Genomic DNA, 461,373 nt, shown 5'->3' with positions numbered 1-461,373 from the left:
CGAGGCGCCTCCCTTTCATTGCGATTACTACCAGATCGCTCAGACTCTCTGCTTGGCGAACGATTTTCTCCACCACGACCAGACTCGCCACTTAAACCATTTTTGTTGAGATTCTGGCGTAATTGTTCGCGCTCTTGATCACGGGCCTGGTTCGATCCTTGACCGCTTAACTTGCCATACTTATTCTGCAAAGCAGAATTAGAGTAAGGCACATTGCCACGATGCTGTGGATTAAATTGCCACTTATCGCCAGAGGCAAATGAACCTGAACGGAAATTTGAATTAGCAGTAGTGCGATTGAAGTTATTAAATGTGTTGTTGTTCACGGTGATGGAACCACTGCCGCCCCATCCGCCACCCCAATGCATACCACCGAACAGCGCTGCACCCGCCAACATGCCCACGCCAAACGATAACAATGCTGTACCTGCAACATAGCCAGGCGGGTAGTAAGGTGGTGGTGGTGGATAAGCAGGATATGGCCAAGGTCCATACACTACAGAGGGGTTATAAGTTGGCACATAAACCACTTGAGGGTTGGCCGGTTGAATCACAATGGTTGAACCTGAAGTGCTTACCGTTTGTTGTGGTGTGGAGCTCAGATTACCTGCTTGCTTTGCCTTGGCTCGCATTGCTTGAATAGCGGTCATCACATCAGACTGCTGCGCTAGAACAGCATCACCCAACTTTTGAGTCCAATTCAGATCCGCACCCATCATTTGCAAGGCCTGTGGAAAACTCACTAATGACTTGACACTCGGATCCCATGATTGTGATTGCAATGCGTTATCTAAGGCGGGTCCCGTTAATCGAGAATTTTGCTTTTGCCATGTAGCCGCCTCACCAACCTCTAGAGGATAAGTTGAAGCCATCAATATTTGCGAGACCAAAGAGTCTGGATACAAAGCAATTGGCGCCACTAAAGCGCTGAGTTGCTGCTGAGAAAGTGGTGCGTTACTCTGACTGCTAGCAGGTTGCGCAAACACATAAGTGGGCGACATTGGCGCCATTACCGCAATCGAAAGCAATGAGGCTAACAAACGCGGGGCGAACTGTTTTCTTGGTAGTTTCATACTATCCCTAATAGATGGAATGACAGGCAATAAATAAAGTACAGGCTTTGATGCGTGAATTAACCCTACTCGTGATAAGATTTTAACCACACTTTACTGAGGAAATTTCATGAAAAAACGCTCACTTACCCTAGCAGCAATTTCAGCCGTTTCTGCTACTTTATTCACTTTCAATGCAAACGCCGATCAAAAGATCCCCGTATTAAGCGCCCAGGAACTAGTGAACTATTGCAAATTGCCGGCTAGCCCAGATTCCCGTAGCTACTGCATTGGCTATACAACTGCAATTTATGACACTTACTTAGCCACCCGTCATCCACAGCGTGCAAAGAATACGATTTGTGTAAAGCAACCAGCACCTAAGCGTGATGAAGTGATTGCTGACTATGTTCAGTTCATTTCACAAACAGCTCCAATGTTGGCTAATGATCCTGCTGCCGGCACATTCATCAGCTTCTTGTCTATGCGCTTCCCTTGCGCCAAGAAGTAATTCAGACCACTAAATATTTTCACGGACTACGATTATGAAAAAAATTATTGCAATCACAGCCGCTACCATCGCAATTGCCGGCTGTTCTAACATGAGCAATACAGAACAACGCACACTCTCAGGCGCCTCCATTGGCGCAGTTGCAGGTGGTGTTGGCGCAGCAATTTTCCACGGCAATCCAATTTGGGGTGCTGTTGGTGGTGCTGCAGTTGGCGCAGCTTCTGGCTATGCTTATGACGCCTACAAAAAGAATCAGGCTTCTGAATACAACGCTGGCTACAAGGCCGGCAAGAGCTCTAACGGCAACTAAGCAAGCCTAGTTTGCTCTTAGTTTGCTTATAGTTTCTACTAGTTAATAGCATTAAAAAGCCAACCTTTAATGGTTGGCTTTTTTGTTTCTGGAGTAATACTTTTGGTCTGAGCTTATTTAATGAAACGAATCTTTTCATTAATCTTGCTGAGAATCGGACCTTTTTTAGCATTGAAGACTTTTTTGTTTTCTTCAATCAAGTTCTTGCCTTTGGTATCAATTGAAATAATCAAAGGACCAAACTCTTTGACTCGGTTTACCCATAATGTTTCAGGCATACCTAAGTCTTTCCACTGAGCATCCTCGATCTTTTCCACTTTAGTAGCAGCAAGTACGGCACAACCCCCTGGGAAAATCGCGTGCACAGCTTTGTTCTCTGCGCAGCCTTCTTGAGTCTCGATACCCATACCACCTTTACCGACGATCAGCTTCACACCAGTTTGCTTGATAAATTCTTTTTCAAACTTTTCCATACGCATGGAAGTGGTTGGTCCAATAGAAACCATCTCGTATTCGCCATCTTCTTTTTGACGCACGATCGGCCCCGCATGAAAAATAGCTCCACCCTTGAGATCCACGGGCAGCTCACGACCCAATTCAATGAGGCGACGGTGCGCAACATCACGGCATGTCACTAATGTGCCTGTGAGATAGACCACATCACCAATATTGAGAGCCTCTAAATCTTCGTCCTTAATAGGCGTTTGTAGAATTTTCTTCACAGTTTGAATCCTTCATGAGAAATGACTTCATAAGACATATCGGCATTAATCTTGATCTTGCCGCGGCGATGTGCCCAGCAACCAGTAGATACCGCTACACCAATGGTTGATGGATGGCGAGCAGAAGATTCAATATTCACACCCATCACGCTGTTCGCACCAGTCAAACCTTGCGGCCCAAGACCCAATTCATTCAAGCCTTCAGTGAGGAGCTCTTCCATCATGGCGGCATTCTCATTGGGATGACTTGAAGTTACTGGACGTAGGATTGCTTTCTTTGAAAGACGTGCCGCAGTTTCAGCTGAAGTAGAAACACCTACACCCACCAATAATGGAGGGCAAGCATTTACGCCGCGCGAAGTAATCACATCAAATACGAACTCAGCAACACCTTCATAGCCCTGACCTGGCATTAATACTTTTGCGGCACCAGGCAATGTGCAACCACCACCAGCCATGTATACGTCCACGATGCAGTAATCTGCGCCAGGAATAATTTCCCAATCGAGCCAAGGAATTTTTGAACCAGTATTAGTGCCGGTATTCTTTTCATCAAAGGTCTCTACGGCGTTATGGCGCAATGGACCCTCTTTAGTGGCGCCCTTGGTGGCGTTAAGCAATATATCTTCTAACTCACCCAAGAGTGGAAAGTTTGAGCCTGCTTGTAAGAAGTACTGAATCACACCAGTATCTTGGCAGCTAGGGCGATCAAGCTTATCTGCTAGCTCTTGGTTCTCGCGCATAGATTCAAATACCTCTTTAGCCAAGAAATTGACTTCCTTGCTGCGTAAATCCCCTAATTTTGTAGTTACATCCGTTGGCAATCGCTTACCAATATAGGATGTGAACTTGGACAGTACCTGAGTAATATCAGCTACTGCCGCTTCTTTATCAACCACTGAAGTTTGTTTATTCACGTGTTACTCCTTTTTTCCAAATACCGTACACACTACTCAATACTGAGTTTCGCAGCTTTTGCTAAACCATTGAACTTGACTGTTTCATCTGCAATCTGTTTCGCCATTTGTGCTTGGGTGTTGCCCACCGGCTCAGCACCGATATCAAACATCTGTTTCTGAAATTCCGCAGACTTAATAATCTTGACGATTTCAGTATTGAGTCTAGCAGTGATATCTTTTGGTGTTGCCGCCGGAGCCAGCAAACCAAACCAAGTGCCGATATCCATATTCACGCCAGATTCTTTCATGGTTGGCACAGATGGCAAAGTTGATGAACGTTTTGCAGTAGTCACTGCCAATGGTCGCAATTTCTTTTCACGAATGAATGGCAATACAGGGGTAATGGTGTCAAATGACATTGTTACCTGGCCGCCCAATAAATCCGTGGCTAATGGGGCCGATCCCTTATAAGGTACATGCAAGATTTGGGTATCGGTCAACATCTGAAACTGCGTACCAATCATATGCTGTGCTGTGCCGTTACCGTTTGAACCATACGATAAAGAATCTGGTTTTGCTTTGGCTGCAGCAATCACATCTTTAACTGTTTTATAGGGGGAGGTTTCTGCTACAACCATCACATTTGGCACTAAGGCTACAGTGGTGATGGGCGCAAAATCCTTTTCAAAACTATAAGGCAAGGTCTTATAAACCGCCGGTGCAATCGTGTGATGTACCGCACCCATAAACAAGGTATAGCCATCGGGCGATGCCTTAGCTACTAAACCAGCACCAAGGGTTGCACCTGCACCCGGCTTGTTATCAACGATGACTGATTGCCCTAATGCTGGCCCCAATTTATTAGCAACTGCTCTTGCTAAAACATCAGTGGTTCCCCCTGGAGGAAATGGCACAACAATAGTGATTGTTTTGTTTGGATAAGACTGCGCTACAGCAGATCCGAGTAAGCCACAAAATATGAGACCTAACAGACCGTTTTGAATTGCCTTTTTAAACACTTTGCCTCCTCCGCTGGTGGTTTCCAGTTTTTATTTATCCTGCGAGTGGACTAACTATAGAATTGAGATCTACTCAAATATCATGTATAAAGTTAAAGTATCGTTAACTTATATTTAATAATCTAATGACCTCACCATGGGCTTAAGCACCGCTAAAGGCATTAATCCTGCAGATTTAGGCTTCTTCTCTGCATTAGCCTCCTCTGGCAGCCTAGGGGCAGCCGCTAGAGAGCTTGGCATTACGACTGCGGCCGTTAGCAAGCGCCTTGCCCTAATCGAGGAGCGCTTAGGTCTTAGCTTGGTTAATAGAACCACCCGACGCATGAGCCTAACGCCAGAGGGTGAAGTGTATTTAGAGCATGCACGCAAGATCCTAGGTGAAATTGATGCCATGGAATCCGTTCTCTGGGGTTCAACAGAAACACCCAAGGGATTATTAAGAGTCAATGCCACCCTTGGTTTTGGCAGAACGCAAATTGCGCCACTCATTTCTGAGTTTGTTAAGAAATATCCGCAGGTAGATATTCAACTGCAGCTATCGGTGAGCCCACCCCCTATCACTGATGACTTATATGATGTGTGCTTTCGTTTTGGTCATCCACCAGACTCACGCATCATTGCAAAATTGATTGCACCCAATCGCAGAATATTGGTTGCCTCACCCAACTACCTTAAGCAATTTGGCGAGCCAAAGACGCCGAATGATTTAATAAAACACAATTGCATTGGTATTCGGCAAGGCGATGAAGCCTATGGTTTGTGGCGCTTTGCGAACAATAAAACGCGCACCAAAAATGAATCCACTGAAGATATCAAAATCAGAGGAAATCTCACTACTAACGATGGTGAGATCGCAGTGAACTGGGCCCTAGATCATCAAGGCATCCTCTTAAGAGCTGAGTGGGATGTAGCCAGGTACCTTAAAAGTGGTCGCCTCGTACATATCCTGACAAGTTATCACACCCCCGATGCAGATATCTATGCCGTTTTCGCCCAAAGACATAAAACCTCCGCCAGAGTGAATGCTTTAATTGATTTTGTTAGTAGCGCACTAAAGCGTTAAATAGGAGACATAATGAAACATCTATTTACATTTTTTCTTGCCCTTCTTTTGTCAACACCTGTTATGGCACAACTTGAAGTCATCATTTCAGGGGGCTTTCAAGGCCCCTATAAGCAAATGCTTCCCGAATTTGAGAAAACTACTGGCATCAAAGTAGTTACCAAATCAGGCGCGCCCCAAGGATCTGGACCAAAAACCATTAAAGCCCAATTGGCGGCAGGCGTTACTGCAGACATCGTTATTCTGTCGCGTGAAGGACTTACCGAACTAGTAGAGCAAAAAAGAATTCTTCCTGGTTCTGATGTGGACTTAGCGCAAGCCCCACTCGGTCTTGCTATCCCCTCCGGAAATCTAAGACCCGATATCTCTACAGTCAAAAGCTTTACGAACACCTTAATACAAGCAAAGAAGATTGTTGTACCAGGAAGCACTAGCGGAATTTATTTAGTTCAAGATGTATTCCCTCGCCTTGGTATTGTGAACAAGATCTCCGTTCAGGTAACGGAGCGTGGGTCTGAGGCCACTGCAATGCTGGCGGCTAAAAATGCGAATGTTGCAGTTCAACCTAGTAGCGAGTTAGTCAATATCCCTGGAGTAGATTATGTTGGCCCCATCCCAGAAAGCCTGCAACTAATACAAACTTTCACAGCGGCGATCGTTGCCGGATCTCGACATGAATCAGAGGCCAAGAAATTAATTGATTACTTAAGCTCCAAGAATGCCGCAGAACCGATTAAAAACAGCGGAATGAATCTGGTACGCTGAAAATAAACTAGACCCAGGTAGTAAATTCTTCTGCGGCAACGCGTGGGGTGCGGAAGGTATTCACAATATCGGACTTATCTGCATATCCAAGCGCCATTCCGCAAACTAACATCTCGTTTTCTTTAGCACCAATCATTGGCAGAATAATTTTGGCGTAGGTATTCCAAGCGGCTTGAGGACATGTATCTAGGCCTTCTCCTTTTGCCGCAATCATGAAGTTCTGTAAGAACATTCCGTAGTCGAGCATTGAACCTCTACCGAGCTCTTTATCAATCGTAAAGAAGATGCCTACTGGCGCGCCAAAGAACTGAAAGTTTTTACGGTGCTGCGCATGCATCTTGTCTTTATCGCCCTTAGTAATATCAAGAAGACCATACAAACCCCAACCGTTTTCACGACGGCGGTCGATGTATGGGCTAAACCATTTGCTGGGGTAGTAGTCATAAGCCTCTTGAAACTCTTTCGCTAGCTCTGGGTTGATGGCGATATCGTCATAAGCTTTGCAAACTTGATCACATAGAGCTTTTAGTTTTTGCCCTTCCAGCACATATGCCTTCCATGGCTGAGTATTGGTACCCGATGGTGCACGAGCTGAAAGGTTGAGCAATTTCAAAATTTGCTCATGTGAGACTGGCTGCTGCGTAAATGCTCGCACTGACATGCGCTGATCGATTGCCTCGGCTACAGAATTCATTTTTTCCTCTCTTTTTTGAAAGCAGCGATTCGGATATGGTATTTTGATTCTTTACCAATACGTCATTCCCTATTTTTAACATGATTAATGTTCATAGACCCCGCCGCTCAGTCCTATACATGCCAGGGGCAAACATCCGAGCCCTAGAAAAAGCCAAAACATTGGCTGCAGACTCCCTCATTCTCGACCTAGAAGACGCCGTTGCTCCAGACGCCAAAGTTGCTACAAGAGCCAACATTCTTGCCGCACTTGAAACAGGCTTTGGTTATCGTGAAGCGGTTGTCAGGATCAATGGTCTGAGTACGCCGTGGGGAATGGAAGATCTCAAGGCATTTGCCAACTCAAAAGCAGATGCGATTGTTTTGCCCAAAGTGGAGTCAGCAACTCAAATCCAAGAGGTGGCGGCGTTATTAGAAAAAGCTGGTGCCAGACCTGACCTAACGATTTGGGCCATGATAGAAACGCCAATGGCGATATTTAAGCTATCAGAAATTGCGAGTGCACACCCTAAACTAGAAGCCCTTGTTTTAGGTACCTCTGATCTCGTAAAAGATTTACATGCAAGGCATACTCCCTCCCGAGTAGAGACACAAACCGCCCTCTCTCTTTCTGTATTGGCAGCTAGAGCACATGGCCTGTGTGTATTGGATGGCGTTCATCTCTCTTTAGATGATGAAGAAGGTTTACGACTATCTTGCATACAAGGTAGAGATATGGGCTTTGATGGCAAAACCTTAATCCACCCAAAACAAATAGAACTTGCAAACGCTTTTTTTGGCCCATCCAGTCAAGAGATTGCGGAAGCAAAAGAACGTATTGCTACTTACGATGCCGCCATCCAGACTGGTGCTGGCATTGCAGTACTCAACGGAAAGTTAATTGAAGAGCTGCACATTCAGGATGCTAAACGCATCCTGGCTTTAGCCAAAGCCATCGAGTCATTTACATCTCATCAATGATCTAGATCGAGACTCTGTATCAAGCTTGCAAGCTTTACCAGGGGCTCGAATGCGTGCGTACAGCTATTCTCCACATCGAGATTTTCCCAATTAAATTCTAGGGAAAAATGAGCTGATTCAATAATCAATTCATAACTAGATGAAGCTTTATTGCTAGGGTCAGCTGACATCTCCTCGCTCACGGGTACCGTGATAGATTCAATTGCCTCGATCAAGCGTCCTGTCTCAGAATCCGTTAACTCCCTGCTATGCAATACATCATCCGTGCGCTTCACAGATAGCTTAGATGCTCCATCAATAGTAATCTCGTATTGATTTAATCCGAGATCAAACCAAACAGTTAATTCAATCGCGATAGGATAGGTTTTCATTCAGTCGACCTCGTCAGCGTGGGGTTCATCGAAATGTTCTTTATGAGGCTTTAATTTAGCGGCCAACTGCGTCCATTTACTTTGTTGGGTTCGGTAAGCACAATCTTCCGCGTGATTTTCGAGCAAACCAAAAATGATTGTTGTCGGAATCTTGCAATGTGCACATCGATAAGCGTGCTGATGCTCCTCGATTTTTTCCTGCGGGTAATCAATATAGAAAGGCTTCATTCCAAACCTCCAACATAATGGGTCGCTTCAGAGCATATTACACCCCTATCTTGGCTATAAACCAGCCCACGCCTAGTGAAAGTGCGGATGGGATTTATCCCCCATTTGATTAGACTGACTCGATCTCTTTATCCCTTTATATATAAGACCAAATATGATCTGGGTAGGCTTGGCAGTAATTATTTTTCTCGGGGCACTCTTGAAGAGCCCGCCATTGATCTTTTCTAAGCCGCCGCTCTCGCTTCTTGCGCTGGCAACCATTCTCTTTTTGGCCATAGCCTGGAATGTTTCACCCACCTTACCTGGCCAGGCTCCCGGCAAATTCTATGGATTGATCTTCCACTTTTATGGAGCATCGCTATTAACAGCGATGTTTGGTCCAGCTATCGCACTCACCATTCTGTTTCCCGTTGCCTTTTTGGGCATATTTGTATTCCAGGGAGGGCTCATTGAAGCTGCGCAACACTACCTACTGGTTTGCGTGCTCCCCACCTTTTTTGCCTACCTAATGATTCAGGCTATTCAAAAATACATCCCCAAACATTTATTTGTTCTGATCTTAGGAAATGGATATGTTGCTGCTTTCATGAGCGTCATCCTATCGGGAACCGTCCTGCTGATTCTCAAAATGCTATTTACTGATGCTGGAACGCACATCGATCTTGAAGGATGGATACTGGGTCTGATTATTATTGCCTTCATGGAAGGCTCTTTATCCGGAATGCTATTGGCAATTTTCTTGATCTATAGACCGAATTGGGTATCGACCTACAATGAATCAGCCTATATGAATCGTTAATCACCTATTAAGACCATGCTCCCTTGTATCGAAATTGAAACCGCCCCCAACCCGAGTGCCGCCGTCATTTGGCTACACGGCCTTGGCGCTGATGGCAATGATTTTGTGCCCATCATTCCGGAACTACAACTAACAGGCTGTCCAGGAATTCGCTTTGTTTTTCCGAGCGCGCCAAGCATGCCGGTCACCGTCAACGGCGGTTATGTTATGCCAGCCTGGTACGACATCATCGGCAGAAATCTCATGGATCGCGAAGATGCGGATGGCATTTTGCGATCAGCAGCCGCCATTACAGAACTGATTAAACGCGAGCACAGCAGAGGCATCGCCTATGACAATATTGTCTTGGCAGGCTTTTCTCAAGGCTGTGCGATGGCGCTACATATTGGCTTGCGCTTCCCACACAAGCTGGCAGGCATTATTGCTTTATCAGGTTATTTACCGCTGGCAATGACGCTACATCTTGAAAAGCATGCTGCCAACTCTAAAACGCCCATCTTTATGGCCCATGGTGAATATGATCAGGTAGTCATTCCTGAACGCGCTCAAGCATCTTGTGCCATTCTGGAAAAATTAGGCTATCAAGTCGACTGGAACGAATACCCGATGGAGCACTCAGTCAATCGTGAAGAATTGATGGATATTTCTCGTTTCTTACAACAAGTATTAACTAAACCCTCCAACTGATTAATCAAAAAATAAAGGGCTCGATGAGCCCTTTTAATTGAAGCATCCGCCTGATTATGCGGCTGTGGTCAGCTTATAGCTTTTTATTAAAGCTAAATTGCGCAAATGCCTGCTCTGCAACATTAAACCACTGCGCTTCCATATTTCTGAATGCGCGATAGTCATCAAAAATCTTTTTGAATTGTGGATTTTTTGCAGACTCTTCAGCGTATGTTTCTTGGCTTGCCTTGAAGCACGCTTCCATGATCGAAGTGTTGAACTTACGTAACACGGCCCCATTCTGCAAAAGACGCTGTAAAGCTGGTGGATTCAGCGCATCGTATTTGGCGCACATATCGGTATGTGCCTCATAGCAAGCTGCTTCCCACGCTGCTTGATAAGACGGCGGCAATGAATCCCACTGCTTCTTATTCACCAAGAACGAAAGTCCTGCAGCACCCTCCCAGAAAGCTGGGTAATAGTAATTTTTAGCGACCTTTGCTAAGCCCAATTTCTCATCATCGTATGGGCCTACAAACTCAGCAGCATCAATGGCGCCCTTTTCAAGAGCAGAATAAATTTCGCCTGCAGGCAACTGTTGTGGCACAACACCCAACTTTGATAGCACTTGACCAGCAAAGCCAGCAATACGGAATTTCAAACCCTTTAAATCCTCTGGTGACTTAATTTCCTTACGGAACCAGCCACCCATCTGCGTACCGGTTTGGCCACCGAGGAAATTCACGATGTTGTAGCTGGCGTATAACTCACGCATCAGCTTCATGCCATTGCCGTGCAACATCCAAGCGGATTGTTGGCGTGCAGTTAATCCAAACGGCGCAGCAGTATCAAAAATAAATGCACTGTTCTTTCCAAGATAGTAGTAACTCGCTGTATGTCCACATTCAACGGTACCGTTTTGTACGGCATCAAGTACCTGTAGCGCAGGAACCACTTCTCCTGCAGCGAATACTTTGACATTGAACTTACCGTCAGTAGCCTTACGCAAAGCGTTAGCAAATACCTCAGGCGTTCCATATAAAGTGTCGAGTGACTTTGGAAAACTAGAAACCAAACGCCAGTTCAAGGTTGGCAGACTCTGCGCAATTGCTGGGGCTCCTAAGGCAGTTACACCGGCCGCAACACCAGCGCCTACAGTTGCCTTCTTTAAAAATGAACGTCTTTGCATCTTCATCTCCCTTCCATGTATTGGAGTAATTGAGTTTTATTGATTATTGTTAATTGTTCTTGATTCTATAACTTTGCTTATTTCCCGCCAACCGTCATGGAGCCGATCAGAATTGAGCCCGTCTCCTTGGTTCCCCGAATCAGCGAGTCACTGCCAATGGACACAATATCCATCAGCATATCGCGCAAATTGCCAGCAATCGTTACCTCTTCGACTGGATACTGTATCTCGCCATTCTCAACCCAATACCCAAACGCGCCACGCGAATAATCTCCAGTCACATAGTTCACGCCCTGGCCCATTAGCTCGGTTACCAATAAGCCAGTACCCATTTCTTTTAATAGCGCAGGCAATCCACCCTTCGGTGTTTTTTTACTTTGCAAGCGTAAGTGATGTGAGCCGCCTGCATTACCAGTTGTTTTCATACCCAACTTACGCGCCGAGTAAGTAGATAAGAAATAGCCTTGCAAAACACCTTTGTCTACAACGGTACGTGCAGTCGTTTTGACGCCCTCTTCATCAAAAGGAGCGCTACCTATCATAGACTTTAAATGGGGGTCTTCAAAAAGGCTGATATGTTTTGGCAATACTTGTTTACCTAAGCTATCAAGTAAGAAACTAGAGCGACGATATAAAGCGCCACCCGAAACTGCTTGAACCAAGCCGCCCAATAAGCCCGCAGCCAAAGGTGCCTCAAAGATTACCGGGCAACGGCGCGTAGTTAATGATCTGGCCTTCAAGCGCGATAGCGCTCTTTGTGCCGCGTAACGCCCAATAGATGCTGGATCTGCTAATTCACTGGGTATACGGGAGCTGGAATACCAATCATCTCTTTGCATCTGAGATTTTTTCCCGCCTACACTCGCAATCGGCGCACAAGAAATGTAGTGGCGCGAGAATGGATAGCCGCCCATAAATCCTTGAGAGGTCGCCATCATGAAATGCGCATGATGAGCTGACACCGAAGCACCATCACTATTTTGAATTTGCTTACTCACCGCAAAAGCAGCACCCTCTGCAGATCGTGCAATTTCTACTGCATGAGCAGCATCGATATTCCAAGGGTGAAACAAATCTAAATCCAGGGGCTTTTTTTCAAGCAACTTTGTTTCGGCTGGGCCTGCACAATCATCTTCGGCTGTATGCTGAGCAATGTGATACGCAGCTTCTACAGTTGCCTTTAAGGAGGCTTTAGAAAAATCACTCGTGCTGGCGTTTCCTCGGCGATGCCCCAAAAATACTGTGACCCCCACTTGCTTATCGAGACTTTGTTCTATGGTCTCAACTTCGCCCTTGCGCACAGTTACTGAAAGGCCTTGACCCTCAGAAACTTCAGCGACGGCATCAGAGGCGCCCTTTCTTTTGGCCTCTTTGAGCATGAAATCGACAATTTCCTGAAACTGGTGCGATGAATATGTAAACATGCCTCAATAATAGCTAGAATAGAAACATGAAGCATACCGAAGCCCTCAAACGCAAGTCACCAAACGAGGTCAAAATTGGCCTGATCTCCATTTCGGATCGAGCAAGTAAAGGCGTTTACCAAGACGAGGGTATTCCGGCCCTGCAGACTTGGCTAATGAAGGCGGTAAGCAATCCCTGCACCTTCCACGAACGTCTTATTGCCGACGAGTCTGAAGTGATCACGGAAGCCATTGTTGAGCTTGTTGATGACTTTGGGTGCGATCTGGTCTTAACTACCGGCGGCACTGGCCCCTCAAGGCGCGATGTGACCCCTGAGGCAACACTTGAAGCAGGCACCCGTGAAATGCCTGGCTTTGGTGAGCAAATGCGCCAAATTAGCCTCAAATTTGTTCCGACTGCCATCCTGTCTCGCCAGACCGCAGTGCTGCGTGAGATCGAAGGACATGCCGCTCTCGTCATTAACTTACCCGGTCAGCCTAAAGCGATTGCAGAAACCTTGGAAGGTCTTAAGGATGAAAACGGCAAATCAATCGTGCCAGGAATTTTTGCTGCAGTTCCTTACTGCATCGACCTGATTGGTGGGCCCTATATTGAAACTAACGAGGCCATCATCAAAGCCTTTAGACCCAAGAGCGCGATTAAAAAATAAGTGCTCTGGGGTTTGCTTCTTACCTTATTGTGGTGGTAGCGGCACAATAAATTTATCGCGATAGTATTTCAGCTCTTCGATCGATTCTTCAATATCTGCCAATGCAGTATGAGCCTGCTTTTTAGTGAAGCCCTTCACTAACTCCGGATGCCAGCGCTTACATAATTCTTTTAATGTCGATACGTCGACATTACGATAGTGAAAGTACGCTTCCAGCTTTGGCATGTACTTGGCCATAAAGCGACGATCTTGACCAATCGTGTTGCCACACATCGGCGCAATTCCCGATTTAATATATTTCTTTAAGAAGGCAATGCACTCTGCCTCAACTGCGGCCTCATCCTGCGTAGAAGCTTTTACTTTATCAATCAACCCTGAGCGGCCGTGGGTGCCTTTATTCCAAGCATCCATGGCATCCAATACGGCGTCCTCTTGATGCACCACCCAAACTGGTGCGGTGGCGATGGTATTCAGGTGCGCATCCGTCACGATGATGGCGATCTCTAAAATACGCTCAGTTTCTGGGTTTAAACCTGACATCTCCATGTCCACCCAAATCAAGTGCTCACTGGCTGGCGCGGGCTTAGGAGTGCTATTGGCTGCTGTGTTGGTTTGTTCGCTCATATCTATAATGATCTCATGACATTTACTATTGCTTTCTTAATCGCTTTCATTGCTAGCTTTGGCTTACGCCACTGGCTATCTCAACGCCAAATTCGCCATGTGGCACAGCATCGGGATGCAGTGCCAGCAGATTTCGCTGAAAAAATTAGCCTAGCCGATCACCAAAAAGCCGCTGACTACACGATCGCTAAATTACGCCTCGGTATTTTAGAAAACGGAGTTAGCGCCATCATTTTAATTGCCTTCACCCTCTTGGGCGGCCTTGAGATTTTGAATGTGGCTTTATTGAGCTACCTCGGAGCAGGAATTACCCAGCAAATTGCTTTATTAGCCTCAATCGCAGTGATCTCAGGCCTCATCGACTTGCCATTTTCTTGGTACAAACAATTTTATTTAGAAGAACGCTTTGGCTTTAATCGCATGAGCAAAAAATTATTTTTTGTTGATTTGATAAAAGGCCTCGCTGTTGGTGCAGCTATCGGACTGCCTTTACTTTGGATCATTCTCTCGCTGATGGCGAAAGCAGGTGATCTCTGGTGGTTATGGGCTTGGGGTGTATTGACTGCATTTAGCCTTCTCATGCAGTGGATCTTTCCAAGCTTTATCGCACCACTATTTAATAAATTTCAGGCTTTAGAAGACGGCCCACTCAAAACGCAAATTGAGGCTCTTCTCGCTCGCTGCGACTTTGCTAGCCAAGGCTTATTTGTGATGGATGGCAGTAAGCGTAGTGCGCATGGCAACGCATTTTTTGCGGGCATGGGCAAAGCTAAGCGTATTGTATTTTTCGATACCCTGATTGAGAAACTCAATCCTGGAGAAGTAGAAGCAGTTCTCGCTCACGAATTAGGTCACTTCAAACGCAAGCATATTCGCAAACGCTTACTCATTTCCTTTGCACTCAGTTTCGCGATGTTTGCCCTGTTGGGCTGGATTAGTACTCAGGTTTGGTTCTATACCGATCTTGGCGTGATGCCGAATTTGAATGGTTATAACGGTGGCTTAGCTTTAGCCCTATTTATGTTGGTATCGCCTGTGTTCAGCTTCTTCTTTACACCTTTAGGTAGCTTAGCCTCACGCAAGCACGAGTATGAAGCAGATGACTTCGCAGCAGAAAAATCATCTGCAAATGACTTAGTCTCTGCCCTAGTTAAGCTTTATCAAGACAACGCTTCTACCCTGACACCCGATCCGATCTATACCGCTTTTTATAGCTCGCATCCGCCAGCACCATTGCGCATTGCGAATTTGCAGCGCTTTAGCCAATCTTAGTAAGTCTTAATTATTATTTACACATGGATCAATTTCACGCGCTACTTACTGCCTCCTATGGGAGACATTATTTAGCGCAGCGCTTGGTGAGTGATGCCACAGGCAATGAATCTCCAAGTGGTCCACTGATTCAGGTCAGCACACCCGCAAAGCAACATATCGGCGCGGTAGGGGATCGAATGTTGCTTGAAATGACCTCTGCAGATCAAGCACGGATTATTGAAATCGAGCCACGCCAAAATATTTTGTATCGCTCAGATGCCTTCAAAAGCAAAATCATCGCTTCCAATGTTGATCAAATCTTAGTGGTGCTGGCAACCCAACCTGCTTTCTCTCCCGACCTATTGGGTAGAGCAGTTGTCGCAGCTGAAGCCAATCAGATTGACCTCCATATTCTGCTCAATAAGTGCGACCTTAAAGATCAATTAGAAAATGCCCGCAAGATCATTGCACCTTATGCACGTATGGGCTACCCAGTCAGCGAAGTATCCGCAAAATTTGATCCCGCTTCGATTGACGCTCTCCGTCCGATATTACAAGGAAAAGTATCCGTGTTTGTTGGGCAATCTGGCATGGGGAAATCCAGCCTTCTCAATGCTTGGGTACCTAACGCGGCCGCGTTGACACAAGAATATTCAGTTCGCCTAGATACTGGAAAACACACTACCACTGCTTGTCGCTATTTTGAATTACCAGAATCCTGGGGAAGAGGCGCCAACGGTAAATTAGGCGCTCTTATCGACTCACCAGGATTTCAGGAATTTGGTCTGGCTCATATGTCAGTGAGCGAGTTGCAGCATGCTTTTAGGGAATTTAAAGACCTGCTGGGTAAATGCCGCTTTCATAATTGCGCTCATCAATCAGAGCCTGACTGCGCCGTACGTGATGCAGTAGACCGAAATGAAATAGCGCCAGAAAGACTGGCGCTATTTAGACAACTACGATCGGACTCAAAGACTGCCGATATACAAATTCAGGGAATTAGCCAAGCCAAAGAGCGATGGTCAGCATTAGCAACAAAGCCATCCAAGCGATAACTAGGCGCCACACTAATCCCACTGCTGAGCGCATCGTTCTTTCCGTAGGCTCTAGACCTACTTCATACACCAAAGGCTCACCAGCCTCAGCCATACGCAAAGCTTCATCACTATCTGGCTCACTCAATGGCTCACCTAAACGCACTCCAAGTGCACCACTACCTGCGGCTAAGATTACTGCTGATAAAGAATCAGACCACTTCTGTGTGAGATAGCGCCATGCATACACAGCGCCCTCGAAATTGCCCACGATAGCAAAACCCATTGCAGTAATACGCGATGGAATCCAATCAATGACATAGAAGAAATGGCGCGCAGATTCGCTGAGGTTGTAATCACCACGCTCAGACCAGCGCTGTGCGGCAATGTCGGCCAAGCGATATAACACAACGCCTGCTGGACCCATTGGCATCATGAACCAGAACAACACACCAAACACATGATGATGGGAACCAATGATGGCGCGCTCAAGCGCTAATGAAATCACTTCAGTTTCAGTGAGATCAGAAGTGTCGAGTTCGGGACCATACCATTCACCTAAAGCAGCGCGCGCTGCTGGTAAGTCATGTGCTTCAATCGCCTCATGCACCAAGGTAAAGGAATGGCTAAATTGACGAAAGCCAAAAAATAAATAGGCGATCGCAACGTTCCACAAAAACCCAAGGATTGGATATGTCACCATACAAACGACATACACAATGAATACTAAAAAGGTGGGCAGTATGAAAGCAACTAAACATGCCATGCGCGCGCCAACTGGACTAGCACCTTCTTCAGTTTTGCCACCGAATTCTTTCGCTACCCAATCCAACCAGCGTGTGCTCATACGCACAATCCAGTGCTGAGAAGTCACTGGGCGATATTGCTCAGCAATCAGGGCGAAGAGAATAGAAAAGAAAGTCATACTTTTAATAAATGATATAGGTTACGTAACATTCCCGCAGTAGCACCCCAAATAAAGCGGTTCTCATAAGGCATTGAATAAAAACGGCGTCCACCCTGCTCGCTTTCCCATAGTCTAACTTGATGGTTGGCAGGATCCAACAAAAACCGTAGCGGAACTTCAAATACATCCGCCACTTCAAACGCATCTAAGACGTATTCTGCCTGAGGCTGCACCAATCCGACTACTGGTGTAACGCTATAGCCAGATACCGTCAAATACTCTGGTAATTGGCCAATAATCTCAACGCGCCTAGGATCTAATCCAATCTCCTCATGACTCTCTCTTAAAGCGGTGTCATTCGGACTTTGATCTTCCGGGTCCATACGACCGCCAGGAAAACTAATTTGCCCAGCATGATCACGCAAGTGATTTGTTCTTTGCGTCAACAAAACAGATAAGCCGTCCTCTTTCAATAACAAAGGAATTAATACTGCTGCACGAGTCACCTTACCAGCAGCCTGACGACGTGCAATGATATCGGCAGCAATGACATGGCGATTCTCATCGGTAATTTCAGGTTCCCACTGTGGGGGCGACTGTAATCTTGCTTTTAAAGCATGCGGCTCCAAAAGTGCTGGCGCAACTTTCATTTGATCGGCACAAACCTGATGAATCGGAATCGCCTGCGCATCAAAACCTGGAGGCGCAGCAACATTGATTGCGTCTACTTCAGGAGTGGATGTTTTTGACATGACTCTATTCTAAGGCAACAAAAAAGGCGACCGAGGCCGCCTTTTATGAGCTTCGAAGCAGCAATTACTCAGCGGCTGGAGCAGCCTCTGGCTTGTTACGAGCTTGGAGCTTCTCTTTAATACGTGCAGACTTACCAGAGCGATCGCGCAAGTAGTACAACTTCGCACGACGCACATCACCGCGACGTTTTACTTCAACGCTAGCGATCAATGGTGAGTATGTTTGGAATGTACGCTCAACGCCTTCACCAGAAGAAATCTTACGCACGATAAAGCTTGAATTGAGTCCGCGATTACGCTTTGCAATCACAACGCCTTCAAAGGCCTGGGTACGCTTACGTGTACCTTCAACAACGTTTACGCTAACAACTACTGTATCGCCAGGCGCAAAGCTTGGCAGAGTTTTATTAGCACTTAAGCGAGCAATTTCTTCTTGCTCAATTTTTGCGATCAAATTCATTATTAATCCTTAAACATCTTGTTAACGTTTTTTCCCGCAATCGAAATTGACGGACTTAACAGAGGATGCAGTTAAAACTATTTCACTAAACCAAAAACAAAACTACTTATTCACAAAGTGCGAAGAAATTGTTCATCTTCTCGGGTTAGCAACCCATTGGCTCTGGCAGATTCAATTAAATCTGGCCTTAGCCTTAACGTCAGCTCTAAAGACTTCTGCCGACGCCAATCCGCTATTTTAGCGTGATGTCCGCCTAAAAGCACGTCTGGTACCGATAAATTTTCATAAATCTCGGGTCTGGTGTAGTGCGGATAGTCCAAAAGGCCGTTCATAAAGCTATCCTGGACCGCTGATTCGCCATCCCCAAGGGCGCCAGGGATTAGGCGGATGACAGCATCCATGATGGCCATTGCTGGAATTTCACCCCCAGAAAGCACAAAATCGCCTATTGAGAGCTGTAAATCCACATTTCGGTCGATAAATCGCTGGTCTACAGCCTCATATCGACCACAAATAAAGCTTAAATTGCCGTAATTGAGGATATCTGTCGCTATCTTCTGAGAAAACCTCTCACCCTGGGGTGCCAAAAGACAAATTGGGCCACTTTTTACACCTTCAGCAGCATGAGCCGCCCGAATTCCAGCAACCGTATCTTCCAAGGGTTTGACCATCATGACCATGCCTGGACCACCACCATAAGCGCGATCATCCACAGTCTTACGAGTATCCGAACAAAAATCCCTTGGATTCCATAAATGCACGCTTGCCAAAGATTGTTCACATGCGCGCCCAGTAACCCCCCACTGCGTTAGTGCGGAGAACATTTCTGGAAAGAGGGTCACTACATCAAAGCGCATATTGAGTTCTGCAGAGTTATTGCCAATCTAACTGCCAATCAAGCGTGATTACCTTGTTAGGTAAGTCTACGCTTTGCACTACCTCTTTTACAAAAGGCACGAGATACCGAACTTCTTTCTTAGCAAGATCACCAATGGCGATAACACCATGGGCGCCATTTTCAGTCACATCAAGTACATCACCAAGAGATTCTTTTTGCAAATTCATTGCATGACAGCCAATGAGGTCAACCCAGTAGTAATCATCTTTTTCTGTTTTTGGAAATGCATCACGTGCAAGCAAAATACGCGCGCCTTTTAAAGCTAAAGCCTGATCACGATCATTCACCCCATCTAATGCCATCACCACATTGCCGCTATGCATCTTGGCAACATTTACTTTGTATTCGGTTAAGGTGGCATTAACCCCAGAATCGCTATGCGAGATCAATGAGAGCCAAACAGTTTTTGAAGAAAGGAGAGCTACGGGATCTGCTGAGTGAGGTCTAACCTTCACTTGCCCTCGTAAACCTTGCGCCTCAGAGATAGCGCCAAGTTCTATTAAATCATTTAGGGAAGGTGTACTCATTTGAAAGCCACCTGCGTTCCTAAAATAAAACTACGAATCCAATGCATCACTAAAAACTTCACCAGGATGATGAAGTTTTTAGTAAAGAAATATTAAGCAGCAGGATTGTTTTTGATTAAACGAACTACTGTTGGAGAAACTTGTGCACCAACGCCAGTCCAGTAAGTCAAACGATCTTGAGCGATGCGCATTGCTTGCTCAGATTCTGCAGCGTTTGGATTGAAATAACCAATACGCTCGATAAAGTTCGAGTCACGACGGTTGCGCTTATCAGTAGCAACGATGCTGTAAAAAGGGCGCTTCTTAGAGCCACCACGTGCCAGTCGAATGACGACCATACTTATTCCTTAAAATCTAATAATGAAAACTGGTTGATTACAACCCAATGAAATTTATTCAAAAATCTTGGGCTTCAGCTCACCAACAAATGTACGGTGATGCGGAAAACCTCATATTCTAGACGAAAACCCCTACTTCTTCCACCTATTTAAGCGCCCACAAGATTAGAATAGAAGCAAAATTAGATTAAATTTCTGATATAAAACAATAACTTACATAAATATGCCCAAGAAAACACCTTATTCGCACCCCACTATTCCAGCCCCCAGAAGGCTATTTCTGGCTTTTTTCCTCTTCGGAATTGGGTTGATGGTGGGCTGCGCCAATGTGATTCCGCCTTGTGGCGCCAAAATCAGCCCTCCCAGCAGTGAACTACGCAACACCCGCTGGGAGCTCACTCGCTGGAATCTACCCCCAAATAGCAAAGGTGAGGTGCGAGCCCGTCAAATACCCCAAGGAGAAGCAAGCAATCCCATTCAAATCGCTTTTGATGCAAATGGGCAACGTGTCAGCGGATCCACCGGGTGCAATCGATTTACAGCGGAGCTTGATGAGGATTCACGTGGATTTAGCTTGAGCAAAATTGCCAGCACTAAGATGGCTTGCGCTCCTCAACGCATGGAATTAGAGAATGATTTTCTGTATCAACTCAACGACTATCGCAGCATCATTCGTAATGGCGACCAATTGCTCATGATTGGCAATGATCGCGAAGTCTTAAGTTTTACGCAACGCCAGTCCACCAATAAATAATCGAAACGATTGAAGAGCAAATTCCTATGAAAAAATCCAAACTTATTTTTTGCGCGCTCGGATTATTTTTTCCTGGCAGCGGCTTTAATTGTTTTTATTTGCTCGGTATTAAATCATTTTGGGGCTGGTCACAATTGCTGGCAACCTTTGGCGGAATCATTGGCTGGAGCTTGCTGAAGGATGCGCACTTTCATTCTGCTCCAGGCTGGGTACTACTCACCTTTGGATTCATTGCCTTAGAAGCTAGCTGGCTAACTACCATCACTTTTGGTTTGCGTCCTGATGAAAAGTGGGATGCGCAATTTAACCCCGGCATTGCTGAGCATGAACGTAGTCAGTCTGGATGGCTAGTGGTCTTGACGGTTATATTTTCGCTTGTGTTTGGCGCTGGCATCATGATGACGTTCTTAGCCATCGCATTTGAGCAATTCTTTATTTCTCAAATCTATGAAGCAAAAAAGCTATCCCAATAATTGCGGATAGCTTTTGCATTGCTTGCTAAATTTTCAGATTAGAACTGCTCTACCTCTAAAGCGTTAGCAGAATATCCACCTTCAACAATAGATGTTGCCAAGCCCTGAGCTTGAGGCAATAAGTTCTCCATAAAGAAACGAGCAGTAGCGATCTTAGTGTTGTAGAAAGCGGGGTCGCTATCACGCAAACACTCTGCAGCAAGCAAGCCACGAGCCATTTGCCAGCCACCCAAAACCAAGCCCGCTAAACGCAAATAAGCACAGCTTCCTGCATATACGGCTTTGGTATTGGTTTTTGCATTCGCCAGGATGTAAGCAACCGCCTCGTCAAATGCAGCTCGACCAGCCGCTAACTGCTTCTGTGCCGCTTTCGCATCTGCGCTACCACTAGCAACCAACTCTTTTTCAGTTTCAGCAATTTTTTCAGAGAATGCCTTGGCAGTAGTACCACCATCGCGCACAGTCTTACGCCCAATCAAATCATTTGCCTGAATCGCAGTCGTGCCTTCGTAAATTGTCAAGATGCGCGCATCACGATAGTGTTGTGCAGCACCAGTCTCCTCAATAAAGCCCATCCCTCCATGCACCTGAACACCCAAGCTTGCGACCTCAATCGACATCTCGGTTGAGAAACCCTTCACAATCGGCACCAAGAATTCATACAAGGCTTGATTTGACTTGCGTGCCGCTTCATCAGGCGCAGCATGTTGCGCATCATAAGCAGCTGCGGCGTAATACGCTAATGCGCGAGCTGCTTCAGTATAGGCACGCATCGTCATCAACATCCGCTTCACATCAGGCTGATGAATAATCGCCACTGGGCCAGCTGATCCTGCTAAATCACGGCTTTGTACGCGATCTTTAGCGTATTGCACCGCCTTTTGATAAGCGCGTTCAGCCACCGCAATACCCTGCATACCGACAGCAAAACGGGCAGCGTTCATCATGACAAACATGTATTCCAGACCACGATTCTCTTCACCAACTAGATAACCAATGGCGCCGCCATGATCACCAAATTGCAATACTGCTGTAGGGCTGGCTTTAATACCTAACTTATGCTCAATCGAAACGCAATGCACATCATTGCGCTCGCCCAATGATCCGTCTGCATTGACTAAAAACTTGGGAACCACAAATAACGAAATCCCCTTCACACCTTCAGGAGCATCTGGCGTTCTCGCCAAGACCAAGTGAACAATATTCTTGGCCATATCGTGCTCACCATAGGTGATAAAGATCTTAGTGCCAAAAATCTTAAAAGTGCCATCCCCTTCAGGAACGGCACGCGCACGCACCATCGATAAATCCGAACCCGCTTGTGGCTCTGTCAAGCACATAGAGCCAGTCCACTCGCCCGAGATCATATTAGGAACATAACGTTCTTGAAGCTCAGGGCTAGCCGCGGTCAACAAAGCTTCAATCGCACCATCAGTCAACATGGGACACAAGGCAAACGATAAGCTAGCTGAATGGACCATTTCAAAGCAAGCTGTTGCAATCAGTTTTGGCAAGCCTTGACCGCCAAATTCGGCAGGGTGCACTACACCCTGCCAACCTGCTGCAGCGAACTGCTCAAATGCATTCTTAAAACCAGGAGTAGTAGTGACTACGCCATCCTTCAAAGAACTTGGGTTTTGATCACCCGGCCAATTAAGGGGCGCAACAACATCTTGATTAAATTTCGCAGACTCTTCCAAAATCGCTGGGGCTAAATCAACATCCGCACCCGCTTCAGCATAGGATGGGTAAGCCACAACTTCAGATAGCCCCGCCAATTCGTTCATCACAAACAACATATCTTTTACAGGGGCTACATATGGCATTACAACTCCTATCGATTCAAATCAGTTACGAAATTACGAAAGCGCCTTTGTCAGTTCGGGCACGGCAGTAAAGAGATCAGCCACCAGACCATAATCTGCAACACCAAAGATTGGTGCCTCTGGATCTTTATTGATGGCAACAATCACTTTGGAGTCTTTCATGCCCGCTAAGTGCTGAATAGCGCCAGAGATGCCAACGGCGACATATAACTGAGGCGCAACAATCTTGCCAGTCTGACCCACCTGGTAGTCATTAGGCACATAGCCAGCATCCACCGCTGCACGTGATGCTCCTAATGCAGCACCTAACTTATCAGCCAAAGGCACAATGAGCTCTTGATACTTTTCACCAGAACCCAAGCCGCGACCACCAGACACAATGATCTTGGCAGCAGTCAACTCAGGGCGATCAGATTTAGTGAGTTCGCGACCTACAAAAGAAGACTGGGCAGCTGAATCAGCAGCAGCAGCCTTTTCTACAGCAGCCGATCCGCCACTAGCAGCCACAGGATCAAAGCCAGTGGTACGCACCGTAATCACTTTGATTGGGTCTGCGCTTTGCACAGTCGCAATCGCGTTACCCGCATAGATTGGACGCTCAAACGTGTCTGGTGAAACTACCTTAGTAATGTCAGATAACTGTGCAACATCCAACTTCGCCGCAACGCGTGGCAAGACATTCTTACCATTAGCAGTTGCGGGAGCAAGGATATGACTATAGCCGTTGGCAATAGAGAGAATCTGCGCAGCTAAAGGCTCAGCCAATTGATCGGCTAGATTGGCGGCATCCATTTGAATCACCTTACGTACGCCAGCAATTTGCGCTGCAGCTTGTGCAACAGCATCAGATTGGTTGCCGGCAACCAAAATATCCACCTCAGGGGAGCATTGCAGTGCGGCCGCTACAGCATTTAGGGTCGCAGCCTTTAAAGATTGGTTGTCGTGTTCAGCAATAACGAGTGCGGCCATTTAAATCACCTTCGCTTCATTTTTGAGTTTGTCTACAAGAGCTGCCACAGCGGCAACCATGACACCAGCGCTACGCTTAGGTGGCTCTTCTACTTTGAGGGTTTTCAGGCGCGGAGCAATATCGACACCCAAGCTCTCTGGGGTAATCGTATCGATAGTCTTTTTCTTGGCCTTCATGATGTTCGGTAAGGTCACATAACGTGGCTCATTTAAGCGTAAGTCGGTCGTAACCACTGCTGGCAATGACAAGGCAATCGTTTCTAGACCGCCATCAACTTCACGAGTCACTGTCGCTTTACCATCAGCAACAACCACTTTGGAAGCAAAAGTCGCTTGTGGAATATCCATGAGGCTTGCCAACATTTGACCAGTTTGATTGCTATCGTCATCAATTGCTTGTTTGCCAAGAATGATGATTTGAGCCTGCTCTTTTTCAGAGAGCGCTTTGAGAATCTTTGCCACTGCTAAAGGCTGTAACTCTGCATCCGTTTCCACCAAAATAGCGCGATCAGCACCAATGGCCAAAGCAGTACGGAGGGTTTCTTGACACTGCGTAACGCCTGCAGATACCACGACAACCTCAGTTGCCACACCCGCCTCTTTGAGACGTACCGCCTCTTCAACCGCAATTTCGTCAAAAGGGTTCATACTCATTTTGACGTTGGCAATATCAACACCTGAGTTATCGGACTTCACACGTACCTTGACGTTGTAATCCACTACACGCTTTACAGCTACTAAGATTTTCATCTGAATTCACAATCCTTAATGACTACTAACTAAACCAAACAGAATATTTACTTAAAAATGAGGGTAATCCTTATTTTAACGCCCCCATCATCCAAAATTAGACATCGATAGCAGCGGCTGAACCTGCTTGCTTACGCAACTCAAATTTCTGAATTTTCCCGGTTGAAGTCTTTGGCAACTCCCCAAACACAATCGCCTTGGGAACCTTAAAGCCAGCTAAATGTTGCTTGCAGTGGGCAATGATGTCAGCAGGCGTTACCTCTATACCCGGCTTTATCTCCAAGAATGCACATGGGGTCTCGCCCCATTTGGGATCCGGTTTGGCCACGACCGCCGCAGCGATTACCGCTGGATGACGATAAAGAACATCCTCCACCTCAATCGAGGAGATATTCTCTCCACCAGAAATAATGATGTCTTTACTACGATCTTTAATTTTGACGTAACCATCCGGGTTCTTCACTGCTAAGTCACCCGAATGGAACCAGCCACCTTCAAACGCTTCTTTAGTGGCTTTTTCATTCTTAAGGTAGCCCTTCATAGCGATGTTGCCCTTAAACATAATCTCGCCCATGGTCTCACCATCAGCAGGAACAGGCTTCATCGTTTCCGGATCTAATACATCAATCGCTTGTTGCATGTGATATCGCACACCTTGACGTGCATTCAAGCGAGCACGCTCACCGATATCCATATCATCCCACTCATCTTGCTTCACACAAACTGCAGCAGGACCATACACCTCAGTTAAACCATACACATGGGTTAAATCGAATCCTAACTTTTCCATACCTTCAATAATGGATGCGGGGGGCGCTGCGCCCGCAATCAGGCCTTTCACGCCAGCAGGAACGCCTGCTTTTAACTCGTCTGGTGCATTGACTAACAAGTTATGCACGATGGGCGCTGCGCAATAGTGAGTCACACCATGCTCTTTAATGGCTGCAAAAATATGTTGCGCATCAACACGACGTAAACAAATATTAATGCCTGCGCGTGCAGCAATCGTCCACGGGAAACACCAACCATTGCAATGGAACATCGGCAAAGTCCACAAATACACCGGATGCTTATTGATGTCCCAATCCAAGACATTCGATACAGCATTAATCGCTGCACCACGGTGGTGATAGACCACCCCCTTGGGATTGCCTGTAGTACCAGAGGTGTAATTTAAGCAAATCGCCTGCCATTCATCTGCAGGAACTTGCCATGCAAATTGTGGATCACCTTCGGCCAGCAATTGCTCATAAGTTAATTTACCTAGCTTCTCACCAGGCACATCAAATTCTTCTTCCTCTACATCGATTACCAAGAACTCGCGGCCGCTGTCTTTCTTAGCCATCTCCAGTGCTTTTTTCATCACACCAGAAAATTCTGGATCGACGATCACAACCTTAGCCTCGCCGTGATTCAACATGAAGGCAACGGATTCTGGGTCTAAACGGGTATTGAGGGCATTTAATACTGCGCCCGCCATTGGAATACCGAAGTGTGCTTCCACCATAGGGGGTGTGTTGGGGAGCATCACAGCGACAGTATCCCCAAGACCAACACCATGCTTTTGGAGTGCGCTTGCTAAACGACGGCAACGATCATAGGTTTGCGCCCAAGTCTGCCGTAACTTGCCATGCACGATGGCTACTTTTTTAGGGTAGATCTCAGCCGATCTCTCTAAAAATAGAAGTGGAGTAATTGGGGTGTAATTCGCTGAATTACGCTCTAGACCCTGTTCATAAATATTGGCCATCTTTTACTTTCAATAACAGTTGAATTTGTTCTATTAAATATCGGCTAAAGCTTTTACGTGAGCCACAACACTGCGACCTAAAGCAGATAAGTTGTAGCCCCCCTCTAAGCAGCTGACGATACGATTGTCCGCGTATTGATGTGCGATTTCTTTTAAACGCTTCGTAATCCATACATAGTCATCTTCTACCAATCCCATTTGACCTAGATCATCTTCGCGATGCGCATCAAAGCCCGCTGAAATAATGATGAGCTGGGGCTCGAAATTATGCAGGGCTGGAAGCCACTTTTCCTCAACAATGGAGCGCACAACATCACCGCGAGTAGCGGCCGGCAAAGGTACATTGACCATATTATTCGCGTGATCAAGACCGCTATAGGGGTAGAACGGATGCTGAAAGAAGCTGCACATCAACACACTAGGATCATTAAAGAATGCTGCTTCTGTGCCATTGCCGTGATGCACATCAAAGTCAATAATAGCTACACGCTCAATTCCATAAGTCTCCATTGCATAACGCGCAGCAATCGCAACGTTATCAAACAGACAAAAACCCATTGAACGCGTCGGCTCCGCATGATGGCCTGGAGGTCTTACAGCGCAAAATACGTTCTCTACCTCGCCTTTCATGACTGCATCTACTCCAGCGATGGCGGCACCCACTGCACGCAAAGAAGTTTGCCAAGTATGCGGATTCATAATGGTGTCGCCATCTAGCATCGCATATCCACTCTGCGGCGCCTGCTCTTTCACAAAAGCAATGTGATCCGGACTATGAACCAACTCGAGCTGGTCTTCACTAGCAAGAGGTGCATCAAGGTGGTGAAGAAAGCGGTCAATACCGCTACGGATCATCTGATCATTAATTGCCTGAATACGCTCTGGACATTCCGGATGATGACTGCCCATCTCATGTTTCAGAAAATCGGGATGAGTTATGTATCCTGTGGTCATTTACCTAAATCCTTAATCGTAAATCTGTAATTTTTATAATCTAATTAATATTGCTTAATTTATTGCTCAACTCGTTCAATCCCATGCCCCCAAATTCCCACTTGCGCATCTACTCCCTACTGCTCTTGCTTGCTCTCGGGGCCTGTTCAAGCACACCCACACAACAAAGCAATAGCCAGCAAAACATCGTAATCCAAGCGGATGATGCGAACACCGAAGCGCGCTACAGCCAAAGCCTGAATGCCTTACTGAATCAGGTATCCCAAACCCAGGAAATCCCCATTCAGACCCTAGAAATGGGCTTCTTAGATGCTAAAACGATTCCCTCCATACGAAAATTGGTATTACCCCCATCGGGAACCTTCAAAAAGAACTGGTTGGCTTACCGCAAGCGTTTCATTGAACCTGTCCGCCTAAAGGCTGGAAGGGCCTTTTTAGAGGAAAACCAAGCCTTTTTAGGCCAAGTTGAGCAAAATTATGGGGTGCCAGCTGAAGTGATTGCAGCCATTATTGGTATTGAGACGATTTACGGCCGCCAAACCGGCAATTTTCGGGTGAAAGACGTTTTATCGACCCTAGCCTTTAGTTATCCAGACACCCCAAACAAACCAGCTCGCGAACAATTATTTAAAGATCAACTACAGGAGCTAATCTTGCTGTGCTGGACCGAAGCAGGCGGTCAGTTACCGGCCAAAAATAGCGCACAAGGAATCAGTCAGGGTCGCTTCAATAGCTGCCTAAACCAGAACAGCTCCTACGCGGGTGCTATTGGCTTGCCTCAGTTCATGCCTAGTAGCATTCGGAGTTTTGCAGTCGATGGTGATGGTGATGGCCGTATTGATCTAAAACAAAGCCCCAAAGATGCTATTGCCAGCGTTGCCAACTTCATGAAAAAACATGGCTGGCAAACAGGTATGCCCATCTCCTTCCCTGTGCAAGAAAGTGGCCTGAATGCTGCCAAGGAATTGGCCGATGGCGAACCACAACTGAAACATACTGTTGCCGAGTTAATTCAAAAAGGAATTCTCAGTCCACAGCAGGGAGATTTGCAACGTGGTGGAGTGGAGCCCCAAAGCAAAGGACTCATTATTGATCTACCTTACCCAGGTAAAGATGGCTCAGATCAAGCCCAATACTTTGTTGGCTTAAATAACTTTCTGACGATCGTGCAATACAACCGTAGTTATTTCTACGCTCAAAGCGTTGCGGAGTTTGCAGAAGCTTTAGGTTACAAAAACCAAAGTGCAGTACCCGCAGAGCCATCACAGAAAACAAGTAGTTCTAAGGATGCTTCCGATAAACCTAAAAGCAAGAATAAAAAATCTAGCCCTAAGAAAAAATCAAAATAAATTAATGAATGCTTACAGCTATTATCTTAGGCCGGGAAAACACCCGTAGATAAGTAACGATCGCCGCGATCGCACACAATAAATACGATGGTGGCATTTTCAACTTGGCGGGCAATGCGCAAAGCAACCACCAAGGCACCACCTGCAGAGATACCGCAGAAGATACCCTCTTCTACCGCTAAACGTCTTGCCATATCTTCAGCATCCGCTTGCGTTACATATTCAATACGATCAACACGCTCGCCTTGATAAATCTTTGGTAGATATTCTGGGGCCCATTTACGAATACCCGGTATTTGCGAACCCTCTTCAGGTTGAGCGCCAATAATCTGAATATTGGGATTCATGGACTTCAGATAAGTTGATACCCCAGTGATCGTGCCGGTAGTACCCATCGCTGAAACAAAGTGTGTGATTTGACCATCGGTATCACGCCAGATCTCAGGGCCCGTAGTCTCAATATGCGCCCGTGGATTATCGGGATTAGCAAACTGATCCAGCAATCTACCGCGACCCTCACGCTGCAGTTGCAATGCATAGTCTCTTGCAAACTCCATGCCACCAGAGGCTGCAGTCAAAATTAATTCTGCACCATAGGCAGCCATACTTTGCCGACGCTCAATGCTTTGATTTTCCGGCATCACCAAAATCATTTTGTAGCCCAACATGGCGGCAGTCATTGCCAAGGCAATACCCGTGTTTCCACTTGTTGCCTCAATTAGAGTGTCGCCAGGTTTGATTTCGCCACGCTCTTGCGCGCGCATGATCATCGACAGCGCAGGTCGGTCCTTAACCGACCCGGCTGGATTGTTGCCCTCTAACTTACCCAGAATGACATTATTGCGATTGTCATTTTCCAATCCCGGAATACGCTGTAAGCGCACCAGAGGCGTATTGCCTACTGTTTGTGAAATGGTTAGGTAAGAAGGTCTGCTCATATGCTGATTTTAGCCGTAAGCACACCTAAACGCGAAAGGGCCTAATTTCTGCGATGTGGCGCTGCACGCTCCGATGAATTACGCCCATTAGTCTGATGACGCGAATGACGCCGGCTAGAGGCTCCACCTTCTTTTTGCGTGCGACCATTAGGCTCCCGAAAAGAGCTTGGTGCCTCAATGGTTAATCCGTTATCCACCATTTTTTCAACCGATCGCATGCCAATGCCACGCACCCTCTTTTGCAAATCATTGGCGTCCTGAAAATGACCACCATCTTGACGCTCCGCAATAATGGTTTTTGCTTTTGATGGCCCAATACCTTTAATACTCTCTAATTCCGATTGGGAAGCAGTATTGACATTAATAGGTGAAGCGTTTGCTGTGCCCAAACCCAATGCAGACATTGAGAGTACTGCTGAGACCAAGGCGGATCTCATCACATTTTTGGCACTTCCAAAATTGAAATTTTTCATACATTCTCCAGAGATAAATAAAAAATCCACGGGCACTTAGTGCGCGTAGAACATTTACAACGAAGATGTATGGATCTTGTTGACTGGCTTACAGTGGGTTAGCCAAGAAATCAGAATTTGCCTCTAACCACTCGATATAGCGACTGACGCCCTGCTCAACATTGAGGAAGGGCTCTGTATATCCAGCTGCACGCAATTTTGTTAAATCAGCTTGCGTAAAGCACTGGTATTTTCCTTTGAGCGCATCCGGAAAAGGAATGTATTCAATGGCTTTTTCTTTTACCAACTCTTGTAGGCTTGCTGGCTTCGCTTTATCCAGCTTGCGCATTGCGTTGGCTACTGCATGAGCAACATCATTAAATGGTTGCGCACGACCACTGCCTAAATTAAAGATACCGCTAATCTCTGGGTGGTCCAAGAAAAATAAATTCACTTTGACCACATCTTCAACCGATACAAAGTCGCGACTTTGCTCGCCTGGACCATAGCCCCCATATTCACCAAACAGCTTTACATGACCATTAACCTTGTACTGATGGTATTGATGAAACGCTACCGATGCCATGCGACCTTTATGTGATTCGCGTGGACCATATACATTGAAATAACGGAAGCCCACCACTTGCGCAGTATTTGCATTTTCGGCAAAACGCTTACGCATTACCTGATCAAACAAGAATTTTGAGTAGCCATAAATATTCAATGGTTTCTCATGCACCCGGCTCTCAACAAAGACGTCTGAACCACCATAAGTAGCAGCAGAGGATGCATACAGGAGCTGAACTTTTTGAGCAGTGCAGATATCAAGCAAATCCATGGTGTAGCGGTAGTTGTTCGCCATCATGAAAATGCCGTCGGTCTCCATGGTATCGGAGCAAGCACCCTCATGAAACACTGCTTTTACTTTGCCAAAACGACCACTTCTAAAAGCCTCTAAAAATTCATCTTTATCAAGATAATCAATGATGTCGAGATCAGCTAAATTACGATATTTATCAGCTGGGCGTAAATCATCAACAGCAATAATATTTTTTTCGCCACGCGCATTTAAGGCCTGAACAATATTCGCCCCAATAAATCCTGCGGCGCCAGTTACGATAATAGTCACTGTAATTCCTCTGAAGTAACGGTAGCAGTACCCAACTTACCAACCACGATTCCACCGGCACGATTTGCCAACGCCATCGCTCGCTCTAATGGCCATCCTGCTGCTAGGGCAACTGCCAAAGTAGCAATCACTGTATCACCAGCACCAGATACATCAAATACCTCTCTGGCTTGTGCTTTGACATGACTTACACCTGCCTCGGTATATAAACTCATTCCCTCTTCAGAGCGTGTCAGTAGCAATGCTTGAAGATTGAGAGACTTGCGGAGATCCTGCGCCCTCTTGGTTAGATCTGCTTCGCTAGTCCACTGACCAACCACTTGACGCAGCTCGCTGCGATTTGGCGTTAAAACAGAAGCACCACGATACTTCTCATAGTCTTCGCCTTTAGGATCAACCAAGATCATTTTGTTTTGCGCCCTTGCCTGTTCGATCATATGAGCAACTTGACCCAAAGCACCCTTGCCGTAGTCCGACAGAATGACGACATCAGCAGAGCCAACTAATTTTTCAAAGCGCTCTAATTTATGCGCAAGGGCTTTTTCAGTAGGAGCCTCTTCAAAGTCCAGACGAATCAATTGTTGTTGACGCGCAATCACGCGCAATTTCACAATCGTGGGAACTTGCGCATCAATCTCGAGCTGACTATCAACACCACCAGACTTCAGTAAATTCATCACGCGTTCGCCAGGTTCATCCTGACCCACAATCCCCAGAATAGTCGTCTGTGCGCCAAGAGCTGCCACATTACGCGCCACGTTTGCAGCGCCACCTAAGCGCTCATCAATTTTGCCAACTTGAACTACCGGCACAGGCGCTTCTGGAGAGATGCGATTGGTATCGCCAAACCAGTAGCGATCCAGCATGACATCCCCTACCACCAGCAGGCGTGCCTTAGAGAATTGTTCGCGGTTGGCTTTTTCCATATGAATCGTATTTTCTACTAATGACTTGTTTAATTATGTCGCCCAATGCCGTGGTATTCAATACCCAACTCTTGCATGGCGTGTGGCTCGTAGAGATTGCGTCCATCGAACACGATGGGGCGTGTCAATTTTTGCAGAACCACATCAAAATCAGGGCTACGGAATGCCTTCCACTCAGTGACAATAATCAATGCATCCGCACCATCAAGGGCATTCATGGGGTTATCAACCATAGAAACATTTTTCAGCCCTTGAGGGTTGCTCTGAAAATCTTGTTCTAAGGCATGCTTTGCCTCAGGCATTGCTACCGGATCATGGGCAACGATCGTTGCACCACGCTTGACTAATTCAGCAATAATCACGCGGCTGGGAGCTTCACGCATATCGTCGGTATTTGGCTTAAAGGCTAAACCCCACAATGCAAATTTCATATTAGAAAGATCTTTGCCGAAACGCTTTTCAATCTTTTCTACCAAGACATATTTCTGAATCTCGTTTACCGCATCAACGGCACCTAGAATCTTCAGTTCTCTGCCATGCTCTTTAGCAGTCTTGGATAGCGCTGATACGTCTTTCGGGAAACATGAGCCACCATAACCGGTACCTGGATACAAGAAACCAAAACCAATCCGCGAATCCGAGCCAATACCTTGACGTACTGCTTCAATATCGGCGCCCACCAGGTCTGCTAAGTTGGCCAACTCATTCATAAAAGAAATACGGGTGGCCAACATCGCATTAGCAGCGTACTTGGTTAACTCCGCACTCTTCACATCCATGTAGTAAGTACGTTCATGATGCCGATTAAATGGCGCATAGAGTTTACGCATCTGCTCTTTAGCGCGCAAACCAGCTGGTGTATTTTCTGTGCCAATCACAATACGGTCTGGGCGCATAAAGTCCTCAACCGCAGCGCCCTCTTTTAAGAACTCCGGATTAGAAACTACTGAACATAGATCAGCAGATAAACTACGCTTCTCTAGCTCCTCAGTGATAGCAGCCGACACCTTATCCGCAGTTCCTACAGGGACGGTAGATTTATCAACGATGACTTTTGGTGTGGTCATATTGCGCCCAATATTGCGCGCTGCTGCAACCACATATTGCAGATCGGCAGAGCCATCTTCATCAGGCGGAGTGCCAACCGCAATAAATTGAATATCGCCATGCGCTACTGAAGCGGCAACATCGGTAGAGAACTGCAATCTGCCCGCTGCACGATTACGCTCAATCATTTCTTTGAGGCCAGGCTCATAAATAGGCACACCACCAGAATTGAGAATCTCAATCTTCTTTGGATCCAAATCCAAACAAAAGACATTGTTGCCCTGCTCGGCAAGACAGGCGCCTGTAACCAAACCTACATAACCACTTCCAACGATCGTAACTTTCATTTCGCCTCTTATTTCTTTAATTCAATTACATTGAAGGGCCACTTGGTGCGACCCCCTCTGAGCGTCTTGGAGAGTATGCCTCCCAATGATTACAACCAGGGCACTGCCAATAGAATCGGCGAGCACGGAAACCACAATTACCACAGGTATAACGGGCCAAACTAGTAGTACGCTGACGCAAAAGATTCAGAATTGACTGCAACTCCGAAAGTCTTTCTGGGTTGGCATTGCCTTCCTCTAATGCAACGCGCGTTTCAGCAAGCTTTGATAAGGCACTCAAGCTGGGCGAATGTTGCATTACCTCAGACAACATCGTATTAGCAGCTTCTGGGCCACGAATCTTCATAACTTGCTTATGCACAATATCCAACAACTCGCCAGTAGCCTGAGTATTCAAGAGTGCGCAAAGTCGATCTAAGCCCTCAGACTCTTTGCCTAAGGCGGTATGAGCCAGCATCCAACGATCCGCCAATAGGTGCATATAAGCGGGATGGGAATCAGCCACTACACTCCATGCCTCAATCGCCTGAGCAGGACGCTCCATCGCCATTAAATAATCGCCTTGCAAAATCAGTCCGCGCGCGTGATTGGGAACCGCCTGCAAAGCACGCTGAATAGATTGCTCGGCTTCATGTAAATCTTTACGGCGTAGCGCATCTTGGGCTAGCTCGCAATGGAACTGGGCAATTTCAATGCGATGTGATTTACCTTGAAGGCCTTCGAGCTCAGAAGCAGCAATGATGGCTTTTTTCCAATCACGCTCTACCTGGTACATCTCCAGCAAACTCTCTTTTGCTGGGACAGCATACTTGCCATCCCCCACACGGTTTAAGGAGGCCTCCGCGCGGTCCAATAAACCAGCACGCAAAAAATCACGGCCTAATTCATAAGCTGCATGATCTCGATCGCGCGGCTTTAAGTCATCACGATTGGCTAAGTGTTGATGCACTCGAATCGCACGCTCGGTTTCACCGCGACGACGGAATAAATTTCCTAAGGAAAAATGCAGCTCAACAGTTTCGGGATCTAACTGCGCAATCTTGACCAAGGTCTCAATAGCTTGATCTGGTTGCTCATTTAACAAAAGGCTTAGGCCTTTAAAGGTGGAGCGCTGTTGACGCATACGCTCACGCTCATCCATGCGATTCTCCAATCGCAAGTCCCAGCGCGAAGCTAACCAGCCAATGCCAAACATGACTGGTAGCAACAATAACCAAGATGTCGCGATCTGAATCATGCCGTGCAGAATTTCAATAAAAAAATGGTCCGAATGGACCACTGAGGTTGAGCCTGAATACTAGGCACCAGTACCCTCTTTAGGGCTCGCCTGTTTCAAGGGCTTGTAATCTACTCGCTCACGCAACTCTTTGCCAGGCTTAAAGTGCGGTACACGTTTTTCTGGAATCAATACCTTCTCACCAGACTTCGGATTGCGACCGGTTCGCGCAGGACGATGATGAAGTACAAAACTTCCCACGCCACGCAACTCAATACGCTTACCTTCTGCCAAGGCTTGAGTCATTGTGTCCAACAATGTTTTTACCGCCAACTCCACATCCCTAGGTAATAGCTGCGGGAACTGTTCCGCTAAGCTCTCCACTAGTTCGGAGCGGGTAATTGCTTGTTGCTCTTGATCTGTCATGATCTATCAATAAAAAATCGCCGCCCTCCTCATGGAAAGCAGCGATATTGATTTAGCCTTGATTGTCCAATTTTGCTTTTAACAAAGCGCCCAAATTGGTTGTGCCAGACTGCGCATCACCTTGGAGCTTGCTCATTGCATCTTGTTGATCAGAGCTGTCTTTTGCTTTGATTGAAAGGTTGATCACGCGTGACTTACGATCAATATTGATGATCATGGCAGTTACGCTATCGCCTTCTTTCAATACATTGCGTGCATCTTCAACGCGATCTGTTGAGATCTCAGAAGCACGCAAGTAAGCTTCAACTTCATCAGCCAAATGAATGGTTGCACCTTTGGCATCAACACTCTTAACAGTGCCAGTAACCATCGCGCCCTTGTCATTCACTGAGGTGTAGTTATTGAATGGGTCACCAGACAATTGCTTGATACCGAGAGAGATACGCTCTTTCTCAACATCGATTGCCAAAACAGTGGCTTCAACTTCATCACCTTTTTTGTATTTCTTAACAGCCTCTTCGCCTGGCTCATTCCATGAGAGGTCTGAGAGGTGAACTAAGCCATCGATACCGCCAGGCAAGCCAATGAACACGCCGAAGTCTGTAATAGACTTGATTGCGCCAGAAAGCTTGTCGCCTTTTTGCTGTGAACGTGCAAACTCTTCCCATGGATTTGCTTTGCACTGCTTGATGCCCAAGCTAATACGACGCTTGTCTTCATCAATATCCAGAACCATCACTTCAACTTCGGTTCCTAATGCAGTAGCCTTGCTTGGAGCAACGTTCTTGTTGGTCCAATCCATTTCAGAAACGTGTACCAAACCTTCGATACCGCTTTCGATTTCAACGAATGCGCCGTAATCAGTCAGGTTGGTTACTTTGCCGAATAAACGGGTGTTTGGTGGGTAACGACGAGCGATACCAACCCATGGATCATCACCAAGCTGCTTCACGCCGAGTGAAACGCGATTCTTCTCTTGATCAAACTTCAAGATCTTCGCAGTTACTTCTTGACCAACAGTCAACATCTCGCTTGGGTGACGCACACGACGCCATGCCAAATCGGTAATGTGCAAGAGGCCATCGATACCACCGAGGTCAACGAATGCGCCGTAATCAGTGATGTTCTTAACGAGGCCAGTAACCACTGCGCCTTCTTTCAAGTTAGACATCAACTTAGCACGCTCTTCACCTTGGCTAGCTTCAACCACTGCACGACGTGACAACACAACGTTATTACGTTTACGGTCGAGCTTGATAACCTTAAACTCCATCGTCTTACCTTCGTAAGGGCTGGTGTCTTTGATTGGACGTGTATCAACGAGTGATCCAGGCAAGAATGCGCGGATACCGTTCACCATTACTGTCAAGCCGCCCTTAACCTTACCGGTAACAGTACCAGTAACGATTTCAGCTTGCTCGAGAGCTTTTTCCAAATTCAACCATGATGCCAAGCGCTTCGCTTTGTCACGGGAGAGGATGGTGTCGCCATAGCCGTTCTCAAGAGCGTCAATAGCAACAGAAACGAAATCGCCAGGAGCTACTTCAATCTCGCCAGCGTCGTTATGGAATTCTTCAACAGGAATAAACGCTTCAGACTTTAAGCCAGCGTTAACAACGACGAAGTTATGGTCGATGCGAAGAACTTCAGCCGAAATAACTTGGCCGGTCTTCATATTCGATCGGGTTAATGATTCTTCAAATAGTTCTGCAAATGATTCAGACATGTATATTCACTTTGTGCCGCCAGAAGGCCTGACGGGTTAGGTTAAAAAAGCCTTAAAGAAACACGCTAATGAAATAATCGCGTTGTGGAGTTTCTTAAGACGCCAAAACTACTACTTACAACTACAGCTCACTACGTACTGCCTACAAAACTGAGTTAAGCAATCGCAGATTGATACCAATCCAAGACTGACTTAACTGCTTGATCTATCGATAAATCTGATGTTTCGAGCACTTTTGCACCGTCTGCGACTAACAAGGGGGCAGTGCCTCTACTGCTATCTCTGGCATCACGCTCCTGCAAATCATGCAGCAAGTCCTCTAGTTTAGCAGAAATTCCCTTAGCTATCAATTGCTTATAGCGACGCTCAGCTCTTGCAGCGGCTGTTGCGGTGAGGAAAACCTTCAAAATTGCATCTGGAAATATGACACTAGCCATATCGCGACCATCGGCCACCAAGCCAGGGGATTGCCGAAAACTGCGCTGCAAGCCCACCAAGGCAGTCCGTACCTCTGGGTGAACTGCCACCGCAGACGCTCTCAAGCCGATGTTTTCTGCTCGAATAGCCTCAGTCACACCCTCATTATTCAAGAAAACTTGATTATTTTTGAATGAAATCAGTAACTTAGGAACCAAAAGGCCTAATTCAGGGCCATTTTTGGCATCAATTCCTTGTTTTTCGCTCGCCAAAGCTACTAAGCGATACAAAGCTCCGCTATCCAGATAGTGAAAGCCCAGCTTCTGAGCCACCAAAGAAGCAACCGTACCTTTTCCGGAGGCGGTAGGTCCATCAATCGCAATGACTGGAAACTGACTCATAGGATTACGCTACTACCGTCGCAAATTCTGTGAAATACGTCGGGAAAGTTTTTGCCACGCAGTTCGGATCATTAATTTTCAGAGCATTAGGCCCAAAGGCAGCTAATGAGAAACACATTGCCATGCGATGGTCATCGTATGTGTCAATACCCTCGCTTGGAGATTTCCAATCACTGAATGATGCTGGCGCCTGGACCACAATGTAGTCAGCACCTTCCTCAACGATTGCGCCAACTTTTTTTAACTCTTTCGCCATCGCTGCAATACGATCAGTTTCCTTCACACGCCAGCTCGCAATATTATTTAAACGAGTTGGTCCATCAGCAAATAATGCAGCAACTGCTAAAGTCATTGCAGCGTCTGGAATTTCAGTGCAATCTAAAGTAATGCCATTGAGTTTGCCGCTGGCATTTCTTACGCCAGCCACTTCTATCCAGCCCTCACCAGCAGTAATCTGGGCACCCATCAGCGCGAGCGCATCAGCAAATGCCACATCCCCCTGAATACTGTCTTTACCGACACCCAATACTTTGACAGGGCCAGTACCAATAGCGCCAAGTGCCAAGAAATATGACGCAGAAGAAGCATCCCCTTCAACAGATAGCTGACCTGGGCTCTTATAAACTGCATCCGATGTTTTTGCTGGGATAACGAATGATTGCTGATCAGGACAAGCAACATTAACGCCAAATCTAGCCATCAATTTCAAGGTGATATCAATATAAGGTCTTGAAATCAATTCGCCCACTACTTCAATTCGCACTGGCTCAGTTGCAACCAAAGGCAAAGCCATGAGCAATGCGGTCAAGAATTGGCTCGATACATCGCCGCGTACTTTAACTACATCCTGAATATGAATCGGTGAAGCTAAGATTTTGATAGGTGGGTAACCTTCTTGTAATTCATATTCAATCTTGGCGCCAACCTGACGCAAGCCATCAACCAAATCCCGAATCGGTCTTTCATGCATACGCGCGATACCTGATAGGCGATAGTTCCCACCCTGCATTGCCAAAGCAGCGGTCAATGGTCGAATAGCGGTGCCTGCATTGCCCATAAAGAGATCTGCATCTTGCACAGGAAATTTCCCACCACAACCCTCCACTACGCAAACATGATTTGCTTGATCTATCACCGTTAAGCCTAACTGGCGCAGTGCATTACGCATCACTTGAGTGTCATCGGCATCCAACAGATTCTTGAGCGTAGTTGTTCCAGAGGAAAGTGCCGCAAGCAATAGCGCACGATTAGAAATACTCTTCGATCCGGGCAACACAATTGAGCCTTGCGCTCGCTTGAATGGGCCAATGCGAATATCAGGCATACCACTCATTCAGTTGCATCCAAATCTTGGCGCGCTTTACTTGCCTTGTTGAATAACTTCTCTAAGCCGGCACCATCATTTTCCGCAATCAATTTACGCATATGATTGACGATCAATAAGTACTGATCAAACTCTTTCAGAATGGCAGTGCGATTACCAAGGCAAATATCTCGCCACATCTCTGGGCTAGAAGCGGCAATGCGTGTGAAATCCTTAAATCCTGCGCCCACATGATCTAACTTCTGCTCTGCATCTTCAGAGTTCACTACGCTAGCCATTAAAGCGTAAGACAAGATATGCGGTAAATGTGAGACTGCGGCATAAATAGCGTCATGCTGAACAACGCCAATTTTCTTCACAACCGAGCCAACTGACTCCCAGAATCCGGCGATTAAAGCAGTGTCTTCTGGTGAGTTTTCCTGTAGGGGGCAAATGATGGTTTGCTTTCCTTGGAACAAATCTGCTTTAGCTGCACTAGCCCCATGTTGCGCACCGCCAGCAATCGGATGTGCAGGCATAAACTGGCAAGCCTTCTTTCCCAAAACTTCTTTGGCCGCCAAAATAACATCGCCTTTAGTGCTGCCGGCATCTGTAATCATGGTGCGTGACTCAAGAAGAGGCTCCATAACCTCGAAGGCTGCTCGCATTTGCGCTACAGGCACACAAAGCACAATGACATCAGACTGCTTTGTGGCTTCCACCAAATCCACTACGCCATCAATCGCACCCATTTTTTGCGCTTGATCTAAATTTTCTTTACTGCGACCAACACCCAAAACCTTTGTGACCACTCCTGCTTTTTTAAGAGCCAAGCCAAGCGATGCGCCAATAAGACCAACACCCACAATGGTGACGGTGCCGTAGTTGCTAGCTGGATTAATGATGGTCATTCGCCCGCCAAAATTGCTTTCAATGCATCAATAAAGGCTGCATTCTCTTCTGGCAAACCAATTGAGATACGCAACCACTGGGGCAAACCATAGTTACCAACTGGACGAACAATAATGCCGCGCTTGAGTAGAGCTAAATTCATGCGTGCTCCCGCTTGATCATCATCACCCACCTTAACCAACACGAAATTACCAGCTGATGGCAAATAACGAAGGCCTAGTTGATCAAATGCTTTGGTCAACTGCTCGTAACCAGCGCAATTGAGCTCAAAACCTTTTTGCAAAAAAGCCTTGTCCTGAAAAGCGGCAATCGCAGCCGCTTGCGCGAGACTATTTACATTAAATGGCTGACGAATGCGATTTAATAAATCCGTTAAATGGGGTTGAGCAACACCATAGCCAATACGCAAGCCTGCAAGGCCATAAGCCTTAGAAAAGCTGCGCGACAAAATCATATTCGGGAAACGCTTCACCCAAGCAATTGCGTCATAGCGCTGTTCAGGCGTGAGATATTCGTTATAGGCCTCATCCAACACAACTACAACATGCGATGGCAGCGCCACTAAAAAGTCTTCAATCTCTTTTGCAGTGAGATAGCTTCCTGTGGGATTGTTGGGGTTCGCTACAAAAACCAATTTTGCTTTGTCACCTGCAGCTTTAACGGCGGCCAACATCGCTGGCAAATCATGTCCGTAGCTTGGAGTTGCCGCAACCTCTACTGCTTTTGCCCCAACGGCCTGAGTAGCAAGCGGATAAACAGCGAATGCATGCTTCGAGAAAATGACTTCATCACCGGCCTGAGCAACTGCGCGCGCAGCCAATTCCAAAATATCGTTACTACCATTACCCAGCGTGATCCAATCTGATGGCACACCCAAGGAGGGAGATAAAACATTCTTTAACTCAAATCCATTGGAGTCCGGATAACGGCCTAAGTCACTTGCAGCTTTGAGCATGGCATCTTGCGCAGACTTTGGCATTCCCAATGGATTTTCATTGGATGCCAACTTCACGATCTTGTTTTCGTCTAGACCGTATTCGCGCGCAACTTCGCTAATGGGACGGCCGCCAACATAAGGAGCAATCGCATGAATGTGTTTTAGACCAATCTTAGAAGTCATTTGGCTGAACTATTGTTTTACTAAATTTGAAATTGACTAATTGATTACGCAGAGTGCGGATATGAACCTAAATTCTTATAGAAAGCCGCAACACCTTTTAACTCTTCAAGTGCCTTGATCACCTTTTCATCATCCGCATGGCCTGCGATGTCGATATAAAAGTGGTATTCCCAAGTGCCTTTGCGGGCTGGACGAGATTCAAAACGATTCATAGAGACGCCATGCTTTGCCAATGGAGCAAGCAAGCGATGAACTGCACCTGGTTGATTGTCTACAGACAACACCAATGAAGTTTGATCTTTACCAGTAGGCTGACAAGCATAGTTGCCGACTACAACAAAACGGGTACGGTTATGTGGGTCATCCTGAATTTGCGCAGCTACAGCTTGTAAGCCATATGCCTCTTGCGCAGGATCACCAGCGATTGCTGCCAAAGTTGGGTCATTGGCAGCTAGACGCGCTGCTTCTGCATTGCTACTCACTGCCTGACGCTTTAAATGGGGCGCATGCACGCTTAACCACTGCTGGCATTGGGCCAGAGCTTGTGCATGAGCACAGACAGTAGTCACTCCATCTAAATTGCCACTCTTTGTCAGCAAATGATGACGAATAGGCAAAACAACCTCTCCACTAATTCGCATGGAGGAATCCAATAGCAAATCTAGTGTGCGAGAAATTGCGCCTTCACTTGAATTTTCAACGGGCACAACACCGAATTGGGCCGCGCCCTTTTCAACCGACTTAAAAACCTCATCCAAACTAGCGCAAGGTAAGCCCGCTATTGAATGGCCAAAATAGGTTTGTGCCGCTTGCTCAGAAAATGTCCCTACTGGTCCAAGATAAGCAATTGTTTGACGCGCTTCTAAGGCGCGACAAGCGGACATGACTTCACGCCAAATTGCCGCAATGCCATCCGGCAACAATGGCCCTTGATTAATCTCCTGTAAACGAGCAACTACTTGACGCTCACGCTCAGGACGAAATACCGGTGAAGAAAAGCCGCCCTTAACATGGCCTACCTCTTGAGCGGCTTTGGCGCGCTGCGTTAGCAAATCCAAAATCTGCGCATCAAGTGCATCAATTTTTTCACGTAATGGCGCTAGGCGCTGTTCTTCAGTGCTCATTAGGCCCGCCTTTCAAAGTCGCGCATAAATTCAATTAGAGCCTTAACGCCCTCAACTGGCATTGCGTTATAAATGCTGGCACGCATGCCGCCAGCCGCTTTATGGCCACGCAAAGCAACGAGCCCAGCAGCATTCGATTGCGCCAGAAACTCTGCATTCAAATTCTCATCTTTCAAGAAGAAAGTCACATTCATACGTGAACGATATTCTTTAGTAACGCGGTTTTCATACAAACTGCTTTGATCTAAGAAGTTGTAAAGTAAATCCGCTTTTTCTTGATTGCGCTTTTCAATTGCTTTTACGCCACCCTGTTTTAAGAGCCACTTAAACCCAAGGCCTGCCATATAAATGGCAAATGTAGGAGGCGTATTGATCATGGATTGTGTATTGGCTTGTATAGCCCAATCCCAAATGGTTGGCGTAATACCCATGCTATGGCCAATCAGGTCTTTGCGAATGATCACGATCGTGACGCCCGAAGGGCCAATGTTCTTTTGCGCCCCGCCAAACCAGACGGCGCATTTATTTACATCCATCTCTTTAGAAAGGATGTTGCTAGAGATGTCGGCAACCAATGGAATGCCTCCAACATCTGGCACATCAGGAAACTCAACGCCGCCAATGGTTTCATTAGCGCAGTAGTGCACATAGGCGGTATCACTGGATAAGTTCCAACTCGATCTCGGTGGAATCGTATTAAATTTCTCCGCAACCGATGACGCTGCTAAATTTGCAGCCCCGTACTTCTGCGCTTCTTTATAAGATTTTTCAGACCAAACACCAGTCACTAGAAAATCTGCCTTGGGGCCATTCTTTGCCAAAGGCATTAAGTTCATTGGAATCGCTGCATTTTGTCCGAGACCGCCACCTTGTAATAACAAGATCTCATACGTGTCAGGTATGTGCATCAAGGTGCGTAGATCTCGCAAAGTCTCTTCATAGACTTCCATGAACTCTTTGCTGCGATGGCTAATCTCCATCACGCTAGCACCGAGACCATGCCAGTTCAACATCTCACTAGCAGCCCGCTTCAACACCTCCTCAGGCAAGGTAGCAGGCCCCGCAGCGAAATTAAAGATGCGGCGGTCAAAAGTCATGGCGTTACTGGTCTTGATCAGTTGCTGGATCTACAGATGCATCAGCATCTTCAACATCGTCTGCGTCCTCATCATCTGAGTCACTCTCAGCAATACGCTGCAAACCAGATAAACGAGTGCCCTCATCGACATTGATCAAGGTGACGCCTTGAGTGGCGCGACCCATCTCACGAATCTCAGATACACGAGTACGAACTAGAACGCCACCAGTCGTAATCAACATGATTTGATCTTCTGGTGAGACTAGAGCGGCAGCAACAACTTTACCGTTACGCTCAGATGTCTGAATTGCAATCATGCCTTTCGTACCGCGACCATGACGGGTGTATTCAGCGATTGGAGTGCGCTTACCATAACCGTTTTCGGTTGCGGTAAGCACGCTACTTGGGATGGCAATGCCATTAGCATCCACCACCGCTGCTTGCGCACCCTCTGCAGCTTCTGCAGGCGCTACCAACATGGCGATCACTTGATGTCCTTCACCTAAATTCATGCCACGCACACCGCGTGCAGTACGGCCCATTGGGCGTACATCGTTCTCATCAAAGCGAACTGCTTTGCCTGCATCCGAGAACAACATTACGTCATGCTGACCATCGGTAATCGCAGCGCCTACCAAGAAATCATTCTCATTGAGGTCAACCGCAATAATGCCGGCCTTACGTGGGTTAGAGAAGTCAGACAAGCGGGTCTTCTTCACTGTACCTAAACGGGTGGCCATGAAGACATAGTGATCATCTTGATAACCATTGATTGGCAGAATCACAGTGATTTTCTCGCCTTCAATCAATGGGAACATATTGACGATTGGCTTGCCACGTGAAGTACGACTTCCTTGTGGAACTTCCCATACCTTTAGCCAATACATACGACCCCGGTCTGAGAAACACAAAATCGTGTCATGCGTATTTGCTACGAACAGAGTGTCAATCCAGTCCTCGTCTTTTGTAGCTGCAGCTTGCTTACCGCGACCACCGCGTTTTTGCGCGCGATATTCGCTGAGCGGCTGACTCTTCATATAGCCCGTATGAGAAAGTGTCACCACCATATCTTGTGGAGTGATCAAATCTTCAGTGAAGAGTTCGGTTGCATTCATCTCAATAAATGAACGACGACCGTTGTCTGTGCCTGCAGCGCCAAATTCAGATTGAACCTCTTTGAGTTCATTCTCAATAACTTGCGTTACGCGCTCTGGCTTTGCTAAGAGATCTAATAAGTCCGCAATTTCTGCCATGACTTCTTTGTACTCATTCACAATCTTGTCTTGCTCAAGACCTGTCAAACGTTGCAAACGCATCTGCAAAATTTCTTGCGCTTGACTGTCTGAGAGACGATAGAGACCAGTGCTTTGCATGCCGTACTCTGCCAGCAGACCTTCTGGGCGATAAGCGTTGCGGCCGCCGGGTGTATCACTCTCAGCACGCGCTAGCATCTCGCGCACCATTGAAGAATCCCAAGCCTTACCCATCAACTCTTGCTTAGCAACCACTGGGTTTGCAGCCGCTTTAATAATCGCGATGAACTCATCGATATTGGCTAACGCAACAGCTAAACCTTCAAGAACGTGACCACGTTCACGCGCTTTACGTAATTCAAAAATCGTACGACGTGTCACCACTTCGCGACGATGTTGCAAGAAGTACTCCAACATTTGCTTCAAGTTCAACAAGCGTGGCTGGTTATCTACCAATGCCACCATGTTCATACCGAAGTTATCTTGTAATTGAGTGCTCTTGTATAAATTATTGAGAACAACTTCAGGCACCTCGCCACGCTTGAGTTCAATCACAACTCGCATGCCGGATTTATCTGATTCATCGCGCAAATCAGAAATACCTTCAATCTTTTTCTCATTCACTAGCTCAGCAATACGCTCGAGCAAGTTTTTCTTGTTTACCTGATAAGGCAACTCATCCACGATGATGGCTTGACGCGCACCCTTGTCTAGATCTTCAAAGTGAGTCTTCGCACGCATCACCACGCGGCCGCGACCTGTGCGGTAGCCCTCACGAACCCCCTGAAGGCCATAAATAATGCCAGCGGTCGGGAAATCCGGGGCTGGAATGATCTCAATTAGCTCATCAATCGTGCATTCTGGGTTGTGAAGCACGTGCAAACAGGCCGTAATCACCTCATCCAGGTTATGGGGAGGAATATTAGTTGCCATGCCCACAGCAATGCCAGAACTGCCATTTATCAGCAAATTCGGGACTTTGGCGGGCAAAATCAGGGGTTCTTTCTCGCTACCGTCATAATTTGGCCCAAAATCGACGGTTTCCTTGTCCAAATCGGCCAAAAGCTCATGAGCGATCTTGCGTAGACGGATCTCGGTATACCGCATTGCAGCAGCGTTATCGCCGTCTACGGAGCCAAAGTTACCCTGGCCGTCAACTAGCATATAGCGCAGAGAGAAATCCTGGGCCATACGGACAATGGTGTCATACACCGCAGAATCACCGTGCGGATGGTATTTACCGATTACATCGCCAACTATACGGGCAGATTTTTTGTAAGCTCGGTTCCAATCGTTGTTTAATTCATACATCGCATACAAGACCCGGCGGTGAACCGGTTTGAGGCCGTCACGCACGTCTGGCAGGGCTCTGCCGACGATGACGCTCATTGCGTAGTCCAAATAGGACCGCCGCATTTCGTCTTCGAGGGATATTGGTAGTGTTTCTTTAGCGGCTTGTTCCATCTAGAAATAATATCATTTTGATGACAGAGGGGCGCTATGCTAAGATTCTGTCAGTTTGTACGAAATTGAGATGTGTCGCTTTGCAGTTTTGGCTTTAAGGTAGGGCGAATTACATTTAAGTTTGACTTTAATTAAAAAAGAGATTTTTGAGGACTAAAAATGAACAAAACCCTAAGAGTGCTGCTTGCTTCTGTTATCACCGTTTCTGCTTCTGCAGCAATGGCTTCTGACAACTGGGAAAACGGCAACGGCTCCCTAAACTGGAAAAACGGCGACGGCACATTGTGCTGGCGTGATAACAACTGGACACCTGCAACTGCAGCTAAGGGTTGTGACGGTGCGTTGACTGGTGGTGCAGCTGCTGGCGTTAGCCAAAGCAAAATCACTTTGCAAGCTGACACACTTTATGACTTCAACAAATCTGATTTGAAACCAGAAGGCAAAGCTACTTTGGACAAAATCGCTGCTGACTTGAAGAAAATCAAGTTGGAAGTGATCATTGCTGTTGGTAACACAGACAGCGTTGGTACAGATGCATACAACATGGCCCTCGGTCAGCGTCGTGCTCAATCTGTTAAGACATACCTCGTAAGCAAGGGTGTTGACGGTAGCCGCATCTACACAGAATCTAAAGGCAAGAGCAATCCAGTTGCATCTAACGCAACTGCTGAAGGCCGTGCTAAGAACCGCCGTACAGACATCGAAGTTGTTGGTACAGCAGCTAAGTAATTCACTTTACTTGTAAAAAAGCCCGCTTCTAGCGGGCTTTTTTATTTCCGCTATATTCATCACATACACATTCTTTTTTGCATTAACAACAAACTCAACATGAACGTCGATCAATCTGAAATCGCCAAATTTAGCGCCCTAGCCCATCGTTGGTGGGATCCCAATAGCGAATTCAAACCATTACATGCCATTAACCCATTGCGTTTAAATTGGATTAAATCGTTTGTGTCGCTTGAGGGCAAAAAAGTACTTGATGTAGGTTGCGGTGGTGGCATCTTGGCTGAATCTATTTCTCAATCGGATGCGGAAACAACTGGTATCGATTTATCTGAAAAAGCACTCAAGGTTGCAGAACTTCACGCATTAGAAGTTGGCGCCAATCTCACCTATCGCTCGATTTCAGCAGAAGCTTTAGCCGATGAACAACCCGAGCAATATGACGTGGTCACTTGCATGGAAATGCTAGAGCACGTGCCAGATCCGGCTTCTGTTGTGCGAGCCTGCGCCAAACTCTGCAAACCAGGCGGTACTCTATTTTTTAGCACGCTGAATCGTAGTCCTAAATCCTACTTATTTGCGATTATTGGCGCGGAGTACATCCTAAAATTACTCCCCAAAGGGACTCACGAATACGCTAAATTCATCAAGCCCTCTGAATTGGTTGCGTTTACTCGCCAAGCGGGATTAGAGATGCTCGGCATGAAAGGCTTGAGCTACAACCCTCTTACTCAGGTCTACAGCCTAAGCGATGATGTGGACGTGAATTACATGATTGCGGTTCGTAAATGAGTCGCATGAGTCTTTTTAGCAGTCCATTTGATGGGGTATTTTTTGATCTGGATGGAACTCTGGCCGATACCGCTCCAGACCTAGTCGCTGCAACAAATAAGTTGTTAACGGCTCGGAATCTTGATCCAAAGCCTTATGAATTCCTTCGGCCCTATGCCTCCGCAGGCGCTAGAGGATTGCTAGAGGGTGCTTTTGGAATTGGTACGGACCACCCAGACTTCATTGCTTTAAGAGATGAATTCTTCTCTAACTATGAAAAAGCATTGCTCGTTGAAAGCAAATTGTTTGAAGATATTGAACAATTACTGAATCAAATGGATCAAGCCAATCTTCCTTGGGGAATCGTAACCAATAAAAGCCAGCGTTTTACCAATCCACTGGTTGAGCTCATGGGCTTACATCAAAGATCAATTTCAACAGTCTCCGGCGACACCACGCCACACTCCAAGCCGCATCCAGAGCCGATCTTGCACGCAGCTAGATTGGCCAATATTGATCCTACAAAATCACTTTATGTTGGCGACGATATACGTGACGTTGTTGCTGGTAAAGCTGCCGGTATGAAAACAGTAGCGGCGGCATACGGATATTGCGGCTGCAAAGAGCCTCCAGAAGCTTGGGGGGCGGATTACCTCATTAATTCCCCTCTAGAGTTAGTCAAAATCATTTTTCCCAATAGGGATTAAAGCAACATTCCCAAGCAAATTAAGGCTAGCGGCTTTAAAATGAGAGTTCTTATGCGTGAGCTCCGGGGTCGACATGGTTTCGACGTGGATTGCAAAGCATCAAGGGCATACCGAGGACCCGTTATCTCGTAAATCAATGGGAATGTAATAACTGCTAACGACGAACGTTACGCACTAGCCGCTTAATTGCGGTTGCCCCTGAACTGATTCTCTCTTGGGTCAGGTAGCGCAAGCTACATCAGGGTCATATACAAGAGATAAGACTATTTTGAGTCACGAAGAATAGTACGAAAACTTAGTGAATCGTCAGCGAGAAACGTGTCAATCCGTGCCTAGCTGATTAAATTAAATGATATGACTAAGTATGTAGAACTTGTTGTGGAGGATTTGCGGACGCGGGTTCGATTCCCGCCGACTCCACCATTTTGAAGTCTGTAACAGTCCAACGCCACCCACCAGGGTGGCGTTTTGCTTTATAGATAAAGGCCTGTACGTCCATTGTGGTCTTTCTAGATTTAGCAGTATCCAAATATGCTGGGGGTATTATTTGGGGCACTTAAGTTCGCCTGTATTTCTCCAACTTAAATCAATTAATGACTCATAAATAAGTCATTAATGCACTTAAGGACTTATTTATGAGTCATTTTTATTGACCAATGAGGCTTAAACAGGTATATTAGTGTCTCGTACTTAATGAACAGCATGAGGCAACTATGCGCGTAGATCAACAGCTAGCCCTAGCATCAAACCAACTTGGCCAATCCGCTGAAATAGCGCAATGCCTAGTTTCTTTACGCCTTGCCCGTCATGTTCGCCAAGGTGAGGCTGCAGTTCGTGCCGGCCTTGCTCGTGCAACTGCCCAACGCATTGAGAAAGGTGATCCCGGCGTTGCCATCGGTACACTACTGCGCTACTTAGATGCAATCGCCCCGGGCATGACCTTATTGCAACTCTTAAGCGGCAATGATCCCGCGATTATTGCCCTAGAGCGTCGCTCTCGCCCTCAACGCGTTCGTGACTTAAGCTCCGCTGAAATGAAAGCGCTTGATTTCTGATGGCAAGCCCCATTAAGAATCTATACGTCTTTTCCAATCTTGATGGGGAGTTTGTGCCAGCAGGGCAACTCCAATTAGATGAGGAAGGCTCAAGACTCGTTGCCTCTTCATTTGCTTATGGCTTGCGTTACTTAGACAGGAGTAACGCACAAGAAGTTGATCCTGTTGCCCTTAGCCTCAAGAATAAAAGCGAGCTCAAAGGCAAGCGACTCGTTCCACCAAATGGCCTAGAGGCTTTTGGTGGCATTCGGGATGCCGCACCTGATTCATGGGGAAGAAGAGTTATTGAAGCAAGACTAAAGGTGCCGGCCAATAGCCTTCCAGAGTCAACTTACCTGCTTGAGGCTGGCAGCGATCGTATTGGAGCCTTGGATATTCGCGCTTCATTAGATCAAGAGGTGCGCCCTGCCCATGAAAGTATTCACAACTTATCCTACATACTGGAAGGTGCGCAAAAGATTGAGGCTGGCTTGCCAGTTTCGGAAGCGCTATCCAGAATTTTGATTGTGGGTAGTGGCCTTGGGGGCATGCGCCCAAAGGCAAGTGTGCGCGATGATGAAAATATTTTATGGATGGCTAAGTTCCCAGGCAACAATGATGGGGCTTTAGATGTGCCAAGCATTGAATACGCCACCCTCAAACTTGCAGAGTTAGCCGGCCTCAATGTTGCTGAAACTCAATTAGAGCAAGTCGGCAAGAAAAAGGTGTTGATGGTTAAACGTTTTGATCGCTCTTGGGTTTCTTCAGCTCGTTCAGTAGAGATTCGTCATCATGTGGTTAGTGCACTCACCCTCGTCGCTTGCCACGAATCAGAGTCAAATACAAAAAGCTATATGGATATTGCAGATGCAATACGCAGATATTGCCTAGTTCAAACAGTCAAATCTGATATTGAAGAACTGTATGCGCGCATGATCTTTAATCTTTTTGTCAGTAATGATGATGATCATTTACGCAATCATGCATTCTTATGGAATCATGATCTCAAAGGCTGGAGCCTAAGCCCGCTCTATGATGTGATGCCCCATGCAGTCATCGCAAGCGAACGTTATCAACACCTCGGCGTTGGGCCTCAAGGCAAGCTAGCAACCCTAGACAATTCCTACGCCGCTAAAGAACGCTTTGGTCTATCTGCGCAACAAGCAAGCTCTATCATCAATCGCGTATGGGGAGTAACTAGACAATGGAAGACACACTTTGAAGACCTGGGAATTCCTGCAGATCAAATAGAAGGAATCTCTCAGGCCTTTAGGCACATTGACGATATTTGTAGTCCCGAATTAATCAAGGCTCTAGCCAAGGGCTAACGCTACATTAAAAAGACCTTACTAGGTAACTAAATTTCAACAATCAAAGCTGGATTGAATTCTGGGTTTTCTGCATTGTTAGATCGAACATAGCCGCGAGGGTTGCAAACCACCCTTGTGCCATTAACTTCATAATCGCAAGAATCATGCGTATGCCCATGAATCCAAAGAGACACCCGCCCAAAGAGGTGTGCCAAATCCGAGGAAAAGCAGGCAGAGAGCAGATCACGTTTGTAGCGCTCCGCAACTGAATACATTGAAGGTAGATGGTGGGTGACCACCACCGTCTTGCCATTAAACGGCCTCTCCAGCTCCTGTTGGAGCCAAGCCAATGATTTTTCATGCAATTGGATGGATTTTTTCGGGGAAAAATTTCTTCCACCATCACGTATTCTCCTGAAGTCATTCAGGTAAAGCTCGCCATACGATAAGCACTTGGATTTTAGATCTTCACCAAATAATAAAAAGTCGGTCCATAACGTAGATCCCAAGAAGCGGATGGATGTCTTGGTTTTAGGGTCTTGTAATTCCAACACATCGTCATCTAGAAAATGAATTCCATACCCTATGGATACGCTCCTCATCTTCTCAATTACATGGCAGCGCTGAGAACCATAGAACTCATGATTCCCAGCTACATAAATGATCTCTTGGTTCGGAAACGACTTTCTAGCCCAGGCTATGCCGTCAGAACCAAGTCCAATATCACCGGCCAGGACAATAACATCCGCTGAATTTAATGTGGGAGAAAAGTCGGCAAACTCTAAATGTAAATCACTCAGTACATGAATTTTCATAATTTAGATAAGCTGCAATGATGAACTTTATACTGAGATTTAGTGTATTAAACAAATTAACCATGCCCCATAAGGGGCATTAGATTTTCTTGAGCCCTCAATTAAATTGATAACTCATGCCCGCTTGAAAGTTCAGCGGTGCACCAGGAAAAATACCATCGGGACTTCGGCTGGCAATATATCTTTTATCAAAAAGATTATTCACCACACCAAATACTTTCCAGTCTCTACTGATTTCGTAATTCACGCTCCAATTTACGGTAGTAAATGCTGGCACCTCACCAATAGTGCCAATTGCATTTTGCGCAACGGTATTTGCAGCATCAGCATATTGACTCGAGATGTAATTTAACGATAGCAAAGTATTAAATCCATTCTTTTGATAATTCACCCCAAAATTAGAGGTCAACTCTGGCGTGTATGGAATCCGTTTTCCATCTTTACCTAAAGAATTCGTTCCAACAAACCGCGCAACCGGAATATAGGTCGCGTTGGCATTGATACTCCAACCCCCGCCAACCTCATACCCCAGAGATAATTCAGCGCCCTGATGGAGGCTCTGACCACCATTAGCCTTGGATATCCCAGAGGCAAGGCTCTGGTTAACGATTTGATTGCTGAAATCCATGCTAAAAACTGCGGAGTCATATGAAAAACCTCCAGATCGACCCCTCAGCCCAAGCTCCATATTGGTTGAGCGTTCAGGCGAAAGCTGCTGATCCACTCCTTTGTCATCGATAGCGGTAGCTAACTGCGCAGGAGCAAAACCTTTGTATATGCTGGTATAGATTTGCGCCTCAGGATACAGTTGCCAAGTAACGCCAAGCTGTGGAACTGTTTCTACATTCTTTGTGCTACCACTTTTATTGGTGAGTACATTCGAACGATTTTGGTTATAACTCTCCACCCGAATACCAGGAATAATTGCGAAGTCTGGAGTAATCAAGAATCGATTTTGAGCATACAAGGCAATCGAATTCGCCTTATTCTCTTCATGCAAGGTCAAACGGCCTGAGTGCGCCAAGGTTTGAGATGTCACCAGCTGGTTTGACTGCGACTCTGTATGCAGCCGAACTCCTAATTCCGCCTCATTGGAGATTCCAAGCGCTTTATACCCATGAGCAAGGCGAGAGTCTAGGCCTAACATTTGAAACTCCCGATTTCGGCCTGCTTGGCAATCGGCGCCTACATTACAAGACTTAAATACCGTTGCATCTTGATTGCGATCTAGAATCGACTGCCTCCAATAATCTCGATCTAACTTACTCCAATACATCAATGTATTGATCTTGGTATCAGAATCAATTTCAAGTGAATGGTTAATATCCACAGAATTTCGCTGAGTGATAAATCGATCATTCGGCGCAGGGTTTATGCCAGCGTTTGCAACATACTGATTAGGGCGTAGTCCCACATAGGAGGTATTGATGTTGTTATCGTAGTGGGTGTACTTCAGACTCAACCACTGATTCTGATCAATTTGCAGACCTCCTTTAAGGAGAATGTCATACATCTTGAATCCATTATTTTGATAGCCATTTGATTCAGATTGAATGACATTAATGCCGCCGATTGCCCCATTGGTATCAGATTTTCCTCCGGCTTCTAGCTCTGCGAGTCGATATCCAAAGTTGCCAACTTTGCCAGTCAATTTAACGCCAGATGCTGGGGTTTTACTAAGGTAATTAATAACACCACCGATATTGGAAGGGCCATACTGAAGCCCAGATGCACCCTTCATTACCTCAATACTGCTAATCCGATCAATTGGTGGGCTGTAGTAAGAGGCGTTCGAGATAAATAAACTTGGCTGAATTGGTGCCCCATCCTCCAAAAGTAATACCTTAGAGCTTCGACTGGGGTTCAGACCGCGAAGCCCGATGTTCGGAATCGAGCCTAAACCGCCCTCATCCCCTCTGACGTTTACACCTGGAACGGTTCTTAGAGCATCCTGAAGTGATGGCGCCTGCAGTATTTCAAGTTGCTTCTCTGAAATAACATCAACTGTGCCAGGAATCTTATGCGCCGCACTTTCCTCCCTGCCAACAATATCGATCCTCGGTAATTCTGCATCACGCGCTTTTGCAATTCCTGAAAAAATACTTCCATAAAGTAATGCAACAGACGATAGCCAAATGATCTTATTACGATCGCCATGGGATCCCCCAATAAGCTGATGTTTCATATACAACCTCCAGTGACATTAGTAAAAAATCGCTGGCTATGTGCATATGAAAATGCTGTTGCTGGCTAATATATTGTGTGTAAATTATTTAGTCAGAATGAGTTTCCTTAACTTCGTGATTCGGAGCTGGTATAGCTGACCATCATGCACAATCAAAATTTGATTCTGCTTACCCAGCAATGCACTGCTGGAAATGATTTTGGGCGACTCCAAAGTCGCAGCACTCACCTTGTCTTCAAAGTCGGGGTGGCAAATATCAACCATGCATCAACCCTCTAAAGTAAAGCGAACCGGAAAACGGAAACACCCCTCAAAGCTAGTATCAAGTAAATTGGATGAGGCAGAAAAACGCCATTTTGATAATGCACTTAAGGCGGAGTGATCTAGGCTTGGATATCCAGAACTTTGTTGAACGTGCGCTTTTTCAACCTCGCCGGCAGAGTCAATACATAGCCTCACCATAACCTGACCCTCCTCTCTTAGACGTCTGCTTGAAATAGGGTAATGAGGCTTCGGGCCATCAATTTTTGCAGGGCTAAGCTTTTCCGCAGTCACAGCATCAAACCCAATAGACTTGAGGGTCGACTCGCTATTTATATCCGCCAAGTTTTGATCATTTGATATTTCAGGGATATGCGCCCTAGCTCCAGCGGAAGCGTGTTTGATTTGAGTGCTTGGCTTAATCTGATGCAAATCCACCAACATGGGTCCTGTAATTAACCCAAAATCTACTGCCACCCTTTTTTGCATATCTAAAAAGAGCATGCCCATCAAAAACAAAGTGTGAAAGAAGGTGACAAGAAGAACTACAAAGTAATTTTGATTTTGTGAACAGCGGTACAAATTTAAGCCTCAAACAAATCCATCATGAATTACAAGAGATTTGCTATAGCGCTACACATATCTCCGCAAAGACCGCTTCAATATCAGCAGTTGAAATGATTTTATGAATGGACTTAAGAATTAACAACCATGAGATGAATGAGGATAGAAGTCATAGGGATATTTTTATCACTTTATTCCTAGACGCCATAGGCTGGTGATCTCTTTAGATCTTGCTGCATACAAAGCATCTGTTTGATCAAATGCTTTTGGATGGTGCGGCTTAGTATCTTGGCGTGCGAGCACTTTTAATCCAGCCACCTCTATCCAGTCCAATAGTTCTTCTCGAGTGCGTAAACCAAGATGCTCAGCCAAATCTGAAAGTATTAACCAAGCCTCACCATCAGGCAGAAGATGTTCTTTTAAACCCGATAGAAAACCTTTGAGCATCTGACTACCAGGGTCATATACCGCATGCTCTAAAGAGGAACTAGGCCTAGCAGGCAACCAGGGGGGATTACAAACAATCAGCGCGGCTCTACCCTCAGGAAATAAATTGGTTTTCTGAATCTTTACTTGCTTGTTTAGGTGGAGTCTATCGATATTTTCGTGTGCGCAAGCAATTGCCCGATCATCTTGATCCGTTCCAATAATGCTTTGAATTTCTCGTATAGCTAACACTATCGATAAAACACCAGTACCCACTCCAATATCAAACGCCGTAGAGCTTTGTATAAGCGCTTTTGGTAGTGGCGCCTTCAGGACTAACTCAATGTATTCACCGCGAATTGGAGAGAATACGCCATAGTGCGGGTGAATTCGGATCTCCTCATCATCTCTAGCGAGAATAGGAACGCCCTTCTTGCGCCACTCATGAGCACTAATAACACCCAAGAGCTCTCGTAAAGAAATGATGTAAGACTGTGTTTGGGGTCCATAAGCCTCGAGACAGGCCCGAGTGACATCTGGCGCCCTTCGGAGTGAAATGGAGTGATCTGCCTCAATCTGAATCAACAACATCCCTAAAATACGCGCCCGTTGGGATTGCGACAAACGATATAGATTAAAAAGGTCTAGGGACGTTTTGGATGGCACCCCTTCATCTTTAGAATTTTTACTTGCTCTCTTCGATTTTTTGGAGGGTTTATCTACTCTGCGCGCAAGAGCTTGTAGCAACTGTCTGGCATTTTGAAAATCACCTCGATACAAAATTGCCGTGCCCTCACAGGCTAGGCGATATGCTACATCTGCAGTTAAGGTATCGTCACCAAGCTGAATTTTTTGATGGGGCGCTATGCCGTTTTCAGAATGCCACTTCGCGGAGCGCTGTTGCCCGCCTTCTTCCCATTGAATCATCAAGAAACTACAAAGCGATTGTTTTGGTAATCATCAATAGCTTTCTCAATCTCAGCGCGGGTATTCATGACAAAGGGGCCGTATTGCACAATCGGCTCATGCAAAGGCAAAGCAGCCAGAACAATAAAGTGCGCGCCTTCAATCCCCGCCTTCACCTGGAGCCGGTCACCTTCGCCCAACACAATCGCAGCCTGCTTTGGTGCAGATTTCAAAGGGCTCCCGACTTCTAGACCTCCTTCATAAACATACACAAAGGCATTGAGCTCTTTTGGAAGTGGGTACTTAAACTCCGCATTTGTAGGTAAATGCACATCCAAAAATACAGGTGCAGTACTAATTCCATGTATTGGCCCAACAATGCTTTGTCCGCCATGTTGATAGGTGCCAGCAATGACTTTCACGGAGCTACCATCCTCAAGTGATACTTTGGGGATATTTTCTTCTTGAATGTCTTGATAGCCTGCTGGCTTCATCTTCTCTTTGGCCGGCAAGTTAATCCACAGCTGGAAGCCTCGCATAGCACCACTCACCTGCTGGGGCATCTCCGAATGAATAATGCCGCGCCCTGCTGTCATCCACTGCACGCCACCAGTTTTAAGGTGGCCTTGATTGCCCAAATGATCTTCATGAAGCATGTGACCTTCAAGCATGTATGTCACTGTTTCAAAGCCACGATGTGGATGCGGCGGAAAGCCAGCAACATAATCATTGGGGTCGTTTGACGAAAACTCATCCAACATCAAGAATGGGTCTAATCGAACTTGCTGCTGACCGCCCAAACTACGACGCAACTTCACCCCCGCACCATCTGAGGTAGCGATACCCGGAATTACTGTTTGAATATTGCGGATCATGATCTGAATTTCTTCTGAATGCTTCAGTTAAGCAGGTGGATGATCTTCTGGATTGACATCCAAAGCAATTAAGAAGCGTGAGACCATGTTGTATGCAGCAATCACCGTCACCAACTCTACGGTATCGGTGCTGCCTAATGCTTTTTGTAAACGCTTCATTAACTCAGGATCAACCTTGATGTTGCGCGTCATCTGGAATGTCAGATCTGCCGCGTCATTCTCAACCTGGGTAAACAGATTCTTTGGAAAATTGGCTTGCCCAATTAAGCGCAGTGCCTGCACTTGCTCTTCTGTACCGCCCGCTTTCTTGAAAGGAGGTGCATGATGAAAAAATTCATATTCAGCGCCATTCAGAACAGCCACACCACACATCGCCAACTCACGTAGCTTCGGATCCAGCGATAGGTTATTGCGGATCTCACCAATGAAATGATTCCAACCTTCGGCAATAGGTACGCTATGCAACAACATGCGATCCAAATTGATAAATTGACCACCACGTCGCTTACGAATCGCAGCCACTAAATCGGCTGGTTCAGCCAAATCCATAGGCTGATAAGGAATTAAACGCTCTGACATAAATACCTTTATTAAGTTAACTCTTATTGAGCTGTTTCTTTAATATTATTTTCAATAACAAACTTACCCCAAATCGCGATTTGCTTGCCAATGAAATCACGCAATGTCTCTGGGCTACCGCCGACCACTTCAATGCCTTGAGCCTTGAATTTTGCAGCCACAGCAGGATTTTTAAGTGCCTTATTTAAAGCCTTATTCATTGCATCAATGACTGCTGGCGGTGTTTTACCTGGCCCAAGAACTGCCCACCAAGCCGGCGCACTAAACCCAGGGAAGCCACTCTCAGAAATCGTTGGTACGTTTGGCAATGCAGGAGAGCGTTTCGCAGTAGTAATAACCAAAGGAATGACGCCACCGCTTTCAATATGAGGTTTCACCAAGAACTCTGATCCCACAGCCAACTCTACTTGACCGCCCAATACGTCTTGCATCAATGGGCCGCCGCCACGATAAGGGATATGGTTCCAATCAAATCCAGCCTGCTTGGCTAAACGCGCCATTGCTAGGTGGCCAAGGCTGCCAATGCCAATAGAGCCATAACTAAATTTTTTACCAGCCTTAGATTGATCCACCAACTGCTTGAAACTCGTGATACCTGAATTTTTACTGGCCACCAACACCATTGGCGAAGTGCCAACCAAAATAACTGGAGCGATATCTTTAATCGTATCGTAGGGAAGTTTTTCTTTAAGACTGGGGTTAACGCCGTGGGTATCAAACACTACTGCGAAAGTGTAACCATCAGGATCTGAACGGGTCATTGCAGAGGTGCCGATGACACCAGATGCGCCGCCGACGTTTTCCACAATCACATTCTGCTTTAACTCTGATTGCAAGGCAGGAGCCAAGATGCGAGCCACCTGATCAACTGAGCCGCCCGGAGGAAATACCGCAATTAAGCGAATCGGTTTTTGTGTAGGCCAAGCACCAGATGGCTGAGCAAAGGCCACGGTGCTGGCCCCCAATGCAAATAACGCAAACGTGGCCATCTTCTGCAAGGCTCTAAAGCCCAATTTGGCTATCAGCTTCATGAATTTGTCTCCTATTGTGAATGCTGGAAGATTACCACCCATTGGGGCTATTTGCTCGATAATGGCACTGTTACCAAAAGAAGCCTATGAAATCGATCCTTAATATTGCCGCCTATTTATTCGTCAGCCTAGATGCGCTTCCTGAACTGCGCGCAAAGATGCTAGATGAGTGCAATGCGCGTGAGCTCAGAGGGACGATTTTATTGACCGGTGAAGGCATCAATATGTTTTTAGCTGGCAAGCCAGAGGCACTTCGCGGATTTTTAGACTGGCTTCGTACTGACCCTCGTTTTGCCCCACTTGAGGCAAAAGAGAGCTGGTCAGATGAACAGCCTTTCAAAAAAATGCTCATCAAGCTGAAGAATGAAATTATTCGCATGAATCACCCCACCATTCAGCCAGAGAAAGGTCGTGCGAATTTCATCTCTCCCAAAAAATTACAAGAATGGTTAGATCGCGGCACAGATGATCTTGGCAGACCTGTTGTGATGGTTGATACCCGCAACGCATTCGAAGTGGACTACGGCACATTTGAAAATGCTTTGCACTTCAACATTGAAAAATTTACCGAGTTTCCTGCCGCTATTTCTGCGCACAAAGATGAATTAGCGGATAAAACATTGGTGAGTTTTTGTACTGGCGGAATCCGCTGCGAAAAGTCTGGGCTTTATATGCGCGAAATTGGTATGAAGCACAGCTACCAACTGGAGGGCGGCATTCTCAAGTATTTTGAAGAAGTGGGTTCCGCCCACTATCAAGGCAGTTGCTTTGTTTTTGACACACGTGAGGCCCTAGAACCCAATCTTGACTCAATCCCCCTGGATCGCTCCACTCGCAAAAACATCAAAACTAGCTAAAACACCAAAATCAGCCATAAATAGTAAAATAGATAGGCTTTACAAAAACTATTAAATAACAAAATCTAGGCCTGAGACATGTCTAAAACTCTTTATCGGCAACAGCCGATTTTTTTATCTTTTTTATTTGCCTGTTTAGCTTTATTACTGAGCCTAAACAGCTATGCACAAACCCCTGCATACCCAACTAAACCCATTAAGCTGATTGCACCTGTAGCTGCCGGCGGTGGACTCGATAATATCGCCCGAGCGGTTGCCGAAAAACTCTCACGCTCAATCGGCCAACCCGTCATTGTTGAGAATATGGGTGGCGGCGGTGGCGCAATCGCCTCACAAGCAACAGCAAAAGCACCAGCAGATGGTTACACGCTCATGGTTGCTTATGTAGGTACCCACGGAACTAATCCAGCAGTGCGTCGCCTACCTTACGATGCTATCAAAGATTTCACACCAATTGGCATGATTGGAGCCACACCAAATGTGCTAATCATTAATCCAGAATTACCAATCAAAAACTTTAAAGAGTTTGTGGACTATGCCAAAAAGAATCCGGCCAAACTGAGCTATGGATCCGCAGGTCCTGGCACCTTAACGCATCTTGGCATGGAACAACTGAAACTCGCTGCTGGTATTTTTATGGTGCACGTTCCTTATCGAGGCGTTGGTCCTGCATACACAGATTTATTGGCTGGGCAAACGCAAGCGATGTTTCCAACCCTGTTTGCCGCCCTGCCCTACATCACCACCAATCGCGTTCGCGGTCTAGCTGTTACTGGCGCCAAGCGTAGCACTGCCGCACCGAATATTCCGACCTTTAAGGAACTGGGATTTAATGGCTTTGATGGCCAACAGTGGTACGGCATCGTAGGTCCTGCAAACTTACCTCCCGCAGTGGTTGCAAAACTCAATACTGAGCTCAATAAGGTACTTGCTAGTCCAGACTTTTCGGAAAAAATGACGAGTGAAGCCATGACGCTCATGCCGATGACGCCACCTCAGTTTGCTAACTACATCAAAGAAGATATTGCGCGTTGGGCCAAAGTTGCCAAAGATCGCCATATCGAAATTGAATAACTTCATACATCGAATTAACCACTAATCTTCGCTTATTTACCCATTTACTTATTTATCCATTTATAGGAAATCATATGTCTCACGCTATTGCCGCAGCCGCCGATCTCAATGCGCCACCAGTCACTAAAACGCTTGCTCAGTTTGTTCAATCCCATCCAACCCAAGGTTGGTCACCTGAAGTCGATCATGAAGCTCACCGCACATTTTTGAATTGGCTTGGATGCGCAATTGGCGCCGCCAACCATGAGAGCGTAGAGTCTTCATTAGCAGCCGTTCGTGAATTCCAGCCCGCCCCTCAAGCCAGCATCTTGGGTCGCAAAGATAAAGTGGATATGGGTGGCGCAGCATTGATCAACGGCATTAGCTCTCACACATTTGACTTTGACGACACCCACCTGAAGACTGTGATTCATCCTGCGGGCCCTGTCGCCTCTGCCATCTTGGCGCTAGGCGAACACATTGGTGCAAATGGTCGCCAGATCATCGATTCATTAGTTCTCGGTATTGATGTTGCCTGCCGTGTAGGCAATGCCATGTATCCAGATCACTACCATCGTGGCTGGCACATCACTGGCTCTACTGGAACTCTCGGCTCTGCAGCAGCATGCTCCCGCTTAATGGGTTTGGATTTACAAAAAACCACTATGGCATTGGGCATCGCCGCTTCACAACCCGTGGGAATGCGTGAACAATTTGGCACGATGACGAAACCTTTCCATCCAGGTGGCGCTGCACGTGCAGGACAGCTTTCTGCTTTATTGGCAAAACATGGCTTCACTGCGAGTCCAAAAGCACTTGAGGCAGGTCGTGGTTATATGCAAACGGTTTCTACCAAGTGTGACTGGTCAGAAATTGATCGCGAGCTAGGTAAATCATTTGAGATTTCACTAAACACCTACAAACCATTTGCTTGTGGCATTGTGATTCACCCTGCGATTGATGCTTGCGCACAATTGCGCGCTCAAGGCGTTAAAGCAGAAGATGTTGAACGCATCGAATTGCGTGCTCACCCACTCGTATTAGAGCTTACTGGCAAAAAGACGCCGAAGGATGGACTCGAAGGTAAATTTAGTGTCTACCATGGTTGCGCTGTTGGCCTTATCTTTGGTCAAGCGGGCGAAGGTGAGTACGCTGACGACATCGTCAATCGCGCTGATGTTGTGGCATTACGCGCCAAAGTGAATGCAACTACAGATACCTCCATCAGCGAAGCATCTGTAGATGTGAAAGCCTTCTTGAAGAACGGCAAAGAAGTTCATATTTTTGTGAAGAATGCAATTGGCTCCTTGGAAAACCCAATGAGCGATGTCAATCTTGAACAAAAATTTACCAGCCTCGCAGAGCCTGTCATTGGCAAAGAAAAAACTCGTCAACTAATCTCTGCTTTGTGGAAATTAGGCCAAGCTAGCGACCTCAAACAGATCATCAGCCTTTGCACACCAGATTAATTTAGAAAGCATTTATGAGCTCATTGCCTAATATCGTCATTCTTGGAGACTACGAACGCGCATTGCGTCGTTTCTCGAATTGGGAAAAATTAGATAAACAAGCTAACCTCACTTTTCATCATGATCCTTTGCGTGATGAGGCTCTTTATGAGGTTGTAAAAGATGCTGATGTTATTGCAATCGTTCGCGATCGTGCGCCATTAAATGAAGCTATGATCGCGCGTTTGCCGAAGTTAAAATTTCTGATGTTTACAGGGGAACGCAACGGCACTCTGGATGCAGCCGCTCTAGTAGCACGCAATATTCCGATTGCTTGCTCTCCAGGCGGCCCTTCCAAAGACACCACAGCCGAACTCACATGGGCATTGATTTTGGGCGCATCCAAGCGCCTCATTGAAGAAAATAAACTCATCGCCTCTGGTGGTTGGCGTGATCAACTATCCGTTCTTCCCATGCTTGCAGGCGAACGACTCGGCATTATGGGCTTGGGGGCTATTGGTAGCCGCGTTGCCCGTGTTGGCGCCGCATTTGGCATGGAGGTTGTAGCCTGGAGTCCCCGCATGACTCCAGAACGTGCTGCAGCTGAGAACGCCAAGTCGGTTAGTCTAGATGAGCTACTCTCCACATCTAAAGTGGTATCCATGCACTTAGTGGCGGGGCCTGGCACCAAGGGAATCATTAGCGCAAATCAATTAGCCTTAATGCGCCCTGATTCAATTTTAGTAAATACCTCTCGTTCAGCCCTCATTAATATGAGTGACTTACAAAAAGCATTGGCTGCTGGTAGGCCAGGTCAGGCGGCGATTGATGTTTTTGATATTGAACCTCTTCCCGAAAAAGATCCGTTACGCAATACCCCAAACCTCTTAGTGACACCACACCTAGGATTTATTGCAGAACCTATTTTTGAAGCTTTTGCTAAAGGCATTACTGAGACACTAGAAGCTTGGTTGAATCAAAAACCACTTCCACATCCTTACAAGCCAAGCTAGAGCCCAAATAGAGTCGAAGTCATTTTGAAAACACTAACGCCTCTCGAGCTGTTTATAAGCTTTAGCAAAATCGGCATGTCTGGTTTTGGCGGAGTGTTACCTTGGGCCAGAAGAACGCTGGTTGAGCGCGACAAGATTCTGACTTCTGAAGAATTTAGCGCCATTCTTGGCATCTGCCAGATCGTGCCTGGGCCCAATATCGTTAATCTCGCCGTTTGCGTTGGATCTCGCTTTGGAGGCGCACGCGGAGCGATTGCTAGTGTGCTTGGCCTAACTCTAGGCCCTATCTCAATAGTGATGCTATTGGCAGTTTTATACGAGCACTACAGCTATCTTGAAACCGTTAAAGGCTTGCTCCGCGGAATTTCTGCTGTGGGGGTTGGTTTGATTGCATCCACTGGATTCAAAATGCTCAAGGATGAGTTTCGTTTTCCAGTAATGCTATTGGTAGTTGCATTGACGATGATCACTGCCAGCTATTTCCATCTGGGCTTAGGATGGGTAGTGCTCATTTCCTCTCCACTAGCATTAGCTCTCGCTTGGAAAAAGGCTGCTCGAGAATGAGCATCCTACTAAGTCTTTTCTTAAAACTCTCTGCATTCTCATTGATTGCTTTTGGGGGCGTGAACGCGCTACTGCCGGTACTTCTCAATTTGGCCGTCAACCAAGAACATTGGATCGATTTGCAAACATTCTCGGACTACTTTGCGATTGCACAAGCGGCACCTGGGCCCAACTTCATGACAGTCACCTTATTGGGCTGGCATATCTACGGGGTCATTGGCGGTCTCATTGCAACTCTGGCCATTTCATGGCCATCATCCATTCTGATCTACTATCTTCAGCGCCTAATTCTGGGCATTAATAATCCCCATCACAAGAAATCAATTCAGTATGCAGCTGCCGCATTAGCAATTGGCTTAGTGCTCTCTTCCGCCCTACAAATTGCTTTGCAAATCAATCAAAGTCTTGCGGCCTATCTCTTGACGCTTGGCACAATTGCCATTACCTTGTTCACAAGATGGCACCCCTTATATCTCATTGCACTTGGAGCCCTACTCGGCATTCTGGGATTTATTTAAAGAAAGTAAATATGAATCTACTAAAACCCATTCGATCATTAGCGCTGACACTACTCGGAGTTGTGACGCTCGCAACACCAACTGTCTTTGCCCAATCAAACTACCCCAATAAGCCGATTAACTTTATCGTGCCTTACGGTGCAGGCGGAGGGTCAGATGCTCGCAGTCGTCAAATTGCACAGAAGATGAGCGTCATTCTCAAACAGCCAATCATTGTCGATAACAAACCAGGTGCAGGTGGCAATATCGGCACTGAGTTTATTGCGCGATCCGCTCCAGATGGCTACACCATTGGCATGGGCAACTTCGCACCGATGTCTGTTAATAAAACTTTGTTTGGCAATCTTCGCTACGACCCAGAAACGGATTTACTTCCGATTGTGTTGATTGAAAAAGGTCCACTAGTGCTAGTTGTGAATCCAAGCTCGCCATACAAAACCGTTAAGGAAATTGTAGATGCAGCAAAAGCGAAGCCCGGTGTATTGACCTATTCATCTGGGGGCATTGGCGGCAGCCATCAGTTGTCAGCGGAACTATTCAAACAGAGCGCTGGCATTGACATGATCCACGTTCCCTATAAAAGCGGTTCAGCAGGCTTAACAGATCTCATGGCAGGCAATGTCACCATGATGTTTGACCAAATGTACTCAGCGATGCCGAGCATTAAGGGCGATAAGTTGCGTGCAATTGCCATCACCAGCAAAAAACGCTCACCGCTTCTGCCGAATGTACCCACATTTGCTGAAGCGGGCTATCCAAAAGTAGAGGTGTTGAACTGGCAAGGCTTGATTGCGCCCAAGGGGACGCCTAAGGCCATCATTGATAAGCTCAATGCTGCTGCCAATGAAGCGCTGAAAGATCCTCAACTAAGAGAGCTAATGATGTCACAAGGCAACGAAATTGGTGGTGGCACACCAGCAGACTTTGCGGCACTGATCAAATCAGAATCTGCGAAGTGGAGCACCGTTGTCAAAACAGCGAACATCAAACCCGAATAAACAGTTTGACCTATTCAGTCAGGGGGCTCATAAGCCCCCTTTTTTATTTCAATGCCTGATAGGTCAGAATACCCAAAAAGGTTAATACCAAGGAGCCGACGAGGTGCAGCATGGCTGTACCCAAGGCCCAGGTAAATTCGCCACGCTGAATAAAGCCAACTACCTCTGCAGAGAAACTGGAAAAGGTTGTCAGGCCACCTAAGAAACCAGTAATCACCAGTAATTTCCATTCTGGTGATAGTTGCGGATTATTGCCAAAGTAAGCAACTGCCAATCCCACTAAATAGCCGCCTACCATATTAGAGAGCAAGGTTCCCAAAGGAATAATCGAGGCAGCGCCAACAGTCAGAAAATTAAATCCCGCTCTGAGTAAAGCGCCAAAACCGGCACCAAAAAATATTGCAAAAATTGACAGCCACATAATTTATTGTCGCGTTTTATCGTCGCTTATCTTTATTGAACAGAGAAACCCAACATACTGATAGAACTCATTTCAATTCCATCGACATAGATCGATGCACGCTCATCCTCATGTTGCAAGGCTAAGGTATATAAAGCCGGCCAATAATGTTCTGGTGTAGGAATAGAAAGATGCGCTGCCTCGCCATACCTCTCCCATTCTATTAATGGCTGATGATGCTTAGCATCCATTTGAGCAGCAAAGAATTCATTAAAGTCTTTAGCCCACGGATATGGCTGCGCATTATCTTGCCAGTGAATCGTACGTAGGTTATGCACTACGTTACCACTTGAAAGAATCAGAATATTCTCGTCGCGCAAAGGCTTGAGCTGCTTGGCCAAATCGTAATGCTCTCGCGCCGACATTGACCCATCAAGGCTTAGCTGTACAACGGGTACATCCGCATTGGGATATAGATATTTCAGTACTGACCAAGCACCGTGATCAATGCCCCACTCATTCTCTTCAAGAACAACGGGAACACTTAGTAACTCTTTGACGCGGTCAGCGAGAGCGGGACTTCCTGGCGCAGGATATTGAATATCAAAAAGCGCTTGGGGGAATCCGCCAAAATCATGAATCGTTTTTGGCTTTGCCATTGCGGTAACCCAAGTTCCTCGAGTTACCCAATGCGCAGAGATGACTAAGATGGCATCAGGCCGCTTGAGCGATTTACCTAATGCAGTCCAAGCCGCTGTATAGCGGTTGGGCTCAATGGCATACATCGGACTGCCATGGCCAGCAAAAATTGCAGGTTGGCGATGGCTAGTCATTCAGTTTAATTAACCGAATACGTAACCAGTATGAGCAGCTACCAATGCAAACAAAATCGCCAAGCTAGTTGCAGCAGCCAACATCACGATCAAAGTAATGATCTTTTTGTTAACTTCTTCTTTAGATTCGTTATGCCATTCGTTCATGCTAAATCCTCTGTAAACACATTAATAATGAATGCAATTATCCACTATCGACCGCGGCCGGCCTTACGCATCATGCCTTTTCCGCCACCAAAGCCAGCCTGAGGCCTTCCAGCAGGGCCAGATGGGCCCTTAGGGGCTGGAGGGCGGGCTGGCGGCTTTGCAGCAACCGGTTTTGCGGGGGTCTTGGGGTCAGATTTCTTATCGTCAGTCACTTTAAGCTCCTATGGATATCATATTGCCATGATTACTGACTATTCTATCCAAGCTGTCGCAATTAATGCGATTCCCTTGATTTTTGCCATCACCATCCATGAGGCAGCCCATGGCTACGCCGCCCGTAGATTTGGAGACAACACTGCCTATATGTTGGGGCGGGTTAGCCTCAATCCCGCCAAGCACATTGATCCCGTTGGCACCATCTTGATTCCATTGGCATTAATTTTGGCGGGCTCCCCCTTCTTGGTTGGTTATGCCAAACCTGTGCCCGTCAATTTCGGTCGCCTGCGCAACCCCAGAATCGATTCCATTTGGGTTGCCATAGCGGGACCAGGCTCCAACTTTATTCAAGCCTTGATTTGGGCGATCTTGTTGATTCTGCTTGTTGGCCTAGGGATCGATGAAAAGTTTTTTATTGCCATGGCGCAAGCAGGCATCCTCTGGAATTTAGGTTTGCTCGTATTCAATCTCTTCCCTATCCCACCACTAGATGGCGGAAGGATTCTTTCTGGCTTATTGCCAACCAGACAATCGATCGCATTTGGCAAGTTGGAGCCATGGGGATTTTTTATTGTCTTAGGCCTCGTTTTCACAGGCATCATCGGCGGACTTTGGATGGATCCCTTGATGGCATTTTTTAAGGGCGTCCTCTACTTACTTACCTACCCCCTGCAAATGCTGTTTTAAGCAGGCTCAGCAAAACCCAATAATCTGGAGTATGCTGATTTCACAGTAGGCGGTCTCCATTCACAACATAACGCATAAGAGGTTCTCCATGAAACTGCAGAAACTAGTATTCATTAGCTCAGCTACGATTCTTGCAATAGGCGCAGGCACAGCAATTGCTCAATTTAAAAACTCAGAAGATGCCATCAAATATCGTCAAAGCGCATTTACTGTAATGGCGAATTCCTTTGGAAAAATTGGTGCCGTTGTTAAAGGTGAGGCACCTTACAACAAAGATGAAGTTGCAAAAAATGCTGCGGTTGTTGCAACACTATCGACTTTACCATGGCAAGCTTTTGGTCCTGGCACCGAAGGTGGTAAAGCACAAGCTGATATTTGGTCTGATAACGCGAAGTTCAAAGCTGCTTCAGAGAAGATGCAACTTGCTGTTGCCAACCTCAATACCGCTGCACAGTCTGGCGATTTGGAAAGCATCAAGAAAGCATTTGGTGCAGCGGGCGCAAGCTGCAAAAACTGCCATGATGATTTCAAGAAAAAATAAGGTGCTTTCTTAACGCGTAATGAAGTAACCCACAGTAATGGCAATTAGGCTTAAGAGCAATAAAGCCAAACCCCGTTGCAAAGCTCCATCCTTGGAGCCATGACCCAAGTCAGAAGGCAAATAACTTGCTTCCTCGCTTGGGTCAATTTCTTTATCGCCCGTAATCATCGGCTTGATTAAGTTTTCACCTTTGAATCTCTTGTAATACCAAATGGCCAGAACATGGATCGTGATCAAAACATAGATCACCACTTGATTGCCTTCATGTATTTCAGACAAGAACGATACAACAGCATTCGGAACGTATTTTGCTAACGGCCCCTGAAATGCGATTTCATCATCTACAAATAATCCAGTAAGCACCTGCACACACAAAACAAATAGCAAGGCAAAAACGGATAAAGCCCCAATCGGGTTGTGTCCTAAAAAGCGCGGAGATTTACCTTGCAGATAATTGAGGATTGATTGGCGATTAGGAATAAAAGAAGCGAAGCGTGCATGTCTTGAACCAACAAAACCCCAAATCAATCTAAAGACCAACAGAGTCAAAATGCAATAGCCGAAGTAAGCATGTAACTCGACCGCACCGTCAAACAAATGAATGCTCACCAGGCTTCCAATAATGCAAGCCACTAGCAACCAGTGAAACAGGCGAATTGGCAAATCCCAAACACGAACGATTTTCTTCATAAGACAAGGATAAATCAGATAAACCAGAAATTCCCTTAAACTCATTAAAAATATGAGTCCAAGCAAAGCATTTAAAACCCTGCTGATTTACCGTGTCGGCGCCACCCTGAGTTATCAAATTACGATGGTGGCAGTTGGATGGCATCTTTATGAAATTACCCACAGCGTCATTTCGCTCGGACTTATCGGACTTGCGGAACTAGTGCCCTACTTTGCTTTGGCACTCTATTCTGGTCATGCAGTAGATCATTACTCACGCAAAGTAATCTCCGCGATCGCTGCCATCATTCATGTCCTCGTTGCATTATTTTTATGTGCGATTGCATTAGATTGGTTATCCCCGCCTGTACCGCTGATCTATACGGCAGTCGGTTTTGTTGGTATTGCTCGAGCATTATTGCGCCCTTCCTACCAAGCCTTATTTGGTCAAATCATTCCACGTGAACAACTCACCAAATACATGGCATACGGAAACGCCTCTTTCCAAATCTGTGTAGTGGCTGGCCCTGGTTTAGGCGGCCTGATGATTGGTTTTACCAATCTCACCTGGACTTATGCTTTGGCAGCCTTTTGCGGACTTATTAGTCTTTATGGCGTTACTTTGATCAAAGCCCATAGGGAAAAATCAGCACAATCTACGCACTTTCTTAAAAGCTTTATGCAGGGTTTTGATTACGTCAGAAAACATGAACTCATATTAAGCACGATGGCATTGGATATGTTTGCAGTGCTATTTGGCGGCGCAGTATCAATTCTTCCGGCATTTGTTAGCGAAGTTCTCCATGCGGGCCCTGAAGTTCTTGGTATTTTGCGTGCCGCGCCTGCCGCAGGATCCGTACTCATGGGGATTTATCTTGCTAGCCGCCCCATTCTGAATGACTCAGGAAAGTATTTACTGCTATCGGTCGCGGGATTTGGAATTTCTATTATTGGGTTTGGCTTATCTACCCATTTGTGGGTATGTGCATTTTTTCTATTTGCTTCAGGTTGCTGTGATTCAGTTTCCGTAGTGATACGAAGCAGCATTGTGCAACTCACAACGCCTGACAATATGCGCGGTCGTATTAGCGCAATCAATGGAATTTTTATCGGATCATCTAATGAGTTGGGCGCCCTCGAGTCTGGCATTGCAGCCAGCCTCTTGGGTTTAGTGCCCTCCATTATTTTTGGTGGTGTTGCAACTCTAGCGGTTGTGTTAATCACTTATAAACTTGCGCCAAATTTGCACAAGTTTCATATTCGTGACATCACTTAATTTTTGGCAATTCTTTCTGAATGATTTTTAAGCCCTCACGCAAGGCAGTTTGATAACGCTCACGCTCCGCCTTAATTGATTCAGAAGTCCAAGAATAAAAACCCTCTCCGGTCTTCATGCCAAACTTTCCGCTTTCAACCCGATCACTTAAGCACTTCGCAATCGTCGACGAATTATTTAAGGTGGGATAAATCGTAGCGCCACCAGCCGCATGTATTTCAAGACCGGCATGATCGCGCTGCATAGCTGGGCCTGCCGCGATATAACGGAAACCAAAACCATAACGAACCGCTTTATCAATATCTTCTGGCGTGCAGATCCCAGCATCCACCATGGCAAATGCTTCGCGCGATAAAGCATGCTGTAAACGGTTAGCCAAAAATCCAGGCAAATCTTTTTTCACGGTGACCGGAACCATGCCACACGCCGTCATTAAGCGGGTCAGACTATCACCCACCATTGGGGATGTTTTTGAGCCATAAATAACTTCGACACAAGGAATTAAGTGTGCTGGCATAAAAAAGTGTAAGCCAATCATGCGTGCTGGTGTTTTTAAACCTTCGGCAATTTCACTAATCGGGAAGCTCGTGCTATTACTTGCTAGCACTGCTTCTGGTTTCGCGTATTTCTCTAATTTTGCAAATAATTCACGCTTGATATCCAAGCGCTCAGGCACACACTCAATGACTAAATCAATATCAGACCAATCCACTTCTTCAAGAGTTCCTGCAACTGATAGCAAATGAATGCGATTCTCGTAACCCAGTTCAGTCATGGTGTTGACAAAATAATCTGGCAATAAAGCACGACGCTCTGTTGTGGGCTCAACCACCTGAACAGCGCAACCGCCACGAGCACAAACTGCCGCGACATCGGCGCCCATCGTCCCACCTCCCACAACGACCACTTTGGTTTCTGCTGGGGTAAATAACATGAATGTTCTCCTAGAGAGGCTTAGGCCTCTTTTTAAAATTCCTCATACAATGGACTCATTATTCCAATAAAAATTTGAGACAACCATGATTCCCGTCAATTCGGTGTTACAGGTCGGCTTTTTCCCTGAAATTATGCAAGCGGAAATTGATCATCGCTTTACCCCCACTCGACATGCTGACCCTTCTGCCCCGCCACCACCAGGTAATTTTGAAGCCATCCTGGTTCGCTCCAACACCAAGCTGCCTGAGGCTTTGGTTAAACAAATCCCGACTATTCGCTTGGTTTCTACCTGTGGTGTGGGTTATGACAATCTCCCACTGGACTATCTGAAGTCAAAAGGTATTAAAGCCACCAATACCCCAGGCGTTCTCAACGATGCTGTCTGTGAGCTCGCTATTGGCATGATGCTAAGTCTGATGCGTCGCATTCCTGAATCTCAAGAACACGTTAAAAGTGGTGCTTGGGCAAAAGGGCTCTTCCAGTTAACCACCACCCTTGCTGGCAAACGGGTTGGCATTGTGGGCATGGGTCGCATTGGCCAGGATCTGGCGAGTCGCTTAGAGCCTTTTAAGGTTGAGATTGCCTACTCTGGGCCCAACTCCAAGCCTGTGCCATACACCTATTACCCCAATATCAAAGACTTAGCTAAAGCTTGCGATATCGTCTTCCTGGCCTGTCCCGCAACACCAGAGACTGATAATCTAGTGAATGCAGGGGTTCTAGAGGCGCTTGGACCAAGCTCGTATTTAATCAATATTGCGCGAGGCAGCGTCGTTAATGAGTCTGATCTTTTATATGCACTGCAACATAAAAAGATTGCCGGTGCAGCACTAGATGTCTTTAATAATGAGCCAAATCCAAACCCCGAGTTTCTAAAACTTGATAATGTCTTATTAACACCCCATATCGGCAGTGCCACCTCAGAAACACGGGTAGCAATGACCAAATTAGCAGTAGATAATTTAGAGGCTTTCTTTAAACAACAACCACTTCTATCTGAAGTTCATTATTAAATCGGAGTCAGCATGCCCCTTACCTTGCATCCTTCTACATTGCCAGCAGTACTCTCACCAGTACTCACACCATTTAAGGCTGATGGCAACCCAGATGCCCAAAAATTACTGAAGCAATGCAAATGGCTTGAATCGAATGGCGTTGGCCAAGCAGTCTTTGGCACAAACTCTGAAGCGAATTCGATGTCGGCTCCACAGAAAATGAGCACGCTCACAGCGCTAGTGGAAGGCGGTTTAAATCCTGCACACATGATGCCTGGTACCGGCGCGACTTCCATGGACGCCACCGTAACCATGACACGTCATGCCGTAAATCACAAATGCGCAGGCGTATTAATGTTGCCTCCGTTCTACTACAAAGATGTCACCGATGACGGTCTCTTTGCTTATTTTTCTGAGGTAATTCAGAAAGTGGGTAGCGATGCACTTCAGGTATATATCTACAACATCCCGCCTGTTACAAAGATCAATCTCAGCCTTTCTTTACTTGAGCGCTTAACAAAAGAGTATCCAAAAACAGTGGTAGGTATGAAGGATAGTTCTGGAGATTGGGCTTACACTGAATCTGTGATCAAGCTATTAGCGCCTTCTGGCTTCCGTGTTTATGCTGGTAGTGAAGTATTCCTCATGCGCACTCTACGTGCCGGTGGTGTAGGCTGCATTTCCGCAACAGCAAACGTGAATCCACAGGCTATCGCCGATCTCGCAGCTCACTGGAGAGAATCCAATGCAGATGAACGTCAAGCAGGCTTAGATAAGGTACGTAGTGTATTTGCTAAATATCAGATGATTGCTGGCATGAAAACTGCTGTTGCACATTTCAGCAATGACCCTGAGTGGTTACGCGTTCGCCCACCACTCATGCAACTCACCAGCGAGCAACAGGCGCAATTAATTAGCGAATTAAAGCAAATTAACTTCAGCATGCCTGGTCTTTAATCTAGTTATCATCGTTATCGGAGACATTAATATGAAATTATTAAAAGTCATTGCGCTCTCATTTAGTTTTTTATGGGTGAGCGCTCAAGCACAAAATATTTCCATCGCTACTGGTGGAACTGGTGGCGTTTACTACCCTATGGGTGGCGGCCTAGCCTCAGTACTCTCCAGCAAAGTTCCTGGAATGTCAGCAACTGCTGAAGTAACCGGCGGCTCTGTAGACAATCTTAACCTTATCGGCAGCGGGAAACCTTATGTTGGCTTCTCTATGGCAGACGCTGCTAAAGATGCTCAGGTCGGTGAAGGCAAATTCAATGGCAAGAAGGTAGACCTCAGAACTTTAGTGGTTCTATATCCAAACTTGATGCATGTTGTGACAGTAGATTCCACTGGCATTAAATCCATGAAAGACCTCAAAGGAAAACGCATTAGCACTGGCGCTCCTGGTAGCGCAACAGAAGTAATGGCGTTTCGCCTACTTGAAGCGGCTGGCCTGGATAAAGATAAAGATGTGAAGCGCGAGCGTCTTAGTGTTGCTGAGTCTGTAAACGCTGTTAAAGATCGCAAGATTGATGCCTTCTTTTGGGTTGGTGGACTACCTACTGCAGCGGTAACCGATCTTGCCAACACTCCTGGTACCAAGATCGTGATGATTGATACCAATGCAGAAGTTGCCGCCATGAACAAAAAATATGGCAATCTTTACTTTGATGCCACCATTCCAAAGGCAACCTATAGTGGCATGCCTAAGGACAATAAGGTCGCTGCTGTTGCGAATATCTTAGTGGTCAATGCGAATATGCCAGATGATCAGGCATACAAAATTACCAAGGCCATTTTTGACAATAAGCTGGATCTGGTTCGTACTCACCAGGAATATATGAATGTGAGTCTTGATAATCAGAAAGCAAAAGCGTCGCCAGTCGACTTCCATCCAGGCGCTCTAAAGTACTACAAAGAAAAGAACGTCAAAGTAAACTAACAAGTAACAAGGGGTGAGTTAATCTCGCCCCTTTTGATTTACAGCAGTGCATTAAGACACAATTAATATAAATAATAGGTTGAGACATGAATCAAAACGTCATCGATAACGAGACCCAAGAAAAATTAGACGCATTTATCAAGCAAGAAGAAGGTGACTCTAATGACTACAAAGGTTTATTAGCCAAATTCATCACCTTGGTTGCGGTCGGTATGTCTCTTTTCCACCTATATGCCGCATATTCCATCGTACCTACCCAACAATTACGGGTCATCCACGTTGCGCTGGTATTGTTCTTGGTCTTTTTGAGTTTCCCCATCGCAGCTCGCTTCAAAAATCGCTTAATGCCTTGGGATATTGTGTTTGCAATCGGGTCTATTGCGATTTCGTATTACATACTCAGTGGTGGCGATGATTTCATGGATCGTAATACTGCGCCTAATCCAACCGATGTCATGGTGGGAATTGCATTAATCTTGCTCATCTTGGAAAGTGTGCGACGGACGAACGGAATGATCTTGGTTAGCGTCACGATCTTGTTCTTGCTTTATGCACTTTTTGGCAATTACTTGCCAGCGCCATGGACCCATAAAGGCTATGATCTCGATCGACTCGTGGGTTATATGTATATGACGCTAGAAGGCATCTATGGAACAGCTGTAGACGTTTCCGCAACGCTGATTATTCTCTTCACTATTTTTGGCGCCTTCCTTCAGTTCACTGGCGCAGGTAAATTTTTTATCGACTTCTCATTTGCGGCCATGGGCGGCAAATCCTCAGGCGTTGGCAGAACCATCGTGATGTCCTCCTTCTTGTTAGGTGGCCCATCTGGGTCTGGCGTTGCTACTACAGTAACCGTCGGCTCGGTTGCCGCACCGATGTTAGAAAAAGTAGGTTACGAGAAAAATGCCGCTGGAGGTCTGCTAGCTGCCGGTGGACTAGGCGCAATTATTTCACCACCCGTATTGGGTGCGGCAGCATTCTTGATTGCAGACTTCCTCAAGATCTCCTATCTAGATGTTCTATTAATGGCTACCATTCCGACCATCTTGTTCTATCTAGGTTTGTTTGTGATGGTAGAAATTGATGTGCGCAAATATGGAATGAAGAGCATTCATTTTGAATCTGTTGAAACCGCATGGCAGTTGACTAAAAAATATTGGTTTCACTTCTTCTCACTGATTTCCATTGTCGTATTTATGTTGCTGGGCTTCTCTCCAGTAATGGCTGTATTTTGGGCAACCGTTGTGTCCGCCCTGTCCAGCATGTTGCGTGAGGATACTGCCATCATTCCATGGTCATGGTTTAAAGGAAAAGAGCCAATTCTTTCTGGACTCTATAACTCCAATCTCACTAAGGCGCTAGCCTCAGGCTCTACTGGTGTTCTCGCGATTGCAGCGACTTGTGCTGGTGCAGGACTAATTGTTGGAACAGTCACCCTGACTGGCCTTGGCCTGAAATTTAGCTCCATCGTAATCCAGTATGCGGGCGGTTCTTTGCTTCTCACTACCATCTTTACTGCACTAGTTGTTTGGGTTGTGGGACTGGCAGTGCCTGTAACTGCTTCTTACATCATCTGCGCAGTGATTGCAGCTCCCGCCCTCATTAATTTGGGTGTGCCTGCATTTGCAGCTCATATGTTTATCTTCTACTACGCAGTATTGTCTGAGGTATCACCTCCGACTGCACTATCACCATTCGCAGCTGCGGCAATCTGCAAGGGCAATCCATATAAGACCACTCTACAAACTTGGAAATATGTTGCCCCCGCAATCTTGGTTCCTTTTATGTTTGTTTTAGACAAGTCTGGGGTAAGCCTACTTTTAATGGGCTCTACTGACGCCCTAGAAAAAGCGGATTGGGCACAGATTAGCTGGGTTTCGTTTACTGCGGTCGTTGGCATCATCTGCCTAGCTGGCGGTCTACAAGGTTGGTTTATTGAAAAAACCAAAGTGTTTGAGCGCGTCATTATGGTGGCCTCTGGTGTGGCACTCGCTTACCCATCTACTGAAGCAGACTTGGTAGGATTTATTGGTTTTGGTTTGGTACTCGCTACTCAAATCATTCGACATTTCAAGCTACGGCCTAAATCCGCATAAATTGATTGCTCAATAAAAACTAAAGCCCGCGACTAAAAAAATCGCGGGCTTTTTATTAGGGAATTTAGAGTTTAGAGAATTACTTCGAAATCTTCTTCCAAGCATCTTTACCGGCGTACTTCTTGATTGCCGCTTCATCAAACTCAAATCCTAAACCTGGAGTTTTATGTAGGATTAAGTCGCCATTCTTGAAAGTCAATTGCTTGTTAATTAAACGACGAAAATTGAGCACCTGATCATCCAAGAAAAACTCCACAAACCGAGCGTTTGGAGTTGCCGCCACTAAGGGGGCATGCAAATCATGCATCCAATGGGGGCAAACAGTAATACCTTTGGCATCTGCATAGGCAGAGATACGACGCCACTCTGTAATGCCGCCACAAACGGCTGCATCTGATTGCAAAATGGCGGCACCACCTGCATCAATCAATTCTCGAAAGCGCCAACGCCCTGCTTCCATTTCTCCAGTGGCCACATTAATTGTGGTTTGCCGAGCTAAGGCCGCATGTAAATCAATTGCATCTGGAGAGAAAGGTTCCTCAATCCAATATGGGTTATAGGCCTCAAAACGTCTGACATACTCCAGTGCCGTTGGCAAATCACGCCAAGCATTATTTGCATCTAGGGTCAGCAAAACATCTTCACCAATCGCTTTACGGGCTGCTTTCACACGAGCCTCTTCTTCGGATGGAGAGAGCCTTCCCACTTTCATCTTTACCGCCTTAAAGCCCTGCTTTACATAGGACTCCATTTCTTTACCGAGCTTGGCAGGCGTTTTTCCATCTAGGTAATATCCGCCACTGGCATAAGCAGGCACACGATCATCCACTACCGATCCTAAATAATGGTGAAGGGGTAAACCCGCTGCACGAGCATTTAGATCCCATAAGGCGGTATCCAAAATAGAAATGCCGCGCATTACAGCGCCAGCACGACCCTGCAAAATAGATTCGTTATACATATCCATCCACAAACCTTCGCTGCGGTGGCTATTTTGACCAATTAACTTTGGGGCAAGCAGTTGCTCAACCGCAATCTTGGCGATGTCCCCACCGGCGCTACCAACGTAACAAAATCCAATGCCTTCATTGCCATCTTTACCGCGAACCTTAACAATGCAATAGTGGCGCTCAGACACAGTTCGAGTTGAAAATGAGGTGACTTTATCTAGTGGCACCGCGACTGATGCAACCTGGACTGATTCGATGATCGGCATCTAAACTCCTTTTGAAAAAAAAACATTGTAGCCAGTATTGAAATTGTCAGTTTGAGGCAAAGTAGCCAAATTTATTGCGCCACAACATAATTTCATGAGTGCCTGACAACATTATTAGATAATGATGGGGTGAAGAAAAAAGCTTTAGCTCCATCCCGGCTTGCGAAGAGATTCCAGCGCCCTATTGCCTGTTTATTAATAGGGCTTCTCATGGGCACTAGCCCCTTAGCGCAATCTCAATCAAGCCAGTCTCGCAAAAAAGTGAGTATCCAAAATACGAAGCAAATTGGATTTAAAGACAAATCTTCTGGGGCAAATACCAAAAGTTCCAGCATGAGTCTAAATCCTGGTCTTTTTCGGCGAAAGGATCCTAGTGAACTCATTCTTGATAGCGATTCCAATCTAGACTATCGCGTGGCTCAAGGTTGTCTGAGGCGTAATTTCAATGAAGATAATCTCCCGGCTCTGATTGGCATCGATAACCGGCAATTTTCTGAGTTCTTCAAAAGTCAGACAAAAGCCTTTTTTGATCGCATGCGCGGAGATTGCATACCTTATGCTGCCGCTTTCACCACTCGCAATCGCTTTGACTCTCTGAGCATCATGAATGGCCCAGTTCAGGACAGCAAGACAGAAGTGTGGACTTTTACTCCATCTGCTTTTGGTGGGTTCTTGGTTCAGCAAGATTTACTAAGGAATGAATCTAAGAATCTCTCTGAAATTCGGGTGCCTCTAAAAGAAGTTTTATATGACCAGCGCAAATTAGGCGATAAATTGCCGGTGGAATTAGTTTGGGAATTAAATTCCATCATTAAACAGATTTATCCTGAAGATAATAATTCTCTTGAAAATACTAATAGCATCGTTCGACTCATTGTTGATTTTGGTGACCGCGAGAGATGGGCGCAGATTTGGGCTGCCGAGATTATTGACCCCAGTAATGGTGAAATTTTTTCAAGCGCGTTTTGGGTAAGCCGCAATGATATTCCGGGTGCTTTTTTTACTGGCAATGGTGAAGCACTAGAGCGCTCGTTTTGGACCAATCCGCTAAGCTATCGACGCATCTCTCGTGGTGTAGGCATGGTTCGTGCCGGCAGTGTTAAACGATCTAAAGCCAACACTACCGTAACTAAGCCAACCCAAGCAAAACAACGCTACCGTGCACATATGGGCATCGACTATGCTGCCCCCATTGGAACACCAATCTTTAGCGTTGCTGATGGCAAGGTGGTGCATCTTGGCTACAGCGGTGCCTTTGGCAACCTGATTGTTTTAGAGCATCCAGGCGGTTATCACACTTACTATGCACACTTAAGTAACTACAACAATGAACTCGAATTAGGCAATGAAGTAAGGAGAGGTTTTGAAATTGGCTATGTTGGCTCAACCGGTAGATCAACCGGGCCGCATCTTCACTTTGAGCTCAGAAAAGATGGTATTTACGTTGATCCATACGGCTCTAAGACTCAGCTGGACTTGTGGTCAATGCGCGACAATGAAAGCGGTCAGCTAACGAGAGAAATTTTGCTATTGGGAAGTCCGATTACACGCTAAGTAACATGCATGTAAATCGATTGAAATAAAGGGGTTCGAAAGAACCCCTTTATTTTTAATGCTTCAGGAAATGGTGTCGACTTAACCCAATACCAATACTGGTAACTTAGAGTGCACGATCACTTCATGTGTTTCACTTCCCAACAAAACGCCTTTGATGCCTGTACGCTTATGCGAAGCCATCACAATTACATCAGCCTTTGCCTTCTTGGCACCATCCAAAATACCTTCGGAAAGATTGGTATTAGAAATATGCAAAGTCTTTGCTTTGATACCAGCGCCTAGAGCAGTTGCCGCCTTTTTAAATACATCTTTGGCATAAGCCTCACAAACCTTCTTGTGCTCTTTAGCGGAAATTCCATAGCCCATAGTACTGTCTGAGTAAACCAAAGGCGGAAGGGGATCGGATACATAAACCAAAGTTACGGCTGCGCCGTCCGCCTTAGCAAGTTCAGCCACCTTTTTGAGTGACTTTTTACTGATATCTGAACCGTCTACCGGTACCAATAAATGCTTAAACATACCAATCTCCTTTAAATTAACTACCAATCTACTCTTTCCATCATAATGCTTATTATTCGCCTATAAAAGATCAAAAGGTAAATTAATTGCTCAAATATTTTGGGATCTACCTATCGTTTCTAGTCTGCCTGATAACGGTCGATTTAATCTGGCTACTAGGTATCGCAAAAAACCTGTATCGCGATGAAATGGGTGCTCTGATGGCCGCTGAACCCAAGCTCATCGCAGGCTTGGCTTTTTATTTGATTTACGCTCTCGGGGTCTGTATTTTTGTCATCATTCCAGCCCTATCAAAGCAGTCTTGCACTGAAGCCCTCCTGTACGGTGCGTTATTTGGCTTGTTCTGCTACATGACCTATGACCTCACCAATCTCGCTGTCATTCGAAATTTTCCAACGAAGCTGGCATTGATCGATATTGTCTGGGGATCTTTTGTGACAGCCCTTTGTTCTAGCATCGCCTATTGGGTAGGCAATCGATTCTCATAAGACATGATGATTTTCCACCCCAAGATTCTGGATGCCTTTAAGGTTTATAACCGTAGCGCATTCACCAGAGATGTTTTAGCCGGAATCACTGTTGGTATTGTTGCCCTTCCTCTGGCGATGGCTTTTGCTATTGCCAGCGGATTAAAGCCAGAAGCGGGCATCTTTACTGCCATTATTGCCGGTGGGCTGATCTCACTTTTAGGCGGCAGCCGCGTACAAATCGGCGGACCAGCTGGCGCGTTTATTGTCATTGTGTATGGCATCGTGGAGCGTTACGGCATTCCGAATTTATTACTTGCCACTGCAATGTCTGGATTGTTTCTACTGCTGATAGGCGTATTGAGGTTGGGCACTCTAGTGCGCTTTATACCGATCGCTGTGATTATTGGATTTACCAACGGCATTGCCTGCTTGATTGGACTCTCTCAGATCAAAGATTTCTTTGGCTTAAGTATTGAAAAAATGCCGGCACAATTTTTTCCAATGATTCAGGCGCTTTATGCCGCCGCCGATACTATCAATGTGTTTGCACTAGGCATCGCCTGTATCAGCCTGATGATCATTGTGATTTGGAAATGTATTCACAAAAAACTAGGATGGTTTGGTCATCTTCCTGGTACGGTCGTTGCAATGACCATCGCAACAGTCATTACAGGTTTATTTAACTTGCCAGTAGATACGATCGGTAGTCGCTTTGGCGGCATTCCATCAAGCTTGCCACAATTTGAATGGATTCAGATTAGTTGGAGTACGGCGCAATACATGGTTACGCCTGCCCTGACGCTCGCACTGCTCGGCGCTATTGAGTCCTTACTTTGCGCGCGCATTGCCGATGGCTTAATTCATGATCGCCATAACTCCAACCAAGAACTCATGGCACAAGGTGTAGCCAATTTAGTTAGCCCATTTTTTGGAGGCATGCCAGCTACTGGCACGATCGCCAGAACCGTCACCAATATTGAAAGTGGTGGAACGACGCCCATCGCCGGCATAGTTCATGCATGCACACTATTAATGGTGGTGCTCTTTGCCGCGCCATTAGCAAAAGATGTACCGCTGGCAAGTTTGGCTGCCATTCTGATGTATGTCGCCTGGAATATGGGTGAATGGCGAAAATTTGTAGATCTGAAGCAGTTCCGCCTGCCTTATCAACTCACCATTCTGAGCGTATTTACCTTAACAGTCATTCTCGATCTCACTATTGCTGTTCAAGTGGGACTACTCTTTGCTTTTATTACTTTTATCTATCGCATTTCCAGCCTCTCTCGTTGCGAACTCGCCGATACCCAGCATTACCCAGCCCTAGAAAATCATCAAGGTCGAATTGAGGCTTACCGTATTTATGGTGCTATCTTTTTTGGCGCAGTAAAGCTGTTAGAGAAGATTGAACAAAAGCTACCATCCCAAATCTTGCTTCTAGATTTGAAGAATGTCATATACATTGATACCTCTGGAATGGAAGCCATTACCGAACTAGCGCATTTATGCAAAATTCGGAATATCAAACTCATCATCTGCGGCCTTGACCATCAACCTCATGAAATGGCGCAACGCAGTGGCTATCTACAAACCCTTGAATCGGATTGTTTATATCCCGATCTGCCCTCTGGAATTGCGGCCGTAACGCATTCCTAAACACTAAGTAGTCTAGTTAGAAGGCAGCCTTTAATCGCTCTAGCGCATAGATCTCTCTCAAATGTAGCACCTGATAATCAACACGCTCTTTAAGCAAACCGGTAACTGTCTCACTATTTTCAGAGAAGTTACGCATGACATCTGACTTCAAGTTATAAATAGGCCAATTTGCCTGACCATCTACATTTGGATTACCAGTCTTTGCAAACTGCGCCCAACTAGCAGACATCTTTTCAGACATGGCGATATCTTGTGGATCATTTTTATCGGTAATGGGGTACCAATACTTAGACCATATACCTTTTTTCTTTAAATCCATTGTTGCTTGCTCAATACGTACGCAACGGTTTGCAGAAGATTCAACAGCCTTTGGTGCCTGTGGCATCAGCGGGTAGCTGCCAAACACATAACTAATCTCAAAGGTGTGTGGCACACCAGGATAAGCAAGACGAATATTTTTTGTTAAGTAATCAAAATAATAGGCATAGCCCGGCGCAATACCATTCATGCTGTCAGCCAACAATTTCGTGCTGCCACGATAGAACATATCGCCCATCGCATCAGATGATGCAATGCACTGATCTTGCACTTTGCCATATAACTGCTTCAGGATCTTTGGATCCTCATGAAGCATCTTTGCAAGACCAGCCATAGAAGGTTGGCCTGGAACTAAAAAGCTAGAGTCCCACGAGTTGGTGCCAATCATGAAGGGCACTTTCGCTTGTTGGCCTGCCGCGAATAAAGGAATGGGGTCACCTTTGAGAATTTGACCATCAATAAATGGTCCGCCAAATTCACCTTTTTCAAAATCGGCCGCTGTAAGCACCAACTTCTGAACAGGAAGACTTCTCAACTCTTTTAAAGATTTTGCTCCAACCCCTGTCATCAGCTTTGCGGACACCTCAGTTTCAGGCGCCATACCTAAACGCTTTTCAGTCATGCCACGCAGCGGACTTTGCTGAGCACTTTCAGCAATCGCCCGATGAAATAAACCTCGAGCCGCATCAGAAACCATTAACCAAGTTACGCTGCGCCCACCAGCAGATTCACCAAAGATGGTGACATTATTTGGGTTCCCGCCAAACGCAGAAATATTGCGCTTTACCCACTTAAGCACTGCAATTTGATCCATCGTGCCGTAGTTGCCAACAGGCTCACCCTTCGCCTTGGCTTCGGCAATCAACTCTTGTGTAGCAAAAAATCCAAGCGAACCCAAGCGGTAATCAAACGTCACTACGATGACCCCGTTCTTTACCAGATTGATTGGCGTAAATTGCGCATCTCTTGCGCCATCCACTATCAACCCGCCACCATGAATCCATACCATCACCGGCAGATCTTTAGCGGGCTTTTGTGGTGTGAATACATTGAGTTTTAAGCAATCCTCATTACCAGGCAATGCAAGGCCAGTACTGAGGTTTTTTACATAAGGCTGTGGGCAAGAATCGCCAAATTGGCTAGCATCACGCATGCCACTCCAAGAAGCTGCTGGCTGTGGTGGACGCCAACGCAAATCCCCCACGGGCGGTGCCGCATACGGAATGTTTCTGAATACATTCATGTTGAATTCAGAAACACCCTGCAAGGATCCAGTATCAACAGTTGCCGTAGGCCGATCTGAACTAGCAAAGCTATTAAACGTAATTGCGCTTAACAAAAGTACGAGGAATTTTTTCATTTTTAATCTCTAGATTAATTTGGCACTGAATCAGATAGGAAATTATTTTTTCCAGCGGGCCATAGCAGTTTCATCTGTGACTCTAGCATCCACCCAACGACCACCCTCAGGAGTTTCTTCTTTTTTCCAAAATGGGGCAGCAGTTTTGAGGTAATCCATAATGAATTCACAAGCAGCAAATGCTTCTCCCCGATGAGCACTAGTAACAGCAACTAAGACGATTTGATCTTCAGGGAGTAATGGGCCAACACGATGAATGACCAAAGTCTGATAGATATCCCAGCGTGCTTTTGCCTGAGAAACAATTTCCTCTAATGCTTTTTCAGTCATGCCGGGGTAATGCTCAAGGGTCATGGCTTTGACCTGACTACCCTCATTAAGGTCGCGCACAGTACCTAAAAAAGTGACTACTGCGCCAACTCGTGGGTCACCATTGCGAAGTGCCGCAATCTCAGCACTAAGATCAAAATCATTTTCTTGAACGCGAATCAATGACTGAGTCACATTAGCCTCCGGTTACAGGCGGGAAAAATGCTACCTCAGCACCATCTATTAAGGCTGTATTGGCGTCAACCATGGTCTGATTGAGCGCACAGCGCAGCGCTTTTCCTTCGGCCAAAGCTTCCGCCCAAACACCACCGCGTGCAATTAAATGGGTACGCAATTGGGATAGCGTTTTGACAGCCTCTGGCACCTCAATGACCTCTTGTGATGAGCCCAAAGCTTCGCGTAATGAGGCAAAAAAGCGCAATTCGAGTTTCATGAGCTAATCGTAAACCGATTATTTGAGCAACGCATCAAAAGGCATGTACTTCACCAAATCACCCTTACGAATAGCTTGATTGGGCGGACAATCAACCAATCCATCACCCCAAGATGCGCTAGTGAGAACCCCAGAGCTCTGATTTGGAAATAAATCAAGCCCGTCTTGTTCATTCATTTTGACGCGCAAGAATTCATTACGGCGATCTGCCTTTAACCAATCAAAATCGGCTCGCACTAAATAAGATGGAGTTGTAATAGATGCTCGCCCTTGCAACTTCAAAATGAAGGGCCTCACAAACAATAAGAAGGTAACAAAACTAGAAACTGGATTGCCAGGCAATCCAATAAACCATGATTCATCAGAAAAATTTGCAGCGCTGGATTGATCAGACTTTCTAACGGCGCCAAAAGCTAAAGGTTTGCCTGGCTTGATGGCAATCTGCCAGAGATCTAATCTACCTTCTGCGGTAACTGCTGGCTTGATATGGTCCTCCTCACCAACAGAAACCCCACCAGAAGTAATGATGAGGTCATGATCTTTGCTTGCGTGGCGCAATGCTTCTCTGGTCGCATCCAAACGATCGGGAACAATACCCAAATCACTTGCATCGCAACCCAAAGAACGTAGGCAAGCTAACAGGGTATCGCGGTTGGAGTTGTAAATTCCACCGGGTTTTAAAGGCTCGCCCGGAAGGGCTAATTCATCACCCGTAAAGAAAGCAGCAACTCTTACGCGTCGCTTTACATTTAAATGAGTTAAGCCTGCTGAAGCGGCCACCCCTAATTCCTGTGGTCGCAAAAAAATACCGGCAGTTAACGCCGTCTTTCCTGCACTCAGATCTTCTCCACGCCGACGTATCCACTGTCCAACCGCAGGAACTGTATTAACCTGCACCTGATCGGTCAACCCCTCAGGAATAGCGCAGTCCTCTTGCATGACTACTGCATCTGCACCCGGAGGAATTGGAGCGCCAGTAAATATGCGTGCTGCAGTTCCTGGTTCTAACTGGGTGCCAACCGAGCCTGCTGGTATGCGCTGCGCTACCTGTAATTTCTGGCCAGAAGTCGCAGTATCAGCAGTACGAACCGCATAACCATCCATCGAAGTGTTATCTAATGGGGGCACATCCACCAGGGACTGAACACTGTTCGCAAGCACCCGACCCAATGCAGCCTGCACTGGAACATCTTCATTTTCATGAACAGGCTTTGCGTGTGAGAGCAAATGGTCTAAAGCCTGCTGTGCGGTCAACATCGGTGGCTTAGTCATAACAATTGCTGATTGCTGGCTGATCTCTAAATATTTTTAGTTAAGATGCGTTGCAATGAAATCTTTCACTTGATTTACATCGGCATCAATATTCACCACTCGCTGGGGCTTAGACTTAATGTCTTGGAATGCAGGGGGGCACTCAGCTGGACGACCCAAGGCCTCCTGAATCGTCTCTTCAAATTTAATTGGCAAGGCTGTCTCTAAAACAATCATGGGTACGCCCGCTTGCAAATGATCGCGTGCGACCTTCACGCCATCAGCCGTATGTGTATCAATCATGATGCCATATTTCTTCTCAATATCGCGAATGGTTTCTAGGCGATTGGCATGGGTGCTTCGGCCTGACTGAAAGCCATATTGACCTAAGTCTTTAAAGACCGCTTCTTTAGAAATGTCAAAACCACCCGCTTCATCAACCTGTTTGAACATGCTTGCAGTCGCTTTTCCATCTCGACCCATAAAGTCAAAGACAAAACGCTCAAAATTACTCGCCTTGGAGATATCCATTGAGGGACTGGATGTATGCAAAGTTTCTGCAGACTTACGAGCACGATAAACACCCGTACGGAAGAACTCATCGAGCACATCATTCTCATTAGTTGCCACAACTAGATGCTCAATTGGCAAGCCCATCATGCGCGCGATATGCCCAGCACAGACATTGCCAAAGTTCCCCGATGGAACAGTAAATGATACTTTTTCAGAACTGGATTTAGTTGCTAATAAATACCCCTGGAAGTAGTAAACCACTTGCGCTACTACGCGACCCCAGTTGATTGAATTCACGGTACCAATTTGGTTCTTCGCTTTAAAGGCATGATCGTTGCTTACCGCCTTAACAATATCCTGACAGTCATCAAAAACACCGGCTACTGCTAAGTTAAAGATATTCGGGTCTTGCAAGGAATACATTTGCGCAGACTGAAACGCACTCATCTTTCCGCGTGGCGACAACATGAATACTTTCACACCCTCTTTGCCTCGCATGGCATATTCCGCAGCACTGCCGGTATCCCCTGAAGTAGCGCCCAAAATATTAAGCTTTTGGCCGGCACGCTTTAGGGCATATTCAAATAAGTTGCCTAATAACTGCATAGCCATATCTTTGAAGGCTAAGGTTGGACCATTCGATAGACTCAATAATCCAATACGCGTGCCATGCTCTTCGCCCAACCAATGCAATGGCGTAATGTCTTTCGCATTATCTTGTGGACGACCATTGCAATAGACTTGCTCTGTATAGGTCTTGCGCAATAAAGCGCGTAAGTCTGCCTCCGGAATGTCATCGCAATACAGACTCAGAATTTCATAAGCCAAGTCTGCATAGGACAGTCCACGCCAAGAATCTAATTGAGCGGAAGTAATTTTCGGGTACTGAGTAGGAAGATATAAACCGCCATCTGGCGCCAATCCACCCAACAGAATTTCTAAAAAAGATTGTTGTGGGCTATTGCCACGAGTGGACTGGTAACGCATAGGCTTTTTTGGTTTTGCTTATTGTGTTGATTGCTGCTTAAGACAGATTTTCTAAACGGATCTTTACCACTTCTCCAGCAACTGTTTTGAGATCTTGAATCTCTTGAATTGCGGCAAGCATGTTTTTCTCTTTGGTTTCGTGAGTCAATGCAACCAAATCCGTTTGACTCTCGCCCTCGTCTGCCTCTTTCTGCAAGAGTGCATCGATAGATACACCATGTGATGCCAAGATTCTGGTGATGTCGGCGAGTACACCTGCTTGATCCGCTACGCGCATACGTAGGTAGTAGCTAGTCGTGATCTCACCGATTGGCAAAACAGGGGTGTTTTGCACAGCATCGGGCTGGAATGCCAAATAAGGCACGCGATGCTCAGCATCTGCACTCAATAGACGAGTGATGTCGACCAAGTCCGCAATCACCGCAGAAGCAGTTGGCTCAGATCCGGCGCCTTTACCGTAGTACAAAGTTGTACCCACTGCATCACCAAATACCTGAACAGCATTCATCGCACCTTCTACGTTTGCGATCAATCGTTTTGCAGGAATCAATGTGGGATGCACGCGCAGCTCAACACCACTTGGTGCTTTCTTGGCGATACCCAGTAACTTGATGCGATAGCCTAGTTGCTCTGCATAACGAATATCAATTGCAGCTAATTTGGTAATGCCTTCTACGTGCGCTTTTTCAAATTGCATCGGAATACCAAATGCAATTGCACTCATGATGGTAGCCTTATGAGCCGCATCAACCCCTTCAATATCGAAAGTAGGATCTGCTTCTGCATAACCTAAGCGTTGCGCTTCTTTCAATACCGTTTCAAAGTCCAAGCCCTTGTCACGCATTTCAGAAAGAATGAAATTCGTGGTGCCATTAATGATGCCGGCAATCCATTCAATACGATTAGCGGTTAATCCTTCGCGTAAGGCCTTAATGATCGGAATACCGCCAGCGACAGCAGCCTCAAAAGCAACCATCACCCCTTTTTCATGCGCAGCTTTAAAAATCTCATTGCCATGAACAGCGATCAAGGCTTTATTTGCGGTCACAACATGCTTACCAGCAGCGATTGCCTCTAGAACAAGGTCTTTGGCAATGCCATAGCCGCCAATCAACTCTACAACGATATCAATCTCAGGGTTATTGATCACCGCGCGAGCATCATTCACCACCTGCGCGCGATCTTTAACAATCTCTTTAGCGCGATCGACATTCAGATCAGCAACTGTATTAATACGAATACCGCGTCCAGCGCGACGAGTGATTTCATCTTGGTTGCGTTCGAGAACAGTGAACACGCCACCACCAACGGTGCCAATACCTAATAGACCTACTTGAATCGGTTTCATGATGCCTTTGTTGCAGTTGAAGAAGCCTTGCGGCCATACTTATTGCGATAACGCTCGAGAAAACGCGCAAGACGTCCAATAGCCTCTTTCAATACATCTTCATGAGGCAAGAACACTACGCGGAAATGATCAGGCTTGCCCCAGTTAAAACCAGAGCCTTGCACTAAGAGTACTTTTTCCTCTTTCAAAAGATCGGCAACAAACTGCTGATCATCTTCGATTGGATAAACCTCGGGATCCAACTTTGGAAACAAATACAAAGCGGATTTTGGTTTCACACATGACACACCTGGAATATCAGTAATTAATTTCCAAGCAAGATCACGCTGCTTTGCTAAACGACCACCCTCGCCCACCAAGTCATTAATACTTTGATATCCGCCTAAAGCGGTTTGAATTGCATACTGGCCAGGAACGTTAGCGCAAAGGCGCATCGAAGCCAGCATATTGAGGCCTTCAATATAGTCACGCACCATCTCTTTATCGCCCGAAACCACCATCCAGCCAGCACGGTAGCCGCATGAACGGTAATTCTTAGACAGGCCATTAAAGGTAATGATGACAACGTCTGTAGACAAAGAAGCCAGAGAAATATGCTTCTCGCCGTCATACAACATCTTGTCGTAAATCTCATCGGCAAACAAAATCAAACCATGCTCACGCGCAATCTGCGTTAACTCCAGCAATACTTCTTTGGAATAAATTGCGCCCGTTGGATTGTTTGGATTGATCACCACAATCGCTTTAGTCTTCGGCGTAATTTTTTTACGCAGATCATTTAAATCTGGCGCCCAATCTTTTGATTCATCACAAAGATAGTGCACTGGGGTGCCACTCGATAGACTCACTGCAGCAGTCCATAACGGATAGTCTGGAGCGGGCACTAAAACTTCATCGCCATCATTGAGCAATGCGTTCATCGAAAGCACAATCAACTCAGATACGCCGTTGCCGGTATAGACATCGTCCAAGTTGACGCCTTGAATACCTTTTTCTTGGCAATACTGCATGATGGCTTTGCGTGCAGCAAAAATACCCTTGGAATCAGAATAAGCGGAGGCATTGCTCAAATTGCGAATCATGTCCAACTGAATCTCTTCAGGAGGATCAAAACCGAAAACCCCTACGTTTCCGATGTTTAATTTGATGATTTTGTGACCCTCTTCTTCCATGCGCTGAGCAAGCTCAAGCACAGGCCCACGAATGTCATAACAGACGTGATTGAGTTTTTGGGACTTTAGGATGGGTTTCACAATAAATTAAAGGGTAAGTTCTTGAAATCTTGGAAAAAACAGCTAGCTATAATCCACATAATTATGACAGAGAGTGCACTTGAAGCTTCAATCTGACCCCCATTCTGGAGCCAATACAATCACTGGCTATGGCGATGGCTACGTGGAGATTAACCAAACTCCATACAAGCACAGCGTCCTCTTAAGCTCGGATGGGGCGATCATCGAATGGCCAGCAAAGTCCTTTGGCGACCTGGAGGCTAGCCATTTCAGCCAAATGGTCGATTTGAAGCCAGAATTGATTCTCATTGGAACTGGTAGCCGCCAGCAATTTCCTAAGCCCGATCTCTTAAAAAACCTGATTTCAGCCAAAATTGGCTTTGAAATCATGGACTCACAAGCAGCCTGCCGAACCTACAACATCCTGGTTGGTGAAGGCCGAAAAGTCCTTTTAGCCTTGATTGTGGAACCCACCTAATGCAATTTGGTCAAATTCGGCAGTCAGCCGCCCTCCACCCTGGCAAGATTTTGTTGCTATTGGTGATCTATGCCACCCTCTGGTTTGGAACACTCAATTACCGACACCTTATCCCCTCTGACGAAGGTCGCTATGCAGAAATGGCACGGGAAATGCTTGTGACAGGCGATTGGGTTACTCCTCGCTATAACGGCTACAAGTATTTTGAAAAGCCACCACTTCAAATTTGGGCTACTGCAGCAACATTTCAATTATTTGGCGTGGGCGATTGGCAAGCCAGACTCTGGACTGCGCTCACAGGTTTTATCACTATTTTGGCAATTGGATTTACTGGCGCCAGAATTTACAACGCTAGAGCTGGATGGTTGGCGGCTGTTGTCTTGGCTTCGAGCCCCATGTGGGTCATCAGCGGTCATTTCAATTCTTTAGATATGGGCTTGTCCGCATTTTTGGTCGCCGCCTTATGCAGCCTCTTGCTTGCACAGACCTCACAAACACAATCAAGCACTCGCAACTGGATGTGGGCATGCTGGACTTTCATGGCACTCGCAACGCTTTCGAAAGGCGTTATTGGCGCCGCGTTACCGGCAATGGTTTTTGTAATCTATTCTATTAGCGCATGGGACTGGAAAATCTGGACACGCTTGCGTTTATTCAGTGGGCTCATTTTATTTTTAGTCATCACAGCACCTTGGTTTATTTTGGTGGCGCAACGCAATCCTGAATTTCTAGAGTTTTTCTTTATCCATGAACATCTGCAACGCTTTACTCAAGATGCTCATAGTAGAACTGGTCCGATTTATTACTTTGTGCCGCTGTTATTCATTGGAATGCTACCTTGGGTAGCTCAACTCCCAGGCTCTATTGCACAAGCTTGGCAAGAGCGTTCAAGCACATTCTCATGTGGCTGGTTACTCAGTTGCTGGTTTTTAGTAATCTTCGTTTTTTTCAGCATCTCGCATTCAAAACTACCTGGATACATCATTCCCGTCTTTCCGGCAATTGCATTACTAATTGGGAAGCGCCTGGATCATTTACTTGGCCATACCAACTCACTATCAATTGCTTGGCGTTTGCAAGCAATTGGGTTCGCCGTATTGGCCGGCATCGGCTTTTTCTTCTTATCCGAAATTGGTAAGCAAGCAAGACCTGATGAGATTGAGGCTTATGCTCAATATGGCTATTGGATCATCGCCGCACTCATCGCCTTACTTGCATTCAGTCTTTATGCAAGTTTCCAAGCCAAACGTAACGGGATCAGCAGTATCGTGAGTTATGCATGGGGATTTTTCTTATGCGCCATCATCGCGGGCACCGGTCATGAAACACTCGGTCGGGCAGTCTCTGGCATTGATCTTGCCAATCGAGTGAAAAACAATATTCCTGCAAATGCAAATCTCTATTCAGTGCGCTTACTAGACCACACAGTGCCATTCTATTTAGGCAGAACTATGATCATGGTTGAAGATCCCGATGAATTACGGTTTGGCGTTGACCAAGAGCCAGCATTGTGGCTGCCAACATTAGATGATTTCATTATTCGCTGGAAAGAAGATCCAAGTGCTTATGCGATCATGGTTCCTGAGCAATACGTAGCACTTCAGAGCGCTGGCTTACCAATGCAAGAGCTTGATCGCGACTCTCGCAGAGTAATTGTGAAGCATCCAGACAGCTCAAATCCAACGCAGTAAGATAGAACATCATGTCAAACGCCAGCCCAGAATTTATTCCTTTCACGCGCCCAAGCTTTAATCAGGAAACGATTGATGCAGTTGCTGAAGTTTTGCGATCTGGCTGGGTCACTTCTGGACCCAAGCTTGCTGAATTTGAATCCACTCTGAGCGAGTACTTTGGCGGACGTCCTGTGCGTTGCTTTGCTAACGGCACCGCAACGATGAAGATTGCACTACAAGTTGCAGGCATTGGTGAAGGTGATGAAGTCATTACTACACCTATTTCTTGGGTAGCCACATCCAACGTCATTTTGAGCGTAGGAGCGAAACCGATTTTTGTAGACATCGATCCTGCTACACACAATATTGACCTTGATAAGGTAGCCGGCGCCATTACAAGCAAAACCAAAGCCGTCATGCCGGTCTACCTTGCAGGTCTACCAGTAGATATGGATAAGCTCTACTCTCTAGCTAAGCAACATCAAGTACGCGTTATCGAAGATGCTGCGCAAGCCTTTGGCTCTCAATGGCAGGGAAAGAAGATTGGTAGCTTTGGTGACTTAGTGAGCTTTAGCTTTCAGGCCAATAAAAATCTCACCACCATTGAAGGTGGTTGCTTGGTATTAAACAATAGCGATGAAGCAAGGCTTGCCGAGAAATTTCGCCTTCAAGGGCTCACCCGCCAAGGCATGGATGGCATGGATGTGGATGTCTTGGGCGGCAAAGACAATTTAACGGATGTGAATGCCGTGATTGGCTTGCATCAGCTCAAACAATTGCCCGCCTACCAAACGAGACGCACTGCATTGGCTCGCCAATATTTCGACGCTATTCGCGCCGAACTTAAATCCGCTAATCTAGAAAAACTTCAATTAGAACTACCAGTTGAAAACTTTACCGAAAGTAATTGGCATATGTTTCAAGTGGTGCTTCCGCTGGAACAACTTGATTGTGATCGCGCCCAAGTTATGACGGAATTAAAAGAGCTTGGCATTGGCACAGGCGTGCACTATCCCGCCATTACTGGATTTACTCTATATAAAAATCTAGGCTATCAAACTAGCTCTACACCAGTTGCAGAACGTATCGGCAAATCCATCCTCACCCTGCCATTATTTCCAGGGATGAAAGACCAAGATATCGGTCGCATTGCGAGCGGACTCACTGGAATCCTTCAGAAACACTACAAAAAATAGCTTTATTGGGGCAAATCCCCAGAATCAGGCAAAATTGCAGCATGACTGCAAATTTAGCTGCTAACCCAAAGTTGAGCATTGTCATTCCCGTTTATAACGAGGAAGATGGCTTACAGGCATTATTCGATCGGCTCTATCCTGCATTGGACACATTAGTCGCCAAGCGCAATATCTCCTATGAGATTGTTTTTGTAAACGATGGCAGTAAAGATCGATCCGCCGGAATACTTGCCAAGCAAGTGGACTTACGTCCAGACGTCACTCGAGCCGTCTTATTCCACAGCAATTTTGGTCAACATATGGCCATCATGGCCGGCTTTGAATACGCCAAAGGTGAATACATCATCACCTTAGATGCCGATCTACAAAATCCCCCTGAAGAAATTGATGCGCTCGCCGAGAAACTCATTGCCGGACATGATTATGTCGGCACCATTCGCGCCGACCGTCGCGATAGCTTCTTCCGAAAATTTGCTTCACGCGCCATGAACCGTTTGCGTGAAAACATTACTCGCATCACGATGACAGACCAAGGATGCATGTTGCGTGGCTATAGCCGTCGCATTGTTGATCTCGTTCGTCAGTGCGATGAAAATAATACGTTTATTCCTGCACTCGCCTATACCTTTGCAGCGAACCCCGTTGAAATTACCGTGAAACACGAAGAACGTTTTGCAGGCGAATCTAAATATAGCTTGTATCAACTCATTCGTCTTAACTTTGATTTAGTGACTGGGTTCTCGATCATGCCTTTGCAGATCTTCTCGATCCTCGGCATGTTGCTTTCTCTCGCGGCAGGAAGCCTATTCGCCTATCTCTTGGTTCGTCGCTTTGTATTGGGCGCCGAGGTAGAAGGTGTATTTACCCTTTTCGCGCTTACCTTCTTCCTCATTGGCGTGATGCTCTTTGGTCTGGGCTTGTTAGGCGAATATATCGGCCGTATCTATCAACAAATCCGTAATCGCCCCCGTTATGTTGTGCAAACCGTTTTAGAGAAAAAATAATTGCACGCAGTCGTCTTTGCTTACCACGATGTTGGCGTTAATTGCCTGAAAGAACTACTGAAAGCAGGCATTCAAGTTGATCTAGTGGTCACCCACGAAGACGACCCCAATGAAAATGTTTGGTTTGGTAGTGTCGCTAAACTTTGCAAAGAAAATAACATCGCCTACATTACCCCAAGCGCAAGTGATCTACTTAACCTTGTTCCACAAATAAATGCGCTTGCTCCTGATTACATTTTCTCCTTCTACTATCGCCACATGATTCCTGCGCAGATTTTGGGATGCGCCAAAATTGCAGCACTCAATATGCATGGGTCACTGTTACCAAAATATCGTGGTCGTGCGCCAGTCAATTGGGCAATTCTGCATGGGGAAACTGAAACGGGCGCTACCTTGCACATCATGGAAGAAAAACCTGATGCAGGGGATATTGTTGGTCAGTCAGCAGTAGATATTGGCCCTGATGAAACTGCTACCGATGTATTTGCCAAAGTCAGCAAAGCAGCTGTCCAGGTCATTCATGAAGTGATTCCTGCCTTAATGCTGGGCAATACCCCCCGCAAGCCCAATGAGCTAAAAAAAGGGTCTTATTTTGGTGGCAGAAAGCCCGCAGATGGGCAAATTCATTGGAATCAGACTGCCAAGCAGGTGCACGACCTTGTCAGGGCAGTTGCACCCCCTTATCCAGGCGCTTTTACCGAGCATAACGGCCAAAGGATGATCGTCGCCCGCACCAGCCTCAAGGGACCCCTTCCAAACACGCTCAATCTTGGGGCTTTAGGCGTCCAAGTGGTTGATAATCGGGTATTCGGCGTTTGTGGTGACCAGCAAGCTTTAGAGATCTTGGAATGGTTTCCGGCCAGCAAATAAATTAGATTAAAACGAGGCAGTAAACATGAAAAAAGTACTCATTCTTGGTGTTAATGGCTTTATCGGCCACCACCTTTCAAAGCGCATTCTTGAGACAACCGACTGGGATGTCTATGGCATGGATATGCAGAATGATCGCTTGGGTGACTTAATCAATCATCCTCGTATGCATTTCTTTGAAGGCGACATCACTATTAATAAAGAGTGGGTTGAATATCACATTCGTAAATGCGATGTGATTTTGCCTCTAGTAGCGATCGCTACTCCTGCTACTTATGTACAGCAACCACTGAAAGTATTCGAACTCGATTTTGAAGCAAACCTTCCCATCGTTCGCTCTGCTGTGAAATACAAAAAGCACTTGGTATTTCCATCAACCTCAGAGGTGTATGGAATGTGCGAGGATGCTGAGTTTGATCCATCATCATCAAGCATGGTGTACGGTCCGATCAATAAACCCCGTTGGATTTATGCCTGCTCCAAACAATTAATGGATCGCGTCATTTGGGGTTATGGCATGGAAGGCCTGCGCTTTACGCTGTTCCGCCCCTTCAACTGGATTGGGCCTGGTCTAGATAGCATCTACACACCAAAAGAAGGCTCATCCCGTGTAGTGACTCAGTTCCTAGGCCATATTGTTCGTGGTGAACCGATCAACCTAGTCGATGGCGGCGCCCAGAAACGCGCATTCACCTACGTTGACGATGGCATCGATGCTTTAATGCGCATCATCGACAATAAAAATGGCGTTGCTAACGGCAAGATCTACAACATTGGCAATCCAAAAAATAATCATTCTGTACGCGAACTCGCCAATCAAATGCTTGATATCGCACGCAGCATTCCTGAGTACGCCAAAACAGCCAGTGACGTGAAGATTGTGGAAACAACATCAGGCGCTTATTATGGCGAAGGTTATCAAGACGTTCAGAACCGCGTTCCCGCAATCGACAACACGATGAGTGAGCTTGGTTGGAAACCAACTACCACGATGGCAGATGCACTGAAGAATATTTTTGAGGCTTATCGTCAAGACGTTGAAAAAGCGCGCTCATTAGTCGATAAAGAATAAGAAAATAAACGCAATATAAACATCCGGATTCATGGCGAAGATTGCTCTCAAGGTTGATGTCGATACCTTACGCGGTACGAAAGAAGGCGTTCCCAATTTAGCTCGAATCCTAGAGCGTTTTGGCTTAAAAGCCACCTTCTTATTTAGCCTTGGCCCAGACCATACTGGCTGGGCACTCAAAAGGGTCTTCCGCCCAGGCTTCCTAAAGAAAGTAAGCCGCACCTCGGTTGTGGAGCACTACGGAATCAAAACTCTACTCTATGGAGTTTTGCTACCTGGTCCAGACATCGGGAAAAAAGCTGCTGCGCAGATGCGCGCCATCGATCAGGCTGGTCATGAAACCGGCATTCATACTTGGGATCATGTAGCTTGGCAAGATGCCGTTCGCTACCAAGATCCAGCATGGACTAAAGCGATGATGCAAAAAAGTTGGGATCGCTTTCTTGAAATATTTGGACATACTCCAGTGACTTATGGTGCAGCTGGTTGGCAAATGAACGAAGCTGCATTTGAGCAACTGGACCAATGGGGTATTCAATATTCTTCCGATGGTCGTGCCGAACCCAATCTCATACCCTATCGCCTGGCGCTTTCTTCTGGCAATGCAAAACATGTGCAATACCCAACCACTCTGCCGACATTCGATGAACTCATTGGTATTGATGGCGCAGATGAGTTTGGTGCAGTCAATAAGCTACTAGAAATCACCAACAGCAACCCGAACGATCAAGTCTTCACTTTGCATGCCGAACTTGAAGGGCAAAAGCTGTTACCTGCCTTTGAAAAGCTACTGATGGGCTGGCTAAATCAAGGTCACGACCTCGTTACTATGGGCGAACTTCACCAATCCTGGAAAGCCACCAACCAACTCGATAAAATAGCCGTATTACCACTGACCTGGGGTGAAATCCCAAACCGCAGCGGTGAGTTGATTGTTCAAAATAACTAGAATCATTAAAGCAAGCAATACAGAGACACACTAAAAAGGGAAATCATGACAGTAGCTATCGGCAAACCCATTCCAGCATGCGCGATTCCTGCGACATCAGGTCTGACATTTAGTCCAGACTCCGCCAAAGGAAAAAAACTGGTCCTCTACTTTTATCCAAAAGATATGACGCCAGGTTGCACTGCCGAGTCCGGAGAGTTCCGCGACAACATTGCAGCATTTACCAAAGCCAATACATTAATTGTTGGGGTATCACGAGATAGCCTCAAATCTCATGATAATTTCCGCAGCAAGTTAGAACTTCCTTTTGAGCTGGTTGCCGATACCGAAGAAAAGCTCTGCCAACTGTTTGGCGTCATCAAAATGAAGAATATGTATGGCAAGCAAGTACGCGGCATCGAACGTAGCACCTTCTTATTTGACTCCAGCGGCAAGTTAGTCAAAGAATGGCGCGGCCTGAAAGTTCCAGGACATGTGACCGAAGTCTTAGAGGCTGCCAAAGCCGCTAAATGATTTTTACAACAATTTAACCAGAGGTGCTTGCAAACCCCAAAATTTGGGGTAAAGTGATCTACATGCACCGTAAACGACGGGAAAGTCTGACAATCCGTTTGAATCAACAGCCTGAGCAAATCACAGCAGGTACGGGGAATCACCCCCTCCATTTTTCTGATGTACTACCAACCCGTTTCGCAATAAACCGTCAATGCACTCCGCTTGACGGTTTTTTCTTTTAGGAGAGTCTGCATGCCATTGCCACCCATCCCAACCCAAATTGCTGATCAAGTAAAGCTGAGCCGCAAGGACACTCCAGATTTAAAGAAACGTCCCACGCAGGCAAAACCAGTTGTCCTTGAAACAGCTGAATGGGTCAATGATGCGGAAGAGGATTTATCGGCAGCTGAAGTGGCGCTAGAAAAGATTAAAGCTGATCGCAGTCCAGCACGGGGTGACAACAAGGCTAGCGCACCCGCAAAACCAAAGCGCGTTATTCGTACTGGACCTCCCAGTTTGTTTGTGCTTGATACCAATGTGTTGATGCACGATCCAAGCTCCTTGTTCCGCTTCTCGGAGCACGATCTTTATCTACCAATGACCACATTGGAAGAGCTAGACAATCACAAGAAAGGGATGACTGAGGTAGCTCGTAACGCCCGTACCGTTAGCCGCTCTCTAGATCAACTGATTGCAGGCACCAGCGGCACCTTAGATGACGGCATTCCACTCAACAAACTAGGCAATCAGGATGTTTCTGGTCGCTTGTATTTCCAAACTAAACTGTCTACCCAAGCATTGCCTGAAGGACTGCCCGAAGGTAAGGGTGACAACCTCATTTTGGCTGTTGTTAGCGAGCTGCAAAAAACCCGCAAAGGGCAAGAAGTGGTGTTGGTATCCAAAGATATCAACATGCGCATTAAGGCGCGCGCACTAGGCTTACCTGCGGAAGATTATTTCAATGATCAAGTATTAGAAGATCGTGACTTAATGTATTCGGGTGTACTGTCATTGCCCGCAGATTTTTGGCCGAAGCATGGCAAGGATATGGAAAGCTGGGCAGACTCTAAATCGGGAACGATGTACTACCGCGTTACTGGCCCTACAGTGCCTAGCATGCTAGTCAATCAATTTGTTTATCAAGAAAATCCTGACGGTTCAACACCGTTCTATGCCCATGTTAAAGAAATCAATGGCAAAACAGCGCTGTTGCAAACCTTACGTGACTTTTCACATCAGAAAAACAATGTCTGGAGCGTAACAGCCCGCAATCGCGAGCAAAACTTCGCCATGAATCTCCTCATGAATCCTGACATTGATTTTGTGACCTTATTAGGTCAAGCAGGAACTGGTAAAACTTTACTGGCATTAGCCGCTGGCCTTGAGCAAGTGCTTGATAGTAAGCGCTATAACGAAATCATCATTACTCGTGCAACCGTTCCAGTGGGTGAAGATATTGGCTTCCTGCCTGGAACAGAAGAAGAAAAAATGCAGCCGTGGATGGGTGCATTTGATGACAATCTTGAAGTTCTACAACGCAATGATGACGCTGGCGAGTGGGGCCGTGCAGCCACTCAAGAACTCATTCGCTCACGCATTAAAGTGAAGAGCATGAACTTCATGCGTGGCAGAACGTTTGTCAGCAAATTTGTCATCATTGATGAAGCACAAAACCTCACACCAAAACAAATGAAGACTTTGGTCACTCGTGCTGGCCCAGGAACCAAAATCGTTTGCTTAGGTAATATTGCTCAGATCGATACCCCATACCTGACCGAAGGCTCTTCCGGTTTGACTTATGTTGTGGATCGCTTCAAAGGTTGGCGCCATAGCGGCCATGTCACATTGGCCCGTGGCGAGCGTTCACGTCTTGCGGATCATGCTGCCGACGCACTTTAAGCAAGCCCTCTCATGCCGCACTCTTCTTGGGTGCGGCATTTTTATTTGCACCCTGCTATTGTTGGCAGGATGCAGCACGTTTAGCGGTAAATCAAATCAAGCTAAAGTTGCTCAATTTAAACAAGACACGAGTGTTGGCACTGAAGGCATCTCGATTGCGGCACTCGGATTAGTAGATGTGCCCTATCGTTATGGCGGCAACACTCCTAAAAGCGGCTTCGATTGCAGCGGCCTGATTGTGTATGTCTATAACAAAACCGCTGGAATCAAACTGCCTCGTACCATTCAGCAAATGAGCAACCAAGGTTTCAGTATTGAAAGTGGCCCGCCCGCTCCTGGCGATTTAGTATTCTTTAACACTACTGGTGAAAAGTATTCGCATGCAGGAATTTATGTTGGTCAAGGACGGTTTGTGCATGCGCCAAGCGCAGGTGGAACCGTGCGCCTTGATTACATTACTTCACCCTATTGGGCCGCTAAATTTACTGAGGCGCGACGGGTTGCCTCAAAGTGAGATGCAATTAGAACGGTTCGTAGCCGCCAGATGAATAACCAATTGAGCCCATCGCCAAGTTATCAAACTTCGTAAATGGACCTTGCCAGCTTAAGCGCACTGTACCAATAGGGCCATTACGCTGCTTGCCAATGATAATCTCTGCCACACCTTTATCGGTAGTGGTATCTGGGTGATACACCTCATCACGATAAATAAACATAATTAAGTCGGCATCTTGCTCAATCGCACCCGACTCACGCAAATCAGACATGATTGGGCGTTTGTTTGGGCGTTGCTCAAGACCACGATTGAGCTGTGAGAGCGCAACCACAGGACACTGCAATTCTTTTGCAAGGGACTTGAGAGAACGAGAGATTTCAGAAATCTCGGTAGCGCGGTTCTCAGAACCCGATCCACTCATGAGCTGCAAGTAATCAATCACTACCAAACCTAATGTGCCACCAAAGTTTCTGGCGATACGACGTGCACGAGCACGTAACTCCAGACTGGAGAGTGAACCTGTTTCATCAATCAAAATCTGAGTGTTGCTTAAACGGGCAATGGCATCAGTCACACGTGGCCACTCATCGTCTTGCAATTTACCAGTACGCATACGACCTTGATCAACGCGCCCTACTGAGCCCAGCAAACGCGCCGCTAATTGCTCACCCGACATCTCCATAGAGAAAACAACAACTGGTAAGCCCTCGGCTAATGCGACGTTCTCAGCAATATTCAGCGCGAACGCGGTGTTGTGTGTAACTACATAATTATCGGTAATGTATGTTCTTTGGGGATGACTTACCGAAATACATTGCGCTTGGGTCACTCTTGATGGCTCAATACTCTTGAATGTCAAACGACGTTGACGATCCCAGCTTGCTCTTAATCTTTCTTTCTTTTCAGGCAGGCTAAAAGCTTGGAAACCTGCTTCAAAGCTCATATTCAAAACATAGGTCAAACGACCCTGTTTCTTTTCACCTAGATAGGTATAACTAGACTGTTTAGTGGCGATTGAGCAGAAACCACCCAAGGATCTTGCCAAAGTAGCAACATCTTCAGATAACTGTTTACTTGCAGTACAAAAACGAATTGAGCCCCACTTTTCAATCCAGCCATCAGTGTCCATCAGACCTTGGAATAAAGCGAGACGAGCATTCTTATTGGCCTCTAGATAGGTTGCAGGAATAAATTTATCAAAACTCCTGCAGCCTAAAACTCCGACATCTTCTAAAGCGGCTCTAAAATAATTTTTAGACACATACTGTCTAGCGCCATTCGCCGCAATTCTCTCTTTAGAAACGATTCGCCAGTCACAAGCACCAGCGTGCACCATCTCCATTTCATAGCCAGCAAGCATATTCATGCGCTCTACTAGCTCGAGAGATTTTGTAGAAAACGTTACTGAGCCATGAGATAAAGCCAAAGTTCCATCGCCCAATAATGCGCCCATTACCCATGGATGAATTGGCAATGCATTGGAGTGACCAAAATCTCCAGAAACTGGATCAATCCACAGCCGATTTTTATAGCGCACACACTGCAACATCTCCATTAGACGTATAGTGTTAATTACGCGTGGCTCAGACCAATCTCGATACATGACGCGCCACAAATGTTCATCACAACATTCAGCCTCACGACCATCCGAAAGAGTAACCTTGTAGATCTGCTTAATACCCTGAGGATATATGCCAGTCACCATTGAAAACAGACCATCAACTGATGCAAGACGATCACCAAAGCGAAGATCGCCCATCAATTTCCAGCCATCAATTGTTTTGATCTTGGCATCTAGTGGCTGAGCTTTACCCATCGAAGGTCTTCCAGCAACAATCACTAAGTCACCTTTTTGCAGGCCACTAGTTTGTTTATCTAAATCAATAAAGCCGGTTGCAATTCCGGTAATGTCGCTACCACCTTGACGGTTATAGAGCTCATCAATTCGAGCAACTACGCTTTTTAAGAGCGGCTCGATCTCAAGATAATCCGCTTTACGACTACCCTCTTCGCCAATTTGCAAAATACGAGACTCGGCCTCATCCAAAAGCGTTCTCACGGTACGTCCCTCTGGCACAAACGCCGAGTTCACAATACTGTCAGATACTTCGATTAAGCGACGCAGAATACTGCGATCACGAACGATATCGGCATAGCCTTTAATATTCGCAGCACTTGGCGTGTTCTGCGCTAAGGAATTTAAGTAGTCAATACTGACTAAGTCACCACCCTGCTCAGACTTAACAGCATCGTAAACTGTAATGACGTCGGCGGGATGATTGTCGCTAATGAGGCGGGCAACGACCTTATAGATCAGAGCATGCTCAGGGCGATAGAAATCTTTATCGTTTAATACTCCACCTAGGTTATCCCAAGAAGAGTTATCGATGAGTAGACCACCGAGCAATGATTGCTCAGCTTCTACAGAATGCGGGGGTACCTTTAAGGCCTGCACAACTGAATCCCCAGAACCCATCATGCCAGGGTTCAACGTAACGGTACGTGAGCGGGATTCAGCCATGAGGCTAGTGTATTACTTAAGCTTGCTCGCCGATTACACGGATTGTGATATCAGCCACAACATCGGTATGAACTGCTACCGCTACTGGGTGATCACCAACCATTTTCAACGGGCCAGTAGGCAAACGAACAGAAGACTTCTCAATCGTAAAGCCTTTTGCTTTCAAAGCATCAGCGATGTCATGGTTAGTTACTGAACCAAACAAGCGACCATCAACACCCGCTTTTTGAGCGATGTCTAAAACCAAGTCCTTGAGCTTCACGCCAACAGCTTGTGCAGCAGCCAACTTCTCAGCAGCCAACTTTTCCAACTCAGCACGACGAGTTGCGAAATCAGCAATCGCTGCTTCAGTTGCACGACGCGCTTTACGTTGTGGGATCAAGAAATTACGAGCGTAACCGTCTTTAACGCGAACGACGTCACCGAGGTTGCCCAAGTTTGTTACTTTTTCTAAAAGAATGATTTGCATTGAGGGCTCCCAATTATTTCTTATGTTGATCAGAGAATGGCAACAAAGCCAAGAAACGGGCACGCTTGATAGCAGTGTCTAACTGACGCTGATACTTTGCTTTTGTACCTGTTAAACGAGCAGGAGTGATCTTAGCGTTTTCGCCAATGAAGTCCTTCAATGTGTCTACATCTTTGTAGTCAATCTGTTCTACGCCAGCAACAGTAAAACGGCAATAGCGCTTACGCTTGAACAATGGGTTCTGAGCAGGTTTCTTTTTGAAATCGGGTTTCTTTCCAAACGCCATGATGATTTCCTTTTAACTTTTTAATTGAATATGGGTAATGTGGAAAACAAGTCTTTGATTACGTAGAGTCTTCGGTGCCAGGAATCCTTCAAACACTGCCTCAGTTCCTAAATCCATTCTTTCAAGATCCTTTTGTATCGGTCCGATCGTAACGGCTTCAACGCTCATCTGAATCTTCCTAGCTACTCCTACCTCGTTTGCTTGGCCGCTATGTTCTAGCTGGCAATGCATCACCGGTATTCCTGCTGGTGTAAATCGAATCGCGTCTTTAGATACCAAGATTGCAGTGAGGGTGAAATGATTCAACGCCGCCCCGCTTCTCTGATACGTTTTCTAGTCTGTGTATTCCTCTTCAAATTTCGAACTTATTCCGCTGCTACTGGAGCGTCGGCTTGAGCTGATTTGCGCGCTTCTTCACGTTGCACTTCTTTCATCATGATGGAAGGCTCTGTTTCAGCTTTCTTTGTCTTGATGATGAGGTGACGCAAAACAGCATCGTTAAATTTGAACGCATGCTCGAGCTCTTCCAAAGTTTTTTGGTCGCACTCAATGTTCATGCAAACGTAGTGGGCTTTTGCAAGCTTGTCGATCATGTAAGCCATCTGACGACGACCCCAATCTTCAATACGATGAATTTTGCCGCCCGCAGCTGCTAATGTAGCTTTGTAGCGATCGATCATCGCTGGCACTTGCTCGCTTTGGTCCGGATGGACGATAAAGACGATTTCATAATGACGCATCAAACACTCCTTAAGGATAAAGTCACCTGGGCGTCTTGCTAACTTCTGATGGTTTGGAAATTAGCGCCAGTGTGACAAGGTAGTAACAAATTGTAGGTACTGCTTACAACCACTTTACAGCCACTTTTCAGTGCTCACCTGATTTCAGGCAAGACCGCTATTCTAGCAAAAAAATCCTGCCAAGTCAGGGCTTTACCAACTGATTTAGCTTGTTTTTCAGCATTTAAGGCTAACTGCAGAGCAATTCTGGCTTTAGGTGCACAAAGCTTACCTGCAGCCAAACAGCCCTCAAAGTCCTTTTCTGGGACATCAGGCATTACTTGCCCGCTTCCAGGGCGGGCGGCCCTCACCACGGCGATCCCCTGTTTTGCAGCTTGAACCAAGGGCTCGAGCCATTGCTCATGAAGGCTACCCATGCCAGTTCCCCCCAACACTAAGCCCTGCGCCTTGCTTTTTAACCAGAGATCAATGGTTTCTGAACGTGCGCCAGCATGACTAGTTAAAATTTCCACCCAAGGCCACTCATTAGCACTGGGAATGGGTAAATCTTCGGTCCAGAGCGCCTCAACCGCCTTTACGCCAGATAACCAAGAGGGATTAATTAACCTTACCGGACTGCTGGGAGAGGCCTGCATGAGGGCATTTAAGGCGGTAGTGTGGCGCTTAGCTAAATCCATCGCCATACAGACCCGACCCCCCATTACGGCATAAATACCGCCTGGGCAGTTGTCTAAAGGGCTTGCAGCCCATTGAATCGCATCCAATAAATTACTAGGACCATCAGCATTAGGGGCGTTTGCGGGCAACATGGCTCCTGTAAGCACCACTCTTTTGCCTAAATTTTGAGCAAGGCTACCGCAAATCAGCTGTAAAAATAGACCGGTTTCCTCAATCGTATCGGTACCGTGAGTGACCACTACCCCCCTAACCATGGTGTTTTCAAGGGCATCTCTGACCGCATGGCCCAAAAGCGTCAATAGGGGTTCGGTCATATTGCAGCTATTGATGTTGGCCACTTGCCTTGAGTTCAAGCAAAGATCCCCTGGAATAGCAGATTCAATATGGCTTAGCAAAGAGTCGATTTCCACTTGACCGGCCGCATATTGCAGGGGCTGATCGACTGGATTGGAAGCCAAACCCGCAATCGTTCCGCCCATTCCTAAAACCAGGATATGGGGAGAGTTTTCTGATGGATTCTGAATTTGGCTCATTACGTCATTATCCCCTTTAAATCGCTTGAAATCAGAAAAAGTGCTGTATACAATCCCAGTATGGACATAAACACAGTCGAGTACCAAGAGGAGCTGACTGCCCTCCCCAAGCTAACACCTCGTCAAAGCGAGATTTTGGATCTCATTACCAAAGCGATTGATGAAAGTGGATTGCCACCAACGCGAGCAGAGATTGCAACGCAATTGGGATTCGCTTCTGCCAATGCAGCCGAAGAACATTTGCGTGCGCTTGCCAAAAAGGGATACATTGAGCTGACTCCAGGAACATCGCGTGGTATTCGTGTTCCACACCGTTTCAATCAAACGCAAAATGCAAATCAATATCGTCAGCTCTCTTTGCCTTCCGGCGCATTACAACAACTGACATTGCCACTAATTGGTCGCGTTGCCGCTGGCTCACCGATCATGGCTGTTGAGCATATTGAAAAACAAGTTCCAATTGATCCAAGTTTGTTTAGCAAAGGCGCTGATTACTTATTAAAAGTAAAAGGCATGAGTATGCGAGATGCTGGAATTTTGGATGGCGATTATTTGGCAGTAAGAAAAACAACTGAAGTACGCAATGGCGATATTGTGGTTGCACGCCTTGATGATGAAGTCACTGTGAAACGTTGGCAACAAAAGAAAACTGCCAACGGTATGGTGATTGAGTTACAAGCTGAAAACCCGGACTTTAAAAACATTCTGGTGGATGGCCGTCAACCCAATTTTGCTATTGAAGGTCAAGCTGTAGGACTTATTAGGGCAGAAGGCCTATAAACGTTGCCAAGACTGATTTAGAAATAAAAAAGCCTCCGTACTGGAGGCTTTTTTATTGGCTGTCTTTTATTTCAATTTTTTCGCTTCTACTCTTACTTCTTACTTGGTGCGATCACATTCGCATTTTTCGGAGATGAGGTAATTGTGATGAGTGTCTTTGGACCCGTCATAGATCCTTCGTTCAATTCCACGGTTGCGGTGCGGTCACCTTTTGTAAACACCAAGATGCTGGTTTTTGTTTTTACTGCACTCACGGTTGTCCAGCCTGCACGTGGATACTCAGATTGAAAGAAAGCATAAATATCTGTTGGTGATTGCACACCGGAAAGCACTACTCGACCAACCCAGTTATCGCCACGGCCAATAATCAGAGAATCTGATCCAATAATTTTTGAGGCAGCAGGCAAAGGCATGTCACCCAATAATTGAGATTGGATTTCTTGAACCTCTTGAGGTGTTCCGGTAGGTGAGTCACCAGAGCTTGCGCAAGCGCCCAATAGAGCAGATAGGATTACAGCAAGAGCGCTGAGCTTCAAGGAATGCATGGTGGTCATTTATTTAATTTCGCTTTAAAGAGAATAAGGGCGACTTTCTTATACATACTGAAAGTATTTTAGGTGCTACACCCTTTTCGTCAAGTGAAATACTGGAGGCGCGTGAGGGAATCGAACCCCCGTACGAAGCTTTGCAGGCTCCTGCCTAACCACTCGGCCAACGCGCCAGATCCTGAATCAAAAATGGGAAGCTTTGAAGAGCTTCCCATCGAACTTGGAGCGGGAAAGGAGGTTCGAACTCCCGACCTATACCTTGGCAAGGTATCGCTCTACCAGCTGAGCTATTCCCGCATAACAGGGCGATAGTTTAACAAACAATCCAAAAGAAAGCATTTTTCCCTTAGAAAAAGAATGATTGTTGACTTAAATACACCCTCTGAGCCTTGCTGGCTGGGCGCTATCAGAATTAATCGATTTTTCCGACTAATTGCGGCAGGGCTTTTTTGAGGTAATAAAACATAGACCAAAGCGTTAAAAAGGCCGCAACCCAAATTAACCAAGTACCTAACTTCGAGCAGTCAAGCCAGCCAAACAAAGTGTCGTTAATCAATAAGAAAGGAATCGCCACTAACTGTGCGGTTGTTTTCAGTTTGCCAACCATGTGAACAGCAACGCTCTTGCCTGCACCCAATAAAGCCATCCACTCTCTTAAAGCGGATATCGTAATTTCTCTACCAATAATGACAAGCGCCACCCAAACTTGCACACGATCCATATTTAATAAAACCAGTAAAGCAGCAGCCACGATTAATTTGTCTGCAACGGGATCTAAAAATTGACCAAAAGCAGATTCTTGTTTTAAGCGACGCGCCAAATATCCGTCCAGCCAATCCGTAATCGCTGCAGAAATAAATATGATCGCCGCGATCATATTTTTCTCAAACGGGGTGAACCAAGAGTTTGGGAGATAGAAAACTACTACCAATAGAGGAATGGCTGCTACACGCAACCAAGTCAGGGCAATAGGTAGATTGAAGGGCATGACACAAGCATAAACCAATTAGTCGACGATGTAATTAATGCAACTGGCGGTAAATTTGCTCAGCCAAAGTAAGAGATACCCCCTCTACGCTAGCGATCTCTTCAATGCTCGCATTAGCCACTCCCTTCAGCCCACCAAACCGAGCCAAAAGCTTTTGACGACGTTTGGCGCCAATCCCCTCAATCTCTTCAAGACGTGAGACCGTTCTAGCCTTAGCACGCTTGGCACGCATTCCGGTAATCGCAAAACGGTGTGCCTCGTCCCGAATTTGAGCAACCAGCAACAGTGCTGCGCTATCAATACCCAACTCCAAAGGCTTGCGGCCATCCGCAAAAATCAAAGTTTCTAGGCCAACTTTACGACCCTCACCTTTTGCTACGCCTACGATCAAACTCACATCCATGCCAAATTCAGTGAGCACTTGTCTTACCATCTCAACCTGACCTTTGCCCCCATCAATCAGAATCACTTGAGGCATCTTTTCAGGTGGGAGTTCCTGAAAATTGGCATAACGTCTTTGCAATACTTGACGCATAGCTGCATAGTCATCACCAGGAGTAATGTCATTGATATTAAAACGGCGGTACTCCCCTGATTGCATTGCATTCTTGGCATAGACCACACAAGATGCTTGCGTTGCTTCTCCTGAAGTATGGCTAATATCAAAACATTCAATACGCAGATGCTCTAAGCCTTCCAAATCCAAGCCCAAGATATCAACCAGAGCTCTTGCTCTAGCCAATTGACCGCCCGTTTCCACCAAGCGCTTAGTTAATGCGATTTTTGCATTCCCCTCAGCCATAGCGAGCCAATGGCGCCGCTGACCTTGTGGTTGATGCAAGAAGGTAATTTTCTTCCCAGCTTGCGCATTTAATAAATCATGCAAATCTTCAGGAAGATCATCACTTGATTGGCGCACGTCATCACCAATGGTTTGCAAGGGATGATTTAAAACAAGAACTGGCGGAATTAAATTGGTGCCAGGGCCATTGATACCATTGGACCCACTATCAGGATCATCCTCTAAATAATGTTGCGCAATAAATGCCTCCAGTATTTCTGCTGGTGGCGGAAGCTCACCCGATGCCGTGCGTAAACCTTTGGGAAAGTAAGCCCTATCACCCAGATGGCGCCCGCCACGAACCATCGCTAAGTTCACGCAAACCATGCCCTCCATTTGCGCGACAGCAATAACGTCGACATCCCCCTCGCCTTCGGCAACGGCGTCCATTGCTTGTTGCTGCAACACGCTAGAGAGGTCCGCAATGCGATCGCGCAATACCGCCGCCATCTCAAACTCCATAGCCTCACTATGTGTATGCATTTCTTTTTCAAGCTCGGATAAGACGCGGCGGTGATCGCCCTCTAAAAATCGGGTGGCTTGAGCAACATCTTGGGCATATTGCTCAACACTCAAACGACCAACGCAAGGGGCGCTGCAACGATGAATTTGATGCAACAGACAAGGGCGGCTTCGGTTCTTAAATACGGAGTCTTCACAAGTGCGCAAACGAAATACTTTTTGCAAAATCTGCACACTATTGCGAACTGCCCAACTATTTGGGAAAGGCCCGAAATATTGATTGCGCTTATCGACCTTGCCGCGATATGAGGCTAAACGTGGGTACTCATGACACGTTAACATCACATAAGGGTACGACTTATCATCCCTAAATAAAATATTAAATGGCGGAGCCAACTCTTTGATGAGATTGTTCTCTAGAATAAGAGCTTCGGTTTCAGTACGCGTTACAGTTGTTTCATAACGAGCGATCTTGCCCACCATCAATTCAATACGAGGCGATAACTGGGTGCGCTGAAAATAACTAGAAACGCGTTTTTTAAGGTTGCGAGCTTTGCCTACATACAGAATATTTCCCGCTTCATCAAAGAAGCGATATACCCCCGGCAATCCGGGTAGCCGTTTAACATCCTGCTGAAGGGTTTCAAAAAGCGAATTACTCATGCGTTGGGATATTTTCTGCCAAATCGTAGACAACTATGGTGATGCCGGTGTTTGCTGGCGTCTAGCCCGTAGCTTATCAAGTCTTCACCAGCAAGAGGTACGTATTTTTTGCGACGATCTACCAACCTTGAATTTAATCGCCTCTGGTACCGACGCAAAGATTAAAAAGCGTATTGATATACAACCCTGGGAAGCCAGCTTCAATAACGCAAGACATCCCGTGCAGGCACCAAACGTGGTGATCGAGGCGTTTGGTTGCGACCTACCCGAACGCTACTTAGCAGGCTTATTTATTGCCCCAGTAAAACCCATCCTGATTAATCTGGAGTATTTGAGCGCAGAACCATGGATTCTGGATTTTCATGGCAAGGCCTCGCCACAATCTCATGGGATATCAAAATACTTTTTCTTCCCTGGATTTCAGGATGAAACAGGCGGCCTATTGATTGACCCCATTCCGCCCGACGCAGAAGTTAGCAAAGACAGAATTCCTCAAGCCCTGACAGAAACCTGGTCAAAGCTTCGGCCTAATGCAAAACGGTTTAGCGTATTTTGCTATCCAGGCGCCCCCTTACAGAAATGGCTTGAAAACTTGGGTTCGCTAAACGAGGATATTGATGTACTGCTTACGCCCGGTCATGCTGAACAACTGAGTTTATACGGCCAACAAGAGCCTCAACTACCAGATAGACTGCAATTGCTATCGATCCCTTTTGTCTCTCAAGATGAATATGACTGGGTTTTATCGCAATGTGATTTCAATATCGTGCGAGGTGAAGATTCTTTTGTGAGGGCACAGTTAGCAGGCAAACCGTTTATTTGGCACATCTATCCTCAAGAAGATCGCGCTCATGAAGTCAAATTAGCCGCCTTTTTAGATCTTTATCTTGATGAAGCAGATCAAGAATTGCGCTTAGCCGTCATTGCCGCAATGACTTGGGCAATGCCCGCAGAATGGTTTGGGTCACTCGACCAGTGGAGCATCTACGCTAAAGCGTGGCGCACCCAATTACTCAAAAAACAAGGTGATGGTGGCTTGGCAGCTCGTCTATTGCGGTTTACCAGCTAATCCCAAGCAATAAAGCCCTACGGGCGGTTACAATCTTGTTTTTGATAAAAACCGCAGAAAACTCTCTGCACCCAGGAATAGCAAGATGAAAACAGCACAAGAACTCCGCGTTGGTAACGTAGTGATGATCGGCACTGATGCCATGGTCGTATTAAAAGCAGAATATAGCCGCTCTGGCCGTAACTCTTCTGTTGTCAAAATGAAATTTAAGAATTTGTTAACTGGTGCACCAAACGAAGGTGTTTACAAAGCTGATGACAAATTTGATGTGGTAATTTTGGATAAGAAAGAATGTACTTACTCTTATTTCGCAGATCCAATGTATGTATTTATGGATGGTGAATACAACCAATATGAAGTTGAGTCTGAATTCATGGGTGATGCATTGAACTACCTCGAGGAAGGTATGCCTTGTGAAGTGGTGTTCTACGAAGGTAAAGCACTTTCCGTTGCAATGCCAAACTCACTCGTTCGTGAAATCACTTACACAGAGCCTGCAGTAAAAGGCGATACCAGCTCAGGCAAAGTATTAAAGACAGCGAAATTGGCTACTGGCTATGAATTGCAAGTACCTTTGTTCTGCAACACTGGTGACAAGATCGAAATCGATACGCGTACTGGTGAATACCGCAGCCGCGCTAATTAATTAGCAAACTGCAAAAGATAAAAAGCCCGGCATGCCGGGCTTTTTACATGGGGAACCCCAATCTCATGCAATGAGCTTTAACTGCTGCAGTAAGCCTTTGGCATGCTGGTATTGCGCCTCATCCTGCAGCTCCGCCCATGAAAGCGCTTGATTGTCAGGCATGAGCTTATTCAAACGAATGGCAGACTCCGCTTGCTTCGTTTTAGACACTTTCAGCTTAGCCAACAGTTGATCCGCTAAATCAGGTCGATTACAGATCAGAACAGCATCACAACCCGCATCCAGAGCCATCTCAGCCCCCTCTACTACCGATCCTGCAACGCTAGCACCTTCCATCGAAAGATCATCACTAAAGATCACCCCTTCAAAGCCAAGCTCTAGACGCAACACAGAGTGCAACCAGATCTTGGAGAAACCTGCAGGATTTTGATCAACTTTTGGATAAATCACATGTGCCGGCATGACTGCAGCCAAACTCAAATCAAGCCATTCATAAGGCTTTGCATCGTCATTCAAAATTTCTTGGAGTGAGCGCTCATCTACCGGAATGGCCACATGCGAGTCCGCCTCTGCCCAACCATGACCAGGGAAGTGTTTGCCGCAGTTGGCCATACCAGCCAAACGCAGACCCTCATTCAAACTCTTTGCTAAAGCAAACACAATTTGAGGATCACGACTAAAGGAACGGTCTCCGATCACACCGCTACGACCAAAATCGAGATCTAACACTGGAGTAAAGCTAAAATCTACACCACACGCCCGAAGTTCTGCAGCAAGTACATAGCCACAAGCAGTAGCTGCTGCCATCGCTAGTGCAGCCGATTCTGCTGCATGAGTGGACTTATTTTTAGCAAGCCAAAGCTCACCCAATTTACGCATGGGCGGCAAATGGGTGAAGCCATCAGTTCTGCAACGCTGCACTCGACCACCTTCGTGGTCTATTGAAATTAATACATCAGGACGAAGTTTTTTAATATCTACAGTCAACTTGGTAAGTTGTTTGCGATCATTAAAATTTCTGCCAAATAAGATCACGCCACCTGTTAGCGGATGCAAAATACGACGACGATCTTCAGCATTTAATGTTTGGCCCACCACGTCCAAGGTAATGGGGCCTGGCTTCATGATCGATTTGCTCATTGATTCCTCTTGTGATTAATCTTGTTATTTTTGAGTCACGATAACATGTGCGATTGCCATGTCCTGCTCATCGCTTACCGTCACGTGAGCTTCCCAGTTTTTATCTTGCATGAATTGGGCTAATGCACCCAAATAACTGGTTACAGGCTTACCGCTAGGTTCATTTAAAGTTTGCAAAGAACGCCAGGTCATCGGCATTCTCATTCCTAGTCCAATCGCTTTGGAGAACGCTTCTTTAGCAGCAAAACGCGTTGCCAAAAAAGCGATCCCCCGCTTGTGATTTCTGGCAAGACGATGTTTAAATACCAACATCTCATCGGGGCCCAGTATCTTTTCTGCTAGGCGACCATTCGTACGATCATAGGCAGCCTGCAAGCGCTCAATCTGCAAAATATCGGTGCCAATGCCGATGATCATAGATTTGCTTTTCTACCTTGAGTCATCAAGGCTTTCATATCTTTAATGGCTTTTTGCCAACCTTTGAATAGGGCTTCAGCAACAATGGCATGCCCGATATTCAGCTCTGATAGTTCAGCAATACCTGCAATTGGTATGACATTACCTTCATGCAAACCATGGCCCGCATTGACTCTCAAACCAATACTTTTCCCAAACTGTGCCGCTTTCTTTATGCGCAACAACTCAGCCTCTTGTTGAGCGCCAGACAAATCAGCATACCGACCGGTATGCAACTCCACTACAGTGGCGCCCACATCCTTAGCAGCCTGAATTTGTTTTTCTTCTGGATCAATAAACAGTGATACCCGAATACCCGCATCCTGCAATTGCTTGGTAGCCGCCTTAACAAGATCAAACTTTCCCAAAACATCGAGACCACCCTCAGTGGTAACCTCTTCGCGCTTCTCAGGAACCAAACAAACATCTTGTGGTTTTACTTGACAAGCGATATTGAGCATTTCGGGGGTAATTGCGCACTCGAGATTCATACGCGTTTTGATTAAAGGTCGCAAAGCGATTAAATCAGCGTCCTTAATGTGACGGCGATCTTCGCGAAGATGCAATGTTATGAGATCAGCACCCGCTTCTTCCGCTAATTGGGCTGCTTTAATCGGATCTGGATAAACCGTACCCCGTGCATTGCGTAGGGTTGCCACATGATCGATGTTAATTCCGAGTTCTAAGGCCTGGGCAGAAGTCATAGCAATAGATTACTAGATTTTCTTTAAATCAATCAGAATTTGACGGGTAGTCAACACTTGATCTTGTAAATGCAGCCCCAAGAGGAAGCGCATTAATTGCTTGCTTTCGGAGAGTGTTACCGGATCAGAAAAGTCACCAACCGCTATTGCTAACAAGGATCTTCCAGTCAGCACAGGCCAATGACCAGGATCATCCACTTGAACAGGTCTCACACCTTTTTCTGGCTGATAAACATATTGACCATCATGAATAGGTGCTTCATTGGTTTCAACGCAACGATCAAGCGCCGCCGCGTAACCAGTTTCTTGCAACAAAGACAGCTCAAATGGACGCAGAATTTCTTCTAAGCCCTTTGACTCTTCAAGTGCCGACAAAGCGTTAATCGTATCTGCATAGCGATCGTAAAGCGTTTCATATTCATCTTCACGCGCTAAGAATTTCACAAGTAATTCATTTAGGTAGAAGCCACAAAGGAGTGCATCGCCCACCAAGGAAGGCATGCCGCCTACCCACTCGGATTTGGTTAAGGTGCGCAGCTCTGACTTACCGCTCCAAGAAACTAAGAGTGGTTGAAAGCGCTGCAGTACTGGTCTTAATGTGGAATGAGGGCGCTTTGCTCCTTTGGCAATCAACGCCATGCGACCATGCTGTCGCGTAAAGACATCCAAAATGAGACTGGTTTCTTTATAGGGAATGCTGTGCAATACAAAAGCGGGTTCGTCAGCAACACGAATCGAAGCCATAGGAAATTATTCCAGCCCTTGTGCCCGCAATTCAGCGCGATCATCTGCCCAACCACGCTTCACTTTTACCCAGGTCTCTAAGAAAACTTTTCCATCAAATAGTTTTTCCATATCGATCCGAGCATCGGTAGAAATTTTCTTTAAACGCTCACCTTTTTGGCCAATGATCATCGCTTTGTGACTATCGCGATCAACCAAAATCGTCGCAGAGATTCTGCGCATCTTGCCATCCATCTTAAATTGATCAATGACCACAGTAGAGGTGTAGGGCAACTCTTCACCGGTAAAACGAAATACCTTTTCTCGCAGAATTTCGGCAGCAAGGAAGCGCTCACTACGATCGGTAACCGTATCGCCGTCATAAACAGGCTCGCCTTTAGGCAAATAACCCTCAAGCACATCCAATAGTCTCTGAATATCGCCAGGACTCTTGGCACTCATAGGCACAATTTCCGCGAACTCTGATTTTTGGTCTTCATGACCACCTAATTCAGACCATGGCTTGGCCATTTCTTTAATGAAATTGAGCAAGGCTTGATCACGCTCTGATGGCGCCTGAAAACGGCTATTAAACAGATCCAATTTATTTAATACCAACACCACAGGGATATCGCTTGGCAGAAGTTTCAATACTTTTTTATCATCTTCACCAAAATAACCGGTCTCGACAACAAAGCAAACTACGTTGACGTCTTGTAGAGCAGTAGTAACTGTGCGGTTAAGTGCTTTATTTAAAGTATTCATTAAACGCGTCTGGAATCCTGGCGTATCAATGAAAATAAATTGTGCTTCTTCGCGATTCTGCACACCCAAAATACGGTGACGTGTGGTTTGCGCTTTACGTGAAGTAATGCTGATCTTCTGACCTACCAATGCATTAAGCAAAGTAGATTTGCCCATATTAGGACGCCCGACAATCGCAATGGTGCCGCATCTAAACACAATTAGCCCTTTAACTTCAAATTCAATTGCTCTTCAGTCGCCTCTTTCTTGGCAGCCTTCTTCTTCGCAGAGCGTGTTTTCTTGGGCTTGCGAGAATCTTGTGGCAAGGCCTTTAAAACTGCAAGTAAAGCACTTTTTGCAGCAGACTGTTCAGCAGCACGACGCGATGCACCCTCACCTTTTACAGATACTTTTAAACTTGGAATCAAGCATTCGACTTCAAACTGCTGATTGTGGGCAGCGCCGCTCGTACCAGTAACGTTATAAGTTGGCAACGGCAGTTGATAACTTTGTAAGCACTCTTGCAAAAGCGTTTTGTCATCCTTGCCCAATGTCTTTGGATCAACTTGCGACAGAATGATGGAGTAGAGTTTTCGTAAGCAAGTTTTTGCAGCATCAAACCCGCCATCTAAAAAGATTGCGCCTGTCACTGCCTCGAGGGTGTCAGCCAATATCGATGGTCGCCGAAATCCACCACTCTTCAACTCGCCTTCGCCTAAACGCAGATAGTCTGATAAAGATAATGTTTGTGCAATCTCATATAAAGCCTGCTGCTTCACTAAATTGGCACGTACACGAGATAAATCACCTTCATCCAAATCAGAATAACGTTCATAAAGCATTTCAGCGACAACACAATTTAATACAGAATCACCCAAAAACTCTAATCGCTCATTATTCTTCTTGCTGTGACTACGATGAGTTAGCGCTTGATAAAGCAGCTCTGGCTTCTTAAATGTGTAGCCTAGGCGCTCTTGAAGCGGTGCGGTTTCAATGACAGCGCGTGCGTTCATGATGCTTTACTGGAACCCGCCAATACGACCAAGGTTACCTAAATTGAGCCATACAAAGAAGGCTTTACCAACCAAGTTTTTATCCGGAACAAATCCCCAGTAACGAGAATCAGCGCTGTTATCGCGGTTATCCCCCATCGCAAAGTAATGACCTGTAGGAACCTTACAAGTTAAACCCGATGGTTGGTATTGGCAAAACTCAGCCCCAGGAAAGCGCTCTACTGGAAAAACGGTTGCTGGACGATCTGGGTCATTCAGAATCTCATGGCGATTGCCACCCAAATCTGCAGGAAAGCTTTCTGTAAAGCGCTTAGCGTAGCGCATATTCTCAGGATCCAAATAAGACTCACCGCCACTGTATTGCAATGGCTGGCCATTAATCGTTAAGCGTTTATCTTCGTATGCAATCACATCACCAGGCAAACCCACCACCCGCTTGATGTAATCAACAGATTCATCGCGTGGGTAACGAAACACAATGACATCCCCACGCTTTGGTGAACCCAAATCAATCACTTTTTGATTGATCACTGGCAAACGAATTCCATAGGTAAATTTATTCACCAAGATGAAGTCGCCAATTTGCAGGGTTGGAATCATAGATCCAGATGGGATCTTGAAAGGCTCGACAATAAAAGAGCGCAATACAAATACAGCGCAAATAACTGGGAAAAATCCTGCGGTGTACTCCAACCAAAGAGGCATGCGATCGATTCCAGCCATTTTTCTTTGGGGCGCAAAATAAATTCGGTCAGCAACCCAAGCAATTCCTGAAACAACCACCAATATAAAGAGGATGAGAGCAAAGTTCATTAATCTTCCACCTGCAAAATCGCCAAGAATGCTTCCTGTGGAATTTCCACATTGCCCACTTGCTTCATGCGCTTCTTACCTTCTTTTTGTTTTTCTAAGAGCTTGCGCTTACGTGAGATATCACCACCGTAGCACTTTGCTAAAACGTTCTTACGCAATGCCTTAACGTTCTCACGAGCAACGATATTGCTACCAATAGCCGCCTGAATAGCGACATCAAACATTTGGCGCGGAATGATGCCGCGCATCTTTGAAACTACTTCTCTGCCACGTGACTGACTATTACTGCGGTGAACAATCACAGAGAGCGCATCTACACGATCACCGTTAATCAAAATATCGACCTTCACTACATCTGCAGGACGATATTCTTTGAACTCGTAATCCATCGAAGCATAGCCACGAGAAATCGATTTCAGGCGATCAAAGAAATCCAACACAATCTCAGCCATCGGTAATTCATAAGTGAGCTGCACTTGGCGTCCAAGATAGTTCATGCCCGTCTGAATACCACGCTTACCAACGCATAAAGTAATCACTGAGCCCACATATTCCTGGGGCATATACAGGTTCACTGTGACTATCGGCTCAAGAATGACATCAACCTTACTGGTTTCAGGCATCTTGGATGGGTTATCCACCATGATGGTAGTGCCATCAGACTGCTGTACTTGATACACCACTGTAGGTGCAGTTGTAATCAAGTTCATGCCATACTGTCGCTCTAGTCGCTCTTGGACAATCTCCATGTGGAGCAAGCCCAAGAATCCGCAACGGAAGCCAAAACCTAAAGCTTGAGATACCTCAGGCTCATATAAGAGTGACGCATCATTTAGCTTGAGTTTTTCAAGTGACTCACGCAACTGATCGTATTCACTGGCCTCTACTGGATACAAACCAGCAAACACTTGTGGCTTCACTTCTTTAAAACCAGGCAGTGGTTGCGCAGCAGGAACTCGCCCTTGCTGTCCAGTAGCATGCGTGACGGTATCACCCACTTTTGCAGCTTTCAACTCTTTAATACCGGCAATCACAAAACCTACTTGGCCTGCTGATAACTCAGGGCGATCCACCGACTTCGGACTAAACACACCGACATGCTCAACCAAATGGGTTGAGCCATTAGCCATTAAAGTGATTTTTTCTTTTGGCTTTAAGGTGCCGTTGACAACTCGGATCAACATGACCACACCAACGTAGTTATCAAACCAAGAGTCAATAATCAATGCTTGTAACGGTGCTGAGGCATCACCTTTTGGCGGCGGCACTTTCGCAATCATTTCTTCGATCACATCCGCAACGCCCATGCCCGTCTTGGCTGAACAAGTTACCGCTTCAGATGCATCGATACCAATCACATCTTCGATTTCTTTTTTAGCGCGATCCGGATCGGCTTGTGGTAAATCGATCTTGTTCAGAACTGGAACAACTTCAACCCCTAATTCAAGTGCCATGTAGCAGTTCGCAACAGTTTGTGCCTCTACACCTTGACTGGCATCAACCACTAATAAAGCACCTTCGCATGCAGATAAAGATCGGCTGACTTCATAAGAGAAGTCAACGTGCCCCGGGGTATCAATCAGATTGATGTTGTAGGTCTTACCATCTTTAGCTTTGTAATTAAGAGCTGCGGTTTGCGCCTTAATGGTGATGCCACGTTCACGCTCGATATCCATCGAATCGAGCACCTGGGCTTCCATTTCGCGATCAGAAAGACCGCCACAAAGTTGAATAATGCGATCCGCAAGCGTAGATTTGCCGTGATCAATGTGGGCGATGATAGAAAAATTGCGGATTAAATCCATAGCGTCTTATTTAATAATTCCAAAAACGCCTTGTCAGAACGCACCAGGATGATGCGCTGCAAAAAGCCGTCTTGAGAGGATTGTAATGGGTGGCGCCCTAATGACGCCTGTGCCCATTTTTTAGGCAAAAATGCCTTATTTTGGCCTTACTGGTATCACCAATGTGCTGTCAGCTCGGCGAATAAAGACCGGAACAGCCTTATTGGCATCAAGGCCTTTCACGAGGGCCTCAAACTGCTTAGCGCCCGAAACATCGGTATCTGCAATCCGAATAATGACGTCGCCAGGACGGACTCCAGCCCTAGGCAATGGGCCATCCCCCAAGCCGGTAACTTCAACTCCGCCCTTGATGTTGAGATCCTTCTTTTTGGCATCCGATACATCGGTCACCGCCACACCAAGCGTATTGACGCTTCCACCATTAGATGGCGATTCGGATTTTTTGCTAGCAACCTGGGAGGCTTCACCATCGGAAACCGTTACTGTTAAATCACGCGTTGCACCCTTGCGCCATACTTGAACAGTTGCTGCAGTGCCTGGCTTGGTATCGCCAACAATTCTCGGCAAATCAGTAGACTTTGCAATCTCTCGACCATTGAAACTCAGGATGACATCACCCGCTTCAATTCCACCATTTGCGGCTGGACCGTTTGGCTCAACATTTCGTACATAGGCACCACGAGGTTTACCCAATCCCAAACTCTCAGCAACCTCTTTGGTCATCTCACCCAGCGCAACCCCAATACGACCACGCGTCATTTTTCCATTGGTACGCAATTGATCAGCTACTCGCATTGCTTCATCAATTGGAATCGCAAAAGAGATTCCCATATAGCCACCAGAACGACTAAAGATCTGAGAATTGATGCCAATCACTTGGCCAGCGGTATTCAATAAAGGGCCGCCAGAGTTACCCGGGTTGACTGCAACGTCTGTCTGAATAAAGGGCAAGTAATCACCAGTGTCACGGCTCTTCGCAGAAACAATACCAGCGGTCACGGTGTTCTCCAAACCAAATGGTGAACCAATTGCCAGAACCCACTCTCCAACACGCACTTTGGAAGAATCTCCTAAAGGTAATTTAGGTAAATCACGCGCCTCAATTTTGACAACCGCCACATCGGTGCGTTTATCCATACCCAACAACTTGGCTTTGAATTCGCGTTTATCCGTTAAGGTGACATAAATCGTAGTAGCACCTTCAACGACGTGTGCATTCGTCAGAATCAAACCATTCGATTCAATAATGAAACCAGATCCAACTCCACGATCAGCTTCTTGCGGTTTTCCAGGATTCGGTTGTGATTGCTTAGGGCTATTTGGAATTCCGGGAATAGGCACACCAAAGAAACGGCGAAAGAATTCCGCTTGATCTTCAGGCATTCCCGGAATGCCACCCTGCGCCTGTTGAACCATCACCTTTTCAGTAGTGCGAATATTGACTACTGCTGGACTGGCTCGCTCAACCAAATCAGCAAAATCAGGAATTGTCACCCGAGGATTTTGCGCGACAGCAGATGGAACAAACGACATTTGCCCCAGACTCAAAATAGCCAAGAGCGCAATAAAGTGCTTTTTCATAATGCTAAGACCTACTTGGTAAAAACCAAAAAAGTGGAGATAGAGAGAATATTAGGTCAGCTTACCAAAAATCAAGGTGCCGTTAGTACCACCAAAGCCAAAATTGTTTTTGACTGCATGGTCAATCTTCACATCCCTAGCAGTATTGGCGCAGTAGTCCAAGTCGCACTCAGGGTCTTGATTGAAGATATTGATCGTAGGAGGTGATTTCTGGTTATGAAGCGCCAGAATGGTAAATACAGACTCCAAGCCGCCAGCACCACCCAAAAGGTGTCCTGTCATCGACTTGGTAGAATTAATCAAAGCCTTCTTGGCGTGGTCGCCTAATGCCGCCTTGATTGCCTCAGTTTCGTTCTTGTCGCCCAAAGGGGTTGAAGTACCGTGGGCATTCAAGTACTGAATTTGATCAGGATTAAGTTTGGCATCGCGCATTGCATTGACCATGCAACGACGTGGGCCATCCATATTTGGTGCAGTCATGTGATATGCGTCACCACTCATACCAAAACCAAGTAGCTCACAATAAATCTTTGCGCCACGTGCTTTAGCGTGCTCATACTCTTCAAGCACAACAACACCAGCGCCTTCGCCCAGCACAAAACCATCACGATCTTTATCCCAAGGACGAGATGCTGTAGCGGGGTCATCGTTACGAGTTGATAGCGCTCTTGCAGAAGCAAAGCCGCCAACACCTAATGCAGAAATCGTTGACTCTGCACCACCAGCAATCATGACATCAGCGTCACCATACTGAATAAGGCGTGCAGCTAAACCAATGCTGTGTAAACCAGTAGTACAAGCAGTAACCGCAGCAACGTTTGGACCTTTGAGACCAAACAAAATACTGAGGTGCCCGGAAATCATATTGATGATGGAACCAGGAACAAAGAATGGGGAGATACGACGCGGGCCGCGGGCCAAGAGCTCGGCACCTGTCTCTTCAATCATTGGCAAACCGCCAATGCCTGAACCCACCATGACGCCGATGCGCTCAGCGTTTTGTTCGTTTACTTCAATACCGCTATCGCGAATCGCTTGCGTGCCAGCAGCGATACCATAATGGATGAATGTATCCATATGGCGCGCCTCTTTGGCAGAAACATATTCTTCGACATTGAAATCTTTCACCTCTCCAGCGAAATGAACGCTTAGTGGAGCGTGGTCAAATTTCGTGATGGTAGCAATGCCCGATTTGCCCGCAAGCAAATTGGACCAAGCTACATCAACTGAATTACCAACAGGTGAGATGAGACCAAGGCCGGTGACTACAACCCGGCGTCGGCCGTTTGATGCTGACACAGTAAACCTAAGTAATACCTAAGCTAGGGAATTAACCCTGAGCTTTTGATTTAGCGAAGTCGATCGCGAGCTGAACTGTGGTGATTTTTTCAGCTTCCTCATCAGGAATTTCGATACCGAATTCATCTTCCAAAGCCATTACCAGCTCAACAGTGTCAAGAGAGTCAGCGCCCAGGTCATTCACAAAAGAAGATTCATTCTTGATATCTCCTTCAGCGACGCCCAATTGCTCAGCGACGATTTTCTTAACGCGTTGTTCGATGTTGTCCATTAAGTCCCCCAAGGGTTGTAAAAAAACGATGAAAAGGATTTTATCAGTTCGGCGGCCTGAATTAGCAAAACCGCCAAAAAATGACTAAATCCGTGTTTTGCCGTTAGGCTAAATAGAGTCCGCCATTGACGTGTAGGGTATTACCCGTAATGTAGCCAGCAGCCGGAGAGGCCAAAAATGCCACTGCCTGAGCTACATCCTCAGGGCTTCCTAAACGGGCCAATGGAATGTTCACTTTTAAGGCATTTTGCTGTTCTTCACTTAATGCGCGGGTCATATCGGTATCAATAAACCCAGGAGCCACACAATTGACTGTGATGTTACGGCTGCCAATTTCGCGAGCCAATGCACGAGTCATTCCTGAAACACCGGATTTTGCTGCAGCGTAATTTGCTTGGCCAGGATTTCCCATATGACCAACAATGGAAGTGATGTTAATGATGCGGCCAGTACGTGCCTTCATCATGGGGCGCAATACTGCTTGTGATAAACGAAACACCGCGCTCAGATTGGTATCAATCACATCGGCCCACTCTTCAGACTTCATGCGCATTGCCAAGTTGTCACGAGTAATACCAGCGTTATTCACCAAAATATGAATACCACCAAATTCTTTCACGATGTGATCAATGATCTCTTCGCAAGCATTTGGTGCGGTGACATTCAAAGCTAAACCAGCGCCACCAGAAGGCTTCAATCTCGCATCAATCGCTTTAGCGCCATCAGCAGTAGTAGCAGTACCAATAACTTTAGCTCCACACTTCACCAATTCGTCCGCTACCGCCTGCCCAATACCACGCGAGGCGCCAGTTACCAGAGCAATTTGTCCGCTTAAGTCGAGATTCATATTTGTGTTCCGAATGTTGTATTTGTTTTATTTTACGGTGGCAAGAGCTTCGTTTAAGCTCGCCTCATCAAAGACTGGAATGCCAATTACTTGATCATTGATGCGCTTTGTGAGGCCAGCCAATACCTTGCCAGGACCACACTCAACGACTTGACTAATTCCTTGGGTGGCCATTGCCTGAATCGTTTCTTGCCAGCGTACTGGTTTAGCCGCCTGACGAACTAATGCATCTTTAATCGCAGCAGGATCATTCAGTATTTCAACGTCAACATTGTTGATCACCGGAATCGTTGGTGCTTTAAATTCAATATTCGCTAAATAGCCTTTTAACTTTTCAGAGGCTGGTTGCAATAAGGAGGAATGAAACGGCGCCGATACAGGTAAAGGTAACGCACGTTTAGCGCCAGCAGCCTTCAATAATTCACAGGCCTTAGCTACTGCATCACTCGCACCAGCAATCACCACTTGTCCAGGCGCGTTAAAGTTCACGGCCTCAACTACACCCCCTGAAGCTGCGCTAGCTTCAGCACACACCTTAATAACAACCGCATCATCCAAACCCAAGATGGCTGCCATACCGCCGGTCCCTACGGGTACCGCAGTTTGCATTGCTTCAGCACGAAAGCGAACCAAAGGAACGGCATCTTTAAATGAAATCACTCCAGAAGCAACCAAAGCAGAATATTCACCCAAGCTATGGCCCGCCATCACTTTAGGTACAGCACCCCCGGCTGCCAACCAAGCGCGATAAAACGCAACGGCTGCTGTCAGCATGACTGGTTGAGTATTGGTTGTTAATGCAAGCGCTTCTGCAGGACCTTCAGCAATTAGCTTTGCCACATCTTCACCCAGAGCTTCAGAAGCTTCTTGCAATGTAGCGCGCACTTCAGGGCGCTCAGAAATGGAATTAAGCATGCCTACTGATTGTGATCCTTGGCCTGGGAATACGAATGCGAATGTCATAAGTGAAATTTAGGAATAAAAAATAAAAGAATTAGATATTGAAGTTCTTAGTATTTGAGCGCTACCGCACCCCAAGCAAAACCACCGCCAACCCCTTCCAATAAAAGATGTTGACCTCGTTTGATTTGACCAGAACGCACACCAACATCCAAAGCTAATGGAATCGAAGCGGCTGAAGTATTGCCGTGTTCATGAACCGTCACAATGACTTTCTCCATGGACATTCCCATTTTTTTAGCGGTACCTTCCATGATGCGAATGTTCGCCTGATGGGGGACTAACCAATCAATCTGTTCGGGCTTGAGTTTTGCTTTTTCCAAAACCTCATGAGCAACTTGCTCCAATACTTTTACGGCCAGCTTGAATACTGCTTGACCGTCCATGGTCATAAATGGAGAGCCATGTACTGCGCCATTGCCAGAGCGTCCCGGCACACACAAAATATCACGCTGACTACCATCTGCATGCAATGCGGTTGACAGAATGCCAGCTTCATTTGAAGCCTCAAGCACTACTGCGCCTGCGCCATCGCCAAACAACACACAAGTTCCGCGATCCTGGAAATCCAAAATCCGTGAGAAGGTTTCAGCACCAATCACCAATACTTTTTTATAAGAACCTGTGCGAATGAAAGCATCCGCTGTCGCGAGTGCATAAGTAAAGCCTGCGCACACGGCTTGCACGTCAAATGCAGCACATGCAGTATGAGCACCTAACTTATCTTGCACTACACAAGCCGTACTCGGAAAACCACCCAAATGATCAGGTGTGGAAGTGGCGAGGATGATGAGATCTAGATCGGCTGAAGTGATGCCGGCGCTGGTCAAGGCAGCCTGTGCAGCCTTGACCGCTAGATCGCTAGTCAATTCATTTTCAGCAGCAAAGTGACGCGCAGAAATTCCACTGCGAGTGGTAATCCACTCATCGCTTGTCTCTAGACCCGACTTGGCAAGACGCTCAACTAGATCTTGGTTTGTTAAACGCTGCGCTGGAAGATAGCTTCCTGTGCCAGCCACTCTTGCAAAAATACTCATACCGTTGTCTCCGCCACAAAGGCTGCGGCAATACGTTCAACCATGCGATTTTTAGCCGCTTCATATGCGCGATCTAATGCAAATCCAAATGCAAAGCGATCAGCAGATCCATGACTCTTAATGACGCAACCACGCAAACCTAACAATACCGCACCGTTATAGCGGCGGTGATCAACTCGCTTACGAACGCGCAGTAGTGGCACCATCGCACAAATCGCCATCAATTTCGTTAGCAAAGAGCGGTTAAATTCTTCACGAATCATGCCACTCATCATTTTGGCTAAACCTTCGCTAGCCTTGAGCACAACGTTACCAACAAAACCATCGCACACGACAATATCTGTGGTGCCCTTAAAAATATCATTGCCTTCAACGTTGCCGTAGAAATTCAAATTACTTTGGCGAAGTAATTCGCTGGTCTGCTTCACCACTTCATTACCTTTAATAACTTCTTCGCCGATATTCAAAAGACCAATCGAAGGATTTTGCTTGCCATCCACCACTTGCACCATTACGTTAGCCATCTGAGCAAACTGTACCAAGTGCATAGGTTCACAATCTGCGTTTGCACCCAAATCCAACATAGTGGTGCCGCGCCCCAATTCATTTGGGATTGCGGTTGCAATCGCGGGGCGATCAACGCCTTCTAATGTTTTTAGTATGTAACGAGAAATCGCCATGAGTGCGCCGGTATTACCAGAAGAAATCACCGCATCAGCAGCGCCTTCTTTTACCTGCTCAATTGCTACGCGCATGGAAGAATCTTTTTTGCGACGCAAAGCCACCTCGATGGGATCATCCATCAACACTACTTCGCTCGCGGGAATAATTTGAATGCGCTCCATTGGAGCGTTAGAGGATTTACTTAAGACTTGCTTAATTAATTCCAGATCGCCAACTAAGGCAATGTTGACATCAGCGTGTTTTTCTAAAAAGTCGCAAGCAGCAGGGACCGTCACGACGACCCCATGATCTCCGCCCATGGCATCAATAGCAAGAGTAACGCTCATAAACTCATTGATTGCTACAAGTGATTTATCTAAGAAAAAAGCGGCTGTAAGTGAGCCGCTTCGATCTATTTAGACTAAAAAATTAGTCGTTTTTAGTTTTAACCACTTTACGACCACGATAGTAGCCGTTAGGTGAAATGTGGTGGCGCAAATGTGCCTCACCAGTTGTGGCTTCAACAGCCGTAGCAGGTGCGGTCAAAAAGTCGTGCGCACGATGCATGCCACGTTTGGATGGTGATTTTTTATTTTGTTGAACGGCCATAATGAACTCCTAAGCAAGGCGACATTCTAGCACGGAAAAGCGTCTAAATGCTTGATTTATCTGCAAACAAGGCTTAAAACAACATCCTGTTTTTAACCATCTTTTTCAGTTTTTCTTCATATTTTTCAATATGTTAAAGGGATTTTCACGTTCAGTAGGAACGTCGTCGTCCTCCCCATCCCCAAATACAGAGGCGTGGGGCTCACAAAAGCCCTCAGGGTGCTTTGGAATCAAGGGGATAGACAACAAAATCTCATCTTCAATGGTCTCGAGGAGGTTAAATTGCTGGCTAGCTACCAAGGGCTCCTGATCCTCATCCTCCAGCGGATAGTCGTCTGCCTGCGATTCAGTAGCCATGAAGATAAATCGGCGTTTTTCATCCAAATCGACCGCGCAACCCTGTAAACAGCGCTGGCAAGTCAAATGCAGCCGGCCTTTTAGGCCCAATTCCATGATTTGATGTGGCTCGCTACCAGGAGAAGGTTCGAAGTGGGTTTGAATATCCCAATGGAAGCCATCCCCAGAGACTACAGCCGACACCTCTTCGGCCACCCTGGGTAAATCTGGGATGCTCAAAAACCCGGCGCCCTTATAGGACTGGGGCGCACAAAAATCAATCCGCCGCAATGCATTTGACTCTGCAGACAACTGAACTTGAGGTAAAGCATGATTTCGATCCATGACATCAGTCTAAATCAAGAGCGAGAAAAGTGATTTCAAACTCCCCCATACTTTCTCTTCTTCCTTTTCTTTCGCAGTCAGTTGAAAATACGCAGCAATGAGTCATTCCACAAACACATCCAAAATCCCATCGCTCATTTTGGCGTCTACTTCGGTATATCGACGCGAGCTTTTAACTCGTCTGCGCATTCCATTTGAAGTTGTTTCCCCTAAAGTAGATGAAACCCCATTAACTGGTGAGAGCACGCTTGATCTAGCAATGCGCCTTGCACATGCCAAGGCAGAAGCTGTTGCTAAGCAGTTTCCAGAAGCTTGGGTGATCGGCTCTGACCAGGTTGCCGATCTTTGTGGCGCGTCAATTGGTAAGCCAGGAAATTTTGAAAGAGCCATGGCGCAATTGCAATTGATGCGCGGACAAACGGTAACGTTTCATACCGCTTTATGTCTGATGAAAAGCGATACGCAAACTACTCTCAGCGTTCCGACTGAAGTATGTTTTCGCAAACTGTCTGATGACGTTTTAGAAAACTATCTACTTACAGAAGAGCCATATGACTGCGCTGGTAGCGCCAAGTCTGAAGGTTTAGGAATCAGCTTGCTTGAATCCATCAAAAGCGATGACCCTACCGCCCTCATCGGCCTCCCCTTGATTGCTCTGGCTGGACTATTGCGTGACGCAGGTTTTGCAATTCCACCAAAGCAATAAAGACAGCAAAAACAATCATGGCAAAACTTGGCACACTGTTCTTAGTTCCCAATACTCTGGGTAATGAAAATCGTGCAGAGCAATTGCCGTGGATCTTGCCAGCTGAAACGATCGCATGCACAGCAAAACTCAAACACTGGATTGTTGAGGATGCAAAAACAGCGCGGGCATTTCTGAAAGCCATTGATAGCGCATCACCCCTTGCTTGCACCATCCAAGAAATGCAGATGAGTGAATGGCGCGGTGCTGCACGCAACGCAAAGTATAGTGACTCCGTAAAACCAGCTGATTTATTAAAACCATTGCTAGCTGGCAATGATATGGGCTTAATGTCGGAAGCAGGTGTACCTGGCGTAGCTGATCCCGGGGCAGAACTTGTACTTGCAGCCCACAAACTTGGCGCCCAAGTTAAACCCCTTGTGGGACCCAGCTCAATCTTGCTGGGTTTAATGGCGAGTGGCTTAAATGGTCAACGCTTTGCCTTCCAAGGATACCTACCTCATGACACACACGAGCGAAGCGGCAAGCTCAAACAACTAGAAGCAGAATCCCGCAAGTTACAACAAACTCAAATTTGGATTGAGACACCTTATCGAAACACCGCGATGCTCATGGCCTGCATCAACTCACTTGCACCACAAACACAGCTTTGCCTCGGGGTTGATCTCAGCCTGCCATCAGAAATGATTGCCACATTGCCGATTGCAGAGTGGCGTAAACGCTACTCGAATGAAGCTGCATGTGCCTCATTACAAAATAGGCCAACGGTATTTCTACTGTTGGCCTAGATTAATTACTTTAGATCCGGCGCCTTCACCAAGGCCTTACCGGCAGCAGCGCCCGCTTCGGCGCCGAAACGCTTAGCAACACGTTCCGCAAAGTTTTCTTTCATGGTGTAGTCAAGCACATCTGGTGCTTTGAAGATATCGCGCGCAACTGAATCGACTGTGCCGTAGCCATCAACCAAACCCAATTTGACTGCTTGCTCGCCATTCCAAATGCGGCCTGAAAAAAGTTCGGGCGCATCCTTTAATCGAGAACCTCTGCCTTCTTTAACTACCTGAATAAATTGTTGATGAATTTCATCAATCATGGTCTTGACCATCTCCACCTGCTTTGGCTCTTCTTTACTAAATGGATCGAGCATGCCTTTATTCGAGCCCGCAGTAATCATGCGGCGAGTTACACCTAACTTATCCATCAGCCCAGTAAAACCAAAGCCTTCCATGATCACGCCAATGGAACCTACAAGACTCGCCTTATCTACCAAAATCTGATCGGCCGCCACTGCAACATAGTAGCCACCAGAGGCGCAAATATCTTCCACCACTACGTAAAACGGCTTGTTTGGATATAGCTTGCGTAAGCGATGAATCTCATCATTGATCATCCCCGCTTGCACTGGGGAGCCGCCTGGGCTGTTGATGCGCAAAACTACACCAGCGCTATGCTCATTTTCAAACGCAGATACCAATGAGGAATTGATGTCCATTGCATTGGCAATCGTGCTTGAAGAAATTTCTCCCTCCAAGGTCACCATAGCAGTATGTCTTTCAACACTCATACCGCGACCAGGCAAATGAAAATCAAATACTGCAAAGAGCACGGCTACGATTACTAAGAGCGTTAGCACTCGCAAAACTGCTTTCCAGCGACGAGCCTTACGAGTCTCTTTTAAATTCTCCAAGAGCAGATGCTCAAGTGCCTGACGCTCCCAATTTGGATTTGAATTATTTTCCATCTTGCTTTCTCAATATTTCTGCTTCTAAATTGTATTTTGCTATTTTCAATATATTCAATTACACATTGGCCTTTAGCCACCGCGATAACTGGGCGACATCATCTACATGCGTCAATGATGGTGATGCCTTTAAGACGTCTGGCGGATGAGCTCCATAGGTCACAGCAACTGCATCCACTCCCGCATTTGCAGCCATATCTAAATCATGGGTAGTGTCGCCAATCATCAGCATGCGGCGTGTTGGTACTTGGGTCATATCAGACAGTTCTAGCAACATTCCAGGATGGGGCTTAGAAAAAGATTCATCCGCAGTTCTGGTCTCGTGAAAGAGATGGCCGATCTGATGATGATTCAAAGAAAGATTCAATCCCACTCTTGATTTACCTGTGGCAACGCCCAATAAAAACTGGTCCGCCCTTAACTCCTCCAACAACTCACGAATGCCTACGAACAAATCCAACTCATGATCTTTTGCTAAATAGTGATAACGAAAACGATCCGTCAATTGCTGAAAATGCCTTGGCTCAATCCAGGGAACTGCTCTGCGCAAGGAGTCTTGTATTCCTAAACCAATTACAGAACTTGCCAAGGTATCGTCTGGCTCTTTAAATCCCAGATCACGACACGCTTGTTGAATGCAATGCACGATTGTTGGCGTGGAATCCATGATGGTTCCATCCCAATCCCAAACAATCAGGTCGTAACGGCGATCGGCTTTTTCTACTGGGGTCATTCTTGGGTACTGTTTACTTGCTCAAAGGTTTTCATCATGGTGGTAAATTCGGCCGGTATAGGGGATTCAATGCGCATCTTCTCACCGGTACGCGGATGAGTGAAGCCAGCAAGATGTGCATGCAAATACAAGCGCTTGGACTTGATCTGCTTATCTTGATCTTCAAAGCCGTATTTATCGTCGCCCAAAATAGCGTGTCCTAATTTTTGAAGATGCACACGTATTTGATGAGTGCGTCCTGTTTTTAATTGAGCTTCAGCTAAGGTAATAGCTACATCTTCGCGTCTCATCACCTTATTCACTCGCAAGGCCGTATGACTTGGCAAGCCCTCTGGGTCAACGCGCACACGACGCTCGCCATTGGCCAACAAGTATTTATGCAGGGGATATTTAAGTTGCATCACTTGTGCGCCCTGTTTAATTTCACCATGGGCAAGTAAGTAATAGCGCTTGTCTGTTTGATTCTCACGTATCTGACGATGCATCTCCACCAAAGCGCTACGCTTTTTGGCAAGTAACAGAACTCCTGAAGTATCTCTATCTAAACGATGCACCAACTCCAAAAACTTCAGTTCGGGGCGAGCAATCCGCAAGGTCTCAATTACCCCCAGAGCAATTCCAGATCCACCATGAACAGCAAGTCCGGATGGTTTATCCACAATTAACAGCGCCTCATCCTCAAACAAAACTGGCATTTTGTCCAAATAAGCATGGGCCCGTGACTTGGTTTGTGCAGCATTCACGCTAGCCATTTGAGCTTGCTCAGCAATTCTGACGGGGGGAACTCGGACCACATCACCCTCAACTAAGCGAGTGGTTGGCTCTGCTCGCTTCTTATTTACCCGGACCTCACCTGAGCGAATAATTCGATAAACATGGCTTTTAGGAACCCCTTTTGCCCAACGCAGCAAATAGTTGTCCAGGCGTTGGCCGGCCTCTTCCGGGCCAATAGTCTGCAAATGAACTGCCGCTGGTGCTCGCGCTTGGGCTACTTTAGACTTAGAAACTGGGTTGGATTTCATGGTTTATTTCTCTTGCCACCCCGAAAAAAGGTGTCAAGGGACTCAACAATACCCCATTCTCATTCAACTTGTGCCGTATAATCAACGCTCTAGCCGATTTTTGACTAGATCCCTACCGAAGTTCGGTATGAATATTGGAGCTTGGAGTCGCCCTTAAATAGACTCCCGGGGTTGCCCCTCCCCTGTTAAATGAGGCGCAGGGTTGGTGTGCCGTATGCCGCGACCCGCGATTAGATGACAGTTTTCAGGCGCGCGCCTGCATCGATGACCTAAAGGAGGTCTCTGCGGCGATCGTCAAGTGTGGCACCGATTTAACCAAACGTTAACTGGGTGAACTAGGCAAAAAGTGCCCAGATTTGCATGCTCCACACTTTCACACCGCTATGGCTTAGTCCAAGGCGGTATTCAATCTGTCCCCTAACGCACCGGCTTACTTCCACCTCCCAAACAGGAGAGTGTTATGAAACGCATGTTGTTTAATGCAACTCAACAAGAAGAGTTGCGTGTTGCCATCGTCGATGGCCAAAAACTTATCGATATTGATATCGAAGCTGCCGGTCGCGAACAGCGCAAAGGCAATATTTACAAAGGTGTTATTACTCGTATTGAGCCTTCCCTTGAGGCCTGCTTTGTTAACTATGGTGAAGAGCGTCATGGCTTCCTGCCATTTAAGGAGGTTGCTAGAGCCTATTTCAAGGAAGGTATTGATGTTCGCAACGCATCCATTAAGGATGCCCTACGCGAAGGTCAAGAAATCATTGTTCAGGTAGAAAAAGAAGAGCGCGGCCAAAAAGGCGCTGCGCTTACCTCCTTTATCTCATTAGCTGGACGCTACTTGGTATTAATGCCAAATAACCCTCGTGGAGGTGGCGTTTCTCGTCGCATTGAAGGCGAAGACCGTCAAGAACTCCGTGAAGCGATGGCTCAATTAGAAGTGCCTGATGGCATGAGCATTATTGCTCGAACAGCAGGTATTGGGCGTGACGCTACTGAACTGCAGTGGGACTTAAGCTATCTCTTGCAATTGTGGAAAGCGATTGATGAGGCTGCCAAAGGCAACTCTGCACCATTACTCATTTACCTTGAATCTAGCTTGGTGATTCGCGCGATCCGCGATTACTTCCAGCCAGATATTGGTGAGATCCTCATTGATACCGACGATATCTATGAGCAAGCCGCTGCCTTTATGTCAGTGGTCATGCCGGATAACTTGCCACGAGTAAAGCGCTATCAAGATGATGTGCCGCTTTTCTCTCGTTTCCAAATCGAACATCAAATCGAGACCGCATACTCTCGTACTGTGCCATTGCCATCTGGCGGCGCAATCGTGATCGACCACACAGAAGCGCTTGTTTCTGTCGACGTTAACTCCGCTCGCGCAACTCGTGGTTCTGATATTGAAGAAACTGCGACTCGCACGAACTTAGAAGCTGCCGATGAAATTGCTCGTCAAGCACGTCTGCGTGACTTGGGCGGCTTGATTGTGATTGACTTCATCGACATGGAGTCAAGCAAAGCACAAAAAGACGTTGAGAATCGCTTACGTGATGCCCTGCGCCATGATCGTGCCCGTGTACAGATGGGCAAGATCTCTAAATTTGGCTTGATGGAAATGTCACGCCAACGTTTGCGTCCTGCACTTTCCGAAGGTAGCCACGTAACCTGTCCACGCTGTAATGGCACTGGTCATATTCGTGATGCTGAATCATCTGCATTGCAAGTGCTACGGATCATTCAAGAAGAGGCTATGAAAGAGAATACTGCGGCGATTCATACTCAGGTTCCGGTTGAAGTAGCCGCATTCTTGTTAAATGAGAAACGTGCTGAAGTGATCAAGATCGAAACACGCTTCAAGGTCAACGTACTCTTGGTTCCGAACAAGCATTTAGAGACTCCACATTACAAGCTTGAGCGCTTACGCCATGACGATCCTCGTTTGGATGATCAAAAAGCTAGCTATGTGATGGCTGAAGAAGCTGCGCGTGAACTAGAGACTGATACGACAGTAAGTCGTAAAGACGCGGATGTGAAAGCGCGCCCAGAGGCAGCTGTTAAGGGCATTACTCCAACACAACCTGCGCCAGTGGCTCAGCCACGTCCTGCACGCGCAGAGAAAACCACAACAGAGAGTTCTGGCGGCTTCTTTGGCTTCATCAAAAAACTCCTTTCTTCCTCTCCAGCGGTAGAAGAAAAGACAGCACCAAGTGGTAACCGTGGTCGCAATCAAGGTCGCAATGGCAATAACCGTGACCGCAATCGCGGACGTAATCGTCGTGGCGAACGTCCAGCTGCAAATGCTGCAGAAGGTGGAAATGCTGAAGGCGCGAATAATCGCAATGGCAATAACCGCAACAACAATCGCAACCAAGGCAATCAAAGCGGTCCGAAGACTGAGCAAAACGCAAACCGCAACAACAATCAAGCTAATGCTGCGGCAGTAACACCTGCAACAGAAGCAGCTCCTGGCAATGAAGCAGCTACCGGCGCTGATGGTGAGGAGCGTCGTGGTCGTGGTCGCAATCGTCGTGGTCGCGGACGCAATCGCAATGAACGTGGCAGCGCCTCATCTGAGGGATCTACTGCATCTGTCAGCCCTTTCAGCGGACCCCCCGTAGGAATGGCTGGCGCATCTGCGAGCATGCCGATTCAAAACATTGTGAGCAGTTTTAGTAATGCTAAGCCTGCAAGCCAAAAGCAAGGGCGATCTGAGCGCTCATCACGCCCACCACGTGAATCTCGCTCCGAGCAAAATACTCCTGCTGCAGCACCAGTTCCAGCAACATCACCAGCACCTGCAACAGCTGCTTCTGTAAGCGCCATTGAAGTGATTGCCAAGCCTGTACCAGAGCTTCCAAAGGTGGCTTTCCAAGCACTCGAAGAAACTCCGCTACATAGCGTTGTGCAATCCGCAGGCATGATTTGGGTTGCAACTGATACATCCAAGCATGCAGAAGTGCAAACACAAATTCAAGCTGAGACAGTAGTGCATAACTTAGGTCGCACACCAAAGCCTGCCGCAACACTTCCTGAAGGTCCTATGGTCCTCGTGGAAACTGGCGGCCAAGAAAAAACCGTTTAAGACAGTTAGCACCCAAACCTCTTTTCTCTAAGCCGCCCGATATCCCAAAAGGATTTTGGGCGGTTTGGCAGAAAGCTGGTTTCAAAGCCATAATTGGGGATATGGTCGAAAAAGCAATTCCCAATCCATCTAAAGTTATCCCCATTCGCATTGATGAAGGCAAAGGCCTTGCACCAAGCATTGGCACGCAATTGCATTCACCTCATGGTCACACTAAAGATACTCGCGGTCGCTCCTTACGTGATCTACGCATCTCAGTAACAGATCGTTGCAACTTCCGCTGCACTTACTGCATGCCAAAGGAAGTATTCGATCAAAACTACCCTTACCTTGCTCACAAAGAATTATTAAGCTTTGAAGAAATTACTCGTCTAACGACCATTTTCTCCGGTCTAGGCGTTGAAAAAATTCGCTTGACTGGTGGCGAGCCTTTACTTCGTAAAAATCTGGAAGTACTCATTGAAATGCTGGCAGCCATTCGCACTCCAGCAGGCAAACCATTAGATTTAACGCTAACCACTAATGGCAGTATTTTGCGCAAAAAGGCAGCCGGTCTTAAAGCTGCGGGCTTACATAGACTCACCGTGAGTCTTGATGGATTAGATGATGCAGTCTTTCGGAAAATGAATGATGTGGATTTTCCAGTTGCTGATGTTTTGGATGGCATTGCGGCCGCACAAGAAGTAGGCTTTGAGAACATCAAAGTCAATATGGTGGTGAAGAAAGGTACAAACGATCACGAGATCGTTGCGATGGCCAAGCACTTCAAAGGCAGTGGCATCATCCTGCGCTTTATTGAATTTATGGATGTTGGCAGTTCGAATGGCTGGAACATGACCGAAGTTCTTCCCTCCAAAGAGGTGATTGCCCGCATCAATGAAGCATTCCCATTGGTATCAGCAGAGCCAAACTACACAGGCGAGGTAGCGCAGCGCTGGCGCTATCAAGATGGCAGCGGTGAAATTGGGGTGATTTCCAGCGTCACCCAAACCTTTTGCCATGAATGTACCCGCGCCAGAATCTCTACAGATGGCCAAATGTATTTATGTCTGTTTGCTAATTCAGGATTTGATTTCAAAACCCTTTTGCGCTCAGGCAAGACTGATTTAGAAATTGCCAACGCCATCATGAATACGTGGTCTACCCGTGATGATCACTATTCAGAAATTCGGGGATCACACACAGCAGATCAATCAACCGGTGGTCGCAAGGTTGAAATGTCTTACATAGGTGGTTAATGATTTCCGCTAAACAAATTACAGGCTTGATATTGGCTGGTGGTCGTGCGCAACGCATGGGCGGAATTGATAAAGGCCTTGTTCCCTTTCATCAAAAACCATTAATTGAAGCAACTATCCAACGACTGAAAACGCAGGTTGGATTTATTCTGATTAATGCCAATCGCAACATTACCAAGTACGCCGCCTATGGCTACCCCGTCATCATGGACGAGACCCCCGACTTCTCAGGCCCGCTTGCAGGATTCCTAATGGGTCTTAAGAATTGCAAGACTCCTTATTTACTGACCACTCCCTGCGATTCACCTTTATTCCCGGAAGATCTAGGCCTCAAGCTTGCTAACGAGCTAGAGCGCAACGAATTGGATTTAGTCTACGCATCTAGTAAAGAGACTGATGGGGAGGTTTGGGCACAACCCGTTTTTTGTTTGATGCGTACAAATTTGCAAGATTCTTTAAATTCGTTTTTAAGCAAAGGTGATCTCAAAATTGATCGCTGGTTCAAAGAACTCAAAAGTGGCACAGTCATTTTTGATGATGCCCAAGCCTTTGCAAATGCCAATACTCCAGAAGAATTGCAATCTCTTGAGGCGGCGTCATGAGTCAATCACCTAATGATCCAATATTACTTACTTCATCACTACATGTGGATGAAGCCCGAAAGGCAATTGCTAATTTAGTAAATGAACTTTTACAAGAGGCACAATTAAGCAATACTCACGGCACTATTGAAACCGTTCCACTTGATCAAGCCATTAATCGCATTCTGGCGCAAGACCTGCTGTCACCCATCGATGTACCAGCCGCAGATAATTCGGCCATGGATGGCTATGCGTTTCATGGGAAATGTTTAGAAGGCGGTCAAACTGAGATCAGCCTACGCGTTGTAGGGACTGCCCTAGCTGGCAAACCCTTTACAGGCACGATTGCCAGCGGCGAATGCCTCAAGATCATGACTGGCGCAGTGATGCCAAGCGATTGCAATACTGTCATTCCTCAGGAATTTACAACTAGCCCCGATTCTGAGCATGTCCGCTTTCAAGCCAATCAACTGAAGGCTGGTGAAAATCGGCGCTTACGTGGAGAAGATCTGCAAAAGGGTAAGCCAGCCATTTTTGCAGGAAGATTACTGCGTCCATCGGACCTAGGTTTAGCCGCTTCACTCGGCATTAGCGCGCTCAAAGTAAAGCGCAAATTGAAGGTCGCGATTCTATCTTCCGGGAACGAACTTCGCTCCCTAGATCAAACTTTGGATGTTGGCAGCATTTATGACAGTAATCGCTACAGCTTGACCGGACTTCTCAATCGCCTCAATCTCGAAATTATTGACTGCGGAATTGTGCGCGATGATCCGACCTCACTCAAGAATGCCTTTATTGATGCAGCCTCAAAAGCAGATGTGCTGATTTCCTCTGGTGGGGTATCCGTTGGGGAAGCGGATTTCACAAAACAAATCATGCAAGAACTAGGAGATGTCGGCTTCTGGAAAATCGCAATGCGGCCAGGACGCCCCATGGCATTTGGCACATTAAGGCCAGTTCCCGGTAAGGTTTCAGCGAGCAAAACCCTATTCTTTGGCCTGCCTGGCAACCCTGTTGCCGTCATGGTGACCTTCTATCAATTTGTTCGTAGCGCTTTACTGCAACTCAATGGTGCAAGCCAAACAGAGGCTCCATTAGTGCAAGCTATCTCTGAAACAGCGATTCGGAAAAAACCAGGCCGTACGGAATTTCAGCGCGCCATCCTAGGGCGCAATGCAGAAGGCAAGCCCAGTGTAAAACTCACAGGCAGTCAAGGCGCAGGTATTTTGCGCTCTATGAGTGAGGCAAACTGCTTCGTCATTCTGAATCACGAACAAGGAAATGTTGCTGCTGGTGAGTGGGTAGATATAGCGCTTTTTGATGGACTGCTTTAAGATTGCACCATCATGAAATTAACTAAAAAAGAACTCGCCTTCCTAGACCCAACACATACAGCCAAAACACTTGTATTGGTTTACCTCTGTTTCTCGGTTCCCATTGTCTTGCTTGCTTTGTTTGTTGCCTTCATTCGTGATGGCGCCATTCCTGGCTTTACCGTTCTGTCTGCCTTAATTCTGAATGCCTTGCTGGGCTTTGGTCTGCTCTGGGTGGCATGCAAAGTCTACAACTGGGTTGCTGGAAAATTTGGTGGTATTGAACTTGCGCTTCGAGAACTTCCAGAAGAAATTGAAGCCGAGTGATTTCCTAGATTAACTAGACTCAATAAAAAAATGCCGAGATATCTCGGCATTTTTTTATTTTGTAGATCATGATTCGTGATCGTTATTGCTTAGCCTTTAAAAACTTCCGCATTAATTAGGCTTGGTGGTTTTTTTCCGGACAGCGCAGCTATTAGATTCTCAATAGCCAAATCCACCATGGCTCTCCGTGTCTTCTCAGTTGCACTGGCAATATGCGGAGCTAGCACAACATTGCTTAATTTCAGTAATTCAGGGTTAACTTTGGGCTCACCTTCAAAGACATCTAAACCAGCAGCAAATATCTTTTTCTCTTTCAGAGCTTGGGCTAAAGCAAGATCGTCCACAATGCCGCCCCGAGCAATGTTTATCAGGGTTGCTGTGGGTTTCATCAAGGCAATTTCTTTTGCGCCAATGGTGTGATGACTCTCGGGCGTGTACGGCAAAACCAAGACAACGTGATCGGCTGAACGCAATAACTCTTCCTTTGAAACATACTTTGCTCCGCAGGCTTTTTCATCAGCGTCTGATAAACGACTGCGGTTGTGATAAATCACATTCATGCCAAATCCAAGCGCACGTTTAGCGATACCCTGCCCAATACGGCCCATACCGATGATGCCGATGGTGCTGTGATGCAAATCCATGCCGAGTGGATTATTCACAATGGACCATTTATCCCAATGACCTGCTCGCACCCAATGCTCTGATTCTGTAATTCTTCTAGCAGTTGCCATCAGCAATGCGAAACCAAAATCGGCTGTGGTATCGGTTAGCACGTCCGGCGTATTTGTCGCCATTACGCCAGCAGCAGTAATTGCCGGTACGTCAAAGTTGTTATAACCCACTGAAATATTGGCGACGACTTTCAAATCTTTTGCATTTGCCAAAGCATTTGCATCGATGCGCTCACTTCCCGCTACTAAAGCACCCGCTACTCCAGAGAGTTCTTTTTGCAACTGCTCGGGCGTGAAAATGACATCTTCCTGATTAGACCGAACCTCGAAGGTCTCCTCTAATTTAGCTAAAGCTTCAGGAAATATCGCTCTAGCGACCAGAATTTTGGGTTTTGTACTGGTATTTTGGGGATTAGTCTGTGTATTCATAGGGGGAACTTTACCTCAAATAGATTGGGGTATTTCGGCTAAAATTGATGTTTTACAACTTAGTAGCCCCAACTTTCGGGCTCCATTCATTAAAACCATGACTTACGTTGTTACCGAATCCTGCATCCGCTGCAAATACACCGACTGCGTTGATGTTTGCCCAGTCGATTGCTTCCGTGAAGGCCCTAATTTTTTGGTAATTGATCCAGACGAGTGCATCGATTGCGCAGTTTGTGTTCCAGAGTGCCCAGTAAATGCAATTTACGCTGAAGATGATGTGCCAGGCGATCAACAAGCCTTTATTAAGCTCAACGCCGAACTGGCTCCATCTTGGACTTCAATCACTAAATCTAAAGCAGCGCTTCCTGATGCAGAAGAGTGGAAAGACGTCAAAAACAAACTCGATCAGTTGGCGAAGTAAATCATCTGCGCTTTTAACCAATAAGAGAATTTCCCTTGCACTCCCCCACAGAAGCTGATGCAGTCATCATTGGCGCAGGTCCTGTGGGGCTCTTTCAAGTTTTTGAACTTGGCCTCCTAGAAATTAAGGTGCACGTCATAGATGCATTGCCAGAAATTGGAGGTCAATGCATCGAACTCTATCCCGACAAGCCTATCTATGACATTCCTGCAGTGCCCGTATGCACTGGTCGAGAACTTGTTAGCAATCTTCTAAAACAAATCGAGCCGTTTAAACCGCAATTTCATTTGGGGCAAGAAGTTGCCGGCCTTGAGCGACAAGGGGATGGTCGCTTTCTTTTAAAAACCTCACAAGATAAATCTTTCCTGGCAAAAACCGTATTTATTGCCGCTGGCGTTGGCGCCTTCCAGCCCAGACTACTCAACCTTGAAGGTATTGAGCCCTTGGTTGGGAAACAAGTTTTCTATCACGTCAAACAGCCAGAGCGATTCTCAGGAAAACACGTTGTCATCTGTGGTGGTGGAGACGCCGCATTGGATTGGGCTTTGTATTTTGCGAATATTGCAGCAAGCGTCACTCTAATTCATCGTCGCAATGAATTTAAAGCGGCGCCCCAATCCATTGCAAAAATGCGCGATCTCTGCGCAGACGGAAAAATTCAGTTACTGATTGGCCAAATTACTAATCTTGATATTCATGATGGAATTTTGACCAACGTTACCGTGGACGATATTGAAGGCAATTCTCAATCATTGGCATTAGATGATCTTTTGATCTTCTTTGGACTTTCTCCAAAATTGGGTCCAATCGCTGGCTGGGGATTGGATATCGACCGCAAACAAATCGCTGTCGATACCGAGCAATTTCAGACTAGCATTCCAGGCATTTATGCAGTCGGTGATATCAATATCTACCCTGGAAAAAAGAAGCTCATTTTGTCTGGCTTTCATGAGGCTGCCTTGGCGGCCTTTGCTGCGGCTGCCTATCTAAACCCTGAAAAACAGATTCAACTGCAATACACCACTACCTCGCCCAAGCTACATAAAGCACTTGGGGTGCAGCCCCCGACATTCGAGTAAGCTATCCCTTATTAACCCTATTTAGCCCTTTATTTAGTTACCAACCTAATATCTATGCGCCAATATCACGATCTCATGAAAGAAGTCCTTGCCAAGGGCGTTAATAAGTCCGACCGGACTGGAACAGGCACGATCTCTGTATTTGGCCATCAGATGCGCTTTAACTTGGCAGACGGCTTTCCAATGATGACCACCAAGAAGCTGCACCTGAAATCCATCATTTATGAATTGCTTTGGTTTCTCAAAGGTAGCACTGACAACAATTGGCTGAAAGAACGTGGCGTATCGATTTGGAATGAATGGGCCGCACCAGATGGTGATCTTGGCCCCATCTACGGTTATCAATGGCGCTCATGGCCAGCACCCAATGGTCAACACATTGATCAAATCTCTGAGGTTGTAGAGACTATCAAGAAAAATCCGGATTCTCGTCGCATTATTGTTTCTGCCTGGAACGTGGCCGATATTCCGCGTATGGCTTTGGCACCTTGCCATGCTTTCTTTCAGTTCTATGTTGCTGACGGCAAACTTTCTTGCCAACTTTATCAACGCAGTGCAGACATCTTCTTAGGCGTGCCATTTAATATCGCAAGTTATGCCTTGCTGACCCATATGATGGCGCAACAATGCAATTTAGAAGTGGGTGATTTTATTTGGACCGGTGGTGACTGCCACTTATATAGCAATCACCTTGAGCAAGTGAATCTACAGCTATCTAGAGACTTTTTCCCACTGCCGAAACTCAATATCCTCCGCAAACCAAACTCAATCTTTGATTATGAGTTTGAGGACTTTGAAATCATTGGCTACGAATCCCATCCACACATCAAAGCTCCTGTAGCCGTATAAGATTGCTTATGACTCAAGCTGCTATCTCGATGATTGTTGCCCGCTCACGTAATCACGTGATTGGCCGCGATAACCAGATGCCCTGGAAAATCTCAGCGGATCTCCAGTTTTTTAAACGCGTCACCATGGGTCACCCCGTCATCATGGGAAGAAAGACTTGGGAATCGATTGGTCGACCATTGCCAGGACGCCGCAACATCGTTGTCAGCCGTAATGCAGACTACTCGCCTACAGGTGCAGAACTCGCTGGTTCGCTAGATGAGGCACTTGCTAGTCTTGCCGACTCACCGAGAGTATTTGTCATTGGTGGAGAGCAACTCTTTAAACAAGCATTTGATAAAGCGGATCGTCTCTACGTAACGGAGATTGATATTGACGTAGAGGATGGTGACACCTTCTTTGAAATCCCTAACGCATCCGAATGGAAAGAAGTTGAACGCGTACCGGGATCAGAAAATAATATTGATTTTGCCTTCGTCACCCTAGAGCGCAAATAAGCATAAAAAAATAAAAGGCCCCTTGGGGCCTTTTTTACTGAACGATAATTTTCGAATCTTTAGCAATCTGAGATAAGAACTCAAATTGTTTTTTCTGCATCATGCCTGCACGTACCGCTTTTTCTGCCTGCTCAAATGTTGGTGGCTTGCTAGAGCGCTTATCCTCAAGCTTAACGAGATACCAACCTTCTTGCATCTGAATGGGCGTAGATACTTGCCCCTTATTCAGATTGGTGATGGCAACAGATAATGGTTGAGGAAGCTGTCCAGGCTGAACCCAGCCAGCTGCACCGCCCTGAGCTTTATTCGGAGCTAAGGAAACGCTACGCGCTACTTTATCAAAGGTTTCGCCTTTTTTAATACGATTCATAGCTGCTTGAGCATCTGCTTCAGTAGCAACGGCGATATCGCTAATCTTATATTCCACAATCATGCCCTGTGGTCCCAAAGATGCTACTTGCTTATTGTACTCAGCACGTACATCTGCATCGGTAATAGGATTTTTCTCCATAAATGTAGCAAGCTCTAAATCAGCCAAGTAGTTTTGGCGAATCATGGCAAGTTGCGTATTGGCTTTGTCTGAGTTTGCCAAGCCATCTTTTTCAGCTTGCTGAGATAGCAATAGCACTTCGATGTATTTCTCGATCACTGCTTTGCGCAATTCAGGAGAATCTTTTTGACCTTGAGACAGAGCAACTCTGATACCTTGCTCAACCATGTCATTAGTAATGATGACGCCATTCACTGAGGCAGCCGCATTAACTGGCAAACCACTTTGTTGCGCATAAATAGAGCTTGTTACGCCACCGAGGGCAACAATCAATAGGCTTTTGAATACTAGTTTTCTCATGAGGACTCTCTTATCTTGGGAGTCTCAATGTTAACAGCTGACATCGGCATGCCGGCATTGCCATTAGTAAAATAGCTTTATGTGTGTTCAATATCTCACCACCGCCAATGTTGATTGGGTCAAGACTCACTTTGACCTAGATTTACCACCATCAAGTGCCCATGATGTCTTTCCCACCTATCCGGGAATGATTATTCTAAAGAGCCATAATACCCAGCGCACTGCTATGGGCCCAGCCCGCTTTGGACTTATTCCAGCCTGGGCAAAAGATGAAGAGATCGGCAGAAAAACCTATAACTCTCGATCTGAAACAGTTAGTGAAAAGCCGTCCTATAAGCATGCATGGTCAAAGCGCCACTACGCTTTAGCGTTAGCGGATGCATTTTATGAACCCTGCTATGAATCCGGGAAAGCAGTCAGAACAAAAATTAGCCAGGCCAATCAAGAGCCAATGGCAATTGCTTCCATTTGGGACACCTGGACTGAACCAGAAACCGGTGAGTTGATTGTGTCTTTCTCGATGCTGACCATTGATGCAGGCAAGCATCCAGTTATGCGGCGTTGTCATAAACCTGAAGATGAAAAACGTACTGTTGTTCCATTGCGACCCGATTTGTTTGACCGCTGGCTTAATGCCACACCTGATACTGCACTTGAGTTGCTAAATTTGGAATCGATTCCAGAGCTGGTCTTCTCTGATTGACAACTTATTAGGCCATAGAGCGCTTAAGCCTTAAACCATCCGCGAATCACTGGCAATCTCAGAGAGAGCAAGCCGAAGAGAATGCCGGCATAAATCGCGACCGCTCCCAAATCATTTTTCCCAGCTTTATGCCACCAATAGTGAGTAATAGCCGTACAGGCGATGATGTAAACCAATTTATGCAATAGCGTCCAACGCTTGCCTAACCGACGAATCGACCATTGATTGGATGTGAATGCTAGAGGTAGTAATAAGATGAGGCTTAAGAAACCCATCGTGATAAATGGGCGCTTGAAAACATCATGAATCATGGCTTGTAAATCTAGGCTTTGATCCAAATAAAACCAAATTCCAAAATGTAGGCAGGCATAAAAGAAACAAAATAGTCCAAGCATACGGCGATACTTTATCCATACGACAGAGCCCGTAATCATGCGCATAGGCGTCATCGAAAGGGCGAGACATAAAAATACCAAAGCCCAAGTGCCTGTAGAACGGGTAATGAATTCGATCGGATTAGCTCCCAAGCCATCACCGTTTGCCAACCACAATAGGCGCCCTAGCGGTATTAGCGCAATAAAAAATAGAATGCTTTTTGAGAGCTTGATATTCGCCTGCATTACGCCATGGTAAGCCAAATATAAAAATGGCTCCATCAATCATTCCACTGATGAAGCCATATATTACAAGCCAAGAATTTAAGCGAGACTTAAACCTTCTTTAGACAGCGGGAAGTTCCGCACTGGTCTACCAATTGCTGCTGAAATTGCATTAGCAACTGCGGGACCAACCACACAGATCGTTGGCTCACCTACCCCGCCCCAGAAATCATAAGTGGGCACTAGAACCGTTTCGATTCGGGGGGTTGAAGCTAGCTTCAGAAGAGGATATGAATCCAGGTTCTGTTGCTTGATACGTCCATTCTCAACAGAAATCTCGGGATTAAAGATTGCCCCCAAAGCCATCGCCACAGAACCTTCAATCTGCTCACGTGTTAAGTAAGGGTTCACAACATGACCTGAATTCAAAGCGAATACTAATCGTTTCACATGCACCATGTTCCCATCTACCGATACTTCGGCGACGCATGCTGAGTAACTGGCATATCCCATGAATTGCGCAACGCCACGGTAAGTACCTGCAGGCAAAGGCTTATCCCAATTCGCCTTTTCAGCAGCAGCATTGAGTACACCCAAATGCTTCGGGTGGTTTTGCATTACCGCCTGCCTAAACCTCACAGGATCTTTACCCGCTGCCTTGGCGCACTCATCCATAAAGCATTCCATAAAAATGCCATTTTGGTTTGTGTTAACCCCACGCCATGGTCCGACTGGTACATGGGTATTTTTCATGACGTATTCAGTCAAGAGGGTTGGGAAGGTATAGCCAAGCTGAGCATCCGGACCTTTTTCATAAAGACCTTGTAATTGCCGCTCATCTTTTCCATCCTTGATTGCTGAAGGCGCTAGTGTCGCGTTAATAGACTGGCCCGCCACCTTGATGTGCATACCAGTGAGATTGCCACTGCTGTCAATACCCGCACTCATCTTCGCCATCGCGATCGGATGGTAGTAGTCATGCGTCATGTCTTCTTCACGACTCCACAGCACTTTTACAGGTGTTCCTGGATATTTTTGCGCCACTTTAGCTGCATAGGTCACAAAGTCTTGCGTAGAACCACGGCGACCAAGACCGCAACCTGAGTCAAGCTTATAAACTTCGCAATTAGCCAGAGGAATGCCAGTAGCTTCTGACAGTGCTGCCAACGAGCCTTCGCCATTTTGGGTTGGTACCCAAGCCTCAGCGCGATCACCGCTAATCTTTACAGTGGCATTCATCGGCTCCATCGTGACGTGTGCACGGAATGGCGTGAAATAAATAGCTTCAACTTTTTTAGCTGAGCTATTAATAGCCTGAGGCGCATCTCCTACCTTGCGCTGCCAGAAGTCACCTTGTTCATCTAGGCCGCTGCGCAACATCTGATTAATCGCATCCTGAGATACGTTTGCTGCTTTACCCTCATCCCAGACAATCGGCAAAGTATTTAAAGCAGTATTTGCACGCCACCATGTATCGGCCACTACGGCAACGGTACTGTCATTAATCTGCACCACCCCTTTTACGCCACGCATTCCCCGGATCTTTGCCTCGTCATAACTAACAAGCTTGCCACCAAATACCGGGCAGGACTTCACAGATGCGCACAACATGTCTGGCATTTGCAAATCAGCGCCATACACCTTGGTACCGTTGACTTTGTTGGCGGTATCAATGCGCGCATAAGGCTGACCAGCAACCTTCCACTTGCGCGGATCCCTTAAGGTGATTGATTTTGGATCAGGTGGTGTTAAGGTTGAAGCCAGCTCTGCCACTTTTCCATAAGTTATTTTGCGACCTGATGGTACGTGTGTAATCACGCCTTTATCAACCGTTAGCTCTGAAACAGGAACATTCCATTGATTTGCAGCCGCTTGGAGCAACATGCTGCGAGCGGCAGCAGCGCCGCGTCGAACATAGTCTTCAGAAATTCGAATGCCACGACTACCGCCAGTACCGTGCTCACCCCACACGCGCTTGCGTGCCAAGCTTTGGCCTGGAGTAGCTGACTGTGTTTTTACTTTCTTCCAATTACATTCCAACTCCTCGGTCACTAATTGCGCTAGACCAGTACGAGTACCTTGGCCCATTTCTGAACGAGCAATCCGAATATAGACAGTGTCATCTGGTTTGATGCTGACCCAGGCATTGACCTCTGCATCACCAGCCTTGGTAGGCGTATTGGGATCATACTGAGCCCCCGTTTGAGCTACAGCGCTTTCTGGGAGAGCGCCAATACCCAGCATAAGGCCTCCACCAAGCAGAGTGCCTTTAATAATGAAATCGCGACGTGAAGTATTTTCAAGTGTCATGTTCTTCCCCTTAACCACGCGTTGCTGGAGAAGCCTGGTACTGCGCCAACACTTCTGCTAATTTTTTCTGACCCGATGCCACATGAATGCCATCACGAATTTTTTGATAAGTGCCACAACGACAAATATTCGACATTGCATTATCAATATCAGCATCAGTTGGCTTTGGAATTCTCTTTAGCAATGCTGCAGCAGCCATTACTTGACCAGATTGACAATATCCGCACTGAGGAACATCTAAGGCAATCCAGGCTTTCTGAACTGGATGCGTATTGTCTTTGGAGAGCGATTCAATCGTGGTGATTTTGGCAGCGCCCACAGCTGATACTGGAATAGAACAGGAACGGACAGGCTCACCATTCATATAGACAGTGCAGGCACCACATTGCGCGACCCCACATCCATACTTTGTGCCCGTTAGACCCACCACTTCCCGAATTGCCCATAACAAGGGCATATTTGGCTCCACATCAATATTGTGAACCTGGCCATTGATATTTAGCTGCATGCTATCTCCTCTGTTTTATTTTTCAAATTACTATAAATCATTATCAAAATTGTGCGATTGCACATGAAATGTGGCTATCACCTGCGTCCGCCTTGCCATGTCAAGACAGGGCCTTAGTAGGCAGCTATCGAGTAATTTGCTATTCTGAGATCTCTATTAAGGATAACTATGCCCAACGATCACCAAGACCAAAATGACGAAGACTTTAACTATGGCTGCGAATGCGCCATGACTCTACTCAATGAGCCTACCGAGGACTGCCTCAATGACCTGATTGACGAGCTAGATGAGGATGGCATGATCTCTACGGAAGTGGTCTATGGCCTACTGGCAACTATCTTGATGAGCCTCAATGAGGAAGACCAAGAAGGTGATGAGCATTAATTTCTAGATTTAGATTTGGTCAGCAAAGGCATCCATTGCTTTAGCCATTTCAATGTCTAATTGCGTTAATGCGTTTTCTGAGTGAGTACTTAAACGCACATTGACTCGATTCCAAGTATTTGACCAATCGGGGTGATGATCAATTTCTTCAGCGTAATGCGCACATAGCGTCATAAATGCAAACGCTTCCTGAAAATCTTTAAAAACAAAATTGCGCTCAATCGCAATACCTGTAGCATCCCGTTTCCACAAGGGAAGATGTTTCTCAAAATCAAAATCGCTGGGTACTCGAGTAGGCTTCACTTAGCATCCACGCTTTGAGATAGAAGGCGCAAATCATCTGGATAAAGCCAGCGCCACTGACCTTCCGGTAAATCCTTTGGCATAAGGTACTCACCGATTTGCGCACGGTGTAATTGAGCTACATGATTACCAACCGCAGCCATCATGCGTTTTACCTGATGATATCTTCCTTCAACAATAGTCATTGCCAATACGTTCTCGGAAACCTGTTGGCAAGCAGTGGCATAACATGGCCTTGGATCATCATCCAAAACTACACCATTGAGTAAGTGGTCAATCTGAGATTGGGTAATCGCACTTGCTGCAGTAATCTCATAGACTTTGCCGATATTCTTTTTTGGCGTTGTCATTTTATGAATAAATTGGCCATCATCCGAAATCAGTAGCAAGCCAGTAGTGTCATAATCCAAACGCCCCACGCATTGCAGACCTCGTTCTATAAATGGCGCAGGCAATAGACTGTAGACACTAGCGTGGTGTGTTGTCTTATGAGAGCACTCGTAATTCATAGGCTTGTTAAATGCAATGTAGGCCTTCTCGTGATATTCCCAATCTTTACCGTCTACATTGAGAGTGAGGCTCTCAGTGGAAATTCGTTCATCGGGATCTTCAGCCAAAACCCCATTCACTCTTACCAAATCCGCATAGACTAAATCTGCGCAATAACGCCGTGTGCCAAAGCCTTGGCTAAATAAGATTTTTTCAAGCGAGATTGGTTTTGCCATATGCTGCAGAGCATACTACAGAGCATGTTTAGACATGCTTGCATGGCAAGTTTTGCCTCAATTCATTATCATTAAGACTAGACAAATTAGTTCTTCAGCTCATCACCATGCTCTCATCACCAAAGCCTAGATCACCACTCCATACCCGTGAAATCACTTTTCAGGGCTATGCACGGGAAGATGGCTTATGGGATATTGAGGGGCATTTAAAAGATTTCAAGGCGACGCCATTTACAACTGGTGGCACCACTTGGCAACCTGGTGAAGCTTTTCATGACATGTGGGTCAGAGTGACACTCAATACTGAATTAGTGATTCAGGATATTGAGGTGGCGATGGTGGGACACCCCCATCCCGAATGTCCACAAGTTATTCCGCCGATGACTGCGTTGATTGGCGAACGCCTAGGCAAGGGCTGGAGAAAAACGATTCAAACCCATCTCGGCGGCATTGCAGGCTGTACACACTTACGCGAGCTACTTAATAGCTTAGCGACAGCTGCCTTTCAAGCAATCCCAGGAGCGTTATTTGATCCTGATGAAAACAAGCCACCCCTTTATCTTGGCACCTGTAAATCTTGGGATTTCAACGGACCAGTAGTGATGCGCGTCTATCCCAAGTTTTACCGTCGGAAAGAACAAGACAATAAGTCTTAAACTTCTCCGCGATGAATATTGAATGCATTGAAGGCTTGCTGAACCGGCATTAATTCCAATACATTGATGTTCATGTGACTTGGCAAAGTGGCTGCCCAGTAAATTGCTTCGGCAACATCATCAGCACTCAATGCTTTCACACCAGTGTAGACTTTGCCAGCTTTGTCATCATCGCCCTTAAAGCGCACATTTGAAAACTCGGTACCCGAACACATACCAGGCTCAATGCAAGTCACACGCACAGGGGTACCAATTAAATCTGCACGTAAATTTAAGCTAAATTGCTTCACAAATGCTTTGGTACCACCGTATACATTGCCACCAGGGTAAGGATAATTAGCTGCTACAGAGCCAAGGTTAATCACATGACCACGCTTACGCTCAACCATGCCCGGTAAAAATGCGCGGCTCATATGCACCAAACCTTTAATGTTGGTATCAATCATTCGATCCCAATCACTCAGAAATGCTTGGTGTGCAGGCTCAAGGCCTAAGGCCAGGCCGGCGTTATTGACCAATACAGACACATTCGCAAATTCTGCTGGCAATGCACTAGCCAGCTTATCTACTTTGGCACTATCGCAAACATCAACAGCTAAGGTAAGGATTTTTTTCTGTTGATCTGCAGGCAAAGAGGCTTTGATAGCATCAAGGCGTTCTTGCCTTCTTCCCACCGCAATCACCTTATGTCCATGCGCCAAAAAACGTCTAGCAGTAGCTTCGCCAAATCCAGCAGTTGCGCCAGTTACTAAAACCGTATGTTCCATATGTCCTCTAATTATCTTTTTATGATTACTTTAAGCTTTATCAACTAAGCAATTATCCTCGATTGTGGCAGCGCCAGACTTTACCAAAGCCTGAGTAAGCCATGCACTAAATTCATCCATACTCATATTGAGCTGCTTTGCGGCACTATTTAATGCAGGAGTCTCAGAGATCCATTGATTTACTAATGCAAGCTCTTTGTTGCGCCAATCTAATAATTTATATTTCAGCAAGACTTTCGCGCCATGTCGAGCATTTCTATCAGGGTCCGACGCCAAATAATCTAGTCGAGTCCTTGCCGTAGCCAATGCCGTAGCAACATCTATAAAAGGCTTTCCATGCCCAGGAATGACCAAAGAGATGGGTAAGTCTTCTATTAGATCTAAGGTTTGCGCGACTTCCTCAAACCCCGACTCACCCCACATCTCAGGAAAAACTACACCAAATCCCTCTTCCCACAATGCATCTGCAGAAATCAATATGCCATATTGCTCTTGGAACAACATCACTGAATGAGGATCATGCCCTGGTGCAGCCAAGATATCCCAAACATATCGCCCAAGCGTAATGCGCTGACCTGGAATTAATAACTGATCAAAACGAAACTGCGGACAGTCTTGCCCTAAATTTTGATAACTCAGTAAATCCACATTCCAATCACGCACTGCTTCAGCTTCAGCAGCAGGTATATAGATTTGGCAATCAAATTCTTTCTTCAGAGCAGCATTGCCGCCACAATGATCAGAATGCAAATGCGTGTTAACAACTTTATTCAAAGTTGTTAACCCATGTTTTTCTAATGCATTACGCGTCAAATTCATCGTCATGGCTTGATGAGCGCAATATCCACTATCAACCAATGAAACATCATTTTCACCATAGTGAAAAATATTGTTGGCCGAAAGCCAGCCGCGTTCGAATACCTCGATACCAGGAGGCAGGGAAAGTATGCTCAATTTAATTTTTCTGTAGCGACATCGCTTGCTGAGTGAGCTCCAGCTTGCGAATATCAAATTGTTGATTGTGCAGGCGCTCCAACAATGCATCATAGGTCTTTTTATCTATCTGTGGGGCTCTAGACAAAACCCACAAATATTCTCTTCTAGGATCACTGACCGCTGCGACCTGATATTGCGTATCCAAATCAATCACCCAATAATCACCCCAAACCATGGGCAAAAAGGATAGCCATGCGGGAGCAAATCGCACTTCCAGTTTTGGCGAATCTTTTGCACCCAGCTGTCTTGCTGTTCCTTCAGCCTGGGAGATCTCTCCATCAGCAGTTTTACAACTATTTAATACCTTGAGATTGCCATCTGGTCTAACTGAGTAAACTGCTTGCGTATTACTGACGCATTTTTTCTGAAACCAGTTTGGGAATTTTGCAATCTCATACCAAGTTCCCATGTAACGAGGCACATCAAGAGAAGGAATCGTTTTTACCGAAGACTCTTCGGCATGGATTGGCGAATGTAAGGCAATGACAAAGCAGACAAACAATAGAGATTTCAGTTGATTCATGGTGTTCAGTAGTATTTTTTTAGATCCATGCCCGCATACATACTGGCCACTTGTTCAGCGTAGCCATTAAACATTTGGGTCTTGATTTTGGGTGCAAACATACCTTTGGGGTCACCGATGCGTCGCTCAGTTGCTTGACTCCAGCGAGGGTGATCAACCTGTGGATTGACATTGGAGTAGAAACCATACTCCCGAGAATCAAACTGACTCCAGCTGGTCTTTGGCATCTCTTCGGTGAAGCGAATTTTCACAATCGACTTAGCGCTCTTGAAGCCATACTTCCATGGCACCACAATCCGCACAGGAGCGCCATTTTGCTTTGGCAATACCTCTCCATACAAACCCAAGGTAAGCAAGGTCAATGGATTCATTGCCTCATCCATGCGCAATCCTTCGCGATAGGGCCAATCGAGAATATTGCTACTAACTCCCGGCATCTGTTTGCGATCTGCCAAAGAAATAAATTCAACATACTTTGCTGACCCTAAAGGCTCTACCTTATTAATCAACTTTGATAAGGAATACCCATCCCATGGAATTACCATGGACCAACCTTCTACACAACGTAAACGATAGATGCGCTCTTCAATCGGGGCTAACTTTAATAAAGCATCCATATCAAGGGTGAGAGGCTTTTTTACCAATCCCTCTATCGAGATGGTCCACGGTTTTGTCTGTAGGGTATTTGCATAAGCGGCGGGATCGGACTTATCAGTGCCAAACTCATAGAAATTGTTATAGCTGGTGACATACTTATATGGCGTTGGCTCTTCTTTAACGCTATACGCTGGATTTAAAGTAGCGGCCAACTTTTCTGGGCTTGATGCAAGGGCCTGACGAGAAAACCAAGGCGCCAAAGCTAACCCAAAGCTGCCTGCTGCAGCGGATTTAATTAAGGAACGGCGATTTTCAAAAACAGCTCTAGGTGTAATGTCACTGGCAAGTATGGTTTTATCTATAAAACGCATGGTAGACCCCATTAAGGTAATAGGTCTATTTTGCTACTGATAGCAATTTATTGCTGACCTTAGATTAACCGCGGGCTGCACGGATCTTATTTAGTAGCAACAAGCTATGCTTATCCATGCCAGCAACCATGCCCGCCAATACTGGATAGTCTCGTATGAGTGTTTCTCCACCATAAAAGCGCATGAGCCATTCTGGAAAACTCCGCTCTGAAATCTCACGAATCTCCAATAATTCGACCCGATGATGGCGATCATCCTCCTGGATGCGTTTCCACGCTTTCATGACATTGGCGCGCTCACCCTCAATAATTTGCGCAAATTGCTGGTTGTCATAAAACAAAATGCCAGTCACACCATTTTTTTGATTAAAGATTCGTGCAGACTCCAGAAGACGCATTAAGCCAAGAAAAGACATATCTGAGACTGCTTCGCTCAGATAACTTAACTCGACTAGATCTTTGGGTTTTGGCATTTTGTCTATTGCGGAACTTTAAAAAGAAAAAGGCAAACCCGAAGGTTTGCCTTGAGTTCGCCTTTTGATAATAACTCTAATTAATATTAGAAATTATTATGGCTTCTACCTAATGCTTACAGTTGGTGCATTCGCCTTTATGCTCTTGCAGCTTTAAGTGCAGCATTGAAGGTTGTGCTTGGACGCATAACCGCTTTGCATTTCTCGGAGTCAGCAACATAATAACCACCAATGTCTGCTGGCTTACCTTGAACCGCTTTAAGCTCTGTGACAATCTTCTGCTCATTTTCAGCCAAAGATTTAGCTAAAGGCGCGAAATACGCTTGCAGCTCTTTATCTTCGGTTTGATTGGCCAATGCTTCTGCCCAATACATCGCCAAGTAGAACTGACTACCACGGTTATCCAACTCACCAGTACGTGGAGAAGGAGACTTATTGTTATCCAACAACTTACCAGTAGCTTCGTCTAGAGTGCGAGCCAAGATTTTCACTTTCGGATTGCCCGTCTTATCGCCGATGTCCTCAAGGGATACCGCTAAAGCCAAGAACTCACCTAGCGAATCCCAACGCAAGTGGTTTTCTTCCACTAACTGTTGGACATGTTTTGGTGCGGAACCACCAGCACCTGTTTCAAACAAGCCGCCACCAGCCATCAATGGAACAATCGAGAGCATCTTAGCGCTGGTTCCTAATTCCATAATTGGGAACAAGTCAGTTAAGTAGTCGCGCAAGATGTTACCGGTTACAGAAATGGTGTCTTTGCCACGAATCACACGCTCAAGGGTGTAACGCATTGCACGAGTTTGAGACATGATCTGAATATCCACGCCCTCAAGGTCATAGTCTTTCAGATAGGTTTTTACTTTCTTAATCAACTCAGCTTCGTGCGGACGGTACTCATCCAACCAGAATACGGCTGGCGTATTCGAGAGGCGCGCACGATTAACCGCTAACTTGACCCAATCACGAATTGGGGCATCTTTTACTTGGCACATACGCCAGATATCACCCTCTTCCACATTTTGCTCAAGTAATACAGTACCGTCATCAGCAACGATACGAGCCACGCCAGCTTCTGGAATCTCAAATGTCTTGTCGTGAGAACCGTACTCTTCTGCTTGTTGAGCCATCAAGCCTACGTTTGGCACGGTGCCCATGGTTCTTGGATCGAAATTACCATGTGTCTTGCAGAAATTAACCATTTCTTGATAGATACGCGCAAAGGTACTTTCAGGGATTACAGCCTTGGTGTCGTGCAAACGACCATCTGCGCCCCACATCTTGCCACCCACACGAATCATCGCTGGCATCGACGCATCCACAATCACATCACTTGGAGAGTGTAAGTTAGTAATGCCTTTTGCTGAATCTACCATCGCTAATGCAGGACGGTGCTCATGACATGCATGCAAATCCTGAATGATTTCTTCACGCTTAGACTCAGGCAGAGTTTTAATCTTGTCATACAAGCTGCTCATACCGTTGTTGGCATTCACGCCCAACTCTTCAAACAACTTCGCATGCTTTTCAAAAGCGTCTTTATAGAAAATCTTCACAGCGTGACCAAATACGATCGGGTGTGACACCTTCATCATGGTTGCCTTGACGTGCAAGGACAACATCATGCCAGTCTTATACGCATCTTCAATTTCTTTTTCGTAGAACTCGCACAAAGCTTTTTTGCTCATGTACATGCTGTCGATGATTTCACCGGCAAGCAAAGAGACTTTTGGTTTTAGAACAATAGTTTTGCCACTCTTAGTAACCAAGTCCATCTTCACATCACAAGCCTTAGTCATCGTCATGGACTTCTCGCTGGAGTAGAAGTCGCCACCATGCATATGGGAAACGTGTGTGCGGGAAGCTTGGCTCCACTCACCCATGGAGTGAGGGTTCTTGCGTGCATAGCGCTTTACAGCGGGTGGTGCACGACGGTCAGAGTTACCTTCACGTAAAACTGGGTTCACAGAACTGCCCAAGCACTTAGAGTAGCGAGTACGAATCGCCTTTTCTTCATCTGTCTTAGGATCATCTGGGAAGTTAGGGATCTTGTAACCCTTGTTTTGCAGCTCTTTAATTGCTGCAACCAACTGCGGCACAGAAGCACTAATGTTTGGCAACTTAATAATGTTGGTATCTGGCTGCAAAGTCATCTTGCCTAACTCGGCCAAATTATCTGGAACTTTTTGCTGATCTGTTAAACAGTCAGAGAACTCAGCCAAAATACGCGCGGCAACAGAGATATCGCTCTTCACAATCTCTACTCCAGCTGGCGCTGTGAAAGTACGAATAACTGGCAAAAATGCGCAAGTCGCCAAAAGCGGCGCTTCGTCTGTCAGCGTGTAAATAATCTTTGATTTCTCTGAAGCCATTAACGTTTCCTCAATATTGATAAATTTACAGAGTCAGGTTTTTACCCTGCCACTCTCATATTCCGCATTTTGCAAAGCACTTTTAGTTAGTGTGTTTTATCGTTAAAACGCACACTTTTGCCAATGAGGCGAGGGTTCAATTTTAAATCATCAGGATTGGCATTCATTGAGGTTTTTCATCCAAAAACCGCATATAGAGCCCAATTTAAGGGAATCCACCGAGACGGCAGCGGCAGTCATTTCCTCGTAAACTGCAAGCCATGCCCAGCAACCAGCACCCCCTCCTCAATAAGAACCTGATATTGCTCATTATTTGCCAGGGCTTATTTCTGACCAATAATGTCACTTTTATCGCTATTAACGGTCTAGTTGGCTATAGCCTGGCCCCCGCTAACTGGATGGCAACCTTGCCAGTCATGGGCTATGTTGTCGGCGCGGCTTTCTCCACCTCTCTGGTAGCAAAGTCACAAAATCACTTTGGACGGAAAATTTCCTTCCAACTTGGACTATTGGTGGCTGCTTTGTCAGCCCTGCTTTGCGCTTATGCAGCCCTGAGCAAAAACTTCTGGTTATTAGTCCTAGGGACATTTATCGCTGGTTATTACAGTGCGAATGGTCAGCTCTATCGTTTTGCGGCAGCAGAGCTCACTGAAGTGAGCCAGAGAGATAAGGCTGTCTCATGGGTTTTAGCGGGCGGTATTTTGGGCGCCGTCATCGGACCTAATCTCGCCTCATGGACTCGCAATTTGTTTGAGACCGCCTTCTTAGGCGCTTATCTCACTTTGTCTATTGCAGCCTTCATCGGGATAGTAGTGATGCAGTTCATTCATTTTCCTGAAGAATTTAAAACCCAACATGCACTCTCCGATGGCAGACCCCTTAATAGCATCTTGCGCCAACCTGTGTTTCTAGTAGCGGTCATCGGCGCAGCACTGGGTTATGGCGTTATGAACCTCCTCATGGCAGCCACACCATTGGCGATGCAAATTTGTGGCTTACCCTTTTCAGACACTGCCTTGGTACTAGAGTGGCATGTCATTGGCATGTTCGCGCCCGGCTTTTTTACAGGGACACTTATCCAACGTTTTGGCGCCCTCAAAATCATGGGGCTCGGTGTCAGCCTCAATTTCATTTGTATTTTTATCGCCCTGAGTGGCACTGATCTGCATCAATTTTTCATTGCCCTCTTTTTACTTGGTGTGGGCTGGAATTTTCTATTCACCGGCTCCACCTCATTGGCTATGACAGCCTATAAACCAAATGAACGTGACAAAGCTCAGGCGGCAATTAATTTCTTTGTTTTCGGCACGATGGCATTTACTTCCTTTGGGTCTGGCGCCCTTATTACCTCCCAAGGCTGGGATATTCTGAATTTAGGATCACTCATTCCCGCTACGATTACGGCAATTGCACTCATCTGGCTTGGCCTCCAATATCGCAAGACAAGTGAAGTCTGATACGCCTATACTAGCCAGTCATTTGAACTTATAGAAATAGATACATTAAGGAATACACCATGTCTGAACTCCAGAAAATTGATACCGTTGTTGGCGATGGCAAAGAAGCCACTGCCGGCAATCACGTTGACGTGCACTATACCGGCTGGCTCTATGATGAAAATGCGCCAGACCATAAAGGCACAAAATTTGATAGCTCACTCGATCGCGGCCAACTGTTTAGCTTCCCATTGGGTGCTGGGCATGTCATTAAGGGCTGGGATCAAGGTGTTGCCGGAATGAAGATTGGCGGCAAGCGTACCCTAATCATTCCAGCAGAGATGGGCTATGGCGCTCGCGGTGCTGGCGGTGTTATTCCACCCAATGCAACCCTCGTATTTGATGTTGAGCTACATGGAGTGAACTAACTCTACAAGCAGCTTGACCGGTAGTACGTATTCAAAACAAAAGCCACCCGAGGGTGGTTTTTTATCTGCAATCTAGTCCTAGCAATACAGACGAACCATTAAGAACGAATAGACTTTCCGTTCAAGGTTAGGCGATTGATAGATTTGGTCTGGCACAGACCAATCAAGCGATTGCGCTCTGCCAATACCTTGTCAGCATAGCCGCCATCATCTTCGGCGTTAGCAGCGCCAACGTAATACTTCAAACCATTACGCAATGAACCCGCTGTAGCAATTAAGTACTTCAGAATATAAGCGCCAACACGAATATTCACTTCGGGTTTCACAGCCTGCTGAGTTCCGCCATACAAGGCATATTTTTCACGATGTACTGAAGTCATGACTTGCATGAGACCTTCTGCGCCAGCCTGACTCTTAGTATTTGGATTGAAATTCGATTCCACCGAAATGACTGCAAGCAACAACACAGGATCAATATTGACTTCTTTGGCAATCAAAATCGTATTCGAAACATATTCCTCAATCTTGTTGCGATCGAGGCTATATTTTTTTTCAAAGAAGTCCGCCACAGCGCGTTGATTCTGAATAGAGCCCATTAGATTGCTATCCAGCGCCTGGGGATCTAACTTAGATGCTGGAATGCGATCAGCCAAATGAGAAATAGACTTCACTTGCACTTGCGCTACTGAAGGCATCAACAAAGCAACCGTTTGCTGCTTCACGCTCGCCAATCCAGAAGCATGCTGGCCTGATTTTTGATAAATCACTGAAGCGATATCCGTATCAGAGGCTGTAGCGACATTCTCGTTACCCTTGTATTGATCGAGCATGCCAAAGCCATTGCTCCACACGATGTGACGTGCCTCGTCTGGAACTAATATGCGGGCCAAGTCAAAGGCGCCAGCGTTGGTGCCATTGCCAGAAAGCCAAAGGCCAACCACCATAAATACCGTAACAACGAGCAAGCCATTAATGACTCGGTAAACCGGAGCCATAGCATGGGCTAACAGGTCTTTCGCAGCCAACATCGCTGGTTGCGACCCCTGCATTTCACTCAAATTGTTCGTTACACATTTACTCATTCACTGATTTGCGACTCTCAAAAACACTCAAGACACTTGCCTAACTGTTTTATGTTGCATCGCAATATATTAAAAACATGGGTCATCCTAAAAAGGTTCTTATATCAAGTCAAGAATAAAGAAAAAGATTTCAATAACTTTTAGTTGTTGAAATACGGGAGTTCCCGAATAAGTGATCTAAATTAGACAATAAGTACATATAAATCAATTACTTATAGATGTTAGGGGGCACTAATTTCATTTTATAAAAAATTGCCTGATTTCTGACTTTTTTACTATTTGAAACCAAAATTGACCCCTAAAAACCATACATCTAGTATCTAGGTCTGCTTTCTTTTCTACCGGTAGTTACTGGCCATAATTGCTGCAGAGCATGATTCATCAAGGCTCAGAGGCTGACATGTTCAAGAAATTTCATTGATTTCACACTAGCTCTAAGGCGAATGCCAAGCTCTGATGGTTTGGCTAGCCCTACACTTATGGGCAATGAATCCAAATCGCAAATCATCTGTCTTATTTCACTTCATTAGCCTCATTGGCCTAGTTGGATACTTACTCACGCCGCTAAGCGCCTTTGCGCTATTTGATAACTGCAAGGACCTCTTTCCCAATCAACGCATTCCTACTGCCCCTCAAGTGGGTCGCGACCTGTGCTTTGATAGTTTTGCGATCTATTACTCTACTCAAGACAAGAAACCTATCTATGTTGTGGAGAAGCTCAATCGAGAGCAGCTAATGGCTCCGCATCCACGCAGAAGCAACCAGTTCTATGAAGAGGCTCGACTTCCCTTCTCAGAAAGAGCCCTTCTCTCTGACTATCGGGGCAGCGGCTACGACCGAGGCCACAACGCCCCAGCAGGCGATATGAGTAATGAGAGGGCTATGGCTCAATCATTCTCTCTGGCCAATATGATGCCGCAGGCTAGACAAAATAATCAGGGTATTTGGGCTAAGAATGTAGAAGAGCCAACTAGACACTATGCCAAACGAGCTACAGGCGATATTTATGTCTTTACTGGCTCAACCGGCAATCAAGGAAGCATAGGTAGAGGTCATGTCACGATACCGAGTCATTTATATAAATTGGTATATGACCCCAGCAAAAATCTGGCGTGGGCTTTTTGGATTGAAAATTCCAATGACGCATTGATGACGCCACCAATTTCTTATGCAGAGTTAGTGAGTAAAACTGGGATTGACTTTCAGTTGCCGATTCAAACTACCCAAACTGTGCAATCTATATCAACTCAAAGCAATAAGACTCAGACTGCGAACTCCATCGGTGGCTGGTATCCCGTATTTTTTGATGTGTATTCGGCTGAGAAGGTAAATGCCATTCTGACCAGCATTCGCTCAGGCAAAGTTGCTAGCATTCAGATTCAATATGACCAGAATGCCGATCTTGCCCATCGTATCGCTACTCTGCTCCAGTCACAAACCCAGGTAACAGTTGAGCTTAGTCAAAGCAGTCCGCCAGATACCCCTGGAGTCACTTACGAGCGCAAGCGTGTAACCGTCATCATTCGATCAAAAGCAAATTAATCTCGTACCTCGTGGGCTTTTTGCAATTTTTGCGCATTCTGAATAGGCGCCAAGAGGCCGCGTAAGCCGTTGTGATCCAAGGTATGCATTAACTCCAGCAATTCACCAAGCTCGCCCTTCGGAAATCCTTCACGCGCAAACCAAGCCAAATAATTTCCAGGCAAGTCAGCTATCGCACGACCTGCATGTTTGCCAAATGGCATTTTCATTAAAACCAATTTTTCTAATGCTTGTGAATCCATATGTGCATCTTACAAGTTACAAGAAATAAGTAAAACAACAAAACGATGTAATCCCACATTCAAGTAGCCATTTATTGAGTAATGGTCTTATACCTACTTGAGAATCATTCTTATTTGATTTGTTATATTGAAATCCGATTCGAATTACCCATTCGAACACTTTCAATCAACTCTCAAAAAGATGACGATCCTCTATGAAACTCACTATCAAAAGACTTTTGGCCTTCAGCCTTTTTCTTGCCGCCACCTTGCACTTCTCTTTTGCCAATGCTGGTGAAGGCGTATTTGGCTGGATCTATACACTCGATTTACAACCCAAAGGAACGTTAGAATTCGAGCAACGCCTACAGCTCAATCAACAGCAAGCTGCAGGAAGCTACGAAGCCTGGACCGCAAGAACAGAATTGGAGTACGGCCTCACCAACGATTTACAAATCGCTGGCTACATTAATTCTTATTACACCAGCGCCAACCAAAACTACACCAACCCAGAAGCTTGTGAAGATGCCGCGAGTTGTACCGGTGGCTATGGCGTTCCCTCCTCCCATGATCCTTCCACGGCCTATAGAAAAAGTGGTATTGAGGGTGGGTCTCTAGAGGCAATTTATCGCATTACCAATCCCGTCACTTCGCCCGTTGGTGTAGGACTCTACCTTGAGCCTAGCTGGGGAAGAAATAAAGATGAGATCGAAGCGCGACTCTTGCTGCAATCAAACTTTATTGATGATCGCCTGGTGGTCGCCAGCAATATCGTGGTTGCTAATGAGCGCCTGAAATTTATTGAAAACGGCAACGTCCCAGAATCAATGCTCGACATCTTGGTTGGCGCAAGCTATCGTTTTGCTCCAAAGTGGTCAGCTGGTGTTGAGGCACGCTTTCATAATGATTATTCTGAACTCAACTTACGCAATCAAGTTCAGCGCGCAACCTTTATTGGCCCCAATCTACACTATGCAGCTAAAGACTGGTGGGTCACTGGTGCATGGCGTTACCAGTTGGCTGGCGGAACCTGCATGGGTGGAGGTGAAGCTGAATGCTCGAATGCGCGAGTATGGGATAGCCATAGTGTGAATGAATACATTCTGAAGGTGGGTTTTCCAATTAATTAAAAATTAGGAAATAAAAAAGCCCTTAAAAAAGGGCTTTTTTATTATTGATGACCATCCATCAATAGATGTAACTTAGTGACCCCCTGCTCCACCCAAGTACGCTGCTTTAACTGCGGGATCGTCTTTGAGTTTGGCTGCTGGGCCATGAGTCGCAATCTTGCCGTTCTCCAATACATAACCATAGTCGGCAACATTTAAAGCCGCTGCAGCAAATTGCTCAACCAACAACATGGTCACGCCTTGAGACTTCAGATTAGAAATGATCTTGAAAACCTCCTCCACCAAAATTGGCGCAAGACCCATTGAAGGTTCATCTAAGAGAATGATCTCTGGATTTAACATCACTGCGCGAGCCATTGCCAACATCTGCTGCTCACCGCCAGATAATGTGCCCGCCAATTGATTACGACGCTCTTTTAAGCGAGGGAACATTTCTAGGGCTTTTTCTAAATCGCTCTTGATATCGCCTTTTGGACGGCTTCCAGTGAAGCGTGGAAATGCGCCCAGCAACAAATTGTCGGTAACCGACATGGTAGTGAATACGCGACGACCCTCTGGGCTATGGGCTAAACCTAAGCGCGCAATTTTATGAGAGTCGTAACCATCAATTTTTTCACCGCCCAAGCTGACTTCGCCCGCAGTAGGCTTGATCATGCCGGTGATGGCACGCATGGTTGTGGTTTTGCCAGCACCGTTGGAGCCAATCAAGGTGATCACCTGCCCTTTAGGCACATCAATATTGATGCCGTGGAGTACTTTGACTTTTCCGTAGCCTGCTTCAAGATTCTTAATAGATAACATGGTATTTACCGTTCAATATTGTTCTAGTGATTAAGTACCCAAGTAGGCATGAATCACCTTCTCGTCTGCCTGAACTTCAGCTGGTTTACCTTCCGCAATCTTCTGACCGAAGTCCAATACAGACACGGTGTCGCAAACTGACATCACCACATCCATATGATGCTCAATCAAGATGAAGGTAATGCCGTTATCGCGAATCTTACGAATAATGCGCAAGAGCTCTTTGATATCAGGGGCTGTTAAGCCTGCGGCTGGCTCATCCAAGAGAAGTAACTCTGGGTCAAGCGCTAATGCACGAGCAATTTCTAGCAAACGCTGCTTACCGTACGGCAAGTTACGCGCCTCTTCATTAGCCAAGTCGTCCAAGCCCACAAACTTCAACAAGGCCATTGCACGCGCATGTGCCTCAGCAGATTCACGCTTATAGCGTGGCAGATTTAAGGCAACCTCAAGCATGTTGGATTTAAAGGTGTGATGCAAACCAACCAAAATGTTTTGGATGGCAGTCATCTCACCAAACAACTGTACGTTCTGGAAGGTACGCGCGATACCAGATAAGGCAATGTCAGAAGAAGTCTTACCAACGACGCTTTCACCGGCATACAACACGTTACCAGCAGTAGGTACGTAGATACCAGTCAACACGTTCATCATGGTGCTCTTACCGGAGCCGTTAGGACCAATCAAACCATGAATAGTGCCGCGCTTAATACTAAGGTCAACGTTGTTCAGCGCTTTCAAGCCACCGAACTGCATCAATACAGAATCTACTTTTAAGAGTTCTGCACCGGTATTTTGAGTGCCCACAGCGCTAATAAAGCTAATCGAGTCATCGACCACCTCAACTTCACCACCACGAGTAGTTTTTGCTTTACCTGTAATTGATTGGTAGAAGCTTTTTGCAAAGCCCACGATACCGTTTTGCAAGTAGTACACCACCAACAAAATCATGAAGCCGAAAATACTCAAGCGCCAGTCAGAAATCGTATTAAGCCAGAATGAGAATGCAGCCAAACCGACTACGCCAGCGATTGGAACCGCTACACGTCTTGGAGTAGTTAACTTCTTGGAGAGCGCCAAACCAGCACCAACTACCACTACGATTGCAATAATTGATGCAACGATACGGAACAAGTTGATGTCATCTAATAATTTAGGCAATAACACAATGATTGCCGCGCCAATCAAAGCACCCAAGCGTGACTTGCGTCCGCCCATAATGATGCCCAATAAGAACAGAACAGCTAATTCGTTGTTGTAGGTGTTTGGTGAAATATATTGCTCTGAATAAGCATATAAGCAACCAGCCAAGCCAGCAAAAGCCGCGCTAATCACAAATGCGATCACCTTAAAGCGATATACGGAAACACCCATACAGTCACAAGCAATCGGGCTATCACGCAAAGCTTCAAATGCACGACCAATTTGAGATTTAACGAAACGGTCGACAACCACCAAAGACATGACTAAAACCGCCAAGACCAACCAGAAGTATTCAGCCTTGGTCATAGGCACGCCCATGAGATCTGGTTTAGGAATCTTGATGCCTAATGGGCCCTCAGTCATCCAGGTCATTTCATTAATCAGAATCTGAGTAATGGTTCCGAAGGCCAAAGTCACCATCGCCAAATATGGGCCAATTACCTTTAAGGCCGGCAACGCCAAGATGCCACCAAAAATGGAGGTAACTACAACTGAGGCTGGCAAGGTTGCCCAAATAGTCCAACCAAAATGGAAATACAAAACGCCGGCCGTATACGAGCCAATACCAAATAAGGCTGCGTGACCCAATGAAACTTGACCTACATAACCTACAACAATATCCAAACCAAACAAGAGAATGGTGTAAATCAGAATCGTTTCAACTAAGTGAATGTAATACGGGTTATGAATAAAGAGAGGCAAGCAAAAGAGTGCCGCAATCGCAATTAATAGAGGGAGTAGAGACTTCTTCATCATTAAACTTTCTTAATTGCAGATTTACCGAAGAGACCAGAAGGTTTGTATGCCAATACAAGCAATAACAAAATCAAACCTGGAACATCTTTGTAACCAGTAGAGATATAAAAGCCAGTAGCGGTTTCGACAATACCCAAAATCAAACCACCAACAATAATTCCGAGGCCGCTAGATAAGCCGCCAATAATTGCCACTGCGAATGCCTTCAAACCTAAGGCACCACCCATAGTCGCACCAGTCAAGGTTAACGGCGCAATCAATACACCGGCAAATGCAGCTGTTAAGGAAGATAAAGCATAAGAAAAAGTAATAACTACACTGGTATTAATGCCCATCAATCCAGCAGCGTCACGATCATTTGCTGTAGCCACTACCGCCTTACCGTAAATGGTTTTACGGTTGAAGAACTCTACCAACAACATCATTACCAATGCACCGACAACTACTAAGATTTCCATTGGGAGAATATTTGCACCAAGGAAATTCATAGGCTCCATTGGAAGCGGAGCTGGAAATGGCAATGCATCACGACCCCAAATATTTTCAGCAACGTTTTTGAAAATAATTCCAAGAGCAATCGTCGACATAATCCAACCAAACTCGGATTTAATTTTGATCGCAGGGCGAACGCCAATTAATTCAACAAAACTACCTTGCAACATACCAAATAAGCAGACCACTGGAATCATCACCCAGTAGTTCATACCAAAGGTGTCCACACAAGTGAGGCCGACAAGCGCGCCCAACATCAGAGCCTCACCTTGACCGAAGTTCAAAGTGCCTGATGTGGCAAAAGTGAGCTGAAACCCGAAAGCGATAACCGCGTAGATCATTCCTACCGCTATTCCGCTCGAGAGGATTTGTGCAAGCATTTCCATGTTATTGGCCTAATATTTTTATTACTTTTATTAACGAATCCGCCATTGTAAGCAAAACGCCGCTTTTTGGGCGGCGCTTTGTTTGATCAATTGTTGCAATGCAAAATAATCTATTGCTTGCAACTTGAAGAGGGCTTATTTCTTCTTGGCAGTTGCATCTTCTGAATTCAAGAACTCAACACGACCGTTTTCAACTACGCCCATGACTACGTCTTTTGCCTTAATGGCTTCATGATCGGTTGCAGAGAATGGCTTGTTATAAGTAATCACTACACCATCTACTGGAGTCTTAAGATCTTGCAAAGCTGCCAAAATCTTTGATCCTTCAGTGCTATTTGCTTGCTTAATTGCAGCAGCCAAGAGGTATACAGAATCGTAACCCTGAGCCGCAGAAACTGGAGAAGCAATGTTGTTGTTCTTTGGCTTGAACTCTTTTAAATAAGCCTCTTGGAATGCCTTACGCTTAGCAGTTGTTGATGGAGTCTGAATGTATGTCTGAGGCATTGTTGCACCGTTACCGTTTTTACCTGCGGTATCGATAAAGCTTGCCATAGACAAAGTCCAGCTACCAATCATTGGTTTTTTCCAACCCAACTTCGCCATACCGTTAGCGATTTGTGCCAACTCAGGTCCGATTGCGTAAGTCAAAATCACATCAGCACCAGCATTTTTTGCTTTGAGCAACTGTGAAGTCATATCCACGTCACCAATATTGAATTTCTCTGTAGCAACCGGAGTAACGCCATATGTCTTCAAGGCTTTTTCCAAATCCTCACGACCTAACTGACCGTAGTTAGTAGAGTCAGCCAAGATCGCCACTTTCTTCAAGCCACGCTTCTCAACCGCCTCTTTAGCAATCATTGGAGCCTGAATATTGTCGGCAGCAGCATTACGGAAAACATAGTTCTCAGGTGCATTAGGGAACTGATGAGTTACCAATGAGCCTGTAGCAACGTTGTTCAATACTGGAATCTTCGCTTCCTGGAAGAAACGCTGTGAAGCCAATGCAACACCAGTGTTGATATAACCAAGGGTAGCGATTACTTTTTCGTTGTTAATAAATTCTTGAGCAATCTGTACGCCACGCTCATTTTTTGCTTCATCATCGCGCTCTACCAATACGATCTTGTTGCCATTAATGCCGCCAGCGGCATTAATTTCTTTAGTTGCCAAGCGCACACCGTCGCGCATACTTACACCCATTGAGGATGAGCCACCTGTAAATGGGCCAATAACGCCCACTTTAATATCGGCAGCGTAAGCGCCAGTTGCAAGCATTGCAGTAGCTGCTACTGCAAAAATGTGATGACGAATCTTCATAAAGTCTCCATGACTGAAAAATGCTATTGAAATAAAACTTTTTTATAGTTACTACGAATGACGAAGGATTATCTTACTGTTATTGCAATAGCAAAAAAAGAGCTTTGTATTAGGGTTTTACATTAGCCATTTTGATGGCTTTATCTCTCAATCCATCCCCCAACTCATCTTTGAATTTACTTAGCCAATCGATTACGAATACTGGGCCAAAATAAATTCACCATTAAGCCAGTGATTACTAACCCTGCCGCCTCGATCTTCCATGGGGGAAGTGGCTCAGACAAGAAATAGGCAGATGCCCCCATTCCGAAGATGGGTACTAATAATGGTGCGGGTGCAACAACTGCTGCTGGGTGTTTTGATAAGAGCCAGGCCCAAGCACCATAGCCAAACAGCGTATTGCCCCAGGATTGCCATAAGACACCTAACCAAGCCCCTATTGGCGCCTTTATCAAAGAATCACTCACAACCGTCCAGCCACCCTCGAATATTAGAGCCATCAAAACCAAGGGGGGAATGGCATAAACGCTAGCCCACACTACATACGCGAGCATATTGATAGTGCCAGCACGGCGACTGGTCGTATTCGCTACACCCCATGAAAAACCTGCAAATACTACTAATGCCAAACCCAGAAATGTTGTCGTGGAATCTGTGTGCACCGCAATAATGCCAAGACCAGTCATTGCAACCCCTACGGCTAGCGCTTGATATAGCTTGAGACTTTCTTTAGCAAATAGCATGGCAAAGCCGATTGTGAAAAAGACCTGTGTCTGAATCACCAAGGAGGCTAAGCCCGGAGAAATATTGCCATCAATCGCAAAATACAAAATGCCGAATTGACCTACTCCAACAGCAACGCCATAAACATATAAATTTTTCCAAGAGATTTTGGGTCTTTGAAAAAATAGAGCTGCAGGCAAAAAAGCGAAGATGTAGCGTAAAGCAGCAAATACAAATGGCGGAAAACTTTCAAGCGAGATTTTGATCACGACAAAGTTCGTACCCCATACCGCAACAATTGCTAAAGCTAACAGCAAATGGCTGATTGGTAGTTGATAACCCGACTGGTCTTTTGTTTTTGAACTATTCACGCGTGAGCAATTCTACGGCACGTTGCGCAATCATCATCGTGGGGGCCGCAGTATTGCCAGAAGTAATGGTCGGCATGGCTGACGCATCAACCACCCGCAATCTTCTAATGCCCCTCACCTTCAACTCTGAATCCAAGACTGCCATCGGATCATCAGCACGACCCATTTTGCAGGTGCCTACTGGATGGAAAATGGTTGTACCAATATCACCAGCCGCCCTTACCAACTCCTCATCAGATTGATATTGCATGCCCGGCTTGTACTCTTCTGGACTGTAAGGTGAGAGCGCAGCTTGCTCAGCAATCTTTCGAGTCAAGCGTAATGACTCTGCAGCCACTTTGCGATCTTCATCGGTTGATAAGTAATTTGGATTGATGATAGGCGGCGCTTCAGGATCGGTTGATGCAATATGTACACTGCCACGCGATGTGGGTCGCAAATTACACACACTCGCCGTGAATGCATTAAATGAATGTAGGTCTTCTCCAAAACGCTCTAACGATAGAGGCTGAACATGGTATTCCACATTGGCGCTCTTTTGCTCTGAGGAGCTGTATGCAAACGCGCCTAGCTGCGATGGCGCCATTGACATCGGGCCCGAGCGCTTTAAGAGATATTCCAAACCAATCATCAACTTTCCAAAAAGAGAATTGGCTTTGGTGTTGAGAGTTTTAATGCCACTAACTTTATAGACCATGCGCAATTGCAAATGGTCTTGGAGATTTTCACCAACTCCGGGCAAATCTGCGACCACTGGAATTCCTAATTTATTCAAATGTGCGGCAGCACCAATACCGGATCGCTCCAAAATCTGCACACTACCAATGGCGCCAGCACTCAAAATGACCTCGCCACTTTGATTGATTAAAGATTGATGAATTGCGCCGTTCTTGCGATATTCCACTCCGCTGCAATTTTTGGTGTCTGGGTCGATCATCAGCTTTGTGACTACTGCTTCTGTAATTACCGTTAAATTACTTCGCTTCATGGCATCTTTTAAAAATGCTTTTGAAGTATTGAGTCGCCAACCTTTACGCTGACTCACATCAAAATAACCTACGCCAAAGTTATCACCCCGATTGAAGTCATCCGACGCAGGAATACCAGCTTCTACAGCAGCATCCTTAAATCGATCCATGATGGGCCAACGCAGACGCTGTTTCGATACTGTCCACTCACCGCCTTTGCCATGCCATTGATTAGCAGCACTGTGATAGTCCTCAAACGATTTGTAGCGTTTGAGTGCATTCTCCCAAGACCATGCGTCATCACCAGTCGCTTGCACCCAAGATTCATAATCACCGGCCTGACCACGCATATAGATCATGCCGTTAATCGATGAACAACCACCGAGCACACGACCACGAGGGTAAAGTAGTGAGCGACCATTAAGACCTTTCTCGGCAACGGTCTTAAAACGCCAATCGGCTCTGGGGTTATCAATGCAATAGAGGTAGCCAACCGGAATATGAATCCAAATATAGTTGTCGCTCTTGCCCGCCTCAATAAGCAACACCTTCTTACTTGGGTTCTCAGTTAGACGCTTAGCCAACATGCAGCCAGCGCTACCAGCTCCAATGATGATGTAGTCGTAATTGCCTGTTCGGGTCATAGTCTCGGAATAAACCTTATGGAGAGTAGCGTCTATTATTTAATAGAATCGATTATATGACTCTCACTAAACTAGAAAATAACCCAGTCTTTAGCCATGAGCAAGTATTTGGACATCTTAGAGATACAATTTTTTCGGCCGAAGAAGCTGCAGAATATTTAGAGATTTCAATTCCCACATTGCGAAGATACGTACAATCCGGAAGATTAAAGCCATCAAACACAATCGGCAGAAGTCAGCTCTTCTCAAGTGCGGAACTCAAATTATTCAAATTAAAAATTAGTAAAGAGTAACTGGCGGGCAATAGCCGTCTAAAATGAAAGCATGCATCTAAACGAAAAAAACCGCACCCCTAAAGTTCCAGAGGACGAAGGACCAAGCAAGTCTGAGCTAAAGCGTCAAATGACGGAGCGTCAGAAGTTGGCCGAGGTTTTAGCGGCTTTAAGTAGTGATGCACTAAAAACTATTCCTCTAGATGAAACCATCAAGAACGCAGTAGCGGAAACAAACAGAATCAAAAGTTTTGAAGCGATTCGCCGTCATAAGCAATACCTGGGCAAGCTGATGCGTGCATTGGATGATGAAGAGCTTGAGGCAATCCAGAAGCGATTGGATGCAATTCAGGGCGTTAGCAAAGCAGAAACAGCAAAGTTACATTTTCTAGAAAGCTATCGCGATCGACTCATTGCTAATGATGAGACATTTACCAAAATGATTGAGCAATATCCGGATATGGATATTCAGAATATGCGCACACTCATTCGAAATGCCCGCAAAGAGAAAGAACAGAATAAGCCGCCCAAGGCTTATCGAGAAATCTTTCGAGTCTTAAAGGAAATGGGCCTGTAAAGCTTTATTTAAAGCTTCAAACTACGAGACGGCACCTCAACCCATCGATAAAGAAAGTTTGCTGCAATCCAACTTGCCGCTATTGCCACCAGCATTAAAGCAATAGCCAATACACCTTCATGACGTTGGCTCATACCCCAAGCAATGTATAAGGTATTAGCAAGCAAGACAAAAGAGAAGTGAATCAAGAAGGCGCAGTACGATCGCCTACTCCCCCATAGAATGGCGTTCACTATTTTGTGGGTCCTGCTTTCATGACCTCGTCTTTGTTCCTTGCCATGATCTTTGTAAGCCCAATCACCCCAGATAACCAGAGCGATAGCAACCACATAAGCCAAGATATTGCGTATCCATAGTTGATGAAAAGTGGATATCAAAATAACGAATCCAATACCAATAAAAAAGAATTTGGCTACACGATTTACCAAGGGATCAGGATAGTTTTTACAAAGCTGCGCTAGTACACCTAGGCCATACGCCCCAATGAAGTAAATGAAATAGTTCTCATATACCCCTGAGCGATTAAAAAATAATAAGGATGAGACACACAACACCGCCAAGATCCACATCAGTGAGCGATACCCTGGAAACATCGAAAACATGATGGCTAGGATGGCGTACAACTGCCAGTCAATGGCTACATACCAAACTCCAGCCGAAATCGAATCTAAGCCTAGTATCCCCTGCAAGAAAAATAGATGAGCTAAAAACTGTCCCATCGTTTCAGATTCACCCACAAACTCATCCTGAACCCAAAAGCGCGCAAACCACGCGCAAATAATCGTCAATATCAGTGCAACCACATACGGTGCAAATAAACGGAGGTAGCGGTTAAATATTGTCTTCAGTACAGCCCTAGGATTCTGAAGATTGCTGGTGCGAGTGAGTGATTGAGCAGCCAAATAGCCACCCATGACTAAAAAGATTTGTACTGCATAACGACCATACTCAAACAACCAAGTCATCAAACCTGGCAAGAGCAATCTTGCATCCTCCGCAATTTGTCCATAACTGGAGAAATGGTGAAGGATGATCGTTAAGGCTGCAAAGGTCTTTAAAAAATCGACCAGAAGGAAATGGTTTTTAGACTGCAAGGATAAGAGTGCTTAATGTAAATACCCTATTTTAGCGAAGCAGCATAAGCCGCTATAGCTTCGATATCCTCATCACTTAAACCTCGAGCCGCACTACCCATCGTTCCATCCATATCCACCCGGCTACCAGAGCGAATATTCTTTAACTGGGTCACCAAATACTCGGGCGATTGCCCTGCAAGACGGGCAATATGTTTTTGCCCTTGCAACTGAGCACCATGACAAGAATTGCAATACTGGACATTAGAGATCTGCTGACCCTTAGCAATCATGTCGGCGTTCCCAAATTTTGCGGGTGGAGGTGGCAAGGCAGCGTAATACGCTGCAATATCGCGCATATCTTGATCATTCAATCCTGCAGCGAGAGCCTCCATTGCACCGCCTTTACGCTGTTGGCCACGAAACTGAATCAATTGATAAGTAATTGAGAGGGCAGGTTGTGCAGCTAAATTCGGAATATCGGGAGAAATGCCAATACCGTTTTCACCATGGCAGGCAAAACAGGTTTGGGCTTTAGCCTTTCCTGCTACCGCATCAGGTGGAGCGGCGAAAGATTCTGCACAACCAATCAGAGCGAAGGAAGTAAAAAAGGCCACCTCAAGGATGGCCTTAGTTTTTAACACTAGCTTCATTTGCCGTAAGAAACGCGGAAGATGGCGCCAGTTTCATCATCGGATACCAACATCGATCCGTCTTTGAGCATCTGCACATCTACTGGACGACCCCAGAAGTTTTCGCCTTCTAACCAACCAGTAACAAATGGCTCAGACTTCACAACTTTGTTATTGGAATCTAACACTACGCGAACCACTTGATAACCAACACGTTTTGTTTTATTCCATGAACCGTGTTCTGCAATAAAGATATTGCCCTTGTATTCGGCAGGGAACTGTTTACCGTTATAGAAACGCATACCCAATGCTGCTACGTGTGCGCCTAAGTTATAGACAGGCTTATCAAACTCATCGCATGAGCGGCCTTTACCAAACTCTGGATCCAAGAAGTCGCCTTGATGGCAATGAGGATAGCCAAAGTTCATCCCTTTTGGACGCACTAAACGATTCAGGGTATCGCCTGGTTTATCTTCAGCAACCCAATCGCGACCATTGTTGGTAAACCAAAGCTCTTTAGTGCCAGGCTGGAAGTCCATACCAACGCTATTACGAACTCCAGTTGCAACAGTTTCTAGAATGTTAGTCTTCAAGTTCAAACGCACAATCGTTGCATGAGTTGAAGGTGGCACCACGATGTTTGCTGGCGTACCAATCTGGAAGTACAAATACTGGCCATCTGGGCTGAGCTTCATAAACTTCCAGCCGTGTGGCTCATCCTTAGGTAAAGCATCAAACACCACTACTGGAGCTGGAGGATTGTCTAAGTTCTGCTCGATGTTGTCATAACGAATAATGCGCGAGAGTTCTGCCACATAGAGCGAGCCATTAGCAAACGCTACGCCATTAGGACGGTGTAAGCCTTTGGCAATCGTTTTGACTTCACGCTTACCGTCTTTAGTCACTACCGCATACACATTGCCAGTAAAGCGCGTACCAACGAAAACTGTACCGCTTGGAGATTCAGTCATTGAGCGACCATTTGGCATACCGGATGCCCATAGTTCAATCTTGAAGCCTGCAGGCACCTTTAATTTACTTACCGGAATTTCATCTGCAGGCATTGCAGAAATACCGGGAGGATTTGGTGCTAATGATGGGTTCATGCCATCAGGCGTTCTTCCTTGCGCCCAAGTTGGTGGAATGCCTGATGCTGGAACTGGCGATGGTGCCGGCGCTTGCGCACTAGCTAGGGTGGCTACCGCCATGCCAGCAGCAAACATCAAAGAATGAATGGTTTTTAATTTCATTGGTAAATCTCCTGTTTTTATTGCTTTTGTTTTTATTTAATACAAACTACGCAACTACGATTTGCTAAATCCTAATGCATTTTGAATATAACTATCCAAAACCTAAAACTACTGCAGTGCATCAATTTACTTACAGTTATTAGAAATTCAACCGCGCCCCCACTGTGATGGCTTGAGGCATACCAGCCTGATAGGCGTTTGCGGAGGAAGCAATATTAAATGTCACGTATTGCCGATTAAATAAGTTCACTACGGAAGCAAAAACGGATGCCTGCGGGGTCAGTTGGTAATTTGCTTTGAGGCCGACTACAGCATATGCAGGGACTGGCAAGGATCCTGTTGCCATCCAAGAATTGCCAACATAGCGAACAGTTGTTGTCAGGCTAGCCTGAGGAACGGGGTAGTAAGTAATTCCTGCATTAGCCATATTTCTAGGAACACCACCGACTTGAGTATTAATAGGATCTGTTGTGGCGCTCCAGGTCAAGATCGTATTTGTATAGCTATATCCTCCATCCAAAGCCCATTGTGCATTTACATCTTGGTGATATTGAAACTCAATACCGCGGCTTAAGAGGTTTTGTTGGTTCGTGTAGTAGCTGACATTGGTATAGGCGGAGGTAGGGGGTACATAACAACCCGCAGAGGTTCCCGTGGAAATGCCGCTAGCGCTACACAAGTTATAGGCAAATGTTGAATTAGCGCTAGTGATCTTATAGCTAGTGATCGCATTTTGAATATAGTTATTAAAAGCGGTGAGTTGAGCAAATCCACTCTTCCAGCGATAGTCAGTACCCACCTCGTAACCAGTCATCGTTTCAGGCGTGAGATTGGGATTTGCAATCGTATATCCAGTCGTGGAATTTCCATAACTACGCAAAGTGTTATTCATGCTCGGCGCATGAAAAGCCTGATAGGCAGCACTCCGCAAATCCCAGCCCTCACTTAATTTGTATAGCAAACCTAAAGTAGGGCTCAGCTGCGTCTTGCTTTTATTTGGAATGGATTGGTACAAAGGATTGGATCCATTTGCCCCTGCGTTATAGAGTGTTGGGGTTTGACTATTCCATACATCCACGCGCGCACCTAGAGTGGTCTCCAGCGGAATAGCGCTGGCTTTTGATTTGATTTGTCCTAGCAAGCCGTAAAAATTTTGCTGTCCTTGTGCATAGTTAACGGAATTAACCGCGCCACCAGTCGATAAGTTATTTGTCAGGTTTGAAGCAGAAATATTTCTGGCATCAACCCCCAGGATATATTGATCAATACCAGCGGCTTTTAGATCATGCGTGTATTGTGCTGATGCCCCTAATGTGGAATAAGGATCTGTGTAGTTAGCATTAATGTAAGTACCGGCACTATTGGCTGTTTGCTTATAAAAATTAGTCGCCTGATAGTAAGCATTGACCTGCACTTTTTTATCAATATCGAGCTGCGTTGTTGTGCCCCCTGCTACATCTGCTGTTTGAATCAAATTAGGGGCAATAGCAAAGTTATTACTCAGGTCTGCCATAGTGCTATAGCCTAGCCGCAGAAAGCCATTGGTATCTTGAGTCGGGCGGAAATAATTCTGCAAACGGATATTAGAATTTTTGGTTGAATCCGTTGTCATGCCCTTGGTATTACTAGGCGACCCTGGATAAATTGTGGCGTAGTTCTGAAAGCCCTCACTCGAGAAGTAATCTGCAGAGATCCGCATCTGCATCGCATCAGAGACAATGAGATCTTTGGAGGCTGCCACATTGCCAGTAGCAAATGAACCATAACTTGCTGATACGTCTTGCGAACTATTTTTTGGCGTCTTGGTATTGATATTGATAACACCACCCATGCCATAGTTGCCGTAAAGACTAGAGACCCCACCACGTACAAACTCTACCGACTCAATCGAGGACATGGGCACTAAGTTCCACTGCACAGTTCCATAAAACGCATCATTAGCTGGCAATCCGTCAATTAATACCAATGTGCGGCCATAACCTAAGCCACGGACATTGATGCTTTGGCCTGTGGGATCTTTTTGATAGTACGGAACATCGTTTAAAAATACGCCTGGTACATTTTTGAGTACTTGATCAATGGTCTGATCGGGAGAAGCCTCCAATACCTCTTTCGTCAGAATCGTCGTATTGAGCGACATTTCATCTAATGGTGTCCCCGAACGCGTGGCATTGACCACCATGTCATTGAGCTTTTGATCGTAGTTAGGAGGGGGTGCAATTTGCGCCCAAGAATGATTCACCTGCAAAAACAATAAGAATGGCAACAGTAAAGACACTGCGCTGGAAATCCACCGAACTCGACGATGGAATAGTTGCCAAGCCTGAAGAATCTTCAATGACATGCTGCTTGATTCTGAATTACTGATTACGAAGAATTATTTTTTCTTCGGCTTTTTCTTGCCCATCAAAGAAGCCAACAGAGGGTTTGCCTCTGCTAGCTCTTTTTTGGATTTTACATGCGCTTCTGCTACCCCTGGCTTAGGGGTCTTAGCTGCATTCTTCATGCGTTGAGCAGTAGTCAAGGCTAAATTCTTATACAGATCTGTTTTTTTCATTGCCATGACTATTGCTCTTTATGCCTATTTATTTGTAATTCTGAATTCTTATTTCTGTTTGCTTATTTTGATTTGCCCTACTTCGTCAGCGACTTAGCGGCAAATCCGATGAACAATAAAGACCAGCCTTGCAACAACAATTCAATCGCGATCAATAAGCCTGGCAGCCATAAGCTAGATGATGGAAAATTATTCATGATGAGTACACCCATCAAAATAGAGATCGCTGCAGATAAAGCAAGCCAGAACCACTCAGCAAAATGACGATGCTGAAATGCCGCAATCAGGCGCAAGAAACCAGTGACAAAAAAGATTGCTGCAAGCCACAACGTAATTGCCTCTAATGCAGGAATCGGAAATGCCCAAACATAGATAGCAGCACCGATGTACAAAATGGCAAAGATGAGCTGAATAGTGACACTTTTCCAGCCTGCGGATTTGAAAGCATGAATTGCCTGCAGAACACCGCCCGCAAAAAGGAAAATGCCCAAGACATTGACTGATACCAGTGAGAACAAAACTTGGCCAGCAACGCCAATCATTCCGAGAATGATGAATAGGATGCCAAGGCCAATAAGAGCCCCTGGAATTTTTGCTGCAGCACCCAATACATTGGCACGAATTTCTTTCATTTGATCTACTGATAAATCAGCCATATAAACCCCTCTAGTAATAATGCAAATTGAGTACTGCTTGTTATTGATTGAGTATTGTTAGTTACTTATTGAAACGATGTGGAGCTGGTAAATTACAAACGATCATCTACCGAATCAATAAACTCTCGCACCGCCTTATTGAATCGAGCGGGCTGCTCAATATTCGATAAATGCGCTGCATCTTCAATAATAACCATCTGCGAACCATCAATTAACTTATTGAGCACGATTCCTTGATCTACTGTACAGGCTGGATCATGGCGCCCAGAGAGTACAAGGGTTGGGGCCTTAATCTTTAGAAGCATCGTACTTTGCGCCATATCGCGTACTGCACTTCCGCAGCCAATATAGCCATCAACATTCGTTCCTAAAATCATCTGGCGCACTTTTTCAATATCCTGAGGATCACGCTCGATAAATGGCGCAGTAAACCAGCGCTGAATAGTCCCATCGACTAGACCGGCTAGCCCTTTTGTGCGCGCGGTTTGAAAGCGATCTTCCCACAAACTGCGAGGCGGCATTTCGCTTGCTGTGTTGCAAAGAGACAGCGAGTAAATTTTCTCTGGGTAGCGTGCACCTAGTTGCTGGCCAATCATGCCGCCAATCGATAAGCCCATGAAATGCGCTTTCTCAATGTTTAAGGCGTCTAAGAGGCCAGCTGCATCATCTGCTAATTGCGCAATGCTGTAAGGGCCAGGCACGACACTCGATTTACCATGGCCTCTTTTATCGTAACGAAGCGCTCGATAGCGATCAGCAAATGCAGGCACATTCCAATCCCACATGCTGCCATTGGCCATCAAGCTATTGGCTACCAGTAAAACCCGACCATTTTCGGGACCATCAAATCGATAGGCTATATCCACGCCATTCACATTGACCGTTTTTACATCTTGCAATTGAGTCATTTGTCTCTACCTGTACGTTTCATGCGTCTATGTGGCTATTGCTCACCTATGCGCATGAGTTATGTTTATCTAATGTATTTATCTATTGAAAAAGCCATGTTAGATTATCTAGTGAAATATTGCAGAACCAATAAAAACAACAATATCTAGTGCATTAGTTCAATGCATTAACGAAAAGGGAGACTTTATGAATCAGACATTGAAAACAGGCAAATGTTTTGTAATTCTGGGGGCATTCTTCAGCCTATGTTTTTTAGCAACTCTTGCGAACGCTCAAAATTACCCTAACCGCACAGTCAAAATGATTGTGCCCCTAACAACAGGATCCGGGGCTGATATTGCAGGTCGGGTAGTTGCAAAGAGCCTGACTGAAACTTGGAAGCAGTCAGTCATTATTGAAAATCGCCCAGGTGCAGGCGGACTCATCGGCACAGGCGTCGTAGTGAACTCAGAGCCAGATGGCTATACCTTATTAGTACAGTCTGCATCCTATGCAGCGAATCCCGCAATTTATAAAAAGTTACCTTACGACCCTCTGAAGAGTTTGATTGATGTAGTCATCCTTGGACAAACGCCTTATGTGATGGTGACTGCTGCTGATGGTCCATATCAATCGATTCGAGATTTGGTTATTGCTGCTAAATCCAAACCAGGTGAGATTACTTTTGCCTCAGCTGGTGTCGGCAGCTCCACTCACTTAGCAGCTGAATACTTTAATCAAATGATGGGCATTAAGTTAGTTCACGTTCCTTACAAAGGCTCCCCAGAAGCCATTCAGGATACGATGTCTGGACGCACCGCTTTTTATATGGCGCCACTGGATACCGTGATTGGCCAACTCAAGGGCGGCAAAGTTCGAGCCTTGGGCGTCACCAGCAAAACCCGTAATGCCGCTGTACCTGATATCCCAAGCATTGCTGAGCAAGGCTATCCGAATTTTGAGATTGGGCTTTGGTTTGGTGTTTGGGCGCCTGCAGGCACACCCGCCGCTATCGTGAAAAAGATCAATGCCGACATCAATCAATCAATGCAAGATCCTGAAGTCAAAAATGCTTATGATTCCAAAGGCATCAAAGCTACGCCCATGAGTCCTACGGAATTTAGTAAGTTTGTGCGCGATGAAATGAGCAAGTATCAAAAGATTGCCAAAGACGCGAATATTGAGCCGCAATAAATTGACTGGTCATTCTTCGGCTCCTCTATGCCAAGCCCCCAATCCGGAAATACGATCCCCCAAGATTGTGCTTCCGCCTGGGGCTGTTGATTGCCATGCGCATGTCTGTGGCCCAGCAGAACAGTTTCCATATGCGCGAGAACGCATCTATACGCCGCCTGATGCAACTCTAGATGCCTACCAGGCTCTACTAAAGACTTTGCATGTAGATCGCGCAGTGCTAGTTCAACCCAGTGTCTATGGGACTGATAATCGCGCAATGCTGGCGGCACTCAACCAATACCCAAATCAATTTCGGGGTGTGGCAGTGATTTCTAACAACCCGAATGACACGACAGATCAACAATTAGAGAGTCTTCATCAAGCTGGAGTACGCGGCATTCGTTGCAACGTTGTGGATGTTGCCGATCCATCAGCAGGACTGCCTATTGAAAACCTGAAAGCACTAGCGAAGAAAATTCAGCCATTTGGATGGCATTTGGAGTTACTTATGCATGCCAATGAGTATCCCAACCTCGCAAAGACGTTTGAGAACTTTCCAGTAGATCTAGTATTTGGGCATTTTGGTTACAGTCATGCAAAACATGGTGTGAATGACAAGGGTTTTCAGGGTCTATTGACACTGCTAAAAAATGTACGGGCTTGGGTAAAGATGACGGGGCCTTATCGTATTTGTGATGGCAATCTACCCTATACCGATATGCGACCTTTAAATGATGCTGTGATTGAGGCTAATCCCAAGCAGCTGATTTGGGGTAGTGACTGGCCTCACGTGATGGTAAAGAAGCAAATGCCTCACGATGCTGATCTTTGCGACCTCTTTGGCGACTGGGTTACCGATCCCATCCTAAGAAAAGCTATCCTAGTAGATAACCCCTGTATCCTGTATGACTTTCCAGTACTGAATACCTAGAATTAATATAGATCAGCAATAGAAAGCTTTTTATGAATACCACTATCACCGTCATCCTTGGCATTGTTGCCATGTTGCTTCCATTGGTTATTGGTCGTTTAGTGTGGAAACGTTTTGATACCTGGTTTGGCCGCAATGATGAGGTCTATATGAATAGCCTTGACCATTTTCTGAAAAAGATTGGCCTAACTATATTGGTTGCCTTTGTCTTACTGTGGTTCGGCATGAGTCTAGTCTTTAGTAGTAATGGTGCTTAATCAGACTGGGTGCCATCTACCTATATGAACGATCAACTCAAGACTATCTTCGTAAAAGCGAAACTCAATTTCGCAATTTTGGCGATCATATTATTGATTGCCATCTTGGGTAAATTGACAAATCCAGAACTTAGCAATGCAATTTTCCTGAATGCAGATCAATTAGTATCCGAGCTCTACCTCGTATTTATCGCCATCACCTTAGGCGCCTTTGTACCCAATTTCAAGTTAGTCGCTTTTGGTTCTATTGGGGTATTTGTAGCGGCGGTAGCTCTCGTTGAGCTCAATGTTTTTCACTATTTCACTATTGAATACTTGTTCGCAGTACTCATCGTAGTTCTTGGGTTTGCCTCGATCGCTAATCTCTATCGGCATTACCGAGAATATGGCCTGTAAATGTGTAGGTAAATTTAGAATATAAAAAGGCCCGAAAATACTCGGGGCTTTTTTCATCACGCTAGCTTAATGAAGCTTTACTTCTCAAGTGCACCATAAATCAAAGCATTCACTTGTTCGCGATGCACCTTACGAATCTCCCCAGGTGCAGCCGCCATCATCACGACGACCATTTGCTCTTTAGGGTCCACCCAGAAAATAGTGCCGTTAGCGCCATTCCATGTGAAATCACCTACATTGCCATTGATTGCTGACAAGCCACGCTCTGTTCTCACGGCAACCCCAAGACCAAAGCCATAACCCACACGTCCAGGCTCAGTGCCGCCCACATTATTTTTTAATGTCTTTGTTTAGATGATTTGATGTCATGAAAGCAACAGTCTGTGGGCCGAGCACTCGCTTGCCCTCAATACTTCCACCATTCAAAAGCATTTGTCCAAAACGGATATAGTCGCCTGCGGTTGAGTATGTGCATGAACCACCGCAATCAAATTTCACTTTTTGATCGTATATCTCTACTCTTTGTGGTTTACCCGTCAGAGGATCAATTGGGAGAGGCTGTGCCAATCGCGTACGATCATTTTCGCTAACCTGAAAGCTTGTATTCGGCATACCCACTTTGCTCCAAACACGGTCTTGCAACACGCCACCTAGAGGTTTGCCAGCGATCTTTTCTTCAATAATGCCTAATACATCAATACCAAAACCATAGTCCCAAACCGTGCCTGGCTCATAGAGCAATGGCGTACTTGCTAACTTATCGATAAATTCTGCAGAGTTGTATTGAGCGGCTGCACCAACAGAGCTGGGTGGGAACATTTTATGTACTGGAGTAGCGCCACGCCCGCCATAAGTTAAGCCGTTGGTGTGACGCATTAGATCTTGAATGGTAATTGGGTTTTTAGCCGGCACAGTGGTGAGATTACCATCAGCATCCACCTTGCCTACCTTCATCTCTTTAAATTGAGGCAACCAATTTGCAATCGGCGCATTAAGTGGCAACTTGCCTTCCTCATAAAAGGTGAGCGCCCCAACCGATGCCATTACTTTAGTCATGGACGCCAAATTAAATATCGCATCCGTCGTCATAGGCTTGTTGTTGGCTTTATCAAGATAGCCATAGGACTTATAAATAGTCAATTTTCCATTTTTGGCTACTGCGAGCACTGCACCAGGCAATTGGTTATTGGCAATTTGATCTGCGAAAAATGCATCGATCTTTTTTAAGCCTTCTTGGCTAAAACCCTGTCCTGGATTATTACTAGCAGGCAGAGGTGATTTTGAGTTGTCCGCAGCAAGTGAAGCAGTTGTGCCCACCAATCCCACTGCAAAAGCCAAAGCTAAGCAAATTGCCTTCAATCTGATCATGTTGTCTCCGTTTTTAATATTTACAGTCAGATCACTTTGTCTAAGTTATCTAAGCTATCTAACTTATCCTCATCTTACAGAGAGTTGACCAATGATTGAGGGATGACTAAGCAGACTAAGCAATAACCTATTCTTTATAGAGACAGGCTATTAGGAACCTAGCGGGTCAAACTCTATATAGCTATAAGTTATATAAAAGAGATTTTTGAGTATTTGAAGGAATATTGAAAATCCTCGACAATCATGCACTATGTATAAATATGACCATATTGATCAAACCCTTGTAAATCAGAGGGTTGCACAATTTCGAGACCAAGTTGCAAGACGCCTAAATGGCACTCTCGCTGAAGAAGAGTTTCGCCCATTACGTTTACAGAATGGCTTGTACCACCAACGCCATGCATATATGTTGCGCGTCGCCATTCCCTATGGCTTGTTTAATTCCAAGCAATTGCGCACGATGGCGCTTATCGCTGAGAAATACGATCGTGGTTATGGTCACTTCACTACGCGTCAAAACATTCAGTACAACTGGGTCACTCTAGAAGACACGCCAGACATTTTGGCCGAATTAGCCAAAGTTGAAATGCATGCTATTCAAACTTCAGGTAACTGTATTCGCAATATCACGAGCGATGCATTTGCTGGTGTTGCTGCGGATGAATATGTAGACCCGCGTCCCGTTTGTGAATTACTCCGTCAATGGTCAACATTACATCCTGAGTTTGCGCATTTGCCACGTAAGTTTAAGTTTGCGATCAATGGTGCTAAAGAAGATCGCACCATCTTGCTTTGCCATGATGTCGGCATTGAACTCAAGAAGAACAAAGATATCAACAATGGCGAACTAACAGCGGATATCTATGCCGGCGGCGGGATGGGTCGTACCCCCATTTTAGGTTCTCTCATCAAACAGAATCTGCCATGGCATCTCTTGCCAAGCTACCTGACTGCGCTACTGCGTGTCTACAACCGCTTTGGTAGACGAGACAACCTCTACAAGGCTCGTATCAAGATTTTGGTAAAGGCTCTAAGCCCCGAAGAGTTTGCTCGCCAAGTTGAAGGTGAGTGGCTACACATTAAAGATGGTGATGACAATTTCACGCAAGCGGAGTGGGATCGCGTTGCAAAGCATTTCACTAAACCTGCTTACAAGAGTCTTCCAGCTCTGACAAATGAGCAAGTACTAAATCTAGCAAACGAATCCGATAAATCAACTCAACAGTCTTTTGCAAGATGGTTAGAGCGCAATGTCAAGCCACATCAAATTCCTGGCTATGCCAGCGTTATCCTCTCACTCAAGCCCCATGGCACAGTTGCACCTGGTGATGCCACTACTGCACAAATGTTAGCTATCGCAGATTTGGCAGATCAATATAGCTTTGGTGAATTGCGTGCTACCCATGAGCAAAACTTAGTATTGGCTGATGTGAAGCAATCAAAGTTATTTGAACTCTGGCAAGAAGCTAAAAAACAAAAAGTAGCATTGCCTAATGTGGGTCTACTGACCGACATCATTGCCTGCCCAGGCGGCGACTTCTGCTCACTAGCCAATGCCAAATCATTACCAATCGCCAAAGCCATTCAGGAGCGCTTTGATGATTTAGATTACTTATTTGATCTAGGCGATATTAGCCTCAATATCTCGGGTTGCATTAACTCTTGTGGCCACCATCATGTGGGCAATATAGGCGTTTTGGGAGTCGATAAGGATGGTGAAGAATGGTATCAAGTTACTCTGGGTGGTGAGCAAGGCAATGCTGCTGCCATTGGCAAAGTCATTGGCCCCTCTTTCTATGCCGATGAAATCCCTGATGTGATGAGCAACATCATCAATACTTATGTTGCACAACGCAACGAGGGTGAATCTTTTATTCAGACTTACCAACGATTAGGCGTAACGCCTTTTAAAGAAGCGGCTTACAAAGATAAAAACGAGAAGGCGAAGAAAAAAGAACTGCCTGAAAGTAAAGCGGCCGCAGGAGATGCATCATGAGCAACAATACAAGTACTATTGCAAACAATATTGATACACATGATCAAATTTTGCATTTCCCAAAGGATGGAAATCCTTACTTAGCAGCTAATGAGTGGTTAATTTGGGCCAGCAGTCAAGATGAAGGTGGCCTACCGGATGTTGAACTAGGTCACTCCAGCCTTCGTAAAATACTAGTGCCATTTAGCTGGTGGATTGAACACCATCATGAAGCGGATATTCAAGCAAAGGCAAAAAATGGTCAGATTGCTGTCTGGTTTGCAGCTGATGATGACATTCTGAAACATGCTGACATCATTGAAGAAGGTAAAAAAGTTTGGCCTCTAGTGGCAGCTCACTTTCCTATTTTTAGAGATGGCAGAAGCTTTAGCACGGCAGTGCTCTTGCGAGATCGCCTACAGTGGGAAGGTGAAATCCGAGCAATTGGTGATGTGTTGATTGATCAGCTCTTGCAAGGTGCTCGTGTTGGTTTTGATAGTTTTGCATTACGTCCCGATCAAAACTTAGATGTCGCTCTCAAGCAGTTTGATTTGTTTTCAGTAACAACACAAAATAGTTGGCGAGGTAAGAGAGCCTCACTGCAAGCCCATTGATATCGATATTGATAAAAGCACAGACATAGTCATCAAGATCAATACGAACACAAATAAAGCAATATGAATCAGCCGCAAAGAAATCTCGGAAAAGTATATTTAGTAGGCGCCGGCCCTGGTGCTGCTGATCTTATTACCGTGCGCGGCGCAAAGCTTTTAGCCAAAGCAGACATTGTGTTGCATGATGCCCTAGTCGAGCCAGAAACGCTTAATCTTTGCCCACAAGCAGAGAAAGTAGCAGTAGGTAAGCGCTGTGGCAAGCTATCCTCAGCTCAAGCTTTTATTAATAAGCGCCTGATTGATGCGGCACAGAAATATCAAGTAGTTGTCCGTCTCAAAGGTGGCGATCCTATGCTATTCGGTAGAGCCGATGAAGAGATTCAAGCATTAAGAGACGCCGGTATTGAAGTTGAAGTAGTGCCTGGCATCACCGCCGCTCTCGCAGGTGCAGCGAGCCTGCAGCAATCACTGACACTCAGAGGCATCTCGAGAAGTGTTGCCTTCGTAACATTGGCACAAGCAAGCGCAGCAATTGACAATGCAAACGTAGTAGCAGAAAAAAATAAGATCCAGCCCTTACAAAATCCCTGTGCAGATAGCTTGGTGTACTACATGGGACGTAAAGATGCGAAGAAAATTGCACAACAACTTATTGAACACAGCCCAAATCAAACTGCAACAACGCCAATACATATCTTAGAAGCAGTTAGTACTGCGCGTGAACGCTTATGGAGTAGTACTTTAGGCGAGTTAGCGAATGGCAAAGTAGATCAATGGTTTGATAACCGCTCACCAGCGCTAATTATGATTGGTGAAGCCTTAAGAAATGAATCAGATTGCTCGAGCCCCGAAATCAATGATGGATTGAAGGACGCCCAAGTCCTCACCAACGGCAGGCGTAGCGCTTAAAGTAATAGCTGGAAATTTTTTCTGGCAATCTTCGAGCAGCAAGGGGAAATCATTGCGCAAATGACCACCTTGTCCAAAAAAGACAGGAATAACCGTAATCTTGTTAGCGCCTTTACTTGCTAAGTTAGTTACAGCATCCTCAAGAGAAGGTTGCATCATTTCTAAAAAGGCTAATTCAGCCATCACGTCTGGATTCTGAGATTGCCACAGGCTGAGCAAACGATCAAAAGGGTCTCGCCAACGAATATCACGCGCACCGTGGCCAAAGAGGATAATTGCTTTCATGGGATAAATTGTAGTTCGGTCATGCAATCATTGCATAATCTGGATTAAATCTTGATAAACATTGATTTAATAGCAATTAAAGTGTCTCAATAATCTTTAGCCAATAGATAACGCACACATCTATGATCGATACCCTCCACTATTTAGCAAGTCAAACTTGGTTTATTGCTATTATGGCAATTGCATTAATCGGAGGTGTGCTCTCTGCCGTTCACCATGCAGAGGTGATTGCCCATAAAACAGGCGAACCTTATGGCGCTTTAGTACTAGCGATTAGCGTCACGATTATTGAAGTTTCGCTGATCATTTCGATGATGCTCTCTGGTCATGATGGCTCGCAATTTATTGCACGTGATGCAGTCTTCGCCACTGTCATGATTGTGCTCAATGGGGTCATTGGCCTCTGCATATTCGTGGGTGGCCTACATCATCATGAAATGAATTTTCGTAATGAAGGCATGAACTCCGCTTTGGCAGTACTGACAGCATTAGCCACCTTTATTTTGGTTATGCCGATTGTGACTACGAGCACGCCGGGTCCAGACTTTACTAAGAGCCAGTTAGCCTTTGCGGGTATTGCCTCTTTTGTACTCTATGCTGCCTTTCTGTTTTTTCAGACAGTTACGCATCGTGACTACTACTTACCTAAGGCTGCCAATCAAAAGAAAGATAATAATATTCACGCTGAGAAACCCAGCAACCTCAAGACGGCCGTCAGCGTAGTCTTACTCATTATTTCCTTAGTGGTAGTAGTTGGTCTTGCTGAATTACTCAGTCCTGCAATTGAGGCGGGAGTCAAAGCGGCTGGCGCACCCAAAACCATTGTGGGCATAGCAATTGCGATGCTGGTGCTTTTACCTGAAGGTTATGCGGCAGTCAGAGCAGCTAAAGCCAATCGCCTACAAAGTAGTTTGAACTTAGCACTAGGATCAGCGTTAGCGAGTATCGGGCTTTCTATTCCGACGATTGCTGCAATAGCAATTTACTTTCAGCTTCCCCTGAGTTTAGGTATCAGTAGCCTCAATATGACTCTAATGTACTTAACCTTCTTCATTGGAGGTTTGACACTAGCGATTGGCAGAACCACCCTACTGCAAGGAGTAGTACACCTCATTATCTTCTTTGAGTATCTGTTCTTGAGTCTAGTGCCCTAGTGAACCTCAATGAAGAAGGTACGCCTCGATAAGAACGAAAGAGACACTCATACTCTAGAGCCCTGAACTATTAGCGGCAACATGCCCTCATATGAGCTTATAAAGGCTTAGAGACCTAATGACCTTATAGGACTTGATTGAGAATTAATTCATCAAAAAGTGATTTTTATGCATTTTTTGATCTTAATAAATTCTATAATTGTCGAATGTCCAGTTTGATTCTCGCCTTCTTTACATCATTTATCGTGACCGTGCTGATTATTCGCACTCAAAAGCTTCATGAAAGCTTAAGCGGCGATTTAGATTTAAGTGGACCACAAAAATTCCATTCACAGATCGTACCTAGAGTAGGCGGTATCGGTATTGCCCTTGCACTTACGGTTGGAATTCTTTTTCATGCATCAGACACATTCGCGTCAAACCAAGAATGGCTACTATTGGTATCAGCTATTCCAGTTTTTTTTGTTGGTATCACAGAAGATATCAGCAAAAAAGTCAGTGTTCGAATGCGTCTGGCTTTTACAGCCATTGGCGCTCTGATTTTAATACTGCTACTGGATGCCAACATTAATCGCTTAGATGTTATGGGCATTGACCATCTCATAGCAATGCCAGTCATTTCAATTCTCTTTACGGTCTTTGCCATTACTGGACTTGCTAATGCGTACAACATCATTGATGGCTTTAATGGTTTATCCAGTATGGTTGGCATGATTACCTTAGTGGGTCTTGGTTATATGGGCATACAGATGAATGATTCTTTGATCACCTTCTTAAGCTTTACGATGATAAGTGCGATCTTGGGATTTTTTATCTGGAACTACCCTAGAGGCTTAATCTTCTTGGGCGATGGGGGCGCTTACCTCATTGGCTTTTGGGTGGCTGCCATTACCGTCCTCATAGTGAGCCGGCACCCTGAGATCTCGCCTTGGTTTGCCGTCATGATCAATGCTTATCCCATTTTGGAAACACTCTTTACGATCTATCGCAGAAAGTTTCACCAAGGCAAGAGCCCAGGACACCCTGACGGCATCCATTTTCATTCTCTGATTTTTAGAAGAGTTCTTAATCCAACACAGATTAATAATGAAATGGAATGGTTCAATGCCAATGCCAAAACCTCCCCCTATCTTTGGGTACTCAGTACTCTCGCAGTAATTCCGGCAATCTTATTCTGGAGATCTACAGCAATCTTGCTTGGATTTTTAGTCATCTTTACCGTGAGTTATATTTGGCTTTACAAAAGTATTGTCAACTTTAAAACCCCCAAGTGGTTGAATCTTTAGAAACTGTTAAGTCAAGAAAAAAATTCAAGTTGATGAGCTTGAATCTTATTTGATGACCATCAGCACACGCAAGATTTGCCATATAAAAAAGATCACGACCAAGCAAGCTACTACAGCTAAGCTTAGTTCAATCCGAAATACTTTAGCTCGTTTGTGAACGTATTCAATTGATAACATGAACCTCTCCCAGAGTTAGTTGAGAATGAAATAGTGATAGCTCAAGGCTAATTGAAAACTACCAAGATTGAGGTAAGCATTTTCTGATGCGGCAGTCAGAATGCCTGCAAGTTGATATCCGATTAAAGAACGATAGATGGCATTAGCGCACCTAATGCACCCCACTCAATCCGAACAACTTAAGAATTAGATAGTTCGTTTCGCAAATAACTACTTTTGAGTTTTTAGACGAACTCCCGGGCCGTCTTCTGGAGCACCAAGAAACTCCACCCCACCAAGCTCCAAGGCTTTTTGAATGGCTTGCAGAGTTTTTATGCTGGCAGCCTCGAGAACCCCATCACACCCCTCAATACGGCGGATTGTAGACAGCCCGACCCCTGCCTTCTCAGCTAGGTTATTACCAGACCAGCCAATCAAAGCTTTTGCGGCGCGTACTTGGGCTCCAGTTATCATATGATACAATTTGTTTTATATAACAATTTATTTATTTTATTAAATAAATCTATTAATTTATATGAATAAACACACTCCAGTTGACATTCTAAGACAAACCCTTCAAAGAATTGAAGGCGCTTACGCGCCTGCAACTATTCGGGCCTTTAAGGCTGACTTCAATGCTTTTACTGCTTATTGCCAAGAACACCAATTGGCATCGCTACCAACTCACCCATCCACTGTAAGCAACTACATTGATCATCTAAGTAATGGCAAATTTACCTCCGCCTATATTCGACGAATCCTGGTTTCGATTTCGACCATCCATAAACTCAATCGGCTTGAGGATCCCACTAAAGATTGTGATGTTCAACTTGCAATGCGCAGAATGCATCGTAAACTAGGTAGGTCCTCTAAACAAGTTGCGGGAATCAACAAAGATACCTTAAATAAAATGCTTCAATCTACCGATAGCACTCTTCGTGGCATTCGTGATAAAGCATTATTACTTGTAGCTTATGACACTCTTTGTAGAAGAAGTGAAATTGTTGAGCTATTGGCGGAAGACATTAAAGTTAATCTAGCCGAAGATGGCCTAAATGGAAAATTCTCAATCAAATTGCGCAAAAGTAAAACAGATCAAAATTGTCAGGGAAGATGGTTGTATTTATCAGGATCAGCCAGTGAGGCTCTCAAAGAATGGGTAGAAATTGCTGGAATTATTTCAGGTCCAATTTTTAGAGGTATCAATAGGGCAAATCACATTTCAGAAAAACTCGGAGCTGGTCAAATCGCGCGTATTTATAAAAGAATAGCGAAACAAGCAAATTTAGACTGCAACGCTATAAAAAATATTAGCGGACACTCAATGCGTGTGGGCGCAGCTCAAGATTTAATGCGTGAAGGAGTGAGCTTACCAAATATCATGAATAGAGGAAGATGGTCAAAAACCGATACAGTAATGCGATATGTCGAGCAAATGCATCCCTCACAAACATAAAATCTCGAAAATGTTATGGCTACCCGCATCAGAAAAAATATCGTGAGCAACAAGATGGCTCAAAAGAAAAAATCAGCTGGGCCCACTTCGGAAGCTGGAAAGAGTGTCTCATCAAAAAATGCACTGACCCATGGCGCAACTTCAGCAAAATTTCTCGATGATGCTGAGCATGATCGCTATTTCACAATACTAGAAGAGCTCAAAACGCATTACCCAAATCCAAATCCTCTGATTCAAATGCAACTAGAACGAATATCAAGGCTCAACATACAACTAGAAAGAATTCAAAATACGATAGATGCCCAATTTTGGAGAAGCAGATTGCTCTCAAATATTTATGAGGCTGCCTCCAAATCCCTAAATATGGATGATGAAACTAAATCTGCCGCCATGAACGCAGTCATGGGTTTTGGAGAAATGAGAAGCTTGGTCTCAAAAAATGCAATTACAGTTGATCTTGAGCTAAACGAACTTATCAACTCCGATAGACCAAAATCATATGAAGATTTTTTACTTAAAACACCAAAATTTTGTCGTTATTTATTTGAAGAGGCCATGGAAAGTCAACTTACTTTAAGAGATTTTATTGCACAAAAAATTCCACAAACCAGCAAAAATCTTCCCGACCATTACCCCGATAGACCTGATCCAATAAAAATTACTTTTATTTATGAAACCTATCGAGACAGCACAAAACTGCCCGAGGATTTTGAGACGCAATTTAGAAACACCAGTTTAGATGAAATTAAGCGGGCTGCCGAATGGTATGCAATGGGTATTTCAAGAATTTTTATTCTTACCCAGAAGATTGGGGACTTTTTAAAACTCACTACTATTGAAGAGCTGGCTACATCTCCAAACTTGGATCAACTTGATCGTCTGATGCGTTACCAAACGACTATACAAAGACAACATTCAACGGCTATAGGACAGTTGCTAGCTTTAACAAAAGTCTAGTGACCGCCACCTTTTGCGATCACCAATATACCCTTCCAAATAATCCAGAGATCAAGACACAATAAGCCAAAGGATGAGCGTCTTAAGTACTGATCCACATACTCATACTCGTAAACTGGATTACCCATTTCAGAGGTGCCCTTATTAATGTGACCCAACCCCAAAAGACCACCGCGTAACAGAAATCTAGTGACATTACCCTGAGCGCGATCTCTTTCATAATGCAAAACAGACAACGGACGTGGGCCAACGATACTCATATCACCCTTGAGAACGCTCCAAAACTGTGGCAACTCATCAAGATAAAACTTTTTAACAAATTGGCCCACATGAGTGCGACTATCCGGAGTCCACTCCGCAGAATAGGCAATCCAATCATGGCGCTTAGCCCCTTCAGGCTCTATATATTTAGTTTTAATTAGACGTATCTTATACTTAGGAATGGTCTTTCCAGCGCTAACTCCGTTGTAATAAAAAAACATCGGGCCACTATTCTCAGGAATAAGCAAACCCTCGATCAAGAAAGCAAATTTCAGTAAGAGCAAGATGGGAGCTGCAACCAGCAAGAGCAAAATGGCAATTAATTTATCGAACATAACTTTGAAAAAACGGGGTGGTAACGGCTCTTTTAACTCGAATACATGGGGATATTTCTTTAATATGTCAGAGGTTGGCGGCTTATAGGGGAAGGCTTCAGCAGGTTCAGTTATATTCATAAATAGTTTTAGATCCCGTAAACCTCAAGCAATTCGGAATGCATTCTGTTGATTGAATAAAGCTCAAGGGCTCGTCTGGAAGCAGCCATACCCATCTTGATCCTCAGCGCCTCATCATTTATAAGAATGTTAATTTTTTCAATCATTTCTTGAACTGAATCACATACATAACCAGTCACCCCATTGAGCACAACATCACGGGACCCGACGGTATTGGAAACAACCGCAGGAAGTCCCGCTGCCTGCGCCTCCAATAAAGAAATTGGCATCCCCTCCCACAGGGATGTCAAGAGAAAAATATCGGATTTTTCCAGCTCTCGCAAAACCAAAGAGCCATCCTCAACCCACCCTCCAATGCGCAAGTTCGGAATTAGCTCATCATCCCTAAACACGCTATTACGCAGTTCTCCATCTCCTGCCCAAAAAAAACACGCTCTTTCATTTTTAATACTTAATGCAATTTCCTTAAACTTCCAGGGCGCTTTTGCGTAAGTAATTCTTCCCGTAGTAATAATTCTTATTTGATTTTTTCCAACACCCTTGGATTTTTTAATTGCTGAAAAATCAACTCCGTTGGGAATGCATTTTAAGTTTCTTAAATTTAATTCGTGTTGTAAAATTAGCTCTTCAGATCTGGAGCTAGCAATTATTACACCACTAATTTTTGACGCAAACCACTCTAAGGATTTGTACAAAAACCTCTTACCACGAGAAATATCCAACCTCAAAAAAGATAGGCCATGAGGTGAATAATAAACCTTATCACCCATTCCAGCCATTCGAGCTGCAACCCTGCCTAGCGCTCCAGCTTTTGATGAATGCAAGTGAATTATGTCTGGGTTAATTTTTTTTAGCACAAAAAATATGTTCATTGAACTTAGGATATCTTCTCTAAATGAAATGTTAGTTACCATTTTTAAAGGTATTAGTTCAATTGGCGCAGGAAATAGTCTACTCATTTCATTGCTCGAAGGAGAGGAGCTGCGAATAGAGTGAACTAGGATAACCCTGTAAGAGAGAGACTGTAATTTGCATATGCTCGATAGCAAACTACAGACGCCACCACCCAAAGACTCGGTTATATGCACAATCGTTTTCATATCATCTACTTGTTTTGGCCATTTAACGCAAATATTTTTCTCAGCCCTTCATTTAATGATGTTCGCGGTCTCCAACCAATTAATTTTTCAGCCAATACAACATCAGCAACCACATTAGAAATTTCCTGATCACGCACTAATGCGCGTGCAATTACGGGTAGATTTGTTCCACACACCCTCTGAATAAGCTCTACGACCTCGCGAACTGAAGTGGAGTATCCAGACCCAATATTTAATGTTGTAAAGCTTGGCATATTTTGAGCGGCTAATATGATGGCCTCTATTACATCATCAATATAAACGTAATCTCTCCTAGGCTCTAAATCATTGACAGTTATGTGGCCACCACTTGCAATCTGCTCAAATATGCTGGGAATCAAAAAACTAGACCTTTGACCTGGGCCATAAACATTAAATAATCTTAAAATTGCAACCGATAGGTTATTGTATTTATAGGCAAATTCACAAAGCTGTTCCGCCATATGCTTAGAGGAAGCGTATGGATTATTTGGTTTAACTGGATGATTTTCTGGTATTGGAAAATATTCGGGCATCCCATACAAATAGGCGCTGATATAAACCATTTTCATCTTATGTTTAATACAATAATCTATAGCATTTTGCGTACCAATGACGTTCGCTCTTAAAAAATCAGCTTGATTAGACCAGCTATCGGGCACATAACTTTTACCAGCAAGGTGAATTAACACCCTTCCAGCTGGCAATTTGAGCCAAGTACTTGCATCGCTTACATCCCCAGCAGAAGCTGTCATTTCAAATACACTGCCGTGGGATTGTTTTAAACGCTCGGAAAGTGACCGCCCTATAAATCCACTGGCACCGCTAATAACAAAGTCAACCATTAATAAATTTTTCGCCTACGCGTTCAAACTCGTCAATTGCTTTCTCATAGTCATCAGGGCGCCCAATATCCAACCAGTAGCCTGTAAAAGGGGTTACTGCAACGGACTCATCAATCTCAAGCAGACGCAACATCAACGAGTCAAAACCAAATGGAGTATTTTCTGGAATATGGTCAAGTATTTTATTGCTTAACATATAAATCCCCATGCTTACCTGATACTCAACCTCTGGCTTCTCTTTCATTCCAATTAACATTTGATTGGGATTTGTCTCTAGAACACCATAGTCAATTTTATGCTTCCTCAACATTGAAGAAATGGTAAATATTTTCCCCGAGACTACATGCCGATCAAAAAAAGCTGAAAAGTCTAAATTGGTTAGAATATCGCCATTCATTACTAGAAAATTTTTAGGCAATTCCTTTATTAACTTTAGCGGGCCCATGGTACCAAGAGGATTTTCCTCAAGCGAGTAATCGATCTTAATTCCCCATTTTTGGCCATCCTGAAAAAAAGCCTTAATAATTTCAGCTTGATGATTAACAGCAAGAGTTACGTGATCAAATCCAGCTCTAGATAACTGCCGAATGATTACCTCTAATATAGGGTACTGCCCAATTGGCATTAAAGGCTTGGGGAGGACAACGGTATATGGCCTAAGGCGAGTACCCTTTCCACCAGCCAAAATAATTGCACGTTTAGACATTGTAGATATCAACTTTATATTTTGCGAGATTCTCTGGTACCGAGAACCACTGTATCGTTTTGGCCAGCCCACGCGAGAAACCTTCCAGCCCCCCATATTCTGGACTCCAACCCAAAAGGTCGTGAGCCTTTTTATTTGATGCCCAAAGTCTCTCAACCTCGCTTTTATCAGGCCTTAATCTCTGCTCGTCACTAATGATGCTTACTTCACGATTCATAACCTGTGCGATTAGTTTTACCGTATCAACGATGGATATCTCATAGTTACTTCCCAAATTTATAACCTCTCCTATTCCGTTGCTAGAATTTAAAGCGGCGATAAATCCATTTACAGTATCCATTACATAGTTAAAGTCTCTGGTAGGACTACTTGCACCAAGCTTAATTTGGGAACCCCCTGCAGCAATTTGCCCAATTATTGTAGGTATCACAGCCCTGGCAGATTGCCTTGGACCATAAGTATTGAAAGGACGGATTACCGTAACAGGCAAATCAAATGAACTATAAAAAGAAAGTGCGAGTTGATCTGCGCCAATCTTAGTAGCAGAGTAGGGTGATTGACCCTGCAAAGGGTGACTCTCTGTAATTGGTACAAATTTTGCCGTACCGTAAACCTCACTCGTAGATGTGTGAATGACCTTAACACCTAAATCCCGAGCAGCCTGCAATATATTTAATGTCCCGCGTATATTAGTCTCCACATAAGTATCTGGCGAGTAATAAGAGTAAGGAATGGCAATTAATGCGGCCAAATGCAACACCGCATCGCACCCCTGCATTGCTGATCTAACGCCAGCAGGATCCCTTATATCGCCAGCAAAAACCTCAAACTTGCCATTTACATCTGGCGCGCAATTATCGAGCCAACCCCATGAGTTAAAGGAGTTATATAAAATAAAAGCGCGGACATCAAAACCCTTTCTTACCAATGCCTCAACTAAATGAGACCCGATAAATCCATCAGACCCAGTGACCAGAACTTTTTTTTTCATATGTTTATTTCTTTAAATATAGCTTTCTCGACAAAACTGACGCAATAAGAATTTGGAGGAATGGAAAAAATATGGGTGTTTTCGATCCCATCAAAGTAAGAAAAATTAAAGTTGTTGATAAGCTTCTATCTTGATTGCTAAAAACATCAGGTCGACATAGAATCTTTATCGCAATGCAAGTAGCATAAATCTGCAATAAAATAAGAAGCCCAAAACCACCCATTCCGTACTGCCACAAAATATAGTTCACTCCCCACAAAATCTCAAAAGAGTCTGGGGGCGTTACACTACCGAATAAAGTAATTTCACTTAAGTTAAAGCCCCCTAAATAGTAATTTACCTGCTCAAATCGATAGCTGCCAATTCCATCTAATAAAATTTTGATAGCGTCCACATCAAATAATTCAAAGAAAAAAAGGGGCGCGGAAAAAATAAAAACAAGAATTAGTAGTTTATATGAATTAATTAACTTAGCTATATAAGCTATCACATAACTCAATATGAGAGACCCAAGACCCCATACAGATAAACCTAAAATCAAAATAATTACTATTTGAATTATGCATAATAAATTTATAATTGATTTTTTTTGAGAGCGTATAATTAAAATGGGGCAGACATAATACCACAAATAAGTCCATTCCGAAAATATGTTACTATATCTTTGGTAGCTCAAACCAAGAAAAAAATCTTCAAGATACCCAACTGGAATTGTAGTTAAGTACCATGGAATTATGTAAGTAAAATCTGTTCTAGTAATTGCGGGATTTAGGTGATTTAAATATCGCAAATTTATAACAGAAAATTCAATTGAATTTATATCATAATTTGAGAGATAAATGAATAATACTGCATTAGAAAATAATACAACAACAGATAAAAATGATATGAGTTGAAAAATCTTATTTTGAATGAATTTTTCCCCTCTTGTAACCATTGCTAACAAAATAAAACCAATAATAATATTCCTGAAAATATACAGCTCTTGGAAATCGATTAAATATTTAACTATTAAAAAAATCTCACTTAAAAAAATTAGTATTATTAATAGTTGATGGTGCAGTCCGCCGAACGATTTATCTTTTTTCCACAAAGACTCAAATATTATTATTAGTGCCACTACAACAAAAAATGATCTAGGATCAATTGAATCTGGTGGAAATAAAATTGTTGAGCTTGGGTAAACCAAAATTACCAATAACAAAAATATAAGCAAGTAATTTATAGCGCCCCTAATCACTTTCAACCCTGAAAAACCTAAGATAAGTTAGTTGTAATATTCTTGCTCCAACACAAAAAGTTAACCACAATTTATTTACATCTGCTCCATAAAAACTTATAAGTATTTTAAGCTTAAGCTTCGTCCCTCTAAATTTTTGTGGACTGTAATTTAAGCCGCTGACTCGATACCTTATAAGCACTGATTTCATTAGATAAATTTTATAACCAATAGAAATTCTCAACCAGAATTCATAGTCATCGAAGGGATAATATTTTCCGCTTTCGTCAAAATAATTTAAATTTGAAAAGACTTCTCGTTTAACAATAACGCTTGATGTGGCGATACTGTTTCTCCACATTAAGTTATTTGTTGATAAATAACCCTCAGAAAATGTTGGTGAATGTAAATTATCTTTACCAGAAAAATATTGAGAATTTGTACAACAGAAATCCACCGTAGGATTTTTCATGAAAAATTCAATTTGTTTTTCTAACTTATTGTCAATCCAAATATCGTCGTCATCACAAAAGCAAATATATTTTCCATTTGTCTTGCTTAAACCAAAATTTCTATTAATGGAAATACAACCGTGATTGTTATTTCTAAAATATCGAATCCTTTTATCATCTAAATTTTTAACATACTCTTGAGTACCATCTGAAGAAAAGTTATCAACAATTAGGAGTTCAAAATCTCCAAAAGATTGATTTAATATTGCTTCGAGAGATTCCTGAAGCAAGACTCTTCTGTTGAATGTAGTTAATACTATAGAAACTAGAGGGCTCTTATTCGTCAATTTAATACCTATGCCATGGAGGATCTCCACCATTAAATTGAGAGTTTAGTAAATCCTGATCACGCTTTGTATCCATGCACTGCCAATACCCTGAATGTTTGAATGCTATTAACTCCCCCTTTTTTGACGCCACCTCCAATGGCTCATGCTCTAACATAACGCTGTCATCTTCAATTAAATCCAACAAACTAGGTTCACAAACAAAAAAGCCGCCATTTATCCACCCCTGATGCATCTGTGGCTTTTCTTTAAAGCTTCTGACATTTCCAAGTTCGTCAATATTTAATTCCCCGAACCTTGCTGATGGCCTTACTGCCGTAACTGTTACCATTTTTCCATGTGATTTATGAAAATTAACAAGCTCTTGAATATTGATATTTGCAACACCATCACCATAGGTGACCATAAATGTCTCATTACCAATATACTTTTTCATTCTCTTTAGCCTTCCGCCAGTCATAGTCGAAGCCCCAGTATCGATTAATGTTACATTCCAACCTACAGGATCCTCTTGAAGTAATTTAACTTCTCCGCTTCCAAGATTAATACTAAAATCCGAATTTAACTTTTTAAAATTTAAAAAGTAATCTTTAATGATCTCGGCCTTGTATCCAAGGGCGATACAAAAATCATTAAATCCAAAATTTGAATATGTTTTCATAATGTGCCAAATAATTGGCATCCCACCTACTGTTACCATCGGTTTTGGTATTAAATCCGTATACTCAGACAATCGAGTCCCAAGTCCGCCGGCCAAAATCACTACCTTCATCTTTTTACACCCCATTCTATTGAATATTCAGCAAGATCTTTTCTCTCTACTTCCGTCTCATCATGCTTAATATCGGCAATATTAAGTATCAAACTATTTTCTTCTGACATACCCCTAAAACCAAACCAGATACCAGGGGGAACTGTAATACGACTATAACGACCGACGCCTATATCCTCCACCCTCTTAGAATTTTTTTGATCAATGAATATAAATCTCACTAAACCTATTGGCACAACTAAATTTAAGGTCATAAGCAAATGTCTTTTCCATGCCTTGATCGCCCCAGGATGAACAATTGAGAAATATGACTCACCAAAATTAACATACCCAATATCATCGCTTTTCATTGCACGTAAAACATCGCCCCCTACAACTGGAATGCGCGCCAATGGAGTCACTATAATTTCCTCTACTGAGCCCATGCTACCCCTCTTTCCTTAGCGCTTCTGACATAAGTATTAATTTGATTGGCGCTTAACTCATATACTCGTACAGCTTCGCTGTAAAAAGTTTTATACCAATTGGCAGTTAACTCAATAGTCTCTTCAAAAGTCAGCACTGAGCGCCATTTGAGATGAAATAGCGCTTTATCACAATTTAACTTTAATAAACCAGACTCATAAGGCCCCTCTGCTGACCTAGATACATCCTTCCACTTAACCAAATTCCAATTAATTTCCATCTGCCTCACAAGGTCTTCAACACTTTTTGATTCTAATGTTGATGGTCCAAAATTAAATGGCTCTCCATGTAAATCAGGATTTTTATTTAGTTCAATAGCAAGATTTAAATATCCACTTAGAGGCTCTAATACATGTTGCCAAGGTCTTGTTGAGTTAGGGCTCCTTAGTTCAACCGCCTGACTTTTGGCCCAAGCACGCACGCAATCGGGGATAATTCGATTAGCCCCCCAATCTCCACCCCCAATAACATTTCCAGCTCGAGCAGAAGCAATCCTAACCTTTGAAGTAGTTTTTGGGAAGAATGAATGAATATGCGATCGAATAACCAGTTCTGCCGCGCCTTTTGATGCGCTATATGGATCTGGACCACCTATTGGGTCAGTCTCTCTATAGCCCCATACCCATTCCACATTGTCATAACACTTATCGCTCGTTATTAGCACTGCACAACATGGCTTATCAAGCGCTCTCAATCCCTCCAAGATATTTAGCGTCCCCATGAGGTTAGTCTCCCATGTTTCAAGTGGATCATCATAAGAGCGTCTAACAAGGGCCTGAGCAGCCAAATGAAATATAAAATCAGGCTGAAGCTCTAGTATAGCCCTTCGAACTTCTGACCTATCTCTAATATCTACACGCAAATCAGTAATATTTTCGTGTAAATTTGCAGCCTCATAATGCGATGGATTAGTTGGTGGTTCTAATGATAAACCTGCAACCTTAGCCCCCAATAATTTGAGCCAAATTAGAAGCCAAGATCCCTTAAAACCAGTATGTCCGGTTATTAAAACTCTTTTATTAAAAAATGCATTATTAAAACTCACTTCATACCCCCCCCTATTAAAACCACACTATTTATTCAATATACTCCTCCATCTTGGCAAATCGCTCTCCAAATTAAAATAATTAACTTCTGCAATGTGCTTTTCAGAATTAATTATATTATTCTTGCTTAAAATTGCCTGGCTTAACTCAACCTCATCACTAATAAAAACTACGTTGGAATAACCTCGTAGTGGACTTAAATTGAAGCCAGAAGGGTTGATTGCAGAGATTACAGGAATCCCAAAGAGGTACGCCTCAACCGATGCAGAAGTTGCATCCGTGGTATACGCGATATTGCATTTTTTCAATAGCTCTGAAACTGGATCATTTTTTATTTGACAATTTTTAGGCATGCTATTCCCCATATCAACTGGGCAATTAGGATGGGGTTTAATGATAATTTCCACACTAAATTTAAGGCGATTGAGTGCCTTAAATAGCAAGGAAAGCTGATTAACCGTTCTTGACATCGTATAATCGCACAGAACAAGAATCTTCATCACATCGTTTGCCACACCCAACCGGCGACCACCCTGATCATTAAGATATAAATATCTTAATGCCTCAACCATTACCATCCTCTCTTGGGGGTAGCCACCTTTTATTAACATCTGCTGCGCAGCCAACCCATTAACAGCAATACAGTCAGGCATTGGAATTTCTTGCCTACCCTCTATTTTTAGAAGTCTCGGATCATGAAAGTAGCGTAGGTCCCAAAATAAAATTGTGCTGTGAGGAGCACCAATTAATTTGCCATGACCAGCCCGTCTCCACAAATAATTTAAAGCCAGCTCCCAAGGGCAATTTTCCTGAAGATAAATCCCAATTTTTTGATTTGGTAGCTTGGTTACTAATTCCTCTAATAAATTAAAGCTCATTAAATTGGTTAAACTTGACCTACCAATAATGCTATCTCGCCACTCAACCTCGAAAAATGGAGTGAAATCAATTGATGAATGCTCATCATAAAAACGGAATTTTTTAAGCCTCCTGTACTTCTTTATTAACCCAATCCAATCCCTTAAAATCCTTACAAATAACTTGATACTGAAAAAAGAATCTAAAGCTGCATGATTTGCTAAACCACCAGATTGCATATTTTCATCATTAATAATTTTGGCAGCTTTTTTTGCAGTTGGAATTTTTTTATCTTTGACGTACAGATGAATCCAATTGGTCTTTATTTTTTCTTTAGAAAGAAGCTTTGGTAGCGAACCCCAAAATTGACTTCCAAATTTATCTTGACCTTGATCCGGCCAATTAAATAAATATGAGATGAATGTTATGAGTGCGCCCGAAGAAGCGACATCACTTACTCCAACTCCCTTTAAAGAAGCCCTACGTAAATAGTAATGCGCCAACCATAGGGTACCGTATACAAGAATAAATGGACTAAGTAGAGAATTTTTTATTTTTTTGATTTGTGCATTTTTTGATTTACTAATTAGTTTGAATGATTTTTTTTCCTTTTTTGCCCATATTTTTAATGTTTCGATTAAATTTATATTGTGGCTATATACAATAATCTGATCATAATGAGCATCTCTAGCCCATTCTTCAAGGGCCATTAGTTTTATGACATCAAATAAATGTTGTGACGCATCCCAGTTGCACTTCTCAAACAGTCTAGTCATCCACCAAAAGCTAAATTTATCTCTAATCTCCAAGTATTTTGTTAGTTTAATCCCAGCAACTTCACGATTTCCTATTGAGTAGATAAGGGATAAAAAACGTGCCCTCAAAGTATCTGCCTTATCTTCAATGAGATTAGGAAGACAAATAACCCTTTCACTTAAATTTTGGTCTTGGGAATTTCTACACCAAAAAACAACTAAACTCTCGTCATCGCTTCTTTCAGCGGAAAATCCATCATCGATAACTTTAAGTGCGACCACTATATGCTCATTTTCCTACAATTTCTTTAGGTAAATTTAAATTGATTTGGGTCAAAATGCAACTCATTCTGTAATTTTTTTTGAATTGAAAAAGCTGAGAAACAAATTTTTTTATACGGAGTTACTGCACTTTTGCTTGGCTTACCCCAATAACCATGGGCTGTCACTGATTTTGGAGAAAAACTCAATAGTCGAGAGAACAAATTATTCGCATTTAACACAACATATGGAGCAATTTCGCCGTCCATCTTACCGTCAAAATTAATATACTGGTATGATTTTGTTATTGAATTCTTGGGCTCAGTTTCAAAATCGTTAGTTAAACGAAATGTAGCTATTAGACTGCCCCCAGGCCTGACATATGACCAAGCTAAACTAAGCATTTTTTCAAATTCAATGTTCCAATCTACGCAACTCAAAGAGACCACAATATCAAACGCACTATTAGGCAATTCCTTATCGCTTAATTCCAAAATATCGCCGGAGATAAAAGTTGCATTTGGATTCATCTGCTTTGCTGATGCTATGGCAGCCTGGGATATATCTACCCCAGTGTAGCTCTCAGAGCAAAAACGTTCTGCTAATGCTAAGCCTAGACCCCCGCAGCCACATCCCAAATCTAAAATGCGAGTATCGGAATTTATCGCTAGAGATTCGAATATGGCTTTTTCAGAAGGGTAGAATTGATCCCATTTAATTCTATGACTTGAGTAAAAATTTTCGATAGCTTTAGTTTTGTATTTTATATTTTTGCTATCGAACATGTACACTCCCTTAGTTGAAAAAATTTTATGCGTCATAAGTTCGATATAAGCTAGACAATCTTTCATCTGCCTTTCCTAATCGAATTGAACCTTTACATTCATTTACATTTACCCATTTTTTTTGCTCATCACTTTCATAAAATGAGTGAAGTAAGCGTATTGTTTTCTGAGCATCCAAAAATTCAACAGCGGCGGCGCCTGACTTCGTTAATGCATCATAAACGCCCTGATAAATATCGTTATGGCCAAGCCCATAAGCATCATTAAATGTATCGCTGAACTTTATTTGATCTTCTGGATTTGGCGAAAAAGTTACTAACTTGTCGGTGGCCCAACCTCCAATCATAGCCAAGCCCTTTGTACCAACAATTGACAAAGATGACTCATAGTCATGTGGACGCGCTGCTGTTGTGATTTCGACTACACCAAGAGCACCTCCCTCGAATTTAAGTGTTGCGACTACTGCGTCCTCGGCCTCAATTTCTGCAGAATATGTATTCATCACTGCATTTACACTTTCAACCTCCCCTACAAGATATCGCAACATATCTAAGTGATGTATGCCTTGGTTTGTACAACACCCCCCATCTAGTGCGTAAGTCCCCCTCCAAGGATCCCTATCGTAATAACTTTGCGGTCGACACCAACGCATTCGGACAGTTGCTACAACTATTTTCCCCAACTCATCATTCTGAATAGCCCTACGCACCCTCTGTACACAATTGTTAAATCGATATTGATGAACTGGAAATATCTGAACTCCAGCGTTTTGTGCGGCTTGCTCCAATGCTAAACCTTCAGATATTGTCATTACTACAGGCTTCTCAATAACTACACTCTTTTTATATTTTTTAACTGCATCTAAGGCATGCTCAAAATGCATTCCACTAGGGGTAATTACGGCTACCGCGTCAATTTCTGGATGATTTCTATACATTAAATGGTAATTGGTATAACGGGGAATAGAATCAGAAACACTTAACTCTCCCAATCGATCCTCTCTTAGATCGCAAACTGCAGCGAGATTAAGAAGGGGGTTATTTTCAATTGCTTTTATGTGATGCCCTGCGACTCTCCCGCACCCTAAAATTGCTATATTTAGAATTTTTTTCATATTTCAAATGCCTATTTTTCGATAATTCTCTGACCATACTTTTTCAAAATGGGAGCACAGTCTTCCCAAAATTTTTCCATTAACTGTAATGGGCCAATGCCTATACGAACGCAATTTTCTAGTGGCACAAAACTAAATGGGGGCTTAAGTACATATCCCCGCTCCTTGATAGCCTTAACTGCCAGGACACCATCCTCTTGAGAGTTACACTTGACTAATAAAAAGTTACCATGAGAAGGAAACACCTGAATTCCAGATAAAGTTAAATTCTTAAAAATATAATTCCGCCCAGAAATAAAACTTTCTATACGCGATTTGATCCAATTTATGTTATCTAAAACGTACACCGCACACTTCAAGCCCAAACTGTTCGCATCTGTGACAGGTCTTAATAACATTAACTCATTAATCCGTGACGGGTTAGCAACACAATACCCTACCCTCAATCCCGCCAGACCAAATGCCTTGGAGAAGGTCCTAACTACTATCAAGTTATCAAAACTTTCTACAAATTGAATAGCAGTTTGCTTGGTAAATAAATGGTAAGCCTCATCCATAAGAACAATTACATTTTCTTCTGCTGCGACCTTTAAAATTTCCTCAAGTTCGCTATCAATAAATATTGTCCCTGTCGGCTGGTTTGGATTAGCCAATGCAAGCAATTTAATATTGCCTGATTTAATAATTTTTATAATTTCCGAAACATCAATTTCTAAATTTTTTGAATAAGGGACTTTTATTTGATTTGCCCCATAAATGTTGCTGTAGACCTCGTACATTCTCCAACAAGGGTCTTGTATTAGAATATTGTCCCCAAAATCAATATAAGTTTCGAAAATATTTTTTATTGCCGCATCCGATCCGGCAGTCACGTAGATATTTTCTGATAAAACTTTGAGCCATGATGCCAATTTACTAACCAAAACCTCTGAGTCAGCATAGGCAGCTATATCATGCGGTGATATAGAGGCTAGAAAGTTTGCAAGATGATCCTCATCAAAGCCAACCGGGTCTTCATTTCTATCAAGCCGAATCAAACCACCCCTATCTAAATAGGGGTCAAATTTTCGATTGACTAATTTAAGTCTTTGACTAGCCTTAATTGTCATTCTTCACCTTAGCAACAGCCCATATACGATCACCATACCCTTGTGAGCTTAAATAGTTTTTATATTGCTCATTTATATCACCCCAAAAAATGGTCCATTTCGCATCATCTGCTCCTGGGGATAATTCAATATTCGGTAAAATTGTCCTCGCTGCCAAAGTTTCCGATGGTTTATGTCGATAGGCCCAATTCAAATGATTTCCAATAGGGTACTCTTGGATTGATTCAACCACACCTTCATAGCCAGCCATATCTAAAACTAACTGCAAGGTCTTTGGTGAATAGTAGTACAGGTGCTCGATGCAAAAATAGAATTGTAAAAACTCAGGAATTGCATAAAGGGAAACCAAAGGGTCCATTATGTTAGGCGCTACAATCGCAAGACTACCCCCAGGCTTTAGGTAACTTTTTAATTCCTTCAAAAATGTTATTGGATCACCAATATGCTCCAAAACAAAGACCAGGGTAATTAGATCAAAACGTTGAGATGAGAATCGCTCTCGCAATGGGGCATCGGATACATTCATGCCAAGAATAACACTACAGTACTCCACCTCTTTTTTGCTTAACTCGCTGCCAAAAACATTTTTAGCGGCATCCTTGATGCCCATCATTACATGGCCTGTGGAGCAACCCACATCCAATACATCTTCATTTCCCCTAAGCAAACCTCGGATCTTATTAATCCAAAATTTAGATGCCCCCAACATTTTTTCAAAATGTTTTTGTGGGTCAAGCATATCCGGATCTACATGAGTGAGATAGGTCTGGTGATAGTCAACTTCATAAAAATTCTTAGGAAAAGAAAAAGAATTTTGATCCAAAAAAACTAAAGAGCAACTTTTACATGAATAAACGTCTGCTGTTTTACCAAATCTTAGCCTGTTGGTTATTAGGGCTATATCCCCCGAATGACATAGTGGGCAATTAGCGTTCATGGCTTTTTGGTCTGTTTAAATTTTTAAAAAATTCAACCATCCTGGGCACCCCGCTTTCGAGAGTCCATGCTGGCCTCCACCCCAGTTCAGATTGCAATGCCTGTATGTCCGCATACATCCCAAATTGGTCTCCCGGAGTCCCCCCTAAATAGTTAATTGGATGCTCTGTTTTGTTAACAGACTGTAGCAACACTTGAAGCAATTTCTCAACGGTAGTAGGCACTCCTGAACCTAGATTATATGTTTTTCCATAGGTAGCCTCAGAATTGAGTGCTGTCACCCAGACTGTTACAACGTCTTCTATGTAGATAAAATCACGATATCTCTCTTTTGATCCTTTCACTATTATCGGCATATCTTTTATCAGGTATGCTAGATAAATACTAATCATGCCCTGCATTAAATTATCAAGATTTTGATTTGGGCCGTACACACTAAACATTCTAAAGATTGTCGCGTTTATTCCATAATAATTTGAATAAAAATTAATGTACTTCTCCGCGGCTGCTTTGCCTACGCCATAGAATGTCTTGGGATTATGCTTTTCATTGGATTTAACCGGTTGAATTGCGACATCCCCGTACACCGACATTGAACTAGCATATAAAAATCGCTTAATATTCTTTTTGCGACAGTGCTCAAGCAATAAAAACGTTGAAACGACATGACTCTTCATATCATATGATGGATCATCAAAAGACGCTTCCCCAGATGATTGAGCGGCCAGATGAAAAACAGCATCAAAGTGCTGATCATTTAATCTTACATATTCATGCTCTTGGGATAAATCCATTTTCAAAAAACTACAGCCACTTGGTATATTCTCGATCTTACCGGTAGAAAGGTTATCTGCAACCATAACCTGATTACCAGCTTTCAAAAGTCTATCCGCAATAGCGGCGCCTATAAAACCAGCGCCACCAGTAACCAAATAATTGCTCATTTTTTAAATCCAATAATGCCTTTAGCCAACTTAAAAAGTAGGCTTGCTCCAGCATCAACCTTAGAGTACTTATAAATATTTAATATATCGGTTTTAATTTTTTTGACCTCTTCAGTCGAGAATGGGATCCTCGGAATAGAAAATATATCGAGCGCCCGTCCTGGTTGTTCAGCTGCTACAGCTAGAGTAATAAATTTCAATAGTGAAGCTCGAGCTTGTTCTGGCGGCATCAAATCGATATTTTTTTTCAATAAGTTAATTGATGGCATGAAAAAAGCTTTCCCCCATACTGGCTCACCCTTAACATGCAAATTTTTAACACTTTCAGGACGAGCAAAGTCTATGGCTATATCAACCAATTCAAAATCAAATTTACGCATAAGCGACTCAATATCTCCAAACCATCCCTGCCCAATCCATGCTTGAGCCAACTCAAACTCTATCTTTAACAGCTTTACAACGCCACCAGATAATAGCGCGCTTGAGCCTTGCAATACCTGCAAATCATGCCCCTCCACGTTAATATCAACAGCATCAACTGTCATATGATTGTCAGCCAAATACTTATCCAAGGTCAGGCACTGCACATTCAAAGTGTGGTGAGTCAACATGCCCTGTTGACCAAAACGCTCTACAAATTGATGAGATGGCAAATGCAATGAAGAAGCACGCTCATCATTTGCTACATTAAAAACTTTATTGAGACAATTATTTGAGATACAAATAAAACTATTTTCCCTATCTTCTTGCGTTGGCTCAACATTGAATTTTTTTAACGCCCCCTCAGGCAGAAAACTCCATGGAGCCTTTAATGCCCCCCCGGAACCTACATCAACAAATCCTATCTCTAGAGAGCTACTTTCAAGGATATTTTTACAAAAATCCGCAGTCCTTTTTGACGTGAAGCTCATGAATTGTCTTTCGAATGATCAGTAAATCCGTGCTTACGCAACCAAAACTCTACAGATGGAATTTGCCATTCATAATCAACATCACACCCACCCCAGGAACGAATGGGGGCAATTTTCTTTCCCATCCATTTTTGAGGCAACAGTCCAAAATCCATATTCTCCATACACCTTGGTCGTACAACTGATAGGGACATGTCTGCAAAATGTACCTCACCCTGAGAATCGCGATCACAATTCAATGTTTTAGGATCGCCAAATGTTTCAAAGGGTACAAAAGGGATCAGGCAACCATCAGTATCAACTTTTCTAGCCCTTAAAGGGCTCCACATGTTGTACACCGAGGTTGTTACAGCTGAGTCCAATGCGGGATCGCCCCTCAAAATATTAATACCCTGGTCAATCAGATCAGTAGAAATAGTTGCTGCATTTGCAAAAAGAAGAACTAGCATTTCCAATTCCTCACCATTATTACCTAGCCGTTTTTTAATTTCTCTATAACCATGAGCAAAAACATCTTCACCTAAGGCCTCTTTTGTAGCCAATTCGGGCGGCCTGTCAATAAGCTCTGCACCCATTTCTAGGGCGGTTTTCATAATCGGCTCAGAGTCTGTGGATACAAAAATTCGATTTATGAGTTGAGAATTCTTTGCAGCCAATAAGGGATACTCACAAAGCGGCCTCCCAAGAACTGGATAAATATTTTTTCCAGGAAAGCCCGTGCTCCCCGCCCTACCAATCATTAACGCACAAATCATTTCGTCACCATATTTAGCGCTTCCTCAATTATTTTTAATAAAATTATCTATTACATTTCCGATATATTTGCTGGCGTATTTTTGATTATTATTGTGGCGCCTCAAAATAAAAGAAATCCCATTTTTTTGAGCTGCTTCATAATCAGAAATAGAGTCGCCTACCATTATGCAATCATGAAATTTTAAAGAATCTTCTTTAAGAATAGTTGAAATTGCAGATATTTTACTTACCGGGGAGCCAAAAATTTTTTTAAAACTATATCTCATGCCTAAATGATCAATAATTTCTTCAATCTCATTTTGGGGTGTAGCTGAAACAAGATAAAATTTTTGCCGATATTCATTCTTTTTCAAAAATAAATCGGCGCCAGGAACCCAGTCAGAATTTACGACATTAGAAACGACAATTGATCGAAATTGTTTATCCAAATAATTAATTTTTTCATCATTAACTATTTCGTTGACCCAACTTAAATAAAGTGGAAATTTCTCGTATCGCGAAATGCCTCCATTATCATAATGATGCTCAACTATCTTTTGGGTTACCTTAGGACCATACCGAGAAAATAATGTGATAAAAGCCTTTTTTTTAATATCAACAGATTCTTTGATAACCCCATCAAAATCCCAAAATACATTCGAATAATTTTTAATAATATTGTGAAAATCCATTATTAAGAAATTTTGCTCTTATATTGATCTATTTCATATATTAGCTGTAGCAAACCTTGTCCTAGATCTACATGCATTGGAGATATATATTTTCTGCCTATTTTATTTTGATATGAATAAGGGGTCCTAATATAGTGTCCTGCAAATTCCCGCTCTTTAAACTCAATATCTTGATTAATTCCCAAAATTTCAGAAATCATTTTTAAGAGATCTAGCACTCTCATTGGCTCTTGGCCAGTTAATACCACGTGTTGATTTAGAAATTCTTTACCCAGTGCTTTTACACTCGCACGGGCAGCATCTTGAACATGGATATATTCCCGCATGGCCTCTCGACTTCCTTCGTAGCTAACCTTACCCGTTTCTAGTGCAGACTTTACGATGCGCCACAGGCCATTGTGCTCATCTGATCTCGGCCCATAAAGTGATCCGTAGCGCAACACCGTATAGTCAAGCCCATAAGAGCGCTGATACTCTTCAACATATTCCTCTGCAGCCCTCTTGCTGCAACGATAAAAACCGCCGTTTCGACTATGAACATAAACCGTACTGGCATATAGAAATCTTGAAACTCCATTCTTCCTGCAAGCCTCTAGGGCCATGACATTACCAAGGATGTTCACTTGAGCAGTGAGAAAAGGCTTCGTTAACGCCTCATCTAAATCAGCTATAGCTGCAAAATTGTATACAGCAATACAATTTTTTGTAGCGCCATTTAAAGCGTCTTGATCAAGGATATCCCCCTCAATCATTACCTGCTCAGGTCGCTTCCATTTAGAAAATTTGGTATCAAAAATATTTACCTGATACCCAGCATCAGTTAATTCATCACATACATGAGAGCCTAAAAAACCAGCTCCACCAATGACGCAAACCTTATCCATTAATCTTCTCTCTGGCAAAATCAAATTCAAAGCCCGGAACTACTGACTGTAAAGGCTGACCGCTAAAGAATCGAATCACTTCGCCAGTGGCTTCAATTTCCATCCTTGCTCTGCAGTCCACAGACATTGAACCCATATGAGCTGTTAATAGGCAATTATCAATTTTAGAAAGTGGTCCCTCGTATGGCTCATGCTCAAAAACATCAATTGCTGCGCCAGTCAAATGCCCCGACAAAAGTACTTCCGCCAAATCGTGTTCGTTAACAATACCACCGCGCGAGGTATTAATAAGCACAGCATCAGGTTTCATTTTTAACAATTGACTCCTTCCAATCATGTTCAAAGTCATAGATGTGAGCGGAACATGGAGCGTGATAACATCAGACTTTGCATAAATTTCTTCTTTAGATGCACAAACGAGATTGAGACCACCGCTAGAATGATAATTAATTGGATTTATATCATTAACCAATACATTCAATCCCGCATGACCTGAAAAGCCTGATAAGCAATTCAAAACACCTTTACCAATCCTGCCATAGCCGATGATGCCAATAGTCACTTCGGAAATCCGACGCCCAAAATATCTAGTCCATCCGCCTTCATGCATTTGGGTATTAGCTAGATGTATTGATCTAAGCAAAGATAAAATTAGACCAACCGTCAATTCAGCCACAGCGGGCGCAGGCGCATCGGGAGTATAAGAAATTTTTATTTTGCGACGCTCCGCCTCAAGCAAATCCAAGCCATCTAATCCTATCCCAACTCTTGAAATTATCTTCAATTTTTTGGCACGATCAAAAACTTTTTTGCTAATTTTCTCTGTGCCTGCAATCAAGGCATCAAAATCACCAATCAATTCAGCCAACTCATCTTCTCGTAATTTTCTACCAAGCGGATTAATAACATATTCGATGCCCGCACAGGAAAGCATCTCGATAGGCATTTTTTCTAACTCGCAGAATGGGACCGTAGTGATTAGGACTTTTGTCATAAGTCATTTAATAAATTTATATTTTATAAAAAAATAGATCTCGTTTATAAAAACCAAATACTTTAGGGAAAAAAGAAATCGAAACGAATAATAATATTGAAAATATTAATCCCGATAGAAATAAATTAATATATGTACTATTTGTTAAAAATATATTTAAAGCTACAAGCTTAGATAAAAAACCAAAAGCTATACAAAAAACCCCTATCGATAATAATGATTTATACTCAAAAAGTATTTTTAATTTTTTCGATAATAAATATAATGATGTAGAAACTACTAATACTTGAATCAATACTGTCTTAAGGGCAAACCCCCAGGCACCTAAATTAAACCCAGGGATATAGGCGGACTGCGGTGCTGTAAATATATAGGTGATAATTATGCTAATAAACATATATAAAATACCAACCAATGATTGAATTTTTATTTTCTCATATGCGTAGAATGTTGTTGTACCCATCTGACTAAAGGATTGTAGCAATGGAAAAAAGAGCATTATCCCAAGAACCTCGGCACCCTCAACATAGTCATTACCCAGTAAGATACTTATAATTTCATTCAACCATGGGTAGATAAACGCAGATATAGAGATTGTTAACAACATTAAATTTTTTGTGGTTTTGGTATAAAGATCTTGAACATACTTAAAGTTCTTTAAAATCTTAGCATCAGCAATCTCTTTCCAATAAATATTAACACATGCAGATGTCGCAACAGCCGATATTGAAGCAATCTGAAAAGCTATTCCATAAAAAGCCTGCTGAGTATTGCCACCATACTTTTGAAGCAGCCATCTTTCTATAAAATCATAGAAAATTGATATTATGGTGTAAGGTACAAATAGTAGGTATTTATTTTTATAATTTTTGAAGAAAATTAATGATTCAATATTACCATATTTACTAACTCTAAATTTTATCCTCGACAGCGTAAAGACTGATGCAAAAGTCCATTCAATTATTATTATAATAAATACAAATTTTAAATCTAAGTATTTTAGATAATAGGCGCCAAACAGTAAAGTAATATTAACAACCGATGTTATCAATCCAACTTTTTGAATTAAATAGGTCTGCTTCTGGGACTCAGAAAGCTGAACTAGAGTTGACCAAAATACTGTTTGAATATAAGTTGCGATGAGCGCTAGGATGATTAGCTCTCTTGAATTATCTCTCCAAATTAAATAAATTATCGACTCAGGCAGGAGGAAGGCTATCAAGGAAATTGAAATAATTAACTGAATAGCAATCCAACAAAAATAAGTTGTGATGAATTTTTTACCTCTCAACCTCCTTGCATTAAACGTAAAAAATGCAGTGGAGATGCCTGGATCAAAAAGCTGCTTAAATGCAAGAAATATCCCGCCTAGAAACAACATTCTACCAAAATCATCCGGCCCTAGTGCTCTAGCTAGGAAGATGCCTGATAAAAAGGCGATAGCTGACTTGAGCGCATTTCCAAAAATGCTAGATAGAAACCGTTTGTGAACTGTAGCTGTCAAAATTCTATGTCATACATCAAAAATGCTGGTGGTATTTAGAAGCGTCATCTTCCAAGTCTCAATGGCACCATATCAGGGGACTCATCAGCAGCAGAAGCATCCTTTGAAATTTTTACTATTTTTCTTAGAGACATCTCAGGATTCTTGTTCTTTCTTCTATTAAAGCCCATACTCCAAGCAGTGTGGCTAGCTATCAATGGAATTCCGGTAGAAAAAGACCCCCCCTTAAAAAAAGCCACAAAAATTGCCAAGACAGGATAGAACAATGGTCTTGTGAGTCTATTAAGCAGGAGTGGGGATAATTTCGGGGTACGCTGAACATTAAAATATCCTCCGAAGGTTAAATCCTGACGAGGATCAACTTGTAGCGCAGCATCCTTTGAAGTATGCAATCCAATTTTTACCAAAATTAATTTTAAGTAGTACTCAAAAATTTCTTTAAGCGACAAACTTGACTTACCTTGAGTAAATCTAAAATGGTGCGCGTCAAGCTCAGAAAGAATTATCCATCTCCACATTAAAACTTTTAAAAGAGGGGAATCTGTGCAATTGATAAAATGATCATCTTTATATGCATCGGTATCACTAATTCTTAATAAGTAACTCTCCTCAGCCTGAAGAGTTCTACCGATCTTACCCTGCTCTCTTAAGTACTCGTATAGGGGTGTTCCAGGTAAAGCCTGGGCGTAGTTAATGCTAATTAATTCACTAGGGGGTCTAAACTTCCATTCCAGAATATAAGGGGAAACCTTTGTAAGAAATTCTGTTGTCTCTTTAATTGTTTTGTCATCCTCCCCGGGCATGCCAATAACAAGCTGAATAATAGTAGCAATTCCAGCCTCACCAGTCCACTTGAGAGCATTAATATTTTCCTCGACTGTGGCCTGCTTTTCCATTACATCGAGAATTTTTTGACTCCCAGATTCAATACCAAAATGAGCTATTAAGCAGCCGTTTTCGGCCCATAATTTTAAATCGTCTCTTGTTACCGTTCTCGCCCTTACTCCAGCAACCTTCCATGGCAACCTAAGTTTGCCCAACTCTTCTGCCAATCCTCTCGTTAACTCCCGATCAGCTCCAAAATTCTCATCACTAAAAGTAATAGCATCTATACCATATTGACTTTGTAGATATCTTATATGCGAAATAATTTCTTCAACAGACTTTGCACGATACCCCTTTTCCCATCGGTGGCAAAAGGTACATCTTGCAACACAACCTTTTGCCGCCATAACAGTTGCAGATTTTGTGATGGCGGGTATTACAGTTTTGTGGCGATCCGATGCATGCAAATGCAAATCAAAAACACCGTCTGAAGGAAAAAAATAATCTACCGATCCATCTTTCTCAAGGATACGATAATCTGGGTACTCGATATGTTTTTTATCTGGCCTTGGGCCATATCCAGTAAAAATAAAATCATTTGATTCATCAAGGTAACATATACCCTCAATATTTTGAAAGCTCTCTTTGAATGTAGAGCGCATGGGAGCTTTGCGAATCGCGTTTACCAAATTTTGAATAATAATTTCGCCATCCCCAACCACGCAAACATCAACTTCAGTTTTCCGAAGTAAAATTTCTGCGCTAGCTCCCAAATTTCCACCCAATATAATTACAACGTCAGGCAGAACCTCACGAATTGCCCCAGAGAGCCACTTTGTATATTCATAGGCGGTAGATACTACAGCGCTAATACCGATAACATCGTAATTACTCGAGGCAAAATACTCTCTGACCTCGTCACGAGTAGGTCTAAAAAAATCGATATTATAGAATTCAGCCTCTATTCCTATATTTGCGAGCGCTTGTATGATCGCCATACTTCCCATAGGTGGGAAGTTTGTAGGTATTGGCCTAATAGGGGTTGTACAAATGCAAATATTCATATTTTATGCAAACTAAAATCTAAATGACGTTTTTCTGCTCATAATATTAATTATCGAAAAATAGTAAAAAAATTATTCTCTAAATAAATGGACTAAGCGCCTCAAGCAGCGTGTTCTTAAATAAATATTATGTATGATGTAACTCAATATAGCTTTAAAAGCTCTCACTTTAGAATGTATTTGAATTTAGACATTCCCAGATATTTTTTATATTATATATTGACGAAAATAATTTCAAAAAATTAATCTAGTTTATCTTATCAGGAATTTTAAGAAATTTAGAGTTTCGATTCTTTTATATATAAAAGCCTACAGGTACCTCTTCTCTATAAGCCAAATAGCTCTTGTCAGAAGTCTGGCTGGAATGGCCTCAGACCCAGTCGCAGAGCAATCAAAATGTAGGGATTTAAAAATAGCTGCTTTTTTTGGGCCAGGTGCAAGAGCAAAAATACTATCCGAATCCTTTATAACTAGAGGGGATATTGTAATTCGAATGCTTGGCTTATAAGGCGTAACAACAGGTAGCACTCTTCTTCTTTTCTCACGTATTGCCAAACTACCCGGAAACAGGGATGCAATATGTCCATCATCCCCAATTCCAAATAGGGCTACATCAATTTGCTGAGGCAGCAAAGCAGCATAATGCATCGCCACCCCTTCCAGATCAGAGGAATCGGCTTTAATTCTATGTAAATTACATCCAGGTGGAATGCCTCTTGAGAATAAAGTGCGATTTACAAGAGCATAGTTACTGTCAGGTTCTTTGAAAGGAACGCAACGCTCATCACCAAAATAAAAATCTATGTTCTTTAAATCTTGAAAAGAGCTCTTTGAGGACCAAGCCTCATAAAGGGATGCGCCACTACGACCGCCAGTAAGCAATATAGAGCATTTCCCTTTCTCCAAAAGCACCTCCTCAACCTTAGAATGCAAGATTGATGCCGCTTCAATTACCCAATCATCAAGACAAAAAATATTCATACCTGAGATCATCTGCACATACAAATTGCTGTACAACATGAATAATTATGATCAAACTTTACCCGACAGTAGTGGAGCACTTACCAATGGAAAATATGGTTCAAAATTAAATTTTTTAATTAATTCCTCAACCATTTTCTTGCTCGAGCAAATAGAAACATTGCCATCCCCAAGATTGGCAGAGACGATAACTTTCTTCACCCTTAAGTATTGATTAATTTTTGCAGAATCAATTTGTGGCTCTGGCTCCAAATCAAACCGCCTGGCATAGTAATTTATAGAAACCCTTTCCCTTAATTCACCATCAATTACATCGCCTGCAAAACTTTTCCAAAATCTATAGGGAACTTTTGCACGCTCTTCTGCCATATGTACAAAAGTTTCCACAAAGGCAACTCCATAAAATAATATTTTGCAGTCTAACTGCAATAGAGCATCAAAAAAACCACCTTCAGAAAATTCGCTAAAACTCGTCGAATTAGTGATTTTGACTGCATTCTTTCCTATTGCCGCAACAGAATGAAAAGGGTGTCGCGCTCTATGGGCTTCTGCATGAGTTCTTACGTGCTCTGAAAATGCCCCCATACCATCGCAAGGGGTTTTGCCCCTATCGAATATCCCCCCACTACAAAAGGCAAAATTAAATGTTGGAACTACGATTGTTCCACTTTCACCTACTAAATCTAAAAAAATATTTAACAAAATATCTAGTTTGTTAATATCGCCATTTGCATTGAATTTACCAAGCGCCTTTAATCCCGAGTGTATAAAAAGGCAATCCCCCTTCTTTACACCTAAAGCCAATAAACAACTCCGTATATCATGTTCGGTATACATCTATGCTAAACCATTCATTTCAATAGATCTGCATTTATAAGTATTTCTGCGTATTTACAAAGATTTTTCATTTTAATTTTTGTTATTTTTGCTATATCTACCAAGTCGCTCTTGCAATCCGCATAACTTAAAATATACATAATAGCCTTTAATTGCTCCTGTTGATCCTTCAAAGAATCACTACTTGCATCCCACGTTTGAGGAGAATTAATATTCGGATAAAGACCTCTCTTACCCAATTGAATCTCACAATAGGGCTCGACCCTTTTTAAAGGTTGAAGGAGTTCGTGCATTTTAAGAATATCTTCAATCTTAGTTATAGTTGTAAGAAACTCGTCTAGCTGAACAAACTCTTTATCATCTGCTGAAGTATGGTACTCAGGATAGGATCCATAGATTGTCCTGGAGATTTGACCAACCGGGAGATTAAAGCCTGCAGAACAGTACTGCCTCTCATCACTTCCCTCGGATGGATCAAAATCCCTAGTTTCAATTTCACCCTCTTGTTCTAATTGTAGAAATAATTTATCTAGGGATGAATCGCCACATCTAGATTTTTTATAGCTTAATTTTTCGTTTGAGCCCCCTAAGCATGTCAAGACTAATCCTGCCTGCATTGATTTTGCAATCTCGCTGCCGTGTTGCTTAAGGAAGCAAATCGAACCAATTGTTTCTGGATTTACAACGAAAAGATAATCGAAGCGCCTATTTTTCCACTTTCTCACACGCTCATATAATGCCGCAAGCATAATAGGCCCACTAAGTTCATTATTAGCTAAAGAAGGATGACATAAATAGCTAGAAATTAAAATTAATTTTTTCTCCACCCCCTCATTAACTGCATCCCCCCTTAAGTACTTATAGCCATACTCAACAATTCCATCAACAAATGATGACTTAATGACTGCGCGATATTTACCTGATTTTAACTGTTGCCTTTGTTTATGAGTAAGACAAAACCCCCACGTTTTTTTATAGTAGGAAGTTACATATGGTATCCAGTCTGGATGCTCTGGAATAGAGTGAAGATTGCTTTCCAACTCTTTGAGCTCCAAAATTTTATCAATTGACTCAGAATAATTTACCACCTCAAGATTATTCCTCTTAAAATCTGAAATCTTTTCACCATCTGGGCCGAGCAAGTAGGCGTCTTCTATTACCCACTCCTGAGGAACCGTCCAATCAAAAACTTTTGTTCCAGTTGGTATTCCGTCTATCTCAAATGGAATATACCGGGATAATATTTTTAAAGACTCTCTGTAACCAGAGCCTGTAATACTTCTTGGCAATGGAAATAATTCATCAAATAATTTTTCTATATCTAAATTACTTTCTAACATCTATTTCTAACCCTTAATTCATGCAATCAACTAATGAGAGATCTCTTGGCGCCCTCTAAGCAACTCACTCATGCCTTACTTAAACCAGAAGTTGAGAGTGCCAACTCTTGAATGAGTACCCTCTTCAAAACATCTCCGCCATCCATAATCTCAGCACAATAATGGTCGCAAAAAAAGTTACGAGCATTTTGCACAGATTCACTGTACCACCATCCATCAACATCATTCCATATGGCAGCAAGATGTTTAGCAGCAGACTGTGGGTTTGTATGAAAAATACCCCTCTCAGACAGCATATCAAAACATGGCTTTGCCTCTGGTTTATTTTCCCAAAAAAACGGGTTCCAAACCATTATTGTCGGAAAGTTTAGAGAAAGAGATTCGAGATATGTGGTGGCATTGTAGGTGGAGATAAAAATTCTGTAGTGATGCATAATATTCCAAAGGGAATTTTTACCATAATCAAGACAAATATTTGGAAATTTTGACCTCCATCGAGACTCTTGATTCCATCCATAATCTGATTGGTATAAGCGAACTGTAGTTTTTTCGCGTATAGACTGAGGCAGCGCATTTATAAATTTAAACTGCTCTTCAAAATAATCAATCATTTGACTTGATATAGCCATGGCCCTTATATCAATGGCATATTTTGGCATGTTCCCACATGCAATTAATGCTCCGCCACTTTTACTCGGCAATATTTTTTTTTGTATTCGAAAATTTCCTACTGGAATCACTTTTTCAGTTAGGCCATTAACCCATCCTGCACTCAAATATCGATCTGCAATATCTAGCTCATACCTATGGACTCCATTAAAAAGTCCGACCCCCATCCCCCCATGCTCCCCGACAATCAATCTTGAGCCCTGCTCAATCTTATATGCAGCGAAAGCTTTAAAAGAGTCGTCCTCACAATGTTTGTTTGTTGTAAAAATAATTTGTGCTTCCGATGACTTCGAGCGAGTAAAAACATCTTTACTCATTGAAGCATAACCTTCAATAAATATGGTCGGCACAAAAAGGGGCAGTGATTCTCTTATAAGCTTCTCGACAGCACCGCAACTCTCTTTAGAAGCCAATTTCCACTTTCTAACACTCGAGTCAAAGGTAGAATTATTCTCTTTATTCCATGAAATTCTGAGCAAGGGGATTTGGTTGAGTCTCAATTCAAGAGTTATCAGCCTCCAAAAGGGTAGACTTGTGCCTATTAAGAAGAATTTATCACGTCGTTTAATGAAAAATATTAAATCACTAATTGTTGACCTTAGAAAATTTTTAACCTTTGTTAGGCAAGTTGTTTTTTTTGCAATCCTGTGAGGAGCAGAGTCTATATGATTTACTAAGATCTTAAACTCATCCATGCTCTTTAGAATTAAAGCAAATAAGGCGTGGTTCCAAATATTACTTTCTGAACTGAGCTTAATAAAATCCGATGTATCGGCGGAAGAAAAAACATCATCCTCAGTGTTAATCACTAATGTTGACTCCGGCTTATATAGAGCCGCTAATTTCATTGAAGAGTACCTGTCGATCATTACCGAAATGAATACACTTAACCACCAACCCATCAATAAATCCCAATACTTCTTGCTATGCTGAGTTCCATGCAATATGTTCATTGCCGTTGCCAAATCTGGTGATATTGATTGACGAATATTCTGAAGAAGATCAAAATCATCCTTGAGCTTTTCTCTATCATTCCAATGGTATGGAACAAGGATGCGCCCTCTTTTTTCTAAGCGAGCCTCCCAATTCATGGAAGGCCTGCACCATTCACCGAGAAGCAAAATTTTACCTTCAGATGGCCATGTCTCAATGAGGTCGGTAGTTACGAGCGTTAATTTTTCGCGCTTCAATTCTTGAGATAACATATTAGCCGGCAAGAGCCAAAGAAACAATTTCCATTGCAGACGTTTTGATATTGACACCTTTATGCAATAAGGACTTTATATATTCATAATCTCCAAGAGTATCAATATCAAATCGCATCTCTGGTTTATTAAGCCCAGATGGGGCTGGAACAGCCTTAATAACATAATCTGCAGGGTTTTCCACAAGAAATAAAGTGACATGCTCCCTATGTCTTTTTTCTACAGCTCTATCGGCAATTTCAACCATTAACTTAAACGATAAAATTTCTGCGCCAAAGCCATCTGAATAATGACTACCGAATAGCGCCCGATGATTGCAGGCATAGTCGCACTCATTATTTCTATAAAAAGAAATTAAACGATCAATTTCTTCTGGATCCACAAAAGGATTATCAGCGCAGATGCGTACAATTAAACTTGCATTATATTTTTTTCCAGCCAAAACAAATCGCTCTAAAACGTCTTGCTCACTTCCGCGATAAACTTCGATACCAAGGCTTTCGGCTATGCGAACAAGTTCATCGTCCCGCTCCAAATCGGTTGTGGCTAACAAAACCTTATTTACCAGTCGAGATCGACTGGCGCGCAATAAAACCCATTCAAGTAGCGTTCGCCCACCCAAGGGGGCAATCATTTTTCCCGGAAATCGAGTGGAGCCCATGCGAGCCTGAACTAGGGCTATAACATCAGACATTATTCTGGTTTTGCAAGATCAGACCACTGAAGAATATGATCGGCCTCACAAGCGTTAACTAAGTGCTTACCCACCACTTCATCCCAATAAAGAGGGCTGATACCAGTTCCGGGTCGCTTATAAGTAATTAACTCGGGCGTAAGAATTGAGCCTGCCGGCAAATTCTTAGATAACACAATACTTCTTCGCGCATTTTTCCTTGATAATTCTTCCAATTGAATCGGCTTTTTATGGTCACATGACCCTAATAGTACATTTATTGTTTTAGAAATATCAACAAACCGAATAAGATCCTGAACGTCCATGGCATGATAGTGATCATTGCCCGGCAGGGTTTTATCGTGTGTAAAGTGCTTTTCAAGAATAACTGCTCCCAATAAATATGCCGTAACTAAAGGCGTCATTGCATCATCCGGCAACGTATGATCTGAGTAACCAATTACAAATTCTGGATACGTCTTTTTGAGGCCCTCTATCATCCTCAAATGAGCGTTCTGATTACTTGTCGGATAATTTAATATGCAGTGCAACAATGCAATATCATTGCAGCCTGCTCTGCGAATTGATTCAATCGCAATATCAATCTCACCCAAAGTTGACGCGCCGGTTGATAAAACAATTGGCTTATTTTTTGATGCCACCTTGCGCAAAAATGGGATGTTGGTAAGATCGGCAGATGCAATTTTAAAAAAGGGGACTAACGGGTCCAGAAACTCAATAGAGGCATCGTCAAAAGGTGTTGATAAAAAATCAATTCCTACACGATTGCAATGCTGGGCAAGTTGAACAAATTCATTTGCTCCGAAGTTATCGTACTTCTTAAATAACTCATACTGGCTAGTTGTCGGCTCTTTAGAGGTATCCCAATAAGATGGTGAATGCTTTGAGGCCAAAGTATCAGCCTTATAACTTTGAAACTTTGCTGCATCAGCGCCACCCTCTTTAGCAAGTTCTATAAGGCGAAACGCCTGATTTAAAGATCCCTCATGATTTACTCCGATTTCAGCTATAACATAAGGGGTTGATTTGGATCCGATAATACGTCTACCAAGGTTAATTGATGCTGTCATTTAGGGTGCCTTTATAAATTACGCATCGCCATTAGAGCCATGCTTTAGGATTAAATCCCTCTGATACTGATCCATCTTAGCTAAATCATTAGTAATATTATTCGCGTGACGTCTATAGCGATAGAGCGGGATGTCAAGACGCTGAATTTTATATTTTTTTTCAAAGCGAATTTTTAGTTCACGCTCTTCATGCAATCGAAACGCTTCATCATAAAGACCAATATCTAATAAATGTGATTTACGAAACATAATTCCACAGGCAATCGGATCATCATCACAATTACGGCGTTGAATTACATTTTCCTCATCATCAACCAAAAGATAATCACAAGCTACTGCATCTACTTGCTGATTGGCATCAAGGTAAACCTGTAAAAAATTTATAAAATTGGTATTTACAAAATCATCCGAGTCTACTCTAACGATGAAATCCCCACGTGCAGCTTGTATACCTTTATTTAAAGATGCTGGTAAACCAATATTAACCTCATTGTTAATTATTCTAATAGGTGACTCATGGCTATCAACAAATTGCTCTAAAGCATATGCAGTTAAATCTGTACTCCCATCATTTATAACAATAACTTCATAGCACTCATGGGAGAGAGTCTGATGAAGTAAAGAACGCAAGCAACGGCCGATGTATTGCTGCTGATTGAAAACCGGGACAATTACTGAAACAGTAGGCTGAAAGAAATTTTTTTTCATAAAGCAGACATCAAATCTACAAAGCCTTTCTTATAGCTTCACGTAATTTACTAGGGAAATCTTCCCTTAAAAATACCCCTACTGGAATAGAAACGGCCCTTGCAAGGATTTCAGCTGAAGGCGTAAAGGCCGCAAGCAAATCACCCCCATGCGCAGCAACCAACTCTGGCATGTGATCCCATGTTCCCGCAAAATGCCAGGTATAGGCTTCGGGGAGAATTTTTGTAGAGAGCCCCACTTTTAATAGCTCATCTCGACAACGGCGAGCAGCCTCATTATCTTTAACCAAAAAAACTAGAGCGTCTGCCGTATCATACGAATTATCGGGCATGGGGCGTAATTTAAGATTTGGCAAATCAGAAATTGCCTCCCAGAGCATCGCCTTGTTTTTTCTCTGGGCCATCACTATGTCAGGTAATTTTTTTAATTGAGCCAATCCAATCGCTCCCTGCAACTCCATCATGCGATAGTTAAACCCACTACTTGAGCGAGTATCTTCCCATCGAGGAACAAGGGGATTATTTTCATGGCCATGGTCATGCCAAGCGAACGCTTTTTTATAAAGTTCATCGCACTTAAATAAAACCATTCCTCCTTCGCCGGTGGTCATTGTTTTAGCAAAATCAAAACTGAAAGTTCCAATATCACCCCAAGCACCTAATGCAGTTTCATTAAGATTACCACCGCACCCCCAGGCCGCATCCTCAATTAATGCAATATTTTTATCGGCACAGATTTTAGAGATTTTTTCAAGATTGGCGGGTACCCCGAGCATATGTACTACGATAACTGCTTTCGTTTTCGGACTAATTTTAGCGAGCAAATCATCAGGATCCATGTTCAATGAAAGATCAACTTGGGTGCAAACTGGGGTTGCCCCCGATTCAATAATTGCTTCTACGGTAGCCACAAAGGTGAAACATTGGGTGATTACCTCATCACCTGGCTTCACCTCCAGCGCGGCTAGCCCGACTCTCAATGCAGCGGTGCCTGAGGTTACAGCTAATGCATGCCTGACGCCCATCGCTTTTGCAAAAGCAGCCTCAAAATCCCTCACCTTGAAACAGTCGTTGCGTATTGCATCAAATCCATGCCTAAATAAGACTCCGCCACGCGAAAAAACATCCTGAACTTCACGCAACTCCTCATCACCGATCACTTCATATCCAGGCATTCGTATTCCTTACATTTTTAAAAAAAGTTCAAGAACTTTTTCATGGTTCAATATTTTTTTAAATTCCTCACCAAGAGCATTCGTCAGTGGCTTTTCATGAATAATGGTTGATGCATAAAGCTGCTGAAATTGTTCTTCATTTAAATCTCTACAAATACCCTGTGGAATATCAATATCTTGCTTTTCAACAATTACCCAAAACTCTTTATACGCCTCAGGGTAAAACTCCTCCATAGCCCTCATAACAATACAATTAGCTACGCAGTGATGCAAACCTAGAACAACACTCAATCCTGCCGAAAAAGGATGAACCACCCCAACATAGCTCGTTGCAATTGAACATCCACCTAAATAAGACGCAACCATGAGGCGATCACGATTATCGATAGACTGCATGTCGTTACTCAAAAAAACTTGTCGGCAAAGATTCAGAGTCTCTCTTGAATATGCATCTCCTATTGCATTTCGATAAGAACCTGATAGGGCCTCAACGCAATGAATATATGCATCCATGCCAGTGTAAAAATATTGGGCACGAGGTACTGTTTTAGTCAGATCAGAATCCATAATGACATGATCAAAAACCGTATAGTCGCTATTCATACCTAGTTTTAGTCCCGTAGCAGAATTAGTCATGACGCATGTTCTGGTTGCCTCAGACCCGGTTCCAGAAATAGTTGGGATACCGAGCTTAAAAATTCCTGGCACTCTTAGCAGATCCCAGCCTTGATATTGCTCTGCCTTACCTCCATTTGTAAGCAAATTGGATACGGCTTTTGCAGTATCCATTGTTATTCCACCGCCCATCCCAACAACGGCACATGGCTCAAAAATCCCAGAGCTTTGAATCTGACTAACCTGAGAATCAATGCTACTAGTTTTTGGCTCATTAACGGTAGAAATAAAACAAATTAAATCCCCTGGCTCAAAATTCAGTATGTTCTTTAATTCCGCATTTGACTTAAAGAATTCATCTACCAAATATACAACTTGGGTAGATTTATACATACTTTTTGCTTGCGCTCTCTTTTGTTCTAATAATGGGCCAACCTCTCTAATTGATCCACTGCCTATGTTGTAGCGACCGACATTTTTAACAAGCTTAATTCCAGAGTTCAAAATAGATGTCATATGTTCTTTCTTAACCCATTAGAGCAAATGTATCGCCAGGAATCCTGACAACTGAGTTCAATAGACCTTTTCGCTCTCCACTGTAGCCTTTCATAAGCCATATCAACCTTGGCCCAACACTCGCCAATATCACCTTGACGTCTTTCCAGAATTTCGAAAGGGATTTTTCTTCCTGAAATTTTTTTATAAGCAGAAACCAGATCTAGAACGCTTATGCCAAGCCCTACACCCAAATTAATCGCATCCCAGCCAGAATAACCACTCAAATATTCCAAGGCTGCCAAGTGCCCTTCAGCTAAATCCATCACATGAATGTAATCTCTTACCCCGGTTCCATCGGGAGTGGGGTAATCATTTCCAAACACATTTAGAGAGGGTAGCTTACCAGATGCAACAAGTGCAATATAGGGCATCAAATTACCAGGGATATCACCAGGATCCTCACCAATTAATCCAGACTCATGTGCTCCTACTGGATTGAAGTAGCGTAAGCAAATAATCTTCCACGCAGAATTAGAGTTTGCAACATCCTTAAGCATTTCCTCAATGTGAAGCTTGCTTCTGCCATAGGCATTCGTTGCGCCAGTAGGATGAGCCTCATCAACCGGCAAATACTGGGGGTTGCCATAAACGGTTGCGCTAGAGCTAAAGACTAATTTCTTTACGCCAACCAATTCCATCGCCTCAAGAAGGCTGATGGTACCCTGCACATTATTGGTGTAGTACTCAATGGGTTTTTCAACTGACTCGCCAACAGCCTTTAATCCAGCAAAATGAATTACCGCATCAATTTTGTACTCTCGCAGGGTTTTAGTGACTAAAGAGGTGTCACGAACATCGCCTTCAACGCAATGCAATGGCTTGCCTAAGATTTTCTGAAGACGCTCTAAAACACTGGGATTACTATTGCAAAAGTTATCCAACAAGACCAACTCGTAACCGGCCTGTGATAACGCCACTGCAGTATGACTGCCAATATACCCAGCACCACCGGTTAACAGGATATTCACTTAAATAATGTCGTTTGAATTAACTTGATTGTTTTTTAAACAATCAGGGGAGTTAAGCCCGCTAATGCCCGATCTCGTACCTTTGTTTGTACCTGACTGGTCATCACACCACCCCCACCCTATCAAACTTTAATTTAGCGTACCCTTGGCGCGCTAGGGCGATGAGTAGTCCTAAGCCTAGTCCAGCCAATACTCCCATTAAGAGTGCGATGTGTTTTTTGGGGCTTACGGGCTGATCCGAGGCGTAAATTGGCGCAATCGGGCGAGTGGCCCGACTGGCGTTTGCGGCAATCAGGTTTTTGAGCGCACTGATCTCCTCTAGTAGATAGCGGATTTCGTCACGGGTTGCCAGATAAGTTGCACTCATTGCCCCGCCAGACTTCTCGGTCTTTGCGACTAGATTGATTGCCTCTTGCAAGCGCAACTGATCATCGGCAAGCTTAAGTTTTGCCTCCTCAATATAGGGCGTGACAATCTGCGCTTGCGTGTTTTTGATTAAATCAAAAATCGCATTAGCACACACCTTAGCACTTTGAGGGCTAGAACCAAAAGCTTTGAACTCGACTACATTAGCCACCCCTTTGGGGATGCTTAATTTAACTGATTTACTCAAACGCTCGCTCGCATTAGCCTGGCTTTGTATTGAATCTTCTTTACTACAAGCGGTTACGACTTCTGGGGTAAAGCTGGATGGAGAAGATAGGCGCGCAATCAGGAGCGCTGGCTCTTCAATATTAATGCCAAGGGGATTGAGATTGTTGTTGTTGTTAGTGGCACCGATTTGCGCCATGGTGATTTGGGCTACGGCCTCATATTGCTTGGGGGTAATCGCTAGGTAAGCAATTGCAGCTACCAATCCTATGATCCCCGTAATGAGGATTGTTTTGTAGGCCCTTTTGAGAAAAGCCAGGATATCCAGCAGGGAAATTTCCTGATCATCTTGGATGCTAGGGCTACATGAAGAAGGCGTATTTTTTGTATTCATCAATTGCTATGCAAGAATTTGGTTGCTTCTCAGGTATTGCGGAGTTTCCAGTACTTCTAATATTATGTAATAAATAATACTAATTTTCATAATTTTAACTGAGTGAGCTTCGCATTGGACTCGATCTGAGATCCTAACTGACTCACCGTGGCCAAAAAGGCTATCAGATAGACCAAAATTTCAACCCCATGCTGAACGCTCAACTCACCAACTGTGTATAGCGCACAGATACTGGCTGATAAAACAAACACAAATCCATCGACCGCATCTCGCCCACTTAATGCTCGATACAGTAGTAACAATAATGGGCCCAACATCATACCTATACCTGGTATTCCATAACTTAAGGTCAAGTCAACCCAAGCACTATGCGTTGAGGGAATGTAATCCACATTCTTGCCAAATTTTTCTTGCAGTAGGCGTGGAAATGAACGGGACAGTACGCCTATCCCCAGGGGGTTTTCGGGGATAAACATGAGGATTCCTGCAGTAGCCCAAGCGGTGCGCTCATAGGTATTGGCTGCAACCACGCTACCCGAAGCAGATATTGGATACCCCAATACTGCTGGATCTCGCCAGTTTGGATAGTCATGAATTCTCATTGCTATTCTCATATCTTGGAATAAAGTTTGCCAACCTGAATTTTTGCTTGCCTGAATCTTGCCAAAACCTAAAGCCAACATCAACACAAGCAAGAAAACGACCATCAGTTTGAGCAATGATTTTCGGGGTAATGCAGCTGAATTTTTGCGACCCACCATACCCAAGATGAGCCAGCACAATGCAAATCCTAATGTCAATACCGTCAAGCCAATTCCGTTGCGAGCCTCAAAAACAAATACATAAACATATAACGCTACGACGATTGCCACTAACCAGATCAGCGCTACACGACCAAGGCTAACCGGGTCATTTAATCGCAGAAAAAGTAGGATAGAAGCAGTTAAGCCAGCAACCATAACTGACCCAACCAATACCCCATTGATTTTGACGTGATAGATATAAGAGCCGACATATTCGGGCGCAAAGAAACTGTGCGCCGCTAATGCCTTGGGAATATATTGAAGCAATAGAAACGCAAAACTTAGCAAAATGCCTGCCCAAAGATAAATCATGCCTGCAGGTTTTTTGCTCAAAGCCATTGCGGTACCGATCGCCAAAAAGACAGCCAATGCAGATCGAAGCCATGTACTAGTGAGTTCGTTTAATTCTTCTGCAGGATAACGAGAAAAAAATACATAATGCAGTAGCACCCATACGAACATCGCCATTAAAAGAACTAATGGAAGAGCGTTCTGTGAAAACAAGATTTCTTTTAATTGCCCGAGTTTCCATTGAAGCCATAAGTAGAAGATGCTAATAACTGCACCGCTTACCAAAAGGATATTTCTGAGGGCAATCGTATGTTTTAACGCCCAAATACCCAACAGAATTGAACTGATAGCGATGAGGGCGTATGCTAAAAGCATCTCTTTGCCGGGAGCGGAAGAGTCGGTACTGGTTATAGCATTCACTTCTTCGTTCCCTGGTCTAGCCAACTAATTAGATCTTGATATGCGTTAGCTAGTCCTTGTGATAAGCCCACCGATGGCGACCACCCCAAACGGTTTAGCCTAGCTGAATCCATCCACTTTCTTGGAGCGCCATCAGGCTTAGTGTGATCAAAATTAATTTTTCCTTGATAGCCGACAGCCACGCTTACAGCATGCGCTAATTCAGCAATCGTTACGTCGCTACCAAAACCGACATTAATGTGACTTTGCATTGGTTCTGTTTGCGCATCATAGGCCGCTTTATCAAGCTGCATGACAAAAACACTAGCCGCAGCCATATCGTCAACATATAAGAACTCACGCCTTGGAGTGCCCGTACCCCAGATCACTACCTTTGGAGCATTACTTAGTTTGGCTTCATGAAAACGCCTGATAAGCGCCGGTATAACGTGACTATTTTCAGGGTGATAGTTATCACCAGGTCCATAGAGATTGGTAGGCATTACTGAACGATAATCAACCCCATGACTTTCACCATACTGGCGGGTATAACTCTCGCACATTTTGATGCCGGCAATTTTCGCAATCGCATATGGCTCATTCGTAGGCTCTAGCTTTCCAGTGAGAAGTGCGTCTTCACTCATAGGTTGTGGCGCTAATTTTGGATAAATACAGCTTGAACCTAAAAAAAGAAGTTTTTTCACGCCACTCATAAAAGCTTGATGAATTACATTGTTTTGCACCATCAAGTTGTCATAAATAAACTCGGCAGGATAGGTATTGTTAGCATGTATGCCACCAACCTTAGCAGCAGCCAAATACACCTGATCAGGCTTCTCTTGCTCAAAAAATGCTTGTACTGCCACTTGATTGGTTAAGTCAAGCTCACCATGGGTTCTTGTAACGATGTTGTGGTAGCCATGGGCCTGCAAATTGCGCACAATGGCAGAACCAACCATGCCCCGATGACCGGCTACATAGATTTTCTGATTTAAATCCGCTTGCATACTTAAATTTCTTTACCCACCGCCACTGAATAGCCATGCTTAGTCAGCAATGCATGCTGCTTAGCTTTTTCAAGATCGCTATCGATCATCTCCACAATCATTTGGTCTAGGGTAATTTCTGGAACCCAGCCCAGCTTTTGCTTGGCTTTGGTTGGATCCCCAAGAAGGGTTTCCACCTCAGTGGGGCGGTAGTAGCGTGGGTCAATTTGTACGATCACATCACCCACTTTTAATGCTGGGGCTTTGTCACCCTCGATGGCGGTAACGATCGCTTTTTCATTTTCCTCTTTACCTTCAAACTTGAGTGTGATGCCTAACTGCTTAGCACTACGCGTAATATATTCACGAACGGTGAACTGCACACCCGTAGCAATCACAAAGTCTTCAGGTTTGTCTTGTTGCAACATGAGCCACTGCATACGAACATAGTCTTTAGCATGGCCCCAGTCACGTAAGGCATCGATATTACCCATGAATAAGCACTTCTCCAGGCCTTGAGCAATATTAGCGAGGCCACGTGTTACTTTGCGAGTAACAAAGGTTTCGCCACGACGCTTGGACTCATGATTAAACAAAATGCCATTACATGCATAAATGCCATATGCCTCACGATAGTTCACGGTAATCCAATAAGCGTACATCTTGGCAACTGCATATGGACTTCTTGGATAAAAAGGCGTGGTCTCTTTTTGTGGAATCTCTTGTACTAAGCCATAGAGCTCAGAAGTAGATGCTTGATAAAAACGGGTTTTCTTTTCCAAGCCCAAAATACGAATAGCTTCTAACATGCGTAGCGGTCCAATAGCGTCTACATCAGCGGTGTACTCAGGAGATTCAAAGGAAACAGCAACGTGCGATTGTGCGCCTAAGTTGTAAATTTCATCAGGCTGACATTCTTGAATAATGCGCACAAGGTTGCTGGTATCTGTTAAATCACCATAGTGCAAGATCAAATCAGGATGATTAATATGCGGATCTTGATAAATGTGATCAATGCGCTCTGTATTAAAAGAGGAAGCGCGGCGTTTGATGCCATGAACGATATAACCCTTTTCTAAAAGGAACTCGGCAAGATAGGAGCCGTCTTGGCCAGTAATTCCAGTAATCAGGGCAACCTTTTGTTTACTCATTATTTCAACTCTCTACTTTTTATATATTTCAATCATAATTTGTACTCCGTTAATTAGCTTGTGCCTTAATTTCTACCATAGGTATCTTCAAACCTCACAATATCATCCTCGCCCAGATAACTACCCGACTGGACTTCAATGATTTCTAGTGGGGCTGTGCCCGGATTGGCTAGGCGATGGGTTTGGCCTTGCGGAATATAGGTGCTTTGATTTTCGGTGAGGGTGATGACCTGGTCGCCATTGGTAATTTCGGCGGTGCCCTTAACTACAATCCAGTGTTCGGCGCGGTGATGATGCATCTGTAGTGAGAGGCTAGCACCAGGCTTAACTTGAATACGTTTCACTTTGAAATGCTCGCCCTCATCCACACTGTCGTACCAACCCCAAGGACGGGATACTTTGCGATGCAGATTTTTCTCTTCACGCTTCTGAGAGTCAAGTTGCCCAACAATATTTTTAACGTCTTGACTATTTTTTCTATCTGCAACAAGAACGGCATCTGAAGTTTCCACAATAATTAGATTCTCAATGCCAACAGCGCTCACTAAACGACTACTAGCATGTACTAATGAATTTTTCGAGTTTGTCAAAAGCGTATCGCCACTCGTAACGTTTCCATCTTGGTCTTGCTTACCAACTTGCCAGACGGCATCCCATGCACCTAGATCATTCCAGCCGGCGTTGAGTTCTACCATACGAATAGGAAAATGCGAGCCGGGGCATTTTTCAATTACGGCACAGTCAATCGATTCGCTAGGGATAGCATTAAATAAAGCTTTGTCAGGGCGCACAAAGACGGCATCGCCCGATGTGTCTGTGGTTTTGGTCTCCCAAGCCTGTTGTGTGGCCGCCAAGATATCAGGGCGATATGTCGCTAGGGCCGTCAACCAAACGCTGGCTTTAAGAACGAACATGCCACCATTCCAAAAGTAGCCCCCTTCAGCCAAATATTTTTTGGCAGTCGCTTCATTAGGCTTTTCGACAAATAGCTCAACGGCACATCCTTCTTCTGCACTTGCCACTTGATGATTGACTTTGATATAGCCATAACCCGTTTCAGGTGCTTTTGGCGTAATGCCTAAAATAGCAATGGCACCATCTTGTGCGATCTTGATGGCATTTGCCAATGCAGTGGTAAATGCCGCAGGATTGGTCACTGTTTGATCTGCAGGCGTGACTGCCAGTATTGGATCATTCCCCCGCTCTTTGGCATAGAGGGCTGCAAGGGTTAAAGCAGGGGCAGTATTTCGGCCTGATGGTTCAAGCAACATCGTCGCAGAAACATTCTTTAATTCACGTAATTGATCGAGCGCCAGAAAGCGATGGTCTTCATTCGTCACAATCAGTGTTGAGCCCAATACAATAGATTGATCTGCCACCGAATGAATTCGCTCAATGGCCTGCTGAAACAGACTTTGCCCAGACCCATCCCCTGAGAGCACCAAAAATTGTTTTGGAAAGCCTGAGCGTGAGAGAGGCCAAAGACGGGTTCCTGAACCTCCGCATAAAATGACAGGTAAGACTTGCGTCATGGGGAATGGCCAACCTTTTAAATGAATTGAGCTACTAATGTCGATCGTACTTAAACACCTAATTAGTTGTAGATTTTATCGCTTTATATGGTGGCAAAATTTTTTATAAAATAGGTTTGCTCCCCGTAAAAGCCCAAAATAGTGCTTAAGGGATCAACAAGTAGATAGGTAAGCAAAATTAACAAATTATTAAAGGAGCCCAAATGTCTGGTAGCAATATCCCCAAAATCAATGTCCGCAACTCCGTTAGCGAGTGTGCTCAATCCCTCAAGAAGGAAAACACAGGCAAGTATCACAACTACGGGATTAAAGACTGCATCGCGTCTATTGCCGCTACAAGGATCAAATAAACTAATCTAGCTTTTTTTGGCAAAAATAGGCCTATTTAGATCGAATTACGCACTATTTAGGCCTATTTGGATATTTTTTTCCTGTCAGGTTGCTATAGATCGCTCCCGCGGTGACAAGCAGTACTGAATCAATCATGACTGGGAAGAAGGCATATCGGTAGTGAGAAATGTGTCCAAGCACCACAATTAGAGCGACGGCTGCCGCAGGTGGATGCAAGCAACGCAAGATAAACATTCCCATGATCGACAAACCGGCAGCAATTGGCATGGCTAGCAAGGGCTCTGGAATCAACAAAAATACAGAAATACCAACCAGTGCCGATAGCGTGTTTCCAGCAATGACTGCCCAAGGCTGAGCCATGGGACTACCAGGCAGGGCAAATACCAATAAAGCACTTGCCCCCAAAGAAGCCATTAACCACTCGTCAATTCCCGCTAACTCACCCAGTAATTTGGCAACCGTAAAAACCAAGACCAAGCCAACTAATGCGCCAGCGCAAGCTCTAAACCTTTCAGCCCAACTGACCCCCGGTTGATCGCCCCCAAAGTAAAAGGAGTAGTGTTTGATCAGATATTTAGCTGTGTGTCTCATTTTGATTGGGCCGCCTAACTTAAGGGGTCATTAATAGTTTTCAGATGATCATAAACCCAAAGCACTTAATTGATTCGCCTGGCTTGAAAGAAGTTTTGGGTCAATAAAAAAGACCGCCGCAGCGGTCTTTTAATGCTAACTATTACTCAGACAACATTAAGCCTTCTTTGCATAAGCAGAGCACCAGCCTTTGCCAGCAACTTGCTTGCCTGCAAAGAGTGAGCAACCACCAGCAGCAGCGCCTGCCTTACCCTGGAACAATGCGCAGTTATCGCATTCTTGGCCAGCTGCATACTTAGCATATTTAGCTTTATCCACTTTAGTTGCATCTGCTTTATAGCCCAATGCTGCAGCTTGAGGATCAGTCTCAGCAACCATTGCTTGAGCCTGAACTTTACCGTTCAAAGCTAAAGTACAAGCACCTGCTGCAGACAAAATCATAAATTGGCGACGACTATTTTTCATATGCTCTCCAAAAGTAAAACAGTTAAGGACTGAAATCAAAAAACTCTAGAGCGATCATAGTGGAGAAGATTTGCACTTGCTAGGGGCGGCTTAACTCACTGATTTATATACAAATATAGATGAGAATAGTTCTCACCAAAATTACAGGCGGGAGGATTATTTCCAGCCCTTTAAATTCATGCAAGAAATTCGTTGCTTGAGATAAACACCATCAGGCGTCTCTGGATAAGAGTCAGCGCAATCCTTCATATCCTGCTTGTATGTTGTGGGGTTATTTTTTGCTGGATCATTATGCTGATTCGGACCCCCCCACAAGCAAATAAAAGAATCGGCACCATAAAGAAGCTTGCGCGCACAACTCCTATTGCCCCCACCTTTACTTTCTTATTCAACATTACTTACGATCAATCAGGGCTAAAAACTCTCTTCTAAGATTAGAGTCTTTCAAGAAAGCGCCACGCATCACGCTATTGATCATCTTTGAGTCTCGATCTTTCACGCCTCGCCACTGCATACAAAAGTGATCTGCGTCCATCACAACTGCAACACCGATTGGCTTGATTTTCTTTTCAAGCATATCTGCGAGTTCAACGACTGCTTCTTCCTGAATCTGTGGCCTGCACATGACCCATTCAGTTAATCGCGAATATTTGGACAAACCAATCAATGCTGACCCTTTGTTAGGCAATACACCGATCCAGATTCGTCCCATAATAGGACAAAGATGGTGCGAGCAGGCACTACAAACAGTAATTGGACCGATAATCATGAGCTCATTTAACTTGCTCACATTAGGAAACTTTGTCAGAGTAGGCTGGTCCACATACCGCCCACTAAATACCTCCTGGACATACATCTTCGCTACACGTCGACTAGTGTTTTGAGTATTGTGATCATTCTTTGTATCGATGACCAAACTCTCTAATACTGCTTGCATCTTTTGAGCAACTTCCTCCACCAAATCTTCAAGCTCACCAGGTTTAATAAACGCAGATATATTGTCGTTCGCATGAAAACGAGCTTTCTGTGCCTCGATGCGACGCCTGATCACAACAGAGAGTGGCGTTCCTACATCATCTTTCTTGGCCGTAGTTTTCTTAATAGCAGTTTTTTTCACCGCTACTTTTTTTGGTGCGTTACTTGGTGTTTTTTTCACAGTCATTTTGATGATTTTCTTTAGATCTGAAAAAATATAGCTATCACACACATAAGCCCTAGCAGCCAAACGATTGATCGAGTGGTTGGCCAATTGGCTACGTAGCAAATGAGATAGGCAATGCGGGCAATCACAAAGCCAATTGCCAGCAGATCAATTTTTGCTTGAGGTGCATTACTTACTGAAGTAATGATGACGGCAGCAAAAAACAGTGGAAGTGATTCAAATAAATTTGCTTGAGCAGCATTGGCTCTTGCCCTAAAGCCTGTCTGCTTGGCCAGCCATTGTCTTGGCATGCTGTTGTCGTATCGCTCAAAACCTTTTTTAGCAATTCCAGCGGCAACATACGGAAATAAACCCATAAACAAGATACATGCGTAGGCAATCGTCACTAGTGTCTCCTTCATCTATTTTTTGTCTTGCTTGTTTCTTGCTTTTTCTTATTTATTAATTGTCTTTAATTATCAGACTTTGCTCTTTTTAGAGCCGATACGACCCTCGGTGCCATTGAGTAGATTTTGAATATTACTTTTGTGACGCCAAATGAGCAGTATGCAGACCACTGCAAGAGCGATTGCCATTGGTTGGAAGCCAAATAAAAAAATAAAATAAATGGGGCCAAATACCGCGGCGGCCAAAGCAGCTAAAGAGGAATACCTTAGGAACACAGCCACAATGATCCAAGTACCAAGAGTGGCAATTCCTAAAATCAGATTGATGCCAAACAAAATGCCGCAAGCAGTAGCCACACCTTTACCACCCTTAAAGCCATGAAACGCTGGAAAAAGATGCCCTAGAAATACAGCGATAACTACACCGCAAAGTGTCCATGAATTTACATAGACACTAAGTGGTGGGTCTCCCAAAATAGCCCTCGCCAAAACAACAGCTAAAAAACCTTTTAAAGCATCGCCCAAAAAAGTCAGTCCCGCAGCGACTTTATTACCGGTGCGCAAAACATTGGTTGCGCCGGGGTTACCAGAACCATAAGAATGGGGATCAGGCAATCTCATGCATTTGCTCACTACTACCGCAAATGAAATCGAGCCGATGAGGTAAGCAACCAAAATTAATAATAGGTCTGAAGTAATAGTCATAGCGTCATCTTAATCACTTTTAAAGGTATTGAGATACTGGGGGCTCGTTTTTGGTTAGGCGCCACGAGGATGATGTTGCTGGTGGATCAATTTCAGACGCTCTCTGGCAACGTGAGTATATATTTGCGTCGTGGATATGTCTGCGTGGCCTAGCAATAGCTGCACCACCCTCAGGTCGGCACCATGATTGAGCAAATGGGTTGCAAAGGCATGTCTCAGAGTGTGGGGGGAAAGAGATATGGGTATATTGGCTAAAGTCGCATAACGCTTAATGAGCGCCCAAAAGGCTTGTCTCGTCAGTGCGGTGCCAGTGTGGCGCCCCACAAACACTGCCTCACTTGATTTACCCTCCAATAGCAAGGTGCGCGCCTCTGCGAAATACCGTCTCAACCATTGCCCTGCCTCACCGCCAAAAGGCACTAAACGCTCTTTGCCGCCTTTACCATTCACTACTCGCACCACTCCTTCATTTAATCCTAGGGCAACCGTCTTTAGAGAAACGATTTCTGAAACACGTAAGCCACTCGCATACATGAGCTCAAACATAGTGCGGTCCCGCAAACCCAAAGGGGTTTGGATATCGGGTGCATTGAGTAAAGCGGTAACCTGGTCTTCGCTAAGTGTTTTAGGAAAACGTAAAGCTTGTTTTGCTGCTCGTAGACCAATACAGGGGTCGCTCTTCACCAAATTCATGCGTAATGCATGACGATAAAAGCGCTTAAAGACGGTAAGACGTCGATTAGCAGTAGTTGCCTTATCAGCGCGACGGTGCGCTATGTAGGAAGTGAGATCTTTTTCTTGAACTGAATACAAATCAGCGCCTGACTGTTGATTTAACCATTGGGCTAGCAACAATAAGTCCCTTCGATAAGCTGACAAACTATTCTTTGACAGCCCATCCTCTAACCAGCAAGCATCACAAAAGCGCTCTATCGCTTCTTGACTTGCTGGTGCTATCTTAGGTGAATCATTAGTCACGAAAATTATTAAAGCCTAATGGTGCTTCCGTAACTTCTTTTTTCAATAAGGCCATGGTTGCCTGCAGGTCATCGCGCTTTGCCCCAGTAACACGCACAGCATCACCCTGAATACTTGCCTGCACTTTGAGTTTGCTGTCTTTAATAATGCGCACTACTTTTTTAGAAAGATCAGAAGTAATTCCCTTCTGAATTTTCATAGTTTGTTTACGCTTATCTCCGCCGATGGTTTCGGTCTTGTCATCTTTTAGATAGCGGACATCCACGTTGCGTTTAGCCATCTTGCTAATTAATACATCCCGCACTTGACCTAGCTTAAATTCATCATCGGCAAATAAAATTAACGTCTCATCCTTTTGCTCTACACGGCTATCTGAACCCTTGAAGTCAAAGCGATTGCTAATCTCCTTATTGGACTGCTCAATGGCATTTTTGAGCTCAACCATATCCGGTTCACACACAACGTCAAATGAAGGCATTTTTTACTCCCTATCTAATCAATTTTGCAATATCTTGCATTATCTGCGCTCTTGGCAAACATTCGAATAAGATTGTGGCATGAACTCCCCTCAAAACGCGTCTTCGAAGCCAAAATTAGTGCCGAATCTGAGCCTTAAGGAACGCAATACCTTTGGTTTTGAGGCAAGCACCGAGCTAGCCTATGAAATTACCTCTGCAGAGCAAATTCCAGTATTGATGCGAGAGGTATTGCATCAAAAATTGTCATGGCGGGTCCTAGGCGGTGGCAGTAATGTCATTTTGCCCAAGCTTTTACCCGGGGTAACTCTACTCATGAACATCACTGGCCAGGAAATCATTTCCTCGGATGACAGTTCGGTTTTGTTAGCAGCTGGCGGTGGCGTCAATTGGCATGAGTTTGTTACTTGGACTCTAGATCAAAATTTACCTGGCCTAGAGAATCTCGCACTCATTCCTGGAACTGTAGGGGCTGCTCCCATTCAGAATATCGGCGCTTACGGAGTTGAGATAGGCGAGTACATTGAATCTGTCGAAGCATTTGATGCAATCAATCAAACTTTTACCGCCTTCACAAAAGAACAATGTCAGTTTGCTTATCGTGATAGTCACTTTAAGAGAAACTCCAATCGTTTTATCGTAACAAGGGTTATTTTCAGAATTCCCAAACAATGGATGGCACGCATTCATTACGCTGATTTTCTAAAAGAGTTTTCGGGTGATTCTTCTCCGAGTCCTGAGGAAATCTTTCTAGCAGTTTGTAAGATTCGCACCCATAAGCTACCGGACCCTAAGGTGATTGGGAATGCAGGTAGCTTCTTTCAGAACCCGATTGTTCCAGCAGAACAATTCGAGACCTTAATTCACAAATTCCCAGAATTAGTTTCATACCCCAATGCTGCAGGCAAACGCAAGCTTGCTGCGGGTTGGCTAATTGATCAATGTGGCTTCAAAGGTCAGCGGATGGGCAATGTAGGCGTCTACGAAAATCAAGCCCTAGTGTTAGTCAACTATGGCAATGGAACAGCTCAAGATATCCTTGGTCTTGCTAAATGCATTCAAGATAAGGTAGATGATCTGTTTGGCGTAAAGCTAGATATTGAGCCCAATATTCTTTAACTTGATATTCCCTTGCAGATCTAAAGGGCTAATTTTTGTTCTCGCTGACATATTGCAAATTGCAATATAATCCTCAGATAAAAGTAATCACTAATCGTCGTTTGCTGGATTTTCCTGAACGTTACAAAGATGCTTTTGAACCCCTTCAATCCTGGAGAAAATTGATCGAATTTGGATCCTACAAAAACTTTGCAGAATTAAAGCAAGTTTTCAGATCAGCTGACAAGGTTGGGGATTTGTTTGTTTTTAATATTTGTGGAAATAAATATCGTTTAATTACATTTTTACAGTTTGAAAGACAGCTTTGTTACATCAAAGCTGTTTTAACGCATAAAGAATATGACAAAGATGGGTAGAAGAAATGAACTTAAATGACCTCAAAAAGGCTTGGGAAAATCTATCTAAAACAGTTAATCTAAGTCCCATTCGCACTGAAAAACAATACAAGAAAATGGTGCAATTGGCAGATATGCTTTCGGATGTCATTGCCTCTTCAAAAAAACATTCTTTACTGGATCTATTTGAACTAGTAAGCGAGCTCATTCGCGCATACGAACACGAGCATTTTCCAGTTAAAGATGCGAAGCCCCAAGATATCTTGGCGTTCTTAATGCAAGAACACCATCTAAAGCAATCCGATTTACCTGAAGTTGGAAATCAAAGCGTCATCTCACAAATCCTAGCAGGAGCCCGTCAACTTAATGTAAGGCAAATTAATGCATTAGCTAAAAGATTTAAGGTGTCAGCTGGAGTATTTTTTGAGCGAGCCTAAATTCAATTACTGTTTCTTTACTATTTTTGATAGCTCAATCTCAGCCTGTCCATCAGCCAAACATACCTGATAGGCGACATTCATGGTTAATTCTCTTGGATCTCGTATTGCTCTGAAATCTTCTTTTTCTTTCTTAAGCACTACCGCATAACCTCTCTCAAGCGTTCTTTGTGGATTGAGCATCTCGAGCTGTGATTGATGGTGGGATTGATTACGCCTCCAATTTTCCATGCGCACCGACCAAGCTTGATTGATACGTTGTTGCAAGCTCGTCATTTGTTCGCGCATACGATCAGGATTAGGTAACGCATGGCTTAATCTCAAGGCTAATTGATCTAGTGTTTGCGCCTCTCGCTCAACGCGCTGATTGATACGCTGCAAAAGCGCCTGCATGATGGCATCGAGCTCTTGAAGCATTTGATCTCTGCGAGGTGCAGCTAGCTCTGCAGCCCCTGTGGGTGTTGGAGCTCGCAGATCCGCCACAAAGTCTGCAATTGTGAAATCTGTCTCGTGACCAACGCCGCTCACTACTGGAATGCTAGAGCTTGCGATTGCATATGCCAGTTGTTCGTCATTAAAAGCCCACAGGTCTTCGATACTACCGCCACCACGCACCAACAAAATGACATCCACTGCTTTTTCTTGTTCTACAGCCTTCAGTGCAGCAATAATTCCTGCGGGAGCATCCGGCCCCTGAACTAAGGTTGGATAAATCACGATCGGGATATGTGGTGCACGCCTTGCCAATGTGCTGAGTACATCCTTTAAAGCCGCTGCTTGTGGTGAAGTCACAATACCAATCGATCTTGGATGTGATGGGATCTCTCGTTTGCGATCTTCATCGAATAAACCTTCTTTTGCTAGCTTGGTTTTGAGCTTCAGAAATGCTTCATACAAACCACCCATGCCAGCACGGCGCAAAGTTTGAATCGTGAGTTGGATGTCACCCCTAGGAACATACATACTGAGATTGGCGCTGACCTCAACCAAGTCGCCAGACTGGGGCATAAAACCTACTTGACCATTGCGACCCCTAAACATCACACAACGAATTTGACCTTCCTCATCCTTCAATGAGAAATACCAATGCCCGCTGTCATAGGCTTTGAAGTTAGAAATCTCCCCGCTCACCCACACCGTATCGAAGCGGTCCTCCAAAGAGGCAGCAATAGCGCGGTTCAGATCGCCAACAGACAGAATTTCCTTTGATTTTTCTGGCATTCCCGACATTTTTTCTTTCAACTCCCTAAATCATCAGGCTTTGAGGGCAATAAATATCCACAGAAACTGATTGGCTCTAGGTTAAATAATCATAAGTAAGCAATTACCGACCTGAAACGTCTCATAAGTACTACAGTTAATTTACAAGCCTTTGATTTATATACTGAAATTACTCAACCATCATAAGGCGTTTTGATGAGGTTTCCACCCTTTCCACCATCAATCAATGACTTAGCTTGCCCCCACGAAAAAGTTTTGCACAGAGTTATCCACAGGCAAGCTTTATAAGAAGGGTCCAATAATTCAGCTAAAGTACTGAGCTTATGTACTCCATCTTACTATCTGCTGGCTGGCCTATTTGGCCTCTTTTAATACTTTCAATCATCGGCCTAGCCATTGTGATTGAGCGAACTTGGTATTTAAGACAAGTTCATATTTTTCCAACAGGCACCCTAGAGACAGCATTTTCCCTTTGCAATCAATTGCTTGGCCAAAAATCTATTGCGCATGAGCAAATTACGCAATTAACCCAACTTTCTCCCGCAAGCCCATTACTTGCTTGCGCTCTACGGGAGAAATCTGCAGGCAACAGCGCACAGTCGGCTTTGGAAGAGTTGCAAGCCATGGCACAAAGTACTTGGCTCAAATTTGATCGCTACCTTGGTGTGCTAGCAACCATTGCAACAGTTGCCCCCTTATTAGGCTTGTTTGGTACCGTCGTAGGCATGATTGAAATCTTTGGCAGCCAAGGTGCTGTGAATGGTACTGGCAGCCCTCAACAGCTTGCTCATGGCATTTCTGTTGCGCTTTACAACACCGCCTTTGGTTTGCTGATTGCCATTCCAGCATTAGCGAGCTGGCGCGCATTACGTGCCATTGCCAACCAACGTCAACGTGAGTGTGAAGAATTCACACGCCAACTATTTAAAAAACTTTATCCAACTGAATCTAACTCATGAGTTGGTTACAAACACACTCGAAATCTGGAAATTCATTTTCTTTAGGAGCAAATTCTGTTTCTACTGAACCAGAAATTAATCTCATTCCATTTATCGATGTATTGTTAGTGGTGTTGATCTTTTTAATGATCTCCACAACCTTTACACGCTATCAAGAGCTAGCTATTACCCTACCAACAGCTAGTGGCAACGCGTCACAAGTAGAGAGTAAACAAGTACATATTGCTGTCAGCCGTGATGGGCGTTTTGCGATTAATGGCAAGGTAACAGACTCATCTCAGTTAAGCAATGCCCTAACCCAACTGAGTAATAAAGATAGCAACCTTCAGGTCAATATCGATGCCGATGCCAAAGCGCCTCATCAATCTGTGATGACAGCCTTAGAAGCAGCGCGCGATGCAAACCTTTCAAATATTGTCTTTAGCAGTCAGACAAAAAAGTAATCAAGATCTGATCGCAAAGGCTATGTCGCTATCTTTTTTTCGCAAAGCACCCAAATTTTGGGAAAGTCGTGGGCCTACCAGCCTATTACTGTGGCCCTTGTCCTGGCCGTATGGATTGCTCTTACGTGCTCGCAAAATCATTAACGATTTAGATATTGGAAACGCCAAACCCACACCAGTCCCCATCGTTATTGTGGGCAATATTCGGGTAGGCGGCACTGGTAAGACGCCAATCGTGATTGCGCTGGCGCAGCAACTGTCGCAATTAGGCTGGAAGCCTGGAATTATTAGTAGGGGTTATGGCTCGTCGATGCAAACTGCGCCACTTCAAGTAAGTACTGATTCAGATCCGCTGGTTGTCGGTGATGAACCAGTATTAATCGCGAAACGCACCCATAATCAATTTCCAATTTGGGTTTTTCCTAAGCGCCAAGAAAGTATCCGAGCTTTACTGAGAAATTCACCCGAAGTAAATGTGATTATTAGTGACGACGGATTACAGCATCGAGGATTGGTTCGCTGGCCAGCCCGCGAAGGGGGTCGTGATGTGGAATTTGTCGTGCGCGATGATCGAGGTGAAGGTAATCGATTCCTGCTACCTGCAGGACCTCTGCGCGAGCCTGCGTCTCGTGAACGCGATGCAACACTCTTTACTAGCGCATCAAAAAACCCAAAAGCTGGATCTTCTGACGAGTACTTTTTAGGTCACCGATCTTTTAATCTATCCAATCAGTTAGATACGCCATACCAACTAATCAATCCTGCACACACCCAATCTTTTGAGCAGATTGCAGAGCAATTTTTACCAAAGAACATTATTGCGGTTGCTGGACTTGGGAATCCTCAACGCTTTTTCAACGATCTAGCAAAACATGGTATCACTGGTAAACATATTCCGCTACCAGACCATGCCACTTTCACGCCCGAGTTTTTCAATGCTATCAGGGCGCAATGTATTTTGATTACCGAAAAAGATGCAGTGAAGTGCTCTGGCATCTCTGATGAGCGGATTTGGGTTGTCCCAATGTCATTGCGGTTACCTGAAAATCTCATGGAATGGCTGCAATCAATTTTGCAGAGACCCGATCCGCGTCGCTATACTCTCTAACAGAACCTACCCTTAGTTAATTTATATATAAATCATCATGGACAAACGACTACTCGATATCTTGGTTTGCCCCTTATGTAAAAGCCAATTGCAATTAGATTCCGACAAGAATGAACTCATCTGCAAAGCAGATCGCCTTGCCTACCCCATTCGCGAAGATGTACCAGTGATGCTAGTCGAAGAAGCACGTAGTTTGAGTGCTGACGAAGTTCTCTAAAACATTACTTATGAGTCAATCTGGAAGCCCTGATTTTTTAGTTGTCATACCCGCAAGACTAGGCTCAACACGACTACCTCGCAAGCCTCTTGCAGATATTGGTGGCAAACCTATGGTTGTTAGAGTTGCCGAGCAAGCCAAAAAATCCTTAGCGCAAAGCGTGGTGGTTGCAACAGACTCAGCAGAGATTCAAGCGGTATGCGATGAGCATCGTATTGAATGCTTACTTACCAGCGAAGATCACCCCACTGGTACAGACCGTCTTGCTGAAGTAACTCAATTGCTCAAATTACCAAACAATGCTTTAGTGGTAAATGTGCAAGGTGATGAACCACTCATTCCACCAGAACTGATTAATCAAGTTGCGCAAACACTAGCCGATCACCAAGAGTGTGCTATTTCAACAGTTGCCGTACAAATCGATGATGAAGCAGAAATTCAAAATCCTAATGTTGTTAAGGTAGTTTTAAATAGGGCTGGTGAGGCACTTTATTTCTCGAGAGCACCAATCCCCTTTGTGAGAGATGCTGGAAAAGAAAATAAAACCGCACCTACACCACATTTACGTCATTTGGGCATCTACGCCTATCGCGCTGAATTTTTGCAAGCCTACACTCGGCTTGATCCAGCCCCACCAGAAAAAGCAGAAGCATTAGAGCAGCTCAGGGCACTTTGGAATGGCTACCGAATTGCGGTTCATATCGCCGCTCAGACTCCGCCTGCCGGTGTCGATACCCCAGAGGACTTAGAGCGCGTTAGAAGCGCTTTTAACCCCTCCTAAACGCCCCCTACCCACCTCTTTTATGGGCTTGCCAAGGGTTCTCGGGGATAATCCTTAGAACCATACATAAATGATCCCGACAAAATACGGGACAATGACTGCTCTTCTAAGGGGAAAAAAATGCGGTTAATTCTGCTCGGTGCACCAGGTGCTGGCAAAGGCACACAAGCTCAATTTATTTGTGAAAAATTTGGTATTCCACAAATTTCTACTGGCGACATGTTACGCGCTGCTGTAAAAGCAGGAACCGAACTAGGCGTTGCAGCTAAAAAAATCATGGATGCCGGTGGCTTGGTTTCTGATGACATCATCATCGGCTTGGTTAAGGATCGCCTGACCCAACCTGATTGCAGTAAAGGTTATTTATTTGATGGTTTCCCTAGAACTATTCCTCAAGCACAGGCCATGAAAGATGCTGGCGTGCCGATTGATTACGTTTTAGAAATCGATGTCCCATTTGATGCCATTATTGATCGCATGAGTGGGCGTCGTGTTCATCCTGCTTCAGGCCGTACGTATCACATCAAATTTAACCCTCCCAAAGTGGAAGGCAAAGATGATGTCACTGGCGAACCCCTCATTCAGCGCGATGACGACAAAGAAGAAACTGTTCGCAAGCGTTTGCAGGTTTACGATAGCCAAACGCGCCCACTGGTTGAGTACTATTCTTCATGGGCTGCCCAAGCTAGCCCTGCAGACAAAGTGAAAGCGCCTGCTTATAGAAAAGTGAATGGTACTGGCAGCGTTGATGACATCACCGCTTCCATCTTTGCTGTTCTGAAGTAAATTGACATCCAAAAAAGCATTAATCATCGGCATCACCGGGCAAGATGGTGCTTACCTAGCTAAGCACCTTCTATCCAAAGGATATGAAGTCACTGGCTCGTCACGGGATGTGATGTCCTCGAGCTTCAGCAATCTCAATAGCCTCGGCATTCGCTCGCAAATCAAACTGCTTTCAGTATCCATTAATGACTTTAGAAGTGTTTTTAATGCCATTCAATCAGTAGATCCTGATGAGATCTATAACCTTGCGGGTCAGACCTCTGTTGGCTTGTCCTTCGATCAACCGGTTGAAGCAATTGAGAGTATTGCGATTGGCACTCTCAATATTCTAGAAGTCATCCGCCTCTTAAATAAGCCGGTTCGTTTTTATAACGCGGGTTCAAGTGAGTGCTTTGGCGATACAGGAGATAAACCCGCGAACGAACAGACACCGTTCGCACCACGCAGTCCTTATGCTGTAGCCAAATCAACTGCAAAGTGGCTCATCAATAGCTACCGCGAATCTTACGGCTTATATGCTTGCACAGGCATCTTGTTTAACCATGAGTCGCCATTGCGTCCAGAACGTTTTGTTACACAAAAAATTATTGCAGGTGCTGCCAAAATTAAAGCTGGGCAGATCAATAAACTTCAACTCGGTAATTTAGATATCTCACGCGATTGGGGTTGGGCTCCCGAGTATGTTCAGGCGATGTGGCTGATGATGCAACTAGATCAGCCAGATGACTTCGTCATAGCGACCGGCAGAAAAGAGTCACTCAAATACTTTGCGGCAAAGTCTTTCGAATACTTTGACTTAGATTGGCAAAAGTATGTAGAAATTGAGTCCAGCTTCTTTAGACCTAATGAGATTGCCTCAAGCGTAGGTAACCCTGAAAAAGCCATTAATACTCTTGGCTGGACCAAGCCGACTGACGTTGATGGCGTCATCAAGATGATGTGCGCGGAACAAGCAAAGAAATATCAGCTTTAGTTATTTCAACTCTTTAAGAGCGCTCTCAAAAGACTCAATATCCGCAAAGCTTCGATATACAGAGGCAAATCGTATGTAGGCCACCTTATCAAGGCGCTTCAGCTCGCGCATTACGAGCTCACCAACGCGCTCACTCGGAATCTCTTTTTCACCCAAACTCAGTAATTTTTCTTCAATGCGAGCAATAGACTCATCAACAGAATCTGACGAAACAGGGCGCTTTCTAAGAGCAAGTTTTAGTGAGCTTGCTAACTTATCGTGACTGTATTCAACGCGACTGCCGTTCTTTTTAACGATTGCAGGTAGCGCTAGTTCAACTCGCTCATAAGTTGTGAAGCGCTTATCGCACTTGGCACAACGGCGACGGCGGCGAATAGTATCGCCCTCGTCAGATACCCTGGTATCTAAGACCTGGGTATCGTCGTTATGGCAAAAAGGGCAGCGCATTGGTGGTTAATTGTTGTTACTTGCTTTTGCTTATTAAGTTAACCGTAAACAGGGAAGCGCTTGGTTAACTCTGCAACTTGAGCGCGCACTTTGGCAATATTGTCAGGATCATTTGGATTATCCAAAACATCCGCTATGAAATTACCCACCTGTCTTGCTTCAGCCTCTTTAAATCCACGCGTTGTCATTGCCGGTGAACCCAAGCGAATACCACTAGTTACCATTGGCTTTTCTGGATCATTTGGAATGCCATTTTTGTTGCAAGTAATGTGGGCTTCACCTAAAACACGTTCAGCTTCTTTACCAGTCATTTTCTTGGCTCGCAAATCCACCAACATCACATGTGAATCAGTGCCACCAGAAACAATCCGCAATCCACGAGAGATTAAGGCCTCTGCCAATGCTTTTGCATTTGCAACAACTTGCTTTTGGTAATCCTTAAAGCCTGGCTCTGCTGCTTCTTTAAAGGCAACTGCTTTAGCAGCAATCACATGCATCAAGGGGCCGCCCTGTAAGCCTGGGAAGACCGCAGAGTTAATGGCTTTCTCATGCTCAGCCTTCATCAAGATGATGCCGCCACGTGGGCCGCGCAAGCTCTTGTGTGTTGTAGAAGTCACGATATCAGCATGAGGAACTGGGTTTGGATAAACACCCGCAGCAACCAAACCAGCATAGTGCGCCATATCCACCATGAAAATCGCGCCCACTTCTTTGGCTAATTTACCAATGCGCTCAAAATCAATTTTCTTAGAGTAAGCAGATGCGCCTGCAATGATTAATTTAGGCTTGTGCTCACGAGCCAAAAGTTCCATTTGCTCATAATCAATTTCTTCATTTTTATCTAAACCATATGCGATTGGGTTAAACCACTTACCGCTCATGTTCAATGCCATGCCGTGAGTCAAGTGACCACCTTCAGCCAAACTCATTCCCATAAAGGTATCGCCTGGCTTTAAGAAAGCCAAGAAAACCGCTTGGTTTGCAGAAGCACCACAATGGGGTTGTACGTTTGCTGCTTCAGCACCAAACAAAGCTTTCACACGATCAATGGCTAACTGCTCCGCAACATCTACAAATTCACAGCCGCCGTAGTAACGCTTGCCTGGATAGCCTTCAGCATATTTATTGGTCAATTGGGAACCCTGGGCTGCCATGACTGCTGGGGAAGTGTAGTTCTCAGAAGCAATCAGCTCAATATGGTCTTCTTGACGCTTGTTTTCGTTCTGGATAGCTTCCCATAACTGGGGGTCGATTTTGGCTAAGGTGTTCTGACGGTCAAACATGATAAAAATCCTAGGGTGTTGAGTAATGAACTAACTAAGAATTGGGTTATTCCATTAAGTAAGTAAAATTAACCTACATCATACAAAATCCACCATGACTACTACACAAGACCTTTCTTTTCTATCCCTAGTCCTCAATGCCAGCCTATTAGTCCAGTTGGTAATGGTGTTATTACTAGGTATGTCCATAGCCTCTTGGACCATTATTTTCAAGAAAACCGCCATTTTGCGGGGGGTTCGCCAAGATACAGACCGTTTTGAGCGCGATTTTTGGTCTGGCGGCGACCTCAACACCCTACTGGAGGCAGCCCAGCGCAATACTCGCAGCGATGCCGTGCTTGAGCATATCTTCGAAGCTGGCATGCAAGAGTTCATGAAAGTTCATGAAATCGATGCCGCTCGCAGAGCAATGAAAGCCACCTACCAAAGAGAGATGGATGCTTTAGAAGCGAATTTGCCATTTTTAGCATCTGTTGGCTCTGTCTCTCCTTACATCGGCCTCTTTGGCACCGTATGGGGAATCATGCACTCTTTTCGCGGTTTAGCAAACGTACAAAATGCAACGCTCTCCGCAGTTGCTCCTGGTATTGCTGAAGCGTTGATTGCTACTGCGATTGGTTTATTTGCAGCGATTCCAGCGGTAGTTGCATACAACCGCGCGGCAACCGATGTAGATCGTCTAGCGATTCGTTTTGAAACTTTCATTGAAGAGTTCACTAACATCTTGCAACGTCAAACGGCGGGTCGCTAAGGAGTATCAGCATGGCCAACTCTTCCCTGCGCAAATCCAAACGCCGTGCCAAGGCCGAGATCAACGTCGTTCCTTACATTGATGTGATGTTGGTGTTACTAGTGATCTTTATGGTCACTGCTCCCATGGTTAATCCGGGCGTGGTTAATCTTCCCACTGTTGGTGGCGCTAAAGTACAAGCATTACCACCTGTCTTTTTAACCATCGATGCCAATGAAAGCGTCATCGTGCGTAAAGATGGCGAACCCGTTCAAACGCTGACTCCTTTTGAGCTTGGGGCATTTGCTAGAACACAAGCTGAAAAATCAGCTGAACAACCCGTTGTACTTGCAGCAGATAAATCGATTAAGTACGAGACCGTGATGAATGTCATGTCTAAGCTTAAAGAAAATGGTGTCAAGCGCGTTGGCCTCGCGGTGAAGAGCCAGTAGGGCCTTGGCCTATTTCAGCCATTTCATTTATCCATGAATAGCGCAGCCACTTTTCAATCATCACCCTCTCCGTTTAAGCGGGGACGATTGACTAAACAAGAGAGCACAAAGCGCGCCTTTACATTTTCGCTCATCGCACATCTGGGATTGCTCGCTTTTTTGGTCACTGGTATCAGTTGGAATAATTCCACGCCATCTGGTGTTGAAGTGGAGCTTTGGGATTCAACCCCTCGAGTTGAAACGCCACCCGAGCCAGAATTAAAAAGCGTAGTCAAAGAAGAAGCGGCTGATATTGCCGTTAAGAAAAAGAAGGTAGAGAAAGAGCCGCCCAAGAAAGAAGTGGTCAAAGAAAAACCGAAAGCAACAAAGCCACCTCCACCAAAAGAGAAGGAAAAGGAAGCGCCTAAGAAGGTGGAACCAGCCAAAAAAGTAGAAGCAAAATCACCGGCGGAAACTAAAGCCAATACCGCTGCAGATAAAGTTCGCGCCGATCAATTAGCTAGACTCAGAGCCGCTGCTGGGGCTGAAGGGGGTAGTGGTGGCACATCTGGAGGCGGTGTTGGTGGTGGCGGTAATGCGCCTCCTGGCTGGACAGATAAAGTGATTAAGAAGGTAAAGCCGCTGATCGTTTTCAACCCAGAATCCGTTACCGGCAATCCAGCAGCAGTGATACAAGTGAACCTCGCACCCGATGGGGCCATTTTGAGCACTAGCGTTCTTACATCCAGCGGTAATCCCGCCTGGGATCGAGCCGTGCTTTTAGCTTTATCCCGTGCTGAAAGCTTGCCAAAAGACGACAATGGCAAAATTCCACAACGCGAAGTGAAATTGACCTTTAAACCAAAAGACTAATAAGGCTAAAGCATGCTGCAGTTATTCAAAAAAATGATTCGTACATTCAGCTTGATTGGCATCGCTATTGCTGTTTCGACTTTAAGTTTTATCAGTCCAGTCCTCGCGCAAATGAATATTGAAATTACCGGCGTGGGCCAGTCTCTCTACCCTATCGCAGTCATGCGCTTCAAAGATGAAAATAAATTACCGGCCAGCGTTACGGAAATTATTCGTCAAGACTTAGCTCACAGTGGTTACTTCAAGAACACTGAAAATGGAAACACAGTTGAGGGTGATGACGGCACACCTAACTACAAGTCATGGGCTGCTCGCGGTGCCGATGCGCTGGTAGTTGGTTCAGTAGTGCAAACGGGGAATGGCCAGCTTGAGATTCATTACAAACTATTTGATATTCGCAAATCTCAAAGTTTAGGTGGACTCAATATCAATTCTAGCGCGGATAACTTACGCGCAGCAGCCCATAAAATTGCCGATGACATTATTTATAAATTACTAGGCGAGCGGGGCGTCTTCTCCACTCGCTTGTCCTATGTCATCAAAGAGGGTAAGCGCTATCGCTTGGTGATCTCTGATGCAGATGGTCAAAATATTCGTAATGCGATGAATAGTGGCGAGCCGATTATTTCCCCGTCATGGTCACCTGATGGCAAGAAGGTAGCCTATGTTTCTTTTGAAGATCGCAAGCCGGTGATCTACGTACATGAGCTTGCAACTGGTCGCCGGATTTCTCTCTCTAATCAGAAAGGTAACAATAGTGCTCCCGCTTGGTCACCCGATGGAAAAAAATTAGCGATCTCATTATCGAAAGATGGCAATACTCAAATTTATGGAATCAATGCTGATGGCACTGGATTGCATCGCCTAACTCGCGGCAATACCATTGATACTGAACCACAATATTCTGCAGATGGTCGCTATATTTATTTCACGAGTGATCGCGGCGGTAATCCACAGATCTATCGCATGAGTGCTGACGGAGAGCAAGTGGAAGGTGCTAAGCGCGTTACCTTCAAACAAGGTTTCGTTACTTCTCCTCGCATCTCACCAGATGGCAAATACTTAGCCTATATTGCCAATGTTGGTGGTGCATATCGTTTGTATATTCTGAACCTTGCTACTGGTGATGCTCAAGCGTTAACCGATGGCAGCAGTGATGAATCTCCATCCTTTGCAGCCAATGGCCGTTATGTACTGTATTCAACCAAGGTCAACGGCAAGCGCGTCTTAGCCGCGGTATCGGTTGACGGCAACTCCAAGCAAGTACTGAGTATTCCGGGATCCGATGTGCGTCAGCCATCCTGGGGTCCTTTCATGGACTAAAACACTTTTTTGAAGGTGAAATACGCATTTTGGATGCGCTTGGGGGCATAATATTGTCTATTGGCAATGTGCCCACTTATTGAAGCACCAAATTCATTATTGAGTTTGCAGGAAAAGGAAAATCATGACTGTTTCTATCGCACGCCGTGCAGCTACTTTGGCCATTATTGGCGCAACCGCATTTTTAATGGCGGCCTGTTCAAGTGTGAAGCTAGACGATACTGATGGTGCTAATGGAGCTGGTGGCAGTGGCAGCTTCGGCTCACAGCCATGGAATGATCCTAAGAGCCCACTCTTTGAGAAGAGTGTGTATTTTGGATTTGATGAGTACACAGTACAGACTAAATACCAAAAGATGCTATCGGCTCACGCTAGCTACTTAAAAGCCAATCCAAATCAAAAGATCATCATTCAAGGCAATACCGATGATCGCGGTACTGCTGAATACAACTTGGCGCTCGGCCAACGTCGTTCCGATGCAGTACGCAAATCATTGAACTTGATGGGTGTATCAGATAATCAAATGGAAGCCGTCAGCTTTGGTAAAGAAAAACCTAAAGCAGAAGGTGATAACGAAGCCGCTTGGGCAGAAAATCGCCGTGCTGATATTGTGTACATTACAAACTAAATGAATAACTCTTCACACACCATCAAACAAACGCTCTCACGAGCGTTTTGTTTAAGTACTGCCGTATTTTGCCTATGCGCCTCTAACAACGCCTGGGCACTGTTTTCAGACGATGAGGCTCGCAAGGCCATTTTGGATTTACGCAAGTCCCTGGCTACTACTCAACTTGAACTCCAAAGCCAGATCGACAAACTCAAAACCGAGAATGCAGAGTTGCGAGGTAAGGTTGAAGAGCTTGAGAAACAAGGCGAAGATATCTCGACGAGTCAAAAGACTTATTACCAAGATCTCGATACACGCTTAGGCAATTTCGAGCCTCGCACTATTACGATTGAGGGTGTGAGTGGCACTGTCCAGCCGGGTGAAAAGAAAGCCTATGACGATGCATTAAAAGCATTTCAGGCGGGTAACCTAAAAAAGGCTGAAGATGGTTTTGCCGCCTTCACTGTTAAATACCCTAAGAGCCCTTATCTACCTCTCGCACTTTACTGGAGTGGTAATAGTAAGTATGCCAACAAGGATTACGCTGGGGCTATCAGTCAGTTACAAAACTTAATTAAGAAATACCCAAATCATCCCCGCATTCCTACAGCGATGGTTACTTTGGGCAATTCTCAATTAGAGAGCGGCAACAAAGCAGCTGCCAAGAAAACCTTTAGTGACATTATTGCCAAATACCCAGATACTGAAGCAGCGAAAGATGCGCAACAGCTTCTGGCTGCTACAAAGTAGACACTTACAACTGCATGTCTAAGCTGTCTGCCGCTTTTGAGAAGCTTGCGCCACGTAAACCAGGCGCGCCTGCCGTTATTCTCTTTTCAGGCGGTCTAGACTCCACAACCGTCTTAGCACTTGCCAAAGATTTAGGGTACACACCCTACGCGCTTTCAGTAGGTTATGGACAGCGTCACTCCTCTGAACTAGCTGCAGCAAAACATATTGCAAAACAAGTGGGCGTTGCTCGTCATGAGGTTGTTAATCTAGACCTGACCCGCTTTGGTGGCTCTGCTTTAACAGACTCCTCTATTGCAGTGCCGATCACCCCCGGAAAAGATCAAGAGATCCCCGTGACTTATGTTCCTGCACGCAACACGATTTTGCTGTCACTCGCCTTGGGTTGGGCAGAAGCGCTTGGCGGTCTAGATATTTTCTATGGCGCAAACTCGGTAGATTACTCAGGCTATCCAGATTGTCGCCCTGAGTATGTCGCCTCGTTTGAAGCGATGGCTAATCTGGCCACTAAGGCTGGAGTAGAAGCTTCCAATAACGAAAATCGCTTTCGTGTTCACGCACCCATCATCAATCTCACCAAAGCAGAAATTATTCAGCTAGGCAACACGCTTGGGGTTGATTACTCACAAACTGTGTCTTGCTATCAAGCAAACGATTTAGGTGAAGCCTGTGGTGAATGTGAATCTTGCAGGCTAAGACAGGCCGGCTTTAAACAGGCCAATGTGAGCGATCCAACTCGCTACCGTAAATAAACTGTTAAGCAGGATGCAGTTCATCGTCTTGCTTGATAAGACTATCTGCGGGTATTCCCAACATGGAATGTAACTTCCAAATCATCTTCAGGGTTAGGGGCCGCTTACGATTTAATATTTCATAAACGCGATTTAATCCACCAATCATGGGCTGCAAATCCTTAGGCTTTAGACCAGCCTGTTCCATTCTAAATTTGATTGCCTCAACTGGATCTGGTGGATCTATTGAATAATGCTTAGCCTCATAAGCTTCAATGAGCATCAAAAGTAATTCAAACCGATCCGCCTCTTTGCTACCTTTTTTTGGCTCTTTATCTACAAACGGAGATATCTCCGCCAAGGCAGACATGTAATCTTTTTCATTTCTTATTGGTTTTAATTCTTTCATAGTGACTCTATCTCCACTGATTCTGCGTTAATTCGATCATAAGCAGCATGTGTTCCAACAAACTTTATATAAACCACTCCAAAACGATAAGCAACAGCAACGATTAACCGATAGTCATTTCCCTTGATATTAAAAATGACTCTATTTTTTCCAACGAAACTGGCATTTCTATACTGATCCTTAATATCCTGAGGGGATTGCCAGACTGCACTGCTTGCCTCGTCATACCAAGCCCTTAGAGGCTGTTCAGAATCTCTGTGTTTCGCCCAAAACTTTATCAAGCATTTTTTAGCAATTACCCTCATCAGTACATTATAGTCCCAAAATGGGACTATAATCAATGGGGTTATTTAACCACGCCGTCAGAACGGCTTAAGAAAGCGCTCAATGAGCACCCTAAATTGCTGATGTTATCTATGGGCTTCGAGCATACGCGCAACATAACGGGCTATCAGATCTACTTCAAGATTGACTGCATCTCCCTGCTTCAGATTACCGAGCGTAGTACTTTGCAAGGTGTGTGGGATTAAATTGATATCGACAATACAAGCTTGAGTAGTGTCTTCTGTTTTGTTAACAGTGAGCGATACACCATTTACAACGATAGAGCCCTTGTAGGCTAAGAATGGCGCCAATTCTTTTGGGGCCTCAATTCTCAACAACCAAGAACCATAAGTATCTTGAGAGACTTGAGCAAAGTGCACAACCTTACCAATACCATCTACGTGACCACTCACTAGATGACCCCCAAGTCGATCATTTAAACGCAGTGCCTTTTCTAGATTCACCGGCCCAACCTGATCAAGGCCAACCGTTTTATTAAGAGACTCGCGAGAAATATCCAAAGCAAAAGTATTGCCATCAAACTGGGTAGCAGTCATACACGCACCCTGGATAGCAATACTATCGCCGAGCGCAACATCATCCAGGTAACCCGAAGGCACCTCAACAATCAAGTGCAAGCCATCGCCTTTTGCTTGAGCGCTTTTGATTTGACCTAGAGCAGTAATAATTCCAGTAAACATTAAATTATTTTAGTGTGTATCTTCAGTTTCATTAACGCTTCATCAGCCTAAGTCTAAAGTCATCGCCAATCAAGCTCTGATCAATGACTTGCCAATCTTGGCGCGAGCTCAATGAATCTAATACGGGCGTATTTGCCATACCAATACCCTCGCCCATGAAGAATGGTGCGTAGTAAAGCAATAATTCATCTACGCAACCCTCTCGCATCATCGAACCATTAAGCTTAAAGCCGGCCTCAATGTGAATTTCATTCAGCTCGCGCTCTTGAGCAAGATATGCAAAAAGCTTAGGTAAGTCTACCTTTCCAAAAGCATTAGCCATCGCAACGACCTCAATACTTCTCGCTTTAAAAGCTTTTGCTTTTTCTTGACTTTCTGGATTGTCTAAATTTGCGCAAACGATGATTACACCAGATTGGTCAATATTTTCCAGAATCTTCGCATTGAGTGGTGTCTCTAGCTTGGAGTCCACAATAATTCGCCAAGGCTGGCGTTGTGTTTCAACATCGCGCACGTTGAGAGCGGGATCATCCTCCTTAACAGTCCCAACGCCAGTCACAATCGCACAGGCTTGGGCTCGCCAGTGATGGCCATCAGCTCGCGCCAACGGTCCAGTAATCCATTGACTCTCGCCACTGGGTAAGGCGGTTTTTCCATCAAGACTTGCAGCTATTTTCAAGCGCACCCATGGTAAGCCGCGTGTCATTCTGGAAATAAATCCGCGATTAATGGCTTGGGCTTCAGACTCCATCAAGCCACATTGCACCTCAATACCAGCAGCCTTTAATTTCTCAAGACCATTTCCAGAAACTAATGGATTTGGATCACTCATTGCTGCAATCACTTTGGCTGGCTTTGCAGCGATCAATGCATCCACACAAGGCGGAGTACGTCCAGTATGGCTACATGGTTCTAGCGTCACGTAGATGATTGAGCCTGTAGGATCATTTCCATTCGCCTTGGCATCTGCGAGCGCCTGGACTTCTGCATGAGGGCCACCAACACGTTGCGTAAATCCTCGACCAATTACCTGCCCATCTTTAACGATGACACAGCCCACCCGAGGATTGGGATTGGCTAAATACAGTGCTTTTTGAGCTTGGGCTAATGCCTCGCTCATCCATTGGTGATCAACAGCGGTATACATACGTCTATTAAACCATTCAATGGCAACGCTTTGTATCTCTGGCGGGGTCACAGATTCGCCAACGCCCACCACTGCCCAATATCAGCTGGCGCTCTAAGTCCGGAAACCTTTGGTGACCCAATACTAGACGATTGGCAACAAAACCGCCCTGAGCTGTTTTAGCAGCCCCTGCAACATTAAAGAGAATCCCAGCTTTGCCTGTATGGGGATCGATAAAGTATCTACCCCCACTGCGAAAGAAGATGGGATCAATTCTCCCTTGAGAAAGCCATACTTTGCTCACACACTCAGGCTTGCTGAATTTACTTAAACAACCACTACTAATGACCCACCCACTTTCCCACTTGCCATTCAATAGAGGTTTAAGCACTACAGACTCACCATGGTGCAAAGCTTGCTGACGAGCAAAATGAGCATGCCCAATAAATTTTCTGGCAACCGATTCAATTTCGCGAATGGCAATCTGTTCTTGCAATAGAGGCATGGTGACAGTCGCGGCAATAGCAATAATCAGCATCACCGCCATTAGCTCCAGCAAGCTTACTCCAGACTCCAATTGGTGATTTTTATTCAAATGCTTGACGCCAATTTAGGCGGGTAACCGCACCTGATTTTTCATCTACCAAAATATGTATGTGAATACTCGGTTTTTCTTTGCTAGAAATCAGCCATAAGCCCTTGCCTGCAGACTGCATAAAGCAGTTGTTTTCTGATAATGTAGATATATTAATAATATTTTTCTCGCACTCAAGAACCGATTTTTCTGCAAATATAAATCGTTCTTGTGCCTGCTCAATTACTTTTGCCTCCAGGACACGCAGACTTGTTAATCGCTCTAAATAGGCAATGAGAGACGAACACAACAGTAGTAGCGAAATCACCCAAGCCAAGATCATGGGAGATTTCTGGTAGTGAAGGTGCGCGTAAATGCCTTCTGCAACGAAGCTCCATCTGTCATTTCTAGTTTGATCCTAAAGGCCCTTTGGCCCTGATTTATAGAGGGGTTTAGCTCATCAATCTTTAAGTTACTAATGCCGTTCATCAGGGTAGTGCTTTGTATTCGCCCCTGACGATCTAATGACTGACACATTAGCGAACCTCCATTGGCTCTTGCCCCCTTTGGTAAACCAGCCTGTCTTTCCACCAGAAAACCTTGCAAGGCTAAGTTGTGTTTTGTGCGATCGTTCGTTAATACATTTCCGATGCAATCAAAATCAATTCCTTCCGATAACTCGTGCCACGTAAGTAAAGAATCAGACCCCTGATAACCGGCACCCTTCTGAATCTCTATTGGATTTTTGATATTTTTCTTGCCTGTAATCTCTTGAACGGATTTCACATTTCGATAGCCTGCCATCCGAATAGCGCGCCCAATCAACTCCAGTGCGCGCTCCGTTTCTGATGTGAGAGCTTGAGATTTTTCATGTTCCATTTGTTTAACCCACAAATCAGTGCTGATTTTTAGTAGTGGGCTGAGCAACAGGGTGCAAAGGGTGATTCCGACGAGACACTCGAGAAGATTCATGCTTCACATCCTTAATGGAAATATTGGGGCTACTGGGAGGGCTGATTTGCTTGTTATTGGCGTTATTAACCCTAACTTGTTCTGCAAGCTCGTAGCCATCAAAAGTCTGCCTAAGGTGGGAGTGCTTGCTCTCCTGTTGCTTAAACCGAAGAGCCAATCCTTGATAAGCACCAATCGAAGTCATCCAAACACCCAAAATGAGACTCATCGCCACCAATACCTCTAGCAAGATAAATCCATTCACTGGGTTTTGGGTGTTGAGGCTCATATGGCATTTTCTAAAGCCCCAAAGGCTAATAAAACAGGATTCAGAGGGTCTTGCCGTCAGACAAGCAGAAGAATGCCATCGGAGACTAACGATAATCGCCTGCTCAGCTTAAAATACAGGGCTATGCCAAATACCCTTTCCCCCACAGAAGAAATCATTGCCGAGCTTCGTGCTGGCCGCATGGTCATTCTGGTGGACGAAGAAGATCGCGAAAACGAAGGTGATCTAGTGTTGGCCGCCGATCATGTGAGCGCAGAAGCAGTCAATTTCATGGCTAAACACGGTCGCGGACTCATCTGTCTTACATTAACTCGCGAGCGTTGCCAGCAGCTCAATTTACCGTTGATGGTACGTGATAACGGCACCTCCATGGGAACCAACTTCACCGTTTCAATTGAGGCGGCCACTGGTGTCACGACGGGTATTTCTGCCGCAGATCGCGCCCTCACCATTAAGACTGCCGTAGCTTCTAATGCCAAGCCCAGCGACTTAGTGCAGCCTGGTCATATTTTTCCTTTGATGGCACAACCAGGCGGTGTACTGATTCGTTCTGGCCATACAGAAGCTGGTTGTGATCTTGCCGCTATGGCGGGCTGCTCTCCGACGGCGGTTATTTGCGAAATCATGAAAGATGATGGCAGCATGGCTCGCTTGCCAGACTTATTGGAATTTGCAGAAGAGCATCAACTCAAAATTGGCAGTATTGCCGACTTAATCAAATATCGTAGTCAACATGAGAGTATTGTTGTTCGAGAAGGTATTCGCGAATTCGCCACCCCGTGGGGCAAGTTTGAAGGCATTATTTACCGTGATACTCCAAGCTCATGTATCCATATTGCGCTTGTTCACGGTAAGCCTTCTGAGTCAGAAGAAACACTGGTACGCGTTCATGAGCCTGTAACCGTTTTAGACTTTTTAGATTCTCAGGTTAGTACCCATTCCTGGCCGCTAGCTCAAGCACTTCAGCAAATAGCCAATGCTCCAGCAGGAGTTGCAGTTCTTCTGAATGCAGCGGGTATTGCTGCGCCCAATGATGAAGATTGGTTAGCGCAATTCAAAAAGCTGAATCAGTCATCTGATGAAGTAAAACAAACACTTACGCGAAAAACAGATTTCCGTAGCTACGGTATTGGTGCTCAAATTCTCAAAGACATTGGCGTCGGAAAAATGCGTTTACTAGCAAATCCAAGTCCCGTACCAAGCCTCTCTGGATATAAGCTTGAAGTTACTGGATATCTTCCTTATGAATTCGAATAAGAGTGCTGGCAAGAACCTTATTAAGACTAATCCCATCAAAAGATCATCATGACTAATTCAAATAATGACGCAGTAGGTGTGTTAGAGGCAGATCTCAATGGTCAAGATTTGCGCATCGGTATTGTGCAAGCCCGCTTTAATGAAGATCATTGCGTTGCTCTCAGGACTGCATGTATTCAGGAGCTGATTGCATTAGGCGTCTCTCAATCCGACATCAAACTCGTGACTGTTCCTGGTGCGCTAGAGATTCCCTTTGCTCTTCAAAAGCTTGCGGAAACAGGCGAATTTGACGGACTAGCCGCCTTAGGTGCAGTCATCCGCGGCGAAACTTATCACTTTGAGTTGGTATCTAACGAATCCGCCTCAGGCATTACTCGCATTTCTATCGACTCTGGTTTGCCCATTGCCAATGGTGTCCTTACTTGCGATACCGATGAACAAGCGCAAGTACGCGTGAATGTCAAAGGTGCTGACTGTGCCAAAGCTGTTGTAGAAATGGCGAACCTTGCATTAGCGCTGACCACCGATATTGATTTTGAAATGAATGATGGTGAAGCGTAATTATCAACATGACTAAATCACCTCTAAATTCAACACCAGCGCACGCTAGCAAAGAAAATGCTGACGGTAAATCTGTTGCGCCTAAGCGCTCACTAACGCCACGTCGTCGCGCCCGTGAATATGCCCTTCAAGGCGTGTATCAAAGCTTAGTAGCGCGACGTGCAGGCAGCCTTCCGAACAGCACTGCAATTGCCAAGCAATTGGCTGAAGATCCAGCGTTTAAGCGCTGTCAACTCGATTTGTTCAATGGTATTTTTCAAGGCGTACTTGAACGTACTGACGAACTCGAGGCCATTATTACCCCGGCACTTGATAGACCTATTAATGAGCTATCCCCTGTAGAACATGCTGCTCTTCTGATTGGCGCTTATGAGCTGGCTGCCGACTTATCCGTACCTTATAAAGTGGCGATCAACGAAGCTGTGGAACTTGCCAAAACCTTTGGCGGCACAGATGGCCATAAATACGTCAATGGCGTCTTAGATCTCTTGGCACAGAAACTCCGCATCGCAGAAACCAAAGCTGACTAGACCCTCTTTGCAGGGTGCCGATGCCGATGAACCTCACAAGGTAACACTTGTGAGGTTTTTTCTTTATAGGGATAAAATTATCCTGAGTAGCCCATATCCCTTCAATTGGAAAAGCGCATCATGCAAAAAATAGATATCCGCAGTCTTTTAAAAGATTCCAGCCTATTTAAAGAACAGGCTTTTATTAATGGTCAATGGGTTAACTCCACAAAAACGTTTAACGTCACCAATCCAGCCACCGATGAACTCATTGCCACAGTTGGTAATCTGGGCAATCAGGATGCCGAACAAGCCATCAAAGCAGCTGAAGAAGCTCTGCCTGCTTGGCGCAACAAACTGGGTAAAGAGCGTGCAATCATCCTACGTAAGTGGTTCGACCTCATTATTGAAAATACACAAGACTTAGCCACTCTGATGACCTTAGAGCAAGGCAAACCTCTAGCGGAAGCTGCGGGTGAAGTAGTTTATGGCGCTTCATTTGTAGAATGGTTTGCAGAAGAGGCAAAACGGGTTTCGGGATCGATCCCTGCTACCACTTGGGGTGATAAACGCATGATGGTTTTAAAACAGCCTATTGGCGTTTGCGTTGCTATTACCCCCTGGAATTTTCCCATTGCGATGATTACTCGCAAAATTGCACCCGCTCTAGCGGCAGGTTGCACGATTGTGATCAAACCCGCTGAACTAACACCTCTCTCAGCTCTCGCTTTAGCAGAGCTCGCCAAACGCGCCGGCATTCCAGATGGTGTTATTAATATTGTGACTGCCGATGCTAATCAATCCATTGTGATCGGCAAAACGCTGTGCGCCTCTCCAACCGTACGCCATCTCTCCTTTACCGGCTCCACAGAAGTTGGCCGTATCTTGATGGCGCAATGCGCCCCGACCGTTAAAAAACTAGCTCTAGAGCTTGGGGGCCATGCTCCATTTATCGTGTTTGAAGACGCCGACATTGATGCTGCGGTTAGTGGTGCCATGTCATCCAAGTTCAGAAACTCCGGACAAACCTGTGTTTGCGCCAATCGCTTTTATGTCCACAAAAAAGTGCAAGATCAATTTGTTGAGAAATTTGCCAAAGCTATTGCCACAATCAAGGTTGGTAATGGCATGGAAAAAGGAGTTACTCAGGGCCCACTAATTGAAACTGCTGCCTTAGAGAAAGTAGAGAAGCATGTTGCTGATGCGCTTGGTAAAGGAGCGAAACTTGTAGCGGGCGGTAAGAAAAGTTCTACATCACAGAACTTTTATGAGCCGACCATTCTTTCAAACGTCACCAATCAAATGCTGATTACTTATGAAGAAACCTTTGGCCCCGTTGCTCCGGTTATTCCATTTGAAACTGATGAGGAAGTAATCGCATTAGCCAATAACAGCCAATTTGGCCTGGCCTCTTACTTCTATAGTCGTGATATTGGACGGATTTGGAAAGTGGCTGAAGCACTGGACTACGGCATGGTTGGCGTTAATACCGGCCTGATCTCCAACGAGGTAGCTCCTTTTGGTGGGGTAAAGCAATCTGGCCTTGGACGCGAAGGCAGCGTTTACGGCATGGATGAATATCTAGAAATGAAGTATGTCTGTGTTGGCCTGTAAGTAGACAAACGAGAAATTTACTTCTTTTTATAGACTAAGTCCCAGACGCCGTGGCCTAGCTTAATGCCACGGTTTTCAAATTTGGTTACTGGGCGATAGTTTGGTCGCTCCACATAAGCCAAGTGCTCGCCAGTTAACTGCTCAAGGGTAGGCTTAAATTCATTTAAACCTTTTTCAAGCTCTTCTGGTGCAACTACATCTTCGACAGTAAATGTTTCGATCTTGATCTGCTGGCTGGAGGTATTTTGTAGAGTTGATTCAGCGTTGATCACTAAAAGCATTTGCTCTGCATAGTTATGCCAGTCTGTCGCCAAATGTAGGTAACCACCCGCCTTAAGACGTGATGCCAGTAGCTTCACAAATTTTTCTTGAATGAGGCGACGCTTATGATGGCGTTTCTTGTGCCATGGGTCTGCAAAGTAAATATGAATGCCATCCAAAGATTCGGGTGCAATCATATTTTCAAGTACCTCTACCGCATCATGGCGAATGAGGCGTAAATTAGCGAGATTATTCTCTCCAATCAGCTTTAATAGCGCGCCCACACCAGGAAGATGAACCTCAATCGCTAAAAAGTCTTCTTCATTTCTTAAAGCAGCAATCTTGGCAGTGGTCTCGCCCATACCAAAACCAATTTCTAGGATCTTGGGCGTTGCGGAGCCCCCAAACGTGCTCACCAAATCAAGCGTTTTACCCTCATAAGGAATGAGAAATTTCGGGCCCAGCTCATCAATAGCACGCTGTTGACCAGCAGTTGTTCTTCCGGCCCTCAGGACAAAGGAACGAATACGCTCAAATCGCCTTCCCTCTTGATGGCCTGCTTCCTGAGTCAACTTAAGCTACAACCTTTTTAAAGTACGCAATTGTCTCTTTGAGGCCATCTTCTAGATTAACCTTTGGCTCCCAACCAAGTTTGGCTTTAGCCAGCTCAATATTAGGTTGGCGTTGCTTTGGGTCATCTTGGGGCAATGGTTGATAAACGATCTTCGATTTACTGCCCGAGAGTTTTAGAACTGTTTCAGCCAACTGCAGCATGGTGAACTCGCCTGGGTTGCCAATATTGACTGGGCCTGTAAAACCCCTCTCTGAATTCATCATTCTGACCATGGCATCGATCAAATCATCGACGTAACAAAAGCTGCGGGTTTGTTGACCATCACCGTAAATAGTAATGTCTTTACTTTGCAGTGCTTGCACAATGAAGTTACTCACCACACGGCCATCATTGGGGTGCATACGAGGGCCATAAGTATTAAAAATACGAACTACCTTGATATCAAGGTCATGTTGGCGGTTGTAGTCAAAAAAGAGAGTCTCTGCGCAACGCTTACCTTCGTCATAACAAGAGCGAATACCGATAGGATTCACTCTTCCCCAATACTCCTCGGGTTGTGGATGAACTTCAGGATCGCCATAGACTTCACTGGTAGAAGCTTGCAAGATCCGCGCCCTAGTTCTCTTAGCTAGACCCAGCATATTGATTGCACCATGCACACTGGTCTTAGTCGTTTGTACCGGATCGTATTGATAGTGCACGGGAGAGGCTGGGCAAGCTAGGTTGTAGATCTGATTAGTCTCTACATAGAGCGGGAAAGTCACATCATGTCGCATCAACTCAAGATTGGGATTGGGGAGTAGATGCGCCAAATTCGCCTTTGAACCCGTGAAGTAGTTATCCACCACTAGAACATCATTACCCTCTTTAAGAAGTTTTTCAGTGAGGTGTGATCCTAGAAAACCTGCGCCACCAGTGATGAGGATTTTGTTCATAGTTTTAAATTAGTTAAGGTGCTACTGAAAACTCAATATTGTTTAGGAAAGTTCCAGCCAGCAGATCGATAGGCATACACAACTTCGGCTAATACGACGGATAAAGAAGTCATAAAGGATATCAGACCCAAAACAAAGGTCCAAATAACATAAGTGGTTTGCAGTGAGCGCACGGCGCCTGCTTGAAAAAAGAAAAGCTCAAGTACTGTCAGTGAAATAAATATACCGCTCAGAACATCAAAGAATATCGCTAACGTACACAAGCGACCTCGAAACTTGAATTCGTTCGCTTCTTGTTGCATATGCTCTAAAACCCCACCCTCCTTAGGTTCTCCTGAGTAGAGCGTATTTTGAATCGCGCGCATTCTGTCAACATTTCTGGCGAGACGAACAGAGATCGCATTTAATAATGTAGCAACCGCTGTTAATAAGAATACGGGCGCCAAAGCCAACTGGATATTGTTGGTGATTGCGTCAATTGATACATCCATATATTGATCCAATTTATATTGATTAATGTGACCAAGCAATAACGCCACTATAGGCAGTAATCAGCACTAATAATCCAAATACGATCCGGTACCAGGCAAACGGGGTGAAATTGTGATGCGCTACATAATGAATTAACCAACGCACACAAATAAATGCAGAAATAAAAGCGGCAATGAACCCTATAACAATAGCAAGGGTAAATTCTCCCGAGATAGCAACCGGATTTTTCCAAAGCTTTAGCAACTCATAAGCTGTTGCACCCCCAATTACAGGAATGGCGAGAAAAAAGGAGAACTCCGTTGCTACGGTCCGCGGTAGACCAAATAACATCCCGCCAATAATCGTCGCACCAGAACGAGATGTCCCTGGAATCAAAGCGGCGCATTGCGCAATTCCCACCTTCAATGCATCTAAATAGGAAAGGTCATCTACTGAATGTATGTGGGTATTCGTATTCGAATTTTTCTCTTGACGACGCTCTGCCCAGAAAATAATTAATGCGCCAACAATAAAAGCGCTAGCTACAGGAATTGAAGAAAAAAGTACCGCCTTAATATGTTTGCCAAAGATGAAGCCCAGTCCCATTGCTGGAATGGAGGCAATGATGAGATTGAGCATGAAACGCCGAGAGCTAGGGCTGCTATTTAACGACAGCACCACTTTCACGAGCTTTTCTCGGAACTCCCAGCAAACCGCCAAAATGGCGCCAAACTGAATAATGACCTCGAAGGCCTTACCCCTCTCATCATTAAAATCCAGTAAATCCCCAGCCAAGATTAGGTGGCCTGTACTGGAGATAGGCAAAAACTCCGTCAGCCCCTCAACAACCCCCAGGATGACCGCTTTTAATAACAATATGAGATCCATAGGGCAAATTTTATAGGGTTGTGAAAGCAGAACACTTATTTGGCAAAATAAAGCTCAAATTACCGCTCATGGACATTTAGCCTTAAACTTCATGCACTTTCAGAATTGATGAATTTAATGACTCCAAGCCGCTTTCGCCCCTCTAGACTGACCGTATTGGGTCTCATTCTGGGGCAGGCACTCGGCCTAAGCTCATGGCAGCCCTTGGCTCTGGCTCAGAGCCCTAATGCAGCAGCAAAGCCAGCACTTCCGATGCCAGTGAGCGCTTCATCCTTAATTGGCTTGGAGCAGCCGCCACAGATTGCCCCGCCACCAAGCAAACCAGCATTGCCAACAAACGCCGCCCCATCGAGCGTGAATGGCAATGCCATCAATGCGCAGAAGGGACAATTTAGCGACTTGATTCAGCTATACCAAGACGCAGCATTTAGCGACCCAGTGTTAAATGCTGCGCGTTTTAATTACCAAGCGAGCAAGGAGCTCTTCTGGCAAGGCCTTTCTTTACTCTTGCCGCAAGCCAATGCCACCCCTGGTGGTACACGTTATTACCAGCATGGCGTGGGCCAAACTGTAGTGGCAGCTGGCCCAGGTAATTCTCGCGTCTTCGATCAAAAGAACTATACGGTTACCCTTACCCAACCGGTATTCAATTTAGGCGCACTAGAAGCGTTTAAGCAAGGTGATCTCAATACCAAAATTGCTGACATGCGCTTTTACTTAGCTCAGCAAGATCTCATCATTCGCGTTTCACAAGCTTACTTTGATGCGCTCACTAGCCAAGATAACGTTGAGCTATATCGCAATAAAAAGGGTCTTATCAAGCAACAATTAGACGCTGCACAAGCCAAGTTTGATGCTGGACTCGCCACGATTGTGGACGTAAATACTGCTCAAGCTGCGCTTGATTTGGCCAACTCCCAAGAGATTGCTGCTCAAGCAGATCTCTTGGTGAAAAAGGGCGCACTAGAGCAGCTTGTTGGGCATCCTGTTGGACCATTACGCCCACTTATTAAAGAAGCAAAGATTGATGGCGTCCTAAAAGATCCGCGCTCAAAAAGCAAAGACTCCAAGGGAAACCCTATTGCAGAAAGTGTGAATCCGCAATTGCCTCCAGGACAAACCTTAGAAGACTGGATTAATCAATCTGAGAGCGCAAACTTCAATGTGTTAGCAAATCAACTTTCTGTTAGCTTGGCTGAGAGTACTTATCGCGCCTCTCAGGCATTGAATTACCCCTCGATCAATTTAGTAGGAACAGCAGGCTATAACACTTCTAATGGCACGCCAAATAGCTACACGCCAGCCAACACCAATGTGTACAACAACACTGTTGCTCTACAAATGAATATTCCCTTGGTATCCGGGGGATTTAATAGCGCCGTGATTCGACAAAACGCCGCTCTTGTAGATGCTGCTAAAGCAAACTACGATAATGCCCGCCGTACTGCGGCACAAAATACCCGCACCGCATTTACTGGTTTTTATGGCGGCCTAGCAAGCGTAAAAGCATTCGAAGCAGCTGAACGCTCATCCAGTTCCGCATTGGAATCGAGCAAGCTAGGCTTTCAGGTGGGAACCTTAATTAATATCGATGTGTTGATTGCTCTGGATACTTTAATCACCACTCGTTCACAACTACAGCAGGCTCGTTACAGTACCATTCTGAATGCCATCAGACTAAAGGCTCATGCCGCAGCCTTAACCGACGAAGATTTAATTGCGATTAATTCTTTACTGCGTTGAGTAGCTCTAAAGAAGCATCGAGCGCCTCTTTGACTTCTGGCGGTTTTTTCATATCGCCGATGTTTCTGATCTTGTCAGACCAATATCCTTCTGTTTTCCAACGAGGCGAATCACAATAAATCTCGACAGTAGGTTTGTTCAATACCGCAGCCAAATGCGTTAAGCCCGTATCAACACCAACAACTAGACTCGAGTTCGCAATAACCAAGAAAGCTTCTTCGATAGAAAATGCACTTGGTACTATTGATCCTGGAATTTGAGAAGCAAGCATGTCACTAATTAATTTTTCAGAAGTGTTTCCCCATGGCAGAACGACCTGATAACCTAATTTTGAGAGCTCGATTCCTAAATCAACCCAATGAGTATTAGCCCAACGCTTAGCCTCTCGAGCAGTAGAGTGAAAAAACAAGATGTATGGCTGCTTCAGCCCTATAAGCTGGCTATTTCCAAAGGAATCTTCAAAGCCAGCACGATAAAACTGGACTCCCTCATCCCTTCCAATGAGAGGCCAATCTAGAGCTGAACACATGACATATCGAGCGCGGTCGACCGCATGACACTGCAATGGAACTTGAACAGACTGACTATAGAAAGCTCGTGCTATTGGCTCGTACCCTGAAAACTCAGTGGCATTGGCTAAGCCAGCTACTATAGCCTCAGGATTCTTCTTGGCGAGACCACAAACAAGAGCAGACTTCAGCAGACCCTGAGTTTCAATGATGATGTCGTAATTTGCTGCTTGAAGTTCATTCTTAAAGGCAAAGAATTCTCTCCATGATTTAGTGCTTAGAAGTGATTTTTTCCAACGACGCAAACCGAATGGAATAATTCGATCAATTCCTCGAAAGCCATCTCTACTTAAGAGAGGGGTCAGTAGATTTACATACGCCTCTTCAACAACCCAATCAATTTGAGCATCAGGTATACGTGATCGCATATCCCAAACTATTGGCAGATTGTGAAGCACATCCCCCAAGGAGGAAAGTTTTACTAAGAGTATTTTTGGACGAGCGATTGGGTTATTCATTCAAACTTTGGGGCCTTTCCCCAAGAAAGGCCTGCAGCATCCTTAGCATTCAGGGTCGGTTGGGTGTCTGTTCCTAAAGGCCATTGAATTCCAACTACTGGATCATTCCAAGCCAAGCAGACCTCGCTTTGAGGGTGATAGTAATCAGTGGTTTTATATAAGAATTCGGCTGTTGGTGAAAGCACCATAAATCCATGAGCAAAACCTGCTGGTATCCAGAGCTGCTTATGATTTTCTGCGATTAGCTCTACCCCAACCCACTTGCCAAAACTAGACGAATTTTTTCTAAGATCAACTGCCACATCGTAAACAGCACCAGAAACTACTCGCACTAATTTACCCTGCGTTTTTTCTAACTGATAGTGCATTCCCCGTAAAGTCGATTGACGAGAAAATGAATGGTTATCTTGAACAAAAGTTACATTCAAATTAGTTGCATCAGAGAAATCTTGTGCATTAAATGATTCTGTAAACCAACCACGCTCATCACCAAACACTTTTGGCTCGATTACCAAAACATCGGGTATTGCAGTTGGCGTTATTAAAATTTTGGAATGGGTCTTTAAATAGGTCATCAATTGATCTTCTTTTGAGATAGAGAGATAGGCTCAGAACCACTTCTCATCTCATTCAAAATTTTGGCTAAATACTGACCATAACTATTTTTACTCAGTTGAGTTGCCACCTTTTGAACTACTTCTGCATCAATCCAGCCCTGACGGAATGCAATCTCCTCAGGGCAAGCAACCATTAGACCTTGGCGTTTTTGCAGAGTCGCAATAAAGCCTGCAGCATCTAAAAGGGAATCGTGAGTGCCGGTATCTAGCCAGGCAAATCCACGGCCCATGATTTCAACACTGAGCTGGTCTTTTTCAAGATATATTCGATTAACATCCGTGATTTCTAGTTCACCACGCGCGCTAGGCTTAATAGAACTGGCAATGTCACAAACTTTATTATCATAGAAATAAAGTCCTGTAACCGCATAGCTACTTTTTGGCTTAAGAGGCTTCTCTTCAATAGAAACCGCTTTGTAATGCTGGTCAAATTCCACTACACCGTAACGTTCAGGATCGGTTACGTGATATGCAAAAACAGTTGCGCCCTCTTGACGCTGATTGGCACTCTCGAGATTTCCTACAAGCTCATGACCATAAAAAATATTATCCCCAAGCACTAGAGCGCTCGGATGATTATTAATAAAGTTTTTACCCAAGGTGAATGCTTGAGCCAAGCCATCTGGAGAGGGTTGCACGCAATACTGAATATTCAGGCCCCACTGTGATCCATCACCTAATAGCTCAGAGAAACAGGGGGTATCGTGAGGTGTAGAAATTAACAAAATATCTCGAATGCCGGACAACATGAGAGTCGTCAATGGGTAGTAAACCATTGGCTTGTCATAAACTGGCATTAGCTGTTTAGAGACGGCTTGCGTTACTGGGTATAAGCGAGTCCCAGAGCCTCCAGCCAAAATGATGCCCTTGCGATTTTTAAAAAGGCCATTAGCCATCTTTATCCTTGTTGACTAGATCAATGCAAATGTCAAATACGTGATAAGTTTTTGACGTATGCACTTACTTGCTCATCCCACTGTTGATACCAATGGGGTAATTTTGACATAAGACCCAGGCGTTCTAGCTCAGCTTGAAGCTTTACTCTAGATAGACGAGAATTCATTGGCCTTGGAGCCGGCAAAGGATACTCTGAGGCTGGAATCGGCGCAATGCTTCCAGGGCTTGCCTGTAAAGATAGTCCAGCATCTTTTGCCACTTGAGTTGCCAAGCAAGCTAGGTCATACCAATTAGCCTCTCCCTGCGGGACGGCATGATAAATACCAGAATTAAATTTTCTTTGGTTAGTTTCATCTAAAACCAAATGCATAGCTACCTTTGCCAGCCATACTGCGCTTGTGGGAACACCATACTGGTCACCAATAACCCGCAGAGCTGACCGATCTTTTGCTAATCTCAATATTGTTCTGATGAAGTTACTGCCGTCGCCATAAACCCAGCCTGTCCTCAGAATGGCGTATTGGCCTACGGCACTCTTTGCAAAGGTACTCAGGATAGCTTTCTCGCCTGCTTCCTTTGATCTGCCATAAATGCCCAAGGGGTTAGGGCTATCTATTTCTGTATATGCGCCTTGCTTTAATCCATCAAATACATAATCTGTTGAAAAATGGAGCAAAGTCGAACCATGCTGTACAGCATACTTAGCCATGATTTCAGGAGCGGATGCATTAATTGCAAAAGCTAAATCACTCTCAATTTCGGCTTTATCTACCGAAGTGTAAGCAGCAGCGTTAATAATTAAATTAGGCTCGAAAGAATTTAATAAATTGACAATTTGACTGGGTTCGCTTAAATCACATTCGGAACGCCCAACAAATCTGAGATTATTTTCTGATCCACTCAAAGAATTCTGAAATTGCTCTTGGAAAGCCTTGCCCAGTTGACCATCTTTACCAAAAACCAGAATATTCATTAGAAAATAGTGATTAATTACGGTACTGCTTATCGAGCCAGTCACGATATGAGCCGGTAGTCACACCTTCAACCCATTCTGAATTATTCAAATACCACTGAACCGTTTTCCGAATACCAGTGTCAAAAGTCTCGGCAGGGCGCCACCCCAACTCTTTTTCAATCTTACTTGCATCAATAGCATAGCGCCGATCGTGACCAGGCCTATCCTTAACAAAAGTAATCTGCTCTGCAAAAGATTTTTTATCCACACGGGGTTTAAGCTCATCCAGAATATTGCAGATGGTTTTAACTACATCAATATTCGCTTTTTCGTTCCAGCCACCAATGTTATAGGTTTCTCCTAGCCGACCATTGGCCAATACCTCTCGAATTGCTGCACAATGATCGCCAACATAGAGCCAATCACGAATCTGCTGCCCATCACCGTAAATGGGTAATGGCTTATTGTTGAGCGCATTCAGAATAACTAAGGGTATTAACTTTTCCGGGAAGTGATAAGAGCCGTAGTTATTCGAGCAATTAGTGGTGATTACAGGGAATCCATATGTATGAAACCAAGCGCGTACCAGATGATCCGAAGCAGCCTTAGATGCTGAGTATGGGCTATTAGGCTTATATGGATTGATCTCCTTAAAGGCGGGATCCGAGGAAGATAGAGAACCATAGACTTCATCTGTCGAAACATGATGAAAACGAAACTGCTCTTTTTGCCCTACCTCAAGAGAGCCCCAATATTCACGAGCACACTCTAATAAATTGAAGGTTCCTACAATATTGGTTTGGATAAATTCTGAGGAGCCATGAATTGATCGGTCAACATGACTCTCGGCAGCAAAGTTCACAATTGCGCGTGGGTGATACTCAGCCAGCAATTTAGCAACAAGAGCTCTGTCACCAACATCACCGTGCACGAATACATGCCTAGAATCTTTTTGCAGAGATTGTAAATTTGCGATATTTCCCGCGTAAGTTAATTTGTCTAGATTCACTACATCTTCAGCGCTTGGTGAAGATAGCCAATCCAAAACAAAATTTGCCCCAATAAATCCTGCGCCACCGGTTACTAAAATCATGGTTTTATCTTTCGATGTTTACACCGAATATTAAGGCGTTTGGAGAATTTCAAGATATTTATTGAAACGATTTTTTCCGAACAGCATGATGCCAAAATTTCTCACCAATTTTAACGCGCCCCTTGGCTTCGGCAGAACAATTTCCTCCACTGCTCCACCTGGCGTCTTATCGCAATTAATCAATGCGGGATTAATAAAGATGCGATAACCCTTGCTTCTGAGATCGCGATGAAAGGGGATATGATCAGCCACATCAATGCCACCCGCCTGATCATCTGTCCCAGCATATCTGCCGGCTAGAAAAGCTTCTCGCTTATAGATTCCCAGCCCCCCAAATGCAGAATCTACCTCTATCAGATCTGCGCGCGGGTCTATTGGGGTCTGCTTGCAGCCAACAGCAATATTTTGAGCCATATCGTTACCCAAAATATTTTCTAACTGCCGCTTTTGTTCCCAACAATCCATCGGATTCCAGTAGGGGTGACTAAGCCCCCATATATCGTAATATTCACCCAATTGATTTGCGGTAATAACATCCCATGGCTCATCCACTTCCCAGCATTGCTCAACTTTTTCTGGCGTGACTAAGGCATTCATGCCATCTAGGTCAGCCATAGCGATGTAATCAATATCTACAAATTGTGGATTTAAGGCAACCGCATCGATAATGATATTTCTGCACAGGGCAATACGATCAGTTCTTCTTGGATAGTTATTACTCAAATTTCCCACGCTAACAAAAGAAAAGTTTTTGATAACGCTTTGTAGTTCTTCTAATTTTTTCGCGGTATTATCGCTAGAATCACTTTCAACAACGAAACAATGTATTTCCTTGAAATTTCCAAGGCTTTTAACTAGAGTTTCCACTTCATTTTGAATCGTATGCGCTACATTTCTAATGGGTCCAGCCAGCAGAATTTTAGATTCGGCAATTGCCTTGCGCTTATTCTTATGAGAAGTAAATAGAGTCATATCAAATGTTATTTGCCAATTACTATCAACTAGATAGAGTAAAAAATGCTTCTTTTGAAGAGATTGATCGACATCATACCTACAACCCCACTTATACCAATAGATTACTTAGGTCTGAGTTTTTAAAACGTGGAATTGAGTTAAATAATCCCGATGTCAATCTCGACCGTAATATTACTTTTAGTATTTTGCATGACGGTCAGCCTATCGATCAAATTTCTGGGCCCAAATACCTGATTGCCACTGAAAATCCCTATATCTGCCCGCTTAATCAAAATAAGGCTTATTTTCGCGAGTTTGAGGGAGTATTTACTTGGAATACAAATTTTTCGGAATTACCCAATGTCTCCCATGTATTTATTCCAAATCAAATTCGAAGTGAAAATACTCCCTCATACGATGAGAGATCAATATTTTCCTGCATTATTAACGCCAATAAAGCCTTCCCTAAAGGACTTGAAAATGATCTCTATAAAGAACGGATTGAGGTTATTCGCTGGTATGAACAAAATGCCCCACTTTACTTCTCGCTCTATGGCTTAGGGTGGGGGAAGCCTGAGCCCGCATTCAAGGCTTCAGATAAATTAACGCGACGTTTTAAACGTTTAGCGACGCAACTTTTTGGATACAAGCCTTTTCCAAGTTATCTTGGCGAGGTGATCGATAAAGAACTCATTTATCGCCAATCAAAATTTGCATATTGTTACGAAAATGTAGCCAATCTTCCGGACTATATTAGCGAGAAAATTTTTGATTGTTTTTTTGGCGGGTGTGTGCCAGTCTACTGGGGATCTCACACTATTAATGACCACATTCCAAGCTCGTGCTTCATTGATAGGAGAAACTTTAAAAATACTGAGGAAGTACATCGTTACTTACTTAGCATTGAAGAAACCGAATACACGCAATACCAAAATAATATTCAACAATTTCTTCTAAGTGCAAAAGCTATGCAATTTGATACCAGCACTTATGTATCAACTATTGTTGATAAGGTTCTCAGTGATATTGGTCATGGCTAATCGCTATATTCTTGACTACGACAATCCCGATGCTGGCATTGGTCATTCCATGGGAATCATTAATCGAGCATTAAAAATTGCCAACCGTAACCAACTAGAATTCGCTTATTCTGAAAGCCAGCTGAGCAAATCTCATGACAAATCATTTAAGTGGAACTTAAAACAATATTTGCGGCGAATGCGAGGAAAGCGTCCTGATGAAACGCACAACATTGGCAATAATCTTAATGAGCTTTTAAACCCCAGTGCTTTGCTACCTAGCCGCGAAGAAATTGAAAAAAGTATTCAACACGGCAACATTCGTGTGATTGATATTCCAATATTTGAAATTCACATTCCCTCAAACTATCAGGATGATGGAGAAATTTACAAAGCAATAGACCAATTCATTCAAAGTCACCCTGAGCCCAATATTGCTTTTAGGATTCGCAATAATCGTTTCGGAGATTACGAATATGCGGCAACACGCGAGTGGTTTTTAGATGCTTACAACAAGGCAAGAGATGTTTATCCAATTGCACTTACATTTGACCCGAGCAAATTGAATGTTGCTGTACACATAAGAAGGGGCGATCTACTTCCTGGTCGGCAATTTTCAGACCTATCTTCAAGAATGTTGCCAGATTCGTGGTATCTAAACATAATTGATGTAGTCCAACGCTCTATGAACAAACCAATAGCCATTCATATTTTCAGCGAAGGTAAAAATGGGCAATACTATTCCGAGAACGGTGCCCCGTTCTCTTGGAAAGAGCACTTTCGAAATTTTCCGCTTGAAGTACATGAAAACATTGACAGCGACTTCAAAAGCACATTTCACCACTTACTGAATGCAGATATTCTGATTGGCTCCAAAAGCGGCATGAGCCATTTAGCGGGGATGCTTGGGAAGCACGCGAAGATTATGCCAACCATGTGGCACTCTTATCGAGGGGCAACCAACCTAATTGAAGTGTCTGATTTGCAAACTACGCTTAATTTAGACGCGATTCAGTATCACCTCCAGCAATGCATTAAGAGTCCTTCCTGGGAGAGTGTTGCCCAAAGCGCAGCAATATAACGCTCTAAGCGTGTCAACGGCGTCCAAAATCCACTTCTTCGATATTGAAAACGTGCATAAATTTCAGCATTTGCACGTAGAGAAATTCCAGGAAATTTATTATTTAAGGCCAACAATGTCTTTGTGGCAATCCCGAACCTACGAAACCAAGGCAACGGATGCGGATAGAGCTCTGTTGAAATACCTAATAAATCCAGATACCGTTTTTGCACTTCAATTGTGGTTAATTTAAATTTATCCAGGTGAACAGAGCTGGTTTGGGCTGGATATCGACGATATGTGATGAGACGCTCTTTTAAATTCAGGAAACGATACCCTGCGGCTGCCATCTGAACCCATAGATAGTAATCCTCTGAAGTTAAGATGGTCGTGTCGTATTTAAATCGTTTAAATATTTCAGCTTTTCCCATCATTGCGGAATTACAAAGCCCACAATATACGGATAAAAGTGCACGCAAATCTGCATCCGAAAATTTATCTTTAGATTTTTTAATTTTTCCAGAAGTCTCGTCTAAAACCCACTGAGCGCTTCCGCACAAATCGCATTTACCAGCTTCCAATGGGCGGAGCTGCTTTTCTAGACGAAAACGATCTGCGATATCGTCTGCATCCATTAGGGCAATATATTTTCCCCGCGCCTTATTGATCATGTCATTGCGAGCTCTGACTACCCCAAAATTCTGATCAGAAAAAATTTTTACAATGCGCGAATCTGTAAAACCCTCGATTACTTGACGAGTCTTGTCCTTAGAGCCGTCATCAAAAATGATCAACTCAATATTTTGATAAGTTTGATTGAGGATGCTCTGTATAGCCTCGGCAATGTATAGTTCGGAGTTATAAGCGGGCATTAGCACGCTAATTAAGGGCAAATTCATCATTAGATAAAACTTTGCAAGTAACGACCGAAGCGTTTCAATTTTTTTAAAGTTCTGGAAAAGATCGATTTTTGACTAACCCCATAATCAAGGGCTAAATCCCAGCTAGACTGATAAATGACACCTAGATAATTTTCTTTGATCTTATTTATATTTTCACCAACCCTATGAAGTAAATAGTAATGCCAGTCGTAGTAGTAAATTCGAAATAGTTGTTCAATCGGGTGCAGGGGAATGGCTTTGAAATTTAATAAAGCCTCTAAATAGAGGAGTGTTTCAGGATGTTTTGGTGTACATACATCCCAAAATGTAAGCCCCCTGGGTTTCAGAAAGCGTTCATCAAGCGACATCCAAACCTTAGCAGACCAAATAAATGGAGGGCAAGGGCAATAGTAATTAGGCCCCTGACGCTTAAATACTTGCCTAACTCTATTGCCCTCAGCAATCAATTCCGCGGGAGCTCTCGTAAATCCTCGATCAATAGCCAACTGAAAATACTCTTTATTTTGATAAATGACGGTATATGGATTCCCATCAGACGCCAAAAAGTCAGACTTAAAAAAATCCTTGATAAAGATGCAGTCTGAATCTAAGCATACGTAGTTCTCACATAACCCGAGGCGCCAAAACTCAGACTTAATAATCTGCTGAGTTAGGCTACCGGATTTGTCGTCTGCAATACCATTTGGCACATTTGGATTAGCCTGAATAATAGCTTCGTCAGATATCCACAGATATCCATCATCCCCAATTAACTCAACAAGCAATTCCTTATCTACGTTAGGCGTAGAAATATAAAAAAGAATGTTGTCGACATTAAATTGCTCGATCGAGCGAAGCAGGCGCCTTAAGCGCAAGAAATCTTTACGGTAGGATTTGCAATAAAGAACAAGGTCTTTCAAAACGTAGCCTTTTATTGAGCAATATGCGAAAGAATACTGCTAACCGCCTGATCAACCCCAATAGGGTTCCAAACGGGTTGTAAAAGCTGTTTTTGCTGCCAATCGAACCAAATTCGTTCAAGAGCCATGGCAATTCCTGCATCATCCCCATCGGCACTTAGATACGATCTGCGCTCTAAAAGCATTTGATCAAGCTGAGGATTTCGGTGGGTGATTCCCCATATTGGTCTGCCTGACCATAAATAGTCATAGAATTTTGATGGAATGTACTCTGCACACCATTCATCATTACCATGCAGCAATATCAATATATCTGCCTCTTGCATCTTTTGAGCAACGCGTTCACGGCCAGATTTTCCAGTCACGGGATCGCGCTCTAGTCGACCATGAGCAACCAGCACATCAGCAAAACCATACTGATTAATTGCTGTTATAGATAAAGTATCTAGGGGAGCACCGTAAGCGTTTACTCGGAGACATTGTCTTGCTTCAGGATACTGTTTGAATAACTGATATGCCGCTTTTAAAATGGTAGAAAGAGAGCGGTCATTTGCCAACGAACCAAAATGGCATAAATTCAGAAATTGCCCATAATGATGCTCTGAAATTCCTTGTATTTCTCCCGGAGGATTGGCGCCGGGTATCACTACAAATCCAAGTGCATTATTTGGGGTATTCAAATTCGGGTTTCTGACTTTAGCGTAGTGAAGCGCACCTTTTGTAAACCACCATATATAATCTGAATATTTGCAGAGTTGACTTTCTAAGTAATGGCGAAATCGAGCATCACGATTTTTGGGCTCTTCAAAACCTTGGTCCGAAGGACTTTTGCGAATCACCAGTGGATCATGCACCTCAGAAATTAAAGGCAAGCCCGTTGCACGCTTTAACCATACTCCAGCCAAATGGGCAGACCAGGCGCTACCGATTGAGTAAATAACATCAACTTTGCCTGCGCGGATCAGAAAATACCCCCGTACAAAGGCTGGTAAGGCCCAAGACCACTGACTGGAATACCCCAACAATAGCTTCTCAATGGCAATAAAAGGGGCTAGGAGAATTGAAACCGCTCCCGTCACAAACTTATAGAACAATCCGCGACCATATTGATTGGCTACCCAATGTCGAAAGTCGAATCGAAATGCTGCGGGGCCCCACGCTAAAAATTGCTTATGCGGAAAACGACTATCTTTTAGACCAGTAATAGCGCTAAAGACAATTGGCTTAACACCAGCTTCAAGAAAATAAGGAATCTTATCGGTGATGGTTAAGCTAGCTGCGCGACCATCCATATTGAAAGCATGGGAAATAATTAACCAACGCTTTTTTTTGAGAACTTTTGGAATTTCTACGCTCACCAGAATTCCATTTATTTAATTATTTCCAGCAACAATTGACATCACAGCCATGCGCACTGCAATACCAAACGTAACTTGATTCAAGATCACTGACTGAGGGCCATCTGCCACTGCCGAGTCAATTTCGACACCACGATTCATGGGGCCGGGATGCATCACAATTGCATCAGACTTAGCAAGCGCTAAACGTGATGGTGTGAGGCCATATTGTTTGAAGAAAGCATCACCTTCAGGCACTTGACCTGCTTCCATCCGCTCTTTCTGGATGCGTAAAGTCATTACCACATCAACACCCTTAAGACCCTCTTCCATGCTATGGAATACTTTGACGCCGAGCATGTCAAGGTCACTTGGAAGCAAACCCTCCGGACCGATTGCGCGAATGTCTTCACACCCCAAAGTGGTAAGGGCATGAATGTTAGATTTAGCTACACGGCTGTGCACTATGTCTCCAACTATTGCCACTTTTAAGCCTTTGAAATTCTGTTTGAAGTGGCGCATGGTGTACATATCGAGCAAGCCCTGGGTGGGGTGCTGATGACTACCATCGCCAGCATTCACAACATGAACATGAGCAGGAACATGATTGGCAATTTCAATTGGCGCTCTTGAAACGCTATGGCGCACAACAAAGATATCCGCTTGCATCGCCACAAGATTGTCAATGGTATCTAAAAGACTTTCACCCTTTGCAGTAGATGAAGTAGAAATATCTAAATTAATAACATCAGCAGAAAGGCGCTTTGCTGCAATCTCAAAAGTAGTTCTGGTGCGCGTCGAGTTCTCAAAGAAAAGATTGAAAACGCTTTTACCCCTTAACAGTGGTACTTTTTTTACTTCACGAGAAGGATCGGTCACACTTACAAACTGTTGAGCCGTATCCAAAATATGCAGAATCTGCTCTTTAGGCAAACCCTCCAAAGTTAAAAGGTGCGTCAACTCACCAGCAGAATTAAATTGATTTACAAGATTATTGACGCTCATTATTCACGCTCCTCAAGCTGAAAACTGAATTTTCCAGCGGAATCTTTTTCTAAAACCAATATATGGCTATCAGGCACTTGTACTTGCTCTCCCACAAAGTTCGCTGCTACAGGTAGCTCACGATGACCGCGATCAGCAAGCACCATTAATTCCACTTGTGCCGGCCTACCAAAATCAAACAATTCATTTAAGGCGGCGCGCACTGTTCTACCAGTAAATAAGACGTCATCAATCAAGATGATATTGGCGCCATTTACTTCGAAAGGAAGATGGGTCGTCATCGTACTAGCCGTACGTAATGCAGTCATCCCTTTTTCTGCATAGTCATCTCGATGAAAAGCCACATTGATGACCCCATAATGAGGCATACCCAAGTCCTTAGCTAAACGCTCCGCAATCCAAGCGCCGCCCATTGCCAGTCCAGCCAGTTCAAACGAGCCCTGTTGCGCTCTTTTTTTAACAGCTTCAAGCAACTTTTCGTACATCAATTCAGCGTTCATTATTCGTTCCAACACTTCTCGATTTCTAGCAATTATTGTTTCGCAAAATACTGCTCCAAAATGAGGGCAGCAGAGTGCGCATCTAGATTGTCCCGCATCTTCGCGTCAGCCTCTAAAACCGCTGAAGAATAACGCTCATCCACCCAAACTACCGGCAAATTGAGGCGACCATGCAGCTGATTGCCAAAACGGATGGCTTTAGCAGTCATCTCATGTTCTGTGCCATCAGGATGTAAGGGGCGTCCAACCACCAATCGATCGGGCTGCCATTCTTTTATTAGCGCCTGAATTTCCGCAAACAAAGCGTCTAAATTTGGTGCAGCAATTGTTTTTAAGGCTTGGCCAGATTGCCTTACTGAATTTCCGACTGCGACACCCACGCGACGCGTTCCATAATCAAAAGCCATTACCGTAATGGATTTATTGATTAATGAATCAGACATCTCAGGCATGCCCTGCTTCACCAGATAGGGAAGATAAATCAAAGCCGAGATGACTCATCGTTTTCTCATACCGCCTGCTAGATGGAGTATCAAAAATGATTTCCATCATTTGTTCTCGCGATAAAGGCACATTCATCCAACCGTTTAAGGTGATTTCCTCTTCAAGCTGACCAGCGCTCCAGCCCGCGTAACCTAATGTCATCAGGAAATTTCTAGGGCCATTGCCTATAGCCACTGCCTCAAGCACATCTTTAGAGGTCGTCATTGTCAAACCCCCGGGAATAATTAAGGAAGAGCTATAGGAGAGATGGGGATTGGATTCATGAAGGACAAAACCACGCTCAATTTGAACAGGCCCACCAAAATAAACAGGCTGCTCAAGCAATGGTGCAATTTCGAGTTTCAGTTCTATCTTGTCAAACAGGGTAGCTAAATCCACCTCAGTGGGCTTATTCACTACCAAGCCCATTGCGCCGCGCTCATTATGTTCAAATAAGTAAACAACAGAATTGGCAAAATTAGGATCCGCCATGCCTGGCATGGCAATTAAGAATTGGTTTGCCAGATGATCGGCCGAATAAGATACCCAAGACCCAGGATCTGAATCATGTGGGGCGTTTTTGGCCGTTGTCATATAGGTCTATTTTACCGAATATCTAGATTTTTCCAGCAATCCAATAGGCAAAAAGTCCAACGAACTCATGAACTAACTTATTCCAATTTTGGGCGCCATCGACTAAATCAAATTCAACCCAGCGAAGACTTGCTGCTGTCTGATAATCGACTGGCACCGGAATGATGGCAATAGCCTGCTTTTCAAAAATCTTGGCAGAGCGATACGTGTGACTGGCAGAAGTAACCAGTAGCCATGGCTTCAAAGTGCCAGACTCGTTCTTCTTGCCAAATTCTTCAATCATTGGCTTCATGTAAAGAACATTCTCGTAGGTATTTCGGGACTGATTCTCATAATGCGCAGTTTTGTCTGTTAGCTCAGTAAGACCCTGCTCTTGAATCAACTGTTTAAAAGCGTCCGCTTCAGAGACCCCCTTAGGACTAATGCGACCTGAGTAACCACTAAATATGAATGGCAGGTCCGGGTACTTTCTGATCAATTCAAAGGCTTTGGTCACGCGCTCTGCCGAGGAATAAATGGATACCTCTCCCCGATCAACAGCAATCTGACCACCCTCTATTGCGCCACCTAAGATGATGATTCCACCCAAATCATTTTCGGCAAGTCCAACTAGCGTGGTTTTGGGAATAATTTCCTCGAGATACCTCAAACCCAGCTCAGAAGTAGGTAACCAGCCAACTATCAACACATCCAATAGCGCTAATACTAAGAAGCGTTTGCAAAGCGCCGCTTTTCGAAGCAACAGAAAAATCAGGCTAAAAATAATAAAAAGAATTACCCAATTTAGGGGCTCTATGCAGAACTGCACCACTTTCGAAAGAATAAAAAAGATCGTATCCATCATTGCCTGAAATCTTAACTCGTTTAAATAGGCATCTTCCAACAATTTTTATCAATTAGCCCTAATATAAGGTCTATGTATAAAGGACTTGTTTGGCTGCGACGCGATCTCCGCCTGTATGACAATGCGGCACTTCACCATGCTCTCATGAACTGTAAGCAAGTCTGGCTTACCTTCATTTTTGACACTGAAATTCTGAAACCCCTGTTGCAAGGTGAACTTGATTCCAAAGGTCTCAAACATGACCGCCGTGTTGACTTTATCTGGCAGGGCATTAAGCAGATAGACGAGGAACTAAGACAACTTGGTGGCGGACTAATCGTCCGTTTTAGCAATCCAACCGAATGCATTCCTCAAATCGCCAAAGAGCTCGGCGTTGATGCCGTATTCACCAATCATGACTATGAGCCCTCCGCGATTCGTAGAGATGAATTAGTCCAAGATTCACTTGAAAAGTCAGGTATTCGATTTGAGTCTTTCAAAGACCAAGTGATTTTTGAGAAAAAGGAAATTCTGACCAATTCGAATACCGTCTTTTCAGTCTTCACACCATACAAAAATAATTGGCTTAAGACGCTACAAGAAAGAGATTTAGCTGCATACGAATGCAAGCCCAAACCAGGACAATTTGCCCCGGCTCCTAAAAAACTAGATCTAGCGATGCCCTCTTTAGAGTCAATGGGCTTTTGTTCCACAGGCATTGAAAGCTATCTGCCACCTGGATCTCAAGGAGGCCAACTATTTTTAGAAGACTTTCTCTCACGTATTGATCAATATCAGATTGGTAGAGATTTCCCAGCCGTCAAGGGCGTCAGCTACCTATCGACACACCTGCGCTTTGGGATGCTCTCCATTCGCGGCCTAGTGCGTGAAGCGCATCGTCGAATGCTTGCGGGTAGCATGGGCGCTACGATTTGGCTTAGCGAACTGATATGGCGTGACTTTTATTTCATGATTCTCTCTAATCATCCACGCTTAGCAGAGGGCGTCTCGTTTAAGCCAGACTATGACAACATTGTTTGGGAAAGTGGTGCTCATGCCAAAAAGCTATTCAATGCTTGGTGCGAGGGTAAAACTGGCTATCCATTAGTGGATGCCGCTATGCATCAACTGAATCAGACTGGCTATATGCACAATCGATTACGTATGGTTGTGGCCAGCTTTCTGACCAAAGATTTGGGTATTGACTGGAGATGGGGTGAACGCTATTTTGCTGAGCATCTCAATGATTTTGAGCTCTCTTCCAATAACGGTGGCTGGCAATGGGCATCCTCTTCAGGCTGTGATGCTCAACCCTATTTCAGAATCTTTAATCCCATTACCCAGTCCGAGAAATTTGACTCGGAAGGGAAATTTATCAAACGATACCTGCCGCAACTAGAGAAACTCTCCAAGAAGTCGATTCATGCCCCCTGGAAAGCGGGGCATATCGAACTTGAATCTGCAGGCATTGTTCTGGGGCGAGACTATCCATACCCAGTAGTTGATCATGATGAGGCACGTAAGAAGACTTTAGTTCGATATAACGTCGTTAAAAAAGTGACTTAAGTTCCCTTTAAGATAGAGCATGAGCAAAATTTACGCTGTAGGGGATATTCAAGGGTGTGCGCGTTCACTGAAAGCCCTTGTTAAAAAGCTTCCCAAAAATTCAAAAATGATTTTTTTAGGAGATTTAGTGAATCGCGGCCCCGACTCTCTCGGAGCATTGCGCCAACTCAAGGTTTTGCAAGAGTCTGGCCGAGCAGAATGCATTCTCGGCAACCATGATCTTCACTTGCTAGCAATAGACGCTGGTATTCGCAATACTCGTGGACTAGATACTGTCGAGCCTATTCTAAAAGCGCCTGACCGCAAAGAGCTCATAAACTGGATCCGCAAACGTCCTCTGGCCCTGAGCAATGGCAAGGTTCTCACTGTTCATGCTGGCGCGCTCCCGCAATGGGATTTACAGCAAACCATCGAATGCGCGCAGGAAGTCGAGAAAGTATTGCGCAGTAAATCTTATAAAGACTTCTTAGGGAATATGTATGGCAACACCCCCAATAAATGGAGCAATTCCCTAAAGGGCTATGATCGTTTGCGAGTCATCACGAATGCATTAACCAGAATGCGTTTTTGTAAACCTAGTGGAAAAATGGAATTTGAAAGTAAAGAAGGCTTAGAAGATGGTCCCAAGGGTTATATCCCTTGGTTCAAAGTCCCGAAGAGAAAAACACAAGATACCGTAATTTACTTTGGTCATTGGTCAACACTAGGCCTCTTACGAGAAAACAATGTTGTGGGTCTTGATACTGGCTGCGTATGGGGCGGAAAACTTACCGCCATGGAGATCTCTAACTCCAATAAAGACATGAAACGCTCAGAGATCATTCAAGTGGATGGCTATGATCATCCACTCAGAATGTAATAAAAATTACTTTAGCTTTTGAAACGACTTCTCAGCTGCAGTAATAATGGCATTAACGACATTATTGTCATGCACAATCGATGTGAATCCAGCCTCATATGCTGAAGGTGCTAAATACATGCCTTCATCTAACATGAGGTGAAAGAATTTCTTGAAGGTATCAATATTGGTTTTTGTAACTGCTTCGTATGAAGTGGGCACATCCTTAGCGAAATAGAAACCAAACATACCACCAACACTATCTACTGAAAACAGGATATTTGCTTTATCTGCTGCTTGCTTCAAACCCGTCATTAATTTTTTTGTTTGGCCAGTTAAGCACTCAAAGAAACCTGCTCTAGAAATAATCTCGAGCGTTTTCAAACCAGCGGCTACGGCCACAGGATTGCCGGATAAAGTGCCAGCCTGATAAACGTTACCCAAAGGGGCTAATTTCGACATGATCTCTTTTTTGCCACCAAAAGCAGCTATTGGCATACCGCCACCCATCACTTTTCCAAGACAGGTCAAGTCAGGCATAATGCCTTGCAATGATTGGGCGCCGCCAAGCGCAACCCTAAAGCCAGTCATGACCTCATCGTAAATTAATACGCTACCAAACTTGCTAGTCAAATTACGAATAGCGCTTAAGAATTCTTTAGATGGTTGAATCAAATTCATATTGCCAGCAATAGGCTCCAGAATGACCGCCGCAATTTGATTACCCTGCTTTGCAAACACTTCTTCAATTGCCGCAACATCGTTATACGGCAATACCAAAGTGTGCTTCACTAGATCTTGGGGTACACCACCAGAAGATGGCGCGTTCTGGGTAGAGTCCGCAAAAGTTAAGAGTCCTGAACCTGCTTTTACCAATAAGCTATCAGCATGTCCGTGATAGCAGCCCTCAAATTTAATGATTAAGTCGCGCCCAGTAAAGCCTCGAGCCAAACGTAAAGCACTCATCGTCGCCTCAGTTCCGCTCGAAACCATGCGAACCTGCTCAACACTGGGCATCAGTGCACAGATACGCTCAGCAAGCTCAATCTCGCCTTCAGTAGGTGCGCCATAGCTAAAGCTTGTTGTAGCCGCCTTTTGAACAGCTTCAACCACTTCTGGGTTTGCATGACCAACAATCATGGGCCCCCAGGACATAATTAAATCGATGTAACGCTTGTTATCGGCATCCCAAAAATAAGGGCCTTGAGCTTTAGTTACAAAACGGGGTGTACCGCCTACTTGACGAAATGCCCTCACCGGAGAATTCACGCCACCAGGAATCGTTTTCTGCGCGCGTTCAAATAAGACGTCGTTTTGACTCACTATGATCTCAATCTATTTAATTTCTTTGTTATTAGGTAGCAAATAATCAAATTGCCATCATCTCAAAATCTTCTTTGCGGGCACCACACTCTGGGCATGTCCAATTCATTGGTACATCTTTCCATAGCGTGCCTGGTGCAATACCTTCATCTGGCAAACCTGCAGCCTCGTCGTATACCCAACCACAAATCAAACACATATAGGTTTTGAATTCCATGAATACTATCTCCGCTTATATCAATATTGGCCGTGCACTGAAGCGATGCGCCGATTACATACTTCCATTCTAAAACGCATTAGCCCTTCATTCACTCTCAGTATGTGAACTTGCAGTACGTTTTTGATGCATCTCAAACTTAAATAGTCGGCACTCCAGAGGGCCGTTAAATAAGGGAGTGCGCTTAGACTCTTTAATCCGTAGTTGGCCCGGCAAAGCCATATCAGCGGTCAACACAAAGATGCTCCAGCCACCAAAGGCCTCTTTGAGGTGTTGTCCAAATTGACGTAAGAATTCGACAAATTTAGGGTCTTGCTCCTCCTGAGCTTGGAGCTTTTTAAGAGATTCCCGACTCGATCGTTTAGTACTTTGTCGACCCGTTTCCAGGTTCAGTTCGAAACGGTTTTCTGGTTCACCGTCATCGCTCATATCGCGCAAATTAGCACCTTGACCACGACCTCCTTTGATTACCAAACGCTCTCCATAAGGGGGGTTCAATAACATTACGCCATTTTGCGCATTACTTGGAGGCTTACTTGCCATTGCGTCGACCTGCCGCACTGGTGGTTGATCTGGTAGTTGCGCTCTTTGCCAATTGCCTCGAAACATCGCAACCAGCTTTTCATTAATATCGCTACCGCTAATTCCTAAAGACTGAGCATCTGGATATTGTTTACGCTTCTCCAGAATCTCGTTTAAGGATGACTCTTTTAGACTCACCCAGTGCTTTTGTTCAGCAGCTTCGTTAAATGGCTTCAGTCTCTGAAAACCAAATCCATCTGCAGAAGTCACTAAGGGGCGATAAGCTAATTTACTGGGCTTAGCACCGTCACCATACATACCAGCCCGAATGCCTCCCGGAGGAATAGCCAGCGCCGTTTGCGCCGCTTCAATTAAAAAGGTTCCACTGCCACACATGGGGTCGAATAAAGTCTGTCCAGGCTTCCAGCCAATGATCGTCAAAATACCTGCAGCTAAATTTTCTTTTAAGGGGGCATCTCCTTTTTCATCACGCCAACCGCGTTTGAAAAGGGCCTCACCAGAAGTATCTAAATAAATCGTGACATGGGTTGCGGTTAAATGCGCTTGTACACGAACGTCCGGAAACGTAGTATCGATATTAGGGCGATCGCCAGTGACGTCTCGTAAACGATCAACAATCGCGTCTTTAATCTTAAGAGTTGCGAAGTTCAAACTCTTAAGAGGCGAGCGATGAGCTGTTATATCTACTCTTAACGTTTGCTTTGAACTAAACCAATCTTCCCAAGCTAAACCAGAGGCTAATTTATAAAGATCATCTTCTTGTCGATAAGGTGCTTGTGCCATTTGCAACAAGACACGACTAGCAATTCTGGAATGCAGATTCAGGGCCATTGCAGCGGAGAGTGGTCCGGCAAGCCCAATGCCACCCGTAGGGCTAGTTGGAGTTGGGTCAATAACCCATGTTCCCAAGGCTTTAGCGTCTGGACGTTGAGCAATCTCCGCTAGCTCCTGCGCTAGCGGAACCTCTAAGCCACCTGGGCAAACAACAAAAAATCGCATTGGGCTAACAGTCTAAAAAGGGGAAGTCAGAATTTGAATAAGTTTCTTGGTTGAGCAATATTCAATAATCAATTAAGGCTTAAAAATGACCAAAGCCACAATTACAAATAACAAAATCACGGGAACTTCGTTGAACCAGCGATACCAAACGCCAGATCTAGTATTGAGACCAGCCCGAAACTTCTTTAGCAAACTAAAGCAAGCATGGTGGTAACCAATCACCAGAATTACAAAGAATAACTTGGCATGCATCCACACATCACCAGAGCCAATACCAAAGCCTAGCCAAAGGGTTAGCCCAAGCAAGATAGCTGGCACAGCTAGGATGGTCATAAAGCGATAAAGCCTGTCAGCCATACCTAAAAGACGAGCATAGGCATCGGGATTTTTCTCATCCGCCAGATTGACGTAAATTCTGGGGAGATAAAACAATCCAGCGAACCAAGAGGTAATAAACACAATGTGCAGCGTTTTTACCCAAAGGTATGCGTTTGTCATGATCAATTGGGTCTTTTAATGTATTGGTTAAGTACGAATTTCACCATGACCCAAGACAACATACTTCAACGAAGTAAGCCCATCCAAGCCAACAGGTCCACGAGCATGCAACTTGTCATTGGAGATACCAATTTCAGCGCCTAAGCCATATTCAAAACCATCGGCAAAGCGCGTACTCGCATTGACCATCACGCTAGCGCTATCCACTTCGCGCAAGAATCGATCTGCATTCGATTTGTTATTCGTAATAATCGCATCGGTATGCTTACTGCCATAGCGCTCAATATGATTCATTGCTTCATCGATATTGGCAACTGTCTTAATAGACAAAATTGGAGCAAGGTATTCAGTTTGCCAGTCTTCCTCGCGTGCATCGACTAAATTTTTAAAACCATTCTCTTCCAAAGTTGCGCGAGTGGCAGCATCAACACGCAATTCCACGCCCTTATCTTGATAAATTTTGCATAACTCTGGCAAAACCTTTGCAGCAATATCTTTATTGACCAATAGTGTTTCCATGGCATTGCAAGGCGCATAGCGTTGTGTCTTTGCGTTGTCACACACCTTGACTGCCATTGCCAAATCAGCATCTGCATCAATGTAAGTATGGCAAATACCATCCAAATGCTTGATCATCGGAACACGGGCTTCCGCCATGAGACGTGCAATTAGGCTTTTTCCTCCGCGAGGAACAATCACATCAATGTATTGCGTCATGGTGATCATTTCACCCACAGCGCTGCGATCGGTGGTGGTCACTACCTGCACCGCATCTTTAGGAAGATTTGCCGCAGCAAGTCCCTCTTGAATGATTTGCGCCAACAATGTGTTTGAATCAATTGCCTCCGAGCCACCACGTAATATCACTGCATTACCTGATTTGAGACACAATGCCGCAGCATCAATCGTGACGTTTGGACGTGATTCATAAATAATGCCGATCACGCCTAATGGCACTCTCATCTGACCAAGTTCGATTCCAGAAGCCTGTTTTTTCAGAGCGGAAATTTTTCCAATCGGATCTTCCAAAGAAACAATCTGCTCAAGACCTAAAGCCATGGTTTCAATAGTCTTTGGCGTCATAGTGAGGCGATCTACAAATGCAGCATCCTGACCATTTGCTTTGGCCCGCTCAACATCCACTGCATTTACCTTTTGAATCTCATCAGCCTTTTGACGCACTAACTTTGCAATATGCAACAAGGCTTGATTCTTTTGCTCACTAGATGCGCGAGCCATAGCACGCGAAGCACTGCGTGCTCGCTGACCAATGTCCTGCATCATTTTCTGAATTTCCGTACTCATCTTTGCTATTTTCTACCAATTCCTCTACCAATTCTTATCGCAGCAGGTTTCCTACTAGACGCAGCCCATCCCAAGGGTCTGCAGGCAGCTCTGCTGCTGATAAGCCCTTGACTTGACGATCCAGGCCTGCCGCCACTTGCATCGCTCTACGTAATTTGACGGGCTGAATTCTTCTTAAAGCCGTAGGATACAGGCGCTCCTTATTACCCCAAATGCGATTGGCACGCATGAGTTGCTGAATAGACTCTCCAGCATCGCCAGCAGCCTTTAACTTCGATAGCAGCCTTAACTCTTCGGTTACACTCCACAGAATCAATACCAAAGGCTCGCCCTCACCTTTTAAACCATCTAACATGCGATTTAATCTAGGCAAATCCCCTGCCAACATCGCCTCAGTTAACTCAAATACGTTATAGCGTGCCACCTTAAGAATAGAAGAACGAACTTGCTCCTCCGTAAGCGCCCCAGCGGGATAGAGCAATCCTAACTTCAAGATCTCTTGATGAGCAGCAATTAGATTTCCCTCGACCTGATCGGCAATAAATTCCAAGGCGCGTTGACCCTCTGGGCCGCCCTCGACTTCTTGATTTTGTTTTTTCAGTCGTGCACCAATCCATCTTGGTAGGTTGGCACGATCAATTGAATCAATCTGAACCGCCATTCCCACTTCATCTAAAGCACTGAACCAAGCTGAGGTTTTGGTTTTGCCATCTAACCTAGGTAGCACGATACAAACTACCGTATCAGGCCCCTCAGAACTATTGGACTGCGATGCTATTTGCACAGCAAACTGTTTTAAGGCATCCGCTCCATCGCGCCCAGGCTTACCAGTCGGGATGCGGAGCTCGACCCATTTTTTATCACCAAACAAAGACATTGTTTGGCCTGCACTAAGTAACGTGCTCCAATCAAAGCCACGCTCTTGCAATAAGACTTCACGCTCTGTAAAGCCCAATTTCTTGGCGGCAATACGCAATTGATCCATAGCTTCCATCATTAATAGTGGTTCATCGCCACTAAAAATGTAGAGCGGTTGCATCGCTCCACCAGAACTCAAGGATTTGAGATGGGCTTGCAGGGCGTCGACTTTAACCATGCGAGTCTAGATTTTCTGGGGTCTTCTTTTAAAAAGATTTGGTTCTAGGTGCTCTTGCGGCCGCAGAAACGCGACGCAAAATCTGTACAGCCAAATCCTTACGCATCAATGATAAGAATTGTTGTTGCTGAACATCGGTTGCCAAAACAGTCGTATTCGAGAAGTCCATATCGCGAGTCATGTAGATCTCACTATCCGGAATGATTTCCGCACCAGAATTATCAAACGCTCGAAAACCGACACGGATATTTAAGCGATATGCAGAAACCTGACCGGCCGAGTTGTAAGCCAAGATTTCACGGCCATTAATATCGTTCGTAATTTCCAGAATCAGATCGGCATCCTTTGGACTAATCGCAACCTTAGCATCTGTGCCTTGCAAAATGGATGTCTGAATATCAGCACGCAAGGGTGGCGAAGGATTTCCGGTGATAGCAATCGCCTTAAATGGCAAATCCACCATGCCACGCAAACGATAACCGCAGGCTACCAAGCCGCTGACTGGGACGCTAGCAATCAGACCAAGCAATACACGACGAAGTGGGCTGGTGACCATGGGTATGCTTTCTATAGACCTATGCAACGATATTGACCAAACGGCCCGGAACCACAATCACCTTCTTTGGGGCTCCACCATTAAGCGCTTTTTGTGCAGGCTCACTATCTAAGGCAATGGATTCAATTTGCTCTTTGTTAGCCTCTGCTGGAACCTTAATGTCACCACGCAACTTGCCATTAATTTGCAACATCAAAGTAATTTCTGTTTGCACAAGCGCAGACTCATCAACTAACGGCCATGGGGCATCCAATAATGCTCCAAACGTATTGGCATAACCCAGATCTTTCCAAAGAACATGAGTTAAGTGGGGTACTACAGGGTAAAGTACGCGCAGCAGAATGCTAAGAGACTCGCGCAGCACTGGCGCACTAATAGCAGCACCTTGGTCTAATTTAATTGGCTCAAGTACATTCAGCATCTTCATAGCAGCAGATACAACAGTGTTGTATTGACGACGCTGATAATCAAAATTAGCCTGCTTCAAAATAGAGTGCACTTCGCGACGTAACTCTTTATCGGCATCGCTCAAATTCCCTGGAAGCGCATCCTGCGCATCACGAATCGCATCAGCTTGGCTGCTTGAGTACATCCACACACGACGCAAGAAACGAGAAGCGCCATCGACCCCAGCACCCGACCACTCGAGCTGTTGCTCTGGCGGGGCTGCAAACATCACGAATAAACGAGCAGTATCCGCACCATATTGATCAATCAAAGCCTGAGGATCAACGCCATTGTTCTTACTCTTGGACATCTTCTCAACGCCACCAATCATGACTGGTGATGAAGCTTCGCCTTTAAGCTTGGCTCCTTGTGGGCGACCCTTTTCATCAAGCTCTAACTCAACATCCAAAGGGTTGAGCCAGGTTTTTTTACCAGATGCTTCTTCGGTGTAATAGGTTTCGTTGAGAACCATACCCTGAGTTAAGAGATTCTGGAAGGGCTCATTAAAGGTAATTAAATTCAGATCACGCATGACCTTGGTCCAAAAGCGCGCATAGAGCAAATGCAAAATCGCATGCTCAATGCCACCAATGTACTGGTCCATTGGCATCCAATAATCATTGCGTTCATCAACCATGCTCTTAGCGTCCGGTCCGGTATAGCGCATGAAATACCATGAGGAATCCACAAAGGTATCCATCGTGTCGGTTTCACGTCGTGCAGGCTTGCCACACTTCGGGCACTTCACGTTTAAGAAATCGGCACGCTTATTTAGTGGATTACCGCTGCCATCTGGAACGCAATCTTCTGGCAACACGACGGGCAAGTCAGCCTCTGGAACCGGAACAGCGCCGCAACCAGAGTTCTGCTGATCGCCACAATGAATAATCGGAATTGGCGTACCCCAGTAACGTTGACGAGAGATTCCCCAATCACGCAATCGGTAGGTGGTCTTAATTTCACCAATACCCATTTCACTCAAATCTTTTGCTACTGCGCTGACTGCCTCATCGTGCGAGAGGCCATCGTATTTGCCACTGTTAAAGCAAACCACATCCTCTTTTTGGGCATACCAATCCTCCCAACGAGTGGCATTAAACATCGGCGACTCGCCTTTTAATGCAATTACTTGCTTAATGGGTAAGTCGTATTTAAGAGCAAAAGCAAAATCACGCTCATCGTGCGCAGGCACACCCATCACCGCACCATCACCATAAGACATCAAGACATAATTACCAACCCATACCGGCACAGGCTCATTCGTTAATGGATGTGTCACATACAAGCCTGTGAACATACCTTCTTTTTCTTGAGTAGCAAGATCTGCTTCAATCACACTACCGGTTTTGCACTTCTCGATGAATGTGGCTAAGGCAGGATTATTTTCTGCCGCCTTAGTAGCCAATGGATGCTCTGCAGCAACTGCACAGAAAGTAACCCCCATGATGGTGTCAGCACGGGTGGTAAATACATATAACAAACCATCTTGAATAAATTTGCCATGAGCATCCGCGATCTCATGCTTAAAAGCAAAACGCACGCCACGACTTTTACCAATCCAGTTTTGCTGCATGGTTTTGACACGCTCAGGCCAACCCAAACCATCTAAACCAGAAAGCAATTGCTCCGCATAAGCAGTAATGTTGAAGTAATAACCTGGAATCTCGCGCTTTTCAACCAAAGCACCAGAACGCCAACCGCGACCATCAATAACCTGTTCGTTTGCTAAAACAGTTTGATCGATGGGATCCCAATTCACGACCTGGGTCTTGCGATAAGCAATACCCTTTTCCAACATTTTCAGGAAGAGCCATTGATTCCAACGATAGTAATCTGGACTACATGTAGCAACTTCCCTTGACCAATCAATTGCTAGACCCATCGCCGCCATCTGCTTTTTCATGTAAGCGATGTTGTCGTAGGTCCATTTCGCCGGGGGTACTTTATTCTGTATAGCCGCATTTTCTGCAGGCATTCCAAATGCATCCCAACCCATCGGCATCAAGACGTTATAGCCTTGCATGCGTAGCTGGCGAGCCATCACATCATTAATCGTGTAATTACGGACGTGACCCATATGTAACTTGCCTGATGGATAAGGCAACATTGAGCACGCGTAATACTTCGGTTTTTTCTTGCCGTCTGCACCGACAGTGTTTTCTGCAACTTTATAAGCTTTAGCAACATCCCAATCTGCTTGTGCAACTGCTTCAATCGCGCGGTAATCGTAATCCTTACTCATTCAATACAACTCTTTTCTTCTTTTGCTTTATTTATTGACTGTATTTTTGATTGAGTTGCGCAATCCCAAAACATCTTGCATGTCATATAGACCTGAATTTTGGCCTTGCAAGAAACGTGCGGCACGCAATGAGCCCTGCGCATATGACTGACGACTTGAAGATTTGTGGCTAATTTCAATGCGCTCGCCATCACCTGCAAAAAGCACTGTGTGGTCACCAACAATATCTCCGCCACGAATGGTGGCAAAGCCAATGGAACCCTCTTTACGCTCCCCGGTATGCCCCTCACGCGCGTACACAGCAACATCATCCAATTTCTCACCGAGAGCTTGCGCAATCACTTCGCCCATTTTTAGTGCTGTGCCTGATGGCGCATCCACTTTATGACGGTGATGGGCTTCAATAACCTCAATGTCATATCCCTGGTTCAACATCTTGGCAGCGATTTCTAGAAGCTTAAAAGTGGCATTCACACCAACACTCATATTTGGAGCAAAGACGATTGCCAATTTAGTGGATGCTTTTTTCAGGTTAGCAATTTGATCAGCGCTCAGACCTGTTGTGCCAATGATCATCTTGGTACCTGTTTTTTCGGATACAGCCAAATGTGCCATCGTGCCTTCAGGTCTTGTGAAGTCAATCAAAAACTCTGCGTTAGCTAGAACAGCAGCAATATCAGACGAGATGACAACACCGGTTTTTTTGCCTAGAAAAGATCCAGCATCTTCGCCTAACTGAGGACAGGAAGAGTGCTCAAGCGCACCAACGAGTTGTGCGTCAGGTGTATTGAGTACAGTCTCAATCAGCATCCTACCCATACGACCAGTAGCTCCAGCTATTGCAATTTTCATCATCTATTTCTTCGCTTGTAGTTAACGGTATTTCAAGATGCTATTGAATTTCTGCTTTTGAAATTCTGAAAACATCACATTAAAAATTTGATTTACTGCTTCATTTGTTACTGCTTCGTTTCATTCGCAGGCGGAGTATTTAAAGTGCCCGGGCCCAGTGTTTCTGGTTGAGCATCAGACTTGCTTGAAGAACCAAAGAAGTCCCAGAACGAACTTTTACTTGCGGCAGGAACAGAAGGAATGGCAACTCCAGCTGGTAGGTTATCTGTCTTGCTAGTGACCATCACTTCAGGCTGTTGTAATGGCGGAGTAACTGGAGGCTTATTAGAGCCTGTAATCACATCCCAGAACGAACGTTTCGATTTAGAGTAGTTATCAATCTCTGCCACCAACTCAACCTCTGTTGGCAATGCATCGCCTTCAAATTTCACTAATTTGTCGCCATCGAAATACACAGTGACATGACGCTCAGCACCCACACGCTGACCGGCGCGCTTAAATTCAAATACGTAATCCCAACGATTTGCATGGAAGTAACTTGCTAATAAAGGTGTGCCAAGTATTTGACGCACTTGTTCGCGTGACATGCCAAGCTTCAATTTGGCATATTGCTCACTGGAGATGAAGTTGCCTTGCACCACATCCGGCACATATGGTCGAAAGACTTTATTCATCCAAGCGCGTTGGGTCTCATCCACCGCTGTAGAACAGCCGCTGACTCCAATCGCAATAAATGCTGCAATCGCTAAAACACCCCCTTTAGGGAGAGCTAAAACCCCCTTTAGGAATGCGTTTGAAAAGCGACTAAAAAGTTCAAGGCAATTTTGCATAGCTGGCCGTATCATTAAGACATTGATTTTAGCCTCCAAAGCCATGAATACGAACCAAAACCCTACTCCTGAAAATCTACGTGATATTGGCCTCAAGGCCACAGGGCCACGCATGAAAATTCTGGACTTTTTCCACCAGAACAGCGGCACACATTTCAGTGCTGAGGACGTATTTATGGCCTTAGCTAAAGAAGATCAAGAAATTGGCTTGGCCACGGTGTATCGAGTCCTTACCCAATTTGAGCAGGCTGGCTTATTACTACGTAGCCATTTTGAGTCCAGTAAAGGCGATAGCAGGGCGATCTACGAGCTCAATGAAGGTCAACACCATGATCACTTAATTTGCCTAGATTGCGGGCATGTAGAGGAGTTTGTGGATGAAGCTATTGAGAAAAGGCAGCGGGATATCGCCAAAAACCTCGGATTTAAGCTACAAGAGCATGCCCTAGCAATGTACGGTCATTGCCAGAAGAAAAACTGCCGTAATAAGCAAAAATAGGTCTTTTTACAGGCTTTTAGCTTGTTTTTAGGCCCTTAGACAATAAAAAAAGACCTCAAATTGAGGTCTTTTTTTATTTTTAACGACTATTAAGCGCAGTAAGCGTTAATTAGATGCTTTTAATTACTTAACTGCCATTAATGCTTCTGCTGCATTGAGCATTTGCACTGAGTAACCCCATTCGTTGTCATACCAAGCTAGCACCTTAACCAACTTGCCATCAGCGGAAACGCGAGTTTGAGAAGCGTCGTAAATACTTGGGCGAGGATCATGATTAAAGTCGATCGAAACTAAAGGTAAGGTATTGAAGCCCAATATACCCTTGAGCTCACCCTCGCTAGCTGCTTTCAGAATCGTATTGACCTCATCGACGCTAGTTGCGCGACTAGCGGCAAATGTGAGATCCACCACGGAAACATTAATTACTGGAACACGCATAGCGAAACCATCAAAACGCCCTGCCAATGCAGGCAATACCAAACCTACAGCTTTTGCTGCGCCAGTTTTGGTTGGAATCATGCTGCTTACGGCAGAACGCGCGCGACGCATATCCTTGTGATACACGTCTGTTAATACTTGATCGTTTGTAAATGCATGAATAGTTGTCATCAAGCCAGACTCAATGCCAATTTTTTCTAGCAATGGCTTTACCAATGGAGCCAAACAGTTTGTAGTGCAGCTTGCATTTGATACAACAACATCGCTTGGCTTTAATACATTTTGATTTACGCCATAAACAATAGTTGCATCCACATCTTTTTCACCAGGAGCAGAAATCAACACCTTCTTGGCGCCTTGCTGAATATGAATCATGGCTTTTTCTTTTGAAGTGAACTTGCCAGTGCACTCTAAAACCAAATCGACGCCCAACTCACCCCATGGAGTTTCCGCAGGATTGCGAGTACAGAACATTTTGATGCGATCGCCGTTAACCACCATGCAATCGCCATCTACTGAAACTTCAGCCGGGAAACGGCCATGCGCTGAATCATATTGAGTCAGGTGAGCATTGATGGCGATATCGCCCATGGCATTAATTGCGACAACTTTAATATCACGGCGTGGCTTGCCGTTTACTTGATCTTCATACAAGGCACGCAATACCATGCGGCCGATACGCCCATAACCATTAATTGCGACACGAATTGTCATTGATTTCCCCTAGCTAATATTGAATTCATTCGTATTGAGTATGTTCAAATCACTTCTTAGTAATGCACTGCTGCACAGTCTTCGCGATTTGATCTACTGTTAAACCAAAATATTCATACAACTGACCCGCAGGTGCAGACTCACCAAAGGTGTCTACCCCATGCACTGCTGCACAGCCATACTTCCACCAGAAGTCACTGACGCCCGCCTCAATGGCAATGCGAGGAATATTGGGTAGCAAGACTGATGATTTGTATGTTGCACTTTGTTGATCAAAAGCAGTGGTTGAAGGCATTGAAACAACGCGAATGCCAATCTTTCCATTACTTTCTTTTTCTAGACGTTCTGCAGTCTGCAGTGCCAAAGCAATTTCAGAGCCAGTAGCCATGATCACTGCATCAATTTTTCCAGACTGAGGATCACGCAATACGTAGCCACCACGCGCGATATCTTTGATTTGCGCTGCAGAGCGTGAAACAAACGGGCAATTTTGACGACTAAAGATCAGAGCGCTTGGGCCGTTCTTGCGTTCGATGGCAGCACCCCAAGCTACGGCACTCTCAGTGGTATCGCAAGGACGCCAAACCATCAAATTAGGAATCAAGCGAAGGCTGGCAACATGCTCTACAGACTGATGGGTTGGCCCATCTTCCCCCAAACCAATAGAGTCATGGGTAAAGACAAAAATACTGCGCAGCTTCATCAATGCAGCCATACGGATGGCATTGCGACTGTAGTCTGAGAACGTTAAGAAGGTGCCACCAAAAGGAATATACCCGCCGTGTAGCGCAATACCATTCATGATGGCGCCCATACCAAACTCACGCACACCATAATTAATATGGTTGCCCCACTCATTAGCGCGAACTGCTTTACATGCTGACCAATTGGTTAAATTTGAACCTGTTAAATCTGCAGAACCGCCCATGAATTCAGGCAAAGCTGGAGCTAATGCTTCAATCGCATTTTGACTTGCTTTACGTGTTGCAACAGTTTCCGCTTTAGATTGGCATGCCTTCAAATATTTGTTAAGGGTTGGCGCAAAATCCTTGGATAAATCCCCTTGCATGCGACGCTGTAATTCTGCGGCAAGCTCAGGAAATTTATTTTTGTATTTTTGGAACTCTTTATTCCACTCATGCTCAAGTGCTTGACCACGTTTTTTAAAATCCCAAGCGGTATAAATATCTTTAGGCACTTCAAATGGAGCATAGGGCCAATTCAAGGCCACGCGCGTGGCTGCAATCTCAGTTGCACCCAATGGTGAGCCATGGACCTTGTCGGTTCCTGCCATATTAGGCGAGCCTTGGCCGATCGCGGTCTTACAGCAAATCAGGGTTGGTTTATCGCTCTTCTTGGCTTTTGCTATTGCCTTAGAAACGGCTTCTGCATTGTGGCCATCAACATCACGAATCACATTCCAACCATATGCCTCAAAACGCTTTGGTGTATCTTCATTGAACCAAGAAACTACCTTGCCATCAATAGAGATACCGTTGTCATCCCAAAGCGCAATCAACTTGTTTAACTTCAAGGTGCCCGCTAATGAGCAAACCTCATGACTAATACCTTCCATCAAACAACCATCGCCTAAGAAGACATAGGTGTAGTGATCAATGATGTTGTGACCAGGACGATTAAATTCTTCAGCAAGCAATTTTTCCGCTAATGCCATGCCTACTGCATTAGAAATACCCTGACCTAATGGGCCTGTTGTTGTTTCTACCCCAGGAGTAATTCCATACTCAGGATGACCTGGAGTTTTGCTATGCAGCTGACGGAAATTTTTTAATTCCTCGATTGGCAAGTCATAACCCGAAAGATGCAATAAGGAGTACAACAACATCGAGCCGTGACCGTTAGATAATACAAAGCGATCACGATCAATCCAATGGGGATCTGTAGGGTTGTGTCTTAAATGCTCATTCCATAAACCAACAGCAATATCTGCCATGCCCATTGGCATACCAGGGTGACCTGAATTTGCCTGCTGAACTGCATCCATGGATAGGGCGCGAATGGCATTGGCCATGCGAATTTGAAGATTTGACATCGTAAAAATGGTCTCTGGAAAAATAAATTGGCTATATTTCAGTAATGCCTCAATTTTATCTTCCCGGACCATGGGATTCCGAAAAGCCAACCCCCCTCACCCCTGAGGTAGCTCACCATTTGCGCGTTAGGCGAATTGAGCTTGGAGAAACCTTCCCGATTTTTGATGGAAAAGGCCAGGTCGCCAAAGCCAAACTCCTTTCCCTCAGCGGAAAAAGTGGCTCAGCCCAATTAAGCGAAATTCGTACGGACATCCACCGAGAGACTCCTTATGCCATTACTCTGGCCCAAGGGCTGGCAGGGGGCGACAAAATGGACTGGATTGTGGAAAAGGCTATTGAAACAGGCGCTCAAGTCATCGCCCCCTTGCAATGTGAGCGATCCATTCTCAAATTAACCAAAACAAGTGATCAAGATCGCGCCCATAAGCGACTTACGCACTGGAAAGGCATTATTCAAGCAGCATGTGAGCAATGCGATAGAACGGTTCTTGCGACACTCGAACCCATTCAAAGTTTTGATGGGTATCTAAAGAAACCCGAACCCGCCCTCAAACTTCTTCTGAGTCCTGATGCAACAAAGAGCTTGTATTCCGTTCTGATAGAAACTGAACCTCAAGATCTTGTTCTGATGATTGGCCCCGAAGGAGGTCACTCCCCCGAAGAAGAGGTAAAGGCTCAAGCGGCAGGCTATCAAATTGTTTCGCTTGGAGACCGAGTACTACGCACGGAAACGGCGGGCGTTGTAGCGATAACCGCCGTGCACAGTGTGTGGAATCCAGAAATGCAAAAACGCCTCAAGTGAGGCGTTTTAAGGGTTTGACGGCAATACTCTTTTAAGCGAAAGAGTAGAACACGCGGTAAGGCGTGCGACGCTCAGCCCAGTAATCGACGGCATCACGAAATACATCTAATAAAGTTTCGCGAGCTTCTTTGTCGAATTTCTGTGTGCAAGGCAAACCTTCAAGCACCACTACAAATCCAGGTTGTTGACCTGCTTTGTCAGTGGTTGTAGTTAATGCATCTAACAAGGGATCAAAATTCTTAGCCTGTTGCTTTGTAAATGTGTAAGCAATCGCGATTGCCTCTAGCACTTCACCCTTGGTCATTGCATTTGCGCAATTGGCATAAATAAAATGCTGGCCAAGCTCGGTAGCAGCTTCCTGCAAATCAGGTGTACGGAATGCGCGAATCGATTGCACGATATTAGTGCGCACACTGCGCAACATAGCCGGTGGTCCGGCATCACGAACGGCCAAAGCGGCACGCCAAGAAGCTGTCACTTTTTTCCCCGAAACTTGATTTGCTGCATAGGTTTGTAAACGAGATAAACCGCCTTGGGCATAAACATTGGCAGCAGACGATTCCGTTTCAAGTCGATCGTTGCTATCCCAACTTTCAGCGCGGCTATGTTCTTCGAAGCTGGCTGTATTGGTGTTTTCAGAGCGATTATTCATGATGGGTGCTAGGTTACCCTTAACACGCCATCAAATCAAGCCCAAATACGGCGACTTATTTATAAGTCATTGATTTATATGTAATTAATTTATGTAAGTTATCACTAACTTACATAAATTATAAGGGCTTAAGAAATGCCTCTAGCGTTGCTAGCAGCCTCCACAACCGCCAAAGTGGTGACATTGACGATACGGCGTACGGTAGCCGCCGGAGTCAGAATATGAATTGGCTTAGCAACACCCAGGAGCAATGGTCCAATTGCAATGCCATTACCCGCTGCAGTTTTTAACAAGTTGTAAGAAATGTTCGCAGCATCAATATTTGGCAACACCAAGAGGTTTGCATCGCCTTTTAATGTGGATGAAGTGACTGCGCCAGCGCGAATGGTTTCATCCAAAGCACTATCACCATGCATTTCACCATCGATCTCGAGAGTAGGGTCTGCTTTTTGAATCAATGCCAGCACTTCGCGCATTTTGACTGCCGATGGTGCATTACTAGATCCAAAATTGGAGTGGGATAGCAACGCCACTTTGGGTACCAGTCCCAATTTGCGCATTTCGCTTGCTGCCATCAAAGTCAACTCGGTCAACTCTTCAGCACTTGGATCAATATTGATATGGGTATCCACCAAGAACACTTGGCGACCTGGCAAGATTAAGCCCGACATGGCGCCATAGACTTTTGCACCAGGCTCACGACCCACGACCTCATCAACATACCTCAAATGCGTCGCAGAGTTACCGACCGTGCCACAAATCATGCCGTCAGCCATGCCTTTGCTGATCATGACAGAACCAATCAAACTATTGCGGCGACGCATCTCTAACTTCGCAAATGATTCTGTAACCCCTTTGCGCTCAGTCAAACCAAGGTAGGTTTGCCAGAAATCACGGTAACGCGCATCATTCTCCGGATTCACAAGCTCAAAATCATCGCCAGACTTCATGCGCAAGCCGAACTTCTCAATTCGATGTTCAATAACCGCTGGGCGACCAATCAAAATCGGGGTCGCCAAATGCTCATCAATAATGATTTGCACCGCGCGCAATACGCGTTCGTCTTCACCCTCAGCAAATACGATACGCTTCCGATTGGCAGGTACGCGCTTAGCAATGCTAAAGAGAGGTTTCATTAAAGTACCTGAGTGGTACACAAACTGCTGCAACTGATTACGGTATGCATCAAAGTCTTTGATAGGGCGAGAAGCTACACCGTCATCCATTGCCGCTTTAGCAACGGCTGGAGCAATCACTGTAATCAGGCGTGGATCAAATGGTTTTGGAATTAGATACTCTGGACCAAACGATAAATTCTCAATACCGTATACCGATGCCACTACTTCGCTTTGCTCTGCTTGTGCTAATTCAGCCACGGCTTTTACTGCGGCAACTTCCATGCCACGAGTAATGGTGGTTGCACCAACATCCAATGCGCCTCGGAAAATAAATGGGAAGCACAAAACATTATTAACTTGATTAGGGTAATCAGTACGACCTGTCGCCATCACCGCATCGGGGCGAACCGCTCTAACTTCTTCGGGAAGAATTTCTGGGGTTGGATTTGCAAGAGCGTAGATGAGCGGCTTATCTGCCATCTTCTTCACCATCTCTTGTTTCAAGACGCCACCAGCAGATAGACCCAAGAAAATATCTGCGCCAGCAATCACATCATCCAAAGTACGCAAATCGGTCTCTTGGCAGAATGGCTCTTTTTCTGGATCCATTAATTCCTTGCGGCCTTTATAAGCAACACCCGCAAGGTCGGTCACCCAAATATTTTTACGTGGGATACCTAAATCAACCAATAAATCTAAGCAGGCTAAGGCTGCAGCGCCAGCACCAGAAGTGACTAACTTCACATTGCCAACGTCTTTACCAACTACCTTCAAACCATTAAGGATTGCAGCCGCGACCACAATCGCCGTTCCATGCTGATCATCATGAAAGACGGGAATCTTCATGCGAGCTTGCAGCTTACGCTCAACCACAAAACAATCTGGCGCTTTGATGTCTTCTAGATTAATGCCCCCAAAGGTTGGCTCTAGCGCAGCAATAATCTCGACTAATTTCTCAGGGTCGTTTTCATTGACTTCGATATCGAAAACATCAATGCCAGCAAACTTCTTAAACAGGACTGCTTTGCCTTCCATCACTGGCTTACTAGCGAGTGGTCCAATATTCCCCAATCCAAGCACAGCAGTACCATTTGTAATGACACCGACGAGATTTCCTTTAGCGGTGTACTTAAATGCATTTGCGGGATCTTTCACAATCTCTTCGCAAGGAGCGGCAACACCCGGCGTGTAGGCAAGTGCTAAGTCACGTTGATTTGTGAGTTGCTTGGTTGGAGCAATCTCGATCTTTCCAGGAACTGGCAATTCATGGTACTGAAGGGCCGCCTCTCTTAAGGCGGCAATTTGTTGTTCTTTACTGTTGTCTTTACTCATCAACGAGCTCACTAGTTTGTTTTGATTTTATCTTTTAATGCCCAATAGGTTATTAATTCTATTCCTCTCGAGCATTTCAGTCCCAAGAGCCATAAAATGGGACATGCACTCTTCTCCCAAGCCTTTAGGCGAATTTGACCTGATTGAGCGTTTTTTTAAATCGCAATCGACTTCACGCTCATCAAATTCTGCGATCAATTTAGGTATTGGGGATGATTGCGCGCTTATTAATCCACCATCTGGTGAAGAAATAGCCATCACGAGCGATATGTTGGTTGAAGGCAGGCACTTCATAAAAGGCACGAATGCTGAACAATTAGGCTGTAAAGCCCTAGCAGTGAACCTTTCAGACCTTGCAGCCATAGGCGCAAAACCGCTTGGATTCACACTTTCAATCGCATTACCAAACGTAGACGCTCAGTGGCTAGAAGCCTTCTCTAGAGGCTTATTTTCAGTTGCCGATCAATTTCATTGCCCACTTATAGGCGGAGATACCACCGCTGGTTCACTCGCCATTTCGATTACCGCTATCGGTAGCGTGCCCCATGGAAAAGCCATTCGCAGATCAGGGGCAAAGATTGATGATGAAGTCTGGGTCTCAGGAACAGTAGGAGACGCAAGGCTCACTCTTGCTGCGCTGCGTCATGAAATCTCATTAAGCAAAGATGAGTTGAGTACCATTGAACATCGCATGCATCAGCCCACCCCTAGAATTGAATTGGGACTGAGATTAAGAGGTATCGCCAATGCAGCCTTGGATGTATCGGATGGGCTGCTTGGGGACTTGCAACATATTTTGAGTCAATCACAAGCAGATGCCGAAATTTTTCTGGATCAACTACCAAAATCAGTCACTTTAAAAAAACAAGCTATTCAAATTCAAAATCAATTCGCCGCTTGCGGGGGAGATGACTATGAGCTTTGTTTTACAGCACCTAAGAGCCAACACGAATTCATTTTAGAAATAAGCCACGCACTTGATTTACCGCTGACTTGTATTGGTCGCATCATTCACAAAAAAAATAGTTCGGCTCAAGTGCATATTCTGAATATAGATGGCAAGCCTCTTCCTAAATCAGAAGCCGCACAACTTCTCAAATCCTTTGATCACTTTGCAGTGTGAACAACACCATGAATAAGGCCACTCAACAAGCGCTTAGCTTAAAGCCCGACTTCAAGTGGATGTTGGGAAGTGTGAATAGAATTTTCGCGTTTGGATTTGGTAGCGGTCTCAGCACCGTGGCACCAGGCACGGCAGGCACTCTGTGGGCTTGGGCCATCTTTTTAATGGCTGACTATATTTTTCCTCTGACTGCTATGCCTGAGCCCTTATGGATTCTGGGGGCTGGTTTCGTCTGGGGTTGTTGGATCTGCGGGTCTGTCAGCGAAGAATTGGGAAGACGAGATTTTGGGGGAATTGTTTGGGATGAAATGATTGCATTTTGGATCGTTCTCGCAATCATCATGCCAGCAAATCTTTGGATGCAAATATTGGCTTTTGCCTTATTTCGATTTTTTGATGCAGTCAAACCAGGCCCAATTGGCATGATCGATCGTCATTTTAAAAAGACAGGAAATTTAGGCACAACATCAACTCGCGCACAAATATGGTGGCGAGGTTTTGGCATCATGATTGATGATCTTGCAGCAGCGCTGTTTACACTCTTAGTCATTGCATTAGTGCAAATGATTGCTCTATATTTGGCTTGAAATCTTCTATGAAAACCGCAGACATTGTTAGCACTCTCGCAGAAATCCTAAAGTCAAAGAATTGGAAAATGGCTGCAGCGGAGTCATGCACCGGCGGATTAGTTTGCGCCAACTTAACGGAAATTGCCGGTTCGAGTGAATGGTTTGAGCGTGGCTACATCACCTACAGTAATGAAGCCAAATCAGAGTGTTTAGGCGTCTCCGGCAAGCTGATTGAAGCCTTTGGCGCCGTTAGCGAAGAAGTTGCCAAGGCCATGGCTGAAGGCGCTCAAGTCAACGCTGGTGTCAATACTGCTCTCTCCATTACTGGGATTGCTGGTCCAAGTGGTGGGACTCAATCGAAGCCCGTTGGCATGGTTTGCTTTGGGTGGGCCATTCGAGGCGATGGTGGCGATAACAGAATACTCACCAAAACGATGCACTTTGATGGAGATCGGCAACGCGTGCGGCAACAAGCGTGCGATTACGCACTTAGTGAATTAGCAAAACTTCTCGAGAATTAGCACTGCAAAAAGCTTGGTGGAGTTACTTCATCCAACCCTTGTGATAGAAGTACCACAACGGAATAATCGCAGAAACGATCATCGCAATAATGGCCATCGGGTATCCCCAAGTGGCATCGAGTTCAGGCATGTATTTGTAATTCATACCCCAAACACTCGCTAACAAAGTTGGCGGCATTAAGGCTACTGATACCACCGAGAAGATCTTGATAATCTTTGATTGGTTCAAGTTAATGAAACCTACGGTCGCATCCATTAAGAAGTTAATTTTGTCGAACAAGAAAGCGGTATGGTTTTCTAGAGAATCAATATCTCGCAAAATCTGACGCGCCTCTTCTTGCTGCTCATCAGACAATAACTTGCTACGCATCAGGAAAGATAAGGCTCTACGGGTATCCATCACATTGCGACGGATACGGCCATTGGTATCTTCTTCTTTAGCAATCGTTTCAAGAACCTGTTCAGCATCCGCGTCGTTGATGTCATCTTGTAAGACCCGTTTGCCTGCTAATTCGAGATTTTCATAAACTTCTTCTAGGGCATCAGCGGAATATTCAGCATCAGTTGAATACAGATCGAGCAACACATCTTTAGCGTTGCTCACCGATCCAGGACGCAAGCGTGCACGCAAACGTACCAAGCGGAACACGGGCAAATCTTCGTCATGAATAGAGAACAAGACTTGCTTGGTCATCACAAATGCAACTCGTACGTTACGAGAGGTCTCCTCTTCATCCAACAAGAAATCAGTACGAATATGGAGGTGACCATCATCTGCCTCGAAGTAACGAGCAGAAGCTTCCAAGTCCCCTAAATCATCTAACTCTGGCAAAAGTACGCCAAAAGCCTCTTTAATCCAGATGAGCTCTTCCTCTTCAGGGTCGACCACGTCAATCCAAATAGGATTGGCATACTGCAATAATTCATTGCGATCTTCTACTTGCTCTTGAGAGAGGCGGCCATTTTGCAGGACGAACAAGTTGATCATGGTGAACTCCTAAGGAATGTGCGCTAGTTTATCCTATAGAACATGACCGTTTCATTAAAATAAGCCAAATCGAATGAACTCACGCTCAAACACCTTTACCCAGCAACTCCAGTCTGCATGGGCTTCCCAAGGCAGCATGCTGTGCATTGGTTTTGACCCCGATCCCAAGCGTCTACCCCCCTCCCTACAAGGGAAGCCAGAGGGCATCTTTGAATTTTGTCGCGAGATTGCCGATGCCACAGCAGACCTCGTTTGCTCCTTTAAGCCCCAATTTGCCTATTTCGCATCCCAGCGGGCTGAGGGTCAACTCGAAAAGCTGATACGTCACCTCAAAGATAAATACCCCCACATCCCGGTGATTTTGGATTCTAAGCGTGGTGATATTGGCAGTACGGCTGACCATTACGCCCTCGAGGCATTTGAGCGCTATGGCGCTGATGCCATTACGGTTAATCCTTATATGGGGTTCGATACGATTGAGCCTTATCTCAAGCACACAGGCAAAGGGGTCATTGTGTTGTGTCGTACATCTAACCCAGGCGGATCTGATTTACAGTTTTTAAATGTTGCGCCAAATGGCGAACCTCTATACCTTCACGTCGCAAAACTGGCAGCTACCCAATGGAATAGCAGCGGACAAATTGGTTTGGTTGTTGGCGCAACCTTTCCAGATGAGATTTCAAAAGTGCGTTCCATCGTAGGCGATATGCCACTCCTCATTCCAGGAATTGGTGCTCAGGGCGGCGATATTGAGGCAACTGTCAAAGCAGGTGCTATTGCAGGCAAACCCGGGACAGGCATGATCATCAATTCTTCTAGAGCCATTTTGTATGCCAGCTCTGGAAACGATTTTGCACAAGCAGCAAGAGCCGTTGCGATCAGCACTCGTGCTGCATTGAGAGCAGCAAGCTAAATAACGATGATCACTCCGAATAGTAATTAGCGCTTTTGGAGTTGAGCAACAGATCGAGGGGCTAATTACGTTAGGGGCTCAGAGCAATTTAGACCTTTTTTAAGCCACTCCAATCGTCGCGGCATGAATTCAAATGAGTTATCAAAGTCTACTTGAACTGCTTTAGAGCCTCAATAAACAAATCTTCCCCATAGCTGACCCTACTAGCCCAATCAGAACCAGAGGATTCATTAGCATCATCTGTAATGTATTTAAAAGAATGCCAAGGCAATTTATTGTCGTAGGCTACTGCAGCAATACCAAAGAGCTCCATATCCACCAAATCAATTTTTTGAGTCAATAGCCAAGGGTCATGGCTTGTGACGAAACTATCACCTGAGCCGCATATATAGCCGTCCCGGCCTGAATAATATTCATGTGGCCTAGAGCAGAATGGAGTCATGCCTCTGGGGGCAAGTGGTTGAGCATTCATATCTCTTTGCACAACTTTTGACACTGGAAGAATGCCAGATATATTCGAGCTTACCTTTCCTGCCGTGCCATAATTAAGAATCATGTTTGGGCGAAATTGACTTATCGCCTTAATAGTGTTTACAACGGCGTTCACCTTACCAACCCCGCAATAAACAATATTGAGATGGCTAGGTAATCTATTCCTCCTAAGTTCATTCTCTAAGGCGGTAACAATTAGTATCTTTGACATCATGTGAGCAAATTATGGACCTGATAAATTATCTACCAGTCATCGAGAACTTTCCTAAACCAGGTATTTTCTTTAGAGATATATCCCCATTGCTGGCAAATGCTGATGCTTTTAAATGCGCAATCGAGTTACTTGATAGATTAGGCAATGAATTTGAATATACACATATTCTTGGCATTGAGTCACGAGGATTTATTTTTGGTGCCGCCCTGGCTAGACAGACCAATAAAGGCCTTCTTTTGGCAAGGAAGCCGAATAAATTGCCGCTTGCTACCCACACAGAATCATATGGACTAGAGTATGGTAAAGATGCGCTCCAAATTCAAGCACATACTATAGAAAAAGATGCAAAGATACTCGTTATTGACGATGTCCTTGCAACTGGGGGCACCCTAATAGCGGCATCACAATTAGTTAAAAAAGTGGGCGCGAAACTAGCAGGCGCAATGACGCTTGCAGAGATAAAGGCTCTTGACGGCAAGCGCCTTTTAGACGCATCAGGCATTCCATTTCGCACATTGTTAACTTTGTAAGGCTTGTTAGTGGGTATATTTAATGATTGGCTAGTCACCAAAGAGCTAAAAGGTGTTTATTGATCCGCGCCCCTGGTGCGGGTAGTCAATCTAACGCGCCCCATATTTTCAAGAATAAATTCTTGGCGAGCGGAATAGTTAATGCCCCCCCTATAGCAATACTGTTGCTTATCAAAACATTTGGGGGCAGGCAAAGCAGAAGCCAAAGCAGCAGATTGCTCTACATCCAATCCAGTAGGAGTTGTTGCGTAGTAATGCTGGGCAGCGGCGCCAATACCAAAAATGCCTTCACCCCACTCTACTGAATTTAAATAAATCTCAAAGAGCCTTTGTTTTGAAAGGATCAATTCCAGGAGACCGGTGATGATGAGCTCTTGTGTCTTACGGAAATAATGTTGCTCAGACGATAAAAATAGATTTTTGGCCAGCTGCTGAGTAATTGTTGAGCCACCCCGTAAAGTAGGCTTTGTCTTTGCACCAGAGTGCAATCGTTCCTGGGTCTGCTGTTGATTTCTCTCCCAAGCCTTTTGCATATCCTCAACACGCACCCCTTTATGCTGAAAGAAGATGTCATCCTCACTGACCAAGACTGCACGCTTGAGATTATTCGAAATCTTGTCATAGGGCACCCATTGAGATTGAATGTCGCATGTTAAATGCCATGAACATAAACGCCAATGTTCTGCCCTCTGAAAGGCTGTGTTACTGGGGTCTAGACTAGTCCATAAGCCAATCTGGATTACGAAATAAAGCTGCATGGCAACAAAGCCTGCCAGCAGACATTTCAACGGATAGAAAATCCAGCGCATTGAAAAATTAGTGTTTGCTTGTTTGTGGATTGTTATTTGTTGATTGCTTATTAGCTACGTAATTTAGCTAAAACAGTGCGCGGATCAATCTTATTAGCGAGCTCGGCACCACGCCACAGCAAGAAGGCATCTGCCGCTTGTTCTACAAGCATCCCCAAACCATCACTGATGCGAGCACCACGCTGTAAAGCTTGTTTCATAAAGGCTGTGGTCTTACCGTACACCATGTCATAAGCGAAGGAGCCCGGCTTGAAAACCTGCATTACCGCCGCTTCACTCAAAGGTGACTCGTCCGTTAATCCCGCAGCTGTTGCATTAATCACCAGATCAAAAGAATGAGAAGTTTTTTGGATATCTTCTAGATCCGCCAAGGTGCGCAACCCTAAGGCGACTTCTTTGCGGGCAGCTAGATCAGCAAACAACTTCACCAATTCATCTGCCTTAGCGGTAGAACGATTAGCAATGACCAGGCATTTGGGTGAAAGCTCTAATAACGGCCCAATCACGCCGCGCGCCGCACCACCCGCACCTAACAACAAAATACGTGCAGCATGAATATCAATCCCTTGCGCCAATAAATCCCTTACCAATCCAGCGCCATCAGTGTTGTCGCCATAAATTTTTCCATCCTGAATCCACAACGTATTCACGGCACCAGCCAAGCGAGCACGATCTGTTAATTGATCTGCAAACACCTGTGCATCTAATTTAAAAGGGACAGTGACATTCATTCCTTTGCCGCCAGCAGCAAAAAATGACTTTGCTACTTTTACAAAACCATCTAACTCAGGTTGCAAACGGCCATAATGCATAGATTGCTGAGCCTGCTCTGCAAACGATTGATGAATTGTGGGCGACTTACTATGGGAGATGGGATTTCCTGCGACCGCATACACGTCCTTGCCCGAGAAAAGACTTGGGTCTGTATGAAGATCAGGAGTAGCGTTTAGCGTCATAAGGCTTACAGAATAAGCGAATTAGTTTCGTAATTCCAAATGATCGTTTCCCTCTCGAGTAAAGTCAAAAGTCGATATCCAATCCAGCACATCGATTTGATTTCGCATTTCCGTGGGGAAGGGTCCAAATGGCGCAGAAGCCCTAACAATTGCAAGCGCTTGACGATCGAGCTCCGGATTGCCAGAGCTACGCCCAATGGAAAGCCCCTCCCTACCCTGAGCATTATTGGTAATACGGCCTTGAGCATCCACACTCACCACAATGATCAAGCTTCCATACAAAGGTCGTCCATTTGCTCGAGGAAAAAACGTGCTGCCATAGGCCTCGATTTTTTGGCGCATAGCATCAAAGTAATGGGCAAAAGTCACAGCTTTTGTATTGGCGCCCGTTAATACTTTGCGACGGGGTTGACGACCATCTTGCTGCAGTCGTTTAGCTAATTCTGCCTCTAGTGAATTGAGCTGTTGAACTACCTTTTGATCATCGCCACTTTTACGTCCACCAGAGCGAGCGCGCTGCTCATCTAATTTAGCCAGCATTTGCTTTTGCTGCTTCTCTAGAACTTCAAGGCGAGCCTCAGCCCCCAATCTGGCGCGATGCAGAGCCGTCGCATCTTGTACCTCTGACTTTCCGCCGCCCTGTAAAGCAGCCTGCGCCAATTTATTCGCTTCCTTAGGGGGAGCCTTATTACTGGCATTAACTAGAACCACACTCAGGGGCGTATTGAGGCGTCGATTCTGAATCTCCCCGATGCCCCAACGAAACGACAAGAAGATGATGTGCATGCCTAATGAAACAAGTAGAGCCAAACGAAACGGGTGCTTACGCCAAGCATCTTGAAAATAGGAAATCAAACGCTCCACTTTTTCAAAGTGCGGGAGATGGATTGGTCTAATCCAGGCTCGCATCTTCTTCCGCCTCTCCAGATGGCAATACTTCTTGGCCCTCAGTGGCATGATTATCTGACTGTGTCGACTCAATCTCCAATACCCTGACCGCTGCACTTAATTGCAATAGATCTACATCAGACACCATCACGTGAGCTCGAGTCATGCGTGGATGGCTTGCTAGCTCTGGAACTGGCAAGTGCAAAGGTATTGGCTCAACCCTCGACATACCCTCTTTTAGATGTCGTATATAAACTGCCTTTGACTTATCTTCTTGCGTCATCCAACGCAAGCACCAATATTTCTCCAGGCGGTCTTGGTACTCACCATAGGCTTGATAAGAAGATTCAAACTCTGCGGCAATTCCCATTAAGACTGCATCCCGTGGAGGAAAAGGAGCAACCATTTTTGCGGTAACGCCGTGTTTTGCCAATGCCAGCAACTGCCATTGATTGATCAAATCAGAGTAACGACGCAAAGGCGAAGTAGACCAAGCGTAGTAGTCCAAGCCCAAGCCTTCATGAGGCCCCGGGGTTGTTTGCATCCGAGTCCGCATAGGACCCCAGCCTTTTTGTGTTCTAAATAAACCTGGCAAGCCATGTTCAGCCAGCAATTGACCTGATGCACTGTTACAAAAGATCATCCACTCGGCAACTATCGTATCCAGAATGGAACCGCGCTGACGTGGAGCAATTTCTACCCACTCCACTCCATCATTATTTTTGATCTGAAAATGAAAATCTCTTGCCAAAGCATTTGGGTCTACCAAACCTAGTTGTTCCGCACGTAAGCCATTGGCGACTCTTTTTTCTTGGCGCCCAGCATGCAAGTGTTTTGCAGCTCGCCACAGAATATCTAATTCTTTTTTGAAAGGGTATTCAGTGCTGGCATCAGACAAAGTCTCATCACTGACCAAGTCTTCGATATTTTCAAGGCGCAAATTCGCGGCAATCGGAACCATTTCCGCGCGCATTTGAATAGTCTCTCGGTTTACTAAGCCGTCTGCATCAATATCTACGTAGACTGATAAAGCAGGTCTTGCAGCCCCTTCATCCAAAGAGAATTTCTGAATCACCGCATCCGGCAACATCGTGATTTTGTCGCCCGGAAAATAAACCGTAGACATCCGGCTACGAGCCACTTGATCTAACGCATCATCTCTAGTTAAAGCCAGCCCAGGCGCTGCAATATGAATTCCGATGCGGTGCGCACCTTCCGGTAAATCTGTTACAGAAAGTGCATCATCAATTTCCGTAGTACCAGAATCGTCAATTGAGAAAGCCTGCACTTCTGCCAAAGGAAGTTCTGCAATCGCAGCATCATAAGCAGCGTTATCAACTCCTACATTGGGATTATGAGCAGAGCCATTTGGAAAGTGAGCCTTTAAAAACATACCTTGGTGGTATGCGAGAGGAGAATCAATCGCGCCACAGCGAATCATCAGTTGAGCGAGAGATTCACCAGTCTCCGTGCATGCAGCGCTTAAGGCTTTATAAGCAGAGCTATTTTTATCCGGAGAAAAGAGGAGTTGCTTGGCAGATGCTTTCAGAGTTTCTGGAAACGCGCCTGCCACCAATTCTTGTTGCCACTGGGACTGTTGCTCTAACTCTTTTTGTTTGCGCTCTAACGCCGCTAAGCCTGCCTGTAACTGCTCTAAAGGCGCCCTCTGAAAACGTCCCCGTCCTTTGCGCCGAAAAAAGACTGGCGCGCCTTGCAACGCAATTGCCAGCGAAACTTGCTGAGGAATTGTGGCCTGATCCCCAAAATACTCGTGGGCAACATCCACCAATCCAAACTCTTCATCTGGAGCGCAGTCCCAAAGCAATTGCAAATCAATTTCTTTTGACAGCGTGAGCGCTTCATCCATCACAGCCTGAGCTTCAGGTTTTTCAAAGCGCAACCAAACTTCCTTAGCCTTGAGTTTGATTTTTTTACCAGACAAGCTCGTTGCCTGCCAAGATTCAGCCTCACCTACCCCAGACGCAGACTGCACTGTGGCGATTTTGATATCGCCACCCTCTTCATATAAGAGATTCATTCTTAAAGCGAAATTCCGCCGCTAGCTTCTAATGCAACGCCGTTGACATAGCTTGCTTCGTCGCTAGCCAAGAATAAATACACATTAGCCATTTCTTCTGGAGTGCCCAAACGCCCAAGCCAACTTCGCTTCTCGATATCCTTCAGAATATTTTCCGGCATCACTTTCACCATTTCAGTAGCGATGAATCCTGGACATACCGCATTTACACGAATACCTTTGGGGCCAAGCTCGCGCGCCCAGGTCTTGGTAAATCCAATCACGCCAAATTTTGTAGCCGAATAATTAGTTTGACCAAAGTTGCCATACAAACCAACAACACTCGAGGCATTCACAATCGCGCCCGAGCCTGCCTCCAGCATGTGTGGAGCAATTAATTGTGTGCAATTGAAGACCCCCTTTAAATTCACATCAATCACTGCATCAAATTGAGCTTCAGTCATCTTGATCAGGCGCGCATCTTGAGTAATGCCTGCGTTATTAATCAAAATATCTATACGGCCATGTTGTTGCATCACTTGATCTACAACCCCCTGAATGCTGGCACGGTCAGTCACATTCATGACATGCGCTTCGCTATTGGGAATTTGCGCAGCAGCGCTTTTGACAGCCTCTGGATTTACATCGGCAACAATCACAATTGCACCCTCTTGTGCAAAACGCTGGGCCGTTGCAAAACCAATGCCTTTAGCTGCTCCAGTAACAATTGCCACCTTACCTTTTAATCGATCGCCCATGAATTTACTTTCAGTATCTATAGTGGTCACAAACTACATTAGCTTGCGATTGCCTTTAATAATTTTTGGTGTACCCCACCAAACCCGCCATTACTCATTACCAAAATGTGATCGCCTGGCTTAGCCTCTTTTGCAACGGCAAGCACTAGAGAATCCAGATTATTAAAGGCACATGCTTTGGCATCCTCGTTAGCATTGAGTGGCGCTAGAACCTCAGCCAAATCCCAACCTAATGACTCTTTACCGCTACTGGCGCCATAAGCAAATACTTTATCGGCCTGCTGCAAGCTATCCGGTAGTTGGGCTTTCATCGTTCCCAGCTTCATGGTGTTAGAGCGAGGCTCGAGAACAGCCAAGATACGAGACTTACCTACGCGTCGACGCAATCCATCAACTGTTGTTGTAATGGCGGTAGGATGATGTGCAAAATCGTCATAGACCGTAATATCGTTTGCAACACCGATGGTTTCGAGACGACGCTTGACGTTTTTAAATTCCGCCAATGCGCGTGCAGAATCCTCCGGTGAAATGCCAATATGATTTGCCGATGCAATCGCCGCTAGTGCGTTTAATTGATTATGTCTGCCCATCACACCAGAGTCAGGAGCCCACGTCACTGTCGCAACATCCTTACCTGCTTTGCGAACAATGAAACCATCGGCCACTTGCGAAACCAAAGACCATTCATTAGCAGCATCTTGCCCAAAGCGCTCCACCGGCGCCCATGCGCCCCTGGTTATAACTCGCTCTAATGCGGGCTCTTCGCCATTGACGACCAACAATCCGTCGCCCGGAACCGTGCGCACCAAATGATGAAACTGGGTTTCAATCGCAGCTAAATCAGCAAAAATATCAGCGTGATCGAATTCCAAATTATTTAGCAAAGCAGTACGTGGTCTGTAATGAACAAACTTACTGCGCTTATCGAAAAATGCGGTGTCATATTCATCCGCCTCAATCACAAAATATTTACTCTCGCCTAAACGCGCAGAAACTGTGAAATTCAAAGGCACGCCACCAATCAAATAGCCTGGTTTATATCCATTGAATTCCAATATCCATGTCAGCATTGCAGAAGTAGTGGTTTTGCCATGCGTGCCTGCTACGGCTAAAACATGTCTGCCATACAGAACTTGCTCACCCAACCACTGCGGGCCGGAAATGTATGGAAGCCCTTGGTTCAAAATTGCTTCCATCAGCGGATTACCGCGTGAAACTACATTGCCGATTACAAATAAATCGGGCATCGTCTCAAACTGCAATAATTGATCTGGTGAGAAACCCTCAATCAGTTCGATACCTTGAGATTCAAGTTGCGTACTCATTGGGGGATACACGTTGGCATCGCAACCCGTTACGCGATGTCCAGCTTGTCTGGCAATTGCGGCAATGCCGCCCATGAAAGTACCGCAAATGCCCAAAATATGTATATGCATTAATGAATTTTAGCGAAGGACTTGAGATGAACCGAAGACAATGGATTGTGATTGCTGGCGTTAGCGTAATGGCACTTCTAACTGGCATCTTTACCTCGCATTGGATTTCCCAATCCGGTCTCGCTAGCGAGCCATCAATTAAGGCATTTTTTGCCAATCCTTGGCAAAGTCCAGATGGAAAACCAGTCAATAGTGAACATTGGCAAGGAAAGGTCTTGGTGATTAACTTTTGGGCCTCCTGGTGCCCTCCTTGCGTAGAAGAAATGCCAACTTTGGATCAAGTTTCAAAAGAATACGCTTCAAAAAACGTGCTATTTGTCGGCATTGGTATCGATTCACCATCTAACGTACGTGAATTTCTCCAAAAAACGCCAGTTTCATATCCAATCGTCATCGGCGGATTGGAGGGTAGCAATCTTGCCAAGCAAATGGGCAATGCTCAGGGTGCTTTGCCCTATACCGTCGTTATCAACCCAAGCGGAAAATCGACTTTTACAAAATTAGGGAAAATAAGTGAAGATGAGCTCAAAAAGGCTATCAACAACGCACTTTGAGCTTAATTAGCGTATTTTATTTGTATGCAATCGACCGTTTATTGCTGAATTATTAGGCAATTTCCTCATTAATTTTCATTATTTGCTCTTAAAAGTAGTGAAAATTTCATTTTCATTCCCCATTTTTGGACTTTTCAGATATTTCTGAGGGTATACTTTCATCCATAGCAACTGAAGCAAAAAAGAAGCAATAGCAGTCTAGGCGGCTTAATAGTTAAATTCAGCCAAATTAAACAATTGATACCTAACTGTCTCTAAAAACAGGGATCTATGTCTAAAAAAGCTTCAATTCTTGTCATACAAGGCCCAAATCTCAATCTATTGGGCACTCGTGAACCAGAGGTTTACGGCAAAACTACCCTTAAAGATATCCACCAAAGACTGGGAGAGCTTGCAAAATCCCAGTCCGTCGAGCTGAGCACCTATCAAAGCAATCATGAAGGGGAACTCATCGATCGCATTCAAAAGGCAAAGCAGGATGGAGTTGATTTCATCATCATTAATCCAGGCGCCTTTACCCATACCAGCGTAGCCCTGCGTGATGTGTTGGCCGGTGTTGCCATTCCATTTACCGAAGTCCATTTATCCAATATTCACCAACGCGAAGAGTTTCGCAAACACTCCTATTTATCCGACATCGCAACTGGAGTGATTTGTGGACTTGGCGCTATTGGTTATGAACTTGCATTACAGGCTGCGATCGCCCGTTTACAAAAATAAGCTTAACTACAGAATTTCAAGAGAGGACACACTCATATGGATCTTAGAAAACTCAAAACCCTGATCGATCTAGTTTCTGAATCAGGCATTTCTGAACTAGAAGTAAACGAGGGTGAAGATCGTGTTCGCATCGTTAATTCCGGCTCTCCAGTTACTGCAGGTCAAGTTGTCTATGCCAACCCTGCTCCAGTACAAGCTATTGCCGCAGCACCAGTTGCTACAGCTGCTGCACCACAAGCGCCAGCTACAGAAGCACCGGCTGTTGAAGAAGGCTTTGTTGCTCGCTCACCAATGGTTGGCACTTTCTACCGCGCCCCAAATCCAGAATCACCGAACTTTGTGAATGTAGGTGACACCGTCAAAGTAGGTCAAACACTTTGCATCATTGAGGCAATGAAACTGCTCAATGAAATTGAATCTGAGAAGGCTGGTGTTATCAAAGAAATTTTGGTTGAAAACGGCCAAGGTGTTGAGTTTGATCAGCCCCTATTTGTCATCGCTTAAGCACCTTAAGCACTTAAGCGCCTGACTTTTTCCAAACCCCTTACTTAACTCAGAGCCGACATGTTCGATAAGATTCTGATTGCCAATCGCGGAGAAATCGCCCTTCGCATCCAACGCGCATGCCGCGAGTTGGGAATCAAAACTGTTGTGGTGTACTCCACAGCCGATAAAGAAGCGAAATACGTAAAACTTGCTGATGAAGCCGTCTGTATCGGCCCAGCACCATCGCCGCAAAGCTATCTCAATATGCCGGCCATTATTTCCGCAGCGGAAGTAACGGACGCTGAAGCAATCCATCCAGGTTATGGCTTCCTTTCAGAGAACGCAGACTTTGCCGAGCGTGTTGAAAAATCCGGCTTTGCTTTTATTGGCCCTACAGCGGCATCCATTCGCTTGATGGGTGATAAGGTTTCTGCCAAGCGCGCCATGATTAAAGCTGGCGTTCCTTGCGTTCCAGGATCCGAAGGCGCATTACCAGACAATCCAAAAGAAATTATTGCTGCTGCGAAAAAAGTGGGTTACCCCGTGATCATTAAAGCCGCTGGTGGCGGTGGCGGTCGTGGAATGCGTGTAGTTCATACTGAAGCGCACCTGATTAATGCCGTCAATATGACTCGCGAAGAAGCAGGTCGTGCATTTGGCAACCCAGAAGTCTATATGGAGAAGTTCTTAGAAAAACCTCGCCATGTGGAAATTCAAGTTCTGGCGGATACACATGGCAATGCGATTTGGCTAGGTGAACGTGATTGCTCTATGCAACGTCGCCACCAAAAAGTGATTGAAGAGGCGCCAGCCCCAGGCATTGATCGTCGTTTAATCGCCAAAATTGGCGAGCGCTGTGCAGATGCCTGCCGAAAAATTGGCTACCGTGGTGCTGGTACCTTTGAATTCCTGTACGAAAACGGTGAGTTCTTCTTCATCGAGATGAATACCCGTGTTCAGGTTGAGCACCCAGTAACCGAGATGATTACGGGCGTCGATATCGTGCAAGAACAAATTCGTATCGCGGCTGGACTAAAGCTCAGCTATCGCCAGAAAGACATTGTGTTCCGCGGACATGCCATTGAGTGCCGACTCAACGCAGAGGATCCTTTCAAGTTCACCCCAAGCCCTGGTCGAATTGGCTCATTCCATATGCCAGGCGGTCCTGGTATTCGTGTTGATTCACATGCTTACAGCGGTTACATGGTGCCATCCAATTACGATTCCATGATTGGCAAACTCATTTCGTACGGCAATACTCGCGAACAAGCAATTCGCCGCATGCAAATTGCCCTCTCTGAAATGGTGATTGATGGCATTACGACCAATGTTCCCCTGCATCGCGAACTCATGCTCGACCCTAACTTTATGGAAGGTGGCACGAGTATTCACTATCTAGAGCATCGCTTAGAAGAACAAGCTGCCAGTCGTGGCAAGTCTTAATGCGCCTTAATTCATGCGAGTTATAAGAGTCTTACATGTCTTATCGTGAACTGGTATTCACGGTAGCGGCGGAAACGGCTGAGCCTTTAGGAGACGCTTTACTCGAGCTGGGCGCGCTATCGGTCACCGTTGAAGATGATGCCGCAGGTGGCTACGATGAAAACCCGCTTTATGGTGAGCCGGGTTTGTCACCTGAAGTGCAAGCATGGGATAGATCCGCCGTTACCGCCCTCTTTAATCCAGAAATCGATGCATCTGGCTCCGTAGAATTTATGCCGGAACTGCTTGCTTCTCTCAAAGAGGCCGGCTTCAAACTATCTCCGCCTCAAGAAAAAACGGTTGAAGAACAAGACTGGGTACGCTTAACCCAAAGTCAATTTGCACCGATTCAGATTGGTAAACGAATTTGGGTAGTTCCCTCATGGCATGAAGCGCCAAACGACCCCAATGCAATTTGTCTAGCGGTTGATCCAGGACTTGCGTTTGGTACAGGCAGTCATCCAACCACGCATTTGTGTCTACTTTGGCTAGAAGAACACCCCAATCTCTCAAACCAAAGTTTGTTGGATTACGGTTGTGGATCAGGCATTTTGGCAATCGCCGCCGCAAAACTGGGTTGTCGTCCGGTAGTTGGCACCGATATTGACCCCCAAGCAATGGTTGCCGCGCGCAGCAATGCGGAGATTAACAATACAGAGATCCGTTTTGTATTGCCGACTGAAGGCGCCCCAGAGCTCGCCGCAGAAAAAAAATACGACATTGTGATGGCCAATATTTTGGCTAACCCCCTGCAAGTGCTCGCGCCTGCATTGGTCAACAAAATGCGTCCAGGCGGGCAAATCGTGTTGTCCGGTGTTCTAGCTCGCCAAGCAGATGAAGTGATTGCAACCTATAGTCAGTGGCTAAAACTCTCTGTCTGGCGAGTGAGTGAAGGCTGGGTATGTTTGCATGGCACCCTGAAACCCGAATCTGCTCAAAAAAAAAGTATTAAGCAGTCGAAATACTTAAAACCGACTCTGCTTAGTCTCTTTTTCATCCTAGTGCTCATTTTTGGCGAGCATCTTTCCAGAAACACACTCATCCCAGCGCTAGCACCGCGCATCGATGGCTCATCAAATGTCATTGCCGTGCGCGCATTTTCGCTTTTGCAATTGATTGATCAAAAATTATGCAGTGCACTAGGGTGCTTTAATCGCCCTGTGAGCGATTTTTCCGCGTGGAAAATAACTTCAGCAACACTTTCGCCTGAAAACGCGCGTGAGGGCCTTAAAATCCCTGCAAATCAATCTATGTTGCAAGTTGAAATACAAAATCGTCTTGCAGTTCCGGTTTTATTTCCAAATTTAGAAATTTCTCTGACTGACGCAGAAGAATCTGAACTCAAATCGATTCAACTAAGTCCAAAAGAATGGCTTCCGCCTTCTTGGCAAGAATCTCACCCTGATTTTTTAAAAAATGGTGCGCCTGCTGGCGAAATAATTCAATCTGAGTTGCCAATCGTGCTGCCAGCCAATGCTGCGGGCTATCGAGTACATGTCATTTACCCGCGCTGATCCTATCCTGGCAACTTTTTACACTTCATTCCCTACCCAATCAAACTCAAAATCAACACAGAAAGCAATTTATGGCTAGCCTGATCTGCGGTTCTATCGCATACGACACCATCATGAACTTTGAAGGCAAATTTGCCGATCAAATTCTCCCAGAGCAAATTCATATCCTGAATGTGGCGTTTTTAGTTCCAACCATGCGCCGTGAATTCGGTGGTTGTGCAGGCAATATTGCCTATAACCTCCACCTTTTGGGTGGCGATCCCATCATCATGGCAACCGTTGGTGGCGATGCGAACCCTTACCTGGATCATCTGAAGCAACTGAAGATCGACGCTAGCCATATTCGCCAGATCGAAAATGCTTTTACAGCGCAAGCCATGATCACCACCGATCAAGCCAATAATCAAATTACCGCATTTCACCCAGGCGCGATGAGTGAATCACACCTCAATGAAGTTGCAGCAGTTGTTGCTGAGCGCAGCAAGAACACCAAAGGCGCAGCTAAATTCGGAATCGTTGCACCCGATGGTAGGCAGGGAATGTGGGAGCACTGTCACCAACTTGCCGATGCGAATATTCCATTTATTTTCGATCCCGGCCAAGGTTTGCCGATGTTTGACGGCCCAGAACTGCTCGAATTAGTGGAAATTGCCAGCTATTTGGCAGTAAACGACTATGAAGGGGAAATGCTCTCCAAAAAAACCGGTTTAGAGTTGGCAACAATTGCTGAACGCGTCAAAGCACTCATCGTCACCAAAGGCGCTCAAGGCGCAGAAATCTATTCAGGTGGCAAATGCATTTCCATTCCACCTGTTCCAGCGGCAAAAGTCATTGATCCGACTGGGTGTGGCGATGCATTCCGTGGCGGACTACTTTTTGGTCTTGAAAACGGTATGGATTGGGAAACGACTGGGCGCTTAGCCAGCCTCATGGGTTCAATCAAAATCACCCACCAAGGCCCCCAAAATCACCAACCGAGCAAAGCCCAGATTGTTGAGCAATTCAAATCGGCTTTTGGATTTAGCTTCTAAAAACTTCCACTGCCGTGCCTAGAATAAAAAAGGGGTCTCGTGAGAGACCCCTTCTGACAACACCCGTCTAAAGTCGAAACTTAAGGACGTGTGCCAGTTGGGAAGGGCCAAGCAGCGGCAGGATTCAACGCACTAGTCGCTGGTGCAGCTTTCTTAGCCGCGGGCTTTTTTACTGCAGAGCCCGCTTTCTTCGCAGCAGGCTTACTTACTTTTTTTTTGCTACGCGCTTTTTAGCAGCTGGCTTTTTAGCGGCTGCTTTTTTCTTAGCAGCTGGCTTCTTTTTAGCTACTTTTTTAGCAGCTGGCTTTTTAGCGGCAGCTTTTTTAGCAGCTGGGCGCTTTTTAGCAGCCTTCTTAGCAGCTGGCTTCTTAGCGGCTACTTTTTTCTTAGCAGCTGGGCGCTTTTTAGCTACTTTTTTAGCGGCTGGTTTCTTAGCAGCTACTTTTTTCTTAGCAGCAGGTTTCTTTGCAGCAGGTTTTTTCTTTGTTGCCATGTGTGTTACTCCTTCACGTGAGGATTAGTACAAACTACATTAAGAAGACCCGACCATTCAGAATGAACGAGCGAGCCATTCATCGGCGCGCGGCTTGAAGCTAAGTGCTGCACGCTAATGAATCCTGGAAAAAAAGCCGTGGCCCCGAAGGACAACGGCTTCTTAAATGTGCTGGAAAAAACGGGGGAAATAGCCCAAGCACCCTTGAGCAAGGGTTTTCGGATTTGAGTCTGTTTTTGCTGACTTCTTAAACTAACCAACCGTCTAATCTCCTATTTAGCCAGTTGTGCGCTTTAAAACTAGTTCATTACTCCCAACTTAGCGCACCACCGGTTTGATACTCAATAACGCGTGTCTCAAAAAAGTTTCTTTCTTTCTTAAGATCAATCATTTCTGACATCCATGGAAATGGATTCTCTTCATTTGGGAACATCGCGTCAAGTCCTATTTGCAAACATCTGCGATTACAAATGTATCTTAGGTAACCTTTGAACATCGGAGCATTCAATCCGAGTACTCCTCGAGGCATCGTATCTTCGGCATAACGGTACTCCAACTCAACCGCTTTTTCGAAGATCGATTTAATCTCGTCTTTGAACGCGGAAGTCCATAACTGCGGGTTCTCCAGCTTGATTTGGTTAATTAAATCGATACCAAAATTGCAGTGCATTGACTCGTCGCGAAGGATGTATTGATACTGCTCAGCGGCACCCGTCATTTTGTTTTGACGACCCATTGCAAGTATTTGCGTAAAACCAACATAAAAGAATAAACCTTCCATTACGCAAGCAAAAACAATCAAAGAACGAAGCAACTTTTGATCGTTTTCGAGCGTGCCTGTCTTAAATGTTGGGTCAGTTAACACATCAATAAATGGAATCAGGAACTCATCTTTAGCGCGAATCGACTCAATTTCGTGATACGCGTTGAAGATTTCGCCTTGGTCTAGACCCAAAGATTCCACAATATATTGATAAGCGTGGGTATGAATTGCCTCCTCGAAAGCCTGGCGCAATAGGTATTGGCGGCACTCTGGAGCGGTAATTTGGCGATATGTACCCAAAACAATATTGTTTGCAGCCAAAGAATCCGCTGTAGTAAAGAAGCCAAGATTGCGTTTAATGATGCGACGCTCGTCTTCTGTAAGGCCGTTTGGATCTTTCCAAAGCGCGATATCGCGGTTCATATTGATCTCTTGTGGCATCCAGTGGTTAGCGCAACCCGCTAAGTATTTCTCCCAAGCCCACTTATATTTAAATGGAACGAGCTGATTGACGTCTGTTTTCGCATTGATAACACGCTTATCAGCCACATTAACGCGACGAGTTTCCATGCCAGCTGCTGGCGCGCTTTGTGTTTGCGCTGCTGCGGGCGCAGCAGCTTGAGGTGCCGCCATCGCCACTTGGTCTGGCTGCGGGCGTTGCGGTTCAGCCGCAACCGGTTGTGGCGCAAGACCAGCTTTCGCTAGTGCTGGAGCTACTTCCTCTTCCCAATTCAACATAACTTTCTCCTAAATTCTTTTATTTCTGACCAATAAACCAAATGCTTATTGGCATGCTTCACATTCTTCAAACCCAGCATCACCTGGACGCATTGTGCAAACTGGACCATCCGCCTCAACAGGAGCCGCAGCTACACCACTACCTTCAGCGCCACTAGAAACAGAGTTCAATTGACCGCTAGCCACAGTCGATTTCTCAACGTGGGTTGCCGCCATTGTGCGGAGGTAGTAAGTCGTTTTCAGACCACGCAACCAAGCCAACTTGTAGGTGTCATCCAATTTCTTGCCTGAAGCACCAGCCATGTAAATATTCAATGACTGAGCCTGGTCGATCCATTTTTGACGGCGGGAAGCGGCCTCAACCAACCAGCTTGGTTCCACTTCAAAGGCAGTTGCATACAGATCGCGGAGATCCTGGGGAATACGATCGATCTTAGATAAAGTACCGTCAAAGTACTTCAAATCGGCGATCATGACCTCATCCCAGAGTCCACGATCTTTCAGATCGCGCACCAAGTACTCGTTTACTACTGTGAACTCACCAGAAAGGTTAGATTTCACAAACAAGTTCTGGAATGTTGGCTCGATACAAGCAGAAACACCAATGATGTTCGAAATCGTTGCTGTCGGCGCAATTGCCACGCAATTGGAGTTACGCATACCGTGTTGCTTGATGCGCGCACGCAAACCGCTCCAGTCCATAGTTGAAGAGCTATCCACTTCTACGTAACCGCCACGCTCAGCCGCCAACATCGCTACTGAATCCTGTGGCAGGATGCCACGATCCCACAATGAGCCTTTATAAGTGCTGTATACGCCACGCTCTTCAGCCAATTCGTTAGAAGCTTGGTATGCGTAGTAGCAAATCGCCTCCATAGATGAATCCGCAAACTTCACAGCCTCTTCACTAGCGTATGGAATGCGCTGCATATGCAAGCAATCCTGGAAGCCCATGATGCCCATACCGACTGGACGATGCTTCAAGTTAGAGTTGCGTGCCTTGGCCACAGCATAGTAGTTGATATCGATCACGTTATCGAGCATACGCATTGCAGTACGTACAGTTTTTTGGAGCTTCTCGTGATCGAGAACCAATTTACCGTTCGCATCGGTAGTCATGTGAGCAGTTAAGTTCACAGAACCCAAGTTACAAACTGCAATCTCATCCTCGTTTGTATTGAGGGTGATCTCAGTACAGAGGTTAGAAGAGTGAACCACGCCAATATGCTGCTGTGGGCTACGAATATTGCATGGATCTTTGAAAGTGATCCATGGGTGACCAGTTTCGAACAACATACCGAGCATCTTGCGCCACAATTGCTGCGCTGGAATTCTGCGGAATGGCTTGAGCTCGCCACGATCGGCTTTTTGCTCATAGGCAACATAAGCCTCTTCAAATGCCTTGCCAAACTTGTCATGCAAGTCGGGTGTATTGGATGGGGAGAACAATGTCCAGTCACCGTTTTCCATTACACGCTTCATGAATAAGTCAGGAATCCAATTAGAAGTATTCATGTCATGAGTACGGCGACGGTCATCACCCGTGTTCTTACGCAATTCCAAGAACTCTTCAATATCCAAGTGCCATGTTTCTAGATAAGCACAAACCGCACCCTTACGCTTACCGCCTTGGTTCACAGCAACCGCAGTGTCATTAACCACTTTCAAGAATGGCACAACACCTTGTGATTTACCGTTAGTCCCTTTGATATGACTTCCTAATGCACGAACATTAGTCCAGTCATTACCCAAGCCACCAGCAAACTTAGATAGCAATGCATTCTCTTTCAATGCCTCATAGATGCCATCAAGATCATCCTCAACAGTCGTCAAGTAGCAGCTTGAGAGTTGTGGACGTGTTGTTGCTGAATTAAATAAAGTTGGTGTACTGGACATGAAATCGAATGTAGAAAGGATTTCATAGAACTCAATCGCACGACGCTCGCGATCAAGCTCATTCAAAGACAAGCCCATTGCAACACGCATGAAGAATGCTTGTGGCATCTCAATACGACGATCTTCAATATGCAAAAAATAACGGTCATACAAGGTTTGTAGGCCAAGGTAGTTGAATTGCAAGTCGCGACTAGCATTCAAGGCAGCAGCCAAGCGCGGCAAGTCAAACTCACTCATCCGCGGATCTAACAACTCAGCGGAAATACCCTCATGAATGTACTTAGCAAAGTAAGTGCTGTACTCAGCTTGCATATCACCTTGCAAGACTTCCTTACCCAAGATCTCTTTACGAATCACGTGCATCAAGATTCGCGCTGTTACTTGGCTATACGCTGGATCTTTTTCAATCAAAGTCCGTGAAGCCAAGATAGCAGAGTCATACACCTGCGCCATTGGTACGCCATCGTACAAATTCTTGATAGTCTCAGTGATGATTGGGCTTGCATCAATGTGATTACCCAAACCTTCGCAAGCAGCTTCAATCACGGTGCGCAATGCAGCCATGTCAAGCCACTTTTCTACACCGTTGTCGGTTACCTTGATGCCAGACTCCGCAGCCTGGTTTGCAGTCTGAGCTTCTTGAGCAACCTCTTGTTGCGCGGCACGCTCTTGGTTGCGCTTTTCACGATAGAGAACATAAGCACGAGCAACGTTGTGCTCGCCGCTACGCATCAAAGCCAATTCAACCTGATCTTGAATATCTTCGATATGAAAAGTACCGCCATTAGGACGGCTACGCAATAAAGCGCGCACAACAGAATGAGTCAATTGCTCAACTTGCTCGCGTACGCGTGCAGATGCAGCGCCTTGGCCACCATTAACCGCCAAAAATGCTTTAGTTACTGCAATCGCAATTTTGGATGGCTCAAATGCAACAACAGAGCCATTGCGGCGAATAATTTTGTAATCAGACAATTGGGTTGCCTGAGTACCACCAACTCCACCGGCGACAAAGCTGGCAGAAGGGGTCTGATTGATTGCCCCTGCAGGGTTAATTCCTGGGTTATTTGCACCAGGTATTTGGCCTGCCGTCTGTGGATTTGCGTATGTCATGTTACTCCTGCGTCTATATATAGTTATTTGGACAAAATATCGTTAAAAAACAATGGGGTATTGCTAGATTCAAACACTACATCTAGTGTCTTGAAGCGCATTAGCCACTAAGTATAGGGAAATATTGAGTTCTTGATAAGTCTTTTCTTACAAATATTTATCAGTACTTTTACTATGTAATTGACCTTTTTTAAGGGTCATTTTGGTGCGGATTTTTTTTCCCTTTTACCTAAAGGCTAAAAAAGTAAGCGTACGCTTACATACAAAAAAGAGGCTACCGAGAAGTTAGTCCGTATGGCAGATTTTTTAAAGAAACGTTTGTCTCTTTTTGGAACTTTTTCCAATCAAAATACATTCCGGGATCCGTCTTTCGATCGGGGGCAATGTCACTGTGCCCCGCAAATTGCAGATTGGCATAACAAGCTTCCAAGATTGGAATCAGTTTATTTAGGGCTTGGTATTGAGCCTCCTCAAATGGCGTCTCACCATCGCCCTCTAATTCAATACCAATTGAAAAGTCATTGCATTTCTCTCTACCCATAAAGGAAGAAACGCCCGCATGCCATGCTTTATTTTGAGTTGAAACAAACTGAATCAATTCACCAGTTCGAGTAATCAAAAAATGACTGGATACTTTTTGTCCTGCAATCTCTTCGAAATAAGGATGCGCTGTTGAGTCCAATTGATTTTGAAAAAAATCAATAATGTACTGACTAGAGTTTGTTGATCTAAATTCACTGGGTGGCAAACTAATATGATGAATCACAACCAAATCTGGAGAAATATTTTCTGGGCGCACATCTTGGTTTGGTGAAGGACGCCATTTTGCAGAGCCTACCCAACCTTGTTGATCGATCGCATTGAGATGCTCTTTTGAACAATAAAAACGTTCCTCAAAAATCTTGGCTTCGGATTTTGGAAGATGTACTTTGCAATGCTGACATTGCACCATCCCCTCTGGCTCAATAGCCTTTGGAGCCTTATTTGGCCTAGGATTATGAGCCTCCCCTCGCCCAGCTTGAATCTGCTTTTTACCCTTTAACCAACGGTAAAAAAGATATGCGCCCGCAAGTAATAAAAGCCACTTGAACAAGAATTACGCTCTCTGCAAAATGACTTCTAAAACAAAACGACTTCCTACATAAGCAAGAAGTAAAGCAGTGTACGCACTCAATACCCAACGAATCGCTGCTCGACCACGTAGGCCCACTCGCCAACGCGCCAACAATAAGCCAGCAAATAAAAACCAGGAGACCAAAGCAAAAATAGTTTTGTGGTCAAACACCAGCGGTCTACCAAACAGCGTTTGCGAAAACAGCAAACCAGAAAAAACGGTCAGGCTTAATAAAGCAAATCCAACATAGAGCAAGTTAAATAAAAGACTCTCCATGGTCATCAATGGAGGTAAATCTTCGAGCCAATGTGCAACTCGACTATTTGGAACAATCGCGAGTTGACGATGTAATGCCCGATCTTGAATACTCATCAACATCGCATGCATTGCAGCCAAACTAAGCAAGCCCACCGAAATCGTGGCAACAATAAAGTGTCCTTTAAACCAAGGATCGGAAACCGCTCTTGGCGAAATTAATGTTCCAGGAAACAGGCTGGGCAAAAGTGGGCAGACCAAGGCAAACAGAACAGCCAACCAACGCAAGCTAGAAATAGGCAGAAACCAAGATTGGAACCAATAGAAAGCCAAGCCAACCCAGGCAATCAAGGACAAATCTTGTGCAAACCCGAAAACAAAACCTTGAGGGGTAAATACGGAATCATGGAGCTTCATGCCATGCGCCAGTAAGGCCAAAAGAATAAAGGCCTGAATCAGTGGCGAAGATTCTGAGGATTTGTCTTTGCCCTTTGGGCTAAAGCTCAAAAAAAGCAAAAGAAGCAGATAGAGTGCGGATGGAAGCAACTCGTGCGCTGGGTGACCTAAAATATCCATCTACAAAGTCTAATCGATAAATGCTAGAAAACCTCACCGATCGCCTATCCCGTGTTGTGAAAACAATGCGAGGCCAAGCCCGCCTTACCGAAGCCAATACCGTAGAAATGCTACGGGAAATCCGTCTTGCCTTATTAGAGGCAGACGTAGCCCTACCAGTAGTGAAGTCTTTACTAGAGCAGATTAAATTTAAGGCGCTAGGTGAAGAGGTTGTTGGGAGTCTGAGTCCAGGCCAAGCCTTGGTTGGAGTCGTGCAACGCGAGCTTGCTCAAGTCATGGCAGGCGATGCCAATCAAAGCGGTGAACTCAATCTAGCTACCCAACCGCCTGCAGTCATTTTGATGGCAGGCTTACAGGGTGCAGGTAAAACCACTTCCGTTGGCAAACTAGCCAAATGGCTGCAAGAAAAAAAGAAAAAGAAAGTACTCACCGTTTCTTGTGACGTATATCGCCCTGCCGCGATCGAACAACTAGAGACAGTCACGAAGCAAGTTGGCGCAGAATTTTTTCCAAGCAACGTTAATCAAAAGCCAAGCGATATTGCGACTGCTGCCCTAGATTGGGCACGTCGCCATTACTTTGATGTAGTGATTGTCGATACTGCGGGCCGTCTAGGCATTGATGAGGCGCTCATGCAAGAGATCAAAACTTTGCATGCCAATCTCAATCCGATTGAGACCTTATTTGTGGTGGACGCAATGCTAGGTCAGGATGCCGTCAATACCGCCAAAGCTTTCCATGAGGCACTTCCCCTCACGGGAGTTATCCTCACCAAGCTAGACGGCGACTCTCGTGGCGGCGCTGCGCTATCTGTCCGTCAGGTCACTGGCGTACCTCTCAAATTTATCGGCGTAGCCGAGAAGATGGATGGTTTAGAAGCCTTTGATGCGGAGCGTATGGCGAACCGCATTTTGGGCATGGGCGACATTCTCGCCCTAGTCGAGCAGGCTCAGCAACACGTCGATGTTGCGAAAGCAGAAAAGTTAGCGAACAAGATTTCCAAAGGCGGTTTTGATCTTGAAGATTTTCGAGATCAGTTAATGCAAATGCAAAAGATGGGTGGCATGGCTAGTTTGATGGATAAGCTTCCCAGTCAGGTGGCTCAGGCCGCCTCGAAGGCAAACCTCAGCAATGCGGATAAACAAACCAAACGCATGCGTGGAATTATCGACAGCATGACTCCTCAAGAGCGCAGAAAACCAGAGCTATTGAAAGCTAGTCGTAAGCGTCGCATTGCTGCAGGATCAGGAGTAGAGGTGCAAGAAGTCAATCGCCTGCTGGCTCAGTTCGAGCAAATGCAAACGATGATGAAACAGTTTAAGGGTGGCAAGATGGCGCGCACTATGGCTGCCATGGCCGCTAAAGGAGCCGCCAAAGGTATTGGCGGACTCTTTAAAAAATAAAATTAAGAACTATATTAATTAAGCGACTGTATTTTTAGCAGCTTGAACTGCTGCAATGACAGTATCTTTAATTTTCGCCAAAGGTATATTCTGGGACTCAGAATCGGTACGGCCTTTAAATTCCACCTGGGAATCCGCTAAACCACGATCCCCAATAACTACGCGGAAAGGCGCGCCAATCAGCTCCCAGTCAGCAAACATTGCGCCTGGACGCTCATTGCGATCATCCAGGATCACATCGACACCAGCAGCAAGCAACTCATCGTGAAGCTGATCACATGCTGCTTTTACTTGCTCTGATTTTTCGTAACCCATTGGACAAATAACTACCTCAAATGGCGCCATAGAGATAGGCCAAATAATTCCCTTGTCGTCATGACCTTGTTCAATAGCCGCACCTAGCAAACGAGTTACACCAATGCCATAACAACCCATCACCATTGGCTGAGCTTTACCTTGTTGATCTAAGTAAGTGCAGCCCATTGCTTCGGAGTAGCGAGTACCCAATTGGAAAACGTGACCGACTTCAATGCCACGGCAAATATCAACCACGCCCTTGCCATCAGGGGAAGGGTCGCCAACTACCGCATTACGAATATCCAACACCACAGGCTCTGGTAAATCACGGCCCCAGTTCACCCCAGTCAAATGGTGGCCAGCATCATTAGCACCGCATACAAAATCCGACATATTGGCTACAGTGCGATCGGCAACAACCGTGACATCTGAACTAATACCAACGGGACCTAAATATCCAGCAGGGGCATTACATGCTTGCTTGATTTCTGCTTCAGTAGCAAAACGTGACTCAGCCATGCCTGGCACTTTGCTCGCCTTAACTTCGTTGAGCTCATGATCACCGCGCACTAACAACATAAAGAGTTTTGCTGGACCATTTTCTTGATCAGCCGCGAACAATAAAGACTTTACGGTTTTCTCAAGCGGAATATTGAGGAGCTTCGCCACGTCTGCGCAATTGGTTTTATCAGGCGTTGCCACCTTTGCCATTACTTGAGTTGCTGCGGCCCGTGCGGCAATCAATGCCAATGATTCTGCAGCTTCTAAATTGGCTGCGTAATCCGAATTCGGGCAATACACAATCGCATCTTCTCCAGTATCCGCAATCACATGGAACTCTTGACTACCAGAGCCGCCAATAGCGCCGTTATCAGCGGTCACTGCACGAAACTTCAAGCCCATTCGCTTGAAGATACGGGTGTATGCGTCAAACATGATCTGATATGACTTCTTCAACCCGTCGGTATCGCGATCAAACGAATACGCATCTTTCATGCTGAACTCACGGCCGCGCATGATGCCAAAACGAGGACGACGCTCATCGCGGAACTTCGTCTGGATTTGATAAAAATTCACCGGCAATTGTTTGTAGCTCTTAATCTCATTGCGAGCTAAATCGGTAATTACTTCTTCGGAAGTTGGCTGTATCAAAAAGTCGCGGTCATGGCGGTCTTTGATGCGCAATAACTCAGGCCCCATTTTTTCCCAACGACCTGTCTCTTGCCATAACTCTGCCGGCTGAATCATTGGCATCAATAATTCAATTGCACCCGCACGATTCATTTCCTCGCGAATGATGTTTTCCACCTTTCGAATCACCTTCAACCCCAAAGGCAAGTAGTTATAAACACCAGCGCTCAGTTTGCGGATTAAACCCGCACGCACCATGAGCTTATGCGAAACCACCTCAGCGTCAGAGGGGGCTTCTTTTAGTGTCGCGAGAAATGATTGTGATGCTTTCATGTATGGATATAATCAAATCATTGATTTTAAAGGATTTGGGGCGCGATCATGCTTGACCGTGAAGGGTATAGACCCAATGTCGGCATTGTCCTCCTTAACAGCCGTAACGAGGTTTTCTGGGGAAAACGCGTTGGGCAGCATTCGTGGCAGTTCCCACAGGGTGGGATCGCTCATGGTGAAAGCCCTGAGCAAGCGATGTACCGCGAATTGCATGAAGAGGTTGGCTTGCTACCGGAACATGTCCAGATCATTGGACGAACAAGGGACTGGCTCCGCTATGACGTCCCTGAGGAATACCTACGCCGACAACATGCCACACGTGTTCACCGCGCAGCCTATCGTGGCCAAAAGCAAATCTGGTTTCTATTGCGCTTTGTTGGTTTAGATAGCGATATTCAATTACGCGCCACTGAACATCCTGAATTCGATGCTTGGCGATGGGTGCCGTTTTGGATTCAACTGGATGCGGTAATTGGCTTTAAGCGTGAGGTCTATCAACTGGCCTTATCTGAGCTGGCACGCTATCTTGCTAAGGGAGTACGTATGCAACAACTCGCCTGGGGAACGCCACTCGATCTATTTCAGTCCTTTTATTCTAGGGGTGAAGATAGCTCAAAAGAATCCACTAAATCAGACAAGCAAAAATAATGAGTCCACTTTTTCAAAGATTTAGCCAAATACTGATGTGTATTTGTTTTGCTTTATCCCTATTGGCTTGCGCTGGCGATCCAATGGAAAGTGGCTTAGATCCATTTGCGCCCATGGTATTTAAAGAAGGTGTCACTAAGATGCCGGCAAACCCACCTAATCCGTCAACCCTGGTACCTTTTTACGTCTCTCAACAAACCATTTTTAAATTCGCCGTCGATACCGACTCCATTTTGATTGGAGCAGATGGGGTTACGCGCTATATCGTAGTCATGACTAATCCCAGCGGGGGGCAACAAGCCCAATATGAAGGCATCCGTTGCGATTCGTTCCAGTGGCGCCTCTATGGCACGCTGGAAAATGGATCCTGGAAAGAGAATCCGCTCTCCAGCTGGAGATCAATACAAAGTAATGTACCCAATCGTTACCAAGCATCCTTAGCACAAGGCGCTTTCTGCAATTTCAACACACAAGAAAAAAATATCAAGACTGTGGTTCAGTCATTGAACCCCAATGGATTTACTGGCGGAACAAAGCCCACTAACTCTTTTGGAATTCAATAAGCCAAGATTTTATTTGGCGCTCAAACGAGTGCCAATCTTCTCTCCAGCCATTAAGCGCGTTAGAACATTTGGCTCACGCCCCGAGGCAATAACAGTTGTCGCGCCAGTCTGAACTGCAATTTTTGCAGCCAGCACTTTGGTCAACATACCGCCTTTACTCAGCTCGCTACCTGCACCACCCGCCATTTTTTCTAGGGCAGGATCGCCAGCAGTGGCATCGCTTAACAATGTGGCATCTGGATTTTGGCGTGGATCCGCGGTAAATAAACCGCCTTGATCGGTCAAAATCACCAATAAGTCTGCATGCACTAAATTACTGACCAAAGCAGCCAAACTATCGTTATCACCAAATTTAATTTCATCAGTAACAACAGTGTCGTTTTCGTTGATGATAGGAACTACACCCAACTTCAATAAAGTATCGAGTGTGCCTTTGGCATTGGCATTACGTTCAGCATGCGCCAAGTCAGCATTGGTGAGCAAGATCTGTGCACTACGCAATTGAAATTGTGCAAAACAACTTTCATACACCTGAACTAAACCCATTTGCCCGACAGCTGCGGCTGCCTGTAGTTGATGAATTTCTTGTGGGCGCTTAGCCCAACCCAAGCGTTGCATACCCTCAGCAATCGCGCCTGAGCTCACCATCAGCGCTTCATGACCCGCTTTTAACAATTCGGCAATTTGTCCGGCCCAATTGGCAATGGCGGCATGATCCAAGCCCTCGCCATTATTCGTGACAAGACTAGAGCCCACTTTGACAACAATGCGTTTAGTTTCTTTGTTACTCATAAAAAGTACTGGTTAACTTATTAATCTGGTGCTTGATCTTGATATCGTGGATCTGCTGCACGCTCTTCCGCATCATCACGATCGCGACGGACAGAATCTAAATAGTCCTGTAGCGCATAACAAAGCTTCTCGCAGCCCATGCCCGTTAATGCTGAAATCTCAAAAACTGGACCGCTCCACTTAAACTTTTTCACAAAGTCGGCAACCACTTTCTTGCGATCCTCTTCGGGGATCATATCGACCTTGTTTAATACCAACCAGCGCGGTTTCTCAACCAGAGCTTCATCATATTTACGTAACTCATTGACGATCGCATTGGCATCAGCCACTGGGTCAACGTTCTCATCAAATGGAGCAAGATCGACTAAATGCAGAAGTACACCTGTACGCTGTAAATGGCGTAAGAAACGGTGGCCCAAGCCAGCGCCTTCCGCAGCCCCTTCAATCAATCCAGGAATATCAGCAATCACAAAGCTACGCTCACTGCCTACGCGCACCACGCCCAAATTGGGATGCAAAGTAGTAAATGGATAGTCAGCAATTTTTGGGCGCGCATTAGACACAGCGGTAATCAAAGTCGATTTACCAGCATTTGGCATACCCAACAAACCTACATCTGCCAACACTTTCAACTCAAGCTTGAGTTTGCGACGTTCGCCAGGCTTGCCATTGGTCTTTTGTCGTGGCGCTCGATTAGTACTACTCTTAAAGTGAATATTGCCCCAACCACCAACACCGCCCTGCGCTAAACACAAGCGTTCACCATGCGTAGTTAAATCCGCAATCGGTTCACCCGTTTCATAATCAGAGATGATCGTACCCACTGGCATACGCAATTCAATATCATCACCTGCGCGACCATAACAATCAGCACCACGACCTGGTTCACCATTCTTTGCAGTGTGTGTTTTGGCATAGCGGTAATCAATCAGGGTATTGATATTGCGATCGGCAATAGCCCAGACGCTTCCGCCCTTTCCACCATCACCGCCATCAGGACCGCCAAACTCAATAAACTTTTCGCGGCGCATAGAGGCGCTCCCGGCGCCACCCTGGCCGGCAATTACTTCAATACGCGCTTCGTCTATAAATTTCATGAATAAAAAAGGCCTCGCTTAGCGAGGCCTGTTCCTAAGAGTTAAATTCGGAATAAATCTGAATCAAACGTGTCTCAGTCAGGCGCCTTATGAACGAGGCAAAACTGAAACTTGGGCCTTCTTCAAAGCGCCCTTAACGCCAAATTCCACTTGGCCGTCAATTAAGGCGAACAAAGTGTGATCTTTACCAATACCAACGTTAGCACCTGGATGAACACGTGTGCCACGTTGACGAACAATGATGCTGCCAGCATTAATTTGCTCGCCGCCATAAACCTTAACGCCTAGGCGTTTCGATTCTGAGTCGCGGCCATTTCGCGTTGAGCCGCCGCCTTTTTTCTGTGCCATATCTTTCTCCTACCCTGAATTAGGCTTTAATCGTGTTGATCAAAATTTCAGTGAAATTTTGACGATGGCCTTGGTGCTTTTGATAATGCTTGCGACGGCGCATCTTAAAGATTGTCACTTTATCGTGACGTCCTTGGGAGACGACAGTGGCCATCACAGCTGCACCATTAACCAATGGATCACCCAACTTCAGTGAAGCGCCTTCGCCAACGGCGAGGACTTGGTCAAGAGTGATTTCGCTGCCGATTTCCGCTGGTATCTGTTCTATTTTCAATTTTTCGCCAGCAGCAACTTTATACTGTTTGCCACCGGTTTTTATGACCGCGTACATGGTTTGAAACCTCAATTAATATCTACATTTAAGCCAATCCACCCTGGATTAGCTAAGCCGATTATTATATCTTGCATGACGAGCACTGTCAAAATCAACGACCTTAGCCAAATCCTGGCACCAATTTCCTTAGAATTCAAGGACTTAGACCAGGTAATTCGAGAGCGTTTGGCCTCAAAAGTAGCCCTTATTGACCAGATTTCGACCTACATCATTCAAGCAGGTGGAAAGCGGGTAAGACCCGCCTTACTGATGTTGATTGCCAAAGCACTTGCCAATGGCAACCCAACTCCTCACACACTAGAAATGGCCGCTGTTGTCGAATTTATCCATACGGCCACCCTCTTACACGATGATGTTGTGGATGAATCGACCCTTAGACGAGGACGCGAAACCGCCAATGCCGCTTTTGGAAATGCAGCCAGCGTTTTAGTAGGTGATTTTTTGTATTCCAGAGCTTTCCAAATGATGGTGAGCCCGAACGATCTTCGGGTCATGCAAATTCTGTCGGATGCAACCAATACCATTGCCGAAGGCGAAGTATTGCAATTGCTCAATATGAATGATCCTGAGGTTGACGAAGCAAGTTATCTACAAGTCATTCGCTACAAAACCGCTAAATTGTTTGAAGCATCCACTGAGCTCGGCGCCATTTTGGCTAAAGCAAGTGATGCCCATCGAGAGCAAGCCGCAGCATTTGGCAGACACATTGGCACGGCCTTCCAGCTCATGGATGACCTGTTGGACTACACCGCTAACGCAGCTCAAATGGGCAAGAATGCGGGAGATGATTTGCGTGAAGGTAAGCCCACCTTGCCACTGATCTATCTTCTTGAGAATGGCACACATGCAGAACAACTTCTAGTACGGGCAGCGATTGAACAAAATCAAGATTTACCCGAGGACGTCTTTGCGCAAATCTTAAGTGCAGTACAAAATTCAGGCGCCTTGAACTACACACAAGCTGCAGCTAAACGTGAAGCAGATTTAGCCTTGGGATGTATTCAAAACTTTCCAAGCAATGAGGCTACTAATTCCTTACGCGAGCTGTGCGTGTATTCACTCGCAAGGCAAACTTAAGATCCAACGCTATTTAAGCGTAACTCACGGGCAGTGATACGGGCTTTCTCAGCCTCATCGCGCAAACGAGCAACCTCGTCTTTCGAGAGCCTCTCAAGATTGGAATAATCTAATTTCCAAGTCGGATTAGAAGACCAAACCAATGGGGACTGCACAGTAGTTCTGGGCGCTGGCGCCGATTCCAAAAGACGCAAAGCCAATTCAAAATTTAATTGCCTAGATGCGGCGTCATGCGGCTTAGCCGCAGCATTGCCGAGCGGGAAATCACTAAATAAAAATCTGGGTACGCCACAATACTCCACGATATCTTTAGCAGCACCCATCACTACCGTCGAAATGCCTTCAGCCTCTAAATAGCGCGCCAATAAACTTTGGCTCTGGTGACAGATAGGGCAATTCGGAATCAATATTGCTACATCCACATGATCAGCACGCAACATCTCCACAATCATCGGGGCATCTATCTCGAGAGTGTGTCGTTGGCTTCGATTGGTTGGTAAGCCATAAAAATGGGGTGATAGCGCTTTAATCCTGCCGCTCTTCTTTGCCTGCTTAGCAGCCTCTAGCGGAAACCAACAGTGACCATCTTCCATATTGGCATTCTTACGATCAATACCAACATGCGCAATTCTCAGATCAGCATTCGCATCGATAGATTCCTGGTATGGTTTATAAAACTTTGCAGCTGCGTTATATGGCGCACCAGGCCCTTGATCACCCTTCTGTGGATCATATGGAACCGCCGTTGTAATCAACGCCAGAACGGATTGATTGAGTGGTTTTTTAAGTGGGGCAAAAGGAACCTCTGCGTAGTGTGCCCATACATAGGGATTGTCGTAGCCTAAGCCTAAGTAATAACTGCGCGTCCGCTCAATATAACGAATAGGTTGATCCCATTCTGGTGCAAAAACAAGTTCAGATACTTGAGACATAAGTCCGCCCTGTAAGATATCGCCTATTCAATATTTAACTTATAGGAAACCATTATGGCTCAATGGCTTAGATTTCAACATCAAGGCAAAAGTGGATTAGGGCAAGTTCAAGGGGATCAGATTGCCGTCTATTCAGGCGACTTGTTTAATAGCCCTACGCCCACCGGTGAAACACTTCAATTAGCAGACGTCACTATCGATATCCCTTGCATTCCTTCCAAGATGGTTGCCATGGTGGATAACTTTCATGCGCTCGTTACTAAACTTGAGCACGCAGTACCTGCTGAACCACTATATTTCCTAAAAGGAAACAATTCGTTTTTAGCAGCCAATCAAGTCATTCATACACCAAAGTCTTACTCAGGAAAAGTGGTTTATGAAGGTGAACTGGGCATTGTGATTGGCAAACGTATTCATGAAGCAGATGAATCTGAAGCAGCTAAAGCGATTTTTGGCTACACCTGCATCAATGATGTCACTGCTATTGAAATCTTAAACCGTGATCCTGGATATGCTCAATGGACACGCTCTAAAAGCTTTAATACCTTTGGTGTATTCGGTCCTTACATCACCACCGATGTTGACCCAAGCAAGCTCACCATCAAAACGATTTTGAACGATCAAGAGCGTCAAAACTATCCTGTTGCAGACATGATCTTCCCGCCCGCAAAATTAGTCAGCCTGATTTCCCAAGATGTCCCCCTTGAGGCTGGTGACATCATTGCTTGCGGCACTTCCGTCGGCGTTGGTTCTATGAAACCAGGCAGCAATGTCAGCATCATTATTGATGGCGTTGGCAGACTTGATAATCGTTTCGAATAAATACGAATCAACGAAACGCCGATCCAAAACAAAAGCCCTTGCTTTTTGGCAAGGGCTTTTTATTTACCGCAAATGATTTGAATTACCTTTAGTACCCTGATACTGAAGGCAAAGCTAAGCTACCTTTAGATGCTTGTACGTTTTCATCTAAATATTTGGTTAGAGCAAAGACTGTATTCAAGCAAGGTGTTGGAGTCTGAGTTATGCGACCCAATTCAATCACTGAACCTAGGAGCGCATCAATCTCTAAGCTACGACCTGCCTCTAGATCTTGCAACATCGAGGTTTTATGCTTACCGACCTTCTCTGCGCCAGCGATACGACGCTCGATATCCACCCGGAAAGTAACACCCAACTTTTCAGCGATGGTTTGCGCTTCAGCCATCATGTTGCGCGCCAACTCTTTGGTCAACGGATATTGGCAGATGCCCTCAAGCGTTCCGTGAGTGAGTGAACTGATCGGATTGAAAGTCATATTGCCCCACAGCTTCAACCAAATCTCTGAGCGAATGTCGTCCAGAATGGGGGATTTAAAGCCTGCGGCACTCATCATCTCAGACATCTTTTGAATGCGCTCGGTTGTCTTACCATCCAACTCGCCCAATGGGAAACGATTACCTTCAACGTGACGAATCACGCCAGGAGCCTGTGTAAAGGTAGCTGGATAAACAACGCAACCAATGATGTTGTTTGGATTAATTGCTTTCTTAGCAAGTCCGCCAGCATCTACAGTCTCAACAGAATGATCTTGATACTCGCCGCCAAGCTTTTGGAAATACCACCAAGGAATTCCGTTTTGCATCGGAATCAAAATTGTTTCTGGACCCATGATGGCCGCTAGATCATCAATGATGGGTTCAACTTGGTGGGCTTTCACTGCCAAAATGACAACGTCTGGGGTCTCAGCATCCCGAATCTTTTCAACTGCCTTTACCTGCGCTACTAATGGCTCAGGCTGGTCATCCATAATTAAGGCTAGACCACGCTCTTTAATGGCGGCTAAAGTAGCGCCACGCGCAACAACCGTTACATCATTGCCTGCTCTCGCCAACATGACAGCTAGGTAACCGCCAATGGCGCCACCTCCACCGATCACACAGATTTTCATAGGAACTCCACAAGAATAAAAAATTTTGAATTAGTTTCATTTTAGTGTGTATGTTTTGCAGTGCAACAAATTTAATTGCCTATTTTTTGGGCAATTCTAGCTTTGCACCGCTTTAAGCTCATCTTTTGGCACAAGACTGCCCAGAATCATCCCGGCAATACTGGCCAATAGTCCAGCCAATTGAGGAGGCATGATTGAATTAGGCGCCAAAATTTCGCAGCTAACCCAAATGCTTAAGCCACCAACGACCGCCAGCAATCCCCCCAAGGAATTTGCTCTTGGCCAATAAACGCCAAATGCGAGCGGTACAAATGCGGCAACCAAGGTCACTTTATAAGCACTCTCTACCATCTTAAAAATAGAGAGTTCTGAATTCACAGCAAAGAATGTCACCACCACTGCGAAACATAAAACTGTGATTCGCATAATTTTCAATAGCGCATGATCAGATAAGTGCTTGAAAAAGCCTCGAACAATATTTTCAGCAAAGGTTACCGAAGGTGCCAATAGAGTTGCGCTTGCACAACTCTTGATTGCAGAGAGCAATGCACCGAAGAACATCACCTGTGCAATGATTGGGACGTGATTCAAAATTAACTTAGGCAGAATCATCTGCGGATCAGTATTGAGATATTGCTTCACTAGATCCGGGCTAATCAATGTTGCTGAATATGCCAAGTACATCGGTACAAACGCAAAAATAAAATACAGTACACCACCCAAAATTGCAGCATTAACGGCAATGGTGACGTTCTTGCTTGAGGTAATGCGCTGAAACACATCCTGCTGAGGAATGGAGCCCAGCATCATGGTGCAAAGCGCAGCAACAAATCCCAAAATAGACGCCAAATTCATATCGGGCCAAAAATTGCTGAATTGCCCAGCTGCAGCGGCATGCTCGATCACCACACTAATCCCGCCCGTTTGGGCCGTCATTTCACCGCCAATGTAAAGCATGCCAATCACAATGATGATCATCTGAATAAAGTCGGTGATCGCCACAGACCACATACCGCCAAACAAGGTATAGATCAAAACGCTTGCTGCACCAATCATCATGCCGCCCGTTTGAGAAATACTACCTTCGGACACCACACTAAAAACCAATCCAAGCGCTTTAATCTGAGCAGCAACCCAACCCAAGTACGAGACAACAATACAAAGCGTTACAAGAACTTCAACAGTACGGCCATATTTTTCACGAAAGAAATCGCCGATCGTCAACATACGTCTGTTGTACAAATGACGGGCAAAAAAGAGGCCAACTAAAATTAAACATAGAGAGGATCCAAATGGATCGGAAACCACACCACCCAAGCCCTCTTTTAAGAAAGTAGCGGGAATACCTAAGACGGTCTCGGAACCAAACCATGTAGCAAAGACGGTAGCCGTCACAATCGGCATGGGAAGACTATGTCCTGCCGCAGCAAAGTCAGCTGTATTTTTAACGCGTAGAGCAGCCCACAAACCAATGCCGACTGATACGACCCAGTAAATAATGACGAACCAAATCAGCACGCCAGATTTCCCCTAAAAGAATTTGATGAAATTATATGGCTATGTCACTTTTGTCAGTAAGGAAATAAAGGGCAAATTTACTGCCGGCTTGCTACCACTTGGTCTGACATAATGAACAGGTGCAATCTCCTAAATCAAGCCTCACCTCAAGCCTTACAGACAACCAAGACCAGGATCTGGCATACCAAAAGACCATTTTGCGGTCGGTATCCAGAACCTTCGCTCTGACCATCCCCCTTCTGCCGCCCACAATCGAAAAGGTGGTGGGTAACACTTACTTGCTGTGTCGCATCGTCGATACCATTGAAGATGCGGCCAATTTAAGTGCCAGCAAAAAGCAAGAGCTATCGAAATTATTTTTAGATAGCGTACTAGAGCGATTACCTGCGCAGGATTTTGTGGATGCTTGTCTTTTGGCGCTGCGTGATTACGGCAACCTCGATGAGCTAGATCTCATCGCTCATACGCCTACCGTCTTAAGAATTTTGCACACCTGCTCCAAGGAAGATCAAGCAGCAGTCAGTCGATGCGTCTCCATCATGTCGGATGGTATGTCCTATTTTCATGACAAACAGACACAGGCTGGACTTCAAGATTTACAGGAATTCGAGAAATATTGCTATGTTGTTGCGGGCGTTGTTGGAGAACTCTTAACAACAGTATTCAGCAATCACTCAACTACATTTTCTAAAAGCTTTCAGGGCAAAGAGAATCTAGCGATCGCTTTTGGCCAAGCGCTACAAATGACCAACATTCTGAAAGATTCTCCGGAAGATAGAGCACGCGGTGTCTCTTGGAAGCCAGTCGGCATGAGCCAATCCGATCTTCTACAGATTGCCTATGAAAAATTGCAAGATTCTTTGCAATACATTCTGCTGATCCCAAAGCAAGATAGTGGAATACGCCGCTTTTGCTTTCTAGCATTTGGTCTGGCTGTGATGACACTCGGCAAGATTGCGCAGCGCACTGAATTTAGCAATAAGAATGAAGTGAAACTATCCAGAAGAACCGTGATGACTTTTTATAGCTTCACTAGCATCGCCGTTCACAGCGATCTATTGATGACAATCTTTTTTAGTCGCTCATCTAAAGCGCTTAGAGCATTCGCTAAGAACTAAAGCACGCCCTCGTGCTTTAGCAACCAAGTTTTAATTTGGCGATAAAGGCCTGGGGTATTTTCTTTCATAAACCCCCCAATACCCTGAGCAGACACCACTCGATGGCAGGGAGTAATCAATGGAAAAGGATTCGCGCCACATGCCGTGCCAACCGCGCGTGGCCCACTCTTAATTGCGCCTGCAATCTCGCCATAGGTTCTTGCCTCGCCCAGTGGAATTTTGCGAATACTCTGCCAAACTTTTTGTTGGTGAGCCGTTCCCAAAGGCTTCATGGGAAGATCAAATGAATAATTGGGATCCTTAAAATAGGCTTTGCATTGCTTAACCACTTCCTTAGCCAAGGCATTCTGGGGTGGTGATAAAGCCTTAGTAGCGGGTAGGTAGTCAATTTTTGACAACATTAAGCTACCATCAACCAATTCAGTCGCAATACCCAGTCGACCAAAAGGCGCTTCAATCACGCAATAACTTGCGCTTTTGGGGGTTGAGGCGTTTTTTGTCTGAGGCATAAGAAGATTCTCACACAATTTCAGCAAAAGGGATGGTGGCTTATTAAATTTGATCTATAGCCTGTGAAACCCCACTTTGCTATATTGAATCATCCTGTATTTACATAGGCAAACAGATGGATAACTTTTTTGACGATTGGCCCCTCTATAGTCAGGCAGCCTTAGTCTTATTTTTACTTGCGCTTTCTGGCTTTTTTTCGATGGCCGAAACCAGCATGCTCTCCTCCAATCGCCATCGTCTTCGCGCGATGGCCAATAGCGGAAATTCTGGGGCGGCTTTAGCTGAAGAACTACTGAAGCGGATTGACTCCTTGCTATCGGTATTGCTGATCTCGAACAATTTGATCAATACCATTCTTCCCATTTTAGTTACCGGAATTGCTCTACATCTATTTGGTGAGAGTGGGCTTGTTTTATCTGTTGCCACGCTAGTAGTTGCTTTACTCATTATTGTTTTCAGCGAAATTACGCCAAAAGTGATTGGTGCCGCTTTTCCAGAAAAGATTGCCGCTAATGTAGGCTGGCTAATCCTACCGCTGACATTTCTCTTTTCCCCATTACTGTGGCTAATTAATAACTTTGTTTCTGGCTTGATGAGAGTCTCTGGCCTGCAATCATCCTCTGATAGCAGAACTATGAGCAAAGAGGAATTGCGTAGTCTCGTTCTGGAATCGAATCGCTTTGTGTCAAATCATCATCGCAATATTTTGCTGAATTTATTTAATTTGGAGAACATCACCGTTGATGATGTCATGACACCGAGGTCAAAAATTGAAGTGCTCGACCTTTCAAGGCCTATTGATGAGGTAGTTCAACAATTAGAAACTTGTTATCACAATAAATTGCCGGTTTGTGATGGAGATTCTGAGCGCATCGTCGGCATCCTATCCGTTAAGAAAGCCCTGTCATTATTGGGTGACTCCGATTTAAAGCATGAAGATTTTCGTGCCTTACTCAATGAACCTTACTTCATTCCTAGTGGAACGCCAGTCTTGCAGCAAATGCAATTTTTCCAAGACAACCAACAACGTCTCAGTTTAGTAGTTAATGAGTATGGTGAGGTTTTAGGTTTAGTGACATTTGAGGACATCGTTGAAGAATTAATTGGTGAATTCACAACCTCTTTTTCTGACCTCTCCACCGATCCGCATTGGCTGGCAGATGGAACCTATCTTGCGAGTGGTGGCGCCTCATTGCGGGATCTCAATCGCTTATTAAATTTAGAGCTCCCACTAGAAGGTCCACGTACCTTGAACGGCCTCATCCTCGAAAACCTAGAAGCCATTCCCGACCATGATGTCAGCATCAAAATTAGTGGAATCGTGATGGAGATTGTTCAGTTTGACGATCAGGGTGTGAAAACGATCAAGCTTTACCGCCCTAATATGGATCAAGATTTAGCTTGATCGGTCTTCATGATGAATCCTTCATTATTCGCACTTGGCAAGAGATAGCAGAAAACGCCCTTCATGCCAGGGCGAGTGACATTCATATTGAGGCTCGCCCATCCAGTAGCCTCGTACGTATTCGTGTTGATGGATTGTTACGGACGCAATATGAGTATCCGATTGAATTTCATGAGCGGCTCATTACTCGCATCAAAATATTAGCGCGCTTAGATATTGCCGAGAAGCGTATTCCGCAGGATGGACGTTTGTGTATTGGCTTTAATTTTTCAAATCCCGAGATTGATTGTCGCGTTTCTTTGCTACCAACACTCTATGGTGAGAAAGCCGTTATTCGAATATTACAAAGTCGAGTTGACGAACTTGATCTTGAAAAAATTGGTCTATTACCCGAGCAACTGGATCTCTTGCATGCTGCAATTGCTCAGCCGAATGGACTTATTCTGGTAACGGGCCCTACTGGGAGCGGCAAAACACGCACCCTTTATAGTTGCCTCAATAAATTAAACCAAACGCACCGCAACTTATGCAGTATTGAAGATCCCATTGAGATTCGCCTACCTGGTGTGAATCAAGTGGCCTACCATCCGCGCGCAGGTCTGGAGTTTTCGACCATTATCAAGGCTCTGCTACGCCAAGATCCCGATGTCATCATGATTGGCGAGATCCGCGATAGCGCCACTGCAACTCTAGCCATTCAGGCAGCGCAAACTGGTCACCTGGTTCTCAGCACCCTACATACCCGCGATGCAAGAAGCGCCTTGTCTAGACTTCAAAGTCTTGGTGTAGAAAAGGAGTTGCTCGAATCCTGCTTATTGTGTGTGAGCTCACAGCGCCTCGTTAGAGCATGTTGCCCTTATTGCAGAAAGCAAAAGTTTGATAGGGAATCTGATCAATCTATTGATCCTTGCGGCGCCTGCAAAGGAATTACTTATTTAGGTCGTATTGGCGTTCATGAAGTTTTAAATACCAAGCAGGTTTTGAACCCCCATTTGGAATATCTCAGCATGAGCGAAGCTGGGGTACGGCATATTCATTCAGGATTAATAGACCAAGCTTCTTTAGTCATGGAAGTTTGCTCATGGCACTGAGTGCGCAATACCAATTGGCATTTTCAGAGCAGCTACTAACACTACTAAATGCCGGGCTACCCTTGCTAAACGCCATTCAGCTTATTCAGTCCAGCGCACCCAAAAATTGGCAATCATGGCTTAAGAATATTCAAACCCAACTCAAAAAAGGAAATAGCTTTTCTCAAAGCCTAACAACTCAAGACGGCCTGTTCTCTATGGAGCTGATTAATCTGGTCAGAGTTAGCGAGCGGACAGGCAACTTGCAACTAGCACTTGAAATCATCACCCAACAACTAGAATCCCAAATTCAACTTAAGCAGAAGATGAGGCAAGCATTAACTTATCCAATCACCACGCTAGCAACCTCCTTTTTATTATTAATTGTGATGATGGTATGGGTGATACCTGTCTTTAAAGAAGTCTTCGATAATTTTCAAGCCGATCTCCCTACGCCTACTAGAGCGCTTATCCAGATTTCCTCGGCGATTCAAAGCCACTTCCTTGAAATGAGCATTTGTCTAGTAATATGTATGCTCGTTACGTTCCTAAGTTGGAGTAAATACACTTATCTACAAAAGAAATGTGATCAATGGACACTTCATATTCCATTACTCGGAAAGCTTTTTCGGATTTCAGCTCTTCAGTACTGGTGTCGTACATTAGGTCACCTACTGGAATCGGGCCTACCCCTTCCAGATGCATTACGAGTTACAGCCCACTCATCCAATCACTGGACTACCCACGATCTTAGCGCTGAGGTATTCAAACACATCACCCGCGGCTGGCCTTTAGGTGAAGCCTTAAAACGTGCCGATCCCCAAAATCGTTTTTTTGATTTTGAAACCCTTCAACTACTTCATATTTCTAGCGAAAGCGGCTTTCTGTCGAACATGTTGAACAAGCGCGCCAAAACACTAAGTGACCAACTCAGCAAACAATTAAATAATCTTGGGCAAACTTTAGAACCCTTATTAATCATTCTGATTGGAATCATTATTGCGAGTCTTGTCATAATTCTGTATCTACCAATATTTCAGTTGGGTCAAATTGTTTGATGGATGCGTTTTCTTTCTTAGTAATACTAAAAATTGTGCTCATCACTGCACTTATTTTTCTGGCTTACATTGATTTAAATTCTTTTCAATTGCCTAATGCCATCACCATTCCGATGATTGCAATTGGATTAATCTTCAATGGGGTTGGTGCGCTGCTATACACGGGGTTTGCAAGCCCCCTAAATAGCCTTCTCGGTGCAATTGCTGGCTACACCCTGTTGTGGGCCCTTGACCAAGCGTACTTTCAACTCAAGAAGCATCATGGGATTGGCTTAGGGGACGCAAAGCTCTTTTCAGCCCTCGGGGCATGGCTTGGAATTGAAGTCTTGCCCAGCATTCTTCTCATAGCTTCGATTAGCGGCCTTGTTGGAGGGGCCCTATGGTTGCGTTATCAAAAGCAAACTGTTCAATCTGCGTTTCCCTTTGGACCTTTTCTTGTTTTTGCTGGCATTATTGAGTTGTTATGGCCTCAACATCTTCAAGCCCTCATTCTAAACAGTCCGACTTAAATGGGCTTAAGGGAGTCATTCCCCTCATTGGCCTAACCGGAGGTATTGGCTCCGGAAAAACTGCTGTCAGTGATCAATTAGGAAAATTAGGCGCAGGAATTATTGATACTGATGTCATTGCCCATCAAATTACCGCAGCAAATGGCTTAGCAACCAATTCTATCCGCGAGCATTTTGGCCCAGACTACATTGATGCCAATGGCGCCCTAGACCGGGCTAAGATGCGCACCCTAGTTTTTAATAAGCCAGAAGCAAAGAAGGCATTGGAAGAGATAACCCACCCGCTCATACGCCAAGAGACCATCGAACAAGCCTTCCGGCAGGCTAAAAATGGGGCGCCTTACCTCGTTTTTGTCGTTCCACTCCTTCTGGAGTCTGGTACTTGGCTGGATATGATTGACCGATTGGTGGTGGTTGATTGCCCGGTAGAGATCCAAATTAGCAGGGTAATGCAGCGCAACAATTTACCCAGAGCCGAGGTTGAAAAAATTCTCCAAGCCCAAGCCTCTCGAGAGGAACGCCTGGCTCATGCCGATTTTGTTATCAAAAATCAAGGTAGCCTCGATCAGCTCATCGAGGAAGTAAATCAGCTAAACCAAAAAATCCTCCAAATTCAGAAGGGGTAACGCAGTTCGTCATAGAATATGGGCTTGTGATCGTCTACGAATACCCTTTCAATGAATTAGTTCGAAGCATGCTTCGGCTGGAGTATTTGTTCGCCCGCTTTAATCATTTCACGCGTTCAGATGATCCTGAATTACATCACAATGCCATCGCGATTTTGTTTGATCTTGGTGATATTGGTGCACGCGGTGATATTAAATCCCTACTCTTAAAAGAATTTGACCGTCAGAAATTTGCGTTAAGTGGATTAAAGACCTCGCAAAAAGTTGATCAAGAAGCCCTATCACAAACCTTAAGTGAAATTGATACGGTTGCATCCAAAATTAATCAATCGGCCGGCAGACCTAATTTAATTATTTCTGAGAGTGAATGGCTTAATGGCATACGCACTCGTCTAAATATTCCCGGTGGAACAAGTCCAATTGATTTGCCAAGTTATCACGCTTGGAAAAATAGCCCATCAACCGAACGGCGCAAGCTTTTAGAAAGTTACATTGCGCCTTTATTGCCATGGCAAGATGCATGCCAATTATTTTTGCGTTTACTGCGTCAATCAGGTGAAGCAAAAGATGTTGTTGCTCACAGCGGATCTTTTCAGCAAGCGCCTTCTGGAAAAGTCTATCAACTCATGCGTATTGCCGTTGAAGATGACACGCTCTTCTCAGAAATTAGCGCCAATAAATATCTACTGTCGATCCGCTTCATGCAGTCTGATCGAGACAAAAAAGCGCAACCTGCCAATAAAGATGTCCCTTTTAAGCTGACACTCTGTCAGTTCTAAGCCAATAAGGCTTTTAGCCTTTCCAACATTGGCCAAGCGGCCGGTAACAAAGGTTCAACGCTCGGCTTTTCAGCGCCCAAAACCTCCCAAGATAAGGCCTGTCCTTCACAACCCTTCGGGGTACCGCTCCAATTTCGAATAATGCTGACATGCAAACGGACATATGCATGCGGGTAATCATGCTCAAGAACAGTTAACTCTTCACTAGATTGGATATCAATTCCCAACTCTTCGTGAAGCTCTCGCTTTAAAGCTTGAAAAACGGATTCCCCTTTTTCAATTTTCCCCCCTGGCACTTCCCAATAGCCAGCATACGGTTTACCTTCAGGTCGCTGACCCAAAAGAAAGCGCCCCGACTCATCTATTAAGATGCCTGCAGCTACTTCAGTAATGGGTCGATTGGTTGAATTCAAAAGAATTGCTTTAAGCGTGGGAACCAGCCCAATGTTTTGCAAATTGCCAAGCCACTCGGCCTGAACGTGAGCCACGCTCTAAAGCCCAAACAAGCGCTTCAGATCTAGCCGCTTCAATTTGCGAAGCACTTAAACCAAAATGCGCTAACCAATGCGCAACGATGGCTAGGTACTCGTCTTGTTTTGGTGGATAGAAAGAAAGCCATAAGCCAAATCGCTCTGATAAAGAAATTTTTTCTTCGACGACTTCCCCTGGATGGATTTCACCATCATCACTATGCACATAGCCTTCGTTGTCCTTCATATACTCGGGCAACAAATGGCGGCGATTTGAAGTGGCATAGATCAAAATATTGTCGACTTGAGCTGAAACAGAGCCATCTAGAGCCGATTTCATGGCTTTATAGCCTGACTCACCATCTTCAAACGACAGATCATCACAGAAAATGATGAACCACTCAGGGCGATCTGCCAGAAGCTCGGTTATATCCGCGAGGTCTGCCAAATGCTCTTTCTCTACCTCCACTAAACGCAAGCCCTGGCTCGCAAACTCATGCAAACTGGCTTTAATAAGAGAGGATTTTCCGGTACCCCTTGCGCCAGTTAACAAAATATTATTTGCTGGTTTTTTCTGTATGAAATTTTTCGTGTTATCTCGAATCGCATCTCTTTGACGATCGATATTTTGAAGATCTTCAAATGTAATATCAGCAACATGCTTTACGGGCTGTAGAAAGCCGATGCTGCCAAAAATACTATCGCGACGGCGCCATCTAAAAGCAGCAGAAGATTTCCACTGTTCCTCAGTTAACGGCTTTGGTAAAAAAGTCTCTAGGTGCCCCAAAAGACGATCTAATTTTTCATTCATAGGATTTATCTTGCTTATGAGCGATAGTCCGCGTTAATGGATACATAGTCATGAGATAAATCACATGTCCAAATTGTTTGAGATGCGGTGCCACGCCCCAAATCGATCTTCACAATAATTTCGGGAGCCTGCATAACTCGCTGACCATTCGCTTCTTGATAATCAGGGTTACGACCACCATTTTTAGCCACCCAAACATCGCCAAGCCACATTTGGACACGACTCACATCCAAGTCTTGAATGCCAGCATATCCAATGGCAGCCAATATCCGCCCTAGGTTTGGATCGCTAGCAAAGAACGCTGTTTTGACCAGAGGCGAATGAGCCACTGCCTTTGCAACCAAGCGACACTCTTCTGGAGTTTTACCGCCAAACACTTCAATTGTCATGAACTTGGTTGCACCCTCACCATCACGCACAATCATTTGAGCTAATTTTCTAGCGAGATCAATTAGGGCTTCACGCACTACTGCATAACTGGGATCGCTTGTCGACTGAATGCTTACGGACGACTGACCCGTCGCCATGATGATGAAAGAATCATTGGTGGATGTGTCGCCATCAATTGTGATGGCGTTAAATGAAAGATCTGCCACCTCACGAGTGAGCTCAGTCAGTAGCCCTGGAGCAAACCCCGCATCCGTTGCAATAAAACCTAACATGGTTGCCATATTGGGATGGATCATCCCAGCGCCCTTACAGATGCCCGTTAACACCACTGGCCCTGCGGGAGTTTGAACTGTAACCGAGCTCGCTTTTGGCTGTGTGTCAGTTGTCATGATGGCTTCAGCAGCATCAAACCAGTGATCCTCACCAAGATTTGCAACCGCCTTAGGAAGCGCGCTAATAATTTTCTGAATTGGCAATGGCTCTAAGATCACGCCCGTTGAAAATGGCAAGATCTGTTCGGGGTTGAGCTTTAATTCTTTAGCTAGGGCCTGACAAGTTTCTAGGGCATGCTTCATACCCTGCTCACCGGTGCCAGCATTAGCATTGCCAGTATTTACAACCAAAGCCCTTATTTCACCTTTGGTACCATCCTGAGCCAAATGCTCACGACAAACCTGAACCGGAGCAGCGCAGAAACGATTTAGGGTAAATACGCCAGCCACCTGCGATCCAGGTGTAAGTGTCATCACTAGCAAATCTTTGCGATTAGTCTTTTTAATGCCGGCTTCTGCAATGCCCATCGAAAAGCCCTTAACAGGTTTCAGATCAGCTTTTTGAGGGAGAGGTAAATTAACGGTCATAGTCAGTTAATTGTAGATGAGGCTTAAAAACAAAGCGCGCCGTATTTGGCGCGCTTTGTTTGCTTGGCTACAGATTACCTAAATCAAGCCTTTACTGGCAATTCCCGAATACGCTTACCTGTGGCTGCCGCAATCGCATTCACCAGAGCAGGAGCAACTAATGGAACCCCGACTTCACCCAATCCCCCTGGTTTTTCTTGACTAGGGATTAAATGCACTTCAATTGTCGGAACCTGGTTTTGGCGCAGACTTGGGTAATTATTAAAGTTGGTCTGTTGAACACGACCATTTTCAATCGTAATCGCGTTGCCCAATGCAGCACCTAGTCCGTAGATCACACCACCCGTCAGCTGGGCTCTTGCTTGGTCTGGGTGAACCACGAGTCCGCAATCAGATACGAAGGTAATTTTCTTCACTTTGGTATCCGTCGACGCAGTATCTAATTCAATAACGCAGGCTGAATAGGTGTCATAACACTCCATTTGGGCGACGCCAAAGCGTTTGCTACCAGCGGTATAACCCGATTTCTTCACTGCAGTTTCAAGCACTACTTTTGCTCGTGGATGTTTATTTAATGAAGCCATGCGATATGCAACAGGGTCTTTACCTGCGGCATTTGCAGCCTCATCAACAAAACTCTCGATAGCAAAAGCATTCAATGCGTTACTCACTGAGCGCCAATAGCCTACTCGCACACCAGTATCGGTAATGACGTTGGTGATTTCCATATTCGGAATGTCATAGGTCACATTATTTGAACCCTCAACCATGAAGGGATCAAAACCATCCTTTACAAATCCTGGAAATGCCCGTGCAGTAACTGACTGCGAAACCATCTTCGCCTTCATTAGCTCTAACTGACCATTGGATCCAAGTATTCCATCAACCTGATGAATACTCATTGGACGATAGAAGTCATGCGTAATATCGTCCTCTTTTGTCCAAAGCATCTTGACAGGCATGCCTGCTGCCTTTGAGATCTCCGCGGCCTGGCGAATAAAATCGAGTTCTAGCTTGCGACCAAATCCACCGCCCAAGAAAGTGGTTTCAATAGTGACATCTTCTGGTTTGACGCCAGCTGCAGCTGCAGCAACAGCTTGACCGCCCTGCTGAAACTGAATAGGGCCAATAATTCTGCACTTTCCATTAGAAACATCTGCAGAACAGTTAACTGGCTCCATGGTGGAGTGCGCTAAATATGGCAAGAAATACTGTGCACTAACTGCTTTACCGCCTGAGGTAGATTTATTGACATCGCCAACCGTCTTAATCACCGCACCCTTTTGGGATAGTCCAGCCTCGAGAGACTTGCGAACAGTTGCATTGCTCAAGCCTGCATTTGAGCCTTCATCCCAGTTAATCTTCAGAGCATCTCTGCCTTTGCGCGCCGCATAAAAGTCTTTTGCTAACACAGCCACACCATCAGAAATTTGCACGACTTTAATAACGCCAGCAACCTTAAGCGCAGCTGATGCATCATAGGATTTCGGAGTACCACCAATTACAGGACATTGCGCTAAAGAAGCGATTGCCATTCCTGGAATCTTGACATCAATACCATAGACCGCTTTGCCGGCGACTTTTGCTGGCGTATCCAAGCGACGCATGGCCTCTTTTCCGATCACCATGAAATTGGCTGGAGATTTCAAAGCAGGCTTTTCTGGAAGGGGCAATTTAGCAGCATCTGCAGCCAACTCACCATACGTCGCCGACTTACCACTAGCGTGAGTCACCTTGCCATTTAGAGCCTTGCACTCAGATGCAGCAACATTCCATCGTTGCGCAGCGGCCTGAACTAAAACAGATCGCGTTGCCGCACCGGCAGTTCTCAGCTTATCGAATGCCTCGCGAACTGAAGTAGAGCCGCCAGTAATTTGGCCACCCAACATGGCGTTGATATAGACCGGAGCCACACCAGCAATTTCTACTTTAACCATGGAAAGTGGAAGGTTTAATTCTTCCGCAAGCAAAGCAGGCAATGATGTATAGACGTCCTGCCCCATTTCTGATCGAGCACAAATCAAGGTAATTTGATTGCTGGGAGTAATTTGAATCCAGGCATTTGCCAGAGCAGGTGCCGCACTAGCTGTGGCAGCCTCACTGACAACAGGAAGATGCATTCCGACTACAAATGCCCCGGTAACCGCAGCGCTTTGTTGAAGAAATTGGCGACGGCTAAGATTTTTTAATGAATGATTTTTCATATGCTTGCCCCTTAAGCCAATTTATCAGCAGCACGTTTGACTGCCTTCTCAATGCGGGAATAGGTTCCGCAGCGACAAATATTTCCAGCCATAGCATTCTTAATATCATCACTGTTAGGCTTTTTGTTTTTAGCTAATAAATCTGCAGCAGACATCATCTGCCCAGTTTGACAATAACCACATTGCGGCACATCAAATTCCGTCCAGGCATCCGCAAGCGCTTTGCCTACTTTTGGAGATAGACCTTCCAATGTGGTTACCTTCTTGCCAGAAGCTACTGAAACAGGAGTTGAGCAAGAGCGGATTGCCGCTCCATCTAAATGAACGGTACAAGCACCACAAAGCCCCGCGCCACAACCAAACTTTGGACTGGTGACATCCAGGTGATCTCGCAAGACCCAAAGAATAGGAGTTTCAGGATCTCCATCAAAATTAACTGCTTTGCCATTGAGAGTAAACGTTACGGCCATAGTGCCCCCCTAATCATGAATATGTAACAAGCTAGAAATCAATTTAGAACCTACAAATCATGACAGATATCGCCGATGATCGTCGCATCAAATGACTAGGGATTTCACCAAGAAAAAAGGCTCAGTAATCTGAGCCTTTCAATGGATAAGCAACAAACTGATTAAGCTAAGGCGCCGCAGCAGTTCTTATATTTTTTACCGCTGCCACAGCTACAGGGATCATTGCGACCAATCTTCGGTCCGGTGCGCACAGGCGCTGGCTGAATATCAATCAATGCACCACGATCGCCCGTTGAGCCAGCTACCTCCATATCTGCATCCGCATGCTGATATTGAAGATCTTTGAGTTTGGCCAAATCCTCATTCATGGACTCAGATGCTTGATCCAATTCGCTTGCACTACGAATTTGCACGGTCATGATGCTTTTTACGACGTCGTTCTTGATGACATTCAAGAGTTCGCCGTATAGTTCGAATGCCTCACGACGATATTCTTGCTTTGGATCTTTTTGTGCATAGCCACGCAAGTGAATGCCCTGACGCAAGTGGTCTAAGGCTGCTAAATGCTCACGCCAATGGGTATCAAGGCTATAGAGAAGAACAGAACGCTCAAAACCAGCAAATGACTCACGGCCAGCTAGATCGACTTTTGCGTCATAAGATTCTTTTGCTACCAGTAGAACGCGGTCAACGATTTCAGAATCATCAACACTTTCCGCGCCCTCAACCCATTTCTGCAGATCGACCGTTAAACCCCACTCGCTTGCTAGAACATTTTCCAAGCCTGGTAAATCCCACTGCTCTTCCATGGATTCCAAAGGAACATGGTAGGCGCAGACAGAACGGAGAACGTCTTCACGCAAATTAGCGATGAGCTCACCAACATCAGCACTTTCTAGAACCTCATTTCTAAGGCGATATGTTTCTTTACGCTGATCATTTGCAACGTCGTCATACTCCAACAATTGCTTACGTATATCGAAGTTACGGCCTTCAACCTTACGTTGAGCAGACTCAATCGAACGAGTCACCATACCCGCTTCAATTGGCTCACCATCAGGCATCTTCAAACGCTCCATCACAGCGCGCAAACGATCACCAGCAAAAATACGGAGCAATGGATCATCTAGCGAGAGATAGAAACGCGATGAGCCTGGATCGCCTTGACGTCCTGAACGGCCTCTAAGCTGATTATCAATACGGCGGCTCTCATGGCGCTCAGTACCAATAATATGCAAGCCGCCAGCGGCTAAAACTTGATCATGAATGCTTTGCCACTCATCTTGCAATTGCTTGATCTTGGCGGCTTTTTCAGCACCAGACAGGGAAGCATCCGCCTCAATCAGGGCGGATTGCTTGCCAACATTGCCACCCAAGACAATATCAGTGCCTCGACCAGCCATATTGGTTGCAATCGTGATCATCTTTGGACGACCTGCTTGCGCAATGATCTCTGCTTCACGAGCATGTTGCTTCGCATTCAGCACTTGGTGTGGCAACTTGCGTTTATCCAATAAGCCAGCAATTAATTCAGAATTCTCGATTGAGGTTGTACCAACCAATACTGGCTGACCACGCTGATAACAATCTTCAATGTCCTTGATAACAGCGTCATAGCGCTCGCGCGAAGATTTGTAAATTTGGTCTTGGCGATCTTTGCGCTGACTAATACGGTTGGGAGGAATGACCACTGTTTCAAGGTTATAAATTTCCTTGAATTCGTAAGCTTCAGTATCAGCCGTACCGGTCATACCGGCCAACTTGCCATACATTCGGAAATAATTTTGGAAAGTAATCGTGGCTAGCGTCTGATTCTCATTCTGAATCGGCACGCCTTCTTTCGCCTCTACCGCTTGATGCAAACCGTCTGACCAACGACGACCCTGCATTAGACGGCCAGTGAACTCATCAACAATGATGACTTCATTATTTTGCACAACATAATGTTGATCACGGTTATATAAAGTATGCGCACGCAATGCCGCATAAACGTGGTGCATCAAAGTAATGTTCTGAGGTGCGTATAAAGAATCGCCATCATTCAAAGCACCAATTTGTGCCAACACTTGCTCAGCTTTGTCGTGACCCTGCTCAGTCAAATAAACCTGCTGAGATTTCTCATCCACCCAATAATCGCCCGGCTTCTCAACGCCAGTGCCATCTGCCTTTTCTTCACCAATCTGGCGCTCTAAATAAGAAGGCAGTTTATTAATCTTGATATAGAGGTCAGTGTGATCATCCGCCTGACCAGAAATAATCAATGGGGTACGCGCTTCGTCAATCAAGATAGAGTCAACTTCGTCCACAATTGCGTACGCTAAGCCACGTTGAACGCGCTGACCCGGGTCTTGCACCATGTTATCGCGCAAATAATCAAAACCAAATTCATTATTCGTGCCGTAAGTGATATCAGCAGCATATGCTTCTTGCTTGGTCTTGTGATCCATTTGCGATAGATTCACACCAACCTTCATTCCCAAGAAGTTATACAAGGTTGACATCCACTCAGCATCACGTTGCGCCAAGTAGTCATTCACAGTAACAACGTGAACGCCCTTACCAGTAAGTGCATTCAAATAAACAGGAAGAGTCGCAGTTAAGGTTTTTCCTTCGCCTGTACCCATCTCAGCAATTTTCCCTTGGTGAAGCGCAAGACCACCCATGAGCTGAGCATCAAAGTGGCGCATCTTCATCACACGTACGCTAGCTTCACGCACAACAGCGAAAGCTTCTGGCGCAATGTCATCCAAAGACTCACCAGCAGCCAAACGAGATTTGAATTCATCTGTTTTGGCAGCAAGCGCGGCATCGTCCAAAGCCTTAAGGGCAGGCTCAAAAGCGGCTACTTTGGCAACGACTTTGCGATACTGTTTTAATAGGCGGTCGTTACGACTGCCGACCAGGGTTTTAAGAAGACCGATTACCATGGGATATTGAAGAAAATGAAGACCTTGAGTTTATCATCCGAACCCCATTTTTTATGAACTTTGCTCGTAAACCTTCCCGTAAGCAGACTGCCCATGAATGGGTGGATTACCTACGTGAATCCAATGGTTTAGGCGGGATTCTGGCTAAAACTGAAGGTCTTGTGAAGCTCAAACTCACCCTTGAGCAAGCATTGGCAAAGTTAGAACTTGAGCACCTCAGCTCCAAAATTGAACCAGGATGGAGCTCAAGCAAAGACAATGCGCTTTTTTTGCTGGTGAGTAGCGCTAGCATTGCGAATCGCTTGCAGCAGAATTTACCTAGCCTAATCAATGAGTTACAGAAATTAGGTACCCGATGCACAGCAATTCAGGTCAAAATAAAACCCGCATCAGCTCAGTGGGAAGTAAAACCTCGAGAAAACGCCCCACATCTAAGAGCAGCACGAGGCTTTAATGAGATTGCCAAAAAATCCTGGGAAGATCTGCTGCAAAAACTTGCACCAGATTCAGAATTGCGTAAGACAGTAGAAAGACTACTTCGGCATAAACCGAAATAAAGAAAAATACCTTCAGAAAAAGAGCGGCTGGTTTTCCTGGGAATATGCCGCAGGCGCTTTATTTTCGGCAAAAGTACTAATTTCGTAAGAACTTGGGTCTTCCAAGAGCTTACGCAACAATGCGTTATTCAATGCATGTCCTGACTTTTCAGCAACGTAAGCACCCACAATAGGGTGGCCAACCAAGTACAAATCACCAATCGCGTCCAAAATTTTATGGCGCACAAACTCATCTTCGTAGCGAAGCTCTTCATTATTCAAAATACGATGCTCATCAAGCACGATCGCATTATCTAAACTGCCACCGCGAGCCAAGCCCATCTCTCTGAGTGCTTCCACTTCGTGCGCAAATCCAAATGTACGAGCACGACCAATTTCACTACGATAAGCGTGTTCTGCAAAGTCCACTACAAATCTCTGACCGGTCTTATCTACCGCAGGGTGTTTGAAATCAATCGTGAAATCTAACTTGAAACCAAAGAAAGGCTCAAGGCGTGCAAGCTTATCACCATCACGAACCTCAACGGGTTTCTTAATCACCACAAACTGTCGTGGAGCATCTTGCTCTGCAATTCCTGCGGACTCAATTAAGAACAGGAAAGAAGCGGCACTACCGTCCATGATGGGGACTTCTTCACCATCAAGTTCGATAATCAAATTATCTAAACCCAAACCTGCACAAGCTGAAAGCAGGTGCTCAACCGTTGACACTCGAACGCCATCCTTTTGAATGACGGATGCTAAACGCGTATCGCAGACCGCTAAAGCTGTTGCAGGCACAAGAGATTGTTGTTCAGTATCGACCCGAACAAATTGAACCCCTGAATTCACTGGCGCCGGCTTAATCACAATCGTCACCTTGCGACCAGAGTGCAAACCAATTCCCACGGTTTTCACCGGAGAGGCTATGGTTCTTTGCTTCATCATGATCGTTTTTCTAAATTCAAGGGGTATTGATAAAAAATTACAGCTTCTTCAAGATAGAAGCCGCATCACTTACTTCAAATTTTCCAGGCGCTTCACGATCTAAAGATTTCACTACGCCATCTTCAATAATCATGGCATAACGATCTGATCGAACACCCAAGCCACGAGCTGTTAAATCCAGCTCCAAGCCTAATTTTTTGGTGAACTCGGCACTACCATCACCTAGCATACGAACTTTCTTGCCTACCTTTTGGTCACGCCCCCATGCGCCCATTACGAAAGGATCATTTACGGAAACACACCAAATTTCATCTGCGCCTTTAGCCTTAATAGCATCGTAATTCTCAACATATCCTGGAACATGTTTAGCGGAGCATGTTGGCGTAAAAGCGCCAGGCAATCCAAAAATCACAATCTTTTTGCCGGCGGCAATTTTTTCAACTTCAAATGCATTAGGTCCTAATGCGCAACCCTCAGTTTCTTCATTAAAAAACTCATAAAGAGTGGCATTTGGTAATTTTTGTCCAATAGCAATCATGGTGTCTCCAATAAGTAATTGTTAGTCAGCGTGCCAACGCAAGCGCAGGATTCGTCGTCCGGAGGGGCGCTGCGCTGGCATCTTGCAATTACCTATTGTATTGAGCAGTCAATTAATCTGCTTGCTTACGCAAAAACGCAGGGATTTCATAGTAATCAGCCCCCTTGTCCAATAAGGTCTTCGCTTGCGGAGAACTGTCTGCACCTAATGTCGGCGCAGGAGTCGCTTCACGAGAGCTACGAAAAACCCGTGGCAAATCGTATTGACTGTAATCAACCGCACTACTCGTTGTTGGCTGTGACGCCATTGCTGGAGCACCAGCAGAACCCGTCATCGCCATTCCAGCGCTAGTACTTAGCGCAGAATCTAAGCTGACTTTGCTCATTGCAGCGGAAGCACTTGCAGGCGCAAAACTATTGAGGTCTGCCATAGTTGGAATCGCATCGTGCGTACCAGTTGCTTGTCTCCAAACTACTTCTGGCTGATTGCTTTGACGAGCTTGTGGATTATTTAAACCTGTTGCAACTACAGTTACACGCAAAGCATCGCCGAGGCTATCGTCATATACCGTTCCGAAGATCACGGTTGCATCATCAGCGGCATAACCACGAATCGCAGCCATGACTTCACGAGTTTCAGACAACTTCAATGAACGGCTGGCAGTAATATTTACCAATACGCCACGCGCGCCAGACAAATCCACACCTTCTAGCAATGGTGAAGCAACCGCAGCCTCGGCAGCTAAACGGGCACGATCCATACCAGAAACTGTTGCAGTTCCCATCATAGCCTTGCCTTGCTCGCCCATGACAGTCTTCACATCTTCAAAGTCCACGTTAATTAAACCTTGAACGTTGATGATTTCAGCAATACCAGAAACCGCGTTATGCAAAACATCGTCAGCACAAGCGAAGGCCTTATCAAACTCAGCATCTTCACCCATTACTTCAAATAGTTTTTCATTGAGCACAACAATTAATGAATCCACATAAGACTCGAGTTCGGTAGCGCCGTTTTCTGCAACTTTCAAACGCTTTACACCCTCAAAATCAAATGGCTTACTAATTACGCCAACAGTCAAAATGCCCATCTCTTTTGCCACTTGAGCAACGATAGGAGCGGCGCCAGTACCTGTACCACCACCCATGCCGGCAGTAATGAATACCATGTGTGCGCCTTGCAATACATCTGCAATACGAGCACGGGCTTCTTCAGCGGAAGCAGCGCCAATTTCTGGTTTTGCGCCAGCGCCTAATCCGCTAGAGCCCAGTTGCAAATTCACAGATGCCTCTGAACGCTGTAAAGCGCCAGCATCGGTGTTCATGCAAATGAACTCTACGCCGTTAACTCCGCGACGGATCATGTGTTGGACTGCATTACCACCAGCCCCGCCAACGCCAACCACTTTAATAATGGTTTTGCCAGCAACTTCTTGATCTAACATTTCAAATTCCATATACCCTCCTAGGTAAAAAACGTACTACATTGACGACGACGAAAAACAACTTAAAAATTTCCTGCAAACCATTCCTTCATGCGCGCGATCACTCCTTGCAACGCGCCTGATTGAGATACCCGACGGCCACGCAATACTTGAGCTTGGCCTTCCATCAACAAACCGATGCTTGTAGCAAAACGTGGGCTACGTAAGACTTCATGTAAATGACCACGGTATTCAGGCGTGCCGATGCGGGCAGGTCTTAAGAACACCTGCTCAGCTAACTCAACCATGCCCGGCATTAACGCTGTGCCACCGGTAAGCACGATTCCTGAAGAAACCATATCTTCATACCCAGAGTCACGCACAACACCTCTTACCAAAGTAAATAACTCTTCCACGCGGGGCTCAATGACTGCCGCCAAAGCTTGTTTGGACATTGGGCGAGGATCACGATCACCTACGCCTGGCACATCGATCATCGCCGCTGGATCAGCCATCTCTTGACGGGCAATGCCATGCGCGATTTTTAAATCTTCAGCATCAATGGTTGGAGTACGTAATGCCATTGCAATGTCATTAGTGATCTGATCACCTGCAATGGGGATTACTGCCGTGTGGCGAATCGATCCTTGGCAATAAATCGCAATATCCGTTGTGCCCCCACCGATATCAACCAATACAGCGCCAAGCTCTTTTTCATCTTCAGTCAGCACGGCTAGACTTGATGCTAAGGGTTGCAGAATTAGATCGTTTACCTCTAATCCACAACGGCGTACGCACTTCACAATATTTTGAGCAGCACTTACTGCACCAGTAACAATATGCACCTTCACTTCGAGTCGTAAACCACTCATACCAATTGGCTCGCGAACATCTTCTTGGCCATCAATAATGAATTCTTGAACAAGAATATGCAGAATCTGTTGATCCGTTGGAATATTGATTGCTTTAGCAGTTTCAAGCACACGCTCCACATCGCCCGCGCTAACCTCTTTATCGCGAATAGCAACCATGCCGCTAGAGTTAAAGCTCACAATGTGATTACCAGCAATTCCTGTAAAGACTTGCACGATCTGGCGATCAGCCATGATCTCCGCCTCTTCTAAAGCCTTCTGAATAGACTGGACAGTTGCTTCAATATTGACAACAACACCCTTCTTCAACCCTTTTGAAGCTGTTTGACCAACACCTACAACGTTAAATTGACCATCAGGCGCTAATTCAGCAACCAAGGCAACCACCTTAGAGGTTCCAATATCTAAACCAACCAATAAATCGCGATTGTCTTTACTCATTCCAAATCCTTCATTACCTTCATTGCCCCCATTACTTCAGCTCACTTTTCTTCGCATCAACATCGTTCTTTTTCAAACTTACAGAGGCAAGGTGAACTGCAAAACCATTTGCGTAACGCAAATCCACCGCATCAATTCGATTTACCCACTTTTCCTGCACTTGTGGCCAATATTTGAGCAAACGAGAGACGCGTTCTTCCGTTAGATTTTTATCTGAGCTTTCTTCATCACGACCAAATTCAACTTTCATACCGTTCGAGAGTTTGATGTGCCAGGCATAACGCTCGGTTAATGCCAAACTCACTACTTCAGCACCCCAAGGCTTAAACCAGTTATTCGCCCTCTCATATAAACTCGTCACTTCTTTGCCAGCATCTTCTGGCCCATGAAAATCAATTAGCCGCGCCCCATCAGCAACCTCTGAAACCCGACCTGCAAATAACTCACCATACTTATTGATCAGAATGCTACTTTCAGGGCCACCCCATGTACCAAAAGCTTGCTGCTCTTCAATGCTCACAATTAATCCGTTTGGCCATACTCGACGAACATTGGCATGACGTACCCAAGGCATGCTCTCAAACCCACGCTTCACATCTTCCAAACGAACACTAAAGAAATTGCCTTGCACAGTTTCGGCAACTTGACGTTTCACCATAGACTTATTGATATGCTTTAAAGATTGGCCAGTTACTGGCTCAATCTGAATCCGCCTTAAAGTAAATACAGGACGCTGACCCAACCACACCAACAAAGCAATCACCATCATTACTAAAAAGCACTTCATAAAGAAACGGCTCAGCCTCCTCATCCGATCTGGATGATTCCAGATCGGAGACATCAACATGGCGAAAATTTCGCCGAACCGATCCATGAAATTACTCATGCGATAGAAACCTCTTTTGCTTCATTGTCTGAAGCAGTAACCACAGCACTAAATCGGCATACTCAACGCCTGCAGCCTTTGCAGCCATTGGCACTAAAGAATGTGAGGTCATACCTGGAGAGGTATTCATTTCTAGCAAATAAGGTTTGCCAGTTTTTTGATCCAACATCACGTCAGCTCGACCCCAAGTACGACATCCCAAAGCCTTGTATGCAGCAAGAGCAAGCTCTTGAACGCTTTCATTCACGTCAGCCGGAAGTCCTGTTGGGCACAAGTATTGGGTCTCATCGGAAAAATACTTGTTATGAAAGTCGTAATTGGCTTGCGGTGGAATAATCTTGATGACTGGCAATGCTTCCGCGCTATCACCTTGGCCAACTAATGGACAAGTGAGCTCATCACCGACAATGCAAGTCTCGGCAACCACTTTGGTATCTAAACTCGCAGCCAATGCATAAGCGGCAGGAAGCTCTTCCGCTGACTTCACTTTAGATAGACCTAGGGAAGACCCCTCGTGAGCAGGCTTCACGATTAAAGGCAAGCCCAGATGCTTTGCAACTGCATTCCAGTCGCTATTAGCAGTTAATTCTTCGAACTCTGGCGTAGATAAGCCATTACTAATCCAGATCTGCTTAGTGGCTATCTTGTCGATTGCTAAGGCAGAGGCTAACACTCCACTACCGGTATACGGCAGTTCAAGCAATTCCAATAAGCCCTGGATCGTGCCGTCTTCACCGTAACGACCATGCAAAGAAATAAAGATCCGATCAAATTTCTCGTTTGCTAATTCAGTGGGATTACGCAATCCGGTATCGAATGCATAAGCATTAACGCCTTTAGAGATAAGGGCTTGCAATACCCCATTACCCGACATCAGAGAAATTTCGCGCTCACCTGAGCGACCACCAAGCAAAACCCCGACCCGACCAAGAGACTTGACATCGAGATTGGCAATTTCCGCCTTTACGCGATCGCCCCACAAACCAAGACTGCTCTTAGACATGCTTTGCCTCCACTAAGGTGTGTGGCAAGGCTGATATTGAACCAGCGCCCATCGTAATCAATACATCTCCATCTTTTAATATCTGATTCAGTTTTTCTGGCATCTCGGTAACGCTGGATGCAAACACCACTGCACCAGATTGCAGAAGAGATTTGGTAGCTTTATCTTCAGCCAGGGCGGCTTTCATCAAACTCTTGCCATCTGCGCCCGGAATTTTTGCTTCGCCAGCGGGATATACCTCAGTCAATACCAAAGCATCAAAATTTTTGAGCACCTGAACAAACTCACCAAAGCAGTCGCGCGTTCTAGTAAATCGATGTGGCTGAAACGCCAATACCAATCGGCGATTTGGGTATGCTCCACGTGCCGCAGCCAATGTTGCAGCCATTTCTACTGGGTGATGGCCGTAATCATCAATCAATGTGAAGCTACCGCCGGACACTAAGGAAACATCACCATGTCTTTGGAATCGACGACCAACGCCACCGAACTCAGATAAGGCTTTTGTAATAGCTTCATCGCCAACACCTAACTCGGTTGCAATACCAATTGCAGCCAAAGCATTGCGAACGTTATGCAATCCCGGGAGATTCAAGGTTACATTGAGTGGTCCTGGCTTGTTACCATGACGGCGGACAGTACGGCGCTCTACTGTGAAGTGCATTCGAGTGTCATCAGCACGAACATTGCTTGCACGAATGTCAGCATCTTCAGATAAACCATAGCGTAATACGGGTTGCGAAACAAACGGGATGATGTCGCGCACACTCGCATCATCAATGCACAAAACAGCTACACCATAGAATGGCATCCGCTGAATAAACTGCACAAAAGCTTGTTTCAACCTCGCCATATCGTGCTGGTAGGTATCCATATGATCAGCATCGATATTGGTTACTACTTCCATAGCTGGGAATAGTTGCAAGAAAGATGCATCTGATTCATCGGCCTCAACCACAATAAAGTCGCCTTGACCCAAACGCGCATTTGCTCCAGCAGAATTTAATTTTCCGCCAATCACAAATGTGGGGTCCAAACCACCTTCTGCTAATACAGAAGCAACTAAGCTCGTGGTGGTCGTTTTTCCGTGAGTGCCAGCGATCGCAATACCTTGTTTTAAGCGCATTAGCTCGCCCAACATCACAGCACGTTGAATCACCGGAATCTTGGCGGCTCTCGCAGCCAATACTTCTGGGTTATTGCCTGCTACTGCAGTTGAAATGACAACCGCCTCCGCAGTGCCTACATTCTTTGGATCATGGCCAATCTGAATAACTGCGCCTAACTCTCTCAAACGTTTTGTCGTTGCGCTTTCTGCTAAATCAGAGCCTGAGACTTGATATCCAAGATTGAGTAGCACCTCAGCGATGCCACTCATGCCGGCACCACCAATTCCGATAAAGTGAATTTGCTGAACGATGTGTTTCATATACCTACTCCCGCACAATCAGCGCACACTTCAGCAACACGCTGAGTTGCATGTGGCTTAGCCAAAGCATGAGCGCGAACCGCCATCTGCTTGAGATCCTCACGTTGAAAGCTTTGAATCATTGCAGCTAGATCCTGAGGGTTTAATTGTTTTTGTGGCAATAGAACAGCTGCATTGGCGTCTGATAAAAAACGTGCGTTTGCAGTTTGATGATCATCAATTGCATGCGGAAATGGAATCAAACAAGAAGCCACGCCACAAGCTGCTAATTCAGAGACGGTCATTGCACCAGAGCGACAAATAACCAAATCAGCCTGAGCATAGGCATTTGGCATATCGTCGATAAAGGGACGAATGTCTGCCTCAACCCCGCACTCTGCATATCGGGCCTGCAAATCCGCCAGATGTTTATCGCCCGCCTGATGAATCACCTTAGGGCGAGTCTCTTTGGAAATCAAAGCTAATGCAGCAGGAATATTTTTATTGAGTGCAGCAGCACCTAGACTGCCGCCAACAACCAAGATTGAAAGCGGGCCTTGACGCTGTTCATAGCGCAAAGCAGGTGCCGGCATATTGTCAAACTCTTGCCGAATAGGATTGCCAACCCACTCTGCTTTGTCCATCGTATTCGGAAAACCAGTTAGGGTGCGCATGGCAACTTTGGCTAACGCACGATTTGCACTACCCGCTACAGAATTGGATTCATGTAACACCAATGGGCGCTTCAAAAGCTTACTCACTAGACCGCCCGGGAATGTAATGTATCCGCCCATACCCAATACAACACTGGGTTTGAGACGACGCATAATGTTCCAACTTTGATAACAGGCGCGCGCCAAATTGATTGGAAGCATCAACTTGGCTTTTAAGCCCTTACCACGCAAACCACCAAACTCCACTGCTTCAAAAGGAAAATCGCAAGACTGAACCAAGCGATATTCCATGCCTTTTTGATTACCTAGCCATGAAACATTCCAACCACAAATCCGCAAATACTCGGCGACAGCCAATCCTGGGAAGATATGCCCACCAGTACCACCAGCCATCACTAATATTGAGGGTCTTGTCACAGTTTCCCTCCGCGCATCAAAATGCGATTCTCATAATCAATACGCAATAGCATTGCTATTGCAACTGCATTCATCAAAATGCCGGAGCCACCATAACTTACCAATGGCAATGTCAGACCTTTTGTTGGCAGTAAACCTAAGTTCACGCCCATATTGATAAATGCTTGCCAACCAACCCAAATAGCTACACCCTTAGCGGCTAAGCCTGCAAAACTTCGATCCAATTGCAAAGCGGTACGGCCAATCATGAAAGCACGGCGCACAATCCAATAAAACAAGAAGATCATGACAACGACGCCAACAAAACCCAGTTCTTCACCAATTACGGCCATGATGAAGTCGGTATGCGCTTCAGGTAAGTAATGCAGCTTTTCAACGCTACCGCCCAGCCCGGTCCCAAACCATTCACCTCTCCCGAATGCCATTAACGAGTGTGTTAACTGGTAGCCCTTGTTTGCAGCGTTATCCACCTGCCAAGGGTCCATAAAGGCCAGCATACGACCACGTCTAAATGGCGAGAGCGCAATCATGGCAGCCCCACTAAGCAAACCAACCACAATCAAGCCACCAAATAATTTGGCATTGATTCCACCCAAGAACAAAATACCAAATGCAATCAACGCTACTACTACAAAAGCACCCATGTCCGGCTCTTTCATCAAGAGGCCACCAACAAGGGCAACAGCAATACCCATAGGCAACATTCCTTTCGAAAAGGAATGTAGATATTCTTGACGTTGCACTGTGTAGCTTGCGGCAAAAATAACCGCAGCGAATTTCATTAACTCTGAAGGCTGAAAATTCATTACACCTAATGGGATCCAGCGCTTAGCCCCATTAACGCCTTTACCGATACCCGGAATCAACACAGCAATCAGCAAGATCACTGTAAAACCAAAAATGACTGGGGAATAACGATCCCATACTTTACTGGGAATCTTGAATGCCCAAATACCGACCCCAATTGCAATTGCCAGAGAAATCAAGTGACGAATTAGAAAGAAGTTACTACTGTAGTTCGCATACTTAGGCCCGTCAGCCAAGGTAATCGAAGCTGAATAAACCATGACTAGGCCAATCAGCATGAGCGATAAAACAGCCCAAACCAGCAATTGGTCGTATTCCATCATGCGTGAACGTGTTTGCTCAACTCCAGAAACCGCATCACGCAAACCTGTACGGAAATTATCAATACCACCTCTAGAAAAATTCCAGAAGCGATCCAAACCAAGGCGGTTTTGAGGAAATAATTTTTCTTTTAAGCTCATGCCTGAGCTCCTTCAAAACGCATTCCCAGCTCTTCTACTTCCGAGACAAAAACCTGAGCGCGCTCAACATAATCTCGGAACTGATCGAAGCTTGCACATGCTGGAGAAAGAAGCACTAAATCACCAGATACGGCTTGAGCTGCAGCAGCACTTACAGCAGTAGATAAATTTCCACTGATAACGCAAGGAACATCACTACCAATTGCTTGGGCAATTTTTTCACCATCATTGCCAATCAGGAAAACCCCTTTAACAAATCGGAGTGCTGGTTCGCGTAGAGGGCTAAAGTCCTGCCCCTTGCCATCACCTCCAGCAATTAACCAGATTCGCTTGCCAGCCTCATTGCTACCCAAGCCATTCAGAGCAGCTACTGTTGCGCCAACATTTGTTCCCTTGCTGTCATCAACATATTCGACGTCGTTTACTACTGCAATACTTTGAACACGGTGAGGTTCACCATGGTAATCACGTAAACCATGCAACAAAACATTTAAGGGCAAATTGGCTGCGCGCGCCAAGGCAAGCGCAGCCAAAGCATTTAACGCATTGTGGCGACCACGTATACGCAATGCATCTGCCGGAATCAAACGCTTCATACGTAAGGGTTCTTCTTCAACGACAGTAGACTTACGGCGACGTTTTGGCTGTGGCTCAATATCCTCATCTACCTCAGCCCAAACCAACCAATCAATTCCACCAGCACGTAAATCATGCTCAATGCCGAAAGCACCCTGCTCATCGGGACTATTGGAACCAAAGGTCACGATAGCTCTCTCTGATTTTTGCTCATCAGTGAGAAGGTTCATTACTAGGGAATCATCTCGATTTAAAACACAAATCGTATTACTACCGAATATCTTGCCTTTAGCTTGCGCATAAGAAGACATATCTCCATGCCAATCTAAATGGTCTTGAGTGATATTTAAAACGGTGGCGGCTGTCGCATTAAGCGAATCGGTGTAAACCAACTGGAAACTAGAAAGCTCTAACACCCAAACATCAGGCATATCTTCAATTTGATCAGCAGCATCCAAGCAAGCCATTAACTTATCAAGCGCTGCTGGGCTGATATTTCCAGCAACGGCTACTTTCTTACCAGCGCGCTCGCATAACTGACCCGTCAAAGCAGTTGTTGTGGTCTTACCATTTGTGCCAGTAATAGCAAGCACTGATGTTGCATAACTAGACTGTTTTTCAAGCGCAATATGTTCCATTGCAGAAATTGCACGAGCAAAAAATTCAATTTCACTCCAAACATCAACCCTAACCTTACGAGCTTTTACTAAAAATGATTCTGTTGGCTCTTGTAGTGGAGAAAGACCAGGACTAATGCCAATAACGTCAATGTCATTGAGTAAGTCATCGCCCAATGGGCCAAAGCAAGCCTCTTTCAAACCTGCGAACTCTAGCTCTGCAAGCCAAGCCAATTGATGCTCTGACAAATTCGTGCGTTCGCGGGTATCTGCAAGCCTTACAAATGCACCGTTTCGCAAACACCATTTCGCCATCGCCACGCCAGACTCGCCCAATCCCAAAATCAGAAAGCGATGTGGCGCCTCGTAGCCTGAATCTGCTACTGCAGCGGGATTTGCGAAGACGTTAACTAAATTCAACATATATTGATATGGCTCACCGTAATTTCAAACTGGATAAACCAATTAGCACCAACAGAATCGTAATGATCCAAAAGCGCACAACTACTTGCGTTTCTTTCCATCCACCCAATTCAAAGTGATGGTGCAAAGGAGCCATGCGGAAAATACGGCGCCCTTCACCAAAATGCTTTTTAGTGAGCTTGAACCAAAACACTTGCAGCATTACTGAAAGTGTTTCCGCTACAAAAATTCCGCCCATCACGAACAAAACAATCTCTTGGCGAACAATCACTGCGATCGTTCCGAGCGCACCACCTAAAGCTAAGGCACCCACATCGCCCATAAATACTTGGGCTGGGTGCGTGTTGTACCAAAGAAAAGCAAGGCCAGCGCCACCCATAGCTCCGCAGAAGATCATGAGCTCACCGGCGCCGGGAATGTAAGGAAATAGAAGATATTTCGCATAAATGGCATTACCCATCACATATGCAAAAGCACCTAGCGCCGCGCCAACCAATATCACCGGCATAATCACCAATCCATCTAGACCATCCGTTAAGTTGACTGCATTGCTACTACCCACAATCACCAAGTAGCTCAAAATAATGAAGCCCATCATTCCCAGTGGATAACTGACCTCTTTCATAAATGGGATTAGTAAATTGGTCTTTGCCGGTAAATCCAAAGCAAAACCACTCTTGAGCCATTCATAAAACAATTGCAATACCTTGAGGTTGTTTACCTCGGATACTGAAAACGCCAGATAAATAGCGGCAAATAAGCCAATCAAGGTTTGCCAAAAGAATTTCTCACGAGAGGCCATACCTTTGGGATCTTTACGCGCTACTTTTCGGTAGTCGTCTACCCAGCCTATTGCGCCGAAACCAAAAGTCACAATCATCACAATCCAAATAAAACGATTACTTAAGTCCGCCCAAAGCATGCAGGAAACAAATATGCCGATCAGAATTAACACGCCGCCCATAGTGGGTGTGCCAGATTTAATTAAGTGCGTTTGAGGTCCATCGGTGCGTACCGCTTGCCCCATTTTGAGTTCAGCTAACTTACGAATTACCCAAGGTCCAGCAGCCAAGCCAATCAATAAAGCTGTCACGGTAGCCATGACAGCTCTAAAGGTAATGTAGTTGAAGACGCGGAAAAATCCAAAGTCCTCTTGTAACCACTGCGCCAACATTAAGAGCATGTTTTAGCCTCCTCTAATAAGGCTTGCACTACACGCTCCATGCGCATAAATCGTGAACCTTTAACCAAAATATTTAAATGCTGATTACCGTCAGCCAAATGCGAACGTAATTCTTCATTCAGCTTCGCAATCAAATTCTCAACGCTTGTGAAATGGCTAGCACTTGAACCTGCAGCCGTTTTTGTTGAGTCAAAACCATTTACAGCAGATACGCACTGCTCACCTAAGGCAAACAACTTGGTAATTCCTTGTTCCGCGGCATAAGCACCAACTTCTCGGTGAAATTCAGGGCCTTGATTGCCCACTTCACCCATATCACCTAAAACAAGCCATGCTTTACCACCCGACTGCTTTAATGCATCAATTGCGGCCCTGACCGAATCTGGATTAGCGTTGTAACTATCGTCAATCAATGTGTACTTCGAGTCAGAAAATTTAATCTGCATGCGACCATTGACTGGTGCAAATGCTTCAAGTCCTTGCTTAATTTTTTCAAGAGAGATTTCTGCTGCTAATGCCACAGCGCTTGCTGCTAATGCATTACGCAGGTTGTGAGCGCCAAGCGTATTTAATTGAACTTCGATTGATTGTGCGCCAACATTAATCTGCAATCGGCCATTACCCAGTTGATTGCCACTCAATGCCAAGCCTGAGTTTGACTCGTTGGACGTCAACGCAAAATCAATCACCTTGCGGCCCGCTGCGGCAGCTTGCCAAACACTCGAAAATTCCGAATCAGCCGGAAATACCGCGATTCCATTTTTTGGTAATGCTCGAATAACATCTGCATGCTCTTCTGCAACTGCGGCAACGGTCTCCATAAACTCTTGGTGCTCTCGTTGCGCGTTATTAATTACAGCAATATTCGCCTGCGCTATTGAGGCTAGCTGAGCAGTCTCGCCTGGATGATTCATGCCCAGCTCAACCACCGCCAACTTATCTGTAGAGCGAAGCTTTAATAAGGTCAGAGGCAAACCAATCTCATTATTGAGATTGCCTTTTGTCACCAAGGTATGCGACTCACCAGCTGATGCCTTAAATATTGAAGCGATCATTTCTTTAACGGTGGTCTTCCCATTGCTGCCAGTTACTAAGGCTAATGGGATAGCATGGCTTGCGCGCCATGCTTTTGCTAACTCACCGAGTCCTATGCGGGTATCAGGCACGCATACAGCCGGTAGAGTTGCCGGACATTTTTTAGCATCACTTACAAGTGCAGCGCCTGCGCCTGACTTAGCAACATCAACCAAGAAATCGTGCGCATCAAAGCGCTCACCCGTTAGGGCAATAAATAACTCGCCAGAATCGATTTGTCGACTATCCGTTCCCACTCTAGACAGCATTAATATTTCTGCTTCTTTTGCAGAAATATTTAGCAAGTGACTGCCAGGGAGCATCGCGTGCACCTGAGCAAGAGTGGTCATTGCAGCCATCAGACCAGACCCCCCGCTGCAAGCCGAATGTGTTCCTGATCAGAAAAATCAAAACGCTTATCACCAATTTCCTGAGTAGTTTCATGGCCTTTGCCAGCAACCAACACAATGTCGCGAATATCGGCATGACGAATTGCTGCCATGATGGCAGCTGCGCGATCAGGGATCTCTTGCACATTCACGCTAGGAGATTTAATTCCTTGGCGAATCATTTGAATGATCTTCAAAGGGTCTTCAGATCTTGGGTTATCGCTGGTGATGACAATTTGATCGGCAAACTGCTGGGCAATTGCACCCATTTGAGAGCGCTTGCCAATATCCCGATCTCCACCGCATCCAAATACACACCAAATTTTTCCACCACGCTGTTCGGCGATAGGTCGTAATGTCGTCAAAGTCTTTTGGAGAGCATCAGGAGTATGTGCGTAATCTACAACCGCCAATAGACCATCAGCTTTCGTATGTTTACTAAATGAAATAAGTTCCATTCGCCCAATTACAGGCTGCAATTGACTTATGCGCTCACCTGCTGCGTCAATTCTGAAGTCTTGCGTAAGTAATGTTGTCCAAACTGCGAGTGCGTTGCTTAAGTTGAACTCTCCAAGCAATGGAACATGCACGTCTACTTGACCAACCCCGTCCAAGACAAATGTAGAGTCATAACCCAAATGACCTAAAGAACTATTTTGTGCATGAATTCTCTGTAATCGATCTCCAAACTTTTCAAATCCTTGATAAGCAGTTTTATTTAGCGCATAAGCCCATACTTTCAACGCATCTTTGGCTAACAAATTCATGGCTAATTCACGGCCGAAGGCATCATCCAAATTAATCACTGCATGCTGTAAACCTTGCTGAGCAAACAACTTTGCTTTTGCTTGCGCATAATCAGCCATACTGCCGTGATAATCCAAATGATCTTGCGTCAAATTGGTAAATACTGCGCAATCAAATGTAGTGCCTGCGATACGATCCTGATCTAAGGCATGGGACGATACCTCCATCGCCACTTGCTTTGCACCTGCGTCCAATAATTCTTTTAATTGCGTCTGCAATTTTGGAGCGTCTGGAGTTGTATATCCTGTTTTCTCTAAGGCGCCAGGAAAGCCTGTCCCCAGAGTTCCTAGCACCGCTGTGCGGTAACTCGGCGCGTCCAAAGCCTTTGCAAGCCATTGCGTTACGCTGGTTTTGCCATTCGTTCCGGTAACCCCAATCATGCGCAATTGTTTGCTTGGATTGTCATACCAATCTGAGCAAAACTTCCCAGCAAGTGCCGCCAGGTTTTCAACTGCAAGGCATTGCGGATGTTCTATATACCGAGCGTAACGATTTGATGCATCTACAGGATCAAACACAACACATGCAGCACCATTGTCAAGTGCTGCATCAATAAATTGTCGACCATCTCGCAATGCATTTCCATGGCCTACTGGATAAGCAAAAAAGATATCGCCAGTATGAATTTGACGACTGTCTGCACTCACCTTTGCAAAAGAGTTTGCCAGGGAATGTAGATACTCAATCAAATGATCGGGGTTTATATTCAACATGGTCCTCATCGTTTCAAGACCGCGTGTTGAGTCTGCACATTTGCAGGACGAACTTCTGTGGGGCTCTTATCATCAAGCGCCATTTGCTTCACTTTGTTATCTGGAGGAACATTTAATGTTCTTAGAGTTTCGCCAACAATGGTTGAGAACACTGGCGCAGCCACATCTCCACCATAATGACTGCCACCCGTTGGCTCATCAATCATGACGGCAACCACAATTCGTGGGGCGCTTATAGGCGCAATGCCTGCAAAGTAGGCGCGGTATTTATTACCGTAACCTTTGCCCACCAATTTGTGCGCCGTTCCTGTTTTGCCACCAACTCGATAACCTTCTGTCTGAGCTTTAACAGCAGTACCACCTGACTCTGTAACAGTCTCCAGCATTTCTCGCATCTCAATTGCCGTCTTCGCCGATAACACCCGAGTGCCGGGCTTGTTATCTGGACTACGTTCAATTGTTAATGGGACTAACTCACCATTACGAGCAAAAACTGTATAGGCACGCGCCACCTGAAATAAAGATCCAGAGATGCCATAACCAAATGCAATACGCGCTTGATCGGTTGGCGTCCATTTTGCGTAAGGATGCACAGTTCCAGCAACCGCACCCGGGAAACCAATTTTCGGAGACTGCCCTAAACCAACTGCAGTATAAAAATCCCACATCTCTTCTGAAGAAAGGTTATTCATGGCAATTTTGGCTGTGCCGATATTGCTTGATTTTTGGATAACCTCAGCAACCGTTAAATTTGCGTACGGGTGAGTGTCAGTAATTGGCTTTGGACCTACCAGATACTTAGCACCAATAACCATATTAGTATTGGGATTGACCGCACCCTTTTCTAATGCGATGGCAATAGTCAGTGGTTTTATTGTGGAACCGGGCTCAAACGTATCAGTTAAGACCCGATTACGTAATTGCTCTCCACTTAAATTTCGGCGATCGTTGGGGTTATAGCTTGGATAATTTGCTAACGCTAATATTTCCCCTGTTTGCGCATCTAAAACTACAGCTCCGCCTGCTTTTGCATGATGTTGCTCAACTGCATTCTTCACAGCGTTGTATGCCAAGAACTGAATTTTGCTATCAATCGACAGTTGCAAATCTTTACCATTTTGGGGTAGTTGCTCAATTGCAATATCTTCAACTACGCGCCCCAGCCGATCAACCACTACACGCCTTTGACCGGGATGAGCAGCCAGATCTTTTTCTCTGGAAAGCTCCATACCTTCCTGCCCCTTATCGTTGACATTTGTAAAGCCAACCACATGGGCCATTGCCTCGCCCTCGGGATAGAAACGTTTGTATTCGTTATTTAAACCAATTCCCGGAATTTCCAGTTGCATAATTTGTTGCGCTACGGCAGGATCTACCTGACGCTTAAGGAAGACTTGCTTACGATCTTCTTTTAATTTTTTGCGTAAGTCTGTTTTACTTAATTGCAATAAGCTAGCAAGCTTCTGAAGCTTATCGAAAGGTAAATCCTCAGGAACAGTATCGTTGTAGGCAATGATGGATTTGGCCTCGAGACTAGTAGCAATTACTTGGCCATTGCGATCCAAAATTTTTCCGCGACTCGCGGGCAACTCCAACTCACGTTGCGTACCACGTACGCCTTTAGCTTCATAAAATGCATTCCCTGGGCCTTGAATCCAAAATGCTCTTAACAGAAGCATCATGAAAACAAGAAACAAAAGAAATAGCATGAGTCTTGAGCGCCACATTGGCAAGCGCAAAACGAGATTTGGCGTTGTAGAAAACCCAACCGGCCTCATTTAGCCTCCTTTAAGTACAAAGTACGATCAGGAGTAATGGGAACCATATGCAATTGGTTGCGAGCCACATCACGAATACGTGCAGACTTAGAAAGATTGCGCTGTTCATATTCCAAGCGCAACCATTCTTGACTCAATTTACGCTCTTCAATTTGTGCACGCTCTAAAGCCACAAAAAGCTTACGCGCACGCTGTTGAGCAGCCACTAGAGATAAAGCGCAGATTAATAACAAAGCTAGCAATGTCAGAGTAGCGCGATTCATGCGACCGCTCCCATGCGTTTTTCAGCTACACGCATGATCGCTGAACGCGCACGAGGATTCTCAGCAACCTCGGCATCACTTGGCTTAACTCGCCCAATAATTTCTAATGCACTTTGTGGCAAGTCTTTTTCTCGCACCGGTAAACCACGTGGCACTTCAACTGTGGAGTGGGACTGTAAAAACTGCTTAACAATGCGATCTTCTAAAGAATGAAAGCTGATAACAGCTAGCCGCGCTCCCGGCTTTAATAAATTTAATGCCGCTTTAAGACCTAGCTCTAAATCTTCTAGCTCGCGATTAATAAAAATACGCAATGCCTGAAAAGTTCTTGTCGCAGGATCTTGCCCCGCTTCGCGTGTGCGAACAACGCTTGCAACCAAGTTTGCTAACTGTGTAGTGGTTTTTGGAGACAATCCCTGCTCTCGCTTAGCTACGATAGCTTTGGCGATTTGAAATGCGAAACGCTCTTCCCCGTAAGTTTTAATCACGTGCGTGATTTCCTCTTGTGGAGCTTGCTCTAACCACTCTGATGCAGTCATACCTTGATTGGTATTCATGCGCATATCGAGCGGGCCTTCTCGACGAAATGAGAAACCGCGATGTGCTTCGTCCACTTGTGGAGAACTGATACCGAGATCCAACAAAATGCCATCGACTGACTCTGCTTGCGCATACTGATCCATCTGTGCAAAGCTGTCGTGAATGATTGTCAAACGAGGATCGTTGATCTTCTTCGCCACTGCTATTGCATCCAAATCTTTGTCGAAGGAAATCATGCGCGCTGAGCTTGGCAATTCCTTTAACAGTGCTTGCGTGTGACCACCGCGACCAAAGGTACCGTCGATCACTAAAATATTTTTTGTTGGGTTTTGATTTTGAATGAGCGGGCCATTGATCAGCGCCGTCACCGCCTCGGCCAGTAACACTGGGCGATGAGTTATGTTCATAGCACCCCGTCATCAAAAATTAAATTGCTTGAGTGCTTCAGGCATGCCTTGTGCAATCGCCGCCTGTTCTTTTGCAGCATAGGTTGCTGCATCCCATAACTCCAAGTGACTACCCATGCCGAGCAGGATCACTTCTTTTTCAATTCCCGCTGCAGCACGTAACTCTGGACTCACCAAAACTCGACCGGCACTATCAAGATCAATCTCTGCAGCATTGCCTAAGAAAATACGACGCCACCAATGCGCATCCATCGGAAGTTGAGCAACTCTAGATCGGAAACTTTCCCATTCTGGTCTTGGAAAAAGCAGCAAACAGCCATCGGGGTGTTTGGTGAGCGTAACGCGCCCCTCGCCTTGTACTAAAAGGGCGTCACGATGCTTTGCCGGGATCGACATCCGGCCTTTTGCATCCAAATTGAGAGCTGACGCACCTTGAAACACCATTTACCCCACTTTTTCACACTTCCTCCCACTTTAGAGGATCGCCATAATAGGGTCAAGTGTTTTTGGGTATTTTTTTAGGAATTTCTCTAATGTTTACAAACACTTAGCGTCGTATGTTGATAAAATGATGACAATAAAATAGCTACTTGAAACAATGGCTTAGAAAATATACTTAAGACGTAATCTTAGCTATAAGGCCTAATAATCTAAAAATTACTGTATTTATGTCCAGTATTAAATAAATTAATCAAAAAAAATTCTAAAAATTAAATCCAATTAAAAAGCAAATCAGATTTTGTAGGCAGTGGTGGTCATCACCTTGGAGACTGTTTGCATCATTTTCTGAATGGGTTCAGGAAGAGTTGCTCCGCCAGCATGCAAGGCAGCCTGTCCATGCTCAATCTCATCGATGCGCATCTGATCAACAATTGCTCGCGAGCGCTGATCCTTTGCAGGTAATTTTTCAAGATGATTTTCAAGATGTGCTTCGACTTGTTTTTCTGTTTCAGCAACAAATCCTAAACTCCATTTATCACCAGCTAAACCAGCTAACAAGCCTATTGCAAAAGATCCTGCATACCAAAATGGATTGAGATAACTTGTATGTGAATCTAATTCTTTAAGACGCGTTTCACACCACGCTAAATGATCCATTTCTTCTTGTGCAGAATGCTCTAGCATTTCTCTGATTTGAGGATCGCGTGCAACTAATTTTTGCGATTGATAAAGCGCTTGTGCGCAAACTTCACCAACGTGATTTACGCGCATTAATCCAGCAGCATGCTTACGCTCAGCAGCATCAAGAGGATGTTTTGTAGTTGATTGAGAATCTGGTGTTGATCGACCAGCATTTGCACCGCCAACAACGGACCGCAAGGCGGTATCAAATTCAATAATCAGACGATCGATGGGCGACATTGGCAGAAAAATAACTAGACCAAAACCTCTGCTTTGCAGCTTTGCTTTGTCTTCAAACCCAGCTCAGCCAAGAGCGCGCGGTCTTGTTCCGCCTCGGGATTACCGGTAGTGAGTAGTTGCTCACCATAAAAAATAGAGTTCGCCCCAGCCAAAAAACACATCGCCTGAACAGCCCTACCGAGCTCTTGGCGACCTGCTGATAAACGCACGCGTGCCTTAGGCATTGTGATGCGCGCAACCGCAATCGTTCTCACAAATTCCAATGGATCCAACGGTTTTTGATCTGCTAATGGAGTGCCTGCAACAGGCACCAAATGATTGATTGGAACGGATTCTGGATATGGACTTAAATTCGCTAAGCGTGTCAAAAATGCAGCGCGTTGTTCGCGTGATTCACCCATGCCAACGATGCCACCACAACATACTGACATACCAGCTGAACGCACATTTGAAATCGTATCTAAACGATCTTGATATCCACGTGTAGAAATGACAGAACGATAAAAATCTTCACTTGTATCGAGGTTGTGATTGTAAAAATCAAGGCCTGCTTCTGATAATGCTTGTGCTTGATCAGCTTCTAACATTCCTAAAGTGGCGCAAGTCTCAAGTCCCAATGCTTTGACACCTTTAATCATCGCGGTCACTTTTTCAATATCGCGGTCTTTAGGCTCGCGCCACGCCGCACCCATACAAAAGCGATTTGAACCAGCCGCTTTAGCTGCTTTAGCTGCCTCTAAAACTTCCTCTAAACCCATTAACTTTTCGGCTTTGACGTCGGTGTCATAGCGAGCAGCTTGGGGGCAATATCCACAGTCTTCAGGGCAGCCACCCGTCTTAATTGACAACAAAGTAGCTAATTCCACATCACCCTCAGGAAAGTAGGCCTTATGGGTCTCCTGGGCTTTAAGCATTAACTCGTTGAAAGGCAGGGCAAACAAGGACTCCACCTGAGTTAGTGTCCACTCACCTGCTACATCAAGCTCCTTTCGCAAATCCGCCTTGGATTTGATCTGAGTGAGGGGTTTTTCAACAGTTTGCGCGTCCAGCATGGGTAAATTCCAGAAAGTAGGTGAATCTCAGGCATAAACATAACAGATGGAAGCCGGGATTAGGAAAAACTAGTGGTCAAATATCGAATATGAAGGTTATTTCTGATCTAAATCAATCCACCCTGATTGATCGCAGCCTGGCAGCCGTATGGCACCCCTGCACCCAAATGAAGCACCATGAATCCTTTCCCCTAATTGCGATCGCCAAAGGGAAAGGGGCTTGGCTTTATGACGAACAGGGAAATGCACTTCTGGATTGCATCAGCTCTTGGTGGACCAACCTATTTGGGCACTCCAACCCTCGCATCAACCAAGCAATTTATGCGCAACTCGAAAAAATTGAGCATGTAATGCTTGCTGGTTTCACACACCAACCTGTCGTCGAGCTTTCTGAAAAATTATCCGCCCTCACCAATCATCACTTAGGCCATGTCTTTTATGCATCGGATGGCGCATCTGCTGTTGAGATTGCACTCAAGATGAGTCATCACTATTGGCAAAACAATAAGAAACCAAACAAGAAAAAATTTGTTTGTCTTGAAAATGGTTATCACGGAGAGACACTTGGCGCATTAGCAGTAACTGATGTTGCTATTTTTCGTGAGGCCTATGGATCACTTTTGCAAAATGTTTATACCGCGCCATCACCTGACGCACGTAAGGCAAAAAATGGGGTGAGCGCTGAAGATGTTGCAAATGATGCCGCACAAAAACTAAAAGAGTTGTTTGCTAAAGAACATGAAAATATTGCTGCAATCATCGTTGAGCCACTAGTTCAATGCGCAGGTCAGATGGCGATGCATTCACCGAAATATTTACGTCTAGTGAGAGACTTATGCGATCAATATGAAGTACATATGATTGCCGATGAAATCGCCGTAGGATGCGGGCGTAGCGGTAGATTCTTTGCTTGTGAACATGCTGAGATTTGGCCTGATTTTCTGACGCTTTCCAAAGGAATCAGTGGCGGATATCTCCCACTTTCACTGTGCATGACAACAGACGAAATTTACCAAGCGTTTTATCAAGATCAAACTCGACATGGCTTCCTGCACTCGCATTCGTACACTGGAAATCCTCTTGCTTGCGCAGCTGCTCTAGCCTGCTTAGAAATATTTAAATCAGAGACTGTGCTTGAGAAAAATAAAATTCGTTCTCAAGCACTAGCAACAGCTTTTGAGTGGGCAAAGACTGACTCACGCATTGAGCACTGGCGCCAGCAAGGGATGATATTGGCATTTGATATCAAATTATCGTCATTGAAAAACCCGAACGCTTTCCCCCGAGAATTGTTTGCGCAAAGTTTGTCTGAAGGCATCCTCATTCGACCCATTGCAAATACGATTTATGTCATGCCGCCCTACATTCTTTCCCCAGAAGAGACTCATGCCATGGGGCAATCGGTGAAAAAGGCTTTAGATAAGGTGCTTGCATGAGTCAGTCGCCAATCTCATCATTTAAGGCATTAACGCTAGCCGAGGAACAAATCGCGGACTTGGATTTGCAATTACTCAAGCGTCAATTACGCGTTACCGAAACTCCTTGCGATACCAAAGCATTCGTTGGCGATCGTGAACTAAAAGCTTTTTGTAGCAATGATTACCTGGGCCTAGCCAATCACCCGGCAATCACCGAAGCTCTTGCAGATGGTGCTCGCAAATATGGCGTTGGTAGTGGCGCATCCCATTTAATTAGCGGCCATAGTGTTGCCCATGACTTATTAGAAAAACAGTTGGCGGGATTTCAGGCTGAGCATCTTACCAATGCTCGCGCATTATTTTTTAGTACTGGATATCTTGCCAACCTCACTGCCATTACTGGGCTAGCAAGGCTTGCTCCGCGAGGCGATGTCAGTATTTATTCTGCCAAGCTCAATCATGCTTCATTAATTGATGGCGTTCGTTTAGCAAGCGCCCAGACTAATGCCAGCGTCACACTCTTCGATCACACCCAACCTGATCTCTTACTTAAGGATCTACAAAAAGACACCAAAGCACTCAAACTCATTGTGACGGATGCTGTTTTCAGTATGGATGGAGATCTTGCACCCATAAAAAAATTATTGGCTATTACTGAGCAATGTGACGCACTTCTACTGGTAGATGATGCTCATGGCTTTGGGGTTTTAGGCAAGCAAGGTCACGGGGTTTTAGAGCAAGAGCAAATTTGCTCCGACCGGATTATCTATATTGGAACTTTAGGTAAAGCAGCTGGGGTCAGTGGCGCATTCATCTGCGCAGAAAATACTTTTATCGAATGGTTGATCCAGAAGGGTCGCCCATATATCTATAGCACGGCCACCCCACCGGCAATTGCGCATGCTTTGCTGCAAAGCTTAAAAATCATTGAGTCCGAAGAGGGCGCTAAACGTCGACACCACTTAAACCAATTGATCAGTGTTTGGCAATCAGAAATGAAGTTCTCTAGCTGGGAGAAAGTGCTTTCTTGCACACCAATTCAGCCAATCATTTTGGGCAGCAATGCCAACGCTTTAATGGCCGCAAAGTTATTAGATGAAGCAGGCTATTGGATTCCAGCCATCAGGCCACCTACCGTTCCGATTGGTAGCTCACGCTTGCGCATTACTTTCTCAGCAAACCATAGCGAAGAAGATCTGCGCGCACTCATGAGCACACTGCAATCCATTGAGCAACAAGTCATTGAAAAGGCTCATTGATGAACACATCTTCTGGTTTTTTTATTACTGGCACCGATACTGAAGTTGGAAAAACTTTGGTAAGCGGCGCTTTGATTCTCAAGCTACGTGAATTGGGTAAACAAACCGTTGGATTCAAGCCTGTAGTCGCTGGAACCTATCCAGCATCCACGGGTCAGCATTTAAATGAAGATCTCGAAACATTGCGAATTGCCTCAAACCTGGAGTCAGATCAACTCAGTCTCTGTCCTTATGTCTTAGATACTCCAGCAGCGCCACATTTGGTTGCAAAAGCGAAAGGCATTCGCCTTGAGCTCGAGACCATACTGAAGACATATAAAGATCTGCAAAAGAAAAGTGGCTCCGTTGTTGTCGAGGGGGCAGGCGGTTTTCTTGTTCCAATAAATGATCAAAAGGACTTAGGCGATTTTGCTCAGCAAATTCAGTTGCCAGTTATCTTGGTTGTGGGCATGAAATTGGGCTGCATCAATCATGCGCTACTTACCACTGAGACAATCCGCGCGCGCAAGCTTGTTATTGCCGGATGGATTGCAAACACCTTAAATAAAGAAATGAGTTTATTGAGTGAAAACATCAAAACGCTTCAAGAGCGAATAGATGCGCCATTTTTAGGACTAATACCCGCGCTTCCATTGAGCATTCAAAAATTAAACCATCAACCTTATTCTCCTGAAGCGTTAAAGTTTGCTGCGCAACATATTCAATTACCAGCTGAATAAACTAAAAATATTCATATATACAGTCGTTTGAGGTGCACTCTATTTCAGTTTCGGATAAGATGAAGCAATGCATTTACTTCCAGAAATAATTGAATCCGCGCCAGAGATACAAGAAATTCGGCGCAACATTCATGCGCACCCTGAGTTGCGCTTTGAAGAAAATCGCACCGCTGATCTCGTTGCGGAAGCGCTCTCCAGTTGGGGCATCAGCGTATTTCGGGGAATGGGTAAAACGGGCGTCGTTGGGCGACTCGATGGAGACTTAGGTTCCGGCAAGATGATTGGTTTGCGCGCTGACATGGATGCTCTACCCTTACAAGAGCACAATAATTTTGCGCATACTTCACGTAATCCTGGAAAGATGCACGCCTGTGGTCATGATGGGCACACTGCCATGCTCTTAGGAGCTGCGCAATATTTATCAAATCATCGAGATTTCAAAGGTAGCGTTATTTTTATTTTTCAGCCGGCTGAAGAAGGTGGTGCTGGCGCTCGCGAAATGATCAAAGACGGTTTATTTGAGCAATTTCCTTGTGATGCTGTTTTTGGATTACATAACTGGCCTGGCTTGGCTGAAGGTGATTTTGGTGTGACACCAGGACCAATGATGGCCTCCAGCAATGCGTTTGAGATTACTGTCACCGGCAGAGGCGGTCATGCCGCCCTTCCACACAACAGCGCTGATCCAGTGCTAGCTGGCGCGCAAGTGGTGTTAGCTTTGCAAAGCATTATTACTCGCAATAAGCGTCCTGTAGATGCTGCAGTACTATCAGTAACGCAATTCCATGCAGGTGAAACTAGTAACGTCATTCCGGACAGCGCATTTATTGGCGGCACCGTGCGTACATTTACCCTTGAGGTGCTTGATCTAATTGAGCAACGCTTAAGAGAGGTTGCCCATAACGTGGCTAGCGCATTTGACTGTCAAGCTGAAATTACCTTTTCTAGAAACTATCCACCTTTGATCAATCATGCAAATGAAGTGGAGTTTGCAAGCCAAGTGATGAGTGAGTTAGTAGGCAAACAGCGTGTTAATACTTCTATTGACCCAACTATGGGTGCCGAAGACTTTGCCTTTATGTTGTTAGAGAAACCCGGTTGCTATGTCTTTTTAGGCAATGGTGATGGCGATCATCGCTCAACAGGTCATGGCATGGGTCCATGTCATCTTCATAACCCATCCTATGACTTTAATGATGCATTGATCCCAGTAGGTGTGAACTACTGGGTCAAATTAGCTCAACGCTTTTTAGAGAAGAATTAAGCTGTAAAAACTAAGAATTCGTAAATTTAGCGGGGCGTTTTTCCATAAAGGCAGCCATGCCTTCTTTTTGATCGTTAGTTCCAAAGCATGCATGGAACAAGCGACGCTCAAAATGAATACCTTGCGACAGAGTTGTCTCGTAGGCTGTATTCACCGCCTCTTTCACCATCATCGTTGTTAGCAAAGGCATATCAGCGATATCTTTAGCAATCGCTTTAACTTCTTTTAATAAATCGGCTTTTGGGAATATGCGCGATACCAGACCAGCGCGTTCGGCTTCAGCAGCATCCATCATTCGACCTGTTAAAGCTAAATCCATGGCCTTTGATTTTGATACGGCACGGGGAAGACGTTGTGTTCCGCCAGCCCCAGGAATGATGCCCAGCTTAATTTCAGGTTGTGCAAATTTCGCATTATCAGCAGCCATAATCATGTCGCACATCATTGCTAATTCGCACCCACCGCCCAAGGCATACCCAGATACTGCCGCAATAACGGGCTTACGCACTTTTTGCATATGCTCCCAATTGCGAGAAATAAAATTATGGCGATAGACATCTTGCAAGCTACGCTTTGCCATTGAAGCAATATCTGCGCCAGCAGCAAATGCCTTTTCACTGCCGGTGACAATGATGCAGCCAATATTGTCGTCCGCATCAAACTTAAGCAAGGCTTCGCCCAGCTCATCCATTAATTGATCATTCAGCGCATTTAATACTTCTGGACGATTCAATGTAATGGTGGCAACTTTATCTTCCACTTCAGTCAAAATTGTTTGATAGCTCATTGCTTTCTCTCTACTTGATGTTTATCTTTTTTGGATTGCTGTATTAACGAGGTAACAACAGCCACATCCTGCCATTCTGCTTCATGCGTCCAGCCGCCTCACCAGCGACATCACCCGATCCCCAATAGTAATCGGCTCGCACTCCACCGACAATGGCTTTGCCAGTATCTTGCGCAAAAACCAGCTTTTGCAGAGGTTGATTGCTTAAAGGTCTAGTCGTCGCTAAAAATACAGGCGCGCCCAGCGGCATCGCTTGCAAATCAATAGCAATACTTCGCTCACCCGTTAATGGCACGCCTAATGCACCAGTGGGGCCCAAATCGGCATCTACATTGCCGGGTAATTCTTTAAAGAAAACAAAGCGGGGATTGGCATTGAGCATCTCATTCACACGATCTGGATTGCGTTTAGCCCACTGTGAAATCCCCTGCATGGTTGCTTCGCTGCGCGTGATTTCTTTTCGGTCTAGCAACCACTGCGCAAAAGATTTAAACGGCTGATCATTCGTTCCCGCAAAACCTAAACGCATCACGCGACCGTCTTCAAGACGAATTTTTCCAGATCCTTGGATTTGCATAAAGGCTGCAGCAACAGGATCTTGAACCCAAGCAATTTCAGAACCTTTTAGCATTCCCGAACTGATTAATTCAGCGCGAGTAGGCGCTGAATTTGGTTTGGATTTTTTCCAAGCAGCAGGATAAGCATAGAGCGGCACACTGAAAGTACTGGTCCTTGTTTGAGAACCATTGATCACTGGTTCGTAATAACCAGTGATCAAACCCGAATCAGTTCCAGAGTTATTACGCACTTCATATGCTTGAAAATTGTTTTCAAAATATCTGCGAATGCCTTGAGTATCTCGGCTCGAGACATTAGAAGCTTGAGCGCACACTTGTCGCCAATTGACTTCGCCATTGCGTGAATTGCGTTTTAGCAAACCCTCACAACTCTTTAGCCATGCTGGCCAAGCTTGCACTAACTCATCTTCCTGCCACCCTGGAATTACCTGCCATGACACAGCGCTAAAGTTTGCAATGGATGAACTGTATGTTGAAGGGGCTGTTCCTGAGCCACTGGCTCGATATCCTGTTCCGCGTGTCGGTGGAGTTGAACATGCAGTTAGTAAAGCAATCATGGAAATTGCGACTACACTTGCTTGAAGCCATTTATATTTAAAAATCATGATTGCCAATTTACTTGATGAATACCCAATGCTACTGTTTGTTATTGAAGGCGCTATTGCATTAGGGTTGTTGTTGTTTATTGTCTTATGGACCGGTAAAGGCAAAAAATAATTTAGTTAGTAAGTCTTACTGCTTACTGCTCAGCAAACAGTAAGGCAACTTAATGCAAGGTGCGGGGCATGACTAGGGCAAACTCCGGGATAGGCGCCTGAAAAAACTGAGCATCCTCCGTAACGCAAAAATACTCGCCACGCATAGTTCCTGCAGGAGTTGGGAGGGTAGCCCAACTGGTGTACTCAAAATGCTCCCCTGAGCGCAATAAAGGCTGTTGTCCCACGACTCCTAGGCCTTTTACTTCCTGAACATCGTTATCCCCGTCTGTAATGAACCAATGGCGGGCTATGAGCTGAATACTAGCCGACCCCGTATTACGGATGGTGATCGTATAGGCGAAGGCAAATTGGCGGTTATCTGGGTCAGATTGGTCTGGAAGGTACTGCGTCTTGACCGTAATGCTGATTTCATGAGGATTCATGCTGGAATTCTGCTCCATCCTAAGGCCAACTGCAAGCTAGAATCTAGGGATGGAAAGCGAAAAAACATCACCAAATCCGCAATTTGTCATTGCCCCGTCCATTTTGTCGGCTGACTTTGCCTGCCTTGGCAAGGAAGTCCAAGATGTTTTAGTGGCGGGCGCTGACTGGATTCACTTTGATGTGATGGATAACCACTACGTTCCCAACCTCACCATTGGCCCCTTGGTTTGTGAGGCTATTCGTCCTTATGCCAAGAAAGCTGGTTTACCAGCAATGATCGACGTTCATCTCATGGTTGAGCCAGTAGATCACATCATTCCGGACTTTGCTAAAGCTGGTGCAAATTTGATTAGCTTTCATCCAGAAGCAAGTCCACATGCGAATCGCACCTTAAATTTGATTCGCGATCAAGGCTGTCAAGCTGGTCTAGTGTTAAATCCAGCTACACCACTTGACCACTTAGATCACACACTTGAATTATTAGATTTGGTACTGCTGATGTCAGTGAACCCTGGATTTGGTGGTCAATCCTTTATCCCAAGCACTCTGCAAAAAATCACTCAAGTACGCGCCCGTCTCGATCGCCATGAAGCAGAGACCGGTCGCAAGATCCGTCTTGAAGTAGATGGCGGCATCAAAGTTGACAACATTGCACAAGTTGCTCAAGCAGGCGCCGACACATTTGTAGCGGGATCAGCAATATTTGGCAAAGATAACTACGAGCAAGTCATCAAAGAAATGCGTGCTGAATTAGGAAAGTCAGGAAAAGCCTAATGCAGCGCGAAGAATTTAATGCCCTAGCAAAGCAGGGCTTCAATCGAATTCCCCTTGTCAAAGAGGTGCTAGCCGATTTAGAAACACCGCTATCGCTCTACGTCAAACTCAGCCAAGCTTTTGGCAGTAAAAATACTTACCTTCTTGAGTCGGTTTTAGGAGGCGAACGCTTTGGTCGCTTTTCCTTTATTGGTCTACCTGCGAAGACGATTATTCGCACTGTTGGCACACCGTTAAAACCAGTAAATGAGGTAGTAACAGACTGTAAGGTAGTTGAAACGAATACAGATAACCCACTAGATTTTGTAGACACCTATTTCAAGCGATTCAAGGTTGCAGTACAAGAAGGGCTGCCCCGTTTCTGTGGAGGATTAGCAGGATATTTTGGCTACGATACCGTTCGTTATATCGAGTCACGCTTGGCTAAACACAATTTACCCGATGAGCTTGGTGTGCCCGATATACAACTCATGTTGACTGAAGAGTTGGCCGTTATTGATAACGTGGCTGGCAAGATTTACTTCATTGTTTATGCCAATCCTGATATGGCCGATGGCTACGAAAAAGCACAGACACGTCTTAAGGAATTACTCGCATGCCTCAGCAAACCAGTGAGCATGCCACCTGCATTGGCCAGTACAAAAACTGAGCTCATCCGAAAATTTAAAGCGGCAGATTTTGAAGGGGCAGTTCACAAAACCAAAGAATATATTTTGGCCGGCGACTGCATGCAGGTTGTTATCGGCCAACGCATCAGCAAGCCATTTACAGACTCACCACTATCTCTGTACAGAGCCTTACGCTCACTCAATCCTTCGCCTTATATGTATTTTTATGACTTTGGCGATCTCCAGATTGTGGGCTCCTCTCCTGAGATTCTGGTTCGCCAAGAAAAACGTGCGGCAGAAAAGATCGTCACTATTCGTCCGCTTGCTGGCACTCGTCCTCGTGGCGCAAATCTAGAGGAAGACGAAAGACTCGCTAAGGAACTATTGGCAGATCCTAAAGAAATTGCTGAGCATGTCATGTTGATCGATCTTGCGCGCAATGATGTTGGGCGAATTGCAAAAACTGGCTCTGTCAAAGTAACCGATTCAATGTCCATTGAAAAGTATTCTCATGTTCAACATATTGTGAGCTCTGTTGAAGGTGATCTTCTAGACAATATGAGCAATATGGATGTGTTGAGAGCAACTTTCCCAGCGGGCACTCTATCTGGCGCCCCAAAGATTCGCGCGATGGAAATCATTGATGAAATGGAAATTGTGAAACGCGGTGTTTATGGTGGCGCAGTAGGCTACCTTTCCTTTTCTGGTGATATGGATGTTGCGATTGCAATTCGCACTGGTGTGATTCGGGATGGCGTACTGCACTCCCAAGCTGGCGCTGGAGTTGTTGCAGATTCAGACCCCACTGCCGAATGGAAAGAAACGGAAGCAAAGGCTCGTGCAGTACTTACAGCAGCTGATTTAGTTCAAGGAGGACTTGATGCTCCTAATGATTGATAACTACGATTCATTCACCTACAACCTTGTGCAGTACTTTGCAGAGTTAGGTGAAGAAGTCAAAGTCTTTCGTAATGATGAGATTGCAGTTGCTGATATCGCCAAACTCAATCCAGCACGCATTTGTATTTCTCCCGGACCCTGCAGCCCTACTGAGGCCGGCATTTCTGTAGAGACCATTCAGCAATTTGCAGGGAAGCTGCCGATTCTCGGCGTTTGCCTTGGTCATCAAGCCATTGGTGAAGCCTTTGGCGGAAAAATCATTCGTGCCCAGAAAGTAATGCACGGCAAAACGGATGATATTCATCACACTGGTGTTGGCGTTTTTCAAAATCTACCCAACCCATTTAAGGTGACCCGCTATCACTCGCTTGCGATTGAAAAAAGTTCGTTACCAGCATGCCTAGAAGTAACTGCCACCTCTTCAGATGGTGAGATTATGGGCGTAAGACATCGTGAGATGGCTGTTGAAGGCGTCCAGTTTCATCCAGAGTCTATTCTTTCCGAGCACGGGCATGCTTTGCTCAAGAATTTTTTACAAATGTAATTACCAAATTTAAATAAACCAAATAAGCCTCATGCCAATTACTCCACAAGAAGCCCTGCAACGTTGCATCGAACATCGTGAACTGTTTCATGATGAGATGACCGATATGATGCGCCTCATCATGAGCGGTGAAATGGCCCCTGAATTGGTTGCCGGCCTACTAGTTGCCTTACGCACCAAAAAAGAAACTGTTGGGGAAATTGCCGCGGCTGCACAGGTCATGCGTGAGTTTGCAACGGCAGTGAATGTAGATGATCGCTCTCATTTGGTTGATGTCGTTGGTACTGGTGGTGACGGCGCACACACCTTCAATATTTCTACAGCAGCTATGTTTGTAGCTGCGGCAGCGGGCGCAAAGATTGCCAAACATGGTAATCGCAGCGTCAGCAGCAAATCGGGTAGCGCTGATGTTTTAGAGGCATTAGGGGTCAATTTGGGACTATCCGCAGACCAAGTGGCCAAATGCATCTCTACAGTTGGAGCTGGCTTTATGTTCGCCCCCAACCACCACCCCGCCATGAAGAATGTTGTGCCCATTCGTAAGCAATTAGGTGTACGCACCATTTTCAATATTTTGGGGCCATTAACCAATCCAGCTGATGCTAAGCGTATTTTGATGGGCGTATTTCACCCAGATCTTGTTGGTATTCAAGCAAGAGTGCTTCAAGCACTAGGCATGGAACATGCTTTGGTTGTATACGGACGGGATGGCTTAGATGAAATCTCACTCGAAGGTCCTACATTAGTTGGCGAACTCAAAGATGGCGTCGTGTGCGAATATGAAATCCATCCAAAGGATTTTGGTTTAAACACAGCACCTACGAACAGTTTTAAGGTAGCCAATGCTGAAGAGTCTAAGAAAATTGTGCTTGATGTGATTGATAACAAACCAGGTCCAGCAAGCGATATTGTTTGTTTAAATGCTGGCGCCACACTTTATGTTGCTGGTATAGCAGCTGATATTGCCAGCGGGGTAGCTAAAGCTAGAGCAGCTATTACTACTGGTGCCGCACGTCAAAAATTAGATGCATTTATTGCAGCCACTAAATCCAATTAATACAGCTTCATGAGCGATATCCTCGATAAAATAGTTGCAACCAAGAAAATTGAAGTTGCTCATAACGTAAAGCAAATCTCACTTGCAAATCAACGTGAAAAGGCTCATGCCAACAATCAAGATTCACAACTAAAGCCACGGGGTTTCATTCACGCCATTGAGCAAAAAATTGCTGCCGGCAGTGCGGGTGTCATTACAGAGATCAAAAAAACGAGTCCAAGCAAAGGCATCCTACGCGAACACTTCATTCCCGCTGAGATTGCTAAATCTTATGAAAAGCACGGGGCAGCTTGCTTATCGGTATTGACAGACGTGGACTACTTCCAAGGAAACAACCTCTACCTTCAAGAAGCCCGCAACGCTTGCAGCATTCCAGTTCTGCGCAAAGACTTCACCATAGATCCCTATCAAATTTATGAAGCACGCGCGATTGGTGCAGATGCGATTCTACTCATCGTCGCCTGTCTTGAACTCAATCAAATGAAAGAGCTAGAAGCTTGTGCACATGAAAACGGCTTAGATGTGCTAGTAGAGGTTCACGATGCCGCTGAACTCGAACAAGCGCTTGAATTAAAAACACCATTGCTGGGCATTAATAATCGTAACCTCAAAACATTTGAGGTTACACTCCAAACCACCTTATCGCTACTGCCTTCAGTGCCCAAGAACAAAATTTTGGTTACCGAATCTGGGATTTTGAGCCGCGACGATGTGCAATTGATGCGCAGCAATCAAGTGAATGCTTTTTTAGTTGGTGAAGCTTTCATGCGAAGTGCTGATCCAGGCAAAGCACTTAATGAGCTGTTCTTCTAAGGCGCTTTATTAAATCCAAGCAGGATTTAATCACTGCAATCAGCAAGACTGATCCCAATATATCGCCGATAGCCATCACTGCGAAATGATTCACGCTTCCGGTATTTTGGAGGCCAACTGTGGCATACCAATACTGATGCAATCCAGCACTCATCAATGCGTAGATCAAAATACAAAGTAATAATTTTTGCAGATTCATATTGCTTAAATCTGGATCTAAGCTCACATTACTAAAAACAAATATCCTCGCGAGATAAGGGGCAAAGCCAGAAATGAGCCCCGTACCAATACAAATTGTGAGGTCCGATGACAGCTCGCCAAAATAACTTATTAATGTTGAAGCGATAGCAATTCCGATGGCTCCTGGCAAACCAAAAATCAAGGTTAAAAATAATCGCAGGCCTGCGGGCAAGTAAATCCAATTTACTCCTAGACCGAATACCAACTCGCTAGTGATCCAGCTATTGACGTAAAAAAGGAGTGTGTATGCAAAGGTGCTGATGATTGCATTCACAAAGCCTGTACGCATAAGCGTAGTGAAATGCGTAAGAATTGATAAAAAGTTTGGCATTGGCATCAGTGTTGATGATTGTTGTGACCAAAGTCAATAGCAACAACTGCAAATCAGGAATAGAATGATATTAGCCTCATAGCTATTAATTTTTATCATTTAACCTATGTCAACAGAAAAGCCATCCGCCTATCTTCGTTTTTTAAATTTGATCGATACGCTTGATCGAATTAACCCTGGGAAGAAGTTGGATGCAATTGAGAAAAGTTTGCTTGACCGCATTGTCACCGCAGCGCATGCAAAACAAGCCATCTTAGTGGGCGATCTTATTTCGCTATCCGAACTCGGGTCTCAAGCCACTTTGCATGGACGCCTCAAAAATCTGACGGCGATGGGCTATATCAAGATGGCTTCCAATGATGACGGCCGCAAGAAAGAAGTGTTGCCCACTAAAGCAGCCCTTAAGCGATATGAGGACATCTCCAAATGCTTAGAGAAGGCACTGAAATCTGTCTAATGAGTCTAGTTAAGCGCTACCAATAAAAAAGCCCTGTCAATTTTGGCAGGGCTTTTTGTTTACACCTCTAGTGTCTTATCAGATTAGCACTTAAACGTTGAATAAGAAGTTCAGTACATCACCATCTTTGACAACATATTCTTTTCCTTCAGCACGCATTTTTCCAGCTTCTTTGGCGCCTGACTCACCTTTGAATTGAATAAAGTCATCGTAGGAAATCGTTTGTGCACGAATGAAGCCACGCTCAAAATCAGTATGAATTACTCCTGCCGCCTTTGGTGCAGTATCACCCTGATGAATGGTCCAAGCGCGCACCTCTTTAACGCCAGCAGTAAAGTAGGTATGCAATCCCAAGAGGGCATAACCAGCACGAATGACGCGGTCTAAGCCTGGCTCATCCATACCTAAATCAGCCAAAAATGCTGATTTATCTGCATCATCTAAATCCGCAATCTCAGCTTCAATCGCCGCGCACACTGCAACTACTGGGGCTTTTTCCTTAGCGGCATGTTGCTTCACCGCTTCAAGATGTGGATTGTTTTCAAAACCATCTTCTTTTACGTTAGCGACATACATCGCAGGTTTTGCGGTGATTAAACACAAAGGCTTAATCAAAATCTTTTCTTCATCCGTCAAACTTAAACTGCGCACGGGTTGTGCAGAATCCAAATGAGTCTGCACTTTGGTGAGGACTGCAACTAAAGCAGCTGCTTCTTTATCGTTACCAGACTTTGCGGCCTTGCTGGAACGAGCAAGCGTTTTTTCAACTGTGGCTAGATCTGAGAGTGCTAACTCGGTATCAATGACACCAATATCTGCTATCGGATCGATCTTGCCCGCAACGTGAATTACATTGGGATCTTCGAAACAACGCACTACATGGGTAATAGCGTCTGTTTCCCGAATATTGGCTAAGAACTGGTTACCAAGGCCCTCACCCTTAGAGGCGCCAGCCACCAAGCCCGCAATATCCACAAATTCCACTGCGGCTGGCAGGATGCGCTCAGGCTTCACGATCTCAGCCAAAGCAGCTAAACGGGGGTCAGGAACCTCAACTACGCCAACGTTAGGCTCAATTGTGCAAAAAGGGTAATTTTCTGCAGCGATTCCAGCCTTGGTAAGCGCATTAAAGAGGGTAGATTTGCCGACGTTAGGCAGGCCGACGATGCCACATTTCAAAGACATACCCACATTGTAATAGGGCTGGTTTCGATATCATCAAGGTATGTCAGAAGCGCACCAACATCATTCGCCTAAAAAACAGGTAAATTCCTCGCAAATACGCTCCGTTGAGGTTGCTGTAGTGGGCGGGGGTATAGCTGGCAAGGCTTGTGCCCTGGGCTTAGCTCAGCTTGGACTGACTACCGTAGAAATTGCCCCTGATTTAGGTAGTCCAACCCCTGCTCCTCAAGGTAGCCATTGGGGTCAGAGAATCTATGCTTTTTCACCAAGCACCCAAAAATTGCTGGCTCGCCTCCAAATATGGGACGCCCTAGACCACAGTCGCATGCAGGTTGTGCGAGACATGCGCATTTATGGCGATCGTGGCGAAAGAAACGATCAACTCCATCTCTCTGCTTTTGAAGCTGGTACCTCACAACTCGCCTGGATTGGCGAATCGAATTTAATTGAACATACGCTTGATCAAGCATCGCGTTTTCAGAATAAGCTGGAGCGCATTGCCGATTCCGTAGAAACAATTGAGGTGGATTCGCAAGGCAGCACCTTGCATCTAAAGAATGGAGAATTCATTCATGCGCAACTTGTCATTGCAGCGGATGGTGCAAACTCCCCCATTCGTTCAGCGATTGGCGTTGACGCTAGCGAAGAAAGTTATTCACAAAGTGCTGTAGTTGCAAATTGGGTTTGCACTTACCCTCATCTTGAAACAGCCTTCCAATGGTTTCTGCCTGGTGGCGATATTGTGGCGATGTTGCCTTTGCCAGAAAAACAGGTGTCGATGGTGTGGTCAACCTCTCCAGAACATGCTGCAGAACTCTTAAAGCTTGACCAATCCCAATGGCAAGAACGTTTCTCATCTGTCGCAAATGGCGTCATTGAAAAACAATTGGGTGAGCTAACTCTAAACTCTGTTCCCGCTGCATTTCCATTACGCAAGATCCGCGCCTCACGCTTTATTGGCCCAGAAGACAATCCTAAAGTGGCGCTCATCGGAGATGCCGCACATGTGATGCACCCTCTAGCGGGCCAAGGCCTCAACCTTGGCTTAAGAGATGTTTCCGTCTTGCTAAATATTATTAGTAAACGTGAGCCCTTCCGTCAATTAAATGATTTGACCTTGTTGCGTCGTTATGAACGTCAACGACAGGGTGATACCAGCGCTCTTTTATGGGTTACGGACAAATTGAAGAAACTATTTTCTGGCGCCAGTACTACAGAAAAAAAATTGCGTAATTGGGGTCTTGGTTTAGTTAACAAGAGCCACTTCGTCAAACAGCGACTAATCGAGCGCGCTCTAGGAGAAATTGATTTTGACTAAATTACCATCCTACTTATTGTCTACTTTGTTGTCCACCATTGCACTGACAGCAGGATTGCTATGCCTAAGTCTTGCCCCTTCAGAATCTGCATTTGCGCAAACAGAGCAGCAAATTAAGACTGAGATTCAGAAAAAGCTAGGTAGTAATGCAAAAGTACGCAGCGTTACAGCCGCCCCTGTATCTGGCCTGTATGAAGTTTTAGTTGGTAATGAAATTTTCTACACTGATACTTATGGTAAATATTTAATTCAGGGTGAAATCATTGAACTCGCCTCCGGCAAAAATATTACAGAGCAAAGGCAAGCCGACCTTAATCGCATCAAATGGAGTGATTTAAATCAAGCCAATGCATTTAAAACAGTTCGCGGGAATGGTCAGCGCCAATTGGCTATTTTTTCAGATCCTAACTGCGGCTACTGTAAGAGACTGGAAAAGTCTTTGCAGCAACTAGATAATGTCACCATCTATACCTATCTCATTCCCATTTTGTCTGCGGACTCTGTCCAAAAATCAAAGCAAATATGGTGTAGCGCTGATCCCAACAAGAGTTACATTGATTGGATGGTAAATGGAGTTGCGCCAACAGGGAAAACTGACTGTAGCAATCCACTAGATAAAAATTTAGCCTTTGCAAAAGCGTACGGTATCACTGGCACCCCGACACTTTTCTTTACCGATGGCAGTCGCTTTCCTGGCGCGGTTCAAGTCAGCGATATTGAGAAGAAATTTAATTCACTGAAATAGAAGATTAAAAAGAAATCAATGCATAACACTGATCTGCCAGCAATTCAATACACCGTATGGCCTGCAGACTTGCACGGCCATCGCTTCAAAGTAAAGCTCCATATTGCCAACCCCGACCCGATCGGACAAGTTGTCCAAATGGCGGCATGGATTCCTGGTAGTTATTTAATTCGGGATTTTTCTAAGCATGTTGAAAGTATTGAAGTCTCTGGCGCCTCAAGCAAAAAGAAACTTACTCTCGAGTGCATTGATAACAATCAATGGAGATTGCCGACGGGCATCAATGAACCTGTTGATATCGTCACAACGGTATACGCATTTGATAACTCAGTGCGGGCAGCCTATTTGGACACTGAACGGGGATTCTTCAACCCTACCAGCCTATGTCTAGCAGTTAGCGGGCAAGAGAATATTCCCTGTTCACTTGCCATAGTTCATTCTGAGAATGTATCTACCGAAAACTGGGTAGTACAAACGGGCTTGCGAAAGGCCAAGACCGATGATCGCGGCTTTGGCTTTTACTTGGCCAAGAATTATGATGATCTCATCGATCATCCAGTAGCTCTCGGCGAGTTTCAGGTGGTCAACTGGCACTCCAATAACGTCCCACATAGTATGGCTATACAAGGCTGCTTGCACCCCATTGATGCTGCTCGTCTTGCTAATGATTTACAAGCTATTTGCACATCTACGATTAATTTATTTGAACCCAAAACAAAAAAGGCGCCATTTACCAACTATCTCTTTTTGGTGAATGCTGTGCTGAATGGTTATGGTGGACTTGAGCATCAAAACAGCACAGCCTTGCTCTGCCGCAGAGAGCAGATTCCACAAAAACAGATTCCACTTGATGAATCGACTTATCGAGAATTTCTGGGTCTGTGTAGCCATGAATATTTCCATGCATGGTTAGTAAAACGGATTCAACCAAAAGCTTTCCAGCCCTACGATTTACAAAATAGAAACCACACTCAATTACTTTGGCTTTTTGAGGGCTTCACCAGCTACTACGATGACCTCCAACTCTTCAGAAGCAAGCGAATTACTCTAGATCAATACCTCAAATTAGTTGCTGATAATTGGAATGGGGTTTTACGCGGGCCTGGAAGACTCAAACAAAGCCTGGCGGACAGCTCGTTTGACGCCTGGACAAAATACTATCAAGCCGATGAAAACACTCCGAACACTGTTGTGAGCTATTACGGCAAAGGGGCATTACTAGCTCTTGGACTGGATTTACAAATCCGCGCGTTCTCTAAAAATAAAAAATCCCTAGATGATTTAATGCGTTTGATTTGGCAAAAACATGGGGTAACCTTGGATGGGATTGCTGAAAACGGTTTAGATGATTTAATTCAAGAGTTGCTCGGTGATGGATTCCAAAAAATCTGGGGCGACTTTAAGTCTCGCTATGTTTATGGCATCGAAGACATTCCTCTGCAGAAGTGGCTTTCATCAAAAGTCGTGTCTGTGACCTCAAAAGTTCAGACAAAATTAGAGAAGATCAAACTACAACTGGGATTGCGTCATACCGATGCCAACGGTTGGCTCAAAGTTACCCATGTTCTAGATGGTGGCGCTGCTCAAACGGCAGGCTTGGCGCCTGGTGATTTATTAGCAAGCATCAATGGTCAGCGCATCACCGCTAGCCGCTGGGATAAAGTACTTAATGGCCTGACAGAACATCAACATATCTCCGTTTGTTTTTATCGAGATGATCTTGAGCATGAACGCATCTTAGTATTGCAGCCATCGCAGCTACCAATGCAATACGACTTAATCCCTGTTGCCAAATAATCAGAAGATGTTTGCTTTCTCTAGGGAGCTCATTCCTCAAGACTGGCGCCACTTATTGGGTGACTATTTCGACACCCCTGACTGGAAGGTGCTTGAGGGCAATATTCAAAATGAACTCAATACCAACTCAGAATTCATTCGGCCTGAACCACAAAACTTCTTCAAAGCACTTAAATTAACTCCGGTTGATGCAGTGAAGGTGGTGATACTTGGTCAAGACCCATATCACTCACCCGGTCTTGCACAAGGCTTAGCATTTTCAATCCCAAATAACATCCCAACAAACTCACGAGAGTTCCCTAGCTCATTACGCAATATCAGCAAAGCTCTCAGCATTGAAGGGTTTGGCGCGCTATCCAATGGCGACCTAAATCACTGGGCAAAGCAAGGTGTTTTGTTACTCAATACTGCTCTCAGCGCCAAGTTAGGTGAGGCTGGAAGTCATACCAACTTGGGCTGGAAGAGTCTAGTTGATCGATTGATAACCGCACTCTCAACTCAAAAGTCGCATTTGGTTTGGATGCTATGGGGTGGACATGCCCAATCTAAGCTAGCTTTGATTTCGCAAAATAATGATCAATTCATTTTGCAATCGTCACACCCTTCTGGTTTAGGTGTTTATAAAACCAGCACACCTTTCTTAGCGCCCGGTGATCAGGAAAGTTGTAGACACTTCTCAAAAACCAACGAGTGGTTAATAGCTCATCACTTAGGTCCCATTCAATGGGTAAAAACTTCCGCCAACAAAGAAAGCAATGCTCAAGCCAATTTATTTGGCTAGGGATGTGTACAAGCAGCCAATCGCACATGATGCCAAAATGGCACTAGCCCACTCCAGCATTTGGCCAGACTGAAAAAAATGGCTGTATTGCCCCAAATAAGAGCTTGCTAGAGCCGCCACAAAGCCAAGAAGACTGGCAACCATTAGATTGCGCAAATTTGCAGTCTTAGAGCGATTTTTTGAGCTTCCTGGATACAAAATCCAGGCTGCGGCACCTACGGCACCCCCGATCAGCAGAAAAGCCAAAAAACCCATTTTTACCCCCTTTTGCACCCCTGATTGAGGCCATCAAATCTATAATCACCATTATGAAGTTGTTGACACTCGGCATCAATCATCACACAGCGCCGGTCGCCATTCGGGAAAAGGTCGCCTTTGATCCTGAATTTCTTCAAGATGCGTTGCATGATCTTCGCCAGCATTTGCTGGGGGCGAATCAATCTGGCTTGCCTGAAGCAACCATTTTGTCTACCTGCAACCGTACAGAAGTCTATTGCGCAGCCAATGATGCAAGCGCCGCCGATGTTCTACATGAGGCCACTTTTGATTGGCTTGCAAAAACTCAGCAACTCGCCCCAAGCAGCCTTCAGCCCCACATTTATTCCTTACCGCAATCTGACGCTGTTCGTCACGCATTTAGAGTGGCCTGCGGATTAGATTCGATGGTGATTGGTGAGACCCAAATTCTTGGTCAAATGAAAGATGCTGTGCGCACCGCAAATGATGCGGGCGTATTAGGAACTTACTTAAATCAGCTGTTTCAGAAAACATTCGCAGTTGCTAAAGAGGTACGTGGCTCCACAGAAATTGGTGCCCACTCGATTTCTATGGCAGCTGCTGCTGTTCGCTTATCCGAGAGAATTTTTGAAAAGATTTCCGATCAAAAAATTCTGTTTATTGGCGCAGGTGAAATGATCTCTTTATGCGCAACACACTTTGTGGCACGTAAACCTAAAAATGTCGCAATAGCTAATCGCACAATTGAGCGTGGTCAGGAACTTGCCGACTCCATTGCCGCGCAAGATGTAGAGGCAGAGTCGTTCAAGCTATCCGAGCTACCTGGTCGCCTGCATGAGTTCGACATTATTGTTTCCAGTACCGCATCTTCATTACCTATTATCGGCTTGGGTATGGTGGAAAGCGCCCTAAAACAACGCCGCCATAAACCGATGGTGATGATCGATTTGGCAGTGCCTCGTGATTTTGAGCCTGAAATCTCCAGGCTCGATGATGTATATCTCTATACCGTTGATGACCTTGGCGTCATGATTCAAACGGGCGCTAATTTACGGCAAGCTGCTGTCAGTCAAGCTGAAGCAATCATCGAAGATCGCGTCGGCAATTTTATGCATTGGATGCAGGGACGCAATGCGGTTCCTCTCATTCAAGATATTCAACAACAAGGCGAACGCTTAAGACAGCTTGAACTTGAGCGCGCTATGAAGCGCTTAATGCGTGGCGATGATCCACAAGAAGTGTTAAACGCTATGGCACAAGGACTTACTAATAAATTCTTGCATGGCTCACTGCATGCATTACAACACTCCAATGGCGCTGAGCGCGACGCCTTGATTAAGTTATTACCCAAACTATTCGCCTCTCATACCAAACCTGAAGACCATTAGATGAAGCCCAGCATGCGGGCTAAGCTGGAACATCTAGACACGCGCTTAGCCGAACTCAACTCTCTTTTAACCTCCGAAGAGGCAACCAAGGATATGGATGCCTATCGCAAACTCACGCGTGAACATTCAGATATAGCAACTGTGGTTGAGCAGTTTGGCCTTTACAAACAAGCTGAGGCCGATGCTCAAGCAGCTGAGGAAATGCGCAAAGACCCGGAAATGAAAGACTTTGCCGATGAGGAACAAAAGCAAGCTCAAACCACAATGGAGGAGCTGGAGCTTAGCCTGCAGAAACTGCTATTGCCCAAAGATGAAAATGACGAACGCAATGTTTTCTTGGAAATTCGGGCGGGCACTGGTGGAGATGAAAGCGCCCTTTTTGCAGCAGATTTGTTACGCATGTATACCCGCTTTGCAGAACGACAAGGCTGGAAAGTAGAAATGGTCAGTGCTACAGAGTCAGATCTGGGTGGCTATAAAGAAGTTGTTCTCCGTTTAGTTGGTCAATCAGTTTATTCGCGTCTCAAATTTGAATCAGGCGGTCATCGCGTACAACGTGTTCCCCAGACAGAAACTCAAGGACGCATTCATACATCGGCCTGCACAGTTGCCGTCATGCCGGAAGCGGATGAACTAGAAGCAGTCAAAATCAATCCCGCTGAATTACGTATCGATACCTTCCGAGCCTCTGGTGCTGGTGGGCAGCATATTAATAAAACAGATTCAGCGGTTCGTATTACCCACTTACCAACAGGCACCGTGGTGGAATGCCAAGATGATCGCAGTCAACATCGCAATCGTGAACAAGCAATGAAAGTACTCGTTTCAAGAATCATGGATGCTCGCGAACGTGAGAAACATCAACTGGAAGCGCAAACCCGAAAATCACTGATTGGCTCTGGAGATCGTAGCGATCGCATCCGCACTTACAATTTTCCACAAGGCCGCATCACTGATCACCGAATCAATCTCACACTCTATAAGATCGATGCCATGATGGATGGTGACATTGATGATTTATGTAATGCACTTGCATCTGAGCATCAGGCTGAGTTGCTTGCGGCGCTTGGCGATAATTAAATTTTCATTGCGTCCATTATGAATAAGGACTTGAGTCTGCGATCCTTATTGGGCAGCACTTCACTCCCTCGCAATGAAGCCTATATTTTGATGGCATACGTGCTGAATAAGCACTACCAGCTACCTCGCTCAACGCTTGTTTCTCGTGATGAAATGGAGCTTGATGGACTAGCTTTAGAGGAATGGCAATCACTTGAATCTAGGAGGCTAAATGGTGAGCCAGTTGCCTACCTTATTGGCAAGCGAGGATTTCACAATATTGAGCTTCAAGTAGCGCCCGGTGTTTTGATTCCACGCCCAGAAACGGAACTACTCGTTGATATAGCCCTTCAAGAAATCAAACGACTTGAGGGCAAAGTAAAGCATCCAAACATTTTAGATTTAGGCACAGGATCGGGCGCTATTGCACTATCTATTGCTAACGAGGCATCTCATACTCAAGTCATTGCCACAGACCAATCCACTGAAGCGCTTTCAATCGCTAAATTAAATGCTAAATTCTTAGGGCTTGAAACACGCATTGAATTTGCTCAGGGCAGTTGGTACGAAGCCCTCAAAGAAGACGTAATGTTTGATGTCATATTGAGCAACCCACCATACATCGCAAATCAAGATCCACACCTCAATCAAGGAGATTTGCGTTTTGAACCAATTGATGCCCTAACAGACCACTCCACTGGACTGAGCTGTCTTGAGGCAATCATCATAGGATGCCCCATGCATCTCAAGCCAGGGGGTCTTATTGCCGTAGAGCATGGATTTGATCAGTCTGATGCGGTAGTTGGCCTAATGAAGACAGCAGGATTAGTCGATATTCAAGTCCATCGAGATTTAGCTTATCACCCGAGGGTTGTTTCAGCCAGGAAGTAAATCAGCGACTGTCTTTTTTTGGATTAAGTCTTAAAATTAGGGTCACCAAACTGATAAATCATTTTTTACAGTATTAACGCATTTTAGGAAAAATTATGGATGCCCAAAATCAAATTAAAGAAATCATTACCAGCCACCCAGTTGTGCTGTTCATGAAAGGTACTGCGCAATTTCCACAATGTGGTTTCTCTGGAAATGCTGTCAATATTCTTCGTGCTAGCGGTGTTGAAAAGCTACATACCGTGAATGTTTTAGAAGATCCAGCGATTCGTCAGGGCATTAAAGAATTTACAAATTGGCCAACGATTCCTCAGCTCTACATCAATGGTGAATTCATTGGCGGCTCCGATATCATGACCGAGATGTATCAGTCTGGCGAATTACAAAAACTCGTAAAAGCCTAATCAGCCTTTGCATTTAGTACGTGACCTTTGATTTAGCCTCCCTTTTACTATTTGGCCTGCCACTAGGATTGTGCGCAGGCCTTTTGGTTTATGTTTTTAACCTTCGATCGAATTTGAAACGCTTTGAGCTTCAGGAGCAAGGTGAGATATCGTTGGCCGATACTCTAAGAGCCGAGCGCGACCAAGCATTGCAAAATGCAATTCGCCTAGAGGCCGAACTAGAGTCTGAACGCAAACAAGGCCTAAATCGAATTGAGGCCTTAAATGAAGCTAAAGAAGCGCTTAGCAATCAATTCAAAAACCTCGCTAATGAAATCCTCGAGGACAAATCAAAGCGTTTTACCGAACAGAATGCTGCCAGTCTTGATGCACTGTTAAAGCCCTTACAGACCAAGCTCACAGAATTCAAAGAGCAGGTCAGTAATACCTATGGCAATGAAGCGCGTGAGCGACATGCTCTCAAAAGTGAAATTGAACGCCTAGCCAATCTCAACTTAAAGATGTCCGATGAAACTCGCTCCTTAACTCAGGCTCTAAAGGGTGACTCCAAAGTTCAAGGCAATTGGGGCGAGCTTGTCCTCGAGTCCATTCTTGAATCATCAGGTCTACGTAAAGGTGAAGAGTACGTTGTTCAGGATAGTCATACCCAAAGCGATGGATCACGCCTTCAGCCCGACGTAGTAATTAAGCTACCAGAGGGAAGAAGTCTTGTGGTAGATAGCAAAGTCTCTATTACGGCCTATGCAAAACATGCTGAAACTACAGATGCCAATACTGCAGAGCGCGAACTAGTTGCTCATATTCAATCTTTGCGTCAACATATTCAAGGGCTATCAGACAAGAACTACAGCTCACTATATGGGGTTAGCTCTGTAGACTTTGTATTAATGTTTGTTCCCATTGAGCCTGCTTTCTTGCTTGCCCTAAAGACAGCTCCAAATCTCTACCAAGAGGCTCTAGCAAAGAATATTGTGCTGGTATGCCCAAGTACGTTAATGGCAACCCTTCGCACTGTCGCCCACCTTTGGAGGCAAGATCACCAAAATCGTAACGCTCTAGAGATTGCTAAACAATGCGGCAATCTCTATGACAAATTTGTAGGGTTTGTGGATGACCTTGAAAAATTAGGTCAACGACTCGATCAAGCGCAAACCAGTTATCACGATGCCTTCAATAAACTTAAAACTGGTAAGGGTAATCTAATACGCTCCGCAGAGAGAGTGCGTGAGCTCGGCGTAAAACCTGCAAAGAACTTATCTACCCCATTAATTGAATCCTCGTCAGACTCCGAATAAATTGACCAAGCTAGAAAAGTCAGCAGGCAACGAGGTTAAGCAAAAATCTTCATATAGAAAGGTGGCAATCGCAACATGCTTTGGCACCTTTTTGGAGTGGTATGACTTTCTTACATTTGCCAGCTTAGCAGTCATTTTTGGACCATTATTTTTTCCATCAAGCGATCCAAATACAGGCCTTCTGGCTAGCTTAGCAACTTTTGGTGTTGGCATGGTGGTCAGGCCACTAGGCTCGGCTCTATTTGGCTCTTTAGGTGACCGCATCGGGCGCAAACCAGTTTTCATGATCACGATTGGCTTAATGGGCGCTGCAACTGTTTGTGCGGGATTCTTGCCAACCTACGCCCAAATTGGCATCTGGGCGCCAGTTATGTTGGTCGCCCTTAGATTACTGCAAGGACTATCCGCCGGCGGAGAAATTGGTGGCGGAGCGGTTTACCTTACCGAGCATGCAGGCAACAAGCAAAGGGGGTTTAAAACCAGCTTTCTGCAACTCATGGGTCCCTTAGGAATTCTGGCATCGACTATTCAGATTTCCTTGCTACAAACATGGCTTACCCCAGAGGAATTTCAATCCTGGGGTTGGCGCATACCATTTTGGATCTCTCTATTACTCCTGGCGATCGCGTTTTATATTCGCAGATCACTAGAAGAGACGCCCGTATTTTTGGAGCTAAGCAAACAGAGTCAAACTCAGTCGCAATTACTCAATAATTTTAAGGATGGAGAAATTCGCAAAAGAATGTTTTTACTATTCTTTTGCGTTTCATCAAGTGGTGCAATTTTATTTTTTTGCGTACAGGTATATGTAGCAATTTTTCTAAAAACATCAATCAAACTTGACTCAACCTTAGTCGATAAGCTCAGCATTATTTCTACGCTAGCGTTGCTCCCACTTACTGTATTTGCCGGGTGGCTATCTGATAAGGTCGGGCGTAAACCTGTCATTCTTACTGGAATTTCTCTGGGAGCATTACTTATTTACCCCGCATTTGAATCTCTCACATTTTTAGGAAATTTGTACTTAGCCCTTAGAAGCCCAGGCGCTTTGTTTGGTCTGGCATTGATATTGATGTTTTTATCTTGCTTACTTGCATTAGTGGTGGGCCCTCAAACTGCCGTCTTGGCTGAATTATTTCCAGCCAAGAATCGAAATAGTGCCGCAACCCTTCCTCATAATCTGGCTGCCGGATGGATTGGAGGCTTACTTCCTTTGATTGTTGCCTGGCTAAATCAATCCCTGGACAATCAACTTGCAGGACTTTGGTATCCAATTATTTTTCTTGTATTAGCCGGAATTATTGCGATTCGCTTTTTACCCGAAACAAGAGGCAGCAACCTTCTTGGTAAAAACTAAAGAGCCTGAATTCTATTGGCAATCTTTTGCTGCATAGCAATCTTAAAGCTTGACCACCAATCAATGCATCGATTTTGAAGTTCAAGGATTTCGTTTGGACTGGTGACGCACTTTAATTTCATTTCTTCTAGAAATTTTGGCAACTCATGCCATGAACTAAGAATTGGAAAAGGAACATTGCCAAGCATTGCTAAAGCATCTTTTGACCACAAAAAATCATGCGATAAAGAAATTGGTATGCAACCTAACTCTAGAGCGTCATAGAGACGAATTGTTTCGGGATTATTGCCAGATGGGCATGGGGCAAAGATACTATCCTCCATAATCGCCGAATACAAGCCAATGTTATAGCCGCCAGCAAATCCGTTGGATGGCATCACATATAAGTTCTCGCCACAGGCAGCAGCTGGGCCGGCAAAGCTAACGCGCTCATTATTATAAGAGGCTGCATTATTGATCCAGCCAAGAAAGGCTGCAAGACACTGACGTTGAGGGGTTCTTTTTAAATCATTTTTATCCCTTGGGCCAACGCCTGTTCTAAATCCATTAGGAGCCCATAAAACTTTAGTATTGATTGCTGCGCCGTTAATTATGCTAGAAAAATAATAATTGCGAATCACAAGATCGCACTCGGCATAAGCAGATATATCTTTATCGAGCCGCTCACCGCCCATATGGTAAAGAATGACTTTATTTCCAATAGACTTAATATGACGAATTAGATCAAGGTTGATTTGATTTAATTCTAAATAAATAACTGAAGAACCGCCTAATTGAGCTGGGTTTATTCCAAGAGAATAAGGGGCGCCTGCAAAAACCTCATTTTGAATAAACCATGTCTCCAAAGCTCCATTTAAGGAATCAGGGCTACTAATTATTTGTAGGTTACTCATTTATATCATTTAGCCTTGATGGTACTGAATGATCGCGTCTTTGCTACTGTAATACTCATTCATCTCATTAAAAAATTCTGGCGGATCGGCGTAATCATGCCAAATTTTTATAGGTCCAAAAAAACTCTTATGCCACTGTGGACGAAAATTCCAATTTAAGGGCAATATGAAGGGATTAAAACCAGTTTGCTCTATTGCTAATGCGAAAGAGCCCTGATCATTTGCAGGCATTGTATACACTCCCTGCTCATTTACCCCAATAATGGATGAATCGACGGAGGGAGCTAGTTCTTTCCATTTATCAAATACATTTTTTGCCTGTTTAGTAAAAAATAATACGCCAGTGTTGTACTCCACCTCATCGCCAGTAAAAATTTTAGAGTAACGCCTACCCCACGGGGCTTCGCAAATTGCTACAGCCATTCCGAATTGGTTTGCTTTTTCAAAGCCGAATTCTAAATTGCCCAAAACAACAGTATCTAGATCAAGAAAGAGGGTTTCATCAAAAGGCGAAAGATCAGACATTGCAGCCTTTTGGTTTAGGCTACTTGGAGCTCCCCCTGGAGCATCAACCTTAATAACCTCATGAGGTAGATCGGGGTGAAATTTTTTAACTGATCTTTTTAGGCGCTCGATAGGAAGCTTAGATTCATCACCCCAGTAAATAGAGATAATTCCTCTTTTCATAAAACACAACTTTCGATAATGGCTTTTGAAATATTATTCATATTCAGGGAAAATCTAGTAAATGATTTATTTGCTATTCGTATATACATCTTTTCCAAATCCAAACCAGTTAAATTCTCCCATGACTCAACTATGAGCACAGGATAATCAGAATAGGAGCCAGTCCAATCACTTTTAAGAATTATTGGAATTACGCCCAAGTACTGGCACTCCCAAAAACGGTGTGTATCAATTCCATTGCCTCTAGGGCATATAGCAAATTTATGATTCGCAAGGTTCTTTAGATATTCACCATAATCCAGGCCACTTTCAATAGTCACTCCTGGTATTTTTGAACATATGTTGAATGCTTTTAAACGGGCAATGTGAGTATTGATGGAGAAATTTAAATATACCAGTCTTCTATGTAAATTATTCTTTGCAACAGAAAAAATTTGATTGGTCTTACCTGCACCCCACTGTTTATTCTCTAATCCAATAGGTATAGACTTTAATTTTTCATGCGCAAATTCACAATTTTGTGCGAACCAAGCTATTAAGGCAGGATTATTTAATAATCCAAGATCATTGATGGTCACCGAATGATCAGAATTATGGGAAATTAAAATAAAATCATACTTGAGTCGCGGTGCAATATATTTTTTAAAAAAAGGGATCAAGTGAGTATAGACAAACAATATCTTGTTTTTTGATATCTCGTTAATGACTTTTTCCGATGGAAAAAGGAAGTTTCCAGCATGATCTTGATCTAGTATGATTAGATCCCTTGATTTAATGTTTTCTCTGCCATGAAAATCAACAATTTCTTTAGTAGCAATAGTTAGATCAGCAATTGATTGAATTTTCTCCCCCGTAACAATTGACTCAATCGAATCCGGCACCCCACTATTAAATGGAGAAACTCCATTTAAATCTTTAGAGTGTGCATGAACACCTAAAATCGGAATTAGATCTTGATCAATAGTAAGAAAGGGCGACCTAACTCCTGAAGAAGCCCCCCAAGTAAAATGAGCATCCTCCATTCTTAAATCACTAGATTCGTTTGAAAAGAATAAAGTATCGTTTGGATTGTTTAGCCAATGCACACCCCCAATGTATTGGCCAATTGCAGCGGCATCAAAGATGCCATGAAAAATCTCATAGCCTTGAGCATATCTCTTAAAATCTGCCCCATAACTTCTCACTAATTGCGGGGGGATTGTTGGCAATGGCTTCGCATATTTATATTTCCTAACAAATTCACCCAAATTTAACATGTCATTGTTGGCTGGATTTTCTAATAGATGTCTGGATAAGTCTTTTGCCACAGCAGGGTTTTTAATCCAAACTACGCCTGGAATAGCTCTAACTCGATCCAGCGGTACGGAAAATTCAGAATATCCCTCAAAACTACTTAAGTAGTTACTGGGATCAAAATAAATAACATAATCATTTTCTAAATGCAGTACATTACAAATTGAGTGTTGATTAATGTAGTCTGCTAAAACGTGAAATCTATTTGAAGCATTAAACCAAAAGCCATCTCTAAACTTTTTGTCGAGCGTTGTTAAAGCGGAAAAAGCCTTTGTTTCGACGCTCTCATTAATGTCTTCAACAAATATTAGATTTATCTTATTTAAGATTGATGTATGCGAGAAACTTTGCGCATTTGACCTATTTATTAACAAATGAATTTTTGACCTAGATGCAATGCGGACTAAAATCTTAATAGACTCTATCAAATGCATTGGAAGCTCACCTGAGCCCAAGTGGATAAGAATTATATTTACTTGAGACACTGGCCAACTTATCTTGTCAAATTATTGCCACACAATAGTGGTGCCCCTTGTCCGACTCGAACAGACCACCTACTGATTACAAATCAGTTGCTCTACCAGATGAGCTAAAGGGGCATTCTAATAATTTTACATTATTTTTGCCTTAAATACTACTCAACCCAATCTTCAAATGTAATAAAAGCTAAACTCGGATTGGCCTGCCCAAATGGATCAATCCATTTTAAAGATAAATTACCACCTTTAAAACGTTGGGAGCCGCGCCTTTCCCATGCTTGATCAGATATTAATATCTCATCCGAATGGAGTTGCATCATATATGTACCTAATGATTCATACTCGCTAAAACCAGATATCTGTGATAGGTCAGCCTTCTCAAGTATATGTTCATACCACAACTTTCCATTTGCGCTTAAGCAAAATAGAAACTCGCAAAGCCATTTTTTTTTAAAGGCTATAGATTGCGCTATAAAACTAAACTCAAATAGTTTTCCAAAGCCAGTTAGCCGATGAAGTAATTCAAAATATGGGGGATGATACTCAGAGCCAATAAACAAATTGATCTTACCCTCATTAAAAAAAATTATCTCCTTCAGCGGCACAGTATCCGCATCCCAAATAACAATAATATCTTCATCTGCAATAGATAATTTTTCTGCCAAACCTATTTTAAGGAATTGCTGAAAATACCATCCAGCTCTACCCTTATTTCCAAGGGGCATAAAGTTCATAACATAGTCTAAATCAACACCTTTTATTACCTCCTCCTCGTCAACGACCTCAAATAAAGATGGCGTATTTTTCTTAAAAATTTCAATTTCCATTTTTGGCACTACAACATAATACTTTTTTGCCAATATATTTGAAACAATTCTTGGGGCGGCAACTTTCCAAACTGCAATGTCCTTTAAACAACAAACAGAAATTAAAGCGGCGATTGGAATATTAGACTCATGCCTCATACTTTTCCCTAAAAAGCTCGCAACCACAACCAGTGCAAATATATGTTTTGTAGTGCATATAGCCTTCAAAAGTATTGGAAAAAAATCCAAACTTTGGTTGAGAAACAATTACCATCTCTAGGCTTGGTAACTGCCTTTTAGATCCGCAATAATCACAAACTGGGGCATCAAGAGGGCAGCCATGTTGCTCACAGTACATTTCTTTGCTGGGTTTATTTTCAAGCCAGCTCTCCCAAGCAATCGCTTTTTTATGCTCACGATTAATTTCTAGGAAATTTTTTAATGGCAGCGCCAAAAAAAGAAAGAATAATGATACGAAAAGAATCGATGCTATTATCATAACTATTTTCCACTAGGTGAATCTTCTAGCAACCTCTCATTGGCATCCTCTACCAGCTCATCAAGAGCTCCCGAGTTAATAAAATCTCCATATCGTTCGAATAAGATGTTGTGATTTCGCTTTAAATGAATTGGGCGTTTATTTATCATCAAGCTTTCACTTAACCGCATGCCGCCTACACCAATATCTCTGGCAATCGGAACGCCACCAATGTAGCCGACCCTAAAGCCCTTGGCCCATAACTCAAAACAATAATTTGTATCATCGTCATGATAAGGCTCAAAAGAAAAGTCGAAGCCAGTTAATTCATTGAAACTTGAGATTCTAATTAGATGTGGGGCCCTTGTAACCGTTTGACAATATTGAAAAGGACCATCATTAATTGGTGTCGTAACAATTCGCCCAAACCAACTATTTGGCATCCCAACCAGGCCATCGCGCATAGCAAAGGTATCGGATTCAAAAGTTTCATTTGCAGACCTCATTTGGATGTAGTTTATTGCTTTGTTAAACCCGATAACAATCAATTTGGGATCTCTTCTCATCATTTCCAAGCCATAATCGAGCCATGAAAAATCCATTGGATATAAATCATCATCTTGCATTAACAAGGCAAATTCACAATTTTTTGCCGCTTCAGAATTTAATGCAAACCGATAATTTTTTATCTCATGCAAATCATTAACCGCAATGACTGTATGATTTTTACCCTTTAAAATAGAGTGTGCCTTGGTCAATGTGCTATCTATGCAGCCATCTGCGAATAGCATAATATTTTTAAATCCTTTTTTTATGAAGGGATTAAGAACCAATCTTATTAGATGTGATTTATTAAAAGTTTGAAATACACAAAGCACATTTGGGTAAGCATTAAATTCTCTTATTGGCGACCTCTGCTTCAAAAGCCCCCATTTCTTTTGAGAAATTTTCGAAGCTATCTCATGAATACGCTCTATAGAAAATTTCATCGAAATCCTTATTTCACAATTTTTAAAAACGGCTTGCCAGATTTTGGTTTTTCAGGGTCTTTATAGACATCGTCAGCAATATTCAAATTCTTTACACAATCAGACTCAAACGGAAATGACATCCCCTGCCCATTTTCTCGAGCGTAGATTGCAAGCACATGACTAACAGGCGCCATGATCCTTCTAGGAATACCACCAAACCTCGCCTGAAAACTGATGCAGTCATTTTCAATTTGGAGCTGATGGCAAGCTTCAAGTGACAGATTAAGCACGATCTCATTATTCTTGACATACTCTAGCGGCACCTCAACTCTGGCATCCACAAATACGGCTATAAAAGGCGTAAAACCAAAATCCGTGCACCACTGATGTAGGGCACGGATTAGATAGGGTTTGTTGCTCGGAATGTCAGACATTCTGACTTATAGCGACACCGCTTAGCGACGCATTACCTTCTCGGAAGGAGTTAATGCCTCAATGTAAGCGGGTCTACTGAAAATACGCTCCGCATACTTTAAAAGAGGTGCGGCATTGCGTGATAAGTCGATTCCGTAATGCTCAAGACGCCACAACAATGGGGCAATAGCCACATCAAGCATTGAGAACTCATCGCCAAGCATATACTTATTTTTTACAAAAATAGGCGCGAGTTGTGTCAAGCGATCACGAATTGCTAAACGTGCTTTGTCGTGTGTTTTTTCGGCTGCCTTACCTTTTTCATTTTCTAAGGCAGCTACGTGCACAAATAACTCTTTTTCAAAATTAAAGAGAAATAGACGTGCGCGTGCGCGAGCAACTGGGTCAGGGGGCATTAACTGTGGATGCGGAAAACGCTCATCAATATATTCATTAATGATATTTGACTCATACAAAATTAAATCGCGCTCAACCAAGATCGGAACTTGGCCATAAGGATTCATTACTGAGATATCTTCTGGCTTATTGAATAAATCAACATCGCGGATTTCAAAATCCATGCCTTTTTCGAAAAGCACCAAACGGCAGCGTTGCGAGAATGGGCAATTTGTGCCCGAGTACAACACCATCATAAATTTATTTCCTTAAATTTCTACTTCAATACAACAAAACACCAACTTAAATCACTATTTAATTGAGGTCCGTAAGGACCTCAATTATCAATGAATATCTTTCCAGTAAGCCTTGTTCAGACGCCAAGCCAATAGTGTGAAGATGGCTAAGAAAATCAGCACAACAACGCCAAGACGCTTGCGCTCAAGTTGGACTGGCTCAGCCATCCAAGACATAAACGCCACTAAATCAGCAATATTGTCATCATATTCTTGCGGCTTCATTGTGCCTGGCGTTAACTGCTCAAACCCAACAAAGACTTTTTCCATCTTACCTTCATCATGCGGGTCTTTGCGCTCTTCAAACTTAGCCGCACGCTCGCCCTGAAGCTGCCATAGAACATGAGGCATACCTACGCTTGGGTATACCAAATTATTCCAACCAGTCTGAGTAGCATCGTCTTTGTAGAAAGTACGCAGATAGGTATAGAGCCAATCAGTTCCACGTGCACGAGCCTCTACAGATAAATCTGGAGGATTTTTTCCAAAGAATGCCTTGCCTTCTTTTGGCGTCATTGAGATTGTCATCAAATCGCCAACTTTGGCATCGTTCAAGATGAGGTTATCTTTGATTTCCTGATCTGTTAACCCAATATCACGCAAGCGGTTGTAACGCATGCTGGAAGCTGCATGGCAGTTCAAGCAATAGTTCACAAACAGCTTTGCACCATTTTGCAAAGAAGCATTGCTACTTACGCGGTTGGGTGCCGTATCTAATGGAAACCCGCCTTCATTCGCGCTCACATTCACACTTAAACCAAGGGCGCCAGCTAATACTGCCGCCTGGCAGACGCCCATCAAAGTTTGCAGAATTCGTTTCATACTAGTTCCTAATTTCTCTCTAGATTCTCGATTAATGGGACTTAAAAGTAACGCGTGTTGGAACAGACTTGAAAGTGCCAAGCTTGCTCCAGAACGGCATTGCCAAGAAGAAGCCCAGATAGTAAATCGTACAAATCTGAGAAATCTTTTCAAAGACTGGTGATGGTGGCTGAATTCCCAAGTAACCCAAAATCACAAAGCTCACCACAAAAACACCATAAATATATTTATGGAATTGTGGGCGATAGCGAATCGATTTAACTGGTGATTTATCAAGCCAAGGCAAGAAGAACATGATCACAACAGAACCGCCCATGATTACAACACCCCAGAACTTCGCGTCAAATAAATAGAAGCCGCCAGCCAACACTACTGCAATAGCTGCGCAGATTGCTTTCACCCTCTTATCACTCGAGCTCTTTGCAAACATACCCAAAATCACCGCCAAGAAAATCCACAACGGCAACAAGAAGTTAGAAGTTGTCGCACGCAACATTGAATAAAACGGTGTGAAGTACCAAACCGGTGCAATGTGCGGAGGCGTTTGCAAGGGATTTGCAGGAATGAAGTTATTCGCCTCAAGGAAATATCCACCCATTTCTGGGGCGAAGAATACGATGCAAGCAAATACCATCAAGAACACGCCCAAACCAAACACATCATGAACTGTGTAATAAGGGTGGAACGGAATTCCATCCACTGGATGGCCATTGGCATCCAAACTCTCTTTAATCTCTACGCCATCAGGATTGTTTGAGCCGACTTCATGCAAAGCAATGATGTGAGCAGCAACTAAACCAATCAATAGCAATGGGATAGCAATAACGTGGAACGCAAAGAAGCGATTTAATGTTGCATCACCTACAACATAGTCACCACGCAACCATAAAGAAAGATCTGGGCCGATAAATGGAATTGCGGAGAACAAGTTCACGATCACTTGTGCGCCCCAATATGACATCTGACCCCATGGGAGTAAGTAACCAAAGAAGGCTTCACCCATCAAGCACAAGAAGATTGCACAACCAAAAATCCAGATGAGCTCCCGTGGCTTGCGATATGAACCATAAATCAAGCCACGGAACATATGCAAATAGACCACCACGAAGAACATGGATGCGCCCGTAGAGTGGAGGTAACGAATCAACCAACCCCATGGCACTTCACGCATGATGTACTCAACAGACTCAAATGCTTTGGCAGCATCTGGTTTGTAGTTCATCACCAAGAAAATGCCAGTAATGATCTGGAGCGCTAGAACGACAATAGCTAAAGAGCCAAAAAAGTACCAAAAATTCAGATTCTTAGGTGCGTAATACTCGGTTAAGTGCGCCTTAATTGAAGACGTCAACGGGAAACGGGAATCAACCCAAGCCAATACTTTTTGGGCTACTGGAGCGTTGGCTGGAACTTGTTTTTCTTGAAATGCCATTTATCTCTCCTTAGGCCTTCTTATCTTCGCCAATCAGAATCTTGGTATCACTCAAATACATATGAGGAGGCACTTCAAGATTGTCTGGAGCAGGCTTGTTCTTGTAAACACGTCCTGCCATATCAAAAGTAGATCCATGGCATGGGCATAGAAAACCACCCGGCCAAGTGTTTGGCAAAGAAGGTTGTGGGCCTGCTTCGAATTTTGCGGTTGGAGAGCAGCCTAAATGAGTACAAATACCCACAACCACAAGGTACTCAGGCTTAATTGAGCGCCATTGGTTTTGAGCATATGGAGGAGTGAATTGAGCTGGATCGCGCAAAGAATTTGGGTCTGCTAATTCACCATCCAACTTAGATAGTTCAGCCACTTGCTCAGGTGTACGTCGGATCACCCATACCGGCTTACCACGCCACTCAACAGTTCTCATCTCATCAGGCTTCATGCCAGTGATATCGATCTCAACAGCCGCACCAGCAGCTTTTGCGCGCTCAGAAGGTTCAAAACTGTCTACAAACGGGTAAAGGGCTGCTGCTGCGCCTACACCACCAACTGCGGAAGTGGCGATCAACCAATTACGGCGATCCTTGTCCATACAGGGCTTGTCACTCATTTACAAAATTCCTAGAAAGGGTATTTATGGGTGGAAATTGCTTAAAGGTAGGATTTTAAAGTAAAAAGTGGGGTAAGCAAGAAAGTTATAGGGTTAATCTCGAGTTAACCAGCATTTGGACAAAAAAGGGAGGAATTATGGGTGTTTTGAAGGAATTTCGGGACTTTGCAGTTAAGGGAAATGTGATTGATTTGGCGGTAGGTGTGATCATCGGTGGAGCCTTTGGAAAAATCGTTGATTCCCTTGTAAATGACATCGTCATGCCAGTGATTTCTACCCTTTTGGGCGGTCATATTGACTTCACCAATCTGTTCATTGTCCTTGGGCACGTTCCGGATGGGGTACCCAGAACCTTTGATGCCCTCAAAAAAGCTGGTGTTCCTATCTTTGCCTACGGCAATTTCATTACCATTTCGATCAACTTTATTCTCTTAGCATTCGTGATCTTTCAAATGGTGAAGGTCGTCAATAAGATTCGCATCATCGATGCCCCGCCAGCTCCACCTACGCCAGAAGATATTCTTTTGTTGAGAGAAATCAGGGATGGACTAAAAAGCAAAAACTGAAATTTTGCGAAAAAACTGGGTCAACTTAACCACTAAACACTAAGCCAAGCTCGAGTATTTTTATATGAGAATATTTTCAGGTCGCAAGTTATTTTGGTGTCGTGCATTGATAATTCGGTAAGACCTTTCCAAATTGGCAACAAACTGGGGGGTATTAAACAATAACGAGTCATGTTTCTGTATGGCTAATTTTTTTCGTAAATGCGCCATCTCTTTGAAATTCTTTGCGAGTCTTATTGCCGTTTTTTCATAATCCTCAAGAGAATCCACTATTAGCTCTGTTAAATTCAATGTAGTTAAAAGACTTGCAGCCATTCGGCTTGAGAATGTGTTTCCTTTGAGTGTCAAAACTGGTAACCCAGCCCACAGAGCATCACTGGCGGTTGTACCAGCATTATAGGGAAAAGTATCTAGAAAAAGATCTGCCACACGATAGCGAGCTAAATACTCAGATGGTGGCAAACGCCCCGCAAAAATAATTCTCTCTTCAGAAATACCAAAATCCCTTGAAAATTTTCGTAAATTATTTTTGGCTGCTTCACTATCCGCATAAAGAAGTAGCATGCTTTTCTCAACTGCATTTAAGATGCTCAGCCAAGAAGTAAACATATCCGGTGAAAACTTAAAGTTGTTGTTGAAACAACAAAAAACAAAATCTTCATTTTTGATTCCCAGATCAGCCTTAGTAAAAACTCTATCTGAAATCGTTCTATGGCGGTTATTTACCTGGTAACTCGGTAAGTAAATTATTTTTTCTGAATAGTATTTTTCATCACAAGAATTAACCAAAACACGATCTGCAATTAAATAGTCAATATAGTCTGCGCCCATAGTTCCCAAATAGCCTAGATAGCTTATTTGGACTGGAGCTGCTCGGAAAGCAAATATTCCTGTTCTAGAGTTTTGCGTATAACCAGCAAGATCAATCGCAATATTAACCCCCATCTCCCTAGAAATTTTAGCCACCTCATAATCACTTAAATTATCTATGTCTAAAAAAATATCGAAGGTGCGCCTGACTTTCTGATGAACTGGATCAGATTTTTTTGCCCCCCAGGAGAATGCAATTACTTCAAATTCATTCCTATCATGAAGTTCATACAATTCAGCAGTCAATCCAGCTATTGGATGCTCGCGAAAATCTGGAGAAAAATAGCCAATCTTTATTTTTTTACTCAATCCTTTCTGGTCAAAATTGCCCAAATCATCTCGCCTTGGAAATTTAGTGTCGCTCCATATTTTGGCGCTCATTAAATTCAACTCTAGGTCGTTGCTAATTGCCAAAATAGGAAATGGCTCAGACACCTCAGATCGCATTAAGGTTTGACTTGCTATTCTTTCTTTATCCCCCTGATACCCCTCCCAGTGACATATTTTCATTTTTGCAAATAAATATTGCCCGTAGAGAAAAGGGTGTAAGGGATCAATTTTGAGAGCAGCTTCAAATTGAACGAGCGCCTCCTCATACCTACCAAGACCCGCATATGAAATGCCAGCATTTGCCCAACCATCGGATGCCAAAGGATTCAAGGCAATCGCATTCTTATGCAATACCAAGGCTTCAGAGTAATTGCAAAGGCTATTCAAAATCATGCCTTTACTGATAAGCGCCTCATAGAAACTCGGATTTATTGACAATGCAGCACTGTATTGAACCAATGCATCAGAATTCCTGTCGCTAAGCTCTTCAATTCTGCCCAAATTGTAGTGCACCTCAGCAACACTATCGTCAATCATAAGAATTTTTTGGAATACTTTCTTGGCTTCATTTAGATCGCCACTACTTGCTAGCGCTAAACCCAATGCGTGTAAAACGTCTACAGACTCCTTATCACGATTAAGGATATCTCGCAAAATATTAATCGCACTAGGGAATTGCCCCTTTTCAATATATTCGATAGCTAACTCATATTTATTCATCATGACTATAGATATTAGCCCACCAGCCACAAAGCAATTAACTGAAGCCCAAAATAAGGATAAAAAAAGCCCACTACTAAGTAGTGGGCTTGCTTTCAAATTTAACTAGGTTAGCCTAGCCAATATTTAGAAAGTGTGGCGAACACCAACTGCGTACTGGTTAATTCCACTTGCTGCGCCATTCGGGAAAATAGCAGAAGTGCTTGTGTTAGAGCTGTTGTTTGTACCAAAGATACCGTACAAATTAGTACGCTTACTGAGGTAGTAGTTAGTACCGATCTGCCACGCAACAAAATTAGCTGTTGGAATGGACTGACCATAACCTTGGAAACGTCCGTTACCTACGCTAGCCCAGCTCTCAATAACAGGAGTGATGTAGCTACGTACGCCAATCTCTTGACCACTACGCTTTGCGTAGTAGCTTGAATCAACTTTGCTTGTTGCTGTACGGGTTGTCCAGCCAAGATAAGCCTTCAAGATACCAAAGTCATAAGTAGCGCCAACTAATCCTTGATTGTCAGTAAGGTTTAAACCGTTAGTAGCTGCTGTTGCACCTGAAGGCAAAGCTCCAATACCATTAGTAGAAGCAGAAGTTTGGTTGCTAAATGATTGATAACCGGCTGCTACATACAATTTCTGCCATGTGTAGTTTGCACCTAGACCCCAGCCGCTAACGTTTGTTACGCCACCGGTTGAAGCATTAGAGTTTGTATAAGGAGCAAGCGTTTCAGTTCTGTTGTTGTTATTTGCTTGATACATACCATTTACTTTGAAACCTGCAAATGTGTCTGATTCAGCAAAAATAGAGTTGTTAGCACGAACTGTGAAACCAGAACTTGTAGTTCCGCTACCGTTACCAGCGTAGATTACGCTACCAACCATATTTGCATACTGACCAGCAGTAACACCTGCACCAGCCAAGTAAACTGGGGTGTATTGGGTACCGATAGATACCGAGCCAATACCATTCTTCTTAAGACCAACAAATGACTGGCGGTTAATTAAACCACCATAAGGATTGGAGGAAGTGCCTGTGTTCAATGCACCGCTTGACCCTTCAAGGTTTGCATCGTTAGGGTATAACTGGAATTCAGCTGTGAAGAAAGCAGATGTACCACCGCCCAAATCTTCATTGCCTTTGAAACCCAAACGGCTTGTAGATTCAGCAGATTGACCAAGTGTATTGGTGGTCTGCTTGTAAGCAGCAGTATTAGCACCAGCAGTAGTTGTAGTAGAGGGAACGCGTTGGTTAGTTCCGATATAGCCAACATCCAAGATACCGTAAACGGTTACGCTGGATTGAGCTTGAGCTGCGCCAGCAAGAGCTGACAAAGCTGCAACTGCGAATAGCGATTTTTTCATTCTGTAAATCTCCATAAATTGAAAGTAATGCCCAAATAAAGCTGGGACATGAGAATTTTCAGCCTTTTGCCTTGTTAGACTGGGAGTTGGAGTATTTAGGAGCTCTTTTTGCTTGTCAAAAGGTAGTTTTTTGGCTTTCTTCGTTGTATGACGGCAACAAGACCCCTATTTCTTGCTTTTTTGGACGGTTGAATGACAATATTGTCATATGGCAAGCCGCGAATTCTTAAAAGTCCTCAGTTCAGCACGCATGGGTGATGTTTTAGCGCAACAAAAGTTAGCTGAGGCCTACCTTACGGGAATATTCAAAACACCAATTCAGCCAGCTAATGCATTGATTTGGCTAGAAAAATCATTTTTATCCCTGCAAAACCCGGAAGAAGCTCAAGAAAGTCTGGGAAATGACCAAATCCTGGGGGTTTTAAGGCAAGTTGCCACTATCCCCCCTGTTGAAACATTTAATACCCCCGCCTTTGGATTTGGATGGGACATTTTGTGGGATCTCTCCAAGTCCATATCGGCGCCCATTGAAACTGTTTTGCTAGCGAAGTGGCAGCTTGCCAATCTACTCACGAACCCAACATTTCAAGAAACACAAGGCCAAATTTTTGATTGGCTTAAAAAGAGGTCTATTCAAACAAAAAATATTGCCTCACCAGAGATAGGCGTCATACAAAAAATGGCTCGACAATTTCTGGAAGAAGTTGCAAGTAGCGATCAGCCATTTGCACAATTAGCTAAAGAGCTGTTAATAAAACTACAACCGAAAAACGAAGCCCTCTCCTCGTTATGGAATGCGTGGCTGGAAGATCAAAATGAAGATGCCCTTCAGCAAGCAGCCGAACTTGGGCTTACATCTGCAAAACTCACGTTAGGTTTGCGCCTTGCACAGTTAGATTCAAATGTTGATAAAAAATCCAACGCCTCTTTGAAAAAAGCAGCTCATTGGCTAGAATTTGCTGCAAAAGATGGTGATCGTGATGCATGGTATGCCTTAGGAGAAATTTATCGTCGCCCACAGTTCTCGGGCTATAGCGCCGAAGAAAGCGACCGTTGCTTTGATCGAGCAGCTGATCTTGGGCACCCCCAAGCGCAATATCGTAAGGGAGCGAATCTTTGGCGCAAGCGAGAGAAAATTGAAGAAAAAGTTCGTGGCCTACAAGCATCTTATTGGATATGGCAAGCACACCAACAAGGAATTGCCGATGCAACAGCATTACTAGGCAAGATATTGACCAGCTGTACTGAGCCAAAGAAAAATGATTGGTACAAGCTTGCTCAATTTGCTGATATCGCATTGAATCACCACGCCGAATATAAACTCAGCGAAGATTGGCTTTTACTTTGCCACCGACTCATCATAGCCAATCAATTTAACTTTACTAAAGCAGAGCTCTTACTCTGCGAAGTAGGTCAGCTTCAACATGAACACTGCGTCGTTGTCGACATTAGATGGGAACTACCAAAAATATTGCCCAGACTGATTCAGATTGAAACCATTCAGCAACGTCGCGCATTATTAGCCGCCGGAAAAGCCTTTGCAGGATCCGATATGGATACTGAAGGCAATTTACGCCAAAGACGTTATCGCTTCGACCAGGTCACTGACTGGCTAGGGACGACCTTTTCGAAAAGTTTTAGCAAGCAAACCGATTCGGAGCCAGCTTAAGCTGTTGCCGCAGAATCTTCGGTTGACTTAGGCACATAGAGGCGGGCGACAAGCAAACCAAGCTCATAGAGCAAAGTCATTGGCACTGCTAGGAGTAATTGAGATAAGACGTCTGGTGGCGTTACGACTGCAGAAATTACAAAAGCACCAACAATCACATATGGGCGTATTTCTTTTAGCTTTGCTAATGAGACCATGCCCATGCGAACCAGAACTACCACCACAACAGGCACTTCAAAAGTAATGCCAAAAGCCAAGAAGGTGGTCATTGCGAAACTCAAATAGTTATCAATGTCCGTGGACATCTCCGCACCAAGTGGAGCGTTGTAACTAGCCATGAATTTAAATACAGTTGGAAATACCAAGAAGTAAGCAAATGCCATGCCAATGATGAATAAGGTATAGCTACTAACAACCAAAGGCAGAATAAGTTTGCGCTCATGCAAATAAAGACCTGGTGCAATGAAAGCCCACAACTGATACATCACTACAGGCAAGGCAATCAAAAACGCTACCAGCATCGTCACCTTCATGGGCACAAAGAATGAACCGGTAACATCCGTCACAATCATCTTACCTCCGGCTGGCAATGCTTGCAGCAAGGGCTGGGCAAAGAGATGAAAAATATCTGGAGCCCAATAAACCAAACACACGAACACTGCGATGATTGCCAAAGCAGACTTCACTACGCGATCGCGCAACTCAAAGAGATGCGATAAGAAAGATTCCTGAATTCCGGAATCTTCAGTAGTGTTGTTATCAGTCATGCAAGCTGTCTTTTACTTTTTATGGTTTTAATTGCTATTTATATTGATTCTTTGTACTGCTTCTATTACTTGCCCGCACTGTGATGAAAACGCTTCATTCGTGCTGCGCCTGACTGCACTCGAGTACGAATACCGGAACTACGCTTAAACCAAACTGGTCTTGCGGCGCGCCTGACGCCCCAGCTATTGCGACCTTGTCGCTTCGTTTTTCGTAGCACTTCTTTTTCATCAAGTGGGGGCTTTTCAAAGCTGGTTTCGAAGATGTCAGCCTGATCAGTTAGATTTGCGCTAGCTTCATTGGCAACCGAATGGATACTGTTCTCGACTTCTTTTAAAACAGAGGCGCTCTCTTCGCGGAATTTTTTAAATTCCTCCATCTCCATTTGTCGATTGACTTCAGACTTCACGTCTGCCATGTAACGCTGAGCACGCCCAAAAAGATTGCCAGCCATTCGCGCCACTTTTGGTAAACGCTCTGGTCCAACCACTACCAGAGCAACCACTGCTATCAACGCAAGTTTTGAAACCCCTAAATCAATCATTTATCGCAATCAATAAGACCATATTTATTTCAACTATCGCGATATAAAAGGGATTACTTATTTACGTCTTTGACTTGAACATCAACGGTTTTTTCAGAAGCGGTAGCACTTTGTGCAATTTGCTCTTTTGTCTCTTCGCCAGTTTTCATGCCCTCTTTAAAGCCTTTAACAGCACCGCCTAAATCTTGGCCGATGTTGCGCAATTTCTTGGTACCAAAGACCAACATCACAATCACTAAAACAATTAACCAATGCCAAATGCTAAATGAACCCATTTTGAATCTCCTTGGAATGCCTTAATTTCTTACTTCAGTTTCTTACTTGCGTTGCTTACATGCCTTACTTTTTCCAGGGGCGGGGTCCGCCCATCACATGCAAGTGCAAGTGATAAACCTCCTGCCCACCATCCGCACCGTTATTCACCATTAATCTAAAGCCGCCATCTTTTCCAGGACGGCAACCCTGCTCTTTGGCGAGCCGAGGCGCTAATTCCATCATTCTACCCAGCAAAGGGGCATCTGCGCTTTCCGCTGATTCCAGCATGGGAATATGTTTCTTAGGAATCATTAAAAAATGTACTGGCGCTGCGGGATTAATGTCTTTGAAGGCATAAATTTCTTCATCCTCATAGACCTTAGCCGAGGGAATTAAACCTTGCGATATTTTGCAAAACAAGCAATTAGGATCGTGACTCATGCTTTTGTTCTTTGTAGCCGGGGTTGATTGATCTTTTTGATTGCTTTTTTTGCCTACTCTTTATTGGCTGCTTTTCTGGCAGCCTTTTCTTCGATACCAGATGTTCCCAAACGGCGATCTAATTCAGCAATTACATCTTCGGGACGCAAATCAAATTGAGAAAGCGCAATCAAACAGTGAAACCAAAGATCCGCCATTTCGCCAACCAATAATTTTTTCTGATCCGAAGCAAGGTTGGATGCACGCACATCTTTAGCAGCCATGACCGCTTCAGTAGCTTCCTCGCCAATCTTTTTCAGAATCCCGTCATCACCTTTTGAGAAGAGCAAAGCGGTATAAGAAGTCTTAGGGTCGGCATTACCAGCCTTAAAAGCATCTCGACGTTGATCAACCACATCAGCCAAATGCGCTAATGCGGAATCCAAATTAGAAGGTTTATTTACTGAGCTGCTCATGGGCTTATTTTATGTCTTTTATTCAAAGGCATGGGCTAACTACTAAATGCCTATTGTTTAGCTGTCACTTGCTTTTGCTGGACTCATCTACCCAGGCAGCTTTACTTGAATCCCACTGTTGGAAGAAGCAACTATGCTCACCCGTATGGCAGGCGATCCCATCCTTTTGCTCCACAATCAGCAAAATCGTATCGCCATCACAATCCAGACGAATTTCTTTCACTTTTTGAGTATGGCCAGACTCTTCCCCTTTGTGCCATAGCTTTTGGCGTGAACGCGTCCAGTACACAGCCTCACCCAATCGTAAGGTTGCCAACAAGGCATCGCGATTCATCCAAGCCATCATCAAAATGTCATTACTGCCGAACTCCTGCGCAATGACGGGTACCAAGCCCTGCTCATTCCAGGTCACAGCATCAAGCCATGGACCCACCTCAAGCGATTGAACAGGGGTAAATGTGCTCTTAGGCTTATTTTGGGATTGCGTCATACCTCAACTTTACCGTGAAACGCACCCTGTGAGTGCTACTAGATGCGAACTGGGATTCCTTGGGCAGCCATATATTCTTTTGCTTGTCCAACGGTATATTCACCATAGTGGAAAATACTGGCAGCCAAGACTGCGTCAGCATGGCCTTTGGTAATGCCATCGACCAAATGCTGCAAATTACCAACTCCGCCAGAGGCGATCACAGGAACTGACACTGCATCACTTACAGCTGCAGTTAAAGCAAGATCAAAGCCATCTTTACTGCCATCGCGATTCATGCTGGTTAGCAGAATTTCACCGGCACCACGTTTCGCTACTTCGGTAGCCCAAGCCACTACATCAATGCCGGTAGCGGTTCTGCCACCATGAGTAAATACCTCCCAATTTCCTGCATCTGTCTGCTTGGCATCAATCGCCACAACGATACACTGCGAACCGTAATAAGCGGCAGCATCAGATACCAAATCAGGATTAGCCACCGCAGAGGAATTCATACTCACCTTATCCGCGCCAGCATTGAGCAGACGACGCACATCAGCTACAGCACGAACGCCACCACCAACCGTTAATGGAATAAAGACTTGTGAGGCGACATCTTCAATGATGTGCAGAATTAAGTCGCGACCATCCGATGTTGCAGTGATATCAAGAAAAGTCAGCTCATCAGCGCCTTGCGTGTCATAGCGTTTAGCGATTTCTACGGGATCGCCAGCATCGCGCAAGCCAACAAAGTTAACGCCTTTAACAACTCTTCCTGCAGTTACATCAAGGCAAGGAATAATTCGTTTAGTTAGCACTAGATAATTTTCTTTGCGTACTTCAGCGTTAATTCATCAGCGTATTTTTGAGCCGCTGCCAAATCTAAATCGCCTGAATAAATTGAGCGGCCAGCAATCACACCCATGACACCTTCTTCTTCGGCCTTGCATAGCACCTCAATGTCTTGATTGTTAGAGAGACCTCCGCTCGCAATCACTGGAATACGGATTGCCTGAGCTAATTTGATCGTAGCATCAACGTTGACGCCCTTAAGCATGCCGTCCCGACCAATATCGGTATAGATGATTGCCTCAACACCCCAGTCTTCAAACTTCTTAGCGAGATCAATTACCTCGTGACCGGTAATCTTGCTCCAGCCATCTGTGGCCACCTTGCCATCGCGGGCATCCAAGCCCACCATGACATGTCCTGGAAATGCAGTGCAAGCATCCTGGACAAAACCTGGATTTTTCACTGCAGCAGTGCCAATGATCACCGTGCTAATACCGTCATCCAATAAACGCTCAATCGTTTCTAGATCACGAATACCGCCACCAAGTTGCACTGGAATCTCGTCACCAACTGCTTTCAGAATCGATTTGATCGCGGATTCATTTTTTAATTTGCCAGCGAAAGCGCCGTTGAGATCAACCAAATGCAAGCGACGTGCGCCTTTGCTAATCCAATGAGCAGCCATCGCACCAGGATCTTCTGAGAACACGGTGGCCTTATCCATGTCACCTTGCTCCAATCGAACGCAGTGTCCATCTTTAAGATCAATTGCAGGAATGAGTAGCATAGTAAGGCGCTAAAAAAATAATTAGGTAATTAGGGTTGCCAATGAACAAAATTTTGATACAGCTTTAATCCGTATTCTGCGCTTTTTTCTGGATGAAATTGTGTTGCGAAAATATTATCCCTTGCTACAGCAGAAGTAAACCAATCGCCGTATTCAGTGGATCCAACGATATCTTCCGCACGTTTGGGGACAACATAGTAGCTATGCACAAAATAAAAACTACTTAAATCTGGAATCCCCTTCCAAATAGGGTGCTGACGATCTTGTCGCACTTGATTCCAACCCATGTGCGGGACTTTATAAGCAGAGCCATCCGCCTGTTTTTTGCCAGCCAATTCAAAACGTCGCACCTCCCCTGGAATCAGCCCAAGGCAAGCTGTCCATTGTTCGCCAGGACGTACTTCAGCACTCTTATCCAAGAGCATCTGCTCGCCCACACAAACCCCCAATAAAGGCTTATTTTTGGATGCCTCAAGCAGCGCTTCCAATAGACCAGATTCTTCTAGGTGTTTCATACAATCTGGCATGGCTCCCTGACCTGGCAGCACAACACGATCCGCATTTTGAATTTCTTCTGGCTTACGGGCAATCAATACATTTTCATCGGGAGCCACATGATGAAATGCCTGATATACGGAACGAAGGTTACCCATCCCGTAGTCAACGATCGCAATGGTTTGCGCCAAAATTAGCCTATCTTTTGCACTGTTCTAAGAAGAAGCAAAAATCGAGATTAAAGGCTTCCCTTAGTTGAAGGAACTGCGCCAGAAGCGCGTGGGTCTATAGCCAGAGCCATACGTAAGGCACGACCAAAGGCCTTGAAGACTGTTTCAATTTGGTGGTGAGCATTGATGCCACGCAAGTTATCAATGTGCAAAGTCACTCCCGCGTGATTCACAAAACCACGGAAGAACTCAATACTGAGATCAACATCAAAGTCGCCTACACGCGCACGTGTAAAGGGCACATTAAATTCCAAGCCTGGGCGACCAGAAAAGTCGATCACTACACGTGACAATGTTTCATCCAAAGGCACATAGGAATGTCCGTAGCGAGTGATGCCTGCTTTATCGCCTACTGCTTTTGCAAAGGCCTGGCCCAAGGTAATGCCCACATCCTCGACGGTGTGGTGATCATCGATATGCGTGTCGCCTTGAGCCACTACTTTGAGGTCAATCATGCCGTGACGTGCGATTTGATCCAACATGTGGTCCAAGAAAGGTACGCCTGAGGCAAGCTCAGCCTTGCCAGTGCCATCTAAATTGATGGAAATTTGAATTTTGGTTTCCGAAGTGTTTCGGGTTACGTCGGCTTGCCGCATGCTTCTTTACGCCGCGAGGCGAAGTGTTGATTGAAGCCTCATAATATCATTCCTAGAAGAGATATAAATGCTGAAATGATTTCACTTTCTTACCCATATTTAACCCGAGTACCCTCATGAGCCGTTTTTGGAGCCCTGTCGTCAGAAGTCTGACCCCTTATATTCCAGGGGAGCAGCCGCAAATGCAGCGACTGGTCAAGCTCAATACTAATGAGAGTCCTTACGGCCCATCTCCAAAGGCACTCGCAGCCATCAACCAACAAACCAACGATGATTTACGCCTCTATCCAGATCCAGAGGGGAAAACCTTAAAGCAAGCAATTGCTAAATTACACGGCCTCAATCCAAACCAAGTGTTTTTGGGTAATGGCTCCGATGAGGTATTGGCTCACGTTTTTGCAGGGCTACTAAAACAAAGTAAGCCAATTCATTTCCCTGACATTACTTATAGTTTTTACCCAGTCTACTGCAAGCTCTTTGACATCGAATACAAAACCATTCCATTGGGCAAAGATTTTGAAATCAATCTAAATGACTATGCCACTCCAAACGGTGGAATCATTTTTCCTAATCCGAATGCGCCAACTGGCAGATCTGTTGCTCGGTCAGAAATTGAAAAATTACTTTCTCACAACAAAGACTCCGTTTTAGTGATCGATGAAGCCTATGTCGATTACGGAACAGAATCTTGCATTCCACTATTGCGCGATAGCAGCTGCCCAGAAAATCTTTTAGTCGTTCACACCCTATCTAAATCAAGGGCGCTGGCGGGTCTAAGAGTGGGTTTTGCACTGGGGCATCCCGATCTCATAGAGGGTCTTGAACGCGTCAAGAATAGCTTTAACTCCTACCCTTTAGGCCGCTTGGCACAAGCCGGGGCAATTGCCACAATCGAAGATCAAGCACACCTTGAAGCAACGAGTGCGAAAGTAATTCAGACTCGAGCTCAATTGATTGAGCAGTTAAATGGGTTAGGCTTTAACACGCTTCCTTCTACTGCAAACTTTATTTTTACACGTCATCCAAAACATTCTGGCGCCAAGCTGTATCAAGCACTGCGAGATCGCGGCATTATCGTGCGCCACTTTAAAGCGCCTCGAATTGAAGAGTTTTTACGTATTACGATTGGCACTGATGAACAAAGCGGCGAACTCGTCGCTGCCTTAAAAGAAATTCTTGCTTAATTTGATTTCTTGAGACGCATCTCAGCTGCGCGTGCGTGCGCTTGCAAGCCTTCTCCATGCGCAAGCGTACTGGCTACTTGACCTAAGCTTTGTGCCCCAGCCTCACTCACCTCAATCATGCTTGAGCGCTTAATGAAGTCATACACACCTAGCGGTGAAGAAAAACGAGCGGTTCGGGCAGTTGGCAATACGTGATTGGGGCCTGCGCAGTAATCCCCCAGGGATTCGCTAGTGTAGTTACCCATAAAAATAGCGCCTGCATGACGAATTTTCTCAGCCCACTGACGTGGCTCAACAGCGCAAATCTCCAAATGCTCAGCAGCAATCGCATTAGCAATGTCGCATGCTTCTGCCATATCCTTTACCTGAATCAATAAAGCGCGATTCGTCAGCGAAGCGGTGATCACCTTAGCTCTTGGCATTTCTGGCAGCAGTCGATTAATGCTCGCTTGTACTTGCTCAATAAAAGCTGCATCAGGGCATAACAAAATGGATTGTGCTTGCTCATCATGCTCTGCTTGAGAGAAGAGATCCATAGCAACCCAGTCAGGGTTGGTAAACCCATCACATAAAACCAAAATCTCTGACGGGCCGGCAATCATATCGATACCGACTATGCCGAATACCCTGCGCTTAGCAGCAGCAACGTAGGCATTACCTGGACCCACAATCTTATCGACTGATGGGATGGTCTGAGTACCGTATGCCAAAGCAGCAACTGCTTGAGCTCCCCCAATCGTAAACACCCGATCAACACCAGCTAGATAGGCGGCCGCCAATACCAAAGAATTACGAGCACCATCGGGAGTTGGCACCACCATAATGACTTCTGCTACACCCGCTACCTTGGCAGGAATTGCATTCATTAAAACGGATGAGGGATATGCCGCCTTACCGCCAGGAACATAAATCCCAACGCGGTCTAATGGAGTCACTTTTTGGCCAAGCTTCGTGCCGTCAGCCTCTTCGTATTCCCATGAATGACAACCCGCTTCAATTTTCTGACGCTCGTGATAAGCGCGGACTCGCTCCGCCGCGATATCTAAAGCATTTTTTTGCTCGACTGATAAGTCTTTATAGGCTTTTTCTAGATCCTGACGAGGTATTTCAAGCTCGGAAACACCAGAAACATTTAATCGATCAAATTGCTTTGTAAATTCTAGAACTGCGCTATCGCCCTTATCTTTTACGGCGGACAAAATTTTGACCACTGCAGCATCTATGGCTGCATCATCCGCCGTTGGCAAAGAAAGGCTGGAGAGCAAGGTTTCTTTAAAACCTGCATTCTTACTATCGAGTCGCTTAACCTGAACTTGAGATGACATTGATCTGTATTGATTTACTTCAGCAAATCAAAAATAGGCTGTAACTGAGCACGCTTACGCTTATAGGAAGCTTGATTCACTACTAAGCGAGCACTGATATCTGCTATCGGCTCCACCTCAACCAAACCATTTGCCTTTAAGGTATTGCCAGTGGAAACAAGGTCAACAATCGCGTCAGCCAAACCAACTAATGGCGCAAGTTCCATTGAGCCATATAGCTGAATAGTGTCGATGTGAACACCTTTGTTGGCAAAGTGATCTCGAGCGCAATTGACATACTTGGTTGCCACTTTCAGGCGTGAGCCTTGCTTTACTGCGGCGGCGTAGTCAAAGCCATCACGTACTGCAACGGACATACGACACTTTGCGATATTTAAATCAAAAGGCACATATAAACCATCAGTGCCTTTTTCCATTAGAACGTCTAAGCCAGCCACACCAAAATCAGCGCCACCAAATTGCACATAAGTGGGCACATCAGATGCGCGCACAATAATTAAACGCACATCAGGATTGGATGTCTCGATAATGAGTTTGCGAGACTTTTCAGGATCCTCTTTTGGCACTATGCCAACCTTAGATAGGATCTCTGCAGTCTCTTCGAAGATACGCCCTTTTGAGAGGGCTAAAGTCAATTTCATGACTTAATTATCTCCTAGTTAAGCGATTAACTGACCCAACCCCTACTTGACCCGCTCAATGTTGGCGCCCAAAAGGGTTAGCTTCTGTTCCATGCGGTCATAACCACGGTCCAGGTGATAAATTCGGTCTACTTGGGTCTCACCCTGAGCGGCAAGCCCAGCGATAACCAAACTGGCAGATGCGCGCAGGTCCGTTGCCATCACAATCGCACCTGAGAGCTTTTCTACTCCCTGCGCAATCGCTGTATTACCCTCAATCGCAATATCTGCACCCAAACGATTGAGTTCTTGCACGTGCATAAAGCGGTTTTCAAAAATTGTCTCGGTAATGGTTGAGTTACCAGCTGCTACGGCATTCACAGCCATTAGCTGAGCCTGCATGTCTGTTGGGAATGCTGGATATTCTGAAGTACGGAAACTCACCGCTTTGGGACGAGTTTGCATAGAAGCTTTAATCCAATCTGGACCCACTTCCATTTGCAAGCCAGCCTCTTTCAGCTTCACGATAACTGCGTCTAAAGTATCCGGACGGCATTCTCTAACAAGCACCTCACCACCTGCTGCAGCTACTGCACATAAAAATGTGCCGGCTTCAATGCGATCTGGAATTACTGAATGTTCTGCGCCATGTAATTTTTCTACGCCTTCAATGACCAAGCGATCACTTCCGATGCCCGAGATTTTTGCGCCCATCTTGACGAGTAATTCAGCAAGATCGCCCACTTCAGGTTCCCGTGCGGCATTCTCCAGAATCGTAGTGCCGGAGGCTAAAGTCGCAGCCATCAATAAATTCTCAGTGCCTGTAACTGTGATCATGTCCGTCAGAATGGATGCGCCCTTAAGACGATCGGTTGGTGGCTTTGTTTCTGCCTGAATATAACCACTCTTAATTTTGATGCTGGCACCCATGGCTTTTAAGCCCTTGATATGCTGATCTACGGGGCGCGCACCAATGGCACAGCCACCTGGCAGAGAAACTTTTGCGCTATGCATTCTGGCAAGCAATGGGCCCAATACCAAGATAGAGGCGCGCATGGTTTTTACCATCTCATACGTTGCCTCAGAGCTTTTAATCACTGCCGCATTCAAGACAACATGACTACGATCTTTTGCGTCAGGAAAACTAACTACTACGCCAATTTCCTGAAGTAATTTCAGCATCGTGCGCACATCCTGAAGATCTGGAACATTGCGCAATGTAACTGGCTGATCCGTTAATAAACAAGCACACAAAATTGGTAAGGCGGCATTCTTAGCCCCGGCAATTTTGACTTCGCCCTTCAGCGGCGTCCCGCCTACCATCCGTAATTTATCCATTAAATGATTCCAGTAAAAACTTTATTGAGTTTACTTATTTAAGCTTGATTGTTATGCCGAGGGATTTTGCGCAAACTCTTCGGGAGTAAATGCTTTTATTGATAGCGCATGTACTTCTGCTTTCATGCGATCACCCATTGCAGCATAGACTAACTGATGACGTTGTACGAGTCGCTTGCCATCAAACTCTGGGCTCACAATGGTTGCAAAAAAATGTTGCCCATCACCCTCAACCTGAATATGAGTGCACTGAATGCCTTGCTTGATATAACCCTCAATTTGTTCTGGGGTTGGCAACATACTTCTCTCCTAATAAAACATTACATACGACAAATACAACCAAATAATCTGCAATATTAATGGTGCGGTTAATGGCACAACTAATGGCGTAACTTATAGCCCTTTTGCAATAGTCGCAAAGCAATTGCTGAAACTGCCACAAAGAAACAAAACACAATAGCTAGGCTGCTCCAAGGTGATACATCCGAAATCCCGAAAAACCCAAAACGAAAGCCATCGATCATATAAAAGAATGGGTTGAAATGCGAAACCACCTGCCAAGCAGATGGCAAGGAATGAATGGAATAGAAAACCCCGGACAGCATTGTTGCAGGCATGATGATGAAGTTTTGAAATGCAGCTAATTGGTCAAATTTATCAGCCAAAATTCCTGCGATTAGACCAAGACTGCCCAAGATGGCGGCGCCCAAAAATGCGAATACTAAGATCCAAAGTGGATACTCAAGTGTGGGGACATCAAACCAAAGGGTGATCAACAATACGCCCAAGCCAACGACAATTCCCCGAAAAACCGCTGCCAATATATAGGCCGTATAAAACTCAAGGTGACTCAGGGGCGCTAACAAAACAAATACGAGGTTGCCCGTAATCTTTGACTGAATGAGAGATGAAGAAGTATTCGCAAATGCGTTTTGCAACACACTCATCATGACTAAGCCAGGAATCAAAAATGCGGTATAGCTTAAACGCCCATAGACCTCTTTACCCTCAAGCACATGACCAAAAATCATGAGGTACAAAATGGCAGTCAATACTGGCGCGGCAACCGTCTGAAACGCCACCTTATAAAAGCGTTTCACCTCCTTGCGCAATAAAGTTGGAAAGCCACTGCCGTACTCTAAGCTTGGTTTATTAAGGGCTTGAGGTGCTTTATTCAACAGAGTCATTGCGCTGCCCCCGACATGATGTTTACAAAAACATCTTCGAGATCTGTTTTACCTTCACCATCTTTTTTAGCTGAGCCGTAACGTGTTAATAAATTCGCAGTGGTATCCAATGCCACAATCTCGCCCTGCTTGAGCATGGCAATACGCTGACAAAGCGCCTCAGCTTCTTCAAGATAGTGCGTCGTCAAAACAATCGTGTGGCCGTCTTGATTTAGTCTGCTGATAAATTGCCACAGCGATTGACGTAACCCCACATCGACACCTGCAGTCGGCTCGTCCAAGATGATCACAGGTGGGCGATGCACCAATGCCTGAGCCACCAGAACTCTCCGCTTCATGCCGCCCGATAAAGCGCGCATATTGCTGTCAGCCTTGCCGGTGAGATCGAGGTTGGCCATGATCTCATCAATCCAAGCATCGTTATTCCGAATACCAAAGTAACCTGATTGAAAGCGCAAAGTTTCACGAACGGTAAAGAAAGGATCAAAAACCAACTCTTGCGGAACTACCCCGAGCATCCGGCGCGCATCACGAAAGGATTTCTGAACATCAGCACCCAAGATAGATGCATGACCCTTATCGGCCTTGACTAAGCCAGCCAATATAGAAATCAAAGTAGTCTTGCCCGCACCATTTGGGCCTAAAAGACCGAAAAACTCACCAGGTTCAATAGTCAATGAAACATCATTGAGCGCCTGCAAGGCCCCATACTGCTTTGAAATATGCTGAATCGAAATTGCTGAGTGCATGCTTCTGTTTTATTTTTTTACTTAGAGACCTAGCAAAGTGGAAACGCCATACACCTTGGCCAATACTTTGAGTTTTTCTGGAGCACACTCAATTAACAAGGATTGATTATTTTCATGCAACTTTTTTCTCCAAGCCAAGAGTACTGCTAAGACCGTCGAGTCAAAATCTTTCAACTGAGAGCAGTCAATAGAACTTAGACTTGCGAGATTGCGTAAGCCTTCGATCTCCAACTGTGTTGCAGTTTCTTGCGTAACGGAAGCAGGCAAAGAAAAAGGCATTTGCTGAATGTATTTAGTTTGCAGGCTTAGCGCTTGCTAGCTGTTTATTACGCTCTTGTAAAAACTTCACTAGCCCCTCAATACCATTTTGGCTGATCTGATTGGCAAATTGATTGCGGTAAGCCTCAATTAACCAGACCCCCATGATGTTCATGTCATAAACCTTCCAGCCTTTATCCGTCTTCTCTAGACGGTAATCTAAAGGCACAGGATCACCACGGCCCAGAACAACAGTTTTTACAACCACTTCATTGTCATCGGGTGCGGCACGCAAGGCTTTGAATTGCACCGTCTGTTCACGCAGCTGACTTAATGCACCCGAGTAAGTTCGGATCAATAAGTTTTTAAATTCTGAAGTCAATTGCGCTTGCTGTTCTGCGCTCGCCTTTTTCCAATTTGGGCCCATCGCCATCTCAGTTGTACGGCGCATATCGGTATAGGGAACAATTTTCTTTTCCACTAAATCAACAATCTTTGGAATGCTGCCTTTTTGAATTTCAGGATCAGCCTTTACCGAGGCCATCACATCAGTCACGACCATCTTAATGAGAGCATCAGGAGGTGTTGCTGCATCAGGAGTTTGCGCATGAGATGTCCCCGAAAACAAAAACATAGTTAGGGCAAAAAATAGTGCAATGACTTTAATGTTTTTCATAGAGGCTATCTTTCAACGCGCTTTACTGGGTCTTATTTAACTAGGTCTTATTTTAGACGTTTAAGCGCTGCGCTTACTCATACGGATTTTCATAAGCAGGCATTGGCGGCTCTTCATCATCACGACCCTCGTTGATCTGATACTGGCGCCTCTGGATATAAGCATCTCGCATAAAGCTGTATTTATCAATTGCAGCCCCATCTAATAAATCACCCGCCTCGTAATAGGTATTACGGGCATTCACCACGCGTAGGCCAGTAATACTGTTACGTAAGGCTACGTCCGGAAGCAATCTGAATAAATAATCAGACTCTAAGTCGGCAACCGTTCCAAAGGTATCGCGCACATTGCTTGGTCCAAAGAATGGAAGAACCACATATGGGCCAGCTGGAACGCCCCATACGCCAAGTGTTTGACCCCAATCCTCTTTATGCTTCTCGAGGCCACCAGGGGTAGCTAAATCCAATAAACCGCCAAGCCCCATCGTGGTATTGACAGCAACCCGCATAAAGTCATTGAAAGCATAGCCAGGCTTGCCTTGCAATAGATTGAACAACGCCGTGTAAATATCGTTGTAGTTACTAAAGAAGTTATAAATGCCCTCACGCACAAACTCAGGCAACACAAATCGATATCCAGCAACAACGGGCTTCAGCAGATAAGCATCCAAACCCTCATTGAATTCAAATACGGATCGATTAAATGATTCCCAAGGATCTTGGGGAGAAGGCTCCACTCCAGCAGGAATAGAAGCGCAACCAACTAGTACGGCAGCCATGCAAAGCAAGAGAAAACGTTTCATCTTGTTAATCTGGCCAACTACTAAAAACATTATTTAGCTGCGCTTTTCTCTTGACCGCTATCAGCTGCCTTGTTGTACAAGAACTGACTGATTAAGCTTTCCAGAACGATAGCAGATTGAGTTTGGGTAATTTTTTCGCCATTAGCCAACATATCATCCGACCCGCCAGCCTCAAGGCCGATGTACTGTTCTCCCAAGAGACCTGAAGTCAAAATCTTGGCAGAAGAATCTTTCGGAAACTTATAAGCATCTTCAATCGTCATCACAACGGTTGCTTGATAGGTCTTATCGTCGAATGAAATATTGGCGATACGACCAACCACCACACCCGCACTCTTCACAGGCGCACGGGGTTTTAAGCCGCCGATGTTATCGAAACGCGCAGAGATTTTATAAGTCGGAGCGAATGACACAGCATTCATATTGCCAACTTTCAATGCCAGAAATAATGCAGCCAACAAACCAATGGCTACAAAAATTCCAACCCAGATATCAATTGCGCTTTTTCTCATGAGAGCCCCAGTTTATTCTTTCTAATTCGAGAACATCATTGCGGTTAACAAGAAGTCCAATGCTAAAACCGATAAAGATGAAATCACTACAGTACGGGTTGTTGCCTGTGAAACACCCTCAGGCGTTGGCTTCGCTTCATAACCCTGATACAGAGCAATAAACGTCACTGCCACACCAAATACCAAGCTTTTGATAAGGCCATTTCCGATATCCGAGAACAGATCTACTCCGCCCTGCATCTGAGACCAGAACGCCCCAGAATCGACCCCGATTAATGGAACACCAACAAAGTAGCCGCCCAACACACCCACTGCAGTAAAAATCGTCGCCAAAATCGGCATAGCAATAATGCCTGCCCAGAGCCTTGGCGCAATAACGCGACCCAATGGGTCCACAGCCATCATTTCCATAGCGCTCAACTGTTCCCCGGCCTTCATCAAACCAATCTCTGCAGTTAATGAGGTTCCAGCACGACCAGCAAACAATAAAGCCGTGATGACTGGGCCCAATTCTCGAGTAAGCGATAGGGCAACCAATAAACCCAGCGCCTGTTCAGAGCCATAGCGATTCAAGGTGTAATAACCCTGCAATCCCAAAACAAATCCAACAAATAAACCGGAGACGGCAATGATCACAAAAGAGTGATTACCAACAAACAAAATTTGATCGATTACTAAGCGTGGTCTTTTCAATAAAAACCCAGAACGCCAAATTACTGCTACGAACATTCGCGCAGATAAACCGAGACTGCTTAAATTGCGGCGAATAAAAAATCCAAGGTCGCCAAATAAATTTAGAAGCGAAGTCATTAAATTAGTCATTAAGCCCTCACTCCAAAATCATCTTCCAAGCTTTGCCCTGGATAATGAAAAGGCACAGGACCATCTGGTGCTGCATCCAAAAATTGCCTTACAAAAGGATCTGTTGATCGACTCAGTTCATCCGGCGTACCTTGGGCACCGATTTTTCCATTGGCAATGAAATATACGTAATCTGCGATCTCAAATGTCTCTTCAACATCGTGGGTAACCAATAAACTCGTGGCTCCCAGGGCGCTATTTAAATCCCGAATCAATCTTGCCGTGATTCCCAAAGAGATCGGATCTAGACCGGCAAAGGGCTCGTCATACATGATGAGCGGTGGATCTAATGCAATTGCTCTAGCGAGCGCAACGCGTCTAGCCATGCCACCAGAAATTTGCGATGGCATTAAATCGCGCGCACCACGCAAACCTACAGCATTCAGCTTCATTAACACTAGAGAGCGCAAAAGCTCTTCACTTAAATTGGTGTGTTCACGCAATGGAAATGCGACGTTTTCAAAAACACTTAAGTCGGTGAACAAGGCGCCAAACTGAAAGAGCATACCCATACGACGACGGGCAGCCATTAATTCGTTGCCGCTCATCTTGCCAATATCTTGGCCTTCAAATAACACTTGGCCCGATTGCGCAGAAAACTGACCGCCAATTAAACGCAAAATTGTGGTTTTACCGCAGCCAGAGCCTCCCATCACTGCAACGACTTGCCCACGTCGGAACTCCATATTGAGACCCGACAAAATTTGTCGCTCACCAGGCGCATAGGAAAAGTCGACGTCTTTAATGGAGACGACAACTTCGCCTAGGGATTTACTGATATCCAATGCGCTTGGTTGATGACTATTCATACCCCGACATTATCGGGGTAAAACGGATGACCCCATTAAATACTGGTCTACTGCCTGAGCACATTGACGACCTTCACGAATAGCCCAAACCACTAGAGATTGACCACGACGCATATCGCCAGCAGCAAATACCTTGGGAACATTCGTTTGATAGGCATTTTGACCATCTACAGTCGCTTTTGCATTGCCGCGAGCATCTTTCTCAACGCTAAATGCATTCAATACCTGCTGCACTGGGGAAACAAAGCCCATTGCCAAAAGCACTAAATCAGCCTTGATCTCAAACTCAGAGTTTGGAACTTCTGACATTTTTCCGTCTTTCCATTCCAAACGTACGCCAATCAGTTTTTCAACCTTGCCGTTTTTACCCTCAAAACGTTTTGTTCCTACTGACCAATCGCGATCGCAACCTTCTTCATGAGAGGAAGAAGTGCGCAACTTAGTAGGCCAGTATGGCCAAACCAGTGGCTTGTTCTCGACTTCAGGAGGCTGAGGTAGCAATTCAAACTGAGTGATCTTGGTTGCGCCATGACGATTGGATGTGCCTACGCAATCAGAACCCGTGTCACCACCACCGATCACAATAACGTGTTTATCCGTCGCGCGAATTTCATTCTTAAAGTCACCTGCATTCTCTTTATTTTGTGGAATCAAAAATTCCAAAGCAAAATGAACGCCACTCAATTCACGACCTGGCACAGGAAGATCACGTGGCTGCTCTGCGCCGCCAGTGATTAGCACTGCATCAAAATCTTTCATGAGCTGCTCAGGCGAAACAGTTTTAGTGGAGTAATTTTTTACTTCGGCACCAATCGCTTCTTTACCAACAAAAACGCCGGTTTCAAATTTCACACCTTCGGCTTGCATTTGCTCTACACGGCGATCAATAAGCCCCTTCTCCATCTTGAAGTCGGGAATGCCATAACGGAGTAGGCCGCCAATGCGATCATTCTTTTCAAATACAGTAACGTCGTGGCCAACTCGAGCCAATTGCTGCGCAGCCGCCATACCAGCGGGTCCACCGCCAACAATCGCCACTTTCTTGCCAGTCTTGGTTTTAGATGGTTGCGGCTTAACCCAACCACTTTCCCAGCCCTTATCAATAATGGCATGCTCAATTGACTTAATGCCAACTGGCGCACGATTGATTCCTAAAGTACAAGCGGCTTCACAAGGTGCTGGGCAAATACGGCCAGTAAATTCTGGGAAGTTGTTGGTTGATTGCAAAACATCTAATGCGTTTTTCCAATCACTATGAAAAACCAAGTCATTGAAATCAGGAATGATGTTGTTAACTGGGCATCCGTTATTGCAAAATGGAATACCGCAATCCATACAACGCGCACCCTGAACTTTGGCTTCCTCATCTGTCAGTGCTGCAACAAACTCTTTGTAATGATGGAGACGTTTAGTAGGCGCTTCGTATGTTTCGTCTACGCGCTCAAACTCCATGAATCCAGTGACCTTACCCATATCTAATCCTTAGTATCTTTTCTTAATGTCCGTCTGTATTAGCTCTATTGATTAAGCTGCAACCGTTTTCTTTTGTGACTTTTCCCACAGCTCGCCAAGGGCACGCTTGTACTCAGTTGGGAGAACCTTCACAAAACGAGCGCGGGCATTTTCCCAATCAGCAAGCAGTGCTTTAGCGCGCTCAGAGCCGGTGTAGCGGAAATGACGCTCAATCAAACCTTTCAAGATTTGCTCATCGGTCAAACGCTCACCACCATCTTTAACATCAACAGGGGCATGCCATTCAGACTGAGGCATTTTTGCAATCTGCTCAGCAGAAGGCAGTACTTTTTCTAGACTAGCCATGCTGGTATTGCAACGTTGATTAAACAAACCATCTTCGTCATAGACATAAGCAATACCGCCGCTCATACCTGCTGCAAAGTTACGGCCAGTTGTACCAAGCACCACAACTGTTCCACCAGTCATGTATTCACAACCGTGATCGCCTGTACCTTCAACAACCGTAGTCGCGCCAGAGTTACGAACTGCAAAACGCTCACCAGCAACACCGTTAAAGAAGGCTTCGCCAGCAATCGCACCGTAAAGAACGGTATTACCAACAATGATGTTCTTGGATGTATCACCGCGGAACTCGTGTGGAGCGCGTACGATCACACGACCGCCTGAGATGCCTTTGCCGACATAGTCATTGCCGTCACCCACCAAATCTAAAGTAATGCCGCGAGCTAGGAAAGCTGCAAAGCTTTGACCAGCTGTGCCATTCAACTGAATATGAATAGTGTCGTCTGGCAAACCAGCATGGCCATAACGTTGAGCCACTTCACCGGAAAGCATTGCGCCAACAGTACGATTGACGTTCTTTACAGGAACGATGAAAGATACTTTTTCACCACGCTCAATAGCAGGCTCACTCTTCTCAATCAAAATGTTGTCTAGCGCATTTGCTAAACCATGATCTTGAGTGAGCACTTGGTAGCGCGGAACATCAGCAGCAACCTGAGGCTCAGCAAAAATCTTGCTGAAATCTAAGCCGTGTACTTTCCAGTTCTCAATTCCTTTACGAGTATCAAGGAGGTCAACGCGACCAATCAGGTCATCAAACTTTCTAATTCCGAGTTGCGCCATGATTTCACGAGCTTCTTCAGCAATAAAGAAGAAGAAGTTCACCACATGCTCTGGCTTGCCAGAGAACTTTTTACGTAATTCAGGATCTTGAGTCGCTACGCCTACTGGGCAAGTATTGAGGTGACACTTACGCATCATGATGCAACCCTCAACTACCAATGGAGCCGTTGCAAAACCAAATTCATCTGCACCTAATAAGGCGCCAATCACGACATCGCGACCTGTCTTCATTTGGCCATCAGCCTGAACACGAATACGGCTACGCAAACCATTTAGAACTAAGGTCTGCTGTGTTTCAGCTAAGCCCAGCTCCCATGGGGATCCGGCATGCTTAATAGAAGAGAGCGGGGATGCGCCAGTACCGCCATCGTGACCTGCGATCACAACGTGGTCCGCTTTTGCCTTGGCAACACCAGCAGCAACCGTACCAACACCAACTTCAGACACCAACTTCACAGAAACATCGGATTTTGGATTGACGTTCTTGAGGTCATGAATCAACTGAGCGATATCTTCAATTGAATAAATATCGTGGTGCGGAGGAGGAGAAATCAAACCTACGCCCGGTACAGAGAAACGCAGCTTACCAATGTAGTCAGAAACCTTGCCACCAGGCAATTGACCGCCTTCACCAGGTTTTGCGCCCTGCGCCATCTTGATCTGAATTTGATCTGCTGAACGCAAATACTCAGTAGTCACGCCGAAACGACCAGAAGCAACCTGCTTGATCTTGGAACGCAATGAATCACCATCTTGCAATGGAATATTGGCTTCAACGACATCGTCGCCCAAGATGCTAGCAAGTGTTTCACCCTTCTTGATTGGAATGCCTTTGAGTTCATTGACATAACGATTCGGATCTTCGCCACCCTCACCCGTATTGGACTTGCCGCCAATCCGGTTCATAGCGATTGCCAAAGTTGCGTGGGCTTCAGTAGAGATAGATCCCAAAGACATCGCGCCCGTTGCAAAACGTTTAACGATTTCTTTTGCTGGCTCAACCTCATCCAATGGGATGGCTTTGCTTGGATCAATCTTGAACTCAAACAAGCCGCGCAAAGTCATCTGACGCTTAGTTTGGTCATTGATGATGTTGGCGTACTCTTTATAAGTTTGATATCCCTTCTCTGCACCGATACGAGTGGAGTGCTGCAACTTCGCAATCGTGTCCGGAGTCCACATGTGGTTCTCACCACGAATACGGAATGCATATTCACCACCGGCATCCAACATATTGGTCAATACAGGATCATTACCAAATGCGGCCGTATGCATACGCAAAGCTTCTTCGGCTACTTCAAATACCCCGATACCACCCACATTAGATGGTGTGCCCTTGAAATACTGGTCAATGATGTCGCGATTTAAACCAATCGCTTCAAAGATCTGTGAGCCGGTGTAAGACATGTAAGTAGAGATACCCATTTTGGACATCACTTTTTGCAAACCCTTACCAACGGCTTTCACAAAATTCTTAACTGCTTTCTCACCAGACAAATCGCCCGACAAGCCTTTAGCCATATCGACTAATGTTTCCATTGCGAGGTATGGATGAACTGCTTCAGCACCATAACCAGCCAAGAGAGCAAAGTGGTGAGTCTCACGCGCGCTACCTGTCTCAACCACGAGACCAACGCTAGTACGTAAACCTTTTTGCACTAAATGCTGATGAATAGCTGAGGTTGCCAGTAACGCAGGAATAGCAACGTGCTTCTCGTCAACTTGACGATCGCTCACAATCAAAATGTTGTAGCCAGAACGCACTGCATCCGCGGCTTCTGCGCACAATGATGCTAAACGCGCTTCAATACCTGCTTTACCCCAAGCAGCTGGATAGCAGATATCAAGTTCATAGGAGCGGAACTTGCCATTGGTGTAATGGCCAATATGACGAATCTTGGTGATGTCATCAAAGTCCAAAATAGGCTGACTAACTTCAAGTCGCATTGGCGGATTGATGTTATTGGTGTCTAACAAATTTGGCTTTGGACCAATGAAGGAAACCAAAGACATCACCATGTTTTCACGAATCGGATCAATCGGAGGATTGGTCACCTGTGCAAATAACTGCTTGAAGTAGTTGTACAAAGGTTTGTTCTTATTTGAGAGAACCGCCAATGGGCTGTCGTTGCCCATTGAACCAATGGCCTCTTCACCATTCATAGCCATCGGGGCCATGAGGTACTTGATATCTTCTTGCGTGTAACCAAAAGCCTGCTGACGATCGAGCAACTTAGCGGCAGGACGAATGGTAGTTTTTTCATCCACTAAATCAGCCTTGCTTGCATCCACCTCATCAAGCTTCACGCGTACCGCATCAATCCAACTCTTGTATGGCTTAGCTTTTGACACAGCATTCTTAAGCTCAACATCATCAATGATGCGACCTTGTTCCATATCGATCATGAACATCTTGCCTGGCTGTAAGCGCCATTTTTGGACGATCTTGCTCTCCGGAATTGGTAAGACACCCGCCTCAGATGCCATGATCACCAAATCATCATCAGTAACGTAGTAACGCGCAGGACGTAAACCATTGCGGTCCAAAGTTGCGCCGATCTGACGACCATCAGTAAATGCCATCGCTGCTGGGCCATCCCATGGCTCCATCATGGAAGCATGGTATTCATAGAATGCGCGACGATTGTCATCCATCAATGTGTGCTGTTCCCATGCCTCAGGAATCATCATCATCATGGCTTGCGCCAATGGATAGCCAGACATCACCAACAACTCTAAGCAGTTATCAAAACATGCAGTGTCTGATTGACCTGGATAAATGAGTGGCCACAATTTTTGCAAATCATCGCCAAGCACTGGGGAGCTAATCGCGCCCTCACGTGCATTCACCCAATTGACGTTACCTTTAACGGTATTAATTTCACCGTTGTGCGCAATCATGCGATAAGGGTGGGCAAGTTCCCAAGCAGGGAATGTATTGGTGGAGAAGCGTTGATGCACCAATGCTAACGCAGATACCGTACGAGGATCTTGCAAGTCTTGGTAATAAGCGCCAACTTGGTTAGCTAACAGCAAACCCTTATAAACAATGGTTCGCGCAGACATCGATGCTACGAAATATTCTTTGCCATGTTTGAGATGCAAATCCTGAATCGCATGGCTCGCTGTTTTACGAATCACATACAACTTACGCTCAAGCGCATCAGTTGTCATGATGTCACGACCGCGTCCAATAAAAATTTGGCGGATGAATGGCTCAGTCATTTGCACTGTTGGAGACATCGGCAACTTCACATCAACCGGTACATCTCTCCAACCTAAAACTACTTGACCCTCTAAACGTACTGTGCGCTCCAACTCTTGCTCGCATGCTAAACGTGAAGCATGCTCCTTCGGCAAGAAGATCATGCCAACACCGTACTCACCCAATGGCGGCAATGTGACGCCTTGTTTTGCCATCTCTTCGCGATACAAAGTATCTGGAATCTGAATCAAGATACCTGCACCGTCACCCATTAATGGATCTGCACCAACTGCACCGCGGTGATCCAGGTTTTCCAGAATCTTTAAACCCTGAGAAACGATCTCATGAGACTTTTTACCCTTGATGTGGGCGACAAATCCTACGCCGCAAGCATCATGTTCGTTTTGTGGGTCATACATCCCTTGAGCAACTGGACGCAACTGGGTATTTAATTGAGTAGTCATAGTATTTCTCAGAGGCCAGATAGGCCTGATTACGTTTGGAGGATCAAATATAGGTGAATACCCATACTGATGCAATAGAAATAAAATGACTCTGTCCCATTTATTTATCAGATTAGCGGAACAAATTCTTTTAATTAGGGACAGAGTCAAACTTTAGACCCTGTAGATTAACTCCATTTAATACTTAAGCTACTGAATTTAAAGGAATTGTTTTCTTCGGACGCCCTCTGTGGCGCATTTGAATTAAATCTGGAGAATCCTTGAATAACTTCTTGGCATAGGCATCGCTTACCCAAGGCTTCGATCGAATCAAGGATTCTGTGATTTGGCGATCCTCCCAATGGGGAGCGCCCTCTTTCACAAAACTGGCCCAATTCATCTGGCGCTCAAAAGGAGTGTTTCCCAGCCTCCAAAATTGGGGGTGATCCATAAGCCAAGGTTCTGCATTTCCACCGATATGGGTAGCAAAGCTAGTCCACTTGGAATCTTGGGGGCTGGACTCGTAACCAGCCCTGACAGGATTTAATTCGATATAACGCTGACAGCGCAAAAAATAATCGGGGTCAATTAAAGAGGATCGATATCTGCCTTCCCAAATTGTTCCAGATCGATGATGCTGTTGATTGAAGTATTGAGCATAACGACGGCCTAAAGACTGCATTGTCTTTGCCAGCGAATCATCATTTTGTGGGGTGAGTAATAAATGCACATGATTGGGCATCAATGCAAATGCATGCACCGCGCAAGAAAATTGTCTTGCAGCATCACGTAACCACTCTAAATAAATTCGTCGATCTTCGTCTTTGAAGAAAAGTGTTTCACGATTGTTACCCCGAACCATCACATGCATCGCTTGGCCAGGTATTACAGTACGCGCTTGCCGGGCCATCGTGATTCCGAACTACTGTAGTTCGCGCACTCCGCCATTGGTTGCGAAGTCTGGAACATACCAATCACCATCGAGCTGCGTTACGCCGCTTGGTACTTCGCGAGAGATTTGTGGAACATCTTTTAGTGCTGTACCCATGTAAGAGATCCACATTGGCAGAGCCAAGCCGCCCCCTGTTTCACGATCACCCAAACTAGCGGGCTTATCAAATCCAATCCAAGCAATAGCAACTACTTTAGGGTTATAGCCAGCAAACCAAGCGTCATGAGATTCATTAGTGGTACCGGTTTTACCAGCAATGTCTGAGCGACCTAGCTTTCCACGGGCACTTGCTGCGGTACCTGTCTTCGTTACCTCTTGCAACATGCTATCCATTACAAATGCTGTACGCGCATCCAATACGCGAGGCGCACCATCACCAACACTCGCAGGTTTTGCCTCGAACAATACGGCACCTTTTGAATCTACCATTTTGTCAATTAAGAAAGGATCGACACGATATCCGCCATTAGCAAACACGCTGTATGCAGAAGCCATCTGCAATGGCGTTACCGAACCCGCACCCAAAGCCATAGTTAAGTAGGGCGGATGTTTTTCAGGTTCAAAACCAAAACGCTGAATATATTCTTGAGCATATGAAGGGCCAATGGCACGAATAATGCGAACAGAAACCAAATTCTTGGATTTCGCTAATGCGTTACGCAAACGCATCATGCCGTCATATTTACCATCGTAGTTTTTTGGCTCCCAAGCTTGGCTGCCTGTCTCCAGACTACCAATTGATAATGGCGCATCGTTGACCATAGTGCTAGGTGTAAAGCCTTTTTCAATTGCAGCCGCATAGATGAACGGCTTAAATGAAGAGCCTGGCTGACGCAGCGCTTGCGTAACGTGATTAAATTGATTGCGACGGAAATCAAAGCCACCCACCAAAGAAAGTATCGCGCCCGTCTCGGGGTTCATGGAAACAAACGCGGCTTCAACTTGAGGCAGTTGCGCTAATTTCCAAACGCCACCATCAGACAGCAATCTCACTACCGCACCAGGACGTAGACGTTTTTTGGGCTGTGTACTGTCAGTGATCGATGCTGCTGCCAACTTCATGCCATCGCCCTTAATGGTGATGGTGTCACCAGTAGCAATCATGACTTGCATCTCTTTTGGCTTTACATCTAAAACCACCCCAGACTGTAAATCGTCTAACTGTGGATAAGCCAATAGCGCTTCATCAATTGCTCGTTGACGCTTTACTGGATCTTCTGGCAAATCAATAAAACCTTCTGGCCCACGGTAGGCGTGGCGCAGGTCATATTCAAAGATTCCGCGACGAACCGCCTTATAAGCGGCGTCTTGATCCGCTTTTAGGATGGTCGTATAAACGTCGATTCCTTGCGAATAGATCGCTTCACCATATTGACTAAAAAGTAATTGACGAACCATTTCAGCGGGGAAGTCTGCGCGAACTGCAAATTCATTACCGAGCCCACGAATATGCAATTCTTCTGCCATGGCCTTTTGATACTCATCGGTACTGATGTACCCAAGATCACGCATACGCTGCAAGATATATTCCTGACGGACTTTAGCGCGCTTGAAATTGCTTACCGGGTTGTAAGCCGAAGGAGCTTTAGGCAAACCCGCCAACATCGCAGACTCAGCGATCGTAATGTCTTTTAACTCTTTACCAAAATAAATTTGCGCTGCGCTAGAAAATCCAAATGCTCGCTGACCCAAGAAAATCTGGTTCATGTAGATTTCGAGAATCTTGTCTTTCGTTAGTTGCGATTCAATTTCCCAAGCCAGCAGTACTTCATAAATTTTTCGACTGAAAGTCTTCTCATTGCTTAAGAAAAAATTACGCGCAACCTGCATCGTGATCGTGGATGCACCCTGAGATATGTGCCCACGTAGGTTGGTGGCTGCGGCCCTCAAAATGCCCACATAGTCCACTCCACCATGAGAGTAAAAACGGTCATCTTCAATCGCCAATACCGCGTTACGCATTCTTAGCGGAATCTCATTTAGCGGAATGACTTTACGACGCTCTTCACCAAACTCACCGATCAATACCTTATCTGCGGTATACACTCGAAGTGGTGTTTTTGGCTTGTAATCAGTTAAAGCAGAAATTTTTGGCAAATTGGGTTTCGCTACCAAAAATGCGTAACCGAATAGCAGCGTCACCACGAAAGCTACTGCAACACCAATAATGAGCAACGCCTTCATCAAGGGGCTACCGGATGACTGTCGCGGTGAACCTGGATTTACTCCAGGTTGACGAGGGCGTCTATCGGGCGGACGTATGGGACGTCGATTAGGCGTCGGCTTGTCTTTTGGGGGAATCGCCATAAGTTCAAATTATAGGGTGCTTAGCTGATTTCTATAAAACATCTAAAACCTGAGTTTTCTTACAAACCATTCGGCTTAGTCCGATGTTTTTGCTAGCCACCAATTTTCACAATAAAGGGCATGCCAGCTCGAAAAATCTCCCCACAATCTTTTGATGACATTCTGAGCGAGCTTGGCGATGACCCTGCCATCCCAGACCCCCATGGAATTCGTAAATCGAATAGCCCCAATAATCCCAATCGCCCTGAATGGGCTGATATGGCCTCTCCCCAGAAGTCCAAAATTCAGCTCAATTTTCAAGACCAAATCCCGCATCTTGAAAGCTTGAAAAGGGTCGGTTTGTTTATAGGGGCTGGGGGGCTGCTTATTGCTTCAGCAGTCGCACTATTTTTGACCTTTAACCCAACCGGCCCCATACAGGACCCTAGCCTTGAAGAGTCCAAACAAGACATTGCCGAATTGAAAAAGGAGCTGGCTTTATTGCGAGAGGAAATGCTGGATTCTGAGGATGGCATATATGAGGCAATAGAATTAATAGAAGTGAGCATTCACTCATTAGAGAAAATAAAGACACAGCCTGTCCTCAAAGCCAAGCCTCCTACCATCCCTTTTGAGTCCGAAGTGCGTCGCTGGCGCTATTTGGGAGTTAGTCAAATGGGAAACTCACATCGCGCCTTTTTCCATAACGGCAAGACCACTTTGATGATTGAAATCGGAGGGCTTTTGCTTGGGGATTGGAGACTCAGCAATGCGGATAAGGAGGCAGCCACCATCAACCACCCCCAGGGCAAATCCCTCACTCTGAAAACTGCGATTTCTGAATGATCTTCAAATCCAAAATCGCCGCTTTATGGGCCACTTTCTTGATGGGTTACTTAGTCACCCCAGTTGCTGGATCGACAGCCACAAACCCAAATCCGCAGACTCCAATTAGCCTGCACTTTTCGGATATCGAATTAACTGAACTTTTGCAAATTTTGGCAAAGCTAGGTGGCACCAATTTTTTATTAAGCGATTCCATTAAAGGCAAGATCACAGTAGATCTTCAAAATACACCTTGGCAAACAGCCCTTCACTCCATTTTGGCTAGCCGTGGTTTACGCATCATTCGCAATGGTGACATTTATTGGATTGGCCCTCATGCAGAAATACTGGCATTTCAGAAATTTCGTCGTGAGGATGCGGCGCTTCCTTTTGGTGGCGACCATATCAATAGCCCTAGACAGATTCTGATTGAGGCGCGCATTGTGGAGGCAGATGAACGCTTTGCTCGCGAGCTTGGAACCAAACTTCATCATCAGGCTAATTCAATCAATAACAATCCTGAAAATAAAATTAGTAGCAATTTCAACCTATCTGGCTCGGGCTTAAATGGCTTTAATCCTGCCGCAGTAGCGGCTACCCTGGTATCTAAAAACGCAAGCCGTCTTTTGCAACTGGAGCTATCAGCGCTGGAATCTGAGGGTCAAGGAAAGATTCTGTCAAATCCCCGCATCATGACCGGGGATCAAGTGAAAGCAACTATTGAACAAGGCACAGAACTGCCCTACCAAACCACATCACAAAATGGCAGCAAACTGCAATTTCGGAAAGCCAATCTTCGCTTAGAAGTTTTGCCCAAGATTCACCCAGATGGAAAAATCTCCTTACTAGTGGGGATCAATAAAGACACGATTGGCATGAAAACAGAGCAAGGGTATGCCATCGATACTAAAAGCCTAAGCTCTGAAGTCACTGTTGAGAATGGAGGCACTGCCATTATTGGGGGCATCTTCCAAACCACTGAAAGAGAAGATGAGGTCAAAGTCCCCTTATTGGGAGATATCCCCCTTCTTGGCTATTTATTTCGCCATAAATCTAAATTACAAGACAAAACTGAACTCCTAGTCTTCCTAACCCCTACCGTCCTCGATAAACCCTAATAAAATCGAGAGGTGAACTCTACGACAAACAATATCTTTCTAATCGGCCTCATGGGCGCCGGAAAGTCGACCGTCGGTAAAGTCCTCGCCAAAAAATTAGGTCGCCGTTTTTTAGACGCAGATCATGTGATTGAAGAGCGTTGTGGCGTCAAAATTCCCGTGATCTTTGAAATGGAAGGTGAAGAAGGCTTTCGCAAACGCGAAGCTCAAGCCATCCGAGAAATCACAAACGAAAACAATATTGTTTTAGCGACTGGTGGTGGAGCAGTGCTACTTCCCGAAAATCGCAAAGCGCTCCGCGAACAAGGCACGGTTATTTATCTTCACGCTAATCCAATCGAGCTATGGCATCGCACCAAAGGCAGTGAAGGACGTCCCTTGCTACGCAATGGTGATGCTAAAAAAATTCTAGAGAACTTATATGCAATTCGCGACCCCTTATATCGAGAAATTGCAGATCATGTGATTGAAACTGGTAAGCCCAGCGTCAACCAACTGGTTAATACACTTATCATGCAGCTTGAACTTTCCGCTTGAACACAATCATGAAAACACTTGAAGTAGATCTTGGTAATCGTAGCTATCCCATATATATCGGTGCTGACTTAATTGATCAACCCGATCTATTTAAAGCCTGCGAAAAATCGAGCTCCATCTTCATTGTTAGCAATACTACTGTTGCGCCTTTGTATGCGCAGCGTCTCACCAAAACGCTAGAGACCTTTGGCAAGACAGTCAGAACAATTGTTTTGCCTGATGGCGAGTCTTATAAAGACTGGAAAAATCTTCAGCTTATTTTTGATGATCTTCTGAAATTTGGTGCCGATAGACAAACGATGCTGGTTGCACTGGGTGGTGGTGTCATTGGTGATATGACAGGTTTTGCGGCAGCAAGCTTCATGCGTGGCGTTCGTTTCATTCAAGTGCCAACTACCCTTTTGGCTCAAGTAGATTCTTCTGTTGGTGGCAAAACAGGCATCAATCACCCATTGGGTAAAAATATGATTGGCGCCTTTCATCAGCCCGTCGCTGTCATTGCTGACCTGAATACATTAAAGACGCTTCCTGCCAGGGAGCTTTCTGCAGGATTGGCTGAAGTCATCAAGCATGGCGCAATAGCCGATGCCAAGTTTTTGGATTGGATTGAGGCCAATGCAAAATCACTGTTGGCATGCGATACCGATGCAATGAGCCATGCAGTTTTACGTTCATGCGAAATTAAATCTGCAGTAGTGTCGGCCGATGAGCGAGAAGGCGGCATTCGCGCAACCCTAAACTTTGGCCACACATTTGGTCATGCCATTGAAGCGGGTATGGGCTATGGTGAATGGTTGCATGGTGAAGCAGTTGGCTGTGGCATGGTACTAGGCGCTGATTTATCTTGTCGACTTAATTACATCAGCAAAGCAGAAGCAGAGCATCTGACAAAAATTATTCAGTCCATGAATCTTCCGATTGTTCCTCCAAAATTTGGTGGGAAACGTTATCTCGAATTGATGCAAGTCGATAAGAAAACCGAGAGCGGTCAAATTCGCTATGTTGTTCTAGAGAAAATCGGCAAAGCCCAAATTCAGGGTGTGCCAGATGCTCAGGTTCTTGAAACTTTGACTGCTACAGGGGCTGCTTAAGCCCCCTTTGCTAGGATTTGATCAACTGAATTTTGACTGGCTGACCAGCTTGCACGCTAGCAAATTCAGAAAGATCACTTAGCAACTCTTTACCCGTTTTGGTATCGAGCCACACTGGTTGAGCAACAGTACCGGCCCAACGATAGTGATAACCACCGGATTTTGCGGCTACCCAGATCTCATGCAAAGGCGGTTGTGTATTGACCACAATGACGCTTTTATCCCGAAAACGAATATTGATGACGTTGCCACCTTGGCGCTCAACATCAAGATCTAAATCGAGCTCATCATCAGCCGCCTCTAAAGCCACCTCAATAGAGTGCAACAATTGCGCGCCCAGCTGGTGAAACTGCTTGTCATCAATGGCTTCTACATTCGAGCTATTTGCATTCATAAAAAGGGCCTGCGTGCTATATTCAATCATTCGTTTAGAGACATTCATGATAGCGATTCTTTATAGAACCCTTGGTATTGCCATCCTAATACCCCTTATTGGATGTGGGGTTAGAGGGCCTTTGTATATGCCAAATGTGCCACCGGCACCAACTGCGCCAACAGAGCCAGAACCTAAAGGCAAGCTCTATCCACCGCAAACCACAACGACTGCACCAGCAAGCAATAACAACCCCTCATCGGCTAATTAATGACAAGCAACACACTTTCACTTCCTCGCTTATCTGGTTTTACAGAGCGTAATGGCACTTGGTATGCCGAAGATATTGCTTTAGCAGATTTGGCAAAAGAATTTGGCACCCCGCTATATGTATATAGCAAAAAAGCGCTGACTGAAGCCTACCAAGCGTATGACAAAGCCTGTGTTGATTTACAAGGTAAACGTCGTGCTCGTGTTCATTACGCCATGAAAGCCAATAGCAATTTAGCAGTCATTAACTGCTTCAAAGAACTCGGTGCTGGTTTTGATTTAGTCAGCGGCGGCGAGTTGGCGCGCGCCCTAGCCATTGGCGCAGATCCCAAGAGCCTTGTATTTGCTGGGGTTGGCAAATCCGCAGCTGAAATTGCTGCTGCCCTTAAAGCAGGCGTCAAATGTATCAATGTGGAATCCATTGCAGAGCTACACAAAATTAATCGTGTTGCTACTGAGCTTGGACTACGCGCACCAATTTCTCTACGCGTTAATCCAGATGTAGATGCGCAAACCCACCCATACATCTCTACAGGATTGAAGGGAAATAAATTCGGTATCGCGTATCACGAAGTTTTAAAAACCTATCGTGAAGCATCGCTACTTTCTCAAATTGATGTGGTTGGTATTGATTGCCATATTGGTTCTCAAATCACCACAACCGCACCTTACTTAGATGCGCTCGATAAAGTACTAGATCTGGTTGAGCAACTCAAAAAAGAAGGTATTGTGATTCACCATCTCGATTTAGGTGGTGGCCTCGGCATTGCCTATAGCGATGAAACTCCGCCTGACATTACGGAATTCACCAACACTCTTTTAAACCGTGTAACAGAGCGTGGCTTTGGACATCTGGATATCGTTTTAGAGCCCGGCAGATCTTTGGTGGGTAACGCAGGCGTTCTGCTGACAACCGTGGAATACCTCAAGCCTGGAGCGGAAAAGAACTTTTGTATTGTGGATGCGGCCATGACTGAACTCATGCGTCCAGCCCTGTATGAGGCACATCATGGCATCGTTCCAGTTCAGGCAAAACAAACAAAGGGCCTGAAATATGACGTAGTTGGTCCAGTATGCGAATCTGGTGACTGGCTTGGTAGAGATCGTCAGCTTGCAGTTGATGAAGGCGATCTACTAGCAATCCTTTCTGCTGGAGCTTATGGGTTTGTCATGGCATCAAATTACAACACCCGCCCCAAGCCTGCGGAGATCATGGTTGATGGTAAGAATGCTTATGTCATTCGTGCTCGTGAGAAAACCCAAGATCTCTTTGCAGGCGAAAGCGTCCTACCTAAATAATTTTTTGGTTTTGATTCATTAGAAATGAACAAATAAAAACCCCGCTAGATCAGCGGGGTTTTGTTTTTGATTGCTGCTTATTACTGCTTATTTTTTAATGTAAGCCTGCGATGTAATCAGACACTGCTTTCATTTCCTGATCAGACATCTTGGTGGCAATCGTAGTCATCATTGGACCATTCTTACGTGTACCGTTACTAAAGGCAACTAGCTGGGCATATGAATAATCAGCCCACTGACCGCCTAGACGTGGGTATTGGGCAGGAATGCCTGCACCGTTAGGACTATGACAAGCAGCACAAGCAGGAACGCCTTTTGCAGCAATGCCACCACGGTAAATGCTTTGACCTAATTCAATTGTGTCTTTGTTTTGAGCAACACCTTGTGAAACAGGTTGCTTTACCAAGAATGCAGAAATATTTTGCATATCTTGTTCTGTCAAAGTAGCAGCCATACCCATCATGACTGGATTTGCGCGAGTACCTTCTTTGAAGTTTTTCAATTGCTTGGTTGTGTAAGCAGCATGCTGAGCAGATAACTTAGGCCAAGTAGCGGTAGCGCTTTGACCCTTAGGCCCGTGGCAAGTCAAGCAAGCAGTCACGCCACGGCTAGCATCTCCATTGGAATACAGAGCTTCGCCAGCAGCAGGATCAGCCTTAGGCTTTCCTGGTACCGCAGGTTTTGCTTCAGCCGCAGGAGCTGCAGCAACTGGAGCGGCATCATTTGCAATTGCTACTCCAGAAATGCCAATCAAGGCGAAAATAGAGAGGGCTGCAAAACCAGCGCGCAAGCTAGTGAATTTGGAGATTTGGGAGGTTTGACGCATTATGTTTACCTTGGCAAAAATTCCTAAAAGTGTTTGGGCCCTACTTTTACAACCTTTTACCCAACACCATGAGATATTTCATGATTTTGCGTGATTTTACAATAGCTTCTAGACATGTCTAAACTCTTTCAAGCCCGATTCGCCACCACAGTCAATGACACCCATTGCCTGCCTGCCGCGCCCCTGAGGGAGGTAGCATTTGCTGGCCGCTCAAATGCGGGCAAATCTAGCGCAATTAACGTCCTGTGCAACCAAAAAAGGCTCGCTTTTGCCAGTAAAACCCCAGGTCGTACCCAACACATCAATTATTTTGGCCTTTTCTCAAAAGACGAGCTTTTGGCTTATTTAGTGGACTTGCCAGGATATGGCTATGCAGCAGTCAATCACGAGACCAAATACCACTGGAACGCCTTGCTGAGCGACTATCTCCAAGAGCGCGAGCAATTGGTTGGCATGATCCTCATTGTGGATTCCAGACGTGGCCTCACCGATTTAGACGAGCAAATGATTCAATGGTTCGTACCAACCGGCAAACCTATTCATGTCTTATTAAGTAAGTGCGACAAACTCAACAAAAGCGAATGCAAGCACGCGTTAGAAGCGGTTCGTAAACAACTTCAACAATACGATCCAGCATTGCCCGACGGCACCAGAGAATCAAAGCAGCTTACGGCACAATTATTTTCAAGCACTAAGCGTATCGGCCTAGAAGAGGCAGATAATCTCATTATTCAATGGCTATTTGAACCGCAAACTCATGAAGATCAAATCCCAAGTTAACGCTTTGCTCAGCTTCCCCAATCACCGCCCTCGCCGTATGCGTCGCGACGACTGGTCTCGCCGACTCATGCAAGAGAATGCTGTTTTTGCAAATGATTTGATTTATCCCGTCTTCTTGTTAGAGGGCAAAGGCAAGTCTGAAGCTGTTGCTTCTATGCCAGGGGTGAACCGCCTTTCATTGGACCTGCTCATGCCGGTCGCGCAAGAGTGTGTTGATTTAGGTATTCCGGTTCTAGCGCTCTTTCCTGTCATTGATGCTTCACTAAAAACACCAGACGGCAAAGAAGCCTTTAACCCCAATGGCTTGATCCCAAATGCAGTGCGTGAACTTAAAAAGCATTTTCCTAATTTAGGAATCATGACGGATGTTGCACTTGATCCTTATACAAGTCACGGTCAAGATGGTGTTCTGGATGAACAAGGACGCATTCTGAATGATGAGACTACTGCCATCCTAGTTAAGCAAGCAATTGCACAAGCGCAAGCAGGTGTAGATATTGTTGCGCCTTCAGACATGATGGATGGTCGGATTGGAAAAATACGTGATGCACTTGAAGAGCAGGGTTTGATTCACACACGCATCATGGCTTATTCAGCTAAATACGCGTCCGCTTTTTATGGGCCATTTAGAGATGCGGTTGGCTCAGCAAAAAATCTTGGCAAGGCCGATAAAAAAACCTATCAAATGGACTGCGCCAATGGCGACGAGGCTTTGCGGGAGGTTGCTCTGGACATTGGCGAAGGCGCCGATATGGTCATGGTCAAGCCTGGCATGCCCTATTTGGATATCGTGCGTCGAGTGCGCGAAAAGTTTGATTACCCTACCTTTGCCTACCAAGTCAGCGGTGAATACGCCATGCTCAAAGCAGCAGCTCAAAACGGCTGGCTCGATCACGACGCTGTCATGATGGAATCACTGCTTGCATTTAAGCGTGCTGGCGCTGATGGTGTACTGACTTATTTCGCACTAGAAGCAGCACGTTTAATAAAAGCAAACAGCAAATAACTCTTATTTATTTGCTGTTGTTTCTGTTTTCTTGCTGGTTTTCTTACTGCGTTTTAATCACTTGCTTTAAGCGGTCAATGAAACGCTGTGGTGCCATATAGCCAATCACCCTTTGGTCTTGTTGTTCTTCTGATTCTTGATTAAAGAACAAAATTCCGGGGGGGCCATATAAGCCAAATTTCTTAAGTAATGCCTGGTTCTCAGGGCTATTCGCAGTGACATCGGCCTGAACTAAAACCACCTGCATTAATTGCTTACTGACCTCTGGATTTGCGAATGTATTCACTTCCATTTCTTTACAACTGATACACCAGTCGGCATAGAAATCGAGCATGACAAACTTCTTATCTTGTTTTGCTTTTATTAATTGAGCGTCGAGCTCTGCAGACGAATGCACCACAACAAAAGACAAGCCCCCTACTTGGCGAATGCTTTGGCCATTGCTTATTTTGGTAAGTGCGCCGGCATCATTTCTTTGCATTAAGGGTGAAGCTATCCATGCTGCGGTTGCCACCAGCAAAACACCGAGGGTGCGCTGGAGCCACACCATCCAGATACCGGTTGAGGGAATCAAAATACGCGCTTCAATTGCAATAAAAAACAATGGCAAGCCCATGCCGAGAGCCATTACAAAGAGCAGACTTGCACCAAGACTCATTGAGCCTGTTTGAGCAATAAAGGCCAAAACTCCCGCCAATGGGGCAGTAATACAAGGGCTAGCGACTAAGGTAGAAATACCGCCCAAGGCAAAAGCACCAAAGACGCTACCCCCTTTTTGACGCCCCGCAAGACGATCGATATGCTGATGCCAAGCTTGGGGTAAACGCAGGTCATAAAGGCCAAATAGGCTGCCCGATAAGGCTAGCAGCAAGACTGCAAAGGCAATTAGGGCAATGGGACTTTGCAAGATGCGCTGGACGCTTCCGCCAAGAGCCGCCATCAACACCCCTGCCAGCGCATATACCAAGGCCATACCAAAAACATAAGCCAATGCCAAAACGCTGGCACGTCCCTTCGATATTGCTCTGCCATCTTGTACACCAAATATCACGCTAGAAAGAATTGGTAGCATTGGCAATACGCAAGGCGTAAAAGCTAAAGCAAGTCCTAAAACAAAGAAGGCTAAAAATAAATACTTGGTAGAGGCGCCCTCTAAAAACCGGCCGATCGCATTCACATCATCCCGCTCGCGCCACAAATCACTCAGAGTGAATTCTGTAGATGGAGAAACTTGTCGCTGTGTTTGCGCGTCGAGTTCTTCTGGAATTGGAGCAACCTTAACGCCAGGGCCTGAGAGTAAAAATTTCAAGGTCATTGGCGGATAACATATGCCAGCTTCAGCACAACCCTGCAGCGTTACTTCCAAATGAATTGGTTTGCTTGGATTTACTTTTGTATCTACAAGTACCAAAAAAGGCTCTTTGTAGACTTGCAGTTTTTTTCCAAATGTTTCATCAAACTTTTCAACACCCGGTGGGAGTGAAGGCCTTATATTGTCTAGCTTTGCCGTCTTTTGCCCTATCTGAAACTTCAGAGACTCTTGATAGATGTAATAGCCTTTAGCAGGCAAAAACTCAATTTCAATTTGATTGGAATTTTCCAACCAATTAGCCTCTACCCGAAACGCTTTTTCAGGAGGCAAAAATTCTGGGGCTGCAAACAGTTGAGTGGATGCGAGCAATAGGAGCGCGAGAACTCTTGTAAGCATTGAACGCAATTTCATGACTATGAATTTACCTCTGAATTCACCCATTCTCCATATTGCTCAGAGTATTGCTCTGGAGTAAATGCCAAAATCTCCGGCAAATCATAAGGATGATTTTTCTGAATAAAACTGGAGATGGCTGTCCATTGATTCACAGTTGTTTTGGCAGATAGCAATACCTCTGATTCCTCGCAAATCTTACCTTCCCAACGATAAATTGATTGGATGCCATTGCTAAGCTGAATACAAGCGGCAAGTTTTTGCTCGACAAGAGATCGTGCAAGGCTTTGAGCCGCCTCCACATCAGGAAGGCTGGTAACCACCACCAATAGCTGATTAGGCTTAGCTTGGACCATTTCGGGAAGATTTTGGGGCATACCGTAGTTATAAACTGATCAATGAAAAAAGCCAGACCGAGGCCTGGCTTTTTTATTTGCTGCGAGACTTAAGCCTCTTCAGCTACAGTTGCTGTTTCTTCAACTTCTGGGCGATCTACCAACTCAACCAATGCCATTGGAGCATTGTCGCCGTGGCGGAAACCAAACTTCAAAATACGAAGGTAACCACCTGGACGGGTTGCGTAGCGTGGGCCAAGTTCTGTGAAGAGCTTAGTCACGATGTCGCGATCGCGAGTGCGATTAAATGCCAAGCGACGGTTTGCCAAGTTATCTTTTTTACCCAAGGTAATCAAAGGCTCAACAACCATGCGCAATTCTTTTGCTTTTGGCAAAGTGGTTTTAATCACTTCATGCTCCAAAAGAGAATTGGACATATTGCGTAGCATCGCCAAGCGATGTGAAGATGTTCTGTTTAGTTTGCGTAAGCCGTTTCCGTGACGCATGATGCTTCCTTTCTAATTATTTCTCGAGGTTAGCTGGAGGCCAGCTTTCGAGTTTCATGCCGAGACTTAAGCCACGAGCAGCCAATACGTCTTTGATTTCATTCAAGGACTTACGGCCCAAATTAGGCGTCTTCAACAATTCATTCTCTGTACGTTGGATCAAATCACCGATGTAGTAAATGTTCTCAGCCTTCAAGCAGTTTGCAGAGCGAACTGTGAGCTCAAGATCATCCACTGGGCGCATCAACATTGGATCAACCATTGAAGAGCGGCTTGGTGCGAGATCACCAGAAACTTCGCTGCTCTCAAGAGCTGCGAATACAACCAATTGGTCAACCAAGATGCTAGCAGCTTGACGAATTGCCTCTTCAGGAGACAACACACCATTAGTTTCGATAGTCATTACGAGACGATCGAGGTCGGTACGTTGCTCAACACGAGCAGATTCAACAGCATAGCTAACACGGCTAACTGGGCTAAATGAAGCATCTAAAACGATGCGGCCAATGATCTTAGAAGTTTCGTCGTTGTACTGACGAACGTTACCAGGAACGTAACCACGACCTTTTTCAACCTTGATCTGCATATCCAACTTACCACCAGCTGATAAGTGCGCGATCACATGATCAGGATTAATAATTTCCACATCGTGTGGCAAATCAATATCTTTAGCAGTAACGACGCCCGGGCCTTCTTTACGCAAATTGATAGTGACTTCGTCACGTGATTGCAACTTAAAGACGATGCCTTTGAGGTTGAGCAAGAGGTTTACAACGTCTTCTTGCACGCCATCCAAAGTGGAATATTCATGTACTACACCTGCAATAGCTACTTCAGTTGGAGCATAACCAACCATCGAGGACAAAAGTACGCGACGTAATGCATTACCGAGTGTGTGGCCATAGCCACGCTCGAACGGCTCCATAACAACCTTAGCTTGGTTGGCGGTAAGCGCTTCAACAGAAATAATTTTTGGCTTGAGCAAATTTGTTTGCATATTTTTTCCTTGAGAGTGCCTAATTAACGTGAATACAATTCGACGATCAAACTTTCATTAATTTCACCGCTGATATCTTCGCGGTCAGGCACTTGCTTAAATGTTCCCTCCAGCTTGGCTGCATCAACTGAAACCCAGGTAATTGCAGACATTTGCTGAACCAAATTGAGTGATTCTGTAATACGCGCTTGCTTCTTCGCTTTTTCACGAATAGAAACAACATCACCAGGTTTAACCTGAATTGATGGAATATTCACTGCGCTACCATTCAACATAATGGCGCCGTGAGAAACCAATTGACGTGCTTCTGCGCGTGTTGAACCAAAGCCCATGCGATAGACCACGTTATCGAGACGTGACTCTAACAACTGAAGCAATGTTTCACCAGTATTGCCCTTACGACGCTCAGCTTCTGCGAAGTAACGACGGAATTGACGCTCTAATACGCCATAGATACGCTTAACCTTTTGCTTTTCACGCAACTGATTACCGTAATCCGATGTTCTTGAGCCAGATGTACGACCATGTTGACCAGGCTTAGTATCTAACTTGCACTTGTCTGACAGGGCGCGACGTGCGCTCTTTAAAAATAAGTCGGTACCTTCCCGACGTGCTAATTTGGCCTTAGGGCCTAAGTAACGTGCCACGATGTTTTCCTTTCTTTGCCGCAGTCTTACGACCGGCGGTGAGTTCGCCCTTTAAATCAGGCGAACAGTGGGCTTTAATAAAAAACTACTAAAACTTTTGTACTGCCAACTTCCTAGCTTAGATACGACGACGCTTAGGAGGACGGCAACCGTTGTGTGGAACTGGAGTTACGTCTTGAATCTCAGTGATCTTGATGCCCAATGAGTTCAATGCGCGAACCGCTGATTCACGACCAGGACCTGGGCCCTTGATCTGAACTTCTAAGTTCTTGATGCCGCATTCAATCGCTACTTTGCCAGCTACTTCTGCAGCTACCTGAGCAGCAAAAGGTGTTGACTTACGTGAGCCTTTGAAGCCCTGGCCGCCAGAAGTTGCCCATGAAAGCGCATTTCCTTGACGATCAGTGATCGTAATGATGGTGTTATTAAAAGAAGCGTGAACGTGTGCAATACCGTCAGCAACGTTCTTTTTAACTTTCTTACGAGCGCGCTGTGAAGCAGCTGCAGCGGATTTTTGTTGTGCCATGTCAATAAACTTTCTTGATTATTTCTTCAGTGCGATGCCGGACTTACGTGGACCCTTACGAGTACGCGCATTGGTCTTGGTACGTTGACCACGTACAGGCAAGCCCTTACGATGACGAACGCCACGGTAGCAACCCAAGTCCATCAAACGCTTGATGCTCATAGTTACTTCACGACGAAGATCACCCTCGGTGATGAACTTACCTACTTCATCACGCAACTTTTCTAAGTCAGCGTCAGTAAGATCTTTAACTTTTTTGTCAATTGCAACACCTGTGGTTTTGCAAATCTGACGTGCACGGGTTGTGCCAATGCCAAAAATTGCTGTTAAACCGATAACAGTATGTTGATGATTTGGGATATTTACCCCAGCGATACGTGCCATGAGATTTCCTCTTAATTAACCAGATCAGCCTTGACGCTGCTTATGACGTGCGTCTGAAGAACAGATCACGCGCACAACGCGTTTGCGCTTAATGATCTTGCAATTTCTGCAAATACACTTAACGGATGCTAAAACTTTCATAACTCACCTCTTAAAAATAGGTACTACTTAATCTTTACTTCGCACGGAAAATGATTCTGGCGCGCGTCAGGTCGTAAGGAGTCATCTCCACCGTCACCTTATCTCCAGGCAGAATACGGATATAGTGCATCCGCATCTTTCCAGAAATGTGCCCTAAAACCACATGTCCGTTTTCTAGCTTTACGCGAAACATCGCGTTCGGCAAATTCTCTACAACTTCTCCCGCCATCTGAATTACATCGTCTTTAGACATTCAGTTAAGCGCCCATCTTAAAGTTGGCTTTTTTCATCAAAGAGCCATATTGCTGCTGCATGACAAATGACTGAACTTGAGCCATGAAATCCATTGCAACAACCACAATAATCAACAATGAAGTACCGCCGAAATAGAACGGCACGTTGTACTTCAACACCAAGAATTCTGGCAACAAGCAAACCAGAACCATATAGATTGCACCGGCCAAAGTCAGGCGCACCAAAATCTTATCGATGTAACGCGCTGTTTGATCGCCAGGACGAATACCAGGAACAAAAGCGCCGCTCTTCTTCAAATTCTCAGCAGTTTCACGGCTGTTAAATACCAAAGCGGTATAGAAGAAACAGAAGAAAATGATCGCTGCGGCATACAAAATGGTGTACACGGGCTGACCTGGAGCCAATGTTGCAGCCAAGTCCTTAATGATTCTGCTAAACATATTGGTTGGCTCGCCTGATGTAAACCAGCCAGCAATCGTCGCAGGGAACAAAATAATGGAGGAAGCAAAAATTGGGGGAATAACGCCTGCCATATTCAACTTCAATGGGAAGTATGAAGATTGACCGCCATAAATCTTGTTACCAACTTGACGCTTAGCGTAGTTCACCAAAATACGGCGCTGACCACGCTCTACAAACACCACAAAATACGTTACTGCTACAACGATCACTACGATCAAAAGAGCAGAAATAATATTCATTGAACCAGTACGAACGAGCTCTAACAAGCTAGCTAATGCATTTGGCAAGCCAGACACAATACCGCCGAAAATAATGATGGAGATACCGTTACCTAGACCACGCTCAGTAATCTGCTCACCAAGCCACATCAAGAACATCGTGCCAGTAACTAAAGTAACCACAGTATTCAATTCAAACATCAAGCCTGGGTTAATCACTAAACCTGGTTGCGCCTGCAATGCAACAGAAATTCCCAATGCCTGAAATGTTGCCAAGAATACGGTGCCATAACGGGTGTACTGAGTAATCTTGCGCTGACCGGCTTGACCTTCTTTTTTCAATGCTTCCAATGATGGGAGCACGATGGTCATTAACTGCATGATGATCGACGCAGAAATGTAAGGCATGATTCCCAAAGCAAACACGGTGAAGCGAGACAAGGCGCCGCCAGAGAATAGGTTGAACATTCCCAAGATACCGTCCTTTTGACCAGCAAATAACTGTGCCAATTGGTCTGGATCAATACCAGGAACCGGAATATGTGCACCCAAACGATAGACGAGCAAAGCCAACACCAGGAAAACCAAGCGACGACGTAAATCGCCGAACTTGCCTCCTGCTGCAGCAGCGCTTGCGCTATTGGTAGGTGCTAATGCCATATTTACCGATAAGACCTATTAAGCCAACTCAACTAATTTGCCGCCAGCTGCTTCAATCGCTGCTTTTGCGCCAGCAGTAGCTGTGATGCCCTTGAGGGTTACAGCGATCTTGAGTTCACCAGTTTTAATGACTTTTACCGCATTGATTTGCTCACCAGCAAAGCCGTGTGCTTTCAAAACCAAGAGGTCGACTTCAGGCAAATTGATTTTTGCTAAGTCGTTTAATGTAATTTGACCAACGTGACGACGTGTCAAAGATACGAAGCCGCGTTTTGGCAAACGACGATACATAGGCATCTGACCGCCTTCGAATCCAACTTTATGGAAACCACCAGAACGGGATTTTTGACCTTTGTGACCACGGCCAGCAGTTTTACCAAGACCAGAGCCAATGCCGCGACCTACGCGACGACGTGCTTTCTTAGAGCCTTCTGCAGGTTTGAGTGTATTGAGTTGCATATTCTTCGCCTATTTACTAGCTAGTTATTAGCCAATGACTTTCACTAGATAAGAAACTTTATTAATCATGCCGCGAACAGCTGGAGTGTCTTCTAATTCAGAAACTGAATTGATGCGACCCAGACCTAAACCACGAACAGTTGCACGGTGGCTTTCGCGTGTACCGATCAAGCTGCGTACTAATTGCAGTTTGACTTTGGAGTTTGATTTTGTCATTTGTAGATTCCTAATATTGGGTCTTAGCCGAGAATCTCTTCAACTGACTTACCGCGCTTAGCAGCAATCTCAGCAGGAGTACTCATCTTGCTTAAACCATCAATCGTTGCGCGAACCATGTTGTAAGGGTTAGTAGAGCCGAGTGACTTAGCCACAACGTTTGTTACGCCCATTACATCAAAAATAGCGCGCATTGGGCCACCAGCAATAACGCCAGTACCGTCTTTTGCTGGAGAGATCAAAACGCGTGAAGCGCCATGTTGACCAATCACTGAATGCTGCAAAGTGCCTTTACGCAAGGAAACTTTGATCATCTTGCGACGTGCTTCGTCCATTGCTTTTTGAACAGCAACTGGAACTTCTTTTGACTTACCTTTACCCATGCCGATGCGGCCATCGCCATCGCCAACTACAGTCAGTGCAGCGAAGCCGAGAATACGACCACCCTTAACCACTTTAGTTACACGATTAACAGCGATCATCTTCTCGCGAAGACCATCATCACGCTCTTCGTTTTGCATCTTAGTTTGCATTTTTGCCATGTTTTTTCCTAAACCCTATTAGAACTTCAGGCCGGCTTCACGCGCAGCTTCAGCTAAGGCCTTAATACGGCCGTGGTAACGATGACCGGAACGATCAAAAGCAACATCAACAACACCTGCTTTAACAGCACGCTCAGCAACTAACTTGCCAATTTGTGCAGCCGCATCAGCATTGCCGCCATTTTTGATCGCTTGGCGCAAATCTTTTTCCATTGTTGAAGCAGCTGCTACAACTTTGGTTCCGCATGGGCTGTATACCTGTGCAGAAATATGTGAATTGCTACGGATAACTGTTAAGCGATTTGCTTGAGCTTCAGCAATGCGAATACGAGTCTGCCGAGCACGTCTTTGTCTGGATTCGTCTTTATTCATTTTCTAATCTCGCTTACTTCTTCTTAGTTTCTTTCAGATGCACAACCTCATCCACGTAGCGAACGCCCTTACCTTTGTATGGCTCTGGTGAACGGTATGCGCGAACTTCTGCTGCGACCTGGCCAACTTGCTGCTTGTTGGAGCCTTTAATAATGATTTCGGTTTGCGATGGAGTTTCCGCTTTTACACCCTTTGGTAGGCTGTAAATAATGTCGTGTGAGAAACCCAGTTGCAACTTCAATGTTTCGCCTTGGGCTTGAGCACGGTAACCAACGCCAACCAAGCTGAGCTTGCGCTCAAAGCCAGTTGTCACGCCAACAACCATGTTGTTAACCAAAGCACGTGCTGTACCTGAATGAGCACCAGCTTCTGGTGAATCATTATTCAAAACAACTGTCAGTACGCCATCTTCTTGTTTCAAACCAACAGAAGGATGCAAGTTATGTGTCAATGTACCCAATGGGCCTTTAACAGTGACGTTTGCACCGTTGATGCTGATTTCAGCGCCCTTCGGCACTGTAATTGGTGATTTACCTACGCGGGACATATTTCTCTCCTTAGGCTACGTAGCAAATAACTTCGCCGCCCACGCCTGTTGCACGTGCTTTACGGTCTGTCATTACGCCTTGAGGGGTTGAAATAATTGCAATGCCCAAGCCATTCATTACCTCTGGAATGTCATGACGGCCTTTATAGATACGTAGACTTGGTGTTGATACACGGTCAATACGCTCGATAACAGGACGGCCTGCATAGTATTTGAGATCAATGTGGAGCACTGGCTTAGCCGCTTCACCTTTGATTTCAAAACTCTCGATATAGCCTTCATCTTGCAAAACTTTTGCGATGGCTACTTTAACTTTTGACGACGGCATTGTGACCAAAAGCTTCTGCACTGCTTGCGCATTGCGGATCCGGGTCAACATGTCGGCGATTGGATCGCTGATACTCATGAGTTCTCCTAATTCTTTCGCCGCTTACCAGCTGGCCTTGGTTAAACCGGGGATTTCGCCACGGAAGGCGATTTCACGAATCTTGCCGCGAGCCAAACCGAATTTACGGAATGTGCCACGTGGACGACCGGTTAATGAACAACGATTTCTTTGACGAATCGGGCTTGCATTACGTGGGAGCGCCTGGAGCTTCAAACGAGCTTCGTAGCGCTCTTCATCACTGCGTGATTGATCAGCAATGATTGCCTTGAGTTCTGCACGCTTAGCAGCGTACTTCTCTACAGTTTTTGCGCGCTTATTTTCGCGCTCAATTAGGGATAGTTTTGCCACGTTAGCCTCTTAATTGCGGAAAGGGAATTTGAATGCTGCCAACAAAGCTTTTGCTTCTTCGTCGGTTTTAGCAGTCGTCGTAATACTGATATTGAGACCACGGAGGGCATCAATTTTGTCGTATTCGATTTCAGGGAAAATGATCTGTTCTTTAACGCCGATGTTGTAGTTACCACGGCCATCAAACGCTTTACCAGAAATACCGCGGAAGTCGCGTACGCGTGGCAAAGCAACAGTTACAAAACGATCTAAAAATTCATACATGCGTTGACCACGCAATGTCACCATGGCACCAATTGGGTAGCCTTGACGAATTTTGAAACCTGCAATCGCTTTTTTAGCTTTGGTTACAACAGGCTTTTGGCCCGCAACCTTAGTTAAATCGCCAACTGCATTTTCGATAATTTTCTTATCATTCACAGCCTCGCCCAAGCCCATGTTGAGGGTTACCTTGGTGATGCGTGGAACTTCCATTACAGACTTGTAACCAAATTTGGCGATCAAATCTGCAACAACTTTAGCTTGATAGTGCTCTTGAAAACGTGTGCTCATAATTTCTCTCCGCCCCTTATGCGCTCAATGTTGCGCCAGTGGTCTTGAGGAAACGCTGTTTTTTACCATCAACGAGTTTGATACCAACACGTGATGGTTTGCCGTTACCGTCAACCAAAGCCACATTAGAAATGTGAACAGGCATAGTCTTGTCAATCAAGCCACCGGTAACACCAGCTGCTGGATTGGGTTTAACACTCTTCTTGTAAATATTTACGCCTTCGATAACTAATTTGTCATCGAGAACAGCCGTTACAGTTCCTTGCTTGCCTTTATCGCGGCCAGTCAATAGAACGACGGAATCACCTTTACGAATCTTATTCATGTCAGCCTCTTAAATTACTTCGGGGGCAAGAGAAACGATCTTCATGAACTTCTCAGTACGCAATTCGCGTGTGACAGGTCCAAAGATACGTGTGCCAATTGGCTCTAACTTAGCGTTGAGCAATACCGCAGCGTTTTCATCGAACTTAATCAATGAACCGTCTGGACGGCGAACACCCTTAGCTGTTCTTACAACAACAGCGTTATAAATATCACCTTTTTTTACACGGCCGCGTGGAGCAGCGGACTTCACAGTGACTTTGATGACATCACCAATACTGGCGTAACGACGCTTAGAGCCGCCCAATACCTTGATGCACAACACTTCACTGGCGCCTGTGTTATCGGCAACCTGCAATCTACTTTCGGTTTGTATCATTTCTAATCCCCAACTTATTAGCCAAAGGCAAACAGTCTTGGTTCCGTCTATGGGCTTTAACGACAGCTAAAACCCGGAATTAATGAAAAACACTGCTTCTCCAATAAAACCAGAGAAGCCTTCTATTCTACTACGAAAAACAAGGTTTTGGGAAGAAACTTCTCCAAAACCCTATAAAAAGCCTTAAATACCCTTTGAAGCCTGGACCAAACGGGTCACAACCCAAGATTTAGTGCGTGAAATTGGCTTAGATTCAGCAATTTCAACGGTATCACCCATCTTGTATGTGCCTGCTTCGTCATGAGCATGGTACTTTTTGGACTGGCCAACGTACTTACCAATCACTGGATGCTTCACTTGACGCTCAACCAACACGGTCACAGTTTTTTGCATTTTGTCGCTAACAACGCGGCCCACGAGGGTACGGCGCAAGGGTTTAGATAATTCTGTCATATCCCTTTTTCCTTATTTCTGAGCAGTCTTTTGGGCAATAAACGTCTTCACGCGAGCAATATCACGCTTCGTTTTACCCAATTGGCTGGTATTTGTAAGTTGCTGAGTACCCTTTTGCATACGGAGCTTAAAGTTGGTCTTTAAGAGCTCTGTCAATTCTGCGTTTAAGGCAGTCAGATCTTTCGCTGCTAATTCTTTATTTTTCATAATCTCTATCCCGATCAACCTAAGTGGCGAATCACGAAAGTAGTCTGCAAAGGCAATTTAGCTGCGGCAAGCTTGAAAGCCTCACGCGCCAATTGCTCATCCACACCATCCATCTCGTAAAGCACTTTGCCTGGTTGAATTTCAGCTACGTAGTACTCTGGATTACCTTTACCGTTACCCATACGTACTTCAGCAGGTTTTTGTGAAATTGGCTTATCTGGGAAAATACGAATCCAAATACGGCCACCACGTTTAATGTGACGGGTCATTGCGCGACGTGCTGACTCGATTTGACGAGCAGTCAAACGTCCACGACCAACGGCCTTCAATCCAAAGTCACCAAAGGCTACGGAACTACCGCGTGTTGCCACGCCAGTGTTACGGCCTTTTTGTTCCTTACGATACTTGCGACGCTTTGGTTGTAGCATGCTTACTCTCCTGACTTCTGCGCATCAGCGGCAGGTGTTTCAACCTTACGCACGCGCTTTACTGCTGGCTTAGCAGCAACTAATGGCTTGTCAGCACCAGCAGCTGGTTTACGAGCAGCTGTTTTGCTTGGAGCACGACGAGTTTTCTTTTCTTCTGCAGCAGGTTCAGCAGCTGGAGCAGCTACTTGAGCTTCTGCACCACGACCCAATGTGTCGCCTTTGTAAACCCAAACTTTTACACCGATGATGCCATATGTAGTTTCAGCTTCTGATGTTGCGTAATCAATATCAGCCTTCAATGTATGAAGTGGAACGCGACCTTCACGGTACCATTCGCGGCGCGCGATCTCTGCACCATTCAAACGGCCAGATGACATGATCTTGATGCCTTGTGCACCAAGACGCATTGCACTTTGCATTGCACGCTTCATTGCACGACGGAACATAATGCGCTTCTCTAACTGTTGAGTAATAGAGTCAGCGATTAATTGTGCGTCTACTTCTGGCTTACGAATTTCTTCAATGTTCACGTGAACTGGAACACCCATGCGCTTTTGTAATTCGCGACGGAGAACTTCAATGTCTTCGCCTTTTTTGCCGATTACAACGCCTGGACGTGAGCTATAGATAGTGATGCGTGCGTTCTTTGCAGGACGCTCAATCACAACCTTGCTAACAGATGCATTCTTTAACTTCTTCTTCAAATAGCTACGGACATCTACGTCCTCTTTCAGCATCTTTGCAAAGTCAGTATTGTTTGCATACCAACGTGATGTCCAATTCTTCGTTACCGCGAGTCGGAATCCGGTAGGGTTAATCTTTTGGCCCATATTTTTCCTTAGTTACTCAAGGTCACGCTAATGTGACAAGTTTGTTTTTCAATTTGATTGCCACGACCCTTAGCGCGTGCAGTGAAGCGCTTCAAGGATGTTGCTTTATCAACGATTACAGCTGATACCTTGAGCTCATCAATATCGGCGCCTTTATTGTGTTCAGCATTTGCAATCGCTGACTCAACTACTTTTTTCACAATGAAGGCAGCTTTTTTGGGGCTGAAGTTCAAAATGTTTAATGCGCGAGCAATCGGCAAACCACGAATTTGGTCAGCAACCAAACGTGTCTTTTGCGCAGAAATGCGGGCACCCTTGTGAATAGCTTTAACTTCCATCATCATCCCCTTACTTCTTCGTTACTTTCTTGTCAGCAGCGTGACCTTTGAAAGTACGGGTCAAGGCGAATTCGCCTAACTTATGACCCACCATGTTTTCTGATACATAAACCGGAACGTGTTGACGACCGTTATGAACAGCAATTGTCAGACCAATAAAGTCTGGAAGAATTGTTGAACGGCGTGACCAAGTTTTGATCGGTTTTTTGTCCTTGTTGGCTTGTGCAACTTCAACTTTTTTTACTAAGCTGGCGTCGCAGAATGGGCCTTTTTTAGCTGAACGTGTCATATCTATTTATCCTTATCGCTTAACGTTTTTGACGACGTTGAACGATCATCGAAGTTGTACGCTTATTGCGACGTGTGCGATAACCTTTGGTTGGAGTGCCCCATGGAGATACAGGTACACGGCCTTCGCCAGTTCTACCTTCACCACCACCGTGTGGGTGATCTACTGGGTTCATTGCCACACCGCGAACGGTTGGGCGAATACCACGCCAGCGATTTGCACCTGCTTTACCAATTTGACGCAAGCTGTGTTCTTCGTTACCAACTTCACCAATAGTGGCGCGGCACTCAATCAGAACACGGCGAACTTCACCAGAGCGCAAACGCACTTGAGCGTATACACCCTCACGAGCTAGTAATACTGCTGAACCACCTGCAGAACGTGCAACTTGCGCACCTTTGCCTGGCAGAATTTCTACGCAGTGGATTGTGCTACCAACTGGAATGTTACGAATTGGCAAATTGTTACCAGACTTGATTGGCGCTTCAGAGCCATTCATGATTGCCTGACCAACAGTCATACCTTTAGCAGCTGGAATGTAGCGACGCTCACCATCCGCAAACACGATCAATGCAATATTTGCACTGCGGTTTGGATCGTATTCCAAGCGCTCTACTTTTGCTGGAATACCATCTTTGTCGTTGCGTTTGAAGTCAACAACACGGTAGTGATGCTTATGACCACCACCCTTATGACGAGTAGTGATGTGACCGTTGTTATTACGACCTGCTTTTTGAAACTGTGGCTCTAACAATGGTGCAAAAGGCTTGCCTTTATGGAGGTCAGGATTGACCACCTTGACCATTGAGCGACGACCTGGTGAGGTCGGTTTTGTTTTCATCAAAGGCATGATTAATTCGCCTCCGCTTCAAAGTTAATTTCTTGACCTGGCTTCAAATTCACATAGGCCTTCTTAGTGTGGTCACGACGACCTTCAAAACGGCCATAGCGCTTAGGCTTACCCTTTTGATTTACGATTTGAACTGAGTCAACTTGCACTTTAAAGAGCAATTCAACTGCTTGCTTCACATCGCTCTTGTTTGCGTCGCGAGCTACTTGGAAAACTACTTGTTCGTTTTTCTCTGCAACCATAGTGGCTTTCTCAGAGATAACAGGACCAAGCAGAACCTTCATCAGGTTGTGATCGTTTTTACGGACTTGGCTCATTTCAGCAACTCCTCAATTTTTGCGATCGCTGCTTTGCTTACCAATACTTTTTTGTATTGAACCAAAGCTAATGGATCAGCGTGCTGTGGCTCAACCACGGCAACTTTATGCAAGTTACGTGATGCCAAGTACAAATTCTCGCTAACTTGATCAACGATGATCAAAACTGAATCCAAGCCCATTGCTTTAACTTTCTCAGCTAAAACTTTAGTCTTTGGAGCGTCAAGATTAAATTGATCAACTACATTCAAACGACCTTCGCGAGCTAACTGAGACAAAATGGATCTCATACCAGCGCGGTACATTTTCTTGTTTACTTTTTGGCTGAAATTCTCTTCTGGAGAATTCGGGAATATACGACCACCTCCACGCCACAGCGGGGATGAGCTCATACCAGCACGTGCACGACCAGTACCTTTTTGACGCCAAGGCTTCTTGGTTGTGTGCTTAACTTGCTCACGGTCTTTTTGTGCACGGTTACCGCTACGTGCATTTGCTTGGTACGCCACTACAACTTGGTGTACCAATGCTTCGTTATATTCACGCTCGAATACTTCTGGTGAAGCTTGTACGCCTGCACCTAAAGTACCGTTGTCCTGGAGAAGCTTAAGTTCCATATTCGCTCTCCTTATTTCTTCTTCAACGGTGTTTTAACCGCTGGAGTAACAATAACTTTACCGCCTGGGGCACCTGGAATAGCGCCTTTAACCATGATGAGATTGCGTTCTGCATCAATGCGTGCGATAACTAAATTTTGTACGGTACGTGTAACGTCACCAAGGTGGCCTGTCATGCGCTTACCTGGGAAAACACGACCTGGATCTTGCGCCATACCGATAGAGCCTGGTACGTTGTGTGATCTAGAGTTACCGTGAGATGCGCGACCAGAAGCGAAGTGATAACGCTTGATGGTACCTGCGTAACCTTTACCGATTGTTACGCCTTGCACATCCACTTTTTGACCAGCAGTAAATGCAGCGTCAGCAGGAATTACTTGTCCTGGTGTCATTTCTGCAATTTTTGCTGCATCTAATTGGAATTCGTTGAGCGCATTACCAGCCATCACACCTGCTTTTGCAAAGTGGCCAGCCATTGATTTGGTAACGCGAGTAGCTCTACGTGTGCCATGTGCTAACTGGATAGCATCATAGCCATCAGTTGCCTGGGTCTTGATTTGAGCGATTCTGTTGTCGCTCACGTCAATTACGGTGACAGGAATCGCTTCCCCTTCGTCCGTAAATAGACGGGTCATGCCGACCTTGCGGCCGATTAAGCCTAAGCTCATATTCATGCTCCACGCCGACTTCGATTGGTCGGCAAAATTAATTTAAGTGATTTACAAGTAAAAGTACTTCTAAATCAATAACTTACAACGTTTTTAATGCTAATAAAACCACAAAGTCTGCCAAATTTCACTTAGCATAGCCTTAGATTCTATCCCGAAAACCCAGTCTTGGCAAGTGCCTTGACTGGAAATAACAAATTATTGCAACTTAATTTCGACGTCCACACCTGCTGGGAGGTCTAATTTCATCAAAGCATCTACGGTTTTCTCTGTAGGATCGACAATATCCATCAAACGAAGATGGGTACGGATCTCTAACTGATCACGAGATGTCTTATTCACGTGTGGTGAACGCAAGATGTCAAAACGCTCAATACGGGTTGGCAAAGGTACTGGACCCTTAACAACTGCACCAGTACGCTTAGCTGTGTCAACAATTTCAGCTGCAGACTGG

The 461,373-nt window shown here is 44.9% G+C and carries 494 protein-coding genes, 3 tRNA genes, 1 other RNA gene and 3 pseudogenes (2 of these 501 running past the window's edge); 165 read left to right on the top strand and 336 right to left on the bottom strand.

Annotated elements, in window-relative coordinates:
* Window positions 1-1,073: the 5' portion of a DUF3300 domain-containing protein gene (locus IC571_RS02790; protein WP_215317311.1), read on the bottom strand. Its footprint begins 100 nt before the window's first position; the window shows 1,073 of its 1,173 coding nt (coding positions 1-1,073); it begins with the start codon at window positions 1,071-1,073; the stop codon falls past the left edge of the window.
* 109 nt (window positions 1,074-1,182) lie between these two features.
* Here IC571_RS02790 and IC571_RS02785 point away from each other — a divergent pair, with 109 nt between their 5' ends.
* Window positions 1,183-1,563 (top strand): Rap1a/Tai family immunity protein, encoded by a 381-nt coding sequence (locus tag IC571_RS02785; protein ID WP_215317310.1) that lies wholly within the window; start codon window positions 1,183-1,185, stop codon window positions 1,561-1,563.
* A 34-nt stretch (window positions 1,564-1,597) separates the two neighbouring features.
* A complete protein-coding gene (locus tag IC571_RS02780) occupies window positions 1,598-1,873 on the top strand; it encodes a glycine zipper domain-containing protein (protein ID WP_251373484.1) in 276 nt (91 codons plus the stop codon).
* Window positions 1,874-1,986: 113 nt separating this feature from the next.
* Here IC571_RS02780 and ttdB read toward each other — a convergent pair whose 3' ends face one another.
* The 3 genes from ttdB to IC571_RS02765 are packed head-to-tail and all read right to left on the bottom strand — an operon-like array spanning window position 1,987 to window position 4,513.
* Window positions 1,987-2,595, bottom strand: coding sequence for a L(+)-tartrate dehydratase subunit beta (gene ttdB, locus IC571_RS02775; RefSeq protein WP_215317309.1), 609 nt, complete (start codon window positions 2,593-2,595; stop codon window positions 1,987-1,989).
* A complete protein-coding gene (gene ttdA, locus IC571_RS02770) occupies window positions 2,592-3,512 on the bottom strand; it encodes a L(+)-tartrate dehydratase subunit alpha (protein WP_215317308.1) in 921 nt (306 codons plus the stop codon). Before ttdA ends, ttdB begins: the two co-directional genes overlap by 4 nt.
* Before the next feature lie 32 nt (window positions 3,513-3,544).
* Window positions 3,545-4,513, bottom strand: coding sequence for a tripartite tricarboxylate transporter substrate binding protein (locus IC571_RS02765; RefSeq protein ID WP_215317307.1), 969 nt, complete (start codon window positions 4,511-4,513; stop codon window positions 3,545-3,547).
* Between the two features lie 136 nt (window positions 4,514-4,649).
* On the opposite strand from IC571_RS02765, the gene IC571_RS02760 reads away from it, so the two are divergent.
* A complete protein-coding gene (locus IC571_RS02760) occupies window positions 4,650-5,576 on the top strand; it encodes a LysR family transcriptional regulator (RefSeq protein ID WP_215317306.1) in 927 nt (308 codons plus the stop codon).
* Between the two features lie 12 nt (window positions 5,577-5,588).
* Window positions 5,589-6,341 carry an extracellular solute-binding protein gene (locus IC571_RS02755; protein ID WP_215317305.1) on the top strand — a complete coding sequence of 251 codons (753 nt, stop codon included), beginning with the start codon at window positions 5,589-5,591 and terminating at the stop codon, window positions 6,339-6,341.
* 7 nt (window positions 6,342-6,348) lie between these two features.
* Here IC571_RS02755 and IC571_RS02750 read toward each other — a convergent pair whose 3' ends face one another.
* Window positions 6,349-7,035, bottom strand: a complete 687-nt coding sequence (locus IC571_RS02750) for a nitroreductase (protein ID WP_215317304.1) — start codon at window positions 7,033-7,035, stop codon at window positions 6,349-6,351.
* Window positions 7,036-7,115: 80 nt separating this feature from the next.
* On the opposite strand from IC571_RS02750, the gene IC571_RS02745 reads away from it, so the two are divergent.
* Complete coding sequence (locus IC571_RS02745; RefSeq protein WP_215317303.1) at window positions 7,116-7,994, top strand: CoA ester lyase; 879 nt, start codon at window positions 7,116-7,118, stop codon at window positions 7,992-7,994.
* Here the strand turns inward: IC571_RS02745 and IC571_RS02740 are convergent.
* Both IC571_RS02740 and IC571_RS02735 read right to left on the bottom strand, forming a co-directional pair.
* A complete protein-coding gene (locus IC571_RS02740; RefSeq protein ID WP_215317302.1) occupies window positions 7,988-8,365 on the bottom strand; it encodes a hypothetical protein in 378 nt (125 codons plus the stop codon). The two genes, IC571_RS02745 and IC571_RS02740, sit on opposite strands and share 7 nt — an antisense overlap.
* The gene (locus IC571_RS02735; RefSeq protein WP_173955270.1) at window positions 8,366-8,593 is read right to left on the bottom strand and encodes a hypothetical protein; all 228 of its coding nucleotides are present in this window, start codon (window positions 8,591-8,593) and stop codon (window positions 8,366-8,368) included. It lies immediately after the preceding gene.
* Window positions 8,594-8,792: 199 nt separating this feature from the next.
* Here IC571_RS02735 and IC571_RS02730 point away from each other — a divergent pair, with 199 nt between their 5' ends.
* Entirely contained in the window at window positions 8,793-9,392 is a 600-nt protein-coding gene (locus tag IC571_RS02730; RefSeq protein WP_215317301.1) for an energy-coupling factor ABC transporter permease, read from the top strand.
* Between the two features lie 15 nt (window positions 9,393-9,407).
* On the top strand, window positions 9,408-10,079 hold the full coding sequence (locus IC571_RS02725) for an alpha/beta hydrolase (RefSeq protein ID WP_215317300.1): 672 nt from the start codon (window positions 9,408-9,410) through the stop codon (window positions 10,077-10,079).
* A gap of 73 nt (window positions 10,080-10,152) precedes the next feature.
* On the opposite strand, the gene IC571_RS02720 is transcribed toward IC571_RS02725, so the two are convergent.
* Both IC571_RS02720 and pmbA read right to left on the bottom strand, forming a co-directional pair.
* Window positions 10,153-11,247 carry a TRAP transporter substrate-binding protein gene (locus IC571_RS02720; protein WP_215317789.1) on the bottom strand — a complete coding sequence of 365 codons (1,095 nt, stop codon included), beginning with the start codon at window positions 11,245-11,247 and terminating at the stop codon, window positions 10,153-10,155.
* Between the two features lie 77 nt (window positions 11,248-11,324).
* On the bottom strand, window positions 11,325-12,626 hold the full coding sequence (gene pmbA / locus IC571_RS02715; protein ID WP_371742904.1) for a metalloprotease PmbA: 1,302 nt from the start codon (window positions 12,624-12,626) through the stop codon (window positions 11,325-11,327).
* Window positions 12,627-12,697: 71 nt separating this feature from the next.
* Here pmbA and mog point away from each other — a divergent pair, with 71 nt between their 5' ends.
* Complete coding sequence (mog, locus tag IC571_RS02710) at window positions 12,698-13,321, top strand: molybdopterin adenylyltransferase (protein WP_215317298.1); 624 nt, start codon at window positions 12,698-12,700, stop codon at window positions 13,319-13,321.
* Window positions 13,322-13,345: 24 nt separating this feature from the next.
* Here mog and orn read toward each other — a convergent pair whose 3' ends face one another.
* Window positions 13,346-13,945 carry an oligoribonuclease gene (orn, locus tag IC571_RS02705; RefSeq protein WP_215317297.1) on the bottom strand — a complete coding sequence of 200 codons (600 nt, stop codon included), beginning with the start codon at window positions 13,943-13,945 and terminating at the stop codon, window positions 13,346-13,348.
* Between the two features lie 15 nt (window positions 13,946-13,960).
* On the opposite strand from orn, the gene IC571_RS02700 reads away from it, so the two are divergent.
* Both IC571_RS02700 and rsgA read left to right on the top strand, forming a co-directional pair.
* Entirely contained in the window at window positions 13,961-15,217 is a 1,257-nt protein-coding gene (locus IC571_RS02700) for a M48 family metallopeptidase (protein WP_215317296.1), read from the top strand.
* Between the two features lie 23 nt (window positions 15,218-15,240).
* The gene (rsgA, locus tag IC571_RS02695) at window positions 15,241-16,254 is read left to right on the top strand and encodes a ribosome small subunit-dependent GTPase A (protein WP_215317295.1); all 1,014 of its coding nucleotides are present in this window, start codon (window positions 15,241-15,243) and stop codon (window positions 16,252-16,254) included.
* On the opposite strand, the gene IC571_RS02690 is transcribed toward rsgA, so the two are convergent.
* The 6 genes from IC571_RS02690 to rpsP all read right to left on the bottom strand — a co-directional run bounded on the left by IC571_RS02690 (window position 16,199) and on the right by rpsP (window position 20,115).
* Window positions 16,199-17,158, bottom strand: a complete 960-nt coding sequence (locus tag IC571_RS02690) for a CobD/CbiB family protein (protein ID WP_173955259.1) — start codon at window positions 17,156-17,158, stop codon at window positions 16,199-16,201. The genes rsgA and IC571_RS02690 overlap by 56 nt on opposite strands.
* Window positions 17,155-17,892: a CoA pyrophosphatase gene (locus IC571_RS02685; RefSeq protein ID WP_215317294.1), complete on the bottom strand. Its 738-nt coding sequence runs from the start codon at window positions 17,890-17,892 to the stop codon at window positions 17,155-17,157. The genes IC571_RS02690 and IC571_RS02685 overlap by 4 nt, the downstream gene beginning before the upstream one ends.
* 64 nt (window positions 17,893-17,956) lie before the next feature.
* A complete protein-coding gene (gene rplS, locus IC571_RS02680) occupies window positions 17,957-18,352 on the bottom strand; it encodes a 50S ribosomal protein L19 (protein WP_215317293.1) in 396 nt (131 codons plus the stop codon).
* Window positions 18,353-18,462: 110 nt separating this feature from the next.
* Complete coding sequence (trmD, locus tag IC571_RS02675; protein WP_215317292.1) at window positions 18,463-19,209, bottom strand: tRNA (guanosine(37)-N1)-methyltransferase TrmD; 747 nt, start codon at window positions 19,207-19,209, stop codon at window positions 18,463-18,465.
* Between the two features lie 16 nt (window positions 19,210-19,225).
* Window positions 19,226-19,777: a ribosome maturation factor RimM gene (rimM, locus tag IC571_RS02670; RefSeq protein WP_215317291.1), complete on the bottom strand. Its 552-nt coding sequence runs from the start codon at window positions 19,775-19,777 to the stop codon at window positions 19,226-19,228.
* A 92-nt stretch (window positions 19,778-19,869) separates the two neighbouring features.
* Window positions 19,870-20,115: a 30S ribosomal protein S16 gene (gene rpsP / locus IC571_RS02665; protein ID WP_173955254.1), complete on the bottom strand. Its 246-nt coding sequence runs from the start codon at window positions 20,113-20,115 to the stop codon at window positions 19,870-19,872.
* Window positions 20,116-20,338: 223 nt separating this feature from the next.
* Here rpsP and IC571_RS02660 point away from each other — a divergent pair, with 223 nt between their 5' ends.
* Entirely contained in the window at window positions 20,339-20,869 is a 531-nt protein-coding gene (locus tag IC571_RS02660) for an META domain-containing protein (protein ID WP_215317290.1), read from the top strand.
* Window positions 20,870-20,895: 26 nt separating this feature from the next.
* Window positions 20,896-21,342, top strand: coding sequence for a hypothetical protein (locus IC571_RS02655; protein ID WP_215317289.1), 447 nt, complete (start codon window positions 20,896-20,898; stop codon window positions 21,340-21,342).
* A gap of 38 nt (window positions 21,343-21,380) precedes the next feature.
* Here IC571_RS02655 and IC571_RS02650 read toward each other — a convergent pair whose 3' ends face one another.
* The 5 genes from IC571_RS02650 to IC571_RS02630 all read right to left on the bottom strand — a co-directional run bounded on the left by IC571_RS02650 (window position 21,381) and on the right by IC571_RS02630 (window position 27,591).
* The gene (locus IC571_RS02650; protein WP_215317288.1) at window positions 21,381-23,168 is read right to left on the bottom strand and encodes an acyl-CoA dehydrogenase; all 1,788 of its coding nucleotides are present in this window, start codon (window positions 23,166-23,168) and stop codon (window positions 21,381-21,383) included.
* A gap of 33 nt (window positions 23,169-23,201) precedes the next feature.
* A complete protein-coding gene (locus IC571_RS02645; protein WP_215317287.1) occupies window positions 23,202-24,137 on the bottom strand; it encodes an electron transfer flavoprotein subunit alpha/FixB family protein in 936 nt (311 codons plus the stop codon).
* Window positions 24,138-24,887, bottom strand: coding sequence for an electron transfer flavoprotein subunit beta/FixA family protein (locus tag IC571_RS02640; protein WP_215317286.1), 750 nt, complete (start codon window positions 24,885-24,887; stop codon window positions 24,138-24,140). It lies immediately after the preceding gene.
* A gap of 97 nt (window positions 24,888-24,984) precedes the next feature.
* A complete protein-coding gene (locus IC571_RS02635; RefSeq protein ID WP_215317285.1) occupies window positions 24,985-26,637 on the bottom strand; it encodes an acyl-CoA synthetase in 1,653 nt (550 codons plus the stop codon).
* A gap of 33 nt (window positions 26,638-26,670) precedes the next feature.
* Entirely contained in the window at window positions 26,671-27,591 is a 921-nt protein-coding gene (locus IC571_RS02630; protein ID WP_215317284.1) for a histone deacetylase family protein, read from the bottom strand.
* Between the two features lie 83 nt (window positions 27,592-27,674).
* Between IC571_RS02630 and IC571_RS02625 the strand changes: the two genes are divergently transcribed.
* Window positions 27,675-28,940: a lytic transglycosylase domain-containing protein gene (locus tag IC571_RS02625; protein ID WP_215317283.1), complete on the top strand. Its 1,266-nt coding sequence runs from the start codon at window positions 27,675-27,677 to the stop codon at window positions 28,938-28,940.
* A 26-nt stretch (window positions 28,941-28,966) separates the two neighbouring features.
* Here the strand turns inward: IC571_RS02625 and cysM are convergent, their stop codons facing one another.
* From cysM to gyrA, 15 genes are all read right to left on the bottom strand, one after another.
* Window positions 28,967-29,878 (bottom strand): cysteine synthase CysM, encoded by a 912-nt coding sequence (gene cysM, locus IC571_RS02620; protein ID WP_215317282.1) that lies wholly within the window; start codon window positions 29,876-29,878, stop codon window positions 28,967-28,969.
* Between the two features lie 41 nt (window positions 29,879-29,919).
* Window positions 29,920-30,351 carry a helix-hairpin-helix domain-containing protein gene (locus IC571_RS02615; RefSeq protein WP_215317281.1) on the bottom strand — a complete coding sequence of 144 codons (432 nt, stop codon included), beginning with the start codon at window positions 30,349-30,351 and terminating at the stop codon, window positions 29,920-29,922.
* Between the two features lie 88 nt (window positions 30,352-30,439).
* Window positions 30,440-31,459, bottom strand: coding sequence for an ADP-glyceromanno-heptose 6-epimerase (gene rfaD / locus IC571_RS02610; RefSeq protein WP_215317280.1), 1,020 nt, complete (start codon window positions 31,457-31,459; stop codon window positions 30,440-30,442).
* Window positions 31,456-32,385: a D-glycero-beta-D-manno-heptose-7-phosphate kinase gene (gene rfaE1, locus IC571_RS02605; protein ID WP_215317279.1), complete on the bottom strand. Its 930-nt coding sequence runs from the start codon at window positions 32,383-32,385 to the stop codon at window positions 31,456-31,458. The genes rfaD and rfaE1 overlap by 4 nt, the downstream gene beginning before the upstream one ends.
* Before the next feature lie 29 nt (window positions 32,386-32,414).
* Entirely contained in the window at window positions 32,415-33,779 is a 1,365-nt protein-coding gene (locus IC571_RS02600; protein WP_215317278.1) for a UDP-glucose/GDP-mannose dehydrogenase family protein, read from the bottom strand.
* Between the two features lie 25 nt (window positions 33,780-33,804).
* Window positions 33,805-35,016 carry a lipopolysaccharide assembly protein LapB gene (gene lapB / locus IC571_RS02595; RefSeq protein ID WP_215317788.1) on the bottom strand — a complete coding sequence of 404 codons (1,212 nt, stop codon included), beginning with the start codon at window positions 35,014-35,016 and terminating at the stop codon, window positions 33,805-33,807.
* 60 nt (window positions 35,017-35,076) lie between these two features.
* Complete coding sequence (locus IC571_RS02590; protein ID WP_173955239.1) at window positions 35,077-35,421, bottom strand: integration host factor subunit beta; 345 nt, start codon at window positions 35,419-35,421, stop codon at window positions 35,077-35,079.
* Between the two features lie 52 nt (window positions 35,422-35,473).
* Complete coding sequence (gene rpsA, locus IC571_RS02585) at window positions 35,474-37,147, bottom strand: 30S ribosomal protein S1 (protein ID WP_215317277.1); 1,674 nt, start codon at window positions 37,145-37,147, stop codon at window positions 35,474-35,476.
* Window positions 37,148-37,302: 155 nt separating this feature from the next.
* A complete protein-coding gene (cmk, locus tag IC571_RS02580) occupies window positions 37,303-37,965 on the bottom strand; it encodes a (d)CMP kinase (RefSeq protein ID WP_215317276.1) in 663 nt (220 codons plus the stop codon).
* 4 nt (window positions 37,966-37,969) lie between these two features.
* Window positions 37,970-39,289 carry a 3-phosphoshikimate 1-carboxyvinyltransferase gene (gene aroA / locus IC571_RS02575; RefSeq protein WP_215317787.1) on the bottom strand — a complete coding sequence of 440 codons (1,320 nt, stop codon included), beginning with the start codon at window positions 39,287-39,289 and terminating at the stop codon, window positions 37,970-37,972.
* 5 nt (window positions 39,290-39,294) lie between these two features.
* The gene (locus IC571_RS02570; protein WP_215317275.1) at window positions 39,295-40,179 is read right to left on the bottom strand and encodes a prephenate dehydrogenase/arogenate dehydrogenase family protein; all 885 of its coding nucleotides are present in this window, start codon (window positions 40,177-40,179) and stop codon (window positions 39,295-39,297) included.
* A complete protein-coding gene (gene hisC / locus IC571_RS02565) occupies window positions 40,176-41,300 on the bottom strand; it encodes a histidinol-phosphate transaminase (RefSeq protein WP_215317274.1) in 1,125 nt (374 codons plus the stop codon). Before hisC (IC571_RS02565) ends, IC571_RS02570 begins: the two co-directional genes overlap by 4 nt.
* A gap of 44 nt (window positions 41,301-41,344) precedes the next feature.
* The gene (pheA, locus tag IC571_RS02560) at window positions 41,345-42,424 is read right to left on the bottom strand and encodes a prephenate dehydratase (RefSeq protein ID WP_215317273.1); all 1,080 of its coding nucleotides are present in this window, start codon (window positions 42,422-42,424) and stop codon (window positions 41,345-41,347) included.
* The gene (serC, locus tag IC571_RS02555; RefSeq protein ID WP_215317272.1) at window positions 42,424-43,521 is read right to left on the bottom strand and encodes a 3-phosphoserine/phosphohydroxythreonine transaminase; all 1,098 of its coding nucleotides are present in this window, start codon (window positions 43,519-43,521) and stop codon (window positions 42,424-42,426) included. Before serC ends, pheA begins: the two co-directional genes overlap by 1 nt.
* 4 nt (window positions 43,522-43,525) lie before the next feature.
* Entirely contained in the window at window positions 43,526-46,219 is a 2,694-nt protein-coding gene (gene gyrA, locus IC571_RS02550) for a DNA gyrase subunit A (protein WP_215317271.1), read from the bottom strand.
* A gap of 159 nt (window positions 46,220-46,378) precedes the next feature.
* Between gyrA and ompA the strand changes: the two genes are divergently transcribed.
* The 6 genes from ompA to IC571_RS02520 all read left to right on the top strand — a co-directional run bounded on the left by ompA (window position 46,379) and on the right by IC571_RS02520 (window position 50,785).
* On the top strand, window positions 46,379-46,948 hold the full coding sequence (ompA, locus tag IC571_RS02545; RefSeq protein ID WP_215317270.1) for an outer membrane protein OmpA: 570 nt from the start codon (window positions 46,379-46,381) through the stop codon (window positions 46,946-46,948).
* 99 nt (window positions 46,949-47,047) lie between these two features.
* The gene (ubiG, locus tag IC571_RS02540) at window positions 47,048-47,737 is read left to right on the top strand and encodes a bifunctional 2-polyprenyl-6-hydroxyphenol methylase/3-demethylubiquinol 3-O-methyltransferase UbiG (RefSeq protein WP_215317269.1); all 690 of its coding nucleotides are present in this window, start codon (window positions 47,048-47,050) and stop codon (window positions 47,735-47,737) included.
* Window positions 47,738-47,742: 5 nt separating this feature from the next.
* On the top strand, window positions 47,743-48,423 hold the full coding sequence (locus IC571_RS02535; RefSeq protein ID WP_215317268.1) for an HAD family hydrolase: 681 nt from the start codon (window positions 47,743-47,745) through the stop codon (window positions 48,421-48,423).
* Between the two features lie 64 nt (window positions 48,424-48,487).
* Window positions 48,488-48,846: a transfer-messenger RNA gene (ssrA, locus tag IC571_RS02530) on the top strand.
* A 290-nt stretch (window positions 48,847-49,136) separates the two neighbouring features.
* On the top strand, window positions 49,137-49,478 hold the full coding sequence (locus IC571_RS02525; RefSeq protein ID WP_215317267.1) for a helix-turn-helix domain-containing protein: 342 nt from the start codon (window positions 49,137-49,139) through the stop codon (window positions 49,476-49,478).
* On the top strand, window positions 49,478-50,785 hold the full coding sequence (locus tag IC571_RS02520; RefSeq protein WP_215317266.1) for a type II toxin-antitoxin system HipA family toxin: 1,308 nt from the start codon (window positions 49,478-49,480) through the stop codon (window positions 50,783-50,785). The genes IC571_RS02525 and IC571_RS02520 overlap by 1 nt, the downstream gene beginning before the upstream one ends.
* Window positions 50,786-50,814: 29 nt before the next feature.
* Here IC571_RS02520 and IC571_RS02515 read toward each other — a convergent pair whose 3' ends face one another.
* From IC571_RS02515 to IC571_RS02480, 8 genes are all read right to left on the bottom strand, one after another.
* Window positions 50,815-51,582, bottom strand: coding sequence for a metallophosphoesterase (locus IC571_RS02515; protein ID WP_215317265.1), 768 nt, complete (start codon window positions 51,580-51,582; stop codon window positions 50,815-50,817).
* A gap of 97 nt (window positions 51,583-51,679) precedes the next feature.
* Entirely contained in the window at window positions 51,680-53,767 is a 2,088-nt protein-coding gene (locus IC571_RS02510) for a TonB-dependent receptor domain-containing protein (protein WP_215317264.1), read from the bottom strand.
* An 84-nt stretch (window positions 53,768-53,851) separates the two neighbouring features.
* Window positions 53,852-54,031: a hemin uptake protein HemP gene (gene hemP / locus IC571_RS02505; protein WP_215317263.1), complete on the bottom strand. Its 180-nt coding sequence runs from the start codon at window positions 54,029-54,031 to the stop codon at window positions 53,852-53,854.
* A 3-nt stretch (window positions 54,032-54,034) separates the two neighbouring features.
* Window positions 54,035-54,610, bottom strand: coding sequence for an energy transducer TonB (locus IC571_RS02500; RefSeq protein WP_215317262.1), 576 nt, complete (start codon window positions 54,608-54,610; stop codon window positions 54,035-54,037).
* A gap of 168 nt (window positions 54,611-54,778) precedes the next feature.
* Window positions 54,779-55,945, bottom strand: a complete 1,167-nt coding sequence (locus IC571_RS02495; RefSeq protein ID WP_215317261.1) for a class I SAM-dependent methyltransferase — start codon at window positions 55,943-55,945, stop codon at window positions 54,779-54,781.
* A complete protein-coding gene (locus IC571_RS02490) occupies window positions 55,945-56,799 on the bottom strand; it encodes a pirin family protein (protein ID WP_215317260.1) in 855 nt (284 codons plus the stop codon). The genes IC571_RS02495 and IC571_RS02490 overlap by 1 nt, the downstream gene beginning before the upstream one ends.
* 27 nt (window positions 56,800-56,826) lie before the next feature.
* Window positions 56,827-57,378 carry a carboxymuconolactone decarboxylase family protein gene (locus IC571_RS02485; RefSeq protein WP_215317259.1) on the bottom strand — a complete coding sequence of 184 codons (552 nt, stop codon included), beginning with the start codon at window positions 57,376-57,378 and terminating at the stop codon, window positions 56,827-56,829.
* A gap of 23 nt (window positions 57,379-57,401) precedes the next feature.
* Window positions 57,402-58,409, bottom strand: a complete 1,008-nt coding sequence (locus IC571_RS02480; RefSeq protein ID WP_215317258.1) for a tripartite tricarboxylate transporter substrate binding protein — start codon at window positions 58,407-58,409, stop codon at window positions 57,402-57,404.
* 86 nt (window positions 58,410-58,495) lie between these two features.
* Here IC571_RS02480 and IC571_RS02475 point away from each other — a divergent pair, with 86 nt between their 5' ends.
* The 7 genes from IC571_RS02475 to IC571_RS02445 all read left to right on the top strand — a co-directional run bounded on the left by IC571_RS02475 (window position 58,496) and on the right by IC571_RS02445 (window position 64,860).
* On the top strand, window positions 58,496-59,266 hold the full coding sequence (locus IC571_RS02475; protein ID WP_215317257.1) for a sulfurtransferase: 771 nt from the start codon (window positions 58,496-58,498) through the stop codon (window positions 59,264-59,266).
* Between the two features lie 78 nt (window positions 59,267-59,344).
* The gene (locus IC571_RS02470; RefSeq protein ID WP_215317256.1) at window positions 59,345-60,340 is read left to right on the top strand and encodes a tripartite tricarboxylate transporter substrate binding protein; all 996 of its coding nucleotides are present in this window, start codon (window positions 59,345-59,347) and stop codon (window positions 60,338-60,340) included.
* A 74-nt stretch (window positions 60,341-60,414) separates the two neighbouring features.
* Entirely contained in the window at window positions 60,415-61,788 is a 1,374-nt protein-coding gene (locus IC571_RS02465; protein WP_215317255.1) for an MmgE/PrpD family protein, read from the top strand.
* 14 nt (window positions 61,789-61,802) lie between these two features.
* The gene (locus IC571_RS02460) at window positions 61,803-62,780 is read left to right on the top strand and encodes a D-2-hydroxyacid dehydrogenase family protein (protein WP_215317254.1); all 978 of its coding nucleotides are present in this window, start codon (window positions 61,803-61,805) and stop codon (window positions 62,778-62,780) included.
* A gap of 75 nt (window positions 62,781-62,855) precedes the next feature.
* Window positions 62,856-63,344 (top strand): chromate transporter, encoded by a 489-nt coding sequence (locus IC571_RS02455; RefSeq protein ID WP_251373482.1) that lies wholly within the window; start codon window positions 62,856-62,858, stop codon window positions 63,342-63,344.
* Window positions 63,341-63,862, top strand: coding sequence for a chromate transporter (locus tag IC571_RS02450; RefSeq protein WP_215317252.1), 522 nt, complete (start codon window positions 63,341-63,343; stop codon window positions 63,860-63,862). The genes IC571_RS02455 and IC571_RS02450 overlap by 4 nt, the downstream gene beginning before the upstream one ends.
* Before the next feature lie 11 nt (window positions 63,863-63,873).
* Window positions 63,874-64,860, top strand: coding sequence for a tripartite tricarboxylate transporter substrate binding protein (locus tag IC571_RS02445; RefSeq protein ID WP_215317251.1), 987 nt, complete (start codon window positions 63,874-63,876; stop codon window positions 64,858-64,860).
* A gap of 43 nt (window positions 64,861-64,903) precedes the next feature.
* Here the strand turns inward: IC571_RS02445 and crcB are convergent, their stop codons facing one another.
* From crcB to IC571_RS02425, 4 genes are read right to left on the bottom strand one after another with little or no spacing between them, the layout of a single operon-like run.
* The gene (crcB, locus tag IC571_RS02440; protein ID WP_215317250.1) at window positions 64,904-65,281 is read right to left on the bottom strand and encodes a fluoride efflux transporter CrcB; all 378 of its coding nucleotides are present in this window, start codon (window positions 65,279-65,281) and stop codon (window positions 64,904-64,906) included.
* 32 nt (window positions 65,282-65,313) lie between these two features.
* Entirely contained in the window at window positions 65,314-66,093 is a 780-nt protein-coding gene (ygiD, locus tag IC571_RS02435; RefSeq protein ID WP_215317249.1) for a 4,5-DOPA dioxygenase extradiol, read from the bottom strand.
* 9 nt (window positions 66,094-66,102) lie between these two features.
* Window positions 66,103-66,240, bottom strand: coding sequence for a hypothetical protein (locus tag IC571_RS02430; RefSeq protein WP_172793433.1), 138 nt, complete (start codon window positions 66,238-66,240; stop codon window positions 66,103-66,105).
* A 44-nt stretch (window positions 66,241-66,284) separates the two neighbouring features.
* The gene (locus IC571_RS02425) at window positions 66,285-66,452 is read right to left on the bottom strand and encodes a hypothetical protein (RefSeq protein WP_173955217.1); all 168 of its coding nucleotides are present in this window, start codon (window positions 66,450-66,452) and stop codon (window positions 66,285-66,287) included.
* Between the two features lie 28 nt (window positions 66,453-66,480).
* Between IC571_RS02425 and IC571_RS02420 the strand changes: the two genes are divergently transcribed.
* Window positions 66,481-67,143, top strand: coding sequence for a site-2 protease family protein (locus IC571_RS02420; protein WP_215317248.1), 663 nt, complete (start codon window positions 66,481-66,483; stop codon window positions 67,141-67,143).
* An 88-nt stretch (window positions 67,144-67,231) separates the two neighbouring features.
* The gene (locus IC571_RS02415) at window positions 67,232-67,684 is read left to right on the top strand and encodes a cytochrome c (RefSeq protein WP_215317247.1); all 453 of its coding nucleotides are present in this window, start codon (window positions 67,232-67,234) and stop codon (window positions 67,682-67,684) included.
* Window positions 67,685-67,693: 9 nt separating this feature from the next.
* Here the strand turns inward: IC571_RS02415 and IC571_RS02410 are convergent, their stop codons facing one another.
* Window positions 67,694-68,374, bottom strand: a complete 681-nt coding sequence (locus IC571_RS02410) for a cytochrome b/b6 domain-containing protein (protein WP_215317246.1) — start codon at window positions 68,372-68,374, stop codon at window positions 67,694-67,696.
* A 52-nt stretch (window positions 68,375-68,426) separates the two neighbouring features.
* Between IC571_RS02410 and IC571_RS02405 the strand changes: the two genes are divergently transcribed.
* The gene (locus tag IC571_RS02405; RefSeq protein WP_215317245.1) at window positions 68,427-69,629 is read left to right on the top strand and encodes an MFS transporter; all 1,203 of its coding nucleotides are present in this window, start codon (window positions 68,427-68,429) and stop codon (window positions 69,627-69,629) included.
* Here IC571_RS02405 and IC571_RS02400 read toward each other — a convergent pair.
* Window positions 69,622-70,563, bottom strand: coding sequence for a 3-hydroxyacyl-CoA dehydrogenase family protein (locus tag IC571_RS02400; RefSeq protein ID WP_215317244.1), 942 nt, complete (start codon window positions 70,561-70,563; stop codon window positions 69,622-69,624). The genes IC571_RS02405 and IC571_RS02400 overlap by 8 nt on opposite strands.
* Before the next feature lie 85 nt (window positions 70,564-70,648).
* Here IC571_RS02400 and IC571_RS02395 point away from each other — a divergent pair, with 85 nt between their 5' ends.
* From IC571_RS02395 to IC571_RS02380, 4 genes are all read left to right on the top strand, one after another.
* Complete coding sequence (locus tag IC571_RS02395) at window positions 70,649-71,578, top strand: 2-hydroxyacid dehydrogenase (protein WP_215317243.1); 930 nt, start codon at window positions 70,649-70,651, stop codon at window positions 71,576-71,578.
* 12 nt (window positions 71,579-71,590) lie between these two features.
* Window positions 71,591-72,517, top strand: a complete 927-nt coding sequence (locus IC571_RS02390) for a dihydrodipicolinate synthase family protein (protein ID WP_215317242.1) — start codon at window positions 71,591-71,593, stop codon at window positions 72,515-72,517.
* A gap of 31 nt (window positions 72,518-72,548) precedes the next feature.
* Entirely contained in the window at window positions 72,549-73,499 is a 951-nt protein-coding gene (locus tag IC571_RS02385) for a TAXI family TRAP transporter solute-binding subunit (protein WP_215317241.1), read from the top strand.
* A gap of 86 nt (window positions 73,500-73,585) precedes the next feature.
* Entirely contained in the window at window positions 73,586-75,598 is a 2,013-nt protein-coding gene (locus tag IC571_RS02380; RefSeq protein ID WP_215317240.1) for a TRAP transporter fused permease subunit, read from the top strand.
* A gap of 79 nt (window positions 75,599-75,677) precedes the next feature.
* Here IC571_RS02380 and IC571_RS02375 read toward each other — a convergent pair whose 3' ends face one another.
* Window positions 75,678-76,814 (bottom strand): mandelate racemase/muconate lactonizing enzyme family protein, encoded by a 1,137-nt coding sequence (locus IC571_RS02375; RefSeq protein ID WP_215317239.1) that lies wholly within the window; start codon window positions 76,812-76,814, stop codon window positions 75,678-75,680.
* A gap of 333 nt (window positions 76,815-77,147) precedes the next feature.
* On the opposite strand from IC571_RS02375, the gene IC571_RS02370 reads away from it, so the two are divergent.
* On the top strand, window positions 77,148-78,368 hold the full coding sequence (locus IC571_RS02370) for a M23 family metallopeptidase (RefSeq protein WP_251373480.1): 1,221 nt from the start codon (window positions 77,148-77,150) through the stop codon (window positions 78,366-78,368).
* Between the two features lie 81 nt (window positions 78,369-78,449).
* On the opposite strand, the gene IC571_RS02365 is transcribed toward IC571_RS02370, so the two are convergent.
* A complete protein-coding gene (locus IC571_RS02365) occupies window positions 78,450-78,890 on the bottom strand; it encodes a universal stress protein (RefSeq protein ID WP_215317238.1) in 441 nt (146 codons plus the stop codon).
* An 86-nt stretch (window positions 78,891-78,976) separates the two neighbouring features.
* Here IC571_RS02365 and IC571_RS02360 point away from each other — a divergent pair, with 86 nt between their 5' ends.
* Window positions 78,977-79,378 (top strand): DUF2177 family protein, encoded by a 402-nt coding sequence (locus tag IC571_RS02360; protein WP_215317237.1) that lies wholly within the window; start codon window positions 78,977-78,979, stop codon window positions 79,376-79,378.
* A gap of 6 nt (window positions 79,379-79,384) precedes the next feature.
* On the top strand, window positions 79,385-81,013 hold the full coding sequence (locus tag IC571_RS02355; RefSeq protein ID WP_215317785.1) for a SulP family inorganic anion transporter: 1,629 nt from the start codon (window positions 79,385-79,387) through the stop codon (window positions 81,011-81,013).
* Window positions 81,014-81,029: 16 nt separating this feature from the next.
* On the opposite strand, the gene IC571_RS02350 is transcribed toward IC571_RS02355, so the two are convergent.
* Genes IC571_RS02350 through IC571_RS02320 form a run of 7 tightly spaced genes read right to left on the bottom strand, consistent with a single transcriptional unit; the run spans window position 81,030 to window position 88,806 of the window.
* Entirely contained in the window at window positions 81,030-82,691 is a 1,662-nt protein-coding gene (locus IC571_RS02350; RefSeq protein ID WP_215317236.1) for a carboxylesterase/lipase family protein, read from the bottom strand.
* A gap of 42 nt (window positions 82,692-82,733) precedes the next feature.
* Window positions 82,734-83,195 (bottom strand): molybdopterin synthase catalytic subunit MoaE, encoded by a 462-nt coding sequence (gene moaE, locus IC571_RS02345; RefSeq protein WP_215317235.1) that lies wholly within the window; start codon window positions 83,193-83,195, stop codon window positions 82,734-82,736.
* A gap of 1 nt (window position 83,196) precedes the next feature.
* Window positions 83,197-83,454, bottom strand: coding sequence for a molybdopterin converting factor subunit 1 (gene moaD, locus IC571_RS02340; RefSeq protein ID WP_215317234.1), 258 nt, complete (start codon window positions 83,452-83,454; stop codon window positions 83,197-83,199).
* An 18-nt stretch (window positions 83,455-83,472) separates the two neighbouring features.
* The gene (gene glp / locus IC571_RS02335) at window positions 83,473-84,711 is read right to left on the bottom strand and encodes a gephyrin-like molybdotransferase Glp (RefSeq protein WP_215317784.1); all 1,239 of its coding nucleotides are present in this window, start codon (window positions 84,709-84,711) and stop codon (window positions 83,473-83,475) included.
* A 51-nt stretch (window positions 84,712-84,762) separates the two neighbouring features.
* On the bottom strand, window positions 84,763-86,205 hold the full coding sequence (gene thrC, locus IC571_RS02330; RefSeq protein WP_215317233.1) for a threonine synthase: 1,443 nt from the start codon (window positions 86,203-86,205) through the stop codon (window positions 84,763-84,765).
* A 37-nt stretch (window positions 86,206-86,242) separates the two neighbouring features.
* Window positions 86,243-87,553 carry a homoserine dehydrogenase gene (locus IC571_RS02325; RefSeq protein WP_215317232.1) on the bottom strand — a complete coding sequence of 437 codons (1,311 nt, stop codon included), beginning with the start codon at window positions 87,551-87,553 and terminating at the stop codon, window positions 86,243-86,245.
* Window positions 87,550-88,806: a pyridoxal phosphate-dependent aminotransferase gene (locus tag IC571_RS02320; RefSeq protein WP_215317231.1), complete on the bottom strand. Its 1,257-nt coding sequence runs from the start codon at window positions 88,804-88,806 to the stop codon at window positions 87,550-87,552. Before IC571_RS02320 ends, IC571_RS02325 begins: the two co-directional genes overlap by 4 nt.
* A gap of 79 nt (window positions 88,807-88,885) precedes the next feature.
* Between IC571_RS02320 and IC571_RS02315 the strand changes: the two genes are divergently transcribed.
* The 10 genes from IC571_RS02315 (at window position 88,886) to IC571_RS02270 (ending at window position 98,935) form a co-directional block, all read left to right on the top strand.
* Window positions 88,886-89,263 carry an Mth938-like domain-containing protein gene (locus IC571_RS02315; RefSeq protein ID WP_215317230.1) on the top strand — a complete coding sequence of 126 codons (378 nt, stop codon included), beginning with the start codon at window positions 88,886-88,888 and terminating at the stop codon, window positions 89,261-89,263.
* Window positions 89,263-90,954 (top strand): glycosyltransferase family 39 protein, encoded by a 1,692-nt coding sequence (locus IC571_RS02310; protein WP_215317229.1) that lies wholly within the window; start codon window positions 89,263-89,265, stop codon window positions 90,952-90,954. The genes IC571_RS02315 and IC571_RS02310 overlap by 1 nt, the downstream gene beginning before the upstream one ends.
* An 11-nt stretch (window positions 90,955-90,965) precedes the next feature.
* Window positions 90,966-92,132: a DegT/DnrJ/EryC1/StrS aminotransferase family protein gene (locus IC571_RS02305; RefSeq protein WP_215317228.1), complete on the top strand. Its 1,167-nt coding sequence runs from the start codon at window positions 90,966-90,968 to the stop codon at window positions 92,130-92,132.
* A gap of 41 nt (window positions 92,133-92,173) precedes the next feature.
* Window positions 92,174-93,136: a glycosyltransferase gene (locus IC571_RS02300; protein WP_215317227.1), complete on the top strand. Its 963-nt coding sequence runs from the start codon at window positions 92,174-92,176 to the stop codon at window positions 93,134-93,136.
* Window positions 93,137-94,006 (top strand): formyltransferase, encoded by an 870-nt coding sequence (locus tag IC571_RS02295; protein WP_215317226.1) that lies wholly within the window; start codon window positions 93,137-93,139, stop codon window positions 94,004-94,006. It abuts the gene before it with no gap.
* Between the two features lie 25 nt (window positions 94,007-94,031).
* Complete coding sequence (locus IC571_RS02290; RefSeq protein WP_215317225.1) at window positions 94,032-95,078, top strand: bifunctional UDP-4-keto-pentose/UDP-xylose synthase; 1,047 nt, start codon at window positions 94,032-94,034, stop codon at window positions 95,076-95,078.
* A gap of 31 nt (window positions 95,079-95,109) precedes the next feature.
* Entirely contained in the window at window positions 95,110-96,027 is a 918-nt protein-coding gene (locus IC571_RS02285; protein ID WP_215317224.1) for a polysaccharide deacetylase family protein, read from the top strand.
* A gap of 45 nt (window positions 96,028-96,072) precedes the next feature.
* A complete protein-coding gene (locus IC571_RS02280) occupies window positions 96,073-96,540 on the top strand; it encodes a peroxiredoxin (RefSeq protein ID WP_215317223.1) in 468 nt (155 codons plus the stop codon).
* 234 nt (window positions 96,541-96,774) lie between these two features.
* Entirely contained in the window at window positions 96,775-98,421 is a 1,647-nt protein-coding gene (locus IC571_RS02275; RefSeq protein ID WP_215317222.1) for a PhoH family protein, read from the top strand.
* Complete coding sequence (locus IC571_RS02270; protein WP_215317221.1) at window positions 98,402-98,935, top strand: C40 family peptidase; 534 nt, start codon at window positions 98,402-98,404, stop codon at window positions 98,933-98,935. Before IC571_RS02275 ends, IC571_RS02270 begins: the two co-directional genes overlap by 20 nt.
* A gap of 7 nt (window positions 98,936-98,942) precedes the next feature.
* Here IC571_RS02270 and dnaB read toward each other — a convergent pair whose 3' ends face one another.
* The 6 genes from dnaB to IC571_RS02240 form a co-directional block, all read right to left on the bottom strand.
* Window positions 98,943-101,393 (bottom strand): replicative DNA helicase, encoded by a 2,451-nt coding sequence (dnaB, locus tag IC571_RS02265; RefSeq protein WP_371742903.1) that lies wholly within the window; start codon window positions 101,391-101,393, stop codon window positions 98,943-98,945.
* Between the two features lie 61 nt (window positions 101,394-101,454).
* A complete protein-coding gene (gene rplI / locus IC571_RS02260; protein ID WP_215317220.1) occupies window positions 101,455-101,907 on the bottom strand; it encodes a 50S ribosomal protein L9 in 453 nt (150 codons plus the stop codon).
* Between the two features lie 13 nt (window positions 101,908-101,920).
* Window positions 101,921-102,193 (bottom strand): 30S ribosomal protein S18, encoded by a 273-nt coding sequence (rpsR, locus tag IC571_RS02255; RefSeq protein ID WP_076022861.1) that lies wholly within the window; start codon window positions 102,191-102,193, stop codon window positions 101,921-101,923.
* A gap of 12 nt (window positions 102,194-102,205) precedes the next feature.
* Entirely contained in the window at window positions 102,206-102,499 is a 294-nt protein-coding gene (priB, locus tag IC571_RS02250; protein ID WP_215317219.1) for a primosomal replication protein N, read from the bottom strand.
* A 59-nt stretch (window positions 102,500-102,558) separates the two neighbouring features.
* Window positions 102,559-102,933, bottom strand: a complete 375-nt coding sequence (gene rpsF, locus IC571_RS02245; RefSeq protein WP_173955183.1) for a 30S ribosomal protein S6 — start codon at window positions 102,931-102,933, stop codon at window positions 102,559-102,561.
* 134 nt (window positions 102,934-103,067) lie between these two features.
* On the bottom strand, window positions 103,068-104,144 hold the full coding sequence (locus tag IC571_RS02240) for an asparaginase (RefSeq protein WP_215317218.1): 1,077 nt from the start codon (window positions 104,142-104,144) through the stop codon (window positions 103,068-103,070).
* Window positions 104,145-104,204: 60 nt separating this feature from the next.
* On the opposite strand from IC571_RS02240, the gene lexA reads away from it, so the two are divergent.
* Window positions 104,205-104,924, top strand: coding sequence for a transcriptional repressor LexA (gene lexA, locus IC571_RS02235; protein WP_215317217.1), 720 nt, complete (start codon window positions 104,205-104,207; stop codon window positions 104,922-104,924).
* 92 nt (window positions 104,925-105,016) lie between these two features.
* Here lexA and IC571_RS02230 read toward each other — a convergent pair whose 3' ends face one another.
* The 5 genes from IC571_RS02230 to uvrC all read right to left on the bottom strand — a co-directional run bounded on the left by IC571_RS02230 (window position 105,017) and on the right by uvrC (window position 108,426).
* Entirely contained in the window at window positions 105,017-105,478 is a 462-nt protein-coding gene (locus IC571_RS02230; RefSeq protein WP_215317216.1) for a hypothetical protein, read from the bottom strand.
* 93 nt (window positions 105,479-105,571) lie between these two features.
* A tRNA-Cys gene (locus tag IC571_RS02225) sits at window positions 105,572-105,645 on the bottom strand.
* Between the two features lie 48 nt (window positions 105,646-105,693).
* Window positions 105,694-105,769 (bottom strand) — tRNA-Gly (locus IC571_RS02220).
* 115 nt (window positions 105,770-105,884) lie between these two features.
* A complete protein-coding gene (pgsA, locus tag IC571_RS02215; RefSeq protein ID WP_215317215.1) occupies window positions 105,885-106,460 on the bottom strand; it encodes a CDP-diacylglycerol--glycerol-3-phosphate 3-phosphatidyltransferase in 576 nt (191 codons plus the stop codon).
* A 34-nt stretch (window positions 106,461-106,494) separates the two neighbouring features.
* Window positions 106,495-108,426, bottom strand: a complete 1,932-nt coding sequence (uvrC, locus tag IC571_RS02210) for an excinuclease ABC subunit UvrC (RefSeq protein ID WP_215317214.1) — start codon at window positions 108,424-108,426, stop codon at window positions 106,495-106,497.
* Here uvrC and earP point away from each other — a divergent pair.
* Entirely contained in the window at window positions 108,425-109,495 is a 1,071-nt protein-coding gene (gene earP, locus IC571_RS02205; protein WP_215317213.1) for an elongation factor P maturation arginine rhamnosyltransferase EarP, read from the top strand. The two genes, uvrC and earP, sit on opposite strands and share 2 nt — an antisense overlap.
* A gap of 85 nt (window positions 109,496-109,580) precedes the next feature.
* Window positions 109,581-110,141: an elongation factor P gene (gene efp, locus IC571_RS02200; RefSeq protein ID WP_215317212.1), complete on the top strand. Its 561-nt coding sequence runs from the start codon at window positions 109,581-109,583 to the stop codon at window positions 110,139-110,141.
* Between the two features lie 63 nt (window positions 110,142-110,204).
* Here the strand turns inward: efp and nagZ are convergent, their stop codons facing one another.
* The 17 genes from nagZ to IC571_RS02115 all read right to left on the bottom strand — a co-directional run bounded on the left by nagZ (window position 110,205) and on the right by IC571_RS02115 (window position 125,487).
* Entirely contained in the window at window positions 110,205-111,281 is a 1,077-nt protein-coding gene (gene nagZ / locus IC571_RS02195; RefSeq protein ID WP_215317211.1) for a beta-N-acetylhexosaminidase, read from the bottom strand.
* Between the two features lie 24 nt (window positions 111,282-111,305).
* The gene (acpS, locus tag IC571_RS02190) at window positions 111,306-111,698 is read right to left on the bottom strand and encodes a holo-ACP synthase (protein ID WP_215317210.1); all 393 of its coding nucleotides are present in this window, start codon (window positions 111,696-111,698) and stop codon (window positions 111,306-111,308) included.
* Window positions 111,695-112,441, bottom strand: a complete 747-nt coding sequence (locus IC571_RS02185; protein ID WP_215317209.1) for a pyridoxine 5'-phosphate synthase — start codon at window positions 112,439-112,441, stop codon at window positions 111,695-111,697. Before IC571_RS02185 ends, acpS begins: the two co-directional genes overlap by 4 nt.
* A 12-nt stretch (window positions 112,442-112,453) precedes the next feature.
* On the bottom strand, window positions 112,454-113,185 hold the full coding sequence (gene recO, locus IC571_RS02180) for a DNA repair protein RecO (RefSeq protein ID WP_215317208.1): 732 nt from the start codon (window positions 113,183-113,185) through the stop codon (window positions 112,454-112,456).
* A 6-nt stretch (window positions 113,186-113,191) separates the two neighbouring features.
* Complete coding sequence (gene era, locus IC571_RS02175) at window positions 113,192-114,085, bottom strand: GTPase Era (protein WP_251373478.1); 894 nt, start codon at window positions 114,083-114,085, stop codon at window positions 113,192-113,194.
* Between the two features lie 44 nt (window positions 114,086-114,129).
* Window positions 114,130-114,921: a ribonuclease III gene (gene rnc / locus IC571_RS02170; RefSeq protein ID WP_215317206.1), complete on the bottom strand. Its 792-nt coding sequence runs from the start codon at window positions 114,919-114,921 to the stop codon at window positions 114,130-114,132.
* 6 nt (window positions 114,922-114,927) lie between these two features.
* Window positions 114,928-115,734 (bottom strand): signal peptidase I, encoded by an 807-nt coding sequence (lepB, locus tag IC571_RS02165; RefSeq protein ID WP_215317205.1) that lies wholly within the window; start codon window positions 115,732-115,734, stop codon window positions 114,928-114,930.
* Window positions 115,734-117,539 (bottom strand): translation elongation factor 4, encoded by a 1,806-nt coding sequence (gene lepA, locus IC571_RS02160; protein WP_215317204.1) that lies wholly within the window; start codon window positions 117,537-117,539, stop codon window positions 115,734-115,736. Before lepA ends, lepB begins: the two co-directional genes overlap by 1 nt.
* 135 nt (window positions 117,540-117,674) lie before the next feature.
* On the bottom strand, window positions 117,675-119,120 hold the full coding sequence (locus IC571_RS02155) for a DegQ family serine endoprotease (RefSeq protein WP_215317203.1): 1,446 nt from the start codon (window positions 119,118-119,120) through the stop codon (window positions 117,675-117,677).
* A 51-nt stretch (window positions 119,121-119,171) separates the two neighbouring features.
* A complete protein-coding gene (gene fabF, locus IC571_RS02150) occupies window positions 119,172-120,419 on the bottom strand; it encodes a beta-ketoacyl-ACP synthase II (protein ID WP_215317202.1) in 1,248 nt (415 codons plus the stop codon).
* A 31-nt stretch (window positions 120,420-120,450) separates the two neighbouring features.
* Window positions 120,451-120,690 carry an acyl carrier protein gene (gene acpP, locus IC571_RS02145; RefSeq protein ID WP_028819177.1) on the bottom strand — a complete coding sequence of 80 codons (240 nt, stop codon included), beginning with the start codon at window positions 120,688-120,690 and terminating at the stop codon, window positions 120,451-120,453.
* Window positions 120,691-120,793: 103 nt separating this feature from the next.
* Window positions 120,794-121,537 carry a 3-oxoacyl-ACP reductase FabG gene (gene fabG / locus IC571_RS02140; RefSeq protein WP_215317201.1) on the bottom strand — a complete coding sequence of 248 codons (744 nt, stop codon included), beginning with the start codon at window positions 121,535-121,537 and terminating at the stop codon, window positions 120,794-120,796.
* Window positions 121,538-121,564: 27 nt separating this feature from the next.
* Window positions 121,565-122,500 (bottom strand): ACP S-malonyltransferase, encoded by a 936-nt coding sequence (gene fabD, locus IC571_RS02135; protein ID WP_215317200.1) that lies wholly within the window; start codon window positions 122,498-122,500, stop codon window positions 121,565-121,567.
* A gap of 47 nt (window positions 122,501-122,547) precedes the next feature.
* Complete coding sequence (locus tag IC571_RS02130; RefSeq protein WP_215317199.1) at window positions 122,548-123,534, bottom strand: beta-ketoacyl-ACP synthase III; 987 nt, start codon at window positions 123,532-123,534, stop codon at window positions 122,548-122,550.
* Entirely contained in the window at window positions 123,531-124,544 is a 1,014-nt protein-coding gene (plsX, locus tag IC571_RS02125; RefSeq protein ID WP_215317198.1) for a phosphate acyltransferase PlsX, read from the bottom strand. The genes IC571_RS02130 and plsX overlap by 4 nt, the downstream gene beginning before the upstream one ends.
* 82 nt (window positions 124,545-124,626) lie before the next feature.
* Entirely contained in the window at window positions 124,627-124,806 is a 180-nt protein-coding gene (rpmF, locus tag IC571_RS02120; protein WP_011902241.1) for a 50S ribosomal protein L32, read from the bottom strand.
* A gap of 105 nt (window positions 124,807-124,911) precedes the next feature.
* Window positions 124,912-125,487 carry a DUF177 domain-containing protein gene (locus IC571_RS02115; RefSeq protein ID WP_215317197.1) on the bottom strand — a complete coding sequence of 192 codons (576 nt, stop codon included), beginning with the start codon at window positions 125,485-125,487 and terminating at the stop codon, window positions 124,912-124,914.
* Window positions 125,488-125,584: 97 nt separating this feature from the next.
* Between IC571_RS02115 and IC571_RS02110 the strand changes: the two genes are divergently transcribed.
* Both IC571_RS02110 and IC571_RS02105 read left to right on the top strand, forming a co-directional pair.
* Entirely contained in the window at window positions 125,585-126,193 is a 609-nt protein-coding gene (locus tag IC571_RS02110; protein ID WP_305848877.1) for a Maf family nucleotide pyrophosphatase, read from the top strand.
* Between the two features lie 17 nt (window positions 126,194-126,210).
* A complete protein-coding gene (locus IC571_RS02105) occupies window positions 126,211-126,981 on the top strand; it encodes an SAM-dependent methyltransferase (protein ID WP_215317196.1) in 771 nt (256 codons plus the stop codon).
* Between the two features lie 5 nt (window positions 126,982-126,986).
* Here the strand turns inward: IC571_RS02105 and sppA are convergent, their stop codons facing one another.
* From sppA to IC571_RS02090, 3 genes are read right to left on the bottom strand one after another with little or no spacing between them, the layout of a single operon-like run.
* Complete coding sequence (sppA, locus tag IC571_RS02100) at window positions 126,987-127,934, bottom strand: signal peptide peptidase SppA (protein WP_215317195.1); 948 nt, start codon at window positions 127,932-127,934, stop codon at window positions 126,987-126,989.
* 58 nt (window positions 127,935-127,992) lie between these two features.
* Window positions 127,993-128,667, bottom strand: a complete 675-nt coding sequence (locus IC571_RS02095; protein WP_215317194.1) for an HAD-IA family hydrolase — start codon at window positions 128,665-128,667, stop codon at window positions 127,993-127,995.
* A complete protein-coding gene (locus IC571_RS02090) occupies window positions 128,664-129,689 on the bottom strand; it encodes an RluA family pseudouridine synthase (protein WP_215317193.1) in 1,026 nt (341 codons plus the stop codon). Before IC571_RS02090 ends, IC571_RS02095 begins: the two co-directional genes overlap by 4 nt.
* A 460-nt stretch (window positions 129,690-130,149) precedes the next feature.
* Between IC571_RS02090 and IC571_RS02085 the strand changes: the two genes are divergently transcribed.
* From IC571_RS02085 to IC571_RS02065, 5 genes are all read left to right on the top strand, one after another.
* Window positions 130,150-132,768 (top strand): Rne/Rng family ribonuclease, encoded by a 2,619-nt coding sequence (locus tag IC571_RS02085; RefSeq protein WP_215317192.1) that lies wholly within the window; start codon window positions 130,150-130,152, stop codon window positions 132,766-132,768.
* 101 nt (window positions 132,769-132,869) lie between these two features.
* The gene (gene moaA / locus IC571_RS02080) at window positions 132,870-134,006 is read left to right on the top strand and encodes a GTP 3',8-cyclase MoaA (protein ID WP_215317191.1); all 1,137 of its coding nucleotides are present in this window, start codon (window positions 132,870-132,872) and stop codon (window positions 134,004-134,006) included.
* The gene (mobA, locus tag IC571_RS02075; RefSeq protein WP_215317190.1) at window positions 134,006-134,608 is read left to right on the top strand and encodes a molybdenum cofactor guanylyltransferase MobA; all 603 of its coding nucleotides are present in this window, start codon (window positions 134,006-134,008) and stop codon (window positions 134,606-134,608) included. The genes moaA and mobA overlap by 1 nt, the downstream gene beginning before the upstream one ends.
* On the top strand, window positions 134,605-135,921 hold the full coding sequence (glp, locus tag IC571_RS02070; protein WP_215317189.1) for a gephyrin-like molybdotransferase Glp: 1,317 nt from the start codon (window positions 134,605-134,607) through the stop codon (window positions 135,919-135,921). The genes mobA and glp (IC571_RS02070) overlap by 4 nt, the downstream gene beginning before the upstream one ends.
* Before the next feature lie 12 nt (window positions 135,922-135,933).
* Complete coding sequence (locus IC571_RS02065) at window positions 135,934-136,227, top strand: hypothetical protein (protein ID WP_114639669.1); 294 nt, start codon at window positions 135,934-135,936, stop codon at window positions 136,225-136,227.
* Window positions 136,228-136,316: 89 nt separating this feature from the next.
* Here the strand turns inward: IC571_RS02065 and IC571_RS02060 are convergent, their stop codons facing one another.
* Window positions 136,317-137,330, bottom strand: coding sequence for a D-glycerate dehydrogenase (locus IC571_RS02060; protein ID WP_215317188.1), 1,014 nt, complete (start codon window positions 137,328-137,330; stop codon window positions 136,317-136,319).
* A gap of 97 nt (window positions 137,331-137,427) precedes the next feature.
* Between IC571_RS02060 and fdxA the strand changes: the two genes are divergently transcribed.
* From fdxA to IC571_RS02040, 4 genes are read left to right on the top strand one after another with little or no spacing between them, the layout of a single operon-like run.
* On the top strand, window positions 137,428-137,751 hold the full coding sequence (fdxA, locus tag IC571_RS02055; protein WP_215317187.1) for a ferredoxin FdxA: 324 nt from the start codon (window positions 137,428-137,430) through the stop codon (window positions 137,749-137,751).
* Window positions 137,752-137,786: 35 nt separating this feature from the next.
* Window positions 137,787-138,830 carry an NAD(P)/FAD-dependent oxidoreductase gene (locus tag IC571_RS02050; RefSeq protein WP_251373476.1) on the top strand — a complete coding sequence of 348 codons (1,044 nt, stop codon included), beginning with the start codon at window positions 137,787-137,789 and terminating at the stop codon, window positions 138,828-138,830.
* Window positions 138,831-138,884: 54 nt separating this feature from the next.
* The gene (locus IC571_RS02045; protein ID WP_215317186.1) at window positions 138,885-139,679 is read left to right on the top strand and encodes a thymidylate synthase; all 795 of its coding nucleotides are present in this window, start codon (window positions 138,885-138,887) and stop codon (window positions 139,677-139,679) included.
* An 8-nt stretch (window positions 139,680-139,687) separates the two neighbouring features.
* Window positions 139,688-140,176 (top strand): dihydrofolate reductase, encoded by a 489-nt coding sequence (locus IC571_RS02040; protein WP_215317185.1) that lies wholly within the window; start codon window positions 139,688-139,690, stop codon window positions 140,174-140,176.
* Window positions 140,177-140,210: 34 nt separating this feature from the next.
* Here the strand turns inward: IC571_RS02040 and IC571_RS02035 are convergent, their stop codons facing one another.
* A complete protein-coding gene (locus tag IC571_RS02035) occupies window positions 140,211-141,026 on the bottom strand; it encodes a peptidyl-prolyl cis-trans isomerase (RefSeq protein ID WP_215317184.1) in 816 nt (271 codons plus the stop codon).
* Window positions 141,027-141,105: 79 nt separating this feature from the next.
* Between IC571_RS02035 and IC571_RS02030 the strand changes: the two genes are divergently transcribed.
* A complete protein-coding gene (locus IC571_RS02030) occupies window positions 141,106-141,729 on the top strand; it encodes an SOS response-associated peptidase (protein ID WP_215317183.1) in 624 nt (207 codons plus the stop codon).
* Window positions 141,730-141,752: 23 nt separating this feature from the next.
* On the opposite strand, the gene msrQ is transcribed toward IC571_RS02030, so the two are convergent.
* From msrQ to IC571_RS02015, 3 genes are read right to left on the bottom strand one after another with little or no spacing between them, the layout of a single operon-like run.
* On the bottom strand, window positions 141,753-142,385 hold the full coding sequence (gene msrQ / locus IC571_RS02025; protein WP_251373474.1) for a protein-methionine-sulfoxide reductase heme-binding subunit MsrQ: 633 nt from the start codon (window positions 142,383-142,385) through the stop codon (window positions 141,753-141,755).
* A 42-nt stretch (window positions 142,386-142,427) separates the two neighbouring features.
* A complete protein-coding gene (locus IC571_RS02020; RefSeq protein WP_215317182.1) occupies window positions 142,428-144,638 on the bottom strand; it encodes a xanthine dehydrogenase family protein molybdopterin-binding subunit in 2,211 nt (736 codons plus the stop codon).
* A 10-nt stretch (window positions 144,639-144,648) separates the two neighbouring features.
* Entirely contained in the window at window positions 144,649-145,146 is a 498-nt protein-coding gene (locus tag IC571_RS02015) for a (2Fe-2S)-binding protein (protein ID WP_173955144.1), read from the bottom strand.
* Between the two features lie 168 nt (window positions 145,147-145,314).
* Here IC571_RS02015 and IC571_RS02010 point away from each other — a divergent pair, with 168 nt between their 5' ends.
* The gene (locus IC571_RS02010; RefSeq protein ID WP_215317181.1) at window positions 145,315-145,530 is read left to right on the top strand and encodes a hypothetical protein; all 216 of its coding nucleotides are present in this window, start codon (window positions 145,315-145,317) and stop codon (window positions 145,528-145,530) included.
* 9 nt (window positions 145,531-145,539) lie between these two features.
* Here the strand turns inward: IC571_RS02010 and IC571_RS02005 are convergent, their stop codons facing one another.
* Window positions 145,540-145,833: a 4a-hydroxytetrahydrobiopterin dehydratase gene (locus tag IC571_RS02005; protein WP_215317180.1), complete on the bottom strand. Its 294-nt coding sequence runs from the start codon at window positions 145,831-145,833 to the stop codon at window positions 145,540-145,542.
* Window positions 145,830-146,558 (bottom strand): pseudouridine synthase, encoded by a 729-nt coding sequence (locus tag IC571_RS02000; RefSeq protein ID WP_215317179.1) that lies wholly within the window; start codon window positions 146,556-146,558, stop codon window positions 145,830-145,832. Before IC571_RS02000 ends, IC571_RS02005 begins: the two co-directional genes overlap by 4 nt.
* Before the next feature lie 107 nt (window positions 146,559-146,665).
* Between IC571_RS02000 and IC571_RS01995 the strand changes: the two genes are divergently transcribed.
* A complete protein-coding gene (locus IC571_RS01995; RefSeq protein WP_215317178.1) occupies window positions 146,666-147,214 on the top strand; it encodes a DUF2889 domain-containing protein in 549 nt (182 codons plus the stop codon).
* Here IC571_RS01995 and IC571_RS01990 read toward each other — a convergent pair.
* The 6 genes from IC571_RS01990 to IC571_RS01965 form a co-directional block, all read right to left on the bottom strand.
* Complete coding sequence (locus tag IC571_RS01990) at window positions 147,211-147,981, bottom strand: SDR family NAD(P)-dependent oxidoreductase (RefSeq protein ID WP_215317177.1); 771 nt, start codon at window positions 147,979-147,981, stop codon at window positions 147,211-147,213. The two genes, IC571_RS01995 and IC571_RS01990, sit on opposite strands and share 4 nt — an antisense overlap.
* A gap of 30 nt (window positions 147,982-148,011) precedes the next feature.
* Window positions 148,012-148,935: an MBL fold metallo-hydrolase gene (locus tag IC571_RS01985; protein ID WP_251373472.1), complete on the bottom strand. Its 924-nt coding sequence runs from the start codon at window positions 148,933-148,935 to the stop codon at window positions 148,012-148,014.
* A 1-nt stretch (window position 148,936) separates the two neighbouring features.
* Window positions 148,937-149,500: a lipocalin family protein gene (locus IC571_RS01980; RefSeq protein WP_215317176.1), complete on the bottom strand. Its 564-nt coding sequence runs from the start codon at window positions 149,498-149,500 to the stop codon at window positions 148,937-148,939.
* 5 nt (window positions 149,501-149,505) lie between these two features.
* The gene (gene msrP / locus IC571_RS01975) at window positions 149,506-150,468 is read right to left on the bottom strand and encodes a protein-methionine-sulfoxide reductase catalytic subunit MsrP (RefSeq protein WP_215317175.1); all 963 of its coding nucleotides are present in this window, start codon (window positions 150,466-150,468) and stop codon (window positions 149,506-149,508) included.
* Window positions 150,469-150,532: 64 nt separating this feature from the next.
* Window positions 150,533-150,940 (bottom strand): BLUF domain-containing protein, encoded by a 408-nt coding sequence (locus IC571_RS01970; protein ID WP_215317174.1) that lies wholly within the window; start codon window positions 150,938-150,940, stop codon window positions 150,533-150,535.
* Window positions 150,941-151,077: 137 nt separating this feature from the next.
* Complete coding sequence (locus tag IC571_RS01965) at window positions 151,078-153,312, bottom strand: NADP-dependent isocitrate dehydrogenase (protein ID WP_215317173.1); 2,235 nt, start codon at window positions 153,310-153,312, stop codon at window positions 151,078-151,080.
* Between the two features lie 260 nt (window positions 153,313-153,572).
* Between IC571_RS01965 and IC571_RS01960 the strand changes: the two genes are divergently transcribed.
* On the top strand, window positions 153,573-154,769 hold the full coding sequence (locus IC571_RS01960) for an MFS transporter (protein ID WP_215317172.1): 1,197 nt from the start codon (window positions 153,573-153,575) through the stop codon (window positions 154,767-154,769).
* 59 nt (window positions 154,770-154,828) lie between these two features.
* Window positions 154,829-155,176 (top strand): FKBP-type peptidyl-prolyl cis-trans isomerase, encoded by a 348-nt coding sequence (locus tag IC571_RS01955; protein WP_215317171.1) that lies wholly within the window; start codon window positions 154,829-154,831, stop codon window positions 155,174-155,176.
* A gap of 98 nt (window positions 155,177-155,274) precedes the next feature.
* Here the strand turns inward: IC571_RS01955 and IC571_RS01950 are convergent, their stop codons facing one another.
* The gene (locus IC571_RS01950) at window positions 155,275-156,258 is read right to left on the bottom strand and encodes a transglycosylase SLT domain-containing protein (protein ID WP_215317170.1); all 984 of its coding nucleotides are present in this window, start codon (window positions 156,256-156,258) and stop codon (window positions 155,275-155,277) included.
* A gap of 486 nt (window positions 156,259-156,744) precedes the next feature.
* Here IC571_RS01950 and IC571_RS01945 point away from each other — a divergent pair, with 486 nt between their 5' ends.
* Window positions 156,745-157,800 carry a DNA/RNA non-specific endonuclease gene (locus IC571_RS01945; protein ID WP_215317169.1) on the top strand — a complete coding sequence of 352 codons (1,056 nt, stop codon included), beginning with the start codon at window positions 156,745-156,747 and terminating at the stop codon, window positions 157,798-157,800.
* Here IC571_RS01945 and IC571_RS01940 read toward each other — a convergent pair.
* A complete protein-coding gene (locus IC571_RS01940) occupies window positions 157,797-158,042 on the bottom strand; it encodes a DUF3820 family protein (RefSeq protein ID WP_215317168.1) in 246 nt (81 codons plus the stop codon). The two genes, IC571_RS01945 and IC571_RS01940, sit on opposite strands and share 4 nt — an antisense overlap.
* A 194-nt stretch (window positions 158,043-158,236) precedes the next feature.
* Between IC571_RS01940 and IC571_RS01935 the strand changes: the two genes are divergently transcribed.
* On the top strand, window positions 158,237-159,151 hold the full coding sequence (locus IC571_RS01935) for a DUF6662 family protein (protein ID WP_215317167.1): 915 nt from the start codon (window positions 158,237-158,239) through the stop codon (window positions 159,149-159,151).
* Window positions 159,152-159,223: 72 nt separating this feature from the next.
* Here IC571_RS01935 and IC571_RS01930 read toward each other — a convergent pair whose 3' ends face one another.
* From IC571_RS01930 to IC571_RS01905, 6 genes are all read right to left on the bottom strand, one after another.
* Window positions 159,224-159,952, bottom strand: a complete 729-nt coding sequence (locus IC571_RS01930; RefSeq protein ID WP_215317166.1) for an ABC transporter ATP-binding protein — start codon at window positions 159,950-159,952, stop codon at window positions 159,224-159,226.
* 30 nt (window positions 159,953-159,982) lie between these two features.
* On the bottom strand, window positions 159,983-161,911 hold the full coding sequence (locus tag IC571_RS01925) for an ATP-binding cassette domain-containing protein (RefSeq protein WP_215317165.1): 1,929 nt from the start codon (window positions 161,909-161,911) through the stop codon (window positions 159,983-159,985).
* On the bottom strand, window positions 161,911-162,789 hold the full coding sequence (locus IC571_RS01920) for a branched-chain amino acid ABC transporter permease (RefSeq protein ID WP_215317164.1): 879 nt from the start codon (window positions 162,787-162,789) through the stop codon (window positions 161,911-161,913). Before IC571_RS01920 ends, IC571_RS01925 begins: the two co-directional genes overlap by 1 nt.
* A 135-nt stretch (window positions 162,790-162,924) precedes the next feature.
* Window positions 162,925-164,109: an ABC transporter substrate-binding protein gene (locus IC571_RS01915; protein WP_215317163.1), complete on the bottom strand. Its 1,185-nt coding sequence runs from the start codon at window positions 164,107-164,109 to the stop codon at window positions 162,925-162,927.
* A 176-nt stretch (window positions 164,110-164,285) separates the two neighbouring features.
* Window positions 164,286-165,203 carry an EamA family transporter gene (locus IC571_RS01910; protein WP_215317162.1) on the bottom strand — a complete coding sequence of 306 codons (918 nt, stop codon included), beginning with the start codon at window positions 165,201-165,203 and terminating at the stop codon, window positions 164,286-164,288.
* Entirely contained in the window at window positions 165,196-166,815 is a 1,620-nt protein-coding gene (locus tag IC571_RS01905; protein ID WP_215317161.1) for a GMC family oxidoreductase, read from the bottom strand. Before IC571_RS01905 ends, IC571_RS01910 begins: the two co-directional genes overlap by 8 nt.
* Window positions 166,816-166,871: 56 nt before the next feature.
* Here IC571_RS01905 and IC571_RS01900 point away from each other — a divergent pair, with 56 nt between their 5' ends.
* On the top strand, window positions 166,872-167,108 hold the full coding sequence (locus IC571_RS01900; RefSeq protein WP_215317160.1) for a helix-turn-helix domain-containing protein: 237 nt from the start codon (window positions 166,872-166,874) through the stop codon (window positions 167,106-167,108).
* Between the two features lie 31 nt (window positions 167,109-167,139).
* Window positions 167,140-167,664: a ribosome biogenesis factor YjgA gene (yjgA, locus tag IC571_RS01895; protein ID WP_215317159.1), complete on the top strand. Its 525-nt coding sequence runs from the start codon at window positions 167,140-167,142 to the stop codon at window positions 167,662-167,664.
* 8 nt (window positions 167,665-167,672) lie between these two features.
* Here the strand turns inward: yjgA and IC571_RS01890 are convergent, their stop codons facing one another.
* The 7 genes from IC571_RS01890 to pcaD form a co-directional block, all read right to left on the bottom strand.
* Entirely contained in the window at window positions 167,673-168,758 is a 1,086-nt protein-coding gene (locus IC571_RS01890) for an acyltransferase (protein WP_215317158.1), read from the bottom strand.
* A gap of 26 nt (window positions 168,759-168,784) precedes the next feature.
* Window positions 168,785-169,390 carry a cytochrome c gene (locus IC571_RS01885; protein WP_215317157.1) on the bottom strand — a complete coding sequence of 202 codons (606 nt, stop codon included), beginning with the start codon at window positions 169,388-169,390 and terminating at the stop codon, window positions 168,785-168,787.
* Window positions 169,387-170,619 (bottom strand): sorbosone dehydrogenase family protein, encoded by a 1,233-nt coding sequence (locus IC571_RS01880; protein WP_251373467.1) that lies wholly within the window; start codon window positions 170,617-170,619, stop codon window positions 169,387-169,389. The genes IC571_RS01885 and IC571_RS01880 overlap by 4 nt, the downstream gene beginning before the upstream one ends.
* Window positions 170,620-170,758: 139 nt before the next feature.
* A complete protein-coding gene (locus IC571_RS01875; RefSeq protein WP_215317156.1) occupies window positions 170,759-172,963 on the bottom strand; it encodes a TonB-dependent receptor in 2,205 nt (734 codons plus the stop codon).
* A 33-nt stretch (window positions 172,964-172,996) separates the two neighbouring features.
* Window positions 172,997-173,182, bottom strand: coding sequence for a hypothetical protein (locus IC571_RS01870; protein ID WP_215317155.1), 186 nt, complete (start codon window positions 173,180-173,182; stop codon window positions 172,997-172,999).
* Between the two features lie 71 nt (window positions 173,183-173,253).
* Entirely contained in the window at window positions 173,254-173,832 is a 579-nt protein-coding gene (locus IC571_RS01865; RefSeq protein WP_215317154.1) for an HdeD family acid-resistance protein, read from the bottom strand.
* 92 nt (window positions 173,833-173,924) lie between these two features.
* Window positions 173,925-174,740 (bottom strand): 3-oxoadipate enol-lactonase, encoded by an 816-nt coding sequence (gene pcaD / locus IC571_RS01860; protein WP_215317153.1) that lies wholly within the window; start codon window positions 174,738-174,740, stop codon window positions 173,925-173,927.
* A 187-nt stretch (window positions 174,741-174,927) separates the two neighbouring features.
* On the opposite strand from pcaD, the gene IC571_RS01855 reads away from it, so the two are divergent.
* The 4 genes from IC571_RS01855 to IC571_RS01840 are packed head-to-tail and all read left to right on the top strand — an operon-like array spanning window position 174,928 to window position 177,480.
* Entirely contained in the window at window positions 174,928-175,914 is a 987-nt protein-coding gene (locus IC571_RS01855) for a tripartite tricarboxylate transporter substrate binding protein (RefSeq protein WP_215317152.1), read from the top strand.
* Window positions 175,901-176,827: an amidohydrolase gene (locus IC571_RS01850; protein WP_215317151.1), complete on the top strand. Its 927-nt coding sequence runs from the start codon at window positions 175,901-175,903 to the stop codon at window positions 176,825-176,827. Before IC571_RS01855 ends, IC571_RS01850 begins: the two co-directional genes overlap by 14 nt.
* Before the next feature lie 32 nt (window positions 176,828-176,859).
* A complete protein-coding gene (locus IC571_RS01845) occupies window positions 176,860-177,084 on the top strand; it encodes a hypothetical protein (RefSeq protein WP_215317150.1) in 225 nt (74 codons plus the stop codon).
* Window positions 177,085-177,108: 24 nt separating this feature from the next.
* Window positions 177,109-177,480 (top strand): hypothetical protein, encoded by a 372-nt coding sequence (locus tag IC571_RS01840; protein WP_215317149.1) that lies wholly within the window; start codon window positions 177,109-177,111, stop codon window positions 177,478-177,480.
* A gap of 77 nt (window positions 177,481-177,557) precedes the next feature.
* On the opposite strand, the gene IC571_RS01835 is transcribed toward IC571_RS01840, so the two are convergent.
* Together IC571_RS01835 and IC571_RS01830 are read right to left on the bottom strand one after the other, a co-directional pair.
* A complete protein-coding gene (locus IC571_RS01835) occupies window positions 177,558-177,809 on the bottom strand; it encodes a serine hydrolase (protein ID WP_215317148.1) in 252 nt (83 codons plus the stop codon).
* A gap of 1 nt (window position 177,810) precedes the next feature.
* Window positions 177,811-178,848 (bottom strand): serine hydrolase, encoded by a 1,038-nt coding sequence (locus IC571_RS01830; protein ID WP_215317147.1) that lies wholly within the window; start codon window positions 178,846-178,848, stop codon window positions 177,811-177,813.
* Between the two features lie 250 nt (window positions 178,849-179,098).
* Between IC571_RS01830 and IC571_RS01825 the strand changes: the two genes are divergently transcribed.
* The 3 genes from IC571_RS01825 (at window position 179,099) to cobA (ending at window position 182,346) form a co-directional block, all read left to right on the top strand.
* Entirely contained in the window at window positions 179,099-180,844 is a 1,746-nt protein-coding gene (locus IC571_RS01825; protein WP_215317146.1) for a nitrite/sulfite reductase, read from the top strand.
* Window positions 180,841-181,437, top strand: a complete 597-nt coding sequence (locus IC571_RS01820; protein WP_215317145.1) for a DUF934 domain-containing protein — start codon at window positions 180,841-180,843, stop codon at window positions 181,435-181,437. The genes IC571_RS01825 and IC571_RS01820 overlap by 4 nt, the downstream gene beginning before the upstream one ends.
* A gap of 63 nt (window positions 181,438-181,500) precedes the next feature.
* Window positions 181,501-182,346: a uroporphyrinogen-III C-methyltransferase gene (cobA, locus tag IC571_RS01815; RefSeq protein ID WP_215317144.1), complete on the top strand. Its 846-nt coding sequence runs from the start codon at window positions 181,501-181,503 to the stop codon at window positions 182,344-182,346.
* On the opposite strand, the gene IC571_RS01810 is transcribed toward cobA, so the two are convergent.
* Window positions 182,269-182,631 (bottom strand): sirohydrochlorin chelatase, encoded by a 363-nt coding sequence (locus IC571_RS01810; protein ID WP_215317143.1) that lies wholly within the window; start codon window positions 182,629-182,631, stop codon window positions 182,269-182,271. The genes cobA and IC571_RS01810 overlap by 78 nt on opposite strands.
* 122 nt (window positions 182,632-182,753) lie before the next feature.
* Between IC571_RS01810 and IC571_RS01805 the strand changes: the two genes are divergently transcribed.
* On the top strand, window positions 182,754-183,785 hold the full coding sequence (locus tag IC571_RS01805; RefSeq protein WP_215317142.1) for a calcium:proton antiporter: 1,032 nt from the start codon (window positions 182,754-182,756) through the stop codon (window positions 183,783-183,785).
* 206 nt (window positions 183,786-183,991) lie between these two features.
* Window positions 183,992-185,071 carry a glycosyltransferase family 4 protein gene (locus tag IC571_RS01800; protein WP_215317141.1) on the top strand — a complete coding sequence of 360 codons (1,080 nt, stop codon included), beginning with the start codon at window positions 183,992-183,994 and terminating at the stop codon, window positions 185,069-185,071.
* Window positions 185,072-185,458: 387 nt separating this feature from the next.
* On the opposite strand, the gene IC571_RS01795 is transcribed toward IC571_RS01800, so the two are convergent.
* Entirely contained in the window at window positions 185,459-185,701 is a 243-nt protein-coding gene (locus IC571_RS01795; RefSeq protein WP_215317140.1) for a helix-turn-helix domain-containing protein, read from the bottom strand.
* A gap of 61 nt (window positions 185,702-185,762) precedes the next feature.
* On the opposite strand from IC571_RS01795, the gene IC571_RS01790 reads away from it, so the two are divergent.
* Complete coding sequence (locus tag IC571_RS01790; protein WP_215317139.1) at window positions 185,763-186,683, top strand: tyrosine-type recombinase/integrase; 921 nt, start codon at window positions 185,763-185,765, stop codon at window positions 186,681-186,683.
* Between the two features lie 15 nt (window positions 186,684-186,698).
* On the top strand, window positions 186,699-187,640 hold the full coding sequence (locus tag IC571_RS01785; RefSeq protein WP_215317138.1) for a hypothetical protein: 942 nt from the start codon (window positions 186,699-186,701) through the stop codon (window positions 187,638-187,640).
* Here IC571_RS01785 and IC571_RS01780 read toward each other — a convergent pair.
* The 39 genes and pseudogenes from IC571_RS01780 to IC571_RS01595 all read right to left on the bottom strand — a co-directional run bounded on the left by IC571_RS01780 (window position 187,637) and on the right by IC571_RS01595 (window position 227,654).
* Window positions 187,637-188,356 carry a sugar transferase gene (locus tag IC571_RS01780; RefSeq protein ID WP_215317137.1) on the bottom strand — a complete coding sequence of 240 codons (720 nt, stop codon included), beginning with the start codon at window positions 188,354-188,356 and terminating at the stop codon, window positions 187,637-187,639. The genes IC571_RS01785 and IC571_RS01780 overlap by 4 nt on opposite strands.
* A gap of 8 nt (window positions 188,357-188,364) precedes the next feature.
* Window positions 188,365-189,456: a glycosyltransferase gene (locus IC571_RS01775; RefSeq protein WP_215317136.1), complete on the bottom strand. Its 1,092-nt coding sequence runs from the start codon at window positions 189,454-189,456 to the stop codon at window positions 188,365-188,367.
* A 5-nt stretch (window positions 189,457-189,461) separates the two neighbouring features.
* On the bottom strand, window positions 189,462-190,319 hold the full coding sequence (locus IC571_RS01770) for an NAD(P)-dependent oxidoreductase (protein WP_215317134.1): 858 nt from the start codon (window positions 190,317-190,319) through the stop codon (window positions 189,462-189,464).
* Window positions 190,312-191,025, bottom strand: coding sequence for a sugar phosphate nucleotidyltransferase (locus IC571_RS01765; protein ID WP_251373536.1), 714 nt, complete (start codon window positions 191,023-191,025; stop codon window positions 190,312-190,314). The genes IC571_RS01770 and IC571_RS01765 overlap by 8 nt, the downstream gene beginning before the upstream one ends.
* Window positions 191,018-192,016: an NAD-dependent 4,6-dehydratase LegB gene (locus IC571_RS01760; protein WP_215317132.1), complete on the bottom strand. Its 999-nt coding sequence runs from the start codon at window positions 192,014-192,016 to the stop codon at window positions 191,018-191,020. Before IC571_RS01760 ends, IC571_RS01765 begins: the two co-directional genes overlap by 8 nt.
* 4 nt (window positions 192,017-192,020) lie before the next feature.
* Complete coding sequence (locus IC571_RS01755) at window positions 192,021-193,232, bottom strand: hypothetical protein (RefSeq protein WP_215317131.1); 1,212 nt, start codon at window positions 193,230-193,232, stop codon at window positions 192,021-192,023.
* 16 nt (window positions 193,233-193,248) lie between these two features.
* A complete protein-coding gene (locus IC571_RS01750; protein WP_215317130.1) occupies window positions 193,249-193,977 on the bottom strand; it encodes a glycosyltransferase in 729 nt (242 codons plus the stop codon).
* 58 nt (window positions 193,978-194,035) lie between these two features.
* Window positions 194,036-194,806 (bottom strand): glucose-1-phosphate cytidylyltransferase, encoded by a 771-nt coding sequence (rfbF, locus tag IC571_RS01745; RefSeq protein ID WP_215317129.1) that lies wholly within the window; start codon window positions 194,804-194,806, stop codon window positions 194,036-194,038.
* Complete coding sequence (locus IC571_RS01740; RefSeq protein WP_215317128.1) at window positions 194,803-195,231, bottom strand: dTDP-4-dehydrorhamnose 3,5-epimerase; 429 nt, start codon at window positions 195,229-195,231, stop codon at window positions 194,803-194,805. Before IC571_RS01740 ends, rfbF begins: the two co-directional genes overlap by 4 nt.
* The gene (rfbG, locus tag IC571_RS01735) at window positions 195,219-196,316 is read right to left on the bottom strand and encodes a CDP-glucose 4,6-dehydratase (protein ID WP_215317127.1); all 1,098 of its coding nucleotides are present in this window, start codon (window positions 196,314-196,316) and stop codon (window positions 195,219-195,221) included. Before rfbG ends, IC571_RS01740 begins: the two co-directional genes overlap by 13 nt.
* A 27-nt stretch (window positions 196,317-196,343) precedes the next feature.
* A complete protein-coding gene (locus IC571_RS01730; protein WP_215317126.1) occupies window positions 196,344-198,212 on the bottom strand; it encodes a TIGR04326 family surface carbohydrate biosynthesis protein in 1,869 nt (622 codons plus the stop codon).
* A 26-nt stretch (window positions 198,213-198,238) separates the two neighbouring features.
* Window positions 198,239-198,976, bottom strand: coding sequence for a bifunctional 2-polyprenyl-6-hydroxyphenol methylase/3-demethylubiquinol 3-O-methyltransferase UbiG (locus IC571_RS01725; RefSeq protein WP_215317125.1), 738 nt, complete (start codon window positions 198,974-198,976; stop codon window positions 198,239-198,241).
* Between the two features lie 25 nt (window positions 198,977-199,001).
* Window positions 199,002-200,090 (bottom strand): Gfo/Idh/MocA family protein, encoded by a 1,089-nt coding sequence (locus IC571_RS01720; protein WP_215317123.1) that lies wholly within the window; start codon window positions 200,088-200,090, stop codon window positions 199,002-199,004.
* Between the two features lie 11 nt (window positions 200,091-200,101).
* Window positions 200,102-201,199: a histidinol-phosphate transaminase gene (locus IC571_RS01715; RefSeq protein ID WP_215317121.1), complete on the bottom strand. Its 1,098-nt coding sequence runs from the start codon at window positions 201,197-201,199 to the stop codon at window positions 200,102-200,104.
* A complete protein-coding gene (locus IC571_RS01710; RefSeq protein ID WP_215317119.1) occupies window positions 201,189-202,136 on the bottom strand; it encodes a class I SAM-dependent methyltransferase in 948 nt (315 codons plus the stop codon). The genes IC571_RS01715 and IC571_RS01710 overlap by 11 nt, the downstream gene beginning before the upstream one ends.
* On the bottom strand, window positions 202,126-203,079 hold the full coding sequence (locus IC571_RS01705) for an NAD-dependent epimerase/dehydratase family protein (protein WP_215317117.1): 954 nt from the start codon (window positions 203,077-203,079) through the stop codon (window positions 202,126-202,128). The genes IC571_RS01710 and IC571_RS01705 overlap by 11 nt, the downstream gene beginning before the upstream one ends.
* Window positions 203,076-203,990 (bottom strand): FkbM family methyltransferase, encoded by a 915-nt coding sequence (locus IC571_RS01700; protein WP_215317116.1) that lies wholly within the window; start codon window positions 203,988-203,990, stop codon window positions 203,076-203,078. The genes IC571_RS01705 and IC571_RS01700 overlap by 4 nt, the downstream gene beginning before the upstream one ends.
* Window positions 203,987-204,583: a hypothetical protein gene (locus IC571_RS01695; protein WP_251373465.1), complete on the bottom strand. Its 597-nt coding sequence runs from the start codon at window positions 204,581-204,583 to the stop codon at window positions 203,987-203,989. The genes IC571_RS01700 and IC571_RS01695 overlap by 4 nt, the downstream gene beginning before the upstream one ends.
* Window positions 204,584-204,730, bottom strand: a pseudogene (locus IC571_RS10525) (cytidylyltransferase domain-containing protein); the annotation flags it as partial.
* 39 nt (window positions 204,731-204,769) lie between these two features.
* Window positions 204,770-205,417 carry an HAD family hydrolase gene (locus tag IC571_RS01690; RefSeq protein WP_215317112.1) on the bottom strand — a complete coding sequence of 216 codons (648 nt, stop codon included), beginning with the start codon at window positions 205,415-205,417 and terminating at the stop codon, window positions 204,770-204,772.
* Window positions 205,418-205,419: 2 nt separating this feature from the next.
* Window positions 205,420-206,301 (bottom strand): NAD(P)-dependent oxidoreductase, encoded by an 882-nt coding sequence (locus tag IC571_RS01685; RefSeq protein ID WP_215317110.1) that lies wholly within the window; start codon window positions 206,299-206,301, stop codon window positions 205,420-205,422.
* Window positions 206,294-207,235 (bottom strand): NAD(P)-dependent oxidoreductase, encoded by a 942-nt coding sequence (locus IC571_RS01680; protein WP_251373534.1) that lies wholly within the window; start codon window positions 207,233-207,235, stop codon window positions 206,294-206,296. The genes IC571_RS01685 and IC571_RS01680 overlap by 8 nt, the downstream gene beginning before the upstream one ends.
* Before the next feature lie 76 nt (window positions 207,236-207,311).
* Window positions 207,312-208,799 (bottom strand): lipopolysaccharide biosynthesis protein, encoded by a 1,488-nt coding sequence (locus IC571_RS01675; protein ID WP_215317106.1) that lies wholly within the window; start codon window positions 208,797-208,799, stop codon window positions 207,312-207,314.
* 44 nt (window positions 208,800-208,843) lie between these two features.
* Entirely contained in the window at window positions 208,844-210,622 is a 1,779-nt protein-coding gene (locus tag IC571_RS01670) for a B12-binding domain-containing radical SAM protein (protein ID WP_215317105.1), read from the bottom strand.
* A 375-nt stretch (window positions 210,623-210,997) separates the two neighbouring features.
* Window positions 210,998-211,708 carry a 6-phosphogluconolactonase gene (gene pgl, locus IC571_RS01665; protein ID WP_215317103.1) on the bottom strand — a complete coding sequence of 237 codons (711 nt, stop codon included), beginning with the start codon at window positions 211,706-211,708 and terminating at the stop codon, window positions 210,998-211,000.
* A gap of 12 nt (window positions 211,709-211,720) precedes the next feature.
* Window positions 211,721-212,473: an AAC(3) family N-acetyltransferase gene (locus IC571_RS01660; RefSeq protein ID WP_215317101.1), complete on the bottom strand. Its 753-nt coding sequence runs from the start codon at window positions 212,471-212,473 to the stop codon at window positions 211,721-211,723.
* A gap of 47 nt (window positions 212,474-212,520) precedes the next feature.
* Window positions 212,521-213,846, bottom strand: a complete 1,326-nt coding sequence (locus IC571_RS01655) for a DUF4910 domain-containing protein (RefSeq protein ID WP_215317100.1) — start codon at window positions 213,844-213,846, stop codon at window positions 212,521-212,523.
* Window positions 213,847-213,914: 68 nt separating this feature from the next.
* Window positions 213,915-215,720 carry an LIC12162 family protein gene (locus tag IC571_RS01650; RefSeq protein WP_215317098.1) on the bottom strand — a complete coding sequence of 602 codons (1,806 nt, stop codon included), beginning with the start codon at window positions 215,718-215,720 and terminating at the stop codon, window positions 213,915-213,917.
* Window position 215,721: 1 nt separating this feature from the next.
* Window positions 215,722-216,381 carry a cytidylyltransferase domain-containing protein gene (locus IC571_RS01645; RefSeq protein ID WP_215317096.1) on the bottom strand — a complete coding sequence of 220 codons (660 nt, stop codon included), beginning with the start codon at window positions 216,379-216,381 and terminating at the stop codon, window positions 215,722-215,724.
* 32 nt (window positions 216,382-216,413) lie between these two features.
* A complete protein-coding gene (locus IC571_RS01640; RefSeq protein WP_215317094.1) occupies window positions 216,414-217,484 on the bottom strand; it encodes an N-acetylneuraminate synthase family protein in 1,071 nt (356 codons plus the stop codon).
* Between the two features lie 18 nt (window positions 217,485-217,502).
* The gene (locus IC571_RS01635) at window positions 217,503-218,192 is read right to left on the bottom strand and encodes a glycosyltransferase family A protein (protein ID WP_215317092.1); all 690 of its coding nucleotides are present in this window, start codon (window positions 218,190-218,192) and stop codon (window positions 217,503-217,505) included.
* A gap of 16 nt (window positions 218,193-218,208) precedes the next feature.
* Window positions 218,209-219,366: a DegT/DnrJ/EryC1/StrS aminotransferase family protein gene (locus IC571_RS01630; protein WP_215317090.1), complete on the bottom strand. Its 1,158-nt coding sequence runs from the start codon at window positions 219,364-219,366 to the stop codon at window positions 218,209-218,211.
* Between the two features lie 9 nt (window positions 219,367-219,375).
* On the bottom strand, window positions 219,376-220,497 hold the full coding sequence (locus tag IC571_RS01625) for an iron-containing alcohol dehydrogenase family protein (RefSeq protein WP_215317088.1): 1,122 nt from the start codon (window positions 220,495-220,497) through the stop codon (window positions 219,376-219,378).
* Window positions 220,494-221,507 carry a UDP-glucose 4-epimerase GalE gene (galE, locus tag IC571_RS01620; RefSeq protein WP_215317086.1) on the bottom strand — a complete coding sequence of 338 codons (1,014 nt, stop codon included), beginning with the start codon at window positions 221,505-221,507 and terminating at the stop codon, window positions 220,494-220,496. Before galE ends, IC571_RS01625 begins: the two co-directional genes overlap by 4 nt.
* 103 nt (window positions 221,508-221,610) lie before the next feature.
* Entirely contained in the window at window positions 221,611-222,492 is an 882-nt protein-coding gene (locus IC571_RS01615) for a Wzz/FepE/Etk N-terminal domain-containing protein (protein ID WP_215317084.1), read from the bottom strand.
* Between the two features lie 86 nt (window positions 222,493-222,578).
* Window positions 222,579-224,006, bottom strand: a complete 1,428-nt coding sequence (locus IC571_RS01610; RefSeq protein WP_215317082.1) for a hypothetical protein — start codon at window positions 224,004-224,006, stop codon at window positions 222,579-222,581.
* Window positions 224,003-224,992 carry a GDP-L-fucose synthase gene (locus tag IC571_RS01605; RefSeq protein ID WP_215317080.1) on the bottom strand — a complete coding sequence of 330 codons (990 nt, stop codon included), beginning with the start codon at window positions 224,990-224,992 and terminating at the stop codon, window positions 224,003-224,005. The genes IC571_RS01610 and IC571_RS01605 overlap by 4 nt, the downstream gene beginning before the upstream one ends.
* Window positions 224,993-224,994: 2 nt before the next feature.
* Window positions 224,995-226,122, bottom strand: coding sequence for a GDP-mannose 4,6-dehydratase (gene gmd, locus IC571_RS01600; RefSeq protein ID WP_215317078.1), 1,128 nt, complete (start codon window positions 226,120-226,122; stop codon window positions 224,995-224,997).
* 65 nt (window positions 226,123-226,187) lie between these two features.
* Window positions 226,188-227,654: a mannose-1-phosphate guanylyltransferase/mannose-6-phosphate isomerase gene (locus tag IC571_RS01595; RefSeq protein ID WP_215317076.1), complete on the bottom strand. Its 1,467-nt coding sequence runs from the start codon at window positions 227,652-227,654 to the stop codon at window positions 226,188-226,190.
* 203 nt (window positions 227,655-227,857) lie between these two features.
* Here IC571_RS01595 and IC571_RS01590 point away from each other — a divergent pair, with 203 nt between their 5' ends.
* On the top strand, window positions 227,858-228,004 hold the full coding sequence (locus tag IC571_RS01590) for a hypothetical protein (protein ID WP_215317074.1): 147 nt from the start codon (window positions 227,858-227,860) through the stop codon (window positions 228,002-228,004).
* 52 nt (window positions 228,005-228,056) lie between these two features.
* On the opposite strand, the gene IC571_RS01585 is transcribed toward IC571_RS01590, so the two are convergent.
* The 7 genes from IC571_RS01585 to IC571_RS01555 all read right to left on the bottom strand — a co-directional run bounded on the left by IC571_RS01585 (window position 228,057) and on the right by IC571_RS01555 (window position 232,770).
* On the bottom strand, window positions 228,057-228,596 hold the full coding sequence (locus IC571_RS01585; protein ID WP_215317072.1) for an HPP family protein: 540 nt from the start codon (window positions 228,594-228,596) through the stop codon (window positions 228,057-228,059).
* Window positions 228,597-228,752: 156 nt separating this feature from the next.
* Entirely contained in the window at window positions 228,753-229,061 is a 309-nt protein-coding gene (locus IC571_RS01580) for a high-potential iron-sulfur protein (protein WP_173955069.1), read from the bottom strand.
* A 394-nt stretch (window positions 229,062-229,455) separates the two neighbouring features.
* A complete protein-coding gene (locus tag IC571_RS01575; RefSeq protein ID WP_215317070.1) occupies window positions 229,456-230,223 on the bottom strand; it encodes a GTP cyclohydrolase I in 768 nt (255 codons plus the stop codon).
* A 14-nt stretch (window positions 230,224-230,237) separates the two neighbouring features.
* On the bottom strand, window positions 230,238-230,609 hold the full coding sequence (locus IC571_RS01570) for an MAPEG family protein (RefSeq protein ID WP_215317068.1): 372 nt from the start codon (window positions 230,607-230,609) through the stop codon (window positions 230,238-230,240).
* Between the two features lie 72 nt (window positions 230,610-230,681).
* Window positions 230,682-231,314: a glycerol-3-phosphate 1-O-acyltransferase PlsY gene (gene plsY, locus IC571_RS01565; protein ID WP_215317066.1), complete on the bottom strand. Its 633-nt coding sequence runs from the start codon at window positions 231,312-231,314 to the stop codon at window positions 230,682-230,684.
* A 54-nt stretch (window positions 231,315-231,368) separates the two neighbouring features.
* Window positions 231,369-232,292 (bottom strand): site-specific tyrosine recombinase XerD, encoded by a 924-nt coding sequence (xerD, locus tag IC571_RS01560; RefSeq protein ID WP_215317064.1) that lies wholly within the window; start codon window positions 232,290-232,292, stop codon window positions 231,369-231,371.
* Entirely contained in the window at window positions 232,285-232,770 is a 486-nt protein-coding gene (locus IC571_RS01555) for a YajQ family cyclic di-GMP-binding protein (protein WP_215317062.1), read from the bottom strand. Before IC571_RS01555 ends, xerD begins: the two co-directional genes overlap by 8 nt.
* A gap of 79 nt (window positions 232,771-232,849) precedes the next feature.
* Between IC571_RS01555 and murB the strand changes: the two genes are divergently transcribed.
* From murB to IC571_RS01540, 3 genes are read left to right on the top strand one after another with little or no spacing between them, the layout of a single operon-like run.
* Complete coding sequence (gene murB, locus IC571_RS01550; protein WP_215317060.1) at window positions 232,850-233,887, top strand: UDP-N-acetylmuramate dehydrogenase; 1,038 nt, start codon at window positions 232,850-232,852, stop codon at window positions 233,885-233,887.
* 59 nt (window positions 233,888-233,946) lie between these two features.
* Entirely contained in the window at window positions 233,947-234,243 is a 297-nt protein-coding gene (locus tag IC571_RS01545) for a type II toxin-antitoxin system HigB family toxin (protein WP_215317058.1), read from the top strand.
* Window positions 234,244-234,248: 5 nt separating this feature from the next.
* Window positions 234,249-234,659 (top strand): type II toxin-antitoxin system HigA family antitoxin, encoded by a 411-nt coding sequence (locus IC571_RS01540; protein ID WP_215317055.1) that lies wholly within the window; start codon window positions 234,249-234,251, stop codon window positions 234,657-234,659.
* Between the two features lie 6 nt (window positions 234,660-234,665).
* On the opposite strand, the gene xseA is transcribed toward IC571_RS01540, so the two are convergent.
* A complete protein-coding gene (xseA, locus tag IC571_RS01535) occupies window positions 234,666-235,880 on the bottom strand; it encodes an exodeoxyribonuclease VII large subunit (protein WP_215317053.1) in 1,215 nt (404 codons plus the stop codon).
* A gap of 323 nt (window positions 235,881-236,203) precedes the next feature.
* On the opposite strand from xseA, the gene IC571_RS01530 reads away from it, so the two are divergent.
* From IC571_RS01530 to IC571_RS01500, 7 genes are all read left to right on the top strand, one after another.
* Entirely contained in the window at window positions 236,204-236,839 is a 636-nt protein-coding gene (locus IC571_RS01530) for a MotA/TolQ/ExbB proton channel family protein (RefSeq protein WP_215317051.1), read from the top strand.
* Window positions 236,836-237,282, top strand: a complete 447-nt coding sequence (locus tag IC571_RS01525; protein WP_215317049.1) for a biopolymer transporter ExbD — start codon at window positions 236,836-236,838, stop codon at window positions 237,280-237,282. Before IC571_RS01530 ends, IC571_RS01525 begins: the two co-directional genes overlap by 4 nt.
* Window positions 237,283-237,379: 97 nt before the next feature.
* On the top strand, window positions 237,380-238,390 hold the full coding sequence (lpxK, locus tag IC571_RS01520; protein ID WP_251373462.1) for a tetraacyldisaccharide 4'-kinase: 1,011 nt from the start codon (window positions 237,380-237,382) through the stop codon (window positions 238,388-238,390).
* A 37-nt stretch (window positions 238,391-238,427) separates the two neighbouring features.
* Complete coding sequence (locus IC571_RS01515; RefSeq protein ID WP_215317045.1) at window positions 238,428-238,607, top strand: Trm112 family protein; 180 nt, start codon at window positions 238,428-238,430, stop codon at window positions 238,605-238,607.
* Window positions 238,608-238,617: 10 nt separating this feature from the next.
* On the top strand, window positions 238,618-239,388 hold the full coding sequence (gene kdsB, locus IC571_RS01510; protein ID WP_215317043.1) for a 3-deoxy-manno-octulosonate cytidylyltransferase: 771 nt from the start codon (window positions 238,618-238,620) through the stop codon (window positions 239,386-239,388).
* A 120-nt stretch (window positions 239,389-239,508) separates the two neighbouring features.
* Entirely contained in the window at window positions 239,509-240,174 is a 666-nt protein-coding gene (gene adk / locus IC571_RS01505; protein WP_215317041.1) for an adenylate kinase, read from the top strand.
* A gap of 1 nt (window position 240,175) precedes the next feature.
* Window positions 240,176-241,147 (top strand): GDP-mannose 4,6-dehydratase, encoded by a 972-nt coding sequence (locus tag IC571_RS01500; RefSeq protein WP_215317040.1) that lies wholly within the window; start codon window positions 240,176-240,178, stop codon window positions 241,145-241,147.
* Here IC571_RS01500 and nrdR read toward each other — a convergent pair whose 3' ends face one another.
* Both nrdR and glyA read right to left on the bottom strand, forming a co-directional pair.
* Window positions 241,148-241,594, bottom strand: coding sequence for a transcriptional regulator NrdR (gene nrdR / locus IC571_RS01495; RefSeq protein ID WP_068320514.1), 447 nt, complete (start codon window positions 241,592-241,594; stop codon window positions 241,148-241,150).
* 38 nt (window positions 241,595-241,632) lie between these two features.
* Window positions 241,633-242,877, bottom strand: coding sequence for a serine hydroxymethyltransferase (gene glyA / locus IC571_RS01490; RefSeq protein ID WP_215317038.1), 1,245 nt, complete (start codon window positions 242,875-242,877; stop codon window positions 241,633-241,635).
* Window positions 242,878-242,971: 94 nt separating this feature from the next.
* On the opposite strand from glyA, the gene tolQ reads away from it, so the two are divergent.
* The 7 genes from tolQ to queC all read left to right on the top strand — a co-directional run bounded on the left by tolQ (window position 242,972) and on the right by queC (window position 248,346).
* Window positions 242,972-243,628 (top strand): protein TolQ, encoded by a 657-nt coding sequence (gene tolQ / locus IC571_RS01485; protein ID WP_215317036.1) that lies wholly within the window; start codon window positions 242,972-242,974, stop codon window positions 243,626-243,628.
* A gap of 11 nt (window positions 243,629-243,639) precedes the next feature.
* The gene (gene tolR / locus IC571_RS01480) at window positions 243,640-244,059 is read left to right on the top strand and encodes a protein TolR (RefSeq protein WP_215317035.1); all 420 of its coding nucleotides are present in this window, start codon (window positions 243,640-243,642) and stop codon (window positions 244,057-244,059) included.
* Window positions 244,060-244,146: 87 nt separating this feature from the next.
* Entirely contained in the window at window positions 244,147-244,911 is a 765-nt protein-coding gene (gene tolA, locus IC571_RS01475; protein ID WP_251373460.1) for a cell envelope integrity protein TolA, read from the top strand.
* 12 nt (window positions 244,912-244,923) lie between these two features.
* Complete coding sequence (gene tolB, locus IC571_RS01470; protein ID WP_256437691.1) at window positions 244,924-246,234, top strand: Tol-Pal system beta propeller repeat protein TolB; 1,311 nt, start codon at window positions 244,924-244,926, stop codon at window positions 246,232-246,234.
* 124 nt (window positions 246,235-246,358) lie between these two features.
* The gene (pal, locus tag IC571_RS01465; RefSeq protein WP_215317031.1) at window positions 246,359-246,862 is read left to right on the top strand and encodes a peptidoglycan-associated lipoprotein Pal; all 504 of its coding nucleotides are present in this window, start codon (window positions 246,359-246,361) and stop codon (window positions 246,860-246,862) included.
* A complete protein-coding gene (gene ybgF, locus IC571_RS01460; protein WP_215317029.1) occupies window positions 246,863-247,594 on the top strand; it encodes a tol-pal system protein YbgF in 732 nt (243 codons plus the stop codon). It begins immediately after the preceding gene.
* A 14-nt stretch (window positions 247,595-247,608) separates the two neighbouring features.
* Window positions 247,609-248,346, top strand: coding sequence for a 7-cyano-7-deazaguanine synthase QueC (gene queC, locus IC571_RS01455; protein WP_215317027.1), 738 nt, complete (start codon window positions 247,609-247,611; stop codon window positions 248,344-248,346).
* 4 nt (window positions 248,347-248,350) lie between these two features.
* On the opposite strand, the gene IC571_RS01450 is transcribed toward queC, so the two are convergent.
* The 8 genes from IC571_RS01450 to IC571_RS01415 all read right to left on the bottom strand — a co-directional run bounded on the left by IC571_RS01450 (window position 248,351) and on the right by IC571_RS01415 (window position 252,699).
* Window positions 248,351-248,734 (bottom strand): type II toxin-antitoxin system HigA family antitoxin, encoded by a 384-nt coding sequence (locus tag IC571_RS01450; protein WP_215317025.1) that lies wholly within the window; start codon window positions 248,732-248,734, stop codon window positions 248,351-248,353.
* The gene (locus tag IC571_RS01445) at window positions 248,731-249,039 is read right to left on the bottom strand and encodes a type II toxin-antitoxin system HigB family toxin (protein ID WP_215317023.1); all 309 of its coding nucleotides are present in this window, start codon (window positions 249,037-249,039) and stop codon (window positions 248,731-248,733) included. Before IC571_RS01445 ends, IC571_RS01450 begins: the two co-directional genes overlap by 4 nt.
* Before the next feature lie 105 nt (window positions 249,040-249,144).
* Window positions 249,145-249,759 carry a riboflavin synthase gene (locus IC571_RS01440; RefSeq protein ID WP_215317021.1) on the bottom strand — a complete coding sequence of 205 codons (615 nt, stop codon included), beginning with the start codon at window positions 249,757-249,759 and terminating at the stop codon, window positions 249,145-249,147.
* A gap of 31 nt (window positions 249,760-249,790) precedes the next feature.
* The gene (gene ribD / locus IC571_RS01435; RefSeq protein ID WP_215317776.1) at window positions 249,791-250,906 is read right to left on the bottom strand and encodes a bifunctional diaminohydroxyphosphoribosylaminopyrimidine deaminase/5-amino-6-(5-phosphoribosylamino)uracil reductase RibD; all 1,116 of its coding nucleotides are present in this window, start codon (window positions 250,904-250,906) and stop codon (window positions 249,791-249,793) included.
* Between the two features lie 16 nt (window positions 250,907-250,922).
* On the bottom strand, window positions 250,923-251,480 hold the full coding sequence (locus IC571_RS01430; protein WP_251373458.1) for a Tfp pilus assembly protein FimT/FimU: 558 nt from the start codon (window positions 251,478-251,480) through the stop codon (window positions 250,923-250,925).
* Complete coding sequence (locus IC571_RS01425; RefSeq protein WP_215317019.1) at window positions 251,473-251,802, bottom strand: hypothetical protein; 330 nt, start codon at window positions 251,800-251,802, stop codon at window positions 251,473-251,475. Before IC571_RS01425 ends, IC571_RS01430 begins: the two co-directional genes overlap by 8 nt.
* Window positions 251,799-252,338, bottom strand: coding sequence for a hypothetical protein (locus IC571_RS01420; protein ID WP_215317017.1), 540 nt, complete (start codon window positions 252,336-252,338; stop codon window positions 251,799-251,801). Before IC571_RS01420 ends, IC571_RS01425 begins: the two co-directional genes overlap by 4 nt.
* Before the next feature lie 16 nt (window positions 252,339-252,354).
* Window positions 252,355-252,699, bottom strand: a complete 345-nt coding sequence (locus tag IC571_RS01415) for a hypothetical protein (RefSeq protein WP_215317015.1) — start codon at window positions 252,697-252,699, stop codon at window positions 252,355-252,357.
* Between the two features lie 123 nt (window positions 252,700-252,822).
* Here IC571_RS01415 and ribBA point away from each other — a divergent pair, with 123 nt between their 5' ends.
* The 4 genes from ribBA (at window position 252,823) to IC571_RS01395 (ending at window position 256,640) form a co-directional block, all read left to right on the top strand.
* Complete coding sequence (ribBA, locus tag IC571_RS01410; RefSeq protein WP_215317014.1) at window positions 252,823-253,956, top strand: bifunctional 3,4-dihydroxy-2-butanone-4-phosphate synthase/GTP cyclohydrolase II; 1,134 nt, start codon at window positions 252,823-252,825, stop codon at window positions 253,954-253,956.
* Window positions 253,957-254,004: 48 nt separating this feature from the next.
* Window positions 254,005-254,517 carry a 6,7-dimethyl-8-ribityllumazine synthase gene (ribH, locus tag IC571_RS01405; RefSeq protein ID WP_215317012.1) on the top strand — a complete coding sequence of 171 codons (513 nt, stop codon included), beginning with the start codon at window positions 254,005-254,007 and terminating at the stop codon, window positions 254,515-254,517.
* 8 nt (window positions 254,518-254,525) lie between these two features.
* Window positions 254,526-255,047, top strand: coding sequence for a transcription antitermination factor NusB (gene nusB / locus IC571_RS01400; RefSeq protein WP_215317010.1), 522 nt, complete (start codon window positions 254,526-254,528; stop codon window positions 255,045-255,047).
* Between the two features lie 120 nt (window positions 255,048-255,167).
* A complete protein-coding gene (locus IC571_RS01395) occupies window positions 255,168-256,640 on the top strand; it encodes an NAD-dependent succinate-semialdehyde dehydrogenase (RefSeq protein ID WP_215317008.1) in 1,473 nt (490 codons plus the stop codon).
* Between the two features lie 17 nt (window positions 256,641-256,657).
* Here the strand turns inward: IC571_RS01395 and trmB are convergent, their stop codons facing one another.
* The 4 genes from trmB to IC571_RS01375 are packed head-to-tail and all read right to left on the bottom strand — an operon-like array spanning window position 256,658 to window position 259,769.
* Complete coding sequence (gene trmB, locus IC571_RS01390) at window positions 256,658-257,473, bottom strand: tRNA (guanosine(46)-N7)-methyltransferase TrmB (protein ID WP_215317006.1); 816 nt, start codon at window positions 257,471-257,473, stop codon at window positions 256,658-256,660.
* Window position 257,474: 1 nt separating this feature from the next.
* Entirely contained in the window at window positions 257,475-258,410 is a 936-nt protein-coding gene (locus IC571_RS01385; protein WP_215317004.1) for a UDP-glucuronic acid decarboxylase family protein, read from the bottom strand.
* A 32-nt stretch (window positions 258,411-258,442) separates the two neighbouring features.
* A complete protein-coding gene (locus tag IC571_RS01380; RefSeq protein WP_215317002.1) occupies window positions 258,443-258,901 on the bottom strand; it encodes a DUF2721 domain-containing protein in 459 nt (152 codons plus the stop codon).
* Window positions 258,902-258,923: 22 nt separating this feature from the next.
* Complete coding sequence (locus IC571_RS01375; RefSeq protein ID WP_215317000.1) at window positions 258,924-259,769, bottom strand: undecaprenyl-diphosphate phosphatase; 846 nt, start codon at window positions 259,767-259,769, stop codon at window positions 258,924-258,926.
* A gap of 117 nt (window positions 259,770-259,886) precedes the next feature.
* On the opposite strand from IC571_RS01375, the gene IC571_RS01370 reads away from it, so the two are divergent.
* On the top strand, window positions 259,887-261,512 hold the full coding sequence (locus IC571_RS01370) for a TolC family protein (RefSeq protein WP_215316998.1): 1,626 nt from the start codon (window positions 259,887-259,889) through the stop codon (window positions 261,510-261,512).
* On the opposite strand, the gene waaC is transcribed toward IC571_RS01370, so the two are convergent.
* From waaC to IC571_RS01340, 6 genes are read right to left on the bottom strand one after another with little or no spacing between them, the layout of a single operon-like run.
* Window positions 261,493-262,539 (bottom strand): lipopolysaccharide heptosyltransferase I, encoded by a 1,047-nt coding sequence (waaC, locus tag IC571_RS01365; RefSeq protein WP_215316996.1) that lies wholly within the window; start codon window positions 262,537-262,539, stop codon window positions 261,493-261,495. The genes IC571_RS01370 and waaC overlap by 20 nt on opposite strands.
* Window positions 262,536-263,114 carry a dTDP-4-dehydrorhamnose 3,5-epimerase gene (gene rfbC, locus IC571_RS01360; protein WP_215316994.1) on the bottom strand — a complete coding sequence of 193 codons (579 nt, stop codon included), beginning with the start codon at window positions 263,112-263,114 and terminating at the stop codon, window positions 262,536-262,538. The genes waaC and rfbC overlap by 4 nt, the downstream gene beginning before the upstream one ends.
* On the bottom strand, window positions 263,114-264,052 hold the full coding sequence (gene rfbA / locus IC571_RS01355; protein ID WP_215316992.1) for a glucose-1-phosphate thymidylyltransferase RfbA: 939 nt from the start codon (window positions 264,050-264,052) through the stop codon (window positions 263,114-263,116). Before rfbA ends, rfbC begins: the two co-directional genes overlap by 1 nt.
* 32 nt (window positions 264,053-264,084) lie before the next feature.
* The gene (gene rfbD / locus IC571_RS01350) at window positions 264,085-265,026 is read right to left on the bottom strand and encodes a dTDP-4-dehydrorhamnose reductase (protein WP_215316990.1); all 942 of its coding nucleotides are present in this window, start codon (window positions 265,024-265,026) and stop codon (window positions 264,085-264,087) included.
* A gap of 13 nt (window positions 265,027-265,039) precedes the next feature.
* The gene (gene rfbB, locus IC571_RS01345; RefSeq protein WP_215316988.1) at window positions 265,040-266,101 is read right to left on the bottom strand and encodes a dTDP-glucose 4,6-dehydratase; all 1,062 of its coding nucleotides are present in this window, start codon (window positions 266,099-266,101) and stop codon (window positions 265,040-265,042) included.
* A gap of 30 nt (window positions 266,102-266,131) precedes the next feature.
* Window positions 266,132-267,073, bottom strand: coding sequence for a hypothetical protein (locus IC571_RS01340; protein ID WP_215316986.1), 942 nt, complete (start codon window positions 267,071-267,073; stop codon window positions 266,132-266,134).
* 5 nt (window positions 267,074-267,078) lie between these two features.
* Between IC571_RS01340 and IC571_RS01335 the strand changes: the two genes are divergently transcribed.
* Window positions 267,079-268,095 (top strand): glycosyltransferase family 10 domain-containing protein, encoded by a 1,017-nt coding sequence (locus IC571_RS01335; RefSeq protein ID WP_215316984.1) that lies wholly within the window; start codon window positions 267,079-267,081, stop codon window positions 268,093-268,095.
* Window positions 268,088-269,155 carry a hypothetical protein gene (locus tag IC571_RS01330; protein ID WP_215316982.1) on the top strand — a complete coding sequence of 356 codons (1,068 nt, stop codon included), beginning with the start codon at window positions 268,088-268,090 and terminating at the stop codon, window positions 269,153-269,155. The genes IC571_RS01335 and IC571_RS01330 overlap by 8 nt, the downstream gene beginning before the upstream one ends.
* Here the strand turns inward: IC571_RS01330 and IC571_RS01325 are convergent.
* From IC571_RS01325 to IC571_RS01290, 8 genes are all read right to left on the bottom strand, one after another.
* The gene (locus IC571_RS01325; protein WP_215316980.1) at window positions 269,092-270,036 is read right to left on the bottom strand and encodes a glycosyltransferase family 2 protein; all 945 of its coding nucleotides are present in this window, start codon (window positions 270,034-270,036) and stop codon (window positions 269,092-269,094) included. The genes IC571_RS01330 and IC571_RS01325 overlap by 64 nt on opposite strands.
* A complete protein-coding gene (locus tag IC571_RS01320) occupies window positions 270,036-270,935 on the bottom strand; it encodes a DUF6492 family protein (RefSeq protein ID WP_215316978.1) in 900 nt (299 codons plus the stop codon). The genes IC571_RS01325 and IC571_RS01320 overlap by 1 nt, the downstream gene beginning before the upstream one ends.
* An 11-nt stretch (window positions 270,936-270,946) precedes the next feature.
* Window positions 270,947-272,293: a hypothetical protein gene (locus tag IC571_RS01315; protein WP_251373456.1), complete on the bottom strand. Its 1,347-nt coding sequence runs from the start codon at window positions 272,291-272,293 to the stop codon at window positions 270,947-270,949.
* A 15-nt stretch (window positions 272,294-272,308) separates the two neighbouring features.
* Window positions 272,309-273,277 (bottom strand): aspartate carbamoyltransferase catalytic subunit, encoded by a 969-nt coding sequence (locus tag IC571_RS01310; RefSeq protein ID WP_215316976.1) that lies wholly within the window; start codon window positions 273,275-273,277, stop codon window positions 272,309-272,311.
* Window positions 273,277-273,777 carry a bifunctional pyr operon transcriptional regulator/uracil phosphoribosyltransferase PyrR gene (gene pyrR / locus IC571_RS01305; RefSeq protein ID WP_215316975.1) on the bottom strand — a complete coding sequence of 167 codons (501 nt, stop codon included), beginning with the start codon at window positions 273,775-273,777 and terminating at the stop codon, window positions 273,277-273,279. The genes IC571_RS01310 and pyrR overlap by 1 nt, the downstream gene beginning before the upstream one ends.
* Window positions 273,778-273,809: 32 nt before the next feature.
* Complete coding sequence (ruvX, locus tag IC571_RS01300; RefSeq protein WP_215316973.1) at window positions 273,810-274,220, bottom strand: Holliday junction resolvase RuvX; 411 nt, start codon at window positions 274,218-274,220, stop codon at window positions 273,810-273,812.
* A 1-nt stretch (window position 274,221) separates the two neighbouring features.
* Window positions 274,222-274,761, bottom strand: a complete 540-nt coding sequence (locus tag IC571_RS01295) for a YqgE/AlgH family protein (protein WP_251373530.1) — start codon at window positions 274,759-274,761, stop codon at window positions 274,222-274,224.
* Window positions 274,762-274,876: 115 nt separating this feature from the next.
* Window positions 274,877-275,596: a YdcF family protein gene (locus IC571_RS01290; protein WP_251373454.1), complete on the bottom strand. Its 720-nt coding sequence runs from the start codon at window positions 275,594-275,596 to the stop codon at window positions 274,877-274,879.
* Window positions 275,597-275,770: 174 nt separating this feature from the next.
* Here IC571_RS01290 and IC571_RS01285 point away from each other — a divergent pair, with 174 nt between their 5' ends.
* Window positions 275,771-277,243 (top strand): deoxyribodipyrimidine photo-lyase, encoded by a 1,473-nt coding sequence (locus tag IC571_RS01285; protein WP_215316970.1) that lies wholly within the window; start codon window positions 275,771-275,773, stop codon window positions 277,241-277,243.
* 19 nt (window positions 277,244-277,262) lie between these two features.
* Complete coding sequence (locus tag IC571_RS01280) at window positions 277,263-278,102, top strand: symmetrical bis(5'-nucleosyl)-tetraphosphatase (protein ID WP_215316968.1); 840 nt, start codon at window positions 277,263-277,265, stop codon at window positions 278,100-278,102.
* Between the two features lie 6 nt (window positions 278,103-278,108).
* Here the strand turns inward: IC571_RS01280 and hemL are convergent, their stop codons facing one another.
* The 10 genes from hemL to IC571_RS01230 all read right to left on the bottom strand — a co-directional run bounded on the left by hemL (window position 278,109) and on the right by IC571_RS01230 (window position 289,004).
* Window positions 278,109-279,404: a glutamate-1-semialdehyde 2,1-aminomutase gene (hemL, locus tag IC571_RS01275; RefSeq protein WP_215316966.1), complete on the bottom strand. Its 1,296-nt coding sequence runs from the start codon at window positions 279,402-279,404 to the stop codon at window positions 278,109-278,111.
* A 46-nt stretch (window positions 279,405-279,450) separates the two neighbouring features.
* Window positions 279,451-279,621, bottom strand: a complete 171-nt coding sequence (locus IC571_RS01270) for a rubredoxin (RefSeq protein ID WP_071464595.1) — start codon at window positions 279,619-279,621, stop codon at window positions 279,451-279,453.
* A gap of 87 nt (window positions 279,622-279,708) precedes the next feature.
* Entirely contained in the window at window positions 279,709-281,163 is a 1,455-nt protein-coding gene (locus IC571_RS01265) for a class I SAM-dependent RNA methyltransferase (protein WP_215316965.1), read from the bottom strand.
* Between the two features lie 72 nt (window positions 281,164-281,235).
* Window positions 281,236-281,661, bottom strand: coding sequence for a CopD family protein (locus IC571_RS01260; RefSeq protein WP_215316963.1), 426 nt, complete (start codon window positions 281,659-281,661; stop codon window positions 281,236-281,238).
* 27 nt (window positions 281,662-281,688) lie between these two features.
* Window positions 281,689-282,966: a glutamate-5-semialdehyde dehydrogenase gene (locus tag IC571_RS01255; protein ID WP_215316961.1), complete on the bottom strand. Its 1,278-nt coding sequence runs from the start codon at window positions 282,964-282,966 to the stop codon at window positions 281,689-281,691.
* A gap of 34 nt (window positions 282,967-283,000) precedes the next feature.
* Window positions 283,001-284,062 carry a DNA polymerase III subunit delta gene (gene holA, locus IC571_RS01250; RefSeq protein ID WP_215316959.1) on the bottom strand — a complete coding sequence of 354 codons (1,062 nt, stop codon included), beginning with the start codon at window positions 284,060-284,062 and terminating at the stop codon, window positions 283,001-283,003.
* A 28-nt stretch (window positions 284,063-284,090) separates the two neighbouring features.
* A complete protein-coding gene (lptE, locus tag IC571_RS01245) occupies window positions 284,091-284,618 on the bottom strand; it encodes an LPS assembly lipoprotein LptE (RefSeq protein ID WP_215316957.1) in 528 nt (175 codons plus the stop codon).
* A gap of 19 nt (window positions 284,619-284,637) precedes the next feature.
* Window positions 284,638-287,307, bottom strand: coding sequence for a leucine--tRNA ligase (gene leuS / locus IC571_RS01240; protein ID WP_215316955.1), 2,670 nt, complete (start codon window positions 287,305-287,307; stop codon window positions 284,638-284,640).
* A gap of 27 nt (window positions 287,308-287,334) precedes the next feature.
* On the bottom strand, window positions 287,335-288,159 hold the full coding sequence (gene dapB, locus IC571_RS01235) for a 4-hydroxy-tetrahydrodipicolinate reductase (protein WP_215317772.1): 825 nt from the start codon (window positions 288,157-288,159) through the stop codon (window positions 287,335-287,337).
* 107 nt (window positions 288,160-288,266) lie between these two features.
* Window positions 288,267-289,004, bottom strand: a complete 738-nt coding sequence (locus IC571_RS01230; RefSeq protein WP_251373452.1) for an outer membrane protein assembly factor BamE — start codon at window positions 289,002-289,004, stop codon at window positions 288,267-288,269.
* Between the two features lie 28 nt (window positions 289,005-289,032).
* On the opposite strand from IC571_RS01230, the gene fur reads away from it, so the two are divergent.
* Window positions 289,033-289,488: a ferric iron uptake transcriptional regulator gene (gene fur / locus IC571_RS01225; RefSeq protein WP_173955007.1), complete on the top strand. Its 456-nt coding sequence runs from the start codon at window positions 289,033-289,035 to the stop codon at window positions 289,486-289,488.
* Between the two features lie 123 nt (window positions 289,489-289,611).
* On the opposite strand, the gene gap is transcribed toward fur, so the two are convergent.
* Both gap and tkt read right to left on the bottom strand, forming a co-directional pair.
* Window positions 289,612-290,640 (bottom strand): type I glyceraldehyde-3-phosphate dehydrogenase, encoded by a 1,029-nt coding sequence (gene gap, locus IC571_RS01220; protein ID WP_215316953.1) that lies wholly within the window; start codon window positions 290,638-290,640, stop codon window positions 289,612-289,614.
* A gap of 49 nt (window positions 290,641-290,689) precedes the next feature.
* Window positions 290,690-292,693 (bottom strand): transketolase, encoded by a 2,004-nt coding sequence (tkt, locus tag IC571_RS01215; protein WP_215317770.1) that lies wholly within the window; start codon window positions 292,691-292,693, stop codon window positions 290,690-290,692.
* A gap of 44 nt (window positions 292,694-292,737) precedes the next feature.
* On the opposite strand from tkt, the gene IC571_RS01210 reads away from it, so the two are divergent.
* Window positions 292,738-293,496, top strand: a complete 759-nt coding sequence (locus IC571_RS01210) for a 16S rRNA (uracil(1498)-N(3))-methyltransferase (protein WP_215316951.1) — start codon at window positions 292,738-292,740, stop codon at window positions 293,494-293,496.
* Between the two features lie 31 nt (window positions 293,497-293,527).
* Here IC571_RS01210 and IC571_RS01205 read toward each other — a convergent pair whose 3' ends face one another.
* Window positions 293,528-294,148: a barstar family protein gene (locus tag IC571_RS01205; protein WP_215316949.1), complete on the bottom strand. Its 621-nt coding sequence runs from the start codon at window positions 294,146-294,148 to the stop codon at window positions 293,528-293,530.
* A 128-nt stretch (window positions 294,149-294,276) separates the two neighbouring features.
* Complete coding sequence (locus IC571_RS01200; RefSeq protein WP_215316947.1) at window positions 294,277-296,598, bottom strand: NADP-dependent malic enzyme; 2,322 nt, start codon at window positions 296,596-296,598, stop codon at window positions 294,277-294,279.
* 103 nt (window positions 296,599-296,701) lie between these two features.
* Here IC571_RS01200 and thiL point away from each other — a divergent pair, with 103 nt between their 5' ends.
* The 3 genes from thiL to IC571_RS01185 are packed head-to-tail and all read left to right on the top strand — an operon-like array spanning window position 296,702 to window position 298,811.
* Window positions 296,702-297,721, top strand: coding sequence for a thiamine-phosphate kinase (gene thiL / locus IC571_RS01195; RefSeq protein WP_215316945.1), 1,020 nt, complete (start codon window positions 296,702-296,704; stop codon window positions 297,719-297,721).
* Window positions 297,722-297,729: 8 nt separating this feature from the next.
* Window positions 297,730-298,308 (top strand): phosphatidylglycerophosphatase A, encoded by a 579-nt coding sequence (locus tag IC571_RS01190; RefSeq protein WP_215316943.1) that lies wholly within the window; start codon window positions 297,730-297,732, stop codon window positions 298,306-298,308.
* A gap of 8 nt (window positions 298,309-298,316) precedes the next feature.
* Complete coding sequence (locus IC571_RS01185; RefSeq protein ID WP_215316941.1) at window positions 298,317-298,811, top strand: CinA family protein; 495 nt, start codon at window positions 298,317-298,319, stop codon at window positions 298,809-298,811.
* Between the two features lie 22 nt (window positions 298,812-298,833).
* Here the strand turns inward: IC571_RS01185 and corA are convergent, their stop codons facing one another.
* Complete coding sequence (gene corA / locus IC571_RS01180; protein ID WP_215316940.1) at window positions 298,834-299,799, bottom strand: magnesium/cobalt transporter CorA; 966 nt, start codon at window positions 299,797-299,799, stop codon at window positions 298,834-298,836.
* A 73-nt stretch (window positions 299,800-299,872) separates the two neighbouring features.
* Between corA and pyrF the strand changes: the two genes are divergently transcribed.
* Window positions 299,873-300,712 carry an orotidine-5'-phosphate decarboxylase gene (gene pyrF / locus IC571_RS01175; RefSeq protein ID WP_215316938.1) on the top strand — a complete coding sequence of 280 codons (840 nt, stop codon included), beginning with the start codon at window positions 299,873-299,875 and terminating at the stop codon, window positions 300,710-300,712.
* A 148-nt stretch (window positions 300,713-300,860) separates the two neighbouring features.
* On the opposite strand, the gene IC571_RS10520 is transcribed toward pyrF, so the two are convergent.
* Complete coding sequence (locus IC571_RS10520; protein WP_371742895.1) at window positions 300,861-301,184, bottom strand: hypothetical protein; 324 nt, start codon at window positions 301,182-301,184, stop codon at window positions 300,861-300,863.
* A gap of 245 nt (window positions 301,185-301,429) precedes the next feature.
* On the opposite strand from IC571_RS10520, the gene IC571_RS01165 reads away from it, so the two are divergent.
* Entirely contained in the window at window positions 301,430-301,948 is a 519-nt protein-coding gene (locus IC571_RS01165) for an adenine phosphoribosyltransferase (RefSeq protein ID WP_215316934.1), read from the top strand.
* A gap of 56 nt (window positions 301,949-302,004) precedes the next feature.
* Here the strand turns inward: IC571_RS01165 and mtgA are convergent, their stop codons facing one another.
* Genes mtgA through mpl form a run of 6 tightly spaced genes read right to left on the bottom strand, consistent with a single transcriptional unit; the run spans window position 302,005 to window position 308,812 of the window.
* Window positions 302,005-302,757 (bottom strand): monofunctional biosynthetic peptidoglycan transglycosylase, encoded by a 753-nt coding sequence (gene mtgA, locus IC571_RS01160; protein ID WP_215316933.1) that lies wholly within the window; start codon window positions 302,755-302,757, stop codon window positions 302,005-302,007.
* A 50-nt stretch (window positions 302,758-302,807) separates the two neighbouring features.
* A complete protein-coding gene (aroE, locus tag IC571_RS01155) occupies window positions 302,808-303,713 on the bottom strand; it encodes a shikimate dehydrogenase (protein WP_215316931.1) in 906 nt (301 codons plus the stop codon).
* Window positions 303,714-303,734: 21 nt separating this feature from the next.
* Window positions 303,735-304,622 (bottom strand): energy transducer TonB, encoded by an 888-nt coding sequence (locus IC571_RS01150; protein WP_215316929.1) that lies wholly within the window; start codon window positions 304,620-304,622, stop codon window positions 303,735-303,737.
* Window positions 304,606-306,639: a ribonuclease catalytic domain-containing protein gene (locus tag IC571_RS01145; protein WP_215316927.1), complete on the bottom strand. Its 2,034-nt coding sequence runs from the start codon at window positions 306,637-306,639 to the stop codon at window positions 304,606-304,608. The genes IC571_RS01150 and IC571_RS01145 overlap by 17 nt, the downstream gene beginning before the upstream one ends.
* A gap of 2 nt (window positions 306,640-306,641) precedes the next feature.
* Window positions 306,642-307,376, bottom strand: coding sequence for a 3-oxoacyl-ACP reductase FabG (gene fabG / locus IC571_RS01140; RefSeq protein WP_215316925.1), 735 nt, complete (start codon window positions 307,374-307,376; stop codon window positions 306,642-306,644).
* A 38-nt stretch (window positions 307,377-307,414) separates the two neighbouring features.
* Window positions 307,415-308,812, bottom strand: coding sequence for a UDP-N-acetylmuramate:L-alanyl-gamma-D-glutamyl-meso-diaminopimelate ligase (gene mpl / locus IC571_RS01135; RefSeq protein WP_215316923.1), 1,398 nt, complete (start codon window positions 308,810-308,812; stop codon window positions 307,415-307,417).
* Between the two features lie 26 nt (window positions 308,813-308,838).
* Here mpl and IC571_RS01130 point away from each other — a divergent pair, with 26 nt between their 5' ends.
* The 7 genes and pseudogenes from IC571_RS01130 to IC571_RS01105 all read left to right on the top strand — a co-directional run bounded on the left by IC571_RS01130 (window position 308,839) and on the right by IC571_RS01105 (window position 314,599).
* The gene (locus IC571_RS01130) at window positions 308,839-309,366 is read left to right on the top strand and encodes a TlpA disulfide reductase family protein (RefSeq protein ID WP_215316922.1); all 528 of its coding nucleotides are present in this window, start codon (window positions 308,839-308,841) and stop codon (window positions 309,364-309,366) included.
* A 270-nt stretch (window positions 309,367-309,636) separates the two neighbouring features.
* A complete protein-coding gene (gene aroQ, locus IC571_RS01125) occupies window positions 309,637-310,086 on the top strand; it encodes a type II 3-dehydroquinate dehydratase (RefSeq protein WP_215316920.1) in 450 nt (149 codons plus the stop codon).
* A gap of 36 nt (window positions 310,087-310,122) precedes the next feature.
* Window positions 310,123-310,590, top strand: coding sequence for an acetyl-CoA carboxylase biotin carboxyl carrier protein (accB, locus tag IC571_RS01120; protein ID WP_215316918.1), 468 nt, complete (start codon window positions 310,123-310,125; stop codon window positions 310,588-310,590).
* Window positions 310,591-310,650: 60 nt separating this feature from the next.
* Entirely contained in the window at window positions 310,651-312,015 is a 1,365-nt protein-coding gene (gene accC / locus IC571_RS01115) for an acetyl-CoA carboxylase biotin carboxylase subunit (RefSeq protein WP_173954987.1), read from the top strand.
* A 35-nt stretch (window positions 312,016-312,050) separates the two neighbouring features.
* Window positions 312,051-312,971 (top strand): annotated as a pseudogene (gene prmA / locus IC571_RS10465) (50S ribosomal protein L11 methyltransferase); the annotation flags it as partial.
* Between the two features lie 84 nt (window positions 312,972-313,055).
* Window positions 313,056-313,568: a DUF3426 domain-containing protein gene (locus IC571_RS10460; protein WP_251373527.1), complete on the top strand. Its 513-nt coding sequence runs from the start codon at window positions 313,056-313,058 to the stop codon at window positions 313,566-313,568.
* A gap of 71 nt (window positions 313,569-313,639) precedes the next feature.
* The gene (locus tag IC571_RS01105) at window positions 313,640-314,599 is read left to right on the top strand and encodes a carbohydrate kinase family protein (RefSeq protein ID WP_215316914.1); all 960 of its coding nucleotides are present in this window, start codon (window positions 313,640-313,642) and stop codon (window positions 314,597-314,599) included.
* Window positions 314,600-314,804: 205 nt separating this feature from the next.
* Here the strand turns inward: IC571_RS01105 and IC571_RS01100 are convergent, their stop codons facing one another.
* From IC571_RS01100 to IC571_RS01080, 5 genes are all read right to left on the bottom strand, one after another.
* On the bottom strand, window positions 314,805-315,092 hold the full coding sequence (locus tag IC571_RS01100) for a hypothetical protein (RefSeq protein ID WP_251373450.1): 288 nt from the start codon (window positions 315,090-315,092) through the stop codon (window positions 314,805-314,807).
* 307 nt (window positions 315,093-315,399) lie between these two features.
* Window positions 315,400-316,593, bottom strand: coding sequence for a ribonucleotide-diphosphate reductase subunit beta (locus tag IC571_RS01095; protein ID WP_215316913.1), 1,194 nt, complete (start codon window positions 316,591-316,593; stop codon window positions 315,400-315,402).
* A 45-nt stretch (window positions 316,594-316,638) separates the two neighbouring features.
* Window positions 316,639-319,602 (bottom strand): ribonucleoside-diphosphate reductase subunit alpha, encoded by a 2,964-nt coding sequence (locus tag IC571_RS01090; RefSeq protein WP_215316911.1) that lies wholly within the window; start codon window positions 319,600-319,602, stop codon window positions 316,639-316,641.
* Window positions 319,603-319,876: 274 nt separating this feature from the next.
* Window positions 319,877-320,695 (bottom strand): 1,6-anhydro-N-acetylmuramyl-L-alanine amidase AmpD, encoded by an 819-nt coding sequence (ampD, locus tag IC571_RS01085; protein ID WP_256437690.1) that lies wholly within the window; start codon window positions 320,693-320,695, stop codon window positions 319,877-319,879.
* Between the two features lie 3 nt (window positions 320,696-320,698).
* Window positions 320,699-321,547, bottom strand: coding sequence for an inner membrane protein YpjD (locus IC571_RS01080; RefSeq protein WP_215316909.1), 849 nt, complete (start codon window positions 321,545-321,547; stop codon window positions 320,699-320,701).
* Between the two features lie 20 nt (window positions 321,548-321,567).
* Here IC571_RS01080 and ffh point away from each other — a divergent pair, with 20 nt between their 5' ends.
* On the top strand, window positions 321,568-322,950 hold the full coding sequence (gene ffh / locus IC571_RS01075) for a signal recognition particle protein (RefSeq protein WP_215316907.1): 1,383 nt from the start codon (window positions 321,568-321,570) through the stop codon (window positions 322,948-322,950).
* Window positions 322,951-322,968: 18 nt separating this feature from the next.
* Here ffh and IC571_RS01070 read toward each other — a convergent pair whose 3' ends face one another.
* Window positions 322,969-324,711, bottom strand: coding sequence for a proline--tRNA ligase (locus tag IC571_RS01070; RefSeq protein ID WP_215316905.1), 1,743 nt, complete (start codon window positions 324,709-324,711; stop codon window positions 322,969-322,971).
* Window positions 324,712-324,759: 48 nt separating this feature from the next.
* Between IC571_RS01070 and IC571_RS01065 the strand changes: the two genes are divergently transcribed.
* Window positions 324,760-325,359: an RNA pyrophosphohydrolase gene (locus IC571_RS01065; RefSeq protein ID WP_215316903.1), complete on the top strand. Its 600-nt coding sequence runs from the start codon at window positions 324,760-324,762 to the stop codon at window positions 325,357-325,359.
* The gene (locus tag IC571_RS01060; RefSeq protein ID WP_215316901.1) at window positions 325,359-325,922 is read left to right on the top strand and encodes a CNP1-like family protein; all 564 of its coding nucleotides are present in this window, start codon (window positions 325,359-325,361) and stop codon (window positions 325,920-325,922) included. Before IC571_RS01065 ends, IC571_RS01060 begins: the two co-directional genes overlap by 1 nt.
* A 12-nt stretch (window positions 325,923-325,934) precedes the next feature.
* On the opposite strand, the pseudogene proB reads toward IC571_RS01060, so the two are convergent.
* From proB to rplU, 4 genes and pseudogenes are all read right to left on the bottom strand, one after another.
* A pseudogene (gene proB, locus IC571_RS01055) lies at window positions 325,935-326,714 on the bottom strand (glutamate 5-kinase); the annotation flags it as partial.
* 20 nt (window positions 326,715-326,734) lie between these two features.
* Window positions 326,735-327,811 (bottom strand): GTPase ObgE, encoded by a 1,077-nt coding sequence (gene obgE / locus IC571_RS01050; protein ID WP_215316897.1) that lies wholly within the window; start codon window positions 327,809-327,811, stop codon window positions 326,735-326,737.
* An 87-nt stretch (window positions 327,812-327,898) separates the two neighbouring features.
* Window positions 327,899-328,159, bottom strand: coding sequence for a 50S ribosomal protein L27 (gene rpmA, locus IC571_RS01045; RefSeq protein ID WP_173954974.1), 261 nt, complete (start codon window positions 328,157-328,159; stop codon window positions 327,899-327,901).
* 19 nt (window positions 328,160-328,178) lie between these two features.
* Complete coding sequence (rplU, locus tag IC571_RS01040; RefSeq protein WP_011902040.1) at window positions 328,179-328,490, bottom strand: 50S ribosomal protein L21; 312 nt, start codon at window positions 328,488-328,490, stop codon at window positions 328,179-328,181.
* A gap of 75 nt (window positions 328,491-328,565) precedes the next feature.
* Between rplU and IC571_RS01035 the strand changes: the two genes are divergently transcribed.
* Window positions 328,566-329,570 carry a polyprenyl synthetase family protein gene (locus tag IC571_RS01035; protein WP_215316896.1) on the top strand — a complete coding sequence of 335 codons (1,005 nt, stop codon included), beginning with the start codon at window positions 328,566-328,568 and terminating at the stop codon, window positions 329,568-329,570.
* Here IC571_RS01035 and IC571_RS01030 read toward each other — a convergent pair.
* On the bottom strand, window positions 329,567-330,502 hold the full coding sequence (locus IC571_RS01030) for a glycine/sarcosine/betaine reductase selenoprotein B family protein (protein WP_215316894.1): 936 nt from the start codon (window positions 330,500-330,502) through the stop codon (window positions 329,567-329,569). The genes IC571_RS01035 and IC571_RS01030 overlap by 4 nt on opposite strands.
* Window positions 330,503-330,556: 54 nt before the next feature.
* On the opposite strand from IC571_RS01030, the gene IC571_RS01025 reads away from it, so the two are divergent.
* The gene (locus tag IC571_RS01025; protein WP_215316892.1) at window positions 330,557-331,324 is read left to right on the top strand and encodes a fumarylacetoacetate hydrolase family protein; all 768 of its coding nucleotides are present in this window, start codon (window positions 330,557-330,559) and stop codon (window positions 331,322-331,324) included.
* Window positions 331,325-331,412: 88 nt separating this feature from the next.
* On the opposite strand, the gene IC571_RS01020 is transcribed toward IC571_RS01025, so the two are convergent.
* Both IC571_RS01020 and IC571_RS01015 read right to left on the bottom strand, forming a co-directional pair.
* Window positions 331,413-332,432 (bottom strand): 2-dehydropantoate 2-reductase, encoded by a 1,020-nt coding sequence (locus IC571_RS01020; RefSeq protein ID WP_215316890.1) that lies wholly within the window; start codon window positions 332,430-332,432, stop codon window positions 331,413-331,415.
* Between the two features lie 96 nt (window positions 332,433-332,528).
* A complete protein-coding gene (locus IC571_RS01015) occupies window positions 332,529-333,950 on the bottom strand; it encodes a sodium:solute symporter family protein (protein ID WP_215316888.1) in 1,422 nt (473 codons plus the stop codon).
* Window positions 333,951-334,069: 119 nt separating this feature from the next.
* Here IC571_RS01015 and IC571_RS01010 point away from each other — a divergent pair, with 119 nt between their 5' ends.
* Complete coding sequence (locus tag IC571_RS01010) at window positions 334,070-335,068, top strand: squalene/phytoene synthase family protein (protein WP_215316886.1); 999 nt, start codon at window positions 334,070-334,072, stop codon at window positions 335,066-335,068.
* Here the strand turns inward: IC571_RS01010 and IC571_RS01005 are convergent.
* Window positions 335,065-335,577 carry a methylated-DNA--[protein]-cysteine S-methyltransferase gene (locus IC571_RS01005; RefSeq protein ID WP_215316884.1) on the bottom strand — a complete coding sequence of 171 codons (513 nt, stop codon included), beginning with the start codon at window positions 335,575-335,577 and terminating at the stop codon, window positions 335,065-335,067. The genes IC571_RS01010 and IC571_RS01005 overlap by 4 nt on opposite strands.
* 116 nt (window positions 335,578-335,693) lie before the next feature.
* Between IC571_RS01005 and IC571_RS01000 the strand changes: the two genes are divergently transcribed.
* From IC571_RS01000 to zapD, 6 genes are read left to right on the top strand one after another with little or no spacing between them, the layout of a single operon-like run.
* A complete protein-coding gene (locus IC571_RS01000) occupies window positions 335,694-336,983 on the top strand; it encodes an HlyC/CorC family transporter (protein WP_215316882.1) in 1,290 nt (429 codons plus the stop codon).
* On the top strand, window positions 336,980-338,074 hold the full coding sequence (locus IC571_RS00995; protein WP_215316880.1) for a GspE/PulE family protein: 1,095 nt from the start codon (window positions 336,980-336,982) through the stop codon (window positions 338,072-338,074). Before IC571_RS01000 ends, IC571_RS00995 begins: the two co-directional genes overlap by 4 nt.
* Window positions 338,065-339,111, top strand: a complete 1,047-nt coding sequence (locus IC571_RS00990; RefSeq protein ID WP_215316878.1) for a type II secretion system F family protein — start codon at window positions 338,065-338,067, stop codon at window positions 339,109-339,111. The genes IC571_RS00995 and IC571_RS00990 overlap by 10 nt, the downstream gene beginning before the upstream one ends.
* Window positions 339,111-339,620, top strand: coding sequence for an A24 family peptidase (locus IC571_RS00985; protein WP_215316876.1), 510 nt, complete (start codon window positions 339,111-339,113; stop codon window positions 339,618-339,620). The genes IC571_RS00990 and IC571_RS00985 overlap by 1 nt, the downstream gene beginning before the upstream one ends.
* Window positions 339,575-340,246 (top strand): dephospho-CoA kinase, encoded by a 672-nt coding sequence (gene coaE, locus IC571_RS00980; RefSeq protein ID WP_371742894.1) that lies wholly within the window; start codon window positions 339,575-339,577, stop codon window positions 340,244-340,246. The genes IC571_RS00985 and coaE overlap by 46 nt, the downstream gene beginning before the upstream one ends.
* A 26-nt stretch (window positions 340,247-340,272) precedes the next feature.
* Window positions 340,273-341,025, top strand: coding sequence for a cell division protein ZapD (gene zapD / locus IC571_RS00975; protein ID WP_215316874.1), 753 nt, complete (start codon window positions 340,273-340,275; stop codon window positions 341,023-341,025).
* On the opposite strand, the gene mutT is transcribed toward zapD, so the two are convergent.
* From mutT to secA, 6 genes are all read right to left on the bottom strand, one after another.
* Window positions 341,022-341,438, bottom strand: coding sequence for an 8-oxo-dGTP diphosphatase MutT (gene mutT, locus IC571_RS00970; RefSeq protein WP_215316873.1), 417 nt, complete (start codon window positions 341,436-341,438; stop codon window positions 341,022-341,024). The two genes, zapD and mutT, sit on opposite strands and share 4 nt — an antisense overlap.
* A 10-nt stretch (window positions 341,439-341,448) precedes the next feature.
* Window positions 341,449-342,306, bottom strand: coding sequence for an ATP-binding protein (locus IC571_RS00965; RefSeq protein WP_215316871.1), 858 nt, complete (start codon window positions 342,304-342,306; stop codon window positions 341,449-341,451).
* A gap of 14 nt (window positions 342,307-342,320) precedes the next feature.
* Window positions 342,321-343,556 carry a bifunctional glutamate N-acetyltransferase/amino-acid acetyltransferase ArgJ gene (gene argJ, locus IC571_RS00960; protein WP_215316869.1) on the bottom strand — a complete coding sequence of 412 codons (1,236 nt, stop codon included), beginning with the start codon at window positions 343,554-343,556 and terminating at the stop codon, window positions 342,321-342,323.
* A gap of 83 nt (window positions 343,557-343,639) precedes the next feature.
* Window positions 343,640-345,760 (bottom strand): xanthine dehydrogenase family protein molybdopterin-binding subunit, encoded by a 2,121-nt coding sequence (locus IC571_RS00955; protein ID WP_215316867.1) that lies wholly within the window; start codon window positions 345,758-345,760, stop codon window positions 343,640-343,642.
* Window positions 345,761-345,771: 11 nt separating this feature from the next.
* Complete coding sequence (locus tag IC571_RS00950) at window positions 345,772-346,230, bottom strand: (2Fe-2S)-binding protein (protein ID WP_215316865.1); 459 nt, start codon at window positions 346,228-346,230, stop codon at window positions 345,772-345,774.
* Between the two features lie 161 nt (window positions 346,231-346,391).
* Window positions 346,392-349,157: a preprotein translocase subunit SecA gene (secA, locus tag IC571_RS00945; protein WP_215316863.1), complete on the bottom strand. Its 2,766-nt coding sequence runs from the start codon at window positions 349,155-349,157 to the stop codon at window positions 346,392-346,394.
* Window positions 349,158-349,210: 53 nt separating this feature from the next.
* Here secA and IC571_RS00940 point away from each other — a divergent pair, with 53 nt between their 5' ends.
* On the top strand, window positions 349,211-349,714 hold the full coding sequence (locus IC571_RS00940) for a hypothetical protein (protein WP_215316861.1): 504 nt from the start codon (window positions 349,211-349,213) through the stop codon (window positions 349,712-349,714).
* A gap of 12 nt (window positions 349,715-349,726) precedes the next feature.
* Here IC571_RS00940 and lpxC read toward each other — a convergent pair whose 3' ends face one another.
* The 19 genes from lpxC to bioB all read right to left on the bottom strand — a co-directional run bounded on the left by lpxC (window position 349,727) and on the right by bioB (window position 370,755).
* Window positions 349,727-350,641, bottom strand: a complete 915-nt coding sequence (lpxC, locus tag IC571_RS00935; RefSeq protein ID WP_215316860.1) for a UDP-3-O-acyl-N-acetylglucosamine deacetylase — start codon at window positions 350,639-350,641, stop codon at window positions 349,727-349,729.
* 37 nt (window positions 350,642-350,678) lie between these two features.
* Window positions 350,679-351,179: a peroxiredoxin gene (locus tag IC571_RS00930; protein ID WP_215316858.1), complete on the bottom strand. Its 501-nt coding sequence runs from the start codon at window positions 351,177-351,179 to the stop codon at window positions 350,679-350,681.
* Window positions 351,180-351,291: 112 nt separating this feature from the next.
* Entirely contained in the window at window positions 351,292-352,635 is a 1,344-nt protein-coding gene (ftsZ, locus tag IC571_RS00925) for a cell division protein FtsZ (RefSeq protein ID WP_215316856.1), read from the bottom strand.
* Between the two features lie 50 nt (window positions 352,636-352,685).
* Window positions 352,686-353,915 carry a cell division protein FtsA gene (gene ftsA, locus IC571_RS00920; protein WP_215316855.1) on the bottom strand — a complete coding sequence of 410 codons (1,230 nt, stop codon included), beginning with the start codon at window positions 353,913-353,915 and terminating at the stop codon, window positions 352,686-352,688.
* A gap of 31 nt (window positions 353,916-353,946) precedes the next feature.
* Window positions 353,947-354,801, bottom strand: coding sequence for a cell division protein FtsQ/DivIB (locus tag IC571_RS00915; protein ID WP_215316853.1), 855 nt, complete (start codon window positions 354,799-354,801; stop codon window positions 353,947-353,949).
* Complete coding sequence (locus IC571_RS00910; protein ID WP_215316851.1) at window positions 354,794-355,804, bottom strand: D-alanine--D-alanine ligase; 1,011 nt, start codon at window positions 355,802-355,804, stop codon at window positions 354,794-354,796. The genes IC571_RS00915 and IC571_RS00910 overlap by 8 nt, the downstream gene beginning before the upstream one ends.
* Window positions 355,797-357,233, bottom strand: a complete 1,437-nt coding sequence (gene murC / locus IC571_RS00905) for a UDP-N-acetylmuramate--L-alanine ligase (protein ID WP_215316849.1) — start codon at window positions 357,231-357,233, stop codon at window positions 355,797-355,799. Before murC ends, IC571_RS00910 begins: the two co-directional genes overlap by 8 nt.
* Window positions 357,230-358,303, bottom strand: a complete 1,074-nt coding sequence (murG, locus tag IC571_RS00900) for an undecaprenyldiphospho-muramoylpentapeptide beta-N-acetylglucosaminyltransferase (protein WP_215316847.1) — start codon at window positions 358,301-358,303, stop codon at window positions 357,230-357,232. The genes murC and murG overlap by 4 nt, the downstream gene beginning before the upstream one ends.
* Window positions 358,300-359,571 (bottom strand): putative lipid II flippase FtsW, encoded by a 1,272-nt coding sequence (gene ftsW, locus IC571_RS00895; RefSeq protein WP_215316845.1) that lies wholly within the window; start codon window positions 359,569-359,571, stop codon window positions 358,300-358,302. Before ftsW ends, murG begins: the two co-directional genes overlap by 4 nt.
* Window positions 359,568-361,187 carry a UDP-N-acetylmuramoyl-L-alanine--D-glutamate ligase gene (gene murD / locus IC571_RS00890; protein ID WP_215316843.1) on the bottom strand — a complete coding sequence of 540 codons (1,620 nt, stop codon included), beginning with the start codon at window positions 361,185-361,187 and terminating at the stop codon, window positions 359,568-359,570. The genes ftsW and murD overlap by 4 nt, the downstream gene beginning before the upstream one ends.
* Window positions 361,188-361,200: 13 nt before the next feature.
* Complete coding sequence (gene mraY, locus IC571_RS00885; protein ID WP_215316842.1) at window positions 361,201-362,370, bottom strand: phospho-N-acetylmuramoyl-pentapeptide-transferase; 1,170 nt, start codon at window positions 362,368-362,370, stop codon at window positions 361,201-361,203.
* Window positions 362,361-363,803 (bottom strand): UDP-N-acetylmuramoyl-tripeptide--D-alanyl-D-alanine ligase, encoded by a 1,443-nt coding sequence (gene murF / locus IC571_RS00880; protein ID WP_215316840.1) that lies wholly within the window; start codon window positions 363,801-363,803, stop codon window positions 362,361-362,363. The genes mraY and murF overlap by 10 nt, the downstream gene beginning before the upstream one ends.
* Window positions 363,803-365,353 carry a UDP-N-acetylmuramoyl-L-alanyl-D-glutamate--2,6-diaminopimelate ligase gene (locus IC571_RS00875; RefSeq protein WP_251373447.1) on the bottom strand — a complete coding sequence of 517 codons (1,551 nt, stop codon included), beginning with the start codon at window positions 365,351-365,353 and terminating at the stop codon, window positions 363,803-363,805. Before IC571_RS00875 ends, murF begins: the two co-directional genes overlap by 1 nt.
* A 5-nt stretch (window positions 365,354-365,358) precedes the next feature.
* Window positions 365,359-367,131 (bottom strand): penicillin-binding protein 2, encoded by a 1,773-nt coding sequence (locus IC571_RS00870; RefSeq protein ID WP_215316836.1) that lies wholly within the window; start codon window positions 367,129-367,131, stop codon window positions 365,359-365,361.
* Window positions 367,128-367,394 (bottom strand): cell division protein FtsL, encoded by a 267-nt coding sequence (gene ftsL, locus IC571_RS00865; protein ID WP_215316834.1) that lies wholly within the window; start codon window positions 367,392-367,394, stop codon window positions 367,128-367,130. Before ftsL ends, IC571_RS00870 begins: the two co-directional genes overlap by 4 nt.
* A complete protein-coding gene (rsmH, locus tag IC571_RS00860; protein WP_215316832.1) occupies window positions 367,391-368,341 on the bottom strand; it encodes a 16S rRNA (cytosine(1402)-N(4))-methyltransferase RsmH in 951 nt (316 codons plus the stop codon). Before rsmH ends, ftsL begins: the two co-directional genes overlap by 4 nt.
* A 12-nt stretch (window positions 368,342-368,353) precedes the next feature.
* On the bottom strand, window positions 368,354-368,782 hold the full coding sequence (gene mraZ / locus IC571_RS00855; RefSeq protein ID WP_173956651.1) for a division/cell wall cluster transcriptional repressor MraZ: 429 nt from the start codon (window positions 368,780-368,782) through the stop codon (window positions 368,354-368,356).
* Between the two features lie 291 nt (window positions 368,783-369,073).
* Complete coding sequence (coq7, locus tag IC571_RS00850; RefSeq protein ID WP_215316830.1) at window positions 369,074-369,703, bottom strand: 2-polyprenyl-3-methyl-6-methoxy-1,4-benzoquinone monooxygenase; 630 nt, start codon at window positions 369,701-369,703, stop codon at window positions 369,074-369,076.
* 14 nt (window positions 369,704-369,717) lie between these two features.
* Window positions 369,718-370,755, bottom strand: a complete 1,038-nt coding sequence (gene bioB / locus IC571_RS00845; RefSeq protein ID WP_215316828.1) for a biotin synthase BioB — start codon at window positions 370,753-370,755, stop codon at window positions 369,718-369,720.
* A gap of 89 nt (window positions 370,756-370,844) precedes the next feature.
* Here bioB and bioA point away from each other — a divergent pair, with 89 nt between their 5' ends.
* The 4 genes from bioA to IC571_RS00825 all read left to right on the top strand — a co-directional run bounded on the left by bioA (window position 370,845) and on the right by IC571_RS00825 (window position 375,415).
* Complete coding sequence (gene bioA / locus IC571_RS00840; protein WP_215316826.1) at window positions 370,845-372,191, top strand: adenosylmethionine--8-amino-7-oxononanoate transaminase; 1,347 nt, start codon at window positions 370,845-370,847, stop codon at window positions 372,189-372,191.
* The gene (locus tag IC571_RS00835; protein WP_215316824.1) at window positions 372,188-373,432 is read left to right on the top strand and encodes an 8-amino-7-oxononanoate synthase; all 1,245 of its coding nucleotides are present in this window, start codon (window positions 372,188-372,190) and stop codon (window positions 373,430-373,432) included. Before bioA ends, IC571_RS00835 begins: the two co-directional genes overlap by 4 nt.
* Window positions 373,432-374,151 (top strand): dethiobiotin synthase, encoded by a 720-nt coding sequence (gene bioD, locus IC571_RS00830; protein WP_215316822.1) that lies wholly within the window; start codon window positions 373,432-373,434, stop codon window positions 374,149-374,151. Before IC571_RS00835 ends, bioD begins: the two co-directional genes overlap by 1 nt.
* Before the next feature lie 67 nt (window positions 374,152-374,218).
* On the top strand, window positions 374,219-375,415 hold the full coding sequence (locus IC571_RS00825; RefSeq protein ID WP_215316821.1) for a M20 aminoacylase family protein: 1,197 nt from the start codon (window positions 374,219-374,221) through the stop codon (window positions 375,413-375,415).
* Window positions 375,416-375,425: 10 nt separating this feature from the next.
* On the opposite strand, the gene IC571_RS00820 is transcribed toward IC571_RS00825, so the two are convergent.
* The 3 genes from IC571_RS00820 to apaG form a co-directional block, all read right to left on the bottom strand.
* Window positions 375,426-376,202, bottom strand: coding sequence for an enoyl-CoA hydratase (locus tag IC571_RS00820; protein ID WP_215316819.1), 777 nt, complete (start codon window positions 376,200-376,202; stop codon window positions 375,426-375,428).
* Window positions 376,203-376,245: 43 nt separating this feature from the next.
* Entirely contained in the window at window positions 376,246-377,385 is a 1,140-nt protein-coding gene (locus IC571_RS00815) for a murein transglycosylase A (RefSeq protein ID WP_215316817.1), read from the bottom strand.
* A 161-nt stretch (window positions 377,386-377,546) separates the two neighbouring features.
* Window positions 377,547-377,921 (bottom strand): Co2+/Mg2+ efflux protein ApaG, encoded by a 375-nt coding sequence (apaG, locus tag IC571_RS00810; protein WP_173954930.1) that lies wholly within the window; start codon window positions 377,919-377,921, stop codon window positions 377,547-377,549.
* 49 nt (window positions 377,922-377,970) lie between these two features.
* Here apaG and rpe point away from each other — a divergent pair, with 49 nt between their 5' ends.
* From rpe to trpC, 5 genes are read left to right on the top strand one after another with little or no spacing between them, the layout of a single operon-like run.
* The gene (rpe, locus tag IC571_RS00805) at window positions 377,971-378,696 is read left to right on the top strand and encodes a ribulose-phosphate 3-epimerase (protein ID WP_215316815.1); all 726 of its coding nucleotides are present in this window, start codon (window positions 377,971-377,973) and stop codon (window positions 378,694-378,696) included.
* Entirely contained in the window at window positions 378,696-380,201 is a 1,506-nt protein-coding gene (trpE, locus tag IC571_RS00800; protein WP_215316813.1) for an anthranilate synthase component I, read from the top strand. Before rpe ends, trpE begins: the two co-directional genes overlap by 1 nt.
* A complete protein-coding gene (locus IC571_RS00795; protein ID WP_215316811.1) occupies window positions 380,185-380,748 on the top strand; it encodes an aminodeoxychorismate/anthranilate synthase component II in 564 nt (187 codons plus the stop codon). Before trpE ends, IC571_RS00795 begins: the two co-directional genes overlap by 17 nt.
* A 31-nt stretch (window positions 380,749-380,779) precedes the next feature.
* Entirely contained in the window at window positions 380,780-381,805 is a 1,026-nt protein-coding gene (trpD, locus tag IC571_RS00790; RefSeq protein ID WP_215316809.1) for an anthranilate phosphoribosyltransferase, read from the top strand.
* 9 nt (window positions 381,806-381,814) lie between these two features.
* Window positions 381,815-382,618, top strand: coding sequence for an indole-3-glycerol phosphate synthase TrpC (trpC, locus tag IC571_RS00785; RefSeq protein ID WP_215316808.1), 804 nt, complete (start codon window positions 381,815-381,817; stop codon window positions 382,616-382,618).
* Here the strand turns inward: trpC and IC571_RS00780 are convergent.
* Complete coding sequence (locus IC571_RS00780) at window positions 382,599-383,147, bottom strand: hypothetical protein (RefSeq protein ID WP_215316806.1); 549 nt, start codon at window positions 383,145-383,147, stop codon at window positions 382,599-382,601. The two genes, trpC and IC571_RS00780, sit on opposite strands and share 20 nt — an antisense overlap.
* 148 nt (window positions 383,148-383,295) lie before the next feature.
* Here IC571_RS00780 and IC571_RS00775 point away from each other — a divergent pair, with 148 nt between their 5' ends.
* Complete coding sequence (locus IC571_RS00775) at window positions 383,296-383,646, top strand: hypothetical protein (RefSeq protein WP_215316804.1); 351 nt, start codon at window positions 383,296-383,298, stop codon at window positions 383,644-383,646.
* Between the two features lie 90 nt (window positions 383,647-383,736).
* Here the strand turns inward: IC571_RS00775 and ychF are convergent, their stop codons facing one another.
* Window positions 383,737-384,831: a redox-regulated ATPase YchF gene (ychF, locus tag IC571_RS00770; RefSeq protein WP_215316802.1), complete on the bottom strand. Its 1,095-nt coding sequence runs from the start codon at window positions 384,829-384,831 to the stop codon at window positions 383,737-383,739.
* Between the two features lie 40 nt (window positions 384,832-384,871).
* Here ychF and IC571_RS00765 point away from each other — a divergent pair, with 40 nt between their 5' ends.
* From IC571_RS00765 to IC571_RS00750, 4 genes are read left to right on the top strand one after another with little or no spacing between them, the layout of a single operon-like run.
* Window positions 384,872-386,146, top strand: coding sequence for an FAD-dependent monooxygenase (locus IC571_RS00765; RefSeq protein ID WP_215316800.1), 1,275 nt, complete (start codon window positions 384,872-384,874; stop codon window positions 386,144-386,146).
* Window positions 386,139-386,891, top strand: a complete 753-nt coding sequence (locus tag IC571_RS00760) for a DsbC family protein (protein ID WP_251373443.1) — start codon at window positions 386,139-386,141, stop codon at window positions 386,889-386,891. The genes IC571_RS00765 and IC571_RS00760 overlap by 8 nt, the downstream gene beginning before the upstream one ends.
* An 18-nt stretch (window positions 386,892-386,909) precedes the next feature.
* Window positions 386,910-388,688: a M61 family metallopeptidase gene (locus IC571_RS00755; protein WP_215316798.1), complete on the top strand. Its 1,779-nt coding sequence runs from the start codon at window positions 386,910-386,912 to the stop codon at window positions 388,686-388,688.
* 7 nt (window positions 388,689-388,695) lie between these two features.
* Window positions 388,696-389,469 (top strand): uracil-DNA glycosylase, encoded by a 774-nt coding sequence (locus IC571_RS00750; protein WP_215316797.1) that lies wholly within the window; start codon window positions 388,696-388,698, stop codon window positions 389,467-389,469.
* On the opposite strand, the gene IC571_RS00745 is transcribed toward IC571_RS00750, so the two are convergent.
* Window positions 389,458-389,724 (bottom strand): hypothetical protein, encoded by a 267-nt coding sequence (locus tag IC571_RS00745; RefSeq protein WP_215316795.1) that lies wholly within the window; start codon window positions 389,722-389,724, stop codon window positions 389,458-389,460. The two genes, IC571_RS00750 and IC571_RS00745, sit on opposite strands and share 12 nt — an antisense overlap.
* 53 nt (window positions 389,725-389,777) lie before the next feature.
* On the opposite strand from IC571_RS00745, the gene hemA reads away from it, so the two are divergent.
* The 6 genes from hemA (at window position 389,778) to IC571_RS00715 (ending at window position 396,100) form a co-directional block, all read left to right on the top strand.
* Window positions 389,778-391,094, top strand: a complete 1,317-nt coding sequence (hemA, locus tag IC571_RS00740) for a glutamyl-tRNA reductase (protein ID WP_215316793.1) — start codon at window positions 389,778-389,780, stop codon at window positions 391,092-391,094.
* Window positions 391,095-392,174 (top strand): peptide chain release factor 1, encoded by a 1,080-nt coding sequence (gene prfA, locus IC571_RS00735; RefSeq protein ID WP_215316791.1) that lies wholly within the window; start codon window positions 391,095-391,097, stop codon window positions 392,172-392,174. It begins immediately after the preceding gene.
* Window positions 392,175-392,192: 18 nt separating this feature from the next.
* Window positions 392,193-393,044 carry a peptide chain release factor N(5)-glutamine methyltransferase gene (gene prmC, locus IC571_RS00730; protein ID WP_215316789.1) on the top strand — a complete coding sequence of 284 codons (852 nt, stop codon included), beginning with the start codon at window positions 392,193-392,195 and terminating at the stop codon, window positions 393,042-393,044.
* Window positions 393,045-393,139: 95 nt separating this feature from the next.
* The gene (grxD, locus tag IC571_RS00725; RefSeq protein WP_215316787.1) at window positions 393,140-393,448 is read left to right on the top strand and encodes a Grx4 family monothiol glutaredoxin; all 309 of its coding nucleotides are present in this window, start codon (window positions 393,140-393,142) and stop codon (window positions 393,446-393,448) included.
* Between the two features lie 152 nt (window positions 393,449-393,600).
* Window positions 393,601-394,743, top strand: coding sequence for a DNA recombination protein RmuC (locus IC571_RS00720; protein WP_251373441.1), 1,143 nt, complete (start codon window positions 393,601-393,603; stop codon window positions 394,741-394,743).
* Window positions 394,718-396,100 (top strand): MFS transporter, encoded by a 1,383-nt coding sequence (locus tag IC571_RS00715; RefSeq protein ID WP_251373439.1) that lies wholly within the window; start codon window positions 394,718-394,720, stop codon window positions 396,098-396,100. Before IC571_RS00720 ends, IC571_RS00715 begins: the two co-directional genes overlap by 26 nt.
* Here IC571_RS00715 and IC571_RS00710 read toward each other — a convergent pair.
* From IC571_RS00710 to petA, 11 genes are all read right to left on the bottom strand, one after another.
* A complete protein-coding gene (locus IC571_RS00710; protein ID WP_215316784.1) occupies window positions 396,097-396,993 on the bottom strand; it encodes a glycosyltransferase family 47 protein in 897 nt (298 codons plus the stop codon). The two genes, IC571_RS00715 and IC571_RS00710, sit on opposite strands and share 4 nt — an antisense overlap.
* 9 nt (window positions 396,994-397,002) lie before the next feature.
* Window positions 397,003-397,689 (bottom strand): hypothetical protein, encoded by a 687-nt coding sequence (locus IC571_RS00705; protein ID WP_215316782.1) that lies wholly within the window; start codon window positions 397,687-397,689, stop codon window positions 397,003-397,005.
* Window positions 397,677-399,458: a glycosyltransferase family 47 protein gene (locus tag IC571_RS00700; RefSeq protein ID WP_215316781.1), complete on the bottom strand. Its 1,782-nt coding sequence runs from the start codon at window positions 399,456-399,458 to the stop codon at window positions 397,677-397,679. The genes IC571_RS00705 and IC571_RS00700 overlap by 13 nt, the downstream gene beginning before the upstream one ends.
* A 38-nt stretch (window positions 399,459-399,496) precedes the next feature.
* A tRNA-Thr gene (locus IC571_RS00695) sits at window positions 399,497-399,572 on the bottom strand.
* Window positions 399,573-399,607: 35 nt separating this feature from the next.
* Window positions 399,608-400,525, bottom strand: coding sequence for a hypothetical protein (locus IC571_RS00690; RefSeq protein ID WP_215316779.1), 918 nt, complete (start codon window positions 400,523-400,525; stop codon window positions 399,608-399,610).
* Between the two features lie 234 nt (window positions 400,526-400,759).
* Window positions 400,760-401,725, bottom strand: a complete 966-nt coding sequence (locus tag IC571_RS00685) for a glycosyltransferase family 2 protein (protein ID WP_215316777.1) — start codon at window positions 401,723-401,725, stop codon at window positions 400,760-400,762.
* A gap of 8 nt (window positions 401,726-401,733) precedes the next feature.
* Window positions 401,734-402,141: a ClpXP protease specificity-enhancing factor gene (locus IC571_RS00680; protein ID WP_215316775.1), complete on the bottom strand. Its 408-nt coding sequence runs from the start codon at window positions 402,139-402,141 to the stop codon at window positions 401,734-401,736.
* Window positions 402,142-402,162: 21 nt separating this feature from the next.
* On the bottom strand, window positions 402,163-402,774 hold the full coding sequence (locus IC571_RS00675; RefSeq protein ID WP_173954911.1) for a glutathione S-transferase N-terminal domain-containing protein: 612 nt from the start codon (window positions 402,772-402,774) through the stop codon (window positions 402,163-402,165).
* An 87-nt stretch (window positions 402,775-402,861) separates the two neighbouring features.
* Entirely contained in the window at window positions 402,862-403,635 is a 774-nt protein-coding gene (locus tag IC571_RS00670) for a cytochrome c1 (protein WP_215316774.1), read from the bottom strand.
* Between the two features lie 31 nt (window positions 403,636-403,666).
* Window positions 403,667-405,067 carry a cytochrome bc complex cytochrome b subunit gene (locus IC571_RS00665; RefSeq protein WP_215316772.1) on the bottom strand — a complete coding sequence of 467 codons (1,401 nt, stop codon included), beginning with the start codon at window positions 405,065-405,067 and terminating at the stop codon, window positions 403,667-403,669.
* A gap of 10 nt (window positions 405,068-405,077) precedes the next feature.
* A complete protein-coding gene (gene petA / locus IC571_RS00660; protein WP_215316770.1) occupies window positions 405,078-405,680 on the bottom strand; it encodes a ubiquinol-cytochrome c reductase iron-sulfur subunit in 603 nt (200 codons plus the stop codon).
* Window positions 405,681-405,817: 137 nt separating this feature from the next.
* On the opposite strand from petA, the gene mscL reads away from it, so the two are divergent.
* On the top strand, window positions 405,818-406,246 hold the full coding sequence (gene mscL, locus IC571_RS00655) for a large conductance mechanosensitive channel protein MscL (RefSeq protein WP_215316768.1): 429 nt from the start codon (window positions 405,818-405,820) through the stop codon (window positions 406,244-406,246).
* A gap of 60 nt (window positions 406,247-406,306) precedes the next feature.
* On the opposite strand, the gene IC571_RS00650 is transcribed toward mscL, so the two are convergent.
* Both IC571_RS00650 and IC571_RS00645 read right to left on the bottom strand, forming a co-directional pair.
* Entirely contained in the window at window positions 406,307-408,265 is a 1,959-nt protein-coding gene (locus tag IC571_RS00650) for a tetratricopeptide repeat protein (protein ID WP_215316766.1), read from the bottom strand.
* Between the two features lie 27 nt (window positions 408,266-408,292).
* The gene (locus IC571_RS00645) at window positions 408,293-409,528 is read right to left on the bottom strand and encodes a porin (RefSeq protein WP_215316764.1); all 1,236 of its coding nucleotides are present in this window, start codon (window positions 409,526-409,528) and stop codon (window positions 408,293-408,295) included.
* Between the two features lie 208 nt (window positions 409,529-409,736).
* On the opposite strand from IC571_RS00645, the gene IC571_RS00640 reads away from it, so the two are divergent.
* The gene (locus IC571_RS00640) at window positions 409,737-411,197 is read left to right on the top strand and encodes a tetratricopeptide repeat protein (RefSeq protein WP_215316762.1); all 1,461 of its coding nucleotides are present in this window, start codon (window positions 409,737-409,739) and stop codon (window positions 411,195-411,197) included.
* Here the strand turns inward: IC571_RS00640 and tatC are convergent.
* From tatC to hisB, 10 genes are all read right to left on the bottom strand, one after another.
* Window positions 411,194-411,964, bottom strand: a complete 771-nt coding sequence (gene tatC, locus IC571_RS00635; RefSeq protein ID WP_215316760.1) for a twin-arginine translocase subunit TatC — start codon at window positions 411,962-411,964, stop codon at window positions 411,194-411,196. The two genes, IC571_RS00640 and tatC, sit on opposite strands and share 4 nt — an antisense overlap.
* 65 nt (window positions 411,965-412,029) lie before the next feature.
* On the bottom strand, window positions 412,030-412,506 hold the full coding sequence (gene tatB / locus IC571_RS00630; RefSeq protein ID WP_215316758.1) for a Sec-independent protein translocase protein TatB: 477 nt from the start codon (window positions 412,504-412,506) through the stop codon (window positions 412,030-412,032).
* A gap of 53 nt (window positions 412,507-412,559) precedes the next feature.
* Window positions 412,560-412,781 (bottom strand): Sec-independent protein translocase subunit TatA, encoded by a 222-nt coding sequence (gene tatA, locus IC571_RS00625; protein ID WP_215316756.1) that lies wholly within the window; start codon window positions 412,779-412,781, stop codon window positions 412,560-412,562.
* A gap of 64 nt (window positions 412,782-412,845) precedes the next feature.
* Window positions 412,846-413,202: a histidine triad nucleotide-binding protein gene (locus tag IC571_RS00620; protein ID WP_173954900.1), complete on the bottom strand. Its 357-nt coding sequence runs from the start codon at window positions 413,200-413,202 to the stop codon at window positions 412,846-412,848.
* A gap of 53 nt (window positions 413,203-413,255) precedes the next feature.
* Complete coding sequence (locus IC571_RS00615; RefSeq protein WP_215316754.1) at window positions 413,256-413,657, bottom strand: phosphoribosyl-ATP diphosphatase; 402 nt, start codon at window positions 413,655-413,657, stop codon at window positions 413,256-413,258.
* Between the two features lie 64 nt (window positions 413,658-413,721).
* Window positions 413,722-414,147, bottom strand: coding sequence for a phosphoribosyl-AMP cyclohydrolase (gene hisI / locus IC571_RS00610; protein WP_215316753.1), 426 nt, complete (start codon window positions 414,145-414,147; stop codon window positions 413,722-413,724).
* A gap of 38 nt (window positions 414,148-414,185) precedes the next feature.
* Complete coding sequence (gene hisF, locus IC571_RS00605; protein ID WP_215316751.1) at window positions 414,186-414,944, bottom strand: imidazole glycerol phosphate synthase subunit HisF; 759 nt, start codon at window positions 414,942-414,944, stop codon at window positions 414,186-414,188.
* Window positions 414,944-415,705 carry a 1-(5-phosphoribosyl)-5-[(5-phosphoribosylamino)methylideneamino]imidazole-4-carboxamide isomerase gene (gene hisA / locus IC571_RS00600; RefSeq protein WP_215316749.1) on the bottom strand — a complete coding sequence of 254 codons (762 nt, stop codon included), beginning with the start codon at window positions 415,703-415,705 and terminating at the stop codon, window positions 414,944-414,946. The genes hisF and hisA overlap by 1 nt, the downstream gene beginning before the upstream one ends.
* A gap of 29 nt (window positions 415,706-415,734) precedes the next feature.
* A complete protein-coding gene (gene hisH / locus IC571_RS00595) occupies window positions 415,735-416,358 on the bottom strand; it encodes an imidazole glycerol phosphate synthase subunit HisH (protein ID WP_251373523.1) in 624 nt (207 codons plus the stop codon).
* Window positions 416,359-416,438: 80 nt separating this feature from the next.
* Window positions 416,439-417,026, bottom strand: coding sequence for an imidazoleglycerol-phosphate dehydratase HisB (gene hisB / locus IC571_RS00590; protein ID WP_173954894.1), 588 nt, complete (start codon window positions 417,024-417,026; stop codon window positions 416,439-416,441).
* A 116-nt stretch (window positions 417,027-417,142) separates the two neighbouring features.
* Here hisB and hisC (IC571_RS00585) point away from each other — a divergent pair, with 116 nt between their 5' ends.
* Entirely contained in the window at window positions 417,143-418,210 is a 1,068-nt protein-coding gene (gene hisC / locus IC571_RS00585) for a histidinol-phosphate transaminase (RefSeq protein ID WP_215316745.1), read from the top strand.
* On the opposite strand, the gene hisD is transcribed toward hisC (IC571_RS00585), so the two are convergent.
* From hisD to IC571_RS00505, 16 genes are all read right to left on the bottom strand, one after another.
* Window positions 418,207-419,535, bottom strand: a complete 1,329-nt coding sequence (gene hisD, locus IC571_RS00580; RefSeq protein ID WP_215316743.1) for a histidinol dehydrogenase — start codon at window positions 419,533-419,535, stop codon at window positions 418,207-418,209. The genes hisC (IC571_RS00585) and hisD overlap by 4 nt on opposite strands.
* Window positions 419,536-419,549: 14 nt before the next feature.
* Window positions 419,550-420,176 carry an ATP phosphoribosyltransferase gene (gene hisG / locus IC571_RS00575; RefSeq protein ID WP_215316742.1) on the bottom strand — a complete coding sequence of 209 codons (627 nt, stop codon included), beginning with the start codon at window positions 420,174-420,176 and terminating at the stop codon, window positions 419,550-419,552.
* Between the two features lie 42 nt (window positions 420,177-420,218).
* Window positions 420,219-421,493 carry a UDP-N-acetylglucosamine 1-carboxyvinyltransferase gene (murA, locus tag IC571_RS00570; RefSeq protein WP_215316740.1) on the bottom strand — a complete coding sequence of 425 codons (1,275 nt, stop codon included), beginning with the start codon at window positions 421,491-421,493 and terminating at the stop codon, window positions 420,219-420,221.
* A gap of 51 nt (window positions 421,494-421,544) precedes the next feature.
* Window positions 421,545-421,793, bottom strand: coding sequence for a BolA family protein (locus IC571_RS00565; protein WP_215316732.1), 249 nt, complete (start codon window positions 421,791-421,793; stop codon window positions 421,545-421,547).
* 80 nt (window positions 421,794-421,873) lie between these two features.
* Window positions 421,874-422,680, bottom strand: coding sequence for an ABC transporter permease (locus tag IC571_RS00560; protein ID WP_215316731.1), 807 nt, complete (start codon window positions 422,678-422,680; stop codon window positions 421,874-421,876).
* On the bottom strand, window positions 422,677-423,429 hold the full coding sequence (locus IC571_RS00555; RefSeq protein ID WP_215316729.1) for an ABC transporter ATP-binding protein: 753 nt from the start codon (window positions 423,427-423,429) through the stop codon (window positions 422,677-422,679). The genes IC571_RS00560 and IC571_RS00555 overlap by 4 nt, the downstream gene beginning before the upstream one ends.
* A 21-nt stretch (window positions 423,430-423,450) precedes the next feature.
* The gene (locus IC571_RS00550) at window positions 423,451-423,708 is read right to left on the bottom strand and encodes a lipid asymmetry maintenance protein MlaB (protein WP_215316727.1); all 258 of its coding nucleotides are present in this window, start codon (window positions 423,706-423,708) and stop codon (window positions 423,451-423,453) included.
* Window positions 423,709-423,721: 13 nt separating this feature from the next.
* A complete protein-coding gene (locus tag IC571_RS00545) occupies window positions 423,722-424,321 on the bottom strand; it encodes a phospholipid-binding protein MlaC (protein ID WP_371742902.1) in 600 nt (199 codons plus the stop codon).
* 115 nt (window positions 424,322-424,436) lie between these two features.
* Complete coding sequence (locus IC571_RS00540) at window positions 424,437-425,165, bottom strand: VacJ family lipoprotein (RefSeq protein ID WP_251373437.1); 729 nt, start codon at window positions 425,163-425,165, stop codon at window positions 424,437-424,439.
* A gap of 29 nt (window positions 425,166-425,194) precedes the next feature.
* Complete coding sequence (gene mlaD / locus IC571_RS00535; protein WP_215316721.1) at window positions 425,195-425,677, bottom strand: outer membrane lipid asymmetry maintenance protein MlaD; 483 nt, start codon at window positions 425,675-425,677, stop codon at window positions 425,195-425,197.
* 21 nt (window positions 425,678-425,698) lie between these two features.
* Window positions 425,699-426,487 (bottom strand): lipid asymmetry maintenance ABC transporter permease subunit MlaE, encoded by a 789-nt coding sequence (gene mlaE / locus IC571_RS00530; protein ID WP_215316719.1) that lies wholly within the window; start codon window positions 426,485-426,487, stop codon window positions 425,699-425,701.
* Between the two features lie 11 nt (window positions 426,488-426,498).
* On the bottom strand, window positions 426,499-427,347 hold the full coding sequence (locus IC571_RS00525) for an ABC transporter ATP-binding protein (protein WP_215316717.1): 849 nt from the start codon (window positions 427,345-427,347) through the stop codon (window positions 426,499-426,501).
* 9 nt (window positions 427,348-427,356) lie between these two features.
* The gene (locus IC571_RS00520; RefSeq protein ID WP_215316715.1) at window positions 427,357-428,820 is read right to left on the bottom strand and encodes a glutamate synthase subunit beta; all 1,464 of its coding nucleotides are present in this window, start codon (window positions 428,818-428,820) and stop codon (window positions 427,357-427,359) included.
* A gap of 51 nt (window positions 428,821-428,871) precedes the next feature.
* Window positions 428,872-433,617, bottom strand: coding sequence for a glutamate synthase-related protein (locus IC571_RS00515; protein WP_215316713.1), 4,746 nt, complete (start codon window positions 433,615-433,617; stop codon window positions 428,872-428,874).
* 184 nt (window positions 433,618-433,801) lie between these two features.
* Window positions 433,802-434,506: a transposase gene (locus IC571_RS00510; RefSeq protein ID WP_215316712.1), complete on the bottom strand. Its 705-nt coding sequence runs from the start codon at window positions 434,504-434,506 to the stop codon at window positions 433,802-433,804.
* Between the two features lie 12 nt (window positions 434,507-434,518).
* Window positions 434,519-436,855: a penicillin-binding protein 1A gene (locus IC571_RS00505; RefSeq protein WP_215316710.1), complete on the bottom strand. Its 2,337-nt coding sequence runs from the start codon at window positions 436,853-436,855 to the stop codon at window positions 434,519-434,521.
* A 120-nt stretch (window positions 436,856-436,975) separates the two neighbouring features.
* Here IC571_RS00505 and IC571_RS00500 point away from each other — a divergent pair, with 120 nt between their 5' ends.
* The 4 genes from IC571_RS00500 to aroB are packed head-to-tail and all read left to right on the top strand — an operon-like array spanning window position 436,976 to window position 440,405.
* Window positions 436,976-437,680, top strand: coding sequence for a hypothetical protein (locus IC571_RS00500; protein ID WP_215316708.1), 705 nt, complete (start codon window positions 436,976-436,978; stop codon window positions 437,678-437,680).
* Window positions 437,677-438,777: a secretin and TonB N-terminal domain-containing protein gene (locus tag IC571_RS00495; RefSeq protein ID WP_251373435.1), complete on the top strand. Its 1,101-nt coding sequence runs from the start codon at window positions 437,677-437,679 to the stop codon at window positions 438,775-438,777. Before IC571_RS00500 ends, IC571_RS00495 begins: the two co-directional genes overlap by 4 nt.
* A 51-nt stretch (window positions 438,778-438,828) precedes the next feature.
* Entirely contained in the window at window positions 438,829-439,314 is a 486-nt protein-coding gene (locus IC571_RS00490; protein WP_251373519.1) for a shikimate kinase, read from the top strand.
* 8 nt (window positions 439,315-439,322) lie between these two features.
* The gene (aroB, locus tag IC571_RS00485; protein ID WP_215316705.1) at window positions 439,323-440,405 is read left to right on the top strand and encodes a 3-dehydroquinate synthase; all 1,083 of its coding nucleotides are present in this window, start codon (window positions 439,323-439,325) and stop codon (window positions 440,403-440,405) included.
* 10 nt (window positions 440,406-440,415) lie between these two features.
* Here aroB and cyaY read toward each other — a convergent pair whose 3' ends face one another.
* Window positions 440,416-440,847: an iron donor protein CyaY gene (cyaY, locus tag IC571_RS00480; protein ID WP_251373433.1), complete on the bottom strand. Its 432-nt coding sequence runs from the start codon at window positions 440,845-440,847 to the stop codon at window positions 440,416-440,418.
* Between cyaY and IC571_RS00475 the strand changes: the two genes are divergently transcribed.
* Both IC571_RS00475 and lysA read left to right on the top strand, forming a co-directional pair.
* Entirely contained in the window at window positions 440,846-441,049 is a 204-nt protein-coding gene (locus IC571_RS00475) for a lipoprotein (RefSeq protein ID WP_215317915.1), read from the top strand. The genes cyaY and IC571_RS00475 overlap by 2 nt on opposite strands.
* A complete protein-coding gene (gene lysA / locus IC571_RS00470) occupies window positions 441,049-442,347 on the top strand; it encodes a diaminopimelate decarboxylase (RefSeq protein ID WP_215316704.1) in 1,299 nt (432 codons plus the stop codon). Before IC571_RS00475 ends, lysA begins: the two co-directional genes overlap by 1 nt.
* A gap of 94 nt (window positions 442,348-442,441) precedes the next feature.
* On the opposite strand, the gene IC571_RS00465 is transcribed toward lysA, so the two are convergent.
* Entirely contained in the window at window positions 442,442-443,173 is a 732-nt protein-coding gene (locus IC571_RS00465) for a cytochrome c (RefSeq protein WP_215316702.1), read from the bottom strand.
* A 114-nt stretch (window positions 443,174-443,287) separates the two neighbouring features.
* Between IC571_RS00465 and yihA the strand changes: the two genes are divergently transcribed.
* Together yihA and hemB are read left to right on the top strand one after the other, a co-directional pair.
* Window positions 443,288-443,953, top strand: coding sequence for a ribosome biogenesis GTP-binding protein YihA/YsxC (gene yihA, locus IC571_RS00460; protein WP_215316700.1), 666 nt, complete (start codon window positions 443,288-443,290; stop codon window positions 443,951-443,953).
* Window positions 443,931-444,959 (top strand): porphobilinogen synthase, encoded by a 1,029-nt coding sequence (gene hemB, locus IC571_RS00455; RefSeq protein ID WP_215316698.1) that lies wholly within the window; start codon window positions 443,931-443,933, stop codon window positions 444,957-444,959. The genes yihA and hemB overlap by 23 nt, the downstream gene beginning before the upstream one ends.
* 43 nt (window positions 444,960-445,002) lie before the next feature.
* Here hemB and dsbD read toward each other — a convergent pair whose 3' ends face one another.
* From dsbD to rpsJ, 31 genes are all read right to left on the bottom strand, one after another.
* Window positions 445,003-446,682, bottom strand: coding sequence for a protein-disulfide reductase DsbD (gene dsbD, locus IC571_RS00450; RefSeq protein ID WP_215316696.1), 1,680 nt, complete (start codon window positions 446,680-446,682; stop codon window positions 445,003-445,005).
* Window positions 446,683-446,684: 2 nt separating this feature from the next.
* On the bottom strand, window positions 446,685-447,041 hold the full coding sequence (cutA, locus tag IC571_RS00445; protein WP_251373430.1) for a divalent-cation tolerance protein CutA: 357 nt from the start codon (window positions 447,039-447,041) through the stop codon (window positions 446,685-446,687).
* A 68-nt stretch (window positions 447,042-447,109) separates the two neighbouring features.
* Window positions 447,110-447,505, bottom strand: a complete 396-nt coding sequence (gene rplQ / locus IC571_RS00440; RefSeq protein WP_215316695.1) for a 50S ribosomal protein L17 — start codon at window positions 447,503-447,505, stop codon at window positions 447,110-447,112.
* A 16-nt stretch (window positions 447,506-447,521) separates the two neighbouring features.
* Window positions 447,522-448,502, bottom strand: coding sequence for a DNA-directed RNA polymerase subunit alpha (gene rpoA, locus IC571_RS00435; protein WP_173954864.1), 981 nt, complete (start codon window positions 448,500-448,502; stop codon window positions 447,522-447,524).
* 23 nt (window positions 448,503-448,525) lie between these two features.
* Window positions 448,526-449,149 (bottom strand): 30S ribosomal protein S4, encoded by a 624-nt coding sequence (gene rpsD, locus IC571_RS00430; RefSeq protein WP_215316693.1) that lies wholly within the window; start codon window positions 449,147-449,149, stop codon window positions 448,526-448,528.
* A gap of 118 nt (window positions 449,150-449,267) precedes the next feature.
* Complete coding sequence (rpsK, locus tag IC571_RS00425; protein WP_215316691.1) at window positions 449,268-449,675, bottom strand: 30S ribosomal protein S11; 408 nt, start codon at window positions 449,673-449,675, stop codon at window positions 449,268-449,270.
* Between the two features lie 18 nt (window positions 449,676-449,693).
* Window positions 449,694-450,059, bottom strand: coding sequence for a 30S ribosomal protein S13 (rpsM, locus tag IC571_RS00420; protein WP_215316689.1), 366 nt, complete (start codon window positions 450,057-450,059; stop codon window positions 449,694-449,696).
* Between the two features lie 24 nt (window positions 450,060-450,083).
* The gene (gene rpmJ, locus IC571_RS00415) at window positions 450,084-450,200 is read right to left on the bottom strand and encodes a 50S ribosomal protein L36 (RefSeq protein ID WP_012357167.1); all 117 of its coding nucleotides are present in this window, start codon (window positions 450,198-450,200) and stop codon (window positions 450,084-450,086) included.
* 34 nt (window positions 450,201-450,234) lie between these two features.
* Window positions 450,235-450,453 carry a translation initiation factor IF-1 gene (gene infA / locus IC571_RS00410; RefSeq protein WP_068320132.1) on the bottom strand — a complete coding sequence of 73 codons (219 nt, stop codon included), beginning with the start codon at window positions 450,451-450,453 and terminating at the stop codon, window positions 450,235-450,237.
* A gap of 4 nt (window positions 450,454-450,457) precedes the next feature.
* Window positions 450,458-451,795, bottom strand: coding sequence for a preprotein translocase subunit SecY (gene secY, locus IC571_RS00405; protein ID WP_215316687.1), 1,338 nt, complete (start codon window positions 451,793-451,795; stop codon window positions 450,458-450,460).
* Between the two features lie 18 nt (window positions 451,796-451,813).
* Window positions 451,814-452,254 carry a 50S ribosomal protein L15 gene (rplO, locus tag IC571_RS00400; RefSeq protein WP_173954859.1) on the bottom strand — a complete coding sequence of 147 codons (441 nt, stop codon included), beginning with the start codon at window positions 452,252-452,254 and terminating at the stop codon, window positions 451,814-451,816.
* A gap of 27 nt (window positions 452,255-452,281) precedes the next feature.
* Complete coding sequence (gene rpmD / locus IC571_RS00395) at window positions 452,282-452,470, bottom strand: 50S ribosomal protein L30 (RefSeq protein WP_068947704.1); 189 nt, start codon at window positions 452,468-452,470, stop codon at window positions 452,282-452,284.
* 23 nt (window positions 452,471-452,493) lie between these two features.
* Window positions 452,494-453,012, bottom strand: coding sequence for a 30S ribosomal protein S5 (gene rpsE, locus IC571_RS00390; protein ID WP_215316686.1), 519 nt, complete (start codon window positions 453,010-453,012; stop codon window positions 452,494-452,496).
* 18 nt (window positions 453,013-453,030) lie between these two features.
* Complete coding sequence (gene rplR, locus IC571_RS00385) at window positions 453,031-453,384, bottom strand: 50S ribosomal protein L18 (protein WP_215316684.1); 354 nt, start codon at window positions 453,382-453,384, stop codon at window positions 453,031-453,033.
* A gap of 13 nt (window positions 453,385-453,397) precedes the next feature.
* The gene (rplF, locus tag IC571_RS00380) at window positions 453,398-453,931 is read right to left on the bottom strand and encodes a 50S ribosomal protein L6 (RefSeq protein ID WP_215316682.1); all 534 of its coding nucleotides are present in this window, start codon (window positions 453,929-453,931) and stop codon (window positions 453,398-453,400) included.
* 10 nt (window positions 453,932-453,941) lie between these two features.
* Window positions 453,942-454,337 carry a 30S ribosomal protein S8 gene (gene rpsH, locus IC571_RS00375; protein ID WP_215316680.1) on the bottom strand — a complete coding sequence of 132 codons (396 nt, stop codon included), beginning with the start codon at window positions 454,335-454,337 and terminating at the stop codon, window positions 453,942-453,944.
* Between the two features lie 24 nt (window positions 454,338-454,361).
* Window positions 454,362-454,667 (bottom strand): 30S ribosomal protein S14, encoded by a 306-nt coding sequence (gene rpsN / locus IC571_RS00370; protein WP_173954856.1) that lies wholly within the window; start codon window positions 454,665-454,667, stop codon window positions 454,362-454,364.
* Window positions 454,668-454,676: 9 nt separating this feature from the next.
* Window positions 454,677-455,219, bottom strand: coding sequence for a 50S ribosomal protein L5 (gene rplE / locus IC571_RS00365; protein ID WP_215316678.1), 543 nt, complete (start codon window positions 455,217-455,219; stop codon window positions 454,677-454,679).
* 16 nt (window positions 455,220-455,235) lie between these two features.
* Window positions 455,236-455,544, bottom strand: a complete 309-nt coding sequence (gene rplX, locus IC571_RS00360; protein WP_215316677.1) for a 50S ribosomal protein L24 — start codon at window positions 455,542-455,544, stop codon at window positions 455,236-455,238.
* Window positions 455,545-455,553: 9 nt separating this feature from the next.
* The gene (gene rplN, locus IC571_RS00355; protein WP_215316675.1) at window positions 455,554-455,922 is read right to left on the bottom strand and encodes a 50S ribosomal protein L14; all 369 of its coding nucleotides are present in this window, start codon (window positions 455,920-455,922) and stop codon (window positions 455,554-455,556) included.
* A 183-nt stretch (window positions 455,923-456,105) separates the two neighbouring features.
* A complete protein-coding gene (gene rpsQ / locus IC571_RS00350) occupies window positions 456,106-456,375 on the bottom strand; it encodes a 30S ribosomal protein S17 (protein ID WP_114639437.1) in 270 nt (89 codons plus the stop codon).
* Between the two features lie 12 nt (window positions 456,376-456,387).
* Window positions 456,388-456,582, bottom strand: coding sequence for a 50S ribosomal protein L29 (gene rpmC, locus IC571_RS00345; RefSeq protein ID WP_068947697.1), 195 nt, complete (start codon window positions 456,580-456,582; stop codon window positions 456,388-456,390).
* A 14-nt stretch (window positions 456,583-456,596) separates the two neighbouring features.
* Window positions 456,597-457,010, bottom strand: coding sequence for a 50S ribosomal protein L16 (gene rplP / locus IC571_RS00340; protein ID WP_011901907.1), 414 nt, complete (start codon window positions 457,008-457,010; stop codon window positions 456,597-456,599).
* 2 nt (window positions 457,011-457,012) lie between these two features.
* Window positions 457,013-457,840 (bottom strand): 30S ribosomal protein S3, encoded by an 828-nt coding sequence (gene rpsC / locus IC571_RS00335; RefSeq protein ID WP_215316674.1) that lies wholly within the window; start codon window positions 457,838-457,840, stop codon window positions 457,013-457,015.
* Window positions 457,841-457,848: 8 nt separating this feature from the next.
* Window positions 457,849-458,181, bottom strand: coding sequence for a 50S ribosomal protein L22 (rplV, locus tag IC571_RS00330; RefSeq protein WP_215317762.1), 333 nt, complete (start codon window positions 458,179-458,181; stop codon window positions 457,849-457,851).
* A 7-nt stretch (window positions 458,182-458,188) separates the two neighbouring features.
* The gene (rpsS, locus tag IC571_RS00325; protein WP_011901904.1) at window positions 458,189-458,467 is read right to left on the bottom strand and encodes a 30S ribosomal protein S19; all 279 of its coding nucleotides are present in this window, start codon (window positions 458,465-458,467) and stop codon (window positions 458,189-458,191) included.
* Between the two features lie 19 nt (window positions 458,468-458,486).
* Complete coding sequence (rplB, locus tag IC571_RS00320) at window positions 458,487-459,317, bottom strand: 50S ribosomal protein L2 (protein ID WP_068947694.1); 831 nt, start codon at window positions 459,315-459,317, stop codon at window positions 458,487-458,489.
* Between the two features lie 2 nt (window positions 459,318-459,319).
* Window positions 459,320-459,634, bottom strand: coding sequence for a 50S ribosomal protein L23 (gene rplW / locus IC571_RS00315; RefSeq protein ID WP_068947693.1), 315 nt, complete (start codon window positions 459,632-459,634; stop codon window positions 459,320-459,322).
* Entirely contained in the window at window positions 459,631-460,251 is a 621-nt protein-coding gene (rplD, locus tag IC571_RS00310) for a 50S ribosomal protein L4 (RefSeq protein WP_114639433.1), read from the bottom strand. Before rplD ends, rplW begins: the two co-directional genes overlap by 4 nt.
* A gap of 11 nt (window positions 460,252-460,262) precedes the next feature.
* Window positions 460,263-460,919: a 50S ribosomal protein L3 gene (gene rplC, locus IC571_RS00305; protein ID WP_173956647.1), complete on the bottom strand. Its 657-nt coding sequence runs from the start codon at window positions 460,917-460,919 to the stop codon at window positions 460,263-460,265.
* Window positions 460,920-461,117: 198 nt separating this feature from the next.
* Window positions 461,118-461,373 carry the 3' portion of a 30S ribosomal protein S10 gene (gene rpsJ, locus IC571_RS00300; protein WP_011901899.1) on the bottom strand. It continues 56 nt past the right edge of the window, so only the last 256 of its 312 coding nucleotides appear in the window; its start codon lies beyond the right edge, outside the window — the gene reads right to left on this strand; the stop codon is at window positions 461,118-461,120.

Origin of the sequence: Polynucleobacter sp. MWH-UH2A, from assembly GCF_018687195.1 — a bacterium.
Lineage (GTDB): Bacteria > Pseudomonadota > Gammaproteobacteria > Burkholderiales > Burkholderiaceae > Polynucleobacter.
This window is presented reverse-complemented; position numbering and strand designations above follow the sequence as displayed.

Bases quoted from the DNA above. Each gene is read 5' to 3' on its own strand.
- IC571_RS02785 (WP_215317310.1), top strand. From the start codon at position 1,183: ATGAAAAAACGCTCACTTACCCTAGCAGCAATTTCAGCCGTTTCTGCT.
- IC571_RS02780 (WP_251373484.1), top strand. From the start codon at position 1,598: ATGAAAAAAATTATTGCAATCACAGCCGCTACCATCGCAATTGCCGGC.
- IC571_RS02760 (WP_215317306.1), top strand. From the start codon at position 4,650: ATGGGCTTAAGCACCGCTAAAGGCATTAATCCTGCAGATTTAGGCTTC.
- IC571_RS02755 (WP_215317305.1), top strand. From the start codon at position 5,589: ATGAAACATCTATTTACATTTTTTCTTGCCCTTCTTTTGTCAACACCT.
- IC571_RS02750 (WP_215317304.1), bottom strand. From the start codon at position 7,035: ATGAATTCTGTAGCCGAGGCAATCGATCAGCGCATGTCAGTGCGAGCA.
- IC571_RS02745 (WP_215317303.1), top strand. From the start codon at position 7,116: ATGATTAATGTTCATAGACCCCGCCGCTCAGTCCTATACATGCCAGGG.
- IC571_RS02740 (WP_215317302.1), bottom strand. From the start codon at position 8,365: ATGAAAACCTATCCTATCGCGATTGAATTAACTGTTTGGTTTGATCTC.
- IC571_RS02735 (WP_173955270.1), bottom strand. From the start codon at position 8,593: ATGAAGCCTTTCTATATTGATTACCCGCAGGAAAAAATCGAGGAGCAT.
- IC571_RS02725 (WP_215317300.1), top strand. From the start codon at position 9,408: ATGCTCCCTTGTATCGAAATTGAAACCGCCCCCAACCCGAGTGCCGCC.
- IC571_RS02720 (WP_215317789.1), bottom strand. From the start codon at position 11,247: ATGCAAAGACGTTCATTTTTAAAGAAGGCAACTGTAGGCGCTGGTGTT.
- pmbA (WP_371742904.1), bottom strand. From the start codon at position 12,626: ATGCTCAAAGAGGCCAAAAGAAAGGGCGCCTCTGATGCCGTCGCTGAA.
- mog (WP_215317298.1), top strand. From the start codon at position 12,698: ATGAAGCATACCGAAGCCCTCAAACGCAAGTCACCAAACGAGGTCAAA.
- orn (WP_215317297.1), bottom strand. From the start codon at position 13,945: ATGAGCGAACAAACCAACACAGCAGCCAATAGCACTCCTAAGCCCGCG.
- IC571_RS02700 (WP_215317296.1), top strand. From the start codon at position 13,961: ATGACATTTACTATTGCTTTCTTAATCGCTTTCATTGCTAGCTTTGGC.
- rsgA (WP_215317295.1), top strand. From the start codon at position 15,241: ATGGATCAATTTCACGCGCTACTTACTGCCTCCTATGGGAGACATTAT.
- IC571_RS02690 (WP_173955259.1), bottom strand. From the start codon at position 17,158: ATGACTTTCTTTTCTATTCTCTTCGCCCTGATTGCTGAGCAATATCGC.
- IC571_RS02685 (WP_215317294.1), bottom strand. From the start codon at position 17,892: ATGTCAAAAACATCCACTCCTGAAGTAGACGCAATCAATGTTGCTGCG.
- rplS (WP_215317293.1), bottom strand. From the start codon at position 18,352: ATGAATTTGATCGCAAAAATTGAGCAAGAAGAAATTGCTCGCTTAAGT.
- trmD (WP_215317292.1), bottom strand. From the start codon at position 19,209: ATGCGCTTTGATGTAGTGACCCTCTTTCCAGAAATGTTCTCCGCACTA.
- rimM (WP_215317291.1), bottom strand. From the start codon at position 19,777: ATGAGTACACCTTCCCTAAATGATTTAATAGAACTTGGCGCTATCTCT.
- rpsP (WP_173955254.1), bottom strand. From the start codon at position 20,115: ATGGTCGTCATTCGACTGGCACGTGGTGGCTCTAAGAAGCGCCCTTTT.
- IC571_RS02660 (WP_215317290.1), top strand. From the start codon at position 20,339: ATGCCCAAGAAAACACCTTATTCGCACCCCACTATTCCAGCCCCCAGA.
- IC571_RS02655 (WP_215317289.1), top strand. From the start codon at position 20,896: ATGAAAAAATCCAAACTTATTTTTTGCGCGCTCGGATTATTTTTTCCT.
- IC571_RS02650 (WP_215317288.1), bottom strand. From the start codon at position 23,168: ATGCCATATGTAGCCCCTGTAAAAGATATGTTGTTTGTGATGAACGAA.
- IC571_RS02645 (WP_215317287.1), bottom strand. From the start codon at position 24,137: ATGGCCGCACTCGTTATTGCTGAACACGACAACCAATCTTTAAAGGCT.
- IC571_RS02640 (WP_215317286.1), bottom strand. From the start codon at position 24,887: ATGAAAATCTTAGTAGCTGTAAAGCGTGTAGTGGATTACAACGTCAAG.
- IC571_RS02635 (WP_215317285.1), bottom strand. From the start codon at position 26,637: ATGGCCAATATTTATGAACAGGGTCTAGAGCGTAATTCAGCGAATTAC.
- IC571_RS02630 (WP_215317284.1), bottom strand. From the start codon at position 27,591: ATGACCACAGGATACATAACTCATCCCGATTTTCTGAAACATGAGATG.
- IC571_RS02625 (WP_215317283.1), top strand. From the start codon at position 27,675: ATGCCCCCAAATTCCCACTTGCGCATCTACTCCCTACTGCTCTTGCTT.
- cysM (WP_215317282.1), bottom strand. From the start codon at position 29,878: ATGAGCAGACCTTCTTACCTAACCATTTCACAAACAGTAGGCAATACG.
- IC571_RS02615 (WP_215317281.1), bottom strand. From the start codon at position 30,351: ATGAAAAATTTCAATTTTGGAAGTGCCAAAAATGTGATGAGATCCGCC.
- rfaE1 (WP_215317279.1), bottom strand. From the start codon at position 32,385: ATGGAAAAAGCCAACCGCGAACAATTCTCTAAGGCACGCCTGCTGGTG.
- IC571_RS02600 (WP_215317278.1), bottom strand. From the start codon at position 33,779: ATGAAAGTTACGATCGTTGGAAGTGGTTATGTAGGTTTGGTTACAGGC.
- lapB (WP_215317788.1), bottom strand. From the start codon at position 35,016: ATGATTCAGATCGCGACATCTTGGTTATTGTTGCTACCAGTCATGTTT.
- IC571_RS02590 (WP_173955239.1), bottom strand. From the start codon at position 35,421: ATGACAGATCAAGAGCAACAAGCAATTACCCGCTCCGAACTAGTGGAG.
- rpsA (WP_215317277.1), bottom strand. From the start codon at position 37,147: ATGTCTGAATCATTTGCAGAACTATTTGAAGAATCATTAACCCGATCG.
- cmk (WP_215317276.1), bottom strand. From the start codon at position 37,965: ATGAGTCAGTTTCCAGTCATTGCGATTGATGGACCTACCGCCTCCGGA.
- aroA (WP_215317787.1), bottom strand. From the start codon at position 39,289: ATGCCTGATATTCGCATTGGCCCATTCAAGCGAGCGCAAGGCTCAATT.
- IC571_RS02570 (WP_215317275.1), bottom strand. From the start codon at position 40,179: ATGACCATCATTAATCCAGCTAGCAACTACGGCACCGTCACCATTGTG.
- hisC (WP_215317274.1), bottom strand. From the start codon at position 41,300: ATGACTTCTAAGATTGGTCTAAAACACATTCATGCGATTGCTCCTTAT.
- pheA (WP_215317273.1), bottom strand. From the start codon at position 42,424: ATGAGCACTGAAGAACAGCGCCTAGCGCCATTACGTGAAAAAATTGAT.
- serC (WP_215317272.1), bottom strand. From the start codon at position 43,521: ATGACTTTTGACCGCCGCATCTTTAATTTCGCTGCGGGGCCTGCTACC.
- gyrA (WP_215317271.1), bottom strand. From the start codon at position 46,219: ATGGAACAAGCCGCTAAAGAAACACTACCAATATCCCTCGAAGACGAA.
- ompA (WP_215317270.1), top strand. From the start codon at position 46,379: ATGAACAAAACCCTAAGAGTGCTGCTTGCTTCTGTTATCACCGTTTCT.
- ubiG (WP_215317269.1), top strand. From the start codon at position 47,048: ATGAACGTCGATCAATCTGAAATCGCCAAATTTAGCGCCCTAGCCCAT.
- IC571_RS02535 (WP_215317268.1), top strand. From the start codon at position 47,743: ATGAGTCTTTTTAGCAGTCCATTTGATGGGGTATTTTTTGATCTGGAT.
- IC571_RS02525 (WP_215317267.1), top strand. From the start codon at position 49,137: ATGCGCGTAGATCAACAGCTAGCCCTAGCATCAAACCAACTTGGCCAA.
- IC571_RS02520 (WP_215317266.1), top strand. From the start codon at position 49,478: ATGGCAAGCCCCATTAAGAATCTATACGTCTTTTCCAATCTTGATGGG.
- IC571_RS02515 (WP_215317265.1), bottom strand. From the start codon at position 51,582: ATGAAAATTCATGTACTGAGTGATTTACATTTAGAGTTTGCCGACTTT.
- IC571_RS02510 (WP_215317264.1), bottom strand. From the start codon at position 53,767: ATGAAACATCAGCTTATTGGGGGATCCCATGGCGATCGTAATAAGATC.
- hemP (WP_215317263.1), bottom strand. From the start codon at position 54,031: ATGGTTGATATTTGCCACCCCGACTTTGAAGACAAGGTGAGTGCTGCG.
- IC571_RS02495 (WP_215317261.1), bottom strand. From the start codon at position 55,945: ATGATTCAATGGGAAGAAGGCGGGCAACAGCGCTCCGCGAAGTGGCAT.
- IC571_RS02490 (WP_215317260.1), bottom strand. From the start codon at position 56,799: ATGATCCGCAATATTCAAACAGTAATTCCGGGTATCGCTACCTCAGAT.
- IC571_RS02485 (WP_215317259.1), bottom strand. From the start codon at position 57,378: ATGTCAGAGCGTTTAATTCCTTATCAGCCTATGGATTTGGCTGAACCA.
- IC571_RS02480 (WP_215317258.1), bottom strand. From the start codon at position 58,409: ATGAAGCTGATAGCCAAATTGGGCTTTAGAGCCTTGCAGAAGATGGCC.
- IC571_RS02475 (WP_215317257.1), top strand. From the start codon at position 58,496: ATGAAATCGATCCTTAATATTGCCGCCTATTTATTCGTCAGCCTAGAT.
- IC571_RS02470 (WP_215317256.1), top strand. From the start codon at position 59,345: ATGTCTAAAACTCTTTATCGGCAACAGCCGATTTTTTTATCTTTTTTA.
- IC571_RS02465 (WP_215317255.1), top strand. From the start codon at position 60,415: ATGTCTCACGCTATTGCCGCAGCCGCCGATCTCAATGCGCCACCAGTC.
- IC571_RS02460 (WP_215317254.1), top strand. From the start codon at position 61,803: ATGAGCTCATTGCCTAATATCGTCATTCTTGGAGACTACGAACGCGCA.
- IC571_RS02455 (WP_251373482.1), top strand. From the start codon at position 62,856: ATGTCTGGTTTTGGCGGAGTGTTACCTTGGGCCAGAAGAACGCTGGTT.
- IC571_RS02450 (WP_215317252.1), top strand. From the start codon at position 63,341: ATGAGCATCCTACTAAGTCTTTTCTTAAAACTCTCTGCATTCTCATTG.
- IC571_RS02445 (WP_215317251.1), top strand. From the start codon at position 63,874: ATGAATCTACTAAAACCCATTCGATCATTAGCGCTGACACTACTCGGA.
- crcB (WP_215317250.1), bottom strand. From the start codon at position 65,281: ATGTGGCTGTCAATTTTTGCAATATTTTTTGGTGCCGGTTTTGGCGCT.
- ygiD (WP_215317249.1), bottom strand. From the start codon at position 66,093: ATGACTAGCCATCGCCAACCTGCAATTTTTGCTGGCCATGGCAGTCCG.
- IC571_RS02430 (WP_172793433.1), bottom strand. From the start codon at position 66,240: ATGAACGAATGGCATAACGAATCTAAAGAAGAAGTTAACAAAAAGATC.
- IC571_RS02420 (WP_215317248.1), top strand. From the start codon at position 66,481: ATGATTACTGACTATTCTATCCAAGCTGTCGCAATTAATGCGATTCCC.
- IC571_RS02415 (WP_215317247.1), top strand. From the start codon at position 67,232: ATGAAACTGCAGAAACTAGTATTCATTAGCTCAGCTACGATTCTTGCA.
- IC571_RS02410 (WP_215317246.1), bottom strand. From the start codon at position 68,374: ATGAAGAAAATCGTTCGTGTTTGGGATTTGCCAATTCGCCTGTTTCAC.
- IC571_RS02405 (WP_215317245.1), top strand. From the start codon at position 68,427: ATGAGTCCAAGCAAAGCATTTAAAACCCTGCTGATTTACCGTGTCGGC.
- IC571_RS02400 (WP_215317244.1), bottom strand. From the start codon at position 70,563: ATGTTATTTACCCCAGCAGAAACCAAAGTGGTCGTTGTGGGAGGTGGG.
- IC571_RS02395 (WP_215317243.1), top strand. From the start codon at position 70,649: ATGATTCCCGTCAATTCGGTGTTACAGGTCGGCTTTTTCCCTGAAATT.
- IC571_RS02390 (WP_215317242.1), top strand. From the start codon at position 71,591: ATGCCCCTTACCTTGCATCCTTCTACATTGCCAGCAGTACTCTCACCA.
- IC571_RS02385 (WP_215317241.1), top strand. From the start codon at position 72,549: ATGAAATTATTAAAAGTCATTGCGCTCTCATTTAGTTTTTTATGGGTG.
- IC571_RS02380 (WP_215317240.1), top strand. From the start codon at position 73,586: ATGAATCAAAACGTCATCGATAACGAGACCCAAGAAAAATTAGACGCA.
- IC571_RS02375 (WP_215317239.1), bottom strand. From the start codon at position 76,814: ATGCCGATCATCGAATCAGTCCAGGTTGCATCAGTCGCGGTGCCACTA.
- IC571_RS02370 (WP_251373480.1), top strand. From the start codon at position 77,148: ATGAGTCTAAATCCTGGTCTTTTTCGGCGAAAGGATCCTAGTGAACTC.
- IC571_RS02365 (WP_215317238.1), bottom strand. From the start codon at position 78,890: ATGTTTAAGCATTTATTGGTACCGGTAGACGGTTCAGATATCAGTAAA.
- IC571_RS02355 (WP_215317785.1), top strand. From the start codon at position 79,385: ATGATTTTCCACCCCAAGATTCTGGATGCCTTTAAGGTTTATAACCGT.
- IC571_RS02350 (WP_215317236.1), bottom strand. From the start codon at position 82,691: ATGAAAAAATTCCTCGTACTTTTGTTAAGCGCAATTACGTTTAATAGC.
- moaD (WP_215317234.1), bottom strand. From the start codon at position 83,454: ATGAAACTCGAATTGCGCTTTTTTGCCTCATTACGCGAAGCTTTGGGC.
- glp (WP_215317784.1), bottom strand. From the start codon at position 84,711: ATGTTGACCGCACAGCAGGCTTTAGACCATTTGCTCTCACACGCAAAG.
- thrC (WP_215317233.1), bottom strand. From the start codon at position 86,205: ATGCGTTACCAGTCCACTCGTGGCAATAGCCCACAACAATCTTTTTTA.
- IC571_RS02325 (WP_215317232.1), bottom strand. From the start codon at position 87,553: ATGAAACCGATTCAAGTAGGTCTATTAGGTATTGGCACCGTTGGTGGT.
- IC571_RS02310 (WP_215317229.1), top strand. From the start codon at position 89,263: ATGCAATTTGGTCAAATTCGGCAGTCAGCCGCCCTCCACCCTGGCAAG.
- IC571_RS02305 (WP_215317228.1), top strand. From the start codon at position 90,966: ATGTCAAACGCCAGCCCAGAATTTATTCCTTTCACGCGCCCAAGCTTT.
- IC571_RS02300 (WP_215317227.1), top strand. From the start codon at position 92,174: ATGACTGCAAATTTAGCTGCTAACCCAAAGTTGAGCATTGTCATTCCC.
- IC571_RS02290 (WP_215317225.1), top strand. From the start codon at position 94,032: ATGAAAAAAGTACTCATTCTTGGTGTTAATGGCTTTATCGGCCACCAC.
- IC571_RS02285 (WP_215317224.1), top strand. From the start codon at position 95,110: ATGGCGAAGATTGCTCTCAAGGTTGATGTCGATACCTTACGCGGTACG.
- IC571_RS02280 (WP_215317223.1), top strand. From the start codon at position 96,073: ATGACAGTAGCTATCGGCAAACCCATTCCAGCATGCGCGATTCCTGCG.
- IC571_RS02275 (WP_215317222.1), top strand. From the start codon at position 96,775: ATGCCATTGCCACCCATCCCAACCCAAATTGCTGATCAAGTAAAGCTG.
- IC571_RS02270 (WP_215317221.1), top strand. From the start codon at position 98,402: ATGCTGCCGACGCACTTTAAGCAAGCCCTCTCATGCCGCACTCTTCTT.
- dnaB (WP_371742903.1), bottom strand. From the start codon at position 101,393: ATGGGTTCTGGGGATTCAGTTGTGCAGGCCTTAAAGGTACCCCCGCAT.
- rplI (WP_215317220.1), bottom strand. From the start codon at position 101,907: ATGCAAATCATTCTTTTAGAAAAAGTAACAAACTTGGGCAACCTCGGT.
- rpsR (WP_076022861.1), bottom strand. From the start codon at position 102,193: ATGGCGTTTGGAAAGAAACCCGATTTCAAAAAGAAACCTGCTCAGAAC.
- rpsF (WP_173955183.1), bottom strand. From the start codon at position 102,933: ATGCGTCATTATGAAATCGTCTTTATCGTCCATCCGGACCAAAGCGAG.
- IC571_RS02240 (WP_215317218.1), bottom strand. From the start codon at position 104,144: ATGAGCCAAATTCAGAATCCATCAGAAAACTCTCCCCATATCCTGGTT.
- lexA (WP_215317217.1), top strand. From the start codon at position 104,205: ATGGACATAAACACAGTCGAGTACCAAGAGGAGCTGACTGCCCTCCCC.
- IC571_RS02230 (WP_215317216.1), bottom strand. From the start codon at position 105,478: ATGACCACCATGCATTCCTTGAAGCTCAGCGCTCTTGCTGTAATCCTA.
- pgsA (WP_215317215.1), bottom strand. From the start codon at position 106,460: ATGCCCTTCAATCTACCTATTGCCCTGACTTGGTTGCGTGTAGCAGCC.
- earP (WP_215317213.1), top strand. From the start codon at position 108,425: ATGCGTTGGGATATTTTCTGCCAAATCGTAGACAACTATGGTGATGCC.
- uvrC (WP_215317214.1), bottom strand. From the start codon at position 108,426: ATGAGTAATTCGCTTTTTGAAACCCTTCAGCAGGATGTTAAACGGCTA.
- efp (WP_215317212.1), top strand. From the start codon at position 109,581: ATGAAAACAGCACAAGAACTCCGCGTTGGTAACGTAGTGATGATCGGC.
- nagZ (WP_215317211.1), bottom strand. From the start codon at position 111,281: ATGAGCAAATCGATCATGAAGCCAGGCCCCATTACCTTGGACGTGGTG.
- acpS (WP_215317210.1), bottom strand. From the start codon at position 111,698: ATGATCATCGGCATTGGCACCGATATTTTGCAGATTGAGCGCTTGCAG.
- IC571_RS02185 (WP_215317209.1), bottom strand. From the start codon at position 112,441: ATGACTTCTGCCCAGGCCTTAGAACTCGGAATTAACATCGATCATGTG.
- recO (WP_215317208.1), bottom strand. From the start codon at position 113,185: ATGGCTTCGATTCGTGTTGCTGACGAACCCGCTTTTGTATTGCACAGC.
- era (WP_251373478.1), bottom strand. From the start codon at position 114,085: ATGGGCAAATCTACTTTGCTTAATGCATTGGTAGGTCAGAAGATCAGC.
- rnc (WP_215317206.1), bottom strand. From the start codon at position 114,921: ATGAACGCACGCGCTGTCATTGAAACCGCACCGCTTCAAGAGCGCCTA.
- lepB (WP_215317205.1), bottom strand. From the start codon at position 115,734: ATGAACTTTGCTCTCATCCTCTTTATATTGGTGGTTGTTTCAGGAATT.
- lepA (WP_215317204.1), bottom strand. From the start codon at position 117,539: ATGGATTTAATCCGCAATTTTTCTATCATCGCCCACATTGATCACGGC.
- IC571_RS02155 (WP_215317203.1), bottom strand. From the start codon at position 119,120: ATGAAAAAGCACTTTATTGCGCTCTTGGCTATTTTGAGTCTGGGGCAA.
- acpP (WP_028819177.1), bottom strand. From the start codon at position 120,690: ATGGACAACATCGAACAACGCGTTAAGAAAATCGTCGCTGAGCAATTG.
- fabG (WP_215317201.1), bottom strand. From the start codon at position 121,537: ATGAATCTCGACTTAAGCGGACAAATTGCTCTGGTAACTGGCGCCTCG.
- fabD (WP_215317200.1), bottom strand. From the start codon at position 122,500: ATGACATTCGCATTCGTATTCCCAGGCCAAGGATCACAATCAGTAGGC.
- IC571_RS02130 (WP_215317199.1), bottom strand. From the start codon at position 123,534: ATGAGTATTTTTGCAAGAGTGGCTGGCACAGGAAGCTATCTTCCAGCG.
- plsX (WP_215317198.1), bottom strand. From the start codon at position 124,544: ATGAGCGTTACTCTTGCTATTGATGCCATGGGCGGAGATCATGGGGTC.
- rpmF (WP_011902241.1), bottom strand. From the start codon at position 124,806: ATGGCCGTTCAACAAAATAAAAAATCACCATCCAAACGTGGCATGCAT.
- IC571_RS02115 (WP_215317197.1), bottom strand. From the start codon at position 125,487: ATGGATCGAAATCATGCTTTACCTCAAGTTCAGTTGTCTGCAGAGTCA.
- IC571_RS02110 (WP_305848877.1), top strand. From the start codon at position 125,585: ATGAGTCATTCCACAAACACATCCAAAATCCCATCGCTCATTTTGGCG.
- IC571_RS02105 (WP_215317196.1), top strand. From the start codon at position 126,211: ATGGCAAAACTTGGCACACTGTTCTTAGTTCCCAATACTCTGGGTAAT.
- sppA (WP_215317195.1), bottom strand. From the start codon at position 127,934: ATGGAAAATAATTCAAATCCAAATTGGGAGCGTCAGGCACTTGAGCAT.
- IC571_RS02095 (WP_215317194.1), bottom strand. From the start codon at position 128,667: ATGACCCCAGTAGAAAAAGCCGATCGCCGTTACGACCTGATTGTTTGG.
- IC571_RS02090 (WP_215317193.1), bottom strand. From the start codon at position 129,689: ATGAAATCCAACCCAGTTTCTAAGTCTAAAGTAGCCCAAGCGCGAGCA.
- IC571_RS02085 (WP_215317192.1), top strand. From the start codon at position 130,150: ATGAAACGCATGTTGTTTAATGCAACTCAACAAGAAGAGTTGCGTGTT.
- moaA (WP_215317191.1), top strand. From the start codon at position 132,870: ATGGTCGAAAAAGCAATTCCCAATCCATCTAAAGTTATCCCCATTCGC.
- mobA (WP_215317190.1), top strand. From the start codon at position 134,006: ATGATTTCCGCTAAACAAATTACAGGCTTGATATTGGCTGGTGGTCGT.
- glp (WP_215317189.1), top strand. From the start codon at position 134,605: ATGAGTCAATCACCTAATGATCCAATATTACTTACTTCATCACTACAT.
- IC571_RS02065 (WP_114639669.1), top strand. From the start codon at position 135,934: ATGAAATTAACTAAAAAAGAACTCGCCTTCCTAGACCCAACACATACA.
- IC571_RS02060 (WP_215317188.1), bottom strand. From the start codon at position 137,330: ATGAATACACAGACTAATCCCCAAAATACCAGTACAAAACCCAAAATT.
- fdxA (WP_215317187.1), top strand. From the start codon at position 137,428: ATGACTTACGTTGTTACCGAATCCTGCATCCGCTGCAAATACACCGAC.
- IC571_RS02045 (WP_215317186.1), top strand. From the start codon at position 138,885: ATGCGCCAATATCACGATCTCATGAAAGAAGTCCTTGCCAAGGGCGTT.
- IC571_RS02040 (WP_215317185.1), top strand. From the start codon at position 139,688: ATGACTCAAGCTGCTATCTCGATGATTGTTGCCCGCTCACGTAATCAC.
- IC571_RS02035 (WP_215317184.1), bottom strand. From the start codon at position 141,026: ATGAGAAAACTAGTATTCAAAAGCCTATTGATTGTTGCCCTCGGTGGC.
- IC571_RS02030 (WP_215317183.1), top strand. From the start codon at position 141,106: ATGTGTGTTCAATATCTCACCACCGCCAATGTTGATTGGGTCAAGACT.
- msrQ (WP_251373474.1), bottom strand. From the start codon at position 142,385: ATGGAGCCATTTTTATATTTGGCTTACCATGGCGTAATGCAGGCGAAT.
- IC571_RS02020 (WP_215317182.1), bottom strand. From the start codon at position 144,638: ATGACACTTGAAAATACTTCACGTCGCGATTTCATTATTAAAGGCACT.
- IC571_RS02015 (WP_173955144.1), bottom strand. From the start codon at position 145,146: ATGCAGCTAAATATCAATGGCCAGGTTCACAATATTGATGTGGAGCCA.
- IC571_RS02010 (WP_215317181.1), top strand. From the start codon at position 145,315: ATGCCCAACGATCACCAAGACCAAAATGACGAAGACTTTAACTATGGC.
- IC571_RS02000 (WP_215317179.1), bottom strand. From the start codon at position 146,558: ATGGCAAAACCAATCTCGCTTGAAAAAATCTTATTTAGCCAAGGCTTT.
- IC571_RS01995 (WP_215317178.1), top strand. From the start codon at position 146,666: ATGCTCTCATCACCAAAGCCTAGATCACCACTCCATACCCGTGAAATC.
- IC571_RS01990 (WP_215317177.1), bottom strand. From the start codon at position 147,981: ATGGAACATACGGTTTTAGTAACTGGCGCAACTGCTGGATTTGGCGAA.
- IC571_RS01980 (WP_215317176.1), bottom strand. From the start codon at position 149,500: ATGAATCAACTGAAATCTCTATTGTTTGTCTGCTTTGTCATTGCCTTA.
- msrP (WP_215317175.1), bottom strand. From the start codon at position 150,468: ATGCGTTTTATAGATAAAACCATACTTGCCAGTGACATTACACCTAGA.
- IC571_RS01970 (WP_215317174.1), bottom strand. From the start codon at position 150,940: ATGCCAAAACCCAAAGATCTAGTCGAGTTAAGTTATCTGAGCGAAGCA.
- IC571_RS01965 (WP_215317173.1), bottom strand. From the start codon at position 153,312: ATGGCTTCAGAGAAATCAAAGATTATTTACACGCTGACAGACGAAGCG.
- IC571_RS01960 (WP_215317172.1), top strand. From the start codon at position 153,573: ATGCCCAGCAACCAGCACCCCCTCCTCAATAAGAACCTGATATTGCTC.
- IC571_RS01955 (WP_215317171.1), top strand. From the start codon at position 154,829: ATGTCTGAACTCCAGAAAATTGATACCGTTGTTGGCGATGGCAAAGAA.
- IC571_RS01950 (WP_215317170.1), bottom strand. From the start codon at position 156,258: ATGAGTAAATGTGTAACGAACAATTTGAGTGAAATGCAGGGGTCGCAA.
- IC571_RS01945 (WP_215317169.1), top strand. From the start codon at position 156,745: ATGAATCCAAATCGCAAATCATCTGTCTTATTTCACTTCATTAGCCTC.
- IC571_RS01940 (WP_215317168.1), bottom strand. From the start codon at position 158,042: ATGGATTCACAAGCATTAGAAAAATTGGTTTTAATGAAAATGCCATTT.
- IC571_RS01935 (WP_215317167.1), top strand. From the start codon at position 158,237: ATGAAACTCACTATCAAAAGACTTTTGGCCTTCAGCCTTTTTCTTGCC.
- IC571_RS01930 (WP_215317166.1), bottom strand. From the start codon at position 159,952: ATGTTATCTATTAAGAATCTTGAAGCAGGCTACGGAAAAGTCAAAGTA.
- IC571_RS01925 (WP_215317165.1), bottom strand. From the start codon at position 161,911: ATGATGAAGAAGTCTCTACTCCCTCTATTAATTGCGATTGCGGCACTC.
- IC571_RS01920 (WP_215317164.1), bottom strand. From the start codon at position 162,789: ATGGAAATGCTTGCACAAATCCTCTCGAGCGGAATAGCGGTAGGAATG.
- IC571_RS01915 (WP_215317163.1), bottom strand. From the start codon at position 164,109: ATGAAGATTCGTCATCACATTTTTGCAGTAGCAGCTACTGCAATGCTT.
- IC571_RS01905 (WP_215317161.1), bottom strand. From the start codon at position 166,815: ATGACCCGAACAGGCAATTACGACTACATCATCATTGGAGCTGGTAGC.
- IC571_RS01900 (WP_215317160.1), top strand. From the start codon at position 166,872: ATGACTCTCACTAAACTAGAAAATAACCCAGTCTTTAGCCATGAGCAA.
- yjgA (WP_215317159.1), top strand. From the start codon at position 167,140: ATGCATCTAAACGAAAAAAACCGCACCCCTAAAGTTCCAGAGGACGAA.
- IC571_RS01885 (WP_215317157.1), bottom strand. From the start codon at position 169,390: ATGAAGCTAGTGTTAAAAACTAAGGCCATCCTTGAGGTGGCCTTTTTT.
- IC571_RS01880 (WP_251373467.1), bottom strand. From the start codon at position 170,619: ATGAAATTAAAAACCATTCATTCTTTGATGTTTGCTGCTGGCATGGCG.
- IC571_RS01875 (WP_215317156.1), bottom strand. From the start codon at position 172,963: ATGTCATTGAAGATTCTTCAGGCTTGGCAACTATTCCATCGTCGAGTT.
- IC571_RS01870 (WP_215317155.1), bottom strand. From the start codon at position 173,182: ATGGCAATGAAAAAAACAGATCTGTATAAGAATTTAGCCTTGACTACT.
- IC571_RS01865 (WP_215317154.1), bottom strand. From the start codon at position 173,832: ATGGCTGATTTATCAGTAGATCAAATGAAAGAAATTCGTGCCAATGTA.
- pcaD (WP_215317153.1), bottom strand. From the start codon at position 174,740: ATGACTCAATTGCAAGATGTAAAAACGGTCAATGTGAATGGCGTGGAT.
- IC571_RS01855 (WP_215317152.1), top strand. From the start codon at position 174,928: ATGAATCAGACATTGAAAACAGGCAAATGTTTTGTAATTCTGGGGGCA.
- IC571_RS01845 (WP_215317150.1), top strand. From the start codon at position 176,860: ATGAATACCACTATCACCGTCATCCTTGGCATTGTTGCCATGTTGCTT.
- IC571_RS01840 (WP_215317149.1), top strand. From the start codon at position 177,109: ATGAACGATCAACTCAAGACTATCTTCGTAAAAGCGAAACTCAATTTC.
- IC571_RS01830 (WP_215317147.1), bottom strand. From the start codon at position 178,848: ATGATCAGATTGAAGGCAATTTGCTTAGCTTTGGCTTTTGCAGTGGGA.
- IC571_RS01825 (WP_215317146.1), top strand. From the start codon at position 179,099: ATGTATAAATATGACCATATTGATCAAACCCTTGTAAATCAGAGGGTT.
- IC571_RS01820 (WP_215317145.1), top strand. From the start codon at position 180,841: ATGAGCAACAATACAAGTACTATTGCAAACAATATTGATACACATGAT.
- cobA (WP_215317144.1), top strand. From the start codon at position 181,501: ATGAATCAGCCGCAAAGAAATCTCGGAAAAGTATATTTAGTAGGCGCC.
- IC571_RS01810 (WP_215317143.1), bottom strand. From the start codon at position 182,631: ATGAAAGCAATTATCCTCTTTGGCCACGGTGCGCGTGATATTCGTTGG.
- IC571_RS01805 (WP_215317142.1), top strand. From the start codon at position 182,754: ATGATCGATACCCTCCACTATTTAGCAAGTCAAACTTGGTTTATTGCT.
- IC571_RS01800 (WP_215317141.1), top strand. From the start codon at position 183,992: ATGTCCAGTTTGATTCTCGCCTTCTTTACATCATTTATCGTGACCGTG.
- IC571_RS01795 (WP_215317140.1), bottom strand. From the start codon at position 185,701: ATGATAACTGGAGCCCAAGTACGCGCCGCAAAAGCTTTGATTGGCTGG.
- IC571_RS01790 (WP_215317139.1), top strand. From the start codon at position 185,763: ATGAATAAACACACTCCAGTTGACATTCTAAGACAAACCCTTCAAAGA.
- IC571_RS01785 (WP_215317138.1), top strand. From the start codon at position 186,699: ATGGCTACCCGCATCAGAAAAAATATCGTGAGCAACAAGATGGCTCAA.
- IC571_RS01780 (WP_215317137.1), bottom strand. From the start codon at position 188,356: ATGAATATAACTGAACCTGCTGAAGCCTTCCCCTATAAGCCGCCAACC.
- IC571_RS01775 (WP_215317136.1), bottom strand. From the start codon at position 189,456: ATGAAAACGATTGTGCATATAACCGAGTCTTTGGGTGGTGGCGTCTGT.
- IC571_RS01770 (WP_215317134.1), bottom strand. From the start codon at position 190,319: ATGGTTGACTTTGTTATTAGCGGTGCCAGTGGATTTATAGGGCGGTCA.
- IC571_RS01765 (WP_251373536.1), bottom strand. From the start codon at position 191,025: ATGTCTAAACGTGCAATTATTTTGGCTGGTGGAAAGGGTACTCGCCTT.
- IC571_RS01760 (WP_215317132.1), bottom strand. From the start codon at position 192,016: ATGAAAAAAAAAGTTCTGGTCACTGGGTCTGATGGATTTATCGGGTCT.
- rfbF (WP_215317129.1), bottom strand. From the start codon at position 194,806: ATGAAGGTAGTGATTTTGGCCGGCGGACTTGGGACTCGATTGTCTGAG.
- IC571_RS01740 (WP_215317128.1), bottom strand. From the start codon at position 195,231: ATGGGCTCAGTAGAGGAAATTATAGTGACTCCATTGGCGCGCATTCCA.
- IC571_RS01725 (WP_215317125.1), bottom strand. From the start codon at position 198,976: ATGTTCGATAGCAAAAATATAAAATACAAAACTAAAGCTATCGAAAAT.
- IC571_RS01720 (WP_215317123.1), bottom strand. From the start codon at position 200,090: ATGAAAAAAATTCTAAATATAGCAATTTTAGGGTGCGGGAGAGTCGCA.
- IC571_RS01715 (WP_215317121.1), bottom strand. From the start codon at position 201,199: ATGACAATTAAGGCTAGTCAAAGACTTAAATTAGTCAATCGAAAATTT.
- IC571_RS01710 (WP_215317119.1), bottom strand. From the start codon at position 202,136: ATGAACGCTAATTGCCCACTATGTCATTCGGGGGATATAGCCCTAATA.
- IC571_RS01705 (WP_215317117.1), bottom strand. From the start codon at position 203,079: ATGAGCAATTATTTGGTTACTGGTGGCGCTGGTTTTATAGGCGCCGCT.
- IC571_RS01700 (WP_215317116.1), bottom strand. From the start codon at position 203,990: ATGAGCTTCACGTCAAAAAGGACTGCGGATTTTTGTAAAAATATCCTT.
- IC571_RS01695 (WP_251373465.1), bottom strand. From the start codon at position 204,583: ATGAAAACCGCCCTAGAAATGGGTGCAGAGCTTATTGACAGGCCGCCC.
- IC571_RS01690 (WP_215317112.1), bottom strand. From the start codon at position 205,417: ATGGATTTTCACAATATTATTAAAAATTATTCGAATGTATTTTGGGAT.
- IC571_RS01685 (WP_215317110.1), bottom strand. From the start codon at position 206,301: ATGGATAAGGTTTGCGTCATTGGTGGAGCTGGTTTTTTAGGCTCTCAT.
- IC571_RS01680 (WP_251373534.1), bottom strand. From the start codon at position 207,235: ATGCTTTCCTGTGCGGGCATCGAATATGTTATTAATCCGCTTGGTAGA.
- IC571_RS01670 (WP_215317105.1), bottom strand. From the start codon at position 210,622: ATGGCGATCATACAAGCGCTCGCAAATATAGGAATAGAGGCTGAATTC.
- pgl (WP_215317103.1), bottom strand. From the start codon at position 211,708: ATGTTGTACAGCAATTTGTATGTGCAGATGATCTCAGGTATGAATATT.
- IC571_RS01655 (WP_215317100.1), bottom strand. From the start codon at position 213,846: ATGTTAGAAAGTAATTTAGATATAGAAAAATTATTTGATGAATTATTT.
- IC571_RS01650 (WP_215317098.1), bottom strand. From the start codon at position 215,720: ATGTTATCTCAAGAATTGAAGCGCGAAAAATTAACGCTCGTAACTACC.
- IC571_RS01645 (WP_215317096.1), bottom strand. From the start codon at position 216,381: ATGGGCTCCACTCGATTTCCGGGAAAAATGATTGCCCCCTTGGGTGGG.
- IC571_RS01640 (WP_215317094.1), bottom strand. From the start codon at position 217,484: ATGACAGCATCAATTAACCTTGGTAGACGTATTATCGGATCCAAATCA.
- IC571_RS01635 (WP_215317092.1), bottom strand. From the start codon at position 218,192: ATGAAAAAAAATTTCTTTCAGCCTACTGTTTCAGTAATTGTCCCGGTT.
- IC571_RS01630 (WP_215317090.1), bottom strand. From the start codon at position 219,366: ATGCCTGGATATGAAGTGATCGGTGATGAGGAGTTGCGTGAAGTTCAG.
- IC571_RS01625 (WP_215317088.1), bottom strand. From the start codon at position 220,497: ATGACATCTATTTTGAACTCTGGAATTAAGCTTGTTAAAAATGTCGGT.
- IC571_RS01615 (WP_215317084.1), bottom strand. From the start codon at position 222,492: ATGAATACAAAAAATACGCCTTCTTCATGTAGCCCTAGCATCCAAGAT.
- IC571_RS01605 (WP_215317080.1), bottom strand. From the start codon at position 224,992: ATGCAAGCGGATTTAAATCAGAAAATCTATGTAGCCGGTCATCGGGGC.
- gmd (WP_215317078.1), bottom strand. From the start codon at position 226,122: ATGAGTAAACAAAAGGTTGCCCTGATTACTGGAATTACTGGCCAAGAC.
- IC571_RS01595 (WP_215317076.1), bottom strand. From the start codon at position 227,654: ATGACGCAAGTCTTACCTGTCATTTTATGCGGAGGTTCAGGAACCCGT.
- IC571_RS01590 (WP_215317074.1), top strand. From the start codon at position 227,858: ATGTCTGGTAGCAATATCCCCAAAATCAATGTCCGCAACTCCGTTAGC.
- IC571_RS01585 (WP_215317072.1), bottom strand. From the start codon at position 228,596: ATGAGACACACAGCTAAATATCTGATCAAACACTACTCCTTTTACTTT.
- IC571_RS01580 (WP_173955069.1), bottom strand. From the start codon at position 229,061: ATGAAAAATAGTCGTCGCCAATTTATGATTTTGTCTGCAGCAGGTGCT.
- IC571_RS01575 (WP_215317070.1), bottom strand. From the start codon at position 230,223: ATGACTGTGAAAAAAACACCAAGTAACGCACCAAAAAAAGTAGCGGTG.
- plsY (WP_215317066.1), bottom strand. From the start codon at position 231,314: ATGACTATTACTTCAGACCTATTATTAATTTTGGTTGCTTACCTCATC.
- IC571_RS01555 (WP_215317062.1), bottom strand. From the start codon at position 232,770: ATGCCTTCATTTGACGTTGTGTGTGAACCGGATATGGTTGAGCTCAAA.
- murB (WP_215317060.1), top strand. From the start codon at position 232,850: ATGAACTCCCCTCAAAACGCGTCTTCGAAGCCAAAATTAGTGCCGAAT.
- IC571_RS01540 (WP_215317055.1), top strand. From the start codon at position 234,249: ATGAACTTAAATGACCTCAAAAAGGCTTGGGAAAATCTATCTAAAACA.
- xseA (WP_215317053.1), bottom strand. From the start codon at position 235,880: ATGCCAGAAAAATCAAAGGAAATTCTGTCTGTTGGCGATCTGAACCGC.
- IC571_RS01530 (WP_215317051.1), top strand. From the start codon at position 236,204: ATGTACTCCATCTTACTATCTGCTGGCTGGCCTATTTGGCCTCTTTTA.
- IC571_RS01525 (WP_215317049.1), top strand. From the start codon at position 236,836: ATGAGTTGGTTACAAACACACTCGAAATCTGGAAATTCATTTTCTTTA.
- IC571_RS01515 (WP_215317045.1), top strand. From the start codon at position 238,428: ATGGACAAACGACTACTCGATATCTTGGTTTGCCCCTTATGTAAAAGC.
- kdsB (WP_215317043.1), top strand. From the start codon at position 238,618: ATGAGTCAATCTGGAAGCCCTGATTTTTTAGTTGTCATACCCGCAAGA.
- adk (WP_215317041.1), top strand. From the start codon at position 239,509: ATGCGGTTAATTCTGCTCGGTGCACCAGGTGCTGGCAAAGGCACACAA.
- nrdR (WP_068320514.1), bottom strand. From the start codon at position 241,594: ATGCGCTGCCCTTTTTGCCATAACGACGATACCCAGGTCTTAGATACC.
- glyA (WP_215317038.1), bottom strand. From the start codon at position 242,877: ATGTTTGACCGTCAGAACACCTTAGCCAAAATCGACCCCCAGTTATGG.
- tolQ (WP_215317036.1), top strand. From the start codon at position 242,972: ATGACTACTACACAAGACCTTTCTTTTCTATCCCTAGTCCTCAATGCC.
- tolR (WP_215317035.1), top strand. From the start codon at position 243,640: ATGGCCAACTCTTCCCTGCGCAAATCCAAACGCCGTGCCAAGGCCGAG.
- tolB (WP_256437691.1), top strand. From the start codon at position 244,924: ATGCTGCAGTTATTCAAAAAAATGATTCGTACATTCAGCTTGATTGGC.
- pal (WP_215317031.1), top strand. From the start codon at position 246,359: ATGACTGTTTCTATCGCACGCCGTGCAGCTACTTTGGCCATTATTGGC.
- ybgF (WP_215317029.1), top strand. From the start codon at position 246,863: ATGAATAACTCTTCACACACCATCAAACAAACGCTCTCACGAGCGTTT.
- queC (WP_215317027.1), top strand. From the start codon at position 247,609: ATGTCTAAGCTGTCTGCCGCTTTTGAGAAGCTTGCGCCACGTAAACCA.
- IC571_RS01450 (WP_215317025.1), bottom strand. From the start codon at position 248,734: ATGAAAGAATTAAAACCAATAAGAAATGAAAAAGATTACATGTCTGCC.
- IC571_RS01445 (WP_215317023.1), bottom strand. From the start codon at position 249,039: ATGAGGGTAATTGCTAAAAAATGCTTGATAAAGTTTTGGGCGAAACAC.
- IC571_RS01440 (WP_215317021.1), bottom strand. From the start codon at position 249,759: ATGTTTACTGGAATTATTACTGCTCTAGGTCAAATCAAAAGCGCTCAA.
- ribD (WP_215317776.1), bottom strand. From the start codon at position 250,906: ATGTATACCGCTGTTGATCACCAATGGATGAGCGAGGCATTAGCCCAA.
- IC571_RS01425 (WP_215317019.1), bottom strand. From the start codon at position 251,802: ATGATCTTGGCTTGGGTGATTTCGCTACTACTGTTGTGTTCGTCTCTC.
- IC571_RS01420 (WP_215317017.1), bottom strand. From the start codon at position 252,338: ATGGAACATGAAAAATCTCAAGCTCTCACATCAGAAACGGAGCGCGCA.
- IC571_RS01415 (WP_215317015.1), bottom strand. From the start codon at position 252,699: ATGAGCCTCAACACCCAAAACCCAGTGAATGGATTTATCTTGCTAGAG.
- ribBA (WP_215317014.1), top strand. From the start codon at position 252,823: ATGCCAAATACCCTTTCCCCCACAGAAGAAATCATTGCCGAGCTTCGT.
- ribH (WP_215317012.1), top strand. From the start codon at position 254,005: ATGACTAATTCAAATAATGACGCAGTAGGTGTGTTAGAGGCAGATCTC.
- nusB (WP_215317010.1), top strand. From the start codon at position 254,526: ATGACTAAATCACCTCTAAATTCAACACCAGCGCACGCTAGCAAAGAA.
- IC571_RS01395 (WP_215317008.1), top strand. From the start codon at position 255,168: ATGCAAAAAATAGATATCCGCAGTCTTTTAAAAGATTCCAGCCTATTT.
- IC571_RS01385 (WP_215317004.1), bottom strand. From the start codon at position 258,410: ATGAACAAAATCCTCATCACTGGTGGCGCAGGTTTTCTAGGATCACAC.
- IC571_RS01380 (WP_215317002.1), bottom strand. From the start codon at position 258,901: ATGGATGTATCAATTGACGCAATCACCAACAATATCCAGTTGGCTTTG.
- IC571_RS01375 (WP_215317000.1), bottom strand. From the start codon at position 259,769: ATGGATCTCATATTGTTATTAAAAGCGGTCATCCTGGGGGTTGTTGAG.
- IC571_RS01370 (WP_215316998.1), top strand. From the start codon at position 259,887: ATGACTCCAAGCCGCTTTCGCCCCTCTAGACTGACCGTATTGGGTCTC.
- waaC (WP_215316996.1), bottom strand. From the start codon at position 262,539: ATGAATAACCCAATCGCTCGTCCAAAAATACTCTTAGTAAAACTTTCC.
- rfbC (WP_215316994.1), bottom strand. From the start codon at position 263,114: ATGACCTATTTAAAGACCCATTCCAAAATTTTAATAACGCCAACTGCA.
- rfbA (WP_215316992.1), bottom strand. From the start codon at position 264,052: ATGGCTAATGGCCTTTTTAAAAATCGCAAGGGCATCATTTTGGCTGGA.
- rfbD (WP_215316990.1), bottom strand. From the start codon at position 265,026: ATGAATATTCTGGTTTTTGGTAAAGATGGTCAACTGGGCAAGGCTTTC.
- rfbB (WP_215316988.1), bottom strand. From the start codon at position 266,101: ATGATTTTAGTAACCGGTGGCGCAGGATTTATTGGGGCAAATTTTGTT.
- IC571_RS01340 (WP_215316986.1), bottom strand. From the start codon at position 267,073: ATGACTCTATTTACTTCTCATAAGAATAAGCGCAAGGCAATTGCCGAA.
- IC571_RS01335 (WP_215316984.1), top strand. From the start codon at position 267,079: ATGTTATTTGCCAATTACTATCAACTAGATAGAGTAAAAAATGCTTCT.
- IC571_RS01330 (WP_215316982.1), top strand. From the start codon at position 268,088: ATGGCTAATCGCTATATTCTTGACTACGACAATCCCGATGCTGGCATT.
- IC571_RS01325 (WP_215316980.1), bottom strand. From the start codon at position 270,036: ATGATGAATTTGCCCTTAATTAGCGTGCTAATGCCCGCTTATAACTCC.
- IC571_RS01310 (WP_215316976.1), bottom strand. From the start codon at position 273,277: ATGAGCGTCAATAATCTTGTAAATCAATTTAATTCTGCTGGTGAGTTG.
- pyrR (WP_215316975.1), bottom strand. From the start codon at position 273,777: ATGAACGCTGAATTGATGTACGAAAAGTTGCTTGAAGCTGTTAAAAAA.
- ruvX (WP_215316973.1), bottom strand. From the start codon at position 274,220: ATGTCTGATTCATTAATCAATAAATCCATTACGGTAATGGCTTTTGAT.
- IC571_RS01295 (WP_251373530.1), bottom strand. From the start codon at position 274,761: ATGCCAGGCATGGCGGATCCTAATTTTGCCAATTCTGTTGTTTACTTA.
- IC571_RS01285 (WP_215316970.1), top strand. From the start codon at position 275,771: ATGTATAAAGGACTTGTTTGGCTGCGACGCGATCTCCGCCTGTATGAC.
- IC571_RS01280 (WP_215316968.1), top strand. From the start codon at position 277,263: ATGAGCAAAATTTACGCTGTAGGGGATATTCAAGGGTGTGCGCGTTCA.
- IC571_RS01270 (WP_071464595.1), bottom strand. From the start codon at position 279,621: ATGGAATTCAAAACCTATATGTGTTTGATTTGTGGTTGGGTATACGAC.
- IC571_RS01265 (WP_215316965.1), bottom strand. From the start codon at position 281,163: ATGCGATTTTTTGTTGTTTGCCCAGGTGGCTTAGAGGTTCCGCTAGCG.
- IC571_RS01260 (WP_215316963.1), bottom strand. From the start codon at position 281,661: ATGACAAACGCATACCTTTGGGTAAAAACGCTGCACATTGTGTTTATT.
- IC571_RS01255 (WP_215316961.1), bottom strand. From the start codon at position 282,966: ATGAGTACGGAAATTCAGAAAATGATGCAGGACATTGGTCAGCGAGCA.
- holA (WP_215316959.1), bottom strand. From the start codon at position 284,062: ATGGTTAAAGTCGACGCCCTGCAAGCCCATCTCAAATCCTTGAGTTCT.
- lptE (WP_215316957.1), bottom strand. From the start codon at position 284,618: ATGGTCACCAGCCCACTTCGTCGTGTATTGCTTGGTCTGATTGCTAGC.
- leuS (WP_215316955.1), bottom strand. From the start codon at position 287,307: ATGAGTAAGGATTACGATTACCGCGCGATTGAAGCAGTTGCACAAGCA.
- dapB (WP_215317772.1), bottom strand. From the start codon at position 288,159: ATGAAAATTGCAATAGCTGGAGCTACTGGTCGTATGGGTAGGATGCTG.
- IC571_RS01230 (WP_251373452.1), bottom strand. From the start codon at position 289,004: ATGATACGGCCAGCTATGCAAAATTGCCTTGAACTTTTTAGTCGCTTT.
- fur (WP_173955007.1), top strand. From the start codon at position 289,033: ATGAATACGAACCAAAACCCTACTCCTGAAAATCTACGTGATATTGGC.
- gap (WP_215316953.1), bottom strand. From the start codon at position 290,640: ATGACAATTCGTGTCGCAATTAATGGTTATGGGCGTATCGGCCGCATG.
- tkt (WP_215317770.1), bottom strand. From the start codon at position 292,693: ATGTCAAATCTTCAAATTCGCATGGCCAATGCCATTCGCGCCCTATCC.
- IC571_RS01210 (WP_215316951.1), top strand. From the start codon at position 292,738: ATGCCTCAATTTTATCTTCCCGGACCATGGGATTCCGAAAAGCCAACC.
- IC571_RS01205 (WP_215316949.1), bottom strand. From the start codon at position 294,148: ATGAATAATCGCTCTGAAAACACCAATACAGCCAGCTTCGAAGAACAT.
- IC571_RS01200 (WP_215316947.1), bottom strand. From the start codon at position 296,598: ATGAGTAAAGACAACAGTAAAGAACAACAAATTGCCGCCTTAAGAGAG.
- thiL (WP_215316945.1), top strand. From the start codon at position 296,702: ATGCACTCTTCTCCCAAGCCTTTAGGCGAATTTGACCTGATTGAGCGT.
- IC571_RS01190 (WP_215316943.1), top strand. From the start codon at position 297,730: ATGAATAAGGCCACTCAACAAGCGCTTAGCTTAAAGCCCGACTTCAAG.
- IC571_RS01185 (WP_215316941.1), top strand. From the start codon at position 298,317: ATGAAAACCGCAGACATTGTTAGCACTCTCGCAGAAATCCTAAAGTCA.
- corA (WP_215316940.1), bottom strand. From the start codon at position 299,799: ATGATCAACTTGTTCGTCCTGCAAAATGGCCGCCTCTCTCAAGAGCAA.
- pyrF (WP_215316938.1), top strand. From the start codon at position 299,873: ATGAACTCACGCTCAAACACCTTTACCCAGCAACTCCAGTCTGCATGG.
- IC571_RS10520 (WP_371742895.1), bottom strand. From the start codon at position 301,184: ATGAATGCTCAACCACTTGCCCCCAGAGGCATGACTCCATTCTGCTCT.
- IC571_RS01165 (WP_215316934.1), top strand. From the start codon at position 301,430: ATGGACCTGATAAATTATCTACCAGTCATCGAGAACTTTCCTAAACCA.
- mtgA (WP_215316933.1), bottom strand. From the start codon at position 302,757: ATGCGCTGGATTTTCTATCCGTTGAAATGTCTGCTGGCAGGCTTTGTT.
- aroE (WP_215316931.1), bottom strand. From the start codon at position 303,713: ATGACGCTAAACGCTACTCCTGATCTTCATACAGACCCAAGTCTTTTC.
- IC571_RS01150 (WP_215316929.1), bottom strand. From the start codon at position 304,622: ATGCGAGCCTGGATTAGACCAATCCATCTCCCGCACTTTGAAAAAGTG.
- IC571_RS01145 (WP_215316927.1), bottom strand. From the start codon at position 306,639: ATGAATCTCTTATATGAAGAGGGTGGCGATATCAAAATCGCCACAGTG.
- fabG (WP_215316925.1), bottom strand. From the start codon at position 307,376: ATGGGCGATCGATTAAAAGGTAAGGTGGCAATTGTTACTGGAGCAGCT.
- mpl (WP_215316923.1), bottom strand. From the start codon at position 308,812: ATGCATATACATATTTTGGGCATTTGCGGTACTTTCATGGGCGGCATT.
- IC571_RS01130 (WP_215316922.1), top strand. From the start codon at position 308,839: ATGAACCGAAGACAATGGATTGTGATTGCTGGCGTTAGCGTAATGGCA.
- aroQ (WP_215316920.1), top strand. From the start codon at position 309,637: ATGTCTAAAAAAGCTTCAATTCTTGTCATACAAGGCCCAAATCTCAAT.
- accB (WP_215316918.1), top strand. From the start codon at position 310,123: ATGGATCTTAGAAAACTCAAAACCCTGATCGATCTAGTTTCTGAATCA.
- accC (WP_173954987.1), top strand. From the start codon at position 310,651: ATGTTCGATAAGATTCTGATTGCCAATCGCGGAGAAATCGCCCTTCGC.
- IC571_RS01105 (WP_215316914.1), top strand. From the start codon at position 313,640: ATGGCTAGCCTGATCTGCGGTTCTATCGCATACGACACCATCATGAAC.
- IC571_RS01100 (WP_251373450.1), bottom strand. From the start codon at position 315,092: ATGGCAACAAAGAAAAAACCTGCTGCAAAGAAACCTGCTGCTAAGAAA.
- IC571_RS01095 (WP_215316913.1), bottom strand. From the start codon at position 316,593: ATGTTGAATTGGGAAGAGGAAGTAGCTCCAGCACTAGCGAAAGCTGGT.
- IC571_RS01090 (WP_215316911.1), bottom strand. From the start codon at position 319,602: ATGACATACGCAAATCCACAGACGGCAGGCCAAATACCTGGTGCAAAT.
- IC571_RS01080 (WP_215316909.1), bottom strand. From the start codon at position 321,547: ATGGATATTTTAGGTCACCCAGCGCACGAGTTGCTTCCATCCGCACTC.
- ffh (WP_215316907.1), top strand. From the start codon at position 321,568: ATGCTAGAAAACCTCACCGATCGCCTATCCCGTGTTGTGAAAACAATG.
- IC571_RS01070 (WP_215316905.1), bottom strand. From the start codon at position 324,711: ATGAAAGCATCACAATCATTTCTCGCGACACTAAAAGAAGCCCCCTCT.
- IC571_RS01065 (WP_215316903.1), top strand. From the start codon at position 324,760: ATGCTTGACCGTGAAGGGTATAGACCCAATGTCGGCATTGTCCTCCTT.
- IC571_RS01060 (WP_215316901.1), top strand. From the start codon at position 325,359: ATGAGTCCACTTTTTCAAAGATTTAGCCAAATACTGATGTGTATTTGT.
- obgE (WP_215316897.1), bottom strand. From the start codon at position 327,811: ATGAAATTTATAGACGAAGCGCGTATTGAAGTAATTGCCGGCCAGGGT.
- rpmA (WP_173954974.1), bottom strand. From the start codon at position 328,159: ATGGCACAGAAAAAAGGCGGCGGCTCAACGCGAAATGGCCGCGACTCA.
- rplU (WP_011902040.1), bottom strand. From the start codon at position 328,490: ATGTACGCGGTCATAAAAACCGGTGGCAAACAGTATAAAGTTGCTGCT.
- IC571_RS01035 (WP_215316896.1), top strand. From the start codon at position 328,566: ATGACGAGCACTGTCAAAATCAACGACCTTAGCCAAATCCTGGCACCA.
- IC571_RS01030 (WP_215316894.1), bottom strand. From the start codon at position 330,502: ATGTCTCAAGTATCTGAACTTGTTTTTGCACCAGAATGGGATCAACCT.
- IC571_RS01025 (WP_215316892.1), top strand. From the start codon at position 330,557: ATGGCTCAATGGCTTAGATTTCAACATCAAGGCAAAAGTGGATTAGGG.
- IC571_RS01020 (WP_215316890.1), bottom strand. From the start codon at position 332,432: ATGAAAATCTGTGTGATCGGTGGAGGTGGCGCCATTGGCGGTTACCTA.
- IC571_RS01005 (WP_215316884.1), bottom strand. From the start codon at position 335,577: ATGCCTCAGACAAAAAACGCCTCAACCCCCAAAAGCGCAAGTTATTGC.
- IC571_RS01000 (WP_215316882.1), top strand. From the start codon at position 335,694: ATGGATAACTTTTTTGACGATTGGCCCCTCTATAGTCAGGCAGCCTTA.
- IC571_RS00990 (WP_215316878.1), top strand. From the start codon at position 338,065: ATGGCACTGAGTGCGCAATACCAATTGGCATTTTCAGAGCAGCTACTA.
- IC571_RS00985 (WP_215316876.1), top strand. From the start codon at position 339,111: ATGGATGCGTTTTCTTTCTTAGTAATACTAAAAATTGTGCTCATCACT.
- coaE (WP_371742894.1), top strand. From the start codon at position 339,575: ATGGCCTCAACATCTTCAAGCCCTCATTCTAAACAGTCCGACTTAAAT.
- IC571_RS00965 (WP_215316871.1), bottom strand. From the start codon at position 342,306: ATGAATGAAAAATTAGATCGTCTTTTGGGGCACCTAGAGACTTTTTTA.
- argJ (WP_215316869.1), bottom strand. From the start codon at position 343,556: ATGACCGTTAATTTACCTCTCCCTCAAAAAGCTGATCTGAAACCTGTT.
- IC571_RS00955 (WP_215316867.1), bottom strand. From the start codon at position 345,760: ATGAAAAATCATTCATTAAAAAATCTTAGCCGTCGCCAATTTCTTCAA.
- IC571_RS00950 (WP_215316865.1), bottom strand. From the start codon at position 346,230: ATGGCCGTAACGTTTACTCTCAATGGCAAAGCAGTTAATTTTGATGGA.
- secA (WP_215316863.1), bottom strand. From the start codon at position 349,157: ATGGTAATCGGTCTTCTTAAAACCCTGGTCGGCAGTCGTAACGACCGC.
- IC571_RS00940 (WP_215316861.1), top strand. From the start codon at position 349,211: ATGAACTTTGCTCGTAAACCTTCCCGTAAGCAGACTGCCCATGAATGG.
- lpxC (WP_215316860.1), bottom strand. From the start codon at position 350,641: ATGATGAAGCAAAGAACCATAGCCTCTCCGGTGAAAACCGTGGGAATT.
- IC571_RS00930 (WP_215316858.1), bottom strand. From the start codon at position 351,179: ATGATTGCTATTGGACAAAAATTACCAAATGCCACTCTTTATGAGTTT.
- ftsZ (WP_215316856.1), bottom strand. From the start codon at position 352,635: ATGGAATTTGAAATGTTAGATCAAGAAGTTGCTGGCAAAACCATTATT.
- ftsA (WP_215316855.1), bottom strand. From the start codon at position 353,915: ATGAGTAAAGACAATCGCGATTTATTGGTTGGTTTAGATATTGGAACC.
- IC571_RS00915 (WP_215316853.1), bottom strand. From the start codon at position 354,801: ATGAGTAATTTCATGGATCGGTTCGGCGAAATTTTCGCCATGTTGATG.
- IC571_RS00910 (WP_215316851.1), bottom strand. From the start codon at position 355,804: ATGTCTAAGAGCAGTCTTGGTTTGTGGGGCGATCGCGTAAAGGCGGAA.
- murC (WP_215316849.1), bottom strand. From the start codon at position 357,233: ATGAAACACATCGTTCAGCAAATTCACTTTATCGGAATTGGTGGTGCC.
- ftsW (WP_215316845.1), bottom strand. From the start codon at position 359,571: ATGAGCTTAAAAGAAAAATTATTTCCTCAAAACCGCCTTGGTTTGGAT.
- murD (WP_215316843.1), bottom strand. From the start codon at position 361,187: ATGTTGAATTTAGTTAACGTCTTCGCAAATCCCGCTGCAGTAGCAGAT.
- mraY (WP_215316842.1), bottom strand. From the start codon at position 362,370: ATGCTCTTAATGTTGGCGCAGTGGTTACAAGAGGACTTTGGATTTTTC.
- murF (WP_215316840.1), bottom strand. From the start codon at position 363,803: ATGGCTGCAATGACCACTCTTGCTCAGGTGCACGCGATGCTCCCTGGC.
- IC571_RS00875 (WP_251373447.1), bottom strand. From the start codon at position 365,353: ATGTTGAATATAAACCCCGATCATTTGATTGAGTATCTACATTCCCTG.
- IC571_RS00870 (WP_215316836.1), bottom strand. From the start codon at position 367,131: ATGAGGCCGGTTGGGTTTTCTACAACGCCAAATCTCGTTTTGCGCTTG.
- ftsL (WP_215316834.1), bottom strand. From the start codon at position 367,394: ATGAATCGCGCTACTCTGACATTGCTAGCTTTGTTATTAATCTGCGCT.
- rsmH (WP_215316832.1), bottom strand. From the start codon at position 368,341: ATGAACATAACTCATCGCCCAGTGTTACTGGCCGAGGCGGTGACGGCG.
- coq7 (WP_215316830.1), bottom strand. From the start codon at position 369,703: ATGTCGCCCATCGATCGTCTGATTATTGAATTTGATACCGCCTTGCGG.
- bioB (WP_215316828.1), bottom strand. From the start codon at position 370,755: ATGCTGGACGCGCAAACTGTTGAAAAACCCCTCACTCAGATCAAATCC.
- bioA (WP_215316826.1), top strand. From the start codon at position 370,845: ATGAAGGTTATTTCTGATCTAAATCAATCCACCCTGATTGATCGCAGC.
- IC571_RS00835 (WP_215316824.1), top strand. From the start codon at position 372,188: ATGAGTCAGTCGCCAATCTCATCATTTAAGGCATTAACGCTAGCCGAG.
- bioD (WP_215316822.1), top strand. From the start codon at position 373,432: ATGAACACATCTTCTGGTTTTTTTATTACTGGCACCGATACTGAAGTT.
- IC571_RS00825 (WP_215316821.1), top strand. From the start codon at position 374,219: ATGCATTTACTTCCAGAAATAATTGAATCCGCGCCAGAGATACAAGAA.
- IC571_RS00820 (WP_215316819.1), bottom strand. From the start codon at position 376,202: ATGAGCTATCAAACAATTTTGACTGAAGTGGAAGATAAAGTTGCCACC.
- IC571_RS00815 (WP_215316817.1), bottom strand. From the start codon at position 377,385: ATGATTTTTAAATATAAATGGCTTCAAGCAAGTGTAGTCGCAATTTCC.
- apaG (WP_173954930.1), bottom strand. From the start codon at position 377,921: ATGAATCCTCATGAAATCAGCATTACGGTCAAGACGCAGTACCTTCCA.
- rpe (WP_215316815.1), top strand. From the start codon at position 377,971: ATGGAAAGCGAAAAAACATCACCAAATCCGCAATTTGTCATTGCCCCG.
- trpE (WP_215316813.1), top strand. From the start codon at position 378,696: ATGCAGCGCGAAGAATTTAATGCCCTAGCAAAGCAGGGCTTCAATCGA.
- IC571_RS00795 (WP_215316811.1), top strand. From the start codon at position 380,185: ATGCTCCTAATGATTGATAACTACGATTCATTCACCTACAACCTTGTG.
- trpD (WP_215316809.1), top strand. From the start codon at position 380,780: ATGCCAATTACTCCACAAGAAGCCCTGCAACGTTGCATCGAACATCGT.
- trpC (WP_215316808.1), top strand. From the start codon at position 381,815: ATGAGCGATATCCTCGATAAAATAGTTGCAACCAAGAAAATTGAAGTT.
- IC571_RS00780 (WP_215316806.1), bottom strand. From the start codon at position 383,147: ATGCGTACAGGCTTTGTGAATGCAATCATCAGCACCTTTGCATACACA.
- IC571_RS00775 (WP_215316804.1), top strand. From the start codon at position 383,296: ATGTCAACAGAAAAGCCATCCGCCTATCTTCGTTTTTTAAATTTGATC.
- ychF (WP_215316802.1), bottom strand. From the start codon at position 384,831: ATGTCTTTGAAATGTGGCATCGTCGGCCTGCCTAACGTCGGCAAATCT.
- IC571_RS00765 (WP_215316800.1), top strand. From the start codon at position 384,872: ATGTCAGAAGCGCACCAACATCATTCGCCTAAAAAACAGGTAAATTCC.
- IC571_RS00755 (WP_215316798.1), top strand. From the start codon at position 386,910: ATGCATAACACTGATCTGCCAGCAATTCAATACACCGTATGGCCTGCA.
- IC571_RS00750 (WP_215316797.1), top strand. From the start codon at position 388,696: ATGTTTGCTTTCTCTAGGGAGCTCATTCCTCAAGACTGGCGCCACTTA.
- IC571_RS00745 (WP_215316795.1), bottom strand. From the start codon at position 389,724: ATGGGTTTTTTGGCTTTTCTGCTGATCGGGGGTGCCGTAGGTGCCGCA.
- hemA (WP_215316793.1), top strand. From the start codon at position 389,778: ATGAAGTTGTTGACACTCGGCATCAATCATCACACAGCGCCGGTCGCC.
- prfA (WP_215316791.1), top strand. From the start codon at position 391,095: ATGAAGCCCAGCATGCGGGCTAAGCTGGAACATCTAGACACGCGCTTA.
- prmC (WP_215316789.1), top strand. From the start codon at position 392,193: ATGAATAAGGACTTGAGTCTGCGATCCTTATTGGGCAGCACTTCACTC.
- grxD (WP_215316787.1), top strand. From the start codon at position 393,140: ATGGATGCCCAAAATCAAATTAAAGAAATCATTACCAGCCACCCAGTT.
- IC571_RS00710 (WP_215316784.1), bottom strand. From the start codon at position 396,993: ATGAGTAACCTACAAATAATTAGTAGCCCTGATTCCTTAAATGGAGCT.
- IC571_RS00685 (WP_215316777.1), bottom strand. From the start codon at position 401,725: ATGAAATTTTCTATAGAGCGTATTCATGAGATAGCTTCGAAAATTTCT.
- IC571_RS00680 (WP_215316775.1), bottom strand. From the start codon at position 402,141: ATGTCTGACATTCCGAGCAACAAACCCTATCTAATCCGTGCCCTACAT.
- IC571_RS00675 (WP_173954911.1), bottom strand. From the start codon at position 402,774: ATGATGGTGTTGTACTCGGGCACAAATTGCCCATTCTCGCAACGCTGC.
- IC571_RS00670 (WP_215316774.1), bottom strand. From the start codon at position 403,635: ATGAAACGAATTCTGCAAACTTTGATGGGCGTCTGCCAGGCGGCAGTA.
- IC571_RS00665 (WP_215316772.1), bottom strand. From the start codon at position 405,067: ATGGCATTTCAAGAAAAACAAGTTCCAGCCAACGCTCCAGTAGCCCAA.
- petA (WP_215316770.1), bottom strand. From the start codon at position 405,680: ATGAGTGACAAGCCCTGTATGGACAAGGATCGCCGTAATTGGTTGATC.
- mscL (WP_215316768.1), top strand. From the start codon at position 405,818: ATGGGTGTTTTGAAGGAATTTCGGGACTTTGCAGTTAAGGGAAATGTG.
- IC571_RS00645 (WP_215316764.1), bottom strand. From the start codon at position 409,528: ATGAAAAAATCGCTATTCGCAGTTGCAGCTTTGTCAGCTCTTGCTGGC.
- IC571_RS00640 (WP_215316762.1), top strand. From the start codon at position 409,737: ATGGCAAGCCGCGAATTCTTAAAAGTCCTCAGTTCAGCACGCATGGGT.
- tatC (WP_215316760.1), bottom strand. From the start codon at position 411,964: ATGACTGATAACAACACTACTGAAGATTCCGGAATTCAGGAATCTTTC.
- tatB (WP_215316758.1), bottom strand. From the start codon at position 412,506: ATGATTGATTTAGGGGTTTCAAAACTTGCGTTGATAGCAGTGGTTGCT.
- tatA (WP_215316756.1), bottom strand. From the start codon at position 412,781: ATGGGTTCATTTAGCATTTGGCATTGGTTAATTGTTTTAGTGATTGTG.
- IC571_RS00620 (WP_173954900.1), bottom strand. From the start codon at position 413,202: ATGAGTCACGATCCTAATTGCTTGTTTTGCAAAATATCGCAAGGTTTA.
- IC571_RS00615 (WP_215316754.1), bottom strand. From the start codon at position 413,657: ATGAGCAGCTCAGTAAATAAACCTTCTAATTTGGATTCCGCATTAGCG.
- hisI (WP_215316753.1), bottom strand. From the start codon at position 414,147: ATGACGCAATCCCAAAATAAGCCTAAGAGCACATTTACCCCTGTTCAA.
- hisA (WP_215316749.1), bottom strand. From the start codon at position 415,705: ATGCTACTCATTCCTGCAATTGATCTTAAAGATGGACACTGCGTTCGA.
- hisH (WP_251373523.1), bottom strand. From the start codon at position 416,358: ATGGGTAACCTTCGTTCCGTATATCAGGCATTTCATCATGTGGCTCCC.
- hisB (WP_173954894.1), bottom strand. From the start codon at position 417,026: ATGCGGCAAGCCGACGTAACCCGAAACACTTCGGAAACCAAAATTCAA.
- hisC (WP_215316745.1), top strand. From the start codon at position 417,143: ATGAGCCGTTTTTGGAGCCCTGTCGTCAGAAGTCTGACCCCTTATATT.
- hisD (WP_215316743.1), bottom strand. From the start codon at position 419,535: ATGTCATCTCAAGTTCAGGTTAAGCGACTCGATAGTAAGAATGCAGGT.
- hisG (WP_215316742.1), bottom strand. From the start codon at position 420,176: ATGAAATTGACTTTAGCCCTCTCAAAAGGGCGTATCTTCGAAGAGACT.
- murA (WP_215316740.1), bottom strand. From the start codon at position 421,493: ATGGATAAATTACGGATGGTAGGCGGGACGCCGCTGAAGGGCGAAGTC.
- IC571_RS00565 (WP_215316732.1), bottom strand. From the start codon at position 421,793: ATGTTGCCAACCCCAGAACAAATTGAGGGTTATATCAAGCAAGGCATT.
- IC571_RS00560 (WP_215316731.1), bottom strand. From the start codon at position 422,680: ATGACTCTGTTGAATAAAGCACCTCAAGCCCTTAATAAACCAAGCTTA.
- IC571_RS00555 (WP_215316729.1), bottom strand. From the start codon at position 423,429: ATGCACTCAGCAATTTCGATTCAGCATATTTCAAAGCAGTATGGGGCC.
- IC571_RS00550 (WP_215316727.1), bottom strand. From the start codon at position 423,708: ATGCCTTTTTCTTTGCCTGCTTCCGTTACGCAAGAAACTGCAACACAG.
- IC571_RS00545 (WP_371742902.1), bottom strand. From the start codon at position 424,321: ATGTTTTTGTTTTCGGGGACATCTCATGCGCAAACTCCTGATGCAGCA.
- IC571_RS00540 (WP_251373437.1), bottom strand. From the start codon at position 425,165: ATGAAACGTTTTCTCTTGCTTTGCATGGCTGCCGTACTAGTTGGTTGC.
- mlaD (WP_215316721.1), bottom strand. From the start codon at position 425,677: ATGAGAAAAAGCGCAATTGATATCTGGGTTGGAATTTTTGTAGCCATT.
- mlaE (WP_215316719.1), bottom strand. From the start codon at position 426,487: ATGACTTCGCTTCTAAATTTATTTGGCGACCTTGGATTTTTTATTCGC.
- IC571_RS00525 (WP_215316717.1), bottom strand. From the start codon at position 427,347: ATGAATAGTCATCAACCAAGCGCATTGGATATCAGTAAATCCCTAGGC.
- IC571_RS00520 (WP_215316715.1), bottom strand. From the start codon at position 428,820: ATGGGTAAGGTCACTGGATTCATGGAGTTTGAGCGCGTAGACGAAACA.
- IC571_RS00515 (WP_215316713.1), bottom strand. From the start codon at position 433,617: ATGACTACTCAATTAAATACCCAGTTGCGTCCAGTTGCTCAAGGGATG.
- IC571_RS00510 (WP_215316712.1), bottom strand. From the start codon at position 434,506: ATGGCCCGGCAAGCGCGTACTGTAATACCTGGCCAAGCGATGCATGTG.
- IC571_RS00505 (WP_215316710.1), bottom strand. From the start codon at position 436,855: ATGGCGATTCCCCCAAAAGACAAGCCGACGCCTAATCGACGTCCCATA.
- IC571_RS00500 (WP_215316708.1), top strand. From the start codon at position 436,976: ATGCCAGCTCGAAAAATCTCCCCACAATCTTTTGATGACATTCTGAGC.
- IC571_RS00495 (WP_251373435.1), top strand. From the start codon at position 437,677: ATGATCTTCAAATCCAAAATCGCCGCTTTATGGGCCACTTTCTTGATG.
- IC571_RS00490 (WP_251373519.1), top strand. From the start codon at position 438,829: ATGGGCGCCGGAAAGTCGACCGTCGGTAAAGTCCTCGCCAAAAAATTA.
- aroB (WP_215316705.1), top strand. From the start codon at position 439,323: ATGAAAACACTTGAAGTAGATCTTGGTAATCGTAGCTATCCCATATAT.
- IC571_RS00475 (WP_215317915.1), top strand. From the start codon at position 440,846: ATGATAGCGATTCTTTATAGAACCCTTGGTATTGCCATCCTAATACCC.
- cyaY (WP_251373433.1), bottom strand. From the start codon at position 440,847: ATGAATGTCTCTAAACGAATGATTGAATATAGCACGCAGGCCCTTTTT.
- lysA (WP_215316704.1), top strand. From the start codon at position 441,049: ATGACAAGCAACACACTTTCACTTCCTCGCTTATCTGGTTTTACAGAG.
- IC571_RS00465 (WP_215316702.1), bottom strand. From the start codon at position 443,173: ATGCGTCAAACCTCCCAAATCTCCAAATTCACTAGCTTGCGCGCTGGT.
- yihA (WP_215316700.1), top strand. From the start codon at position 443,288: ATGTCTAAACTCTTTCAAGCCCGATTCGCCACCACAGTCAATGACACC.
- hemB (WP_215316698.1), top strand. From the start codon at position 443,931: ATGAAGATCAAATCCCAAGTTAACGCTTTGCTCAGCTTCCCCAATCAC.
- dsbD (WP_215316696.1), bottom strand. From the start codon at position 446,682: ATGAAATTGCGTTCAATGCTTACAAGAGTTCTCGCGCTCCTATTGCTC.
- cutA (WP_251373430.1), bottom strand. From the start codon at position 447,041: ATGCCCCAAAATCTTCCCGAAATGGTCCAAGCTAAGCCTAATCAGCTA.
- rplQ (WP_215316695.1), bottom strand. From the start codon at position 447,505: ATGCGTCACGGAAACGGCTTACGCAAACTAAACAGAACATCTTCACAT.
- rpoA (WP_173954864.1), bottom strand. From the start codon at position 448,502: ATGCAAACAAATTTGCTCAAGCCAAAAATTATTTCTGTTGAAGCGCTT.
- rpsK (WP_215316691.1), bottom strand. From the start codon at position 449,675: ATGGCACAACAAAAATCCGCTGCAGCTGCTTCACAGCGCGCTCGTAAG.
- rpsM (WP_215316689.1), bottom strand. From the start codon at position 450,059: ATGGCACGTATCGCTGGGGTAAATATCCCAAATCATCAACATACTGTT.
- rpmJ (WP_012357167.1), bottom strand. From the start codon at position 450,200: ATGAAAGTTTTAGCATCCGTTAAGTGTATTTGCAGAAATTGCAAGATC.
- infA (WP_068320132.1), bottom strand. From the start codon at position 450,453: ATGTCTAAAGACGATGTAATTCAGATGGCGGGAGAAGTTGTAGAGAAT.
- secY (WP_215316687.1), bottom strand. From the start codon at position 451,795: ATGGCATTAGCACCTACCAATAGCGCAAGCGCTGCTGCAGCAGGAGGC.
- rplO (WP_173954859.1), bottom strand. From the start codon at position 452,254: ATGCAACTCAATACACTCAAACCTGCAGAAGGCTCTAAGAAAGCACGT.
- rpmD (WP_068947704.1), bottom strand. From the start codon at position 452,470: ATGACAAAATCAAACTCCAAAGTCAAACTGCAATTAGTACGCAGCTTG.
- rpsE (WP_215316686.1), bottom strand. From the start codon at position 453,012: ATGGCAAAAATGCAAACTAAGATGCAAAACGAAGAGCGTGATGATGGT.
- rplR (WP_215316684.1), bottom strand. From the start codon at position 453,384: ATGAATAAAGACGAATCCAGACAAAGACGTGCTCGGCAGACTCGTATT.
- rplF (WP_215316682.1), bottom strand. From the start codon at position 453,931: ATGTCCCGCGTAGGTAAATCACCAATTACAGTGCCGAAGGGCGCTGAA.
- rpsH (WP_215316680.1), bottom strand. From the start codon at position 454,337: ATGAGTATCAGCGATCCAATCGCCGACATGTTGACCCGGATCCGCAAT.
- rplE (WP_215316678.1), bottom strand. From the start codon at position 455,219: ATGAGCACACGTTTTCAAGAGCACTATCAAGCTAAAGTTGTTGCAGAT.
- rplX (WP_215316677.1), bottom strand. From the start codon at position 455,544: ATGAATAAGATTCGTAAAGGTGATTCCGTCGTTCTATTGACTGGCCGC.
- rplN (WP_215316675.1), bottom strand. From the start codon at position 455,922: ATGATACAAACCGAAAGTAGATTGCAGGTTGCCGATAACACAGGCGCC.
- rpsQ (WP_114639437.1), bottom strand. From the start codon at position 456,375: ATGACAGAATTATCTAAACCCTTGCGCCGTACCCTCGTGGGCCGCGTT.
- rpmC (WP_068947697.1), bottom strand. From the start codon at position 456,582: ATGAAAAATAAAGAATTAGCAGCGAAAGATCTGACTGCCTTAAACGCA.
- rplP (WP_011901907.1), bottom strand. From the start codon at position 457,010: ATGCTACAACCAAAGCGTCGCAAGTATCGTAAGGAACAAAAAGGCCGT.
- rpsC (WP_215316674.1), bottom strand. From the start codon at position 457,840: ATGGGCCAAAAGATTAACCCTACCGGATTCCGACTCGCGGTAACGAAG.
- rplV (WP_215317762.1), bottom strand. From the start codon at position 458,181: ATGATGGAAGTTAAAGCTATTCACAAGGGTGCCCGCATTTCTGCGCAA.
- rpsS (WP_011901904.1), bottom strand. From the start codon at position 458,467: ATGACACGTTCAGCTAAAAAAGGCCCATTCTGCGACGCCAGCTTAGTA.
- rplB (WP_068947694.1), bottom strand. From the start codon at position 459,317: ATGCCTTTGATGAAAACAAAACCGACCTCACCAGGTCGTCGCTCAATG.
- rplW (WP_068947693.1), bottom strand. From the start codon at position 459,634: ATGAGCCAAGTCCGTAAAAACGATCACAACCTGATGAAGGTTCTGCTT.
- rplD (WP_114639433.1), bottom strand. From the start codon at position 460,251: ATGGAACTTAAGCTTCTCCAGGACAACGGTACTTTAGGTGCAGGCGTA.
- rplC (WP_173956647.1), bottom strand. From the start codon at position 460,919: ATGAGCTTAGGCTTAATCGGCCGCAAGGTCGGCATGACCCGTCTATTT.